General features: G+C 38.1%; 419 protein-coding genes and 3 tRNA genes (2 of these 422 cut by a window edge). 281 read left to right on the top strand and 141 right to left on the bottom strand.

Going from position 1 to position 461,373, the window contains the following annotated elements; translation table 11 throughout:
- Positions 1 to 1,409, bottom strand: partial view of a glycoside hydrolase domain-containing protein gene (locus AC6H0V_RS14460; RefSeq protein WP_497560900.1) — the 5' portion only. 574 nt of this gene lie to the left of the window's left edge; the window shows 1,409 of its 1,983 coding nt (coding positions 1-1,409); its start codon is at positions 1,407 to 1,409; its stop codon lies off the left edge, out of view.
- 67 nt (positions 1,410 to 1,476) lie between these two features.
- Complete coding sequence (locus tag AC6H0V_RS14455; RefSeq protein WP_497560899.1) at positions 1,477 to 3,183, bottom strand: glycoside hydrolase family 3 protein; 1,707 nt, start codon at positions 3,181 to 3,183, stop codon at positions 1,477 to 1,479.
- A 334-nt stretch (positions 3,184 to 3,517) separates the two neighbouring features.
- On the opposite strand from AC6H0V_RS14455, the gene AC6H0V_RS14450 reads away from it, so the two are divergent.
- Together AC6H0V_RS14450 and AC6H0V_RS14445 are read left to right on the top strand one after the other, a co-directional pair.
- Complete coding sequence (locus AC6H0V_RS14450) at positions 3,518 to 4,138, top strand: porin family protein (RefSeq protein WP_497560898.1); 621 nt, start codon at positions 3,518 to 3,520, stop codon at positions 4,136 to 4,138.
- A gap of 271 nt (positions 4,139 to 4,409) precedes the next feature.
- Positions 4,410 to 4,583, top strand: coding sequence for a hypothetical protein (locus AC6H0V_RS14445; RefSeq protein WP_497560897.1), 174 nt, complete (start codon positions 4,410 to 4,412; stop codon positions 4,581 to 4,583).
- Positions 4,584 to 4,611: 28 nt separating this feature from the next.
- Here AC6H0V_RS14445 and AC6H0V_RS14440 read toward each other — a convergent pair whose 3' ends face one another.
- Positions 4,612 to 5,277, bottom strand: coding sequence for an NAD-dependent epimerase/dehydratase family protein (locus tag AC6H0V_RS14440; RefSeq protein WP_497560896.1), 666 nt, complete (start codon positions 5,275 to 5,277; stop codon positions 4,612 to 4,614).
- Positions 5,278 to 5,442: 165 nt separating this feature from the next.
- Here AC6H0V_RS14440 and AC6H0V_RS14435 point away from each other — a divergent pair, with 165 nt between their 5' ends.
- On the top strand, positions 5,443 to 5,709 hold the full coding sequence (locus AC6H0V_RS14435) for a hypothetical protein (protein ID WP_497560895.1): 267 nt from the start codon (positions 5,443 to 5,445) through the stop codon (positions 5,707 to 5,709).
- Positions 5,710 to 5,726: 17 nt separating this feature from the next.
- Here AC6H0V_RS14435 and AC6H0V_RS14430 read toward each other — a convergent pair whose 3' ends face one another.
- Complete coding sequence (locus tag AC6H0V_RS14430) at positions 5,727 to 8,054, bottom strand: S9 family peptidase (RefSeq protein WP_497560894.1); 2,328 nt, start codon at positions 8,052 to 8,054, stop codon at positions 5,727 to 5,729.
- 286 nt (positions 8,055 to 8,340) lie between these two features.
- On the opposite strand from AC6H0V_RS14430, the gene AC6H0V_RS14425 reads away from it, so the two are divergent.
- Genes AC6H0V_RS14425 through AC6H0V_RS14410 form a run of 4 tightly spaced genes read left to right on the top strand, consistent with a single transcriptional unit; the run spans position 8,341 to position 12,840 of the window.
- On the top strand, positions 8,341 to 9,300 hold the full coding sequence (locus AC6H0V_RS14425; RefSeq protein ID WP_497560893.1) for an NAD-dependent epimerase/dehydratase family protein: 960 nt from the start codon (positions 8,341 to 8,343) through the stop codon (positions 9,298 to 9,300).
- Between the two features lie 18 nt (positions 9,301 to 9,318).
- A complete protein-coding gene (locus AC6H0V_RS14420) occupies positions 9,319 to 10,662 on the top strand; it encodes a protoporphyrinogen/coproporphyrinogen oxidase (RefSeq protein WP_497560892.1) in 1,344 nt (447 codons plus the stop codon).
- Complete coding sequence (locus tag AC6H0V_RS14415; protein WP_497560891.1) at positions 10,616 to 11,665, top strand: glycosyltransferase family 4 protein; 1,050 nt, start codon at positions 10,616 to 10,618, stop codon at positions 11,663 to 11,665. The genes AC6H0V_RS14420 and AC6H0V_RS14415 overlap by 47 nt, the downstream gene beginning before the upstream one ends.
- Entirely contained in the window at positions 11,662 to 12,840 is a 1,179-nt protein-coding gene (locus tag AC6H0V_RS14410; RefSeq protein ID WP_497560890.1) for a glycosyltransferase family 4 protein, read from the top strand. The genes AC6H0V_RS14415 and AC6H0V_RS14410 overlap by 4 nt, the downstream gene beginning before the upstream one ends.
- A 51-nt stretch (positions 12,841 to 12,891) precedes the next feature.
- Here AC6H0V_RS14410 and AC6H0V_RS14405 read toward each other — a convergent pair whose 3' ends face one another.
- From AC6H0V_RS14405 to AC6H0V_RS14365, 9 genes are all read right to left on the bottom strand, one after another.
- Positions 12,892 to 13,578, bottom strand: a complete 687-nt coding sequence (locus tag AC6H0V_RS14405) for a response regulator transcription factor (RefSeq protein WP_497560889.1) — start codon at positions 13,576 to 13,578, stop codon at positions 12,892 to 12,894.
- Between the two features lie 4 nt (positions 13,579 to 13,582).
- Entirely contained in the window at positions 13,583 to 15,232 is a 1,650-nt protein-coding gene (locus AC6H0V_RS14400; RefSeq protein ID WP_497560888.1) for a sensor histidine kinase, read from the bottom strand.
- Positions 15,229 to 16,698 carry a TlpA family protein disulfide reductase gene (locus AC6H0V_RS14395; RefSeq protein WP_497560887.1) on the bottom strand — a complete coding sequence of 490 codons (1,470 nt, stop codon included), beginning with the start codon at positions 16,696 to 16,698 and terminating at the stop codon, positions 15,229 to 15,231. The genes AC6H0V_RS14400 and AC6H0V_RS14395 overlap by 4 nt, the downstream gene beginning before the upstream one ends.
- A gap of 111 nt (positions 16,699 to 16,809) precedes the next feature.
- Positions 16,810 to 17,376 (bottom strand): hypothetical protein, encoded by a 567-nt coding sequence (locus tag AC6H0V_RS14390; RefSeq protein ID WP_497560886.1) that lies wholly within the window; start codon positions 17,374 to 17,376, stop codon positions 16,810 to 16,812.
- A gap of 79 nt (positions 17,377 to 17,455) precedes the next feature.
- Positions 17,456 to 18,301, bottom strand: coding sequence for an SAM-dependent methyltransferase (locus tag AC6H0V_RS14385; protein WP_497560885.1), 846 nt, complete (start codon positions 18,299 to 18,301; stop codon positions 17,456 to 17,458).
- Positions 18,302 to 18,308: 7 nt separating this feature from the next.
- Positions 18,309 to 18,674, bottom strand: coding sequence for a glyoxalase superfamily protein (locus AC6H0V_RS14380; RefSeq protein ID WP_497560884.1), 366 nt, complete (start codon positions 18,672 to 18,674; stop codon positions 18,309 to 18,311).
- A 68-nt stretch (positions 18,675 to 18,742) separates the two neighbouring features.
- Positions 18,743 to 19,234, bottom strand: a complete 492-nt coding sequence (locus AC6H0V_RS14375; RefSeq protein WP_497560883.1) for a Crp/Fnr family transcriptional regulator — start codon at positions 19,232 to 19,234, stop codon at positions 18,743 to 18,745.
- A 222-nt stretch (positions 19,235 to 19,456) separates the two neighbouring features.
- Complete coding sequence (gene pyk / locus AC6H0V_RS14370; protein ID WP_497560882.1) at positions 19,457 to 20,887, bottom strand: pyruvate kinase; 1,431 nt, start codon at positions 20,885 to 20,887, stop codon at positions 19,457 to 19,459.
- A 220-nt stretch (positions 20,888 to 21,107) separates the two neighbouring features.
- Positions 21,108 to 21,527: an IPExxxVDY family protein gene (locus tag AC6H0V_RS14365; RefSeq protein ID WP_497560881.1), complete on the bottom strand. Its 420-nt coding sequence runs from the start codon at positions 21,525 to 21,527 to the stop codon at positions 21,108 to 21,110.
- 158 nt (positions 21,528 to 21,685) lie between these two features.
- On the opposite strand from AC6H0V_RS14365, the gene AC6H0V_RS14360 reads away from it, so the two are divergent.
- From AC6H0V_RS14360 to AC6H0V_RS14345, 4 genes are all read left to right on the top strand, one after another.
- Positions 21,686 to 21,922 (top strand): acyl carrier protein, encoded by a 237-nt coding sequence (locus AC6H0V_RS14360; RefSeq protein ID WP_008508386.1) that lies wholly within the window; start codon positions 21,686 to 21,688, stop codon positions 21,920 to 21,922.
- A gap of 27 nt (positions 21,923 to 21,949) precedes the next feature.
- Positions 21,950 to 23,203 carry a beta-ketoacyl-ACP synthase II gene (gene fabF / locus AC6H0V_RS14355; protein WP_497560880.1) on the top strand — a complete coding sequence of 418 codons (1,254 nt, stop codon included), beginning with the start codon at positions 21,950 to 21,952 and terminating at the stop codon, positions 23,201 to 23,203.
- A gap of 78 nt (positions 23,204 to 23,281) precedes the next feature.
- Positions 23,282 to 24,010, top strand: coding sequence for a ribonuclease III (rnc, locus tag AC6H0V_RS14350; protein ID WP_497560879.1), 729 nt, complete (start codon positions 23,282 to 23,284; stop codon positions 24,008 to 24,010).
- A 64-nt stretch (positions 24,011 to 24,074) separates the two neighbouring features.
- Positions 24,075 to 24,554 (top strand): hypothetical protein, encoded by a 480-nt coding sequence (locus tag AC6H0V_RS14345; RefSeq protein ID WP_497560878.1) that lies wholly within the window; start codon positions 24,075 to 24,077, stop codon positions 24,552 to 24,554.
- A gap of 42 nt (positions 24,555 to 24,596) precedes the next feature.
- Here AC6H0V_RS14345 and AC6H0V_RS14340 read toward each other — a convergent pair whose 3' ends face one another.
- Complete coding sequence (locus AC6H0V_RS14340; protein WP_497560877.1) at positions 24,597 to 25,307, bottom strand: hypothetical protein; 711 nt, start codon at positions 25,305 to 25,307, stop codon at positions 24,597 to 24,599.
- 71 nt (positions 25,308 to 25,378) lie between these two features.
- Between AC6H0V_RS14340 and AC6H0V_RS14335 the strand changes: the two genes are divergently transcribed.
- The 5 genes from AC6H0V_RS14335 to nadD all read left to right on the top strand — a co-directional run bounded on the left by AC6H0V_RS14335 (position 25,379) and on the right by nadD (position 28,615).
- Positions 25,379 to 26,125: a lysophospholipid acyltransferase family protein gene (locus AC6H0V_RS14335; protein WP_497560876.1), complete on the top strand. Its 747-nt coding sequence runs from the start codon at positions 25,379 to 25,381 to the stop codon at positions 26,123 to 26,125.
- Between the two features lie 77 nt (positions 26,126 to 26,202).
- Positions 26,203 to 27,066 carry a YicC/YloC family endoribonuclease gene (locus tag AC6H0V_RS14330; protein ID WP_497563386.1) on the top strand — a complete coding sequence of 288 codons (864 nt, stop codon included), beginning with the start codon at positions 26,203 to 26,205 and terminating at the stop codon, positions 27,064 to 27,066.
- Between the two features lie 70 nt (positions 27,067 to 27,136).
- A complete protein-coding gene (gene gmk / locus AC6H0V_RS14325) occupies positions 27,137 to 27,712 on the top strand; it encodes a guanylate kinase (protein WP_497560875.1) in 576 nt (191 codons plus the stop codon).
- A gap of 111 nt (positions 27,713 to 27,823) precedes the next feature.
- Positions 27,824 to 27,988, top strand: coding sequence for a hypothetical protein (locus AC6H0V_RS14320; protein ID WP_497560874.1), 165 nt, complete (start codon positions 27,824 to 27,826; stop codon positions 27,986 to 27,988).
- A gap of 12 nt (positions 27,989 to 28,000) precedes the next feature.
- Positions 28,001 to 28,615 (top strand): nicotinate (nicotinamide) nucleotide adenylyltransferase, encoded by a 615-nt coding sequence (gene nadD, locus AC6H0V_RS14315; RefSeq protein ID WP_497560873.1) that lies wholly within the window; start codon positions 28,001 to 28,003, stop codon positions 28,613 to 28,615.
- A gap of 109 nt (positions 28,616 to 28,724) precedes the next feature.
- Here nadD and AC6H0V_RS14310 read toward each other — a convergent pair whose 3' ends face one another.
- Positions 28,725 to 29,435, bottom strand: coding sequence for an SAM-dependent methyltransferase (locus AC6H0V_RS14310; RefSeq protein ID WP_497560872.1), 711 nt, complete (start codon positions 29,433 to 29,435; stop codon positions 28,725 to 28,727).
- Between the two features lie 294 nt (positions 29,436 to 29,729).
- Here AC6H0V_RS14310 and AC6H0V_RS14305 point away from each other — a divergent pair, with 294 nt between their 5' ends.
- Positions 29,730 to 31,187, top strand: a complete 1,458-nt coding sequence (locus AC6H0V_RS14305) for a DUF6600 domain-containing protein (RefSeq protein WP_497560871.1) — start codon at positions 29,730 to 29,732, stop codon at positions 31,185 to 31,187.
- A 96-nt stretch (positions 31,188 to 31,283) separates the two neighbouring features.
- Here AC6H0V_RS14305 and AC6H0V_RS14300 read toward each other — a convergent pair whose 3' ends face one another.
- Positions 31,284 to 32,327: an FISUMP domain-containing protein gene (locus tag AC6H0V_RS14300; protein WP_497560870.1), complete on the bottom strand. Its 1,044-nt coding sequence runs from the start codon at positions 32,325 to 32,327 to the stop codon at positions 31,284 to 31,286.
- A gap of 353 nt (positions 32,328 to 32,680) precedes the next feature.
- Here AC6H0V_RS14300 and AC6H0V_RS14295 point away from each other — a divergent pair, with 353 nt between their 5' ends.
- Entirely contained in the window at positions 32,681 to 34,261 is a 1,581-nt protein-coding gene (locus AC6H0V_RS14295; RefSeq protein WP_497560869.1) for a peptide chain release factor 3, read from the top strand.
- Here the strand turns inward: AC6H0V_RS14295 and AC6H0V_RS14290 are convergent.
- The 13 genes from AC6H0V_RS14290 to AC6H0V_RS14230 form a co-directional block, all read right to left on the bottom strand.
- Positions 34,254 to 35,465, bottom strand: a complete 1,212-nt coding sequence (locus AC6H0V_RS14290) for a glycosyltransferase family 87 protein (RefSeq protein ID WP_497560868.1) — start codon at positions 35,463 to 35,465, stop codon at positions 34,254 to 34,256. The genes AC6H0V_RS14295 and AC6H0V_RS14290 overlap by 8 nt on opposite strands.
- A gap of 141 nt (positions 35,466 to 35,606) precedes the next feature.
- Positions 35,607 to 36,860 (bottom strand): pyridoxal phosphate-dependent aminotransferase, encoded by a 1,254-nt coding sequence (locus AC6H0V_RS14285; RefSeq protein WP_497560867.1) that lies wholly within the window; start codon positions 36,858 to 36,860, stop codon positions 35,607 to 35,609.
- Positions 36,861 to 36,897: 37 nt separating this feature from the next.
- Positions 36,898 to 38,229 (bottom strand): argininosuccinate lyase, encoded by a 1,332-nt coding sequence (gene argH, locus AC6H0V_RS14280; RefSeq protein ID WP_497560866.1) that lies wholly within the window; start codon positions 38,227 to 38,229, stop codon positions 36,898 to 36,900.
- Between the two features lie 87 nt (positions 38,230 to 38,316).
- Positions 38,317 to 38,892, bottom strand: coding sequence for a GNAT family N-acetyltransferase (locus AC6H0V_RS14275; RefSeq protein WP_497560865.1), 576 nt, complete (start codon positions 38,890 to 38,892; stop codon positions 38,317 to 38,319).
- Positions 38,882 to 39,949, bottom strand: coding sequence for a M20 family metallo-hydrolase (locus AC6H0V_RS14270; protein WP_497560864.1), 1,068 nt, complete (start codon positions 39,947 to 39,949; stop codon positions 38,882 to 38,884). Before AC6H0V_RS14270 ends, AC6H0V_RS14275 begins: the two co-directional genes overlap by 11 nt.
- A 77-nt stretch (positions 39,950 to 40,026) precedes the next feature.
- Complete coding sequence (gene proC, locus AC6H0V_RS14265; RefSeq protein WP_497560863.1) at positions 40,027 to 40,836, bottom strand: pyrroline-5-carboxylate reductase; 810 nt, start codon at positions 40,834 to 40,836, stop codon at positions 40,027 to 40,029.
- A gap of 82 nt (positions 40,837 to 40,918) precedes the next feature.
- On the bottom strand, positions 40,919 to 41,755 hold the full coding sequence (gene argB, locus AC6H0V_RS14260; protein WP_497560862.1) for an acetylglutamate kinase: 837 nt from the start codon (positions 41,753 to 41,755) through the stop codon (positions 40,919 to 40,921).
- Positions 41,756 to 41,877: 122 nt separating this feature from the next.
- Positions 41,878 to 42,849, bottom strand: coding sequence for a Rossmann-fold NAD(P)-binding domain-containing protein (locus AC6H0V_RS14255; protein WP_497560861.1), 972 nt, complete (start codon positions 42,847 to 42,849; stop codon positions 41,878 to 41,880).
- 210 nt (positions 42,850 to 43,059) lie between these two features.
- Positions 43,060 to 44,190, bottom strand: a complete 1,131-nt coding sequence (locus AC6H0V_RS14250; protein ID WP_497560860.1) for an aspartate aminotransferase family protein — start codon at positions 44,188 to 44,190, stop codon at positions 43,060 to 43,062.
- Positions 44,191 to 44,218: 28 nt separating this feature from the next.
- Positions 44,219 to 45,238, bottom strand: coding sequence for an N-acetyl-gamma-glutamyl-phosphate reductase (argC, locus tag AC6H0V_RS14245; RefSeq protein ID WP_497560859.1), 1,020 nt, complete (start codon positions 45,236 to 45,238; stop codon positions 44,219 to 44,221).
- Entirely contained in the window at positions 45,216 to 45,566 is a 351-nt protein-coding gene (locus AC6H0V_RS14240; protein WP_497560858.1) for a cupin domain-containing protein, read from the bottom strand. Before AC6H0V_RS14240 ends, argC begins: the two co-directional genes overlap by 23 nt.
- 131 nt (positions 45,567 to 45,697) lie before the next feature.
- Complete coding sequence (locus AC6H0V_RS14235; protein WP_497560857.1) at positions 45,698 to 46,894, bottom strand: argininosuccinate synthase; 1,197 nt, start codon at positions 46,892 to 46,894, stop codon at positions 45,698 to 45,700.
- A 52-nt stretch (positions 46,895 to 46,946) separates the two neighbouring features.
- Positions 46,947 to 47,585, bottom strand: a complete 639-nt coding sequence (locus AC6H0V_RS14230) for a GNAT family N-acetyltransferase (RefSeq protein ID WP_497560856.1) — start codon at positions 47,583 to 47,585, stop codon at positions 46,947 to 46,949.
- Between the two features lie 494 nt (positions 47,586 to 48,079).
- Between AC6H0V_RS14230 and AC6H0V_RS14225 the strand changes: the two genes are divergently transcribed.
- The 9 genes from AC6H0V_RS14225 (at position 48,080) to AC6H0V_RS14185 (ending at position 58,354) form a co-directional block, all read left to right on the top strand.
- Positions 48,080 to 48,808, top strand: a complete 729-nt coding sequence (locus tag AC6H0V_RS14225) for a DUF4397 domain-containing protein (RefSeq protein WP_497560855.1) — start codon at positions 48,080 to 48,082, stop codon at positions 48,806 to 48,808.
- Positions 48,809 to 49,075: 267 nt separating this feature from the next.
- The gene (locus AC6H0V_RS14220) at positions 49,076 to 49,990 is read left to right on the top strand and encodes a DUF6607 family protein (protein WP_497560854.1); all 915 of its coding nucleotides are present in this window, start codon (positions 49,076 to 49,078) and stop codon (positions 49,988 to 49,990) included.
- A gap of 181 nt (positions 49,991 to 50,171) precedes the next feature.
- On the top strand, positions 50,172 to 50,732 hold the full coding sequence (locus AC6H0V_RS14215; RefSeq protein WP_497560853.1) for a GNAT family N-acetyltransferase: 561 nt from the start codon (positions 50,172 to 50,174) through the stop codon (positions 50,730 to 50,732).
- Between the two features lie 397 nt (positions 50,733 to 51,129).
- The gene (locus AC6H0V_RS14210; RefSeq protein WP_497560852.1) at positions 51,130 to 51,483 is read left to right on the top strand and encodes a bleomycin resistance protein; all 354 of its coding nucleotides are present in this window, start codon (positions 51,130 to 51,132) and stop codon (positions 51,481 to 51,483) included.
- A gap of 172 nt (positions 51,484 to 51,655) precedes the next feature.
- A complete protein-coding gene (locus AC6H0V_RS14205) occupies positions 51,656 to 52,642 on the top strand; it encodes a pyruvate dehydrogenase complex E1 component subunit beta (RefSeq protein WP_497560851.1) in 987 nt (328 codons plus the stop codon).
- Positions 52,643 to 52,823: 181 nt separating this feature from the next.
- Entirely contained in the window at positions 52,824 to 53,321 is a 498-nt protein-coding gene (locus AC6H0V_RS14200; RefSeq protein WP_497560850.1) for an anthrone oxygenase family protein, read from the top strand.
- Between the two features lie 16 nt (positions 53,322 to 53,337).
- A complete protein-coding gene (locus AC6H0V_RS14195) occupies positions 53,338 to 54,252 on the top strand; it encodes a PLP-dependent cysteine synthase family protein (RefSeq protein WP_497560849.1) in 915 nt (304 codons plus the stop codon).
- A 122-nt stretch (positions 54,253 to 54,374) separates the two neighbouring features.
- Positions 54,375 to 55,850 (top strand): alpha/beta hydrolase, encoded by a 1,476-nt coding sequence (locus AC6H0V_RS14190; protein ID WP_497560848.1) that lies wholly within the window; start codon positions 54,375 to 54,377, stop codon positions 55,848 to 55,850.
- 188 nt (positions 55,851 to 56,038) lie between these two features.
- Entirely contained in the window at positions 56,039 to 58,354 is a 2,316-nt protein-coding gene (locus tag AC6H0V_RS14185; RefSeq protein ID WP_497560847.1) for a Tex family protein, read from the top strand.
- A 31-nt stretch (positions 58,355 to 58,385) separates the two neighbouring features.
- On the opposite strand, the gene AC6H0V_RS14180 is transcribed toward AC6H0V_RS14185, so the two are convergent.
- Positions 58,386 to 58,814 (bottom strand): hypothetical protein, encoded by a 429-nt coding sequence (locus AC6H0V_RS14180; RefSeq protein WP_497560846.1) that lies wholly within the window; start codon positions 58,812 to 58,814, stop codon positions 58,386 to 58,388.
- Between the two features lie 33 nt (positions 58,815 to 58,847).
- Complete coding sequence (locus tag AC6H0V_RS14175; RefSeq protein WP_497560845.1) at positions 58,848 to 59,321, bottom strand: Lrp/AsnC ligand binding domain-containing protein; 474 nt, start codon at positions 59,319 to 59,321, stop codon at positions 58,848 to 58,850.
- Positions 59,322 to 59,473: 152 nt separating this feature from the next.
- Between AC6H0V_RS14175 and AC6H0V_RS14170 the strand changes: the two genes are divergently transcribed.
- A tRNA-Asp gene (locus AC6H0V_RS14170) sits at positions 59,474 to 59,583 on the top strand.
- A gap of 72 nt (positions 59,584 to 59,655) precedes the next feature.
- A tRNA-Asp gene (locus tag AC6H0V_RS14165) sits at positions 59,656 to 59,799 on the top strand.
- Positions 59,800 to 60,008: 209 nt separating this feature from the next.
- On the opposite strand, the gene AC6H0V_RS14160 is transcribed toward AC6H0V_RS14165, so the two are convergent.
- Both AC6H0V_RS14160 and AC6H0V_RS14155 read right to left on the bottom strand, forming a co-directional pair.
- Complete coding sequence (locus tag AC6H0V_RS14160) at positions 60,009 to 61,340, bottom strand: amidohydrolase family protein (protein ID WP_497560844.1); 1,332 nt, start codon at positions 61,338 to 61,340, stop codon at positions 60,009 to 60,011.
- Complete coding sequence (locus AC6H0V_RS14155) at positions 61,333 to 64,371, bottom strand: amidohydrolase family protein (RefSeq protein ID WP_497560843.1); 3,039 nt, start codon at positions 64,369 to 64,371, stop codon at positions 61,333 to 61,335. Before AC6H0V_RS14155 ends, AC6H0V_RS14160 begins: the two co-directional genes overlap by 8 nt.
- Positions 64,372 to 64,550: 179 nt before the next feature.
- Between AC6H0V_RS14155 and AC6H0V_RS14150 the strand changes: the two genes are divergently transcribed.
- The 11 genes from AC6H0V_RS14150 (at position 64,551) to AC6H0V_RS14100 (ending at position 74,409) form a co-directional block, all read left to right on the top strand.
- A complete protein-coding gene (locus tag AC6H0V_RS14150) occupies positions 64,551 to 65,006 on the top strand; it encodes a cytochrome B (protein WP_497560842.1) in 456 nt (151 codons plus the stop codon).
- A gap of 248 nt (positions 65,007 to 65,254) precedes the next feature.
- Positions 65,255 to 66,658, top strand: a complete 1,404-nt coding sequence (locus tag AC6H0V_RS14145; protein ID WP_497560841.1) for an anthranilate synthase component I family protein — start codon at positions 65,255 to 65,257, stop codon at positions 66,656 to 66,658.
- Positions 66,659 to 66,769: 111 nt separating this feature from the next.
- Entirely contained in the window at positions 66,770 to 67,369 is a 600-nt protein-coding gene (locus AC6H0V_RS14140; RefSeq protein ID WP_497560840.1) for an anthranilate synthase component II, read from the top strand.
- A 14-nt stretch (positions 67,370 to 67,383) separates the two neighbouring features.
- Positions 67,384 to 68,217 (top strand): indole-3-glycerol phosphate synthase TrpC, encoded by an 834-nt coding sequence (trpC, locus tag AC6H0V_RS14135; protein ID WP_497560839.1) that lies wholly within the window; start codon positions 67,384 to 67,386, stop codon positions 68,215 to 68,217.
- Between the two features lie 164 nt (positions 68,218 to 68,381).
- A complete protein-coding gene (gene hflX, locus AC6H0V_RS14130) occupies positions 68,382 to 69,575 on the top strand; it encodes a GTPase HflX (protein WP_497560838.1) in 1,194 nt (397 codons plus the stop codon).
- A 147-nt stretch (positions 69,576 to 69,722) separates the two neighbouring features.
- The gene (locus tag AC6H0V_RS14125; protein WP_497560837.1) at positions 69,723 to 70,820 is read left to right on the top strand and encodes an alginate lyase family protein; all 1,098 of its coding nucleotides are present in this window, start codon (positions 69,723 to 69,725) and stop codon (positions 70,818 to 70,820) included.
- A 24-nt stretch (positions 70,821 to 70,844) separates the two neighbouring features.
- Positions 70,845 to 71,228 carry a 30S ribosome-binding factor RbfA gene (rbfA, locus tag AC6H0V_RS14120; protein WP_497560836.1) on the top strand — a complete coding sequence of 128 codons (384 nt, stop codon included), beginning with the start codon at positions 70,845 to 70,847 and terminating at the stop codon, positions 71,226 to 71,228.
- Positions 71,215 to 71,853 (top strand): PAQR family membrane homeostasis protein TrhA, encoded by a 639-nt coding sequence (trhA, locus tag AC6H0V_RS14115; RefSeq protein WP_497560835.1) that lies wholly within the window; start codon positions 71,215 to 71,217, stop codon positions 71,851 to 71,853. The genes rbfA and trhA overlap by 14 nt, the downstream gene beginning before the upstream one ends.
- Before the next feature lie 783 nt (positions 71,854 to 72,636).
- Entirely contained in the window at positions 72,637 to 73,344 is a 708-nt protein-coding gene (locus tag AC6H0V_RS14110) for a peptidoglycan DD-metalloendopeptidase family protein (RefSeq protein ID WP_497560834.1), read from the top strand.
- 17 nt (positions 73,345 to 73,361) lie between these two features.
- A complete protein-coding gene (locus AC6H0V_RS14105) occupies positions 73,362 to 74,015 on the top strand; it encodes an energy transducer TonB (protein WP_497560833.1) in 654 nt (217 codons plus the stop codon).
- Between the two features lies 1 nt (position 74,016).
- Positions 74,017 to 74,409 carry a hypothetical protein gene (locus tag AC6H0V_RS14100; RefSeq protein ID WP_497560832.1) on the top strand — a complete coding sequence of 131 codons (393 nt, stop codon included), beginning with the start codon at positions 74,017 to 74,019 and terminating at the stop codon, positions 74,407 to 74,409.
- Positions 74,410 to 74,421: 12 nt separating this feature from the next.
- On the opposite strand, the gene AC6H0V_RS14095 is transcribed toward AC6H0V_RS14100, so the two are convergent.
- Positions 74,422 to 75,291 carry a diacylglycerol/lipid kinase family protein gene (locus AC6H0V_RS14095; protein ID WP_497560831.1) on the bottom strand — a complete coding sequence of 290 codons (870 nt, stop codon included), beginning with the start codon at positions 75,289 to 75,291 and terminating at the stop codon, positions 74,422 to 74,424.
- 2 nt (positions 75,292 to 75,293) lie between these two features.
- On the opposite strand from AC6H0V_RS14095, the gene AC6H0V_RS14090 reads away from it, so the two are divergent.
- The 4 genes from AC6H0V_RS14090 to aat are packed head-to-tail and all read left to right on the top strand — an operon-like array spanning position 75,294 to position 77,837.
- Positions 75,294 to 76,325 (top strand): App1 family protein phosphatidate phosphatase, encoded by a 1,032-nt coding sequence (locus AC6H0V_RS14090; protein ID WP_497560830.1) that lies wholly within the window; start codon positions 75,294 to 75,296, stop codon positions 76,323 to 76,325.
- Positions 76,326 to 76,333: 8 nt separating this feature from the next.
- A complete protein-coding gene (locus AC6H0V_RS14085) occupies positions 76,334 to 76,735 on the top strand; it encodes an META domain-containing protein (protein WP_497560829.1) in 402 nt (133 codons plus the stop codon).
- Positions 76,736 to 76,743: 8 nt separating this feature from the next.
- The gene (locus tag AC6H0V_RS14080) at positions 76,744 to 77,139 is read left to right on the top strand and encodes an META domain-containing protein (RefSeq protein ID WP_497560828.1); all 396 of its coding nucleotides are present in this window, start codon (positions 76,744 to 76,746) and stop codon (positions 77,137 to 77,139) included.
- Positions 77,140 to 77,189: 50 nt separating this feature from the next.
- Positions 77,190 to 77,837, top strand: a complete 648-nt coding sequence (gene aat / locus AC6H0V_RS14075) for a leucyl/phenylalanyl-tRNA--protein transferase (protein WP_497560827.1) — start codon at positions 77,190 to 77,192, stop codon at positions 77,835 to 77,837.
- Positions 77,838 to 77,871: 34 nt separating this feature from the next.
- Here aat and AC6H0V_RS14070 read toward each other — a convergent pair whose 3' ends face one another.
- The 3 genes from AC6H0V_RS14070 to AC6H0V_RS14060 are packed head-to-tail and all read right to left on the bottom strand — an operon-like array spanning position 77,872 to position 82,094.
- The gene (locus tag AC6H0V_RS14070; protein ID WP_497560826.1) at positions 77,872 to 78,531 is read right to left on the bottom strand and encodes a DUF2927 domain-containing protein; all 660 of its coding nucleotides are present in this window, start codon (positions 78,529 to 78,531) and stop codon (positions 77,872 to 77,874) included.
- A gap of 10 nt (positions 78,532 to 78,541) precedes the next feature.
- Positions 78,542 to 79,186: a DUF2927 domain-containing protein gene (locus AC6H0V_RS14065; protein ID WP_497560825.1), complete on the bottom strand. Its 645-nt coding sequence runs from the start codon at positions 79,184 to 79,186 to the stop codon at positions 78,542 to 78,544.
- A 10-nt stretch (positions 79,187 to 79,196) separates the two neighbouring features.
- Complete coding sequence (locus AC6H0V_RS14060; RefSeq protein ID WP_497560824.1) at positions 79,197 to 82,094, bottom strand: DEAD/DEAH box helicase; 2,898 nt, start codon at positions 82,092 to 82,094, stop codon at positions 79,197 to 79,199.
- A gap of 500 nt (positions 82,095 to 82,594) precedes the next feature.
- Between AC6H0V_RS14060 and AC6H0V_RS14055 the strand changes: the two genes are divergently transcribed.
- Positions 82,595 to 83,248 (top strand): GIN domain-containing protein, encoded by a 654-nt coding sequence (locus AC6H0V_RS14055; RefSeq protein WP_497560823.1) that lies wholly within the window; start codon positions 82,595 to 82,597, stop codon positions 83,246 to 83,248.
- Positions 83,249 to 83,525: 277 nt separating this feature from the next.
- Here AC6H0V_RS14055 and amaB read toward each other — a convergent pair whose 3' ends face one another.
- The gene (gene amaB / locus AC6H0V_RS14050) at positions 83,526 to 85,067 is read right to left on the bottom strand and encodes an L-piperidine-6-carboxylate dehydrogenase (protein ID WP_497560822.1); all 1,542 of its coding nucleotides are present in this window, start codon (positions 85,065 to 85,067) and stop codon (positions 83,526 to 83,528) included.
- A 104-nt stretch (positions 85,068 to 85,171) separates the two neighbouring features.
- Here amaB and AC6H0V_RS14045 point away from each other — a divergent pair, with 104 nt between their 5' ends.
- From AC6H0V_RS14045 to AC6H0V_RS14005, 9 genes are all read left to right on the top strand, one after another.
- Positions 85,172 to 87,676 carry a M1 family aminopeptidase gene (locus AC6H0V_RS14045; RefSeq protein ID WP_497560821.1) on the top strand — a complete coding sequence of 835 codons (2,505 nt, stop codon included), beginning with the start codon at positions 85,172 to 85,174 and terminating at the stop codon, positions 87,674 to 87,676.
- A 440-nt stretch (positions 87,677 to 88,116) separates the two neighbouring features.
- Positions 88,117 to 89,520 (top strand): tetratricopeptide repeat protein, encoded by a 1,404-nt coding sequence (locus AC6H0V_RS14040; RefSeq protein WP_497560820.1) that lies wholly within the window; start codon positions 88,117 to 88,119, stop codon positions 89,518 to 89,520.
- 65 nt (positions 89,521 to 89,585) lie between these two features.
- Positions 89,586 to 90,353, top strand: coding sequence for a phosphosulfolactate synthase (locus AC6H0V_RS14035; RefSeq protein WP_497560819.1), 768 nt, complete (start codon positions 89,586 to 89,588; stop codon positions 90,351 to 90,353).
- 140 nt (positions 90,354 to 90,493) lie between these two features.
- A complete protein-coding gene (locus AC6H0V_RS14030; RefSeq protein ID WP_497560818.1) occupies positions 90,494 to 91,237 on the top strand; it encodes a shikimate dehydrogenase family protein in 744 nt (247 codons plus the stop codon).
- A 1-nt stretch (position 91,238) separates the two neighbouring features.
- Complete coding sequence (gldD, locus tag AC6H0V_RS14025; RefSeq protein ID WP_497560817.1) at positions 91,239 to 91,823, top strand: gliding motility lipoprotein GldD; 585 nt, start codon at positions 91,239 to 91,241, stop codon at positions 91,821 to 91,823.
- A gap of 47 nt (positions 91,824 to 91,870) precedes the next feature.
- Positions 91,871 to 92,509 carry an MBL fold metallo-hydrolase gene (locus AC6H0V_RS14020; RefSeq protein ID WP_497560816.1) on the top strand — a complete coding sequence of 213 codons (639 nt, stop codon included), beginning with the start codon at positions 91,871 to 91,873 and terminating at the stop codon, positions 92,507 to 92,509.
- Between the two features lie 93 nt (positions 92,510 to 92,602).
- Positions 92,603 to 93,835, top strand: coding sequence for an ABC transporter permease (locus AC6H0V_RS14015; RefSeq protein WP_497560815.1), 1,233 nt, complete (start codon positions 92,603 to 92,605; stop codon positions 93,833 to 93,835).
- A gap of 1 nt (position 93,836) precedes the next feature.
- Entirely contained in the window at positions 93,837 to 94,220 is a 384-nt protein-coding gene (locus AC6H0V_RS14010; RefSeq protein WP_497560814.1) for a hypothetical protein, read from the top strand.
- Positions 94,221 to 94,431: 211 nt separating this feature from the next.
- Positions 94,432 to 94,860, top strand: coding sequence for a hypothetical protein (locus tag AC6H0V_RS14005; RefSeq protein ID WP_497560813.1), 429 nt, complete (start codon positions 94,432 to 94,434; stop codon positions 94,858 to 94,860).
- A 51-nt stretch (positions 94,861 to 94,911) separates the two neighbouring features.
- On the opposite strand, the gene AC6H0V_RS14000 is transcribed toward AC6H0V_RS14005, so the two are convergent.
- The gene (locus AC6H0V_RS14000) at positions 94,912 to 95,763 is read right to left on the bottom strand and encodes a menaquinone biosynthesis family protein (RefSeq protein WP_497560812.1); all 852 of its coding nucleotides are present in this window, start codon (positions 95,761 to 95,763) and stop codon (positions 94,912 to 94,914) included.
- Positions 95,764 to 95,889: 126 nt separating this feature from the next.
- Positions 95,890 to 96,513 (bottom strand): futalosine hydrolase, encoded by a 624-nt coding sequence (gene mqnB / locus AC6H0V_RS13995; protein WP_497560811.1) that lies wholly within the window; start codon positions 96,511 to 96,513, stop codon positions 95,890 to 95,892.
- A gap of 148 nt (positions 96,514 to 96,661) precedes the next feature.
- Here mqnB and AC6H0V_RS13990 point away from each other — a divergent pair, with 148 nt between their 5' ends.
- The 4 genes from AC6H0V_RS13990 to AC6H0V_RS13975 all read left to right on the top strand — a co-directional run bounded on the left by AC6H0V_RS13990 (position 96,662) and on the right by AC6H0V_RS13975 (position 102,621).
- A complete protein-coding gene (locus AC6H0V_RS13990) occupies positions 96,662 to 97,072 on the top strand; it encodes a 6-pyruvoyl trahydropterin synthase family protein (protein WP_497560810.1) in 411 nt (136 codons plus the stop codon).
- A gap of 78 nt (positions 97,073 to 97,150) precedes the next feature.
- Positions 97,151 to 97,786, top strand: a complete 636-nt coding sequence (gene folE / locus AC6H0V_RS13985) for a GTP cyclohydrolase I FolE (RefSeq protein ID WP_497560809.1) — start codon at positions 97,151 to 97,153, stop codon at positions 97,784 to 97,786.
- 129 nt (positions 97,787 to 97,915) lie between these two features.
- Entirely contained in the window at positions 97,916 to 98,800 is an 885-nt protein-coding gene (gene fabD / locus AC6H0V_RS13980; RefSeq protein ID WP_497560808.1) for an ACP S-malonyltransferase, read from the top strand.
- An 83-nt stretch (positions 98,801 to 98,883) separates the two neighbouring features.
- Positions 98,884 to 102,621 carry a sensor histidine kinase gene (locus AC6H0V_RS13975; protein ID WP_497560807.1) on the top strand — a complete coding sequence of 1,246 codons (3,738 nt, stop codon included), beginning with the start codon at positions 98,884 to 98,886 and terminating at the stop codon, positions 102,619 to 102,621.
- 170 nt (positions 102,622 to 102,791) lie between these two features.
- Here the strand turns inward: AC6H0V_RS13975 and AC6H0V_RS13970 are convergent, their stop codons facing one another.
- Positions 102,792 to 103,697 carry a DUF8428 domain-containing protein gene (locus AC6H0V_RS13970; protein WP_497560806.1) on the bottom strand — a complete coding sequence of 302 codons (906 nt, stop codon included), beginning with the start codon at positions 103,695 to 103,697 and terminating at the stop codon, positions 102,792 to 102,794.
- A gap of 226 nt (positions 103,698 to 103,923) precedes the next feature.
- Here AC6H0V_RS13970 and AC6H0V_RS13965 point away from each other — a divergent pair, with 226 nt between their 5' ends.
- The gene (locus AC6H0V_RS13965; protein WP_497560805.1) at positions 103,924 to 105,465 is read left to right on the top strand and encodes a glycoside hydrolase family 10-like protein; all 1,542 of its coding nucleotides are present in this window, start codon (positions 103,924 to 103,926) and stop codon (positions 105,463 to 105,465) included.
- 54 nt (positions 105,466 to 105,519) lie between these two features.
- Here AC6H0V_RS13965 and AC6H0V_RS13960 read toward each other — a convergent pair whose 3' ends face one another.
- Both AC6H0V_RS13960 and nagB read right to left on the bottom strand, forming a co-directional pair.
- The gene (locus AC6H0V_RS13960) at positions 105,520 to 106,668 is read right to left on the bottom strand and encodes an acyltransferase family protein (protein ID WP_497560804.1); all 1,149 of its coding nucleotides are present in this window, start codon (positions 106,666 to 106,668) and stop codon (positions 105,520 to 105,522) included.
- Positions 106,669 to 106,764: 96 nt separating this feature from the next.
- Positions 106,765 to 108,684 (bottom strand): glucosamine-6-phosphate deaminase, encoded by a 1,920-nt coding sequence (gene nagB / locus AC6H0V_RS13955; RefSeq protein WP_497560803.1) that lies wholly within the window; start codon positions 108,682 to 108,684, stop codon positions 106,765 to 106,767.
- 116 nt (positions 108,685 to 108,800) lie between these two features.
- Between nagB and AC6H0V_RS13950 the strand changes: the two genes are divergently transcribed.
- The 3 genes from AC6H0V_RS13950 to AC6H0V_RS13940 all read left to right on the top strand — a co-directional run bounded on the left by AC6H0V_RS13950 (position 108,801) and on the right by AC6H0V_RS13940 (position 114,516).
- Positions 108,801 to 110,000, top strand: a complete 1,200-nt coding sequence (locus AC6H0V_RS13950) for an anhydro-N-acetylmuramic acid kinase (protein WP_497560802.1) — start codon at positions 108,801 to 108,803, stop codon at positions 109,998 to 110,000.
- Between the two features lie 132 nt (positions 110,001 to 110,132).
- Positions 110,133 to 113,204 (top strand): SusC/RagA family TonB-linked outer membrane protein, encoded by a 3,072-nt coding sequence (locus AC6H0V_RS13945; RefSeq protein ID WP_497560801.1) that lies wholly within the window; start codon positions 110,133 to 110,135, stop codon positions 113,202 to 113,204.
- Positions 113,205 to 113,220: 16 nt separating this feature from the next.
- A complete protein-coding gene (locus tag AC6H0V_RS13940; protein WP_497560800.1) occupies positions 113,221 to 114,516 on the top strand; it encodes a RagB/SusD family nutrient uptake outer membrane protein in 1,296 nt (431 codons plus the stop codon).
- A 164-nt stretch (positions 114,517 to 114,680) separates the two neighbouring features.
- Here AC6H0V_RS13940 and AC6H0V_RS13935 read toward each other — a convergent pair whose 3' ends face one another.
- On the bottom strand, positions 114,681 to 115,427 hold the full coding sequence (locus tag AC6H0V_RS13935) for a DeoR/GlpR family DNA-binding transcription regulator (protein ID WP_497560799.1): 747 nt from the start codon (positions 115,425 to 115,427) through the stop codon (positions 114,681 to 114,683).
- A 236-nt stretch (positions 115,428 to 115,663) separates the two neighbouring features.
- On the opposite strand from AC6H0V_RS13935, the gene AC6H0V_RS13930 reads away from it, so the two are divergent.
- The 11 genes from AC6H0V_RS13930 to AC6H0V_RS13880 all read left to right on the top strand — a co-directional run bounded on the left by AC6H0V_RS13930 (position 115,664) and on the right by AC6H0V_RS13880 (position 133,915).
- Positions 115,664 to 118,750 carry a SusC/RagA family TonB-linked outer membrane protein gene (locus tag AC6H0V_RS13930; protein ID WP_497560798.1) on the top strand — a complete coding sequence of 1,029 codons (3,087 nt, stop codon included), beginning with the start codon at positions 115,664 to 115,666 and terminating at the stop codon, positions 118,748 to 118,750.
- A 12-nt stretch (positions 118,751 to 118,762) separates the two neighbouring features.
- Entirely contained in the window at positions 118,763 to 120,310 is a 1,548-nt protein-coding gene (locus tag AC6H0V_RS13925; protein ID WP_497560797.1) for a SusD/RagB family nutrient-binding outer membrane lipoprotein, read from the top strand.
- A gap of 11 nt (positions 120,311 to 120,321) precedes the next feature.
- Positions 120,322 to 121,119, top strand: a complete 798-nt coding sequence (locus AC6H0V_RS13920) for a DUF4397 domain-containing protein (protein ID WP_497560796.1) — start codon at positions 120,322 to 120,324, stop codon at positions 121,117 to 121,119.
- A 70-nt stretch (positions 121,120 to 121,189) separates the two neighbouring features.
- Entirely contained in the window at positions 121,190 to 123,826 is a 2,637-nt protein-coding gene (locus tag AC6H0V_RS13915; protein ID WP_497560795.1) for a T9SS type B sorting domain-containing protein, read from the top strand.
- A gap of 50 nt (positions 123,827 to 123,876) precedes the next feature.
- Entirely contained in the window at positions 123,877 to 124,092 is a 216-nt protein-coding gene (locus AC6H0V_RS13910) for a hypothetical protein (protein WP_497560794.1), read from the top strand.
- 55 nt (positions 124,093 to 124,147) lie between these two features.
- Positions 124,148 to 125,839, top strand: coding sequence for a S41 family peptidase (locus AC6H0V_RS13905; protein ID WP_497560793.1), 1,692 nt, complete (start codon positions 124,148 to 124,150; stop codon positions 125,837 to 125,839).
- 241 nt (positions 125,840 to 126,080) lie between these two features.
- Positions 126,081 to 129,200 (top strand): SusC/RagA family TonB-linked outer membrane protein, encoded by a 3,120-nt coding sequence (locus tag AC6H0V_RS13900; protein WP_497560792.1) that lies wholly within the window; start codon positions 126,081 to 126,083, stop codon positions 129,198 to 129,200.
- 13 nt (positions 129,201 to 129,213) lie between these two features.
- On the top strand, positions 129,214 to 130,815 hold the full coding sequence (locus AC6H0V_RS13895) for a SusD/RagB family nutrient-binding outer membrane lipoprotein (RefSeq protein WP_497560791.1): 1,602 nt from the start codon (positions 129,214 to 129,216) through the stop codon (positions 130,813 to 130,815).
- Between the two features lie 7 nt (positions 130,816 to 130,822).
- On the top strand, positions 130,823 to 131,686 hold the full coding sequence (locus AC6H0V_RS13890; RefSeq protein ID WP_497560790.1) for a DUF1735 domain-containing protein: 864 nt from the start codon (positions 130,823 to 130,825) through the stop codon (positions 131,684 to 131,686).
- Positions 131,687 to 131,782: 96 nt separating this feature from the next.
- On the top strand, positions 131,783 to 133,126 hold the full coding sequence (locus AC6H0V_RS13885) for a T9SS type B sorting domain-containing protein (RefSeq protein ID WP_497560789.1): 1,344 nt from the start codon (positions 131,783 to 131,785) through the stop codon (positions 133,124 to 133,126).
- A 96-nt stretch (positions 133,127 to 133,222) separates the two neighbouring features.
- The gene (locus AC6H0V_RS13880; protein WP_497560788.1) at positions 133,223 to 133,915 is read left to right on the top strand and encodes a hypothetical protein; all 693 of its coding nucleotides are present in this window, start codon (positions 133,223 to 133,225) and stop codon (positions 133,913 to 133,915) included.
- Between the two features lie 89 nt (positions 133,916 to 134,004).
- On the opposite strand, the gene AC6H0V_RS13875 is transcribed toward AC6H0V_RS13880, so the two are convergent.
- Positions 134,005 to 134,334, bottom strand: a complete 330-nt coding sequence (locus tag AC6H0V_RS13875; protein WP_497560787.1) for a 2Fe-2S iron-sulfur cluster-binding protein — start codon at positions 134,332 to 134,334, stop codon at positions 134,005 to 134,007.
- Positions 134,335 to 134,336: 2 nt separating this feature from the next.
- Positions 134,337 to 135,347 carry an NAD(P)/FAD-dependent oxidoreductase gene (locus tag AC6H0V_RS13870; protein ID WP_497560786.1) on the bottom strand — a complete coding sequence of 337 codons (1,011 nt, stop codon included), beginning with the start codon at positions 135,345 to 135,347 and terminating at the stop codon, positions 134,337 to 134,339.
- A 201-nt stretch (positions 135,348 to 135,548) separates the two neighbouring features.
- Between AC6H0V_RS13870 and AC6H0V_RS13865 the strand changes: the two genes are divergently transcribed.
- The 8 genes from AC6H0V_RS13865 (at position 135,549) to AC6H0V_RS13830 (ending at position 141,284) form a co-directional block, all read left to right on the top strand.
- The gene (locus tag AC6H0V_RS13865) at positions 135,549 to 136,307 is read left to right on the top strand and encodes a UDP-2,3-diacylglucosamine diphosphatase (protein WP_497560785.1); all 759 of its coding nucleotides are present in this window, start codon (positions 135,549 to 135,551) and stop codon (positions 136,305 to 136,307) included.
- Between the two features lie 276 nt (positions 136,308 to 136,583).
- The gene (prfA, locus tag AC6H0V_RS13860) at positions 136,584 to 137,657 is read left to right on the top strand and encodes a peptide chain release factor 1 (RefSeq protein WP_497560784.1); all 1,074 of its coding nucleotides are present in this window, start codon (positions 136,584 to 136,586) and stop codon (positions 137,655 to 137,657) included.
- Between the two features lie 76 nt (positions 137,658 to 137,733).
- Positions 137,734 to 137,807: transfer RNA gene (locus tag AC6H0V_RS13855), tRNA-Asp, on the top strand.
- A gap of 150 nt (positions 137,808 to 137,957) precedes the next feature.
- A complete protein-coding gene (locus tag AC6H0V_RS13850) occupies positions 137,958 to 138,179 on the top strand; it encodes a GIY-YIG nuclease family protein (RefSeq protein ID WP_497563385.1) in 222 nt (73 codons plus the stop codon).
- A gap of 232 nt (positions 138,180 to 138,411) precedes the next feature.
- Complete coding sequence (locus tag AC6H0V_RS13845) at positions 138,412 to 139,056, top strand: hypothetical protein (protein WP_497560783.1); 645 nt, start codon at positions 138,412 to 138,414, stop codon at positions 139,054 to 139,056.
- On the top strand, positions 139,046 to 140,095 hold the full coding sequence (locus tag AC6H0V_RS13840) for a sensor histidine kinase (RefSeq protein WP_497560782.1): 1,050 nt from the start codon (positions 139,046 to 139,048) through the stop codon (positions 140,093 to 140,095). Before AC6H0V_RS13845 ends, AC6H0V_RS13840 begins: the two co-directional genes overlap by 11 nt.
- Positions 140,076 to 140,822: a LytR/AlgR family response regulator transcription factor gene (locus AC6H0V_RS13835; RefSeq protein WP_497560781.1), complete on the top strand. Its 747-nt coding sequence runs from the start codon at positions 140,076 to 140,078 to the stop codon at positions 140,820 to 140,822. Before AC6H0V_RS13840 ends, AC6H0V_RS13835 begins: the two co-directional genes overlap by 20 nt.
- A 78-nt stretch (positions 140,823 to 140,900) precedes the next feature.
- The gene (locus AC6H0V_RS13830; protein WP_497560780.1) at positions 140,901 to 141,284 is read left to right on the top strand and encodes a hypothetical protein; all 384 of its coding nucleotides are present in this window, start codon (positions 140,901 to 140,903) and stop codon (positions 141,282 to 141,284) included.
- A gap of 148 nt (positions 141,285 to 141,432) precedes the next feature.
- On the opposite strand, the gene AC6H0V_RS13825 is transcribed toward AC6H0V_RS13830, so the two are convergent.
- The 3 genes from AC6H0V_RS13825 to AC6H0V_RS13815 all read right to left on the bottom strand — a co-directional run bounded on the left by AC6H0V_RS13825 (position 141,433) and on the right by AC6H0V_RS13815 (position 142,812).
- A complete protein-coding gene (locus AC6H0V_RS13825) occupies positions 141,433 to 141,861 on the bottom strand; it encodes a hypothetical protein (protein ID WP_497560779.1) in 429 nt (142 codons plus the stop codon).
- Positions 141,839 to 142,258 (bottom strand): DUF5655 domain-containing protein, encoded by a 420-nt coding sequence (locus AC6H0V_RS13820; protein ID WP_497560778.1) that lies wholly within the window; start codon positions 142,256 to 142,258, stop codon positions 141,839 to 141,841. Before AC6H0V_RS13820 ends, AC6H0V_RS13825 begins: the two co-directional genes overlap by 23 nt.
- A gap of 206 nt (positions 142,259 to 142,464) precedes the next feature.
- Complete coding sequence (locus AC6H0V_RS13815) at positions 142,465 to 142,812, bottom strand: hypothetical protein (RefSeq protein WP_497560777.1); 348 nt, start codon at positions 142,810 to 142,812, stop codon at positions 142,465 to 142,467.
- A 112-nt stretch (positions 142,813 to 142,924) separates the two neighbouring features.
- On the opposite strand from AC6H0V_RS13815, the gene AC6H0V_RS13810 reads away from it, so the two are divergent.
- The 5 genes from AC6H0V_RS13810 (at position 142,925) to AC6H0V_RS13790 (ending at position 146,910) form a co-directional block, all read left to right on the top strand.
- A complete protein-coding gene (locus AC6H0V_RS13810; protein WP_497560776.1) occupies positions 142,925 to 143,458 on the top strand; it encodes an ExbD/TolR family protein in 534 nt (177 codons plus the stop codon).
- Positions 143,459 to 143,607: 149 nt separating this feature from the next.
- A complete protein-coding gene (gene fumC / locus AC6H0V_RS13805) occupies positions 143,608 to 145,005 on the top strand; it encodes a class II fumarate hydratase (protein ID WP_497560775.1) in 1,398 nt (465 codons plus the stop codon).
- Between the two features lie 114 nt (positions 145,006 to 145,119).
- Entirely contained in the window at positions 145,120 to 145,629 is a 510-nt protein-coding gene (locus tag AC6H0V_RS13800; RefSeq protein WP_497560774.1) for a fumarate hydratase, read from the top strand.
- Between the two features lie 36 nt (positions 145,630 to 145,665).
- The gene (locus AC6H0V_RS13795; protein ID WP_497560773.1) at positions 145,666 to 146,454 is read left to right on the top strand and encodes a S1/P1 nuclease; all 789 of its coding nucleotides are present in this window, start codon (positions 145,666 to 145,668) and stop codon (positions 146,452 to 146,454) included.
- 9 nt (positions 146,455 to 146,463) lie between these two features.
- A complete protein-coding gene (locus AC6H0V_RS13790) occupies positions 146,464 to 146,910 on the top strand; it encodes a low molecular weight protein-tyrosine-phosphatase (protein WP_497560772.1) in 447 nt (148 codons plus the stop codon).
- Positions 146,911 to 147,016: 106 nt separating this feature from the next.
- Here the strand turns inward: AC6H0V_RS13790 and AC6H0V_RS13785 are convergent, their stop codons facing one another.
- Positions 147,017 to 147,679, bottom strand: coding sequence for a hypothetical protein (locus tag AC6H0V_RS13785; RefSeq protein WP_497560771.1), 663 nt, complete (start codon positions 147,677 to 147,679; stop codon positions 147,017 to 147,019).
- Between the two features lie 203 nt (positions 147,680 to 147,882).
- On the opposite strand from AC6H0V_RS13785, the gene AC6H0V_RS13780 reads away from it, so the two are divergent.
- Positions 147,883 to 148,446, top strand: a complete 564-nt coding sequence (locus tag AC6H0V_RS13780; RefSeq protein ID WP_497560770.1) for a DUF1543 domain-containing protein — start codon at positions 147,883 to 147,885, stop codon at positions 148,444 to 148,446.
- Positions 148,447 to 148,455: 9 nt separating this feature from the next.
- Here the strand turns inward: AC6H0V_RS13780 and AC6H0V_RS13775 are convergent, their stop codons facing one another.
- Together AC6H0V_RS13775 and AC6H0V_RS13770 are read right to left on the bottom strand one after the other, a co-directional pair.
- On the bottom strand, positions 148,456 to 148,899 hold the full coding sequence (locus AC6H0V_RS13775) for a carboxymuconolactone decarboxylase family protein (protein WP_497560769.1): 444 nt from the start codon (positions 148,897 to 148,899) through the stop codon (positions 148,456 to 148,458).
- A gap of 117 nt (positions 148,900 to 149,016) precedes the next feature.
- Positions 149,017 to 149,586, bottom strand: a complete 570-nt coding sequence (locus tag AC6H0V_RS13770; protein WP_497560768.1) for a Crp/Fnr family transcriptional regulator — start codon at positions 149,584 to 149,586, stop codon at positions 149,017 to 149,019.
- Positions 149,587 to 149,753: 167 nt separating this feature from the next.
- Between AC6H0V_RS13770 and AC6H0V_RS13765 the strand changes: the two genes are divergently transcribed.
- Positions 149,754 to 150,209: a PA2169 family four-helix-bundle protein gene (locus AC6H0V_RS13765; RefSeq protein WP_497560767.1), complete on the top strand. Its 456-nt coding sequence runs from the start codon at positions 149,754 to 149,756 to the stop codon at positions 150,207 to 150,209.
- A 111-nt stretch (positions 150,210 to 150,320) separates the two neighbouring features.
- Here the strand turns inward: AC6H0V_RS13765 and cphA are convergent, their stop codons facing one another.
- Entirely contained in the window at positions 150,321 to 152,939 is a 2,619-nt protein-coding gene (cphA, locus tag AC6H0V_RS13760) for a cyanophycin synthetase (protein WP_497560766.1), read from the bottom strand.
- A gap of 248 nt (positions 152,940 to 153,187) precedes the next feature.
- On the opposite strand from cphA, the gene AC6H0V_RS13755 reads away from it, so the two are divergent.
- The 4 genes from AC6H0V_RS13755 (at position 153,188) to AC6H0V_RS13740 (ending at position 158,076) form a co-directional block, all read left to right on the top strand.
- Complete coding sequence (locus AC6H0V_RS13755; protein WP_497560765.1) at positions 153,188 to 154,060, top strand: cyanophycinase; 873 nt, start codon at positions 153,188 to 153,190, stop codon at positions 154,058 to 154,060.
- Between the two features lie 61 nt (positions 154,061 to 154,121).
- Complete coding sequence (locus AC6H0V_RS13750; protein ID WP_497560764.1) at positions 154,122 to 154,964, top strand: isoaspartyl peptidase/L-asparaginase; 843 nt, start codon at positions 154,122 to 154,124, stop codon at positions 154,962 to 154,964.
- Between the two features lie 23 nt (positions 154,965 to 154,987).
- A complete protein-coding gene (locus AC6H0V_RS13745; RefSeq protein WP_497560763.1) occupies positions 154,988 to 155,665 on the top strand; it encodes a hypothetical protein in 678 nt (225 codons plus the stop codon).
- Between the two features lie 194 nt (positions 155,666 to 155,859).
- Positions 155,860 to 158,076 carry a carboxy terminal-processing peptidase gene (locus AC6H0V_RS13740; protein WP_497560762.1) on the top strand — a complete coding sequence of 739 codons (2,217 nt, stop codon included), beginning with the start codon at positions 155,860 to 155,862 and terminating at the stop codon, positions 158,074 to 158,076.
- Between the two features lie 138 nt (positions 158,077 to 158,214).
- Here AC6H0V_RS13740 and AC6H0V_RS13735 read toward each other — a convergent pair whose 3' ends face one another.
- Positions 158,215 to 159,156: an SPFH domain-containing protein gene (locus AC6H0V_RS13735; protein ID WP_497560761.1), complete on the bottom strand. Its 942-nt coding sequence runs from the start codon at positions 159,154 to 159,156 to the stop codon at positions 158,215 to 158,217.
- A gap of 181 nt (positions 159,157 to 159,337) precedes the next feature.
- On the opposite strand from AC6H0V_RS13735, the gene AC6H0V_RS13730 reads away from it, so the two are divergent.
- The gene (locus AC6H0V_RS13730; RefSeq protein WP_497560760.1) at positions 159,338 to 159,523 is read left to right on the top strand and encodes a hypothetical protein; all 186 of its coding nucleotides are present in this window, start codon (positions 159,338 to 159,340) and stop codon (positions 159,521 to 159,523) included.
- A gap of 72 nt (positions 159,524 to 159,595) precedes the next feature.
- On the opposite strand, the gene AC6H0V_RS13725 is transcribed toward AC6H0V_RS13730, so the two are convergent.
- Both AC6H0V_RS13725 and AC6H0V_RS13720 read right to left on the bottom strand, forming a co-directional pair.
- Complete coding sequence (locus AC6H0V_RS13725) at positions 159,596 to 160,702, bottom strand: CapA family protein (protein ID WP_497560759.1); 1,107 nt, start codon at positions 160,700 to 160,702, stop codon at positions 159,596 to 159,598.
- A 78-nt stretch (positions 160,703 to 160,780) separates the two neighbouring features.
- Entirely contained in the window at positions 160,781 to 161,335 is a 555-nt protein-coding gene (locus AC6H0V_RS13720) for a C40 family peptidase (protein ID WP_497560758.1), read from the bottom strand.
- 545 nt (positions 161,336 to 161,880) lie between these two features.
- Between AC6H0V_RS13720 and pdhA the strand changes: the two genes are divergently transcribed.
- From pdhA to hisS, 6 genes are all read left to right on the top strand, one after another.
- Complete coding sequence (gene pdhA, locus AC6H0V_RS13715) at positions 161,881 to 162,876, top strand: pyruvate dehydrogenase (acetyl-transferring) E1 component subunit alpha (RefSeq protein WP_497560757.1); 996 nt, start codon at positions 161,881 to 161,883, stop codon at positions 162,874 to 162,876.
- 27 nt (positions 162,877 to 162,903) lie between these two features.
- The gene (locus tag AC6H0V_RS13710) at positions 162,904 to 164,622 is read left to right on the top strand and encodes a pyruvate dehydrogenase complex dihydrolipoamide acetyltransferase (RefSeq protein WP_497560756.1); all 1,719 of its coding nucleotides are present in this window, start codon (positions 162,904 to 162,906) and stop codon (positions 164,620 to 164,622) included.
- Positions 164,623 to 165,020: 398 nt separating this feature from the next.
- On the top strand, positions 165,021 to 165,212 hold the full coding sequence (locus AC6H0V_RS13705) for a hypothetical protein (protein ID WP_497560755.1): 192 nt from the start codon (positions 165,021 to 165,023) through the stop codon (positions 165,210 to 165,212).
- 969 nt (positions 165,213 to 166,181) lie between these two features.
- Positions 166,182 to 168,854 (top strand): type ISP restriction/modification enzyme, encoded by a 2,673-nt coding sequence (locus AC6H0V_RS13700; RefSeq protein ID WP_497563384.1) that lies wholly within the window; start codon positions 166,182 to 166,184, stop codon positions 168,852 to 168,854.
- 65 nt (positions 168,855 to 168,919) lie between these two features.
- The gene (locus tag AC6H0V_RS13695; protein ID WP_497560754.1) at positions 168,920 to 170,092 is read left to right on the top strand and encodes a DUF418 domain-containing protein; all 1,173 of its coding nucleotides are present in this window, start codon (positions 168,920 to 168,922) and stop codon (positions 170,090 to 170,092) included.
- Positions 170,093 to 170,396: 304 nt separating this feature from the next.
- Positions 170,397 to 171,785: a histidine--tRNA ligase gene (hisS, locus tag AC6H0V_RS13690; RefSeq protein WP_497560753.1), complete on the top strand. Its 1,389-nt coding sequence runs from the start codon at positions 170,397 to 170,399 to the stop codon at positions 171,783 to 171,785.
- Between the two features lie 86 nt (positions 171,786 to 171,871).
- Here the strand turns inward: hisS and AC6H0V_RS13685 are convergent, their stop codons facing one another.
- From AC6H0V_RS13685 to AC6H0V_RS13675, 3 genes are all read right to left on the bottom strand, one after another.
- A complete protein-coding gene (locus AC6H0V_RS13685) occupies positions 171,872 to 172,717 on the bottom strand; it encodes a class I SAM-dependent methyltransferase (protein WP_497560752.1) in 846 nt (281 codons plus the stop codon).
- Positions 172,689 to 173,180 (bottom strand): nuclear transport factor 2 family protein, encoded by a 492-nt coding sequence (locus AC6H0V_RS13680; RefSeq protein ID WP_497560751.1) that lies wholly within the window; start codon positions 173,178 to 173,180, stop codon positions 172,689 to 172,691. Before AC6H0V_RS13680 ends, AC6H0V_RS13685 begins: the two co-directional genes overlap by 29 nt.
- 132 nt (positions 173,181 to 173,312) lie before the next feature.
- Positions 173,313 to 173,705, bottom strand: coding sequence for a response regulator transcription factor (locus AC6H0V_RS13675; RefSeq protein WP_497560750.1), 393 nt, complete (start codon positions 173,703 to 173,705; stop codon positions 173,313 to 173,315).
- Positions 173,706 to 173,923: 218 nt separating this feature from the next.
- Here AC6H0V_RS13675 and AC6H0V_RS13670 point away from each other — a divergent pair, with 218 nt between their 5' ends.
- From AC6H0V_RS13670 to AC6H0V_RS13660, 3 genes are all read left to right on the top strand, one after another.
- Positions 173,924 to 174,343, top strand: a complete 420-nt coding sequence (locus AC6H0V_RS13670; protein WP_497560749.1) for an OsmC family protein — start codon at positions 173,924 to 173,926, stop codon at positions 174,341 to 174,343.
- 96 nt (positions 174,344 to 174,439) lie between these two features.
- Positions 174,440 to 175,750: an alpha/beta hydrolase gene (locus tag AC6H0V_RS13665; RefSeq protein WP_497560748.1), complete on the top strand. Its 1,311-nt coding sequence runs from the start codon at positions 174,440 to 174,442 to the stop codon at positions 175,748 to 175,750.
- 196 nt (positions 175,751 to 175,946) lie between these two features.
- Positions 175,947 to 176,393: a KTSC domain-containing protein gene (locus tag AC6H0V_RS13660; protein ID WP_497560747.1), complete on the top strand. Its 447-nt coding sequence runs from the start codon at positions 175,947 to 175,949 to the stop codon at positions 176,391 to 176,393.
- Positions 176,394 to 176,419: 26 nt separating this feature from the next.
- Here the strand turns inward: AC6H0V_RS13660 and AC6H0V_RS13655 are convergent, their stop codons facing one another.
- Positions 176,420 to 177,253, bottom strand: coding sequence for an NAD(P)H-binding protein (locus AC6H0V_RS13655; protein ID WP_497560746.1), 834 nt, complete (start codon positions 177,251 to 177,253; stop codon positions 176,420 to 176,422).
- Between the two features lie 258 nt (positions 177,254 to 177,511).
- Here AC6H0V_RS13655 and AC6H0V_RS13650 point away from each other — a divergent pair, with 258 nt between their 5' ends.
- A complete protein-coding gene (locus AC6H0V_RS13650) occupies positions 177,512 to 178,369 on the top strand; it encodes a DUF2911 domain-containing protein (RefSeq protein ID WP_497560745.1) in 858 nt (285 codons plus the stop codon).
- A 79-nt stretch (positions 178,370 to 178,448) separates the two neighbouring features.
- Here AC6H0V_RS13650 and AC6H0V_RS13645 read toward each other — a convergent pair whose 3' ends face one another.
- Complete coding sequence (locus tag AC6H0V_RS13645; RefSeq protein ID WP_497560744.1) at positions 178,449 to 180,161, bottom strand: sodium:solute symporter family protein; 1,713 nt, start codon at positions 180,159 to 180,161, stop codon at positions 178,449 to 178,451.
- 129 nt (positions 180,162 to 180,290) lie between these two features.
- The gene (locus tag AC6H0V_RS13640; RefSeq protein WP_497560743.1) at positions 180,291 to 182,750 is read right to left on the bottom strand and encodes a PIG-L family deacetylase; all 2,460 of its coding nucleotides are present in this window, start codon (positions 182,748 to 182,750) and stop codon (positions 180,291 to 180,293) included.
- Between the two features lie 222 nt (positions 182,751 to 182,972).
- On the opposite strand from AC6H0V_RS13640, the gene AC6H0V_RS13635 reads away from it, so the two are divergent.
- The 3 genes from AC6H0V_RS13635 to AC6H0V_RS13625 all read left to right on the top strand — a co-directional run bounded on the left by AC6H0V_RS13635 (position 182,973) and on the right by AC6H0V_RS13625 (position 188,307).
- The gene (locus AC6H0V_RS13635) at positions 182,973 to 183,575 is read left to right on the top strand and encodes a hypothetical protein (protein WP_497560742.1); all 603 of its coding nucleotides are present in this window, start codon (positions 182,973 to 182,975) and stop codon (positions 183,573 to 183,575) included.
- Between the two features lie 103 nt (positions 183,576 to 183,678).
- A complete protein-coding gene (locus AC6H0V_RS13630) occupies positions 183,679 to 185,352 on the top strand; it encodes a M1 family metallopeptidase (protein ID WP_497560741.1) in 1,674 nt (557 codons plus the stop codon).
- Between the two features lie 180 nt (positions 185,353 to 185,532).
- Positions 185,533 to 188,307 carry an outer membrane beta-barrel protein gene (locus tag AC6H0V_RS13625; protein ID WP_497560740.1) on the top strand — a complete coding sequence of 925 codons (2,775 nt, stop codon included), beginning with the start codon at positions 185,533 to 185,535 and terminating at the stop codon, positions 188,305 to 188,307.
- Positions 188,308 to 188,361: 54 nt separating this feature from the next.
- Here AC6H0V_RS13625 and AC6H0V_RS13620 read toward each other — a convergent pair whose 3' ends face one another.
- The 3 genes from AC6H0V_RS13620 to hutU form a co-directional block, all read right to left on the bottom strand.
- Positions 188,362 to 189,813, bottom strand: coding sequence for an SDR family oxidoreductase (locus AC6H0V_RS13620; RefSeq protein WP_497560739.1), 1,452 nt, complete (start codon positions 189,811 to 189,813; stop codon positions 188,362 to 188,364).
- 215 nt (positions 189,814 to 190,028) lie between these two features.
- Positions 190,029 to 190,403, bottom strand: coding sequence for a fluoride efflux transporter CrcB (gene crcB / locus AC6H0V_RS13615; RefSeq protein ID WP_497560738.1), 375 nt, complete (start codon positions 190,401 to 190,403; stop codon positions 190,029 to 190,031).
- 30 nt (positions 190,404 to 190,433) lie between these two features.
- Positions 190,434 to 192,101 (bottom strand): urocanate hydratase, encoded by a 1,668-nt coding sequence (gene hutU / locus AC6H0V_RS13610; protein WP_497560737.1) that lies wholly within the window; start codon positions 192,099 to 192,101, stop codon positions 190,434 to 190,436.
- Between the two features lie 110 nt (positions 192,102 to 192,211).
- Here hutU and AC6H0V_RS13605 point away from each other — a divergent pair, with 110 nt between their 5' ends.
- Both AC6H0V_RS13605 and AC6H0V_RS13600 read left to right on the top strand, forming a co-directional pair.
- Entirely contained in the window at positions 192,212 to 192,502 is a 291-nt protein-coding gene (locus AC6H0V_RS13605; protein WP_497560736.1) for a hypothetical protein, read from the top strand.
- A gap of 126 nt (positions 192,503 to 192,628) precedes the next feature.
- Positions 192,629 to 194,923, top strand: a complete 2,295-nt coding sequence (locus AC6H0V_RS13600; protein ID WP_497560735.1) for a TonB-dependent receptor — start codon at positions 192,629 to 192,631, stop codon at positions 194,921 to 194,923.
- 123 nt (positions 194,924 to 195,046) lie between these two features.
- On the opposite strand, the gene AC6H0V_RS13595 is transcribed toward AC6H0V_RS13600, so the two are convergent.
- The 4 genes from AC6H0V_RS13595 to AC6H0V_RS13580 are packed head-to-tail and all read right to left on the bottom strand — an operon-like array spanning position 195,047 to position 196,294.
- Complete coding sequence (locus tag AC6H0V_RS13595; protein WP_497560734.1) at positions 195,047 to 195,367, bottom strand: hypothetical protein; 321 nt, start codon at positions 195,365 to 195,367, stop codon at positions 195,047 to 195,049.
- Between the two features lie 11 nt (positions 195,368 to 195,378).
- The gene (locus AC6H0V_RS13590; RefSeq protein ID WP_497560733.1) at positions 195,379 to 195,663 is read right to left on the bottom strand and encodes a hypothetical protein; all 285 of its coding nucleotides are present in this window, start codon (positions 195,661 to 195,663) and stop codon (positions 195,379 to 195,381) included.
- 22 nt (positions 195,664 to 195,685) lie between these two features.
- Positions 195,686 to 195,841: a hypothetical protein gene (locus AC6H0V_RS13585; protein WP_497560732.1), complete on the bottom strand. Its 156-nt coding sequence runs from the start codon at positions 195,839 to 195,841 to the stop codon at positions 195,686 to 195,688.
- A gap of 24 nt (positions 195,842 to 195,865) precedes the next feature.
- Positions 195,866 to 196,294, bottom strand: coding sequence for a hypothetical protein (locus AC6H0V_RS13580; protein ID WP_497560731.1), 429 nt, complete (start codon positions 196,292 to 196,294; stop codon positions 195,866 to 195,868).
- A gap of 122 nt (positions 196,295 to 196,416) precedes the next feature.
- Here AC6H0V_RS13580 and AC6H0V_RS13575 point away from each other — a divergent pair, with 122 nt between their 5' ends.
- Genes AC6H0V_RS13575 through AC6H0V_RS13560 form a run of 4 tightly spaced genes read left to right on the top strand, consistent with a single transcriptional unit; the run spans position 196,417 to position 199,298 of the window.
- A complete protein-coding gene (locus AC6H0V_RS13575) occupies positions 196,417 to 197,244 on the top strand; it encodes an ABC transporter ATP-binding protein (RefSeq protein WP_497560730.1) in 828 nt (275 codons plus the stop codon).
- Between the two features lie 7 nt (positions 197,245 to 197,251).
- Positions 197,252 to 198,046, top strand: a complete 795-nt coding sequence (locus AC6H0V_RS13570) for a hypothetical protein (protein ID WP_497560729.1) — start codon at positions 197,252 to 197,254, stop codon at positions 198,044 to 198,046.
- Between the two features lie 18 nt (positions 198,047 to 198,064).
- Positions 198,065 to 198,454 carry a GntR family transcriptional regulator gene (locus AC6H0V_RS13565; protein WP_497560728.1) on the top strand — a complete coding sequence of 130 codons (390 nt, stop codon included), beginning with the start codon at positions 198,065 to 198,067 and terminating at the stop codon, positions 198,452 to 198,454.
- The gene (locus AC6H0V_RS13560) at positions 198,444 to 199,298 is read left to right on the top strand and encodes a GIN domain-containing protein (RefSeq protein ID WP_497560727.1); all 855 of its coding nucleotides are present in this window, start codon (positions 198,444 to 198,446) and stop codon (positions 199,296 to 199,298) included. Before AC6H0V_RS13565 ends, AC6H0V_RS13560 begins: the two co-directional genes overlap by 11 nt.
- Positions 199,299 to 199,394: 96 nt before the next feature.
- Here AC6H0V_RS13560 and hutH read toward each other — a convergent pair whose 3' ends face one another.
- Positions 199,395 to 200,891, bottom strand: coding sequence for a histidine ammonia-lyase (gene hutH / locus AC6H0V_RS13555; protein WP_497560726.1), 1,497 nt, complete (start codon positions 200,889 to 200,891; stop codon positions 199,395 to 199,397).
- A 90-nt stretch (positions 200,892 to 200,981) separates the two neighbouring features.
- Between hutH and AC6H0V_RS13550 the strand changes: the two genes are divergently transcribed.
- Positions 200,982 to 201,965, top strand: a complete 984-nt coding sequence (locus AC6H0V_RS13550; RefSeq protein ID WP_497560725.1) for an alpha/beta fold hydrolase — start codon at positions 200,982 to 200,984, stop codon at positions 201,963 to 201,965.
- 110 nt (positions 201,966 to 202,075) lie between these two features.
- Here AC6H0V_RS13550 and AC6H0V_RS13545 read toward each other — a convergent pair whose 3' ends face one another.
- Positions 202,076 to 203,089, bottom strand: a complete 1,014-nt coding sequence (locus tag AC6H0V_RS13545) for a Gfo/Idh/MocA family oxidoreductase (RefSeq protein ID WP_497560724.1) — start codon at positions 203,087 to 203,089, stop codon at positions 202,076 to 202,078.
- Between the two features lie 87 nt (positions 203,090 to 203,176).
- Between AC6H0V_RS13545 and AC6H0V_RS13540 the strand changes: the two genes are divergently transcribed.
- Positions 203,177 to 203,551, top strand: coding sequence for a hypothetical protein (locus tag AC6H0V_RS13540; RefSeq protein ID WP_497560723.1), 375 nt, complete (start codon positions 203,177 to 203,179; stop codon positions 203,549 to 203,551).
- A gap of 88 nt (positions 203,552 to 203,639) precedes the next feature.
- Here AC6H0V_RS13540 and AC6H0V_RS13535 read toward each other — a convergent pair whose 3' ends face one another.
- The 7 genes from AC6H0V_RS13535 to AC6H0V_RS13505 all read right to left on the bottom strand — a co-directional run bounded on the left by AC6H0V_RS13535 (position 203,640) and on the right by AC6H0V_RS13505 (position 212,420).
- Positions 203,640 to 204,320 carry a YiaD family glycine zipper/OmpA-like lipoprotein gene (locus AC6H0V_RS13535; RefSeq protein ID WP_497560722.1) on the bottom strand — a complete coding sequence of 227 codons (681 nt, stop codon included), beginning with the start codon at positions 204,318 to 204,320 and terminating at the stop codon, positions 203,640 to 203,642.
- Positions 204,321 to 204,589: 269 nt separating this feature from the next.
- Entirely contained in the window at positions 204,590 to 205,282 is a 693-nt protein-coding gene (locus tag AC6H0V_RS13530) for an ABC transporter ATP-binding protein (RefSeq protein ID WP_497560721.1), read from the bottom strand.
- A gap of 2 nt (positions 205,283 to 205,284) precedes the next feature.
- Positions 205,285 to 206,757, bottom strand: coding sequence for a DUF5687 family protein (locus AC6H0V_RS13525; protein ID WP_497560720.1), 1,473 nt, complete (start codon positions 206,755 to 206,757; stop codon positions 205,285 to 205,287).
- Position 206,758: 1 nt separating this feature from the next.
- A complete protein-coding gene (locus tag AC6H0V_RS13520) occupies positions 206,759 to 208,039 on the bottom strand; it encodes a replication-associated recombination protein A (protein ID WP_497560719.1) in 1,281 nt (426 codons plus the stop codon).
- A gap of 177 nt (positions 208,040 to 208,216) precedes the next feature.
- Positions 208,217 to 209,434: a DEAD/DEAH box helicase gene (locus tag AC6H0V_RS13515; RefSeq protein ID WP_497560718.1), complete on the bottom strand. Its 1,218-nt coding sequence runs from the start codon at positions 209,432 to 209,434 to the stop codon at positions 208,217 to 208,219.
- 274 nt (positions 209,435 to 209,708) lie between these two features.
- Positions 209,709 to 210,446: a DUF4197 domain-containing protein gene (locus tag AC6H0V_RS13510; RefSeq protein WP_497560717.1), complete on the bottom strand. Its 738-nt coding sequence runs from the start codon at positions 210,444 to 210,446 to the stop codon at positions 209,709 to 209,711.
- 45 nt (positions 210,447 to 210,491) lie between these two features.
- Positions 210,492 to 212,420 carry a vWA domain-containing protein gene (locus AC6H0V_RS13505; protein WP_497560716.1) on the bottom strand — a complete coding sequence of 643 codons (1,929 nt, stop codon included), beginning with the start codon at positions 212,418 to 212,420 and terminating at the stop codon, positions 210,492 to 210,494.
- Between the two features lie 99 nt (positions 212,421 to 212,519).
- On the opposite strand from AC6H0V_RS13505, the gene AC6H0V_RS13500 reads away from it, so the two are divergent.
- From AC6H0V_RS13500 to AC6H0V_RS13490, 3 genes are all read left to right on the top strand, one after another.
- Positions 212,520 to 213,098, top strand: a complete 579-nt coding sequence (locus AC6H0V_RS13500) for an RNA polymerase sigma factor (RefSeq protein ID WP_497560715.1) — start codon at positions 212,520 to 212,522, stop codon at positions 213,096 to 213,098.
- The gene (locus AC6H0V_RS13495; protein WP_497560714.1) at positions 213,088 to 214,407 is read left to right on the top strand and encodes a TonB family protein; all 1,320 of its coding nucleotides are present in this window, start codon (positions 213,088 to 213,090) and stop codon (positions 214,405 to 214,407) included. Before AC6H0V_RS13500 ends, AC6H0V_RS13495 begins: the two co-directional genes overlap by 11 nt.
- A gap of 114 nt (positions 214,408 to 214,521) precedes the next feature.
- Entirely contained in the window at positions 214,522 to 215,145 is a 624-nt protein-coding gene (locus AC6H0V_RS13490; protein WP_497560713.1) for an FMN-binding negative transcriptional regulator, read from the top strand.
- A 141-nt stretch (positions 215,146 to 215,286) separates the two neighbouring features.
- On the opposite strand, the gene metK is transcribed toward AC6H0V_RS13490, so the two are convergent.
- A complete protein-coding gene (gene metK / locus AC6H0V_RS13485; protein WP_497560712.1) occupies positions 215,287 to 216,537 on the bottom strand; it encodes a methionine adenosyltransferase in 1,251 nt (416 codons plus the stop codon).
- Between the two features lie 219 nt (positions 216,538 to 216,756).
- Between metK and AC6H0V_RS13480 the strand changes: the two genes are divergently transcribed.
- From AC6H0V_RS13480 to AC6H0V_RS13335, 30 genes are all read left to right on the top strand, one after another.
- The gene (locus tag AC6H0V_RS13480; RefSeq protein ID WP_497560711.1) at positions 216,757 to 217,632 is read left to right on the top strand and encodes a diacylglycerol/lipid kinase family protein; all 876 of its coding nucleotides are present in this window, start codon (positions 216,757 to 216,759) and stop codon (positions 217,630 to 217,632) included.
- A gap of 7 nt (positions 217,633 to 217,639) precedes the next feature.
- Positions 217,640 to 217,996, top strand: coding sequence for a translation initiation factor (locus tag AC6H0V_RS13475; RefSeq protein ID WP_497560710.1), 357 nt, complete (start codon positions 217,640 to 217,642; stop codon positions 217,994 to 217,996).
- Between the two features lie 156 nt (positions 217,997 to 218,152).
- Entirely contained in the window at positions 218,153 to 219,757 is a 1,605-nt protein-coding gene (gene pckA, locus AC6H0V_RS13470; RefSeq protein ID WP_497560709.1) for a phosphoenolpyruvate carboxykinase (ATP), read from the top strand.
- 302 nt (positions 219,758 to 220,059) lie between these two features.
- Positions 220,060 to 220,941 (top strand): MotA/TolQ/ExbB proton channel family protein, encoded by an 882-nt coding sequence (locus tag AC6H0V_RS13465; RefSeq protein WP_497560708.1) that lies wholly within the window; start codon positions 220,060 to 220,062, stop codon positions 220,939 to 220,941.
- 84 nt (positions 220,942 to 221,025) lie between these two features.
- Entirely contained in the window at positions 221,026 to 221,646 is a 621-nt protein-coding gene (locus AC6H0V_RS13460) for a biopolymer transporter ExbD (RefSeq protein ID WP_497560707.1), read from the top strand.
- Positions 221,647 to 221,655: 9 nt separating this feature from the next.
- On the top strand, positions 221,656 to 222,201 hold the full coding sequence (locus AC6H0V_RS13455; RefSeq protein WP_497560706.1) for an ExbD/TolR family protein: 546 nt from the start codon (positions 221,656 to 221,658) through the stop codon (positions 222,199 to 222,201).
- Positions 222,202 to 222,229: 28 nt separating this feature from the next.
- Positions 222,230 to 223,051 (top strand): energy transducer TonB, encoded by an 822-nt coding sequence (locus AC6H0V_RS13450; RefSeq protein WP_497560705.1) that lies wholly within the window; start codon positions 222,230 to 222,232, stop codon positions 223,049 to 223,051.
- Positions 223,052 to 223,297: 246 nt separating this feature from the next.
- A complete protein-coding gene (locus AC6H0V_RS13445; RefSeq protein WP_497560704.1) occupies positions 223,298 to 224,212 on the top strand; it encodes a substrate-binding domain-containing protein in 915 nt (304 codons plus the stop codon).
- Between the two features lie 110 nt (positions 224,213 to 224,322).
- Positions 224,323 to 226,035 (top strand): tetratricopeptide repeat protein, encoded by a 1,713-nt coding sequence (locus AC6H0V_RS13440; protein ID WP_497560703.1) that lies wholly within the window; start codon positions 224,323 to 224,325, stop codon positions 226,033 to 226,035.
- A 99-nt stretch (positions 226,036 to 226,134) separates the two neighbouring features.
- A complete protein-coding gene (locus AC6H0V_RS13435; RefSeq protein ID WP_497560702.1) occupies positions 226,135 to 226,506 on the top strand; it encodes an NADH-quinone oxidoreductase subunit A in 372 nt (123 codons plus the stop codon).
- 178 nt (positions 226,507 to 226,684) lie between these two features.
- Positions 226,685 to 227,227 (top strand): NADH-quinone oxidoreductase subunit B, encoded by a 543-nt coding sequence (locus AC6H0V_RS13430; protein ID WP_131551933.1) that lies wholly within the window; start codon positions 226,685 to 226,687, stop codon positions 227,225 to 227,227.
- Positions 227,227 to 227,727 (top strand): NADH-quinone oxidoreductase subunit C, encoded by a 501-nt coding sequence (locus AC6H0V_RS13425; protein ID WP_497560701.1) that lies wholly within the window; start codon positions 227,227 to 227,229, stop codon positions 227,725 to 227,727. The genes AC6H0V_RS13430 and AC6H0V_RS13425 overlap by 1 nt, the downstream gene beginning before the upstream one ends.
- Before the next feature lie 6 nt (positions 227,728 to 227,733).
- Positions 227,734 to 228,948, top strand: a complete 1,215-nt coding sequence (locus AC6H0V_RS13420; RefSeq protein ID WP_497560700.1) for an NADH-quinone oxidoreductase subunit D — start codon at positions 227,734 to 227,736, stop codon at positions 228,946 to 228,948.
- A complete protein-coding gene (locus tag AC6H0V_RS13415; RefSeq protein WP_497560699.1) occupies positions 228,941 to 229,456 on the top strand; it encodes an NADH-quinone oxidoreductase subunit NuoE family protein in 516 nt (171 codons plus the stop codon). Before AC6H0V_RS13420 ends, AC6H0V_RS13415 begins: the two co-directional genes overlap by 8 nt.
- Positions 229,457 to 229,524: 68 nt before the next feature.
- The gene (gene nuoF / locus AC6H0V_RS13410; protein ID WP_497560698.1) at positions 229,525 to 230,898 is read left to right on the top strand and encodes an NADH-quinone oxidoreductase subunit NuoF; all 1,374 of its coding nucleotides are present in this window, start codon (positions 229,525 to 229,527) and stop codon (positions 230,896 to 230,898) included.
- Positions 230,899 to 230,900: 2 nt separating this feature from the next.
- The gene (locus AC6H0V_RS13405; protein ID WP_497560697.1) at positions 230,901 to 231,455 is read left to right on the top strand and encodes a hypothetical protein; all 555 of its coding nucleotides are present in this window, start codon (positions 230,901 to 230,903) and stop codon (positions 231,453 to 231,455) included.
- A gap of 43 nt (positions 231,456 to 231,498) precedes the next feature.
- Entirely contained in the window at positions 231,499 to 232,509 is a 1,011-nt protein-coding gene (locus AC6H0V_RS13400) for an NADH-quinone oxidoreductase subunit G (RefSeq protein ID WP_497560696.1), read from the top strand.
- Complete coding sequence (nuoH, locus tag AC6H0V_RS13395; RefSeq protein ID WP_497560695.1) at positions 232,509 to 233,546, top strand: NADH-quinone oxidoreductase subunit NuoH; 1,038 nt, start codon at positions 232,509 to 232,511, stop codon at positions 233,544 to 233,546. The genes AC6H0V_RS13400 and nuoH overlap by 1 nt, the downstream gene beginning before the upstream one ends.
- Before the next feature lie 4 nt (positions 233,547 to 233,550).
- Positions 233,551 to 234,048: a NuoI/complex I 23 kDa subunit family protein gene (locus AC6H0V_RS13390; RefSeq protein ID WP_497560694.1), complete on the top strand. Its 498-nt coding sequence runs from the start codon at positions 233,551 to 233,553 to the stop codon at positions 234,046 to 234,048.
- Positions 234,049 to 234,081: 33 nt separating this feature from the next.
- Entirely contained in the window at positions 234,082 to 234,588 is a 507-nt protein-coding gene (locus AC6H0V_RS13385) for an NADH-quinone oxidoreductase subunit J family protein (RefSeq protein WP_497560693.1), read from the top strand.
- The gene (nuoK, locus tag AC6H0V_RS13380; protein ID WP_497560692.1) at positions 234,581 to 234,910 is read left to right on the top strand and encodes an NADH-quinone oxidoreductase subunit NuoK; all 330 of its coding nucleotides are present in this window, start codon (positions 234,581 to 234,583) and stop codon (positions 234,908 to 234,910) included. The genes AC6H0V_RS13385 and nuoK overlap by 8 nt, the downstream gene beginning before the upstream one ends.
- Before the next feature lie 14 nt (positions 234,911 to 234,924).
- The gene (gene nuoL, locus AC6H0V_RS13375) at positions 234,925 to 236,826 is read left to right on the top strand and encodes an NADH-quinone oxidoreductase subunit L (protein ID WP_497560691.1); all 1,902 of its coding nucleotides are present in this window, start codon (positions 234,925 to 234,927) and stop codon (positions 236,824 to 236,826) included.
- Between the two features lie 17 nt (positions 236,827 to 236,843).
- Positions 236,844 to 238,328 carry a complex I subunit 4 family protein gene (locus tag AC6H0V_RS13370; RefSeq protein ID WP_497560690.1) on the top strand — a complete coding sequence of 495 codons (1,485 nt, stop codon included), beginning with the start codon at positions 236,844 to 236,846 and terminating at the stop codon, positions 238,326 to 238,328.
- 1 nt (position 238,329) lies between these two features.
- The gene (locus tag AC6H0V_RS13365) at positions 238,330 to 239,703 is read left to right on the top strand and encodes an NADH-quinone oxidoreductase subunit N (RefSeq protein WP_497560689.1); all 1,374 of its coding nucleotides are present in this window, start codon (positions 238,330 to 238,332) and stop codon (positions 239,701 to 239,703) included.
- A 46-nt stretch (positions 239,704 to 239,749) separates the two neighbouring features.
- A complete protein-coding gene (locus AC6H0V_RS13360; RefSeq protein WP_497560688.1) occupies positions 239,750 to 240,412 on the top strand; it encodes a DedA family protein in 663 nt (220 codons plus the stop codon).
- 2 nt (positions 240,413 to 240,414) lie between these two features.
- A complete protein-coding gene (locus AC6H0V_RS13355; RefSeq protein WP_497560687.1) occupies positions 240,415 to 240,963 on the top strand; it encodes an inorganic diphosphatase in 549 nt (182 codons plus the stop codon).
- Positions 240,964 to 240,978: 15 nt separating this feature from the next.
- Positions 240,979 to 242,391: a hemolysin family protein gene (locus AC6H0V_RS13350; protein ID WP_497560686.1), complete on the top strand. Its 1,413-nt coding sequence runs from the start codon at positions 240,979 to 240,981 to the stop codon at positions 242,389 to 242,391.
- A gap of 44 nt (positions 242,392 to 242,435) precedes the next feature.
- The gene (locus AC6H0V_RS13345; protein WP_497560685.1) at positions 242,436 to 243,137 is read left to right on the top strand and encodes a 16S rRNA (uracil(1498)-N(3))-methyltransferase; all 702 of its coding nucleotides are present in this window, start codon (positions 242,436 to 242,438) and stop codon (positions 243,135 to 243,137) included.
- Positions 243,138 to 243,214: 77 nt separating this feature from the next.
- Positions 243,215 to 243,838 (top strand): DUF4159 domain-containing protein, encoded by a 624-nt coding sequence (locus AC6H0V_RS13340; RefSeq protein ID WP_497563383.1) that lies wholly within the window; start codon positions 243,215 to 243,217, stop codon positions 243,836 to 243,838.
- A gap of 1 nt (position 243,839) precedes the next feature.
- Positions 243,840 to 244,340, top strand: a complete 501-nt coding sequence (locus AC6H0V_RS13335; protein ID WP_497560684.1) for a biotin/lipoyl-containing protein — start codon at positions 243,840 to 243,842, stop codon at positions 244,338 to 244,340.
- A 33-nt stretch (positions 244,341 to 244,373) separates the two neighbouring features.
- On the opposite strand, the gene AC6H0V_RS13330 is transcribed toward AC6H0V_RS13335, so the two are convergent.
- Positions 244,374 to 245,975: an SUMF1/EgtB/PvdO family nonheme iron enzyme gene (locus tag AC6H0V_RS13330; protein ID WP_497560683.1), complete on the bottom strand. Its 1,602-nt coding sequence runs from the start codon at positions 245,973 to 245,975 to the stop codon at positions 244,374 to 244,376.
- A 354-nt stretch (positions 245,976 to 246,329) separates the two neighbouring features.
- Between AC6H0V_RS13330 and porV the strand changes: the two genes are divergently transcribed.
- Positions 246,330 to 247,514: a type IX secretion system outer membrane channel protein PorV gene (gene porV / locus AC6H0V_RS13325; RefSeq protein WP_497560682.1), complete on the top strand. Its 1,185-nt coding sequence runs from the start codon at positions 246,330 to 246,332 to the stop codon at positions 247,512 to 247,514.
- 7 nt (positions 247,515 to 247,521) lie between these two features.
- On the top strand, positions 247,522 to 248,001 hold the full coding sequence (gene ispF / locus AC6H0V_RS13320; protein ID WP_497560681.1) for a 2-C-methyl-D-erythritol 2,4-cyclodiphosphate synthase: 480 nt from the start codon (positions 247,522 to 247,524) through the stop codon (positions 247,999 to 248,001).
- 32 nt (positions 248,002 to 248,033) lie between these two features.
- Here the strand turns inward: ispF and AC6H0V_RS13315 are convergent, their stop codons facing one another.
- From AC6H0V_RS13315 to AC6H0V_RS13275, 9 genes are all read right to left on the bottom strand, one after another.
- Positions 248,034 to 248,903 carry a pirin family protein gene (locus AC6H0V_RS13315; protein WP_497560680.1) on the bottom strand — a complete coding sequence of 290 codons (870 nt, stop codon included), beginning with the start codon at positions 248,901 to 248,903 and terminating at the stop codon, positions 248,034 to 248,036.
- Between the two features lie 69 nt (positions 248,904 to 248,972).
- Positions 248,973 to 249,503 (bottom strand): YceI family protein, encoded by a 531-nt coding sequence (locus AC6H0V_RS13310; protein ID WP_497560679.1) that lies wholly within the window; start codon positions 249,501 to 249,503, stop codon positions 248,973 to 248,975.
- A gap of 91 nt (positions 249,504 to 249,594) precedes the next feature.
- The gene (locus AC6H0V_RS13305) at positions 249,595 to 250,182 is read right to left on the bottom strand and encodes a Crp/Fnr family transcriptional regulator (protein WP_497560678.1); all 588 of its coding nucleotides are present in this window, start codon (positions 250,180 to 250,182) and stop codon (positions 249,595 to 249,597) included.
- 6 nt (positions 250,183 to 250,188) lie between these two features.
- The gene (locus tag AC6H0V_RS13300) at positions 250,189 to 250,329 is read right to left on the bottom strand and encodes a FeoB-associated Cys-rich membrane protein (protein ID WP_497563382.1); all 141 of its coding nucleotides are present in this window, start codon (positions 250,327 to 250,329) and stop codon (positions 250,189 to 250,191) included.
- A gap of 106 nt (positions 250,330 to 250,435) precedes the next feature.
- Positions 250,436 to 251,623, bottom strand: coding sequence for a hypothetical protein (locus AC6H0V_RS13295; RefSeq protein WP_497560677.1), 1,188 nt, complete (start codon positions 251,621 to 251,623; stop codon positions 250,436 to 250,438).
- 174 nt (positions 251,624 to 251,797) lie between these two features.
- Positions 251,798 to 252,628 carry a type 1 glutamine amidotransferase gene (locus AC6H0V_RS13290; protein ID WP_497560676.1) on the bottom strand — a complete coding sequence of 277 codons (831 nt, stop codon included), beginning with the start codon at positions 252,626 to 252,628 and terminating at the stop codon, positions 251,798 to 251,800.
- A 3-nt stretch (positions 252,629 to 252,631) separates the two neighbouring features.
- Positions 252,632 to 253,735 (bottom strand): carboxylate-amine ligase, encoded by a 1,104-nt coding sequence (locus AC6H0V_RS13285; RefSeq protein WP_497560675.1) that lies wholly within the window; start codon positions 253,733 to 253,735, stop codon positions 252,632 to 252,634.
- A 24-nt stretch (positions 253,736 to 253,759) separates the two neighbouring features.
- Positions 253,760 to 254,842 carry an ATP-grasp domain-containing protein gene (locus AC6H0V_RS13280; protein ID WP_497560674.1) on the bottom strand — a complete coding sequence of 361 codons (1,083 nt, stop codon included), beginning with the start codon at positions 254,840 to 254,842 and terminating at the stop codon, positions 253,760 to 253,762.
- Positions 254,843 to 254,938: 96 nt separating this feature from the next.
- Complete coding sequence (locus AC6H0V_RS13275) at positions 254,939 to 255,643, bottom strand: esterase family protein (RefSeq protein WP_497560673.1); 705 nt, start codon at positions 255,641 to 255,643, stop codon at positions 254,939 to 254,941.
- Positions 255,644 to 255,888: 245 nt separating this feature from the next.
- Here AC6H0V_RS13275 and AC6H0V_RS13270 point away from each other — a divergent pair, with 245 nt between their 5' ends.
- Entirely contained in the window at positions 255,889 to 256,725 is an 837-nt protein-coding gene (locus tag AC6H0V_RS13270) for an alpha/beta hydrolase (protein WP_497560672.1), read from the top strand.
- A gap of 310 nt (positions 256,726 to 257,035) precedes the next feature.
- Entirely contained in the window at positions 257,036 to 257,818 is a 783-nt protein-coding gene (locus AC6H0V_RS13265; RefSeq protein WP_497560671.1) for an ion transporter, read from the top strand.
- Positions 257,819 to 257,855: 37 nt separating this feature from the next.
- On the opposite strand, the gene AC6H0V_RS13260 is transcribed toward AC6H0V_RS13265, so the two are convergent.
- Complete coding sequence (locus tag AC6H0V_RS13260; RefSeq protein WP_497560670.1) at positions 257,856 to 258,281, bottom strand: EamA family transporter; 426 nt, start codon at positions 258,279 to 258,281, stop codon at positions 257,856 to 257,858.
- Between the two features lie 135 nt (positions 258,282 to 258,416).
- Here AC6H0V_RS13260 and AC6H0V_RS13255 point away from each other — a divergent pair, with 135 nt between their 5' ends.
- Complete coding sequence (locus AC6H0V_RS13255) at positions 258,417 to 258,869, top strand: VOC family protein (protein WP_497560669.1); 453 nt, start codon at positions 258,417 to 258,419, stop codon at positions 258,867 to 258,869.
- A gap of 29 nt (positions 258,870 to 258,898) precedes the next feature.
- Here AC6H0V_RS13255 and AC6H0V_RS13250 read toward each other — a convergent pair whose 3' ends face one another.
- Positions 258,899 to 260,047 carry a pepsin/retropepsin-like aspartic protease family protein gene (locus tag AC6H0V_RS13250; protein WP_497560668.1) on the bottom strand — a complete coding sequence of 383 codons (1,149 nt, stop codon included), beginning with the start codon at positions 260,045 to 260,047 and terminating at the stop codon, positions 258,899 to 258,901.
- Between the two features lie 229 nt (positions 260,048 to 260,276).
- On the opposite strand from AC6H0V_RS13250, the gene typA reads away from it, so the two are divergent.
- A complete protein-coding gene (gene typA / locus AC6H0V_RS13245; RefSeq protein WP_497560667.1) occupies positions 260,277 to 262,085 on the top strand; it encodes a translational GTPase TypA in 1,809 nt (602 codons plus the stop codon).
- 167 nt (positions 262,086 to 262,252) lie between these two features.
- Here the strand turns inward: typA and AC6H0V_RS13240 are convergent, their stop codons facing one another.
- From AC6H0V_RS13240 to AC6H0V_RS13220, 5 genes are all read right to left on the bottom strand, one after another.
- Positions 262,253 to 262,678: a type 1 glutamine amidotransferase domain-containing protein gene (locus tag AC6H0V_RS13240; RefSeq protein WP_497563381.1), complete on the bottom strand. Its 426-nt coding sequence runs from the start codon at positions 262,676 to 262,678 to the stop codon at positions 262,253 to 262,255.
- 7 nt (positions 262,679 to 262,685) lie between these two features.
- Positions 262,686 to 262,814 (bottom strand): hypothetical protein, encoded by a 129-nt coding sequence (locus AC6H0V_RS13235; RefSeq protein WP_497560666.1) that lies wholly within the window; start codon positions 262,812 to 262,814, stop codon positions 262,686 to 262,688.
- Between the two features lie 286 nt (positions 262,815 to 263,100).
- Positions 263,101 to 263,646 carry an REP-associated tyrosine transposase gene (locus AC6H0V_RS13230; protein ID WP_497560665.1) on the bottom strand — a complete coding sequence of 182 codons (546 nt, stop codon included), beginning with the start codon at positions 263,644 to 263,646 and terminating at the stop codon, positions 263,101 to 263,103.
- A 528-nt stretch (positions 263,647 to 264,174) separates the two neighbouring features.
- Positions 264,175 to 264,930 carry a glycosyltransferase family 2 protein gene (locus tag AC6H0V_RS13225; RefSeq protein ID WP_497560664.1) on the bottom strand — a complete coding sequence of 252 codons (756 nt, stop codon included), beginning with the start codon at positions 264,928 to 264,930 and terminating at the stop codon, positions 264,175 to 264,177.
- The gene (locus tag AC6H0V_RS13220; protein WP_497560663.1) at positions 264,927 to 266,207 is read right to left on the bottom strand and encodes a glycosyltransferase; all 1,281 of its coding nucleotides are present in this window, start codon (positions 266,205 to 266,207) and stop codon (positions 264,927 to 264,929) included. The genes AC6H0V_RS13225 and AC6H0V_RS13220 overlap by 4 nt, the downstream gene beginning before the upstream one ends.
- Positions 266,208 to 266,361: 154 nt before the next feature.
- Between AC6H0V_RS13220 and AC6H0V_RS13215 the strand changes: the two genes are divergently transcribed.
- Positions 266,362 to 267,111, top strand: coding sequence for a class I SAM-dependent methyltransferase (locus AC6H0V_RS13215; RefSeq protein ID WP_497560662.1), 750 nt, complete (start codon positions 266,362 to 266,364; stop codon positions 267,109 to 267,111).
- Between the two features lie 3 nt (positions 267,112 to 267,114).
- Positions 267,115 to 268,641 (top strand): rhomboid family intramembrane serine protease, encoded by a 1,527-nt coding sequence (locus AC6H0V_RS13210; RefSeq protein WP_497560661.1) that lies wholly within the window; start codon positions 267,115 to 267,117, stop codon positions 268,639 to 268,641.
- Between the two features lie 10 nt (positions 268,642 to 268,651).
- On the opposite strand, the gene AC6H0V_RS13205 is transcribed toward AC6H0V_RS13210, so the two are convergent.
- The 10 genes from AC6H0V_RS13205 to AC6H0V_RS13160 all read right to left on the bottom strand — a co-directional run bounded on the left by AC6H0V_RS13205 (position 268,652) and on the right by AC6H0V_RS13160 (position 277,744).
- A complete protein-coding gene (locus AC6H0V_RS13205) occupies positions 268,652 to 269,566 on the bottom strand; it encodes a glycosyltransferase (protein WP_497560660.1) in 915 nt (304 codons plus the stop codon).
- An 82-nt stretch (positions 269,567 to 269,648) separates the two neighbouring features.
- Entirely contained in the window at positions 269,649 to 270,296 is a 648-nt protein-coding gene (locus tag AC6H0V_RS13200) for an FkbM family methyltransferase (protein ID WP_497560659.1), read from the bottom strand.
- Positions 270,293 to 271,621, bottom strand: a complete 1,329-nt coding sequence (locus tag AC6H0V_RS13195) for a flippase (protein WP_497560658.1) — start codon at positions 271,619 to 271,621, stop codon at positions 270,293 to 270,295. Before AC6H0V_RS13195 ends, AC6H0V_RS13200 begins: the two co-directional genes overlap by 4 nt.
- Positions 271,622 to 271,687: 66 nt before the next feature.
- Positions 271,688 to 272,203: a DinB family protein gene (locus AC6H0V_RS13190; RefSeq protein WP_497560657.1), complete on the bottom strand. Its 516-nt coding sequence runs from the start codon at positions 272,201 to 272,203 to the stop codon at positions 271,688 to 271,690.
- A gap of 146 nt (positions 272,204 to 272,349) precedes the next feature.
- Positions 272,350 to 273,513 (bottom strand): GAF domain-containing protein, encoded by a 1,164-nt coding sequence (locus AC6H0V_RS13185; protein WP_497560656.1) that lies wholly within the window; start codon positions 273,511 to 273,513, stop codon positions 272,350 to 272,352.
- Positions 273,514 to 273,686: 173 nt separating this feature from the next.
- Complete coding sequence (locus AC6H0V_RS13180) at positions 273,687 to 274,376, bottom strand: YjjG family noncanonical pyrimidine nucleotidase (RefSeq protein WP_497560655.1); 690 nt, start codon at positions 274,374 to 274,376, stop codon at positions 273,687 to 273,689.
- Positions 274,377 to 274,447: 71 nt separating this feature from the next.
- Positions 274,448 to 274,765: a low molecular weight protein tyrosine phosphatase family protein gene (locus tag AC6H0V_RS13175; protein WP_497560654.1), complete on the bottom strand. Its 318-nt coding sequence runs from the start codon at positions 274,763 to 274,765 to the stop codon at positions 274,448 to 274,450.
- A gap of 76 nt (positions 274,766 to 274,841) precedes the next feature.
- Positions 274,842 to 275,486: a uracil phosphoribosyltransferase gene (gene upp, locus AC6H0V_RS13170; protein WP_497560653.1), complete on the bottom strand. Its 645-nt coding sequence runs from the start codon at positions 275,484 to 275,486 to the stop codon at positions 274,842 to 274,844.
- Positions 275,487 to 275,777: 291 nt separating this feature from the next.
- Entirely contained in the window at positions 275,778 to 277,085 is a 1,308-nt protein-coding gene (locus AC6H0V_RS13165) for a polysaccharide deacetylase family protein (RefSeq protein WP_497560652.1), read from the bottom strand.
- A 146-nt stretch (positions 277,086 to 277,231) separates the two neighbouring features.
- Positions 277,232 to 277,744, bottom strand: coding sequence for a DUF6702 family protein (locus tag AC6H0V_RS13160; RefSeq protein ID WP_497560651.1), 513 nt, complete (start codon positions 277,742 to 277,744; stop codon positions 277,232 to 277,234).
- A gap of 87 nt (positions 277,745 to 277,831) precedes the next feature.
- On the opposite strand from AC6H0V_RS13160, the gene AC6H0V_RS13155 reads away from it, so the two are divergent.
- The 50 genes from AC6H0V_RS13155 to AC6H0V_RS12910 all read left to right on the top strand — a co-directional run bounded on the left by AC6H0V_RS13155 (position 277,832) and on the right by AC6H0V_RS12910 (position 333,845).
- The gene (locus tag AC6H0V_RS13155; RefSeq protein ID WP_497560650.1) at positions 277,832 to 278,416 is read left to right on the top strand and encodes a HupE/UreJ family protein; all 585 of its coding nucleotides are present in this window, start codon (positions 277,832 to 277,834) and stop codon (positions 278,414 to 278,416) included.
- A 10-nt stretch (positions 278,417 to 278,426) separates the two neighbouring features.
- A complete protein-coding gene (locus AC6H0V_RS13150) occupies positions 278,427 to 280,847 on the top strand; it encodes a M1 family metallopeptidase (protein WP_497560649.1) in 2,421 nt (806 codons plus the stop codon).
- Between the two features lie 307 nt (positions 280,848 to 281,154).
- Positions 281,155 to 283,191 (top strand): excinuclease ABC subunit UvrB, encoded by a 2,037-nt coding sequence (gene uvrB, locus AC6H0V_RS13145; RefSeq protein WP_497560648.1) that lies wholly within the window; start codon positions 281,155 to 281,157, stop codon positions 283,189 to 283,191.
- 62 nt (positions 283,192 to 283,253) lie between these two features.
- Positions 283,254 to 284,528 carry a DUF3472 domain-containing protein gene (locus tag AC6H0V_RS13140; RefSeq protein ID WP_497560647.1) on the top strand — a complete coding sequence of 425 codons (1,275 nt, stop codon included), beginning with the start codon at positions 283,254 to 283,256 and terminating at the stop codon, positions 284,526 to 284,528.
- A 42-nt stretch (positions 284,529 to 284,570) separates the two neighbouring features.
- Entirely contained in the window at positions 284,571 to 284,771 is a 201-nt protein-coding gene (locus AC6H0V_RS13135) for a YwbE family protein (protein ID WP_497560646.1), read from the top strand.
- A gap of 40 nt (positions 284,772 to 284,811) precedes the next feature.
- A complete protein-coding gene (locus tag AC6H0V_RS13130) occupies positions 284,812 to 285,330 on the top strand; it encodes a hypothetical protein (RefSeq protein ID WP_497560645.1) in 519 nt (172 codons plus the stop codon).
- Positions 285,331 to 285,418: 88 nt separating this feature from the next.
- Positions 285,419 to 285,673, top strand: coding sequence for a DUF4834 family protein (locus tag AC6H0V_RS13125; RefSeq protein WP_497560644.1), 255 nt, complete (start codon positions 285,419 to 285,421; stop codon positions 285,671 to 285,673).
- 151 nt (positions 285,674 to 285,824) lie between these two features.
- On the top strand, positions 285,825 to 288,281 hold the full coding sequence (locus AC6H0V_RS13120; protein WP_497560643.1) for a YfhO family protein: 2,457 nt from the start codon (positions 285,825 to 285,827) through the stop codon (positions 288,279 to 288,281).
- 520 nt (positions 288,282 to 288,801) lie between these two features.
- Positions 288,802 to 289,650: a UDP-2,3-diacylglucosamine diphosphatase gene (locus tag AC6H0V_RS13115; RefSeq protein ID WP_497560642.1), complete on the top strand. Its 849-nt coding sequence runs from the start codon at positions 288,802 to 288,804 to the stop codon at positions 289,648 to 289,650.
- Positions 289,651 to 289,753: 103 nt separating this feature from the next.
- Positions 289,754 to 290,743 carry a glycosyltransferase family protein gene (locus AC6H0V_RS13110; protein WP_497560641.1) on the top strand — a complete coding sequence of 330 codons (990 nt, stop codon included), beginning with the start codon at positions 289,754 to 289,756 and terminating at the stop codon, positions 290,741 to 290,743.
- Positions 290,744 to 290,804: 61 nt separating this feature from the next.
- Positions 290,805 to 291,785: a DUF6427 family protein gene (locus AC6H0V_RS13105; protein ID WP_497560640.1), complete on the top strand. Its 981-nt coding sequence runs from the start codon at positions 290,805 to 290,807 to the stop codon at positions 291,783 to 291,785.
- Positions 291,786 to 291,875: 90 nt separating this feature from the next.
- Complete coding sequence (locus AC6H0V_RS13100; protein WP_497560639.1) at positions 291,876 to 292,622, top strand: type III pantothenate kinase; 747 nt, start codon at positions 291,876 to 291,878, stop codon at positions 292,620 to 292,622.
- On the top strand, positions 292,591 to 293,907 hold the full coding sequence (gene bamG / locus AC6H0V_RS13095; RefSeq protein WP_497560638.1) for a BamG family beta-barrel-assembly machinery protein: 1,317 nt from the start codon (positions 292,591 to 292,593) through the stop codon (positions 293,905 to 293,907). The genes AC6H0V_RS13100 and bamG overlap by 32 nt, the downstream gene beginning before the upstream one ends.
- 2 nt (positions 293,908 to 293,909) lie before the next feature.
- Positions 293,910 to 294,479, top strand: a complete 570-nt coding sequence (locus AC6H0V_RS13090) for a hypothetical protein (protein ID WP_497560637.1) — start codon at positions 293,910 to 293,912, stop codon at positions 294,477 to 294,479.
- A 126-nt stretch (positions 294,480 to 294,605) separates the two neighbouring features.
- Positions 294,606 to 296,699 (top strand): peptidylprolyl isomerase, encoded by a 2,094-nt coding sequence (locus AC6H0V_RS13085; RefSeq protein ID WP_497560636.1) that lies wholly within the window; start codon positions 294,606 to 294,608, stop codon positions 296,697 to 296,699.
- 211 nt (positions 296,700 to 296,910) lie between these two features.
- Positions 296,911 to 297,426, top strand: a complete 516-nt coding sequence (locus AC6H0V_RS13080; protein WP_497560635.1) for a DUF2480 family protein — start codon at positions 296,911 to 296,913, stop codon at positions 297,424 to 297,426.
- Positions 297,427 to 297,473: 47 nt separating this feature from the next.
- Complete coding sequence (locus tag AC6H0V_RS13075; protein WP_497560634.1) at positions 297,474 to 298,244, top strand: DUF3108 domain-containing protein; 771 nt, start codon at positions 297,474 to 297,476, stop codon at positions 298,242 to 298,244.
- A gap of 65 nt (positions 298,245 to 298,309) precedes the next feature.
- Entirely contained in the window at positions 298,310 to 298,870 is a 561-nt protein-coding gene (locus AC6H0V_RS13070; protein ID WP_497560633.1) for a DUF3109 family protein, read from the top strand.
- Between the two features lie 278 nt (positions 298,871 to 299,148).
- Positions 299,149 to 299,691: a dTDP-4-dehydrorhamnose 3,5-epimerase gene (rfbC, locus tag AC6H0V_RS13065; RefSeq protein ID WP_497560632.1), complete on the top strand. Its 543-nt coding sequence runs from the start codon at positions 299,149 to 299,151 to the stop codon at positions 299,689 to 299,691.
- Positions 299,692 to 300,549 (top strand): dTDP-4-dehydrorhamnose reductase, encoded by an 858-nt coding sequence (gene rfbD / locus AC6H0V_RS13060; RefSeq protein ID WP_497560631.1) that lies wholly within the window; start codon positions 299,692 to 299,694, stop codon positions 300,547 to 300,549.
- An 89-nt stretch (positions 300,550 to 300,638) separates the two neighbouring features.
- Entirely contained in the window at positions 300,639 to 301,499 is an 861-nt protein-coding gene (gene rfbA, locus AC6H0V_RS13055) for a glucose-1-phosphate thymidylyltransferase RfbA (protein WP_497560630.1), read from the top strand.
- 205 nt (positions 301,500 to 301,704) lie between these two features.
- Positions 301,705 to 302,841 (top strand): GDP-mannose 4,6-dehydratase, encoded by a 1,137-nt coding sequence (gmd, locus tag AC6H0V_RS13050; RefSeq protein WP_497560629.1) that lies wholly within the window; start codon positions 301,705 to 301,707, stop codon positions 302,839 to 302,841.
- A 17-nt stretch (positions 302,842 to 302,858) separates the two neighbouring features.
- Complete coding sequence (locus tag AC6H0V_RS13045) at positions 302,859 to 305,324, top strand: SLBB domain-containing protein (protein WP_497560628.1); 2,466 nt, start codon at positions 302,859 to 302,861, stop codon at positions 305,322 to 305,324.
- A gap of 40 nt (positions 305,325 to 305,364) precedes the next feature.
- Positions 305,365 to 306,456, top strand: coding sequence for a lipopolysaccharide biosynthesis protein (locus AC6H0V_RS13040; protein WP_497560627.1), 1,092 nt, complete (start codon positions 305,365 to 305,367; stop codon positions 306,454 to 306,456).
- Between the two features lie 21 nt (positions 306,457 to 306,477).
- Positions 306,478 to 307,818 carry an oligosaccharide flippase family protein gene (locus AC6H0V_RS13035; RefSeq protein ID WP_497560626.1) on the top strand — a complete coding sequence of 447 codons (1,341 nt, stop codon included), beginning with the start codon at positions 306,478 to 306,480 and terminating at the stop codon, positions 307,816 to 307,818.
- Between the two features lies 1 nt (position 307,819).
- Positions 307,820 to 309,118 (top strand): glycosyltransferase, encoded by a 1,299-nt coding sequence (locus AC6H0V_RS13030; protein ID WP_497560625.1) that lies wholly within the window; start codon positions 307,820 to 307,822, stop codon positions 309,116 to 309,118.
- Between the two features lies 1 nt (position 309,119).
- The gene (locus tag AC6H0V_RS13025; protein WP_497560624.1) at positions 309,120 to 309,836 is read left to right on the top strand and encodes a GNAT family N-acetyltransferase; all 717 of its coding nucleotides are present in this window, start codon (positions 309,120 to 309,122) and stop codon (positions 309,834 to 309,836) included.
- Entirely contained in the window at positions 309,824 to 310,960 is a 1,137-nt protein-coding gene (rffA, locus tag AC6H0V_RS13020; RefSeq protein ID WP_497560623.1) for a dTDP-4-amino-4,6-dideoxygalactose transaminase, read from the top strand. The genes AC6H0V_RS13025 and rffA overlap by 13 nt, the downstream gene beginning before the upstream one ends.
- A 4-nt stretch (positions 310,961 to 310,964) precedes the next feature.
- Complete coding sequence (locus tag AC6H0V_RS13015) at positions 310,965 to 312,029, top strand: EpsG family protein (RefSeq protein WP_497560622.1); 1,065 nt, start codon at positions 310,965 to 310,967, stop codon at positions 312,027 to 312,029.
- A gap of 12 nt (positions 312,030 to 312,041) precedes the next feature.
- Positions 312,042 to 313,361, top strand: coding sequence for a glycosyltransferase family protein (locus AC6H0V_RS13010; protein ID WP_497560621.1), 1,320 nt, complete (start codon positions 312,042 to 312,044; stop codon positions 313,359 to 313,361).
- A gap of 33 nt (positions 313,362 to 313,394) precedes the next feature.
- Complete coding sequence (locus AC6H0V_RS13005; protein WP_497560620.1) at positions 313,395 to 314,429, top strand: polysaccharide biosynthesis protein; 1,035 nt, start codon at positions 313,395 to 313,397, stop codon at positions 314,427 to 314,429.
- 1 nt (position 314,430) lies between these two features.
- The gene (locus AC6H0V_RS13000; RefSeq protein WP_497560619.1) at positions 314,431 to 314,865 is read left to right on the top strand and encodes a WxcM-like domain-containing protein; all 435 of its coding nucleotides are present in this window, start codon (positions 314,431 to 314,433) and stop codon (positions 314,863 to 314,865) included.
- The gene (locus tag AC6H0V_RS12995; RefSeq protein WP_497560618.1) at positions 314,862 to 315,983 is read left to right on the top strand and encodes a polysaccharide biosynthesis C-terminal domain-containing protein; all 1,122 of its coding nucleotides are present in this window, start codon (positions 314,862 to 314,864) and stop codon (positions 315,981 to 315,983) included. Before AC6H0V_RS13000 ends, AC6H0V_RS12995 begins: the two co-directional genes overlap by 4 nt.
- 21 nt (positions 315,984 to 316,004) lie before the next feature.
- Positions 316,005 to 317,147 carry a non-hydrolyzing UDP-N-acetylglucosamine 2-epimerase gene (gene wecB / locus AC6H0V_RS12990; protein WP_497560617.1) on the top strand — a complete coding sequence of 381 codons (1,143 nt, stop codon included), beginning with the start codon at positions 316,005 to 316,007 and terminating at the stop codon, positions 317,145 to 317,147.
- Positions 317,147 to 318,352: a glycosyltransferase family 4 protein gene (locus AC6H0V_RS12985; RefSeq protein ID WP_497560616.1), complete on the top strand. Its 1,206-nt coding sequence runs from the start codon at positions 317,147 to 317,149 to the stop codon at positions 318,350 to 318,352. Before wecB (AC6H0V_RS12990) ends, AC6H0V_RS12985 begins: the two co-directional genes overlap by 1 nt.
- Positions 318,352 to 318,969, top strand: coding sequence for a sugar transferase (locus tag AC6H0V_RS12980; protein ID WP_497560615.1), 618 nt, complete (start codon positions 318,352 to 318,354; stop codon positions 318,967 to 318,969). Before AC6H0V_RS12985 ends, AC6H0V_RS12980 begins: the two co-directional genes overlap by 1 nt.
- Positions 318,944 to 319,687 (top strand): GNAT family N-acetyltransferase, encoded by a 744-nt coding sequence (locus tag AC6H0V_RS12975; RefSeq protein ID WP_497560614.1) that lies wholly within the window; start codon positions 318,944 to 318,946, stop codon positions 319,685 to 319,687. Before AC6H0V_RS12980 ends, AC6H0V_RS12975 begins: the two co-directional genes overlap by 26 nt.
- Complete coding sequence (locus AC6H0V_RS12970) at positions 319,684 to 320,586, top strand: DegT/DnrJ/EryC1/StrS family aminotransferase (protein WP_497560613.1); 903 nt, start codon at positions 319,684 to 319,686, stop codon at positions 320,584 to 320,586. The genes AC6H0V_RS12975 and AC6H0V_RS12970 overlap by 4 nt, the downstream gene beginning before the upstream one ends.
- A complete protein-coding gene (locus AC6H0V_RS12965; protein WP_497560612.1) occupies positions 320,583 to 321,656 on the top strand; it encodes a GNAT family N-acetyltransferase in 1,074 nt (357 codons plus the stop codon). Before AC6H0V_RS12970 ends, AC6H0V_RS12965 begins: the two co-directional genes overlap by 4 nt.
- A complete protein-coding gene (locus tag AC6H0V_RS12960; protein ID WP_497560611.1) occupies positions 321,656 to 322,810 on the top strand; it encodes a DegT/DnrJ/EryC1/StrS family aminotransferase in 1,155 nt (384 codons plus the stop codon). The genes AC6H0V_RS12965 and AC6H0V_RS12960 overlap by 1 nt, the downstream gene beginning before the upstream one ends.
- Positions 322,811 to 323,148: 338 nt before the next feature.
- Entirely contained in the window at positions 323,149 to 323,808 is a 660-nt protein-coding gene (locus tag AC6H0V_RS12955; protein ID WP_497560610.1) for a glycosyltransferase family 2 protein, read from the top strand.
- Position 323,809: 1 nt separating this feature from the next.
- Positions 323,810 to 324,802, top strand: a complete 993-nt coding sequence (locus AC6H0V_RS12950) for an NAD-dependent epimerase/dehydratase family protein (protein ID WP_497560609.1) — start codon at positions 323,810 to 323,812, stop codon at positions 324,800 to 324,802.
- The gene (locus AC6H0V_RS12945; protein WP_497560608.1) at positions 324,793 to 325,749 is read left to right on the top strand and encodes an FkbM family methyltransferase; all 957 of its coding nucleotides are present in this window, start codon (positions 324,793 to 324,795) and stop codon (positions 325,747 to 325,749) included. Before AC6H0V_RS12950 ends, AC6H0V_RS12945 begins: the two co-directional genes overlap by 10 nt.
- The gene (locus AC6H0V_RS12940; RefSeq protein WP_497560607.1) at positions 325,736 to 327,232 is read left to right on the top strand and encodes an MATE family efflux transporter; all 1,497 of its coding nucleotides are present in this window, start codon (positions 325,736 to 325,738) and stop codon (positions 327,230 to 327,232) included. Before AC6H0V_RS12945 ends, AC6H0V_RS12940 begins: the two co-directional genes overlap by 14 nt.
- The gene (locus AC6H0V_RS12935; RefSeq protein WP_497560606.1) at positions 327,222 to 327,941 is read left to right on the top strand and encodes a glycosyltransferase family 2 protein; all 720 of its coding nucleotides are present in this window, start codon (positions 327,222 to 327,224) and stop codon (positions 327,939 to 327,941) included. Before AC6H0V_RS12940 ends, AC6H0V_RS12935 begins: the two co-directional genes overlap by 11 nt.
- Positions 327,938 to 329,005, top strand: a complete 1,068-nt coding sequence (locus AC6H0V_RS12930; protein WP_497560605.1) for a glycosyltransferase family 4 protein — start codon at positions 327,938 to 327,940, stop codon at positions 329,003 to 329,005. Before AC6H0V_RS12935 ends, AC6H0V_RS12930 begins: the two co-directional genes overlap by 4 nt.
- On the top strand, positions 329,002 to 330,093 hold the full coding sequence (locus AC6H0V_RS12925; RefSeq protein WP_497560604.1) for a glycosyltransferase family 4 protein: 1,092 nt from the start codon (positions 329,002 to 329,004) through the stop codon (positions 330,091 to 330,093). The genes AC6H0V_RS12930 and AC6H0V_RS12925 overlap by 4 nt, the downstream gene beginning before the upstream one ends.
- Positions 330,090 to 331,190: a glycosyltransferase family 4 protein gene (locus AC6H0V_RS12920; RefSeq protein WP_497560603.1), complete on the top strand. Its 1,101-nt coding sequence runs from the start codon at positions 330,090 to 330,092 to the stop codon at positions 331,188 to 331,190. The genes AC6H0V_RS12925 and AC6H0V_RS12920 overlap by 4 nt, the downstream gene beginning before the upstream one ends.
- Complete coding sequence (locus tag AC6H0V_RS12915) at positions 331,180 to 332,004, top strand: glycosyltransferase (RefSeq protein WP_497560602.1); 825 nt, start codon at positions 331,180 to 331,182, stop codon at positions 332,002 to 332,004. Before AC6H0V_RS12920 ends, AC6H0V_RS12915 begins: the two co-directional genes overlap by 11 nt.
- 86 nt (positions 332,005 to 332,090) lie before the next feature.
- Entirely contained in the window at positions 332,091 to 333,845 is a 1,755-nt protein-coding gene (locus AC6H0V_RS12910) for a capsule assembly Wzi family protein (protein ID WP_497560601.1), read from the top strand.
- On the opposite strand, the gene AC6H0V_RS12905 is transcribed toward AC6H0V_RS12910, so the two are convergent.
- Positions 333,829 to 334,611 (bottom strand): tyrosine-protein phosphatase, encoded by a 783-nt coding sequence (locus AC6H0V_RS12905; protein ID WP_497560600.1) that lies wholly within the window; start codon positions 334,609 to 334,611, stop codon positions 333,829 to 333,831. The genes AC6H0V_RS12910 and AC6H0V_RS12905 overlap by 17 nt on opposite strands.
- A 126-nt stretch (positions 334,612 to 334,737) precedes the next feature.
- Here AC6H0V_RS12905 and AC6H0V_RS12900 point away from each other — a divergent pair, with 126 nt between their 5' ends.
- From AC6H0V_RS12900 to AC6H0V_RS12765, 28 genes are all read left to right on the top strand, one after another.
- Entirely contained in the window at positions 334,738 to 335,511 is a 774-nt protein-coding gene (locus AC6H0V_RS12900; protein ID WP_497560599.1) for a polysaccharide biosynthesis/export family protein, read from the top strand.
- 18 nt (positions 335,512 to 335,529) lie between these two features.
- Complete coding sequence (locus AC6H0V_RS12895) at positions 335,530 to 337,908, top strand: GumC family protein (protein ID WP_497560598.1); 2,379 nt, start codon at positions 335,530 to 335,532, stop codon at positions 337,906 to 337,908.
- Between the two features lie 29 nt (positions 337,909 to 337,937).
- The gene (locus tag AC6H0V_RS12890; protein ID WP_497560597.1) at positions 337,938 to 339,242 is read left to right on the top strand and encodes a nucleotide sugar dehydrogenase; all 1,305 of its coding nucleotides are present in this window, start codon (positions 337,938 to 337,940) and stop codon (positions 339,240 to 339,242) included.
- Between the two features lie 2 nt (positions 339,243 to 339,244).
- Positions 339,245 to 340,234: an SDR family oxidoreductase gene (locus tag AC6H0V_RS12885; protein ID WP_497560596.1), complete on the top strand. Its 990-nt coding sequence runs from the start codon at positions 339,245 to 339,247 to the stop codon at positions 340,232 to 340,234.
- Between the two features lie 2 nt (positions 340,235 to 340,236).
- Positions 340,237 to 341,244 (top strand): N-acetylneuraminate synthase family protein, encoded by a 1,008-nt coding sequence (locus tag AC6H0V_RS12880; RefSeq protein ID WP_497560595.1) that lies wholly within the window; start codon positions 340,237 to 340,239, stop codon positions 341,242 to 341,244.
- Positions 341,234 to 342,400, top strand: a complete 1,167-nt coding sequence (gene neuC / locus AC6H0V_RS12875; protein ID WP_497560594.1) for a UDP-N-acetylglucosamine 2-epimerase — start codon at positions 341,234 to 341,236, stop codon at positions 342,398 to 342,400. The genes AC6H0V_RS12880 and neuC overlap by 11 nt, the downstream gene beginning before the upstream one ends.
- A complete protein-coding gene (locus AC6H0V_RS12870) occupies positions 342,400 to 343,140 on the top strand; it encodes a GNAT family N-acetyltransferase (protein ID WP_497560593.1) in 741 nt (246 codons plus the stop codon). Before neuC ends, AC6H0V_RS12870 begins: the two co-directional genes overlap by 1 nt.
- A 5-nt stretch (positions 343,141 to 343,145) precedes the next feature.
- Positions 343,146 to 344,108, top strand: coding sequence for a hypothetical protein (locus tag AC6H0V_RS12865; protein ID WP_497560592.1), 963 nt, complete (start codon positions 343,146 to 343,148; stop codon positions 344,106 to 344,108).
- Positions 344,109 to 344,110: 2 nt separating this feature from the next.
- Positions 344,111 to 345,034, top strand: a complete 924-nt coding sequence (locus AC6H0V_RS12860; protein ID WP_497560591.1) for a polysaccharide deacetylase family protein — start codon at positions 344,111 to 344,113, stop codon at positions 345,032 to 345,034.
- On the top strand, positions 345,031 to 345,972 hold the full coding sequence (locus AC6H0V_RS12855) for an NAD(P)-dependent oxidoreductase (protein ID WP_497560590.1): 942 nt from the start codon (positions 345,031 to 345,033) through the stop codon (positions 345,970 to 345,972). The genes AC6H0V_RS12860 and AC6H0V_RS12855 overlap by 4 nt, the downstream gene beginning before the upstream one ends.
- Positions 345,962 to 346,660: an acylneuraminate cytidylyltransferase family protein gene (locus AC6H0V_RS12850; RefSeq protein WP_497560589.1), complete on the top strand. Its 699-nt coding sequence runs from the start codon at positions 345,962 to 345,964 to the stop codon at positions 346,658 to 346,660. Before AC6H0V_RS12855 ends, AC6H0V_RS12850 begins: the two co-directional genes overlap by 11 nt.
- A 60-nt stretch (positions 346,661 to 346,720) precedes the next feature.
- Positions 346,721 to 348,172: a lipopolysaccharide biosynthesis protein gene (locus tag AC6H0V_RS12845; RefSeq protein ID WP_497560588.1), complete on the top strand. Its 1,452-nt coding sequence runs from the start codon at positions 346,721 to 346,723 to the stop codon at positions 348,170 to 348,172.
- A complete protein-coding gene (locus tag AC6H0V_RS12840; protein ID WP_497560587.1) occupies positions 348,163 to 348,720 on the top strand; it encodes an acyltransferase in 558 nt (185 codons plus the stop codon). The genes AC6H0V_RS12845 and AC6H0V_RS12840 overlap by 10 nt, the downstream gene beginning before the upstream one ends.
- Positions 348,721 to 348,722: 2 nt before the next feature.
- Positions 348,723 to 350,114: a UDP-N-acetylglucosamine 2-epimerase gene (locus AC6H0V_RS12835; RefSeq protein ID WP_497560586.1), complete on the top strand. Its 1,392-nt coding sequence runs from the start codon at positions 348,723 to 348,725 to the stop codon at positions 350,112 to 350,114.
- A 5-nt stretch (positions 350,115 to 350,119) separates the two neighbouring features.
- A complete protein-coding gene (locus tag AC6H0V_RS12830; protein ID WP_497560585.1) occupies positions 350,120 to 351,310 on the top strand; it encodes a glycosyltransferase family 4 protein in 1,191 nt (396 codons plus the stop codon).
- Complete coding sequence (locus AC6H0V_RS12825; protein ID WP_497560584.1) at positions 351,310 to 352,470, top strand: glycosyltransferase family protein; 1,161 nt, start codon at positions 351,310 to 351,312, stop codon at positions 352,468 to 352,470. The genes AC6H0V_RS12830 and AC6H0V_RS12825 overlap by 1 nt, the downstream gene beginning before the upstream one ends.
- 15 nt (positions 352,471 to 352,485) lie before the next feature.
- Positions 352,486 to 353,745: an O-antigen ligase family protein gene (locus AC6H0V_RS12820; RefSeq protein ID WP_497560583.1), complete on the top strand. Its 1,260-nt coding sequence runs from the start codon at positions 352,486 to 352,488 to the stop codon at positions 353,743 to 353,745.
- Positions 353,742 to 354,932 carry a glycosyltransferase gene (locus AC6H0V_RS12815; RefSeq protein WP_497560582.1) on the top strand — a complete coding sequence of 397 codons (1,191 nt, stop codon included), beginning with the start codon at positions 353,742 to 353,744 and terminating at the stop codon, positions 354,930 to 354,932. Before AC6H0V_RS12820 ends, AC6H0V_RS12815 begins: the two co-directional genes overlap by 4 nt.
- Entirely contained in the window at positions 354,913 to 355,446 is a 534-nt protein-coding gene (locus AC6H0V_RS12810; RefSeq protein WP_497560581.1) for an LbetaH domain-containing protein, read from the top strand. The genes AC6H0V_RS12815 and AC6H0V_RS12810 overlap by 20 nt, the downstream gene beginning before the upstream one ends.
- Complete coding sequence (locus AC6H0V_RS12805; protein WP_497560580.1) at positions 355,443 to 356,465, top strand: glycosyltransferase family 4 protein; 1,023 nt, start codon at positions 355,443 to 355,445, stop codon at positions 356,463 to 356,465. Before AC6H0V_RS12810 ends, AC6H0V_RS12805 begins: the two co-directional genes overlap by 4 nt.
- Before the next feature lie 84 nt (positions 356,466 to 356,549).
- Positions 356,550 to 357,947: a phenylacetate--CoA ligase family protein gene (locus AC6H0V_RS12800; RefSeq protein ID WP_497560579.1), complete on the top strand. Its 1,398-nt coding sequence runs from the start codon at positions 356,550 to 356,552 to the stop codon at positions 357,945 to 357,947.
- Complete coding sequence (gene wecB / locus AC6H0V_RS12795) at positions 357,944 to 359,023, top strand: non-hydrolyzing UDP-N-acetylglucosamine 2-epimerase (protein WP_497560578.1); 1,080 nt, start codon at positions 357,944 to 357,946, stop codon at positions 359,021 to 359,023. The genes AC6H0V_RS12800 and wecB (AC6H0V_RS12795) overlap by 4 nt, the downstream gene beginning before the upstream one ends.
- Positions 359,023 to 360,234 (top strand): glycosyltransferase family 4 protein, encoded by a 1,212-nt coding sequence (locus AC6H0V_RS12790; protein WP_497560577.1) that lies wholly within the window; start codon positions 359,023 to 359,025, stop codon positions 360,232 to 360,234. The genes wecB (AC6H0V_RS12795) and AC6H0V_RS12790 overlap by 1 nt, the downstream gene beginning before the upstream one ends.
- Positions 360,235 to 360,255: 21 nt before the next feature.
- The gene (locus tag AC6H0V_RS12785) at positions 360,256 to 361,296 is read left to right on the top strand and encodes a Gfo/Idh/MocA family protein (RefSeq protein WP_497560576.1); all 1,041 of its coding nucleotides are present in this window, start codon (positions 360,256 to 360,258) and stop codon (positions 361,294 to 361,296) included.
- A 10-nt stretch (positions 361,297 to 361,306) separates the two neighbouring features.
- Entirely contained in the window at positions 361,307 to 362,434 is a 1,128-nt protein-coding gene (locus AC6H0V_RS12780; RefSeq protein WP_497560575.1) for a DegT/DnrJ/EryC1/StrS family aminotransferase, read from the top strand.
- 6 nt (positions 362,435 to 362,440) lie between these two features.
- Positions 362,441 to 363,022 (top strand): acyltransferase, encoded by a 582-nt coding sequence (locus AC6H0V_RS12775; RefSeq protein ID WP_497560574.1) that lies wholly within the window; start codon positions 362,441 to 362,443, stop codon positions 363,020 to 363,022.
- Complete coding sequence (locus tag AC6H0V_RS12770) at positions 363,019 to 363,951, top strand: NAD-dependent epimerase/dehydratase family protein (RefSeq protein WP_497560573.1); 933 nt, start codon at positions 363,019 to 363,021, stop codon at positions 363,949 to 363,951. Before AC6H0V_RS12775 ends, AC6H0V_RS12770 begins: the two co-directional genes overlap by 4 nt.
- A gap of 24 nt (positions 363,952 to 363,975) precedes the next feature.
- Positions 363,976 to 364,941: an MraY family glycosyltransferase gene (locus tag AC6H0V_RS12765; RefSeq protein WP_497560572.1), complete on the top strand. Its 966-nt coding sequence runs from the start codon at positions 363,976 to 363,978 to the stop codon at positions 364,939 to 364,941.
- 381 nt (positions 364,942 to 365,322) lie between these two features.
- Here AC6H0V_RS12765 and AC6H0V_RS12760 read toward each other — a convergent pair whose 3' ends face one another.
- Positions 365,323 to 366,291 carry a helix-turn-helix domain-containing protein gene (locus tag AC6H0V_RS12760; RefSeq protein ID WP_497560571.1) on the bottom strand — a complete coding sequence of 323 codons (969 nt, stop codon included), beginning with the start codon at positions 366,289 to 366,291 and terminating at the stop codon, positions 365,323 to 365,325.
- A gap of 454 nt (positions 366,292 to 366,745) precedes the next feature.
- Here AC6H0V_RS12760 and AC6H0V_RS12755 point away from each other — a divergent pair, with 454 nt between their 5' ends.
- Together AC6H0V_RS12755 and AC6H0V_RS12750 are read left to right on the top strand one after the other, a co-directional pair.
- Positions 366,746 to 368,680, top strand: coding sequence for a polysaccharide biosynthesis protein (locus AC6H0V_RS12755; protein ID WP_497560570.1), 1,935 nt, complete (start codon positions 366,746 to 366,748; stop codon positions 368,678 to 368,680).
- Positions 368,681 to 368,714: 34 nt separating this feature from the next.
- Positions 368,715 to 370,337, top strand: a complete 1,623-nt coding sequence (locus tag AC6H0V_RS12750; protein WP_497560569.1) for a gliding motility protein RemB — start codon at positions 368,715 to 368,717, stop codon at positions 370,335 to 370,337.
- 47 nt (positions 370,338 to 370,384) lie between these two features.
- Here AC6H0V_RS12750 and fcl read toward each other — a convergent pair whose 3' ends face one another.
- Both fcl and dxs read right to left on the bottom strand, forming a co-directional pair.
- Complete coding sequence (gene fcl, locus AC6H0V_RS12745; RefSeq protein ID WP_497560568.1) at positions 370,385 to 371,311, bottom strand: GDP-L-fucose synthase; 927 nt, start codon at positions 371,309 to 371,311, stop codon at positions 370,385 to 370,387.
- A 66-nt stretch (positions 371,312 to 371,377) separates the two neighbouring features.
- Complete coding sequence (gene dxs, locus AC6H0V_RS12740; protein WP_497560567.1) at positions 371,378 to 373,306, bottom strand: 1-deoxy-D-xylulose-5-phosphate synthase; 1,929 nt, start codon at positions 373,304 to 373,306, stop codon at positions 371,378 to 371,380.
- A 385-nt stretch (positions 373,307 to 373,691) separates the two neighbouring features.
- On the opposite strand from dxs, the gene glyA reads away from it, so the two are divergent.
- On the top strand, positions 373,692 to 374,963 hold the full coding sequence (glyA, locus tag AC6H0V_RS12735; RefSeq protein ID WP_497560566.1) for a serine hydroxymethyltransferase: 1,272 nt from the start codon (positions 373,692 to 373,694) through the stop codon (positions 374,961 to 374,963).
- Between the two features lie 18 nt (positions 374,964 to 374,981).
- Positions 374,982 to 377,765, top strand: a complete 2,784-nt coding sequence (locus AC6H0V_RS12730) for a PAS domain S-box protein (RefSeq protein ID WP_497560565.1) — start codon at positions 374,982 to 374,984, stop codon at positions 377,763 to 377,765.
- Between the two features lie 179 nt (positions 377,766 to 377,944).
- Here the strand turns inward: AC6H0V_RS12730 and AC6H0V_RS12725 are convergent, their stop codons facing one another.
- From AC6H0V_RS12725 to AC6H0V_RS12685, 9 genes are all read right to left on the bottom strand, one after another.
- Positions 377,945 to 379,330 (bottom strand): hypothetical protein, encoded by a 1,386-nt coding sequence (locus AC6H0V_RS12725; protein WP_497560564.1) that lies wholly within the window; start codon positions 379,328 to 379,330, stop codon positions 377,945 to 377,947.
- A 2-nt stretch (positions 379,331 to 379,332) separates the two neighbouring features.
- Positions 379,333 to 380,031 carry a ComF family protein gene (locus tag AC6H0V_RS12720; RefSeq protein WP_497560563.1) on the bottom strand — a complete coding sequence of 233 codons (699 nt, stop codon included), beginning with the start codon at positions 380,029 to 380,031 and terminating at the stop codon, positions 379,333 to 379,335.
- Positions 380,032 to 380,141: 110 nt separating this feature from the next.
- Positions 380,142 to 381,218 carry a dual-specificity RNA methyltransferase RlmN gene (gene rlmN, locus AC6H0V_RS12715; protein WP_497560562.1) on the bottom strand — a complete coding sequence of 359 codons (1,077 nt, stop codon included), beginning with the start codon at positions 381,216 to 381,218 and terminating at the stop codon, positions 380,142 to 380,144.
- 2 nt (positions 381,219 to 381,220) lie between these two features.
- The gene (locus AC6H0V_RS12710; protein WP_497560561.1) at positions 381,221 to 381,502 is read right to left on the bottom strand and encodes a Txe/YoeB family addiction module toxin; all 282 of its coding nucleotides are present in this window, start codon (positions 381,500 to 381,502) and stop codon (positions 381,221 to 381,223) included.
- A complete protein-coding gene (locus tag AC6H0V_RS12705) occupies positions 381,478 to 381,681 on the bottom strand; it encodes a DUF2683 family protein (protein WP_497560560.1) in 204 nt (67 codons plus the stop codon). The genes AC6H0V_RS12710 and AC6H0V_RS12705 overlap by 25 nt, the downstream gene beginning before the upstream one ends.
- A gap of 140 nt (positions 381,682 to 381,821) precedes the next feature.
- The gene (gene rluF / locus AC6H0V_RS12700) at positions 381,822 to 382,805 is read right to left on the bottom strand and encodes a 23S rRNA pseudouridine(2604) synthase RluF (RefSeq protein ID WP_497560559.1); all 984 of its coding nucleotides are present in this window, start codon (positions 382,803 to 382,805) and stop codon (positions 381,822 to 381,824) included.
- Positions 382,806 to 382,918: 113 nt separating this feature from the next.
- The gene (locus tag AC6H0V_RS12695) at positions 382,919 to 383,416 is read right to left on the bottom strand and encodes a DinB family protein (protein WP_497560558.1); all 498 of its coding nucleotides are present in this window, start codon (positions 383,414 to 383,416) and stop codon (positions 382,919 to 382,921) included.
- A gap of 178 nt (positions 383,417 to 383,594) precedes the next feature.
- Positions 383,595 to 383,831 (bottom strand): helix-turn-helix transcriptional regulator, encoded by a 237-nt coding sequence (locus AC6H0V_RS12690; protein ID WP_497560557.1) that lies wholly within the window; start codon positions 383,829 to 383,831, stop codon positions 383,595 to 383,597.
- Positions 383,815 to 384,282 (bottom strand): helix-turn-helix transcriptional regulator, encoded by a 468-nt coding sequence (locus AC6H0V_RS12685; protein WP_497560556.1) that lies wholly within the window; start codon positions 384,280 to 384,282, stop codon positions 383,815 to 383,817. Before AC6H0V_RS12685 ends, AC6H0V_RS12690 begins: the two co-directional genes overlap by 17 nt.
- Before the next feature lie 70 nt (positions 384,283 to 384,352).
- On the opposite strand from AC6H0V_RS12685, the gene AC6H0V_RS12680 reads away from it, so the two are divergent.
- The 22 genes from AC6H0V_RS12680 to AC6H0V_RS12575 all read left to right on the top strand — a co-directional run bounded on the left by AC6H0V_RS12680 (position 384,353) and on the right by AC6H0V_RS12575 (position 414,345).
- A complete protein-coding gene (locus AC6H0V_RS12680) occupies positions 384,353 to 385,522 on the top strand; it encodes an amidohydrolase family protein (RefSeq protein WP_497560555.1) in 1,170 nt (389 codons plus the stop codon).
- A gap of 4 nt (positions 385,523 to 385,526) precedes the next feature.
- On the top strand, positions 385,527 to 386,474 hold the full coding sequence (locus AC6H0V_RS12675; protein ID WP_497560554.1) for an NAD(P)H-dependent flavin oxidoreductase: 948 nt from the start codon (positions 385,527 to 385,529) through the stop codon (positions 386,472 to 386,474).
- Positions 386,475 to 386,479: 5 nt separating this feature from the next.
- Positions 386,480 to 386,860 carry a hypothetical protein gene (locus tag AC6H0V_RS12670; RefSeq protein ID WP_497560553.1) on the top strand — a complete coding sequence of 127 codons (381 nt, stop codon included), beginning with the start codon at positions 386,480 to 386,482 and terminating at the stop codon, positions 386,858 to 386,860.
- Between the two features lie 72 nt (positions 386,861 to 386,932).
- Positions 386,933 to 387,217, top strand: a complete 285-nt coding sequence (locus AC6H0V_RS12665; protein ID WP_497560552.1) for an acylphosphatase — start codon at positions 386,933 to 386,935, stop codon at positions 387,215 to 387,217.
- A 15-nt stretch (positions 387,218 to 387,232) separates the two neighbouring features.
- On the top strand, positions 387,233 to 388,804 hold the full coding sequence (locus AC6H0V_RS12660; RefSeq protein WP_497560551.1) for a lipopolysaccharide biosynthesis protein: 1,572 nt from the start codon (positions 387,233 to 387,235) through the stop codon (positions 388,802 to 388,804).
- Positions 388,794 to 389,225, top strand: coding sequence for a dUTP diphosphatase (gene dut, locus AC6H0V_RS12655; RefSeq protein WP_497560550.1), 432 nt, complete (start codon positions 388,794 to 388,796; stop codon positions 389,223 to 389,225). The genes AC6H0V_RS12660 and dut overlap by 11 nt, the downstream gene beginning before the upstream one ends.
- 198 nt (positions 389,226 to 389,423) lie before the next feature.
- On the top strand, positions 389,424 to 391,121 hold the full coding sequence (locus AC6H0V_RS12650; protein WP_497560549.1) for a tetratricopeptide repeat protein: 1,698 nt from the start codon (positions 389,424 to 389,426) through the stop codon (positions 391,119 to 391,121).
- The gene (gene lolB1, locus AC6H0V_RS12645; RefSeq protein WP_497560548.1) at positions 391,099 to 391,899 is read left to right on the top strand and encodes a lipoprotein insertase outer membrane protein LolB1; all 801 of its coding nucleotides are present in this window, start codon (positions 391,099 to 391,101) and stop codon (positions 391,897 to 391,899) included. The genes AC6H0V_RS12650 and lolB1 overlap by 23 nt, the downstream gene beginning before the upstream one ends.
- Positions 391,900 to 391,919: 20 nt before the next feature.
- Complete coding sequence (locus AC6H0V_RS12640) at positions 391,920 to 393,203, top strand: murein hydrolase activator EnvC family protein (protein WP_497560547.1); 1,284 nt, start codon at positions 391,920 to 391,922, stop codon at positions 393,201 to 393,203.
- Between the two features lie 48 nt (positions 393,204 to 393,251).
- The gene (locus AC6H0V_RS12635) at positions 393,252 to 393,650 is read left to right on the top strand and encodes a Sec-independent protein translocase subunit TatA/TatB (RefSeq protein ID WP_497560546.1); all 399 of its coding nucleotides are present in this window, start codon (positions 393,252 to 393,254) and stop codon (positions 393,648 to 393,650) included.
- Positions 393,651 to 393,683: 33 nt separating this feature from the next.
- Positions 393,684 to 393,911, top strand: a complete 228-nt coding sequence (locus tag AC6H0V_RS12630) for a Sec-independent protein translocase subunit TatA/TatB (protein ID WP_497560545.1) — start codon at positions 393,684 to 393,686, stop codon at positions 393,909 to 393,911.
- A 34-nt stretch (positions 393,912 to 393,945) separates the two neighbouring features.
- Positions 393,946 to 395,382 carry an Asp-tRNA(Asn)/Glu-tRNA(Gln) amidotransferase subunit GatA gene (gene gatA / locus AC6H0V_RS12625; RefSeq protein WP_497560544.1) on the top strand — a complete coding sequence of 479 codons (1,437 nt, stop codon included), beginning with the start codon at positions 393,946 to 393,948 and terminating at the stop codon, positions 395,380 to 395,382.
- A gap of 24 nt (positions 395,383 to 395,406) precedes the next feature.
- A complete protein-coding gene (locus AC6H0V_RS12620) occupies positions 395,407 to 396,804 on the top strand; it encodes a lytic transglycosylase domain-containing protein (RefSeq protein WP_497560543.1) in 1,398 nt (465 codons plus the stop codon).
- 215 nt (positions 396,805 to 397,019) lie between these two features.
- Entirely contained in the window at positions 397,020 to 399,335 is a 2,316-nt protein-coding gene (locus tag AC6H0V_RS12615; protein ID WP_497560542.1) for an NADP-dependent malic enzyme, read from the top strand.
- A gap of 5 nt (positions 399,336 to 399,340) precedes the next feature.
- Positions 399,341 to 399,925, top strand: a complete 585-nt coding sequence (gene ruvA, locus AC6H0V_RS12610) for a Holliday junction branch migration protein RuvA (RefSeq protein WP_497560541.1) — start codon at positions 399,341 to 399,343, stop codon at positions 399,923 to 399,925.
- Positions 399,926 to 399,935: 10 nt separating this feature from the next.
- Positions 399,936 to 407,114 carry a T9SS outer membrane translocon Sov/SprA gene (gene sov / locus AC6H0V_RS12605; RefSeq protein ID WP_497560540.1) on the top strand — a complete coding sequence of 2,393 codons (7,179 nt, stop codon included), beginning with the start codon at positions 399,936 to 399,938 and terminating at the stop codon, positions 407,112 to 407,114.
- A 178-nt stretch (positions 407,115 to 407,292) separates the two neighbouring features.
- A complete protein-coding gene (gcvH, locus tag AC6H0V_RS12600; RefSeq protein WP_497560539.1) occupies positions 407,293 to 407,673 on the top strand; it encodes a glycine cleavage system protein GcvH in 381 nt (126 codons plus the stop codon).
- Positions 407,673 to 408,074 (top strand): VanZ family protein, encoded by a 402-nt coding sequence (locus tag AC6H0V_RS12595; RefSeq protein ID WP_497560538.1) that lies wholly within the window; start codon positions 407,673 to 407,675, stop codon positions 408,072 to 408,074. The genes gcvH and AC6H0V_RS12595 overlap by 1 nt, the downstream gene beginning before the upstream one ends.
- A 269-nt stretch (positions 408,075 to 408,343) precedes the next feature.
- Complete coding sequence (locus AC6H0V_RS12590) at positions 408,344 to 411,133, top strand: outer membrane beta-barrel protein (protein ID WP_497560537.1); 2,790 nt, start codon at positions 408,344 to 408,346, stop codon at positions 411,131 to 411,133.
- A gap of 174 nt (positions 411,134 to 411,307) precedes the next feature.
- The gene (locus AC6H0V_RS12585) at positions 411,308 to 411,523 is read left to right on the top strand and encodes a FeoA family protein (protein WP_497560536.1); all 216 of its coding nucleotides are present in this window, start codon (positions 411,308 to 411,310) and stop codon (positions 411,521 to 411,523) included.
- A gap of 1 nt (position 411,524) precedes the next feature.
- Positions 411,525 to 413,645 carry a ferrous iron transport protein B gene (gene feoB / locus AC6H0V_RS12580; protein WP_497563380.1) on the top strand — a complete coding sequence of 707 codons (2,121 nt, stop codon included), beginning with the start codon at positions 411,525 to 411,527 and terminating at the stop codon, positions 413,643 to 413,645.
- 100 nt (positions 413,646 to 413,745) lie between these two features.
- On the top strand, positions 413,746 to 414,345 hold the full coding sequence (locus AC6H0V_RS12575; RefSeq protein ID WP_497560535.1) for a SprT-like domain-containing protein: 600 nt from the start codon (positions 413,746 to 413,748) through the stop codon (positions 414,343 to 414,345).
- 70 nt (positions 414,346 to 414,415) lie between these two features.
- On the opposite strand, the gene AC6H0V_RS12570 is transcribed toward AC6H0V_RS12575, so the two are convergent.
- Both AC6H0V_RS12570 and AC6H0V_RS12565 read right to left on the bottom strand, forming a co-directional pair.
- Entirely contained in the window at positions 414,416 to 415,228 is an 813-nt protein-coding gene (locus AC6H0V_RS12570) for a hypothetical protein (RefSeq protein ID WP_497560534.1), read from the bottom strand.
- 99 nt (positions 415,229 to 415,327) lie between these two features.
- Complete coding sequence (locus tag AC6H0V_RS12565; RefSeq protein WP_497560533.1) at positions 415,328 to 415,621, bottom strand: helix-turn-helix domain-containing protein; 294 nt, start codon at positions 415,619 to 415,621, stop codon at positions 415,328 to 415,330.
- A 164-nt stretch (positions 415,622 to 415,785) separates the two neighbouring features.
- Here AC6H0V_RS12565 and AC6H0V_RS12560 point away from each other — a divergent pair, with 164 nt between their 5' ends.
- The 9 genes from AC6H0V_RS12560 to AC6H0V_RS12520 all read left to right on the top strand — a co-directional run bounded on the left by AC6H0V_RS12560 (position 415,786) and on the right by AC6H0V_RS12520 (position 425,287).
- The gene (locus AC6H0V_RS12560) at positions 415,786 to 417,369 is read left to right on the top strand and encodes a thioredoxin domain-containing protein (protein ID WP_497560532.1); all 1,584 of its coding nucleotides are present in this window, start codon (positions 415,786 to 415,788) and stop codon (positions 417,367 to 417,369) included.
- Between the two features lie 132 nt (positions 417,370 to 417,501).
- On the top strand, positions 417,502 to 417,720 hold the full coding sequence (locus AC6H0V_RS12555) for a hypothetical protein (protein ID WP_497560531.1): 219 nt from the start codon (positions 417,502 to 417,504) through the stop codon (positions 417,718 to 417,720).
- 12 nt (positions 417,721 to 417,732) lie between these two features.
- Positions 417,733 to 418,386 (top strand): hypothetical protein, encoded by a 654-nt coding sequence (locus AC6H0V_RS12550; RefSeq protein ID WP_497560530.1) that lies wholly within the window; start codon positions 417,733 to 417,735, stop codon positions 418,384 to 418,386.
- Between the two features lie 138 nt (positions 418,387 to 418,524).
- Positions 418,525 to 418,740 (top strand): hypothetical protein, encoded by a 216-nt coding sequence (locus tag AC6H0V_RS12545; RefSeq protein WP_497560529.1) that lies wholly within the window; start codon positions 418,525 to 418,527, stop codon positions 418,738 to 418,740.
- Between the two features lie 57 nt (positions 418,741 to 418,797).
- On the top strand, positions 418,798 to 419,451 hold the full coding sequence (locus tag AC6H0V_RS12540) for a hypothetical protein (protein WP_497560528.1): 654 nt from the start codon (positions 418,798 to 418,800) through the stop codon (positions 419,449 to 419,451).
- A gap of 48 nt (positions 419,452 to 419,499) precedes the next feature.
- A complete protein-coding gene (locus tag AC6H0V_RS12535) occupies positions 419,500 to 420,639 on the top strand; it encodes a TlpA family protein disulfide reductase (protein ID WP_497560527.1) in 1,140 nt (379 codons plus the stop codon).
- A 62-nt stretch (positions 420,640 to 420,701) separates the two neighbouring features.
- Positions 420,702 to 422,888, top strand: a complete 2,187-nt coding sequence (locus AC6H0V_RS12530; protein WP_497560526.1) for a peptidase domain-containing ABC transporter — start codon at positions 420,702 to 420,704, stop codon at positions 422,886 to 422,888.
- A 469-nt stretch (positions 422,889 to 423,357) separates the two neighbouring features.
- The gene (locus tag AC6H0V_RS12525) at positions 423,358 to 423,981 is read left to right on the top strand and encodes a hypothetical protein (protein WP_497560525.1); all 624 of its coding nucleotides are present in this window, start codon (positions 423,358 to 423,360) and stop codon (positions 423,979 to 423,981) included.
- 16 nt (positions 423,982 to 423,997) lie between these two features.
- Positions 423,998 to 425,287: a beta-barrel domain-containing protein gene (locus AC6H0V_RS12520; RefSeq protein ID WP_497560524.1), complete on the top strand. Its 1,290-nt coding sequence runs from the start codon at positions 423,998 to 424,000 to the stop codon at positions 425,285 to 425,287.
- 6 nt (positions 425,288 to 425,293) lie between these two features.
- Here AC6H0V_RS12520 and AC6H0V_RS12515 read toward each other — a convergent pair whose 3' ends face one another.
- From AC6H0V_RS12515 to AC6H0V_RS12460, 12 genes are all read right to left on the bottom strand, one after another.
- Positions 425,294 to 427,270, bottom strand: a complete 1,977-nt coding sequence (locus AC6H0V_RS12515; RefSeq protein WP_497560523.1) for an alpha-ketoacid dehydrogenase subunit alpha/beta — start codon at positions 427,268 to 427,270, stop codon at positions 425,294 to 425,296.
- A 57-nt stretch (positions 427,271 to 427,327) separates the two neighbouring features.
- Complete coding sequence (locus AC6H0V_RS12510; RefSeq protein ID WP_497560522.1) at positions 427,328 to 428,122, bottom strand: Fic family protein; 795 nt, start codon at positions 428,120 to 428,122, stop codon at positions 427,328 to 427,330.
- A gap of 24 nt (positions 428,123 to 428,146) precedes the next feature.
- Positions 428,147 to 429,535 (bottom strand): LutB/LldF family L-lactate oxidation iron-sulfur protein, encoded by a 1,389-nt coding sequence (locus AC6H0V_RS12505; protein WP_497560521.1) that lies wholly within the window; start codon positions 429,533 to 429,535, stop codon positions 428,147 to 428,149.
- Positions 429,536 to 429,671: 136 nt separating this feature from the next.
- Positions 429,672 to 431,318 carry a M28 family peptidase gene (locus AC6H0V_RS12500; protein WP_497560520.1) on the bottom strand — a complete coding sequence of 549 codons (1,647 nt, stop codon included), beginning with the start codon at positions 431,316 to 431,318 and terminating at the stop codon, positions 429,672 to 429,674.
- 63 nt (positions 431,319 to 431,381) lie between these two features.
- Positions 431,382 to 431,822 carry a ribose 5-phosphate isomerase B gene (rpiB, locus tag AC6H0V_RS12495; RefSeq protein ID WP_497560519.1) on the bottom strand — a complete coding sequence of 147 codons (441 nt, stop codon included), beginning with the start codon at positions 431,820 to 431,822 and terminating at the stop codon, positions 431,382 to 431,384.
- 117 nt (positions 431,823 to 431,939) lie between these two features.
- Positions 431,940 to 432,824, bottom strand: a complete 885-nt coding sequence (gene tatC / locus AC6H0V_RS12490) for a twin-arginine translocase subunit TatC (protein ID WP_497560518.1) — start codon at positions 432,822 to 432,824, stop codon at positions 431,940 to 431,942.
- A 137-nt stretch (positions 432,825 to 432,961) separates the two neighbouring features.
- Positions 432,962 to 434,296: an acetyl-CoA carboxylase biotin carboxylase subunit gene (gene accC / locus AC6H0V_RS12485; RefSeq protein WP_497560517.1), complete on the bottom strand. Its 1,335-nt coding sequence runs from the start codon at positions 434,294 to 434,296 to the stop codon at positions 432,962 to 432,964.
- A gap of 10 nt (positions 434,297 to 434,306) precedes the next feature.
- Entirely contained in the window at positions 434,307 to 434,777 is a 471-nt protein-coding gene (gene accB / locus AC6H0V_RS12480) for an acetyl-CoA carboxylase biotin carboxyl carrier protein (RefSeq protein ID WP_497560516.1), read from the bottom strand.
- Positions 434,778 to 434,886: 109 nt separating this feature from the next.
- Positions 434,887 to 435,876 carry a beta-ketoacyl-ACP synthase III gene (locus AC6H0V_RS12475; protein WP_497560515.1) on the bottom strand — a complete coding sequence of 330 codons (990 nt, stop codon included), beginning with the start codon at positions 435,874 to 435,876 and terminating at the stop codon, positions 434,887 to 434,889.
- A 15-nt stretch (positions 435,877 to 435,891) separates the two neighbouring features.
- Positions 435,892 to 436,830 (bottom strand): phosphate acyltransferase PlsX, encoded by a 939-nt coding sequence (gene plsX, locus AC6H0V_RS12470; RefSeq protein WP_497560514.1) that lies wholly within the window; start codon positions 436,828 to 436,830, stop codon positions 435,892 to 435,894.
- Between the two features lie 96 nt (positions 436,831 to 436,926).
- Positions 436,927 to 437,118: a 50S ribosomal protein L32 gene (gene rpmF / locus AC6H0V_RS12465; protein WP_497560513.1), complete on the bottom strand. Its 192-nt coding sequence runs from the start codon at positions 437,116 to 437,118 to the stop codon at positions 436,927 to 436,929.
- Positions 437,119 to 437,136: 18 nt separating this feature from the next.
- Positions 437,137 to 437,670: a YceD family protein gene (locus tag AC6H0V_RS12460; protein ID WP_497560512.1), complete on the bottom strand. Its 534-nt coding sequence runs from the start codon at positions 437,668 to 437,670 to the stop codon at positions 437,137 to 437,139.
- Positions 437,671 to 438,056: 386 nt separating this feature from the next.
- Between AC6H0V_RS12460 and AC6H0V_RS12455 the strand changes: the two genes are divergently transcribed.
- The gene (locus AC6H0V_RS12455) at positions 438,057 to 438,251 is read left to right on the top strand and encodes a hypothetical protein (RefSeq protein WP_497560511.1); all 195 of its coding nucleotides are present in this window, start codon (positions 438,057 to 438,059) and stop codon (positions 438,249 to 438,251) included.
- Between the two features lie 76 nt (positions 438,252 to 438,327).
- On the opposite strand, the gene AC6H0V_RS12450 is transcribed toward AC6H0V_RS12455, so the two are convergent.
- Positions 438,328 to 439,182 carry a sulfurtransferase gene (locus tag AC6H0V_RS12450; RefSeq protein WP_497560510.1) on the bottom strand — a complete coding sequence of 285 codons (855 nt, stop codon included), beginning with the start codon at positions 439,180 to 439,182 and terminating at the stop codon, positions 438,328 to 438,330.
- 880 nt (positions 439,183 to 440,062) lie between these two features.
- Entirely contained in the window at positions 440,063 to 441,142 is a 1,080-nt protein-coding gene (pdxA, locus tag AC6H0V_RS12445) for a 4-hydroxythreonine-4-phosphate dehydrogenase PdxA (RefSeq protein ID WP_497560509.1), read from the bottom strand.
- Positions 441,143 to 441,341: 199 nt separating this feature from the next.
- On the opposite strand from pdxA, the gene rsmA reads away from it, so the two are divergent.
- The 4 genes from rsmA (at position 441,342) to AC6H0V_RS12425 (ending at position 444,787) form a co-directional block, all read left to right on the top strand.
- Complete coding sequence (rsmA, locus tag AC6H0V_RS12440; protein ID WP_497560508.1) at positions 441,342 to 442,127, top strand: 16S rRNA (adenine(1518)-N(6)/adenine(1519)-N(6))-dimethyltransferase RsmA; 786 nt, start codon at positions 441,342 to 441,344, stop codon at positions 442,125 to 442,127.
- Between the two features lie 23 nt (positions 442,128 to 442,150).
- The gene (locus AC6H0V_RS12435; protein WP_497560507.1) at positions 442,151 to 443,305 is read left to right on the top strand and encodes a S41 family peptidase; all 1,155 of its coding nucleotides are present in this window, start codon (positions 442,151 to 442,153) and stop codon (positions 443,303 to 443,305) included.
- A 1-nt stretch (position 443,306) separates the two neighbouring features.
- Positions 443,307 to 444,230 (top strand): NAD(P)-dependent oxidoreductase, encoded by a 924-nt coding sequence (locus AC6H0V_RS12430; RefSeq protein ID WP_497560506.1) that lies wholly within the window; start codon positions 443,307 to 443,309, stop codon positions 444,228 to 444,230.
- An 80-nt stretch (positions 444,231 to 444,310) separates the two neighbouring features.
- Positions 444,311 to 444,787 (top strand): OsmC family protein, encoded by a 477-nt coding sequence (locus AC6H0V_RS12425; RefSeq protein ID WP_497560505.1) that lies wholly within the window; start codon positions 444,311 to 444,313, stop codon positions 444,785 to 444,787.
- Between the two features lie 96 nt (positions 444,788 to 444,883).
- Here AC6H0V_RS12425 and AC6H0V_RS12420 read toward each other — a convergent pair whose 3' ends face one another.
- Positions 444,884 to 446,764 (bottom strand): M1 family metallopeptidase, encoded by a 1,881-nt coding sequence (locus AC6H0V_RS12420; protein ID WP_497560504.1) that lies wholly within the window; start codon positions 446,762 to 446,764, stop codon positions 444,884 to 444,886.
- Positions 446,765 to 446,987: 223 nt separating this feature from the next.
- Between AC6H0V_RS12420 and greA the strand changes: the two genes are divergently transcribed.
- Together greA and AC6H0V_RS12410 are read left to right on the top strand one after the other, a co-directional pair.
- A complete protein-coding gene (gene greA, locus AC6H0V_RS12415) occupies positions 446,988 to 447,461 on the top strand; it encodes a transcription elongation factor GreA (RefSeq protein WP_497560503.1) in 474 nt (157 codons plus the stop codon).
- A 76-nt stretch (positions 447,462 to 447,537) separates the two neighbouring features.
- Positions 447,538 to 447,927: an HIT family protein gene (locus tag AC6H0V_RS12410; protein WP_497560502.1), complete on the top strand. Its 390-nt coding sequence runs from the start codon at positions 447,538 to 447,540 to the stop codon at positions 447,925 to 447,927.
- A gap of 194 nt (positions 447,928 to 448,121) precedes the next feature.
- Here the strand turns inward: AC6H0V_RS12410 and AC6H0V_RS12405 are convergent, their stop codons facing one another.
- The 3 genes from AC6H0V_RS12405 to rsgA all read right to left on the bottom strand — a co-directional run bounded on the left by AC6H0V_RS12405 (position 448,122) and on the right by rsgA (position 450,045).
- Positions 448,122 to 448,463: a nucleotide pyrophosphohydrolase gene (locus AC6H0V_RS12405; RefSeq protein WP_497560501.1), complete on the bottom strand. Its 342-nt coding sequence runs from the start codon at positions 448,461 to 448,463 to the stop codon at positions 448,122 to 448,124.
- 97 nt (positions 448,464 to 448,560) lie between these two features.
- The gene (gene dtd, locus AC6H0V_RS12400) at positions 448,561 to 449,013 is read right to left on the bottom strand and encodes a D-aminoacyl-tRNA deacylase (protein WP_497560500.1); all 453 of its coding nucleotides are present in this window, start codon (positions 449,011 to 449,013) and stop codon (positions 448,561 to 448,563) included.
- 111 nt (positions 449,014 to 449,124) lie between these two features.
- On the bottom strand, positions 449,125 to 450,045 hold the full coding sequence (rsgA, locus tag AC6H0V_RS12395; RefSeq protein ID WP_497560499.1) for a ribosome small subunit-dependent GTPase A: 921 nt from the start codon (positions 450,043 to 450,045) through the stop codon (positions 449,125 to 449,127).
- An 81-nt stretch (positions 450,046 to 450,126) separates the two neighbouring features.
- On the opposite strand from rsgA, the gene AC6H0V_RS12390 reads away from it, so the two are divergent.
- The 6 genes from AC6H0V_RS12390 to thrC all read left to right on the top strand — a co-directional run bounded on the left by AC6H0V_RS12390 (position 450,127) and on the right by thrC (position 456,877).
- Positions 450,127 to 450,318 (top strand): hypothetical protein, encoded by a 192-nt coding sequence (locus tag AC6H0V_RS12390; protein WP_497560498.1) that lies wholly within the window; start codon positions 450,127 to 450,129, stop codon positions 450,316 to 450,318.
- Positions 450,319 to 450,375: 57 nt separating this feature from the next.
- A complete protein-coding gene (locus AC6H0V_RS12385) occupies positions 450,376 to 450,840 on the top strand; it encodes a hypothetical protein (RefSeq protein WP_497560497.1) in 465 nt (154 codons plus the stop codon).
- A 12-nt stretch (positions 450,841 to 450,852) separates the two neighbouring features.
- Positions 450,853 to 451,707: a hypothetical protein gene (locus AC6H0V_RS12380; RefSeq protein ID WP_497560496.1), complete on the top strand. Its 855-nt coding sequence runs from the start codon at positions 450,853 to 450,855 to the stop codon at positions 451,705 to 451,707.
- A 315-nt stretch (positions 451,708 to 452,022) separates the two neighbouring features.
- A complete protein-coding gene (thrA, locus tag AC6H0V_RS12375; protein ID WP_497560495.1) occupies positions 452,023 to 454,473 on the top strand; it encodes a bifunctional aspartate kinase/homoserine dehydrogenase I in 2,451 nt (816 codons plus the stop codon).
- A gap of 66 nt (positions 454,474 to 454,539) precedes the next feature.
- The gene (locus AC6H0V_RS12370) at positions 454,540 to 455,469 is read left to right on the top strand and encodes a homoserine kinase (RefSeq protein ID WP_497560494.1); all 930 of its coding nucleotides are present in this window, start codon (positions 454,540 to 454,542) and stop codon (positions 455,467 to 455,469) included.
- A 100-nt stretch (positions 455,470 to 455,569) separates the two neighbouring features.
- A complete protein-coding gene (gene thrC, locus AC6H0V_RS12365; protein ID WP_497563379.1) occupies positions 455,570 to 456,877 on the top strand; it encodes a threonine synthase in 1,308 nt (435 codons plus the stop codon).
- A gap of 164 nt (positions 456,878 to 457,041) precedes the next feature.
- Here the strand turns inward: thrC and AC6H0V_RS12360 are convergent, their stop codons facing one another.
- Together AC6H0V_RS12360 and metH are read right to left on the bottom strand one after the other, a co-directional pair.
- Positions 457,042 to 457,995: a methylenetetrahydrofolate reductase gene (locus AC6H0V_RS12360; RefSeq protein ID WP_497560493.1), complete on the bottom strand. Its 954-nt coding sequence runs from the start codon at positions 457,993 to 457,995 to the stop codon at positions 457,042 to 457,044.
- A 121-nt stretch (positions 457,996 to 458,116) separates the two neighbouring features.
- Positions 458,117 to 461,373, bottom strand: the 3' portion of a protein-coding gene (metH, locus tag AC6H0V_RS12355) for a methionine synthase (protein WP_497560492.1). 442 nt of this gene lie beyond the right edge of the window; 3,257 of the gene's 3,699 nt are visible here — the last part of the coding sequence; its start codon lies beyond the right edge, outside the window — the gene reads right to left on this strand; the stop codon is at positions 458,117 to 458,119.

Below are 461,373 nucleotides of genomic sequence, written 5' to 3'. Positions count from 1 at the left end.
ACCGTTCCCTGATATAAGCCCCGTGCCTGCATTACATCCACGTCGTTCTTGCTAATGTCCTTAAAATCTTTAGTCCAATATTTTTGATACTCTGCCGCTTTTTCTAGGTATTTCTGATACAAAGATGGTTGGTTCAATAATTTATACACCTGTGCTAAAGCCCAAACATCATAACTTGCTTCTAAAGCCTTGTCGGGCGAATTAAAATCCAATCTATTCATATCCGCAACTAGCGAATCGCTGATTTTTGCAAAATCAACCTTGTATCCTTTGCGATAGGCATCTAATAGCACTACAAGAGCGTGTTCGGTTCTTACGGTGTTAGACGGTTCGGTTTGAGTGGCATAATCTTTTTTGCCGTTCGTATATAATTGGGCGATAGAACTGGTAAAATCCTGAAATGCTTTGGGCTGAATAAGTGATAATAAGGGGAGCTGGGTACGATAATTATCCCAAAGGGCCCAACCGTTATAAAAAATTTCTTTTGATTGTTGGATGGTTCCGTTTGTTGCCCGATATTTTCCATCAGTCTCTGAAATCTGATAGGGCGATTGCATCGTACGGTACAAAAGCGAATAAAATAATCGTTGGCTTTCTAGGTTTCCATCGGCTTTAATGGTGCTCAATTTCTCATTCCAGAGGGTTTCGGTTTTAGCTTTGATCGCATTAAATGAAAGTAGTTTGGCATTTTCTAATGCATAGCCATTACTGATGGATGAGAAACCGATTGAGAGCTCAACATTCGTCTCATTTTCATCGAAAAAGAACTTAAGTTTATGTTTATTGTCCGTTTGTTTAAAGATGGGTTTATTAATAAAGATCTGATAGTACACTCGGTATTTTCCTTCCTTACAGGTGGTTTTTGCTTCAATCCAACCATGGATTCCCTTATCATCAACCGTATGTTCTTCGGCTACAAAAATTCCGGAAAAAGCATGCCCAAAATCTATGATCAACCCTTTTTTACCCTTCGGGAACTTATATTGATGCATCCCGCTTTTATCCAAAGCAGTAAGTCTAACATCTATTTGGTTGTCAAAACGCACGTGGTAATAACCAGGGCTTGCATCTTCGTTAACTTTTATAAGTTCACTGTTTTCTTCACCCAAAAATGGTTTGATCAACAATAATCCCCCGCTTCCTTTGCATCCCACACCTTCAAATCTATTGTGAGTGAAACCCAGAAACTGCTTTGCATTGTATTCGTATCCCGCATGCAGATTGGGGTAGGTTTGTGGTCCAATGCTCATCATGCCAAATGGCGATGAAGCGGCAGGACTTAACTGCCCATGATCGCCGGAAGTACCCAAGAAGACATTTACCAATTTTACAGCCACAAAACTAGGTTGTTGTGCTTGAGTTTGGCAAGCTAAAGTCAGGAAAAAGTATAATAAAAGGATTTTTTTCATATTCATATAAATAGCGGATGGCGCTTAGCTACTTGAGTTCGCCAAACGCTTACCTGAGACGCCAACCCTATAATCCTTCTCCATACTTAAAGAATCCGTTTACGGTTACTGGAAGTTTCCCGGTAGGCATCAGTTCATTTTTAAAAACTGAGGCGGCCGCTTTTTGCATAAAATCTTCCTTTTGGTAGGCTACCAATAACGCTTTGGCGCTTTCTAAGCCAGGTAAACTGGCGAGATTATATGGATTCGCAAAAAAAGCAAACACCGCCTGATTTTTGGCCATGTTAGCCAAGAATTGCTTAACATCTGCGCTAAGTGGCAAATTGTTGTTTGGTCTAGACCTCGTATCAACAACGGCAATGATAACCTGATCATCTAATTTGATTTCTGAAATTACTTTCGAAATCGCATTTGGGGTTGCATTTTTATCCAAGTTATAGTATACAGAGTTCTTATACACCTTTGCCAGTTCTTTTTGAAAAACAGTTGGGTCGGGAGTTCCGACATTGATAATAACGGTTCTTTTTACCGGGGTTAATAGCTGAATGTACTCTCTTCCTCTCAGGAGCGTCATGCTTGCATCAGCCAATTGTTGTAACAGCACTAAACTTTCGGGCCTGTTTACTTCGGCAACTACGTTATCTTCTTTTATGGTTTGCTTTACATTTAATCCAGCCCAATATTTAGCGGTTAAAATTTTCTTTACGCTCTCATCTATACGTTCCATGGTCAAACGCTGGTCTCTAATGGCCTGACGAACCATTTTAACCGCTCTTTTGCTGTTTTCGGAGAGTTCCAAGATATCATTTCCCGCAATAATGCCCATCACATCGGCCTCGCCATCCTTGAAATATTTAACAACACCTTTCATTCCCATGGCATCAGATATAATAATGCCCTTAAAACCGATCTGTTCCTTTAAGATTCCGGTTACGATTGGTTTAGACAATGTTGAAGGCATATTTGGTGTGGCATCTAATGATGGAATATTCATGTGTGCAATCATCACACCTGCTGCTCCACTATTAACCAATTCTTTAAAGGGATACATTTCTAGGGTATCTAAGCGTTCTTTTGTAAATTTAAGCTGGGGTAGATCATAGTGCGAATCTACGTCCGTATCGCCATGTCCGGGGAAATGCTTGATGCTAACTAATAAACCCCCATCCTGCATTCCCTTTAAATAGGAAGCACCTTTTTCGGCCACATTATATTTATTTTCTCCAAACGAGCGGTAATTTATTACTGGATTTTTGGCATTGTTGTTTACATCTACATCGGGCGCTAAATTCATGTGCATACCCACTCTTTTAAAATCTTTGGCCACTTCGAGACCCATTTTATAGATCAGTTCTTTGTTTTGCACTGCTCCCAAAGCCATTTGATAGGGGTAAGAAATGGTACTGTCTAAACGCATCCCCATTCCCCATTCTCCATCAGAGGCGATCAATAAGGGCACGCGGGCTAATTTCTGATATTGATTGGTTAAGATTGCTTGTCGGCCAGGACCTCCTTGAAAAAAGACCAATCCTCCTACTTTTTCCTTTTTGATAACTTTCCCCACTGAATCTGAGAAGGCCTTACTTTTATTGGTGTAGGCTGCAACAAAGAACATTTGGGCTATCCGTTGTCTTTTGTTCAATTTATTAAAAACCGAATCAACCCATTTGGGTTCATTTTTTAATAAATCGATGTAAGAAGTTTGTTGTGCTTTTACCGTAATTGAAGATATGGCAATTGCCAAGATAAGGGTGTAAAAAAAAGATTTTTTCATTTTATAAATCATGGAGAAGCCCTAAAATTAAGTAAATAATATGATATCGGTAATCTTGAAGTGTTCAAAAACCCTTTACGAAGGCATTTTGCTTTGGTATTGCTCCTGAAAAGGAGAATGTATTGAATTTGATACACTCTAAATGAGATAGGAAATATTTTCAGTGTGGGAAGATAATTGTGAAATGAGGTTCTAAAATGCTGTTTATCAATTCTAAACCCTATTAGTCCGACTTTTAAGGCCGACCACCACGTTTTTGGCACATTTATTCCATTAGGCATGGAACTCTATGAGGTTAGAAGGGACATGGAGTCCCAAAATTAATTTAAAACACATGAAAAAAATAATGATTTTAGCAATCGGCTTGTTCATAACGGGCGTTGCAAATGCACAATCAACAGACAAAGCGATTAGACTAGGTATTAAAGCCGGTGCAAACTACTCTAATATCATCAAAGATGATGGTAATAACAATTTCAAAACAGACTACTTGGTAGGCTTTCATGCAGGTGTAACATTAGATGTTAAATTGCTCGAGAATTTAGCATTTACACCAGAGTTACTGTATTCAACTAAAGGTTACAAAAGCACTTCAACCTTTGGAGAGTTTACTCAAACTACAAGTTTTATCGATCTTCCTATTTTGGCAAGTATCCAATTGGCTGATGGGTTTAACGTAGTGGTTGGGCCACAGGTTTCATTTTTGTTGTCAACGGATAATAAATTTGAAAGTGGATTTGGAACAGCACAACAAACCATTGTTGAAGACGAATCAGATCGTTTCAAAAAGAACTTGGTAGGAGGCGTAATAGGTTTTAGGTACGACTTTAATAATAAAGTTGGTTTAAACGGTCGTTATGCATTGGATTTTCAAAAGAATAATGAGAATGGAAGCACTACAACACCAGAGTTCAAAAACCAAGTGTTTCAGTTAGGTTTGGGAATTAAGTTTTAAAGTTAAAGGTTCACGGCTCAGCCCTTTATTCGTCCTTGAGGATAGGGGCTAGATGCATAGAGAGATTACTCAAGAGGGTAGTCTCTTTTTTTATAGGATATACAGATTTTAATGATTACACCGATAAGGCAGATTTAACTAAATACTTTGAGTACTTGCTTAAATCAGTAAAGCTAATTTTGAGGTTGATATTGAAAATTTAAAACAAAAAGACGCATCTGCAAGTTAACCTATCATCGCTCTGCTTAGTTGTTAACTAAAAATCAAAACCATGAAAGATCAGTCCACTCCAAAAAACAATCCCACTGTACAGGGAGGTTCAAAAGCCGATAGGGCAAACCATAATATTAAACTTGACAAAAAAGAAAACGGAATCAGTAATTCTGGAGGGCAGCGATCTGATCAGACCTCTAACAAAGATAATCAGCGTAAACGAGGAGAATAATTCCACAATTAGCTAATTAGCACATGAGCTAATTAGCTAATTCTTTGATATCCTTAACTTCTAAAACTTTTCTTGCTGTAGTAGTGCGCATGGTATTGATCATGGCAAGGCCAATTTCCCTTAGCGTAACAAAACTGTTTTTATTGATCGTTTTGAGTATAAAAAACAGCCAGCCGAAATAGTTGTAGGCCTTATGGGTGTATTTTAAACCAGGAGTTGGTTTAATAATCCCAGGCCTAAAATTAAAGACCTGCGAAAAGGGCAATTTCATTAAATCATTCTCGGTTTTGCCCTTAACCTTGGCCCAATTTAAACTTCCTTCCTCACTACTGTAAGTTCCGGCGCCCGACACATAGCAAAATGTCATCTCTTTATTCAATTTGCTTAGGGTGGTAGCAACGTGCATCGTTAGTACATAGGTTTTTTGGTAGTAGTCTTCTTTCGACATCCCTACAGATGATACGCCCAAACAGAAAAAGCAGGCATTGTAACCAGTTAGCTGATCTTCTATGGAAGAAAAGTTGAAAAAATCTGCATGGATTAATTCTTTGAGCTTGGGATGAGTGTAACCACAAGGTTTTCGGTTGATCACTAAAACCTCCGTCACATCTGGATGTTGCAGACATTCGTACAGCACACCTTCGCCCACCATCCCTGTAGAACCGGTAATGACGGCCTTAAATTTTGTATCCATAATCAAATTTAAGGTAAAGATGGGAGAAAAGCGATAAGCAGCGGGCGCGTGTATGCCAAATTTTTTAACCACATAGGGACATAGCAGTCGTAGATTTAATATTAGCTATGCTCTCTATGTTTCTATGTGGTTTAAATCTTTTGTTTAAATTTGAAAAAAACTAACATGCCAGAACTACTCCTCTTATGTGTTATGCTTATTCCTCAGTTTGTAGCGGGGATATACGCCAAAAGCATAGGCAAAAATTTCTGGTTCTGGTTTTTTATCTCTTTTTTAATCCCCATTATCTCGTTAATAGTACTCCTGTTCTTGGATAAAGACAATAAAGAAGAACGAAAGGGTTACAAATTAGCTGAACACGTTACTAAGCCACGTTCCGATAGCTATCGGGATGGGAGTGATGAGTTTGAAGTAGATAATACTCCCAACTAAAAACTCCCAACTCAAACCTAATTCTTTCCTCTTTGAGGGGCATTGGCTCCAATGATATAATCTTTTGGTGGTTCCATATTCAATAGGTTCTGTACAAAATAATCCCAGCGCCTTCTCATCATGTAGGCCGAATAAGGACCATATCCATGTGGACTATTGGGGAATACTATTAGATCAAAACTTTTATTTGCCTTAATCAGCGCATCAACAACTAACATGGTGTTTGATGGCGGAACATTGTTATCCATCATTCCATGGGCCAATAACAATTTACCTTTCAAATTTTTAGCATAATTTTGGTTGGCCTGCGCTTCATAATTTGAATTTTCGGCCAAACCGTTGTAGCGCTCTCCCCAATCGTCCTCATAATTTCTATTATCATGGTTTCCTGATTCGGCTATGCCAACCTTAAAGAAATCGGGATACCTGAACATGGCGGCTGCAGTAGCGAATCCTCCTCCAGAGTGGCCCCAGATCCCTACTTTATTGGTATCTATGGGGTACGTTTTAGCTAATTGTCTGATGGCAGTGATCTGATCAGGCAATGTATTTTCGGCCATATTACCATAGCTCATATCATGGAAGCTTTTTGAGCGGAATGGATTGCTGGTACCCTCTATTACTACCACAATAAATCCAAGTTCTGCCAAGGCCTGATGATCGCCTCTGGCAGCAGAAAACGACCAACTACCAACACTTCCTCCCTGTGGCCCGGGATAAATATAATCTACTACAGGATATTTTTTATTCGGATCCATTTGGGTAGGCGTAAATACCAAACCATAGATATCGGTTGTGCCATCATTTGCTTTTAGGCTAACTGGTGCTGGTGCTTTCCATCCAATTGCGGTTAACCTTGATACATCTGTTTTTTCTAATTGACCAATTAATTTTCCTTTTATGTCCCTAAAAGCCATTGCTGTTGGCACATCCGGTTGCGAATAGGTATCAATAAAATAATTGCCTGTAGGCGATAAAGAAATGGTATGGTTACCTAAATCAGGTGTTAATAAAGTTAAATTTTTACCATCAAAGCCAACTTTATAGAAATAACCAAAATAGGGATTGCCGGGCTCTCTACCTCCGCCCATAAAATAAAGGGTTCTATTTTTCTCATCTACTTTGATCAATTTTGTAACCAACCAATCGCCCTTGGTGATTTGGTTTTTAAGTTTACCCGTGGTCGCGTCGTACAGATAAAGATGGCCCCAGTTATCGCGTTCAGAATACCAGATGATTTCTTTCGAATCTGGCAGATATCTCCAGTTGATCACGCCACGGCCTGATTCGAACTGTGTTTTAACAGTTTCTTCAAATACTTCACGCACGGCACCTGTAGAGGCATCAGCGATTCTGAATTTCTCTTGTTTATGGTCTCTAGAAGTGGATAAAAATGCCATTTCAGATCCATCAGCTTTCCAATCAATATCATCAAAAGTTCCACTGCTAGCGATATCATCGCTTAAAGTTGCCCTGTGTGGATCAGCTGGAATTTGTAAATTCACTATTTTAGCGGTCTCTACATCAATGATAACCCTTCTAATGGTCGCAATTTCCTTATCGCCGGGCAATGGATATTTCCAAGCCTTTAATACGGGAGCGCCTACATTGGTGGTAACCAAATACATATCACTAACATTGCGCTGATCTTGTTGAAATGTAGCCACTTTTTTCGAATCCGGCGACCATCTTACTACAGGTCGATCGCTCATGGTCCATCCCGCATTATCGGTAGCGTAGCCATAATTTTTTACGCCGTCTGTAGTTAGTTGTTTTTCTTTTTTTGTTGCTACATCCCTTACCCACAGGTTCCAATCTTTAATAAATACAGTTTTTGTGCCATCCGGAGAAGCTACATCATTGCCTCCTCCAAATCTTCCCAAACGCATGGATTGACCTGAATTTTCTTTTGTTGCCTCAACAGTGGCAATCTTATTTCCCTGAAGGTCATAGTTCCATCGTTTACCATCAGCGGTAAATTGAATGGATTTACCATCAGCGCTAAAGCTAAGGCCCTGTAAAGGTAATTTGGTACTATCGTATTTTTTCCCTGTTGCAGTTGAAAGGGCTTCAGCCAGTTTTTCTTGATCAAAAGCAGCCAAACGCGTTCTTTTACCCGGATCAACCAAAATAAATTCGGTGCCCTTGGTAGAATTTACGGTGTACCAAAATCGATCTCCATCTATCCAATTGGGATTTATAGACGCTCGATCTACATATTGCATTACATTGGCAGCCATAAAGCTTTCAGCGCGTTCGTAATCTTTTGCCGTTAAGCTTGCTTTTTGAGCATTTGTTGCCAGTGTGAGCGCAACTAATGTCACGGTAAGTAAATACTTATTCATATGTCTATATTTATTCCTATCCGATAAAAATAATATCTTTCGGTTGATTGATTTTAAAGTACCAAGAATAATACATGTTGAATCTCAACGCATAAAGCCAAACTTTTAGTTTTATTCAGTCAAAGACAGCAAGGCAATACTGTTTATTCGTGTCCAATTAAATGTATCTCAAATAAAGATGCCATTTTTTATGTGCTAGCCGTTATTATGTATGGAGATATACGCTTGTCACTTTTAAGAAAATAATTATTATTTTGTGAGTGCAAACAGCCATTAACCATTACCTATGATTTTAGATTCAACAAAGAGTGTACTCCTAACAGGAGGGGCGGGCTTTATTGGAAGCTACTTTGCTCAATATTTTTTAGAAATAGGAATGAAAGTCTATGTGCTGGATAATTTATCTACAGGCACGATAAAAAATCTACCAGTTGATCCTAATCTAATTTTCTTTCAAGGCGATGTGATGAAGGATAAAGATGTACAGAATCTTCCTAAAGTAGATATAGTTGTTCATTTGGCAGGGATAGTTGGAATGCGATTGGCGAAAAAAAATGCCCATCTTGCCTATCTAACTTCTGTACAGGGCTCGGAGAATATTATAAAATACACCGGAGATACGCCTATAGTTTTACTGTCTTCCTCTTCCGTTTACGGGCTAACTAAGGAGCAAGAAAAGGTGAAAGAGAACAGCAATATTACAATCGAGAACCTAAAACAATATGATGGTGGAGTTTTGGGTTATGCTGCAGGGAAGTGGCAGATGGAGCAGATAGGACTAAGAGAAGCTAAAAAAGGGAGAAAGATCCTGATCATTAGACCTTTTAATGTTGTTGGGCGCCTGCAGTTAGCCACTTATGGAATGGTATTACCGTCTTTTATCCAAGCCGCTCTTAAACATAACCCCGTAATTGTTTACGGCGATGGAATGCAATCTAGATGCTTTAGTGATGTAAAATTATTTGTAAAAAGTGCTGTGCAATTAATGAACAACGACGATGCTTGGCAAGAAAACAACAATATATTTAATGTTGGATCGGAAGAGACCATTTCAATTCAATCATTAGCCGAAAAAGTAATTCATTTCACTAGATCTTATTCTTCCATAGTTCATGTGCCATTTCATGAGATTTTTCCTCACCAAAAAGATGTATTAGCCCGTAGGCCAGATACTTCTCACGCACAGCAGTTTATTAATAAAATTGTGTGGACTTCAATTGAAGATGTTATCCAGGATTGTATTTAGGAAAAGCCATAAAACTTGATGACAACAAAAAGTGATGTAATTATTATAGGAGGAGGGATTACTGGTTTAGCAGCGGCAGCAGGATTGGGGAATCAATCAATGATTTTTGAAAGACAGGATCGACCTGGAGGATTGGTGCGTTCTCACTGTTTTAATGGGGGATATTGGTTTGATCATGTACTTCATCTTTTTCATTGCACCAAACCCGATGTGCTCGCAGAAATTAGGTCAACGTTAGGGGACGTATTAAAAGATTGTTCTCCCATTGCCTGGATTGAAACGAGTGAGGGCATTGTAAGATATCCATTTCAGCTTAATCTAGGTAGTTTAACCATTTCGGCTAAAATCAATTGCATAAGAGACTTCTCAATAGCACACTTTAACAAAAACAAAAATTTAAAAAGCTCTTCCTATAAACAATTCCTTACCGATACTTTTGGTAAGGCAATGTGTGAACTTTTTTATTATCCATATAATGAAAAGCAATGGAAGTACCCGCTCGATAAAATTTCTACAAATGGGCAATTATGGAATTTGCACCAACCATCTTATGAAGAAATATTAGAGGGTCTTTTCGATGCAAATAAATTTAGGGAAACGTATAATACGAACGCCTTTTATCCCCAGCCCGATATCGATTCTCCGCTTAGAGGAATGGAAGTTCTTAGCAATGGACTGGCAAAGCGAGTTAAAAATTTACATTTAAATAGTGAAATCGTACAAATCGATCCTCAGAAAAAAGCGGTTTTAGTAAAAAAGGATCAAGCTATAAGTGAATACAATTACAATGAGCATTGCCTTTCTACAATTCCACTTCCCACCTTAATAAAAATATGCAAAAATACACCCAACAAACTTTTAAAGGAAGTAGATAAGTTAAAGTGGAATAAAGTTATTTCTATAGGATTAGCCATTGAAGGTCCGCGACCTATCGATCCAGGTCTTTGGAGGTATTATACCGATCCTGGTATTCCATTTACTAGGCTTATTTTTATGACAGAATTCGATAAACATAACGCGCCCGCAAATGGATGGGGCCTACTTGCAGAAATTCCCTTACCTGCCGGTCAAGAAACGAATCCAGATCAGCTTAAAAAAAGCGTGGTCAATGGTTTGCACAGTCTGAACTTGATCAATGATCACCAAAAGATAATAGGAATTCATTTGTGGGAAGCAAATCCTGCATACGTTATTTTTACGCCCGAAAGCGAACGCATTGTTAATTATGCCCACGAATACTTAGCTAAGATAAAAATCACATCCGCCGGAAGATACGGCAGTTGGGAATATTCTTCAATGTCTAAAAACCTTGAAGATGGTTTTAATTTTTCTAAAACACTCGGTAGATATGAGGATTGTTGATTTAGTTATTTTATTTATTACTGCAATAGCCGGTGGGGCTCTCTGTACATTTGGGATACGGGCTTTTGCAATAAAAAAAAATATTGTTAATCAACCGAATCCTATTGTTGCTCAACACACCAAACCTATAGCTTATTTGGGTGGTGTAGGTCTCTTTGGCGGATTATGTTTTTCTGTATTGATTTATCTTGTTTTCTTCAGCTCTGTTAATGAATACCTAACTCCTAACGGAATTGGCTTGGGTTTAGGAGCTCTTGGTTTTCTTGCGCTAGGGGTGTTGGATGATCTTTTTACCTATAGTGCTAAAAAAAAGATCGTGTGGCAATCACTTTTAGCTTTAATAACCGCAGCATTGGGAATGAGATTTTCGTTGTTTAATAATTTAGCACTGGATTTACTGTTTTCAGTAATTTGGATAGTTGTAATTGTAAATGCGGCTAATTTAACCGATGTATGCGATGGCTTAGTTGCTGGACTTTGCTTTTTTATATTTTTTATACCGATTTTCTTTTATCCCTCCCTAGCATTATTTGGAGTTATTGTGGGCGGCTCAACGCTCGGTTTCCTTTTCTTTAACTTCCCGAAAGCTTCAATTTTCTTGGGAGATGCCGGATCACATTTATTGGGATTTCTGGTGGCCTCTTTTTGTATTTTTGGTTTTCCAAATTCACATTCACTAATTGTTAATGCCTCTTGGATTATTTTAGTTCCAGGTGTGATGTTATTTGAATTGATTTTCCTTGTTATCGTTCGGCTTAAAAAGGGTTTGCGATGGTGGTTAGGAAGCCCTGATCATTTCTCTCTGCGATTGCAACATGGCGGATTTAGTCGCCTAAAAACAGATATCGTAGCCTGGAGCGCCAATATTTTATTGATTGTTATCGCTTGCTCTCTCCCAAGCCTTAATATAAATATTCAATACTTAATTTTAGCCTGTGTGCTACTAATGTGTTTTCTGGCATGGAGGTTTTTAATTACCAAGGATATAAATAATTCACAATGAGCATCTGGATTGCAACAGAATTTTATAGTCCTTATACCGAAAATGCAATAGGCTATTTTGTTAGAGGAATAGCTGAAAAATTAGCCGGTAAAAAAGAAGTACATGTGGTTTTTCCCTGTACCAAAAAGGAATTGGGAAGGGAAGATCATGTTATGATCCATCCGGTAACTGCTAATAATTTTGCTAGAAAGAGCTTGATTTTACGTATGATAGGGCAGTTTATAATGTCTTTACAGTTTTTCTTCTTATTAATAAGAAAAACCCAGAGGGATGACATGGTTATATGCTTTACCCAGCCTGTTTTCTTTATGCTTTTGTGCGTTTTGTTTAAGAAAATAAAGCGTAATAAGATTGTGATTATAAATTATGATCTATTTCCTGAGGTTTTAATAGGCACTGGGGTCATGAAACCAAGTGTGTTTTATCAAATATTGTTATATCCCTTTAATAGAGCATATGAATGCTTTGATATTATAATTTCAATAGGTAGTGATATGACAGCAGTGCTGAAAGAAAAAGTACGTTGTGCCACTAAAATTATAACCATTCCTTGCTGGACAGATACGGAGATGGTTTTTTTCCAAGAAAAAAAAGGGAATGACATTATTATAAAGAATCAGCTCACAGATAAACTGGTTTTTTCTTTTGCAGGAAATATGGGGAGATGTCAAGGTTTAAATAAATTATTGTGTTTGATCGACCAAATTAACCCCGAGTTAAATGTTCATTTCTTATTCTTAGGTAAAGGAGTATTACTAGATTCATTCCTTTCGTTGAGAGAACAAAATAGAAATATTGATTTGATTACCTATCTAGGGTATTACCAAGGGGATAAAAATGTAATGCTGAACGCCTGTGACATTGCAATTGTTTCATGTTTGGAAGAAATGAAAGGGTTTGCCGTGCCAAGCAAAACGTACGACATTCTGGCCTCTGGACATCCTATCTTATTTTTTGGTGCTATAGATTCTGAAATTGGCAAATTAATAACTGAACACCAAATAGGCTGGGTTTGCGGCTTTACGGATATTGATTCTTTTAAAGGAATAATCGAAGAGATTTTAAATCATCCAGCATTGATAATAGAAAAAGGATTGAAAGCCCGCTCTATAGCAGAGTTGCTGTATGAAGAAGAACTTATCTTAGAAAAGTATATAGAAGCATTGGTTTATTAACTGGATTTTCTATCGAGGCATGTTGATGGGTGCCGCTACTTCACATGTTATTTAGCACACTAACTTATACCCAAATCCCCTGTGATTAATCAATTGTACCATGGGGTCTTGCTGTAAATGTTTTCGTAGTTTGGTGATAAAAACATCCAAACTCCTTGAGCTAAAAAAGTCGTCATTACCCCAAACCTGCATTAAAAATGCTTTTCGGTCCAATAGCTGGTTTCTGTTTTGATATAAAACCTTCAATACCTCACTTTCTCTTGAAGTGAGCTTTTTAACTATTCCATTATAGCTTAATTGAGATCGCATCACATCAAAACTATATTTCCCGATAGAAACTGTGCCCGTTCCTAAATCGCTTTCCTCCTCAAAAAGTCTGTTTTGATTAAGAAGCACCTTAACCCTAACTATAAGCTCCTCCATATCAAATGGCTTCTTGAGGTAATCGTTTCCCCCAGCCATATAACCGTTCAACACATCGTTTGGCATCGTACGGGCAGTTAAAAATAGGATTGGCGTATGCTTATCCTCTATTCTGATCTTAACGGCTATCTGTATGCCGCTTTCTAACGGAAGCATCACGTCTAATATTAAAATACTAGGTTTTTCGCTTATATAGGCAGCATAGGCTAAGCTGCCATCGGCGATGTAGATTACTTCAAAGCCGCGGCTTTCCAAGCTATCTTTTATAATGAGGCCAAGTGCTTGCTCGTCTTCAACCAATAAAACTTTGGGCATCACTTTATTGAGGTAAGTTAATTTCGAAAACGCTTCCATTGGCATTACTACTTCTTAAATTTACTGTTCCATTATGTTTCTCCACTATGTTTCTAACGTAGCTTAAACCTAAGCCATATCCTTTTATACTATGGTCATTTGGAGATGGAACCCTAAAAAACTTATCAAAGATATTTTTTTGATACTGAGTTGGAATGCCTATCCCATTATCGCTAACATGAATTTTGATTCCGCTTTCGGTGTTAACACAAGAAATATCTATCGTTACTTTTTCTTTTCCATATTTAATCGCATTGTCTATCAAATTAATAATAACATTATGGAGATGGGTCTTATCAGCAAAAACTTCCTCATCTGTTTGGTAATTCAAGTGGATTTTTACGTCTTTTTGGATATGTAATTGCTGGACATTAATTATCTCTTCCAACATTTCTTTTAAATTAAATTTCACCTGCTGGATAGTAAAAGTGCTTCGTTCGTAGATCGCACTGTTTAAAATGGTATCTATCATTTGCGAAAGCCGTTGCATTTCATTTGCTGCAGTATGGAGGTATTGATCTGTCTTATCCTTATTGTTTAATACACCAAAGTACCGCATCCCATGTATGGCGGCCAGGGTTGTGGCTACAGGTGTTTTTAATTCATGAGAAACATTGCCAATAAAATCATCTTTGATATCAGCCAATTTTTTCTGCTTAAAAATGGTGTAGAGCATAAAGGTTAAGCAAAACCCAATCAATAATAAAAGGACAGTTGAACCAATAATACTAAAGATCATCTGCTTGAGCAGATAGGATGAAGGAATTTTTGCTGTTAATACTAGTAAAGGAAGTTGGTTAATTTCAAAAGCAAGCGCATCATGATTTAGTGGCTTTGCCACATAGATCAGCTTACTCTTATTGTTCAGGTTTTGAATATGGGCCTCTAAGGAATCTAACCTTGCGGTTAGGTTTTTCTTGGTTTTAGCTATTGGTACTTCAATGACTTCGCTAGAGGTTACGTCATTTTTAGGCTTCGTTGTTGCTACTGTAGTGGGCTTTTTGTCAAATACATCAATGTCTGGATAGTAAACCACACTTAAATCCCCATCTAGACTATTCTTATGTGCTAATTGTTGTAAGATCCTGTTCAAAGTACTTACATCACGAGAATAATAAAAACAGCGCATTAGTTTCTCTTGAATTTTATCCTTTTTGCTACCAATTACATATCTGCCTACACCAATTAAAGTTGAGTAAATGGTTTCTAACTTATCGAGATCTGAGGTGTTTATTTTTTGTAGGAGGAAGGCTTGAGGATCTTCTTCGATTTCTTTAGCCTCTTGTGCCGATACCGTATAAGAAAGCCATGCCGTTGTAAATTGATCTTTACACCTATAGCCAATTGCAGCCCTATCTTTTCCGAAATATTCAATGATGCTAAAATCATAATCTGCAGGAGATAAAAGTACTTGTTTTAAAAGATCTCTAACCGTATCCGCTACCAGTTCTTTATGTTTAATTATCGCATTGTCAAGAAGCTGGTTTACATCAATCTTAGTTTTCTCTTTACTAACCTGATAACTATTTTTTAGCCAACTTATCTGAAAAATAAGTATTCCGATCGTTGAGATTATGCTCAATAGAACAAGTGATCCCCTATTATTTTTCATCATTGCTGCAATAATATGGTTTCGATTTCTTTTATTCTCTGCGCGGGTTCTCCCTTATTGGGCCGTGAAATTACTTTTCCTTTGGTGTTAAGGATAAAATGAGTAGGGTAGCTATGAAACTCAAAGGCATTGTTAAGTACGGCAACTTCATCTTTGCTCAAGTTGATAAAATCTCCCTTAATCTGATATTTTTCTTTGATGGCTAACATGCTTTGCTTTGTAGTAAATGCCGACAGAAATACAAATTTGATAGGCTTATTTTTAAGTGCAGCAATCAATTTCGGATAATCAGGCATTTCGCCCATACAGGGCCCACACCAATCTCCCCAAAAATCAATATACAGGTTTTGGCCTTTGAAATTGTAAAAAAGGTCAATCAGCTTGTGCTTTAAAACGGCATTGATTTCTTGTGTTTTTAATCGATCAATGATACCAAAGGATTTGAAATTTTCAATGCTTCTTCCTGCCAATAGTTGCTCTTTTAAATAGGGGTTTGTAATTATGCCATCAAAACGTTCCCAAAAGCTGTTCGGATCGGCCAGATTACTGGCCCTTTGCTTATAATTAATATAGTATAGAACCTCTTTGGTGAGACCGTTAGCATAGCTATCAATCTCATTAAGAGATAAAGGTACTGTATTGCCCTGTTGTTCATTCTTAACCGCAAGATAAATTGGATTAATGTTAAAGATAATCTGCTGATCACTCCCTAAAATTCTTAGAAACCCATAATATGCAGAAGTATTAAAAGCAGAAGGATTATTGATCGGTATTGCATCTACCAAGTGTAGCAATTGTTTTTGCGTGATCTCCATATTGAATTTGCCGGCAAACGGATGAAATAAGACCGCCCATCCTGCAGCATACTGCAATTTATTACGTTGCCAATCAATAAAGGTCTGATTGGTTATGTTGTGCGTTCTAACATATAAATTTAGATAATCAAGTTGTTCGTTGAGTGCATTAATGGTTTGTGCAGCAAATAGACTATCACTTTGCGCTTTATCGCTCATATTTATGCTGAGCTTAAACAGGTGTTGATTAAATGCCGTCTCAAATTTGAAAATTAGGTTGTTGATTTCTTCCAGGGTCCCACTTGCCACAAATGCGCCCTCACTACCCTTGGCATGATTAACTTTCGAATCAACAATTGTTAAGCGTATGGCTCCTGCAGGTTTAACATAGAGGGGGATAAATTCATCCTTGTAATTAAGTAGTATATCTCCTTCAAAAGCTTGGTATAGCTTTACTCCAAAGCTCCCATCATTAGCTAACTGTACTGCACGAGCTGTGGATCTCCCAAGGATATCATAAGTAGAAAAGGTGATAAAATGATTTTCTTGACTAGATTTAAAACCTTCGACCTTTCCATTGATCAATACACTATCCTTTGCGTTAAAAGGATTGTTTTGCGCTAAACAGTGTTGAATGGCTACACATAAAATAAGTATCATTCCTATTCTTTTCATAAGCTATCGATTAATTTAAATCTAAACTAAAGATGTTTATGAGAAGATAAAAACGTATTAAGAAACGTTAACATATAGTCATCCGATGACTTAAGTAATCGGATGACTAAACTAAAATTCGCTACTAGTTGCCAAATTCTTTACTTCAAACAGATCGGTAAAATCCTTATCCAAAAATCCAGCTAGTTTTATACTGGATTTATTGGTGTTAAAGTATTTACGTTTTTGTTGTGTTATTTCATTATCCAAAAACAAATCGACATTATACTTAAAAGTAATTTCTGAAATAGTAACCCGATATTTATAATCTTTTACCTGAACAACTACTATAGCATCTATAGGTATATTTAATAAGATCGGCGCATTAAAAACGGTGGTGTTATACCTTACATCATCAAAATGGTGTTCACAAAGGCGCCCATAAAAACCTACATTAGTTATACCATCCATGTCGAACTTAAAATCTTTGGTACTGTTTAAAAGTTGATACACCTGATCTGCGAGTTGCTTTTGCGGCAGGTTAGACGGAAAAACTTTTTGGTAAACAACCCTGGTTTCTTTTAGATAAAAGGAGGTGTTTGGGATACTGTCTTGAAAAACAGCATTAATTGTGGTGGCTTTTTCATTCTGCGCATGGCAAAATACTGGAAAAAGCAGGGCCAGTAACATAATTTTCATAATGATTTCATTTGTGTGTGTACCACAAATGCACAAACATGATGCCTATTCCTTAGGATATTTATTGTTCGCCAAAATGTTACGAATCCTTTAATCTAATGGCCCTCACCAGTGTATTTCTCTTTGGTGCAGGTAGTTGTATTTTTGATCCTTCAAAGTATTTGGCGATTATATTTTCTGGTGTTTCGCATATCACCTGCTCAAATCCCATAGTATAAAGCTGCTGGGGCAACTCTTCCATATTAAAATGGGTAATCCAAGGCTCTCCCGCCGCTGCGACACTTTCGGCAGTTACCGTTAAGTTTTCGCTATCCCGTTGGTTCGAAATTGTAAATACAAACTCGCTCCCGGGCGATAATTGGCCAGCAAAGCTGAATATTTTCTCAACGCTAGCCCTGCTCAAATAAACGAGTACCCCTAAGCAAGAGATAAAAATAGGCTCTTCAAGATTAAGCGATGATCTTAAGGCCAATGTTAAATCATCCTTTTCCAGATCTATTTTAGCAAAAGATACATTTTCCGGAATGGCAATTTGTGCTTCATTTAAGATTGCTATTTTTTCTTTCTGGCTAGCGGGATGATCCGCTTCTACAATTTTCATGCCTCTCGCCCATTCTGGTTGTCGATAAGCAAAAGTATCTAAACCAGCTCCCAAAATTATAAACTGTTTAACTCCTCTTTTGTATGCTTCTGCTAGGCAATCCTCAGCATACCTACTTCGTAATACGACATGGGTGCGCAATGCTAGAGAAACTGGATCATAATAGCGAAAGCGGTTCTCCAACGCATAGGCTACCCACTCTTCAGGTACAAGCTTTAGGGATATAGGATCGTCTAACAGTTTTTCTTCTCCATCTATTAACTGATGAACTGCTCTTAACATCGCTACGCCCACGGCGGTAGCACTTCCGCTATCTTTTTTCATAGTGAGGTTATGTTAATTTTTCAGTAAAGATTATTCGGTTATAGAATGGATCAATAACGGTTATGCTGATCGTATCTTTGGCCCAATCTACTTTATCCAATCCAGGTCTCATAAATGTGTACTGCTTTGCTAACAGTTGTTGATGATAATCTTTTAAGTTTTTGCACCCCTCCAATAGCGTTAATGCACCCGGACTGCAGTCGCCATGATGCTGTGAGAGGTTGATTGTTGCTCCATGCAAGGAAATCTGCATATAAAATGGAACGTTGGTCTCTATATGTTCCCACACAATAGTGCCCCCTAGCCAATCTATATAAAATTCGATCGTTTTAGCGTAATCGAATACACGTGATACTGGAATTGCTTTGCTCATTATCTTAAGATTTATCCAAACTTCTGTAATTGTAAGTTAAAGCTACTTAACAATTGTAAAGAAATAAACTAGATCTTGTTTCTAATCCTACTTAGTGAAACTGGGGTGATACCCAAATAAGAAGCGATATATTGCAATGGGATTCGTTTAATGATTTCGGGTTTGTTTCTGAGCAGATTTTCATAGCGCTGTTGTGGCATATCTTTTAGAAAGGAAAAGAAATGCCTGATGAATTCAGATTGCCGATCAACTGCCCAATCCATCATGTATTTGTTAAGAAAAGCACTTTCTTCTACCACCTTATCCAGATCTTTTTTACTGATCCACACCAGTTCGCAAGGCTCAATGGTTTCGATATTGAACATGCTAGGCAATTGCTTTCTGAAACTCTCTACAGAGCAAACTACATCGCCCTCGAAGAAGAACTGAAAACTGATTTCTTTCCCATCGTGGTTAAACCAAACCCTGATAGAACCCTTTATCACTTTAAAAAGCTGATTTGAATAGGCGCCCTCCTTTAATAGTATGGTTTTGGTAGGTACAGAAAGCGGATGCCACATGGATTTATAAGGCTTCCAAGCGTTCTTTACCCGTGATTGCTCCTCAACAGAAATCATATGGCTATTATCGAAAAATGAAGGTAAAATAAACTTAAATCTTTTTAAAAGAAAATGCCGTAAACTTTATGTTAAGGCACTAAAATGGTTATAAATTAATAACCCATATAAGAACATTTAAGTAGAGAGCAACTTATATGTCTTATATGGTAAACAACAGGGATATTAATCGATTACGGTTACCTTAATCATATTGGTTTTACCTTTAACCTGCAATGGGATGGCTGCGGTGTTGATAATTACATCACCTTTTTTGATTAATTTATACTTTTTAAGTACATCATTCACATCAGTGATGGTATCATCCGTACTTTCAAATTTATCGTAGAAGAATCCTCTTACTCCCCAAATTAGACTGAGGGTATTGAGCAGTGTTTCGTTACTGGTAAAGATAAATATGGGCGCTTTTGGTCTATGACTAGAAATTTCGAAGGCGGTATAACCACTCAATGTCATTGATACAATTCCCACAGCACTAGTCTGTTTAGAGAGGAAACACGCTGAATCGCAAACCGCATCGCTCAAGAAACTTCTCACATCCTTATTTAAAAACTTCTCTACGTGGAAAGGATAGTTATTTTCTTCAATGTTATTAATGATTTTTTGCATGGTTTCGATTACGATCAATGGAAACTCACCAACAGAAGTTTCTCCACTTAACATTACCGCATCAGCTCCATCTAAAACAGAGTTTGCCACATCATTAACCTCAGCACGTGTTGGACGAGGGGTGGTGATCATGCTTTCGAGCATTTGCGTAGCGATAATAACAGGTTTCGAGGCCGCCCTACACTTTTTTACAATCATCTTTTGCAAAAGAGGCACTTCTTCCATGGGCATTTCTACCCCTAAATCTCCCCGGGCAACCATGATGGCATCCGATACGGCAATAATTGCATCTATATTTGCGATGGCCTCAGGCTTTTCAATCTTGGCAACTACTCTTGCAGTTTTGCCCCTCGCTTTGATGATATCTTTTAGCTCGGTGATATCTTCGGCATTACGCACAAAGGATAGGCCGATCCATTCTACATCATTTTCTAATACAAACTCAAGGTTTTTACGATCTTCGATGGTTAGAGAGGGGATAGATACTTTGGTATTAGGTAAATTAACCCCTTTTCTCGAAGTTAATATGCCACCGTGTACAATTTCACAAACTACCTCGTCTTTATAATTGGTTTCGATTACACGCATCTGCAGTTTCCCATCATCTAAGAGAATAATTTCGCCAGCTTTAACGTCTTGGGGGAAGTTTTCGTAAGTAATGTAGATCCTTTCCTCACTTCCAACACATTCTTTGGTAGTGATTACAGTTCTCTTGCCGTTTACCAAATGGATTCCTCCATCTTTTACGGTACCAATCCTAATTTTTGGACCTTGTAAATCGGCGAGGATGCCTACATTGTATTTATATTTCTTGTTAATACTTCTGATGGTATCTAGTACTTCTTGATGGTCGGCCTGAGACCCATGAGAGAAATTAAGGCGACATACATCCAATCCCGCATTAAACATACTATATAAAACGTCTGGTTTGGCTGATGCTGGGCCTAAGGTAGCTACTATCTTTGTTCTGGAATGAAAAGGTTTCATCTGTTGTTTTTTATTTTTTAGTGGTCAGATGGATCTGCAATGCAAAACTATCATTTAAGGTTTATGATAATATCAGATAACAGGTTCATTTATATTTTTTTGAATGATAAAAATGGAGAGTACATTAAAAATAACGCCGTTGTAATCTTATTGTTTGTAATGAGTTTCACTTTTAATCAGATTCAAATATAGTGTATTTTATACACGAACAATATAAAATTTACATTACCAGGTTCTCTTTCGATTTTAATTTGAGCGGATCAATCTGTGCAGCAACCTGGATATCAGCAAGTTTGTTAAGCCCTGTTAAAATAAAATTAAGATCTTCCTTGTCTATGTATTGATGAATGATCATGAAAAAGTCGACCTTGTTCATTTCAGGAATTAAAAACCCTTCGGGATTTCGATTGTTAACTAGATAATATTCAATTTCACCTTGTTCTACAAAATAATAAAACCTGGAAAATGAGAGCGGGGCTTCATCAATGTTGTAATAAACCTCGTGATCATCAGTCTTTTCGAAGTCGAATTCAAGGTTTTTATTTATTTTATGACAAAGTATATAATCTTTAAGAGATGCCGTAATGGCTATTAAAACAAAATCAAGGTCTAACGAGAGTTTTAAATAAGTTTTGTTCAAAACGGAATATTTTATTAGAATTACGAAATTATAAAACTAATTTTACATTAAGTTTGAAATAAAAAGATTAAAATTGATTGAGAAATAAAAACATTTGAAAAGTGTTAGAATTTTATTTTTCTTTGCACAGAATTATTTAACCATTAAATTATAAAATTATGTCTGATATTGCTTCAAGAGTTAAGGCTATCATTGTAGAAAAACTAGGTGTGGATGAAAGCGAAGTTACGCCAGAAGCTTCTTTCACTAACGACTTAGGTGCGGATTCTCTGGATACTGTAGAATTGATTATGGAATTCGAAAAAGAATTCAATGTTGCAATTCCTGACGATCAGGCTGAAACAATCGGTACTGTTGGTCAAGCAATTGCTTATTTAGAAAAAAACGTTAAGTAAGATACGCTTCCCGTACAATACGTATAAATGGAACTAAAAAGAGTAGTAGTTACAGGTTTAGGTGCGCTCACTCCAATTGGTAATACAACCCAAGAATTTTGGGAAGGATTAATCAATGGTGTGAGCGGTGCTGGGCCAATTACAGGTTTTGATACTGAAAAGTTCAAAACAAAATTTGCTTGCGAGCTAACGAATTTTAATCCAGAAGATCACCTGGATAAAAAGGAAGCCCGTAAACTGGATCCATTTGTGCAATATGCCTTAGTGGCAACTGCCGAAGCAGTAGCAGACGGAGGTTATGATTGGGAAAAGATTGATACCAACCGTGTTGGTGTGATCTGGGGATCGGGTATAGGTGGATTTAAGACCTTTCAAGAAGAAATGAAAAATTTCTTTTTAGGCGATGGTACTCCAAGGATCAATCCTTTCTTTATTCCTAAAGTAATTATAGATATTGTTCCCGGACATATTTCCATTAAATATGGATTGCGCGGACCAAATTTTGCCACGGTTTCTGCGTGTGCTTCTTCAACCAATGCCATGATTGATGCCTTTAACTATATCCGTTTGGATATTGCAGACATTATTATAAGCGGTGGTTCAGAAGCGATTATTAACGAAGCAGGTATTGGCGGATTTAATGCTATGCATGCCCTCTCTACCCGAAATGATGATCCTAAAACGGCATCACGCCCCTTTGATAAAGACCGCGAGGGATTTGTTGCCGGCGAAGGTGCAGGAACGATTATTTTGGAAGAACTGGAACACGCAAAAGCCCGAGGAGCCAAAATTTATGCTGAAATTGTTGGTGGCGGCATGAGCGCCGATGCCAATCACATTACCGCTCCCCATCCACAAGGATTAGGCGCAAGAATGGTAATGACAAATGCACTGAGAGACGCTAAATTAACTACTGCAGACATCGATTATATCAATGTTCATGGTACTTCTACTCCACTTGGAGACATAAGCGAAAGTAGGGCAATTGTAGATTTATTTGGCGAAGATGCCTATAAATTGAATATCAGTTCTACAAAATCAATGACAGGCCATTTATTGGGTGCCGCAGGAGCTATTGAAGCTATTGCTACCATCCTTGCTGTAAAAAATGATATTGTTCCTCCAACAATCAATCACTTTACAGACGACCCAGAATTTGATCCAAAATTAAATTTTACATTTAACAAGGCTCAAAAACGCACCATTCGTGCTGCACAAAGCAATACCTTTGGATTTGGTGGTCATAATGCATCTGTTATTTTCAAAAAATACGAGGAATAACCTTAAAACTATTTTTATAGCTATTTGTATCTTTATGATATATACGTGTTTGCCCTTCATTTTTTGTAGCAAAATTTAATGCCATTATTCAATTTATATAAGCTTTACTTTTCGCCAAATAAAGAGTTTGTTAAAAAACTAAAGAATATACTAGGTTTCGTACCTGGTAATGTTGTTCTTTATAAAATGGCATTCAGGCATCGCTCTGTGGCTAAAGTCTTAAAAAATGGAAGTCGAAGCAGTAATGAACGTTTAGAGTTTTTAGGGGATGCCATTTTAGGTTCAGTAATTGCCGAACTTCTGTTTAAGAGCTATCCATATAAAGAAGAGGGCTTTTTGACAGAAATGCGCTCAAAAATCGTAAATAGAGCTAATCTAAATCAGCTTGCCCGCAAAATGGGCTTTGATCAATTGATTGTGTTTGATCAAAAGACGGTAAACGTACAATCCAAGCATCATTCTATGCTTGGGGATGCATTTGAAGCACTAATTGGCGCTATTTACCTAGATAAAGGATATAATTTCACGAAGAGCTTTCTTCTTAGTAGAATTGTTAAACCTTATATCGATATCCATACGCTCGAAATGACCGAGACCAATTTCAAAAGTAAACTGATTGAATGGTGCCAACGCCATGGTAAGGATATTTCTTTCGATATGGTAGAAAATGGTGAAGGAGAAAGTATTAAACTATTTACTATCCATGCTATTGTTGATAACGAAAACCATGGGATTGGAAGGGACTACAACAAGAAGAACGCAGAGAAATTGGCCGCAGAAAAGGCCTGTGAGTCTCTAGCGATTTAGGAGCGTGTGCGTATTGCATAATAAGATTGAATACATTGTTCGAACACTGAAAATCAAGGTAAGAATGAATTTATTTAAATTTACTTGCATGCTGGGTTTAACATTCTTTTGCAGCCTTTCGTATGGCCAAGGCGCATGGAATATTCGCTATCTACCACTCTCATCACTCGACAGCTCTATTATTGGGAGGGAAATTAGACTGGATTTCAAATCATCAGCCACTGATACTTTAGCTAAAGAATTGCAAGTTAGAAGTTATCTTTCTAAGAATGATCAGGTTGATTTGATTATTGACTGTAAGGTAACCCCCTTTAAAGAAAACTGGAAAGTTTATGTAGACCATGGGTCGTTGTATGAGCAGAATTTGATTAATACGAGTAATCCAGAAGAATTCATCAAAGAAATTTTCATAAATTCTTTAACAAATTCACATCTAACGGTCACCGCCTATTTATATCGAAGTAAAAATGATAAATCATTCGTGAAGAAAATAATTAAAATAGAAAAATCTTTAATTAAAGGGGTTTTAATCACTTCAAAATAGTTAAAGACATTGTTCTTAAGCTAGTCGCTATACGCAAACGTTCTACCTCTTCGCAGTATCACTGTATTTCTTAAACGAATCCTTAATCCACTTTGTTCCATCATACACAGTCCAATTTTTTGCCTTTTCGTAGTCGGGACGGTAGTTGATCATAAAATTATCCAATTCTTTTCCCTGCAGGCCCGTTTGTTCGGTGATTAACGTACGGTTAAAATATTGATCAATTTGGGTTTGCTGTAACTCTGTTACATAATAATTATTAAACCGACGTGCATTGTTAGGTGTACGGCCAAACGTTTCGTATAGTGCAGTTAAGGGGTGAAAGATAAAAGCTAAGAGAGGTGGCTTACCTGCATAGAATGATCCCTTGGCCTTAAAATCTTTTTTAATATCATCTAATTCCTGCTTTTTGTTGTACCCATTAATCACTACTTCATTTAATGTGATTCCCCGGTTTACATAAACAACAACATCTTTGGTGGAAGAAACCACTATTTCTTTATCGTTAAATCCCCGTTTCACAATTAGGAGCGTATCTCCTACGGCCGCTTTAATTTGAAAGAGCCCTATATCATTACTCCCTACACTATAACCTGCTCGTTTATTGGTAATCTCAGCTAAAGCAAGGCGAAGTTTAGTGTCATTATTTATAATTACTCCATTTAAAATAAACTCTTTTTGAGCCGAAGCCTTATTGGCCAATAGCACTAAGCAGAAAAGAGAGCTCAAAAAAATGAAACGAAGAGTGCTCATTAGTGTGTAAATGATTTAATTTGTAAACTTACAATTGTTTGTGAAGCAATTAAGTTAAAAAACGTTAATAAATGAGGAAAGTTTTAGCAGCCATCTATTTATTATATGCGGCATTAATTTTTATTTCATTGATGCTCATTGTGTTGCCTTTTGTTTTGTTGGCTTCCGCTATTTTTCCAAAGGCTTCGGGAAAACGTATCATACTGGTATTGCTAAGGGCATGGGCATGGGGCTTTAGTTTAACTTCTTTCTTCTGGGTTAAAACAATTAACAAGAATTTGGTTAATCGAAATCTACCGCATATCTATGTGGGCAATCATGGTTCCTATCTAGATGCCATTGCGGTTTGCATTAGTATCCCTCAATATTTTAGTCCGCTAGGAAAGGTTGAAATGACCCAAGTACCCATCTTTGGCACAATTTATAAACGGATAGTTGTGCTGATAGATCGAAGCAGCAAGGAAAGCAGGGAACAATCGGTAGCAACTTTAAAAAAAGATATCGTTAATGGAGCCTCAATTTTAATTTTTCCAGAGGGAACAATGAATAAAAGTGATGCAGCTTTGAGCGAATTTTACGACGGGGCCTTTAGGATTGCGATAGAAACCCAAACGCCATTAATGCCCTTCGTAATGATCAATAATCGAGAATTATTGCCAAGGATTAGCCCGTTAAAAGCCCATCCCGGTATAATCAAAACTGTCTTTATCACACCAGTGGATGTGAAGGGTTTATTGATAGATGATTTGCCCCAATTAAAACAAAAGGTGTTTGATTTGATGGAGGAGGCAATTTTGAGATATAGCGTTGAGCGTTGAGCGATTGGTGGTGCAAAACGCTTAACGCCATGCGCAAGACTCGGGACATTTTGTTATCTTTGCACATGATAAAATCAATGACAGGCTTTGGCTTGGCTACTACAGATGATGAACACGTTAAATTTGTAGTAGAAATTAAATCGTTGAACTCTAAATTTCTAGAGTTGAATTTAAAGTTGCCCAGAGCATATTCTGACAAAGAACTGCTATTGCGCAATACCTGCAGCAAAGAAATAGAGCGCGGCAAGGTAAACGTTGCGATTAACATTGAGAGGAGCGACGACAACCAAAAAGGCGCATCAATAAATGCAACCTTATTAACCCGTTATTATAAGCAACTTGAGGAAATTAATGCTTCGTTAGGGGCAAACAGTGCAAATCTGCTTCAAACTGCCTTGAATTTTCCAGAAGTAATTACCTACACGGAAGAAGAAGTAGGTGAAAATGATTGGGAAAATCTGCACGAGACCTTTACTAGAGCGCTTGCAAATTTTAATCAATTTAGAGCGGATGAAGGGGCTGTTTTAAGAGCAGACCTAGAGCTGAGAATTCAAAATATCCTCGACTTTTTTGACCAAATAGATCAACTTGCGCCTTTAAGGGTGCCACAGGTAAAGGCTAGGTTAACGCAGTTTTTAGAAGAAGCTATAGGGAAGGTGAATGTAGATCAGAACCGTTTTGAGCAAGAATTGATCTATTATATCGACAAACTTGATATTACCGAAGAGAAAACGCGATTGAAAAGTCACTGTGATTATTTTATGGCCACCTTAAAAAGTAAGGATGCCAACGGTAAAAAACTAGGTTTTATCTCACAGGAAATAGGAAGAGAGATTAATACCATGGGTGCAAAAGCCAATGATGCTCAAATACAGCAGTTAGTTGTTGGAATGAAAGAAGAATTAGAAAAAATTAAGGAACAACTGTTAAACGTTTTATAGCATAGAGCGTGGAGCATGGAGTGCGAACGCACACCTCGCCCCCTGCTCTATGCCCTATGCAAACTTACACATGCAAGAAGGCAAACTCATCATATTTTCTGCGCCATCAGGAGCTGGCAAAACTACCATTGTTAGGCACCTGTTGAAGCGGTTTCCACAACTTAGCTTTTCTATTTCGGCCACTACCCGCGATTCGAGGGGTAGCGAGAAACATAAAGACGATTATTATTTTATAACAAAGGAAGATTTTTTGCATAAAGTTGCCCGCCAAGAGTTTGTAGAATTTGAGGAGGTATATAGTGGAACTTTTTACGGAACGCTAAGATCAGAAATAGAACGCATCTGGAACGAAGGAAAACATGTAATTTTTGATATTGATGTAGAAGGCGGTTTACGTTTGAAAAGGAAATATGAAGATGATGCGCTGGCTATTTTTGTTCAGCCCCCATCTTTGGAAGTATTGAAAGAACGTTTAACCGGTCGCGGAACTGATAGCCCGGAAAAGTTACAGGAACGCTTTGTAAAAGCAGAGAAGGAACTGCTTTATGCAGATAAGTTTGACGTGATATTAAAGAATTTTGACCTGCAAACCGCTTGTATAGATGCCGAGAAGTTGGTTGGGGATTTCCTAAAAGTTAACAGTTAGCAATTTTCTCCCGATAGCTATCGGGATAACAGTTTTGGATTCAAAAGATAATAACCAGGTTTAAGCTAAACAAATTTGAGGTTTAGATTCATAATGACTTATATTTATGATATGGGTGATTTGAAACAAAAGGATGGCTCAAGTTTGCCTTTGATTGTAACTATTCCTAAAGAAATTTATATAAACCTTTCTGATAAGACTGATGAAATTGGAAAACTTTTAAACCATATGATCAATCACCCTGAAAAATATGGCGTCACTAAATCTGATAACTGAAAACTCACTGTAATGCCAACGGAAAGCCCTAAACTGGATACTGAAAACCGAAAACAGCAAATTGGACTCTTCTTCGGTTCATTTAATCCTATTCATATCGGCCACTTGGTTATAGCCAATTACATGGCAACATTTTCGGCTTTAAAAGAAGTTTGGCTTATCGTTTCTCCTCATAATCCGCTTAAAAATAAAAGTAGCTTGGCCAATATGTACGATCGGCTGGAGATGGCGAAATTGGCAACAGAAAATTCGCCACAGCTTAAAATAAGCGATATTGAATTTAAGCTTCCACAACCCTCATATACGATAGATACGTTAACTTATCTCCACGAGAAATATCCAGAGAAAGAATTTGTGTTAATTATGGGGGCCGATAACCTCGCTTCCTTAATAAAATGGAAGAACTACGAAATTCTGCTTAAAAACTACCAACTGTATATTTACCCCAGGCCGGGTGCTGATATAAGGGAGTGGGTAAATCATCCGTCGATTACTTTTACCGATACACCGCAAATGGAAATATCTTCCACATTTATCCGCAAAGCGATAAAGGACAAGAAGAATGTTCAGTTTTTCGTTCCTGATAAAGTATTGGAGTTTATGGAGAAAAAAAATATGTACAGATAAAAGAACTCGTCTGAGTTTGCAACTGGATGCAATATGCATAAAGAAATTAACAGGCGATTAAATCGCTAACCTCAAGCATCCGCGTTGCAAACGCGGACGAGGTTTGATCCTAACCCTTATACAACAAAAACACGGTTGGTTTCTTATGAAGATCTATTCTTTCCCCTCTCCATACACCTATCGCTTGTGTTTTAATGTACTCATTTTCGCCATTGATGTTGCAAGCGATGCACAACTGGGTATTTCCTGCACAGTTTTTCAATACGTCTTCTAGCAGGTGATTGTTTCGAAATGGGGTTTCCATAAACAATTGCGTTTGTTTATTTTTTTCGGCTAGTACTTCCAATTCTTTGATCCGTTTAGCCCTTTCAACCTTATCAATAGGCAAATAGCCATGAAAAGCAAAGCTCTGACCACTAAAGCCCGATGACATTAAAGCCTGAATCATTGAATTAGGACCAACCAGTGGCACTACTTTTATCCCACGTTTGTGGGCTTCAGAAACAATTTCGGCACCCGGATCTGCAACGCCAGGGCAGCCCGCCTCACTCATTAGGCCTACATCTATGCCCGACATTAATTGCGTAAAATAGGGGACCAAAGAATTTCCTCTTTTATGTTTGCCAAAATCATGAATAAGAAGTTCACTTTGGGGAGTTTTTAGTCCGGCTTCTTTTAAAAATCTTCTCGCAGTTTTTTCATTTTCTACGATATAGGTTTTAATGGCGTTTATCGTATCGACCAAAAAAGGGGTATATGATTTATTGGACGCATTTTCTGCCAATGGAACAGGGATTAAAAATAGGGTACCTCTTTGCATAATAAAATTTGAACTACAAAAGTACGGTTTTTCTCCCACCTCAGCATGCTGATCAAGCTTAGGTTTCTGTGGTGGCTATATTACTATGTAGCAAATTTAGTTCTGTCCGACTTATTTATTACACATCATTAGCACTGAATAGAATAGCAAATTAAACACTTAATTGTAATTAAATGCGTTAAAGTAGAATAATAACAAAGATTCGTTGCTCGCGATTAATCCTTTGTTAAAAATGGAGTTCAAATTGATATATATAAAGCGTTAGGTTAATTATAAATTTAAAACACACACAAAATGAAAATCATGATGAAATCGGCATTTATGCTGGGGCTCATGCTCCTGCTTGTCGGAACCACACAAAAAGCATCGGCGCAAGACGAAGATGTTTCTTTGCAATCGTTCTACGATGAATTATCTCCTTACGGTACATGGATCCAAGATCCTCAATACGGTTATGTCTGGCGACCGGATGTAGACCAAGATGAGTTTAGGCCCTATTATACAAATGGCCGTTGGGCTATGACAGAATATGGTAATACTTGGGTAAGTAATTACGACTGGGGTTGGGCGCCTTTCCACTACGGTAGATGGGTGTACAATAGGTATAACCAATGGATTTGGTTACCGGATACAGTTTGGGGACCAGCTTGGGTAAGTTGGAGAAGTGGCGGTGGAAATTATGGTTGGGCTCCATTAGGTCCAAGTATAAGTATTGGGATCAATATAGGTAGGGGCGGGTATAGGATACCAGATATGTGCTGGAACTTTATTCCATATAGCAACATCTATTATAACAACTATCCTCGTTATAACTATGGAAGAAATAGGGTTTATATTCAAAATACGGTAATTATCAATAACACCTATGTTCACAATAATAGAACCTATTATACTGGCCCAAGGATAGATGACATCAGACGTCAAACCAATCAACGTGTAAATGTTTATTCGGTTAACAGAAGCCATAGTCCGGGATCCAGAATCGAGAACAACAGGGTTAATATTTATCAGCCTCGTTCGGATAGGTATGCGAACAACAGCAATCCAGCCCCAAGAAACCCCGTACAAGGAAATATTAATCGCGGTGTTGTAGGCAGAGATAACAATGTGGCCGGAAACCGTGGAGATAGCCGTAATAACAATAGTGGTTATCAAGGTAACCGTGGTGATAATAGGAATGGAAATAATGGTGTTCAAGGCAATACTTCTGATTCTAGAGATAATAATGGAAACAACCGTCCTTCTAGAAACGATAACTCGGCAAATCCATCCCAAGGTAGAGATAACCGTGGTGGAATGGGGGTAGCACCTCCAAATGCAGATAACGCAGGTGTTGTAAATCAAAGGCCTAGTGTGATTAGAGATCGTGATAATGGCAACAGTAATGGAAGTCAGCCTAGGGTAGAACGCAATACTACTCAACCTCAGGCTCAACCAGAACAACGTAGAGTGGAGAGAAGTAGAGAGGTTCAACAAGGGCAATCACAACCACAACAACAAAGGGTAGAACGCACTAGAGAGGTGCCTCAACAAGCCCAACCTCAACGTGTAGAACGTCAACCTGTGCAACAACAAGCTCCGCAACAGAGAGCCGAACGTCCACAGCAAAGGGAAGCTCAACCTCAACAACAGAGAGTAGAGCGTCAGCAACCTGTTCAACAAGCTCAACCACAACAAAGAAGCTCTGGCGGCAGTGAGAGCAATAGGGGTGGTGGTAGAGAAGGTGCTGGTGGCAGACCAGGAAGAGGATAGAGAGTTAGGAGTTATGAATTGAATAGAATAAGTAATTAATTTTTTAATATAAGAGCGGGCCGAACACCCGCTCTTTGTTATGAGAAGGAGTTCCAATTAATCCTTAATTAAACGTACGGAATACCCTGTATCTTTATTTGATTCTGCTAATCGGGGGCGAGAGTATTTATCAAAGTCAAAAGCGTAAGTTAGATACTGGCTGAAAACGGTGGTGGTCCACCAACCGCAGATCCACTTTCCGTAAAGGAAGGATGGGTTTCCCCCGTATTCATCGCTGCCCGCACTTCCGCCCTGTAGCAAATTCAGGCCCGACGAATTATCACCATTTCCGTAAGAGAAGTTATAACTGTCTTTTACATCCCATCCACGTTTACTTCTCATTTTTACTCCCGCAACTTTTTCTCCGCCTAAGGCCGAGATTAAAATTTCAAATTCTCGTTTAGAAGGAACATGCCATCCCGCTGGCGCAATGTTTCTCCGATCGCTAACAGCGTAGAAATTATATAATTTCCCATATTTTGCATCGTTTTTACTGTCGAACTCCAGATTACACCAAGCAGGAGTTTTTTCACGACAGGCTATCTCCCAATCCTTTTGTGTTTTTGCTTGAGGGATAGGGTCTCCATTTCTAAAATAGGCCACACTTAAATTTTTTCCGCTCCAAACCTGGTTGCCAATAGTTACTGGCCCTGCGATCTCTCCAGAAGCATTATAAATTTCTTTCAAAGGAGCACTTTGAGCTGAGTTGCAAGCCCAAACGAAGCTAGTAGGACTAATCCCTCCACTTCTTTTTAGGCATTCTTCGGTAGCAATAGCATCTGCTTCGGCTTTTGTCTTACCAAGTCCCCACCCAAAGGCGGTCCCTACTTTACCGTCTATTGTTCGATAAGCAGCACAACCTGCCCCAGAATAAGACAGAACGATGCTACAATTCCCACCGCGTTTTGCACACTCTTGCATGGCCGTGCTTTCAGCACTGGCTAAGGTTTTCTGATCAAATGCCCAACCGTAATAGAATCCATTGTCTCGATCGATGGCTAAAGCGCCGTACTTTGTAATGGGAACATGCGTAGTTCCAATTGGTTTTTTAATCGGTTTGGTCTGGCCAAATGCAGTTGATCCGATTATTAATAGAATCATTGAGAAAAACGTTTTTTTCATAGCTTAAAATTTTTTTTAAATAGAAAAATATTTAAACAGCCATACAATACCTATTTCTGGGTATTTTTAAAGTGCAAGCAAGGATTAACCCATGTTTTATTCATTTAGGTATAGCCCTAGGCTTAGCGAATTTTTAAAGCTGACCAATGGCGTTCATATTTCACTTGCGTAATCTTATAAATACTTGTAAATATGCTTACCTTTGCATTTCATGAAACGCGCTACCGCATTATTGTGCCCACTACGCTTTTTATAAAGCATGTCAAGGCATCCCTTCTGGGACTGCATTTATATTTAGCGGTTTTAAAATTACAATTCACTTATTACACTCCATGGTTAACCCAGAAATAGAAAAAAGAAAAACCTTTGCCATTATTAGTCACCCCGATGCTGGGAAAACAACCTTAACTGAGAAATTTTTATTGTTCGGTGGAGCAATTAATACAGCGGGTGCCGTAAAAAGAAATAAGGCCAACCAGAGCAGCACTTCAGATTTTATGGAAATTGAAAAGCAGCGTGGTATTTCTGTAGCTACTTCTGTAATGGGGTTTGAATATAATGGGAAACGCATTAATATTTTGGATACTCCGGGGCACAAGGATTTTGCGGAGGATACCTATCGTACCCTTTCAGCAGTTGATAGTGTAATTTTGGTTGTAGACTGTGTGAAAGGTGTTGAAGAGCAGACCGAAAAATTAATGTCGGTATGCAGGATGAGAAATACGCCTGTAATTATTTTCGTTAATAAAATGGACCGAGAAGGTAAAGATGCCTTTGACCTATTAGATGAAATTGAAAATAAATTAAATATTAGTTTATGTCCCTTAAGTTGGCCCATTGGTCAGGGACATACCTTCAAGGGTGTGTACAGCATCTATAACAATCACCTTAATTTATTTGAGCCTGATAAAACGAAAATTAGCGCCCCTGTAATTGAAGTAAGCAATTTGGAAGATAAAGAGCTTGCAAAATTTTTGCCCGCCCAAGCTTTAAATAATCTAAAAGAAGATCTTGAGCTGGTAGAAGGCGTATACGGAAAAGTGGATAAAGAATTGTACCTAGAAGGATTGTTAGCACCTGTATTTTTCGGCAGTGCCATTAATAATTTTGGAATCAAGGAGTTGTTAGACACCTTTGTAACTATTGCCCCAAGTCCGAAAAGCCGCGAAGCAGAAGAGCGTGAGGTGTTGGCTACCGAGAAAAATTTCAGTGGATTTGTATTTAAGATCCATGCTAATTTAGACCCAAATCACCGCGATCGTATCGCCTTTTTAAGGGTGTGTTCTGGTAAATTTGAACGAAATAAATTCTTCTACCATACCAGAAATAATAAGAAGATCAAGTTCTCCAATCCGATGGATTTTATGGCCAACGAAAAAAGTATTGTTGAAGAGGCCTGGCCGGGCGATGTAGTTGGTTTGTACGATAGTGGAACATTTAAAATTGGAGACACGTTAACCGAAGGCGAAAAACTTCAATTTAAAGGAATTCCAAGCTTTTCTCCTGAGATTTTTAAAGAAGTAGAAAATAGAGATCCATTAAAGACAAAACAATTGGAGAAGGGGTTACAGCAGCTAACCGAAGAAGGCGTAGCGCAGTTGTTTGTTATGCAACCTGGTAACAGAAAGGTAATAGGCGCGGTGGGGGATCTTCAATTTGAGGTAATTGCATTTAGGCTAGAGCACGAATATGGTGCTAAGGCGCATTTCAGAATGCTAAGCTATAGCAGATCAAATTGGGTAACGTCTAAAGATCCTAAAAAACTTGGAGAGTTCTTGAAGCGCAAGCAACAACACATTGGTGAAGATAAAGATGGAAATCCGGTTTACTTAGCCGACAATGAGTTTATGATCAATATGACAATGAGAGATTATCCGGATATTGAGTTTCATAAAACAAGTGAGTTTAAGTAGGTCGATACGGATTTAACTGCGTCAGGATGCTATTGTTTGTGAACTGCACATCTCCTTCCCTTTTAATTAGCGCGGCTTTACAGATTATAATTACCCAGATCAAAAAGAAGGGAACACTCTGCATACTTAGAAGAATAGGATATTGCTCTGCTATTTTTGGAAACAGTAGTAGCGGAAAATCGCACGAAAAAATAAAAATAATGGCGTAAAACCATTTTTTGAAGGCTTTTTGTTCATACACGTACCAAATCCCAATTCCTGTAATGGCAATTATATAGGTGCAATCCTCTGAGCCGGTGCTAAATAAAACAGGGAAGAGTATCACACTTGCTAAAATATAGAGCTGGAAAGTGCGCATTTTATAAGCTTTAAAATTAAGATAAGGCAATCCAAAAATCCCAATTCCTAAAATCAGAAACATGGTGTTTGAGAGATTGTGATTCACAAAAATGGTTCTGATAAATCCCATGATCGAGATATCAACAGATGGCTCTAAAATATTATTGTTGTTTTTATGAATGAGGGAAACTGCCCATTCTTTGTAGGATTGGTTGATGAAGCTGGGAGAGGATAACAGCATAGGTAAGACAAAAAACAATGCTCCCCAAAATAATAGATAGATAATAAATCGTTTCTTATCCTTCACAAAGAAGAAGAAAGCTAGCCCAACAATACCATATAGCTTAATAAAAGTGCCCAACATAATGAACATTGCACTCCAAAAACCTTTGCTTCTATTTAACTGTGTGTAGCTTAAAATAATAAAGGCCCCTGCTGCGGGATTAAACTGTTGGCTTAATGATGCGGCTGCAAAACACGGAATAGCTATATAATATAAAGGCGCATGTCTTTGTATGTCAATCGATTCTATTGCCTTAAATAAAATTAAACAGTTGAAAAGATTCCATAGTGAGAAACCCAGCCAGTTTGGCAAAAGTGCAAAAGGCATAAAAAATAGGCTGAAAATGGGTCCGTAATGATTGGAATCGAAATGATATGTGGGATATTCAGCATAAAATGATTGCTGATTGATCAGGTTTCGAAATGTGTTTTCGAAGATTAGATAATTATTAAAACGGTGGGTAATTAGCGACTGGACCACACAAAAAATGGTGATGATTAACCAAATAACCAATGCCAGCTTTTTCTTTTGGGACTCACTTTCTAAGGAAAAAGAGGTAGAGAACGGTAATTTTAGATTCATTGAGCATGTTTGTATCAAAAATAATACAAAATATGAAGCCCGCAAGTAAATCGATATTTTTTACATACTCTTATTTGGAGTGAACGTTATTGTATTCTGAAGTTCTAAGTCCATAGTCCTGAGTTTGCTCAGATTGGAGACCTATTTTAGTTTGCTCAGCGCTTCTTTTATCCGAGGCATCATATTTTTGATATCTTCAAGAGAGCATCCTCCAATAGAGGCTCTAAACCATGGCATCTGATCATCATTTCCAAAAGCAGAAAACGGAACGATGGCAGTTTGAGCTGCTTTTATTAGATAGAAATTTATAGCGGCACTATTTTTAAGTATTTCTCCCTCTGGAGTTGTTTTTCCAATATAATCTATCTTTAAAGTAAGGTAAATGGCACCCATTGGAACTATTGCATCTACGTTGAAGCCTTCGCTTTTTAGTTCTTTAAAACCTTGGTATAATGCTTCCAGGCTATCTTGAACTTGGGCTTTGAAACGGGTTAAATATGAGTCAACTAATTCTTTGTCTTTAAAATATTCGGCTACAGCCACCTGCTCTGCTTTCGGTGCCCATGCGCCGATATGTCCTAGAATTGATTTCATTTTGCCGATGATAGCTTCGGGCCCAAACGCCCAACCCACCCGTACCCCTGTTGCGGCCAAACATTTTGAAATGCCATCAATGTAAACTACATAATCTTTTAAGGAAGGGCGTAAGCTTACCGGATCAACGTGCGCTTTGCCAAAGGTGAGCAGTGAATAAATCTGATCGTACATGATATACAAGGGCTTATCGCCAGCGTTGCGTGATTGGTTTTCTTCGATAACGATATCACAGATTTCTTGCAATTGTTCTTTGGTAAACATAGTGCCAGTAGGATTTAGTGGAGAGCACAATGCCAATAACGTAGCCCCTTTTAAATGGGGTTTTAACTGCGCTGCGGTAGGCATAAAGTTATTCTCTACCGTGGTAGTGATCGCTATACCCTTTGCTGATGATAGATGGCAATAATGATTGTTGTTCCATGATGGCGCTGGATAAATTACGGTGTCTCCAGCATCTATTAATGCTAAATACAGTGCATAAATAAGCGGACGGGAACCACCGGCAACCAAAATCTCATTAATAGGGTAGCTAAGCTGATAACGGTCGTGCAATACACCAGTAATCGTTTCACGTAGGGCTAAAATCCCATCAGCTGGGGGATAGTTCGTATGACCCGCATGATAGGCACTAACAATCGCTGTTTCAAGATCTTTTGGAATAGGGAAAATAGATGGATCAAAATCACCTATGGTTAAATTGGCAATCTGAGCTCCTTTTCTCTTCATTTCATTAACCTCGTTGCCTATTTTAATGATTTCTGAACCAATAAGTGTATTTGCTAAGTTAGATACTTTCATTCTGTATGTGTTGGGCGTTTGGCGATTAGCGTTGTTCTTATCTAACTAAATTTTCGATGGCTTTGTTTACTTTTTCAAACTTAAATTGCTTTAAGATCTCTTCCATCATCATTTCGATTTCCGGATTGCATAAATTGCCGATGCTGCCTTCGTGTGTATGCTTAACTTTTTTGTTTGGCGTAAAAGTACCATTGTCTATGGTTTCGCCTACAATTTTATAGGCTTCTCTAAAGGGTACACCATTTAAGGCCAATTCGTTTACTGCATCAACACTAAAAAGATAATCGTATTTTTTATCCTCCAGGATATGGTCTTTTACGCTGATATGTTGTAGCATAAAAGTGGTCATTTCTAAGCATTCATTTAATGATGTCATAGCAGGAAACAAATTCTCCTTTAATAATTGCAGATCACGATGATAGCCCGAAGGTAAATTGGTGGTCATTAGTGCAATTTCATTGGGCAGTGCCTGGATTTTATTGCAACGTGAACGGATGAGCTCAAATACATCAGGATTTTTCTTGTGCGGCATAATGCTCGAACCGGTAGTAAGCTCATCAGGAAAATGGATAAAACCAAAGTTCTGATTAATAAAAAGGCATACATCCATTGCCATCTTAGCTAACGTAGCGGCGATCGAAGACATGGCCTGGGCCAAAATTCTTTCTGTTTTGCCCCTGCCCATTTGGGCATAAACCACATTGTAATTTAACTTATCAAAACCCAGCAATTCGGTAGTCATTGTTCTGTTTAAGGGAAAGGAAGATCCATAACCTGCCGCGGAGCCAAGGGGATTTTTATTGCAAACCTTGTAGGCGGCCAACATCATTTCCAAATCATCAACCAAACTTTCGGCATAAGCGCCAAACCAAAGGCCAAAAGAGGAAGGCATAGCAATTTGCAGATGCGTATAGCCGGGCAACAATTTATCTGCATGGGCATTGCTTAAGCTGATGAGCTGCTTAAACAAGATATTGGTATTTTCTACCATTTCCTGAATGCAGGCCCTAAAATAAAGTTTAAGATCAACCAACACCTGGTCGTTTCGAGAGCGCCCGCTGTGGATTTTTTTTCCGGCCTCGCCTACGCGTTGGGTTAATAGCCATTCTACTTGCGAGTGTACATCTTCCACACTTTCTTCTATAGTAAATTTGCCAGCAGCTATTTCTTTATAGATAATTTTTAAGGCTGCCTTAACCTCATTTAATTCATCAATGCTTAATAAATTAATACTGGCCAACATTTCTACGTGTGCTAAAGAACCTAAAACATCAAAAGCGGCCATCTGTAGATCTAATGATCTATCATTACCAACGGTGAATGCTTCAATCCCTTTATTAACTTCAATATTTTTTTGCCAGATTTTCATGGTTAACTATTGATTTGATCAATTTTTTTACAACAAAAGTACTTAATAAAGTTTGTCAATCTTTAAAGATTGACAAACTGTGGTACCTTAGGGTTTTAACGCCCGTTTCACCTCATGCCACTCGCTTTTTAACACGCTATAAAAAACGGTATTTCTGATAAATCCGTCCCTGATTTTGATATGTTCACGTAAGGTACCCTCGTATTTAGCGCCAATTTTTTCCATCGCTCTGCGTGATTGAAGATTACGTTCATCGGCTTTAAGCTCTATTCTATTAAAGCCTAGGGTTTCGAAACCGTATTTGAAGATTTCGTACTTCATGGCTCTATTCAAACCCGTTCCCTGAAATTTTTTACCAATCCAAGTCCATCCAATCTGCCCACGTTCATCAAACCAGCTAATTTCTGCCAAGCGGGTACAGCCGGCCACTTTTCCACTTTGTGCATCAATAATTGCCCAAACTAACGTATGGCCTTCCTCTCTATTATTGATGGCACTTTCAATGTATTTCCTTAACTCGCCGGGCACACTCAAATCTTTAATTCCGTAAATCCAAAGTTCCTTTTCTTGGGCGATTGGCCACAATGCTGATTCATCACTAAGTTCGAGCGGGCGTAAGATTACTTTTTTATTCTGAAGGATTGGCTTTAGCTTATTTTCCATTTACCACAGATTTTAACATGGCAATATATCCTTCAACACCTTGTCTAATCTCATCAATGTATAAAAATTCATCGGCCATATGCGATCTTCCGGAAAATCCTGGCCCACATTTTAATGATGGGATCGAAAGCAAGGCCTGATCCGATGTGGTTGGTGATCCATAGGTATTTTTGCCTAAAGCTATGCCAGACTGTACGATGGGGTGTTCCTTATCAATTTTTGAGGGTTTCAGCCTCACTGATCTTGGAACCACCTCACAGTTCACATTTTCTTTGATAATATCCACCACTTCTTCATTGGTATACGAATCGGTTACACGCACATCAACAGTGAAAATACAGCTTGCCGGAACAACATTATGTTGTGATCCCGCATTAATGATGGTTACGGTCATTTTAACCGGACCGAAAACTTCTGATACTTTAGGAAATTGATAGGTTTTAAACCATTCGATGTCTTTTAATGCTTTGTAGATTGCATTATCTCCTTCTTCGCGGGCGGCATGACCGGCTTTCCCATGGGCAGTACAATCAATTACCAAGAGTCCTTTTTCGGCAATAGCAAGATGCATCTCTGTTGGTTCGCCAACGATAGCAAATTCTAGCTCGCCCAGATCTGGGATCACCAATTCCAGGCCGTCGGTTCCAGAGATCTCTTCTTCGGCAGTTGCTGCCAGACAGAAATTATAACTCAGATTTTCTTGGGGATAGAAATACAAAAAAGTAGCGATTAGCGAAACCAGGCAGCCTCCCGCATCATTACTTCCCAATCCAAATAATTTGTCTTCTACAATATCAGGCGAAAATGGATTTCGTGTATAACCAGAATTTGGTTTTACGGTATCGTGATGAGAATTTAATAAAACGGTGGGCTTGGTAGGATCAAAATACTTATTATAGGCCCAAATGTTATTGAGCTTGCGCTTGGTTTTTACACCATGCTGCTGTAAAAAAAGTTCTATTTTATTGCCAGTTTGCTGTTCTTCCTTGCTAAAAGAAGGAGTTTTGATAAGCTCACGAAGCAGATTGGTAGATTCTTGTATTAATTTTTCAATCATAATCTGGTATTGAGTATTGCGTATTGCGTATTGAGACAGATCTTATACGCACATCTTTCCATCTTACATCTTACCTCTTAATCTTCTTTGGTATATAAGTTGCCAGCCTTTAAAGCAGACAATTTTATCCCTTTTATAAATGCCGAGCTAAATCCATTGTGTTCCATTTCATTTAGGCCGGCTATGGTACATCCTTTTGGAGATGTTACTTTATCTATTTCGCTTTCGGGATGGGTTTGTTTAAGCAGCAATAAATCTGCGGCGCCTTTGGCGGTTTGGACGGCCATTTTTAACGCATCGTGTGCATGGAAGCCAATTTCAACTCCGCCTTGTGATGCTGCGCGAATGCTCCTTAAAAAGAAGGCGATTCCACAAGCACAGAGTGCAGTAGCAGAGGTCATCAGGTCTTCGTTAATGGTAACCACCGCGCCAACTGTTTCAAATAAAGCAGTTACTTCTTTTAAATTCTTATCAATTGCATTGTCGCTTGCTATACAGGTCATACTTTGCCCAATAGCGATCGCTGTATTTGGCATTGCTCTAATTACCTGTACATTATTGCCAATTTCTTTGCGCACATCCGCGCAGGTTACACCGGAAACTACCGAAATTACCAATTGCTTTTCTGGATTAATGGACGAAGCGATTTCTTCGAGCACTTTTTTCAATTGTTGCGGTAAAACAGCTAACACTATAATATCAGCATCATAAATAGCCACGATATTATTGTCGCTCACGTTAAACCCCGCAGCAATTTCATCGGTCATTAGTTTTAAATTACGCCTAGTAAGCGTAAGCTGTTCTGGTTTACAATAGGCTTTGTTTACAAGTCCTCTAGCTAAAGAAAGACCAATGTTTCCACTTCCAATAATTGTTATTTTTTTCATAATTTTCGCATTGCGGGTGATTACACTGATTAAGATGATTTCACCGATTTGTACTATGTTCCCAACTCTCCCCGCGCCAAGCTCACTTCAGCATTTTAGTTCCAAACTCGCCTCTTCCCAGTTCATTAAGTTCATCGGCCTTGCCAATATAAACTGCTTTAACTCCTTTTTTTATGGCTTCAAAGGCATTGTGCAGTTTGGGAATCATTCCTCCCGCAATAATGCCATCTGATTTTAACCTCTCAACTTCATCCGACCTGATTTCTCTAACCACAGAAAAATCATCCTCAACGTCTATCAAAACACCCTTTTTTTCAAAGCAGTAGACCAAATTTGTTTCATATAATGAAGACATTGCGATGGCTACTGCCGAGGCGATGGTGTCGGCATTTGTATTTAGCAATTGCGTATCTCCATCATGAGTTATGGCACATAAGACTGGGGTTAAACCAGCTTTAAGTAATTGATCAAGCGTAGCTGAAGATACAGAGTTTTCGTCCAGATCGCCTACGAAACCAAAATCTATAGCCCCGTCTAATCCGCTAGCTATCGGATCTCCACCGGTAGGGGATACTTTTACCACAGGGCGTTTATGGGCCTTTATGATATTTCCATCTGCACCGGTTAAACCGATGGCATTGGTTCCTTTTGCCTGCAACTGTGCTACCATATTTTTATTGATCAGCCCGGCATATACCATAGTTACAAGCCTTAGGGTTTCGATATCAGTAATCCTTCTACCATCAATCATTTTGGCCTCGATGCCTAAGGTATCACCTATTTCTGTTGCAATTTTTCCTCCACCATGAACCAAAATCTTGGCTCCTGGCAAGGCAGTAAAATCTAGTAGAAACTGATATAGATTCTGGGAATTATCGATTACGTTTCCGCCTATTTTTATGATGGTAAGATTGTTCATTTTGTTTTTTCAAATTTCGCTTCGCGGTTGATTACACAGATTAGTTGATTTCACCGATGTCTTCTAGCCATCCAGAACTGCCAACTCTCCCAAAGGGACTCCTTCGAACAAACTGCTAACTGTTAACTTTCTTCGAGCATCGCTTTCAACACTGCCTGCGCAGCCCAAAGCCTATTTGCTGCCTCGTGGATTACCAAAGAATTAGGACCATCAAGTATTTCTGAGGACAGTTCTAAATCTCGTCTAACCGGTAAGCAGTGCATTATTTTAGCATTATTGGTGAATTTCAGTTTTTCATTGTTCATCATCCACCCATCGGGATAGGTAAGTACTTTTCCATATTCGTTGTAACTGCTCCAATTTTTTACGTACACATAATCTGCACCTTCTAATGCGGTTTCCAAATTATATTCGATTTTCGCTCCTGAGGTAAAGTCTTCGGAAAGATCATAACCTTCGGGTTGGGCAATGGTAAAATCTAACATACCTTCCTGTTGGGCCTTACACATCCACTCTGCAAACGAATTGGGCACTGCTTGGGGCAACGCTTTAACGTGTGGCGCCCAGGCCAATACAACTTTGGGCTTAGCTCCTTTAATAGTTGGGTTCCAGGTCTCGTGTATCGTTATAATATCGGCAAAGCTTTGAAGTGGGTGGCGGGTTGCACTCTCTAAACTCACTACCGGAACACCACAGTATTTAACAAACTTATTAAAAAAATCTTCATTATAATCTTCTTCGCGGTTGGTGAGCTTAGGGAAGGAACGCAGGCCTAAAATATCACAATATTGGCCCATCACCGCTGCGGCTTCTCTGATGTGTTCAACAGTTGACCCATTCATTACCACCCCATCTTGTGTTTCTAATGCCCATCCTTCTTTATCCAGGTTCATCACCATTACATTCATGCCCAAGTTAAGCGCAGCCTTTTGAGTGCTTAACCGGGTACGCAAACTAGGATTCATGAAAACCAGTCCTAAGGTTTTATTTTTACCTAGGCCTTGGTGAGCATATGGATTTGCTTTTAGCGCAAGCGCATCCTTAACCATTTGCTTAATACTTTTAATATCGTTTACGGAAGTGAATAGTTTCATTTTTACTGCTTAAAGGTAAAAGCTTAAAGCCTAAAGCTTTCTGCAAAACGCAAAATAGGCCAGCCTCGGTTGTTTATTTTATTCTCAATTTTTTATCAAGCCAATCAGCATTGCTTTAACTTCATTTGTTTTATTGGCGTCATTGCGAGGTTCGAAGCAATCTCTGTTATTAAGGGGGTCTTCGTGCCCTGCAATGACGAGTATGTATGTTTATTTTACAAGTTTACCAAACGCATCCAAAAACTCATCAGCATGCTCTTTGGTTAAATTTAAAGCCGGCAATAAGCGGATTACATTCGGTTTTGCCTCTCCTGTAAAGATATGGTGGGTAAAAAGGAGCTCCTTTTTAACGTTTGCTAATTCTTCAGGAAGTTCTATTCCGATCATTAGACCCCTACCACGAACCTCTTTTACCTCTTTAAACTTTTTGAGTTCGGCAATAAGATAGTTTCCAATTTCTTCTGCATTACTCATCAGATTTTCTTGCTCCATTATTTCTAACACAGCTAGTGCGGCTGCACAGGCTAAATGGTTGCCGCCAAAAGTTGTTCCTAATTCTCCATGCCAAGGTTTAAATTTGGGGGCGATTGAAATCCCCGCTACCGGAAAGCCGTTGCCCATTCCTTTTGCCATGGTATACACATCAGCTTCAACACCTGCATAATCATGCGAATAGAACAGACCTGTACGCCCGTAACCGCATTGTACACTATCAGCAATATACACTGCATTGTATTGGTCACAAAGTGATCTGATTTTTTGTAAAAAGCTTTTTGAGGCCTCTTTTATGCCCCCCACGCCTTGGATGCCTTCGATAATTACCGCACAAATCTCATCACCTTGTGCCATGAAAGTTTCTTGTAAAGCAATTTCATTATTATAAGGTAAGAAAATCACGTTGTTGTTTTCATTTACCGGAGCCACAATTTTAGGATTGTCGGTTACGGCAACAGCCAATGATGTGCGGCCATGGAAGGCACCCTTAAACGCGATTATTTTTTTTCTTCCGTTATAAAATGAAGCTAGTTTCAATGCGTTCTCATTTGCTTCGGCGCCTGAATTGCACAGAAATAACTGGAAGTCTTTTTTACCAGAAACCCTTCCCAATTTCTCGGCAAGCTGAACCTGCAATGGAATTTTAACAGAGTTGGAGTAAAAGCCAACTTTGTTTAGTTGATCGGTTAAGCGTTTTACATAATGAGGGTTAGTGTGGCCTATAGATATCACGGCGTGACCGCCATAAAGGTCCAAATATTGTTGGTTGTTTGCATCCCAAACATTACTGCCTAATGCTTTGGTAATTTCTATGTCGTTTAGGGGATATACGTCGAATAAGTTCATGTTCTAATTTTTAATGTGAAACTGATGATTAAAATGCTGTGGCTTTAAGATTTAATCCTTGCCGCTCATCAAGTCCAAACATCAAATTCATATTCTGAACCGCCTGTCCACTTGCTCCTTTTAATAAATTATCAATAATACTCACTATAAAGATTTTATTTCCATGCTTTTCTAAGTGGATTAGGGCTTTATTGGTATTTACCACCTGTTTAAGGTCGATATTTTTCTTGCTAACATGCGTAAAGGGATGACTAGCATAATAACCTTCATACAGGTTCTGCGCCTCTTCAATGCTAAGATCACATTCGGTGTACATTGCGGCTAAAATGCCACGTGTAAAATCTCCACGCTGTGGGATGAAATTTAATAGTCCCGCTCCCAAAGGGGAGCCGAGCTGAGTTAAAGATTCCCCAATTTCACTTAAATGCTGATGTTCAAATGCTTTATATACCGATAGATTGTTGTTTCTCCAACTAAAGTGCGATGTTGTAGCTAAGCTTTGTCCGGCGCCGGTAGATCCTGTAGTAGCATTAATATGTACTTCATTTTTTAGAAAACCTTTAGCAGCCAAGGGCAATAGTCCTAACTGGATACATGTGGCAAAACATCCTGGGTTAGCAATATGGTTTGCTTTTTTTATGGCTTCGCGGTTAAGTTCGGGTAGGCCATAAATGAAGTTTGCAGTTTGGTCCCCATAGCTATCGGGATGGGAGTTTGCAGTTAGTCTAAAATCTTGCGAGAGATCTATTATCTTAATCTTATCAGTTATTGGATTTGCATTTAAAAATTTTCTTGCATCACCATGGCCAACACATAAAAACAGCACGTCGATATCTTTATTGATATCCGCCGTAAATCTTAGCTCTGTATCCCCAATTAGATCGGTATGCACATCAGAAACCAAGTTTCCTGCATTGCTGGTGCTATTTACAAAGGCAATCTCCACGTTAGGATGGTTAATTAAAATGCGCAACATTTCACCTCCGGTATATCCGGCACCTCCTATAATTCCTGCTTTAATTTTATTATTCACAATCTGTTCTGTCATTTGCTGTAGATGGATAGGAGAAAAGTAAAAATTCTAAATCTGCTTCTGCATTGTTCATGATCTTATGCTTACTACCTGGAGTGATTACCAGTCCGTTATTGGGCCCTACACTAATCCTTTCGTTCTCTATTAAAAATGTGGCGTTTCCTTTCAAAATGTAAAAAAACTGTTCAGCAAGTGTATGAAAATGCAATTTCTCTGCGCTATTTGCAGGCATTAATTCTTGTTTAATTGCTACTTCAGCTTTGCTCACAAAATTCCATCCATCACAATCATCACCCCATTTGTAGTGTGAAAGTGGATTTTGCTTTGAAATTAAATTTATCATTAGGTCATATCTTTCTTTCGCTTCGCGGTTGATTACACACCTGCCTGCCGGCAGGCAGGGATTTAGAGGATTACATAGATGGGATTAGGCATCCAAAACTGTTAATTCTCAACTGCTAACTCTCAACTCAATTATTGTTCTAGTTCTTCATTAACCTTATGCCAAATCATCACTTGGTTGCCAAATATTTTCGAGAAACCTTTTACATCATCACCACTCCATGCATTGTTCATTTCGCCGTAGCTGCCAAATTTATTGCTCATTAGATCATGGCTTGATTCAATACCAATAATCTGAAAGCGATAAGGCAATAATTCTACAAATACTTTTCCGCTAACCACTTTTTGTGTGTCTGTTAAAAAAGCTTCAATATTGCGCATAATCGGATCATGGAATTGTCCTTCATGCAACCAATTGCCATAGAATGAAGATAATTGCTCCTTCCAGCTCAATTGCCATTTAGTAAGCGTATGTTTTTCTAATGTGTGATGTGCTTTTATGATAATAATAGGTGCTGCAGCTTCGAACCCGACCCTTCCTTTAATTCCTATGATGGTATCTCCTACATGGATGTCTCTGCCTATACCATATGGCTGGGCAATAGCCTGTAATTTTTGAATGGCCTTAACGGGATGCAATGATTCGCCATCTATACCTACCAATTCGCCTTGATTAAAGGTTAATTCTAGTTTACGTGCATTGCTTTCTGAAATTTGGGTGGGCCAAGCACTTTCTGGCAAGGTTTCATTAGATGTTAAAGTTTCTTTACCACCAACTGATGTTCCCCAAAGGCCTTTATTAATCGAATATCTTGCTTTCTCGGCACTATATTCTACGCCATGGGCGGCTAGATATTCTATTTCCGCTTCGCGGGATAATTTCAGATCCCTAATTGGCGTAATGATTTCTACTCCTGGGATAAGGATGTTGAAAATCATATCAAAGCGAACCTGGTCATTACCTGCTCCGGTGCTTCCGTGGGCTACATAATCCGCTCCAATTTTTTTAACATAATTTGCAATTGCAGTTGCCTGGCTTACACGTTCGGCACTTACAGAAAGGGGATAAGTAGCGTTTTTCAACACGTTTCCAAATACCAGAAATTTGATGCAGCCTTTGTAATAATTTTCGGTTTCATCTACCACTGCGTGGGATGCGACACCCAATGCATAGGCACGTTTTTCGATTTCCTGCAATTCTTCTGCAGAAAACCCACCTGTATTGACAATAACCGAATGTACTTCTAAACCACGATCTTCGGCTAAGTGGATGCAACAAAATGAGGTATCTAATCCTCCGCTAAACGCTAAAACAACTTTTTTCTTCATGTATGATATGTTTTTGCTCATCGGATGACTTAAGCCATCCGATGAGTATTATTTATTTAACCAATCTTTGCTTAATGCGCATAAAACGCTCGTATAAACCGGGCTTTTTTTGTAGTTCTTCTGCGAAGATCCTTGCGGCTTCATGTTTCTTTTCTGCAGGATCATATAGCATTGCCGTACACATGCAGATTTTCCTGTCTTTGCTCTTTAAGATCTCAAAGTTGACACAGCTTTGGCAGCCTTTCCAAAAGTCTTCATCTTGCGTAAGTTCCGAATAGGTAACGGGTTCGTAGCCTAAATCAGAATTGATTTTCATCACCGCTAGCCCAGTGGTTAAACCGAATATTTTCGCTTTTGGATATAATGTTCTAGAAAGCTCAAAGATTTCTTTTTTAATGCCGTGTGCCAATCCGGCTTTTCTAAACGGCGGACTAACTATTAACCCAGAATTTGCAACAAATTGGCCATGGCTCCAAGTTTCTATATAGCAGAAGCCAGCCCATGTACCATCTTTGTGAAAAGCAATTACCGCTTTTCCCTCTGCCATTTTCCCGGCAACATATTCTGGAGAACGCTTGGCGATGCCCGTACCTCGTGCTTTGGCTGATTCGGCCATCTCATTGCAAATTTCTTCAGCAAAAGCACGATGTTCAGGAAGTGCAACCTGCACTATAAAATCGTTTATATTCATTAATTATTTAACGAAAAATTAAGGTATTCTTGTTAATTGGGTTTTTAGAGAGGATCAATTCCTCGTTGGGTATTAGTAATGTACTAAATACGCGGCGTAAAGTTTTGCCGATTGGGGATAAAGCATACGGGTCGTAAGCGCTCAATATACATGGGTTTAGGAGCAAATTGCTTTGCTGCTAAAGTTGAAAATGTATAGGTGATCTGCTTGCTCATTATTAAATTTGCTATTCCGTACTAAATTGCTTGAGGAGCAAAGGTTTAAATAAAAATCGAGTTCCGCAATAATTATCTGATTTTTTTACGATTTCATGAGTAAAGAGCTTGGGGCAAAGAGCATCGAGCATCGAGCGCCAGGCACCATACGCTATGCTCTTTGCTAGATTTAACAAAGTTTAACACCATTTTATTTATGATAAAAGCATATTTGCATCTACTATAAGAGAATACTACTTACCTTTGTATAAAATACCATTAACCTTTTCTTTACATATAATGATAACCAACCACCTTAACCCTGTTGCCAAACGACTTCATAACACCAGTTTTTACTTAATATTTGCGCTATTCGGAATAATTACCCTTAATAGTTGCAAAAAAGAAGTGGTAGACAATACGGCATATAGCGCCTTGGCAGTAACCAACGCATCGCCTACAGTTTCTACCTATGATGTTTATTTGGGCTCTACCAAAATAAATAGTGTTGCGCTTCCTTTAGGAGGAAGTACTCCTTATACCCAACAATTGACAGGAAATTTTGACCTAAAATTTACGGTAGCCGGGAGAGTTGATAATGTCTATACCAAAAATATTAGTTTGGCCACAAGTACTTATCAATCTTTTTTCTTGGTTGGCAGGACGGCTGCTCTAGACGGATTTCTAACAACTGACGACCTAAGTGCGACATCGGCAACGAATGCTTTTGTGAGGTTCGTAAATGTATCTCCAGACTCTCAGCCCATGGATCTGTTTGTTAAAGGAGGAAATTCGGTGATTACTAATAAGAGCTATAAAACAGCAAGCGTATTTACACCCATCGTTGCTGGCACTTATACATTTGATATTAAGGATACCTCTACCGGGACCGTAAAAACTTCGACCGAGAGTGTTGTTCTGGGAGCTAATATGTTCTATACTGTACTTGTAAAAGGTTTAAATACACCAGCTGCTGGTGGCTTAGAACTTCCATTAAGTGCGCAAGTAAATGTTAACACCAAACTATAATACGGAGATTTTCTCGTCAGCTTACTACAAAATCCTGTGACTTAATCATGGGATTTTTGCTATAAATTGATTTTTAGGTTTTTTTTCTCTTTGCGGTCTATTCATGTTGCTAAAGGGTGGACTAAGATTTTATTTCGTCTTGAATAATTTTAGGACCCAACCCCTTTCCTTATTTAGAATTATTCAAAATAATTTGGATGATACTTTATTTAACTGTTTATTTGTTGTTTAGAATTAATCCAAATTAGCTGTGATACCTGAAGTAGAATGAAAAAAATACATTTCCTTTTAGCATTACTTGTGATTTCGATAAGTTTAAATGCACAGAATAAAATTGATCAGGATCGTGAAGCCATCAGATCGCTTGCCGGATTTTATAAGGTCACTTTTAATTATGCAGAAACATTTTCGCCAAACGACGACTATAAATTTCATGAAAGACATCGGTCTTCGGCAAAAGAATGGGCTGTAATACTAGAAGACTCACCTAAGAAAATCGTAATCCAACATTTATTGGTAATGAGGGGGGATAGCATGATTATTAAGCATTGGCGAGAAGATTGGACTTATGAAGACACACAGATACTGGCCTACGATCAAGATAACGCGTGGAAAAGCGTAATACTAAACGCCAACGATGTAAAAGGTAAATGGACACAAAAGGTTTACCAGGTTGACGATAGCCCCCGTTACCAGGCCATAGGAACCTGGGTTCATGTGGATGGGAGGCATCAGTGGCAAAGCAACACCGATTCTCCATTACCCCGTCGGGAAAGTACAGAACGAAGCGATTACAATGTGTTGAATCGGGGAAACAACCTTTACCTCACGGCTGGAGGTTGGATGTTTGAGCAGGATAATAAGAAAATTATCCGTTCAGATAGTGGAGATAAGCTTTTGGCGATGGAGAAGGGAATGGAAGAATTTGTTAGAACTGATCCTAAATCGTTTGCTTATGCTCAAACTTGGTGGAAAAATCAAGAAAGTTTCTGGAAAGATGCCAGAGAGACCTGGGAAACTATTTTTGCCGAAAATAAGGTGATAAAACTTATTCCAAAGGTTGATAATAAATTATTGTACGAACAGCTTTTTGACTTGGGCGATCAATCTGCTAAAGAGCACTGGACTTCTGCGCAAAACAAAGAAGGCATTAAGAAAATTATTAAAACTTATTTGGGGTGATTATTCGTAGTTAGATTTGAAAGATCTTTATGATAAAACCTAAGAATACATAAAATGGGCGGTTGCGAAGGCAAGCCGCCTTTCGTTTTTTAATCCTGCAGCCGCATTCAATTTAAAAAGCTTGCCCGAGCAGTCGATAATTTGAAAAAATATTCGGATTTTTATCGTTGAAGACAACACAATGATAGAGCTCAATTTTATTTCTTTTCCAAAATTAACTACAGACCGATTAGTACTACGCGAATATGCGATTGCTGATGCTCCAGCCCTATTTGCCCTGAGAAATGATGAAGAGGTAATGCGTTATATTGATCGGGAGAAACCCAAAACAGTTTACGACTGTGAATTGGCTATTCAAACCATGGCAGAAGGATATCTTCAAAGTAAAAATATGGTGTGGGCAATTACTTTAAAAGAAAATCCCGCACAAATGATTGGTTCTATTGGTTACTACCGTACAGATTTTGCAAACCATCGAGCTGAAATAGGATATATGTTATTACCTTATTATTGGAGAAAAGGAATAATAGCTGAAGCATTAAAAAAAACGATCGCCTTTGGATTTGAAGAAATCAAACTGCACTCCATATCAGCTAATATCAACCCTGAAAATGACGCTTCGCGACAAATTTTGCTTAAACATGGGTTTGTGAAAGAAGCCTATTTTAGGGAAAATTATTATTTTAACGGGAAATTTTTAGATAGCGAGATTTATGGGATGATAGCTAAATCCTCAATTTAATAAAGCTTAATAGGTATAATTTTTATATTTACATTATGTATCGTTCGGATAGGAAAGCGTTTAAGGCACATAACGCAGAAGAGGCCACAAAGTCTCATTCTATATATTATAAGAGCTTAACCTGGCAGGAAAGAATAGCTGTGGCTAATTACCTCAACAGCATTGCCTATAATTTTCCAGAAAATAATCCCCCAAAATTAGATAGAACTAAATTTGTTGCTAGAGCGAGGGGCAAGTGATGGGAAATATATTTAATGAGGACTTTAGAGATGATGAATTAATCATAAGAACAATTCATAAGGATGATTTAATCAGCGCAAAAAAAGCCGCTGGTAGGGCAAAGGACATCAATGACCTAGAAAACCTTTAATGAATTAAAATAGATAAAATTTTTAGCATGTTAAAAGCCGCAACCCCAATTCTTGCCTCACTAAACACAGCAGAAACCGTTGCTTTCTATACCAAGAAATTAGGTTTTACTTTTCATGCCGATTGGGATGGCTATCTTATTTTTAGTAAAGATGAAATCAATATCCATTTTTGGAGCACCGACAATCCTGTATTTCCAAAAAATACAGGATGTTATGTAAACGTGACCAATGTTGATGAACTTTATGCGCAATATGAGCCGCAGGGGATTATTCATCCCGACGGGAAACTAAAAGATATGGAATGGGAAATGCGCCAATTTTCTATTGTGGATAACAATGGTAATATCATCCATTTTGGTGAAGATATTGGGGAGAGCTAAGGGTTATGGGTTCAGCATAAAGTGAATATGCTGATCTAGTTCGCTTTATTGCGTAGCACTTGACGCTTATCGCAAAACACCTAACGCTTACCGCCCACGCAAAGTAATCAAAACTCTACTTTAAAATTGCGATACAATACTTATATTTGCGACGATTATTTTTAGAATAACAATGAGAGAAATCCAATTTAGAGAAGCGCTACGCGAAGCATTAAGCGAAGAAATGCGTAAAAACGAGAACATTTTTTTAATGGGCGAGGAAGTTGCGCAATATAACGGTGCATACAAGGTTAGTCAGGGAATGTTGGATGAGTTTGGCGACAAACGTATTATAGATACTCCAATTGCTGAATTGGGTTTTGCGGGAATAAGTGCGGGAGCAGCCATGAATGGCCTTTTGCCGATCGTAGAATTTATGACTTTCAACTTTTCATTGGTTGCAATTGATCAGATTATTAACGGAGCAGCAAAGATTTTATCGATGAGCGGTGGCCAGTTTTCTTGCCCTATCGTTTTTCGTGGACCAACAGGGAATGCCGGGCAATTGGGAGCCCAACACTCTCAGAATTTTGAAAATTGGTATGCCAACTGTCCAGGATTAAAGGTGGTGATCCCGTCAACACCTTATAATGCGAAGGGCTTGTTAAAACAATCAATTTTAGATCCGGATCCCGTTATCTTCATGGAGTCGGAAGTGATGTACGGCGATAAGGGCGATGTGCCAGAAGGTGAATATTATTTAGAAATTGGTAAAGCCAACATCGCAAAGGAGGGAACCGATGTAACCATTGTAACTTTCGGTAAAATGTTAACCCGTGTTGTAAATCCAGCAGTTGAAGAACTTACAAAAGAAGGAATTAATGCCGAAGTAATCGATTTGTTAACGGTTCGTCCGATTGATTATGCTACAATTATCGCTTCAGTTAAGAAAACCAATCGTTTGGTAATTGTAGAGGAGGCTTGGCCTTTGGCTTCAATTTCGTCTGAAATAACATTTAACGTACAACGCAGCGCATTTGATCATTTAGATGCACCAATTTTGCGTATCACTTGTGCCGATGTGCCCCTTCCATACGCTCCGACTTTAATTGCCGCAAGTTTACCTAATGCAGAACGTGTAATCAAGGCGGTTAAGGAAGTAATGTATGTAAGTAAATAAAAACAACAAATTGTAACGCTGAGCGTAGTCGAAGCGCAATAAATAATTTAATCCCGTTAGTAATCCTAGCGGGATTTTCTTTGAATAATTGAATCTTATTGTGCTCCCCAATTTCATTTTGCTCGTTTTTTGTTGGGATTAATTAACTTAGAGTAATGAAGAAAACTTTCATTTGGTCTGTATGAAAAATTTGTTCTTATTTCTGTCGGTGATTACCGTAGCCTTGATGGCTGGATTGTTTTATGCTTGGTCTATTTCGGTAATGACAGGGATTAGGAAACTTCCCGATCGTGAATTTATCATGGCCATGCAATCTATGAACAGGGCAATCCAAAACCCAATTTTCTTTCTTTGTTTTTTCGGATCGATTATCTTTTTGTGTATCAGCTGTGTTCTTCATTTTCAGCGACCTTTAGATACCGAATATTATCTTTTATTGTTGTCTACGATTTTATATATAGTGGGAGTATTAGGTGTTACCATTGTAGGGAACATACCGTTAAACAATCTGCTAGATGCATTTGATGTAAACTGCGCCAGCCTAGATTCGATGTTAAAAGTGAGAACGGCATTCGAAGACAAATGGAACTATTTAAATAACATACGAAGTGTTTCGGTATTTTTGTCGCTCTGCGCTATCGTTGGCGTGGCATTCTTAAAAAAATATAGAGCCATTTAATGCCCATCCTATTAGTATGAACGCCATTGGAAATACCCCTTTAATTAAGTTAACTAAGCTTGTCGGGCCCGAGTGTGCCGAAATATACGTCAAGTACGAAGGGGCTAATCCAACCGGCAGCATGAAAGATAGAATGGCATTGGCCATGATTGAAGGTGCCGAGAAAAGGGGAGACTTAAAACCAGGGGGAAAAGTAATGGACTACACGGGTGGAAGCACGGGAAGTTCTTTGGCGATGGTTTGCGCCACAAAAGGTTATGAAGCTTATTTTGTCTCCTCTGATGCATTTTCGGCAGAAAAACTGCAAACCATGAGGGCATTTGGGGCCCAACTAGAGCTATTTCCAAGCGATGAAGGTAAAATAACCGCTAAGCTAATGGCCGATATGGTGGCTCGGGCAAAGGAACTGAGCAAGGAACCGGGCATCTTCTACACCGATCAGTTTAACAATCCGGATAATAAAAATGCCTATCATCAAATGGCGAGAGAGATAATTGCCGTTTTGGGAAATGAAATTGATGAGTTTATAATGGGTGTTGGTACAGGGGGGAGTTTTTCTGGCAATGCAGAAGTATTAAAACATGAAGTCCCTAACATCCGTTGCCTTTCCATTGAACCTCTATATGTTAGGGCATTATCTGGTGGCGACGTTTCGGGCAAACATAAATTGGAAGGCATGGGTGCTGGCTTTGTGCCATCCATATACCGTGCTGATTTGGCTGATGAAATTATCGCTGTTGCTGATGAAGATGCTTTCGAAACCGCGAGAAAATTAGCGAGATTAGAAGGGATATTTGGTGGAATTACTTCTGGAGCTAATGTGTGGGCAGCAATGCAAAGAGCCCAGACTATCGGACCTGGAAAGAAAATCGTTACTGTGGTATGCGATTCGGGATTGAAATACCTCAACGGGGAATTGTATAAGTCTTAATATATCTGGACCTTGACTGCAACTAAGCATGTTTGTTGCTGTTGCGTTTAGGTAAATTAGTGCGTATTAATAAATAGTTTAATCAAATTATAAATACTATGATGCGTTATCTATTCATTTTAATGGTACTTAGTACTTTTATCCCAGCTAGTGCTCAGCAAAACGCCCCATCAGAAATTATTAAAGGAAAACAAAACTATTTGGCCGAATTAAAAATAGCGGGAAAAAATTTTACGAATGAATTTTATCCAAACTATGTGAAAATTCATCAACTTCCAGAACAAAAATTTATTTCAAAAATTGATTCAGTCAGGTATGAATTTAAGAAGATCCTACTTAAACATACCAAAGAGCTAGATAAGGAATACGTTCAGGAACAGCAAATGGAGATTAGCTATTATTTTGATAAGCTGCTGATCGAATACCCACAAAATAATGATATTTATGCAGGCAAATCATCCCCCGGCTCTTCTATTATCGAAAAAAAACTCGCACGTAATCTTAACGATTTTAATACGCCCAGCCTACTTAGAAATACTGATTTTATAAATTATGTGAAGGCTTTTCTTTCTTTGCAGACCTATCTTGAGCTTAACAAAAATAAATACCATACCGATAACCAACAACTAAATGTGGTTTGGGGATTAATTTCGAAATATTTTACTAATACTCAATGTAAAGACTTTTGGAGAAGCGAATATTTATTTAACCATATAGAAAATAATGGAATTAAAAACATAAAGGAAATTTATGAGGGATTTAAAGCAACATGCACCGACACAGCCTATCTTAATAAAGTAAATACGATTTACACCGAAGATTTTATCGGAAGGCAAGGTCATTTGATAAAAACCTATAAAAATTTAGGTAAATGGAGTTTAGATCTCCATATCTTTCTTCCCGATAGTGTTCTTAAAGGTACCAAGAAACCCGTAATTATTTTTTTTCATGGAGGTAGTTGGTCTGAGGGGAAGCCAGATTGGTTTTTTTATGGCTGTGAAAATCAAGCAAAAAAAGGCTGGATAGCTATTGCAGCTGAATATAGAACTTATGGGAGATTTGGAACTTTGCCCTTTGAAGCCGTAATGGATGCAAAATCCGCAATCAGGTGGTTAAGGGAGCATGCAGAAGAATTTAACATTGATACCAACAAGATTGTAGCGTCAGGAAATTCGGCGGGCGGACATTTGGCCTTATCTACGGCTTTGGTAGATAAATGGAACGAAAAAACTGATCATCTAGCATTTAGTGCAATACCTAATGCAATTATGGTTAATTCGGCTGTTTATGATTTAACCGACCAGAGTACCATGTGGATTAGAAAACAGTTAAAGGATAAAGATCTCGTAAAGCAAATTTCTCCCAATCATCTCGTTAAAAAGGAGTTTCCTAAAACATTGATCATTCACGGTACCAATGATAAAAATGTGCCTTTTTTATCAGCCAAACTCTTTACTGATAAAATGAAAGAGGTGGGTAACACAACCATTCAGTTTGAACCCCTATTAGGGGCAGAACATTTTATTTGGTACCACCCTACATTTTCGCCAATCGTTGCTAAACTGAGAAATGAGTTTTTAAGCAAATTAGGGTACTAAAGGTTTTGTGCCTTAAGGGAGCAGAAATTTTATTAACTCAAACTTGACCTCGTAGGTTCTGTAGAACCTACGAGGTTGCCCGAGGTTGCCTCCAAGAGAAGAGCAGCAACTAATAGTACAAATTTCTTCTAAAAACTGATTATCCTAAAAATCCTAGTTAAATTCGCCAAAAATCATTTAATCCTAGTATGGATCAACATTTCCAAAGCATTGCAACTACCTTATCCATATCGATAAAACAGGTGCGCTCAACAATCAACTTATTAGACGAGGGCGCAACAGTGCCCTTCATTTCTCGTTACCGTAAAGAAATGACGGGAAGTTTGGATGAAGTACAAGTGGCCGCTATCAGAGATTTAGCACAACAGCTGAGGGAACTGGATAAACGCAAAGAAGCGATTTTAAAATCGCTTACCGAACTAGAAAAGCTTACTCCAACCTTAGCGAATTTAGTAAATGAAGCCAAAACGATGACGGCCTTAGAAGATATTTATCTGCCCTTTAAGCCAAAGCGTAAAACAAGAGCCTCAGTAGCTAAAGAAAGCGGATTGGAGCCCTTAGCCTTAAGTATCCTGGCCCAAACAAGGATTGATCCGGTGCAGGAAGCCGTTAATTATGTAAATACTAAAAAAGGGGTAGCTAATACTACTGAAGCATTGGCTGGCGCAAGAGATATTATTGCGGAATTAATAAACGAAAACGCAGAAGCGCGGACTAAGATGAGACATCATTTTATACAGAAAGCCACCTATAAAACGGTTGTGATTAAAGGAAAAGAAGAGGCCGGAATTAAGTATAGGGATTACTACGAATGGGAAGAAAGTGCTAAAAACACGCCCTCCCACCGTGTACTGGCTATGCGAAGAGGAGAGCAGGAAGGTTTCCTGAAATTGGATGTGCTCCCGCTTGAGGAACCAGCCATACAATTACTCGAAGACCAATTTATAATCGCCAGGAACGAATCCGCTAATCAAGTGAAGTTAGCCATCGTTGATGGATACAAACGCCTGCTTCGCCCTGCGATGGAAACAGAATTAAGAGCGATAACCAAACAAAAAGCAGATGATGAAGCCATTAAAGTATTTGCCGAAAATGCAAGGCAATTATTGCTGGCCGCCCCTCTTGGACAAAAAAATGTACTAGCCATTGATCCCGGATTTAGAACAGGTTGTAAGGTGGTTTGCTTGGATAAGCAAGGTAAATTGATTGTTAATACTACCATTTATCCGCATACCGGGCAAGGAAATCTGAAGGATGCAGCCTGGCAATTGCAACAACTCTGCGGGAAGCATGAAATAGAGGCTATCGCAATTGGTAATGGCACAGCGGGTAGGGAAACCGAAACTTTTGTTCGTGGATTAAAGGTTCCCGACGTGCTTGTAGTAATGGTAAATGAAAGTGGTGCCTCTATTTATTCGGCATCGCCTTTGGCCAGGGAAGAATTTCCAACGCAGGACATTACTGTGAGAGGTGCGGTTTCTATAGGGCGTAGATTGATGGACCCTCTAGCAGAATTGGTAAAAATTGATCCAAGATCTATTGGTGTTGGACAGTACCAACATGATGTAGACCAAAATCAACTGAAGCAGAGCCTCGATGATACGGTAATTAGCTGCGTAAATGCGGTAGGCGTAGAGCTGAACACCGCCTCTAAACAGGTTTTGTCTTATGTTTCCGGCTTAGGAGAACAATTGGCACAAAACATTGTGAATTATCGCAATGCAAATGGTGCATTTAAAAATAGGGAGAGTTTAAAAAAGGTGCCCCGCTTGGGCGATAAGGCTTTTGAACAGGCTGCGGGATTTTTACGGATCCGCGATGCGAAAGATGTATTGGATAGAAGTGGCGTGCATCCAGAACGCTATAATTTGGTTGGTAAAATAGCACAAGACCTAGGTTGTACCATTGATGACTTAATTAAAGATACCAGTTTACACAACCGAATTAATTTGCAGCAATACGTTACCGCTGCCGTAGGCTTACCAACGTTGTCTGATATCATAAAAGAACTGGCTAAGCCAGGCCGGGATCCTCGTGATCAATTTGAGGCATTTAGTTTTGCCGACGGTATAAATGCGATCACAGATTTAAGAATCGGAATGAAACTAATGGGCATTGTTACCAATATCACTAATTTTGGGGCATTTATTGATATTGGGGTACATCAAGATGGATTGGTGCATACGAGCATGCTTGCCAACCGCTTTGTTGCCAACCCTAATGAGTTAGTAAAAGTTAGTCAGGTAGTACAGGTAACAGTGGTTGATGTAGATATTGCCCGTAAACGAATTGCGCTATCTATGAAAGATGAAGGCAAAAAACCAAAAATCGAAAATTCAAAGCGAATGGAACAAAGAGAAGGTGTGAAGGAGTCAGGAAGTTTGATAGAGCTAAAAGCCGAAAGACCAAAACAGAAAGTACAAGATGCCAAAGCTTATGGAACGAGGGACCCAGAGGGGGATTTGCAAGCGAAATTGGAAGCGCTGAAAGGAAAGTTTAAATAGTCTGACGCTAACACGCTGTTAATTTTTCGGCTTAAATAAAAAACAAGATCAAAAAAGGAAGGAACAATATAACAAATAGTAAGGTTAAAGAAAAGAGCCTATCTGAAATGCGTACATGGTTTCCGCCGCTGAATTTTTGGTCGTCAATCTCACTTGATCCACGTAGCCATAAGTATAAATCTCGACCATGAATTCGGAAACTCCAACGCATTAATAGGTAATCAAGCATAGAAAAAACTAAGGGCGTTATGAATGCCCAATGAACTAAGACCTCATTTACATCCTTATTTTCATAATCTCGATCAAGATAGCCCAAGATTATGCCTACAACCGATAATCCAACTACCACTATCCATTTATAACTACTCCTAACCCATTTTTTCTTTCGATTAAATAAAAGAATTACATTAATCAAGTAGGGCGCCAGAATAACGAGGCTATTCATATCTTTAGCTACCATGTTCAAAGTTATATCAGAGACAACTTATACTTATTAAAGTTCTATCTGTCTTTTAATGCTTTCCTCCAACGATATTAACGTCTCTGTTCGTTGGATTCCCTTTACTGCTTGGATCTCCTCGTTAAGCACATGACGTAAATGATCGGTATCACGGCAGGTAATTTTGGCAAACATGCTATACGAACCCGTCGTGTAATGCAATTCTACTACCTCTTTTATTCTACTTAATTGTGCTACTGCATCTTTATATAGTGAGCCCTTTTCTAGGTAAATACCTAAAAATGCAGTAATGTCATAACCTGCTTTTTTTGGATCGATAATTAAATGCGAGCCCTTGATAATGCCCATATCTATCAATTTTTTCATCCTCACATGTACGGTGCCGCCAGAAATGATCAGTTCTTTGGCAATTTCTGTGTATGGTTTTGTGGCATCATGCATCAACTGCGTTAGAATCTGGATATCGAGGTTGTCAATTTCTAAATTTTGGGTTTCTTTTTTTAACATAATTTTCTGAAATATTAATGATTATCTAATTTAATTACAATTTTCGTAAAAATAAAATTAAATGATTAAAATATTTGCAACATAATTGATAATTGTCTTATGTTTGTGATAAGCAAATAAAAACAAATCGTTCTTTAGCATTGCTTATACTCTGTAGGGTGGTGAAATTGGCAGACACACCTCCTTGTCTCGGTGGTAGAGGAAATGGGAAATCCAGTAATGGTACAACCACTCTATGAAGGTTCGACTCCTTCCCCTACAGCTCTTGAGTTTGGACCAGTGAGTTTGGAGTTTTAACTTCGGACTCCTGACTTTCGGACTTCGGACTAAAAAATGTTGGGTGGTGAAATTGGCAGACACACCTCCTTGTCTCGGTGGTGGGGATTATGGGATAAACGCAATTTATGGGTTGACCACAAATTAATTTTGAATTGCAGCTAACTACCCCTTGAAGGTTCGACTCCTTCCCCAACAGCCAGTTTTATAAATAATAAGTTAGTTAAGAGGAGTGACCTTGGATAGGGTTACTCTTTTTTTTTAAAAAATGATTACACGGATTTTTAAGATTACACAGATGATCGATTGCTTAGCACAGGTAAAAGCCACAGATGTTCAGAATTATCAATCTGCGCATCTGCGGCTTAAAGACCTTAGATGTCTAAGGCGTCTTAGGTGGTGATCAAAGAGTTATTTGATTCCGTATTTATCACTAAACTTCTTATCCAATTGTTTGTGTAAATTGTCTAGGTTAATATCACGACCTTGAATAAAAGCTTGTTCAACTTTGTTTGTTCTCATGTCTAAGGCATCGCCTGCAGAGATAAAAAATGTTGCATCTTTTCCAATGGCTAGGCTGCCCACACGTTTATCAATACCCATTGCAATTGCAGCATTTAAAGTGATCGTTTTTAAGGCCTCTTCTTTACCCATACCCCATGCAGAAGCAGTTCCGGCCATAAAGGGCAGGTTGCGCTGCTGCCAAAAACCATCATCACTTCCAATACTTATGGCAACGGTTACACCGGCATTGGCCAGTACGGCTACATTCTTGTAAGGCATATTCACATCATCATCTGCATTATTTGGTAAAGAGTGTGGCTTCTTAACAATCACCACAATGTTGTTCGCTTTTAAAAAATCAGTTAACAAATAAGCATCATCTCCACCCACAATTACCGGGGTGATGCCGAATTTTTTAGCAAAATTCACAGCAGCAACAATATCCTTTTGGCTATCAGCTGTGATAAAGAGCTTTTCCGAACCATCAAACACCCGTTTCATCGCTGCTAGTCGGGTATTGCTGTACGAGGAGGCAACTTCTGCATACATCTTCGCTTCGGTAAAGAACTTGTTCAGTTCTGCAATTGCATTGTTGGTACGTTCGTTCGGATCAACACCAGCTGTTGTGGCACCACCACCAAACCTACCTCCACCACCAAAGCCACCTCTTCCGCGTGGGGTAACGGGCCAGGTCATGTGCATTGCATCATCTACCCTAATGGCCGCATCTTCCCAGTTCCAAGCATCTAATTGCACTACCGAAGAACTACCAGAAATGGTGCCACCCTGCGGGGTAACCTGTGCCATTAATACTCCGTTGCTTCTTAATGTTGGTGGTACTTTAGAGTCGGTATTGTAGGCCACAAGCGCTCTGATATGCGCATTATTTTCGCCCAATTCATCGTTATCCAATGTAGCCTTAACACTCGCTACTTCCACTAAACCTACATCGGTAATTGGCGAAATAAATCCTGGATAAATGTGCTTTCCGTTTGCTGTAATTACTTTTGCATCTGTTAGTGCTAATTTTACAACGGTAGCATCACCAATACCTATAATTTTGCCCTTATCGAATATTAAATACCCGTTTTCGATTACTTTCCCATCCCCAGTATGGATGATAGCGCCCATCACAACGGTTTTTTGAGATTGGGGCTTTGCCGGAGAAATAGTGGCCTGCCCGTAAGCTAAGCCTACCGATGCAAACAGGGCAATTGCTGTTGATATATACTTATTCATGATTGTGATCTCCTTCTAGTTGATTTTGTTCTGCCCAATAATCCTCTTCGGTTTCGCAAGCATACAAGCGAGGTGGGCGCTCACCAAAGGCCCGTTGGGTGCGTGCACCTGCATTTTTACTTTCCAATAATTTTTGGATAATTCTGGCCTTCTCTGCTTTTTGGGCAATTTGAACCTGGGCATCACGTTCCAAATCCCAGTAAGGGGTCCCATCTACAAAGGTTTTTTCGGCTTTTGCATAAATAGAAAGTGGGTTGGCCGACCAGATTACCACATCGGCATCCTTCCCTACTTTAATGCTCCCAACTTTATTGTCGATATGCAACATCTTGGCAGGGTTTAAAGTCACAAATTTTAATGCTTCTTCTTCTGGTACACCTCCATATAGTACTGATTTTCCAGCTTCTTGGTTTAAGTGTCTGGCCATTTCGGCATCATCTGAGTTAAATGCGGTGGTAATACCCACGTTATGCATAATTTTTCCATTGTAAGGGATGGCTTCCTGAACTTCCATTTTATAGGCCCACCAATCCGAGAATGTTGAACCTGCAATACCATGTGCTTGCATTTTATCTGCAACTTTATAGCCTTCTAAAATGTGTGTAAAGGTGTTGATCTTAAAGCCTAAACTATCAGCTACATGGATCAGCATATTTATTTCGCTCTGTACATACGAGTGACAGGTAATGAAACGCTTGTTGTTCAGGATTTCTACTATAGCATCAAGTTCTAGATCTCGTCTAACGTTATTGCCTTTAACCGCAAGTTCCTTTTCGTAAGCTTTAGCCCGAGTAAATTCGTCAACAAACGTTTGTTCTACGCCCATTCTTGTAGATGGAAAACGTTGATTATTTTGAGAAGAACTTTGTTTTACGTTTTCTCCCAAAGCAAATTTGATAAAACCATCGCTACCCGCAAACTTCAATTCTTCGGGTAATTTTCCCCAACGCAGTTTAATGAGTTGTGTCTGGCCTCCAATTGGGTTTGCAGAACCGTGTAAGATGTGTGAAGTAGTAACACCACCTGCCAATTGGCGATAGATGTTTACGTCTTCAGAATTAATAACATCCGCTATGCGCACCTCTGCTGATACAGATTGGGCACCTTCATTAATTCCGCCACTTCCCGCGATATGCGAATGCTCGTCAATTAAACCAGCGGTGATGTGCTTTCCGGTTGCATCTATTACTCTTGCAGAGCCAGCAGACAGATTTTTGCCAACTGCCTTAATCTTTCCGCCTTCCAAAAGCACATCGGCATTTTGAAGGATACCTTCTTTCTCATTGGTCCACACGGTTGCGTTTTTTAGTAGCACCGTTTCTTGAACAGGAGCTACGGCTGTTCCAAATGCGATAAAAGGAAAAATTAGCGGCCCAGTTGCTGTGGGTGTCTTAACAGGTTCATCCCGTTTTGGCATTTCTTTGGCAGCTTCCTTAAAGGTTCCTGTCCAGTAACCCGAAGCATTTGAGTTGATGATCACATCACCGCCAAACGCAATTGGATTTGAATTACTTAAATAACCGGTTAAACGTACATCCCCCACTGGGTTTTTCTTTAGATTAAATGTGATGGTAACCCAATCTCCACTCCGTGTGAACGTTGCATTGGTTTTAACACTGTCGGCCCCTAGGCGTTCAATAGCTGCGATAGAGCCTCCCGTGGTACCCGAAATCCTTAAAATTGTAGATCCAATGCCATCGATATTTAAATTATATGTTCCACGCAGATCGGCTACATCCATTTTGTTTACCACAAAACGTTTGCCCTGCACCCAGTTTTCGAAAATGATATTTCCAGTTTTAAAGAGGTTATCCGAAGTAATTAAAAAATTGGCCAATTTGCCTTTTTCAATTGAGCCAACTTTATCACTAACGCCCAATAGCGTTGCCGGAACTTCGGTAACGGCCATCAGTGCCTGTTTTTCTGTTAAACCATTGGTGATGGCCTGTTGAATGTTGGCCCAGAAATCTTTGGGAGTTTCTAAGCCGAAAGAAGTTAAAGCAAATTTCACCCCTGCCTTTTCCAGAACACCCGGATTTGTCGGCGCTAACTCCCAACCTTTCAGTTGTGCAATACTTAGGTTTCTTGCTTCAGTTGGATCCTCAACATCAAAAGCCTTAGGGAAATTGATGGGGATAATTAATGTTGCACCAGTTGCTTTTACGGCATCAATCCGTTGATATTCATCACCGGTTGATTTGATGATATATTGTTTTCCGAACTCTTTGGCAATTTTATCTACTCTTAAAATATTTGCCCAGCCATCGGCCTCAAATAGTTGAGGAAGGGCTTGTTGTTTATTAAACTGCTCTAAAGAAATGTTGTATTCTTCTTTTTGACCTTTATACCAGGTTGCGTCAAGATAGGTTTGGCGCAATAAGGCAATAGAACCCATTAAGGAAGATGGATAATCGTTAGTAGAAGTACCTCTGTTAAATGAGTAATTTGCCGCCGTCTGATCGTTTAGCATCACCTCATTTTCTTTTCCATCGTTTAGCGTAACTGCTGCGGAAGTTCCACGGGCAATACCGTCGCGGTTAACTACGTTCACACTCCCAAATCCGGCTTTACGCAAATCGTCTGCTTTTTTTGTATCGATGGTAAAGATTGATCTTGCTTCGGTTTCTGGTCTGATACTTTCATTCCATCCGTATGCTCCTTTTTTTGTTGAGGTAAATACCGATTGGCGACCAAAAAACCCTCCTGCACCGGGTGCAGCACGTTGTACTTCTGGAATACCATATGACGTAAAAGCATCAATTAGCGAAGGATAAATGAATTTTCCCTTAAGGTCGATAACTACATATCCTTTAGGGATTGCAGTTCCCGTACCCACAGATTGGATAGTTTTGTCTTTAATTAGCAACACGCCGTTACTAATGGTTTGATTGGCATTAACCACAATAGTTGCATTGGTAAAAGCATATAATCCCGGTCTGATATCAAAAGAACCATTAACGGGATAAGTTTGCTGCGCAAATAAAATTGTAGTAGAAAATACCAACGCGAGCGCAAGTAGAATTTTCTTCATAATTGTTGATTAGTTTATCTGATAAATCTATTCATAAATAAAGAGTTATAAGGCATATAACATGTTTTTTACACCAAACGCTAACAGTTAGGCGTTAAGCGTTGGGTTTTTTGGGCAACAATCGCAAAACGCCCAACGCTTATCGCTCAACTTTCGATTAGATTTATTACTTTTGAATCATGAATTTCTATGAAATCTTAAGAAGCGCACATTCAGGTTGGAGATATATCGTTTTTATCTTATTACTTGTTGCCATTATCCAGGCTTTGGTGAGTTGGTTAGACAAAAGAGCCTATACAGAACGTAATAGAAAATTAAACCTGTTTACTTTGATCAGTGCGCATATCCAGCTGGTTTTTGGATTGATCTTATATTTTTTAAGTCCACTTACCAAGGGAGAAACATCAGATCCTTTGTACCGCTATTGGAAGATGGAGCATATTGGGATGATGATTTTGGCTATAATTCTTATCACCATAGGAAATTCGAGATCTAAAAAGGTTGTGGGGGATGTGGCTAAGCACAAAAACATTGCTCTCTTTTTTGGAGTAGCACTCGTGATTATTATCATTGCAATTTATATGATGATAAAAGTTGGCCCGGCGACAAGTTTTTTTGGCATGTCTCCTCACTAAGCGCTAAGCGATTTTAAAATTTATTTTGATTACTTAACTTTTTGTATATTTTTGTTCCACTAATGATTAACAATATCCATACATGGCAATGGCGTGGTAATTCTGAAAAGAGTTTCGTCGTAACTTTGTGTACCTTATAGTTTATCAACCTAAACCTAAACCACATTATCAAACCCGACGTTATACACGCCGGGTTTTTTGTTATAAATTAAACTACTCCTCCCTTTTGGGGAGGTAGGGAGGGCTAAATGAAAACGTATACCATACAAATACACGCAAAGAAAAAACTTGCCGATACCACTACTCCGGTAAGTATTTATTTGCGCTTGCGTGATGTTTTTCCGAACACCATCTTATTGGAAAGTTCTGATTATCACAGTCGCGAAAATGCAACAAGTTATGTTTGTGCCGAACCTGTGGCTGGCATTGTACTTAAAGATGGCAGATTAAATATGTATTTTCCTGATGGAACAACCGAAGTTAAAACCGATTTTAGGCTTACCGATGAAATAGCGGCCTTTAAAAATAGATTTAGCAGTATTCCGCAATCGAACGAAAAGCACATATCTACCGGGTTGTTTGGTTACTTTACATGGAATGCGGTACAACATTTTGAGGATATCACCTTTACTTCTGCTACGCCGGACGATGAACAGATCCCGATGATGCAGTATCATATCTACCGCTATATTATTGCCATAGATCACTTTAAGAATGAAGTAACCTTGTCTAAAAATGTGTTCAATGGCGATGGTAATGAAGATTTATCGAAGGTTGAATACATCATCCAAAATAAAAACTATCCCGAATACAACTTTAAAACCAACGGTGATGAACAATCAAATTTGTCGGACCAGGGGTTTATGGACATGGTTGAGCAGATGAAAAAACACATTTATCGAGGCGATGTTTTTCAAATTGTACCTTCCCGTGCATTTAATCAAGGTTTTTTGGGCGATGAATTTAACGTGTACCGCTGCCTAAGGTCCATTAATCCCTCCCCATACCTGTTTTATTTCGACTATGGAAATTTTAAGCTTTTTGGATCATCACCCGAAGCACAGATTACTGTCCAAAACAATAGGGCAAATATCTTCCCAATTGCGGGAACGTTTAAACGTACGGGTAACGACGAAGAAGATGTGGCGTTAGCCAAAAAATTGGAAGCTGATCCAAAAGAGAGTGCCGAACACGTGATGTTGGTAGATTTGGCACGGAACGACCTGAGTAGGCATTGCAAAAATGTTGAAATAAAATCTTTTAAAGAGGTACAATACTATTCTCATTTAATTCACCTGGTTTCAAAGGTAAGTGGAAATTTACAGGCTGGCGTAAGTGCTTTTAAGGTAGTGGCAGATACCTATCCCGCCGGAACCTTAAGTGGAGCCCCTAAATATAAGGCCATGCAATTAATTGATCAATACGAGAAGTTAGGGCGTAATTTTTATGCTGGAGCTATAGGCTATATGGGTTTTAACGAAGATTTTAACCATGCCATTATGATCAGGACATTCATGAGCAAAAATAATAAGCTCCACTATAGGGCGGGTGCAGGGATCGTAGCAGATTCTATACCCGAAAATGAGCTCAATGAAGTAAACAATAAGATTGCCGCATTGCGGAAAGCCATTCTGATGGCAGAGGAGATATAGAGTTGACAGTTTGAAAAATAAACCTATCAATGTAACAAAATCGGTGTAATCATCTTTAATCCCTGCCTGCCTGCCTGGCGGCAGGGGTGTAATCACCCTTAAAGAGTAAATATGAATAACAATAAAAAACCAATACTGGTAATAGATAACTACGATAGTTTCACCTATAACCTGGTGCATTTAATCAACGAATTAGGGTACGAGGCTGTAGTATGGAGAAATGATAAGTTCGATTTGGAGGAGGTTGCTCAGTTTGATCAAATTCTGCTTTCGCCCGGACCAGGTATCCCAGAAGAGGCAGGCTTATTATTAAAAGTGATCAGCACCTATGCCCCAACAAAAAGCGTCATGGGTGTATGTTTGGGTCAGCAGGCTATTGCCGAAGCGTTTGGAGGAAGTTTGCTTAATTTAGGTAGGCCGATGCATGGTATTGCTACGCCGATAACGGTATTGGATGATAATGAGCTAATTTTTAAGGGCTGTTTAACTCCCATTGAAGTTGGAAGGTATCATTCATGGGTGGTTAATCCAGCGGATCTTCCACCTAGTTTAAAGGTTACCGCAACAGATAAAGATGGACAGATCATGGCACTTAGGCATAAAGAGTTCGACGTTTGTGGGGTACAGTTTCATCCAGAAAGCGTACTTACGCCAAGTGGGAAGCAAATGATCAAAAATTGGTTAACACCTAAATTCCCTGAAGCAGACTAGATAATATGTAATTTATGGCACAAGATATGAACGGTAGAAAGGAAAGCCACTTTGAGGGGTTTAGGGGTAATATTCTGGACAAGATAGTTTTACGTAAAAAAGAAGAGGTGGCTTTAGCCAAACAAAAAGTTTCTGTAAAAGAATTGGAAGCTAATGCTAATTTCGGTCGACAGCCTTTCGTATTCCGCGATTTTCTTTTGGATGAAAAGAGGACAGGCATTATTGCCGAATTTAAAAGGCAATCCCCATCCAAAGGATTGATCAATGGCACAGCCACTCCAACAGAGGTTACCCAGGCCTATAATTCGGCGGGTGCTTCGGCTTTATCAGTACTTACCGATCACGATTTTTTTGGTGGCATGGCCGATGATCTTTTTGCAGCAAGGGCGGTAAATCAGATACCCATCCTACGTAAGGATTTTATGGTGGATGAATACCAGATTCTGGAAGCAAAAGCATGGGGAGCAGACATTATTTTATTGATCGCCTCTATTTTAACTCCAAAAGAAATTGAAAAATTTGGGAAATTAGCCCAAAGTTTAGGGCTAAACGTTTTATTGGAAGTGCATAATTTGGAAGAATTGGAAAGAGGTTGCTGCCCTTATTTAGACGCGATTGGCGTAAACAATAGAAATTTGGGAAACTTTAGCGTAAATATCCAAACCTCATTTGATTTGGTTGATCAGATCCCCAACCAATTTCTCAAGATCTCCGAAAGTGCGATCGATAATCCCTTAGTGATCAAAGAACTTAAATCAGTTGGCTACAATGGATTTCTGATCGGAGAGAATTTTATGAAAACCGATGATCCGGGGACAGCAATGAGAGAATTTGTAGCGAAATTGTGAGCATTTCAAATATACCACACAAACTATAATTTGCTTTAAAAAACTATGTGACCTATGTTTCTATGTGGTAAAATTAAGAAGAACTGTAAACTTAAAGCCATCGCATATGTTCTATTACTCCAAACACTAAACGATTTTAGATTTCATATCTTTGCAAAATATACATGGGAAAACAAAAAACGTATGATACCGCCCTTAAACAAGAACGCGCAGTACTTGTTGGGGTAATAAGGCCGGGCGAGAAGCCAGAGCAAACGAAGGAGTATTTAGATGAGCTTGAATTTTTGGTGCAAACGGCCGGCGGTGTGGTAGAAAAGAATTTTACTCAAAAGATGTTAAAGCCAGATAGGGCAACATTTGTAGGTACCGGAAAACTAGAAGAAATCCAAGCATGTGTAAAGGCTGAAGAAATAGATATGGTAGTGTTTGATGATGAACTTTCACCGTCACAACTCCGTAATATCGAACGTGAACTACAGGTTAAAATATTAGATCGGAGTAATCTGATCCTTGATATTTTTGCAGGGAGGGCGCAAACCGCACAAGCAAAAACGCAGGTTGAACTTGCTCAACTTCAATACCTGTTGCCACGCCTAACACGTTTATGGACCCACTTGGAGCGTCAAAAAGGGGGCATCGGGATGCGTGGACCGGGCGAGACGCAGATCGAAAGCGATAGAAGGATGATTCTAGAGAAAATCTCTCTCTTAAAAGAACGATTGAAACTAATTGACCGCCAAAACGAAACGCAACGTAAAAACCGGACGCAGCTTATTAGAGTAGCATTAGTGGGTTATACCAACGTAGGGAAATCAACCATTATGAACATGCTTTCTAAATCTGATGTTTTTGCCGAAAATAAGCTTTTCGCCACATTGGATACAACAGTACGTAAGGTAGTTATCGAGAATTTGCCTTTTTTGTTGTCAGATACCGTTGGTTTTATTCGGAAACTCCCTCACCATTTGGTAGAATGTTTTAAATCCACCTTAGATGAAGTTAGGGAAGCAGATATCCTGATCCATATCGTAGATGTTTCACATCCTAATTTTGAGGATCAGATCCATACGGTTAACGAAACACTAAATGATTTGGGTGCTAGGGATAAGGATACTATTATGGTTTTTAATAAAATTGATGCTTATGTAACTCCAGAAGCTGATGAATTTAACCAAGAGGAAACAGCTCCATTAACCTTGGCTGATTTCAAAAAGAGTTGGATGTCTCATCATAGCTCTCCAACTATCTTTATATCCGCTACGCGAAAAGAAAATCTGGAAGAGTTTAAGGAATTGATTTACAATAAAGTTAAAACTCTACATACCAGCAGATACCCATACGATAAGTTGTTATATTAGTATTGGATATTAACTATTTAAAAAACATATAAGAGATATAAGAAAATTAAGTGTTCTGGCGTATTAAATGTACTTATATTTCTTCCCGATAGCTATCGGGATGGTTAAATACAATTCACGAGCATGTTATTTTTAAGACTTTCAGATATGAGACGAATACTCTTTTTTTGTATTTTCAGCTGCCTATTTTTGGTTAGTAAGGCTCAAGTTATAAGCTTAACCACTGCTGAGGTCGGCAAATTAAAAAAATTGATCCAGACAAATGCTGATGTAAAAAAGCACTGGGAAGAGTTGGTAAAAACTGCTGATGAAGCTTTAACTGCAATACCAAACCCTGCGGATACGATTTTAACCGAGGGGATACTTCAGGGCAATCCGCGTAAAACAAAAACTTGGGCTTCGTTAGAAGACATGCAAAAAATATATGCCTTAGCTTTTGCTTATAAGGTAAAGGGTGATAAAAAATATTTAGATAAGGCAAGTGAGTTTTTTCTAGCTTGGTCAAAAGGAAATACGCCTACTGGTAACCCCATTAACGATACCAATTTGGATCGCATTATTTTTGCTTTTGATCTGGTAAAAAAAGACCTTACAAATGATATAAATCTAGCAGTAAACAACTGGTTAAGGGAAACCGCTTTTCAAGAAATTAAAAGCTTTGATAAGGCAGCGAGCGGAAAGGGTCTCACCTACATGAACAATTGGAACTCGCACCGAATTAAAGAAGTGGCCGAAGTTGCTTGGGTAATTAACGATAGGTCACTTCAAAAATGGGTATTAAATGCCTACAAAGTTCAAATTTCAAAAAATCTATTGCCTGATGGGAGTAGTTTTGATTTCCATGAAAGGGATGCCTTACATTATCATATCTATGATGTTGATCCTTTAATGGTAGCCGCAACGATTATAGCAAGGGGCGGTAACTTTGGCGACAATCCATATACCTATCAATCGGCCGAAGGCAGCTCGTTAAAAAAATCTGTAGATTGGTTGGTTCCTTTCTTTACAGGAGAGAAAACCCACGCTGAGTGGGTAAATTCTAAGTCAGCTTTTGACAAAAAAAGAGCAGCAAATGGAGAAAAGGGTTATATTGCAGGGACGCTGTTTAAGCCCTCAGAAGCAAGATCAAGTATTGCTTTGGCAAACTATTTTGAGCATCAAATGTTGGTTATTTACCAGCAACAAACTAAAAATAGTTCAACATACCCAACTTGGCAGTTTGTATTAAACGAAGTAAAACGCTAACCGCCAAACGCAGAACAAAAATATATGGAAAGTAAAAGACAACAAAAGTTTGCAGGCCTATTACAAGAAGAACTTGCAGCTATTTTTCAGCGCGAAGGATCAGCATATTTGCCAAACACATTGGTAACCATAACTAAAGTACGGGTATCGCCAGATCTGGCAGTGGCAAAAGTATATTTGAGTTTTTTCAATACCAATAATACCAGCCTTTCGGTAGCTACGGTTAATTCACACTCAAGCGAAATAAGATATAAATTAGGGTCTAGAATTCGCCATCAGGCGAGGGTAATACCAACACTTTCTTTTTTTGTTGATGATACCAATGAATATGTAGAGCACATGGATAAGATTTTTGATAAGATAGCAAAAGATCGTGCCGCTACTGATGAGACCGATGGAGAACAATAGATTTATTAGGGAACCAGGAAACTTTTTTACCCATGTGGTTCCCGCACTTCTTGCTATACCAGCGCTCTATCTATTATTACAAAAAGCCAATTCGTCTTTTGAATATATAGCCGCGTGTGTATATGGTATTGGTATTATCATCTTATTTAGCGTAAGCGCAATCTATCACAGCGTGCCTAAAACCGAGTATGGAATTCGTTTTTGGCAAAAATTTGATCATTGCTGTATTTACTTGATGATTGCAGGTTCGTTTACTCCAACAGCCCTAGTAGTATTTGATGGGTGGCTGCGTTGGCTGTTATTTGGATTGGTGTGGCTAATTGCTTTAATTGGATGTTTGCTCAAGATATTTAATCGCCTAAAAAACCAGGCCATTTCTACTGGTTTGTACATTGCCATGGGCTGCTTGGTTATCCCATTTATAAAAAAGATGATAGAAACATTACCTGGAATATCCCTTGTTTGGTTGTTTTTAGGAGGACTGTTTTATATTGGCGGGACGTATTATTATGCGAAAGATAAACAGATGAACAGGTTCTTTCATAGCCATGAAGTGTGGCATGTATTTGTAAATCTTGGCGCTCTTTCGCACTTTATTTATAATTATGTGTATGTTTTTGGTTAACATTAAACATATAAGGGATATAAGAAAATATAAGGATATTAAACCAAAACTTATATCTCCTTAAATGTCTTATATGGTTCATGCATAAATTTGTTAAACATATAAGGAATATAAGAAAATATAAGAAAGTGCTAACAAACCAACTTATATGTCCTTAAATGTCTTATATGGTTCATAAATAAATTTGTTAAACATATAAGGAATAGAAGAAAATATAAGGAAGTGCTAACAAACCCAAGTTATATGTCCTTAAATGTCTTATATGGTTCGACACATTAGATTTTGTTAAACATATAAGGAATATAGGAAAATATAAGGTAGTGCTAATAAAACCAACTTATATGTCCTAAAATGTCTTATATGGTTCATACATAAATTTATTAAATATATAAGGTATATAGGAAAATATAGGGAAGTGCTAAAAACCTAACTCATATGTCTTATATGGTTCATGCATAAATTTGTTAAACATATAAGGAATATAAGAAAATATAAGAAAGTGCTAACAAACCAACTTATATGTCCTTAAATGTCTTATATGGTTCATAAATAAATTTGTTAAACATATAAGGGATATAAGAAAATATAAGGAAGTGCTAAAAACCTAACTCATATGTCCTTAAATGTCTTATATGGTTCGACACATTAGATTTTGTTAAACATATAAGGAATATAGGAAAATATAAGGTAGTGCTAATAAAACCAAGTCATATGACTTTATATGTCAATCCGATAGCTATCGATGGTTCAAAAAACATACTCTAACTAAATTATTTGCTTAAGATGAATTCTCTACAAAAGCTTCAAGATTTTATAAACCATCCATCCCATAAAATAGGCAAGGTAGTAGATTTTGACGTTAAAAAAGAGCTAGTGTTGCCCTTTGATTTTACAGCGAATAACACCGCCTTAAACCCAGCAGTTTTAGCCGATACCGACTTATTTTCTGAATGGGTTAATGATGAACTGGCTAAAAATAATGCCCGTTTTGGAATAGGCGGATACAACGAGCACCGTACCATCTACAGCCGAAGCAACCATTTTGATGCATCGGAAGAACCCAGAAGGTTACACTTGGGCATCGATATTTGGGGCCCAGCCGAAACTCCAATTTATAATTTCCATGATGCAACAGTTCACAGTTTTAAGTTTAACGATAACTTTGGAGATTATGGTGCCACTATTATTTTGAAATATGATTTAGATGGCTTAACGGTTTATGGATTATACGGGCATTTGAGTTTGGCCTCGCTTAATGGGTTAACCGAAGGGATGTTCATCCCCCTTGGGAAACAATTTGCCACTTTTGGCGTTAAGGAAGAAAATGGATATTGGCCACCTCATTTACACTTTCAGTTAATATTTGATATGGGAAACTGGGTGGGAGATTACCCAGGGGTTTGTCAGTTCACTAAACGGGAAGGCTACTTGAGCAATTGTCCTGATCCAGCCTTAATTTTAAAACAGACCTTTACATCGGCTTTGCCATAAATTGCGTAAATTTAATTATGTTCAGGATTTTATCAATTTTTCTCATTTTAATTTCTTCTCTATCTAGCGCACAACAGCCACATTTAAAGGGCGATTTGGATGCGTTTATCAAGAACAATATCATCTATCCACCTTTTTCATTACATAACTGCATTCAAGGAACCATAAAAATTGGATTTAAGTTAAATGCCGAAGGTGAAGTCTACGAATCTTCAGTATCTCAGGGATTAGGAATTGATTTAGATGATGAAGCATTGCGATTGGTTAAAATGAGCAGTGGACAATGGATCGTTCCTCTATCCCATGATACTACAGCCCTGTTGATTGTTCCGGTAAGTTTTGAGCTAAAGGGCTATGGCTGTGAAAGCAAAAGCAAGGCGGATATGGAGCTCTCTATCCAATCTTACAAGAACCAGGAAGAATTATTTAATGTTATCCTTAATTTTTATAAGAGCAAGGAAAAGGGAATCTACAAAAAAGAGGATGAACTTAGAATTCAGTTAATTAAAAACGACTTGGGGATCGATGATGAATTTTTGGAAAGAAAGCTTAATGCGGGGCTAAGAAAATATAAACAAGGCGATAAAACCGGTGCATGCGAAGAGTTTAATTTCGTAAAATACATGGGCTCAGATAAGGCCGATGACTATATTTTAAAATACTGTAGATAATATGCGCCTGCTCTTTCGTTCTTTTGCTTTTTTAGATTTAATCGCCCTGGTTTTAATGGGGATGCAATTGGTTTATATTGCCACCCACTTCGGAGAAAAAATATTACTTTCTGAAAAAGTTGAATCGATATTAATGTTTCCTATGTTTTTATTGGTTTTGGCGGGTGCCTATGGTTTGTTATTCCCAAAGAAATATGCCTTCATTTTATATTATATCCAATTTCCTTTTAGGCTTTATCTTTCTGTTTTTACCATTGGGTTTATTACGCTGCTTCCCGAAGGCTTTGAAATTTATGATGATAAATGGCCCCAGATCTTAATCAAACTATGTTTTGTAGCCGAAGTACTCAGACTGTATTTAACCATACGTGGGCACCGTAATTTGGTTAATTGACTTGGTTAATCCCTAACAAATAATTTTTATCGCTTTGGGGATGATTTTTGCCTCAAGTTTATTAATCTTGCCTAAATATTCCCCGTCAATCTGGAAATGAACATTACGCCTGGTTGATATTTTTAACTCATCAACTTGAAAGCTTTCTATTTTTTTTGGGTTCCACGGTAGGTTGCTGATCCAGATCTTAATAATTTCCATTACTGCGTATTCCTTAACCAAGATTACTTCAAAAAGTGAATCGTCTAGCTTTCCATCGGGATTAATCTGCAAACCCGATCCGTACGCAGTGGCATTAGCGATTACCACCATCGCAGCCTTCTGTTTTACCATCTTTTTGCCAACCTTAAATTCGACATCCATTTTGCTGTGGTTCCAAAATGCTTGCCAAGCAGCCTTGGCGTAGGTTAACATTCCCCGTTCAGGCAATTCATCAAATTTTTTAACCAAATAAGCATTAAAACCGATGTCGGCCAGATGAATGCAAAGTTCGCCATTAATAGAAACTGCATGGATTTGTTTCGATTTCCCGGTAGTTGTGAGTGCCAGTGCTTCCTTTAAATCTAAAGGGACCCCTAGTTCTTTGGCCATCCCATTGGCAGATCCGGCTGGTATTATTCCGATAGGGGTGGTAGAGCCCAACAAACATTCTGCTACAAGTTTTAGCGTTCCATCCCCACCAACCGCAATAACTGCATTTGCATTGGCTTTATTAATGGCAGCTTTTACTTTTTCGATTTCACAATCTTTTGGCAGTTCATAAATTTCGATTTCTTCTTCTCTCGACTTGAAGAAACTCTTAATTTCCTTTTTAAAATCTATATCATCCTTTCCAGATCCGGGATTAACGACAAACAGTAATTTTTGAGTCTTTACGTTCACAAATGGTTAATTTAAGTTTGTCTTACAAACAACTGATGCGGAACTCTGTTTTAAATATCATGAACCCGATTGCCAGCGTTAAAATATATCACGGCTATGGCCATACCCAAAATTTAGTGGTTTATGGTCATGCGTTTAAATTTAAAGCAAAAACCACCCAGAATTTTAGCGAAAACCTCTTCGTAAACATCGTTCTTCTATTTAAGTTGTTTGTAGTTAAGCCAGCTGCATATACGAAGGTGAGACTCCACTTTTACGACCAAACGGTATACCAGCAAACCGAGTATGATGGGTTTTTTAAATTCGAATGGAAGGCAAACCATGAAGTGGCTGCGGGCTGGCATGATGTTAAAGTAGAATCACTAAATGACAATGAAGAAATAATTGCCCAATCTGAAGGTAAAATATATGTTCCCCACATCACCCAATATGCTTTTATTTCTGATATAGATGATACCATAATGGTATCGCACTCAGCCAAGATCGCTAAAAGATTGAGGGAACTTTTCATTAAAAACCCACGCACTAGAAAAACATTTCCAGATGTGAAAACTCATTACGAACTGTTGGCCAATGCACATACTAAAGTTAACCAGCCTAATCCTTTTTTTTATGTATCGAGCAGCGAGTGGAATTTATACGATTATTTAGTTGAAACCTTTAGATTTAATGGACTTCCTGAAGGTGCATTTTTGTTAAATCAATTAAAAAGATGGAAGAGCCTGTTTAAAACAGGTAAGACCGGTCATGAAGGGAAACTTTTACGGGTGATGAGAATCATCGATGCTTTTCCGAACCAATCCTTTGTTTTTTTTGGGGATAACTCTCAGCAAGATCCAGCAATTTATCAGGCGATTGCCCAAAAATATCCGTCGAGTGTTGCCGCAGTATACATTAGGAATGTGCGGCCATCAAAAGAGGAGGCTACACGAACATTATTAGATAAAATTGAAGATCAACATATCCATACCTGCTTGTTTACACAAAGTGAAGAGGCAATTATCCACTCCAAAAAAATAGGATTGATTACCTAATTTATAAAATGATGAAAAGAATACTAATAGGGCTATTGATGATTGTTGGAATGCAGTCGTGCGCCGAAAAAATGACTTCAGATACGGTTATAAATTCAAAATGGCTGTTGAGCGAATGGCCTGGTCAAACTTTACCCATCGGCAAAGAGGCCACGCTTAGCTTTGACGCTGAAAACAAAATTACCGGAAAATCTTTTTGCAATGGTTATGGGGGCAATGCAATTATAAAAGGAAATTCGGTCAAATTTGATGGGATTTTTGGTACGATGATGTATTGCGAAGAAGTTGGGCAGGCAGAAAAAAATTATTTAGATGATCTTAAAGCAACCACATCTTTTAAAGTAGTGAACGGAAAGCTGCAACTGTTTAGGGATGCGCAACTAGTCATGGTTTTCGTTAAAAATCAGTAAATTAGGCAATGAAAAAGTTATCTCTAAGTTTACTGATTGCGGTGTTATTGGGTTCTTGCTCTCCTAAGTTCGACGTAAGTTCGTTTTCAAAAAACAGTTGGATATTGAGAAGCTGGGCTGCAAATATCCCCTATAATAGTGGCGTAAGCCTCAAATTTGACACAGAAAATAAGATAAGCGGCAAGTCTTTCTGTAATTCTTATGGTGGAGTGGTAGCAATTACCGATACCGCTATAAAATTTGAGAAGATATACGCCACTAAAATGTTCTGCGAAGGTAAAAGCGAACTCGAAAATAAATACCTTAAAGATCTGGAGGAGACAGATTTTGCTAAAATTAGTGGAGGAAAACTTCTTCTATATAAAAATGGACATCTTATGATGACATTTTCTGAACCTCGTTAAGTAATTAAATTCATCCTATAATCCTGTTAATCCTATTATCTTAGTTTTAAATGATCTTTAAGTTACTAAATGATGTGCTCCTGTTTCCAGATCCTGCACTGGCAGAAGCAGATGGATTATTGGCAATTGGTGGTGATTTAAGTGAAGAACGGCTTATTTTAGCCTACCAAAGTGGCATATTTCCTTGGTTTAGTGATAATGACCCTATCTTATGGTACGCGCCTCACGAGCGCTGTGTAATTTTTCCTGAGTATATGCACATCAGTAAAAGCATGCGAAAAATTCTAGGCAGCAATACCTTCCGTATCACCATGAATAAAGCTTTTGCCCAAGTTATACACCAATGTGCACAAGTACCCAGAGAAGGGCAGGATGGCACTTGGATAACCGAAGATATGCAAGAGGCCTATATTAAATTACATCAAAAAGGAATTGCCCAAAGTGTAGAAGTTTGGCAGCAAAATGAACTGGTAGGGGGCCTGTATGGTGTTAAAATAAATCAGGTGTTCTGTGGCGAAAGTATGTTCAGCAAAGTAAGTAACGCTTCAAAAGCGGCGTTAATTCATCTGGCAAAAAATGGGGGGTTTAAATTGATAGATTGCCAACTACCAAACGGGCATTTGATGAGCTTAGGTGCAGAGATGATAAGTAGGGCTAGGTATTTGGGTATTTTGAACAAAAATAACCCAGTTTGCTGATTTGATAATTAGCTAAGTAGCAATTCATCGCGTTCTAAAATTCATTCAAAATTTTCTCCACTTCCTCCCTTGTCATTCCCGCTTTTACCAAGGGCGAGTACAGCGCCCTAATAATGTGTGTATCAAAATCGTCGATCTTTATTTTGATATTGGTTCCAGCAGAAAATAGACTATTGGAGACCCTATCAGAAGTTTTTGAAAACCCCATATTTTTAAGGATCAGCCTTTTAATTGCCGATTTAACAAATTGTTTGGTGCCATATAATTTGGTGTTTATTAAATTAGCAGCCTGATAAATCTCTCCTTTCGCATTTACTCTTTTTCTAAAGTTACCCGGACTAGTGAGCGGTTTTTTATTTAGTGTATAATCTTTAAAGAATTCTGGATCCTCACTAAAAACAAAGGTAAAATTAACTTCGTCCTCATCGCTTGTACGCTTAATATCCAATAAGGTTAATTTCTTAAGTAAACTGAAAGCGGAGTCCACTTCCTTTGTCAAATAAGCAGACGTATCTCCATAGATTTTATACCTGATTGGAACAGCCCATTTTTGCACAGTCTCATATTCTCCAACCTTAATTCGGTTGTAAACAACATCATCAAAAACCGCTTTTTCTTCTGGCGTAAGTTTTTGCGCAGCAGCGGAAAATGTTACTATAAGTAAAAAGCAAAATAGGGAGGCTATCCTAAGCATAAGAAGGGATTTAATTGAGTCCGAAAAGATGGTTAACTTGGTCTTTTGTCATGCCCGGCTTAATTTCTGGCGAATAAAAGGCCTTAATAATGCGGGCGTCAGATTTTTCAATCTTCATAGTGTTGTTTGTTCTGGCATAAAAAAGGCTATTTTCCATTTCGTAAGAATATTTAGAAAAGCCTATAGATTTCAGGACCATTCTAATAAACACATATTTCCGATCTACCTTGGTTAAAGCAGAAGAAACTACGAAGGACATCTTGGCCCTGATAATCTCTGATTTTTCATTTGGCTTTGGAATTGAATTTCCCATATATCTAAGGTAGTATCCTAGATCTCTTGAAGGATCGTCTTTCCCAAGCTCTATAACAAAGTTAGCCTCTTCATCTGTATCAACCCTTTTAATATCCAAGGAAGTTAATTGAGCCAACTGAGCAAAAATGGTTTCGGCCTCTTTGATCAGGTAATCAACCTGTTCGCCAGTAATCTGATACCTGATCGGCGACGTCCATTTTAAGATAACTGGTTTTCCGGTTGCTGCTGGAGCATAGGCAATATCATCGAAAACTGCCTTTTCTTCGGGGTTAAGCTGGGCAAAACAAGCTGAGCTGAATATTAAAATACAGCTTAACAAAAGTTTGATTTTGAGAGGCATGAGCGTAATTTTAATTTAACAATTCTCTAATATCGTCTTTACTAAGTGATTTAAAAAAACTTTCTTCTGTGGTAATCAATGAATTGGCAAGGGATTTCTTTCTTCGCTGAAGGGCAAGTATCTTCTCCTCCACTGTATCCTTAGATATAAATTTATAAATAAAAACTTTCTTGTCCTGGCCAATTCTATGTGTACGGTCTATGGCCTGCTGTTCAACTGCTGGATTCCACCAAGGATCTAGAATAAACACATAATCAGCCTGTGTTAAATTTAAGCCTACGCCTCCCGCCTTTATTGAGATTAGAAACACTTTTAGCGCTGCATTCTCCTGAAATTCGGCTACAATCTCTCCTCGATTCTTGGTTCCTCCATCCAAATAGGCAAAGGGGATACCTTCTTTTTCGAAACAGTTTTTGAAAATGCTCAAATGCTTTACAAACTGCGAGAAAATCAGCACCTTATGGCCTCCTTTAAGTACATTATCCAATGTATGCATTACATTTTCGAACTTTCCCGAATCAGAATCATAATCTTCATCAATCATTACAGGGTGATTGGCCAATTGTCTTAAAGCCGTTAATCCCTGCAATAATTGCACCTGTTTTTTAGTAAAGGTGCCATTGTCCATACTGGTTAACAGGTCATTTCTGTAGGCGGATTTGGTTTTTTCATAAAAAGCCGCCTGATCTTCGCTCATATCACAATAGAAAATATGTTCGGTTTTTGGAGGCAATTCTGAGGCTACCTGCTCTTTGGTTCGCCTTAATACAAAGGGTTTTATAATCGCCTGCAACTTTCTTGACTTGTCTTCATCCTTTCTTTTCTCGATTGCCTGCACGTATTCTTCATTAAAAAAAGATTGTGTGCCTAACAATCCTGGATTTAGAAAAGTAAGCTGTGTCCATAGATCGCCAACAGAATTTTCTACGGGTGTACCACTTAACACCAACTTATTTCTCGATCTTAACATTCGAACTGCTTTAAAAGATTTTGAAGAAGGGTTTTTAATGTTCTGACTTTCATCCAATATGATATAATTGAAGTAGAAGTCTCTAATCAGCTCTGCGTCTACTCTGGTAATGCCGTAGGTGGTAATTACAAGATCATATTTATCGAAAAGGCTAATATCTTTGTTTCTAAAGGTACCTGTGTGGGCATGGATTTTAAGTTTTGGGGTAAATTTCTTCGCCTCATTTAACCAATTGTAAATCAAGGAAGTTGGCATTACGATCAAGGAGGTGCTATGGGTATTGTTCTGTTCGTCTTCTTCTTTTAGTTTTTGCAACATCGCCAACGTTTGAATGGTTTTGCCCAATCCCATATCATCAGCCAGGCATCCGCCAAAATTGTATTCGCGCAAGAAACTGAACCAATTGTAGCCCGCTTTTTGATAGTGTCTTAAATCGCCCTTAAAATTAACGGGCATTTTCTGATCATCTATCAGTTCAAAATCATTGAGCCTTTGGAGCTTTCTATCTAAGGTTACGTGGGCTAAGCTATCCTCGGCCAAATCATTGATTAAACCGATATGATGTTTTTTAAGTTTTAGGTTTTTGCCACCGTCGGCCAAACTAAAAATGCTATTGTACTGGGTGAACCACTTTTCTGGAATAATAGCAATATCACCATCTGGCAAAATAAACTCTCTTTTCTTATGGAGGATATGTTGTTTTAAAGCGATAAAAGGGATGGGGTGGATCCCAAAGTAAACAATGGCATTGATATCAAACCAATCGTTATCAGAGGTAATCTCAAAATCGATTTTATTGGCCCCAAATACAAATCTTTTACCGGTACTAGCTTGTTCAATCTCAAATCCCTGTTCTTGTAAAACATCGATATGCTCATTAACCCAAGTGATGATGGCGTAGGATGGGTTATCGTTTTCGCTTAAATTTGGCAGTTCAAGGTGATGAAAAAGTGGACTGATCTTTTTGAGGCCTAAGCTTTGAAGAAAATTAAATTGTTGTTTTTCCCAATCGCTGTTTCTTTTGATCCGGGTAAAGGTATAGTTATCTTCATCTTTGGATAAACGAACCGTAACCTTATGCTCAGCTCCCATTACAAAGGTATATTTTCCGTATTTAAAATACAGTTGGATCTGCGACACGCCGCCGTCTACATAAATGACCTTAATAACGGACGTGGCATCATACTTTTCGGTCTTGATCTCAAAGCCTTCGGCATAAACGTGGTGCTTTTCTATAAGGGGTCCAACAAACTTTTCGAAATAGGTTTCTTCTGTAGCCTTAGGGATGGAAATATACCTTTTATTTAAAAATGGAATGAACTTCTTGCCTTCAATTTCCTGTTCAAAAAAATAGAGCACCTCATTAAGTAAAAGCCATGCTGGCTGATTACAGATCACTTGTGCATCCTTAAACATGAAATCAATCCGAAGACCCTGATATTTTATAGTGGGGAAATATCGGGTTTCGATCTCATTGCGTCTAAAATGGAAAAGCACCGTGGCTGGTTCGGTAGCAAGGTCTATCTTTCGCTCTGCGGGCCAACCATCTTTGTCCATAAGGTATAGCCCATTTTTTTCCTTTAAGATCTCTAAAACCTCGGCTAATTTTTTCTCGATTTTAGGGCGAACACTTTCATAAAACTTCTCGTCGTAAAATTTACTGAAAAACTCAAAAGGCCTAATGGCTTTTTTATGGTATTTTTTAATGATGACATCCTGCTCGGTCTCATCTAAAATTTTGATCAATTTAAAATCAACCTCCGTTAAATGTTTGGCAAACTCTTTTGCGGTATGGGTAAATAGGCGTTGGTAGGTTAATGAGAAATCGCCTTGCGGATTGAGCTGAACGATATGGGGTTCAATTAAATAGCCCAAAAACTCATGCTTACATAATGAATATACAATTTTGCAGGGTCCTGAACTATTTACGCGTAACATTGGTCAAAGGCTAAAAGAAAGAAAAGATAAGCATCTAAAAATTTCTAAACTTACATCATTTAGAAGTGTAATCAAACAGAATTGATACATTTTTTAAACTATTACGCTTAGCGGATGATTACGCTCCCGCCCGCAGGCCGGCAGGGATGAAGAGGATTACGCCGATAAAGTATATTGATTACAGATGCTATAAAGTTTACAAGTTTAACTTTCTATACAAATTAAACCCCTAGACTTTTCCCAAGGGGATGCCTTTGGCACGGACTACGCACTGCCCGACTATAAATAAGGGCTTAATTTTTTGAGATTTCCTCCGCCAGTTCGTCGAATAATTACAGCCGTTCGTCTAAACATAACTACCTGTGGTATAAAAGAATGCAAGGTGCTGCAACCTTTTTATCCTAATGTCGTCTTAATAACAAAACCTGCCAGCAAGGGCTGATAGGAAAAACCAAGAGACAATTTATAAACCAAGAAAATTAATTTAAAATATTAAAGTCATGAAAACTTCTATTAAAAATGTATTCGCAGCAGCATTAACAGTAATTACCTTAAGTACATCTGCATTTGCTGCAACAGGTGTAAAAGAAAAAAATGTAACCGTTTTAAACGAGGTAAAAAACATCACCAAAATTGTAGTAAACGGTAACGTTGAAGTAATTGTGGTTCAGGCACCAACAGAGAGCGTTAAGGTTTACGATAGCTATTATTCTAAAAATGCATTAGTGCAACAAGAAAATGGCATTCTACGTATCAGCTCATTCCAAAAAGAAAAACTAACAGTTGCAGTTTACGTGCGTAACCTCTCAGTAATTGAAGCAAATAACAACTCGAGCGTAAAAACCCATGGTAAAGTTAGCTTCTTAACCTTAGATGTGCTGTTAAAAGATAATGCAAGTGCTGATATTAATGCAACCACTTTAAACCTTTACACCTCGGTAAAAGATAATGCGGCACTAAAATTAAGTGGCAGCGCAGAAGACTACAATGCGATACTAAGTGCACAGGCAAAAATTAATATGGATCAGTTTGCTTCAGATTGCACTAGTGTAAAAACAACTGCGCCAACTATTGAAAAGGTAATTGCTGCAAAAAAACAAACACTATACAATCAAGCAGTTGCTGATGATCTTCCGCAGATCAGCAAGTTGTAATAAGAACAAGGAGGATGCGATGAAAAGTGAGCATGAAAAAAAGAAGGAACGAGAAGTAAGAATCCAAAACCAAGAGGAAGAGAACCACGAGCAGTTGAATTTACGGATTAGATTAATCTTACAATCTTTTAACCTTAGGAACCCAGACCCAGGGCAAGAATTGGGAAAACGATAAACCTCATCATAAATAAAAAAGCGGCCAAAAGCCGCTTTTTTCGTTAGACGCTGATCGAAAGCGTTAGGCTTTACTCCAAGCACCAAGCTTTTCGCTTGACGCTTACAGATCAAACTTAATCCCTTGTGCCAATGGCAACGTATCTGCATAGTTAATGGTGTTGGTCTGTCTACGCATATATGCTCTCCACGCATCAGATCCACTTTCTCTTCCACCACCTGTTTCTTTTTCTCCACCAAAGGCTCCACCTATTTCGGCGCCCGACGTGCCGATATTTACATTTGCGATTCCACAATCTGAACCCTGTACAGAAAGGAATTGTTCCGCTTCCCTTAAATTTAAGGTCATAATTGACGATGATAATCCTTGTGGAACACCATTTTGCAAAGCAATGGCTTCATCCAATTCTTTATATTTAATGAGGTACAAAATTGGCGCAAAAGTTTCATGCTGTACAATTTTGAAATCATTTTTAACTTCTGCAATGCAAGGTTTAACGTAACATCCCGACGAATATTCAGGTCCATCTAACACTCCCCCTTCTACTACAAAATGGCCTCCTTCGGTTTTACATTTTTCAATCGAATCTAAATAATTCGCTACCGCATCCGTATCTATTAAAGGGCCTACGTGGTTATGCTGATCTAAAGGATCCCCAATCCTTAATTGTCCGTAAGCCTTAATCAACTTAGTCTTGAAGACATCATAAACGCTTTCGTGGATGATTAACCTTCGGGTAGTGGTGCATCGCTGGCCCGCAGTACCTACGGCTCCAAAAACGGCTCCAATTATAGACATGTCGAGATCTGCATCCTTAGAAATAATAATGGCATTGTTTCCTCCTAATTCGAGTAAACTTCTTCCTAACCTTGCACCTACAGCAGCACCAACCGCTTTACCCATTCGTGTAGAACCGGTTGCCGAAATTAGCGGAAGGCGAGGATCGTTGCTCATTACTTCACCCATCTCCCTATCGCCTATAACCAAATTACAAACACCTTCTGGCACAGCATTGGCTACTAAAACTTTTTCGATAATATGCTGACAGGCAATGGCCGTTAAAGGTGTTTTTTCTGAGGGCTTCCAAATGCAAACATTACCGCAAACCCATGCTAGCGCAGTATTCCAGGCCCAAACAGCTACCGGAAAATTAAATGCAGAAATAATTCCTACAATACCCAGCGGATGCCATTGCTCATACATGCGGTGGTTTGGTCTTTCGCTATGCATGGTTAAACCGTACAACTGGCGTGATAAACCAACTGCGAAATCGCAGATATCTATCATTTCCTGCACTTCACCAAAACCCTCTTGCAAGCTTTTGCCCATTTCATAAGAAACCAACGTACCTAAAGCTTCCTTATTAGCTCTTAACGCATCTCCAAACTGACGAACCATCTCGCCCCTTTTGGGCGCAGGAACAGTTCGCCATTGCAAAAACGCTTGTTGTGCAACAGCAACAACTTCTTCATAATCTTTTTGAGAAGCAACATTAACTGATGCTATTTTTTTCCCATCAACTGGCGAGTGGCTTTCAATTGTTTTATCACTTGCTATTTTGCCCCAATTACTTCCTGTACTAAAGGATGGGTTACTATCTTCAATTCCTAATTGTTTTAAAAAACTCTTTATATCTTTTTCCATGGTGCGGTTTTAATCAGAAAATCAACGCCTACAAAGCAACAAAAAATTATTGTAACTTAGTCATCCGATGACTTAAGTCATCGGATGACTTAAAATTTATAAATATGAATAAACCTTTACTAACTGGGTTAATTGGCCTATTTATTTTAGGCGCAACTACTGTTGTGGATGCCCAACAAAATGAACCTGCAGTAAATCCCACTTATCGTGCTACTGCAACAAAAGTAAACGATCTGGTGCATACCAAGCTCGACGTGAAATTTGATTATGCCAAACGATATTTGTATGGTACGGCATGGTTAACCTTAAAGCCCCATTTTTATTCCACAGATACGCTTACGCTTGATGCGAAAGGAATGGATATAAAAAGTATCGCCATGGTGGGTCTAAAAGCAAATACGCCCTTAAAATTTACCTACGATAAAGAAAAAATCTATATCGATCTCGGTATGAAATATGATAAAAGTGAAAAGTACACCGTTGTTATCGCCTATATCGCCAAACCAAACGAACTCACCATTAAAGGAAGTGCGGCAATAACCGACGCAAAGGGATTGTATTTTATCAATCCTGATGGAACAGAAAAGAACAAGCCCACCCAAATCTGGACACAGGGTGAAACGGAAGCTTCATCAGCATGGTTCCCTACAATCGACAAGCCTAACCAAAAAACAACTTCAGAAATCTCGATGACGGTTTTATCTAAGTATGTTACACTTTCTAATGGTAAATTGGTTTCGCAAAAGCCAAATGCTGACGGAACAAGAACTGATACCTGGAAAATGGACCAACCGCATTCTCCCTATTTATTTATGATGGCTGTTGGAGATTTTAGGATCACGAAAGAGCTTTGGAAAGGAAAGGAAGTAAGCTATTATTTAGAGCCCAAATATGCGCCGTATGCCAAAGCCATTTTTGGTAAGACACCTAAAATGATGAGTTTTTTCTCGCAGGTTACAGGCGTAGATTACCCCTGGAACAAATATTCGCAGATAGTGGCTAGAGATTACGTTTCGGGTGCTATGGAAAACACCACAGCTACCCTTCATGGGGAAGCCGTGCAAAGAACAGATCGCGAACTATTAGATGGCGATCAGGAAAGTACAATTGCACACGAACTTTTCCATCAGTGGTTTGGCGATTATGTAACTGCAGAATCATGGTCTAACATTACGGTAAACGAATCTTTCGCGGCATTCTCAGAAATCATTTGGAAACAACATGATATGGGATTGGATGCGGCCGATAGAGTAAGGTTTGAAAAGTTAAATACTTATCTCGGATCAACCCAAAATGGGGAAAGTGCAAACTTGGTGCGCTTCAATTACAATGATAAAGAAGATGTTTTTGATAACATCAGTTACCCTAAAGGGGCTGTTATTTTGTATGCGCTAAAAAATCAAATGGGCGATGATGCATTTTTTAGTGGCTTAAACCGATACCTTACCACCAATGCTTATAAAAATGGAGAGGCACAACAATTGCGCTTGGCTTTTGAAGACGTGAGCGGAAAAGATTGGTCGCAATATTTTAACCAGTGGTATTACGCTGGGGGACATCCAATCTTAGACGTAAAATATGGATATAAAGATGGAAATGCCACTATTGATGTGAAGCAGATCCAAGCAGCAAGCGTACAGACGTTTACTTTGCCCCTAAAAGTGAAGATCTTGGCAGGTGGCCAGCTCATAAATAAAGAAATTACGATCAACAGTCGCGAACAAAGTTTTAGCTTCCCGGTTTCTGTTAAGCCTGATTTGATCGATTTTGACGTTGATAAAATTCTTGTTGGGGAAATCAGAGACAATAAAACCTTGGAACAGTATATCCTCCAATATACCAAGGCGCCATCTTATGCAAATAGATATGTGGCTATACAACAAGCAGCCTTAAAGAACAAGGAGTTAGAGGCGCAACAACTATTGATGTTGGCCTTATCCGATCAGGACGAGGTTATCAGAGCAATGGCTATTAGAGGCCTTAACCTAAAAGATGATAAGATGAAAGCGCTAGCGGCATCAAGATTGGTTGATCTCGCTAAAAAAGATCCTAAATCATCTGTTCGTGCCGCTGCGTTAACTAAATTAGCAGGCTCAGGCGATAAGTCGTACTTGACTTTGATGTACGATGCATTAAAAGATCCTTCCTACAGGGTAATTGGAACTGGAGTACAGGGCATCAATGCATTAGACCCAACTGCATTATCAACTGTAATCAAAGGTTTGGATGAAGATACAAAATCACATATTCCGTCGCAATTGGCACAGGTGTATTCTGCACTGGGTGATGATATGTTTAATGATTATTATTTAAACATCATAAATACTGCCGACATCGGTAAGTTGGCAGGAGTTGTTGGTTTTTATTCGACCTACCTCAGCAAAAATACTAATCCTAAAATTACGCAAGCGGGTGCGCAGGCAATCATTAGCAACATGGACCGTACCAAGCTAACGCAGTATTATGGAAAGCAGTTTGTTCAAGTGTTTACCACTGCAGAACAGGCGAAGTTAAAGGCGGCTGAGAGTGCCTCTGGGGAAGCAAAAGATAATTTGATTAAGCAGGCGGCATATTTTAAAGCAGCCGCTGATGAATTGGCGAAAAAATAGCCATCGGTTAGTCATCGGATGAATATTAGAAACCCTACCTATTCATCCGATGACTTTTATATTTTCCCTCTTTCCTAGCTATCCGCGATCATCAATCCTTTTAACCGCAACGTTAATTTTTAGTCACAGATTTAAGAAATCTTGTTTGTAGCTTTATTTTTGCCCTTGCTCTATGCTCCACGCCCCTTGCTCCCGCAATCATGACCCTAATCTTACTATGTTGGCCTAGAAATATCGTAATTTTGTGAACATTTAAGCTATAAATTGGTTGTAAGTGCCATGCGCTGCTTGCAAATAGCATAGAGCTAATTCTTTTATTATTAATCAATTATCTTATCGGGTGTGTGTATGTGGAAAATTATTTTCTTAACTCATCTCTTAAATAACGTAAACTTATAAGGTATTTTAAATAATAGGGTTGTTCTTTAAATATTAGTATAATGGAAGAAGAATTTGAATTTGATTTTAATGATGATGCTCAACACTCTGTAGAACGTTACGAAGAAATGATCCGTAATCAGGATCAGTATTTTTTTGATGCGCAGGCATTTGAATATATAATCGACAATTATATAGAAAAGAACGACCCGGTAAAAGCATTACAAGTTATAGAATATGCGTTGAGCCAGCATCCATATGCTGCGGTTTTCTTAATTAAACAAGCCCAACTCTTATTATTTACCAATCAGGTAGACAAGGCTTTTGCGGCATTGGAAAAGGCGGAAATGTTAGAGGCATCAGAGCCTGATATTTATGTGCTACGTGGAAATATCTATCAAAATCTAGATCGCCATGCAGAAGCCCTTGAAAATTTTGAGAAGGCCTTAAGCCTCGCCGAAACAACCGACGAAATTTTGTTGCAAATGGCGTACGTGTATCAAAACATGCACGATTACGAGACTGCAATAGTTTATATCAAGCGCAGCTTAGAACAAAATATGGAAAATAAGGACGGGCTTTATGAGCTTGCTTTTTGTTATGATATTTTAGATAAGCAAGAAGAAAGCATTCAGTTTTATCAGGAATATATCGATAGCGACCCTTATTCTTACGCAGCCTGGTACAACTTGGCCAACTCTTATCATAAACTTGATCTTTTCGAAAAAGCGATTGATGCCTACGATTATGCCATCTTGATCAAAGAAAATTTTGCATCAGCTTACTACAACAAAGGAAATGCCTTGGTGCAGCTTGATAAATATCAGGAAGCAATTGATGTATATAAACAAACGTTTGAATACGAACCACCAAATGCTGATACCTATTGTGCCATAGGCGAGTGCTATGAGAAATTGGAGCAAATGGATGAAGCCCGTTCTTACTACAAAAAGTCGGTAAAAATGGATTCTAAAATGGCCGATGCCTGGTTTGGAATTGGAGTAACCCTAAATTTTGAAGAACGTTTTTTCGAATCGCTACACTTTTATAAAAAAGCCATAGAACTAGACGAAGAAAATCCGGATTTTTGGTTTGCAATGGCTGATGCACATTATAAATTGGGTCAAATAGAGGAATCGGTAGAAGCATATTATAAGGTTTTAGAATACAACCCATTAGATATTGAAGCTTGGTTGGATTTTTCTACGGTATTGTACGAACAGGGCAAATTGATTGAAGCATCGGAAACCATGGCCGAAGCCATTAAAAACAATCCCGATGCGGCCGAACTTTACTATCGGATGGTAGCTTATTTATTTGCCCTCGGACAAAGCAATGATGCTATTGCCTATCTAGAAACCGCTTTGGTAACCGACCCAGAAAAGCATTATATCTTGTTTGAATATCTTCCGCAATTGCAGGATAACGGCTTGATTATAGACGTTATTAACAAGTACATAAAATAATTACAAAACCCATTTAACAGTTAAATTTAAAAAATAGCAGAGTTTTTATAACCTTTGCATCATATATGAATTATAAATTGAATGATATTCCTGAGCGATCGGTTAAACCTCGTCAAGGCGGGCTAACCATGGTGATGGATAAAGGATTGAGTCTTAGACAAGTAGAGGATTTTATAGAAATTGCTGGAGTACATACGGATATTGTAAAATTAGGATGGGCTACTTCATATGTAACCCCTAATTTGAAAGAAAAACTGGCACTTTACCGTAGTGCGGGGATTCCAACCTATTTTGGGGGAACATTATTTGAAGCTTTTGCTATTCGTAATCAGTTTGATGATTATCGTAAGGTATTGGATGAATTTCAAATGGAATATGCCGAAGTTTCTGATGGATCAATGGATATCGCACATGATGAGAAATGTGAATTTATCAGAAAATTAGCTACCCAGGTTACGGTTATTTCTGAAGTTGGATCAAAAGATGCAGCTAAGATTTTTGCACCCTACAAATGGATTGCCTTAATGAAAGCCGAAATCGAAGCGGGCTCCTGGAAAGTGATCGCCGAAGCTAGAGAAGGAGGAAATGTTGGTATTTATCGCGGTACCGGTGAGGTTAGAGAAGGTTTGGTTGATGAGATTTTGACCCAAATTCCTGAAGAAACTATTATCTGGGAAGCCCCGCAAAAAGAACAACAGGTTTGGTTTATCAAACTTATAGGTACTAATGTTAATCTAGGTAACATTGCTCCTTCTGAAGTAATCCCTTTAGAAACTATCCGCTTAGGTTTAAGAGGTGATACATTTGATTATTTTTTGAATAAAGGAGTATAACTTATTCGGCTTTGCGATCCCGATTTTTCATCGGGAGAAGCTCCAAAGGAGTGCCAGTGGTACAATCCCCTTGCCGCATAAATAAATTTAACAAGAAGGAGATTGCTTCGTCGTACCTCCTCGCAAAGACGACAAAGACCATGAGAACTTTCGGATTAATCGGCTTTCCTTTATCACATTCTTTTTCCAAAAAATTTTTTACGGAAAAATTTGAAAAAGAACATATTGCCGATTGTAAATATGAGTTGTTTCCAATGGCATCAGCTGATGAAATGATGTCGTTAATTAATTCGAATCCCTCTCTTTGCGGATTAAACGTTACCATTCCGCACAAGTTAAACGTACTCCAATACTTAAACTCCATTGATGATGCCGCCAGACAAATTGGTGCGGTTAATTGCATCTCCATTGATCAAACTGGGGATAAAGTTACCTTAAAAGGATACAACACGGATGCTTATGGCTTTACCGAATCGTTAAGGCCGTTGTTGAAAGAACAGCACAACAAAGCATTGATTTTTGGTGACGGTGGAGCGGCGAAAGCCGTAAAATACGCGTTGGGTCAACTTCAAATCCCTTTTTTAGTAGTTTCTAGAAATTTAGGTGATCAAACCATACCTTATAGTGCCATCACGAAAGAATTATTAGCCGAGTATCAGTTGATAATCAATACAACCCCATTGGGGATGTCACCAAATCTAGGCTCGGCGCCCGATATCCCATACCAATACCTAACGCCACAGCATTTGGTATACGATCTGGTTTATAATCCAGCAGAACCTCTGTTTTTAACTAAGGCAAAAGCCCAGGGGGCAGCAATTAAAAATGGATTGGAAATGTTATACCTACAAGCAGAACGTTCTTGGTATATTTGGAATACATAACATGAAGAAGAGAAATTTTATCCTATTTTTAGTAAGCTTCATGCTTTTTGCATGTACGGGGGAAAGCGTGAATACACCAAAGCCCAAAGGTTACTTTAGGATTAATTTCCCTAAAAAGTCATACCACACATTTAATGGCGACTGCCCATTTACGTTTGAATATCCTGTGTATGCCCAAATGGTACCAGATACCGATAAAAATGCACAACCGTGTTGGAATAACCTCAACTTTCCTCAATTTAATGGGCAATTGCATCTAACTTATCACGGCGTTTTTTCAGAAAAAGCTTATAACAACATGACGGAATTAGCTAGGGTTCTTGCAATGAAACATACCATCAAGGCGAGTGCAATAGATCAGAAATTGATTAATTATCCCGATAGGAAAGTTTATGGCATCTATTACGCTATTGAAGGGAACACCGCATCTTCTGTGCAGTTTTTTTTAACGGACAGTGCCAAACACTATGTAAGAGGAGCGCTTTATTTTAATGAACGGCCTCAATATGATTCTATTCAGCCAGTGATCAGGTTTATAAAAAAAGATATTGATAAAATGATCGAAACCTTTAGATGGAAAAACTAAAGTTTAAATGTTGTAATCTTAAACCTTTCAAATTTTAACAACAGCTCATGATTAACTTAAAAAAATTCACATTTAACCCTTATCAGGAAAACACTTATGTTTTGTGGGATGAAACGGGCGCTTGTGTAATTATAGACCCGGGTATGTATGATGGTGCTGAGCAAAACGAACTGGTGTCTTTTATCAGGGAGAATCAGTTACAGCCCACATTGCTTTTAAATACACATTGTCATATCGATCATGTTTTGGGCAATAAATTTGTGTTCGATAACTGGGGTTTAAAACCTCAATTCCATCAAGGAGAACTGTACATCTTACAAGCGGTTCCCGGATATGCGCCTCAAATGGGAATGCACTACGAACTTTCGCCAGAACCTGAAACCTTTTTGCCGGAAACCGGCACCGTAACATTTGGTAACAGTAAGTTGGAACTTATTTTTGCTCCCGGTCATTCTCCCGCACATCTATGTTTTTATGCGCCTGAAGAAAACTTTTTAATTGGGGGAGATGTACTATTTTACCGTAGCATTGGCCGAACCGACCTGCCTGGAGGAAACCATCAGCAATTAATACAAAGTATTAAGAACAATGTATTTAAATTGCCAGATAATTGTGAAGTTTTTCCCGGACATGGACCATCAACAACAATTGGTTTCGAGAAAACAAATAATCCGTTTTTGATGTAAGATGGGAAATGTAAAACGGAAGATGTGGGGGTTAATCTTGAAATCCATCTTCCATTTTCCCTTTTACCTCTTCCATTTCCCTATATTTGATTAATGAATACAGCCTTCTATATCGCCCGTAGATATCTTTTTGCAAAGAAATCGACACATGCCATCAACATCATCTCCATGATCTCGGTTTTGGGCGTTTTTGTAGGAAGCGCAGCATTGATTATTATTCTATCTGTATTTAATGGCTTCGAGGAAGTGGTACTTAAAATGTTTAATACCATCACGCCCCAAATTATCATCATGCCCGCACAAGGCAAAACCTTTAATCCAAATACCGCGTATTTTAATGAACTGAGAAAGGATAGCTCTATATTTTCTTATACCGAGGCCCTTTCTGAGAATGCACTCATCAGGTACAACAATAAGCAGTCTCCAGCTTTGGTAAAAGGTGTGAGCAATGATTTTATTAAAAACAAAAGCCTTGACACCATTATGGTTGAAGGTAAATTTGTAATTGAGGGCGAGGGTTATCCCTTTGCCGTAATTGGATCTGCCTTGCAGGCCTATCTCGGGGTTAACACAAGCGATGCATTTGTTCCCTTGCAGATTTTTTCGCCAAAGAAAGGTGTCCACGCCAGCTCTGTTAATCCTATGGATGATTTTACGGTATTGACAATTGCCCCTTCGGGCGTGTTTGAAATTCAGCAGGACTTTGATAATATCGTTATTGTACCCTTAAGTTTTGCCCGTAAATTACTGAGTGAAGGAACAAAAATTTCGACCATAGAAATTAATGTAAAGGATGGAGTAAACCCTGAAAAATTAAGGATGGAAATATCCGATAAACTGGGAAAAGGTTTTGTAGTTAAAAACCGGGAGCAACAAAATCAAGCACTCTACAATGTCCTCGGATCAGAGAAGTGGATGGTTTACATAATTTTAACCTTTATTTTAATTATTGCAATATTCAATATTATTGGCTCGTTAACGATGTTGGTGATTGATAAGTTAAAGGATATTTCAATTTTAAACAGCCTTGGCGCTGGCAAAAAGTTAATCAAAAGAATATTTTTACTCGAAGGTATGATGATAACCTTAACGGGTTGTATATTTGGATTATTAATCGGATTTATTTTCTGCTTGTTACAACAACGTTTTGGATGGTTTAAAATGGGCGAATCGAATTTGCTAATTCCTAGTGCTTATCCAATTGCATTTAAGTGGACAGATTTTATTCTCGTTTTTGTAACTGTTGGTATTTTTTCTTTTATTGCTTCTGCGCTGGCATCAAATTTAAGCGTTAAGAAAATAGATCATTTAAATCAAGATCTCTAAGATGGATAGGTATAAAAATTTAATGACTTTCTTTATCTTCTCACTGGTTTTACTTACGGCCTGCAAGGGCGGAAAGTCATCCGATGATAAGAATAGTAAGGCGATTGTTGCAAAAGGGCTTTACAGCTACGGTCCCGAAAGTAGATCTTTTATTAACTGCGAAGATGGCAACGAATATTGGGTAGCCGATAGCGCTAAGACATTAGAGCTGGCCTACAATAATCAAGGTTTCGAAAAACCATACACCCCTGTTTATATAGAAGTAGAGTGTAAATTGGTAAAATCTGATACCACAAAAATAACAGGAAGCTACGATTCTACAATGGTGGTTACGAAACTGATAAAAATATCTAAACAGATCCCCGACGGTCCGTGTAATCAGTAATCAGTTAACAGTTCACCATATCAGCTGGTATTTTAACCTAATAGCTCATCTAATTCGATAACCTTTCACCTACCTTGAAACTCGACCATCCTGCATTAAAAAAGCTCCTACAACAAGCATATTCGGCAGAAAAAGCAGCCGCTTCGCTTATATCGGCCATGCTAAGAATGTAAAGACGTTTGAAGAAAAGGCGGCTATCAAACAAATAGAATTGGATGAATGGGGTCACCGAAATGAAGTGTTAGAATTGATGAAGGAATATGATGTGCCCATCTCAAAATGGTACGAGTTTAAATATCATTTAATTGGTAGGACAATTTCAGCCCTCTGTTATATCATTGGAAGATTCATGCCTTTTTTCTTTGCAGGGAAGTTAGAGAGTGGAAATGTGTGCGAATATTTCAGAATGCGACAATATTTTAATGCTATGGGAATATCCAAACACGATCTGTTGTTGTACAACATGGGGATAAAAGAAAAAGAACATGAAGTTTATTTTTTAGCTCAAGTTAAGGACGATAAATTCTTACCCTTTTTCGAAAAGATATTTTCTTGGGGAGTTAATAAAAGTTACAACAACGTTGATCTTACCAGTCAGCTTCCACCAGAAGATTCTGATATATATTGTAAGAGAAACTAAATCCAGTTTACAGTTTATGGTTATCAGTTGTCAACTGGAAATTGTTTACTGCTAACTTACGTACAGATCTTTCGTAAACGCTGGTATCAACCCCTTTTCTAGTGCCATCATAAAAAGTGTATCGATAGCCTTTCTGCCTTCTACACCTAAATTTATCGAATACTTATTAACGTATAGTTCAATGTGTTTGTACATCACACTTTCTTCCATTTCTTGCGCATGGCTACGTATAAAGTCTAGTCCGGATCTTGGATTGGAAAAGGCATATTCAACAGATTTTCTGATTAACCTATTTACTTTTTGGTGTATCTCAGAACTTAACCTCCGATTAATTACAATTCCTCCCAAAGGAATGGGAGCACCGGTTAATTTTTCCCAAAAGTCTCCCAAATCAATCACCTTATGGAGGCCTTTATCTTGATAGGTAAATCTATTTTCATGGATAATCAGTCCCAAATCTATTTCATCATTTAATAATGCTTGCTCGATTTCGGAAAATACCATTTCTTTCTTCTCAGTTAATTGGGGGAACGCTATTCCCAATAAGAAATTGGCTGTTGTGAATTTTCCAGGTATAGCAGTTTTCAGTTGATAGTTTTCAGCGGGCAACTTCAAGTTTATATGCTCAATATTTTCTTTTTTACAGATCAATAGTGGCCCAACACCAAAGCCTAGCGCACTCCCCGCACTTAAGAGCGCATATTTTTCTACAACATAGGCGAATGCGTGGAAACTTAGTTTTGTAATGTCCAATTCGCCCCTCATAGCCTTTTGGTTTAACGTTTCTACATCATCGAACACCACATCAAAGCTTAACCCTTCAGTATCAATTTTACCATGAATTAGGGCGTCAAAAATAAAGGTATCGTTAGGGCAGGGCGAGAAGCCGAGGCTGAGTTTCATTGGGTAAAGATAAGTAAAGTTTGGGGTTTGGAGTTTGGAGTCCGAAAGTCCGAATCCCGATAGCTATCGGGACTGAAAGTCCGAAAGAAAATAAACGGTAGGTTAGTATTAATCTGTGCAATCTTCTTAACCGGTGTAATCATTTAAAAATTGTATCAACCAATCATTTAAATTTTTAATCGCTAAGTCAATTTGCCAGTCTTCTTTCGTCCTTGGCACTACATAATTAGAAACGCTCCGTATCTGTAAACAGGGCACGTTGCTTTTTTCGCAGGCATAAAAAACGGCAGCCCCTTCCATGCTTTCGATTTGCGCATCAAACTGTTGTTTAGCCTTCTCTATACTTTCCTTATTACCGTGTACCTTATTTACGGTAATGGCCTTAACTTTTGGTAAATCAGGAAGGCTAATACTCGATAAATAAGTGCTTATGCCAAAGCCGAGGTCGTCTATAGAAATAAATTTGTCATGGTCCTCAGCTCCTAATTCTGCAAATGTGTCGCTGTAAACGTTAACTACACTTCCTAGAGGGATGCTCTGATCAAAACTTCCTGCAATTCCCATATTTAATACCAATTGATAATCGTCTGTTAAGTGTTTTCCCAATGAAAAAGCAGTAGCCGTCATGCCCACACCAGTAATCAACACGTCAAATTTGTGATGTTTAACAAAAATTTCACTGGGGAGATCATACTGCCTATATAACCCTGTTAATTCGTGTTTTGTAGCCGCAACGATGAGAAGTTTCATGGAGTAAATGTATAAATTTCGGTCGATAGTCCATAGTCGATAGCCCATAGATTGCACGCATAGACATTACGGTTATTGACCATGGTCTATGGACTATCGACATATTATTAACCAACCAATGCGTATATTTGCTTTTTATTTTAGAACAATGATTTATATTACACGTAGGGAAAGTTTTAATGCTGCTCACAAGTTATCCAGAGCAGATTGGAGCGAAGAAGAGAATATTGCTGTTTATGGCAAGTGTGCCAATCCAAACTGGCACGGACATAACTATCATTTATATGTGACAGTTAAAGGAGAGGTTAATCCAGAAACCGGTTTTTTGGTTGATTTGAAATGGCTAAAACAAATAATAAATACGTATGTAGTGGATAAGGTAGACCATAGAAATCTTAACTTGGATGTAGATTTTATGAAAGATAAACTGGCATCTACTGAAAATTTGGCCATTGCTGTATGGGATATACTTTCGCCATACATTGAAGAAAGCGGCGCACACCTGCATTGCATTAAAATTTATGAAACCGAAAATAATTTTGTAGAATATTTCGGTTAAGAGACCCGCGTAAAGCGATAAGCGTCTTAAGACAAACTAACGCCTTACGCCAACCGCCCAGCGCTTAACAAAAAATACATGGAAAACAACAACTATAACTACGACGATGAGGTATTGGGCTATCAGAAAATAGACCGGTATGATGAAGAGAAGATAACGGCTGTAGCTAAGCATTATAAGGATATTTTAGGACAATTGGGCGAAGACCCTAGCAGAGAAGGGCTGTTAAAAACGCCTGAACGAGTGGCCAAGGCACTTCAATACCTTACCCATGGGTATGATATCCAACCCGAGCAAATTCTTCGCTCTGCAATGTTCAAGGAAGATTATAGCCAAATGGTTGTAGTAAAAGATATTGAGGTATTTTCGATGTGCGAGCACCATATGTTACCTTTTTTTGGAAAGGCACATATCGCGTATATTCCGAACGGTCACATTGTTGGACTTAGCAAAATCCCTAGAGTAGTGGATGCTTTTGCAAGAAGGCTTCAGGTACAAGAACGTTTAACTAATGAAATTAGAGATTGCATTCAGGAAACGCTCCAGCCCGCTGGTGTAGCTGTGGTAATAGAATGCAAGCATTTATGCATGGCTATGCGTGGTGTTCAGAAACAAAATTCTGTTACCACCACATCCGCATTTACCGGAGAGTTTATCAGTAACGATAAAACAAGGGCAGAGTTTTTGCGGTTGATTACGGCTAACCTGCATTAAAGGGCCTAGTGCATGGAGCATAGCGCTGGGATTGCAAAAAACAGATTAAGATAAATTACATATAAATGTGTAGCGTATAAGTTTAGGCATCATGCCTTCAGCTCATAACTCACAACCCACAACCAAATTATGAAGGCATATATTTTTCCAGGGCAAGGTGCTCAATTTTCAGGGATGGGCAAGGATCTTTACGAAAATCCAAAAGCCCAAGAACTGTTTGAAAAAGCAAATGAGATTATCGGTTTTCGCATTAGCGACATTATGTTTGGTGGAACGGATGAAGAACTAAAGCAGACAAACGTAACGCAACCGGCAATTTTTTTGCATTCTGTGATATTAGCAAAGGTTTTAGGTAATGATTTCAAGCCCGATATGGTAGCAGGCCATTCATTGGGCGAGTTTTCGGCACTGGTGGCCGCCAATGCCATGTCTTTTGAAGACGGATTAAAATTGGTAATTGCCCGTGCCAACGCGATGCAAAAAGCATGTGAAGTTCAGCCCTCAACTATGGCAGCAATTTTAGGACTGGCAGACGAGGTAGTAGAAGAGGTTTGCGCAAGTATTGATGCGGTTGTTGTGCCTGCTAATTACAATTGCCCAGGTCAGCTCGTTATTTCTGGTAGCATCGAAGGCATAGATGAAGCATGTGTGAAATTAACCGAGGCGGGTGCAAAAAGAGCGTTAAAATTGAGTGTTGGAGGTGCTTTCCATTCGCCACTTATGGAACCGGCAAAAGTTGAGCTGCAGGATGCAATCGAAAAAACTCTGATTTCAGCTCCTATATGCCCAATCTATCAAAACGTAACCGCTAAGCCAACTACTGATCCCGAAACCATTAAGGCAAATCTTATAGCACAATTAACGGGGGCTGTTAGGTGGACCCAAATGGCTACAAACATGATTGCCGATGGTGCTACAGAATTTATTGAAGTCGGACCAGGAAATGTTTTACAAGGCCTGGTTAAAAAAGTAAATAGAGAAGTACTAACAAGCAGTGCAAATATAGACGAATAGTGAAACGCATTTGGCGAAAAGCGTACAGCATGCCTAACGCTTTATCGCCCAACGCTTAACTCAAGAACTTAAAGGACTATCAAGTGAGTATAGGAGGTAAAATTCGGTTTCTTTTATTGCTTTTAGGCATTTGCTGTATTGTTACCGCACTGTCTTTAAACAATTCGGTTACCAGAAAAGACCTGCTTGTTCATGAAGCCAGTGAACTACAACGCAACCTTTCTGTAAAGGAGAGGGTTGTTCAGAATTACTTGAACAACCCCGAAAAACTTAATGAGCTAAAACAGCTATATAAAGACGAAAAGCTTGCTCAAAAATTTATTGCTGATTATCGGGAAAATGGGATTAATGTTCTCGTCTATAAAAACAATATACTTCAGTTCTGGAGTTCCTCTAAAGCGTTTCCGCAAAATGTAGCCCGTTTAAAAGAGGGGATTTCATTTACTCCTTTGTTAAATGGATGGTATGAGCTTAACAAAAAAACAACGGGCAATTATGTAATTGTGTTCATGATCAGTGTTAAAACACAATACAATATCGAGAACCAATACCTTAAAAACGGCATCGTACCCGAACTTTTCCCAAGAAATAGTTTAGTGCTAGCCACTTTTACGGATAAAGAAATAGTAGACATTTTTACCATCAATAAAGAATATCTTTTCCCTGTAAAACTGAGCGAAGAGAACTTTAAGAACAGCTATGTAACACTTAAATTGTGGTTATGGATAGTAGGGCTCTTAAGCGTGTGCTTATTTGTGAATTCTTATTGCCGTTGGCTGGCAAAAAAAGGATATGTCTTATCAGCAACATTAATATTAGGCATATTTTTTATTGCGATCCGGCTATCGGACCTTAAATTCTTTTGGTTTAACCACCAGTTTAACCTCGATGTTTTTAGTCCTTATATTTTTGCACAGGGTGAAATTTTACCTTCATTGGGCGATTTATTCCTTCATGTTCTGGCAGGAACATGGGTAGTTTTGTTTGCGTATGTCCATAGTAATGAATATGTTTTGCCTAAATGGTTAACCAAGACTAAGCTTGCGGGCATTGCCTTTCATGTATTTGCTGTGATTATACTTTCGGCATCAGCATTTGCTATTAATGAAATTTTTGATGGGCTAATCCTTAACTCCAAGATTAACTTTGATATCACCAATATCATTAATCTAGACCTTATTAGCTGGATAAGTATTATGATTTTGTGCATAATCTGGTTCAATATCTATACCATAGCAAATATTCTTATTGAGCTGAGCAAACAGGTAAAGGTTAATAATAGAGAAAGACTTATCCTATTCCTGCTCATGTTGGGAGCCTATACGGTATATAAGTTAGCCACAGATTTTAATGTGTTCTTTTTGGTATATGGGCTGCTTATCTTCATTATTGCATGGAATAATTATATCCAATTTAAGAAATTCTCAATTGGCGTTTATGCCGTGCTATTCTTATCAATGGCTTTCCTTACCTCATTAAAATACCTGAAGTTTAACGACATTAAGGAAAGGAGCACCCGAGAAAGCATTGAGCGGAAATTGTTGGATGCCGACGATCCAAAAGCAATTAACGCCATCACCAGCTTTGAAGCGGGAATTACCTCCGATTCATTGATTGTAGAATATTTTAAACAACCGAAAATGATGAAGACGTTTAGTTTTCACAATTATATTGTTAAAAAATATTTGGATGGTTATTTGTCCCGCTTCGATTCGAAAATGTACGAGTATAATAAACTCGATTCTACTTTAACTAACGACGAGGTTGTCCCCTTTTCAAAATATAAGGATCTAGTAAAGTCTGGAGCTTTTAAATTAGATGAAGTGAGTTATTCGTATAAGATCAACGATACTTTCGGCTTTCAGGATTATTTTGGGATCATTCCCATATTTGATGGCAAAAATCTTTTAGGAAAACTGGTTATCGAACTCAAATCTCAGCCGTACGATTTTAACAGTCGTTTCCCCGAATTACTAATTGATGGTAAATTGAAAAGCGATGAGGATTTTGGAGATTATTCCTTGGCTTTTTACAAAGATAATAGACTTCTTAGCCAATCTGGGCAATATACTTATGATATGGTTAACTCAACATCTAAAGGTTTTAAAGGTGTTTTGGGTGATGTGGTTTTTAAGAATGAGATCACTAGCGATCGAAATTATAGTCATGCAATCTATAAGCCCAACGCGTCTAAGCTGATCATCATGACCAAAGAAAAAATCTCTTTCGTAGTGCGTTTGGCAACATTGTCCTTCTTCTTTTTGGTGTTTATCTTATTTGGTATAGCCCTTTACATTATTATTTGGTTCATTAAAAATATTGATGACAATGAAGCGGGATGGTTTAATATCAATCGGTATTTGATGATCAACGCGAACAAAATTCTCTATAAAACAAGGATTCAGGTTTCTGTGGTTCTATCGGTTGTTGCCACATTGATTATTGTAGGGTGGACAACTTTTTATTACATCAAAGACGAATACCTTAAGCAACAATCAAATTCTATTAGGGAAAAAGTGAGAAAGATCCAGCTTTCTTACGAGAAACAGATCCTTAATACAGGAATAATCTATAATGATGATGAGGCGAAATCCGACTTTACACAGTTTGCTGATGTAAATGCCGCATTCTTAAATCTCTACGATACCGATGGAACACTGATTTTAACTTCATTGGATAAAATGTACGAGCAGGGAATTATTGGGAAGAAGATGGGCCCTAAAGCTTATATTCATCTTCATTTGATGCAACGGTCCGAATACGTAAATCCAGTAGAAAAAATCGGAAGTTTTAGCTATGCTGCGGCCTATGCTCCCATTAGAAATGCCCAAAACCAGACGATTGCCTATATCGGTCTGCCCTATTACGCGAATGAAGCCGATTATCAAGAAAAAATCGGATTATTTATCAATACCCTTATCAATATTTATGCGCTCGTATTTGTGCTTATCGGAGTGTTAGCAGTTTTCTTGGCCAACCAGATCACAAGCCCACTAACCTTTATACAGGAAAGTATCCGTAAAACGAAGTTGGGACAGAGAAACCAGCCCATTGTATGGCATAGACAGGATGAAATAGGCTCTTTAATTAAAGAGTATAATAAAATGATTGCCGCATTGGAACTTAGTGCCGTAAAATTGGCGCGGTCAGAGCGAGAAAGCGCATGGAGGGAAATGGCAAAACAAGTGGCCCACGAAATAAAAAATCCGCTCACACCCCTAAAACTTGGAGTACAGTTGTTAGAAAAATCGTGGAAAGAAAATGATCCTAACTTTGAAAAAAAATTCGCGAGTTTTAACAAATCTTTTATTGAACAAATTGATAGTTTAGCCACCATTGCATCAGAGTTTTCAAACTTTGCCAAAATGCCTGACACTAAATTAGAGCGATTGGAACTGTTGCCTTTCATTGATCAGGCGCTGGCGGTTTTTAACACTTCAGATCAGGTAGAAATTGCTATTTTAAATAGAACCAATAGAAAAGTGGTTGTGCTAGGGGATAAAGATCAATTGATCAGAATTTTTAATAATTTACTTAAAAATGCGATCGAAGCTAGTGAAGGTAAATCCAAGTGCGTTATTCAGATCCGCATTATAAATGATGAAAAAAATGCCTATGTGGAAGTAGAGGATAATGGCAAAGGAATAGATTCTGCATTGCAAGATAAAATCTTCGTGCCTAACTTTACTACAAAATCATCAGGAACCGGTTTAGGTTTAGCTTTCGTAAAACAGGCAATAGAAAACGCAGGGGGTACAATCGGCTTTACTTCGGCAGTAAATAAGGGAACTACCTTTTATTTAACGATGCCTCTGGCCTAGTGTGGGAAGTGAGGCTCTATTGTTATATTGTTCGATTGTTATATTGTTTGCGACTCATCATTACAACGATTTAACGATAAACCAATCGTAGTTATTTATCGCGATTCTCTGTATAAGTCGCTAATCTTCATACCAACAATTTAACAATAAAGCAATTTAGCAATTCTTTATTATCGCAGTTCGATCTGGCTTTTGCCCATCGTATAGCCATCAGCATATAAAATGATGGAATATTTACCTTTTATAAACTCTTTCGGGTTGGTCCAATCTATTTTGTAGACCGTTTCATCATCATTATATGAAAATTCGATAGCGCTACTAAATTGCATCTGCTGACCTTCGGCAACAAAAGTATTGTTCTCATCTGCTATCAGATTTCCAGAAGGGTCAAATACTCTTAAAAATACTTTATGGTAATTTTTTTCTGCTAGGGGATTTGGAACAATCGCAAATGTAATGGTTAATTTATTAGCTGTACTAGCCCTTGTAACCAGTATATTTTTTCCGCTACTTTTCACTTTAAAAGCGTCAATTCGAATGTTTGCTGATTTTAAAGCTGCTCCGACTACTACCTTCGCATTTAAATCTTCGTTTTCTTTTGCAAGATTATCTGCTTTTTCGCTAATACTTTGTGCAGTACTCTTTAAACTATCTCGTTCGGTTTTTAGGTAAGAATTTTCTTTTTCGAGCCTTGCAATCTGATCATTATAATTTTTAACAAATTCACGAAGTTCCTTGATTTGGTTTTGGGCCTCATTTAAATCGCCTTGGGTAAGCTGTCCCTTTTGTAATGATAATTTTAACTCTGCTATTTTCGCTCTGGCCAATTTTTGCTCTTGCACTAAGCGATCGCTCAAGGTAACATTTAAAGAATTTACCTTATCAAGCTCGGCTTCAATCTTTTCGACCTCTAAGTTTAAGCGGTCTTTCTCGGTGCTAACAGTTACAAAACGGCTATCTTGTTGCTTATCCTTAAAATACAAATAAGCATTGATTCCTAAAAGGGCAGCAATAACTATAACTAAAAAGTAAACCTTGTTTCTATCAACTTTATTAATGGGCTCTTGATCTTGCATACTTGCTTAAATTTTTATCAAAAAAGGCTGATAAATTTCAATTCTAGAGATTCTTTAACTTGAACTGGGCGGCTAACATAGTATAAAAAAATGAAAAGTGTAAAATTTGTGGCATTTTTGTATCAGATTCTTTTCAATTAAACGTTTACTAGTAAATCAAAAACCTATTTTTGTATTTTGAATACTACATTTTAAACCTAATTTTCTTTTTTACTAAACTCTTACAATGTCTAAAAGCTATTTTTGCGCACTTTTAATCCTATTAGCAGCACCACTTTTTACTAGCGCACAAATCCCCGCAAAAATTGCTCCAAAACGCGAATTTAGAGGCGTTTGGGTTGCCTCTGTTTCCAATATCGACTGGCCTTCGAAACCTGGCCTATCGGTTGATCAGCAAAAGCAGGAATTGATCGGAATTTTAGAACAGCACAAAAACAACGGCCTAAATGCAGTAATGCTACAGATCAGGCCTACTGCCGATGCCTTATATGCCAAGTCTAGAGAGCTGTGGAGCCATTGGTTAATGGGCAAACAGGGTTTGGCTCCCGCCGATGGATATGATCCTTTAGAATTTGCTATTAAAGAAGCGCATTCTAGAGGAATGGAGCTTCATGCTTGGTTTAATCCTTACCGTGCTACTATGACCGCTAATCAGGTTGTTAGTCCAGAACACATCATAAAAAAGCGCCCTGATTGGTTTTATACCTATGGTGGTCAAAAACTTTTTGATCCGGGACTGCCCGAAGTTAGAGAATATATTGTTCAGGTGATACTGGATGTTGTAAAAGAATATGATATAGACGGCGTACATTTTGATGATTATTTTTACCCTTACAGGATAGAAGGACAACGGATTAACGATAGTGCAACTTTTGCAAAGTACCCAAATGGTTTTACCAATGTTGAAGACTGGCGCAGAAACAATGTGGACGTCCTCATTAAAGCGGTTAACGATAGCGTGCATTTTTATAAAAAGTATGTCAAATTTGGAGTTAGCCCATTCGGAATTTGGAAAAATATTAGGGAAGATACGCTTGGATCCAAGACAAATGGATTATCCAATTATCACGAATTATATGCCGATTCGAGGAAGTGGATCAAGGAAGGTTGGGTAGACTACATCAATCCCCAAATCTACTTTACATTTAGTAGAGCAGTAGCCCCATTTGGGGTGCTATTGGATTGGTGGGCCAACAATACTTATGGGCGACATTTGTACATCGGACAGGCCGCATACCTTGTTCATGGAATGCCTTCAAGGCAAGAAGCGGCTTGGGGCAAGCTGAGCGAAATTCCAAATCAGATCAGATATTTGCGACAGAACAATAGAGTTCAGGGAAGTATTTTCTTTAGTTCTAAATCACTTGCTACGGTTGCAAAGGCGGTAGCTGATTCGCTGCGAACTGATTTGTATAAATATCCCGCATTACCTCCGCAAATGCCTTGGTTAGATGATGTTATTCCGAATACCCCACAAACATTTACTGCAGAATCATTAACTGATGGAGTAAATCTGAAGTGGATGAAGCCACTTAAGGCTAAAGATGGAGAAACTGCTTCTGGTTATGTGATCTATAGGGCCGAAGGCGATGAGAAGATCAGTACCTTAAATCCAAAATATATCCTGAGAATCAGCTTTCAGGACTATACATTTTTCTTAGATACAAATACAGAGAAAGGCAAGAAATATACCTATTTGGTTACAGCACTAGACCGTTTAAAGAATGAAAGTGATCCCAGCGTTGCGATAACCGTGCAAGCGAAGTAGTTGCAGTTAGCAGTTAGTTCAAGTTAAGGGCTTTTGCAATGTTTTCAAAAAATGCTAAACTTTAATAATGATGTTCTTTTTATACATCACCCATAGGATAACATAAAAGAATAAAATAACAAAAATAGCATAGGCTAGTGATGCATTTATCGGCGAAAAATAAGGCTCAAAAAACTTTTGATAAAATGCGGTAAGTGCACCGGTTTTATCCCCATTAGCTTGTTCAATTTTTATCATATTGATTAAACGAGGAAGCAAACCCGCAACAAAAAATACGGTGATCGCATTTACCCCATAGATTACAAAAGGTTTGGTAAAACGATTGTATTTATTGATGTCGATTATCCAATAACAAAAAGCCAGGGCCATGGTTGCTAAACCGCCGGTATACAGCACATAAGAACTGGTCCATAAGGCTTTGTTGATGGGAAATTCCAAATCCCATAGCAATCCTGCCATAACGCAAAGGATCCCAATACTAAACAGCCATGAAATTTTTGTGCCGGGCTCTACATCCTTTCTTTTTAAATATACACCAACCAATACGCCGAACAGCCCTGTGGCTATGGCTGGTAGCGTGCTTAAAATTCCTTCGGGATCCCATGTTTTGGATGATTTCCATAAATGTGCTTCCGTTAAAATTGTTCGGTCTAACCAGGCTCCCAAATTGGTTTCCTTCTCAAGATTGGCATAACCTACCCCTGGAACGGGAACAAACATCATTAATGCCCAATATGCAAATAAAATAATGACAAGGGTCCTAAATATAGACTTCTCTGAGAGCTTTAAAAAGAGTACCGAAGAGATAAAAAACACCACACCAATCCGTTGTAACACCCCAAAAATGCGAATGGTTTCCAACGATTCCATGAATTTAAACGTAGAAAAATTTCTTGGAAAAAAGGCTAGAAATAAGCCCAATCCAAATAAAATCAAGCCTCTTTTTAAGGCTCTTAAGATGGTCTTATTGTGGCTGGCAGGATCTAACTTTTTACTGCCCATGGCGTAAGCGATAGACACCCCAACAATGAACAAAAAGAAAGGAAATACAAGATCCGTTGGTGTACACCCATTCCATTCGGCATGCTCTAGTGGTGCATAAATATTACTCCAGCTTCCTGGATTATTTACCAATATCATGGTGGCCACAGTTAGGCCACGAAAGAAATCGAGAGATAAAAGTCGTTGTGAGGGTGCGTTCATTTTTAACGGATTTGTAAAGCAATTTATAAAAAAATACTGACTTACGAAGTCTTAAGACTTCGTAAATGGTTTTACCAAATGCTCAGCGCCTATCGCCTAAAACTTAAACCTCACAAACGCTTCCATGGCTTCATAATCCGCTAAACCCAAACTATCGTAAGATTTTGCTGTTTCTCTATTTCTGTCTTCTGCTCTCTGCCAAAATTCTCGAGCGTCATCACCCGGAAAAACGGCCCTGTCTTTTTGGGATTGGTGTTTAAAAATGGCAAACTTTTTCCGCTCAACTTCTTGCGGACTTAAGGGTACTGCCATTTCAATTTCATGCGTTTCAAACTCTAGCCATGCTCCTCTATACATCCACAACCAACAGTCGTTAACCCAGGATTCTGTTTTTTGTAAACGCCTTAAAGCTGTTATGATGATGTTAAAACAAACAATGTGTGTACCATGTGGATCTTCAAAATCACCTGCTGCAAACACTTGTTGAGGTTTTACTTTTTGGAGCAATTCCATAGTTAACAAAACATCAGCTTCTGTTATGGGATTTTTGGAGCTTTTTCCGCTTTCGTAAAATGGTAAAGCCATAAAATGGATGTGATCATCCCTTAATCCACAATATCTAGCCCCCGCTATCGCCTCTCCTTTTCTAATTAGGCCTTTTACGGTCTGTATCTCTTGCGTATCAATTTGGTTCGGTTGTTTTTTAGCAATAAAGCTCCTCATCCTTTGGTACATCTCCAGCATTTCGGGATGGGCCATGCCCATTTTTTCTGAAAAGTCGATGTTAAACTCTACAAAACGTAAAGCATCATCATCCCAAACGGCCGTATTTCCGGATGTCTGATAAGCTACATGTACGTCGTGCTGTTGATCAACAAGCCTAATGAATGTTCCTCCCATCGAAATCACGTCATCATCAGGATGGGGAGAAAAGATAAGAACTTTCTTTTTTGCTGGTTCGGCACGTTCAGGCCGCTGGCTATCATCGGCATTTGGCTTTCCTCCCGGCCAACCGGTAATAGTATGTTGTAATTTATTAAATATATGGATGTTGATATTGTAAACGGGACCTTTTTCCAGCGCTAATTGCGCCATTCCGTTATTGTTAAAATCGTCTTCAGTTAATTTTAAGATTGGTTTCTTTAAGGTGTTAGCCAACCAGATTACTGCTTTTCTTATCAGTTTATCTGTCCAAATACAATCTTTAACCAGCCATGGTGTATCAAACCTTGTTAATTGGGAAGCAGCGTCTATATCCAAGATAAACTCAACATTATCAGAAAGCTGAAGATAAGTGGCGGGAACATCACTAGACATTTCTCCTTCAACAGCTTTTTTTATAATCGAAGCCTTTTTTTGGTTCCAGGCCATCAATACAATTTCCCTTGCCTTAAAAATAGTGCCTATCCCCATGGTAATGGCCTTTGTGGGCACAAAAGATTTACCACCAAAATCACGGGCGGCATCTCTTCTTGTCAGGTCATCTAAGGTAACCAATCGGGTACCAGAATTGGGTGCAGATCCTGGCTCGTTAAATCCAATGTGACCGGTACGGCCAATCCCTAAAATTTGCATATCCAAGCCACCTAATTCACCGATTTTGCGTTCATACTCTAAGCAAAAAGCTGGGATTTCTTCTAATTTTAATGTTCCATCCGGAATATGTACATTTTTCTTGTCAATATCTATATGGTCAAACAAATGCTCATTCATAAATGAAACATAACTTTGTGCCGCAGTAGGCAACATCGGATAGTACTCGTCCAGATTAAAGGTGATTACATTTTTAAAGCTTAGACCTTCTTCAGCATGTAAGCGTACCAATTCTGCATAAACTGCAATAGGTGTAGCTCCTGTAGCTAAGCCCAGCACCGCTGGTAAATTGCTATTTTGTTTAGCTTTAATAATGTTGGCTATTCGTTGCGCAACATTGATAGATGCCTCTTTTGGATTTTTAAAAACGGTAACAGGGAGTTTTTCGAACCTCGTTTCTTCTAACAGATTTAATCTTGCCATTAATCTTTTATAATTTAGTGAACGGAGCAGTAAATATAGGAGTATTTTTAAAATTGACGTATAAAATTTAATCAGATTACCTTTAACGTGGTTACCTTTAGCTAAATTTTTCTTCCATGAATACCAATATTGCTAAACTATTTAACATTGCTGGAAAAAAAGAACGTACCATTATTGGACTCATGTCTGGTACCTCTATGGATGGATTGGATATCGCACTTTGTGCATGTAAAAATAGTGGCATCGAAACAGAACTCAAGCTCCTAAAATTTATCACAATGCCTTATTCAGATAATTTTAGAACCGCTGTAAAAGCCATATTTTCAAAAAAAGACGCAGATTTAGAACAGGTGTGCTTATTGAACGAATATATAGGTAACACGCATGCAGAACTAATCCTCGATGCACTTAAGTTGTGGGGAGTGTCTACGTTAGCGGTTGATGTAGTCGCTAGTCACGGTCAAACGATCTTCCATGCACCAAAATCTTTGCATCAAATAAATGACCTTCCAAATGGAACACTCCAAATAGGCGATGGTGATCATATCGCCGTTGGCACCGGAATCATCACCATTGCAGATTTTAGGCAAAAGCATCTGGCTGCCGGGGGCGAAGGCGCGCCATTAGCAGTTTATGGCGATTATTTGCTCTTCAGCAAAAAAGGAGAAGATCGGATAATGTTAAATATTGGTGGCATTGCAAATTTTACGTTTCTGCCAGGTGATGGAGATGCAACCCGTGTATTTTCTACGGATGTGGGCCCTGGAAACACGTTGATTGATCATTATATACAACTCCATTATTCAGGTTTGTATTACGACCATGATGCTAAACTGGCAAAAGCCGGAAAATTAAACGAAAAATTGCTTGCTCAATTAGTAGACCATCCCTTCTTTAACCTCGGATTTCCAAAAACAACCGGGCCAGAACTGTTCAGTATGCATTACCTTACTGCGGCCAGGGAGCGAAGTGGGACTTCGAATATTCCACACGAAGATATCCTTGCAACCCTCTGCCACTTTTCTGCTAACACCATTGTAGATGCCATTAAGCGTACCATTGCGAAAGATAGACTGCCTAAAATTTTTATGAGCGGTGGAGGCATGCATAATCCATTACTTACCCAGCTACTTCAAAATGCGCTACCAGAGGCTACCTTTACTACTACTTCAGAATTAAACATTAATCCTGATGCGAAGGAAGCCGTTCTATTTGCATTGCTGGCTAATGAGACCCTTGCGGGTAATGCTATAGATTTTGGAGATCGTGAGGGGGTGCCTTCTGTATGCATGGGGAAGATTTGTTTGCCAAAATAAATGTTAGTTTGTTCATAAGTTTTATTAATTTTTAAACTAAACATTTTATCATCTTTAATTAAAATTTGCAACGGTATCGTTTTAAAAAGATTACAAACATTCCTAAGAACTAACCAAATTAAACCCTCACGTATGAAAAGATTTTACACTTTGAAGTGGTCAAGGCTATTTTCCACATTCTTAACACCCCTCTTTCTGGTGCTTTTGTTTTCGACAGCAAGTGCGCAAACCCGGCGTTATACCATTACAGGTAAAGTAACCGACGCGTCTAGTAAGGTAACAGTCCCGGGCGCAGGGGTAAAGATCCAAAATACCAATTTTGCCACTTCTACCAATGGAGATGGTAATTTTTCACTTAGCGCAGATTTAGCACCAGGAACCTATCAGCTCGTGTTTTCTTATGTAGGTTTTAAATCGGTAACCACCCCACTACTATTAGGCGACAATCTATCTGTAGTTATAAACGCAGATATTTCTCCAGACGCCGTTGGCTTAGATGAAATCATTGTAACCGGTACATCCCAAGGTACAACGCGGAAGCAATTGGGAAGTTACGTGAGCACAGTTAAAGGCGATGACCTAAATAAAGCTCCAAGTGGGAATGCGCTGGCTTCCTTACAAGGTAAAACGCCTGGTGCGCAGATTAGCCAAAACTCCGGCGATCCAGCCGGCGGCATCTCAGTTAGATTGAGAGGAGTTAGTTCTGTCAACTCTTCTTCAGAGCCATTATATATCATTGATGGTGTGATTGTAAATAATTCTACCACCAGGGTAACCAACACCTCGTCTAACTATGATGGGGGGAACTTTATAGGTAGCATTGGGCAAAACAGAATGGTTGACATCAACCCCGCTGATATCGAGCGTATTGAGGTGTTAAATGGAGCTGCTGCTGCTGCCATTTATGGATCAAGAGCAAATGCAGGTGTTATTCAGATTTTTACAAAACGAGGTAGAACCGGAGCTACACAAGTAAGTTTCAATACCAGCATGACCATAAGTGAACTTCGTAAGCAAATTGAAGTAAATCAATCTCCAACTAAATTTGGGGGATCTGTAGATTTGGTTACACAAGATGTTCTAACGCCAACATTAACAACTACAACCCCTGTTACCCGATATAACTACCAAGATTACATATTCCAGACCGGTGTTGGAACCGATAATTCGGTTTCGGTATCAGGAGGAAGTGATAACACAAAATTTTATACCTCTGCTGCGTATTTCTCTAATCAGGGAATAATTAAGAATACCGATTTTAAACGCATGAATTTTAGGGCCAATCTTGATCAAACTATCAATAAATGGGCTAGATTAACTGCTGGATTCAACTACATTCACAGTAATGCAAATGAAAAGCCTGATGGAAACTCATTCTTTTCGCCAATGAATTCAGTTACTATTATTGGTAATTTCCATGATATATTTTCAAGGGATGCACTGGGCAATTTAAAGGCTGTTGGAGAGCGGGGTCGCGTAAATCCAGTTTCTGTAATTGAAGATATTAAACAACGTCAGTTTACCAATCGTGTTATTGCCAATGCCGGACTAAAACTAACGCCATTAAAAAACTTGACAGTTGATTATACAATGGGTGTTGATAATACGATCCAAAACGGTACCACCTTTATACCGCCGTTCGCCTATAATGTTAGTACCGGTTTTTATGGTGGTGGCCCAACTTTAGATCCATCCTTAAATGGCTATGCAAGCGCTGCAAATGCAACAACAACATTATTTAATAACGAGTTGAACTTCACCTATGATGCCAAAATTTCTGACCTATTTGGGTCCACTACGCAGTTAGGTGGTTCTTATCAATATCAAAAGGATTTATATAGTCTCTTAAACGGACGGGGATTGGCGCCGTTTGTTCAGGTTGTAAATGGAGCAAGTACAATCCTGCCCAATGCGGATAGTAGGTCAGAGTTTTCAATCAGCGGAGCCTATCTCCAACAGAACTTCAAATACAAAGACCACCTATTTTTAACTGGAGCGATAAGGGTAGATCAATCTACCGTTTTTGGCGAAGATAACAGAACTCAATTTTATCCCAAAGCAAATGTGAGTTACGTTTTATCATCAGCAGAGTTTTGGAAAGATATGGGGGTTTCTTCATGGTGGAATGCTTTTAAGGTAAGAGCTGCATATGGCGAATCCGGCAATTTAACGGGTATTGGAGCCTATGATCGATTTAATGTTTATTCGCCAGGGGCATTAAACAGTAAAACTTCGCTAACTTCCTTATCCACTTTAGCTAATACCAATGTTAAACCTGAGCGCCAGAGAGAACTTGAAATAGGAACCGATATGTCTTTTTTTAACAATCGCTTGGGTTTAACTTTCAGTTATTATAACAAAACAGTAAAGGATCTGCTTCTAGGAGTAGTTATAGCACCCTCTACCGGATATTCTAGTCTGCTAAACAATATTAGTGGCACACTCGAGAACAAAGGTATAGAGCTAATGCTTACGGGAGCGCCAATTAAGGGTCAAAATTTTTCATGGACACCCACTTTGATTTTTAATAGAAATAGAAATAAAATCGTGGGATCTGGAGCACAAAGATTACTCTCAACTAATGCGGGTGCTCCGGTGTCGATCACAGATGGCTATCCCGTTGGTGTATTCTATGGAACATACTTCGAGAGAACAGCCGATGGAAACATCGCAACCAATGCCCAGGGCATTCCCTTAACCAATGGCCAAGCTGCTGGCAACGTAACGCGTAAAGTACTTGGCGATCCCAACCCTGATTACACGGGTTCATTGGTAAACGATTTTACCTTTAAGAAATTAAGTTTGCACATACAGTTGGATGCGGTACAAGGTGGAGATGTATGGAATGCCGATTGGAGAACCAGGCAAGGTGTTGGCAATGGAAAAGTTGCTGAAGCAGAGCAGATGGGGCAATTGCCTAGAGGCTATGTGGCAGGTGTATATAATGTTGAAGAATGGCGTATTGATGATGGTTCTTTTGTTAAGTTGCGGGAAATTTCTTTAAGCTATAATATCGGACAAGTGAAATTCATCAAAGGTTTAACGGTTAATCTAAGTGGTAGAAACCTATTCTCGTGGGATAATTATAAAGGTTATGACCCTGAATTGAATTCTGGTGGACAGTCAACAATCCTAAGAAACATCGATTTTGGATCAGTACCTATTCCACGCACTTTCTCTTTAGGTTTACAAGCAAAATTTTAATTTAAAACTATTAGTTATGAAAAGTTTAATTTCAAAATATATCGGGTATGCATTTCTCCTTACAGTAGTTACGTTTTGTATTGCTTGTAATAAAGAATACCTAAACCCCAATGCAGCTACAGCCGATCAGGTATTAACCACGGCGAAAGGATTAACGGGAGTTACCGTTGGTTTACAAAAAATATACTCAACCAGTAGGGCAGGAGTACTTTATGCAAGTGTTACGGCAAACGGCTTAACCACAAATGAACTGATCTCTATCAATACCGGCAATACGAATGAAGAAAGATTGGTTGCAGGTGGCGTACAGGTTGATGGGACGAATACGGTTTTGGGAAATATTTGGACCGGATCCAACAAGATTATTTTCGATGCAGACAATGTAATTAACAATGCTGCGAACTTGCCAGATAAGAATTATGCGGCTGGTTTAATTGCCCATGCAAGTATCTTTAAAGCTTTGGCATTAGGTAATTTGTCAGAATATTGGGAAAAGATTCCTGCATCAACAGGACAAAACGTACCATTTATAACCCGTTTGGAAGGTTTTAATAAAGCCATTGCCACTATAGATAATGCGCTGGCTGTAATTGGCGCAAACCCAATAAGCACATCTTTTTCCGGAAATATCCCAGCGGGAATAGATATCACCAATACTTTATATGCCCTAAAAGCACGTTATGCCTTATTCGCAGGCAATTATACCCTTGCACTGGCTAGCGCTAACGCAGTAGATTTGACTAAAAAATCTACTTTCACTTATGATGCATTAAATCTTAATCCAATTTTTGAGGTGGCCACGTCTACAAATAATGTTATACAGCCCAAAAACTTAAATCTAGGCCAAACGGGCGCAAATGTTCCGGATGCAGGTGATGCAAGGATTTCATTTTATACTACAGTTAACACCACTGTTAGGATCAATGGTTTCGGTGCAGGAACTTTTACTCCAATCCCCGTTTACTTACCGGGTGAGATGACATTAATAAAAGCCGAGGCATATGCCCGTCAGGCTTCTCCTAATCTAGTGAATGCATTAGCAGAACTTAATAAAATAGTAACCAAAACTCCCGCTTCAGATCCCTTTGGGGTTGGCGCTAATTTAGCACCTCTTGTTGGTCCCTATACTCAAGCTCAAATACTCGATTTGATATATAAGCATAGATGTATAGAATTATTTATGTCGGGCTTAAAGCTTGAAGATATGAGAAGGTTTAATCAGCCAAATTCTGAACGTAAACGCAATTTCTTCCCCTATCCATTTACTGAAAGAGATAACAATACAAATACGCCAACAGATCCTACCTTTTAACTAAAATAATATGACAATTTGAACGACCCAATTTCGGGGTTTTGAATTAAATGTATTGATGGGCCCGATTTATCGGGCTCATTTCTTGATAAGGTAATGTAACTTGCGAACTCCATAGGATATTCCCGGATCTGGCAAAAGTTTATTTCCTGTGCTTTATAAGGCTATAAAATCTGTAGACCTTTAACCTGATAAGAAGATAATTGAGAGTCATTAGAATCTAATTCAGTGATTAAATAATCTATATTTTCTAGGGAAGCAACCTTTATTCTCAAAGAAATATCTAATTTCTCAGAAATACACAATATGGCTGATTTTCTTGAGGAGCCCAGCATCGTTTTTTTCAATTGGTTAATTTCCCAATCCGTATCGGTAAGGCCGTTGGTAGGATGTATCGCACTAGTGCCCAGCAAGCAAAGATCTGCATTAATCTCTGAGAGCTGATTAATTACATGACTGCCATAGGTAATCTGTGAGTTTTTAGAAAATATCCCACCAATTAAAATTACTTCAACTTTACGGTACTTTGCAAGCTCTACCGCCACAAGGGGGCTCACCGTAAAAAAGGTAGCCTGTAGATTTTCTGGCAATTGTTTAACCAATTCTAAAATTGTGGTACCGCCACCAGTTAAAATAACCATGCCGTCTTTTACCAAAGGGATGGTTTTTTTTGCAATACTTATTTTTGCATCCTTTGCATAAACAGAACTGTCGTCAAAAGTAGAGTGATAAGATTTTGACAGGGCACCACCATGAACTTTATAAAGCAGGTTATCATCAGACATTTCTTGTAAATCGCGTCTGATGGTATCTTCTGATACATTTAAAAGATGTACCAAGTCTGATGTTAATACGCGATTATGCAGGTTAATTTGGCGCATTATAAATTCGTGCCTCTCTTTTTTTAACATAGTCTCTATAGCTATTGGGAGTATTAGGACATAAAATTAATAAAATCTGCGGCTTTTTGCTGCTTTTTGCAATAAATTTATGCAAGGTTCTTAAAAATAGTTAAATATTTTCTTCCTATAGTCAAAAACATTTATGATATTTACCTATCAATTGTTATTTTGCGTATTAATGCGTGTTTAACAAATGCCAAACAATCAACAAAAACAAAACTTATTTTTTAACCAAATTCATGTTTATGAAAAGAAAATTACTCATGCTGTTTTTGGGCACGTTTCTGTTTGCTGTACAAGCGATGGCACAGCAGTTAACGGTTTCCGGTAAAGTTACTTCAGCAGAAGATGGATTGCCCATTCCAGGTGCTTCTGTGAAGATAAAAGGATCAACAACGGCTGTTCAAACCAGCCCTGCTGGCGTTTATCTAATTAAAGTCAATTCAGGAGATGTACTTCAGTATATCTATCTAGGAATGGCAACCCAAGAAAAAATAATCACCGCATCTGGTGTGATCAATGTGGTTTTGGGTGTCGATTCTAGAGTGCTGAATGAGGTAGTGGTTACCGCTCAAGGTATCGAGAGGGTTAAGCGTTCATTGGGTTATGATACCCAAACAGTTAAAGGCGAAGATTTAGCCCAAACACAACGCGAAAACTTCTTAAACGCCCTACAAGGGCGGATTGCCGGAGCAACCATCACTCCTACAAATGGTACGCCTGGTGCCTCTGCGTCTATTATTATCAGGGGAGCCATCTCCCTAGACGGAGATAATCAGCCTCTATTTGTTATCGACGGTTTGCCAATTTCAAACAATACTTTTAGCGAGTATAACCTAGTTGGACAAGCGACATTTAACAGGAACAACGATTATGGTAATCGCGGGATGGACATCAATCCTGAGGATATCGAATCGCTTACTATCCTTAAAGGTCCGGAAGCTGCTGCCTTATACGGTACGCAAGGTGCTTCTGGAGCGGTATTAATTACTACCAAAAAAGCAAAAATAGGAAAAGCAAGTGTTGCCTATAGTAACTCGTTTAAAATGGAGCAAGCTTATCGCTTCCCAGATGTGCAAACAGTATATGGTGGTGGTGCAGGTGGTATCTTTGACGAAGAGGTTAGAACCAGAACTTATTTCGGAGCGAAATATCCAGGAAGATTTACCATATACGATAACTTAGGTTCCTTTTATAAAACGGGTTTCACACAAAGACACAATGCTTCTATTGATGGAGGTACAGAAGCCGCTCAGTTTAGAAGCAGCATGAGCTATACCGATCAAAATGGCGTTATTGAGGGAACTGGTTATAAGAAATTTGATACCAGACTAACCGGCTCAGCCAAAATTAGTCCAAAAATTTCTGCGAATGCATCCTTTAACTTTATCAACTCTAAAACTGATAAAACATATAAAGGTGCGGAAAGCCCGATGTTAAGTGTGCTTACCTGGCCAGTTGTTGATGATATTAGAAATATCTATACTGCCACAGGCGCTAGAAGAACTATTACCGGCACAAATGGTGGGGAATTGGATAACCCGCTCTGGTCAATGCAGAATAACCCTAACTGGGAAAAGCTAAACCGTATTTTAGGTAATTTTTCAGTTGATTATAAACCTATGAATTGGTTAACAGTTACCGCGAGAGCAGGTGCCGACGTATATTCATTGCAAGGTCTTGGAGCATATCACCCAGAATCTTATAATGCTAATAAAACTGCTAGTACCTATGTGGGTGGCGGTATCAATACCTTCTCTGAAAACAGCATGCTTTTTAATGGTTCATTAATTGTAAGAGCTAGAAAAGAGTATGGTAAATTCAAACCTGTGTTAACAGTAGGTTATGATATTAACGATAATAGAGATCAAGTAACGGCGCAATTTGGAACAAGGTTCTATCAGGCTAATTTCTACAGCATGAACAATACCGATCCAACTACGCAAAGGGTTCAGTATACGGACATTATTAAACGTAAAATGGGTGTGTTTGCACAGGCTGAATTAGGTTATGCCGACATTCTTTATTTAACGTTAACCGGACGTGAAGATCTTTCTTCTACACTTAGACCTGGACCAATCAACTTTTTCTACCCAGCAACAGCATTAAGTTTTGTGTTCTCAGACTTAAATGTATTTAAAGAAGCAAAATGGTTATCAGAAGGAAAATTGAGAGCATCTTGGGGTAGAAGTGGTAAAGATCCAAGAACTGCTTATGTAAAAAGCACTAAGTTGATAGCCCAAACTACCACAGGTGGTGGTTTCGCTACCGATGTAACATTAGGTAACCCTGATCTTGAAGCTGAGTTTACAACAACAACAGACGTAGGTTTAGATTTAGGATTCCTTAAAAATAGATTGTCATTTAATTTCTCTTACTACTATACTGTAAGTGAAGGCCAAATCACTGCTCCACGTTTAAGTTATGCAACAGGAGCGATCTTAGCTTATATCAATAGTGGAAAGATTACCAATAAAGGTTTTGAATTGGTTGCAAAAGGTTCACCTATTAGAAATAAAGATTTTTCATGGGATGTAACCGCTAACTTTACCAGACAAAGAGGTAAGATCATTTCATTGCCAGGAGATCAAGAAACGTTCTATGTTTCGGATAGCTGGTTAGCAGATAACGTAAGAAAACAATATTTCGCTGGGAACTCTGTATCTGCATTAGCTGGTACTGATTACCTGAGAAATAAAAATGGTGATGTATTAATTAGCCCAACTAGTGGCTTACCAATTAAGGATACCAACTTCACCCCAATGGGTGATGCTGCCCCTGATCTTGGTGTAGGTGTTAATAACAGTTTTACCTATAAAAACTTCAGCCTTTCATTCTTGTTCGACTTAAGAAAAGGTGGGGATATCTATAACGCAACTGAGGCTTATTTATATGCAAGAGGTATGTCTACGTTATCGTTGGATCGTGAAGTACCACGTATCGTTAAAGGTGTGCTAAGAGACGGTCTAGAAAACTCGGCTACCCCTACACCAAATAACATTGTTGTTATTCCATATATTACTACAGCATACTACTCTACTGCCTACAATCCGAAAGATTTCATCCAAAAAGACATTAATTGGATTAGGTTAAAAGATGTAACTTTGAGATATAACCTACCAAAAACATTGTTCCAGTCTAACAAAACATTTAAAAGAGCAAGTGTATTTGTTACAGGAACCGATCTTTGGTTACTTACCAACTATAACGGAGTTGATCCTTCAGTAAATGGATTAAGTGCAGCTTCTGGTGGTACAGGAGGGTTAGGTATTGATTATGGATCATTTGGACAACCTAAAACATTTACTTTAGGATTAAGCCTTGGATTTTAAATTTTGAAAATCATGAAAAAAATATATTTAGTATTAATTGCGTTTACTATCGCATTAAGTGGGTGTGAAAAATATTTCGATGTAAACACAGACCCCGCTACTCCGCAAAATCCGGATAGCAAAACGTTAACACCGCCATTGTTTGCGCAGATGGAACGTGGTGTACAATTTGACTCGAGATATCTTGGTGGACTAATCCAGTATTTTGGAGGAGCCGTTAACGTTGGAGAACAACATGGATGGTTGGTGTCAAGTGATGCCATGGGCGAAATCTGGCGTACCAACTATTATGGACTAGGTGCGAACCTTAATCTGATCATTGATGATAGCGAGAAAAAAACAGAGTGGAATTATGTAGGTATGGCTCAAGCGTTGAAAGCTTGGAGCTGGCAACTTACCACAGACTATCATGGTGATATCATTTTAAAACAAGCCTTCGAGCCAAATCGCTTTGTGTTTGACTATGATCCACAACAAGATGTATATGCTGAAGTGGTGAGATTGGCAAATGAGTCGATTAAAAATTTCACTAGACCTGATGGTACAGGAAGTCCGGCAAAAATGGCTGGATATGACTTGGCCTACAATGGAGATGCAGCCAAATGGGTTAGATTTAACTACGGAATATTAGCTAGAAACGCAAGCAGCACAATAAACAAAGCTACTTACGATCCAGCTAAGGTAATCGAATACGTAGATAAATCTTTAACAAGCAATGCGGATAATTTCTTGGTTCCTAATACAGGGTCTACTGCCACCAATGGTAATTTCTTTGGGCCGCTTAGGGCGAATTTAGGTTCTTACAAACAAACCAGAATTATCGTTGGATTATTGGACGGAACCTATTTTACAGGTACAGCGGGTACGGTAATCGATCCTAGAAGGAACACTATGATTACTGCCTCTGCTGATGGTGTATTTAGAGGTAGCACCCCTTATTCTTCTGCAGATGGAACCGCGGCATTGAAAAATCAAATCCCTAATCCATGGGGTGCCTTCGGTTCTGCTAACCCAGGTCCAGGAACAGGTAAATATTTGTTTAAAGACAATGCCGGTTTCCCAATCATGACTTATTCAGAAATGCAATTCCTTAAAGCTGAAGCAGCCTTGAGAGCAGGTAATGCTACCTTGGCGTTAACTGCATATCAAAATGGTATTTCAGCTAGTATCGACTTTGTAAGTGCATTAGGTACTGCTATTACTCCAGCAGAGAAAACAGCTTACATGACGAGCGCTTCTGTACGACAAACTGCAGCAACCCTGACCTTAAAAGACATTATGCTTCAAAAATACCTGGCCTTATATGGTTATGGGTTTGTTGAAACATGGACTGATTTGCGTAAATACAATTATAATGTTGGAGATTCAAAAGGAAATAATCCTTATTTAGGAGCCTATGTTTTCCCAACTAGTTTTTATGTTGATAACGGAGGTAAACCAGCTCAACGGTACCGCCCTAGATACAACTCTGAATATTTGTGGAATGTTGCTGCGCTTAAAAAGATTGGTGCGGATAGAATTGATTATCATACCATACCGATGTGGTTTTCTCAACCTTAAATTAATTTGAAATGAAAAAGATATTTTATGTTATTATATTGGCAGGTTTGAGTGTACTCACGGCCTGCAAAAAAGAGAGTTTGGTAGAGGATACGAAGTATGACATTATACCTGCTAGTGACCCAACCTACACTTACCTAAAATTTTTGGATGTTACGCCAGGTAGTCCAACATTAAACTTTTATGTAGATGGTGCAAAATTCAGTGCTGGGCTATCTTCTACTGGAGTAGAGAATGCAGGTTATAGTTATACTGCAGCAACCAGTTTGTTCCCAGATTTGGGTTATGCAATAGCTTCACCAGGCACAAAAAAAATAACTGCTAAGATCATACCTTCAGCAACTGCAGATCCGAGCTTAGAAGTATTAAATACAACCATCAATGCTGCGGCAGGAAAGTATTACTCTATATTTACGAGTGGTGTTTACAGTAGCACAAATAAATCAGTTGGCCCATTATTGGTGTTGGAAGACGCACGTCCTTCGATCGATACAACTAAACTTGTAGTAAGGGTAATTAACCTTTATAATGGAGGTCCAAATGTGGACTTTATTAGAACTTCAAATGGTGCTAAGGTTGCTTCCAATGTGGCCTATGGAGCAGCATCGGCTTGGACAGACGTTCCTATGAACGGTGGAGGACCAGCACCATCATTTACGTATACGGTTAATAACAGTTCAACCAACGTTGTTTTGGGAACGCTCACTACTGGTTTAACTAAGGGCCGGGCATATACGATAATCCTCCGCGGGGTGCAGGGAAATGTTACTTATCCCATTAACGTGCTGGCTTACACTACTTTTTACTAGATCCCTTTAAATAAATCTAAGAACCAAGTCGAGAAATTGACTTGGTTTTTTTGTATCTTAACATTTTTAAATGAAAAGGGCACTACTGTTTTTACTCCTGATTTATGGCTCATTAGCCCATGCAGCTGTTTTTACAGTTACTTCTAATGCTAATGCAGGTGCTGGAAGCCTGCGCGAAGCGATAACTTCGGCCAACGCCAATGGTACCGGTTCAACAGACTATATCTATTTCAATATTCCCGCCATAGACGTAGCCGGTATTACCATTCCACTCGAGTCAGAATTACCTATCCTCACATCAAATTTGATTATCGATGCCACTACCCAGCCCAGCTCATTTTTACTAAACCCAAACATTAAAATTAGTTTAATCAACATCGCGTCAGATTACTTTAGCGGATTAAGATTGGATAATGCTAAAAACATAGAAATATATGGGCTGATGTTCAGCAACTTCAAATCAGATCCTGCGGGTGCAGTAGATGATAAAAAAGCCGGGATTTACCTGTATAATTCATCAGATGTAATTATTGGCGCGCCCAACAGGCCTAATTGTTTTGTCGGGAATTATGCCGGAGTCCTATCGCCTTTTGTTATTCCTAGATTCGATGTTGTAAACGTTAAAATTTCATCCAATATATTCGGATTGTCAGAAAATGGACTAATAGCCAGCCCAAATGAAAGCGGAATAGACATCAGCTTTCTGAAAAATAGTATCATTGGAGGAGACACACCAGCCGAAGGAAACCTTATTACCAGTAATACAAAAAATGGAATTGCACTTGGAGGTGCAGATAACACTATAAAGATTGCAAACAATGTGATAGGGCTAGACAAAACCTTGATAAAAAGTATCGCCTCAAATGCTGCTAATGGAATTTTTGTTAATGGGGAAAGTGCCATTCCGTTAATTACCAATAACTATATATGCGCCCAAAAGCAAGGGATTTTGCTTGATTTTGCTAATGGAGGATTTGTAGTTGCTGGTAATAGAATTGGAACCGGATTAACGGGCAACGAAAATTTTGCTAATGAAACCGGAATTCATGTTAACTTTTGCAACAAAGGACTAATAGGCGGAAACTCCATTGCGGCAGAAAATAAAATCGCCTATAATAAGACTGGCGTTCTAATCGAAATTGCTTACCCCATTACCATGCTCAAGAATAGCTTCTATTGTAACAGCACGGCTGCAGTAGTCTTTAAAAACCTTCCTGCTGGGAAAGTGGTTACGCAATCTAGAATTAGTAACATAACGGCTACGGGCGCAAGTGGTTCTTACTTGCCAAATTCTATTGTCGAGTTATTTTATAATGATTCCTGCCCAGATTGCCAAGGTAAAACCTGGCTAGCCACCGTTTTCACTAATGCATTGGGAGATTGGAGCTATAGCGGAACAATCAATGGCAAGATTACCAGCATGGGCACTAATTCGGACGGTGCGACATCTACCTTCTCTAAACCCTTTATCGATGATTCGGGACGCCAAATAATGGGCGGATTTTGTGGCTTAAATGGGGGGAGTATCAAAGGGATCAAAGTATTCGACTGGAGCATTCTCCAATGGTTTAATTCTTCAGGCCAAGTAGTTGGTACAAGCGCAGATCTAATAGACGTTCCTTCTGGTGATTATTACTTCAAGGCGGGCCAACAAGGCCTTTGCGATGTCACCTCGCCAATTTATAACGTGCCCCTACTTAGCAATGGAATTAATGATGCTGCGAAGAAGATTACAGACGCCTATTGCGGTAACGCTGATGGAAGTATAAGAAATATTGGTGTGGCCAATAACCTTTCGAGAACCTGGTTTAACAATGCCACCGCTCAGGTGGTTGGTACAGCCGACGATTTAGATAATGTACCCGGCGGCACCTATCATTTTACTGCGGGGCAGGGAAATTGTTTGATAGTCTCACCTAATTATGTGATCCAAAATCTGACAGAAACGTTTAGTGGAGCAACCGCAGTAATTACCCCCGTAACTTGTGGCATGACCAACGGAAAAATCAGTGTTACCGGCAATAACGGCAATGCGGTATTTACATTTAAGTGGTTTGACTCGCAAGGGAACGAAATTGGCAGTTCACAGACCTTGTCAAATCAGGTTGCAGGGAAGTATAGATTGGAAGCATATAGTAGTCACGGCTGCTCTAATAGTGTGGGAGAATTCGAAATTACCGAAAGGCCTTTGCCTACTATTGATTATTCGGCAATGCAACAATATCTAAGCTGTGATGGCAAAACAATAAGTACCACGGGTATTGTGGTAAATGGCACAACCGGTCCATACGCTTTTAGATGGGTTGATGAAAATAACAACCTTATTTCCAACCAACTTAATTTAAGTGGGGCAACTATTGGCAAATATAAATTGGTGGTAACAGATGTAAACTCTTGTGTAGTTGAAGGATCACTGATCGATTTTGCTACGTTAAAAAATACAGTCTTAACTATTCCTAATTCTATCACCCCCAATGGGGATGGAATTAATGACGTATGGCAAATCAATGGTGCACAAAATTATTTAAACGCTGATTTTAGTATATATAGTCGTGATGGCAATAAGATCTTCTACTCGAGAGGTTATCCAAAACCATTTGATGGCATATATAATGGTAAGATTTTACCAATTGGGGTATATTATTATGTTATTGATCTAAAAACAGACTGCGGGAAGGTTAGTGGCAGTTTAACCATTTTAAGATAATAAATTAACAATACCTAAAATTTTATACTTTTGTAGCAAAGTATTCAACTATGGCGAGCTTTACACTTACTCCAGAAACCTGGGAAAGGGTTAAAATTAAATTTTTAAGAAAATACCGCGATTTAACTCAGGAAAACCTTTCGTTTTCTCCAGGGCAAGAAGATCAGTTGGTTCAACGGCTGATGCAGTTAGTAAAACGGGACCAAGCGTATATTGAATTCACCATTCGTAAAGCTCTGGCCGATCCAATGGGGAATAGACTATAAATCTACTTTTAAATGCTAGTGATTTTGTGTAAGTTTAGGATGAATTAGGCAGTAAATGAAAAAGATCAAAACCAATTTTCTGTTCCTAGCAGTAGCATTGATGCTGTTAACATTGGCTTTTAAGGAAGACTTATTTCTCGTTTCAAAGAATCTTGACATTTTTGCTTCTCTTTACAAGGAAATCAACATCAACTATGTTGAAGAAACGGATCCGGGAGATTTGATGCGGAAAGGCATTGATTCTATGCTGGATGGTCTGGATCCTTATACAGAATACATTCCAGAATCAGAAATCGAAGATTATAAGCTCAAATACGTAAGTACGCAGTATGGCGGTATTGGTGCGGGTACATTATTTATTGATGGGAAACTGTATGTTAATGAGGTAACTGAAGGAAACCCCGCCAACAAGCAAGATGTTAAACCGGGGGATCAGATCGTTAAAATAAACGATATAGATACCAAAGGAAAAGATCGCATTCAGATCAGCCAGCTTCTACGTGGCCCAAAAGGGTCAGCAATCAACCTTGTTTTGGTTAGGGATGGAGCCATCCTTAAAAAAACTATTGTGAGGGAAGAAATCAAACAACCTAATGTAAGCTATTCTGGAATGCTTGAGGGACAGATTGGCTATATTAAGTTGGATAAATTTTTAGAAAACTCTGGTCAGGAAGTTAAAGAGGCCCTCGAGTTGATCAATAAGAACAGTCCGAAGGGCATAGTTTTAGACCTACGTAACAACGGCGGCGGAATTCTTCAGGAAGCAGTTAAGATCGTAAATCTTTTTGTTGCTAAAAATATTCTGGTTGTAGTTCAAAAAGGAAGAAATCCGGAGAAAACAATAAGCTATAGAACATTGGCCACCCCAATTGCGCCAGAAGTTCCTTTGGTAGTATTGGTAAATGGTTCATCAGCATCAGCCTCTGAAATTGTTGCTGGCGCGATGCAAGACCTTGACAGGGCGATCGTAATTGGTCAACGCAGCTATGGCAAGGGTTTAGTGCAGCAAACATTTAATCTTCCCTACAATAGTTTGGTCAAGGTTACGGTAGCTAAATATTATACGCCTTCTGGCAGATGCATTCAGGCACTTGATTATGCGCATAAGAATGAAAACGGAACCGCACAGAAATTTGCCGACTCGGTAATGCAGGCCTACGCCACAAAATCAGGAAGAACGGTATATAACGGAAACGGGGTGTACCCAGATTTATTTGTTAGTCCCGTTAAATATAGTCCTATCACCATTTCATTGGCTAATAAAAATCTATTTTTCGATTATGCTAACGCTTATAGAAAAGCCAATCAGGTGGCCCCTAACGTGAAAACATTCCAGCTAACAGACGCTGATTATGCACAGTTCGTTAATTCATTGGCCGACAAAGATTATAGCTATACCTCCAAAACAGAACGATTATTAGCCGATCTACGTACAGAAGCAGAAACCGAGAATAAGCTTGCAGCAGTTAAGACAGACCTGGATGAATTAAAGTCGAAAATGGTAAGCGCAAAAAAAACAGACCTGATTACACACAAAGCCGAGATTAAACGCATTTTGGAAACCCAAATCATAAGTAGATATTACTATGAAAAGGGGAAAATAGAACAAGCTTTCCAATATGATAAAGAAATAGCCCAGGCTAAACAGCTTTTCACTAATCAAACACAGATTTTAGCCATCTTAAAAGGAGATGGAAACTATAAATCAATTGGAAGTCCGATAAAATCTTCAACTTCTGCCAATTAAAATTATCATTATAAGGATGTTATTAACTAAAAGTTAAGTTTTATCTTTATTTATCATAATATGCGAAAATCACCAATTTTTGCTTGAAAGTTGTTAAAAAGTGTTAAAATTTAAACACTTGATAATCAATACTTTACTTCTTAAATCCTAATCCACAAGCTTTTAAAATTTTGATTCTCATTTACTTTTATCGATATTTAAGGATTAATTAATTATTAACTAACCTAAATTTTATTAATTTATGAAAAAACTTGTACTAGGTTTATTCATTTTGTGTACACTATCTGTTGCTGCGTTTTCTCAAGAACGTACAGTAACTGGTACTGTTAAAGCAAGTGAAGACGGACTGCCGATACCAGGCGTGTCTGTAAAAGTAAAAGAAGTCTCGGGAGTTGGAGCAACAACAGGAGTTGATGGTAGGTTTTCAATTAAAGTTCCTGCAGCTGCTAGAACTTTAGTGATCTCTTATTTAGGCTACTCTTCTCAAGAAGTAGCTATTACTGGAAATGTTATAAATGTGTCATTAGTTCTTGATGCAAAAACATTAGATCAGGTTGTGGTAACAGCGGGTGGTGTAAGCATCAAACGTCGTGAGCAAGGTAACCAGGCAACCACTATAGGTTCTACAGTACTTACACAAGCAAAACCATTTAACGTAGCAAGTGCACTTTCGGGTAAAGTTGCAGGTTTACAGGTAAACGCGGTAAGTTCTGGTGTTAACCCAAGTGTACGTTTGGTATTACGTGGTAACCGTTCTCTATTGGGTAACAATACTGCTCTAGTAGTAGTAGATAACGTTATCGTGCCTAGTAGTGTATTAGGAAACTTAAACCCTGAAGATGTTGAAGATATCCAAGTGTTGAACGGAGCTGGTGCTGCTGCACTTTATGGTTCTGATGCATCAAACGGAGCTTTAATCATCACTACTAAAAGTGGTAAAAGAGGCGAAACTCAGATCAAAGTAGGTCAAACTACTAGTTTAGAGACTATCTCTTATTTGCCTAAATTGCAAGAAGAATATGGTTCAGGTACTGGTCCAGATGATGTTCCTTCTTATACCCCATTTGAGAACCAACAATATGGTCCTGCATTTGATGGTTCGATGAGAGTTATTGGTAAACCACTTATTGATGGTTCAATCCAAACTGTTCCTTATTCTTGGAATACATCTGAAGGAAAACAACAATTCTGGGAAACTGGTATTAACAACCAAACAGATTTTAGTTTATCTTCTGGTGATGAAAAAGGTACTTATTACCTTTCAGCTCAGTATTTTGATCAAACTGGTACAGTGCCAAATGACAAATACAACCGTTTTACTATCCGTTTAAATGGTAAAAGAGATTTAATGAAAGATGTAAGTTTCTCATTTAATGCTAACTATGTTCAAAACAGGTACAACCTAGGTGATGCTGGTACAGCTTTCCAAAACGTACTAATGTCTCCGGGTCAAATTCCATTAACCCGCTATGCTAATTGGAGAGTAGATCCATTTGCTAGTCCTGATGGTTTTTATAATGAGTATTATGACAATCCTTACTTTAACTTGGACAATAACAGAACTTTAACAAGTAATGATTATTTAACAGGTAATGTTCAGATTAAATATAATCCACTTCCTGAATTATCGTTATTGTTAAGAGCTTCTTTGAGCAACAGAAACGTTAGAACTAAAAGCTGGTCTGATAAGTACACCTATTCAGCTTATAGAAAATCTATTAGCGGTAATGCTATTGCAACTGATAGAGCAGGTAGCGTAGGTGATGGAGCGAGAACTGAAACACAAACTAACCCTGAGTTTCAAGCTCAATACATTAAACAACTGAGCAAAGATTTCTCTTTAAATGTTATTTTAGGTTCAAGTGTTCGTGATAACTATACAAAAGCTGTAAATGCTGCGTCTTCATCAATGGTAATCCCAGGCTTGTATAACGTTCAAAATACAACTGGTAACACTTCAGGTTCAGAGTCAAATACTCGTGTACGTCAAATTGGTGTATATGCTGATGCCCGTGTTGGTTTCAAAAGCTATTTATACTTACACTTAACTGCTAGAAATGACTGGCGTTCGGTATTGGCACAAGAATTCCGTTCGTTATTCTATCCAGCTGCTGACGTTGCCTTCATTGCTTCTGATGCAATTCCATTCTTGAAAGAATCTAAAACAATTTCAAGTTTAAAAATTAGAGGTGGTGTATCTAAAGTAGGTCTAGTAAACTTAGGTGCTTATAGATTATTGCCAACATTCGGTCAACAATATGGTTATCCATATGCAGGTGTACCAGGATTTGGTGTAAGTAATGCATTAGTATCTCCAGAAATCAAGCCAGAGGTTACTACTTCATTAGAGGGTGGATTTGATTTAGAGATGTTTAAATCAAGATTAACCGTAAGTGCTACTGTTTACAAATCAAATACTGTTGACCAAACTGTATCAGTTGGTATTCCTTCTGCTACTGGTTTTAACGGTTACTTAACCAATACTGGTGAAGTTGAGAATAGAGGTTTTGAAACTGCCGTTCGTGTAACTCCTATCCGTACTTCTTACGGTTTAGAAGTATCTGTTGGTGGTAACTATACTTTCAACAAAAATAAGGTACTTTCTATTAGTACTGACCAATCATTCATCAGTTTAGGTACTTTTGGTACTGCTAACCTTGTTGCTGAAGTTGGTAGCTCTTTCCCTTTATTAAAAGGTACTACTTATAATAAAGATGCACAGGGTAGAATTATTGTAGACCGTATTACTGGTTTGCCAAGTGCTACAACTGCAACTTCATCATTGGGTATTTCTGAGCCAAAACATCGTTTAGGTTTAGATATGTCTGCTTCATACAAAGGGTTCCGTTTAGCTACAGTATTCGAATACCGTACTGGTAACATCATCTATACTGGTGCAAGTACTGGTTTCGATTTCTCTGGTGCTGGTATCAGAACCACTTATTTTAACAGAGATCGTTTCGTAGTTCCTAATTCAGTTTATCTTGACCCAGTTACTGGTGCGTCTATTGTTAACACAAACATTCAGACTAGAACAGGTGGTGTTGATTTCTGGACAAATGGTCCTTCAAATACAGCTGTTAATGCTAACTACACTTATTCTGCAGCATTCTGGAAAATGCGTGAGCTTTCATTATCTTATGATATTCCTAAATCTGTGTTAAGTAACATCAAATTTATTAAAGGAGCTACTGTAAGTTTACAAGGTCGTAACTTATTCTTGTGGGCTCCTAAATCTAACATCTATACCGATCCTGAGTACAGTGCTTTTGATCAAGATAGCAATGCTATTGGATTCACTTCATTGAGCCAAACTCCTCCAGGAAGATTCTACGGTTTTAGTGTATCGTTAACTTTATAAGTATAAAAGAATTATGAAAAAAATATTCAAATATTTAATTTTAGGCGTGGTGGTTGTTGGAGCAAGTTCTTGTAAAGATTACCTAGAAATCAATGAGAACCCCAATAGCTTTACATCATCAACGCCTGCTGCGGTGCTTCCGCAGGCTATAGTTGGTGCGGCGTCAATTACCGTTTCATTTAGCCAAGGTCTAGCTGATTTTTCTGGTGCTAGAGCAAATGCTGGTGGTTTTGGTGGATTTGGTGCGGTAGTTACGTATGACTTTGGTACAGACTTAAACTCAGGTTTATGGAGTGCTTCTTATGACAATGCAAATGACTTTGAGTACATTATCAATAGTACCAAAGGTGATCCAACATTGGTGTGGTCTACTTCAATAGCACGTATTATGAAATCTTTCGCTTTCGAGCGTTTGGTTAATCAATATAACGATGTGCCTTACACTGATGCGTTAAAAGGTGTTAATAGTCTTCAGCCTAAGTATGACAAAGGTCCAGATGTATATAAAGCATGTATTGCTGATATAAATAAAGCAATTGCTGATATTTCAACTGGCCAAGCCAATACTGCTACAACCGTTACGGTTCCTAGTACAGCCGATCCATTATTTGGTGGAAGTGGTACTGGTGGTGCAGGTATGGACAACTGGAAGAGATTTGGCAATACCATTAAATTGCGTATGTTAATTAAAATGGCTGGCGTTCCTTCATTAGCTGCGTATGCAACTACAGAATTTGCTACGCTTAATGCTTCTACTGTGGGTTTCCTTACTACTGATGCTATTGTACAGCCTGGTTATGAGAAAACTACTAGACCAAACCCTACGTACAATGCAATTGGTTTCACCACTACTGGAGCTAATACTACTACAAGTAGAATACCTACTAAATTTATTTATAGTTTCTATAACGGTGGTAAATTATCTGATCCAGGAAGAGGAAGTGTAATCTATAGAAGTTTCCCTAGCACACCAACTAACCAATTAGGTGATGAGTCTTCAACTGTACCTACTGCTTTATCTGCAGGTTCTGCTTGGAGTACAGGTACTAGTTCATCAAACGTACTTGGTGTAACTAAAGGACCAACTCAAGGACAACCAATTCTTATTCTTGCAGAAACTAACTTCTTAAGAGCTGAAGCGTATGCACGTGGTTATTTAACAGGTGATGCTACCGCACAATTTAATGCAGGTATCACTTCGTCATTTACGTATTTGTACAAAACAGTAGCTGGTACAGTAGATCCTGCTAAAAACGTAGCAACTGATGTAACTACTTATACAACTGCTAATGCTGCAAGTCCTTTAGTTAATTTCTCATTAGCAACAACATTAGATCAAAAAATTGAAGCCATCATTACCCAAAAGTACATTGCTTTAAATATGATCGAAAATGATGAAGCATATAATGAATTCAGACGTACTGGTTACCCTAGAATTGTGAATGGATCATTACTTCCATTAGAGACCTTTGCTTCTAGACAATCAGTTTCTACTCACCCAGATAAATTGCCAACTAGGTTACTTTATCCTCAAGAAGAGTATAACTTAAACCCAACAAATGCTCCACAAGGAATCAACAAATTTAGTTCACTTATCTTTTGGGATTTAAATTAATAGTAAAATGAAAAAATTTATTAATAGAACCGTAGCGGTGATGTTTGCCGCAATCGCACTATCATCTTGTTTAAAAGATGACAGCACTGTGCTTGATCCTGATAAAGCAGGAGCCAATGTAGTAGAGTTTTCAAATCCATCCGATATTGCTGTTCATGGAAGTACTACCCCATTATATGTATTGAGCTACCCAATCGTAACCACCAATACCGTAATTCCAATCTTTGTGAGTTATTCTGGTGCTGAAGATGTGGCTCCTCAAGATATAACTGTTACGTATGCTTTGGCTGCAAATTCTGTTATTACCCAATATAATACAGAACAAAGTACTACTTATGAAGCAATGCCTACAAGCATGTATTCTATTAGCGGTACTTCAGTTGTTATTCCAAAAGGACAAAAAAGTGCAAGTTTTAATGTAACTGTTAACACTAGTTTATTTGATTTGTCAAAAGCGTATGCTGTGCCACTTAAAATAACAGGAGCAAGCGGTGGTAGTACCGTTAGTGGTAACTTTGGTACCGTTATTTTAGCAATTGGCGCGAAAAACGCAGTTGATGGTTTATATTCTTACAAAACCTCAGCAACTACTTCATTGGTAGCAAATGCTAACTTTAAAAATGTACCACTGGTAACAGCTGGAGCAAATACAGTTAAAACCAATTTATTGGATACTTATATCAATATCATTACTTACGCTATCGACTTTACTACAAATAAAGTAACTGTTGTTAGTGTTGTATCTTCTATTGGTACTCCAATTACAGATCCTTCTAGTAACTGGAATCCTACCACAAAGGTAATGTATGTTAAATGGACCGCAGGTACGCGTTCATTTGAAGAGACGTATACCTATACGGGGGTCAGATAATTTTAAGTAAACCGAAAAAAAGGGCTGCCTCAAAAAGGTAGCCCTTTTTTTATTTTTATAGAATTAAATTCTTTAAGTTGCTATCCTATTGTGCAAATGAGATCTTTTATATCAACCTTTGTTCTGCTTGCCTTCTTCTTAAACCCTAGTAAAGGGCTAGCTGCTATCGGTATGCAAGACTGCATTGATATAGATGAATCAAAAGTTGTGACAAAAGCGCCTACCTGTAGTTCGATAGATGGTTCTATTACGGGCTTAATTATATCAGGAGCTACAGCCTATTCTTGGAAAGATGATAGGGGGAATGTGGTTGGTACAACTATAGACCTATTTAATGTAAATGCCGGTGTTTATCAGCTTACAGCAACTAATGCTACAACAGGATGCGAAAAATCAACCTCTTTATTCTCAGTTCCCTCTGGAGCAACGTCTTTGCCGATCTATAATGTATATGGAATTAATGCAGCTTGTGACCAGAATAACGGGAGTTTTCATATCGAAATAAAGAACTTAACCCCTCCTAAAAAAATACGGTGGACAGACGAAAAGGGAACCACAATTGGAACCGATGTGGATGTATATGGCCTAGATATCGGGACGTACAATTTATACCTAACCGACAATAACGGTTGCGAGTTCCTGTATAAAACGGCTACCTTGAAAAGAATCCTAAATATTACGGTAGATTTTCAGGGTGCGAAAATTACAGACGATGTTTGTGCGCAGAATCTAGGCTCAATTACAAATATTGGCATTACAGACGGCTTAGGTCCGTTTGTATTTAAATGGACAAATGAATTGGGCCAAGTAGTTTCAAACACGCTTGAACTTATAAATGTGCCAGCAGGTAATTATACGATTGCAATAACCGATGCCTGTGGAAGAGCCGACCTCAAGAAATCCTTTTTGATCAAAAACATGGATATTACCTTAATTCCACCTCAATTAAGTAATTTTCGGTTATGCGTGCCAGGATCAATTACCTTAAATGTGGATAATCCAAGGGTAGGCATCTACCGGTATTATGAAACTGAAAATGGGATTGTGCCGGTTTTTGAAAATACGAGCCCAGCTTTTGAGACTAAGATTGATAATAATAAGGATTTCTATGTAAGCTACGGACTGGGTGTATGCGAAAGCCCACGAACTAAAGTAAGTGTAACCTTGGGGATAAGTACAGATGTTATCCCAAACTCCTTTAGTCCGAACGGAGATGGTATAAATGATCTTTGGAATTTATCTTGGTTAAGCAGCTATAAGAATGCTGTTGTAATGATCTATAACAGAAACGGACTATTGATATATGATTATCAACGAGATAGACACCTATTTGATGGCTATTTAAAGGGCAAAGAACTCGCTATTGGTACCTACTACTATTACATCAGGCCAGGAGAGGGCTGCGACCATGTATCAGGCACCCTAACGATAATAAGGTAAGGAAGATGCACGATCAAAATAGGGCCTAGATCTAAATGTATCAGCTTTTTTTGTTTTTCAATTTTTTTTTCATAATATTAATAAAAATTTACTTGTATGAAAACATTTTTAATTTCGACCGCATTTGTTGCTTTACTAGGTATTTCAGCAAAAGTAGTACTCACAGAAAAAAAAGCCACCCTTGGCGATTTTTCTACGCTAACCTATAATATTAACGACGATAAAAAACTAGATGGACCTTATATTATCGAAAGTCCAGAAAAAAAGGTTTGGCTAAGGGGTTCGTATAAAAACGACGTACGTTCTGGAAATTGGTACGCCCTAAATTCTGATGGAAAAGTATTTTTAAGATATAACTATGACTTAAAAAAATTATTACTGCTAGATTCGGCTTCACTATCTAAGGTAGAAGTAGAAATTTTGGACAGGAGTGATGATGTAGCCGCTAAAGCCTCTATTCCTTTTCCAATCTGTTCAATAGATCAATATCTATCGTTATTTAACCAACAGATTGCCGCTTCAGTTGGCAAGGAAATTAATCTCGCCGCGCCAGAAGTGCCTATACAAATTGAGGCAACCATTAACAATAGAGGTAAAGCTGATTACGTCCTTTCTTATACAATTGGAAAGATTTCTTATACCACGTCAATTAAGGTGTTAGAACCTAAATTTGATTTAGAGTGGGTACCTGCGATGTACAATGGAAAAATTATTCCTTCTAAATTCACGGTTAAAAGTAAGTATTCAAAAAATGTTTCTGGGGCTAAACGCTTTGCCTGGAACTATTAATAGGAATTTCAAAGATTTGAGCGCAAGACGGTAGCGCTTAACATAAAAAAGAGTTTCAACTAACAATTGAAACTCTTTTTTATTGGATGTTAATCCATGGCGTGCAGGCGAACTTTTAAGCCTTCCATTGAAGAATTAAGCTGGAGCTGACAGGATAGCCTTGAATTAGGCAATACGTCTGGTAGGGTATCTAACATGGCGTATTCATCATCGCTCATTTCATTGAGCTTTTCTTCACCTTCGAGCACATCTACACAGCAAGTGGCGCATAAAGCCATACCCCCGCATGTTGCAAGAATATCATATTCACTCGCTTTTAGAAACTCCATTAGACTTAGACCCATGTCTGTTGGGGCTGTAAGATCAGCGATGTTACCTTCGCGGTCTTCAACTTGAATAGCAATATCGTTCGTATCCATTATTAAAATTCTGTTACGCCATTTACGGTGGTATATTTCATGGTATATTTTATCCCCGGATTCATATACTGGTACGCACTATGGCTCATTAATGCCGCCTCATGGAAGCCGCACAAAATTAGTTTTAATTTATTCGTATAGGTATTGATATCCCCAATTGCATAAATACCTGGAATATTGGTCGAGTAATCGTCTGTATTTACTTCAATTGCACTTTTACTGATGTTCAAATTCCATTGTTCTATTGGGCCTAATTTAGGGCTCAAACCAAATAAAGGGATTAAATGATCAGCTTCAAAGGTTGTTGTTTCCATACTTCGGTTATGGATCACTTCTACCCGTTCAAGTTTCCCTTCGCCTGATACCGAGTTAAGGTTGCTGTTTAAAACCAAATTGATTTTTCCGCTTTCAGCAAGTTCCATTACTTTGTTAACCGAATCTGGGGCGCCCCTAAAGCTTTCACTCCGGTGAACCAAGGTTAGTTCTGAGCAGATATTTGCTAAGAAAATAGTCCAATCCAAAGCAGAATCTCCACCACCCGCAATTACCATTTTCTGATCGCGATACTTTTCTGGATCTAGGATCATATAATTTACGCCCCTGCCATTTTCAAATTGTTCCAGTCCCGTTACTGCAGGCTTCCGGGGCTCAAAACAGCCTAGCCCGCCCGCTATTACTATCACCTTAGCTTCAATAATGGTTCCCATATTGGTAGTGAGCACAAAATCGGCTTCGCCACGTTTTTCTAAGCCCTCAATTCGCTCGCCCAATGTATAACCAGGATGAAAAGGTTTAGCCTGTTCTACAAGGTTATCAACAAGTTCTTGTGCTAAAACAGTGGGGTATCCAGGTATATCGTAGATAGGTTTTTTAGGATATATTTCTGAGAGCTGACCACCTACCTGAGGTAAATAATCAATTAAATGGCAACGCATTTTTAATAAGCCGGCCTCAAAAATGGCAAACAAACCAACCGGACCAGCTCCGATTATAGCAATATCTGTAGAGATCATTCAAAAAAATTTGCCACAAAGTTACAAAAACGAACACACTATTTAGACAAATTCCAATCTATTTTAATAAAATCTATAAAATTAGTCGTTTTTAATAGTGGGTGGATAAGCGCGTGACAGCTAACGCTGAGCGTTTTCTTTAACTCACTTTTGCTTTAGTCTTTCGGCTTTAAGCTTTTTGCGTTACCTTTGAGATTGCACATGACAAAGAATATTTATTTTGCTTCTGATTTTCATCTGGGTGCGCCTAATTATACAGAGAGCCTTGAGCGCGAAAAGCGTATAGTAGCTTGGCTAAATTCTATTGGCCCAACATGCAGTGAGCTCTTTTTGATGGGCGATGTATTTGATTTTTGGTTCGAATATGGAAAGGTAATTCCAAAAGGGTTTCTACGTTTGCAGGGCAAATTAGCCGAAATGGCCGACAATGGGATTAAGATCTATTTTTTTAAGGGCAACCATGATATGTGGGTTAACGATTATTTCACGAAGGAAATCGGGATAGAAATCGTTAGTGATGAGCTAGTTATAGAACGGTCGGGAAAGAAATTCTATCTTCATCACGGCGATGGGTTGGGCCCTGGCGATTCAAAGTACAAGTTTTTGCGCAAGGTTTTCCGGAATCGTTTCTGCCAATGGCTATTTTCTATTTTGCCTCCTAAAATAGGGATGTTTGTGGCTAATGGATGGTCGGGTAAAAGTAGGAAAATGGGGCAAGATAAAATCGTATTCATGGGAGATGAGAATGAATGGCTTGCAATCTTTGCGAAAGAGCAATTGCAAAAAGAACATTTCGACTATTTTATCTTCGGGCATAGGCATTTGCCGCTTGATATAAAACTAAGTGAAACCAGTAGGTATGTTAACATCGGAGAATGGATCAACTACAGTTCTTATGGTGTTTTTGATGGAATTGACCTAAAACTCGAGTATTACACTGGAGATCGTTCAAACCGTTAAATTTACCGCAACTCTTGGCTCCAAACTCTACACTCCAAACTCTCTTGGTGCTGGTCTTTCTCCTTTAAGCTTTAATTCGTATTTTTGCAAGCTATTTGCACAGGTTTCTGTGTTATAACGGTCCCGATAGTTATCGGGAGAAGTGAAAAGCCCTTGCGTAGTTGGGCCTCCGCGGCGGTAACAGAGAAAGGCTTGGAACGGAAAGCAGGGCTAGCTTTGTTCATTGCAGTGAAGCAGATTTTCCAAAGGGATGCTTGGGCACAAATAAAAAACATTATGTTAGAAAAATTAGAAGCGATAAAGTTGCGTTGGGAAGATGTAGAGGAGCAATTAAGTAATCCTGATACCATGCAGGACATGAAACGTTTTGCAGCTTTAAATAAAGAATACAAAGATTTAGGCAAAATTGTAGATGAATATAAAATCTACAAGAATGTGATGAGCAATATTGAGGCTAACAAGGAAATCTTAAGTACCGAGAAGGACCAGGAAATGCGGGAGATGGCAAAGGAAGAGCTTGATCTTTTACTGGCCCAACAGGAGAAGATGGAAGAAGCAGTTCGTTTGATGTTGATTCCAAAAGATCCTGAAGACGCTAAAAATGCTGTTTTTGAGATTAGAGGTGGTACCGGAGGGGATGAAGCAGCTCTATTTGCTGGCGATTTATACCGGATGTACAGCCGTTATTTTGAAACCAAGGGTTGGAAAGTTGAAACTGTTGATGTGACAGAAGGTACTGCTGGTGGATACAAGGAGGTAATTTTAAAGGTGAGTGGCGAAGATGTTTACGGGCAATTGAAATATGAGTCTGGAGTGCACCGCGTACAACGTGTTCCCGATACAGAAACACAGGGGAGGGTACATACATCCGCTGCTTCGGTAGCGGTTTTGCCAGAGGCGGAAGAGATTGATCTTTATGTGAATCCGGCAGACATTGATCTACAGACCTCCCGTTCTGGGGGTGCTGGTGGACAAAATGTGAACAAGGTTGAAACGAAGGTACAGTTAACCCACAGGCCTTCTGGAATTGTAGTGGTTTGCCAGCAAGAACGTTCTCAATTGGGGAACCGGGTAATTGCCATGGAGATGTTAAGGAGTAAGCTTTACGATATCGAGCTCCAGAAAAAAAATGGAGATATTGCAGCTAGACGTAAAACAATGGTATCAACCGGTGATCGATCTGCCAAGATCAGAACTTATAATTATCCCCAGGGACGAGTTACAGACCACCGTATCGGGTTAACGCTCTACAATTTGAGTGGTGTAATGGACGGCGGCGTGCAAGAGCTGATTGATGCCCTGCAGTTTGCTGAGAATGCGGAAAAGATGAAAGAAGGCGCTGTGATTTAAACGCTTACATTTATTTTGATTTATTTTGTTGTAAAATAAATTAAAGACACTATATTTGCAATCCCGAAAGGGAAACGGACCGGTAGTTCAGCTGGTTAGAATGCCGCCCTGTCACGGCGGAGGTCGCGGGTTCGAGTCCCGTCCGGTCCGCCTTCGCTTGGTGAAGCAAGCTTCGACGGACACGTCCGAAGATTGCGAAAGCAACACATCAAATCCCATTGTAAAACCTACAGTGGGATTTTTTTTGCCTAAGCCCCTCCGGATACCACATCATTCAATTCTAAGTGGTACTATGTTTATATTTTAGAAATGAGGGAGGGTAAACACTATGTTGGATGTACCTCTAATATCAGGGAAAGAGTTGCGCGCCATCAAAATGGACGCGTACCGTCAACATGTGGGCATCGTCCTTTAAGATTGATTTGGTGCTGTGCATTTCCTGATCGATATAAGGCATTTCATTTTGAAAAATACTTGAAATCTGGTTCTGGCAGGGCATTCGGTTTTAAAAGGTTCTATTAAACCTATTCTTTACTTTATGGTAATGCGCCAAAACCGGATGAATGCTTCGACAGACACGTCCGAAGATTGCGAAAGCAACACATCAAATCCCATTGTAAAACCTAAAGTGGGATTTTTTTTGATAAAAAGCCAGATTATTAGTCCCATTTCATCACCCTTATATCCTCCCTTATCGGATTTTCCTTTTATGGCGGTATGAATAAACGTTGCTTTGGTTATTAATAATTAAGCAATGGCAACTATTCATCAGATCAATATACTAATCCATGTGGTTGCGGGCACCTTAGCACTCATAGCAGGATTCGGAGCAATATTTACTTCAAAGGGTAGCATGCGTCACATTAAGTTTGGTCACATTTTTAAATGGTCGATCGCACTCGTCATCTTAACCGGATTGATTGGTGTTTTTGTCTTTAAACGAAATAACTTCTTATTAGTAATCACTTTACTAAGTGGATATACCTGTTTTAGTGGGATCAGGACCATCAAGTTACGCGGAAATAAGCCAAAGGGTTACGATTATGCCATAGCGGCAATTGTTATTTCCTCAGCCTCGTATTATTTATACTATATCAATTCTATAGGAATGTACTGGGCACCTGCGGTAACTTATTCTACGCTAGGTGCGTTATTTATCATCACCTTTTATGATCTTTCAAAGATTTTAATAAGTGAAAGCATTTTAAGAAAAGCGGTTATGTACGAACATGTATATAAAATGATGAGTGCTTTTATTGCCATTACATCAGCCTTTACCGGAACCGTTTTCGAACAGTACAAACCTTATAGCCAGTTGCTCCCATCTCTATTTGGTTTCGCTTACATATTTACTATCTTCATTAAGTTATCAATTAAACCAAAACCAGTTGGTAAGTAGAATGATGCATCCCGCTATTAAAACTTTAATTGTAACCCTGCTCATAGGATTATCTTTTGGTGGATACCTTTATTTTACGTACGACCATCGGCCAGCAAGGATCCTGATTTCTGTAATTTCTAGTGTAAGTATTGGCTCTTTAATGATGCTGACCATCTATTTCAGGCATTATTTTACGGGTTTGACGAGGTATCAGAGCATAAAGGCAATCATGATGATTTTCTTTCTTCTCGCGGCTGCGATGCTCGGATCGGAAATCACATTCTTATTGCAAGCCATGCTATTAGATAAGCCATACCAGTTTTTTTCCGGTGGAAATATATATGTTCTTAATATCTTGGTGGTGCTTGTAACCGGTATTCCGATGTATGCCAGCGAAGAATGGAAAACAACTGTTAACGCAAAAATGCTGAACCAACAATATCAATTGTTGCAACTGGAGCAGGAAAAAACGAGTTTTGAACTTGAACTTTTGAGGGCCAAAATTAATCCTCATTTTCTATATAATGTTCATAACACTATTGCAGGTCTCATTGCAAAAGATCCGGCAAAAGCCGAAGAAATGGTGATGTTATTATCCCGATTTTTTAGGTTTACCCTTAATAAAACAAGTGCAACTTTTCATATGGTTAGGGATGAGCTTGCAATTATCACTACCTATTTGAATATGCAGCAAATACGTTATGAAAACAGGCTAACCTTTACCATCACAGCTGATCCCTCAACCCTCGACCTACCAATGCCTTCATTTATACTTCAGCCCTTGGTAGAAAATGCGATTAAGCACGGAATAGAGACCAGTATAGGCGAAGGCTTTATCAGCGTAGAGATTAACGAAGGAAAGGATCAGATGTACATTTCCGTGAGTGATTCTGGCCCTCAATTTCCCGACAAACCAGGGGGTGGAATGGGACTAAAAATGGTACTAAACAAATTGAAGTTGCTTTATGCATCCAATTTTACTTTAGAACTGAACAATTTTCCTAAAAAAAGTATCCGGCTTATAATACCAAAGAACAATGAAAACCATTCTAGTTGATGATGAAGAAGTAGCGATTCATCGTTTAAAGCAATCCTTAACTCGTTATCGCTCCATACAGGTTATTGGCGACGCAACCAATGGAAGCGAAGCAGTGTCAATTATTAACTCATTGCGCCCGGATTTGGTGTTTTTGGATATTCAAATGCCCGGATTAACCGGGTTTGAAGTTTTAAACCAGCTCGATTATACGCCATTAATCGTATTCGTAACAGCGTATGAGGAATATGCAGTTAAGGCATTCGAAAAAAATTCGATAGATTATCTGCTCAAACCTGTAGAACAAGAGCGGCTGGAGATAACAATTAAAAGGATAATGGATAGAGGGGCTGATAACGAAGAGGCTCTTTTGAAAATCAAACAATTGATCAGTGAGAACAGCAGTCCCTCTAAAATTACTACACTGCCTGTTAAGTTGGGTAATAAAATAAATCTAATTCCAATAGATGAAATATATTTCTTTGAGGCAACAGATAAATATGTAACAATTCACACAAAAGAAGAAGAAAAGCTGATCGACTATTCCCTTACCTACCTACAAGAAATATTGCCCAATGAATTTATGCGAGTTCATCGCACCTTTATAATCAATACCCTAAAGATCAAGGAAATCCAGAAATATTTTAAAGGAACTTATTTATTCGTAATGGCAAACTCTAAAAATACAAAAATTAGGGCGGCTTACTCTTATTCCAAAAGCATTAGAATTAAGTTGTTTTTACCTTAAGAAAAGTAATAACTCCCCTATGCTATAGCTAGTAGTTGTTTGAACAGCTATTGGCATAGGTCTTGTCTTAACCCTATTGTGAAGATAAAGAAATATTGCAAAGGGTTTTTACTAGGAATTTTATTTTTAATAACATGTCAGTTCTCAGCACTTGCTCACGACCCACCATATCAAGGTAGAACAGAATGCGGATTAATCGATGGCAGCACCTTTTATTCCGATTATTATAGTCCGCCCTCAGGAACTCCCGCTGTAAATGGAACCTGTAGTTGGGTAAAACAAGGCACTTCTAGTTGTGGTACACGCACTTATGGAGGATTAAACTACACCGTTTATACTTATAAATGGGTGTGTAATTTACCATTAGATAATAATGTATGCATTATGATGGTGGCGTTTGGTGCACTTGGTTTCTTTAAGCTTAGAAAGACCCCAATCCTATCAAAGAAGATCGAAATATAATCAGAGTGATAACACGGGAATGGGAATTGGGGATTTTAATCCCCAAATCACCTCGTGGTAAAAGCTATTATTATTTCTTAAATAAAATTTTTAAAAAATAATTAAACATTTTTTGTCAGAGTTTACAGATTAAAATTGACAGTTAAAATTAGTTGACCTCTTTTGGCAGAAAAGTGAGGATTATTTTTTTAAAGTTTGTTAAAAGGTCCCAAAATTTTCTGTTCTCGTCAATCCCACTCTCACCACAATCAATAGTATCGCTGCGTTTGAGGATAAAATCGGCAAGGTTTTCTATCAATTTTAATTTAACTAGTTTTTTTATCGCCTTAGCAAAATAACTTGCATAAACGTGACCCCATATTTCGATTACCATCGAATTGTTGGTAATGGCTAATTCACTATTGAAAAGCTTGAAATAATCCATTTTAATCGCATTTACCAAAACTTCAGAACGTAAGTCAATATCTTTGGAAAGAAATTCTTGAAGCGCCTTTGAGCCTTCAATGCGGATTAATCGTTGATGAAAGATCACAATTAATTTATAACCACTTAAATCATATTGCTTTTCCGTTGGCATAGGCTTTTTTTAGATAACTACAAACTTCTTCATTCAGATCTTCAACAAACATTAACCTTAAATGGTGATTATAATCATCACTTCCAGGCACCAATGCAATTTTTCTGAAGCAAAGATTATCATAAAAAGGTTCTTTAAATGGAAGGACAACGTCGATCCAGTTCTTCCCTATAGTGATGATATAGGCAAAATGAACATCGGCCGCAATTACGATCATTGATTTGGTGGCATGCAATTTTATTGGCCCAATTTCTTGGAATTTAGCAACCAATTTGTCAAATAAGGTTAATACATGTTCGGTTTTTCCAGCCAAAAAATCACCAACGATTTGATCGCCACAATAATGTGTTTGATTGTGACGACTAAATGTACGGTGACATAATTTGCAGGTCCACATTGTGAAATTTGCCCTTAATTATTAGGATGCTTATTTTTTTCTAACTTACAAAACTTGACCAAACATTAAATGGAATAAGAAGAATATGGCGAAAAATGCTGATTGCGGAAGGATTTAAACCGAGGTAAGATGGAAGTTGACTGGCCGGTTGCTCGATCCTTGTCGCCAAACTATACTAAAAACTCTCCATTTCGGAGAGTTTTAAATTAACTAAAAAGTTCTTGTTCGTCGCGGTCGGCAACCGGGATTTTTTTAAGAAAATCATCAAAAGCTGGACCGTCATTATCGGAATATACGCCATAAGCATCCTGAATGTAACCTATATCGCCATCCTCGTCTAGCGTAAGATAAAGTACAGAGTTATCTCCAGGGTCAGACATACCTTCAAAACGGTAGGTTTTTACAATGGTAAGATCTTCTGGTTTATATATTTTATTAAGGTTAGCCGATTGCATCTTACCGTGATCGGACATTTTTATTTCGTTATCTTTTCCTTTAAGTCTTAATTTTTCTAAAATCTGACTTAATGTGTTCATTTCTACTGGTTGTTCCATGGTTGTTAGAGTTTATGTGCTAAAAACAATATGGATCGGAATTGGTTTTTTATTTTCCATACAATTATGTAATCATTAAGGAAGCGGCATCTTATTTTAAACCTTAAATAAGATGGCAACACTCAACATTCCCCAAAATGGCAAGGCCGTAAATGGGAGGACCAAAAAACCGCTTCCAAGTGTAGATTTAACAGCTATGGTAGATTTGGCATTTTTGCTCATTACATTTTTTATGTTAACTACTTCATTGTCAAAAATGTCCCAAATGGATGTTGCCAAACCCATACCGATAGATGATTCGAGTTTTGCGGAATGGCCCGAATCAAGAACGATGACCATTTTGCTGGGGAAGAACAATACAGCTGCTTATTATATGGGAAATGTTAAAAACACGGCAATAAAAACCATCGATTTGGCTGGGATCAACACACAATTGTTGGCCAATAAACAAAGTGTTGCCCTATCTCACACCAACCTAAAAGATAAGCGCATGTTGGTGATCATCAAACCAACCAATACCTCGGTATACAAAAATTTTGTAGACATTTTAGATGAGATGAAAATCAATGGGATAGAAACCTATGCAATTGACGACAAGTACATTTTACAAGAGGAGAAAGCATTTATGCTAAGTAAAGGAATTTAACTGTGGTGCTACCTCGTAGGTTCTGCAGAACCTACGAGGTAGCCAATGGTAGCCAAAATACATTGCCTTCCAAATTATATTCTTATTCTGTGCAATCTTTTTAAATCTGTGTAATCTAAATTAAGTAAATTTGCACAAAATACAAGATCATGAGTTTCAGAATAGAACACGATACCATGGGCGAGGTACAGGTGCCTGCTGATAAATATTGGGGTGCGCAAACCGAACGTTCACGAAATAATTTTAAAATTGGGCCCGAGGCTTCTATGCCAAAGGAAATTATCCATGCTTTTGGCTATTTAAAAAAGGCTGCAGCCTTGGCCAATACAGAACTTGGTGTGTTAACTGCTGAGAAAGCAACGCTAATTTCAAATGCTTGTGATGAGGTAATCGCAGGGAAATTGGACGCAGAATTTCCTTTGGTAATTTGGCAAACAGGATCTGGTACCCAAAGTAATATGAACGCCAATGAGGTGATTGCTAACCGAGCGCACGTTCTAAATGGCGGCAGTTTGGCCGATGAGAAAAAAGTACTTCACCCAAATGACGACGTAAATAAATCTCAATCATCAAATGATACCTACCCTACGGCTATGCATATTGCCGCTTACAAACAAGCGGTTGAGGTTACGATACCTGGGTTAGAGAAGTTGAGAAACACATTAAACGATAAAGCAAAATCGTGGAACGATATTGTAAAAACAGGTCGTACCCATTTTATGGATGCCACACCCTTAACATTAGGCCAGGAATTTTCTGGCTACGTGCAACAGATAGACAATGGCTTAAGGGCAGTTAAAAATGCCTTGCAAATGATAGCCGAACTGGCATTAGGGGGCACAGCAGTAGGAACGGGTTTGAATACCCCGAAAGGATATGATGTTCTCGTTGCCAAAAAAATAACTGAACTTACAGGTTTGCCATTTTTAACCGCTCCAAATAAATTCGAGGCCTTAGCTGCGCATGATGCAATGGTGGAACTTTCCGGTGCATACAGGCGAGTTGCGGTTTCTTTGATGAAAATTGCGAACGATATTCGGATTTTAAGTTCAGGTCCTCGATGTGGTATTGGAGAAATTATTATCCCGGATAATGAACCAGGATCTTCGATCATGCCAGGCAAAGTAAACCCCACACAGCCCGAAGCACTAACAATGGTTTGTGTCCAGGTAATGGGTAATGATGTTACTGTTGGTATCGGGGGGAGCAATGGTCATTTCGAACTGAATGTTTTTAAACCAGTAATTGCTGCCAACGTGCTCCAGAGCGGTAGGTTAATTGGAGATGCGTGTGTTTCGTTTAACGACAACTGTGCGCTCGGTATTGAACCGAACAGACCTGTGATTAAACAGCATATGGAAAATTCATTAATGTTAGTTACGGCATTAAATCCACACATCGGGTATGAAAATGCAGCCAAAATTGCCAAAAAAGCACATAAAGAAAACAAAACCTTGCGTGAAGCTGCGGTAGAATTAGGCTTGTTAAGCAATGAGCAATTTACCGAGTGGGTTAAACCAGAAGATATGGTGGGGTCTTTAAAATAAGCTGAAAGGCAAAAACATCAAAGCGAAAAGCAGTTTAGAGCAAACTACTGGAATATGTTGTAATAATTGTTTATTAGTGTTTGAGGATAAAAATTAGTGGTTGTAGATTTTAAAATGAATTCATTCTTGGTCTTAACAAGGCTTTCTGCTTTCTGCTTTCTGCTTTTTGCATGCTTGTCGTGCACCAGATTACCTAATGTACAGGGAAGGGGCGAAGTGTTTTTACAAGGGGTTTGGAATCAGGATAGTGTGGGCAATGCCGATAAATTGCTGAACTATACGCAACATCATTTCAAATTTAGTTGTGACTCTTTTTACGTTGATCTTACAACTTACTCAAAGGTTAATTATTACGAAGATTCGTGTTTCAATAAGGGAATTTGGAAAGAATATGCCAAGGGAACCTATACAGTTAAAAATGATACGCTGATATTAACAGGTACATTTACAAAGGCAAACTATAAACAAAAAGTTTCGGGATGTTATAGAATTGGAAGGTATCTTAGTAATTTTAAGATAAAATCAACCAGTTCCAATAACTTAGAATTAGAAGGTTTAACCGATCAAAGAGAAGTGAATTTAATTTTAAAGCAAAGAATCGATTGTATTCCTAAAGAATTATAGCAATTTGCCTCATATTTACTTACCCATAAATTAAGAATGAAAATTTCTAAAAGAATACTCCTCATACTCCTCTTTATTTACCTGCCCTTTTTTGCCAATGCATGGGGTGTTTTGGGGCATAGAATAGTTGGCGAGGTAGCCGACCATTATTTGCATACCAAAGCAAGATTGGCCGTTAAACAGCTATTAGGTACCGAGAGTATGGCCATGAGCGCTAACTGGGCTGATTTTATTAAATCAGATACGAGTTATAATTACCTGAGCAGTTGGCATTATGTTAATCTGCCTGCAGATTTAACTACGCCAGAAGTATTTCAATTCTTAGAGCAGCCAGGGGTTAATATTTATACCAAACTGAACGAAATGATCGGGGTCTTAAAAAATGCAAAGAGCTCGGCAATACAGAAAAAGCTTGCCCTAAGATTGGTAATTCATTTAGTAGGAGATCTACATCAGCCTATGCATACCGCCAGAAAAGACGATTTAGGGGGAAACAGAATTTTGCTTACTTGGTTCGGAGAAAAATCTAATCTGCACCGGGTTTGGGACGAGCAATTAATAGATTTTCAGCAATTGAGCTATACAGAATATACCAATGCCATAAACCATCCAACCCCTCAACAAATTGCTGCTTGGCAAAAAACAGAGTTGAAGAGCTGTGTAGCTGAAACCTATCAGATCTGTAACAGGATTTATGCTACTGGCGTAAAAAACGACGATAAATTAAGCTATAAATACAATTTCGATTGGATCGGCACTGTAAATGAACAATTGCTAAAAGGCGGAGTGCGTTTAGCGAAGATTTTGAATGACATTTATAAATAGAATATTAAGTTGAAAATTTTAATGGTATGCTTGGGCAACATCTGTCGCTCTCCTTTAGCTGAAGGGGTGATGAGACAATTGGTTAAGGCACAAAATCTGGATTGGGAAATTGCATCAGCCGGAACTGGAGATTGGCACATTGGAAGCCCTCCCGACAGTAGAAGCGTAGCCGTAGCAAAAACTTTTGGCTATGATATTTCGGCACAAAGAGCCCGACTTTTCAGTTCCCATCTTTTCGATGAGTTTGATCATATTCTCGTAATGGATAAGAATAATTATAAAACTGTTTTAAAGCATGCTAAGAATAGCGAGGATCGAAAAAAAGTGAAATTTTTCTTGCCAGATGAAGGTGAGGTAATAGACCCTTATCATCACAGCCATTTATTCGAACCCGTATTTAAGGAAGTAGAAGCAAGATGTAAAAAGCTAATCGAAGAATTTAAGAAAGAGGAGTAAAGCTGGGTTAATAGTTCATAGTTCATGGTTCATAGCATGGCCTTAAGCAATGATTAACCTATCCTCCCATTCATAAACCATTTACTATGAACCATTAGCCATGGTTTCACGTTTTTCTATTTATCAAATAGATGTACTTAAACATACAAAAAGAGGCAATTGCTCCGAAGGTATGCCATAAAAAATGAGTTCCAACACTTAACCATTCCCATTTATCGGCAATTCTGAATAGCAATGCTATACTGAAAGCACAGAGTGCGATACCTACCCATTTTCCATGTTTCCACTTTGTGCCAATGAGATAAGATAAAACCGGCGCCAATACCAACGTAGCCATCATAGCATAATTGATATTGATAAATAGTTGTGGATTGTGGAGCATTATTAGCTTTCGAAAGAATACCTGAAAGCCGATATAGGCGATCACTATTAAACTGGCATAGTACCACTTAATCAGCTTTGCTAAAAAATATAGTCCCGCAGAAATACAGAGCAACATTATTGGCATCCAATCCATCATTATAAAAATTCGCCAATGTCTCAAAGTATGGTAGGTGGTACCACCAATTCCCCCAACATAAAGCAGGATCAAACAGTAAGTTAAAAATGGATGTTCCTTAAAATCTGCCCATAATTTAATTGTCCAATAAAGAGCAATTGCTAAGAAGAGGCATGAAGTTAATGCATTAAGTGGCTCTGGGAAAGTATGTTGTAGGTTTGTTTCGGTATAAATAATTCCCCCATCTGGTGGATTTTGAACTATAAACATAGAGAATGTATCAGAGGTTAATTATTGGGCTGTAAAGCCATTGTCTAAAATACAGCAAAATAAATATTTTTCCTTAGGAAATGCATTTAATGTTTAGAATCGCCATTTAAGCGCGAGTAAGTTTAACTAAGCCAATCATTTATTATAAATGTAAAGTAAATTGATTGTTTTAATTAATTTTACCACAATACAACACTCTTACCATGCAAACTCCACAATTATATATGATTTTATTGGGTGCTTCCCCAATGGGCAGGAATATAGAACAGCACGATATTTTTTTTGGTATCGGCACTTCCCTAAAAGAGTTGATTCCCCAAATGAAGGCATTTTGGCCGGAGGCGAAGGATAAAATACATATTGATGCTTACCGAGTAGTGAATAAAGTTGGTGCTTATAAAGTAGAAGTAATTGCTAAAAGCGAAGAGAGCAACACCGATCTAAAGAGCTTATTCTTTTTAAATTTGGGAGGATATAAAAAAGACGAATTTGAAGAACTGCACTATAAGATGATAGTGATATCAGATCAGAAAGCCCTGGCTATCAAAGAAGCAAAAGAAAGCGCCTTTTACAAACATGTTGGTTTTAAAGGCGCTACCTCTCACATTGATGATAAATTTGGCGTTGATGTGGATGATGTTTTTGAAATTAAGGATATTCTTTCTGAAGAAACAAAAAGCAGGTATGCGCTAAAATTTTCGCCAGCTATAAATTTACCCGAGGATGAAATCAACTTAGGCTACTTTCAATTTTCTAAACTGGTTTAGTTCCGTAGATTACCCTGCTGGTTGCATCTGGGTAGTAATGGCCATTCTGTTCCATGCATTTATAGCAATAATAGCAATCATTAGCTGAGCTAAATAATGTTCATCAAACAATGTAGCAGCTTTACTATAAGTTTCATCACTTACTCCACCCTGTGAAATTAAGGTCATCTCCTCTGTCAAGGCTAAAATTGCCCTTTCCTCTACGCTATAAAGCTCATGTACTTCTTTCCAAGCATTTAATAAATAGATGCGCTGCTCGGTCTCACCATGTTTTCTGGCATCTTGGGTATGCATATTGATGCAGAACGCACAGCCATTGATTTGTGAGGCTCTAATTTTGATAAGGTCCTTGTGAGATTTTTCGATGTTTGTAGTTTCCAGATAGTTTTCTAGTCCCATTAAAGTTTTATAGGCATTTGGTTCTAACTTGCCGAGATTAATTCTTTTGTCCATTTCTTTTCTTTTTAATTGATGAACAAAGATATTTAGAAGTGCCTTAATAAAACTTAAACTGGTTTAAGAAATGATGCTGTTAGACGCTGAGCGATTAGCGTTAAGCGTTGCGGTCAACTAATGTTTCCTTCTCAATTCGCTCACATATTCTGGGGTAAGGCCAAGATAAGACGCCAACATATATTGTGGGATCCGTTGCGTAAATTCAGGAAACTTTGCTATAAAATGACGGTAATTTTCTTCTTTAGAATAGTCATAAAAATATTTAAATCGCATCTGGGTTGCGGCATAAGCTCTTTGCATCATCAGCCTAAAATACTTCTCGAGCTGTGGCAATTTTAAAAACAGCTCTTCCTGGTTGTAAAGATCAATGGCTATAATTTCTGATTCTTCTATTGATTGGATATCAAATTGAGAAGGAACCTGCATGCTGAAACTCATGTAATCAGAAATCCACCAATTTTCTAGGGCAAACTGCGTGATCTGTTCTGTTCCTTTATCATTAATGAACGACATTTTTAAACAGCCTGTTTCAACAAAATAGTTTGCTTTGCATTTCTCGCCTTCTTTTAATAAATAAGCTTTCTTCTTGATTTTTAACTCTTTGATATGTGCCAAAAGAACTGGAATCTCCTCATCGCTCAACGAAACATAATTTTTTACATGATTGATAAATTTTTGGCCCATAGCTTATTTTTGTTCAGACTACTTTAAACCCACTGAAAAGGTATTCAACTTCCTTTTTGCTGTAGCGTCAAATATACTAAAGCTTATTATATTCTTAAAAGCGCTAAATAAGTTTAAACATTTAAAAAATCATGCTGTTGTTAAATCACATCAAAACAAGTTGAAAAATGGATACTAGAACAGTAAATGCAGAAATTTTGAATGACTTAATTCAAATAAACAACGATAGAGTTAAAGGTTATGAAAGAGCAATAGCAGAATTAAAGCCTGAAGATTCAGACCTTAAATCACTATTTGTGAGTATGGTTGGCGAAAGTCACGAATACAAAATGGCGCTGGCTACGGAAGTACAGGGCTTAGGCGAAGAAATAGAAGAAGGAACTACGAATTCTGGTAAAATTTATAGGGCATGGATGGACGTGAAAGCAGTTTTTACTGGTAATGATCGTAAAACAGTCTTAAATAATTGTGAATTTGGCGAAGACGCTGCACAGAAAGCCTATAAAACCGCATTAGAAGAAGAAGGATTATCAGCTAACCTTAGAACCTTAATTACAGAACAAAAAGCTTCCTTGAGAGTTTCACATGATGAAATCAAAGCATTAAGAGACTCACAAGCTTAATACACCCCTTTAGTATGAACAGAGCCATCCAGAAATTCTGAATGGCTTTTTTCGTTATAGACCCTAGCCGATAGTCCATGGACCATGGTCTATAAAGCTATGTCTCTTCTTTTATTTCCTGTCTAGTTCTTTATCTAGGTAATGTGTTGCTTTTTCAATTGCATTATGGATTGAATCACTTAAAATGGTAATGAACGAGCCAGGTGTTGGGTTTTTCATCAGCTTTTTCATACAATCTTCGCCATCATTATTAATTTCTATAGGCATGTTTGGCTTAATCTCCTTCAAACCTTTGAGCAACAGATCAATCAACTCTTGTTGTGATCTACCTCTTAAATATTTCTCTTGACAAATGATCACCTTATCAAACATTTGTGCTGCGATACGCGCTGTTTCAATAATATCTTCGTCCCTTCTATCTCCAGTACCCGAAATCACACCTACATGCTCGGTGGCTTCTACTGTTTTTAAGTAGGCTTTGATGCCGTTAAAACCATCGGGATTATGGGCAAAATCTACTAGAACCTTAAAATCCTTAAATTTAAAGATATTCATTCTTCCAGGGGTATGTGCCGCAGAAGGAATAAAAGTTTCTAATGATGTACGGATATCTTCCGTTTTATAGCCCCATAAAAATGTGGTTAACGTTGCGGCCAGCACATTTTGGATCATAAATCCAACAGAACCATTAAAGGTTAGGGGTACGTGTGTAGCTTTCTCAACCCTTATTTTCCAGTCGCCCTTTTTAATGGTGATATACCCATTTTCATAGATCGCTGCGATGCCCCCTTTTTTGCAATGCTCTTTTATTACAGGATTTTTTTCGTCCATGCTAAAATAAGAGATGTTACAATCAGCACTTTCTGCTATTCGGAGGCAATATTCGTTGTCGGCATTAAGAACTGCCCATCCATTTCTTTTAACAGCTCCTATTATTACAGATTTAACACGGGTAAGGTCATCAAGGTTATGGATATCTGAAATTCCAAGGTGATCTTCCTGAATATTTGTTACTACTCCAATGTCACATTTATTAAAGCCTAATCCCGATCTTAAAATCCCTCCCCGAGCAGTTTCAAGCACTGCAACCTCAACAGTTGGATCTTTCAAAATAAACTCAGCGCTAAAAGGACCAGTAGTGTCCCCTTTCATTAAAAGTGTATTCTGAACATAAATCCCATCTGAAGTAGTAAAACCAACCCTGCTGCCATTATTTTTAACAATGTGGGCTATTAACCGGGTGGTGGTTGTTTTTCCGTTCGTTCCTGTTACTGCAATTATTGGGATGCGTGCAGATTTACCAGGGGGATAAAGCATATCGATTACGGGTGCGGCCACATTCCGTGGAAGGCCTTCGCTCGGCGCCAAGTGCATCCTAAATCCTGGGGCAGCGTTAACCTCTAAAACAACACCTCCATTTTCTGTTAACGGCTCTGTTAAATTCTGCGCCATAATGTCTATTCCGCAAATATCCAAGCCCACAATTCTTGAAATTCTTTCGCAATTGAAAACATTTTGTGGGTGAACCTGGTCGGTAACATCTATTGAGGTACCACCAGTACTTAAATTAGCGGTAGATTTGAGGTAAACAATTTCGCCCTTTGGTGCAACAGTTTCTAGTGTGTAGCCTTTTTTCTCTAGCAGATCTTCGGTATCACGATCCACAGTAATTTCGGTAAGTACATTTTCGTGCCCATAACCGCGGCGAGGATCTTCGTTCTCTTTATCTATCAATTGCTGAACAGTACTTTTTCCATCGCCTTTCACATGTGCAGGAACTCTTAGCGCGGCTGCTACCATTTTATGATCAATCACCAACACCCTAAAATCATGCCCAGTAATAAATCGTTCTACGATAATGCGCCTAGAATATTCTTTTGCATAATGAAAAGCGGCTACTGCTTCAGCCTCCGTTTTAACGTTGATGGTGGCCCCTTTCCCGTGGTTCCCGTCTAAGGGCTTAAATACCAGAGGAAAGCCTACGCTTTTTAGCGCACTATATACATCATCTATAGTTGATACGGTAACACCCTTTGCTACGGGGATGGCGGCATCGCCAAGTAAACGTTTGGTTTCGTCTTTATTTCCGGCAATGTCTACGGCAATACTGCTTGTCCTTTCTGTCATGGTTGCCCTAAAACGCACCTGGTTTTTTCCATAACCCAATTGCACCAATGAACTTTTGTTAAGCCTAATCCAGGGAATATCCCTTGCAATAGCTTCATCAACAATCGAACCTGTGCTTGGTCCGAGCCGCTCCGATTCCCTAAGCTCGCGCATACGCTGGATATCAGAATCCAGATCGTAATCCTTATCAGCAATTAATGCTTCTGCAATTCGTACCGAAGATTCGGCAGCAAAAACACCTGCTTTTTCCTCCAGGTAACTGAACACCACGTTATAAATGCCCCCTGTTTTGGTTTCACGGGTTCTTCCAAACCCGGTCTCCATTCCTGCCAAGGTCTGGATCTCTAAAGCAATATGTTCAATTACATGGCCCATCCACGTGCCTTCCTCTACCCGTAACAAAAAACCGCCCGGAGCACTTTTAGAACAACGGTGAGACTGGATGCTGGGGATTAATTTTTCAATTCTTTCTCTGAAACCAGGGATTAAATTGGTAGGACGCTGCTCTAAATCCTCTAAATCTAAACGCATTTGGATCAATTTCTTCCTGTTTATCGACCAGATATTTGGTCCTCGTAGCACCTGTATGCCTAATATCTTCATTTTTATCTTGATTTTTTTTAAAACGGATTTGGCTCAATAGGAGCAAGTTCTCATAGAAAACTTAAAGTATAAATTTTTTTCCAAATTAACCCCAATCAGCCGCTTAAAGTTTAATAATCTTACGATAAATAAATAAATCAAAAGCAGATGTGGAATGTTAATTAAAAGTATAATATTGATAAAAATAATGTAAATTATTAGGCTAATGCCCATAATTTTGGCATTTTAGCGAAAATCTATAGAGAAGAATGGCTCCAAAAGGGAAATTAATAATAATTGGTGGTGCGATAAATACGGGAAGTTTTGCCGAAACACAGTTCGGATTGCCACAAAACATGAACTTTTTCGAGCGTGGAATTTTGAAGAGAATTACAACAGAATCGATAAAGGGCAATGATTCGCGATTTGAAATTATGACTACCGCTTCGCTAATTCCGGAGAAAGTGGGAGAAGAATACATCAAAGCTTTTGCACAATTGGATGTACATGACGTAGGTGTGCTTAACATTGGAAGTAGGGAGGAAGCAAATAAGACCCAGTATGCCGAGCGGATCAAGCTGGCCGATGTAATTATTTTTACCGGTGGCGATCAACTGCGATTAACTTCAATTTTTGGAGGCACAGAAATCCATCGCATTTTGCTAGACAAATACCAAAATACCCACATTGTGATCGCTGGTACATCAGCAGGTGCTGCGGCAAGTTCAAAAAACATGATCTATCAAGGAAGTAGTAAAGATGCGCTGTTAAAGGGAGAGGTTAAAATTACTGGCGGACTAGGCTTTATAGATGATGTAATTGTTGATACTCACTTTGTTCAAAGAGGAAGAATAGGAAGGTTATTGTACGCAGCGGCCAGCAATCCAGGGATTTTAGGGATAGGTTTGGGAGAAGATACCGGGCTTTATATCCACGAAAACACAATGGAGGCGATAGGGTCTGGAATGGTAATTTTAGTTGATGGACGTTTGATGGCCGATACTAACCTCACAGATGTAGAAATGGGACAGCCGGTTTCTATCAAGAATATGGTGGTACACGTGATGTGCGATGGAGATAGCTACGACCTTAAGAGCCACCAACTGATTATTCAGCATCCCAAAGTGGTACCTACAGAATAGCGTCTTGCGATAAGCGATAAACGATACCTACGCTCAACGCCAGACGCCCAACACTCAAACTATGAAACTAATCATCCATGGGGGTTTTTTTAGCGAATCATCAACCAATCAAGAAACAAAAAAAGCGAAACAAGATGCGTTGGTTGAGATTGTTGAAAAAGCGGCCCAATTTTTAAAAGAACACAGCGCTGTAGAAACGGTCGTATATGCAGTTGGTTTATTGGAAGATAATGAGCTGTTTAATGCCGGCATTGGTTCTCAGATCCAAAGTGATGGAAAAGTGAGATTAAGCGCTTCCTTAATGGATGGAAAAACACAAAAATTTAGTGGCGTAATTAATATAGAAGATGTGGAACATCCTATTGAGATAGCAAAAATGCTGCTTAATTATGAAGATACGGTTTTAAGTGGAGAAGGTGCATTAGCCTTCGCCAGAAAAAATAATTTCGAGTACTTCAATCCGATTACTCCCCAAAGACAAACTGAATTCGAAGAAAAACGTAATCAAAAGGAAAGGAAAGGGACAGTTGGTTGCGTAGCATTGGATGCTGATGGGAACTTGGCTGCCGGCACATCAACTGGTGGAAAAGGATTTGAAATTCCTTGTCGCGTTAGTGATTCGGCCACAGTTGCAGGCAATTTTGCAACAAACTTTGCAGCGATCTCTTGTACGGGAGTGGGAGAGGACATTGTGAGCGGCGCCCTCGCAGCAAAAATTGCGACCCGTGTAAGCGATGGCTTTACGCTAAAAGCAGCCTGCGATAAATCGTTCGATGAGCTTAAGGCCTTTGATGGCTTCGCTGGTGTGATTGGAATTGCGGCAGATGGCGAGATCTATCATTGCGATTCCCATCCGTATATGGTTTGGGCATCATTTGATGCAGAAGTTGAGGTATTTAACTAAATTTTTTTACCTACCTTTATAGGATGAATAAAATTTATTTAACGCTTGTTAGCTTAATTTTTGTTTCTAATGGCAATGCTCAGAATATCAATTCTGGGCCTCAGGATATACAGGTTGGAACAGCTATCAATATTTCTGTTTCTACATATAATGAATCTGATGGAGATGAATTTTTTGCCGATGCAGAGAAAAATGAAAAGCGGGGCGATTTAAATGAGGCTCTAACCCTTTTTGGAAAAGCGGCCTTTGAATATAATAACGAAAAGAAATTCAGCAGATATGGGGCCGCTCTACTTAGAATGAGTAATGTGCACCTCTTATTACTGCATTATACCGAAGCAGAACAGGTGGTATTAAATGCTGCGCTCAAAACCTATTCGCGCATTGGAAGCATGTCTGGCCAAATGGCGTCATACAACCAATTGGGTAAAATCTATTATGCGGCAAACAAGTTAACGCAATCACTTTGGTTCTACACCCAACAAGGGATCGTAGCCCAACAATTAAAAAACAATACATCATATATTGATTCTGTATTAGGTATTGCAATGATCAAAATCAAGAAGAAAGAGTATAGTCTTGCTATTAAAGATGTAAATAGAGCCGAATTATTGGCTAAAAATGCAAGAATTACCCAATTTGCCCAACAAATAAAAAGCAGTAGGTCTGCAATCGCAGAAAAACAATCGCTCAAAAAATAAACCTCTACCGTTGGTAAAGAAAAAGGATGTAATTCAGAAGGCTAGTTCATTGGTATTATGAGACGCTAAAAACAGATTAATGCCCTCAATAACTTTATGCCATCATAAAAATTACAAAAAAGATACAGACTAAAACTGTATCTTTTTTGTTTATTTAAGAAATTGGTATCATATTGGATGATGATTTTGTAAGAATGGAACTTAAATTTGTAAAAGAGATGTTGAGAAGAGTATTGATGATAACATTTACAGCCGCAGCACTTGCCTGTAGCGCATCGCCAAAACCCCAAAAGTTGGTTGATGGAGTTCAGAATATTAAACCTGATGAGCAGCAGAGCCTAGCTTGTAGACAGGTAGTATCTCTGATCGAAAATTATAATTACAAGCACATTAAGCTTAATGATTCTATTTCATCTATTATATTAGACCGGTATATCAAGGCCTTAGATCCGTCTAAATATTATTTTTTAGCAAGCGATGTCAAAGAATTTGAAAAGTATAGAACGGCGTTGGATGATGATTTTAGAAATGGCGACCTAAGTGTTCCGTTCTACATCTTTAATGTGTATTTAAAAAGGTATAACGAACGTATCGATTATTCTTTATCGCAGATTAAAGCCAAATATGATTTTAACCAAGACGATACCTATGTTTATGATAGAGAGAAGATGGACTGGGTGAGCAGTAGCACGTCATTGGATGATCTTTGGAAAAAACGTGTTAAATATGAGTTGGTTAACCTAAAAATAGCCGGTACAGATCAAAATAAGAATTATGAGACCTTAACCAAGCGTTACGAAAGTTTAAAAAGTCAGGCTGCTAAATTTAATAATCAGGATGTATTCCAGACCTTGATGGATGCGTTAACCGAAGCAGTAGACCCGCACACCAATTATTTTAATCCACAAAACGCCGAAAAATTCAACCAAGAAATGTCTCGCTCTTTGGAAGGAATTGGTGCAACGTTACAATTGGAAAACGAAATTACTAAAATCGTTTCAATTGTTCCGGGAAGCCCCGCTTTTAAAAGCAAACAGTTAAATGCAGGAGATCGTATTGTTGGGGTTGCGCAGGGAGTAGATGGTGAGTTTGTTGATGTGGTAGGTTGGAGAATAGATAATACGGTATCAAAGGTCAAAGGTCCTAAAGGTACTACAGTACGACTTAAAATTATCCCGGTAGGACAGGAGCTTTCTTCTAAGCCGATAATTGTTACCCTGGTTAGGGACAAGATCATTCTAGCAGATCAATCTGCCAAAAAGTCTGTTAAAACTATTCAGTCGGGTGATAAAACTTATAAAATCGGAATTCTCGACGTCCCTGCATTTTATGCAGATTGGAAAGCCATGTACGCTGGCGATAAAAATTATAAAAGCACAACACGCGACGTAAAATTATTAATTGATACGTTAAAAAATATAGATAAAGTAGACGCTATTGTGATGGATCTTCGTGCAAATGGCGGTGGTTCGTTGCCTGAAGCAATAGATTTAACAGGATTGTTTATTGATAAGGGACCTGTCGTTCAAGTGAGGGACTATAACAATAGCATTAAAGTAAGTGAAGATAAAAATGCTGGCGCAGCATGGACTGGCCCTTTTGGGGTTATGATCGACAGATTAAGTGCGTCTGCCTCTGAAATCTTTGCTGGTGCCATCCAAGATTACGGACGTGGTGTGATTATGGGTACCCAGTCTTATGGCAAGGGAACCGTACAGCAAGTAATTGCCTTAAATGATATGGTAGATCCGGCAATCTTGCAGAAAATGATAGCTTCTATTAAAAATAAACCTGCAGGCACAACTAAGGTTACTATCCCTGATCAAAATAGTGGGCCAATTTTAGATAAAGATGGCGTTCCACAACTGGGTCAGCTAAGTTTAACCATGGCAAAATTCTATCGCATCAATGGGTCTAGTACACAACATAAAGGGGTTACACCAGATATCACTTTTCCATCACTTTATCCGTTAGATAAGATTGGTGAGGATACTGAGCCATCGGCATTGCCATTCGATATTATCAAAGCTTCGAATTATCAATCTGTTGCCAATTTGGCCATGATTAAAGGTGAATTATTAAAATTGCACAATCAACGCATGAGCACCTCTTTAGAAAATAAAGCCGTTGAAGAAGATATCATTGAAGCAAAAAAACGTGATAAAGAAACTTCGATTACATTAAACGAAGCTAAACTAAAAGCAGAGAGAGACGCGTTGGAAAGTAAAAACTTAGCTCGTTTAAATGCCCTAAGAGCTGCAAGAGGACTTGCTGCAGTTAAAAAAGGCGACAAAGCAACTAAAGAAGAGCCTTTTGATTATGTGGAGGAAGAAAGCCTAAAAGTTATGGCCGATCTGATGAAGATGACTGAGAACACAAAAATTTCAAATGTGCCTGCCTATAATAAGTAAGCATTAGTAGACTTTTCGGTTACCCTCATTTAGGGGTATACTAATAAAGCCATTCCAATTTTGGAATGGCTTTTTGCATTGGAAAAATGCTTATGATGTTGACCTAATAAATCTGTGAGGTTTTTAAAACCTCACAGGTTATTTTTTCTTAGCTGTATTTTCTTTGTCTCTTGCCAATTGCATCGACATCATTTCTTTCATGGTTTTGTTCATTCCATCGGTGCTGCCATCTAAGAAAATTACATTACCATCGCTGTTTTCTGCGAAATGCTTAATGGATTCGGTCCACATGGTGAATAAGATTACCGAAATATCCAAATTGGCCTGCTCCATTTCCTGGGCGGCCTTGGTCATTCCATGCGCCACCTCTGCTCTAAAGAGGGCTATACCTTGTCCGCGTAATTGGGCGGCTTCTCTTTCAGCTGCCGCAGCTATTTTAATGGCATTTCCATCAGCTTCTGCGCCTTTAGTTTTTGTGATCAAAAGTGCCTGGCCTTCGTTTTCGGCTGCTGCCTTTAAATTATTGGAAGCCACAACCCTGCTCATCGAGCGCATGATCTCATCATCGAATGTGATATCATTTAACTGGAGATCCTGAAGGTGATAGCCCCAGCTTTCTAAAACCTGATCAATCTGATGTTTTACATGCTCTACAATTTCATTTCTTTGGGCCAATACATTGGCCTGTTTTTGGGTGGCCACATAGGCACGGATAGATCCTTCGATTGTTCTGATCAGCGCCTGCATTAAATTGGTCGAATCCACAAATTTAAAGGCCACATTTTTAATCGTCTCTTCATCATGGTTAAGTACAGAATAAAGCAACATCGCCTTAAAATATACATTGGCCTGATCATGCGTAACGGCTTGGAAAGATAGTTCTACAGAACGGTTTTGAATAGAAATCCGGGAATGAATCTGTTCTATTAGTGGAATTTTGAGGCTCAACCCTGGGCGTAACTGCCTGCGGTATTTGCCGAAAATGGTAATTACTGCTATTGTTCCCTGTTTTACAGTTACAAAAGAACTGAACAAAACAATTAATCCGAAAAATAACAGCACATATGGGGCGTACATCATGATGGTTGGTTTAGAAAGTAATATTATGAAAAAAAGTACGGATTGCAAAGTCTAAGCATTTGATGCGCTGGACAGTAGTACAATTTTGGGTCGTACGATGAAGAGCGATGTAACATTAGCGCTATTGGTTGTAAAACAAAAACCTTTGATCCGATGTTATACCATGATTAAACTTAAAACTATGAATGTAAAACGGACTTTTGGAACCATCCTAACTATTTTAGGAATTATTGGATTAATTTATGCCGGTTGGGGCTTTGTACAACACAGTTCTGATGCCAGAGCACTAATCATTTTTGGGATCATTGGCGTTATTTTCTTCTTTGCAGGAATTGGGCTGGTTCGCAACACGAAAGACGAAGCCTAGCCTAAGCGTTGTTCATTAGTTCACTTGTTCATTGGTTACCTTGGTGAACAAATGGACTAATGGGAACCATATTCAGTTACTGCTGCTGGTGATTCGAACACCCTTAAACCTTAAATTGCTTTCGGGAAAATCAATTTGAGTTAAACTTTGTATTTTTTTAAAGGCGGTATTTTCTTTGTCGATCGTTAAACGATTGATTTTATCCTGTTTTACTGAAACTATATCGGCATACAAAAAATCGCCTTTGGTATTAATCTTAAGCTGCAAGAGTGGGGCAAATCCATTTGGACCTTTTAGATTGAACATACCATAAGTACAGAAATTGCCTAGGCTATAAGCTATAAATTTATTTTTATACACTTCTACCGCTCGGGTTACATGCGGTCCGTGGCCCAAGACCACGGCGGCGCCCGCGTCTATTACTCCATGTGCAAATGCATACACATTACCTCTATTTTCTTTAACGAATATTTCCGTTTTTCTGGTTACATGCTCATAAATTGGACCTTCGGCCCCTCCGTGAAATGAAACGATAACAATATCTGCTTGTTTTTTTAGCATGGAAACTAGCATTTTTGCACTATCAATATTTTTAATGGATACGGTATTTTCATTGGGCGCAAAAGCACAAAAGGCATATTTAACACTATCAATCTGAAAGATTTCGAAAGGCTTGTTAAGTTGGCCAGCATAATGGATCTGAAGAGAATCCAATAGTTTTGCCGTATTTTTTCGCCCTTTGGCATCAAAATCGCCAACATGGTTATTGGCAACGCTTAATAGGTTAAAACCTGCTTTTTTATAAATTTGGGCATAGCGATCTGGCATTCTAAAGGCGTAGCAATTGTTTGGATCAACGCCCTTACACTTGGTAGAATTTCCAGAGTTAAGGAAACAACCTTCGAGGTTGCCAAACACAATATCGCCTTTTAAAAGGCTATCAACCGCAACAAAGCTATTGAGGGCATCGTCTGGAGGCAGATTTAACTTGCTTGGAAATGCCGATCCTAACATCATATCGCCAACGGCTACAATATCTATAGTATCTGGATCCTCCACGACCATCTCCAATGGGATAGGCTTAATTCGTATTGCTTTGGCTTCAGTTTGCCCCTGACAGCTCATCAAAAGGTAAGCCGCAGCGATTGTAAAAACGGAAAGAATTACCAATTTCTTCATGTTCATTCCATAAAAAATCCCCCTAATGGTAGGAGGATTAATTTCTTTGTCACTTGGCAACTAAAAACTGCCGAAGAACTATTCTTCTACAAAATCTTTTTTGGCTGATTCTAATATTCTTCCGCCCTTAAAAAAGATCCTCGAATAATAAGGTTCGTTTAGGTTACTTATTTTAACACCTCGAGATGATGAGGCATGTGCAAATCGATTATCGCCTAGGTAAACTCCAACATGGGAAATCCTACGGCCATTGCTTCTAAAGAAAACTAAGTCTCCTTCTTTAAGTTCATCTTTAGAAAGAGGCATGGTCATTCCGAAAATATCGCCAGAGTTTCTTAAGATCGTGGTGTTGAAAACTTTATCGTAAATTGTTTTGGCGAAGGCCGAACAATCAATGCCTTTCTTGGTATTTCCACCGAAGCTGTAAGGCGTGCCGATCCATTCGTAAATAAACTTGTAAAGTTTAATGTTAGAAGTTGCATTTACCGCAACACCCATTACCTGCGAGAAATATTGCGAGGCTAAATTATCTGGGTCTTCTAATTTATTTTCTTCTTTTGTCTTGTTTTGTGCTAGTACAGCAGTTAAGCTGAAGAGAACGATGAGTATTGAAAACAAAAACTTTTTAATCATGTTATACTGTTAAGTTTGGGTAAATGACACTTACACTTAAACGTACACCACTACGGGCTTATTGTTGGTTCCCAAAAATACGTCATTCGTATCTGTTTTCCAAATTGTTTCAACTAATTAATAAAAGTTATTAACATTTCGAGGTTTTTTAAGCTATAAATTGCGGTAAATTTACTCGTGTCATCCCTTTGGCAAAGTACGCAGATACAAAGAAGTTATAGCCTTTTCAATTAAATGTTTTCCACTCTCTGCCTTCTTTGGGGTGTTACCGTTCTTTATAGGTAAAGTGTGAGCGGGGCAGAATAAAATTTTGCGAATTCCTAGGGCGGATTGAATCATATTTCAACAATAAGGGAAGTTAAAAAACCGAAACATTCTTGCCTTTCTTAGCTATTTATTCCATGCTGTTTAACCCAGTCCGAAAATCAAAATTTTAGAGTAATTTTTAAGAGAGGAATGACTATTTTAGTCTATAAAGTACATTAAAATACAAGAAAAAAAATTAGATTTGCTCTCATAAAATTAAAAATCAATACGCCAACATAATGAGTGCAGTAGAAATTAATAAGGATACCTATTTGAAATGGTTCGAATCGATGTTGCTGATGCGGAAGTTCGAAGAAAAAACAGGGCAATTATACGGACAACAGAAAATTCGTGGATTTTGTCACCTCTACATCGGACAGGAAGCTGTAGTTGCTGGGGCGATTTCTGCCATGCAAAAAGGTGATTCGATGATTACTACCTATCGTGATCATGCACATGCACTAGCTTTAGGTGTGAGTGCAAATAGTATCATGGCCGAAATGTATGGTAAAATTACGGGTTGTTCTAAAGGAAAAGGCGGTTCGATGCACATTTTTAGCAAAGAACATAATTTTTATGGCGGACACGGTATTGTTGGCGGTCAGATCCCTTTGGGCGCTGGTATCGCATTTGCAGAAAAATACAAAGGAACAGACAATGTAAATATCTGTTACATGGGTGATGGTGCGGTTAGACAGGGTGCCCTAAATGAAACCTTTAACATGGCTATGCTATGGAAACTACCGGTGATTTTTGTTTGCGAAAATAACGGTTACGCCATGGGAACCTCGGTAGAACGTACTACAAACATGTCTGATATCTATAAGATTGGTTTGGGTTTTGATATGCCCTGCGCACCGGTTGATGGAATGGATCCGATTGCGGTTCATACTGCCATGGATGAAGCAATACAACGTGCCCGTAAAGGCGAGGGGCCAACTTTCTTAGAAATGAGAACCTATCGTTATCGTGGACATTCAATGTCTGATCCAGCAAAGTATAGAACTAAAGATGAGTTGGAAACCTATAAGGCGAAAGACCCCATCGAACAGGTAAGAGAGGTTATTCTGAAAGAAAAATATGCTGATGACAAATGGATTACCGACATCGAAGAGAAGGTGAAAGCGATTGTCGAAGAATCTGTAAAATTTGCCGAAGAATCTGCCTGGCCCGACGCGTCAGAACTCTATAAAGATGTATATATGCAAGCAGATTACCCTTATCAAGATAAATAGTACAAACGCATTTCAATAGATATATAAATGGCTGATATAGTAAAAATGCCCAAGATGAGCGATACCATGACCGAAGGGGTAATGGCAAAGTGGCATAAAAAAGTAGGCGATAAAGTTAAGAGCGGCGATGTTTTGGCCGAAGTTGAAACAGATAAAGCCACGATGGATCTAGAATCCTACTGGGATGGGACGCTGTTGTTTATAGGTGTGGATGAGGGGAAAGCGGTACCGGTTGATGCGGTGATTGCAGTGATCGGTAAAGAAGGCGAAGACTATCAAGCTGCGCTGGATGCTGAAAAAGGAGCTGAAAGCGAAAAGCCTAAAGCCGAAAGTGAAGAACCAAAAGCAGAAGAAGCTGAGAGTAAAGAGACAAAAGTTGAAAGCGACGCGCCTGCACAAGGTGGGGGCATGAGTGAAGAAGAATTGAGCAAAAAGGGAATTACGGTAATTCGTATGCCTTTGCTAAGCGATACCATGACCGAAGGCGTAATTGCTGAGTGGCATAAGAAAGTGGGGGATACCGTAAAAGACGACGATGTTTTAGCTGATGTAGAAACAGATAAGGCCACCATGGAAGTGATGGGCTATGCAACGGGAACACTTTTGCATATCGGAGTAAATAAAGGTGAAGCCGCTAAAGTAAATGGTATTATTGCTATTGTTGGTCCAGAAGGAACGGATGTAAGTGGGATATTAGCACAAGGAGGAGCTCCTGCATCTAAAGCTGAAAGCGGAAAGCCGAAAGAAGAAGCTAAAAGCGAAGAACAAAAACCAGAAGCCTCTGCCGAAGCTTCACCGAAAGCAGAAGAACCTGCAAAAGTAGTTTCGAATGCCAATGGGGGAAGGATCATTGCATCGCCTTTGGCAAAGAAAATAGCGAAAGAAAAAGGAATTGATTTGGCCCAAGTTGCCGGCAGTGCCGATGGTGGAAGGATCATTAAGAAAGATATAGAAAATTATAAGGCTGCGCCTGCTAGCCAAGCTGAAAGCGGAACGCCTAAATCGGAAAGCAGGGCTCCTGCAGAAAAAACCGCTGCACCGGTAATTCCAACCTATGTTGGGGAAGAGAAGTTTACTGAGGCTCCAGTTTCGCAGATGCGGAAAATAATAGCTAAACGTTTAGCAGAAAGCTTGTTTACGGCCCCACATTTTTACTTAACCATTAGTATCGATATGGATGGGGCTATGGCTGCGCGTACGCAGATTAATGCAGTGGCGCCAGTAAAGGTTTCATTTAACGATTTAGTAATTAAAGCAGTCGCGGTAGCATTAAAAAAACATCCAGCAGTAAACTCGTCATGGGGCGGCGATAAAATCCGTTTCAACGAGCATACTAACATTGGTGTGGCTATGGCGGTTGAAGATGGATTACTAGTGCCTGTGGTTCGCTTTGCCGACGGTAAATCGTTATCCCATATTTCGGCAGAAGTAAAAGATTTTGGACAGAAAGCAAAAGCAAAAAAACTTCAACCTGCAGATTGGGAAGGAAGTACCTTTACCGTTTCTAACCTAGGGATGTTTGGTATTGATGAATTTACTTCGATTATCAATTCTCCTGACGGTGCAATCTTATCAGTTGGTGCGATACAACAGGTGCCAGTAGTAAAAAATGGTGCAGTAGTGCCTGGAAATGTAATGAAACTAACCTTAGGTTGCGATCATCGTGTTGTTGATGGTGCAACAGGAGCGCAATTCTTACAAACCTTAAAAGGATTATTGGAAGAGCCAATTAGGTTGTTAGCGTAGGGCGTTAAGCCTTTGGCGTTAAACGTTAACTTTATATAAAGGCTTCGATTATTCGGAGCCTTTTTTGTTTTGGAGCTCTATTTAACGAATTGAGCAAATCAACTTATTATGTTTTATAAGATTGATAAAGGTTCGCATTTTCTAAAACCTTTCCTATATTTACCCAACAAAAAGAAGAACTATTGATTAGATAAAAAGCATTTAAAATAAGCGTTTAGCGAAAAAGCCTGTATTCTGAAAGCTCGAAGATTCAAATACCTACAGGAAGTTTAAGCTAACGTTCACGCCAAAAGCGTGGGCGTTACTTTGCTTTGTAGGTACGGGAGTCGAGCCCCGCAGAATACGAGCATCGTAACTAACCCACGTTTTTTTTATGCCTCATTTTTTGCCAGCTAGTTATGGAGAAACAAGAAATTAAAATTGGAGATCTGGTGAGGCATCGCCATATCATGCAGGGCACCAATCTTTCGGTGGTTAGGATTGATGGAGATAGTATTGAGGTGAGGTATGCCAATCAAGGCTTATTTTTAACCCAACAACTTTTTGTGCACGAAGTAGAATTGGTAGAATTAGATGAAAGCGAAGAGTAGTGGTGATAAGAATAAATTAGTAATAAGACATATAAATAACGTTTAGCGAAAAGCCTGTATTCTGAAAGTTCGACAATTCATAGTACCTACAGGGAAGTATAAGCTAACGTTCACGCCAAAAGCGTGGGCGTTGCTTTGCTTTGTAGGTTAGGGTGTCGAACCCCTACAGGATACAAGCAAGGTAACTAACCCACGTTTTTATTTACCAGAAGCAATAAAACAAATAGAAAAATATACATCAACTAAAAAAGCCATATAAATAACGTTTAGCGAAAAGCCTGTATTCTGAAAGCTCGAAGATTCACAATACCTACAGGAAGTATAAGCTAACGTTCACGCTAAGTGCGTGGGCGTTGTTTTGCTTGTGGGTAGGGTCCGAGGCCTTAAAGAACTAGCAAGATAATTAGCCTGCGTTTTTTTGTGCAGTAAATTTTGTATGCCTACACTCCAATGGATTGGGAAGAATAGATCGGTTAATAAAAATAGTCTTGGATTATGAAGATCCAAGATTACCTAAATATTATCGATCGTCGATACAAAGCGGGCATAAGTAGAGAACACACTTATAGAGGAGACCTTCAAAGTCTATTAATGAATTTGTTGCCAGACATTTTGGTAAGCAATGAACCAGCCAGAATTAGTTGCGGAGCTCCAGATTACATGCTTTCGAGAAATGACATTCCTGTTGGACATATTGAGGCCAAAGATATTGGAGTTGATTTGCAAAGTAAGGGTCTCAAAGAGCAGTTTGACCGTTATCGTTCAGGATTAAATAATTTAATTTTTACCGATTACTTAGATTTTCACTTCTACAAAGATGGCGCCTTAACCACCAAAATTGCCATTGGACGAATAGAAAATGGCACTATAATTTCTATCCCTGAAAATTTCTCGACTTTCGAATCGTTAATTAAAAACTTTGCGTTAACGATTTCCCAAACCATTAAAAGCCCAACTAAATTGGCAGAAATGATGGCGGGTAAGGCAAAATTGATGGCTGACGTCATTAAAAAATCACTTGATCATGATGATGAATTAAAAGTGGAATCCAATTTGAAAAAACAGATGCTCTCTTTCAAGCGAATGCTTATTCATGACATCAATAATTCTGCCTTCTCAGATATCTATGCACAAACTATAGCATATGGTATGTTTGCTGCAAGGTATCATGATCCAACTTTGCCAACTTTTAGCAGACAAGAAGCAGCAACACTAATACCAAAATCAAATCCTTTCTTACGAAAACTATTCCAGAATATAGCCGGTTACGATCTAGACGATCGTTTGGCTTGGATAGTAGATGAATTAGTAAATGTTTTCTTGGCTACTGATGTAGCAGATATCATGCAGAATTTTGGTAAAAATACAAAGCAAGAAGATCCAGTTGTTCACTTTTACGAAACTTTTTTGGCAGCCTATAATCCAGCATTGCGTAAAGCAAGAGGGGTATGGTATACCCCTCAGCCAGTAGTAAGTTTTATTGTCCGGGCTGTTGATGATATTTTAAAAACAGAATTTGATCTCAGGGATGGGTTAGCTGATACAAGCAAAATTAAGATTAAAAAGAAGCATGTCACTAAAGCAACAGCCGACCAACGTTCTAAAGTAAAAGAAGTTGAAACTGAGCATGAAATTCATAAAGTCCAAATTTTAGATCCTGCCACTGGAACTGGAACATTCTTGGCTGAGGTTGTTAGACATATTTATAAAAAATTTGAAGGTCAACAAGGAATCTGGAGTAATTATGTAGACAAACATTTAATCCCTCGGCTTAATGGCTTTGAGTTGTTAATGGCAAGTTATGCAATGGCACATCTGAAATTGGATATGCTTCTTACAGAAACCAACTACAAGGCCACAACAGATCAGCGTTTCAGAATTTTTTTAACTAATTCTTTGGAAGAAGGATCAGAGAATAAGACGGACTTATTTAGCCAGTGGCTAAGTGAAGAAGCGGATCAAGCTAATTTTATTAAAAATGAAACTCCAGTTATGGTAATTGTGGGAAATCCGCCCTATTCTGTGAGCAGCTCTAATAAAAGTAGATGGATAGAGGGTTTAACCGCCGATTACAAGAAAAATCTCAACGAAAAGAATATCCAACCCTTGTCTGATGATTACATTAAATTTATTCGTTTTGGGCAGCATTTTATAGATAAAAATGGGGAAGGGATATTAGCTTACATATCTAATAATAGTTTCTTGGATGGTTTAATACATCGTCAGATGAGAAAGAATTTATTAGAAAGCTTTGATATAGTTTACATTATGAATTTGCATGGAGATGCAAAGAAAAAAGAAACCTCTCCAGATGGGAAAGTTGATCAAAATGTATTTGATATTATGCAAGGAGTTTCAATAAATATTTTCATAAAGCATAAGAACAAATTAGCGAATGTTTTAGGTAAGGTTTTTTATAGGGATATTTATGGTAAAAGAGATTTTAAATATGAACTCCTTAATAGCAATACAATTAATTCAATTCCTTGGAAAGAGTTGAATTATGATGACGGAAGTTGGTTTTTCGCTGATAAAAATTTCAAAAATGGAGACGAATATAATTTAGGTTTTAAAATTGATGACCTTTTTAATATTCATAATAATGGGATAGAAACTGGTAAGGATGATTTTTTCTATGCCAAGCTTGAAGCTGAGCTTATTTCAAAAATGGATGCTGCATTTATAAATAAAGACAAAGCAGTATTAGATTATGAGATATTAAATACTGAAAGCTTTAGATTTCTTGATAAATTTTTGTCTAGTAATTGGGATGTGTCAAAAATCAAAAAAATTAATTATAGACCATTTGATATTGTCAGTTGTTATTACGACAAATCATTGCAAAGAAGAGCTGCTTACAGTACGATGAAACATCTTTTCCAAGAAAATATCGGAATTTTGGTTCCTAGGCAGGTTACTGATGATTTTAAGCATGTTTTTGTCTCAAAAATACCGACTGATTGTAATTTGACAGGAACTGCAAAAAAATTTGGAAGCGCCCCAATGTTTCCACTTTACATCTATCCCCAAGAAACTAATCAGCTTTCTATGGATGAACTAGAACGAACACCCAATCTCAATCCAGAAATCGTGTCCAAAATTGCTCAAGGCGTCAATATAAAATACGATGCAACCAAGGAAAATGAAAACAACGAAATATTCGGACCACTAGATTTACTTGATTATATTTATGCGATCCTACATAGCCCATCCTATCGCGAAAAATATAAAGAATTTTTAAAAATCGATTTTCCTCGTGTTCCATACCCAACAGACGCTAAAGAATTTTGGCGACTGGTAAAATTGGGAACCAAGCTTAGAGAAATTCACTTATTGGAAAGCGAGGAAGTTGAAAATCAAACTACACAATATCCTGAACCTGGCACTAGTGATGTAGACAAACCTTATTTTAAATTGGAGGCAGATGGGATCGGTACAGTTTATATCAATGATACCCAATTTTTTAGTGGTGTACCTAAAATCGCTTGGGAATTTTATATCGGTGGATACCAGCCTGCTCAAAAATGGTTAAAAGATAGAAAAGGTAGAACGTTAGACTACGATGATATTTTGCATTACCAAAAAATTATTGCTGCCTTAACCCGAACCAGTGAAATTATGCAAGAAATTGATCGGAACTAAATCTTTATTGTTTCAATCTTTATCTATCATCCAAAACCCCTACCTTTAGTTAAACCCTTAACTAAATGGAAACCGCTCTCAACCAACCCATTCAACAAACCAACAGAACGCTTATTGTAGATATCTTAAGGGGCTGGGCCCTGCTGGGCGTAGTGTTGATGAATTATCTAGATTTCTTTACGCTAGACCAGAATTGGGAGGTATTTAAGCCTGGCCTACTGGATAACATATTGTTTTTCATCACCGATACTTTTTTCTCGGCAAAATCATGGACTTTACTAAGCCTTCTTTTTGGTTACGGATTTGCGGTTTTAATGAACAACATTAAAGAGAAAGGTCATAATACTTACGCTTTTTTTACCGGGAGAATGTTTTGGCTCTTAGTGCTAGCCTTTATCAATAGTGCAATATTCTTTGGTGATATTTTAAAAGACTATGCAATCTTGGGAATACTGTTGCTGCTGTTTTACCGGACATCCGCCAGAACAACATTTATAGTAAGCCTAATATTGTTTTTGGGCATCCCGCCAATTGCGGCCTATGTAGGCTCATTAAACGATAAATCATGGGAGATCGTAAATAAACTATTTCCCCTATACCAAAGCCATAGCCTGAGAAACGTTTTAACCTTTGGTTTAAAAGGGACTTATTTTGGCGAAATGGTTTACCAGCCCTATCTATACACTGTTCATCTGGTAATGTTCTGCTGCATGTTGTGGGGCTTTACCTTGTATAAGATTAGATTTTTCGTTGAGCTGGCGAGTAAACGCAGCTACATTGTTCGTGCATTTTGGATTTCTTTGATATTGGTTATTTTCTTTACCCTGTTTTTTATGTTCTATCAACATCAGAAATGGGAATTTTTAAACCATTTTAAATTACGTTATTGGGTGGTTTTAAGCACAATGGTTTGTATTGGTAGCGGCATTTGTTGGCTGTACATTGCTGGAAAGTTAAAGAGCTTTTTTGTGCATCTCTCTTACATGGGCAAAATGACGTTAACCAATTACCTAACGCAAAATGTTATTGGGCTACTGGTTTTTTCAGGTTTTGGTCTTGGTATTTGGAGTTCTTATCCCCTTTGGTTTTATTTATTGCTGGCACTTATTGTTTACATTCTCCAGATCTTTTTTAGTAAATGGTGGCTTTCTAAATTCAATTATGGCCCCATAGAATGGATATGGCGACAGTTAAGCTACAGGAAAAAACTGCCCCTAAAAAAGCAAATCAATACTTAAAAATAGGAATAGATTAATTTTGCAGCATGGCTGCTCATCGCATTTGGTGCCTGTAAGCCCGGTGTTAACCTGCAAACGAAACCAATAAGAACTTCACTTGGGGCTAAATTTTAATTGGTCGATTTCCATACCGAAGTATTAAAGGACGGATCGCTACCCCTAAGTGTATTCGAGACCAAAATGGATGCGTGGGCAGCCTCGGTGAAATGATGTGAAATGTAAGATGGAAAAGGGAAGAGACGCTTACTTCCATTTTCCATCTTACCTCTTCCATCTTCCACCTCTTTTTTTGTACTTTTGCGCCATGTCTACTACCAAACCAAATTTACCGAAGGGAACCAGAGATTTTTCGCCACAAGAAATGGTGAAACGTAATTATATTTTTGATACGATCAAAACCGTATTCAAGAAATATGGTTATGCCGAAATCCAAACACCGAGTATGGAGAATTTGGCAACCTTAACCGGTAAATATGGTGATGAGGGGGATAAACTTATCTTTAAGATTTTGAATAGTGGTGATTATCTGGGAAAGGTAGAAGATACATTGCTCGCAACCCGAAACTCGCAACTCACTACTTCGAAAATTTCTGAAAAAGCGCTTCGATACGACCTCACCGTTCCCTTCGCTCGCTATGTGGTGATGCATCAGAACGATATTACATTTCCGTTCAAACGATTCCAGGTACAACCGGTTTGGCGAGCAGATAGGCCGCAAAAAGGCAGATACCGTGAATTTTATCAGTGCGATGCGGATGTTGTAGGCTCTTCTTCCCTACTAAACGAAGCAGAATTTATCCTGATCTATCAAGAAGCGCTTAGCAATTTGGGCTTAAATGATTTTACAATTAAGATCAATAACCGTAAGATTTTATCCGGCATCGCCGAAATTATTGGTAAGCCAGAATTGATCGTAGACATGACAGTTGCGATCGATAAATTGGATAAGATTGGGTTTGAAGGTGTTACCAAAGAACTGATGGAACGGGGTTTTACCGAGGGAGATATCGATAGGTTAAAGCCCGTAATTTTATTGGAAGGTTCTAATAGTGAAAAGTTAGAAAGTCTGAAAGGTGTTTTAGCGAACTCCACTGTGGGCATGAAAGGTATCGAAGAAATTAAGAAAGTTTTCTCATATATTAAAAAACTTACCTCTTCCATTTTACCTCTTCCATCTTCCATTGATTTGGATATCACACTAGCCCGCGGTCTCAACTATTACACTGGTTGTATCTTTGAAGTTAAAACCAATGAAGTAGCCATGGGCAGCATTGGTGGCGGTGGCCGATATGATGACCTTACGGGGATGTTTGGCCTAAAAGATTTAACTGGGGTTGGCATCTCTTTCGGTGCTGACCGTATTTATGATGTGCTTGAAGAGCTTAACCTTTTTCCGGCTTCAGCAGAGCAAGGAACACAGGTTTTGATCAGTAATTTTGATGAAACTGCAGAAATCTACGCACTGCCGATCCTGCAACAGCTCCGTGATAAACACATTGCCGCAGAGTTATATCCTGTTGCCGCGAAGCTGAAGAAACAAATGAGCTATGCGGATGATAAGCATATTCCTTTTGTTATCTTAATTGGAGATAATGAAATGCAAAGCGGAAAACTTACGTTAAAGGATATGCAAAGTGGCGTACAGCAGGAGTTAACTCTTGTTGAAATTATCAATCAATTGAAGATTAGCTAATTAACCTTTAGCTAATTCATCCCCGCCTAATAATCAAGGGAAAATGAATTGCTTTAATTTCATCGTCTCCCCAGGCATTTTTCAGGTTACCCATTACCAAATCTATTGGGTTTGAGGTGACGCTCATCCGATGGCTCATCCGATGACTGATCCGATGAGCAAAATCGGCCAGCCTTAATAATCAAAGGAAAATTAATCGTTTTAACTTTGTCATCTCCCCAGGCTTTTTTAAGGTTGTCCATTACCAGATCTATTGGGTTTTGATTTTTAGCTTTAAGATAGTGCTGTAAAGACGACCATGTTTGCAGATAGCCAATTAATTGGTTAAAATTCCATGAGGTTGTAATAGCTAATGCAGGGCTTTCAATTTCTTTTAAGGGGAAGGGAATGTTTACATAACTATTTTCGATGTGCTTTCTTTCTTCATCCCAATAGGAGCCCAAGATATCTTCATAAAGCTGATAGACTACTTGATCTAGCTCTTCTGTAATTTTCATGAGCCCATATCCCACCGCGACAAAAAGGCCATCTGGTTTTAAAACCCGTTTAACTTCTTCAAAGAAATCTTCAAATTTAAACCAATGTATAGCTTGGGCTACCGTGATCAGATCTAAGGAATGGTCTTCAAAACTGGTATGTTCTGCAGCTTCTCTTAAGTAGATGATATTCTCTTTTTGAGGAGCATTTTCAAGTTGTTTTGCACTAATATCAGTAGCATAAACCTGATTAAATGATTTGGCCAGTTCTAGGGCAACCTGTCCATTACCTGTAGCGCAATCCCATGCAACCCCCTTTTCTTCAGCATGGTTTAAAATAAAATCATACAATGCTGTTGGATAGGTTGGTCTAAATTGGGCGTATTGTGAGGCTTGGGCAGAGAAATTATCTTTCAACCCCAAGTCTTTAAAGGGGCTTTTGTTTTTCGTGCTCATTTTTCGCCATAAAATTTTCCAGATTTTTCATTGCTTGTGCGCTTACTTTATGCTGCAGATAGCTTGTCCAGCCCAGTAATAACCCACTAGTACCCAGAGCCTGTTTGGCCCAGGTATGGAAGTTAAATTGATCTATATGTTTCCTGATTTTCCCGTTTTTAAACTCAAAAGATGCATCGATTTTATTGATTACTTTTCTTCCCGTTGCAGAAAACGTATAATAGGCATCCCAATGCGCTGTTCCGTTCACATCATCGGCTTCAATCGCATCGAACTCAATACGAAGATCTTTTCCTTTGCTAATTAACATTTCCCACATTGCCTTAACCTGATGGGCATTTAGGTTTTTAAAAACCGCGTCGCTAAACGTTGCATTATCGGCATAACATTCTTGCATACCTTTATAATCCTTGTTTTTGAAACAGGTATAAAAGTGTTCGATCAGTTTTTCGTTTGGGGTCATACTGATTAATTGTATAAATTGGTTAATCGGTTAATTGATGGTTAAAGGGTCAATACCTCCCGCTCAATCATAGTAACCAATTAAACATCCCGATAGTCCCATAGGGACTCCCTTGGAGCTATTGGGAACCCATTAGTACGTTTTCCCGGCCAAAATTCCTTCGATCTTATCTAGAAGTTCGTCGATATCAAAGGGCTTAGCTAAAAATCCGTTCGGTTTATATTCGCCATGCTGAATGTTTTGTGCAGTATATTTTGCAGAAATCATCAACACAGGGATGTTTGTTGTTTTTTCGTTGGTACGGATTTGGGTAAGGAGCTCGCGCCCATCGCCATCTGGCAACATGATGTCCAATATCATTAGATCTGGTTTGAAAGCATCGATATGTTTCATCATATCAGAGCTTCTGTTTAGTCCAGCAACTTTATACGCCTCACTCTGAAGTATTAGTGTGATTACATCTAAAATGGCATGATTATCCTCAATAACAAGAATGTTTTTGTATAATTTAGATTTTGCGGCCAAAGGGTTAAGTTTTATATAGTTCTTTTACAAAGATATTTATTGCTTTGATATATTTCGCATAAATTATTTTCAGAAATATGATGTAAATTTAAGGCAGAGAGTTGTTGCCTATCATAATTACCAGTCAATTTCTTCCTTAATTTAAACAATAAATTTGAAACACCCCAATAATTAATTAAGAGGGTCGATCTTAGAATTAATCACAAAAACAAAACAAGATGAAAAGAAATGCAACCGCCGTTTGGAACGGCACAGGAAAAGATGGCAAGGGAAATTTAACCACCCAGAGTGGCACATTAAGTAACACGCAGTATTCCTTCAAAAGTCGTTTTGAAGAAGGAGTAGGTACGAACCCAGAAGAGTTGATTGCTGCGGCGCATTCTGGTTGTTTTACCATGAAACTTAGTTTTAACATTTCGGCCGAAAACATTTCTCCAGAAGAAATCACAACAAAAGCAACGGTAGACTTAAACCCTGAAAAAGGAGAAATAGTAGGTGTTCATTTGGAGTGTAAGGTTAAAGCGAGCGGTTTATCTAAAGAAAAATTTGATGAACTGGTTGCCGATGCGAAGGCCAATTGCCCTATTTCTAAATTGTTGAATACGAACATAACTATTGAGGCTGAACTGATCAGTTAACTCCAACCAAACTCATCGGATGACTTAAGTCATCCGATGAGTTTTCGGAGAAATATGATTAACTTTGGGTCCCATTTATATGAGGACTGAATCTTTATGAAGAAAATCTTTTTATTAACCGCACTACTTTTAATAAGTACCCTATCATTTTCTCAAAATGTAATCAGCTTGTTTGGCAAGGCCAATGAGTTTTTTAGCTTATTGGAAAGCGAAAAATATGATACGGCCCACAAATTTTTCGCAGAAAGTGAGCAAACCAAGATCACTCCCGAGAATTTAAAGCAACTGTGGACAAGTATCAAGGAAAAATTAGGTAAGGTAGAATTTCTGGATGCTGTACAGAGTAAAACGGAGGGCGAGTATTTTGCAGTAACTTTAGAAGGAAAATTCGAAAGGGATAAACAGAGTTTTGTCCTGTTGTTTAATAAGAGCGAAAAAGTGGTTGGCCTATATCTGCCGCCAAACGCCATTGCCTATACCAAACCCTTTTATGCTGATACGGCGTTATATACAGAAAAATCTGTGTATTTAAAATCGGGCACACATTCACTTGCGGCCATTATAACCGTGCCCAAAAATAAAGTTAATTTCCCTATGGTGGTGTTGGTTCATGGGTCTGGACCAAGTGATATGGACGAAACAATTGGTGCAAACAAGCCTTTTAAGGATTTGGCAGCGGGATTGGCATCTAAAGGAATTGCTTCATTTAGGTATGTAAAAAGAACCACCTTATATAGCAACGAGTTTCAAAAAACCTTTACGGTTAAGGAAGAGGTAACCGATGATGCCCTTGCTGCGATTGCGATGGCAAAAACAGTGAAAGGAGTTAATCTTCAACGGATATTTGTACTTGGCCATAGCTTGGGAGGAATGTTAGCTCCTAAACTGGCAACATTAGCTCCTGATTTGAGAGGGATTATAATGGCCGCGGCACCCGCCAGGAAACTAACGGACCTTATTATCGATCAAAATAAATATTATGTTTCGAAGATAAAAGATACCACAGGGCTACTAGATAAAAAATTACAAGAAGCATTGATGAATATTGAGAAAAGCAGGATTTTTAGTTTAGGAACCATAAAACCAGATTCGGTTATCATGGGGCTGCCTGCTTCGTACTGGGTTGATCTAAACAATTACGATCAGGTAGCTACAGCAAATAAATTAACCACGCAACGGATTTTTATTATTCAAGGCGGAAATGATTTCCAGGTAAGTGAGCTCGATTATAATTTATGGGGCGCTGCACTAAGTAAAAAACCTAATGTTAAATTTAAATTCTATCCAGAAATTAACCATTTGTTAAGTCCGCAGTTAGAAAAAGGAACGGCCCAACAATACCAAACCTTGGTTAATGTTTCTGAATCTGTGGTAAAAGATATTGCCGATTGGATTAAGTTACCCTAATATAAATGTAAGATGGAACAGTAAATTGCTCCGTTTTCTCGATGTTTTTTCTGCCTGATTTTCCATCTTCCAATTTCCCTTTCACATCTTACATAATAATCGTACCTTTGCACAAAAATTGTTTAGGGTTGAATTGCGGTTTTGTAAATCTCAAATCATTCATAAACAATAATATAACAAAAATAAGGCAATTAGGATGAAAAAAGTTGGAGATTACAGAAGGGCATTAGGTGTTACCAAGGCTACTGATTTAAAAGAAATCAAAAGTATTTATAGAGGTTTGATGAAAGATTGGCATCCTGATAAGTTTAGCGAAAGCGCAGAAAGTCAATTAGCTGCTGAAGAGAAAAGCAAGGAAATTATCGAAGCCTATACTTTTTTGGTGAGTATTGCTCCAGAAACGTTGGAACACGCCAAAGACGATTACCTTCAAACTACTACCTTATCCAACATCCAGGATTTTCAGTACAAAGATCAGGTCTTAAGGATTGATTTCTTTGATGGAAGTGGCTACGAATATTTCGATGTGCCTAGAGCAATGTATATTAAATTGGTTAATGCTGATTCTCCGGGAAGATTTGCAAGAAGACATATCTTTAATGCGTTTCCTTATCGTAATGTGAGTAAATTAGCAATGGCATAAAAGTAATTAGCTAATTCTCGGATTAGCTAATTAGCTAATGATTTTAGCCATTCATCCCAATTATTTATCTTATAACGATAATCCAAACTACTTTCTACCTCAACGCTTTCTATTTTCTTCCAAGTTAATAGTTCGATGATGAAATCAGGTTTTGCCGATCCATGTGCTAAACAATTTTTGGTGTAAAAATCTGCTCGTGAAGGATGATGCGGCGTAACGCCATGATAGATTTTACCAAAAGCCCTTTGTTCGATTATCGCTTGTGTTAAATCAATACAATCGTTAAGATGAATTAAATTAATGGGTGCCAATCCATTGGAAATATTTTGTTTACCTGCAAAATGCTTTGTTAATGTTCTTTCTGGTCCAATTAATCCCGCAAAGCGGATGATCGTGGTTGTAAAAGAGTTGTTTTTTCTCAAAATTTCCTCCGCTGCAAACAACATTTTTCCGGCATCGCTGCTCGGCTCTGGAATAACGGTTTCGTCTACAGTAAAATTTCCATCGTGATAAACGCCTGTTGAACTGATAAATATAACTTGTTTTACCTGTTTTGCAGCATTAGCGATCGTGGTAATCTTAAGAGGATAGCTTCCTAAATCGACCGAATTTCTTTTGGGCGGAATGCTGATGATCAAGATATCACAACCAAAAAAATCAGCATCTAAAATAGTGGTACCCACTTGAATATTTACCAGATAGGGAGCAATGCCTTTTGATTTTAGCACAGGTAGTTTATCCGTGTTTGTGGTTGATCCTTTTACCACATACCCCTTCTTAACAAGATCGGCGCCTAAGGCCATCCCATACCAGCCACACCCTAAAATACTTATACTTGGTTTTTGGCTTTCATTGTTCATGCTTGCAAGATAGGGATTTGACGCGTTTTACCACCTACGACTTTTTTTACCACATAGTCACTTAAAAACAATTGAGACTCACAATTAAACATATAAGACATTTAAGAAAATATAAGTGCTCATAATTTGTAATGTCTACTATGTTTCTATGTGGTTAATTTCCTTATATGTCTTATAAGGTTAAGAATGGGAAATAATCTTTGTCATTTTATCCAATGTTATGTTTAATTTTAAGTCGGATACTAAAAAACAAAAAATATGAAATCTCTTATTAAAACACTCTTATTGGTTTTAGCAGTTTTGGGTTTCAACACCCAATTAAATGCACAGGGAGTTAAATTGCCTCAAGCAAGCAGTACACAAACCATTATCCAAGATTTTGGACTAGGAAAAATTACACTTACCTATTCCCGTCCAAATGTAAAAGGGCGTAAAATATTTGGGGGCATGGAACCCTATAATGTAGTTTGGCGTACTGGTGCAAATGCGGCCACGGTAATTAAGTTTACTGATGCGGTTAAAATCAACGGAATGGACGTGCCCGCAGGTGAATATGGTTTATTTAGCATTCCAGATAAAACTGAGTGGACGGTTATCTTGAGCAAAAACCCAAATCAATGGGGTGCATATACCTACAAAGAATCGGAGGATATTTTACGCTTTAAGGTAAAACCAAAGTCGATGAAAGATAAACTGGAGACGCTCACCATGCAGTTTGCCAATGTGTTGCCTACTTCTGCGCAATTGCATATCATGTGGGAAAACACTGCCCTGGCCATAAACATTACCACTTCAATTGATGATCAAGTAATGGCAAGCATTGCCGAAGCGATGAAAGGCGAAAAGAAGCCTTATTTTGGGGCCGCTCAATATTACTATGAAAACAACAAAGACTTGCCCACGGCTTTAACCTGGATGAACGAAGCTGAAAAAGCAGATCCGAAAGCTCCATGGGTGAGGTTATGGAAGGGCCGCCTCCAACTTAAGATGGGTGATGCTGCTGGTGCGATGATGAGCGCACAAACAGGTCTTAATCTCGCAAAAGAAATTAATAACGATGAGTATGTACGTTTGAATACCCAGTTGTTGGAGCAAGCTAAAAAAGCATCAAAATAAGAGTAAAACTATTGGTACACTACTGTTATTTACCACATAGGAAATATAAGTACCTGTCGCAGTATTTATAAAATAAAATCTAATTAGCCGCTGGAAGTTTTCCAGCGGTTTTTTTGGGGATTATCTGTTGAAATAACAACGCAAAAATAATAACCAGCAAACAGCCAATTAAATTTAACCATAGGTAGGCTACCACTTCTTGATATCCACAAATACACACCAGTATCTCGGCAACAATCGCTCCATAGAAGACGGCCTTTCCGCCAACGTTTTTCAAATAAAAAGCAACTATAAAAACCCCTAAAATTGTGCCATAGATAAAAGATCCTAAAATGTTGACCGCTTCCAACAAGTTTCCGATCTTGCTCGTAAATAAAGCCATCACAATACATACCACTCCCCAAATTAGCGTAGCCCATCTAGAGGCACGAACATATTGCTTATCGTTAGCAGTTTTATTGATCAGCCTTTTGTAAATATCTACCACGCTGGTTGAGGCTAAAGAATTAAGGGCACTAGCTGTTGAACCCATGGAGGCCAAAAAGATGATTGCGATTAAAAGTCCAATTAATCCCTTTGGTAAATACTGGGTAACGAAGCTTAAAAAAACATAGTTATTATCATTTATCGAAGCCTTTTCATCATTTTTTGTCATTAATGCGGTAAGCTCTTTTCTAATTGCCCTGGTTTGATCATCTGCCTTTTGCACAGCAATTCTTTGCGCATCAATCTGTAGCTGATCTTTGGCGTCCAAAGCCATATCAAGCTTTATCACTTCTAGTTTCTTGCTTTCGAAAGCCTGATCATAGGCGGTTTGAATATTTTTCAGCTCTGCTTTATGCGGACTATTGGCCAATTTGTTTAATTCGTAACTATTAAAAAACAAAGGCGCTTTATTGTATTGGTAAAAGGTAAATACCAATACTCCAATCAAGAGGATTGAAAATTGCATTGGGATTTTAACTAAACCATTCATCAACAACCCTAACCTGCTCTGATTTATTGAAGCGCCGGTGAGGTATCTTCCCACCTGACTTTGATCGGTGCCGAAATAGGAAAGCTGTAAGAAAAATCCGCCTATCAGTCCGCTCCAAACCGTATAAGGATTTTTCCAGTCAAAACTAAAATCAATGGCATTGGTACGGCCCATCTTTCCGGCAATACTAATCGCTTTTGTAAACCCAACACTATTGGGCAAAAGATGTACTACCATTAGTCCTGCTGCAAAAAGACCACAAAAAATAATGCTCATTTGTAAGAGCTGAGTGTAAGAAACAGCTTTGGTGCCCCCATACATGGTGTAAAAAACTACCAGACTGCCAATAAACAAGGTGGTGTAAACAGGGTTGATATTTAAAATAGTAGAAAGGATGATGGAAGGGGCATAAATGGTAATTCCGGTAGATAATCCCCTTTGGATCAAGAATAAAAATGCCGTTAATGCCCTTGTATTTAAATCAAATCGCTGTTCTAAATATTCATAAGCCGTAAATACTTTTAAGCGATGAAATATAGGGACGAAGGTAATGCAGAGTACAATCATCGCCAATGGTAAACCAAAATAGAACTGTACAAAGCTCATGCCTGAAGAATAGGCCAGACCGGGCGCCGAAAGGAATGTAATGGCGCTTGCCTGCGTAGCCATTACCGAAAGGCAAACCGTGTACCAGGGCAAACTCTGATTGCCCAATAAATAGGCGTTCATACTTTGGGAACCACGGCTTTTATAAATTCCATAGCCCACTATCGAGAGTAAGGTTAAAATGAGGACCGACCAATCGATGTAGCTCATGCGAAATGATGGGTGAAAATGTAAAACACGGCGATCAAGATAAGCAACCAGACCACAAGCATCCAATAAAACTGTTTCCAGGTTTTTACAAAGGGAGGAAGTTCTTTTTCTGGTTTATTTTCTTCCATGTTAAGGTTTGTTAGGAGCAAGTAAATTAGCCAATAAACGATAGGCGCCGGGAACGCCTGCCGGGAGTTCCCTAAAAAATACTAGACCCGTGTAAACATATTTGCCTTTGCCATAGTTAGTGATTAATAATGAACCATTACTACTGGTTTCGTTCGCATCGTTCATGCTTAATACGGTGGTGTATCTCGGATCAATATCGGTGGCAAAATAAATTCCGCGCTCTTGTACCCAGCCTTCAAAGTCTTTGGCCGTAATCCTGTTAGGATAGGTTAGTGCGCTATTAGGCGAAATGAAAATCTTGTTGGGATAATTTAGGGTACTGTCTGATGAAGATGAGAGGAAGTTTACTTTTGCATCCTCTTCGGTTACTCTTTTGTTAGAAAGCTTAAAAGGATAGGGGCCAAGATTTTGCATTTTTAGATTGGTATTTACGTTGTATTGGATCAATAAAGTGCCCCCATTTTCTACGTACGACAACAATTTGGGCTGCATTAATTTTATTTGTTCACTTATATTATACAAACGTACTCCAGTTACTATGGCATCAAAGCCTGATAGATCGGTATTTATTACTTGGGTGGCATTCAAATGGGAAACTTCATAACCCATTTCTTTTAACGCATCAGCAGTTAGGTCGCCTGCTCCATCAATGTAGGCAATGCGTTTGCCCACAATTTTGAGATCTACTTTCTCTAATCTGGCGGTGGCCTGAGGGAAGATGGTTATGTTGGGAATATGATCGTAACTAATGGTTTTTAAGCTTTTATCAGTTACATTTCCATTCGTATTTACCTGCAGGATGATATTCCCACTCGTAATTTCATTTCCTGGCGTGATGGCAAAACTTAAGGTTTGTTCATCGCCTTTTTTTGGTAAGCTAAAATCGATTCTTTGCGGATTACTTTTCCATCCTTTTGGCAATTGAGGGGTTACATAACCGATGCTATTGTTGCGAAAACCTTGTAACTGAACAGAAATTGTTTTTGCATTATTTCCAAATATATAGGCTTTCTCGCTCATCGTAGCGGTAACCTCTGGCGCAATAACTAGAGGTTGATAGAGCTCGCCTTTGGCAGGATCGGTTGATTTATAGTTTATAGGTAAAATTAAATCAATCAAATTTTCGGCAACACTTACAGTTAATTGGTATTGGGGTTTATTCTGATTTTCTGGATATCCCACATCTTGTTGGGAATTAATTACATAATTACCTATAGGATGATTACTCATTAACCAATAGGGCTGGGAGATTTCATTAGCTGCGATTTTAACATCAAATGAGATAGGCTTATTGTTTTCGAGATGAAAAACTTCTCCATTTTTTTTGACAATAATTGTTGGATAAAAACTATAATCGTTTTTTGCTAAATCTGGAGATCTTTTGATAGCTTGAATTTTAATTGGAATCGAATCACCGACAGCGTAACTATTTTCAGGTGCAACGGCTTCGATAAAAATGCCCGAACAGGCTAAAATTAATTCGTTAACCAGTTTTTTGTCGACCAATAAACCTTTCAACTTTGTTAATTTTGGAATAGAGAGCCAAGGCTGAGTAGGATTAAATTCTGCTTGGAGTGAGGTAATCAATGTTTCTGCTTCTTTATCACTAATCATCAGATCTATGCCATCAAATAATGAATTTTTTGCAGGTTCGCCAGCAACAGGACTAAAAAACTCGTAGGCGTCCCCACGTTGTAAGGTAGAGCCAAAACCTTGACTTTTATGATTTGTTCTGCTAATTGCCGCAATTTCGCCATAACTTTTTCCCAAGAGGGGATTGTAAAGGCCAACGTTAATTTTAAGCTGATCAGGGGCTGTGGTATTGGTTCCACCAAAATTAAACGTATTCCAAACGATGCGTTTTACTTGCCAAACGCTAACATATTTTAATTGTTCGGGGAATCGTTTTGGGTCTGCTGCGGCCACAAAAGCCTCTCTGGCAATAATAGCAGAGCCAGCATGATGGCCATGTCCGGCCCTTGCATCCTCGGGGAAACGGGTAATGATAACATCGGGCCTAAATTTGCGGATTACCCAAACCGCATCTGCTAGAATTTGTTCCTTACCCCAGATCTTAAAGCTTTCTTCTGATGTTTTAGAAAAACCAAAATCGTTTGCACGGGTAAAAAATTGCTCCGCTCCATCAATCCTTCGGGCTGCCAACAATTCCTGGGTACGGATCAATCCCAATAATTCGGCCTGCTCATTACCTATTAAATTTTGGCCCCCATCACCTCTGGTTAACGATAAATATCCCGTCCTTAATTTAAGTTCTTTTGAAAAATAAGCCAATAAACGTGTATTTTCATCGTCTGGGTGAGCGGCGATATAAAGCACACTCCCCTTGACACTTAATTTTTGCAAGCCTAAAGCGATTTCGGCAGCATTTAGCTGTTGCGTCTGGGCTTTTAAGAAATAAGGGATAAAAAATAATGCGAGTAAGCAGAAAAGACGGTTCATACAGGTTTTTAAATCACTAAATTAATAAATTATTGTTCAACTGTTTGAATCGGTTAATTGTTATGTTGATGAACTGTTTGATTGGTGAACTGCTTAATTGGTTAATCGTTTGAATTGGTTAACTGTGCAATGAATTAACTTTAAGAATTTAACGAACCAATTAAACGATTAAACAGTTAACCAATTACATACATACCATTAATCCTTACCTAACGTTATAAGATGATGAATAAAATAGTTTTGATTTGCCTTTTGGCAATTGGTATTTCTTCTTGTGGTATAAATAAACAAGCGCAACAGATTAAGGCACTAGAAAAGTGCGACTATAAACTGATAGATGCTACCAATATTACTTTGGCGGGAACTGACGTAAGAAAGTTGATCAGCGACAAGTCCGTTAATTTGATCAATATTCCTTCCTTAGCGCTAGGTTACCTACGAAAAGACATCCCTTTAAGGGCTAACCTCAATCTAGAAATCAGCAATCCTTCAACCACCTCGGCCGCGATAAATAATTTCGAATACATCATATTGATTAATCAGCAAGAAATTGCAAATGGATCGGTAGACCAACGGGTGAGTATAGATCCGGGTCAAACAATTCGCGTTCCTTTGCAGCTAAATGCGAATGTCTATCAATTCCTGTCAAATGGCAAGATAGTTGAAGATATCAGTTCTTTTTTATCCAGTGCCGGGAAAGGAACTGAGAAGAAAGGGATGTTAACCTTAAAGATAAAACCCTCAATTATGGTGGGTAATGGGCTAGTTAAATATCCAGGTTTTATTACCATCGATAAGGAAGTGAGCAGTAAAATTCTATTGTAGCATCTGCATTACAATGTTAAAATTTGTTGTAAATGGATTAATTTTGATTTAGGCTAATCAATTTTATTGGCCTATTTTGTCCTAACCATTTAACAATTCGTTCATGAAAACAAATTTACTTTTTAAGCGATATAGTTTAGTTCTAATTATAGTAATTTGCTTTTTTGGTCTATCCGCAAATGCCCAACTTTTAGAGGCCAAGAAGGAAGTTTATACCAAAGCCGATTCGCTTCGTGGTTATTTATCCGCCGAGCGTACCTGTTATGATATTAATTATTACCATTTGGATGTTAAACTGGATATCGATAAAAAATTCATTAGCGGTTCTACGCTATTTAAATGTACGGCCACCCGCGACTTTACCAAGTTACAATTTGATCTTTTTGCCAATCTGAAAGTAGAAAAGGTAGTTTACAAAGGAAAAACTGTACCCTTTAAACGAGAAATTAATGCGGTTTTTGTAAGCTTTCCATTAATAAAAAAAGGGAGCAAGGAAAATTTTACGGTTTATTATAGCGGCAATCCAACGGTTGCTAAAAGAGCTCCATGGGATGGAGGATTTGTATTTACCAAAGATGCCAATGGTTTGCCCTGGGTAGCAACCGCATGCCAAGGTGTTGGAGCTAGCATTTGGTGGCCAAATAAGGATCATCAGGCCGACGAAGTAGACAGCATGCTCATCAGCATCAGTGTGCCAAAGGGCTTAAAGGATGTATCAAATGGGAGATTGCGTAAGGTTACCGAGCTAGCTGATGGTTACACCAAGTTCGATTGGTTTGTTGCCAATCCGATCAATAATTACGACGTAGCTTTAAACGTAGCCAACTACAGTCATATTGAGGATAGTTACGACGGAGAAAAAGGGAAGTTGACATTGGATTATTGGGTGTTATCAGAGAACCTCGAAAAAGCAAAGGTGCAATTTTCGGCAAACGTAAAACCTATGCTAAAAGCCTTTGAATATTGGTTTGGGCCCTATCCATTTTATGAAGATGGCTATAAATTGGTAGAAACCCCGCATTTGGGGATGGAGCATCAAAGTGCTGTAGCGTATGGGAATAAATATCAAAATGGTTATCTGGGAAGGGATTTATCAGGAACGGGCTGGGGCCTAAAGTGGGATTTCATTGTAGTTCATGAAAGTGGGCACGAGTGGTTTGGAAATAACATTACGTCGAAAGATTTAGCAGATATGTGGATCCACGAGAGTTTTACAAACTACTCTGAGTCGCTTTTCATAGAAAGCTTATTTGGCAAAGAAGCCGGACAAACTTACGTACGGGGTACGCGAAAAGCGATCTTAAACCAGGAACCGGTACAAGGGGTTTATAATGTAAACCGTGAAGGTTCTGGAGACATGTATTACAAAGGGGGAAACTTGTTGAATATGGTGCGTACCATCATCGATGATGACGATAAATGGAGAATGATTTTAAGGGGCCTAAACAAAGATTTTTATCATCAAACGGTTACTGCCACCGATATTATAGGATATATCAACACCAAATCTGGAAAGAATCTGACCAAGGTTTTTGATCAATACCAAAAACAGATCAACCTGCCCATATTAGAGGTGAGGTTTGAGAACGACAAGCCTTTTTTTAGATGGCTAGCCGATGTTAAGGGATTTGATATGCCCGTAAAAGTTAGGATTAAAGGAGGAGAGTATAAATTTATTAACCCCACCACATCGTTTAAACCAATAGACCTTGCCGGAGTAACCAAAGACAACCTAGAAGTTGACCCGAACTTTTACGTTGGATTAATGGTGTACTAAGCGTTTTAACCTTTAGCGCAAAGCACTTAGCTTTCTAAGCATTCTTAGGTGGTAAATTAGTTCACCCTTATCTACGAAGACTTTCGTAACAAAGTTGTTAACCCTTTTTTTTAATTAACTAATTTTATAGGTTTGTGCAACACATTGAAACTTTTATTGTCATTTGGGTAGATCCATTTTATGAGAAAACTTTTACTTACGCTCGCTTTAGGTTTATTAGCCAACTTATCGTATGCCCAAAAAGGCATCATTACAGGAACATTGTTGGATAGTGCCAATCAGAAATTAACGCTTAACTATGCTACCGTGTCTGTGTTCAAGGGTACAGATAGCGTACTTACCACCTACAAATTATCAGATGAAAAAGGCGTGTTCAGAATTCCAAACCTAGAATTTGGGGTAAAATATCGTTTGATTGTTAACGCATGGATGTACAGCGTGCTGAGACAGGAAGTTACATTAAGTGCTGATCAATCGGTTAAAAATCTGGGCAATCTTTTGTTAACACCCAAGACCAATAACCTTAACGAAGTGGTAATTTTAAGCGAAAGACCACCAATTATTGTGCGTAAAGATACCATTGAATTTAATGCGGAATCGTTTAAGACCTTGCCCAGCGCAGTAGTTGAAGATCTATTAAAGAAATTACCGGGAGTATCCATCGCTGCGGACGGATCAATAGAAGTAAACGGAAAAACAGTAAGCAAGATTTTAGTGGATGGCAAAGAGTTTTTTGGTGGTGATCAACAAATAGCGACAAAGAATTTGCCTGCGAATATTATTGATAAGATACAGGTAACTGACGATAAGGAAGCCAAACGTCGAGATCCTGATTTATTAGCCGTTAATACCCCTCAGGTTATCAACTTAAAATTAAAAAAGGCGATCAAAAAAGGGGCGTTTGGTAAATTTTATGCAGGAGGAGGACTAAATGAGCTGTACGAAGCAGGGGGCATCATGAACTTTTTTAGGGATACAACCCAGGTTAGTGTGTTGGCTTATGGGAACAACGTAAACAAACCAGGCTTTAGTATAGGCGATGTTTCTCGCATTGGCGGATTTTCTCGGACAGGAATTAACTCAGTTATGATCAATAGTGAGGGGGGGTTTGCCCTCAACAATATTTCTTTTGGTGGAACTGCCACCGGCAAACAAGAATCAAGTGGAGCAGGCGCGAATTTTAATACGTTGACCAAAAATGGCATTAAAATTAATGGTAAATATTTTTTCGGTCAAAGCAATACATTTATTGATCAGTTAGTCGATGTTGAACAAACATTGGGAACAAACAAGCTCTTTACAAATACGGGTTCAACCCAAAGAAACAAAGGATATAACCATATTTTTGGGGCAAAGGCCGATTGGCAGATCGATAGTTTAACCAATATTACGCTAGAACCAACTATAACTATTAAAGACTCGAGAAATAAGGGTTTACTCCAAACCGAAAGCAGAAATACATCAGGTACGCTTATCAATACCGGTACGAACGATACAAAACTAAAGGGCGACTATACAGAATATCTTATAGTTGCCAATCTATGGCAGGATTTTAAGAAGGCAGGACGATCTTTCAATACCAGTATAAATGTTTCTCAAAAAGATAATCTTTCTGATAATTACAATACTTCACTAAGTAATTTTTATGCTCCTGTTGCATCCAATATGATTGATCAGCTCAGAGATAACGACATTCGTAATTTCGGAATTTATTTAAGTACAAACTACAATGATCGGATCAATAAAAAACTAAGCTACACCATTGCGGCAAGTGGAAACTATTTGAATAATGATAACGCATTGGTCACTTTTTTTAAAAATCCCCTTAATCAGGCTTATGATGTGGTAGCTCCTAATTTTTCTGAAACTGTTACACAAAGCGGATTTAAAATAAACGCGAGATCAAACCTCAATTGGAAAGCCACAAAAGACCTCAGTATCCAACCAGGGTTTGTTTTCAACACCATCGACCTAAAAAATAGTTTCAGTAGCTATCCTTCTTTTGAGCAGCACTATCAATTTTTGGCCCCGTCGTTAATTGTCCGTTACAAAGTTTATAGTTTAAGCATAAGTTCTGTTTTTAGGGAACCAGATGTAAGTTACATCCAACCCGTTACCAATAACTCTAACCCTCTATACGTACAACAAGGGAATGCAAATTTATTGCCTGCAAAAACTTATCAGTTTAACCTAAACATATATAAATATGATACCAAAAACTCGCTAAACTATAATGCCTATGCTAGTGGTAATATCCAAGATAATGCGGTTATTTTATCCCGTTTAATTTCCTCGAGCGGTGTTCAAACTACTACCCCAATAAATGCGGATGGCATATGGCAGCTAAATGGTGGCTTTAATATCACTAAGGATTTTAAAAATGCTAAAAGACAATTTACACTAGGTACAGGATTTTGGTCTAACTTTACGAGAAGCCTTGTAGAAGTAAACAACATAAGAAGTTTTGCAAATATCCTTTCTATTTCACCACGGATGAATGCCAGAATTAATCTCAATGATAAGTTCGAATTTGGCGAGACCTATTCTCTTTCTATAAATAAGAGCACCTATCAGGATAACTTTTATACCGACCTTGACTTTTTAACACATAGCAGCGAGACAGAGCTTATTTTGCGTTATCCGAAAAAAGTGGTTTGGGAAACTAACTACAGGGTTCAGTACAATACGCAGACGGTTGCGGGTTATAACAACAGTATCCAGATTTGGAATGCTGGGCTTACCTTGTTGTTCATGAAAAATGATCGGATGCAATTAAAGTTCTCGGTTAACGATATCTTAAACACCAATACGCGAAGATATATCAATATTAGCGAAAATTCGATAAGAGATACGAGAACCAACAACCTGGGCCGCCACGCCTTAGTAACCCTAACCTATAACATTCAAAATTTTGGGGGAAAAGTAGGTGGTAAGGATACTTTCTTTAGGTTTTAGATTGATGGTTTAAGTCACCTCGAAAAATTAAGGAATAATCACGTTTAACAATCTCTATTTAGTTGGTACCTTATACGTAGTAATTTTCTTCGCCATGCCTTTAAATAACACAAGGTGAAAAGGGAACATGGCATACCAGTATGTCCTGCCCCATAAGCCACTGGGTCTGAAGGTGGCAATTTGTGATAAATAGGATTTTCCATGGTATTGGATCAGCTTAAATTCTAACCAAGCTTCGCCCGGAACTTTCATTTCTGCATACAAAAGTAGCCGATGATTTTTTTGATCGGCTAGTAATACCCTCCAAAAATCGAGTACATCTCCCGCCTGTAACGAACTGTTGCTGGTTCTTCCCCTTCTGGTGCCAACTCCACCAAACATTTTATCCATAAACCCTCGTAAGCTCCATAGCCAATCCAGGTAATACCATCCTCTACTGCCTCCAATTCCCCAAATATTTTCGAAAACTTCTTCTGCCTTACGCTCAAAGGGCATCTTCACTTTATAAGATAATGTACCATTTTGAGGAACCTTAATTTGATCCATGAATGAGGTTTCTAAATATCCTCTGTTCAATGCATCCTTCCAACTACTTACAATTGAATTTTGTTCGATCTTCTCAAATGCCAATTTCAAGGCTTCATGGTAGGTTAAACATGTTCTTGGAACTGCTTGTTTAATGTGATCGTTTTTGCAGATGACCTCATTTTTCATGCTACTCACCAAACTTTTGGCCAAAGAATAGGGAACAGACGTAACCAGGTTTAACCAAAGCGATGAAAGTTTGGGCGTAAGTACGGGCACGGTTAAAATGTAACGGTGCAACTGTCTAGATTTGGCATATTGGAGTAGCATTTGTTTATAAGTTAATACATCTGGTCCACCAATATCGAAAATTTCATTTAATGCCTTGGGGTTACCTACAACGCCAGCTAAATAAGCCAGTACATCCCTAATCGCAATGGGTTGGCATTTTGTTCTCACCCATTTTGGCGCTACCATAACCGGGAGCTTTTCGCTAAGATCCCTAATAATTTCGAAAGAGGCAGAGCCTGATCCAATAATAATTGCTGCTCTTAAGATAGTATAATGTATTCCAGATTCTTTGAGTACATTTTCTACCGCCAATCGAGAAGTAAGATGTTTAGAGAGGCCCTCATCATTTACAATCCCTGTTAGATAAATCAATTGTCTGCATGAAGTTCGCTTGATAGCTTCCACAAAATGCATGGCAGATTTCAATTCCAGCTCATCGAAATCATTTCCATTACTTGCCATCGAATGTACTAGGTAATAGGCAGCATCAATGTTTTTTGGAATGCTGGATAAAGAATCTGGATTCAGTAAATCTCCTGTAATTACCTTTACTTTTTCTCCGAAATCGCTTTCTGCAGCAAATCTTCTTGGATCCCTCACCATGCACACTACTTCATGACCTTCTTCCAATAAAACGGGCAAGAGCCGTGTCCCGATGTAACCATTCGCACCTGTAAGCAGTATTTTCATGATGATTATTTAACTAATGGATGGTCTAAATTGTTGGTCTTCACGTTCGGTTCTATTGATAGAGATCAAATACTTATACAGGATGTATAACCATGCATTAAACATAGTGATGTGACCCTTTTATTCAGGTGCCATTTTTGAAGTATTAACGAAATAAAGGGAAGATTGGTTTGAAATCTTAATCAACTGACTATAGTATTCGAATGGTTGCGGTACTAAAGACTTTTGCTAATCATCAGCCCCAATCCAACGGCCAAAAACCCAACCAGCACACTAGCTAACGTATAAGTAACCAGTGTTACATAGTGATGGTTTTGCAAGAGGCTAATATTCTCGGCAGCAAATGTTGAAAAAGTGGTATATCCGCCGCAGAAACCTGTGATAAATAATAATTTTAAGTTTTGGTTTTCATCCTGTGCCTGTCCAAAATACCCAATTAACAACCCGATGATTACGCAGCCCAAAATATTGGTAATAAAGGTAGCCAATGGAAAAACAGAGCTATAATATTTAGCGGTAACCAACGATGTGAGGTACCGGAATATGCTCCCTAAACCACCACCTAAACCTACGAGTATGAGTTGTTTCATATTTTAAATGTAGTCATCGGATGACTTAAGTCATCCGATGACTAACTTATGTTTTCTTAATGTATCTTTTGCAATATCATATCCTGCATCAGCATGCCTAATTACACCCATAGCGGGATCATTGTGTAAAACACGCTTGATTCTAACGGCGGCATCAGCAGTTCCGTCGGCAACAATTACCATGCCTGCATGGATAGAATAACCTATGCCCACTCCTCCTCCATGATGTAACGATACCCAGCTTGCACCTCCCGCAGTATTGATCAGTGCATTTAAAATTGGCCAATCGGCAACAGCATCCGACCCATCTAACATCGCTTCGGTTTCTCTATTTGGAGAAGCCACCGAGCCTGTATCCAGATGATCCCTCCCAATAACAATCGGCGCTTTTACTTTTCCATCAGCCACGAGTTGATTAAAAGCTAAACCGGCCTTTTCTCTTTCGCCCTGCCCAAGCCAACAAATGCGAGCGGGCAAACCTTGAAATGCAATCCGCTCCTGCGCCATATTAATCCATTGTTTTAAACTTTCATTTTCCGGAAAAAGTTCGAGAATAAGTTTGTCTGTTTCGTAAATATCCTGGGGATCTCCACTCAGCGCAGCCCACCTAAATGGACCTTTTCCTTCACAAAATAGTGGTCTGATGTAAGCAGGAACAAATCCGGGAAAGTCGAATGCATTTTTAACGCCGGCCTCCAAAGCCCTTCCGCGAAGGTTATTTCCGTAATCAAATGTTATCGCTCCCCGTTTTTGCAGTTCGAGCATTTGCCTCACGTGCTTGGCCATGGTGGCATAAGAGCGTTTGGTATATTCTTCAGGATCAGTTGTCCTTAAAGAATTGGCTTCCTCAACACTTAATCCCTCTGGGAAATAGCCGATCAAAGGATCGTGCGCTGATGTTTGATCAGTTAAGGTATCAGGAGTAATATTTCGATCTATTAATCTTTGCAATAATTCAACGGCATTGCACACCACACCAATTGAAAGCGCTTTATGTTCTTTTTTATAGGTCAAGGCCCTATCAATGGCTTCATCTATATCATAGCAGATCTCATCGATATACCTTGTTTCGAGCCTCTTTTTAATCCGCCATTCTTCCACATCGGCCGCAAGGCAAATCCCTTGGTTCATGGTTATGGCAAGCGGTTGTGCCCCGCCCATGCCTCCCAACCCCGCAGTCACATTTAAAGTGCCCTTTAAGTTGCTGTTAAAATGTTTTTTGGCAAGTGCCGAATAGGTTTCATACGTTCCCTGTACAATGCCCTGAGAACCGATGTAGATCCATGAACCCGCTGTCATCTGCCCGTACATCATTAAGCCTTTATCTTCCAGTTCGTCAAAATGTTGTTGTGTTGCCCACTTTGGAACCAATTGCGAATTGGAAATCAAAACCCTAGGAGCATCTTTGTGCGTTGGTAAGATACCCACCGGTTTACCCGATTGGATGAGTAATGTTTCATCTTCTTCTAGGTTTTTGAGTGCTTTTATAATCAGAATAAGCGACTCTTTATTGCGCGCAGCTTTACCCCTTCCCCCATAAACGATCAGGTCTTCGGGCTTTTCGGCCACGTCCGGATCAAGGTTGTTTAATAGCATGCGTAGTGCTGCCTCCTGCACCCAGCCTTTACATGTTAATGTAGTTCCGGTTGGAGTTTGCTTTATTTTTAAATTTAAACCTGCATCAGTTTCTGTAGTCATATCAAGGCAATGTTACATATCAAATGTAGAAATTAATTGTTATTTGTTTAGGTTTGCGCTAGAAATTGAAAAAGAAACGATCACATATCCTTAGAGTTTTAACTCTCTTTTTGCTTGGGGTATTCGCCATTGCCATTACGCCGTGGGCATCGTTACATAATCATGAAGCTTTGGTTAATTTACCCAAAGAAAAAAATTGTAAGCATCAGTTTCATGTTAAGCAACAAGAAAACACCTGTTTAATCTGTGCTGCTCATTTCGAAAAAAACTATACGGTTTATAGCCATTCATACATCGCCTTTTTTTATAGTAAGCTGATCACTATTGAAAGGCCTATCGTTGGCAGTTCTTTTACCGCACTTATTTCTACCTCATTAAGAGGCCCCCCTTCATTTTCATAATATTTAAAAGACACGATAAGCGATCTCTGCTTATCTCTATTATTTATCAATCCGATGAATGGTTTATGCTTTTGTACCAAAGGGACTCCTTTGGAGTGTACAGCCAACGTCGTTTAACTTATGATTATGAAAAAAATACACCTCATATTGGTTGTACTACTTACTTATATTGCACCTCCCACATTGGCAGCAGACTTTGCCGATTTTAAAGGGAAAGTTACCGATGCCACTACAAAAGAGCCTTTGGTGGGTGCAACTGTTTACATTTCCGATCTAAAAGCCACTACAACTACAAATGCCACAGGCGATTTTACCTTTAAGAATATACCCACAAAAGGGAAATTCTTGGTTGAAGTGAGATATCTTGGCTATAAGACTGCTTCACAACTCTTTGATCTTGCTACTAATGTTTCGTTAAACTTCGAAATGCAACCTTCGGTGATCGAAAGTGCAGAAGTGGTAGTTACTGGAACGCCATACAGTGCCAATAGTAAAACCAATAGTTTAGCCGTAGTTTCTGTAAATAGAGAAAAATTGACCCAAGCTGCGGGTACTAACCTGGTTGATGCTATTGCTAAAGTCCCTGGGATTTCTCAAGTAACCACCGGTGGCGCCATTTCAAAACCCTCCATTCGTGGTTTAGGATATAACCGGGTGTTAACCATGGTTGATGGGGCCAGAGAAGAGGCGCAGCAGTGGGGAGACGAACATGGCGTAGAGATAGATCAATTTTCTGCCGCTCGGATAGAAATTTTAAAAGGACCGGCCAGTTTACTTTATGGTTCTGATGCATTGGGCGGAGTGATCAATATTATTGATGATTTTGTTCCTGGTCAAGGAGAGTTTAACGGAAACTTTACCTCAAGCTATAGCTCTAACAACGGATTAACAGGATCATCGTTGATGTTGCAGGGAAATACCGATGGCTTTGTTTATCGTGGCCGGGCATCCTATAAAAATGCTTACGGATTTGGATACAAGGATAATGCAGTTCCAAATTCTGGATTTAATGAAACTAATTTTAGCACCATGCTGGGGCTAAATAAAACCTGGGGCTATGCGCATTTAAGCCTTTCGAAATTCGGAACCAATATCGGACTGGTTGAAGAGGGCCCCGATGCCAGTGGCGATTATTTGGACGAAAATGGGGATGTAATTAGAGCTAGCGAGGCAAGAAGCAGAAAACTCGGACTTCCTTACCAGAAAATCAATCATTATCGCGCCGCGTTAAATAGCAATGTACTGCTGGGCGGAGGGCAATTAAAGACGACATTGGCCTTTCAGCGGAATGTGCGAAAAGAATTCGAAGAAAGTAAAGACGCGCCCGGATTGTTCTTAAACCTAAACTCTTACACCTACGATGTAAAATACACTTTTGCCAATGGCGGAGTGTGGGAGCCAACGTTAGGGGTTCAGGGCATGCATCAAACTAACCTTAATTCGGGCGATGAATTTCTGATTCCGGATTATACCAGTGATAATATTGGTGCATTTGCTTATTTGAAGCGGAACTTTGAGAAAGGTGCTATTAATGCGGGGATCAGATACGATTATAAAAATGTGGATGGTAAATCGCTTTTTGATGGTACAAAGCAAGTCTTTACTGCTTTCGAAAATAGCTTCTCAAATATCTCCGGCTCATTGGGCTTATCTTTTGAATTGGCCAAGAACCTAGTTTTTAGAGGCAATGTGGGATCTGGATTTAGAGCACCAAATATTGCCGAACTTGGAGCAAACGGTTTACATGAAGGAACATTTAGATTTGAAATAGGAAACAGCGCCCTAAAACAAGAGACAAGCTTGCAGTTTGATTTGGGTTTAACCTATGAGGCAGAAAAAGTTACCCTTGGCTTAAATGCCTATAGTAATCGAATCTACAACTATATCTACCCTGGGAATTTTGGCAATGAGATCACCTTTTATACGGCAGATGATGGCAGCACAAGTACCTTACCCGTTTATCGCTTTGTGCAAACCGATGCGGATCTAGTAGGGGGAGAAGCCTCGATTGATGTTCACCCGATCAAATCGTTACATTTCGAAAATTCATTTGCCTACGTTAGGGGAAAAAATCTGGCTGATGGTTCGGCCCTGCCTTTTATTCCAGCTGCAAGTCTAATCAATGAGCTACGTTTTGAACCCACTATAACAGGATTGAACGATAGCTTTATCAAAATTGGCTTAACCAATGTCTTTAAACAAAACCGTTTCGATAGTTTCGAAACAGAAACTGATGGCTATACCTTAATTGATGCGGGTATCGGTACTTCTTTAAAGATTAAAAACGAGAAGATCCATGTTTGGCTAACCGGACAAAATTTAGGGGACAAACTTTATTTTAGCCACCAGAGCAGGTATAAACCGGCAGGGATTTACAATACCGGTAGGAATGTGAGTGTTGGATTGAGCGTTCCCTTGTAGACTTACGAAGTCTTAAGACTTCGTAAGTCTAGATTTAGGCACAGATGCACGGATGTAATCCTATCTAAGCATCTGTGGCTTTTATTCAACCTCCAGTCTGCTATTTATCGAAAATCACACTATCTAATCAATTATAAGTTTTTTGGTCAGCAATAGGGAATTTGGAGCAAGGGGTAGAACGGGAGTGTAATTATCTGGGCAATCATTGCTCTTAACATCGGATTCAATCCCATAGGTTAGTCTTATGGTTCCATTTGTAGGGTTAAGATTAAGGAAAACCTGACCAGAATCGTTGTAGCAATTGCCTGTAAAATCTAAACGGTAAATTGACGTACCCGTGTGAAAATTATCTCCAGTAAAACCATTTGATTTTTCGTTTTTATTTGTGTTCGTATAAATAACATTTCCTGCATTATCCTTAACTGTTATCCATACTTTAAGCAAATCCCAACTTTTTAGGCTTTCAGGGTAAGTTTTATAAGCAAGCTTTTTGATAAAAGATAATTCGTAATTTCGGTTATTGGTGCTCCCTGTCCAAACTCTACAAATTGGTCAAGCTCATTATCTACATCTTTGATGTAAGTAATATCATCACCTTTATCGGTTCTATCAATTTCGTCGCGATAGTTATTTCTTAATATTTCAAAAGCCCTGAGCGAAATGGTACGTTGCGCATAGCAACCAGCGGTTATTGTAGTAAAGCTAATTAACAACACTAATGTTTTTATTATATTTTTCATTATTTTAATTATTGGGTTATACCTAGCAATCTTTTTTATTTTTGGTTCCATCTGAGTTTAATTCAATGGTTTTTACATTTCCATTGTTATCAATCTGATATAACTTTACACCAGTTACCCCCATCTTTTCTTTTAAGAATCGTAAAAAGCCTTCTTCAAGATCAGTAAAATTTTTCATAAAATCTCTATAATCATTTCTCCATTAATTACCTCCAAAGCTTGTGTTAATGTCGTTAGCGGTGCCTGAAAATTTAATCATATAATGACCTGTACGGGTTACCATTGAGACATAATAGGGGGAAAAATCATTGCTTGTTACGTTTTCATTAACCGTATTCATAAGAATGTTAACGTCTCCTGGTGTAAACATTCTTATAGGCTTAATTGGAGTTACTGTGCCAGCTATTAGGTCAGTAATGAGATAATCATCGAGATGATTATGTATAAAGCCCTTGGTATTTGCATCTGGATTTGCATTGAGCGAATTGTCGCCATTATTAGTTGTTGCGTCAAAACTACCATCTTTTTTCTCCTGATACCCTGTTTCCTTTTGTAATTTCGTTTTTCCTTTTAGGTCGGCAGCCTTTTCCTTATAGGCATTGCCAGTTTGAACAAACAGACGTGATTTCACTTCAAATCCATTGAAATCAACTATCGACTATGGACCTCTTTTTTTAAAAAATTTCACAAATAATTTGGTAGTTCCAAAAGTTCCTCATACTTTAGTGTATTATTTAACTAATACAGTAGAATATGATTAAAATTAATAACCTCAATTTTGGTTACAGCAAGCATAAACTATTATTCAAAAATCTTGACATGCAGTTAAGTGCAGGTCACATTTATGGTTTATTGGGTAAGAATGGTGCAGGCAAATCAACATTACTTAAAAATTTAGCGGGATTGGTATATGCCCAGAGTGGTAATCTGGATGTAATGGGATTTGATCCTGCAAAAAGACAACCTGCATTGTTAGCTCAAATCTGTTTCATTCCGGAGGAATTTTACCTGCCTTCCGTAAAGATTGATTCTTACGTAAATGCTAATGCCGCATTTTACCCAAATTTTGATCATGGATATCTTGCCGCTTTGTTGGAGGAGTTTGACATTCCGGTTAACCAGAAACTGATCAACATGTCTTATGGGCAAAAGAAAAAATTCATCATCGCTTTTGGCCTGGCCACGCAAGCGAAAATAATTATCATGGACGAGCCAACCAATGGACTGGATATCCCGTCTAAGGCACAGTTCCGTAAAATTATGGCCTCGGCCTTAACGGAGGATCGGTGCATCATCATTTCTACTCACCAGGTTCGTGATCTGGATAATTTAATTGATACCGTAATCATGCTCGACGATAGTAGCGTCGCATTAAAGGCATCTATTGAAGAGATTACCAGCAAGCTTTGCTTTAAACGTGTAAAAGAATTAGATGAAACCGTAATCTATGCAGAACCTTCGTTAAGCGGTTTTAATGCAGTTTTGCCAAACGTACATGATGAAGATAGCAAGCTAGATATCGAACTGTTGTTTAACGCAGTATTGGCAGAAAAAAATAAGTTGAAACCAATTTTTAATTAAGAAAGACATGAACAATACATTTAACATACAACGTTTTGGTCTTTTGCTGAAGAGGCAATGGCTAGAATTTGGGAAGATCTATTTGATTATTTTAGGAGTAGCATTGGGGATAATCGTTGCATTTTATGGCTTCGGGCTATGGGATCAATTATTTGAAGGAGTAGCATTTCAATCACGCAATTTCGAATTTAGATTTCCATTATTTGCAATTTTTGGGTTTATCTTCATTAGCATTATAGCCAGTAACTATTATGCTCATTTAGGGCAAAAGCCAAAGGCGATCATAGATTTACTGATCCCCGCATCAACCTTTGAAAAATTTCTTGCCGGGATATTCTTTACAGCCATCCTCCCAACGTTGAGCTTTATCATTCTATTTTATTTAACAGATCTAGCGTTTGTAGCTAAGATAAGAGCAATGTACCCGAGTGAAGCGGTCGCTGCTAACTCTTCGGATGGCTTGGATTTTTTCTTTACCAACCACAATCCGAATAGGTTTATACCATTATATGTACTCCCGTTTTTTATAACCAGTATATTTTTATTGGGTTCAATTTATTTTAACCGGTTCCATTATATTAAAACGGCGATTTCGGTGATGATTTTCTCAGGGATATGGACATATATCATCTTTAAGCTGAGTGAAGCTTTGTTTGCGGGCAGAGTCACTATAGATAGGGAGAATAGAATAATGGGGGTTACTGAGCTAGGAGCAGAACTTTTAGCGATGTTGCTACTGATTGTATTAACATTAATATTTTGGAGCATTACCTACGTACGCCTTAAAGAAAAAGAGGTTTAATTTTAATCGCACAGAGCTATGGAATTTAGAGATAATAAGGCTATATACCTTCAGATCGCAGAATATGTTTGCGAACACATCCTGTTAGGTAAATGGAAGGCCGACGAAAAAATCCCTTCGGTAAGGGAAATGGCGGTAGACCTAGAGGTTAACCCCAATACGGTAATGCGTACATACGAACTTTTGCAGCAAAAAAACATAATTAATAACAAACGCGGAATCGGATTTTTTGTAACCGATGAAGCCTTAGCAAATGTAAAAGGATATCGGAAAACAGAGTTTATGAACGATGAATTGCCAGTAGTTTTTAGAAATGTGTATTTGTTGGGCATTGGTTTCAACGAACTACAGGATCGCTACACCAGTTTTGTTAAAGAAAATTTTAATCCTAAAAAAAATGAAGACTAGCAATAAATTATTAATCGCCTTTGCCTCGGCACTTATTCTAATTCCGATCTTAGGAATGATATATGTTTCTCAGGTTAACTATAAACCAGGAAAGTATACGGATATCGTAGAGCCTAAGCTCGAAAACTTTAGCACGGAGACAAAACACATGTCGAGCATCGCAATAGGCACATCTTTTCAATCAATTAACTTTGGGGATGCAAAGCAACAATTGCTCAACATCACATTTATTAAGGATGAAAAATTTGGCATAAAAATTCCCACTGAATATAAAGATCAGATATCTACCACGGTAGACGCCGCTGGACAATTACAAGTGGTAGTTAAGAATATGGCAAATGATAATGATAGAAGACATTATATAGATATTTATGTTTATGCGCCCACTTTAAAGGAAGTGAACGTAACCCATGCCGATGCAGCTTATATAGTCGCTAGTGTTGACTCACTTAAATTTAATGTTAAAAATACGGGCTCGGCTAGCGTAGGAAGGGGAACCCATATTAAGTTTTTGAGCTTTACTGCTAATGGGGTGCCAGAAATTAACTTCAATCAGGATGATGTGAAATCAATGTCATTAAACCTGGCCAACAGCAGTTTCAGGAGCCAATCAAATTCTTATGATAATCTTTCTATTGCTACCACCGGAGATTGTAAGATCTCTATTATGGGCAATTACGATCAAGAAAATAAGTACCTGATCAATAACCTAGTTTTAAATACAGTTGGCAAAGCGGATGTTAAATTAGAAAACATAAAAACCCATAGCTGCGCTGGAAGTTTTTCAGATCAAACCACGGTACAAATGCCTGCTGTTAATATCAACCAGATGTATAAAAAATAATCCCCTCTTAATTACGCGGAGCATACTTATCACGATGCTTCGCGTTTTTAAGCTAAACAACCCCACATGATATTAATTTTTATAATTCTTTGGATCCTAAGCTAAGGCAAGATCATAATCTTTCATAAACCTGATGCTCTCGCTAATATCAGTTGATAAAATGCGATCGGCATCATTAAATGAAACCATTTTTCGATAACTGGCAACTACCGCCTCTAGTTGTGGAGACGATTTTTCCGGTCTTCTCAAATCTAAGGCCTGGGTTGAGGTTAACAATTCTATCGCTAAAATCCTTTCCAGGTTATCGCAAACCCGTAAACATTTGGTAGCGGCATTTGCCCCCATGCTTACATGATCTTCTTGTCCATTGCTGCTTACAATACTATCAACAGAGGACGGCGTGCATAATTGTTTGTTCTCGCTGGCAATAGATGCTGCGGTGTATTGGCTTATCATCAATCCCGAATTTAATCCTGCGTTTTTTACTAAGAAGGGAGGTAATCCGCGTGTCCCAGAAATGAGCTGAAAAGTTCTCCGTTCAGAAATAGATCCCAATTCGGCCAATGCGATACATAAAAAATCTAAGGTTAAAGCCAAAGGCTGACCGTGGAAATTCCCTGCTGAAATAATCAGGTCTTCGTCTGGAAAAACATTCGGATTATCCGTAACCGAGTTCATTTCGGTTTCAAAAACCGATTGGATATAATTGATACTGTCTTTACTTGCTCCATGTACCTGTGGCACACAACGAAAAGAATAGGGATCTTGCGTTTGTTTTCCAGGTCTATCAATCAGTTCACTTCCTTTTAACCACTTACTTATGTTTTGCGCCGTTTTAATCTGCCCTTGATGAGGCCTGATCATATGGCTTAGGCTTAAAAAGGGGTCGATCCTACAATCGAAGGCATCAATAGAAACGGCAGCGATAAGGTCTGCCCAAGCTATAAATCGCTGCGCTTTTAACAGACATAAGGTGCCATATGCACTCATAAACTGGGTCCCATTTATTAATGCCAAGCCTTCCTTGCTCTGAAGTTTGAGGGGTTCCCAACCCATTTTTTCATGAAGTTCTATGGCATTAAATTGCTGTTTATTATAGCAAACCCTTCCTTCGCCAATCAAAGGTAGGGAAAGATGCGCTAAAGGGGCCAAATCTCCAGAAGCACCTAGTGAACCTTGGGTATAGATTACCGGAAGAACATCGTGATTGTAAAAATCAATCAATCGCGTTACCGTGGTTAACGCAATAGCAGAATGGCCATAGCTTAAAGATTGGATCTTAAGTAGCAACATCAGTTTTACCAACTCTTTTGGCACTTCCTGCCCAGTACCACAAGCGTGGGATAAAAGTAGGTTATGCTGAAGTTGAGTAAGGTTTTCGGCCCCTATTTTCACATTTTGTAAATACCCAAATCCTGTATTTATGCCATAAATTGGCTCAGAATTGGTGCTTAGTTTATCGTCTAAATAGTGCCTGCATTTTTTAATCCGCTCAATCGCCGAGGGACTTAATCTTAGTTTGACCTTCTTTTCAACTATATCTTTGATCACAGCTAGAGACAACAGTCCCGACCCTATTTCATAATCACTCATGTATTTTTATTTGGTGTCCAAAAGTATAAATAAACCTCAAATTTAACACAATTGCATTGTCAGATTGTTTTTTAACATCAACACCTAGCTATGAAAAGAACATACTGTTTAATAATCGCAGTTCTATGCGCCACTATTTCACTTAAAGCGCAAATACAGGATACCCTATCCATTACATTAGAAAATGTAAAATACGCCTATCCGGTCCACTTTTTTAATGTCAATACAGAAGGGCAGGCACTAAAGATGGCATACATGGATGTTCAGCCCACACAAACTGCTAATGGTAGGGTAGTTATCCTTTTTCATGGCAAAAATTTTGGTGGTTATTATTGGACTAATGTAATCAAGCAATTAACACAGGGTGGATTTAGGGTTATTGTTCCTGATCAGATCGGCTTTGGAAAATCTTCTAAGGCATTTATCCATTATAGTTTTCATGAAATGGCCAAATGGAACAAACTATTGTTGGATAGCTTACACATTCAACAAGCTACAGTTTTGGGCCATTCGATGGGAGGAATGTTGGCTACCCGATTTGCGTTAATGTACCCAGAGAAAACTGAAAAATTGCTATTAGAAAATCCTATCGGATTGGAAGATTATAAAACTTTTGTTCCCTATATTTCTACTGCAGAACAATATCAAACCGAGCTGAAATCTACAGCAGAAAGCATCAGAAAATATTATCAGGGTTATTTTGTGAAATGGAAACCAGAATATGAAGATCTGGTGCGCATTGCAGCCGGAGTTAACTTTAGTGCAGATTATCCCCGATGGGCTAAAGTTGCCGCCATGACATACACTATGATTTATGAGCAGCCCGTAGTTTATGAATTTGCTAATGTGAAAGTGCCAACCGTTTTATTTATTGGAAAGGAAGATAAAACTATTGTCGGTAAAGCATTACTTAGTGCAGCAGAACAAGCTAAACATGGGCAGTACAAAATCTTGGGCAAAGCAACTGCTGATAAGATCCCCAATGCCAAATTGGTTGAATTTGAAGGAAGCGCCCACATTCCCCACCTAGAAATCCCAGACGAGTTTTTAGCAGCGCTGATGAAGAACATTTGATAAGATGTAAGATGTAAGATGGGAAGATGTGAGATGGAAAATGTGCTTAAGTACATCTTCCCTGCCTTTCCGGCAGGCAGGCATTTTACATTTACATCTTACATACAGCTCTAGCTTTCCAATATCTCTAATTGAGCAACGATGTCTTCTTCAGTAATAGGATAGGGGAGATCATTTACGATGCTTTGATAAACGGCCTCAAAAATGCGGTTATAATCTCCTTTTTCAGAAGGGATGATTTCAGTAGTTCTCCCTCCATCGGGTGTAACTAATGTTAATTTTCCCGCATCGGCTGGATTTTCTTTTCCATACACAGCCGCAGTGGGCTTCATCCCTGATAATAGCTGTTCTTCTTGCACGTCGGCATGGTTTTTAACAAATGATCCCATCATTCCATTTATAACAAAAGCATAGTGAATATCAGCAACCAACATGCTGGCGGTTAAAAACACGTTCAGTTCATTGGGATAACTCAATTGGATGGCAAAATAATCATCCACTTTTGTATTAGCTCTGTTTTTAGTGAGCACTTTATGGTAACTTAATGGTTTACCAAAAAGGCTAATGGCCTGATCTAATAAGTGCGGGCCAAGATCATACGACAATCCACTGGCTGGATAGGGCTCTTCTTTGAATAATTTTGGGCCAATCTCATTTCGGTAGCGATCATAGCGAAAGTGGACCTCCACCAATTTTCCAAGCTTCCCACTTTCAATTACTTTCTTAACCGCATTAAAACCACTATCATACCTGCGATTTTGATAAACCATTGCTTTTTTCCCAACCGACTTGACTAAATCAATTAATTCTTTTGCCTGAGCTACCGTGGCGGCGAACGGTTTTTCAACTAAAATATGTTTTCCCGCCTGCAAAGCTTGTTTTGAATATTCGTAATGGGTGTAACTTGGGGTGTTTACTATCACTAATTCGATAGAATCATCTGCCAATACCTCTTCAACGCTGTTATAACCAACAATATCAGGATAATCTTTATGGGCAATTTTATGGTTGCGTTCTACAATCCCCTGCAAATGAAAACCAGGATGTGTACTTACAAATGGAGCATGAAATACTTTGCCAGACATTCCATAAGCCAATAGGGCTGTGTTGATTTTACGGTTCATATACAAAGCTAAAAAATTATCGTCCATAGACAATAGACCAATGGCCTATTCACTAACGTCCATCGACTATTAACTGTATATTTGCATATGAAACCAGCAGAGATACATGCCAAATGGAAATTGCTACAAACTAAAATTTCCGATGAGTTCCAATCAGACGATATTCCAGATCTGAAGGTTATTTTATTTCTTATAGGCGTTCAGGAATTAGGCAAAGGTCCTGGTAAATATAGTAAAAGGCAAAAAGAAGAATTGATGCACATTGCCACCTGTAGGCTACTTAGCGAAATGGGTTTCTATGAATTAGAAGGTTTGGATCAAGATGGGTGGCCGCATTGGAAATTAATGAAGCCCGTTCCTTCCTATGCGTTAATGGAACAGGAGCTTTTGCTCAAATCTTTGGCGATCACGTATTTGGAAGATATCTATTCATCGGATGACTTAAAGTCATCCGATGAATAAAAAAAGCCTCATTGTTTTACAATGAGGCTTTTGCATAGATAGATATCTATATACTCATCGGATGACTTAAGTCATCCGATGAGTAGTATTATTTTCCTTGTTGCGCAGCTTCTTTTTTCAACTGGTCATTGGCTACAATTACAATCTCTACTCTTCTGTTTGCAGCTCTACCTTCTTCAGTAGCATTATCACCAATAGGTTCAGCATAACCTTTACCTACAGTAATTAATCTAGATGATGGTACACCTTGCGAAACTGCATAAGCTTTTACGGCTGCAGCTCTTTTTTGAGATAGAGTCATGTTATATTCTTCTGTACCACGACTATCAGTATGTCCAATTACCCTAACATCAGTTCCTGGATATTGATTTAAGGATGCTGCCAAAGTTTGGATATTTGTCATCGCTTCTGGTTTTAAAGCAAATTTGTCGAAATCAAACAAAATTCCACTATCAAATTTTACGATAATACCTTCACCTTCACGGATAACTTCTGCATTAGGAATTGCATTTTGGATTTCTGCGGCTTGTTTATCCATACGTTTTCCGATAAAACCACCAGCAGTACCACCAACGGCTGCGCCAATAATAGCACCAACTGCAGTGTTACCGGCTTTTTTGCCAATTATACCACCAATTACGCCACCTGCTGCAGCACCAATACCAGCACCTTTTTGTGTGTTGGTTAAACTATCACAGCCTTGAAAGCTCATTGCACCCAATGAAAGGGCTATGCTTAATGTTGCTATTTTAAATTTTGAAGTCATCATTTTATTCTTTTTTAGTTAATAACCTAACATTATTCAAACGCAGTGCCAAGTATGTGCTGTGTCTTTAAATAATAGGTAGCGTTATTTTGCAATCCTATTTTATAGGCTCAAAGCAAGCATTATTAATGAATGAAATAGCGTTAAAAATTGAATGGTCAATTAAAAACCCGATAGTCTGGCATTTAATTGACCATAATTCTATACAATTTCGCTAAGAGCAGAGCGTTTGGAGAAGGGCGTTCAGATCGCTCATCGCTTAACGCAAGAGGTTATTCGCTAAAATAAGCTTCCAGTTCTTTCAGTGTATTCTCGTCGGTATGGAAATCTTTAATTACCAATCCTTTTTCCAATAGGATAATGCGATCGCACACATCGGTTACATGATTTAAATCATGACTTGAGATAAAAGTAGTCATGCTATGTTGATGATCTTTTAAGATTTTTTTGAGACGAATTTGCGTCGTCGGATCTAGGTTTGCAAACGGTTCATCCAAAATCAGTATTTCGGGTCTTTGCATTAGAGCGGCCGCAATCCCAACCTTGTTTTGGTTCCCTTTTGAGAAATCTCTAATGTATTTTCCGCTGTTTAAAATCTCTCCGTTAAAAAATTCCTTATAACTCATCAAATAAGCATTAACATCAGCTATGCTCAGATTTTGTAAGCTGCCGATAAAAACGAAATATTCTTCAGGAGTAAGGTAATCAATCAAAAACCCTTCATCCAGGAACGATGCGGTATAGTTTTTCCAGCTATCATTTTTCATTACATTTTCGCCCTTTGAGCATACTTCACCCTGTGATGGCCTGATCAGATCAAGTAGCATTCGGAAAAAGGTGGTTTTCCCAGCTCCATTATTACCAACAAGACCAACGGTTTCACCTTGTCTAATTTGTAAGTGATCTATATTTACAACGGTTTTATCGCCATAAATTTTTTTCAAATTTTTAACTTCTAAAATCATAATTATTCTCTAAAGCCTTCGGCTATTTTATATCGTTGTTTTTCAAATTGTTTTGCAAGAAAGTTAATCCAAAAGCTTCGGGTTAAAAGCATGATGAGACCAAATATGGAAACCGAGATCAAACCCCAGTAAGGTTTATTAAAGATTCCAAAGGGAAGATACAAGGCATAAGGCACTAACGCAAATGGGATCGTAAGCAGCCATTGTGTGGCTCCAATTCCTTGATAATTAAAACTCGCACTTTTATTGATATCTATTCTCTTGTAGTTAAAAGTTGCAAGATAAAGTACCAAAACCGTACAAAATCCGATATTGTACAGGTAGGCGGCTATATGGAGTAAAAGAAGTTTAGGACTAAGAAAGCCATAAAAACTTGCCAAAATGGTAATGATGGTACAGGCAATGGTGAAGAGTAGAAATTTAGCCTTTAAATAATCTTTGACATTGATTTTATTGATCAAAATCCCGTCGAAATGGGCGCTTTGCCAAGCAAACATAAATTGCCCATAGCCCAGAATAGAGAAGCCGGTCATAAAAATGGCCCCAAACATCATTTGGCCAAATGCATCTTTTGCCAAGGCTTTTTCTTTATAAAAAATAAACCCGTAACATAAAAAGAAAATCCCCATTATAACCGAATTCCTAGAGCGCTTATGGCGAAGGATCAATTTTAGTTCAAGTGCAGCGAGTTCTCCAACTTTCCCAAAGCGGTTAAGGAACGCGTAATCCGTGCTTACTTTTTTCTCCTTCTTTTTACTTAATTCCTCAACATAGAGATTGCGCTGTAAAAAATTAGAATTGTATAAAAAGATCCCTAAAGCAGCCAGGGTAAAAATAAAACCTAGGTAAGGATGCAGGGCTATGGCGCTGAAAACATAATTTGAAGCTGCCATAATAGAAATTATCTTGTAATATTCTAATGCGGCAAGTGCGCCAATTATTACAAATCCGATAATAGTGTAAGAGGCATTGGTAATCGATTTTCTTTTGATGTATAAAACCAGGTAATTATTAAATACAACAATAGAAAAAATAGAAACGATATACATTAAAGTAGCAATTGCTCCATAGGCGGCCAATATATTGATAAAGCAAAAAGGTAGGAACAAAAAGAACGGTAACAGATTAAATGCTGAAAAAAGTGCCTTAACATTTAAAAATCTGATGATTTTAGCTTTAGGGATATTTAAATGTAGATAGGGTATGATACTTAAGGTAGGTAGCTCTTGCAATTGCATCCGCATTAAAAAATCTATCCCGAAATAATATAAGATCAATCCGTTAAAACTTACAATAACTGATTGGTTCGGAAAGATTTCTGGCAAAAAATGGGACATTCCAAATCCCAATCCAACGGCGATTGCCAAAAAATAAAGCATAAAAAAGCCAAGAAAAATTTGAGCGGCCACACTTCCAGCTTTATTTCTACTGCGCCAAAAATCTTTCCACTGGTGACTTAAAAAAGTTGATAGCATATTAATAGTTGTATTTGTTTTTCCAATTTAGTCTTAATTTTTCTCTCATTTTTTCTTCCGCAGGATTTTTTCCCGGATCGTACAGCTTAGTGCCGCTCAATTGTTCGGGAAGATATTCTTGCTCGGAAAAATTCCCATCGTAACTGTGCGAATATTCGTAGTCTTTTCCATAGCCGATATTCTTCATCAACTTTGTTGGTGCATTGCGGATATGAAGTGGTACGGGTAAATTACCAGTTTGTTTAACCAGCGCCTGTGCCTTATTTATAGCTTCATAACTTGCATTGCTTTTGGCCGAAGAAGCGAGGTAAGTTACACATTGTGCCAAAATAATTCTTGCTTCTGGATAACCAATCACATTTACGGCATTGAAGCAATTATTAGCCAATAGTAAGGCGTTTGGATTGGCGTTCCCAACATCCTCTGATGATAAGATGAGTAACCTTCTAGCAATAAACAAAGGATCTTCACCTCCTTCAATCATTCTGGCGAGCCAATAAACGGCGGCATTGGGATCGCTACCGCGGATAGATTTAATAAATGCAGAAATAATATCATAATGCTGCTCGCCGGCTTTATCATACAAGGCCAAGTTCTGTTGTGCATGGGAAAGCACATTTTCGTTGGTTAACTCTATTTTATCACCACCAATGCCATTGATGGCAATTTCTAATACATTTAACAACTTTCTCGCATCGCCGCCCGATAAACGAATAAGTGCTTCGTGCTCTTTGATAGTGATCTGTTTTGTAGAAAGAATCTTATCTTTTTTTAGCGCGGTTTGCAACAAACCTGCTAAGTCTTCTTCACTTAGGGCCTGCAAAATATATACCTGACATCGAGATAGCAAAGCCGATATGACCTCAAAAGATGGATTTTCGGTAGTTGCGCCGATTAACGTAACCAAGCCACGTTCTACTGCTCCCAATAAACTATCCTGTTGCGATTTGCTAAACCGATGGATCTCGTCGATAAACAAAATGGGAAGGCCCAAAAAGCTGTCTTTAAGAGCAGCGGCTTTCTCAATAACATCTCTAATATCCTTAACACCCGAATTGATGGCGCTGAGGTTAAAAAAAGGTCGGTCTAGGCTTTGAGAAATGATATACGCTAACGTAGTTTTGCCTACTCCCGGGGGACCCCAAAAAATCATGGAGGGCAGCTGACCACTCTCTATTGCTTTGCGCAAAACCGCATCCGCACCAACAAGGTGTTGCTGACCAACATATTCATCCAGATTTTGTGGACGCATCCGTTCTGCTAATGGCGGTAGATTTTGCATAGATAAAGGTAGCTATTTTAAGCTTTACCACATAGAAACATAGCAAACATAGAAAAGTTCAACCATCCAAAAAAGTTTGTCGCACTGAGCGTGGTTCGACTACCTGCCCGAAAAGCTGGCGGGTGAAGATGATTACACCGATTTATCGTACAACTCTCAACTCCAAACTTCCCACTCTCAACTCACCTTCGGTTTCTTCTTGAAAAACTTCTTTTTCTTTGGAGGATAGGTTCTTTTTTCTCCAGAGCTAGGTTCATCAACAGGAGCTTCGCCCATATGTTCAGGCAAAGGAATGCGATCAATTTGGCGTTCTATTAGTTTTTCGATATTAGCTAATCGTCTTTTATCCTTTGGATTAACAAAAGTAATGGCCGTACCTGTGGTAGCTGCTCTTGCCGTACGGCCGATGCGATGGATATAATCTTCTGGGTCCTGCGGTGCATCGAAGTTGATTACCAGGTCGATTCCCGTTACGTCAATTCCCCGGCTTAGTACATCGGTTCCAACCAGCACATCGATTTTACTATTCTTGAAATCGAGCATATGTGCTTCTCTTTCTTTTTGCTCTAAATCACTATGAAAAGCGGCTACTTTTAGTCCTAATTTCTTAAATACCTTACCCAGTTCCTTTACCTTTTCTTTACGACCAGCAAATACGATAATGCGTTTGTAATCCGCAGATTTTAACAAGGAGGTAAGCAAAGGCACTTTTTGATCATCGTGCAACAGGTAAACTTGTTGGTTTATTCCTTCTGCTGGTTTGGAAAGTGCAATGTTTATTGATTCTGGCTCCTTTAGCAGTTTTGTGGCCAAGGTTCTTATTTTTGGTGGCATCGTAGCCGAAAACATTACGGTTTGGCGCTCTTTTGGGAGGTAGCCCACAATTTTCATGATGTCATCATAAAAACCCATGTCTAACATTCTGTCTGCCTCATCCAATACTAAATAATGCAATTGGTCCATTTTTAACAGTCCAGAAGAAAGATGAGCTATTAATCTGCCTGGAGTAGCAATAATGATATCCACTCCTTCGCGCATCGAACGCTTTTGTTGTTCGTAGGCAATCCCATCTCCACCACCATATACGGTTAGCGAACTGATATTGGTAAAATAGGACAGGGCTTCAACCTGAAGGTCTATTTGTTGTGCAAGTTCCCTGGTGGGGGCCAAAATGAGTGCTGTATTGTGCCTATCGTGGTTTTCGGTAAGCATATTCATAATAGGCAACAAATAAGCGCCAGTTTTTCCGGTACCGGTTTGTGCACAGGCAATCAGGTCTTTTTTAGCTAAAATTAACGGAATAGCTTGTTCCTGTATCGGTGTTGCATTTTTAAAACCCATCGCTAGTAAACCTTCTAAAAGCTCGGGATTAAAATTAAAGTCTTTAAAATCCAATGTATAGTATGTAAATTATTGGGTAAAAGTACCTTAAATTAAGGCCAAAAGCAAATAGGCGGAAGTTGAAGCGCATAGGGCATGGAGCTTAGGGCGGCGCTATGCTCCATGCTTTTGCTTGATTTATGGTGTGCCTGCCCTTCACGGATCACCCGTTCACAGGACTTTTTTATCTAGTTTGAACTGCTATTTTTTGATAGAACAAGCTAACAAATCTTTAGTTTTAAAGAGATAAAATTTTATCAACAAATTAACATCTATGTTAATTAGCTAATTACTTCTTCGTATCCGCATACCCAAACACCTTTTGCAACAAGCTTGTTGAACGGGCGTTAATGTTATCTCTGATCTTTAATTCTTCTTGTGCCACTTGAATAAACATGCCATCAATAGCTTTTTGGGCTACATATGATGAAAGGTCGGTATTAACTGGTTTAACCAATGGAATTTTATTATAGGCCAGGGCCGCATCACCCCAATACTTGGTAGCGCCAACCTTGCTCAAGCTATTGGTAATTACAGGTCTAAATTTCTCCATCAGTTGTGCTGTAGTAACCCGTTTAAAATACTGGGTTGCCTCGTCTTTATTTTTGCCGAGCAAAATATTTACCGCATCGGTAATGGTCATTTCCTTAATAGCGGCTACGAATATCGGCTTTGCCTCCTTTGCGGCATCTTCGGCCGCACGATTAATGCTTAGAATTACATTATCAGCCAAGCTATTGAAACCTAGGCTTCTTAACGTTTTTTCTACTTTTTGGGCCTCTGGTGGAAATAAAATCCTAACTGCCAGGTTGCCCAAGAAACCATCCTTCGCCGAAAGCCGATCCGCACCTGCAGATGTACCAAATTCTAGCGCCTGTTTAAGCCCTGCGCCAATTTCTAAACTGGTAGGTGTACCATTTGTAGGAATCTGCTTTAAAATATTACCAATGTTCTGTTGGCTTTGCACATCGCAACCACTCAAAAAAATTAAAACTAAAGTGGCTAAATATAGACTAATCCGTTTCATAATGCTGTTTTTAGAAATTAGAAACAGAAGAGTTTACCTTCTTGGCTATTTATCTTTGCTTCCTTCTGTAGTACTTAGCAAATCCTTTGCCATTAATTGGGCTGATTTAACCAAGCGTAAAAATTCTGAGCGATAACCATCTTTATCATTTCCCTTTCCGGCTTCTGCCATGGCAATAACCTGTTCAAAACTGCTCTTTTGTTTAAATTCAGATTGGCGCAATAACATCCCAAATTCTGCAACGGCTGTGGCAAACTTAAAATCAGCAGTTATTGGAGCATTGCCTTTTGAATAGTCTGTAACCGTTTTTTGGATCTTCTTGCTGATATCACCTTCAGGTTGTTTATAGCGCAATTTAATTGTTATTAGTTCATTGCTAGCAACTGTTTCCATACTTTTTGGCTTCTGATATTTTAGCGGATCGATAGTGCTTGAAAAATTATCTTTTACACCTACTGGAATAATCTCGTAAAGGGCCGTAACGGTGTGGCCGGCTCCAATTTCTCCCGCGTCTTTTTTATCATCGTTAAAATCCTCGTCGTTAAGCATCCGATTTTCATATCCGATTAAACGGTATGATTGTACGGTGGCAGGATTAAATTCCAGCTGAAATTTCACATCCTTTGCCAAAGTAAACAGGGTGCCGCCAAACTCATTGATCAATACTTTTTTGGCCTCAGTTAAATTATCGATATAGGCATAATTTCCATTCCCCTTATCGGCCAATGTTTCCATTTTGCTATCTTTGTAATTTCCCATTCCATAGCCCAACACGGTTAAGAACACTCCACTTTTGCGCTTTTCTTCAATTAATTTTTCCATGTCCGAATCGCTGCTTGCGCCTACATTAAAGTCGCCATCAGTTGCCAAAATAATCCTGTTGTTGCCGCCTTTAATAAAATTCTCTGCTGCTACTTTATAGGCTAACATAATGCCTTGTCCGCCAGCTGTTGATCCTCCTGCGCTTAGCTTGTTCAGCGCTTCTTTAATCGCCCTTTTATCACTGCCTGCAGTTGATGGTAAAACCAGGCCAGCCTGTCCCGCATAAACCACAATGGCAACCCGATCTTGATCACGTAATTGATCGGCCAATAATTTTAGCGAAGTAACGAGCAAGGGCAGTTTATTTTCTGAGTTCATGGATCCAGAAACATCAATCAAAAAGACCATATTTGAAGCTGGTAGATTTGTGGTAGGGATGGTCTTGGCCTGTAAACCAATGCGTACCAATCTATGAGATGCATTCCAAGGCGCCGGTGCAATTTCTGTAACTATATTTACAGGGTCTTCGCCTTTTGGCTGCTCGTACTCATAATCAAAATAATTGATCATTTCTTCGATGCGAACGGCGTCTTTAGGTGGTAAGCTGCCATTATTGATAAACCTACGGATATTACTATAAGCCGCAACATCTACATCTATAGAAAAAGTAGATAGCGGATTTTTGGATACCTTCTGAAAACCATTTTCTTTTACAGTGGCATAACTTTCAGAACCTTGGGTGTTTGCAAATGGCGAGTTTGACGAATATTGTTTTTCTTTGAGCGAGTTATAGCCCCTTATCCTTACTCCTGCAACCTTCCCTTCTAACCCCAGTATCTGGGTTTGTGAGGCGCCAACTTCTCTTTTTTTAACCTGAACGCCTCCAGCAGTAACTACCACTTGATCTAGCGTTTTTGCGTCTTGGACAAGACTAATTCTGAAATTATTATTTTTCCCAATTTTTAGGACTTGAGTAGCATAACCTAAATAAGAAACACGAACTGCGGTATCGCTTGCCGAAATTTTGAGTGTAAATCTTCCATTTTTGTCGCTTATAGTTGTCTTCTTACTTGGCAAAACAGTGATGTCTGCATCTGGGATAGGTAATCCATCTTCACTTGCGATTATTTCACCAGAGATGGTCCGGGTTTCGATAGCCTTAAATCCTACAAAAAGAAATAGCGCTAAAATGGGGATTAATAATTTTTTCATGAGTTCTAAGTTTATTTAGGGATGTAAGCTTTAGGATATTTCCATATGTTATCGGAAAATATTTTTTATACTTGAGACTTATTTAGCGAGATACCCAATTTGAAGTTTATAAAAAATTCGGCCAAAATTAATGAGCAGGACGATGCCTCGCTCATTGCTGCCTATCAAAAAAATGGCGATTTGGGGGTATTGGGAGTGCTTTATAATAAATACATGCACTTGGTTTTTGGGGTTTGCTTTAATTATTTTAAAGATGAAGAACTAAGTAAGGATGCGGTAATGCAAATTTTTGAGGAACTAGTAGTGAAATTAAAACTTCATCAGGTCCAGAACTTTAAAAGTTGGCTGCATGTATTGGCCCGCAACCACTGTTTGATGGCCTTGCGCAAATCGTCAAAAAATCCAACAGTGGCGATGGAGGATAATTTTATGGAAAGCGGGGGTTTTGTGCATCTAGATATAGATGATACAAGAGAAACGCAATTAACAATAATGGAAAAGTGCATGGAAACGTTGCCTGAAGAACAACGAAAAAGTGTAGATTTGTTTTATTTGCAGGAGAAATGTTATAAAGAAGTAGCCGATATAACAGGGTATGACATGCTTAAGGTGAAGAGTTATATCCAAAATGGCAAGAGGAATTTAAAAATTTGTATCGAAAAGAACAGTGAGCTATAACGAGTGGTTAGATATAGATGTATTGGAAGATTACCTTGATGGTAAGCTTGATGCCAAAACTATGCATAAGGTTGAACGCCTTTCCCTCGAAGATCCTTTTGTGGCCGAAGCATTGGCAGGACTGAGCCAATCTCCCAAAAGAACACATACGCTCTCATTATTGCAAAAACAATTACAAGAACGGATAGAACAGAAGCCTATAGAACGAAAAAGATGGACAATTACATCACATCGTTTGAGCATTGCTGCCGCAGCTGCGGTTTTATTTGTTACCGTAAGCATCTTGTTTGTGATGAAAGAAAATAGACGGGATACCTTGGCCAAGCAGAGCAAAAAAGTAGAGATAACCGTTGCCCCGCAGGTAGCAACAGTAAAACAGCCCATTATCTCTCCTGCGCCTGTTGTAGCGATAGATAATACATCGGCTAATGCCAAAAATATTGGTCAATATAAGAGACAAAAATCACGGGGGTATACGGCGGTTGATAAGCTTACCACTGTTATTGCTCAAGAACCACAAGTAGCCGTTATTAAGCCTCTTTATGATTCTACTGCTGTTTTTGCTGCTAAACTTAGAGCGGATGATGTTTCCAAATCGAAAGCTAAAACAGAAGAAAATAAGGTTACCGCAGTAAAAAGACAAGAGGTTGCTCGCGAAACTGCCCTGCCGGGAAAAGTGGCCGGATTATTTGTAGAAAATAATAATGTAAATGGCTTGCCAAGAGAAAGCATCATCAATGGAAGAGTATACACCAAGAACGATAGACAGCCCATGCCAGGGGTAGTAGTTAGCATTGCCGGAAGCAATAAAGCCACCACTACCAATAATAAGGGCGAGTTTACATTGCCTGTTGATAGTAATGGCCTTCAAAGTTTGTCAATTGCCTACCTCGGATTTACTACCAAAGTGGTAAATACCAAAGCAAACCAATCAGTAGAAGTAGAGTTGGAGCAAACAGAAAATAAGCTGAATGAAGTGGTTACTCTTGGTGTGGGCAATAAAAAAGAAAGTGATAAAGACCAGCTAAAGAATGCCGTATCATCTGCTTACTATCCATTGGGAGGATGGCAGGATTACGAGGCTTATTTAACAAATAACAATAGCCTCACAAAAAACGGCTTATCGGGTAAGGAAGTAAGGCTTACTTTTGAAGTAAAAGCGAATGGAGAGCCAACAAAAATTGTTGTTGCTCAAAGCCAAGGAAAACTTTTTGATGCAGAAGCTATCCGGCTGCTAAAAGATGGCCCCAAATGGCTGCCACAGACTAAAGGCAAAAAAGGAACCTCACAAATCAGTGTCAAATTTTAAAGGCGATTTTGATTTATGTAACCTTCGGGCTCCAGTTGAAGTCTATCTATAATCCTAATCCTATAAATCCTTCAATCCTAGTCATCCTAGTCGTCCTTCAATCCTAGTCCGTCCATGTATAAAAATTCTAAATTCGAAGAAAAAGACCCTAAAAAAGTTTTGTCATTTATGGAAGCCCATCCTTTCATTACTTTAATTGGCTTTGACGGCGATTACCCTGTAACTACCCAAGTGCCAGTGCATATTACTCAGGATGAAAATGGTACGCGTATCATTGGCCATGTAATGAACAATACCGATCATCATCAGGCTTTTGCCAAAAACGAAAATGTTTTAGCGCTTTTTACCGGAGCACATGCCTACATAAGCGCATCGGTTTACGCCAAACCAGCCGTGGCCTCCACTTGGAACTACAGCTCGGTCCATGCAAAAGGAAAAATTAGGTTAATGAATACCGACGAAACCAGAGCAGTAATTAAACATTTAACCGATAGTTTTGAGGATCCAGCCACAAGCCCTGCGGCATTCCATAAAATGGATGATCATTACATAGAAAGCAACCTTAGGGCCATTAGCGGTTTCGAAATAACCGTTTCCGAGATTAGGAGTGTTTTTAAACTAAGCCAGAACCACACCAAAGAAAATAGAACCGCCATTGTTGAAGAATTAGCACAGAGTGATGACCATAATGCGAAAATTATTGCTCAACAGATGCGTGATAAATTAGAAAATGAGTGAATGTGATAATTAGCGAATGGACCTTCCTATCACATCAACCAATAATCAAATTATCAAATTAAGATAAAAGGAATCCACTCTCGTAAATCCCTTCCATTGTCAAGCACTCCATGCACCATGCTCTTTGCGCCAGGCTTATTCTTACAATCCGAAAGCTGCTTTAACTTTGTCTACAAAATCAAGTTTCTCCCAAGTAAACAACTCAACAGTAACTGTTTTCGAATCGCCATTTGGGGTTTTAAAGGTTTTGGTTACCGTTTCAGGTTTACGGCCCATGTGTCCGTAAGCAGCAGTTTCGCTGTAGATTGGGTTTCTTAATTTTAGGCGTTGTTCTATAAAGTATGGACGCATATCAAATAGATTTTCAACTATTCTAGCAATTTCTCCATCCGTTATGGTTAATTTACTGGTACCATAGGTGTTGATGTAAATTCCCATAGGTTTTGCAACACCAATTGCGTAAGAGACCTGTACTAAAATTTCATCAGCTACGCCTGCAGCCACTAAGTTTTTGGCTATATGACGAGTAGCATACGCCGCACTTCTATCTACTTTACTTGGATCTTTTCCAGAAAACGCGCCACCACCGTGGGCACCTTTTCCACCATAGGTATCCACAATAATTTTTCTTCCTGTTAAACCGGTATCACCATGCGGACCGCCAATTACAAATTTACCTGTTGGGTTAATGTGGTATTGGATTTTATCGTTAAAGAGATGCGCGTATTGTGGGTTGGCTTTAATGATTCTAGGAATAAGAATGTCAACAAGATCACTTTTAATCTTAGCCAGCATGGTTTTCTCCTCATCAAAATCATCATGCTGTGTAGAAATTACGATAGCGTCTATGCGTACGGGCTTGTTGTTATCGTCATATTCTAAGGTAACCTGAGATTTTGCATCAGGCCTAAGGTATTTGATTTCGTTATCTTCACGTCTTAAAACTGCTAGCTCCTGCAATAACTTATGTGAAAGATCTAAGGCCAAAGGCATATAATCATCCGTTTCGTTGGTAGCATAACCAAACATCATTCCTTGATCGCCTGCACCCTGCTCTTCTTTCGTAGTTCTATCAACACCCTGGTTAATATCCTGAGACTGTTCGTGGATAGCCGATAAAATACCACAAGAATTGGCTTCGAACATATATTCGCTTTTGGTATAGCCAATTTTTCTGATTACTTCTCTCGCAATCTGCTGAACATCCAAATAAGTTGTTGATTTTACTTCTCCGGCTAAAATAACCTGTCCGGTTGTAACCAAAGTTTCACATGCCACCTTTGATTCGGTGTCGAAGGCTAAAAAGTTATCAATTAGTGCGTCTGAGATCTGATCTGCAATTTTGTCGGGATGCCCCTCAGATACAGATTCCGATGTAAATAAATATGACATTTTAAATAATTATACGTTATAAACTATTGTAAAATGAATACTGATTCCTAAAAATAGGCACAAAATGAAGTGTGATAAAATTAGCACTTTTTTTTACGTGGTTGCAATCAAGCTATTTAATAGCATTACAAATCAGTCCACTTTAACGATGCAAAATTACTATATATATTATTAATAATCAAAAAATATCAATTATTTTGCGGATCTTAATATCTCATTGTGGTAAAGGCAAACATCTTATTTATCATCAACCCCATTTCTGGTGGTAAAAAGAAAACCAAAATCCCAGGTTTAATCACTACCTATTTGGATAATACCAAATACAAGCCTAACTATAGCTTTACCGAATATGTTGGTCATGCGGCAGAAATCGCAGAAGAAGCTTCATCAAATTTTGATATTATTGTAGCTGTAGGTGGCGACGGCACGATTAACGAAATCGCACCAAAGGTGATTAAGTCAAACAAGGTTTTGGGTATTATCCCCTTTGGATCCGGAAATGGATTGGCGCGATTTTTAAAAATCCCCATGAACCCTATCAGCGCCATAAAGCTTATCAATACCTATAAAGTACTGTTAATCGACACCGCAAAATTAAACGATAGGTATTTCTTCAACATGGCAGGTATGGGATTTGATGCCCATATCAGTATGGTCTTTGCCAATAATAAGAGCAGAGGCCTAAAAGGATATATTGAAATGGGGCTTAAAGAAATGATAGCTTACAAGGCTCAAACCTATAAACTCAAGATTGATGGCCAGGAATATACACGAAATGCATTTGCGATTAGTATCGCCAACTCTGCCCAGTATGGAAATAATGTTTACATTTCGCCCAATTCCTCTATTACTGACGGATTTTTAGAAGTTTGTATTGTAAAAGAATTTCCGCGATATAAACTTCCCATCCTTGCATACCAAATGGTAAAGGCTACAACCGATAGATCAGGATTAGTAGAAATTATTAAAGGAAAGCACATTGAAATTATAAGAGAGAAAGAAGATCCCATCCATTTAGACGGAGAACCTTTTTTGATGGGAAAAGAAATAGAGGCCCAAATCTTCCCTTTATCCTTAAGTATCATTACCAAATAACATAGCCGTGAACAAGCCAAAGAAAAGAACACTAAGTGACCTGGGCGGAATCATGTATTCTACAGACCCAACTTTCGAATATAAGAATGAAGAAATAGGCGCAGAGCAAGATATACCCAATAATCAGCAGGATTTGAGGGTAACGCTCGACCGCAAAAACCGTGGGGGGAAAGCGGTAACCTTAGTTACAGGTTATCATGGAAGTGACGCCCAACTTGATGTTTTAGCAAAAATGCTGAAGACAAAATGTGGTGTAGGAGGAGCAGCTAAAGATAGAGAAATCTTAATCCAAGGAGACTTTAGAGAAAAGATCATTTTATTGCTCCAAAAAGAAGGCTATAAAGTAAAAAAATCTGGAGGTTAATTAGCTAATTAATACGCTGATAATTAGCCAATTAACTGTTAGTGTACTTGCCACAATAAGTAAAATTTTTCCTTTAAAATCGTATTTTTTGAGTTTATATCTGCTTAGCTTTGTAGCTCCAAGGGGAGTCCCTTTGGGAGATATTAAACCAAATATATGACCAATATTAATGTAAGGCGCCCAGATTTAGGCTATCTGAATCTAAGTGCTAAAACAGTAAACTATCAGCTTAGTGTATCGGCATTAGTTGATGAGGCTTTAAAGAACGGGGAAGGAACTCTAGCTGATAGTGGCGCATTAGCCGTAGATACTGGTAAATTTACTGGGCGATCGCCAAAAGATCGGTTTATTGTTTGCGATGAAGTAACAGAAAAGGCGGTTTGGTGGGGTGATATCAATATCAAATTTAGTCCGGCTCAATTTGATGGGCTGTTCCAAAAGATCACTTCCCATCTTAGCGAGAAACAAATCTATGTACGTGATGTATATGCTTGTGCCGATAATCGTTACAAAACAAGCATTAGAGTGGTAACCGAACATGCGTTCCAAAATCTATTTGCAAATAACTTATTCCTTCGCTACAACCAAGAGGAGCTTCCCGAACAACCCGAATGGACTATCATTGCGGCTCCCTCATTTCTAGCAGATCCGGCATGTGATGGAACCCGACAATCTAACTTTTCTATCATTAACTTCTCCAAAAAAACGATAATCATTGGTGGTACCGCTTACACCGGAGAAATTAAAAAGGGAATTTTTTCTGTGCTAAACTTTATTCTGCCCACGCAACGGCAAACGCTGTCTATGCATTGCTCTGCCAATGTTGGCCATGAAGGCGATACGGCAATATTTTTTGGTCTATCCGGAACCGGCAAAACCACCTTGTCTGCAGATCCTGAAAGAGCATTAATTGGCGATGATGAGCATGGATGGAGCGAGGATACTGTATTTAATTTTGAGGGCGGTTGTTATGCAAAATGTGTAGACCTAACCGCAGAGAAAGAGCCACAGATTTATAAGGCGATTAAATTCGGATCTTTATTGGAAAATACCAATTACTTTATAGGTACAAACCATGTTGATTTTTCGAACATCGATAAAACAGAGAACACGAGGGTTGCCTATCCTATTCATTATATAGATAATGCGGTTGAACCTTCTGTTGCGGCTATCCCTAAAAACATCTTTTTCCTAACAGCTGATGCTTTTGGTGTATTACCACCAATATCCAAATTAACTACAGCCCAGGCTATGTTCCATTTTATATCGGGCTATACGGCAAAGGTAGCAGGTACCGAAGCAGGAGTTACAGAGCCACAGCTCACCTTCTCTGCATGTTTTGGAAAAGCATTTTTGCCTTTGCACCCGGCTAAATATGCCAAATTGCTTGGAGAGAAAATGAAAAAGCACAACGTAAATGTGTGGTTGGTTAATACCGGATGGAGTGGGGGACCTTATGGCGTTGGCAATAGAATGAAGCTCGGCTATACCAGAAGTATGATTACGGCAGCATTAAATGGAAGTTTGGCAAAAACCAATTTTGCAGAACATCCGGTTTTTGGGTTGCTAATGCCAGAAAGCTGTCCGGATGTGCCAAAAGAAATCTTAAATCCACGGAATACCTGGGCTGATAAAGAAAAATACGACCAAAAGGCGAACGAGCTGGCTATTGCATTTACCACAAACTTTAAGCAGTTTGAAGAATACGCCGATAAGGAAATTTTAAAAGCACTTCCTAAAGTTGTTGAAACGGCGGTTTAATGTATTTTTTTTGAGTAAAATTTGTTTTTCATTAAATTTTTAGTTTTACTTGCGAAAGATTGTCTAAACAAAGGCAATCTTTTTTTAGTTATACCCCTATCCTATCCTAAATAATAGGTGTAAAACGTAACGAATTAATTGTGTAACGATTATTTAATTTGTAATTTGATTCAAAGTTATAAATTTGTTAACGCAACATTTAGTTATAACGAACGTTGTGTGTATTACTATAAAATATTTTACCTAATTTTATCTAAAGTTTAAACAAGTACTAAAACTAAAAACTAAAAAACTAAAAAAAAATGGCAAACGCACCAAAACCAACAACTGTTAAAAAAGAGAGCTCAACTGCATCTAATTTATTTGCAACTCTTGTAATTCCAATTTGTATCCTAATAGGGGTATTACTTTTCATCTTTGTATTAGGAAAACCATCTAATTTCAATGTTGATCCTGCTGTAGCAGCAGCAAACAGTAAATTATCTTTTGCATTTTATGATGCTGACACTCACGCTTACCAACCTTTTCCAGGTAACTATGGCGGTATGGCTTACAAAGGTGGTTTCATCGTTCCAATTCTAATGGGTATGCTTTTAATGGTATTCGTATTTTCAATTGAGCGTTTAATTGTTATTGGTAAAGCAACTGGTAAAGGAAGCTTGGACTCATTCGTTAAAAAAATCCAATCACTTTTAGGTTCGGGTAACATTGCTGCTGCTTCTGCAGAGTGCGATAAACAAGAAGGTTCTGTTGCAAACGTTATTAAATCTGGTCTTAAAAAATACGGCGAGATGGAAGACGAGAAAAACATGGATACCGATCAAAAATGTTTAGCTATCCAAAAAGACATCGAAGAAGCTACTTCATTGGAAATGCCGATGTTAGAGCAGAACTTAACAATCATTGCTACTTTGGTATCAGTTGGTACGTTAATGGGTCTATTGGGTACAGTAACAGGTATGATCAAGGCGTTTGGTGGTTTGGCGAACTCTGGAGCTCCAGATCAAGCGGCATTAGCAACTGGTATTTCTGAAGCTTTGATCAACACGGCTACTGGTATTGGTACTTCTACGCTTGCAATTATCATGTATAATATCTTGACTTCGAAAATCGATAAATTAACTTATGCAATTGATGAAGCAGGTTTCAGCATCATCCAAACTTACGCTTCTACACATAAATAGAAATTATTTTAATTTTTTTTTACCGGCTTTATGGAAAACCGGAAGAATTAACATCATTAATTAAAATACTATAATTTTTATATTATGCCTAGAGTAAAAGTTCCAAGAAAGAGTACCGCAGTAGACATGACCGCAATGTGCGATGTGGCCTTCTTGTTGTTAACTTTCTTTATTTTAACGGCAACTTCACGTCAACCAGACCCCTTGGATATTAAAACTCCTTCGTCTACGGTTCAGTTTAAGGTGCCTGATAAAGATTTGGCGGTATTAAGTATCGGTCATGGTAAAGTTTTCATCGAGATCATTGGTCAGGATGTGAAAAGGTTAACCCTTCAAAAAATGGGTACTTTATATAGTACAACATTTTCAAAACAAGAGTCTGATCGTTTTGCAGTAATGTCTTCTTTTGGGGTACCGATGGCTGGTTTAAAGCAGTTCATAAACATGGATCCAAAAAAACGAGAAGATTCGGACTTTGATAAAGATGGTATTCCGCTTGATTCAACGGCTAACAATGAGTTGTACAGATGGATTGAGCAAGCCCGTCACGCTGTAGCAGAACTTCATAAAGAAGAGATGCGTGTAAGTATCAAAGGAGATGCTAATGAAGAATATCCAACAGTTAGAAAAATTGTAGATGTGCTTCAAAAGCAAAAAGTTAACAAATTTAGTTTAATCACATCAGCCGAAGGTGCTGCTAAATAAAAATAAGCTATGGCAGAATTAAATACCTCCAGCGGGGGCGGCGGTAAAGACGGTAAAGTAAGAAGTAAAAAACAGTCTACAAAAGTAGATCTAACCGCGATGGTTGATTTGGCTTTCTTGTTGATTACCTTCTTTATGCTTACCACCTCTTTATCAAAACCATTGGCAATGGATATTGCTAAACCCGATAAAGATGAGAAACAAGATAAAAGATTAGAGTTAAAAGCATCACAAACCATGACCATCCTGTTGGGAAAAAACAATAGAGTTGCGTGGTACATGGGTGAGGCCGGAAAATCTGCACCAGAAATCGTAGATTTTATAGATATAAGAAAAGCATTGCTTAAAAACAAAGCCTTAGTAAAGAATACGATGGGTAAGGATATTATTATCATTATCAAACCATCAGATGCTGCTACTTACAAAAACTTTGTTGACATTATGGATGAGTTAAATATTACAAAGACCAATATCATGGCCCCGGCTGTTGATGATGATCCTAAACATTTAACTGATGCAGAGAAGGAAGCAATGAAACAGGGTGGAATTTTATAATGATTAATAACAATTAAAATATTAAGTTATGTTTGGATCTAAGATAGATTTATTTAACAAAGAGTGGCTTGATGTTGTATTTGCCAAAAAGAATAAGAATTATGGGGCTTATGAGCTTCGTCAAGAAAATTCTAAAAATACAAGTAAATCACTTTTTATAGCATCGGCAATATTTATACTGCTTTTCTTAGCGCCTAAAATCTATGCGTTAATTGCAGGAATATTACCAGAGCCACCTCCAGAAAAAGTGGTCGAGATGACGATGCAACCCCCGCCACCAATTAATCCGGATGTGAAACCACCGCCGCCAATTGAGCCGCCACCACCGAAACAGGATCAGGTTAAATTCCCTCCTCCTATCGTAAAGCCGGATAATGAAGTGCGTGATGAAGAACCGCCTAAAATGGAGGATCTAAAGAAAGCAGATCCCGGTCAGAAAACCATGGAAGGTGATCCAGATGCAGATATCGTACAGATTGCACCAGCAGGTGAAGGCCCGAAACAAGCAGCTGTGGTGGAAGATAACACGGTTTACAATTTCGTTAGTATGGAGAACCCACCAACATATCCAGGTGGTATCGAGAAGTTCTATGCCTTTTTAGGTGCTAATATCAAGTATCCGCCAATGGCACAAGAACAAAACATACAAGGTAACGTGCACGTTTCTTTCACCGTAGAAAAGGATGGTTCGATAACCGATGCCAGAGTAGAAAGAAAACTCGGTTACGGTACAGATGAAGAAGCGATTAGAGTATTAAAATTAGCTAAGCGCTGGAACCCTGGAATGCAAAATGGTAAACCAGTACGTGTAAAATATAATATCCCTATTAAATTTAGCTTACAGCAATAAAAGCATGTTTAATCTTGAATTTTTTAAACAGAAATCGCCTCAACAGCGATTTCTGTTTATTTTAGGGGTTACGATGATGATACTTTATGTAGCTATCTCCATCATTGTTATGTTTTATGGAGATCTTATCCGACTAGATCCCGAAAGATTCCCGCAAAAATATCGCATCGCATTCGGTGTGGTACTAATTATTTATGCTATGATCAGATTTAGCAGGTTATTTTTAACTAATAAGGAAAACAATTAATGAGAAAGCTAATCTCTGCACTTTCCCTAGTTCTCATTATTTCCTTTGTTGCCTGTAAAAGCAAACCCAAAAAAGAAAGTATTCCCGAAACAAGAACTTCTGGAACTACCACATTCTTGGTAGATGAATCTTTTTCCCGTATTTTGGACGATCAGATCGCCGTTTTCAAAAGCGATTATCCAGATGCTAAAGTTAATACCATCCTAGGAAATGAAAATAAGATCTTGCCTACGTTTTTAAATGGTAAGGTTAAAATGATCATCTTATCTAGAATGTTAAAGCCCGATGAGGAAAATTATTACAAACAACGAAAGTTTCCAATCTATGTAGATCGCTTTGCTATAGATGGCATCGCCCTAATTACAAATGCAAGTAATATTGATACCAATATCACCGTTAGTGATGTTTTCGATATCCTTAAAGGATCGTCCAAAACAGGAAAGAAATTGGTATTTGATAATGCCTACTCAAGTACGGTGCGCTATTTCACCGATTCTGCAAAAGTTAAAGAATTGCCTAAAACTGGAGTGTATACTTTAGAGAATAACAACGATGTGATCAAATACATTTCCACTCATAAAGATTTTATAGGGGTGGTAGGAATCAATTGGTTACAGGAAAGAAATAAAGACATTTTGTCATATTTACCTCAGATTAAAATTATGGGAGTTAAAAATCTGACAGGTAAAAACGGGAGTGATGACTACTATAAACCCACTCAGAACAACTTAATCAACGGAAAATATCCATTTTTAAGAAATGTATATGTGATTAATTGCGAAGGAAAGGATGGTTTAGGCACAGGATTTGCAAATTGGTTAAGTAGCCCTCGTGGACAGTTAATTGTACTCAAATCAGGACTAGGTCCTCATGAGATGCGCACCAGAGAATTTAACATTAAAAACACGAACTAAAATTTTAATATTAAACTTAAATTGAATATTATTGCTGTGCAGAACCAAATACATTACAACACAGTAATTTACACAGTAGAAAATTATTCAATTAAAAACAAATGAAGACAATGAAAACGATTAAGAAAGCAATAACCTTAAGTTTAGGTTTAGTAATGATGGGTACTGCCTCATTTGCTCAAAGTTTAGCTGATGCCAAGAAGGCCCTAGATGCCGAACAGTATCAGAAAGCTAGCTCAATACTTAAAACATTGGTTAACACACAAGCCACCAAAGGTGAAAATTATTTTACCCTGGGTGAAGTTTATTTACGTACAGAAGATATTGACTCTGCACAAGCAGTATTTAATAAAGGAATAGCTGCAGATCCAAAATTTGCATTAAATTATGTTGGTTTAGGTCATGCAGATCTGAAATCGGATAATGCATCTTCGGCAAGAACAAATTTTGATAAAGCAATATCAATGGGTGCCAAAGATTATTATACCTATTTGAATATTGGCAAGGCTTATTTAGACCAGGCTAAACCAGATTTTGCAAGTGCACTACCTAACCTGCAAAAAGCTGATGAACTTGATTCTAAAGATAAAGAGCCAGAAATTTTTGTTGCACTAGGTGATTATTGGGCACTTCAAAAAGATAACACAAAAGCTTACCAACAGTATTTAGCTGCTTTGGATATCAATCCAGCTTTATACCATGCAAGTGTTCAGATCGGTAAAATGTTTAAAGAGGCTCAAGGATTTAACGAATCTCAGGCCGCTCTGCAAAAAGTAATAGACGCCGACCCTAACTATGGACCTGCTTACCGTGAATTAGCAGAGCTTCAAAGCCAATGGTCTTACTTTGATCCAAAAAACGGCGAAACAAAAAGAACCGAAGCTTTAGCATCGTACAGAAAGTTTCTTGATTTGACCGATAAATCTTTTGAATCTCGTTATCGCTATGCGCAGTTCTTATTGTATGCTAACGATTGGACAACCTTAACAACAGAACTAAGTTCGTTAAATGCGGATGCAAGTAATCCTAAAAGCTTTATTCTCCTACGTTTGAAAGGGTATTCGGCTATAGAAAATAAAAACTATGCAGAAGGTATAAAAAACCTGGAACAACTCTTTGCTAGAACACAAGATGCTTCTCGTGTAAGAGGTTCAGATTATCTATATCTTGGTAAAGCTTACCAAGGAATGAACAATGATAGCTTAGCTGTTATTGCCATTACTAAGGGGGTTGAATTGGATACTACCAAAGCTGAAGAATTGGCGGCTATCGGGAAAAAACTCTATGATGCTAAAAAATATGACCAAGCTGCGGAAGTGTACAAAAAAGTAATTGGCCTCAACAAGAAAAACCCTAATATGGCAATGAATAACTATTATTTGGGTACTTCTGATTATTTTGCTTTTAGTAATGCGTACAGAGAAAATAAAAATCCTGACAAGAAAATTCTAGTTGAAGCAGATTCTGCTTATTCAAGACTTATAGCTCTTGCTCCAGAATACGAGATAGCCTTTTTATACAAAGCGCGTATCGCTAAAGTAATGGATCAAGAACCTCCTACAGGATTAGCAGTTCCATGGTATGAAAAATATATTCAACTGGTTACTTCTAAACCAGAAAAGGCAAGTTCTGCTGCTGGTATTAGAGGTTTGGTTGAGGCTTACAATTGGCTAGGTGCTTATACTGCAGCAACTGATAAGGAAAAAGCTAAAGAATATTTTAACAAAACTTTGGCAATTGATCCTGCAAATGCAAATGCATTGGATAACATCAAATTCCTATCGCAACCTACTCCGCCTAAAAAGGCACCAATTAAGAAATAATTTATCAATACTACGCAGTTTTAAAACTTCGTAAGTTTTAATAGAAGGCAGGGTTTGTTAATCCTGCCTTTTTTTTTACTTTTGCCTAAAATAAATCATATGGAAACGGCAAGTTCAGCTAAAGATTTTTTACCCATTATATTTCAGGTTATCGTAGCACTAGGTTTTGTTGTGGTTACACTTTTTGCTACGCACTTTTTAGGCCCTAAACGTAAAACCAGCGATAAGCTCTCTACCTTTGAGGCCGGAGTAAAAGTAGTAGGTAATGCTCGCCAGCCTTTTTCTATCAAGTATTTTTTGGTAGCGATACTTTTTGTACTATTTGATGTTGAGGTTATTTTTATGTACCCTTGGGCAGTAAACTTTAGAGAATTGGGTTGGAACGGAATAATAGAGATGTTCATTTTTATGGGAACACTTTTATTAGGATTCATTTATATTCTTAAAAAGAAGGCATTAGATTGGACGTAGAGTGGAGTTGGGAATTGAGAATATGGAGTTTTGAGAGGGTCCAAACTCACAACTTATAACTCACAACCCTAAACTTATTTAGAACAATTCTAAATGCCAATCGCTTAATCCAATTGCTTTTAAATATTGTAAATTTGTTGCTCATTCTTTAAAGGAATGAGCATTTTTTATTAATAACATGAGTGAAATTAATATAGTAGATGCGCCACCGGGTATAGAGGGTTCAGGCTTTTTTGCCACATCCCTAGATAAGGTTATCGGTTTGGCCCGTTCGCATTCGTTATGGCCCCTGCCATTTGCTACTTCATGCTGCGGTATTGAATTTATGGCTACCATGGGATCTCATTATGATTTTGGACGTTTTGGAGCAGAGAGATTGAGTTTTTCACCTCGTCAGGCCGATTTACTGATGGTAATGGGCACAATTGCAAAAAAAATGGGTCCGGTATTAAAGCAGGTATATTTACAGATGGCAGAACCACGGTGGGTAATTGCTGTTGGTGCTTGTGCCTCTAGTGGAGGTATTTTTGACACTTATTCAGTACTACAGGGTATCGACGAAATTATCCCTGTTGACGTGTATGTGCCTGGTTGCCCCCCAAGGCCCGAAGCCATTTTAGATGGTTTTGGTAAAATCCAAGAGCTGGTTAAGAACGAATCGGGCAGGAGAAGATATTCAGACCAATACAAACAGATGTTAGCTTCTTACGGAATAGAATAATGGCCAAAGCAACTAATACAGAACTTATCGATCTGCTTGGCGAAAAATTTGGCGAGCAGCTTTTTAATGTTACCGAACCTTATGGATTGCTTACTTTTTCGACTACGAAAGAGAAAATTGTTGACGTGTTGTCCTTTTTAAAAGAGAACGGAACTATCAATTTTAACTTTTTAACCGATATTACAGCGGTACATTACCCTGAGAAAAATGAGTTGGCTGTGGTTTATCATCTGCATAGCATGGTAAAAGGTATCAGAGTAAGAGTGAAGGTTTTTTTGCACGAAATCGAACCTGCAATTCCAACCGCATCCACCCTGTGGAATTCGGCAAATTGGATGGAAAGAGAAACCTATGATTTTTTTGGGATTAAGTTCGAAGGCCATCCCGATTTAAGAAGGATCTTGAATATGGATGAGCTCGGAGTTTTTCCAATGCTTAAACAATACCCATTAGAAGATCCAAACAGAGTTGATAAAAAAGACGAATACTTTGGTAGATAAGAACAAATGAAGCACAATCAACCAGTTTACACAGATAACGATCCACAGAGCGAGTTGGTTACCCTTAATTTAGGTCCAACCCACCCTGCAACACACGGCGTTTTCCAAAATGTTTTGCAATTAGATGGCGAACGGATTGTAAGCGGAGTTTCTACTATTGGATACATACACCGGGCATTTGAGAAAATCGCCGAACATCGCCCGTTCTATCAGATTACTCCATTAACAGATCGTCTTAACTATTGCTCATCGCCAATCAATAATATGGGTTGGCACATGACGGTTGAGAAACTGTTAAATATTCAAATTCCAAAACGGGTAGATTATCTTAGGGTAATTATTATGGAATTGGCAAGAATATCAGATCATATTATCTGTAATACCATTATAGCCCAAGATACCGGCGCAACAACCACTTTCCTTTACCTCTTCCAGTTTAGAGAGCACATCTACGAAATTTATGAAGAAATTTGTGGTGCGCGCTTAACTACAAATATTGGCCGTATTGGCGGATTGGAAAGAGATTTTAACGACATCGCCTTTGCTAAGATCAATAAATTTTTAAAGGAATTTCCGGTTGCCTTAAGAGAGTTTGAAAGCTTATTGAACCGTAACCGTATTTTTATCGATCGTACTGCAGGCGTAGCCGAAGTTACACAAGAGAATGCATTGAGTTTTGGTTGGACAGGCCCGCTTTTGCGTGCAACAGGTGTTGATTATGACGTGCGGGCCAGCGAACCTTATTCTTCTTATCAGGATTTCGATTTTGAAATTCCAGTAGGTACGAGTGGTGATATTTATGATCGTTATTTAGTTCGCAACGAAGAAATGTGGCAGAGTGTTCGAATTATTGAACAAGCCTTAGAAAAACTGAAATCTGAGCCTAATGGTATTTTTCATGCCGATGTTCCAGAATTTTATTTACCGGGAAAAGAAGAAGTTTATAACAATATGGAAGCATTGATCTATCACTTTAAAATTGTGATGGGCGAAATTGATGCACCAAAAGCAGAAGTTTACCATGCTGTAGAAGGTGGTAACGGAGAACTTGGTTTTTATCTGATCAACGATGGAGGAAGAACACCTTATCGTTTGCATTTCAGAAGACCTAGTTTTATTAATTATTCAATGTTTGCAAAAATGAGTGAGGGGATGCTGTTATCAGATGCCATCATTAACATGAGTAGCATGAACATTATTGCAGGAGAATTAGATGCTTAAAGTAGAAGAACAACAACCTATAGTATTTTCATCAGCGCTGCTTAGCAACTTTGATGAAATTGTAAGTCGTTACCCTGCTGGAAAACAAAAATCAGCTTTGCTGCCGATATTACATTTGGTACAGGCAGAATACGGGTGGACAAGCGTACCAGCAATGGATAAGGTGGCTGAGTACTTGTATTTGGAACCGATTGAAGTATATGAAGTAGCGTCGTTTTATAGCATGTACTTTTTGCAGCCCAAAGGGAAATACGTACTTGAAATTTGTCGTACGGGCCCATGCTGCTTAGTTGGTGCAGAAAAGATCATGGACCATATCGAGAACAGGTTAGGCGTAAAAGAAGGTGAAGTTACAGCCGATGGGCTATTTAGCTGGAGAGGGGTAGAGTGCTTAGCGGCATGCGGTTACGCCCCTGTATTGCAAATTGGCCCTGAATATACATTTTATGAGAATTTAACGGAGCAATCGGTTGATGAATTGATTGATAATTTGAAAAATAAGATTTGAGACATTAGATATGAGATTTGAGAGGGGCTATCATCCTTCTTACATTTTACATCTTCCATCTATATAAAATGGGACGTAAACTATTATTAGAACATATTAACGTACCTGGCATTAACACGCTAGAGGTATATCGCCAAAAAGGTGGTTATCGTGCCGTAGAAAAAGCGTTGAAAACCTTAACACCTGATGAAGTAGTTGAAGAAGTTAAAAAATCTGGACTACGAGGTAGAGGAGGTGCGGGGTTTCCAACAGGGATGAAGTGGAGTTTTTTGGCAAAACCAGAGGGCGTTGCACGTTATTTGGTTTGTAATGCTGATGAATCAGAGCCTGGAACGTTTAAGGATAGGTATTTAATGACCTACATTCCACATGCATTAATTGAAGGGATGATTGTTTCGAGCTTCGCTTTAGGTGCACACACTTCTTATATTTATGTGCGGGGCGAAATGATGCCACAAATTCGGGTCCTCGAAAAAGCAATTGCCGAAGCAAAGGCCGCTGGATTTTTAGGTAGCAATATTTTAGGTTCCGGATACGATTTAGAATTATATGTTCAACCTGGTGGAGGGGCTTACATTTGTGGAGAAGAAACCGCATTGTTAGAATCATTGGAAGGAAAGAGGGGAAACCCTCGAATTAAACCGCCATTCCCTGCGATTGCAGGTTTATATGGTTGTCCAACTGTAGTTAACAATGTCGAATCTATAGCCGCTGTAGTGCCAATTATAAATGATGGTGGCGATGAATATGCCAAAATAGGGATCGGTAGAAGTACTGGTACCAAGTTAATATCCGCGTCTGGAAACTTGGTAAAACCAGGTGTTTACGAAATAGAATTAGGTTTGCCTGTTGAAGAATTTATCTATTCAGATGAATATTGCGGCGGCATCGCTAATGGCAAAAGATTAAAGGCAACTGTTGCCGGAGGATCATCAGTGCCTATTTTACCAGCAAACCTATCCTTAAAATATGCCAATGGCGATGCGCGTTTAATGAGTTACGAATCACTTTCAGAAGGAGGTTTTGCCACAGGAACTATGCTAGGTTCAGGTGGTTTTATCGCATTTGATGAAGATCAGTGTATTGTAAGAAATACATGGAACTTTGCCCGCTTCTATCATCACGAAAGCTGTGGTCAATGTTCTCCTTGCCGAGAAGGTACGGGATGGTTAGAAAAAGTATTGCACAGGTTAGAATATGGCCATGGAAAAATGAGCGATATAGATCTATTGGTTGATGTAGCAAGGAAAATTGAAGGCAATACCATTTGTCCGTTGGGCGATGCAGCAGCTTGGCCTGTTGCCAGTGCCATCAGACATTTTAGGGATGAGTTTGAATGGCATGTACAAGAGCCGGTTCTGAGTCAGACCCGTAATTACGGAATTGCAAATTATGCGGTTCCAATAGAAAAGAAAGTCGAAGAAGTAAGAACTGGAGAATAACGATGAAAGCAATCATCATTGTATGCTTTTTTTGGAATGCAGGAATGATTGTGAATCATCAAACGATCAATAGTAGGATTACTATTGAAGTTCCAAAAAAACAAGCTATTGAGGCAGAAATTAAAATCATCCGCCAGCAATACCTAAAAATAAACGGAGCGTTGAAATTTTATCGTATAGTAAAAGAAGACTTTCCCGACCAATCAACTGAAGGAGGTGAAGTCACAGGTTACTATAACGGAAAGGATTTAAAAAAGATAGTGGCGGTTTATTATGGTGAGACAGGAAAAATGGAAGAAGAGTATTATTTCGCAGATAAGCAACTTATCTTTCAGTTCAGGAGAACTTTTGCATATGATAAACCCATGTATATCAAGAATTCAAAAGTAAAATCTGTAACTGAAGACCGCTTTTATTTTAAAAAAAATGAACTGATTAGGTGGCTGAAACCGAATGGTCAAATGGAAAGTACAAGCTCAAGGGATTTTAAAGAAACTAACCTTGATATTAAAGTAATAGTTGAAGAACTTATAAATAAATTAAGTCAGAGTAAATAAGTATAAGCTTGTTCACGTTGATAAAAGAAAAAAAATCATTACAATGAGTGATTTAGTTAAGGTAACCATAGACGGGATAACGGTAGAAGTAGCTCCCGGTACAAGTATTCTCAATGCTGCAAGGCAAATTGGGGGTGATATTGTGCCGCCTGCGATGTGCTATTATTCCAAACTGGAAGGAAGTGGCGGTAAATGTCGTACCTGTATTGTTAAGGTAAGCAAAGGTTCTGAAAAAGACCCCCGCCCTATGCCAAAATTGGTGGCATCTTGCCGTACCAATGTGATGGATGGGATGGAAGTCCAAAATATAACTTCTCCAGAGGTACTGGAAGCACGAAGTGGTGTGGTAGAAATCCTATTGATCAACCACCCATTAGATTGCCCTATTTGCGATCAGGCGGGCGAGTGCGATTTGCAAAATCTAGGTTACGAAAACGGATTACAGCGTACTCGATATGAATTTGAACGCCGTACCTTTGAAAGGATAGATATAGGCGATAAAATTCAATTGCACATGAACAGGTGCATCTTATGTTACCGTTGTGTGTTTGTTGCCGATCAGATTACGAACAAACGCGTACATGGGATCTTAAACCGCGGCGATCACTCAGAGATCTCTACCTATATCCAAACAGCAGTGGATAACGATTTCTCTGGAAACGTAATTGATGTTTGTCCGGTAGGAGCATTAACCGACAAAACATTTAGGTTTAAAAATAGGGTTTGGTTTACTAAACCTGTAGACGCACATAGAAACTGCGATCACGAAAAATGCAATGGTAAAGTAACCCTTTGGTATAAGGGAGAAGATGTTCTGCGCGTTACTGCCCGTAAAGACCAATTTGGCGAGGTAGAGGAATTTATCTGCAATACCTGTAGATTTGAGAAAAAGAATACCTCCGACTGGAATATCGAACATCCAACGGCTATTTCTGATACTTCGGTTATCTCTTCAAACCACTACGAAACCTTTAAACCATTACCTGTAATCAAAGATAATTTGGCCTTGCAAGAAGCAAATAAAGTTGAACTAGAAAAAAGCACTAAATTCTGATGGATATAAATTTTGTGATAGAGAAATTTTTGCTGGTAACCATTTTATTTGCCATCAGCTTGCTCATTGCGATGTATTCTACCTACGCAGAACGGAAGGTAGCAGCATTTTTGCAGGATAGGCTTGGACCAGATAGAGCAGGCCCTTTTGGCATTTTACAGCCGCTTGCTGATGGGTTGAAAATGTTTATGAAGGAAGAGATTATCCCTTCCAATGCCAATAAATGGCTGTTTATGGTTGGTCCGGGCTTAGCTATGCTTTGTGCCTGTATTGGTACGGCAGTTATTCCCTGGGGACAGGATTTAAACGTTAACGGCCGTATAATCCCTCTTCAGGTTACCGATATCAATGTAGGTGTACTCTATCTTTTTGGGGTGGTGTCTTTAGGTGTGTATGGGGTAATGATTGGTGGATGGGCCTCTAACAATAAATATTCACTGTTGAGTGCCATTAGAGCCGCATCGCAAAATATTAGCTATGAGGTGGCAATGGGTTTATCTATCATTGCTCTGCTATTGGTTACCAATACGTTAAGCCTAAAAGAGATTGTAGCACAGCAACATGGTTTTTGGAATTGGAATGTGTGGAGTCAACCATTGGGCTTTTTAATCTTTTTGATCTGCTCTTTTGCCGAAACCAACCGCGCTCCATTTGACTTGCCTGAGTGCGAAACGGAACTGATTGGCGGTTATCATACCGAATATTCGTCTATGAAGTTAGGCTTCTATCTATTTGCAGAGTACATTAACATGTTTGTATCATCGGCGGTTATGGCAACCTTATTTTTTGGGGGCTATAATTATCCGGGTATGGATTGGGTTGCAGCACACGTTGGACCGATTGCAGCTCCACTAATCGGTACGGCAGTGTTATTTTTAAAGATATTTATGTTCATCTTTTTCTTCATGTGGGTGCGCTGGACAATTCCTCGCTTCCGCTATGATCAGTTGATGAACTTAGGCTGGAAGGGCTTAATCCCACTGGCTATTATTAATATTGTGATTACGGGATTAGTGATCGCGTTTAGACATTTCTAGAAACATGGAATCATTAAGCAACAAGAAAAAGGTACTGGAGCAAAAGCCACTTAATTTTTTAGAAAGGGCATATTTACCTGCTATAGTTAAAGGATTGGGTACTACAATGAGCCACTTTTTTAAGAAAAGTTCTACCATTAAATATCCAGAACAGGAAAGAGAATTTTCTATCAACTGGAGGGGAATGCATTCTTTAAAGAGAGATGAGGAGGGAAGGGAACGCTGTACTGCATGTGGATTATGTGCCTTATCTTGTCCTGCGGAAGCCATTACGATGATTGCCGCCGAACGCAAACCTGAAGAGAAAGCCTTATATCGTGAAGAGAAATATGCGGCGGTTTATGAAATCAACATGTTACGCTGTATTTTTTGCGGCTTATGCGAAGAAGCCTGTCCGAAAGAAGCAATTTATCTAGACGGCCCAATTGTTCCGTCTGATTATTTGCGGAAAGATTTTATCTATGGCAAGGATAAATTGGTTGAGGCACCATTAGACAAATAAATAAGTTAAAAATAAATAACTAAATAAAAATTAATGGGTACATCAGTATTCTATTTTGTAGCAACATTAAGTATCATATTTTCACTGATGGTGATTTTTTCAAAAAATCCAATCCACAGTGTTTTATACCTGATCCTTACCTTTTTTACTTTTACTGTTCACTATGTGCTTTTAAATGCACAGTTCTTAGCGGTAGTAAATTTTATTGTTTACATGGGCGCTATCATGGTACTTTTTCTTTTTGTACTGATGTTGCTCAATTTAAACAAAGAGAATGAGCCCAATAAATCGGCATGGATTAAAATTTTAGGGGTAATTGCTGGAGGATGTTTAGCCGTAACCTTGGTGGGATCTTTTAAAGCGGTGTCCATTAATAGCCCTTTGGTGCTTCAAAATCCAAATTTAGGATTAGTAAAAAACTTAGGTAAAGAATTATTTGGCCCATTCATGTTGCCATTCGAGTTGTCTTCAATTTTATTGCTGGCCGCAATGGTTGGTGCAGTTCTATTAACCAAAAAGGAGGAAAAAGTAAATGGATAGTTTAACCCAAAGCATGCAAACGGTGCCTCTAAACCATTATATCTGGTTATGTGCCATCATTTTTACCATTGGTGTAATAGGTGTGTTGACCCGTAGGAATGCGATCGTCATTTTCATGTCGGTAGAACTGATGTTAAATGCAGTTAATTTGTTGTTAACCGCGTTTTCGGTTCACCATAACGATCCATCTGGACAAGTTTTTGTGTTTTTTATTATGGCATTGGCAGCAGCCGAAGTAGCCGTAGGACTGAGTATAATTGTAATGGTTTACAGAAATACACAGTCGATAGATATTAATGTGTTAAATCGCCTTAAGTGGTAATTATAGGATAAGGAATGATAAATAGTTTACTTTGGTTGATCCCTCTACTTCCGCTATTAGGCTTTGTGATTAACGGCCTTGGCAGAAATACCTTTAGTAAGAGCCTGATTGGTTTTATTGGTAGTGGAGTTATTTTCGCCTCATTTGCACTCAGTGTTTTAATGTTTTTTGAGCTTAATGGAAGTGCTGAGAAACAAGTGAATGTTGCTTTGTTCGATTGGATAAGTGCTGGAAATCTTCACATCCCCCTTTCTTTCTTATATGATCCTTTAAGTTCGATTATGTTATTGATCATCACGGGGATTGGGTTTTTAATACACCTTTACTCCATAGGTTATATGCATAGCGATGCAGGATTTGGCAAATTTTTTAGCTATTTAAACCTGTTTATCTTCTTCATGCTGATTTTGGTGCTGGGGTCTAATTATATCGTCATGTTTATTGGATGGGAAGGCGTAGGGCTATGCTCTTACCTACTCATTGGCTTTTGGTATACAAATAGTAATTATGCAAGTGCCGCTAAAAAAGCATTTGTGATGAACAGAATTGGAGATCTTGGCTTTTTACTTGGTGTATTTTTGATCTTTAACACTTTTGGAAGCCTTGAATTTGCCAAAGTATTTCCTCAGGCCGCGAATTTAATGTCGGGCAATACGGCAGTGATGTGGATTACGATCTTGTTGTTTATAGGAGCTTGTGGTAAATCGGCTCAATTACCGCTGTTTACCTGGTTACCGGATGCAATGGCCGGCCCAACTCCAGTATCTGCATTAATACATGCCGCAACCATGGTTACCGCTGGTATTTATATGATTGCACGTTCTAGCGTACTGTTTGATCTGGCACCCACCACACAGCTTATTATTGCAGTAATCGGAACAGCTACGGCATTAATCGCTGCTATAATAGCTTTAACACAAACCGATATTAAAAAAGTACTGGCCTACTCTACGGTATCCCAGTTGGGATATATGTTTTTGGGCCTAGGAGTGGGAGCTTACACGGGTTCGTTTTTCCATGTATTAACACATGCCTTCTTCAAAGCTCTATTATTTTTGGGAGCGGGTTCGGTAATCCATGCGATGCACCACGAGCAGGATATGCGCCATATGGGCGGATTGAGGTCTAAGCTAAAAACTACATTCGCAACTATGCTAATTGGTACGATCGCGATTGCAGGTTTACCGCCGTTCTCTGGTTTCTTTTCTAAGGATGAAATTTTAGCACACGCCTATGCCTACAGTCCGATTTTATGGGGAATTGGCTTATTTACAGCATTTTTAACTGCTTTCTATATGTTTAGGATGATGTTTTTAACCTTTTCTGGGAAATATAGAGGCACGCATCATGCTGAGGAACATATTCACGAATCTCCATCAACAATGACCTTACCTCTAATTGTATTGGCAATTTTGGCGGCAGTAGGAGGTTTAATAAATATTCCTGAAGTTTTTGGTGGAAACGAATGGTTGGCACACTGGTTAACTGGGGCAGGGATTGCACACCACGAACTTGGTTTACCACATGTTACCGAATTGACGTTAATGGGTGTATCTGTTTTGGCAGCGGTGCTAGCCACAGTATACGCTTATTTTAAATATGTTAAGAATGCACATTTACCTTTGCCCGAAGAGGGAAAACGCTCAATATTGGCCAATATATCCTATCATAAATTTTATTTAGACGAAATTTACGATTTCATTATTAGACGACCTTTAGATGCCTTGTCCAGATTTTTCTATCGAATTATGGATAGGAAATTAATTGATGGAATGGTAAATGGTTTGGGTTGGACCGCCACGGAAGGAAGCAAGGGATTAAGATTGCTCCAGTCCGGAAACGTTGGATTTTATATTTTTATGATGGTATTTGGTATCATCGCATTGTTATTATATACTTATTTATCTATCGCTTAAACTGCTATTAGCTATAAATGGACTTACTACTCATACTCTTATTTTTGCCAATCGCAGGTGCGATCATTACTGCTTTCTTTAAAGGAGGTAATGCCAAGCTAGTTGCGCTAGTTTTTGCACTTTTATCGCTCTGCGCTACAATTGGTTTATTAACCCAATTTATACCTGATGCTAGTACCCAATTTGTTACCAACGTCTCGTGGATTGCACAATTTAAGATAAATTTTCACGTGGGCGTAGACGGTATCAGCATGATCACCATCATCTTAACCAATGTGCTCACGCCTTTAATTATTCTTTCGAGCTTTAAGCACCAATATAAGAATCCAAATGTTTTTTATGCCTTGGTGCTTTTTATGCAGACTGGATTATTGTTGGTATTTACCGCTTTAGATGGGTTTTTATTCTACATTGGCTGGGAAGCAGCACTAATCCCGATCTACTTTATCTGTGCCATTTGGGGCGGTAATGAAAGGATTAAAGTAACCATGAAATTCTTTGTTTATACCACTGCAGGCTCTCTTTTTATGCTTTTAGGGATCATCTACCTATACTTACAAAACCCTGCAAAGAATTTCGATATCAATGCATTTTATGCCCTAAATCTTGATTCATATCAACAAGGATGGTTATTCTGGGCATTTTTTATCGCATTTGCCATCAAAATGCCAATTTTCCCTTTCCATACTTGGCAACCAGACACTTATACGCAGGCACCCGCACCTGGCACGATGTTGTTATCAGGTATTATGCTTAAAATGGGTATCTATGGTGCAATAAGATGGTTATTGCCTATTGTTCCAACAGGAGTAAATGAATGGATTTGTTTAGCTTCTATTTTATCGGTTATTGGTATTGTGTACGCTTCTCTTATTGCTTTTACACAAAAGGATGCCAAACGTTTAGTGGCCTACTCTTCTATCGCCCATGTTGGTTTAATCGCCGCCGGCATATTTGCATCTTTTAGCTTAGGTAATCAAGGGACGCAAGGTATGCAAGGTGTAATGGTTCAAATGCTAAGTCACGGGGTAAATGTTGTAGGATTGTTTTTTGTACTGGATATCATTTCATCGCGCCTTAAAACAAACAGAATTGAGGAGCTTGGTGGATTAGCAAAGGTAGCTCCAAAACTTGCTCTCGTATTTTTGATCATCGTGTTGGGTACAGTTGCCCTTCCGGGAACTAATGGATTTATAGGTGAGTTTTTATTGTTATTCAGTGTTTATTCTTACCAAACTTGGCTTGGTGTTGCAGCAGGTTTTACCATCATATTTGGTGCGGTTTACATGCTTAGAATGTACCAAAAAGTAATGTTGGGTGAGACAAATGGTTTAACAATTAGTTTTGTAGATATTAACGGAACCGAAAAATTGGTACTGTACATCATTTGTGCATTAATTATCTTGATGGGAGTTTATCCTAAACCAATTCTACATTTATCGGAAGCTTCGGTACAGCATTTATTAGAACAGATCAATCAAAAATTAATAGGGATAAGATAAGATGAATATTATTATAACCATAGTTATAACAGCTTTTTTGGTGCTTTATGCAGGTTTGTTTAAGACAAAGAAAGCCTTATTACCACTAACACTGATTGGTTTATTGGGAGCCCTTGGTTTTGCGGTGTGCAGTTGGGATACCAATATCATCTATTTTGGGATGATGAAAATGGATAATTTTGCCTTGGCATTTTCCGCAATCACAATCGTGGGGACCCTGTTTATATTTCTTTTAACGCAAAATTATTTCGTTTCTGGAAGTGATAATGTGGCCGAGTATTTTACGCTTATACTTTTTGCACTTTCTGGGATGATCATCATGGTCTCTTACCAGAACTTGTCCATGTTATTTATTGGATTGGAGATCATGTCGGTAAGCTTGTATATCCTTGCAGGCATTCGAAAGCTCAATTTTGCATCGAATGAGGCCTCGTTAAAATATTTCTTAATGGGCGCTTTTTCTACAGGGTTCTTATTGTTCGGAATTACCTTGATTTATGGTGCTACAGGGTCATTTGATATCGAGGCCATTCAAAGATACTTGGTAGACAATGTGAAATCGGTTTCGCCATTGTTCTACCCGGGCGTTATTCTGGTAATGATCGGGTTATGCTTTAAGGTAGGCGCAGCTCCTTTCCATTTCTGGACACCCGATGTGTACGAAGGTTCTCCATCATTAATTACCGCATTCATGTCTACCGTTGTAAAAACAGCAGGATTTGCGGCATTTTTAAGGCTCTTTGCAGGGGCATTTCAGCCGCTACATGATTTCTGGATGCCTGCATTGGTGGTAATTGTAGTGATTACCTTATGCGTGGGCAATATCACTGCATTGTATCAAAGAAGTTTTAAACGAATGCTGGCTTACTCAAGTATTTCGCATGCAGGATACCTTTTGTTCTCGCTGGTTGTGCTTACTGCTAACTCGGCAAGTAATGTACTGGTGTATGCTGCAGCTTACACGTTTGCCAGTATCATCGCCTTTGCGGTGTTAATTTTGGTAAAGCAAAGAACTGGAAGCGATCTGGTTGATAGTTTCAATGGTCTGGGCAAAAGAAACCCATTAGCCGCCTTAACATTAACGATTGCACTCCTATCCTTAGCAGGTATTCCATTAACCGCAGGTTTCATCGGAAAGTACGTTATGTTTTTAAATGTGATGGAGAATTATCAGGTTACACTGGTTGTCATCGCGATCTTGAATGCATTGGTTGGATTTTATTACTATTTCAAAGTGGTGATAGCCATGTGGTTCAAAGAGGGGGCAGAGGTAGAGCTAATCATGCCCTTGCAGTACAAAATTGTTCTTCTTCTTTCTACACTAGTTACTTTGTTATTAGGGGTTTACCCATCCCTTATTTTAAATCTGATATAACCTAATGATATAGATTATTATTTGTAGTTTTACGAATAATTGAACTATGCAAGAATTCTGGAATTCACTACAGCATTTTATTGATCCCGAAAAATTACTGAAAGAGGGTGGTTTCTATGTTGTTTTGTTCGTGATTTTCGCTGAAACCGGGCTTTTCTTCGGTTTCTTTTTACCAGGAGATTATTTGTTGTTTTTAGCAGGCATGTTTGTGGCCACTGGCAGATTGGATGTGAATATCTATCTGTTAGTTTTAGGCCTAAGTGTGGCAGCAATTGCTGGTAACTTTACCGGATACTGGTTTGGACGAAAGACGGGGCCTGTATTGTACAAAAGAAAAGATAGCCTCTTTTTTAAAAAGCGTTATCTTTTGGCAGCAGAGCGATATTATCGCAAACAAGGTGCATTTGCTTTAATTATGGGTAGATTTGTACCCATTGTAAGAACTTTTGCGCCTATTTTTGCTGGCGTAGTTAAGCTTGACATAAAGAAGTTTGCACTTTACAATATAACGGGTGGAATATTATGGATAGCTTCCCTAACTTTGTTAGGTTATTTTTTAGGTAGAAGTTTTGCCGAACAAATAGAGCAATATTTGGTTTATATTATTATTGGTTTCATTATAATTACTACAATACCACTTGTAGTCACATTTGTGAAGAAAAGAGTAAGTAAAAGTGGTAGTGAAGATGAAGCTGAGATTGAAGAATAAAAATGAGTAAAGAAGATCATCATCCATGGCATAGTGTTTCTCCAGGTAAGAATTTACCAGAAACCGTAAATGCAATTATAGAAATTCCCAAAGGTTCAAAGGCGAAATATGAAATTGATAAGGAATCTAATCTGATTAAATTAGACCGGGTTTTATTTTCGTCGGTGATGTATCCTGCAAATTATGGTTTTATCCCACAAACCTATTGTGACGATAATGACCCCCTGGATATACTAGTGCTGTGTTCTGTTGACGTATATCCCATGACTATCATCGAAGCCAAAGTTATTGGTGTAATGCACATGGTAGATAATGGAGAACAAGACGATAAGATTATTGCCGTAGCTAAAAACGATATGTCGGTAAATTATATCAACGATCTACATGAGCTTCCACCTCACACCATGAAGGAAATTGTTAAGTTTTTTCAGGATTATAAAGCACTGGAAGAAAAAAAGGTGACTATAGAACATTTGCTTGGTGTAAGATATGCACACAAAGTGATTAAAGAAAGCATCGAATTGTACAATACAACATTTAGAACAACATAATTAGTTTTCAATTAAATGATTTTACCCTCCATTAATATAGTCTTAACTACAATTTTCAGCGGATTTTTACCACATACTGTCCTCGCCGTTGTAAATACTGAAGAATCAGGATCAATTGGTTGGCGGTTGGTATTAGCTGTGTTTTTGGTATTGCTGAACGGTTTTTTCGTGGCGGCAGAATTCGCGATCGTTAAAGTTAGGGCTTCTCAGATAGAAATTAAGGCCAAAAGTGGAAGCAGAGTTGGCAAGATGGCAAAGAATATTGTTCATAATCTGGATGGATATTTAGCTGCAACACAATTGGGAATTACCTTGGCCTCATTAGGTTTGGGATGGGTTGGTGAAGCCGTGATGGTAACCATATTCAGTAAACTTTTTGATGGATTTAATCTGAGCGCCACAGTTTTACATTCGGCATCCACCTTTGTTGCTTTTTCTATCATCACTATTATGCACATTGTGTTCGGCGAGCTGGCTCCAAAATCATTTGCTATACAAAGGCCCGTTGCCACTACAATGTTTGTTTCAGTACCGCTCCAGATTTTTTATGTTGTTTTGAGACCATTTATTTGGGCTTTAAACAGCTTAGCCTCAATTATATTAAAACCTTTTGGGATTAATACCGCTGGCGGCCACGAATCACTCCATAGTAATGAAGAACTTCAATATTTACTGGATCAGGGGAAAGAAAGTGGTGCTTTGGAAGATAATGAACACGAACTGATTAAAAATGTATTCGATTTTAATGAGCGAGTGGTAAAAAATATCATGGTTCCACGAACCAAGATCTCTGGTATCGAGTTAAATACACCTAAGGAAGAGGTTATTCAGATTATTATTGGAGAAGGGTATTCTCGTATGCCCGTGTTTGATGAAGTAATCGACAAGATAATTGGTATTATTCATGCCAAAGATGTACTACCTCTTTTGGCAGGAAATAAGGAGTGGAGCTTAAGTGACATCATCAGAAAACCTTATTTTGTTCCGGAAACTAAAAAAATTAATGATCTGTTAAGCGAATTACAGCAAAAACGCATCCAGATCGCTATTGTAATTGACGAATTTGGCGGAACGGCCGGAATGGTAACGCTTGAAGATATTGTTGAAGAAATTGTTGGCGAAATTCAGGATGAATACGATGAAGAAAAGCCTACAGTTGAAAAAATTTCTGATACTGAATTTGTGATCAATGCCTACGCTACAGTCTATGATGTAAATGAACATCTACCTCATGATCTGCCAGAGGATGAAGACTTTGATACAGTCGGCGGATTAGTTTCCCACGCATTTGGTAAAATACCTGAAGTAGGTGATAGCGAAGAATGTTATGGATATCTGTTTACTATCTTAAAGAAAACGGAACAAAATATAGAGACCATTAAGCTTGAGCTGGTTATTAGCAGAGGCGATATGGTAGATGCGCATTAGTAAGTATTGGCGCCAACCGCCTCACTCCAAACGCCAAATAACTTATGCATGTTTTTTATACCCCAGACCTTGTTTCAGATGTTTATACCTTAAACGAGGAAGAAAGTAAACATTGCAGTAAAGTTCTTCGTTTAAATTTGGGCGATGTGATCTCACTCATCGACGGGAAGGGTGGACTTTTCACAGCAGAAATAATTGCCATTGGCAAAAGGAATGTTCAGCTCAAAGTAATTGATAAACAGAGCGAATACGGGAAAAGAAACCATTACCTGCACATGGCCATTGCCCCAACCAAAAATATCGATCGATTAGAGTGGTTCTTAGAAAAGGCAACTGAGATTGGGGTCGACGAGATTACCCCAATAATCTGCGATCGCTCGGAAAGAAAGATTATAAAAGAAGAACGGTTAGACAAAGTTATTACTTCGGCTGTAAAACAATCGCTCACCGCCTACCATCCTAAACTAAATCCTGCAATAACTTTTGCAACGCTGATGAAAGAGCAGTTGGATGGGCAAAAATTCATAGCCCACTGCTTGCCAGGAGATAAACTTTACATCAATCAAATTGCCACGCAGCATCAATCTTATTTGATTTTAATTGGGCCAGAGGGCGATTTTACACCCGCTGAAATTAACATCGCTTTGCAGAATGGGTACAAAGCCGTAACTTTAGGTAATACCAGATTAAGAACTGAAACAGCAGCATTAGCGGCGTGTTTTGAAGTTAATTATTTAAATAGATGAACCAGTTGGCAGTTAGCAGTTCTCGATTTACAGTTGGAAAACTTAAGGTTTTAACCTTGCTTCTTGCTCTTTGCTCTATGCCCATATTATCGAGTTTTGCCCCTCCCACCTATAAAATGGGTAAATTAAAATATAGCGGTGGGGGCGATTGGTACGGGAACAGGACTGCATTGCCCAATCTGATTGAATTTTGTAATACTAATCTGTCCACCAATTTTGCAGCCGATGAAGGGATTGTTGATGTTGGAAGTGCTGAGCTGTTTAATTTCCCTTTTGTGTATATGACCGGGCATGGTAACGTGATTTTTAATGATCAAGAGGCCAGCAATCTGCGTAAATATCTTATTGGAGGTGGATTTCTGCATATCGACGATAATTATGGACTGGATAAATTTATTAGGCCAGAAATGAAAAAAGTATTCCCCGAACTGAGTTTCGTTGAGTTGCCTTCCGATCATAAAATCTACAACCAGAAATTTAAGTTTCCCGCGGGCCTCCCAAAAATACACGAACATGATGGCAAACGCCCACAAGGATTTGCTCTGGTATATAAGGGGAGGATCATCTGTTATTATACGTATGAGTGTGATTTAGGGAATGGATGGGAAGATTATGGCACTTATCCCACGGATACACAAGAAAGCAGAACCAAGGCGCTGAAAATGGGCGCTAACCTAGTTCAATATGCATTAACAAATTAAGATGTATCAGATAAAAGTAAATGATAATTTTAGCTTTGATATCGAAGCGAACCTAAAACAGCTTACTGTTAACGGGAAAGAGGTAGATGTTGATTCGGTTCAATTGAACCACAATAGCAGTCATTTGCTTTATAAGAACAAATCTTATACTGTCGAGGTAGTAGAACTCAATGTCGAAAATAAAACAGCAGTAATCAAGGTAAATGGATCTGTGTATTCTTTAACTATAAAAGATCAATACGATCAACTTTTAAAGCAGCTTGGGATGGATAATCTTGCTGCAAGCAAAATTCTTCAGGTAAAAGCGCCAATGCCAGGCTTAGTTTTAAACGTGCTAGTGGGCGCAGGGGCGGATGTTAAAAAAGGAGATAACCTATTAGTATTGGAAGCAATGAAAATGGAAAATATGATCAAATCTCCCACTGATGGCATTATCAAAAACATAGCCGTAAAACAGGGAGATAAGGTAGAGAAGAACGAAATCCTTATCAGTTTTAGCTAAACTTACGAAGTTTTGAAACTTCGTAAGTTTAAGTTATTTGATCTTAAATTGTGGTTTACCTTGAGGTCTAATCTCAGAAGAGCCGAGCATTGTCATAGCACAACGGAAACCAATATCAGCTGATGATTCGTCTTCCTGTAAATGTCTTCTTGAGGCAGGGTTTAACCATTGCGCTTGATCGTCCCATGAACCACCTTTATACACCCTCGACTTGTCGTTAACCAGTGTAGTAATGCCATATAGCGCACTTTGTTCGTCGCGGTAACCACGTTGATCTGGATTAAATGGCGCAGTTCCGGTTGTTCCGGTCGCTGCCGCTGTCCCGGCTTGTAGTTCAGCCCAAGTTTGTTTTACCCCAGAGTTGGCTTTTACCATTGCGGGCTTACCGTATTTATCCTGAACCAATTTACCAGTAATAGGATCTCTATCTTTATTTTGATATTGGTTGCCCCTAAACGGGTTTAGCGCATCAGCTTGTTCGAAAGTTGCCACACGAAATACATCTTGGGTCCATTCGTTTACATTCCCAGCCATGTTATACAATCCAAAATCATTTGGCTCATAAGACCTAACGTCCTGTGTAAATGCAGCTTTATCATTCAGTGAACCACCAACGCCCATATAATCGCCTTTGGCCCTTTTAAAATTGGCTAAAATTAAACCTCTTGTACTTTTTTTAGCTGATGAGATACCCAACCCGTTCCAAGGATATATTTTTTTCTCGTTTACATTTTCGTATTGTGTATTTCCTATCAGGCCTAATGCGGCATATTCCCATTCGGCTTCTGTTGGTAATCTAAAGGGTTGTAAAATTACACCATCTTCTAACCGAACATTTCTGGTAGGGCCCTGATTTCTTCTGCTTCCGGTAGTAGGTGCCGCAGTTCCTGCCGGAGTTGCTGCAGGATTTAGATCAGGCGGTGCATTGGTTCCTTTATCAGGAATTTGTCCGTTTAGATAAATGTCTGTATTAAAAGGTGTGGCTGGCTTTTGATATGGTGTTGCCGGTGCATTCCTTCCAGTTCTACCTGTTCCGTTTACCACATCAAAGCTTGTCATATAGTTCTGATCGCGTAATAATTTCTCATTAACCATGTCCGTTCTCCATGCGCAATATCTTTCGGCCTGTTGAGCAGTTACGCCAACCACAGGATAGTTCTGATAAGCTGGGTGCCTCAAATAGTTATTTACATAAGGTTCGTTAAATGATAAAGGTCTACGCCAAACTAAGGTGTCTGGTAACTCTTCGTAATAATATTGGGCATCCGTAGGATAGTTGCGTTTTATCCAGTTAAGGTATTCCAACCAGTTTACGTTAGAAACTTCGGTTTCGTCCATATAAAAGGAACTTACGGTAACTTCTCTTTTATAGTTATAGTTACTCATATCCTGGCCAGGAATATCAATTGCACTTCCGCCCATGATAAATTCTCCACCTTCAATCTGCATCAATCCTGTCCCGGCAGGACCACGTCTATATTTCGTGTTTACCTCAAAACCGCCATTGGCTTTTTGGTTATATTGATAACCTGTTTTATTGGAATAATTTGGATTATTGTTTTGCTTAGGCTTGCAAGAAACAAGAATAGAAACAACAATTAAAAATGCAAAAGAATAAAAGTATGTTTTTTTCATAAATTGCTTTTAAAACACTAACTGTTAAAATTACTTAAAAAAGGACTATATCCCAAAAAAAATCTTACTTTTTTGGTTGGGAGATGGACAAGCCTCAAAAAGGTTAAACAGGGTATTTCATGACAGGCTAAGATCCTAAAATATATTTAACAATAATTTCAAACGTTTGATTCGGGGTTTTATTGTGTTTGCAAATGAATTTAAAATTATCTAATTCCTTGGTTATTAGTATCGATAACATTGATTTTACCGTTAAGAAACATATTGTCACAAATTGAAACTTGCAACATAAATACTTTGAATTTATTATGCAGGATGTTAACTTGCATACCTTAATATGTTTATCTTTAACTAATGAATTGGAAGTACCTTAGCACCGCTGTATGTGGACTATTTTCCTTAACCATACTTTGTAGTGTTAAGTTATATGCCCAAGTTGTACAGCAGGGTACCCAAACCAATGGAAGCTTATCCAACAATATTATAACAGCAGTTCCTTTTTTATTGATTGTTCCCGATGCGCGTACAGGAAGCATGGGTGATGCAGGCGTGGCAACGCAGGCCGATGTAAATACAATTAGCGTCAATCCTTCAAAACTTGCTTTTTTAGATAAACCCTATGGTTTTTCCTTATCGTATAGCCCATGGTTAAAAAACTTAGTGCCCGATATTAATTTAGCCTATCTAAGTGGTTTTTATAAATTAAACGATGAAAGCACATTAGGCAGTTCACTTCGTTATTTTTCTTTAGGGCAGATCCAACTTACAGATGCAAACCAACAGGATTTGGGGATCTATAGTCCAAGTGAGTTTGCTTTTGATCTAACCTATGCTAAAAGATTTGGCGACCAATTCTCTTTGGGAACATCAGCTAGGTACATTTATTCCAATTTAACTTCCGGTCAATTTTCTGCAGGACAGCAAACCAAGGCAGGTAAATCATTTGCGGTTGATGTGAGTGGATATTATCGAAATCAGACTGTACTATTCGGCAAGGATGCAATTGTTGCTTTTGGCGCTAATATCTCCAATATTGGCACAAAAATGTCCTATGTAAATGACGGGCCGGCCTATTTTCTTCCAACAAATTTAAAACTTGGAGGTGCTTCAACGTTTATCGTAGATGATTATAGTCAGTTTACCATCGCCTTAGATTTTAATAAGTTACTCGCACCTACCCAGCCAATTAGAGATAATACAGGCAATATTATTAGCGGAAAAGACCCTAATCGTTCTGTGCCTGCTGGTATTTTTGGATCTTTTACTGATGCTCCAAATGGATTTAAAGAGGAAATTAGAGAAGTGAACATCGCTGCAGGAGCCGAATACTGGTACAACCAACAATTTGCTTTAAGAGCTGGTTATTTTTATGAATCGCCAGTTAAGGGAGATCGGCGATATTTTACGCTTGGAGCCGGATTGAAATACAATATTTTTAATATAGATTTCGCTTACCTATTGGCAAATCCCCAAAAAAGTCCACTAGCAAATACACTAAGATTCAGCTTACTGTTTAACTTTGGCGATACTAAACAATAAAAAACAGATGAAAATCAAAGTAGGCTTCGGATTTGATGTTCACCAACTTAAGGATGAACACCCCTTTATAGTGGGCGGCGTTAACCTGGCACACCACAAGGGCGCATTTGGCCATTCTGATGCGGATGTATTGTTGCATGCCATTTGCGATGCACTTTTAGGGGCGGCAAATTTAAGGGATATAGGTTTTCACTTCAAAAATACCGATCCGCAATGGAAAGGGATAAGCAGCCTAGTCTTGTTAAAAGAAACGGTAAGGCTGCTGCGCGATAAAGGCTGGCAGATTGGCAATATAGACGCCATGCTATGCCTAGAGGCCCCCAAGATTAACCCTCATATACCTCAAATGCAAGAAAATATTGCAAGTGCTATTGATATAGCTATAGATGATATTTCCATTAAAGCAACCACAAATGAAACAATGGGATTTGTGGGGAGGGAAGAAGGCGTAGTAGCTTATGCGGTCTGTTTAATAGAAAAAACTTAAACCAAACCTCGTAGGTTTTAAACCTCCGAGGTTTATTCTAAATACCCAAATTTTCCTTCGTTGTAATCAGCTATCGCTTGCTGAATCTCTTCTGGTTTGTTCATTAAAAATGGACCATAAGAGGCAATTGGCTCATTAATGGGTTGTCCGCTGAGCACCAAGATCACACTGTTTTCTATAGCTTCAAGCTTAACAATTTCGCCGTCGTGCTTAAAGTGAACCATTTGGTCTTTTTTTGCAATTTCCGTATCGTTTACTCTGATACTTCCATCAATAACTACGATTGCGGTATTGTAAGTGCTAGGCAGGGATAAATCTACTTTGCCGCCTTGATTTAAACGGGCATTGTACATTTCTATTGGACTAAAAGTTGATACACTTCCTTTTTTCCCGTTAAAATCCCCAGCAATTACTTCAATTATTCCAGCGTTTTCTGGAAGGGTAAATTTTTGGATTTCACTCTGTTTAACGCCTTGATATTTTGGTGTGCTCATTTTATCTTTTGCTGGAAGATTTACCCAAAGCTGTACCATTTGAAACGGGCCTCCCGCTTTGCTGAAGTTTTCTTCATGGTATTCTTTGTGCAAAATCCCGCTCGCTGCCGTCATCCATTGCACATCTCCTGGATAAATGACACCGCTGTTTCCGGCACTATCGTGATGCGCTACTGCGCCATGGTAGGCAATGGTTACGGTTTCGAATCCACGGTGTGGATGTACACCAACTCCCCGAGGCTCATTACGTGCAGAAAATTCGATTTTTGCATTGTAATCGAGCATAAAAAACGGACTCATGTTTAATTTGTAACCGCCCGGGAAGAAATTATGCACCCTAAAACCATCCCCAACCATGTGCGGTGGAGGTGGGTTTAAAATTGATGCCACTGTTTTAGTTGTATTCATCTTTATTTGAATTTAAAGTTTGGCGCTAGGCGCGGGGCGTATTGGACGCTCATCGCCCAACGCGTATCGCTAAGCGCCCTTAACGAATTGTAGTTCGCCTACAATCTTCACTTCTTCACTTACCATTACGCCACCGGTTTCTAATGCTGCATTCCAGGTTAGGCCAAATTCAGAACGATTAATTTTTCCACTTAACGTAAAGCCTGCTTTTGTATTTCCCCAAGGATCAGTAGCGATTCCACCAAATTCTGCAGTTAATTTAACGGGTTTAGTTTGGTCTTTGATAGTAAGATTTCCTTTTACGATATAATCTTCCCCATCTTTTTCTACAGAAGAAGAATTGAAAGATATCGCTGGATATTTTTCTGCCTCAAAGAAATCGCCACTTTTTAAATGGTTATCGCGATCTGTATTTCCTGTGTCTATAGAACCGATCTCCCCTGAGAAAGAAATTTCTGCATTAGTAAAGTCATCTCCATCCGAAGTTAATTCGGCCGAGAAAGATTTTAAGCTTCCAGTTACAGTAGTAATCATCAAATGCTTTACTTTAAATTGTAGTTCGCTATGGGTTGGATCTAATGTCCATTTTGTTGTTGCCATGGTATTTTTGTTTTAGTTAAATTTTATAACACGAAATTACCACAAGATTTTGAGGCCTACATTGATGTATGGTAAGAAAGCAATTAGCTGTTTACCTAAAATGTTTCTTTGCAAGATCTTTCCTCACCCTACTTAATGATTCTGGGGTAATTCCTAGGTAGGACGCAATCATCCACTGCGGAACGCGTAAAGTAAGATTAGGATAAAGTTTGATGAAGTTTAGATACCTTTCTTCCGCGGTTGCGCCTAAAAGCATATTTATTCGTTTTTGCATAAAGCGGATAGAATTATGCAACATGAGGATATTAAGTTCTAAAATTTCCGGAACAATATTTTTGATTGCCGGAAAGAAATCTTTCTTAACAATTACCACCTCGGTATCTTCGATGGCATCAATATAAAAAAAAGCAGGTTCATTAAAAACAGAAGTATCTCTATCCGATAACATCCAATCTTCTGGAGCAAACTGTATGATATGCTCTTTCCCTTTTTCGTCAATAGAAAAGTACCTTAATAACCCACTGTTTACAAAATACGCTTCAGATTTTAAGTCGCCAGCATTTAAAAGGATCTGCCCTTTTTTTATGGTTTTAATTTTTAAACAACTCACGGCTTCCTGAGCCTGCTCGTCGGTTATGGCTAGTCGATTTTTAAGGTAGGTTGCAAATCTATCTAGCATCAACACTTATTTTTTAGGCTGGGGGATGTTATCGAAGTTGGCGGCACATTTGCCACAGCCAGTTGCACAACCATCACTTTTAGGAGAGATGGAACGATAAATCAATCGGCCAACGTAAAATAAAGCGGCAGCGAAAATGATAATCATTAAAATGAACTGGATATCCATAAAACAAATTTACGAAATAATTGAAGATGATTACGCCCATTAGAAAAAGATTACACTGATTTGAATGAATAGGAAGATTGGCTAATTAACTTTCCATCAACCCAATCGTACCACCCACCCAATCAAAATCCTTATTGTAGCGCACGCCAATCATCTTACCACGACTCAATCTCCCTAAACTAATGCATAGCTGGGGTTCTTCGCCTTCTGGCCAAAGGTACATCATCCTAATTTCGGCTTTTACGCCTGCATCTGGAGCTTGGATTACCGGCTCGTAAACTACTTTTCGTTGTAAAATCCAGTTTTCAGGATCTTTGATTGCTTTAACATCCGCTTCGGTCACATCTATGATTACTCCCATTCCAGCAAAGCTGAAGAGCGGTTTTAATACATAATTTTCCAAATCTGTTGGGATGGTTTCAATCGTGTTTAAAAACCTGGTCTCAGGAACAAATTTGCTTTTTAGGAAAGGCATGGTGTATTTACTGATGCGATAAAACCAATTGGGGTGGGTAATCCACTCGATTTCTAATTCTTCACGAGGGTCAAAGCTATTGTTGAATAGCTCTTGATTGTCTTCTATCTCATCGAAAATTAAACGATTATAAATTCTTTTTAACTGGATTTTTTGCCCGTTTTCTTCATAAAAAAGTTGGTTTCCTTCTTTTTTAATATCAGTTAATGATAAGATTTTAATCCCTAACCGATTCGCAGTTACAAAAAAATCGATCGCCGTTTTCTGATGAGGTGCATCTACGTCCATTAACGCGACCTCATGGGGCATATGATTCCCAACAATTACTTTTTTAAGTAGTTCGAAATAAGATTTCTCATCTAAGTCATTAAAATATGGACTTAGATTCTCGTCTAGGTTATAAGAATCTTTAAAATTTTTCGCCAAGTGTGCCTGAAATCCATATAATGATGGAAAACCCTGCATTTCGATTAGCATAGGGGTTACTTCCCCACTGTCATCTTTGCATAACCCGTAATCAAACGTTAAAAAATGAGGGTGTTGGGTTTCGTTAGGGACGGTCCAGTGTTCAGGGATAGCTTTTTGTGTAAGTGCTTTAAAATTATCCTGTTTTATCAGCGAAATAATTTCTTCTCCGGCGGCAATTAATTTCTCTTTTAGCGCTAGTGGAATAAATATCGGCGTTTCTGCTACACGAAAGGGAATTGAAGAAAATCCAGCTTCCAAGGTTTGGATGAACTTGATGTATTTTTCATCTGTAAAATTAGTGTTAAAGGCTTTACGATATTTTGGGATCATATTAAACTAAAGTTTTAACCACAGAGAAACGTAGGTCACATTTTTTAAAAAATATAAGACATATAAGGGCATTTAAGATTGGATCAAACTTATATGTTTTTATATGCCTTACATCGTTATTTATTCTTTTGATATCAGGGAAGCCATATGTTGGTTTATTCTTGAACCTTGGCACTAATCAACTTCCTGCAATGCATTTATTGCCTGATTTAAAAAATTGGGCAAAATTATGCTTTGAGTTAAGCTAATCCTTTCTGGATCGTCTAAACTGTTGAGCATATCATTGTATTTATCTTCTCCGTGGTTCTTGATAATTGCGGCTTTCTTTTCATCCTGTAACAAATACATTTTCATTCCCACTGGGTCTGCTTCTGGATGAAACTGCGTTCCGATCATCTCTTCAGAAAAACGAATCGCCATCACACAACGTTCTAGGTCTACATGGGGCCTTTCTTTTTCGATCGCTAAAATTTGTGCCCCTTTTGCACTAAAGTCTGCATCATTTGGTTTAACTACCTGCCAATCCCTACTATCTACCGAGTAAAAAGGATTTGGTAAACCATCAAATACAGTTTCCAGTTTTCCGTTTTCAGTTAAGCTGATTGGGAAAATCCCAAAAGCATTTGATTTTCTTTGGGTAACGGTACCCAAGCCATATTTTCGACAGGCCATCTGAAAAGAATGGCAGATTAAAAAAACATGTTTTTTATATTCATTCTGTTGATTATGGCTTTCAATATCGTCTAACAACTTAAAAAAATCATGTTCCCACTTCTCATTTTCGCCCTCGAAGGGACTACCGGGCCCTCCACTAGAAATATAAATATCATATCCTAAATCGGGTACCTCATCATGTTGTCTGATATCGAAAACTTCGTATGTGAGGTTAAGTTGGGTTTGATCTCGGTAATTTTGTAAGATCTCCTTTATCCCTCTCATACCTTGATTGGGACGCCCATTATTCATATCGATAACCGCTATCTTAATCGTGTTTTTTTCCGTCATTTTTTATCCTGCACCTACTAATGTTTGGGTAGTTATGTAATCTACCACCGATTCAAAGCTACCAGTTTTCTCGTAAACCGCAAGTTGTCTGTCGGCGCCTGTACCATTTGCTAAAATGGTATGCACGTAGTTGATCTCATTTCTGCTCCCTAATTCGTCAACTACATCATCAATAAAATCTAGCAATTCTAAGATCAAGTTTCTGCAATTTACTTCCATTTCCTTTCCAAAATCGATCAGATTTCCATCAATACCATATCGGGCCGCTCTCCATTTATTTTCGTTGATCAATGCTCTCGAATAGCTGATGAATTCCATATTTTGTAAACGTAATTTATACAGTTTTGCGCATAGCGCCTGAAATAAAGCCGTGAAAGCCATTGTTTCATCAATCAGCATTGGGCAATCACAGATGCGGAATTCAACCGTATCAAAAAATGGATGAACCCTAATGTCCCACCATATTTTTTTGGCATTATCCATACAGTTGGTCTTGATCAGCAGCTTTACATAACTATCATAATCTTCGATGCTGTTAAAGATATCAGGGATACCTGTACGAGGGAATTTATCAAAAACCTTTGTTCTAAACGATTTGTAGCCTGTATTCCTGCTTTCCCAAAACGGCGAATTAGTAGAAAGTGCAAACACATGTGGTAAGAAATAGCGCACTTGATTGGCAATGTGAATGGCAAGCTCACGCGATTGGAAACCCACATGAACATGCAGCCCGAAAATTAAATTGGAACGGGCCGCCTCTTGTAGTTCGTTTACAATTTCGCTATATCGAGGATGCTCGGTAATTAATTGTTTTTCCCAATGCGAAAATGGGTGAGTACCTGCCGCCCCAATTCTTAGGCCTTGTTCGCCCGCCAATTGAGACACCGTATAGCGCAGTTGCGAAATTTCCTTTCTAGCCTGATCGGTGTTGTGGCAAATGCCGGTACCCACTTCAACAACAGCTTGGTGCATTTCGGCCTTCACCTGGTCTTTGTGGATCTTTTGAGCAGATTCTACAATTTTTTGGTCGTGCGAAGTGAGTTCTCTAGTAACGGGATCAACTACCATGTACTCTTCTTCTATACCGAGCGTAAATTCATTCATCATTCTATGATTTGATTAATACCTCAATTATTTTTTTGAAGAGATAGGCTTTTTTGCTACTTTTTTTACCGGCGTCTTTTTCTCAGTTGTCGCATCTTTTTGCTTAACCGCTTTAACAGTTGCACTAACCTTTACTCCTTTCGGCAAGGTGTTTTCTGTTAATGGCAAGCCAGCCGCAGCTGTTTTTACGTATTTGCCCCAGGTTAAATTATCCTGACCAGGTTTTTGCCCTTTAGCTCTTTCGATAGCATAATTTGCCGTTGTTTCTACTACCCAATCGAAGTTGTCCTGGCCAACGCTTTTCAGATCTGCATCGGGTGCCGGGTTACAGAAATCAATTGCGATTGGCACGCCATCACGTACGGCAAATTCTACGGTATTAAAATCGTAACCTAAATAAGTACACAGCCTAAGCGTGTATTCTTCTATGGTTTTTAGTAATTTTTCGCTAGAAGGAGCGTTGTCAACCGCGTAGCGTAAGTGATGTGGGTTGCGGGGTTCGTACTGCATAATGCGTACATGTTTACCGCCTATACAATAACATCTAAAATATTCATCAAAGATAATTTCTTCTTGTAGCAACATTACGAGTTGTTCGGTTCCGCTATGTTTGCTAAAGAAATCTTCCTTATCATGAAGTTTGTACACATCTCTCCATCCCCCTCCATCAAAAGGTTTCATGTAGGCGGGAAAGCCGGTATATTCAAAAATCGCATCCCAATCTAATGGCATGGCCAAATTGGAAAACGACTCGCCTGTTGTTCCTGTTGGATGTTCTCTGGAAGGTATTAGCGCCGTTTTTGGTACTGGAACACCGATCTGTTCGGCAAGTGCATTGTTAAAGAATTTCTCATCAGCACTCCACCAAAAGGGGTTATTGATCACTGCTGTTCCTGTAATTGCAGCATTTTTTAATGATGCACGATAAAAAGGAACATCCTGAGAGATACGATCTATGATAACCGCATAATCTAGCGGGCCATTCTGAAACATCTTATCTATTTTAACCGCTTCGGCAGTAATACCTTTTTCGGCTTTTTGATTGATACGATCAATTACTGCCTCAGGAAATGAGCGCTCCTGACCAAATAAAATTCCTATTTTTTTCATGCTTGATTATTTTAAGGTTGTAGTGTTGTATAGTTGTGCCAAAAGCATCCCTTCTGGAAATGAGTAATTTAATATAATTTAACCATCGGTCTATTCTTATAATTGAGCTAGATACTCTGGAAACATCTGTCGCCAGGTTGGCCAATCGTGATCGGCATTCTGTCTAATATCTAACCAATGATTGATACCTTTTTGATGTAAAATATTCGATAATCTTTCATTGTCGCCTTTGCACATGTCGCGGTCTGATGTACCTAAAACAATTTTCATGTGCCAAAGTTCTGGATTTATGTCATTTACTAAAAAATCTACCGGATTATTAAAGAAAGTATCGTCATTATAGAAGCCGTCAAGCTGCCCAGTAATGTCAAAAGCGCCACTCATGCTAAAAAGATGGCTTACTACCCACGGGTGACGAAAAGCAAAGTTTGCTGCGTGATAACCACCAAAACTGCAGCCTGCAGTAATTACTTTCTGATGCTCCGTTTCGTGTTTAGCGAGAGGAACTACCTCTTCCAGTAAGAATTTATCGTACCAGATATGATTTTTAACCCGATCTGCAGGATGAATTTCTTTATTGTACCAGCTCAACTTATCAATCCCATCTGGGCAATAAACTTTCACTTTTCCATCATTTACAAAACCAGAAATTGCATCTAATAATTTAAAGTCTTTATTCTCAAAATAGCTTCCCATACTTGTGGGAAACAATAGGATTGGATATCCACTATGCCCAAAAACGAGTGTCTTGATATCTTTATTTAAATTGGGGCTGTACCATTCTTTTAATTCTTCTTTCATAGACTACCATTTAAGATGCTTTAAGATAGAAAAATTCAATCCAAACGCAAAGAAATTAATGTTTTATTTGGGAGATAGTAAGGAATAGCGGATAGAAAACAGGGAATGGGGAATAGAAGATGGGGGGAGGTTCGCCTAGATTTCCTATTTCAATTTCCTAAATATATGATTGCATTTCTTTTATCGAAAAAATACTATTCACAGACTTAATTTTTTAACAACATTCGTACATTTGCGGCAGATTAGTGAGAAAGCTATTATTTTCTATGTACACCACTTTATTACCTACCGCTATTAAAACTGAACACGAGCTAAAGTCTGTTTTTTTAAAAAGAACTGTCGAGTTTGACATTTATAGTCCAGAACACTTGTTGGGCAATGAGCGTGTTAACCTCCTGCTATTAAATGATGGCCAAGATTTGTCCCAAATGGGTTTTGAGGGAATGCTCGATTCTTTATATGCAAAATGGAAAATTGAACCCACTGTAGTGATCGGGATTAAAGCTGGGCAAGAGCGGATTTTGGAGTACGGTGTTGCAGGTAGGCCCGATTTTAAAAAACGAGGAAATAAAGCCCAAGCCTATACCGATTTTATAATCAAGGAGCTAATTCCTTATGTGCAACAAGAGGTAGAGGTTACCATTAACGGAAGGCGCGCATTCGCGGGATTTTCTCTAGGGGGGTTAACTGCCTTTGATATCGCATGGAACTACGATAATTATTTTGATGTGGTAGGGGTATTTTCAGGCTCTTTCTGGTGGCGTAAAAAAGATCTTAGTGCCGGATATACCGATGATGATCGGATATTGCATCAAGCCATTCGTGAGACCAAAACCAATCCCGCACTTAAGTTTTGGTTAATGACCGGAACTAACGATGAACTTGCGGATAGAAACCACAATTTTATTATCGATTCTATTGATGATACCATAGATGTGGTGAAAGAACTGCTCAAAAAAGGGTACCAGAGACCCCATGATGTGCATTATTTCGAGATGGTAGGCGGAAAACATGATGTGCCTACTTGGGGTAAGGCAATGCCCAAGTTTCTGGAATGGGCTTTTGCTAAGCAGGGTTTATAACATTTGTAGCTTCGCTACTAGGTCGCCTTAGAGGGGGTAAACCATATAAAACATATGAGAAAATATAGGGCTTTGCGTGCTTTGTGGTTATTTTTTTACCACCTAAGACGCCTTAGATACCTAAGTTTTGTCCCTCAACATTTGGATTAGTTAACTTCAAAACTGTGTTTGCGTTCTTTGCGAAATCCTTTGCGTTACGGTTTTTCAGCATCCTACCTGCAGGCATGGACAGCATCTTAGCTTATGCTTAAAATTTATTATATCTTAAGCGTTGTTTAAACTGTTTGATGATAGCATTGTTTTCCATTTAATGATAAGAGCCAAGATTAACCGTATAATTTTCGGGCATGATACGAAACCTAGTAAATTGTTCGATATTATCCTTTTATGGGTAATATTAATCAGTGTAATAGTTGTCCTATTAGAAAGCGAACCCTCCCTTCATACGAGGTTTATTCATGTATTTACCTACATCGAATGGACAATCACAATTTTATTTACGATAGAATACCTTCTCAGAATCTGGAGTACAAAAACTCCATTTAAGTATATTCTTAGCTTTTGGGGCATAGTTGATCTTTTATCTATTTTGCCTACCTACTTAGAACTCCTCAATTTTGGATTTCATTACCTGTTAGCCGTGAGAATATTAAGACTTCTACGAGTTTTTAGAATACTAAAGCTGGTTAGATTTAATAGGGAAGCGCAAAAAATGTTGGCTGCAATGAAAGGTAGCGGACCTAAAATAGCTGTGTTTTTAATGGCCGTTGTATCAATAATGGTTTTATTAGGCACTATGATGTATGTAATTGAAGGGGGTGAAAACGGTTTTACAAGTATATCTCAAAGTATCTATTGGGCCATTGTAACGGTTACCACTGTGGGTTTTGGAGATGTAGTGCCACAAACGGTTTTAGGTAAATTCCTATCTTCAGTGGCTATGATTTTGGGGTACGCTATTATAGCCGTTCCTACCGGTATTATATCGGTAGAATTGGCAAGAAGTAAATCCGAAGACAAGATTTGTGAAGTCTGTAAACACGATAATCCTGACGATGCACACTACTGTAACCAATGTGGGTTAAAGTTTTGACCTAATCCGAGAGGGGTATTTTACTTCCTCATCCCAATTATTCTGACTTTGAGAGTGATATCAATATCGCTCCTGAAAGTACAAGTACAGCCCCCGCTACGATTTGCCAAGTGATTTTCTCTTTTAGGAAAATGATCGAAAGGATAATTGCAAAAACCAACGAAGACCTTTCTATGGTAGTAACACCCGTTGCTGGTCCGAGGGATAAAGCTTTAAAAGAGAAAATGGTGGATAGGGTAGTTGCGATTCCCGCAAGGATCAATAAGCCCCAAGTTTTACCGTCTATTTCTTTAAGAGAAGGAAATTTACCTTGAAAGGCGATAATTGCCCATGTAATAATGAAAATAAGTACCGCCTGAATAGCAAAAGCTATATTTGGATCTACATTTTTCAAACCTGCTTTAGTTAAAATAACTACGCATGCTGCGGAAACTGCAGCTAGAAATGCCCATAATACCCACATAATTTTTTTAAAGGTGAACAATCGCGAGGGGCCGATAGTTTGGTTATCGCGATAAAAACTAAGTATCAATTTTAGTGATGAGAGAATAGAGAAAAGTGATTTCCTGAAGCAAAGACCAATGTGTAATTTAAAAGAATGATTAAAGGATTATTTGAAACCCATTTATTTGTTGAAAATCTAGAACGCTCCATTGATTTTTATAAAAATGTATTGGGATTGGCGCAATGTGGTTACAACGATGCACGAAGATTAGCATTTTTTTGGATTGGCGATCCTAAAGGAGCGATGCTTGGGCTATGGGAAAAGCCGAAGGATCAGATCGATTGCAGGCACTTTGCATTTAAATGTGATGTTGATGATGTGCTAAATAAATCGGTAGATTTTTTGAAGTCGAGAAACCTCCAGCTCTATAATTTTTTAAAAGATGGGAATAAAAAGCCCATGGTTTTTGCCTGGATGCCTGCAATCGCTATTTATTTTAAGGATCCCGATGGACACGAATTAGAGTTTATAGCGATATTGGAAGGGGCTGGGAGGAAAGACTTAGGTGTTATAACGTATGAGGAATGGCTAACGCTAACTGTATAAAGCGAGATAACGTATTAAACAATTTTAATTTAATGAGGAATAAAGGCTTTTTTTATCACAACTATTTCGCCATTCATTTTCTCAAAAATAATCTCTTTTTTGGCTCTTTGATCTATCTGCCACTTTATAAGTGTGCAAAAATCACGCAGATCGGCTACTGTTTTTCCATTAAGTGATTTAATTTGTTCCCCAATTTCAAGGGATTTTGCTGTTGTTTCTTGATTTAATGTTTTTTCAACAACTTCTAATTTTCCATTTGTTAACATGCAGTAGGCATCGTACCCAAATTCTCGATCGGGCTGTTGGTTTGAGGGCAAAACCCAATATTTCGCCTCATCATTGTTCATGATCACAGCAGAACAATGTGTTTTAAAAAAGTTTAATCCAATTTTGGTCTCGGTATCATCTTTTATGTCAATCTGCAACCTGTTAAATGCGAAATTACCTAATGCAACGGAATCGATAAACAAACTTGCCATGGTTTGCCCAATAGAATTACTGGTTAGGGCCATAGTGAAGGTCTTGCTATAAAGGATTTTATCTTTCTTTTTGGCTTCTATTTCTCTAAATACAAGATTGGACCGTGAAACCTCAAAGTTTTTCACATACCCAAAATCAATAAGGCATGGGATTGCGCTGCCGTTAAGCATTATATTGGTATAGTGACGAAAGGTTTCATAGGTTACAGGAAATGAGACCATTTCTTTGGTAGGCTCAAATTGTTTTTTTGAAATATAGACTAGGTTTCTTTCAAAATCGAATTTCCAATTCAGTTTGTTGATCACATCAGCACCTAGAACGTAAAGATTATTACAGGAAAGAAAGGGCATATCATATACCATGCTGGTTATGTCATTAAAAGAATGATGTCCTATAACCAAGGTTTTGATGGTACCTTTAGTTAGCGTTAATAGCTGTTTATTGCTATCGAACACTTCCCTTGTGCCACTATTTTTAATTTTACTATCAATAACATGTTGTTTGTTTAGAATTCCTCTACTAGTGCCTGTATCAAATGCAAAATTGGTTTCTATCCCATTTAGAAACCCCTTAAATACTAATAACCCAGTTTCGGTGCTAAATTTTAACGTATCGATTTCCGTAGTTTGAGCAAAAGTGCTTAAAACGGGGAATGTTAATAGTAAAATTAAAAGCCAGATTTTTTTTAGATAATCCATCAGTAGTTGTTTACGTGAGGAACTTATACAAGTTAAAATTAAAATTTTAATCTGTAATGTATTTAAAATTTTTTTAGGTGTCGTCAGCTCGCTCGCCTAAAATGGAAACTATGGACAAACTATTGAGAATCATAATTTAACAAAATAAGCAGGCACATTTTTAGCATCAAAACCCTTTAAAATCCCAATTAAAAACCTTATCTTTGCGCCAAATTTATAGGCGCATTTTATGCAAAAGATTAGAAATATAGCTATTATAGCACACGTTGACCACGGTAAAACTACATTGGTTGATAAGATTTTACATTCTTGTTCAATTTTTCGTGATAACGAACAAACAGGGGATCTGATATTGGACAATAATGATTTGGAGCGCGAGCGTGGAATTACGATTGTATCTAAAAACGTTTCGGTTCAATATAAGGATGTAAAAATCAACATTATTGATACTCCTGGTCACGCGGATTTTGGTGGCGAGGTAGAACGTGTACTGAAAATGGCTGATGGGGTACTTTTATTGTGCGATGCTTTTGAAGGTGCTATGCCTCAAACGCGTTTCGTTACACAAAAAGCTTTGGCTTTAGGGTTAAAACCTATCGTTGTAGTTAACAAAGTTGATAAGGAAAATTGTCGTCCCGAAGAAGTTTATGAGCAAATTTTCGAGTTGTTCTTTAACTTGGAAGCAACAGAGGATCAATTGGATTTTCCAGTAATTTACGGTTCTTCAAAACAAGGATGGATGAGTACTGATTGGCAAAAGCCTACCACTGATATCTTCGCTCTGTTGGATGCAGTAGTTGAAACTATCCCGGCTCCACCAATGTTAGAAGGTACTTTACAGATGCAGATCACCTCATTGGATTATTCGTCTTTTGTTGGTCGTATTGCCGTTGGTAGGGTACACAGAGGTTTAATTAAAGAAAATCAACCGGTTACGTTAATTAAGCGTGATGGTAAAATGGTTAAATCTAGAGTTAAAGAATTATATATTTTCGAAGGTTTGGGTAAAATCAAAACCACGGAGGTTAAGTCTGGTGATATCTGTGCTGTTGTTGGTATTGAAGGTTTTGATATTGGTGATACTATTGCTGATTTTGATGCTCCAGAACAATTACCAGTAATTAAGATTGATGAGCCTACGATGAACATGTTGTTTACAATTAATAACTCGCCATTTTATGGTAAAGAGGGTAAATTGGTTACATCACAGCGTATTAAAGATCGTTTATACAAAGAAATGGAGAAAAATTTGGCCCTTAAAGTGGTTGAAACCGAATCTCCGGATTCTTGGCTGGTATATGGTCGGGGTATTCTGCATTTATCGGTATTAATTGAGACTATGCGCCGTGAAGGATATGAAATTCAAGTTGGTCAGCCTCAGGTTATCGTTAAAGAAATTGATGGTAAAAAACATGAGCCAATTGAAACGTTAATTGTTGATGTTCCAGGTGAAGTTGCCGGTAAGGTGATCGAATTGGTAACGCAACGAAAAGGCGAATTGTTGGTAATGGAGCCTAAAGGCGATCTACAACATTTAGAGTTTGAAATTCCTGCACGTGGAATTATCGGCTTAAGAAATAATGTATTAACTGCAACTGCTGGCGAGGCGATTATGGCCCATCGTTTTAAGGCTTATGAGCCTTGGAAAGGAACTATTCCTGGTCGTTTAAATGGCGTGTTGGTTTCTATGGATAAGGGGATGACTACAGCTTATTCTATCGATAAGCTTCAAGATAGAGGACGTTTCTTTGTTGATCCAGGTGTAGATGTATATGAAGGACAAATCATGGGCGAACATATTCGTGATAATGATTTGGTGGTTAATATCGTAAAAGGAAAAGCCTTAACTAATATGCGTGCATCCGGAACTGATGATAATACCCGTATTGCCCCAGCTATAAAATTCTCTTTAGAAGAAGCCATGGAATATATTCAAGCTGATGAGTATATCGAGGTTACGCCTGCGAGCATGCGTTTACGGAAGATCTACTTAACCGAAAATGAGAGAAAAGTAAAAGGTAAACAATTCCAGTCGTAATAAAATTTAACCATCTTAGGCGCCTAAGGAACCTAAGAGTACAAAAGAAGCCCTGCAAAGTAATTCGCAGGGCTTCTTTGTTCACACGTTTTTTTTTATTGAAATCGGCAACTTAGTAAGTCCATGTTTGATTGTACACTCAACCTTTATCGCCGAACACTAAAAACTTATGAATGTTGTTTTTCGTGCACACCTTCTACAAATTCCTCTACCATCTTATCCAAAAAAGCAGGGAGATCTTTAGGGGTCCTGCTCGTTACCAAACCTTCATCAACAACAACTTCTTCATCAATCCAGTTAACTCCAGCATTGATCAAGTCTTGTGAAATGTTTTTCACTGAGGTCATTTTTCTACCCTCAACCACCTTTGCGTTAATTAAGGTCTGAGGTCCATGACATATAGCTGCAACTGGTTTGCCCGCTTCAAAAAAAGCTTTTACAAATGAAAGAGCATCGTCATTAACCCTTAATTGATCGGGGTTGATCACTCCCCCAGGTAAGACTAATCCATTATAATCAGCTGCGTTTGCTTCGGTTATCGTTTTGTCAACATCTACTTCAATGCTCCAATGATCATGATCCCACGCTTTAATCTTTCCACTATTTGAAGAAATGATATGTACCGTTGCCCCCCTCTTCCTTGAGACGTTTAACAGGTTCGGTTAATTCAACTTCTTCAAATCCGCTTTCTGATAGCACTGCAATGGTGCGATTACTTAATTGTCCCATAATATTTGTTTTAATTGCTAGATATATTAAATACAGGTATTGGGAATTTTGTTTGTAAAAAATAGATTTTTTATAGTTAAAGAGCAAGTTTTCAAGCTAACACATTGAAAATGTGCAGTTCGCGCATCCGCGTTGCAAACGCGGACGAGTCTTAGAACTAGTTACTCGTCCGCGTTTGCAACGCGGATGCCGGAGACCGGCGATTGTATCGCCCAGTATGATTAACTACTTAATTACTCGTCCGCGTTTGCAACGCGGATGCCTGAAACTAGCGATTGCATCGCCTTTAAAGCAATTCAATATCAATTAAACCTTTATTTCCAAGGTAATCTATAGCACTACTATAAACGTAATCTTCTGCACGGTATACAATTCCAGCTTTAACTGGATTCTCATGAATGTAGTCTAGCTTCTGAAATTCGTCGATATATTGGAGGTTAACAGCATGATTATCATCTGTCCATACCTTATAGTTTTCGGCTCGTCTTGTTGTCCTTGCCATAAAGTTAAATTTATCCAAAAGCCATTCCCTTCTGCTTTCTGGAATTTCTTTAATCGTGGTTATCAATTTTTTAGAGGTAAATTTTTTAAAGTCGCGTAAAAAGTCAGACATTCTATATGGCTCACTACAACGTGCTATAAAATGAATATGGTTCGTCATAATTACCCAAGAATTTAACACGAGGCCCTTTTGCAAAATGCAATGTTTAAAAGAATCTACTATCACTTGTTTATATTCGATTCTAGTAAAAAGGTCTACCCATTCAACAATAGTACATGTAATGAAATATGTATCATGCTGCTCCGAAATATGATATCTATCTCCTGCCATTTTCCAAATCTATTTTTCGTTTTATAGAAGTGCAAATAGTGCGTGAAATTTAACCGGAGATTATACTATTAAGTAAAGTAAATTAATAATGGCTAATTTTTGTTCTTAAAAGCACATTAAAAATGTGCAGTTCGCGCATCCGCGTTGCAAACGCGGACGAGTCTTAGAACTACTTAATTACTCGTCCGCGTTTGCAACGCGGATGCCTGAGACCTGCGATTGTATCGCCCAGTATTTATATTATGAACTACAAGTCCTCATTCGTGCAGAGTGGCAAAGTGTATGCCACCTACTCATCCGCGTTTGCAACGCGGATGCCTGAGACCTGCGATTGTATCGCCCAGTATTTATTATGAACTACAAGTCCTCATTCGTGCAGAGTTGCAAAGTGTATGCCACCTACTCGTCCGCGTTTGCAACGCGGATGCCTGAAACCGGCAGTTGTATCGCCAAGTATTATTAATGAACTACAAGTCGTCATTCGTGCAGAGTTGCAAAGTGTATGCCTGAGCGGCTATCCTCGCCTAATTAATCATTCGTTCGTTTATATCTCAAAAAATATTGCGCTAAATTGAGGGCAATAAAGATATGGTTAATCATTGTCGGGATAAGACCATAATAATGGCTTAAAATCTTAAACCTTTCCTTTAAACTTTCTAGATGTTTTTGCTTAGACATACCGCCAACAAGGTATTTTGCAACGTATACATGTGTATTTACAATGTTGGATGATTTTTTTGCGGCTTTAATAATCCAGTCAATATCAGAACTATATTTATATTTAAGATCAAATGGAACGGTTAAGCTACGCTTAATGTAAATAGCTTGGTGACTCACATTCATCCCGAACTTAAAACTATGCCAATCGAAATGTTCAGGTGCTCGATGACGGCGTTGGCCCAGACTTTTCCAATTCTCATCATACATTTCTGTTTCGCCATAATAAATATCGCCCGATGGTGCGGTAGCGAAGACTTCTGCCACGGTCTCGTTAGAATAAATCTCGTCGCCCGAATTCATAAAAAGCACGTAATCGCCTGTGGCCAAAGCAAGGCCTTTGTTCATCGCATCATAGATTCCATGATCTTGCTCTGAAACAAACTTGGCCAAACGATCTTTATAACCTTTAATAATTTCTACAGTGCCATCTGTTGAAGCTCCATCAATCACAATATACTCGATATTTGTATAGGTTTGATCAAGCACCGAGAGCATGGTGCGTCCTATATCTTTTGCATTGTTATAAACTATGGTGATTACGCTGAGCTTAGGATTGGCGGTCATTGGGGCATGGCATTAATTAAACTTTGATATAATTCTTGATGTTTTTGGGCAATAATAGGTGGCGCAAAATGGGTTAAAATTGTCCTTCTCGCTTCCTTTTGTATCGCTTCTTTGTCTTCGTGTAAGAATAGCCATTCGATCCCATCCGCTAAATCTATAGCCGATTTATAGGTAGCTAAGTAACCATTTTGGAGGTGCTTTACCATATCTGGGATCCCCCCAGTGGTAAAAGCAATTACAGGTGTAGCACAGGCGAGGCTTTCCATCACCGTATTGGGCAAATTATCTTCTAATGAGGGGGTGATAAATGCATCGGCAGCCGAATAGCATTTAGCCAAATGTTCATCTTTGTGTATGGTGCCTAAAAATGTGGTCTTAAAAGGAAATTCCGGCATGTTTTTCTCATCCTTATTTCCAAAAATCACCAATTCTATTAAGTCATTGTCGATCTCAGTGCGCTGAGCCAATTCGTTAAGTGCCTCAACCAAAAATTGTGTGCCTTTATGTTTATCATTTTTTGAAGGCATAAACCCACTCATTAACACAAAGTGATGGGCGGGTATTTTTAGGATCTTCTTGGCTTCGGCTTTTACATAGGGCTTAAAGATGGTCGTTTCTATCGTATTCGGTATGACCGTAAGCTTTCTAATTCCCAATAAACTACTGTGTTTTACTGATTTCGCCATCCAGTTACTTGGGGCTACAATATGGAAACTAAGTTTTGAGTATGCGTTTTGTTTGCGTAACCAATTTTTATGCGAGATATCGTTTTCGCCACTAAAACGTAAAAGGGGACAGTTGCCGCACTGCTGATGGAAACGTTCGCAACTGTAACGCACATGGCAACCTCCCGTAAAAGCATTACTATCATGAAAAGTCCAAACAATGGGTTTTTCCAGTTCATCTAATTGAGCTAGAAATTTTGGAGATAAAAAACCATGATTGATCCAATGGATATGAATGATATCAGCAGCTTTAAGATCTGGGTGAGCTAGGATGGACCTGCCAAACCATTGCAATGAAAAAGGTGTTTTAACCGCTTTTACAAAGATCTTGGCCAGATATCTTTCTGCCATGATATTAAAAATAGCCCCCGCTTTCGAAAAAATGCTACTGCTTAAGGTATCAATTGCCGTGTTGTTACCAAATTTATAATACACTAAAACTTTTGAATCTACCCCATTTTCGTTCAGCGCATTGCTTAAACGGAGACAAGCCCTGCCTGCGCCTCCATTTCCATCGTAGGTATTTAAGTGAACAACTTTCAAATTACCCAAAAATACATATTGAACTGTAATTAAAAGTAATTTTTATTAGCAAAGTGCATAGTGCAAAGAGTTATATCCAAAATGCTAATGAATCTATAAGCACCAGCACTCTGCTCCATGCGCTATGCTATCTTTTGTCTTTTTTTTGTTTCTTTGCTCTTAAATGGAAAATTTATTAACCGACAGGGCATTTTGGATACGGTATTGGGAAAGTAAAACTGATTTGTCGGTTGTTATTCCATCCAATTATTTATTTCATCGCCAGTTGGCATCTATTACCGACAAGAACAACGTTAAAACTGCTATTGAACTTGGAGGTTTCCCAGGTTACTATGCCGTATTTTTGAAAAAATACTTGAACCTGGAAGTAACGTTACTTGATTATTTTGTCCATGAGCCAATAACAAACGAGTTGTTAGAGACAAATGGACTTAAAAAAGACGATCTTAAGATTATCGAAACCGATTTGTTTAACCATACCCCAACGCAGGGATATGATCTGGTTTTAAGCTGTGGCCTCATCGAACATTTTAATGATACAACAGATATTATCAATAGGCACATCTCTTTTTTAAATCCGGGCGGGACATTGTTTATCACCTTACCAAATTTTAAATCATTAAATGGATGGTTTCAAAAGAACTTTGATAAAGACAATTACGATAAGCACAATATCAGCAGCATGGATCCGGTGTTGCTGGCTACGATCTGTAAAAAAGCAGGTCTTGAGGTTGTTCAATCACGCTATTTTGGCAAGTTCAGCTTATGGTTAGAAAACGAAAAGAAGAAATCGGTTGGTGTAAGGCTGATAAAAAAATCAATGTGGGTTGGTGGAAAAACATTCTCTAAAATATTCCCCTTCGAGTCTAAGCAATTATCTCCTTATATTATCTTAGAAGCTAGAAAAGTTTAACTCATGAGCATTAGCTGGGGCTACTCGCCAAAAATTGAAAAGTATATTCCATTGGGAGATTTCCCAATAGACAAATACTTGATCATTGCAAAGCAAGCTATAGAAAATTTAGGTTGGAACTTGAGCCACATTTCCGAAACGGGATTGATAGCGTATACTCCACTTTCCTTCCAATCGTATAGTGAAGAGGTTTCTATTCGTATTGTCTCCAATTTTGCCATTGCCAAAAGCGAATGTATCGGCATCCAACTCTGGTTTAACGATTATGGAAAAAATGCGGCCAACCTCGAAAAATTTTTCCACGAATTCGAGTATGTAGAATTTCATCTCCAAAATAGTTGGGATGAAAGTCTTGCCAAATTTCATGATTTTATAGCTAATCAAGATGATGAATATTTTGAAAAAGCCCCCCTTACAGCGAAAAATAAAATCAAGAATATTCTATACCTGTTATATCCACAAAAAGGTTACCTGGTAACGCCAATTTTGCTTTTTGCCAATATTGGGTTCTTTATGCTGATTACCGTTGTCTCTTTCTTCTATCATATTTATCTTTTAAAGCATGATATTCCAGAAGTCTTTGGAGATCTGGGCAAACTTATAGGGGCGGGCAACAAAGAACTTATACTCCGGGGCGATTTCTGGCGCTTGATTACCTACCAATTTGTTCATTGGGGCATTATGCATATCTTTTTTAACATGTACGCCCTTATTTATATCGGCCTCATGGTTGAAAATAAATTAGGCTCAAAGAAATTTCTAACCGTTTATCTATTGAGCGGGATCTGCGGGGGGCTATTGAGTATACTAATTCATGATAAGGGCTATATCGGCGGAGCTTCAGGGCCTATTTTTGGTCTTTTTGGTGCATTTATTGCCTTATTAATTAGTAAAACCTTTGAAAAAAATGCAACTAAAGCAATGCTGATCAGTACAACACTAGTTTGTGCATTCCTATTGCTAAACGGTTTGAGAGGACTGGTAGACAATAGTGCGCATATGGGTGGATTGATCAGTGGATTTTTAATCTGTCTCATTCTAATCAATGAAAAAGTAAATGGATGGAAGATAAAAGCGGCCTATCGGTATGCTGCCGTTTTCATTTTTACACTTGGCTTTGCCGCGGCATTCTTACTCTCGGTGCCCTTATATCAACTGAAGAAATTTTCTAGTTTAGAACAGGAATTTAGGGAAAATACCGAGGCGTATTCTAATGTAAAGTCCATCCCTGTGGATATGCCCACGCTACAGAAATTAAAATTGGTTCGCACCGATGGAATTGAGGTGTGGCAAAGAAATTTAGAAATCGTTGGCAGGATGCAGGAACTAGAACTGGATGAGGAGCACGCTCTAATTAGGGCTGACTATGAAAAGATCACCAGAAAAACGCTGTTATTTACTAGGCTTTTGTATGCAGAATGCAAGGATAGAGAAACCCATTATAAAAAAGAAATGGATGAGGTAATGACCGCGGTAAATGCGCTAAAAGCAGAAGCTAATAAAAGAGGTAATCGCTATTGGGCCTATTGATCTCCGGAAATTACTTTGAAAAATATTTCGCTAACCTTTCCTTTACAAAACGTTTGATCCTGATCATCATGTTCCCTTTTCTGTTTGCCAAGAAGGTTTTGATCGTCTCGTAAGCCACAGGATCTTCCTCAATTAATTGAGGGAACTTAACGATAGGTTTAGGGTTGATGATTACATTGTAAATATCATTCATACCCGAATGCACACCTGTCCCATCATGACCAATGTTATTTACCAAAGATTGGGAAGGATTTAAGGTTAGTCCACCATTTAAGAAAATTGATGCATACCATCGGATTGCCCAGGAATTATTCTTCCCACGCTTAAAATCTTTCATCTGTTTCCAAAAATTCATGCTATTGTCTATAGCAAAAGCATATTTTTTTTTGGTATCAAACTGTTTCATTAATATGTCAATGTCTGGCTCAAAATTTTTCCAGGCCCTTGCCCAAGTAGCCCATCCCCAACTCGTTGCGGCCCGATAAAAAAAACTTTCGGGTAGGCCCTGACTTTTTAGTGGGTACATGTATGCGCCAATATGCATCACCTTATCTTCATTCCGGTAGATGTTAAGCGCTTCATTAAAATAGGTTAAGGTATATGGTGAAGAAATGAGATCGTCTTCAAATACGATAACCTGTTGATAGGTATCTACTAATCTGCTTACTCCGGCAATTATCGAATTGGCCAATCCTAAATTCTCTTTGCTTTCTATAATCTCTACACTTTTAAATCCATCGGTTTTTTGGATCAATTCTCGTACTTCTTTTACTTTATCCTCTTCCTGCTTGGTTTTTGCCCCATCCGAGAAAATGAAAAGCCTACTTTCTGCCGCCAGCTCATTTTGTTTTAAAAACTTAATCGTGCGCTCGGTATGCTGCGGCCGATTATAAACGAAAAGTGCTATAGGTGCAAAATTTTGCATGTTAAACGATAAGTTGTTAGGTGTGGCTAGGCATAAAGATAATATTATCCACCTAGAATTGTTTTACGAAATGTTAAATCTCCTAGATTCCCAAACAGTTATCAGCTCTATAAAAAACTGATGTGGCTTTATTATAGAACAATCCCGGAGAGATACCGGTAAAAGGTAATTCCTTAAATCCTTTTTCTGTTAAATATGTTCTTGCTTCCTGATAAATCTCACGTTCCGAGTCGTCTAAAACCAAAACACCAGATGTGGTTAGGGCTTCAACACTGTTTTTCACGCAATTAACCCGATCTCTCCCATCCACTATTATGATGTCGAACTTTTCTCCCAATAAAGCCGCTTTTTTACTGTACTCTCCTCCTTTCTCAAGGTTGGTGAAGATCATCTCAGCATTTTCGGCCTTTTCTTTTACAATTTTTTTAAACCAATTTTCATCGTGTTCAACCGAAACCACTCTTCGGGTTCTTTTTGCATAAAATAAGGTGGAGTTTCCAGAGCCGTACTCGAATATGGAGAGGTTCTTGTTTAATCTTTCTTTAATAAAATCGATGAAAGAATAGGTTACCCACGGTAAGGGTTCGCCCGAGGCATCTACTGCTTGACGGCTATCAAAGGCCTTGAACCATCCAATCGTGTCTAAATAACCTTTGTGGCCATGGGATAATAGGGCCTTAAGCCTTTTTGGTTTGCTTACTAATGTTGCTAGTGCTTTGAATATACTCAACGTTTAACTATTTTTTGAAATGCGGACACCAAAAATAACGATTTTAACATCATTATTCCTTGGGGACGGGTTTTTGGGAAAAAGAGAATTAGAAATGTGGCAGAAAAATAGGCAATTACAGTGGCTATGGCCGTACCCATCATCCCCATTCTGGGAATTAAGATTAGATTGAGGACAATATTAACAATCGCACCAACTCCTGTACGAATGAAAGTTAGTTTACTAAATCCTTCGGCAATTAAAAACTGGCTACTTGCCACACCAAGAAAAACAAAAATACTTCCCCATACGTGCATTGATAATACGGGTGCGGCAGTCGCGTAAGCAGGTTTAAAAAGCCTATAAATTAGAGGGGATGCAAAAGTAATGAAAATCGCAAAAGACAAACTAAGCCAAACCATCAAGTCGAAAAGGTTGCCTAGGCGCTTTTTATACCGTTCGGGATCATCTCTTCGGGCATTTAAAATTGCAGGAAAGAGCGAAGAAACAATAACTATTGGTACAAAATTCAAGGCTTCGCTAAACATCACCACAGTAGCATATGCTCCTGAGGCTGCTGTACCGCTCTCGCCTAAAATCTCCTTTAACATAATCACATCTATCTTCATATAAACCGAAACCATGATACCGGCAACAATCAATGGCCATGATAATTGAAGCAATTTTTTGGCAAGCTCTTTATCAAATTTCCAGTTAAATACACTTAGCCCCTGTTTTTGGTAAACTAAGAAATAACCTAATGAAACGAGCAATACATCAAGAGCGTAGGCATAGATGAAATAAATGATGTCTGCAGAAAATACGAAAATCAGCGAAAGCTTGATTATGGCAGATAGTATATTCCCTAAAATCTGAACCTGCATAATATATTTTGATTTTACCTCAGATTGAAAATAGGAATCGATTATGGTGGCCGATTGAAATAGTCCGATAAAAGATAAAATGAAAATAAACAGGTAAGGAATGTCTGTAAGAGGAAAAAATTGCCAGGCTATAAAAATCAACGGCAGACAAGACAGTCCAGCAAAGGTTTTCAAAAAGAAGGAAGTGCCTAAAATCGAATCCCTTTCCTTAGGGTATTGATGGAGTTCTTTTACAATAAAACTATCTAGTCCTAAACTAGCTAAGGCAGTGAACAGAAAAATATAAGAAGTGGAAGAATTTAATAATCCATTACCATTGGGCAATAGATAATTGGCCACTTTTATACTAACGGCCATTTTAATAACGAGGCTTCCAACACGGCCCAACATCAACCAGCCGGTATTTTTTAAATACTTGTTAAATGCAGCTTCATCAAAACCTTTTATGGCTGGGAATTTCATGTAGGCAAATATGCGAAAATTAATGTGGTAAGGATTTAGTTTTAATCGGTATGATCGAACACGAACTTAGCCAAAACTTTTTTCAATTCTCTTGATTTGTTTCAAATGATGTTTCAAATGGATTTCTATAAACCGAAGCCATTGTTTTGCGTTAAGATAACCTAATCGCGGATGCATCACTTTTATTTTTGGATTGGCCCCTTTAATGTGGGGGTAGAGTTTTTCAATTTCAACTTCAAAATCATCAATAAACTGTTGTGCTTCGATAAGTGTGATTTTCTTTACCCGATCTTTTAAGCGGGTAGGGGCTTCATACTTTTTTCCGGGAGGTAAAGTTCCAAAGAACAAAATCAGTTTAACTGCAAAATTTGTGGCTTCATCCCTTCCCTCACCCTTAACAGTAGTTCCCAGTGCCATTAGTGAAAGTAAACTAGAATCAAAAATGTGGGAATATACCTCGCTAAAACTCCATCCCCCTATGGGTGGAGTAAGCGTAAAGTCCGCTTCAGCATACTTAGAAAGTCTTTTTTTATAGGATTCAACAATGTTGATGATCGATTTATAGATGGGAGCAATATTCATAAGATAAAGTTAATCTTTATTTATCTCCCACCTAACATGCACTTTTTGTATAGGAGTGTGTTTGAACTACTATTTCTGTCTAAAGTATAGTGCTATGCGCCGCGATAGACGTTTGAATGCTTAAAGCAAGGCGACAACTAAATTTATTATTGCATCGTATAGGCCTTGGCTTTTGCCAGTTCTGAAACGGGTAAGTGTTTTAAAGAAGCTTTTTTGACAATTACAGTTTCTGTAGCTCCTACCACACTTCTAATTTTTTCATCAAGATCGTTAACGGCTTCTTCCATCATTAGCAGGCATTCTTTATTCGGCTCATAGTTATCATTACTAATAATGCCCATCAATCCAAGAATAGAGGATACGGGCTTACGGTATTCGTGCGACTGGATGTAGGCAATATTTTTTAATGACTCATTTTGCATGGTAATTTCCTGCATGTAGTTCTTATTGTCGTTGATATTGGTAGCATTGTAGCTTACATAATTAATAGTACCCTCTTCGTCTTTTACCGGAGCGAAAGAGATGTTCCACCAGATAGAGTGTTTAGCCCCATAGTTTATTAAAATTTCTTTGCTGTTTGGTCTGCCTTTAAGCGCTTTCTTAAAACCATACAAAAATTCTTGCTGATAACTGGGGGTTACATAGTCGAGTATATTTGTGCCATTGCAGATTTTTTTATGATTTTTTGTCTTAAAAAAACACGATGTAGCTTTATTGAAATCTACTACTTCAAGATTCTTATCAATTAAGATATGGCAGGATTCTGAACTGTTAAAAAAAGCCCTTAGTTTACGTTCTGATAACTCTGTCTTTTGTTTTTGTTGCTCTAGCAAAATCATACCCATTTGTAGTTCCATGAGATTGATCACTTGCCTTGAAAGAATTGAAAGTGCAGTCTTCTGTTGTTCGGTAAATTCGCGTGGTTGTTGGTCAAATACACAAAGTGAGCCGAGTTGATAGCCGCTCTTAGTAATTAATGGGGCACCGGCATAGAAACGCAAGCCATAGGCTAATACAAGTGGGTTATTAATAAATCTGATATCTTCCAAGGCATCATTTACCACCATTACCGAGTTCGAATCGGCCAAGTATCTACAGAAAGAATTCTCCCTCGTATTCGAATCCGGGCTGGGCACGGTCGAAATCCGGATCCATTGGATATCATGCTCCATTAAGGTTACCATAGCGATAGGGGTTTCGCAGATTTCACTAACAAACTTTACGATTTCTTTAAGTTCCTTATTGTTGTTGAAATCTAAGTTATTGAATTCTCTAACCAACTTAAGTCTATCCTCTTCGGTATTCTCCATAGGTGTATCAGTTTATCAATTGCCTATTTCTAGGGCATACGGCAATTTTTCTTATAAACGAATAACACATGCCAATGGTTTTTTACTAAATAATGAAACCGATAAAACCTTGCGGATCTATAGCCATGTATGTTGGTGAATGCATTTTGATGTGTTCCTCAGCATGGAAAAGATTAAAAATGGTCGAGCAGTTCTTCGAGACTAAAAATTTGCCAAACTACATCGGCAGGCTGTTCAATTTTTAAGGGATTGAAGAAAATGGCCTGCATTCCAAAGTCCTGTGCTCCACGGACATCGGCCTCCAAACTATCGCCAATCATGATGCTTTCTTCTTTTGAGGCGCCCGCTCTTGATAAAGCCTGCTCAAAGATTAATTTATTAGGCTTGTTAACCCCTACATCTTCAGAAATAATTACTTGCGTAAAATAGGGGTTTAGGCCCGAAAGGTTCATTTTTGTTAGTGTGGTTTCTTTAAAGCCATTTGAAATAATGTGCAACTGATATTTCTGTTGTAAATAGGCCAACACCCTTTGCGCTCCTTCGAAAAGATTGGTTTTGGTGGGGCTCATCTTTACATAATCGTCTTCAAACTGATGTGGTACTTGATCGGGCTGTACACCCAATTCCAAAAACGTATTTTTAAACCTTTCTTCTCTTAGGGTCTCTTTGGTAATCTCGCCTAAATGGTAGCGTTGCCATAGGCGATGATTGTTCTCTGTATAGCGCTCGATAAATTTTTCGGCCGAATGAAGCCCTAATGCTTTCAGCTTATAAACTTCATAAAGTTCTAATAAGGTTTCCTGCGCATTGCGATCAAAATCCCAAATGGTGTGGTCTAGGTCGAAGAAGATATGTTTGATCACTTGAGTTGTGAATTGTGAGTGTTTCCAAGTTAATAGGAACAAAATTACTTAAAATAACACAACATTTTTAGTTAAAGGTAGGGCCCAACCTTATTCTCGATTTCTGAGATCAGTTCTTTGTCCATATATTGATAATCGTCTGGAATTTCTAAAACAACAATTTTTTTTCCCTGCAATTCATCCCTAAAATTTCCTTGGATTCTAGTTCTATGCTCTTTCTCCATCACAAAAATAAGGTCTGCCCAATGTATTAGTTTCGAACTGATTTTAATTCTGGCGGATGCTGATGTGCCTGCGGATCTAACTTGATGCAATGGATGATTTTGATAAATCGTTTCTGCGGTTAAGCTTCTCCATTTGTTTCTACTGCAGATAAAAAGGACGTTCATTTGTATTGATCGTTGTAACGTTGTAAATTGAACCAACTGAAAACTGAAATCCCGCTAGCTATCGGGAGAAAACTGATTACTGTTTCAGCCCAAAAGCCAAATCTCCTGCATCCCCTAATCCGGGTACGATATAGGATTTGCTCGTCATTTCATCATCAATTGCACCCAGCCAAAGATCGGCCTTTGGAAGGTTGGCACGTACATGTTTTACGCCTTCTGTGCTGGCAATGGCTGCCACGATGTGGAGTTTTTTAATTTTGAAACGGTTGATCAGTTCTTTGGCGCAAAGTACCATGCTTAATCCGGTTGCCAACATCGGATCGGCTAGGATCACCACTTTTCCTTCTAGATCTGGAGCAGAGATATGTTCCATCTGAATAATGAAATCTCCATTTTTCTTTGTTTTGCGATAAGCAGTAATAAAAGCACAGTCTGCTTGATCAAAGACACTTAGTAAACCAGTTTGCATGGGTAGACCCGCTCTTAAAATGGTAGCCAATACAGGTTGTTGCGCCAATACATTACTTTTTGCTATGCCTAAGGGAGTTTGCGTGTCTGTTTCTATATAATTTAAGGTTTTGCTTATTTCGAAAGCAAAAAAAGCACCTAAACGCTCCAGATTTTTTCTAAAACGCATGGAATCTTTCTGGATTACTTCATCTCTTAATTCAGCAATAAAAGTATTAGCAATTGATGGGGTTTTGCTTAGGTCGAAGATCATAGAGTAAATATAAGGATTTTAGTCCATAGTCGATAGTCCATAGTCAATGGTCAGTATAGCGTACAGCGTACTGCGTATTGAGATTGGGAGCACATAGGAGTATGCCTAAGCAAAATGCTGTTTTAAGCGTGATATATAGGGACACTATGCTCTGCATCCTGTCTCAATACGCACTACGCACTACTCAATACTACTTCTCAGCAATTCGTGATAAACCATATAAGAAATATAAGGCCATTTAAGAGGGCGAACTTATATTCTCTTCGATGTTTTATATGGTTTTTTTAGATTTTATTCGCTACTGCTCTTCAGCATCTCATCATATACCATTTTCCAGCCCTTCCATTTTCCTGTTTCCGAAAGTGATTCATTATGCCATAAACTACAAAAAGTGCCGTCAACCAACTTTACATTCGAAAGCAGTTCCTCAATCTTTGCTATAGCTTCGTTGGGGCTTAACTTTAAATATTGTTGTAAGGTTACATCCATAACCGCAAACGGATGCACTTTTAAATGGGCTTGTTTCTCTAATTGAAGGTCGTACCAAAAAAATGAAGTACAGGTGCCGGCCCTAAATCCTATTTGAGAGGCATAGCCCATAGAATAATCATGATTGATGCCTGCTTTTATCAGTTGAAGATAGGTTTGGGGCAAATGTATTTTAAGGAAATGCTGCCGCGACGCATCGATCTTTTTCTGTGTAATTAGTTGAAGTGCATGCAGTTCCTCACTTATCTTTTTGGTTTCGATATTTGAGGCATAAGAAGTATGGACACCAATCTGTGCAGTTGCCGAAACCTCATGGATCAGGTTCTTAAAAACCTCATCTTCTGGATTTATGTTCTGATCAAACTCTTCATGGCCCTGTTTAGCCAATAAGAAAAAGAAAATGGGCTGGAGCTTATACTGTTGATGAATGGAAGATAAATAGTCGTACGTATCAAACGGATCATGCTTGCCAAGGCCTGTCTTAATGATATCGACGATCTTCTCTGTATTTAAATTTACGGCAGCTTTGATAATTCGGGCCGTATTTTTTACTAATCCACTAGATCTAAAATGATAGGCCCTATCTACATCAATAGTTGGTACAAACTTGAATTTTCTCCTGCCAAACGTTAAAGAGGGAAATTTTTTAATCAGAATATTTTTTAAAATAATGGCCCACTTATCAATAATTGGAGTTTTTAAAAGATCTAATTTATATTGTAAGCTTAACTCTGCGGGATAACGTTGGTGTTCATCGGCCTCAAAGGGGAGGTATTCTTCATAACGGCTTAAAAAATAGAATGAAGCTGCGAAAACATCGAAAGGCAAAGTGCCCTTTTCTACCGCAAACGGAACCTGTTGATCGCCAAAAGTGGTTATCTTAAGGTCTAAATGTTCAACTTTATGCTTTATTAAAAGGGGAGAACAGCAAAAGAACAGTTCATCGCCCAATGGCATATCGCTATAGCTGATTTTTGGGGCCTTACTAATTGCGAAATCGGCAGCAATGCTGGTAAATTCAAAATCACAACTTAAAATTTCCCTAAAAATAAAGTTGAAAATATACTTTATCCTGGGCGTAACTTTAGGGCTATATATTAACAACTGCATAAGTGCTTAAAGATATTCGTAAATCTTAATTAAGTGAATAAGAATTTGTAATATTTTTAGAGAGGTTCATGGTTCATGGCAAATAGTTCATAGCTCGGGAGTATAGGCATCATGTCTATGAACTATGATCTATGCACCATTAGCCCCTAATTAAATATAATGCTTAACTCTCGATTTGGGTAATTTACATGTGTACTTTTTCTAATCCCTCCTTTTTCAACATGTAAAATATTCATCTGATCGTCGAAAAGATCATAAAGTACGCTATTTGTCACGTTTATTTTCTGGAAGGAAGCGATGTTGGTTATTTCCAGATATACGTTGGTAGCTTCGTCATCTTTCTCAAACCCTACATACTGGGGTGTAGCACTTTTCCCATTTACCTGAAACTGCAAATGTGCTACCATGTATTTTTTTACCAATTCTTCCATCGCTTTATGCATATTGGGTTTAGTGAGATCTATTTTGGCTTTGAGTTGCTTGGCTAAAACAGATTCGAAATCATCGGTATAAATTCTACAGCTAATCTCCAAGCTTTTTTCTTTCGCGTTGAAATTAATCTCCGTAGTGCTCACATGTAGTGGATGTTTTTTTTCTAGACTTAAAAAAAGAGGAAAAATCAATGAAATGAGTAACAATTTCGAAGAGATAGCAGTCATTTAAGCTTGATTTGGATTTAATAATTAAAAAGAATTTATTTTTAGCTTTCAAAAATAGCAAAGCTTTTACATATAGTCACATCAATTATGCCACTAAGCGATTTTCTGTTTTATTTTAAGTTAGGGTGGTTGCATATTGTAAGCCTTGATGCATTGGACCACCAACTTTTTATCTTGGCATTGGTAACGGTTTATACCGCCAAGAACTTAAAACAGGTTTTAATTCTGGTTACTGCGTTTACCATCGGCCACTCGTTAACCCTATTTCTTAGTGTATTGGATGTGATCAGATTTTCGAGCAAGTGGGTAGAATTCCTAATTCCATGTACCATTTTTATTACAGCGCTGAGCAATTTGCTTAAAAGGGATTTTTCTTTAAAAGCGATAAATACAAATTACTACCTTGCATTGTTGTTTGGATTGATCCATGGCATGGGATTCGCAAATTCGGTTAGAATGATGTTGGCGAGGGACCAAAATGTGGGCTGGGGATTATTTGGATTTAACGTTGGACTAGAATTTGGGCAGATCCTATTTGTTATCCTGATTTTGATGGCCACATGGGTTGGCCTTTCCTTTTTTAGGATTAAACGAAGCTCTTGGGTGATATTTTTATCAGCAGCCGTATTTAGCCTGGCTTTAAAAATGGCTTTAGAAAGAATTCCTTACTAATTTATATACGATGAATAAATTTTACAAATGTTTCCTTTTATTGGCTTTAACCAGTCAGTGCATTTTTGCCCAAAACATACTTAATAATCCTGGAAGTAACCATGGTAATAAGTTTGAGCAGTTGGGTACTATCCTAAGTACACCCAATGAGCAACGTACAGCAAGTGGCGCCCCGGGTGTGAAATATTGGCAACAACGTGCCGATTATAACATCAAATGTGAACTTGATGAAAAGCAGTTGCTGTTAAAAGGCAGCGAAACCATAACCTATTTTAACAATTCGCCCGATGTGCTAACCTACATCTGGATCCAGTTAGATGAGAATGAGCATAATAATTTAAGAAATGCAGGCTATCAAAGCAGCAGTCGAATGCCGATTGGTGCCAGTCCGGCGCAAGTAGATAACTTAAGTGCGGATAAAACAGTCGACAATGGATTGGGAATCTCCATCCTCAAAATCACTGACGCTACCGGAAAGAAACTAAGCTATACCATCAATAAGACCATGATGAGGATTGAAGTTCCTGCATTAAAGTCTGGAGCACAGTTTATATTTAATATCGACTGGAACTATAAAATAACCGATCGGATTGCTGGTGGTGGCCGCGGAGGATATGAATTTTTCCCGCAGGATGGAAACTACCTCTTTACCATGACCCAATGGTATCCACGTTTGTGCGTATATAGCGATTTTCAAGGATGGCAAAACCATCAGTTTACTGGAAGAGGCGAGTTTGCTTTAACTTTTGGAAACTTTAAGGTACAGATGACCGTGCCAGCAGATCACATGGTGGGATCTACGGGCGAATGCATAAACTATAGTGCAGTACTTACGCCAACCCAATTGGCCCGGTATAATAAAGCAACAACTAGTACTACTGCACCAGTAGAGATTGTAACCCTTGCGGAAGCAAAAGCTGCCGAGACCAAAAAATCAGACGCCAAAAAAACATGGGTTTTCCAAGCTAATAATGTACGTGATTTTGCATGGACAGCTTCACGAAAATTTGTTTGGGATGCCATGGCGCAACCCATCCGAGGTAATGCCAAAAATGTAATGTGCATGAGCTTTTATGGTAAAGAAGCCTATAGTTTATACAGTAAATTTTCTACCCGTGCAGTTGCACATACCATTAAAACCTATTCAGATTTTACCATCCCTTATCCCTATCCGGTTGCACAAAGCATAGAGGCGGCTAACGGAATGGAATATCCGATGATCTGTTTCAACTACGGTCGTACAGATGCTGATGGAACCTATAGCGAAAGCACAAAGAACGGAATGTTGGGGGTTGTTATCCACGAAGTAGGACATAATTTCTTTCCAATGATCATCAATAGCGATGAGCGTCAATGGACCTGGATGGACGAAGGTTTAAACTCTTTTGTAGAATATTTAACCGAAGAATTGTGGGACAATAAGTTTCCAAGCAAAAAAGGCCCAGCTTATACCATCGTTCCTTACATGAAAATGTCCAAAGACCAATTGGAACCTATCATGTCCAATTCTGAGAACATTGTTAATTTTGGACCGAATGCCTACTCAAAACCAGCTACAGGTTTAAATATGTTACGTGAAACCATCATGGGCCGCGAATTATTTGATTATGCATTTAAGGAATACTCGAGAAGATGGGCATTCAAACATCCAACTCCAGCAGACTTATTTAGAACAATGGAAGATGCCAGCGGCGAAGACCTGGATTGGTTTTGGAGAGGATGGTTTTATGGTACAGATGCCTGTGATATTTCATTAGATAGCGTACGCTTTGCAAAAGCAAGTTACGAAGGCCTTGCTGCTGGAAACGGTGGAGGAAGATTTGGTAATGGTGCTGGTGGCGCAAGAGGATCAAGGGTGGATAGGCCATCTGTAAACCCATTTGAAGATATTTCTAAGATCAGAAACCGAGAAAACGGTAACATCAAATTTTATACGGATAAAGATTTAGCTGCAAGAGATTTCTACTGGAAATATGACAGGGGCATGGTTGAAATTGATACCACCCAAATGCCTAAGGCTACTACCCAGGCCAGACTTCCTATGGAAGAATTTACAGCAGATGAAAAAGCTAAATATGCCAATAAGTTCTTCTACGAGCTAAGTTTTGGAAATAAAGGTGGTTTGGTAATGCCGATCATCGTTGAGTTTACCTTTAAGGACGGCACCAAAATGGTAGATAGAATACCAGCCCAGATCTGGAGACTGAACGAATTGAAAGCGTCTAAATTCTATGTGCATGATAAAGAAGTTGCCTCAATTAAATTAGATCCGATGCGTGAAACTGCCGATATCGACGAAACCAATAATACTTGGGGATCAGGAGCAACACCAACCAAGTTCCAATTATTTAAAATGCGTGCAGGTGGCGCTCCGGCAAGAGGACAATCTGTTGGAGCAAACCCAATGCAGTTGGAGAAGAAAGGAAAATAATAAAAACTTACGAAGTCTCTCAGACTTCGTAAGTTAATGAAAAAGCCCATCTAGAATTTTCTGGATGGGCTTTTTCTTTGCCGCCTTTGCGAGGCCTTCCTTCAAGACCGAAGCCTACCTGCAGCAGGGAGGCAATCGCCTTGCTGACGGATTAAGCGTCCCATCGGCAAGGAGATTGCTTCGGCTGAAAAAAACAACCTCGCAAGGGCGGATCCTTACAAACTCCCAACTCCCCACTAGTTTTTGTTGAAAAATCAGACTTTTAGACTACCGAATTTTGACTCCAGACTGCTATCTTTATCCTACCATGAAATTCAGACTCACTTCAGATTATAAGCCCACCGGCGATCAGCCAACCGCCATTAAACAGCTTGTCGAAGGCGTTAATGCCAACGAGCATTATCAGACATTGTTGGGAGTAACAGGTTCAGGGAAAACCTTTACCATTGCTAACGTAATTGAGCAAACCCAGAAACCAACATTGATTTTAAGTCATAATAAAACCCTTGCCGCCCAACTTTACGGAGAGTTTAAACAATTCTTCCCCGAAAATGCCGTCAATTATTTTGTTTCTTATTACGATTATTATCAGCCGGAGGCTTACATGCCTACTACCAATACCTACATTGAGAAAGATCTAAGTATCAACGAAGAAATAGAAAAACTGAGGTTGCGTACTACTTCTGCTTTAATGTCGGGCAGGCGCGATGTAATTGTGGTTTCGTCTATTTCCTGTATTTATGGTATGGGAAATCCAGAAGATTTTTCGAGATCTGTATTTCGTTTTGGCGTAGGTACACGAATAAGTAGAAATTCGTTCTTGCACAGCTTGGTAGAAATTTTATATGCCAGAACCATTAATGATTTTAAGCGCGGAACATTTCGGGTTAAGGGAGACACAGTTGATATATTTCCAGCATATCTAGATAGCGCCTATCGCGTTTCTTTCTTTGGCGATGATATTGAAGAACTAACCGTAATTGACCCCATTACCGGAAAAACCTTAGAGAAGTTAGAGGATATGGCCATTTATCCGGCCAACCTGTTCGTTACCCCTAAAGAGAAATTTAACTCTTCAATCTGGGGCATACAAGAGGAATTGGAACTGCGGAAGAACCAATTGATGAACGATAGACAATTGCTAGAAGCGAAACGATTGGAAGAGCGCGTTAACTTCGATATCGAAATGATGAAGGAACTTGGATATTGCTCTGGAATTGAAAACTATTCACGGTTCTTTGATGGAAGATCGCCAGGTATGAGACCTTTCTGCCTGTTGGACTACTTTCCAGACGACTATTTAATGGTAATTGATGAAAGCCACGTAACCGTACCACAAATTAGGGCAATGTATGGAGGCGATCGCTCGCGTAAGATGAGTTTAGTAGAATATGGTTTCCGCTTACCTTCTGCTTTAGACAATAGGCCCCTTAATTTTGATGAGTTTGAACGATTGGCACCCCAAACCATTTATGTAAGTGCTACACCTGCAGCATACGAATTGGAGAAAACGGAGGGTGTGATTGTTGAACAGGTAATTAGACCTACGGGACTCCTAGATCCAATAATTGAGGTGCGACCAGCAATTAACCAAGTTGATGATCTATTAGACGAGATCGATAAGACCATTAAAATGGGAGATCGTGTTCTGGTAACTACCTTAACCAAGCGCATGGCCGAAGAACTGACCAAGTATATGGATCGTTTAAATATTAAATGCCGTTACATACACTCAGAAGTTAAAACTCTGGAAAGAGTAGATATCCTACGTGGCCTACGTTTGGGCGAATTTGATGTGTTGGTCGGGATTAACCTATTGCGCGAAGGGTTGGACTTGCCGGAGGTGAGTTTGGTGGCGATTTTAGATGCCGATAAAGAAGGGTTTTTACGCTCGGATAGGGCATTAATCCAAACTATTGGACGGGCTGCGCGAAACGATAGGGGCCGGGTAATCATGTATGCAGACCAAATGACCGATTCGATGGATAGAACCATTGACGAAACCAATCGGAGAAGAGATAAACAGATTGCCTATAACTTAGAGAATGGAATAACGCCAAAAACAATTGGTAAAACACGAGAAGAAATTATCGAGCAAAGCTCTGTACTCGATTTTTCTGAGAGTAAGGCGAGAAATAAGGCCTATGTTGAAATTGATGAGGTAAGCATTGCTGCCGACCCAATTGTACAATACATGACCAAGGATGAAATGAAAAAAGCAATCGATAAAACAAGAAAAGATATGCAGAAAGCAGCAAAGGATATGGATTTCTTAATGGCAGCCAGAATGCGTGATGAAATGTTTGCCCTAGAAAAAGTGTTTGCAGAGCGGTTTAGTAAATAGCATTTCAATATGCGATAAGCGTATGGCGATTAGTTTACCGCATACGCCCAAACTTTAAAAATATGCGATTTAAATTCATTCTTCTTGCCTCCTTTTTAGCTATTTCCTCTATTTCATTTGCACAAAGTATAATCCTGCCCTTGGGTGGCAATACATATATTACCCACTCACACGGAGCAAAAATAACCGACCGAGGGATTGAAAACTGGACCGACCCTAACGAAATCATCACCGCGTACCTTCGAATTACCCAACCAGGTTCGCTGGTTATTTCTGTTCATAAAATCAACAACCTTAGAGGTAAAGCAGTAATCGAATGGGGTATAGATGGGAAAATTACCCGAATGAGGTATGATGGAGCTAAAAAATCGGCAAATGCGGTAGGCACTTGGGATATTAAAGACACAGGTTATGTGGCCCTCACGATAAAAGGAATCAGCAGATCAGAAAATCACTTTCCATCCATTGAATCGCTAAGTATTGAAGGCACTGCTATAAATGAACGAACCTCTTATGTTAAAAGTAATGAAGGTAATTACTTTTATTGGGGTCGGCGAGGACCATCTGTTCACCTTAACTATCAAACGCAGGAGCAAACTGAGGCAGAATGGTTTTACAATGAAATCACAGTGCCCAAAGGCAATGACGTAATAGGTTCTTATTTTATGGCCAATGGTTTTGCCGAAGGATATTTTGGCATCCAGGTAAATTCTGCAACAGAGAGAAGAGTGCTATTTTCGGTTTGGAGTCCTTTTAAAACAGATAATCCGAAAGAAATCCCTCAAAGCCATAAAATTATCATGGTAAGCAAAGGGGAGAACGTGTATACAGGAGAGTTTGGCGATGAGGGTTCTGGCGGACAGGGCATTTTGAAATATAACTGGAAAGCAGAAAGTACCTATAAATTTTTGCTTCATGCGTTGCCATCTGGCGATGGATATACAACCTACACCGCCTACTTTTTTGCTCCCGAACTGAACCAATGGCAACTGATAGCCTCATTTAAGCGCCCTCAAACCCAAACCTATTTAAAGCGACTGCATTCTTTTTTGGAAAATTTTGTTCCGGAAACTGGAGATCAAACGCGAACGGTAATTTTTAAAAACCAGTGGATTTATGATACCAAAGGAAATTGGAGCGAGGTAACCACCGCTCGCTTCACTACAGATAACACCGGCACGATAAATTATCGCAAAGATTATGCTGGAGGGCTTGCTGAAAATAATTTTTACCTTAAAAACTGTGGGTTTTTTAATAATTTTATACCGCCTAAAACCGTTTTTATCAGAAAACCGGGGAACAAAAAACCTGAAATCGATTTTAGTAAATTGCCATAGTTAAACCACCGCCAAACGCTTAGCGCTTCACACCCCCCACTTATGCAAGGTCAGAACAGAAAAGACATTTACCCAGGTTTAGAAGTTGGGATTATCCTAAAAAAGGATCAGCGCTCGGGAAACATCACCTATGGTGTAGTAAAAGATCTGCTTACTTCATCCTCCTTCCACTCCCGTGGGATAAAAGTACGATTGGTGGACGGACAGGTGGGTAGGGTTACAGAAATAGTTGAAGAAATTTAAATCTGATATGGATTTTGGCTTTAATTAGCATCAATTAATCATGAAGAGAATATTACCACTGATCGCATTTCTTTTTTGCGTCAGTTACAGCTTCGCCCAAAGGGCAGAAACTGTAAAAAAAGTTCAGGACAATGAAATCAGTTGTCTTTGCTGTAACCCCTTTGATCTTGCAAAGATCCCTTTATATGTGGTGAACGAAAAAATAGTGCCGTATGGATCTGTTTCCATCGTAGATCCAATGCAGATCGATTCGTTGACTGTTTTAAGGCAAAGTGAGGCGGGTATTTATAGAGATGGCGCAAAAAATGGGGTAATTGTGATAAAGATGAGAAAGAACGTACAATGGTTGAGCGTGGCAGAAGTTCTTTCTAGAAATGGAATCAAGTTAACCGATAAGACACTTCCCATTTATTTTAAAGGGACACCTTTACACTTTGATTTCCTATTGGTAAATACGAGCAAAAGGCTTATTATTAAACTTGTTGACTCGTCTCCAATTAGACCAATTTTAAGTATCTATTCAGGAAAATACTTGTCGATTTCTGAAACAATTGACTAGCGCACATTGTAATTAAAATGCAATTATCTTTTTAAGAAGTAACAAAAAATTAATTAGCACGTCTATATTTGTGTTTACAATTGACTAAATGAAATACCTTTTAGAATTTATTCTTATCGCCATTATCATACTTTGGGTAATCAGAGTAATCATACGAGCAATATTCCCTGTAATGCTTAAAAGTGTGTTCGGTAATATGCAAAATCAAGCTACAGGAAATCAACAACAACCACGTTCTTCTAAACCAGAAGGTGCGATATCTATAGATTACATGCCTAAACAAGAGAAAAAGGGCAATGCCGATAAGTTAGGCGATTTTGTAGATTACGAGGAAGTGAAGTAGTTTACTCCCGATAGCTATCGGGATGGCAGTGCACAGTTGTAGTTGGCAGTCTCGCCAAACGCCATGCGCTAAGCTCTTTTGCAAAAATAATACTTCCTAATCTCTTTCAATTTTCTATTTTTGAGGCTAGTTTAATTTTAATATAGCCTTAATGAACAATTGGTTTAAAAATAATGGCACTCATGTAGCCATCATTGCACTATTTTTAGTTATTTCTTTCGCTTACTTCTTTAAGCCCTTACTTGATGGCAATGTGCTTGCACAGAGTGATGTGGTGCAGGCTAAAGCCATGCAAAAGGAAATAATGGAGTACAAGGCCAAAGATGGCAAGGGCCCGTTGTGGACCAATCAAATGTTCGGCGGAATGCCCGCTTATCAAATTTGGGTACAGTATGCCTATAATGGGGCTACCTATGGCATTGCACTCATTACAAAAACCTTTCCCACACCAATTGGTACCGTTTTACTTTTGTTAATTGGTGCTTACTTTTTGTTCATTACTTTAAAAATAAACCCCTGGCTTGCTGCTGCGGGTGCCATCGCCTTTGCTTTCACCACCTATAATTTCGTCTTAATTGCCACAGGTCATAGCAATAAAGCACTGGCTATTGGCTTCTTTGCTCCAATTATTGCAGGCCTGATTTTAACATTAAGAGGTAGATATTGGCTGGGAGCAAGCTTAACTGCGCTGTTTTTGTCTTTGGAAATAAGGTCAAACCATATTCAAATGACTTATTACCTCTTCCTATGTATCCTTATTTATATGGGGATTGAAATTTACCACGCTTATAAAGATAAGAAACTTCCTCTGTTAGGAAAAGCACTTGGATTTTTAGCGGCGGCACTAGTAATTGCGGTTATGGTAAATGCGAGCTTACTGTGGACTACATCAGAATATGCCAAAGAAACAAACCGCGGAAAATCAAATCTAACCACTCAGGCTGGAAGTGAAACCGGTATGTCTAAAGAATATGCCTACGGCTGGAGTCAGGGTGTAGGCGAAAGCTTTACCTTTTTGATGCCTGATCTGTACGGTGGAAGCCATTTGAAGAAATTAGACGATAAATCTGATGTATACAAAACGCTGACAGGCATGGGTGCCACACCAGAACAGGCTATCGGCCTTACCCAACAAATGCCTACCTATTGGGGAGAGAAATCATACACTGCAGGAGGATATTATTTTGGTGCCATTATTTGCTTTCTATTTGTATTTGGTTTATTTATCGTCCGTAACAGATTTAAGTGGTGGATTTTAGGTACAACCGTTCTTTTCATGCTCTTGTCATTTGGAAAGAATTTCCCATTAATATCAGATTTGTTTTTCGACTATTTCCCACTGTATAATAAATTTAGAGCCGTTGAATCTATTTTGGCTGTTGTTGGGCTAATGGTTCCCATTTTGGCATTTTTGGCAATAAAAGAGGTGCAAGACGGAAATATCGATCAAAAAATATTAGTGAAAAAATTAACCTGGTCTGCAGCCATTACTGGCGGATTTTCATTGTTGGTAGCGATTATGCCAACAGTATTCTTCAATTTTAGAACAGATCACCATTCGGATTTTGTTAACGACTTAAATCAGATTTTCCAAAACAACGAGCTATCTCAAAAGGTAGGTAATGCGCTGATCCAGGATCGAATTTCTATCGCTAAATCAGATGCCATCAGAAGTTTTCTATTTATTTTAGTTGGCTTTGGTATAGTTTGGGCCTACATTACCAAGAAGTTGAATATGCAGTTGGCTTTTGGACTTTTAACCTTAGCTGTGCTGATTGATATGTGGCAGGTAGATCGCAGGTACTTAAATAACCAAAACTTTAGACCAAAAAGTGAGGTTGCCAATTCATTTCCGCAACGTGATGTAGATACTTTCATACTTGCCGATAAAGACCCCAATTTTAGGGTTTACGATCAATCTATTAATACTTTTAGCGAAGCTAGTACCTCTTCGTTCCACAAAACAATTGGCGGTTATCATGCAGCAAAGCTGAAAAGATACGACGAGCTTATCCAGAACCAGTTTTCGAAAAGTGTTAACCAGGATGTACTGGATATGTTAAATGCGAAGTATTTTATTACGCAGGATCCAAAAACCCAGTCGTATAAAATGGTGCGAAATTCAACAGCCCTGGGCAATGCATGGATTGTACAAGGTGTGCATTTTGTAAGCAATGCTGATGCAGAAATGGCAGCGATCAACAGCTTCGATCCGAGTAAAGAAGCAATTGTGGATGAACAGTTTAAGTCGCAGATCGATACCACGCGGTTAGGAGTAGATCCAACGGCATTTATAAAAATGGATAGCTATAATCCGGATCACATTGAATATTCATATAGTGCACCTAGAGACATTATTGCAGTATTTTCTGAGATCTACTACGATAAAGGTTGGAACATGTATGTAGATGGGAAGCTAAAACCATATTTCAGAGCAAATTATGTATTGCGAGCCGCCCAGTTAGAAATGGGAAACCATAAGGTTGAATTTAAATTTGAGCCAAAATCTTACTATGTTGGCGAAAAAATATCCCTCGCAGGATCTATTCTATTACTTGGCTTTCTAGGCTTCGCTGGATATACTGAAGTTAAGAAGAAGAAAGTCTAGCTATTCATCCGATGATTGCCAATCATCGAATGAATAATTTAGCCGCAGATGCGCAAATTGACTCATAAATCTGCGAATCTGCGGCCTTATAATAGCAATCGTCGGACGGATAGTACCCATCCGATGATTATCCACCGTCATATATCCATGTCCTACCGATTAGTATTTTTAACCTGCCGTTAAACCGTTCCTCTGTCCTTAATTTCTTATTAATCTTGTGATGTTTTTACATTAAATAATAAACGAATTATGGAAACTATTATACTTATTGGACTAATCTCATTGATTGCATTTTTCTTTAGTCCTTTTGAACTTACTATCGAAGAAGAGAAAGATTGAGTTTATTAGACATAACACTCCCTTAATCTCTTGTTAATCTACTGGTTGTTAATTTGTAGTATAAATTAATCATCATGGAAGCAATAGTTTTAATTGGAGGTTTAGCGTTAGTTGTCTTTTTCTTTAGTCCTTTTGAGCTCACCATTGAGGAAGAAAAGGATTGATTCATTCCTGTGAGCGCATGAAACGGGAAGTTGAGTTGGTGGTGATATCCGATGTCCACTTAGGAACATACGGTTGCCATGCGGTTGAACTTTTAAAATACCTTAAAAGCATCAAACCCAAAATCATCATTCTAAACGGTGATATTATCGATATCTGGCAATTTAGCAAGCGCTATTGGCCAGAAAGCCATATGAAAATTTTGCGGAAACTGATGAAATTTATTGCAGAAGGATCCGAGGTTTTTTACTTGACAGGAAACCATGATGAATTATTAAGAAAATTTTGTGATCTCCATTTAGGTACCTTTAGGCTTCAGAATAAATTGATCTTAAATCTCGATGGAAAAAAAGCATGGTTTTTCCATGGCGATATCTTTGATGTTACCATGCAGCACTCTAAATGGTTGGCTAAATTGGGGGCCATAGGATATGATACCCTCATCATTATAAATAGCCTGGTAAATTGGTGCTTATCACTTTGTGGAAGAGAAAAGATGAGCTTCTCTAAAAAAATAAAGGCGAAATTTAAGGATGCCGTGAAATTTATTAATCGCTTTGAACAAACTGCTAGCGATTTGGCTATTTCTAAGCAATATGATTATGTGGTTTGTGGTCACATCCATCAAGCTGAAATTAAAATCATGACCAATGCGGATGGTAAGGTTATTTATCTAAACAGCGGTGATTGGGTAGAAAGCCTAACCGCTTTAGAATACGATCAGCAGCAGTGGAAAATCTTTAAATACAGTGCTAAGGATTTTGAAAGTGAGGATGTAGAAACAGGACAACTTTCGGATAGCGAAGACTTGCATAGTAAGTTAGATGTGAATGTACTTTTGGCGCAAATTAAATTAGCAATAGACTAATGTGTAAAAAAATACAGATATTAGGGCCGAATGGACTGTGGTGAGTACAATTTCTTTAAAGTCGTGCTCGTGATAGCTTCATTTCAAAAGCAATTATATCTTAATGAAAATACTTTACGCAATACAAGGTACAGGGAATGGGCATATCAGTAGGGCAAGAGAAATCGTACCACTATTGCAGCAACATGGTGATTTAGATATTTTGATATCTGGTACCCAGGCTGATGTTAATTTGGTGCAAGACGTAAAGTATAAGCTCCACGGCTTCAGTTTCGTTTTTGGCAAAAAGGGAGGGGTAGATCATTTTAAAACCTGGCGGGACATGAATTTATTTCGCTTTAGGTCCGATATGTCAAGTGTTCCATTAAGAGATTATGACCTTATCATCAATGATTTTGAGCCTGTTACCGCATGGGCCTGTCGCAGCTTGAAATTAGAAAGCGTTTCTTTAAGCCATCAAGCTTCTTTCAAATCCAACAAAGTTCCACGCCCTAAAACCATCGATTGGGGAAAGCTGATTTTGAGCCATTATGCCCCTACAACGCACCATATTGGCTTCCATTTCGAAAAATACGATGATTTTATTCATACTCCCGTAATCAGAGCAGAAATCAGAAACTTAACACCAACAAATTTAGGCCACTATACTGTATATCTTCCGGCAATTGATGATAAACACCTGGTAAAAGTCTTGCAACAGTTGCCAACCGTTAAATGGGAGGTTTTTTCTAAGCATACAACAAAAAGTTATAGTGCAGGAAATGTAGTAGTTGCCCCAGTTAATAATGAGGCCTTCAATAAGAGTTTGGCAAGTAGCGAAGGGCTGTTTACTGGTGGAGGTTTTGAAGGCCCTGCTGAAGCTTTGTTCTTGGGCAAGAAACTATTGGTTGCACCTATGAGGTTCCAATACGAGCAACAATGTAATGCCTATGCATTAAAGAAACTAGGTTTGCCCGTAATTTGGGGGAGCAATAAAAATTGGTTGCCCATCTTAAAATCATTTATAAATAATCCCCAAGAACATCAATTTCATTTTCCTGATGAAACGGAGGCGATCATCGCCAATATGGTGACTATGTATGCTCGGCAGTAGACTTACGAGATCTTAAGCTTCGTAAGTCTCTAATTAATTCTTTACTTTGCATCAGCAAGACATGATCAATCAATTTCGAAACCTAAATCCGGTTAACCTTTTAATATTGGCGGCATATACCGTATTTATGCGGCTTGCTATTTTTATAAATGAGACCCCAAAACTAGATTTCGAATTCTTCGAATCGTATACCAAACTGTTTATCCGGATACCCCTTTCTGATTCTATATCAACAGAGGCGAACCTGTTTTTTGCAATGATCATTGTGTTTAGTCAGGCCATTTTATTTAATAGGATCATTAACAATCATGGGTTATTAGCAAAACCAAGTTATTTGCCCGCATTACTCTATATTACAGGTTCTGGATTATTTCTGCAGTTTTTGATTCTAAGTCCGCCTTTGATCTGTAACTTTCTGTTGATCTGGATCATGGATAAGTTTCTAAAGATTGGAAAAAGCCCAAACGCAATGATGACGATGTTCGATATAGGCATGATCATCGCCCTTGGCACCTTGATCTACTTTCCCTTTATCGTGTTATTGGTGATGCTATGGTTAAGTTTATTGCTTTACCGATCATTTAACTGGAGGGAATGGATCTCGGGTTTTATAGGATTCCTCACCATTTTCTTTTTTATTGCCGTGTTTTATTACTGGAACAACAACATAACCCAATTCTACCAGATATGGCTTCCTTTGGTAAATAAGTTTCCTTCAAGGCTTCAAATTAACTTTAACGATTATTTGGTGCTTATCCCGGTAGCCTTGATCATAATCCTGGCCGGCCTACAGCTTAGGGAAAACTTTTTTAGGAGTTTTATACAGACCAGAAAGGCATTTCAAATGCTGTTTTTCATGTTTATTATTGCCGTCCTTAGCTTTTATACCAAGCCTGGTTTTAGGCTGTTTCATTTTTTATTGTGCGTTCCCCCAGGAGCAGTGCTTTTAGCCTATTATTTTTCCAATGCAAAGAAAAGGTGGGTTTACGAATCGTTATTCGCTGTTTTGGTTCTTAGCATCCAGTATTTTTTGTTTGTTTAACCTTTTTTAACAATTTCACACCTTGAAACTTGGTAAAGATTAATAGCTTTGTGCCGTGAAGTTTGGGGTAGTACCTTTTGATTATAGTAAATGCATAATCTGGTCATAGATATAGGGAACACAAATAGTAAGCTTGGCGTATTTAATAAGCGAGATTTGGTTCATTATCAGCGTGTAAAACAAATAGATCTGGTAGAAATAGGGCTTTTAATTGAAAGATTTCAAATTCAAAATGCTACTGTATCAAGTGTTGGAATAGCGATAGATAAGTTAGGCGATTTTTTAAAAAAGTCTGTTAACTATATCCCGTTTACTACTGCGGTTAAGGGCAAGATTAACAATTATTACGAAACCTTGAGCACACTTGGCCTAGATAGATGGGCAAAAGTTATTGGCGCACATAGCTTATTCACAGGCCAAAATAGTTTGTTGATAGACGCAGGCACCTGTATAACTTATGATGTGCTTACCGCAAACAACGAATACTTTGGAGGAAGTATAAGCTTAGGAATAAAAATGCGATTTGAAGCTTTAAACCATTTTACTGGAAGACTGCCCCTGGTAAATTGGAAGGCTGACGACCAAATCCCAGAAGGTACAACTACTGAAAATGCCATTAAAAACGGTGTATTGCAGGGAATGGTAAACGAAGTGGAGGGTTTTATAGCCTCAGAGAGTAAAAAAAATAAAGACCTTAATGTGGTCATTACCGGGGGCGATGCAGATTTTTTGAACAACCAATTAAAAAACAGCATCTTTGCATCCCAAATTATACACGAACCCTATTTGGTTCTTAAAGGATTAAATGAAGTTATTACATTACACTATGTACAATAGATTAAAATACACTCTTGCCGTTTGCCTAGTGCTTATCAGCGTAATCGCAAATGCACAAGTTACCACCCAATCACCCTATTCTAAATTTGGAATTGGGAATATAACAGGGTCCAACCTTCCTCAGTTTAGGGCTATGGGTGGAATAGCTACAGGTGTATTTAGAACAAATTATTTTAATAATATCAATATTCAAAATCCTGCATCTTATTCAGGGATTACGCTTACAACGTTGGATATAGGTTTAACCGCGGGGCTTACCCAGTTAAAAAATAGCACGGAAACAGAAAAGAGCTTTAACTCTACGTTAAGCCATGTAGCTTTGGCCTTTCCTCTAATTACCAACAAGATGGGCCTAAGTTTTGGAGTGTTGCCCTATTCTGAACTTGGTTATAGTTTTAAAAATACAGTAAATATTGGTTCTAAAACGGCCGATTATAAATATACAGGCGAAGGTGGTTTAACCAAGGCCTATTTAGGCTTGGGCAGACAGTTTGGTGATCATTTCAGGATTGGTGCTAATGCCGAATACTTATTTGGTAATCTATCCGAATCCCGATCTACAGAATTTGTAGCCGAGCCAGGGGCGATCAATTCTCGTATGCAGGCTAAGAATAGCGTAGGTGGATTTGCATTTTCTTATGGTGCCCAATATGATTTTAGATTGGACAATAAAACTACACTGGTTCTAGGCTATTCGGGTTCTTCGGCATCTAAAATAAATTCTAAAAAGAGCCAGGTAGTAACCCAATACTTAAATGAAGCCGATGGTAGTGAAGGGACTGCATTAGATACTGTTTCGTTGGTAGAAAATAATCCCACAAATCTTAAATTACCGTTAATCCATAGTTTTGGGTTTAGCATTCAAAAAGAAAATAAATGGTTAATTGGTGTTGATTACCGGATGGGAAAATGGTCTGATTTTACTATTGACCATGTTAACCAAGGATTACAAGACACTTATGGAGTTTCTGTAGGTGGACAAATTACTCCAGATATCACCTCAATCAATAACTACTTTAAAAGAGTAGATTATCGAGTAGGCTTTAACTACGATAAAACGTATATTCAAATGAACAAGCAGGATATCAAACAAATGGCCGTTTCATTGGGCTTAGGTTTGCCGCTATCTTCATACTCAAGGTCATCATTCTATAAAGTTAACTTTACTGCAGAATTAGGTAGAAGAGGGACTATCGATAATGGGTTATTGTTAGAAAAATTTGTCAATTTCCATTTAGGTTTTACACTTAACGACAAGTGGTTTAGCCGATTTAAATTTGATTAATAATGCGGTCGGGTAGTAGATCTGGCTTCCTTTTTCTCGCAACGGTACTGTTGTTCTCTTCTGCATGCAATGACGATGACCTGCAAAATGCACCATCCATTTCTTCCAAACAGATAACTTTAAGCAAGGATCGATCGTATGATGTTGAGTTTACTTACAGTGATTCGGCAAAGGTAAAAGCAAAAGCCTTTGCGCCTATCCTAGATAAGGTGGTTCCCTCTCAGGGAGGATCTTACAATGAAATGCCCAAAGGTGTGAAAATCACGTTTTTCAACGATCTTTTACAGAGCAAGGGAACCATAACTTCCAATTACGCCATTAATAAGGAGGTAGAAAAAATAACCATTTTCAAAAGAAACGTAGTTGTAATTACAGAAACCATCACTTTTACAACAGAAGAACTAACCTGGGACGAAAATAAACGGTTGTATTCTTCGCCCTATGGCACAGTTACCTCAAAAGATGGAAGTGTTTTAACTGGTACCGAATTTACTGCACCCCAAGATTTTAGTACTTATAAAATTCTTGATGCCGGTGGAAAGACCTATTTAAAGGATAAATTGGTACCGTGATTTAGACTTAGGAAGTCTTAAGACTTCCTAAGTCTGGAAAATTAATTTAATGTTTTCTAATTACTTGCAAATTTGTATCTTGCGCCCTCTTAAAAAAAAATAAAAAATAAGAATAATATGGGATTAATGACATTCATGCGTACCAAGATGGGGTATTTTCTAGTAGGAGGTATCGCATTGGTATTAGCATTATTTGTTTTAGAACCGCTGCTTACGCAAGGTTCGGCATTTTGGGGTGCTTCAAGAGACACAGTTGGCTCTATTGATGGAGAGGAAGTTAAGTATACTGAATTTAATCCTAAAGTAGAACAAAGCGTAAATCAATACAAGCAGCAATACGGTACAATCAATCCGCAGATGCAGGCAATGGCTGTTGACCAAGCTTGGCAATCAGAAATTGCGCAGGTTGTTTTAACCAAAGAATTTGGACGAGTAGGTTTAATCGTTTCTGGCAATGAATTGTATGATCTTGTTAATGGAACTAATCCAAGTCAATTGATCATGCAAAATTTTACTAACCAACAAACCGGTCAGTTAGATCGCGCCGCATTGGTTGGGTCGTTAAAAGCTAGGCAAACAGATCCTAAGTTGAAACAAAGCTGGATTAATCTAGAGAATCAGATCGAACAACAAGCTTTGCAACAAAAATATGATAGGCTTATCCGCAACTCTGTGTATGTAACGTCTTTAGAGGCTAGTGACGAATATAACAATAGAAATAAACTGGTTAATTTCAGATATGTTAACCTAGATTATAGCAGTATCTTGGATAAAGACGTGAAGTTAACCGATGCCGACTATCAAGAATATTATGATGCTAATAAAGCACGTTTTAATAATCCAACCGAGACCCGAGGTTTCGAGTACGTTTCATTTAATGTGAAGCCAACAGCTGCGGATACAGCAGTGGTAAAAAACCAAATTGATAAACTTGCTGCCGATTTTAAGGTTGCACCCAATGATTCGTTATTTGCCGCAAACAATTCGGACGTTAAAATTCCTTTTATCTTCGTAGGTAAAGGAAAATTAGATGCTGCCGTTGATTCGGTAATCTTTAACTATCCAGCTGGAAGTTACTACGGACCAGTACTATCGGGAAACTCTTTTAAATTAATTAAGGTTGTTGCTACCCGTTTCTCACCTGATTCGGTAAAAGCTAGCCAAATTGTAATCGACCCCTCTAAACTGGGTGGCGAGGAAAATGCCGTTAAATTAGCGGATTCGATTAAGTCGTTAACCCAAGGCGGAGCAAACTTTGCAGAATTAGCTAAAAAATATAGCGCTGATCCTGCTTCAAGTGCAAAAGGAGGTGATGTAGGTACTTTTGATCGCTATGCGCAATTTCCCCAAGAGTTTATAGATGCCACATTTGGTGGGAAAACCGGTGATGTTAAAGTTGTTAAAACTCAATATGGCATATTTATAGTCAAGATCGATAAGCAAATCGGTTCTTCTAAAGTTGCTAAACTAGCTTATATCGAGAAATCACTAGCGGCAAGTGAAAAAACTACCGATGCGGCCTATAAAAAAGCATCAGAGTTTTTAAATGAGGCTAAATCAGGTAATTTCAATGATGTGGCGCAGAAAAAGGGATATACAGTAGCAGTAGCTGATAAAGTGACGCCAACACAAGGTTTTGCCCCCGGTTTAGATAATCCACGCTTACTAATTAGAGATGCATACGAAGCAGATAAGGGAGATGTGCTTGGCCAAATCTATAAAATGGAAAATAATACTTTTGTAGTTGCACATTTAACCGATATCAAACCAAAAGGACAACTTTCACTAGAAGATGTTAAAAAGCAGATCCAACCAGCAGTAATGAATGCTGCAAAAGCAAAACTATTGTTGGCTAAATTTGATAAAGCGTTACAGGGCAGTTCAAACTTAGCACAGGTTGCACAAAAATTGGGAAAAGCTCCAGCTCCAGTTCAAAACATTGTCTTTTCAAACCCGATGATCCCAGGTTTAGCCCAAGAGAATAAAGTAGTAGGGGCAGTGTTTGGCTCGCAGGTTGGGAAATTATCGAAACCAGTTGAAGGTGATAAAGGAGTGTATGTTTTTACCGTTGATGGATTTACAAACCCAGCGCCAATGGCAAATACTTTTAAACAAAAAGAAACCATGTTAACTGGGATAGGCCAACGTTTGTTTGGTTCAGCATTCCAAACCCTACAAGAAAAAATTGAAATTAAAGATAACAGAGTGAAATTTTACTAGATTATACTATGATTAATAAGATTATAGGATTTTAGGATTAGTACTACATAACATCGTATAATCTGGTTTCCTATTAATCCTGGTATCCTATAATCCTAGTCGTGTAATCCTAGTATCATGTAATCCTGGCATACTATTAATCCTAGTATCTTTTATGTAATTTTGTAACCGATCAGATTTTATATTTGATCGGTTTTTTATTTAATAAACCATGGACATTCAAGAGAATATCGTTAATAAAGTAGCTTCGAGTGGTTTAATTACTTTAAATCTAGAAGAGTATTTCCACAAAGGAGAACGCTTAGTGTATGATATAAAAGACAATTTATTTCATGGACTCATTTTAAAAGAACAAGATTTTAGGGCATTCATCAAAGAGCATGATTGGGCCCAGTACGTGGGTAAAAATATTGCGATTACCTGCAGCGCTGATGCCATTGTGCCTACCTGGGCCTATATGCTGCTAGCAAACAGAATGAAGCCTTTTGCTAATGAGGTTGTTTTTGGCGACTTAAATATGCTAGAAACCGTGTTATATACAAAAGCATTAGCTAAGATCAACATTAACCAATATGCTGGTGAAAGGGTGGTTATTAAAGGCTGCGCGGACCTAGAAGTGCCTATTTCTGCCTATGTTGAAATTACCGCACTCTTAACGCCTATGGTTAAGAGTATCATGTATGGTGAGCCCTGTTCTACCGTTCCAATCTACAAAAGAAAGGACTAAACAATTTTGGATTACTTTTTGTTTGCTCTAATCCAAAACACACACAAATGAAAAAATTAACACTGTTATTCACTATTCTTGCAATGGGCCTTAGGGGTTTTGCGCAAGAACTTCCGTTAAAGAGGGATCCCATATTCCAAGAAGGAGAGGTTCTTTCTTACAAATTAAAATACGGGATTTTCACTGCCGCTGAAGCAACTATCAAAGTGTTGGGATCTGATCTGAAATTTGATAACAAACCCACTTATAGACTAGTAGTGGATGCTCAAACATCAGGTACCTTCGATATCTTTTATAAAGTGAGGGACCATTATGATTCTTATATAGATAGAACCGATCTAACCCCTTATTTTTATCAGGAAAATATCCGCGAAGCCAGTTATCGCCGCCAGGACAAAGCAAGGTTTCATCAGGATGCCAAAAAAGTGGTAGCCAATAAGGGAACTTTTACTACGCCTACAACACAAACCTTCGATCTTGTTTCGGCCTATTATTTTGCAAGAAGCTTGGATATCTCTAAATTGAAAATAGGTGATAAATTTAAGCTTAACTATTTCTTGGGGGATGAAATTTCGGCCTTAGAAATAGAATATGTAGGTAAAGAAACAATAAACAGCAAACTGGGGAAGATAAGATGTCTGAAATTTAGCCCTTCCATTAAACCCGGGCGCATCTTTAAAAAAGATAGCAAGCTTTTTTTATGGATAACAGACGACGGAAATAGAGTTCCAGTTAAAGCGGAAGTAGAGATTTTGGTAGGTTCCGTTATTCTAGAAATTAAATCAGCAGATGGATTAAAGTATCCGATCGGCAAATAAAATTAGCGGAGGACAAAGAGCATGGAGTAATTCAATGCTCCATGCCCCATGCCCCATGCAAAAATATGATAGAAATACAAGGAACTTTAGTGCATGATGATGTGATTAGCGAAAGCTTTGTATGCAATTTGAGCAAATGCAAAGGAATCTGTTGCGTTGAAGGTGATGCGGGTGCACCCTTGGAAGTTGCCGAAACCGCAATTCTTGCAGAGCTTTACCCTAAAATTAAACATTTGCTTGCTCCAAATGGGATTAAGGCTATTGAAGAGCAAGGCACATCAGTAGTTGATGCCGACGGCGACTTGACCACGCCTTGTGTTGATGGCAATAAAGAGTGTGCCTATGTTACTTTCGAAAACGGTATTACTAAATGTGCTATCGAAAAGGCATATGAACAGGGTTTAGTAGATTGGAAGAAACCCATATCGTGCCATCTATATCCTATAAGGGTAACCAAATATCCTGAATTCGATGTGCTTAATTACGATAGATGGTATATCTGCCATGATGCCTGTTCCTTTGGAAGGGAACTGAAAGTACCTGTTTACCAATTCTTAAAAGAGCCCCTAATTAGAAAATATGGACTGGAATGGTATACTGAATTAGAAAATAGTGTCAAAATTTAGCTTTAATATTGGTAAAGTCGTATACTAAGGCCACTAAATGTCATGTCCTTGCATCTTTAATTATTCTCCCGTATTTTAGCAAACTTTTGAATGGAAGGATGATCAGTTGGTATCCTAAATAAGGAATAAAAATACGTTATCCTTAACTAATTGGTACCGTATAAAAATTATAGTTTATGCCATAGGTTTTGCCAAATGCAAAAGAATAGACTGTTACACCATTCAATTTAATGTGAGCTACCTTAAAATTATCCAACTAATTTAATACGTAATACCTAATGGAAATACACCAAACAAAACTAAAGGATTGTTTAATTATTAAACCTAGTTTATTTAAAGACGAAAGGGGATTTTTTTTTGAAAGCTTTAACCGGCTAACTTTTGAGGATAGAACTGGGCTTTCTGGAAATTTTGTACAAGATAATCAATCATTTTCGACCTATGGGGTAATCAGGGGCCTGCACGCACAAGTAGGGGAATTTGCACAGGCCAAACTCGTTCGGGTATTAAGTGGTAGTGTACTAGACGTAGCCGTAGATGCCAGAAAAGGCTCGCCAACTTACGGACAACATGTGGCAGTAGAACTTAGCGCCGAAAATAAATTGCAGATGTACATTCCACGTGGTTTTTTACATGGCTTCGCTGTATTGAGTGAAACCGCAGATTTTTTTTATAAATGCGATAATTATTACCATAAAGAAGCAGAACAAGGTATTATTTATAATGATGCTGAACTAAATATAGATTGGTTAATCCCTAAAGAAAAGCAACAGTTAGCCCCAAAGGATATGAGTTTAAATCTTTTTTCATCATTATTGTAAATGAGCAAGATATTAGTTGTTGGTGCTGCTGGTCAATTAGGTCAATGCCTAAAAGCTGTAGGAAGTTTCAAAAAAATAAGTTCACTGGTTTTCCCTTCAGAGGAGGAAGCCAATATCCTAGACGCCACACTGCTGGATGCCCTATTAAAGGCCGAACAACCTGATTATGTAATCAATTGTGCGGCGTATACAGCCGTTGATAAGGCCGAAGATGAAATAACGTTAGCTAAAGCGATCAATGAAACCGGTGCAATCAATCTTGCAACGGCTTGCACTGCCAATGGTGCAATACTGATCCATATTTCTACAGACTTTGTGTTTGAGGGCAATGAAGTAAAATTATTAACCGAAGAGGATCTACCCGGCCCAATAAACGTATATGGACAAACCAAACTGGCCGGAGAGTTAGGAATTGCGAACTGCTTAACAAGATATTTTATTATACGCACTAGTTGGCTGTATTCAGAATTTGCAAATAACTTTGTGATAACCATGTTGAAGCTAGGTGCTGACCGAGATCAATTAAATGTAATAGCCGATCAAGTAGGTACACCCACCTATGCTATAGACTTGGCACATGCCATTTTTGATATCATTGAATCAAAAAAAGAAAGCTATGGACTTTATCACTATAGCAATGAAGGGGTCACATCATGGTTCGATTTTGCTCAGGCAATATTTGAAATAAGCCAAACTTCAGTAAAAGTAAACCCTATACCAGGAAGCGATTATCCCACAAAAGCGAAACGACCCGCATTCTCAGTAATGGATAAAAGCAAGATAAAACGTACTTTTAATTTAACGATTCCCTATTGGAGAAATAGTTTGCAAGAATGCATCTCTAGAATAAAACCATAATTTAATGAGGGAGCTCGTTAATAGCTTAACATCTCTAAACCAAACCAATCAAATTACATAATAACTCACCAATTAACCAACTCATCATTATGAAAGGAATAATATTAGCAGGCGGTAGCGGAACACGTTTACATCCATTAACCTTGGCATGTAGTAAGCAAATGATGCCAGTTTATGATAAACCGATGATCTATTATCCCTTATCTACTTTAATGCTAGCTGGGATTAAAGAAGTTTTAATTATTTCTACGCCCCATGATTTGCCTAACTTCGAAAAACTGCTCGGCGATGGATCAAGTTTGGGCTGTAAATTTTCTTATGCAGTACAGGCAGAGCCTAATGGCCTTGCTCAAGCATTTGTGATTGGTAGTGATTTTATCGGCAATGATAAAGTGGCGTTGGTTTTAGGAGATAATATTTTTCATGGCGATGGTATTGCGAGATTGCTTCAAGGTAGTTCAGACCCAGATGGGGGTATTGTATTTGCCTATCAAGTTTCAGACCCCGAAAGGTATGGCGTAGTAGAGTTTGATGAAGATAAAAATGTGATTTCAATTGAAGAAAAACCAAGCGTTCCAAAATCAGATTTCGCTGTTCCCGGTTTATATTTTTACGATAATTCTGTAGTGGAAATTGCAAAACGGATTAAGCCATCACCTCGTGGCGAATTTGAAATTACAGACATAAATAAGGAATATCTAAAACAGGGTAAACTTAAAGTAGGTGTTTTAAGCAGAGGAACTGCCTGGCTAGATACTGGGACTTTTACCTCACTAATGCAGGCCGGCCAATTTGTTCAGATTATTGAAGAACGCCAGGGGCTTAAAATTGGGTGTATTGAAGAAATAGCCTACCGCATGGGATTTATTTCGGATGAACAATTAAAGCAGATCGCCCTTCCCTTAGTAAAAAGTGGATATGGTGATTACCTATTAAAAATAATCCGATAACAGATTCTGCTTATTCTCTGGTATTCTTACCCGGATTGGAGCCACTTTGCTAAATGTCATCATGCTCAATTTGTGAAAATCAATACTCAGAATGCATGATTTTAAGCCGGTTGCTTTTTAGGATTTAATCCTTCGGTATGTTTAATATAACAATAGGCAAAAAATATTTCTTATGTTTGCAAGCTTAAAACGTCATTAAAAATCTATGAAAGTTGCCCTTATTACAGGTGTTACAGGTCAAGACGGCGCTTATTTAGCAGAGTTTTTGCTTAAGAAAGGTTATTTTGTTCACGGCATCAAAAGAAGATCATCCCTGTTTAACACAGATCGGATTGATCATTTGTATCAAGATCAACACGAAAGTAATGTACATTTTAAGCTTCACTATGGCGATTTAACGGATTCTACTAATTTGATCCGCATTATTCAGGAAACACAACCTGATGAAATTTACAACCTAGCGGCAATGAGCCATGTGCAGGTAAGCTTTGAAATGCCAGAATATACTGCTAACGCAGATGGAATTGGAACATTACGGTTATTGGAGGCCGTGAGGGTATTAGGCTTGGCTAAAAAAACCAAAATTTATCAAGCTTCCACTTCAGAATTGTATGGGCTAGTTCAAGCGGTGCCACAAAGTGAGTCTACGCCATTCTATCCCCGTTCTCCGTATGCAGTAGCTAAAATTTATGGCTATTGGATTACGGTAAATTATAGGGAAGCCTATGGCATGTTTGCTTGCAATGGTATCTTATTTAATCATGAAAGCCCATTAAGGGGAGAAACTTTTGTAACCCGTAAAATTACACGTGCAGCCTCTAAAATTGCACTTGGACTTCAAAATTGCTTATACCTTGGCAATCTCTCTGCGCAGAGGGATTGGGGACACGCTAAAGATTATATTGAAGCCATGTGGCTCATATTGCAACAGGAAAAACCAGAAGACTTTGTAATTGCCACAGGTATTACTACCACCGTGCGAGATTTTGTGCGCATGAGCTTTGCGGAACTGGGCATAGAAATTGAATTTTCAGGAAAAGATGAAAATGAGAAGGGAGTAATCATTGATATTGATGAAATCAAGGTCAGCAATTTAGGCCTTAGCGCCCAACATCTTAAATTAGGCATGACCGTGGTTAAGGTTGACGCTAAATATTTTAGGCCCACAGAAGTAGATCTGCTCTTAGGAGATCCAACAAAGTCAAAAACCCAATTGGGATGGCAACCTAAATATGATTTGCAAGCATTAGTTAAAGATATGATGCAATCAGATTTACATTTGATGAAAAAAGATGAATATTTGAAAATTGGTGGTTTTAAAACACTAAACTACTTTGAATAGCCCAAGGCTAGAGATATATGAAAAAAACAATAGGTCGATTATTTGCAATTATATTAATACTCATTAGCTTCAACAGCGTAGTCTTAGCACAGCAGAATTACGCTAACATTAAAGTTGATGAACTTTCCGATTCAAGAATTTTAGAAATCATTAAACAGGCAGAATCAATAGGATTTACTAGTGATGCCCAGTTAGAACAAATGGCACTTGCTCGGGGAATGAAACCTGAAGAGGTACAAAAATTTAGATTGCGTGTAGAAAAGATCAGAAAAGAAGGTTCAACTACCACTTCCCAAACAACTCCTGCTAATAACGCGCGTGAATATAAGGAGGAATCCAATTCCACTACATCAACCACAGATACTAAAGAAAAGGTGGAGGGGCCTAAGATTTTCGGTTCCGAACTATTTCGCAATAGCAATATCACATTCGAGCCCAACTTACGTATTGCAACACCAACAGGATATATAATTGGTCCAGATGATAAGCTGGTTATCGATATAACTGGCGACAATGAAAAAAGTTATAACCTCCAGGTAAGTCCGGAAGGAACAATTAATGTTGAATATGTGGGCAGAATTTCTGTCGGCGGATTAAGTGTTGAACAGGCCACTTCTAAAATCCGTTCATTGATGGCAGCAACCTATCCCGCTCTGCGTACCGGACGTACAAATGTAGCGATCAACCTCGGTAATATCAGAAGCATTAAGGTAACCATTACAGGCCAGGTGGTTAAATCAGGAACCTACACTATATCATCATTGTCTACTGTTTATAATGCATTACATGCATCTGGTGGCCCCTCTGAAAATGGATCCTTTCGTAATATCCAAGTAATCAGAAATGGCAAAGTGATTTCGACAATTGATGTTTATGATTTCATTTCAAAAGGTATCCAAAAGAATGACATCCGATTACAAGATCAAGATGTGATCTACATCCCGGTATTCGAAAAACGAATCGAAATGCAGGGCGAAGTAATAGAACCAGCATTATTTGAGGTAAAGCGAAACGAAACGCTTCAAAATGCTATCGGCTTTGCTGGGGGATTTACCACTAAGGCTTATACAGCTCAAATTAAAAGTTTCCAGAATACAGATAGAGAGCGTCGAATCGTTGACATACCCTCGTCACTATTTAATAGTTATACTCCAAAAAACGGGGATGTGTATCTTGTTGAGCCAATCCTTGAACGTTTTGAAAACCGGGTAGAAATTATAGGTGCAGTTTTCAGACCGGGCCAATACGAACTAGATAAGGGTTTGACCCTAAGAACCTTAATTAATAAAGCTGCTGGGTTAAAGGAAGATGCCTTTTTAAATAGAGGATATATCAATCGTTTAAATGCCAATAATACGGCCAATTTATTATCATTTGATGTAGCCAAATTAATGGCAGGCACCATCCCTGATATTCCCTTGCAGCGAGAAGATAAGGTTACCATATCATCCATATTTGATTTGCGTGACGAATATAAGGTAACTATTCAAGGTGAAGTAAGAAGTCCAGGTATTTTTAACTATGCTGATAATATGAGCTTGGAATCAATTATTCAACTAGCTGGGGGATTTAAAGAAGGGGCAACACCCAATAGGATTGAAATTGCAAGAAGGATTAAGAATAGTGATGTGAATTCTGCTTCGGCAAGCACTGCTGAGGTTATTATTGTAAATGTTGACGAAAATCTTAGAATTATCGGTGCACCTGTTAACTTAAAACCATTTGATGTCGTTTCCGTACGTAATTCTGAAGGGTATCAAATACAAAAGCAAGTATTTATTGAAGGAGAAGTAGTTTTCCCTGGACCATATACCCTTACCAAAAAGAATGAAAGAATTTCTGAAATAATTGCACGAGCGGGGGGATTAACGCCTCTTGCCTATACGGATGGCGCTTCATTAAAACGTCCAGGAGCAGAAAAAATCAACCCAAATGACAAGAATGCTATTAATACTAGCGACGAGGAGAAGAAGAAAATACAGATCCTTAAACGATTGAAAGAATCCGGAGCAACAGACACCACCTCCACAGATATAGAAGAAACACTGATACAATCTGATTTAGTTGGGATTAACCTTACAGCTATTCTAAAAAAGCCATTGTCTAATCGTGATCTTATTTTGGAAGATGGGGATATCATTCGTATTCCACGCCAGCTGCAGGTTGTAAAAGTAACTGGTGAAGTTTTAAATCCAAATAGCATTGTTTATTTGCCTGGAAAAGGGTTCAAAGATTATGTGAATGGAGCGGGCGGATTTACGGACAAAGCGCTTAAGAACAAAGCCTTTATCAGATACGCAAATGGAAGCGCCGCCGCGGCAAAAAAGTTTTTATTCTTTAATAATTATCCAAAGGTTAAACCAGGTGCAGAAATACTGGTTCCCCAAAGAGCAAACAGAGAACCTTTGAATGCCCAGGCATGGATTGGAATTGGAACGGCTATCGCGTCATTAGGTGCAATCCTTGTTTCCCTATTACGATAATTGGCAATAATTAAATTAAGCTTGTATCTAAGACAATTTTATGGAAAAAGACACAGAGACCCTTCCAAATAATGAAAGGGCTTCACTTAAGGATTTTATATTAGCCCTGGTTAAATGGTATAGGTACCTGCTATCAAAATGGTTAATTATTCTTTTCGCAGGCTTAGTGGGAGGCGCATTAGGCTTTACCTATTCGGTATTAAAAAAAGTAAAATATGTAGCAACAACTACCTTTGTTTTAGAAGAGGATAAGTCTTCAGGAGGTGGTGCACTGGCTTCATTAGGTGGGATCGCTTCAATGGCAGGTCTTGATATAGGCGGTGGTGGAGGGATTTTTCAGGGAGATAATATTATTGAGCTGTATAAATCACGTACCATGATTAAGAATACATTACTATCGTATTCAACTTTTAATAATAAAAGGCAACTTTTAATTGATCGGTACATAGAAACTAATAAGCTCAGAGAAAAATGGGATAGTAAGCCATCCTTAAAAAATATCAATTTTACCGATAGCGCTAAATTCGGTATCAGCCAAGATAGTTTAATTGGAGAAATAGTTAAAGAAATTAACCTGAATTACCTCAAAGTTGGTAAGCCCGATAAAAAATTAAGCATCATAAAAGTCGAGTTTACGTATAAGGACGAGTTATTTGCGAAGGCATTTACGGATCAAATTGTTCAAACCGTAAATAATTTCTATGTGATTACCAAAACTAAAAAATCGCAATCCAATGTAGATATTTTAGAAAAGCAGGCAGATTCGGTTAGGAGAATTATGTACGGAGCAATTTCTAAATCGGCCTCAACCTTGGATGCAACTCCAAATTTAAATCCTACTCGCCAATCATTACGAACACCCGTTCAAAAATCACAATTTAATGCCGAAACAAACAAGGCAGTATTAGGCGAGTTAGTTAAAAATTTAGAACTCTCAAAAGTTGCACTACGTAAAGAAACGCCCCTGATCCAAGTAGTAGATACTCCGGTACTGCCCTTAGAAAAAGACCGAGTGGGCAAAGCCACTGGAATAGTTATCGGTGGTATTATTGCCGGACTATTAACAGTTATAGTTATTGTGGTGAGGAAATTCTTAAAACAGATCTTATCAGACGATTACGTACATTCCTAAACATCAATTCAGTAAATAAAAATGTTTAAGAGCCTATTTTCACAACTTAGTGATCGTTCATTAAAAGCTTATAAAAATATACTTGGGCTTTTTGCCCTTAAGGGAATAAATATTGCCGTAGGATTCTTAATCGTTCCCTTAACATTAACTTATCTTGAGCCCAATAGATACGGGATTTGGATTACCTTAAGTGCAATTTTTAATTGGTTTAGTCTTTTTGATATCGGATTGGGCAACGGACTTAGAAATCGATTGACTGAATCGTTGGCGAAAAATGAACTACTTAAGGCAAGGATATATATTAGTACTACCTACGCTGCGCTTGCCGGACTGTTTTTTATCATATTCTTGTTATTTATCTGTGCCAACTTTTTTATAGACTGGCCATCTGTTTTAAATGCACCCCAATCTTTTAATGTTGAACTAAGCCTTTTGGCTGGGTTTATATTTTTCTTTTTTTGTGCAAGATTTGTAACCCAGCTTATTCTAACCGTAGCAATAGCCAAGCAAGAACCTGCCTTTTCGCAATCAATTGATGCAACTGGTAGGGTGATATCTTTAATAGCTATTTTCCTGCTCACTGTTTTTACCAAAGGAAGTTTATTGTACCTAGGAATTACATTAACATCCGTTCCCGTTCTAATTAACCTGATAGCCAGTATTTTTATATTTAATGGAAGATATAAAATGCTTCGCCCAGCTTTTTCCCTGATAAGATTTAAAGAATTAAAATACATCCTAAGCTTAGGAGTTAAGTTCTTTGTTATTCAGATTGCTGTAGTTGTACTTTATCAAACGGATATTATTATTATCTCGCAATTGTATGGGCCCAGCGAAGTTACCCCCTATAGCATAGCTTTTCAATACTTTAGTGTAGCTACCCTTGTATTTATAACCATCCTCACGCCTTATTGGAGTGCTTTTACAGATGCATACACCAAAGGTGATATCAAATGGATAAAAGCGATCATCTCCAACTTAAAATTAGTATGGCTTGGATTAGTGGCGATGGTAATATGCTTATTTTTCTTAGCTCCCTTTCTTGTGCACTTGTGGGTAGGCAACAAGGTAGCAGTAGATAGTAAGTTGTATTTGGTAATGGCAGTATATGTACTTATAAATGCCTTTAACGCAATATATAGCCAATTTATGAATGGGGTTGGGAAGGTAATGATGCAATTCTACCTCGCTTCTATACTTGCTGTTGCGCAAATCCCAATAGCTATCTATTGCTGTAAACATTTTGGGATCATGGGAATCATGTTCCCATCCATTTTATTCGGCCTCTTCACTATCGTGATTTACAATCAACAATACAGAAAAATACTGGCTGGCACTGCAAAGGGAATTTGGAATAAATAATATGAAAAATATTTTAATACTTTCATCTCCACATCCACATAAAGCTGCAGGCGTAGTTGCACTAGATTTATATCAAGGGCTAAAACTAAAACATACAAAAGAAGCTAGGGTAAAAATGTTGGTTAAACGTTGGGATAAATACGCAGATCCAGATATTATCCCTGTCGAAAATTATATGGTGCATACCAAAAATAGAGTAGCTAGGAAAACCATAGAAATTTTCTCAAAACTTAAGCCTTGGAAAACTAAAGTAAAGATAAGGGATAACAAATATATTTTAAACTATAACGAAACTACACTACATTACTCAACAAGTCTGATCCTTAAAAGAATAAAATTTAATCCTGATGTGATTATCGTTCTTTTTATGCACGATTTTATTTCTTATCAGAATTTGTCTGAGTTGCAATCTCGTACCAACGCAAAGATTTTTCTATATCCAATGGATATGGCTCCGTTTACAGGGGGCTGCCACTATGCATGGGAATGCGAGGGCTACCTTAATAGCTGTGGAAATTGTCCTGCACTATACACTAATGACCCCAAAGACCAGACCTTTTATAACTTGAAATTTAAAGAAGATCGGGTAAAAAAGATGGATATTTCCTTGTTGGCCGCAAATACTCAGCTAGAAAATCAACTAATAGTATCGAAGATTTTCAAAGATAAAGTAGTATTCCCAGGTATTTATCCTTTGCCGGATAATAAGGTTTTTTACCCGATAGACCAATTTGTTGCTCGGTCCAGCGTAGGTATTAATGCTGAAGCAAAAGTATTATTCTTTGGCGCATGTTCATTAGCAGACACGCGGAAGGGGATGCTACTTCTTGTAAATGCATTAAAGATTGTTGCGCAAAAATTAACATCACCAACAACTATTGTCTTGTTAATTGCGGGCACAAAGATGGATAATAGCATAGATGAGCTGGCCTTTGAAAATATTTATATGGGCTTTGTGCAAGATTACCATAGGCTTGCTATGGCTTATAATGCGTCTGATTTCTTCATTAGTCCTTCCCTGGAAGATTCGGGGCCAACTATGGTTTTGCAATCGATGTTGTGTAAAACACCGGTAATTTCTTTCGATATCGGGTTTGCTAAAGAATTTATTGTGGACAAAGAAAATGGTATTATACCCGAAGACAAAACCGAAACCTCATTGGCTAATTCCATATATGAAGCTGTAACGATGGAAAAAGAAGCATACCAAAAGATGAAGCAAAATTTGACCACCTTTTGCGAAAGTCAATCGATGGAAAAGAATATCAATAAAGTTTCACTTGCAATTGGATTAAATTAGGATGAAAATAGTTGGTGAAATATTAAAATGGGATTCTGATTTCTTTGGTTACAAAGTAGGAAAGGTAACTGTAAGCGATTTTAAATCTACTGATTACGAAGACCTGTTCGAAGAGTTGAAATCAAATGATTTTCATCTGGCATATATCTATCCTACCGACCATCAATCAACTCAGAACCTAAGCGCAGTAGGGGTTAAATTAGTAGATACCAAAGTACTGTTTTATAAGAAAGATTTCCTAACTGCAAAGAAGGCACACCCATACCCACTTGAACTCTATAAGGATCCGAATGATTATCAAGCGCTCATGAACCTGGCGTTAATTAGCGGACAATACTCTAGATTTAAAATCGACGAGAATTTTACAAATAATGAGTTTGAAAGACTCTATGCAGAATGGTTAAACAACTCCATTTCTAAAAAAATCGCCGATGAGGTGTTAGTTTGTAAAATTGATAATGCTGTACAAGGATTTGTGACTTATAAAATTAAAGATGATCAACTGATAATTGGCCTTATTGCCACTTCTCCAGAATTTCAAGGTAAGGGAATTGGACGATCTTTGATGGAATCAGTTGAACAGATAGCCCAAAAAAATCAAGTTCAAGAAATCATAGTGGCCACCCAAGAAGAAAATAGCAAAGCCATGTCTTTTTATTATTCTTGCGGATATTTAATTAAAGAAAAAACAGAAATATTACACTTATGGATAAAATGATCATTCCTTTTAATAAACCATACCTGAGCGGAAATGAGCTTACATACATTGGCGAAGCGGTAAAATCAGGTAAAATATCGGGTAATGGAGCCTACAGTCAGAAATGCCATAAATTTTTTGAAGAGAGATATGGTTTTAAAAAAGCCTTACTCACTACTTCATGTACTGATGCATTAGAAATGTGTGCCATTTTAGCAAACATCGGACCCGATGACGAAGTAATTATTCCCTCATATACCTTTGTGTCAACTGCATTGGCTTTTGTAAGGCAGGGCGCCAAAATAATCTTTGCTGATAGTCTTCCAAATCATCCAAATATCGACACCAGTAAAATTGAAGCGCTAATTACACCTAAAACTAAAGCCATTGTACCTGTTCATTATGCCGGTGTTGCCTGTAATATGGATGAAATAATGCAGCTTGCCCAAAAATATAACCTTATTGTAATCGAAGATGCAGCCCAAGCTATAGAATCGTTCTATAAAGGCAAAGCCCTTGGAAGCATTGGGCACATGGCAGCCTTTTCTTTTCATGAAACCAAGAACATTATTTCAGGAGAAGGCGGGCTATTGGCCATCAATGATGATCGATTTGTGAATAGAGCGGAAATTATCTGGGAAAAAGGAACAAATAGGGCCGAATTTTTTCGCGGAGAAGTAAATAAATATGGATGGGTGGATACCGGCTCGTCTTTCCTCCCTTCAGAAATCATTGCCGCTTATTTGTGGGCCCAACTAGAAAACTTAGAAAGAATACAGGAAAGAAGAAAATCCCTAGCTATCCAATATCAGCATGCATTAAGTAATTGGGCATCAGAAAATCATATCGGTTTGCCCATTGTACCAGACGGTGCCACAAATAATGGACACATGTTTTATTTGGTAATGAATTCTATTGAGGAGCGTTCCAAACTGATCGAACACCTAAAATCAAAGGGTATATATGCCGTATTTCACTATTTAAGCCTTCATCAATCCGTATTTTATAAAGATAAAATGGTGGCCAAAGATCTGGAAAATTCGGATCGATTTACTGATACGTTGGTACGCCTACCACTTTTCTATGAATTGTCTGATTCGCAGCTTTCTTACATTTGTGAGGAAATAATAAATGCCGAAATTTAATTAGATGTTCGTAACCCTCACCATAGGTTTTATCTGTTTGATCTTTGCTTTTTTGGCAAAGTACAAAGAGACTAAATATGGTTTGGAAATTGCATTTTTTATTATTTTCCTTTTTTTAGGTCTGAGATATGACTTTGGAAGCGACTATAATGCTTATTTGGTAGGCTTCGATGAAGTTAATGCAACACCATTGAATAGGTTCTTTGATCCTGAACTCCACTTCGAACCTGGATGGATTATACTAAATAGGATTTTTAGCCCGTTTGGTTTTTTCTCCATGATTATCGCCTTGGCCCTATTTAACTGCTATGTTTACTATAATTTTATTTCCAAGTATGTTCCCTATAGGTATTATTGGCTAGCTGTTTTTATCTACTTCTTTAGCCCCGGTTTAATGCTGGTGCATGCCTCTGCGATGAGACAAGCGCTATCCATAGCCATTTTTGTATTGTCGCTAGATTACCTTTACAGAAAGCGGGCGATAGCCTTTTATACCTGTGTTATCGTGGCCATACTTTTCCATACCAGCGCAATAATTCTCTTGCCCATATATATCTTTAGAATCCTTAATTGGAAGGCTAATTTAGCCATTGCTATTGCTATCGTGTTTGGATTATTGATCTTAATCCCATTCGGAGGTTTCCTTCCTATTTTTATGGGCTTTGTCCTCACTCATTTTGAACGCTACGAATTTTACCAAGAATCGGCCGAATTGGGAAGTGGATTTGGATTTGTGATCATGTTGTTTTTTGTATCGTTGATCGTCTATTTTATTCCCTCTCAAATCAAAAGAAATGCGCAACTATTTAGGGTTTCCTTATTTGGCTATATTTTTATTCCGCTAAGCCTGTTGATAGCTATGCTTGCACGTTTATCCATGTACTTTGAACCTTTTCTTATAGCTGTTTACCCATTAATATGTTTTTATATTAAAAATGCTATAATTAGATATATTTTTATTGCAATTATTGTTGTGTATACCATATTTCTTTTGTTGCCATATTTTAAGCCCTGGATATGGAATTTTGAAGAATATCACACCATTTTCTCAGCGCCTAAATGGTATTAATTTCGTAAATCTATGACAAGCCCTAAAATATATCCACGCGTTCTGATCATTGCCCACAATGCACTATCAGATACCCAAAATAACGGAAAAACAGTATCTGCTTTTTTTAGGGGCTGGGATATTGAAAATATTGCCCAAATTTATTTAACAACTGACACCCCAGATTTTACCGTTTGTAAGAAATTTTTCCAGATCCATGATTTTGATATTTTAAAAAGGGCTTTCCTAAAAGATATTCAAGGGAGGGAAATCACCGAATATGATGTGCTTAACATGAAAGCATATAAACAGTCGGTAAGAAGCAATCCTCTCTTAAAAGTGATCCGTAATAATGTTTCGCCAATAGTAAGGTTTTCGCGCGACCTCTTATGGAGCATCGCCGGGCTAAAAACTAAGGCCCTGAAGCAATTTATTGATGAATTTAATCCGCAAATTGTTTTTTTTCAGGCCTCAAATGCTAAATTTGCCTTTACATTGGTAAAATGGATCTGTCTTGAAAGGAATATCCCTCTAATTATCCAAACTACTGATGACTATGTAACATCCAAATTCTCGTTAGATCCATTTTTTTGGATACAGCACCAACGGATTCTGAAGGCAAGTAAATGGGCGTATACCTATGCCAACTATGTAGTAGCAATTGGCGAAAAAATGGCGAAAGAATTTAAATCGAGGTTTGGTGGAAACTATCTTGTAGCAATGAATTCGGTAAATGAATTAAATCTTTTGCCATATAAGGCGGATAATAAAATCATTAAACTTACTTTTGCAGGAAACTTAGCATTAAACCGATGGAAGATACTCGCGATAATTGTTGAAGGTTTAAAAGAATTGGGTGAGGAAGAAGGTTTACTAGCTGAACTTTCCATTTATTCGTTAGAACCAGCGGATGCAGATTTGGAGAAATTAAATGTGCCACCATATAGTTTCTATAAGGGAAAAATTGATACGGAAGGATTAAATCTTGTTAAAGAACAATCAGATATATTAATACATGTTGAGGCTTTTGATAAAAAAAATAAACATATCACAAGATTATCTATTTCTACAAAGATCCCAGAATATCTTGCTTCGGGAAGAGCCATACTGGCCATTGGTCCGGCAGATGTTGCATCAATGGAATATTTAGCTGAGTTCGACCTTGCATTTACAGTAAATACCGATGATAAGGATACAATCAAAAGGAACCTTAGAAAAATTATCCTAGATCCCGATCAACGAATTAGATACGCTGTTAGGGGTAAAGCCCATGCTGATAGTTATCATAACCAACAACAAAAAACAGAAGAAATATTCGAAAAAATTTCGGAAGCAATCACAAATAAAAATTAAAGAGGTATTTTACCTTGTATAACCAACATACTTATGTTTAAAGACAAAATATTATTAATTACTGGAGGTACTGGATCTTTTGGAAATGCCGTGTTAAATCGTTTTTTGCATACGGATATAAAAGAAATTAGGATTTTTTCAAGGGACGAAAAAAAACAGGACGATATGCGTAATGAACTTAGAAATGAAAAACTAAAGTTCTATATCGGAGATGTGAGAGATTTTAATAGCATTGAAAGAGCCATGCATGGCGTAGATTATGTATTTCATGCTGCGGCACTTAAACAGGTTCCATCATGCGAATTCTTTCCATTAGAGGCCACAAAAACCAATGTTTTTGGTACTCAGAATGTAATCGACGCCGCGGTAGCCAATAAAGTTGGTAAAGTGATCTGCTTAAGTACCGATAAGGCAGCCTACCCCATCAATGCTATGGGCATTTCAAAGGCCTTGATGGAAAAGGTTGCGATTGCTGCTTCAAGGAATATTGTAGGAAATACTACCGTATGCTTAACACGATATGGTAATGTAATGGCCTCAAGAGGTTCGGTAATCCCCTTATTTTTAAAGCAGATTAAAGAGGGAAAGGACTTAACGATCACCGATCCGCAGATGACCAGATTTCTAATGTCTCTAGAAGAAGCTGTTGACCTGGTTTTATTTGCCTTCGAAAATGGAAACCAAGGAGATTTATTTGTAAATAAAGCACCCGCTGGAACCATTGGGGATTTGGCACTTGCTTTAAAAGAGTTGTGTAATGCCCAGAATGAAATCAAAGTAATCGGGACACGTCATGGAGAAAAGCTTTACGAAACCTTATGCACAAGAGAAGAGATGCAAAAGGCCGAGGATATGGGCGAGTTCTATAGAATCCCTGCCGATAACCGTAACCTAAACTATAGCCAATATTTTTCTGAAGGCGAAACTGATCTTTCTGTCATAGAAGATTATCACTCTCACAATACCGAACGGTTGGATGTAGAGGGAATGAAAGCCCTACTTTCTAAGCAGCCTTATATCAAAAGGGAAATTTTTGGCGACTTATCAGCGGTTCAATACGCTAACTAATATGGATGACCGTCCTCATATCATAATCGGCGGTAGCCAAACAGACGACAGAGGTACACTTTCGTTTGTTAATGCATTTGAAATGTCGGATGTAAAAAGGTTTTATATGATCGAGAATAAGGATTTATCCATTATTCGCGGATGGAGAGGTCATCAATTTGAACAAAGATGGTTTTTTGCCCTAAACGGCGAGCTTCTTATTCAGCTTATAAAAATAGATAACTTTGATACGCCAAGTACAGTGGTGGAGTTCGAAAAGTATACACTTTCGATGGAGAATAATCAGATTTTACACGTACCAGCCGGGTATGCAAGTACTATTCAGGCAACTAGGCCCGGTTCTAAACTACTTGTTTTTGCCGATTCCCTAATTACGGATGCAATAAAAGATGATCATCAGTTCCCCTTGGATTATTTTGAAAATAAAATTAAATGAGATTAAGAGTAGGTATTACCGGTCAAGAAGGCTTTGTTGGACAGCATCTTTATAATATGTTAGGCCTCTTTCCTGAAGAGTTTGAAAGAATAGACTATCATATCGATTTCTTTAAAGACGAATCGAAACTCATTCAATTTACTGAAAATTGTGATGTAATTGTCCATTTAGCTGCAGTTAATAGACATAACGATCCACAAGAACTCTATGATATCAATGTTAATTTGGTACAGCAGCTTATATCGGCCCTGAACGCTTCAAAAAGTAAGGCCCATGTTTTATTTTCTTCTTCGTCTCAAGAAGAACAAAATAATCTATATGGCAAAAGCAAAATGAAAGGCCGGGAGTTGTTTATTAGTTGGGCAAAAAATGTGGGCGCCAATTTTACGGGCTTGGTGATCCCAAACGTTTTCGGTCCATTTGGCCTTCCTTATTACAATTCATTTATCGCAACGTTTTCACATCAATTATCACATGGAGAACAGCCTAAAGTTGAAGTTGATGGATCGGTTAAACTGATTTATGTTGGCGATCTTGTATTAAAAATCATCAACGAAATCAGAAGTAGAAAAGGAAATGATCATTATGCAATTCCCTACACCGATGAGTATAAGGTTTCGGAGGTATTAGCTTTACTAGAGAAATACCAAAAGGAATATCAAACAGCTGGAATAATACCCCAAATAAACAACCCGTTCGAACTGAACTTATTTAATACATTTAGATGTTATATAGATCTAAAAAGCCATAATCCAGTAAAGCTTAACCAACATATCGATCCTAGAGGCGCCTTTGTTGAAGTTATTCGCCTTAATGTTGGCGGACAAGTCTCTTTTTCTACCACTTTGCCAGGAATAACGCGGGGTAATCATTACCACAGTAGAAAAATAGAACGATTTGCGGTAATTAAAGGAAAAGCACTCATCCAATTGAGAAGAATTGGGACTGATGAGGTACTTGATTTTTACCTAGATGGAAATGAACCAGCCTATGTAGATATGCCAATATGGTATACACACAATATCAAGAACATCGGCGAAGAAGAACTTTATACCATTTTTTGGATCAATGAGTTTTTTGACCCTTTAGATCCAGACACTTATTTTGAAAATGTATAGCCGATTGAAGTAACAATAAATATGAAAGTAAAATTAAAAGTGATGACTGTGGTTGGCACGCGACCTGAAATTATAAGGTTAGCGAGGGTTATGGCGGCATTAGACGCATCAGAAGCAATAGACCACATCATTGTGCATACCGGACAAAACTATGATTATGAGTTAAACCAAATATTTTTTGATGATTTGGCTATTCGTAAACCAGATTTTTTTCTAAATGCTGCCGGTAAAACCGCAACAGAAACTGTAGGGCAGATTTTAATTAAGATCGATCCCTTGTTAGAAAGCGAAAAACCTGATGCATTTTTAGTGCTAGGTGATACAAACTCTTGTTTATGTGCCATCCCTGCCAAGAAAAGACATATCCCGATCTTTCACATGGAGGCCGGAAACCGATGTTTCGATCAACGTGTACCCGAAGAGACCAACCGAAAAATTGTTGACCATGTTTCGGATATTAACCTTACTTACAGCGATATTGCACGTGAATACTTACTACGTGAAGGATTACCGGCCGACAGAATTATAAAAACGGGTTCTCCGATGTTTGAGGTTTTAAATCATTATGCTCCGATGATCGAAAAATCAGACGTTTTAACCAGGTTAAATTTAATAAAGCACCAATATTTTGTGGTTTCTTCACATCGCGAAGAAAACATCAATAGCGAGAAAAATTTTACAGGGCTAATGGACAGCTTAAATTTAATTGCCGAAAGATTTGGCTACCCAATTATTGTGAGCACGCACCCGCGTACCCTAAATATGATTAAAGCAAAGCAATTTGAAATGCGCCCAGAAGTACAATTTTTAAAACCAATGGGCTTTAATGATTACAACGCATTACAAATGAATTCATATGCCGTACTGTCGGATAGTGGTACCATTTCGGAAGAATCCTCTACTCTAAATTTTCCGGCACTGAATATTAGGGATGCCCACGAACGCCCTGAAGCGATGGAAGAAGCATCTGTAATGATGGTTGGCATGAACACCGAACGGATAATGCAGGCACTTATCCAATTGCAGTACCAAAAAAGGGGAGAAGAAAGAAACTTTAGGAGAGTAGCAGATTACTCTATGCCAAACGTATCGGAAAAGGTGGTTAGAATCATAATTAGTTATGTTGATTATATAAAAAGAACAGTTTGGAGCGAAAATAATTAATGAATATTTTAATTGTAAGTCAATGGTGTTTCCCTGAACCTGATGCCAGAATTTTAAACATGGCAGAGGAGTTTCAGAAAAAAGGCCATAGCGTTGAAATATTAACCGGATTCCCTAATTATCCAGGTGGTAAGATTTATGATGGATATAAACTAAGTTTATTTAAGCAAGAAGTAATCTCAGGGATAAAGATTAATCGGGTGTATCTTTATCCAAGTCATGATAAGTCTTCAAAAAAGCGAATGCTTAATTATTTTTCTTTCGCCTTGTCTGCTAGCATATTGAGTGTGTTTTTAGTAAAAAAACCTGCTATTATTTATGTTTACCACCCTCCCGCTACAGCTGCAATACCTGCTATTTTTCTGAAAACAATCTTTAGGTCTAAACTCGTTTATGATATCCAAGACCTTTGGCCAGATTCTATTGAGGCTTCTGGAATGGTAAAAAAAACCTGGATGTTAAATCTATTGCGTCGATTTCAAAATTTTGTATATGCAAAATCGGATGCAATAACCGTAATATCCGATGGATTTAAACGAAGATTGATAGAGCGGGGTATTGATGCCAATAAAATTACGGTTATAAGAAATTGGAGTATTCCGATGGGTAATCTCGAAGGCACCGAAAAGATCAGTTTTGGCAATCGATTTACTTTTTTATTCGCTGGGGCACATGGTACTGCACAATCCTTAGATACGATTATCAATGCGGCCCAAAAGCTAACAGAAAATGGAGAGAATGAAGTACAGTTTGTCTTTTTGGGCTCAGGTCCATTAAAAGAAGATCTGGTACAGTTAGCACAATCAAAAAATAGTGGGAATATCGTATTTTTAGATAGGGTAAATCCCAATAAAGTGGTAGATTATCTGTTAGCAGCAGATGTCTTATTGGTAAACCTAAAAAACGAACCCCTATTTACAATCACTATACCTTCAAAAATCCAGAGCTATTTGATGGTTGGAAAACCTATCTTAGCTGGAGTAAGTGGAGATGCAGCGGATTTAATCGAGGAATCACAAGGGGGACTTACATTTGTTCCCGAAGATGTGGATGACTTTATAGAAAAAGTTAAAATTTTTAAAAGTATGGATAGTGAAGAGTTAAGAATTATGGGTGAAAAAGGCAAAATATTCTATCAGGAAGAGCTGAGGAACGAAGTGGGTAGCGAGAAATTTTTGGTGTTATTTAGTTCATTGTTAAAATAGTGTATATCAACATAATAAAACCGTTCTTCGATAGGCTTTTGGCCTTGATCCTGCTTATCGCTATCAGTCCACTATTCTTACTAGTTGTTGTGCTTTTATTTATTGCGAATGGAGGAAAGGTCTTTTTTGTGCAAAAAAGAAATGGATACCACGAACACGAATTTGTAGTAATCAAATTCAGAACAATGAATAACAAAAAAGACAAAAGTGGCGTATTACTTCCCGATGCCGCACGATTAACCCCTGTTGGCAGATTTGTTAGGCGCACCTCATTAGATGAATTACCGCAACTTTTGAATATTATCAAAGGAGATATGTCTTTTGTTGGGCCCAGACCGTTGTTGCTTAGATATCTTCCTTACTTTACAAAAGAAGAACGCTTAAGGTTTAGCGTAAAACCCGGGATTACCGGATTAGCCCAAGTTTCAGGAAGAAATATGCTGGCATGGGATAAAAGATTGGGACTTGATGTAGTTTACGCTAAGAACATTAGTTTCTTGTTAGACCTAAAAATAGTGGCTAATACTATTAAAAATGTATTGAGTAGTAAGGATATTGTTGAAGACCCTGAATCAGTTATGTTAAATTTGGATGATGAACGAAGAAATAAGGTTTGAGAAGCTCGCTATAGAACATATTGATGCAAGTATTGCCCTCATTCGCCATGCATTTCCAGAAGTTTACCTAATTCCGTCGATATATCGGTCGAAGGGGATAGCAAATTATGTGAAACTCGAATTAAATAACCCGTTTCAGAACAACTTATATTATTCTTTAGTTAATAATGGGGCGTTGGTTGGAACGGCAGAGCTCAAATCATTTAACAAGATGATTTTTCTAAATATGATCGCTGTTGATAAAAAACAAGAAGGAAAGGGTTATGGATCTTTTTTTTTAGATCAATTGTGCACTCTATTTAAAGGATTGGGATACGATGAAATGCAACTTGATGTATTTGGATCTAATTTTGCCAAGCAATGGTACAAATCTGTAGGGTTTTCGGAGTTATCACGAAAAAATCTCATACAGCTTTCAGCATCACCCAGTACAGAACTTGGTTTTAAGATTACTAATTATGCTACGGCAGAAACTGAATATAGGGATTTTGGCTTCAGCCTTTTAAAGATAGTAGATAACGATCAGTTAAACCATGAGATCGGCAGAATAGAAAACGATTTAATCATAAGGTCTTCGGTTAATGCCAATTGTATTTATATTTGCGAAAAATTAAAATCTACTTTTGGAATTAAAAATATATTTTATTTTAAGGAAGAAACTGGGCAGGAGAATAATAACGTAGTAGAAAGTTTATTTAGACTTAAAAAAATATTATGATAGGTAAGATTGCCGAAAATCTTAGGAGCTCATTAAGACCGTATTCTTTTCATGCATCTGCTCGTGCAGGATGGAGCGAAATATTAAAAAAATTTAAACGGGAAAATCCGCTCGGCGAAATTTTGTTGCCTGCTTATATCGGATGGTCGGCAAATGAAGGAAGTGGTATATTTGATCCAGTTAAGGAATCTGGCATAGCGTACAACTTTTATAACATCACTGCCGATTTTTGTATTGATGTACAAGACTTGAAGTCGAAGGCAAAAGATAATGTGCTTGTTTTATTGGTCCATTATTTTGGATTCCCTGATTCTAACTATATAAAAATAGCAGAGTGGTTAGGGGAAAATCATATCCCATTTGTGGAAGATTGTGCACATGCGCTTTTGTCAGACCATGTAGGGGGAATTTGTGGACGTAAAGGAGATTATTCATTTTACTCTCTTCATAAACTTTTACCCGTGAAGGGTGGAGGAATGATTAGGGCCAATTCTGCTAACGAAGCAATAGTAGGTCAAGATATCAATTATAATGACATTTGGAACTATGATTTTTTTGAAATTTACCAAAAAAGAAGGGCCAATTATACTTTTATTGCTGATGGACTAAAAAAACTATCAAATGTTAAACTTTTGTATCCAATTTTAGTACAAGGTGTAGGTCCTCAGACATTACCTGTACTAATTAATGGTGATAGGAATGAAATATACCATGAAATGAACAATCAAGGATTTGGAATGGTTAGCTTATATCATACCATGATTGAAGAGATTTCTATAGAAAAATACCCCGATTCTCACTACTTAGCAAGCCATATTATCAATTTTCCGGTACATCAGGATGTAACGAACGAAGATTTGGTTCAATTATTGTCTAGATTTTCAAAATTATATTCATGAATTTAAAAGTACTTAATCTTTTTCATGTACAAGACCAAGATGATTATAAACGCCTGATTGCTAAGGTGGATGGGAAGAATCCATACTTAACCTTAGACTTTCTCGAAATATTTTCTGCGGGCTTAAAAAATGCGAAATGTTGGTACTTAGAAACAGCTGATGCGATTGTTTTATTGGTAGGTTATATTAAAAAAATCGACCTTGAGGAAAATGTGTATGATTTCACTTCACCTTATGGTTACTCAGGACCCTCTTATACCGGTACAAAGGATGTAGAATCAAGTATTTTACAACAATTTTGGAAAGCACTAGATGAATGGTACGTAGCCAATCATGTGATATCAGAATTTATCCGGTTTTCATTGAATAAAAATTATATAGGATATACCGGAACATTAACACCCACCATCTCGAATGTTAAGGGTGCAATAATCGATAGTGAAACCCAATGGAACAATTTTGAGAGAAAAGTGCGCAAAAATGTTAAGCGGGCACAATCAGAAAACCTAAAGGTAAAGCTATGTTGGGGAGAAGAAGTAGGTGAAGATGTGCTCAAAGAATTCCATAACATTTACATAAGTACCATGGAGAGGACCAATGCCAATCCTGAGTTTTATTATACTTTTGATCAATTTGATTCTTTTAGAAGAAAAAATCCGCACTTTTGTGCTTTCGCTTTTGTTTTTGATGATGAAAAAATTATTTCTACAGAAATGCTCTTAGTTTCTGGAGATTCGATTTATTCATTTCTTGGAGGAACATTAAACGAATATTTTAACAAAAGGCCAAATGATCTGTTAAAATATGAAGTAATTAATTGGGCTAGAGCCAACAAAATTAGTTATTTTGTATTAGGAGGTGGATATGGGAAGGATGATGGTATCTTTAATTATAAGAAATCATTTTTTCCCAATGATATCGAACCTTTTTTCACTGGTAGAAAAGTGATTCAACAACCTTATTACATGAAACTCATCCTTAAACAAAATAAAAGGAGAAAAGATAAAGGCTTAGCAATTTTAGAAACGTCTGATACGTCTTTTTTCCCTTTATATAGAAAAATTAATTAATGGTACCAAATAAAATATGGCTTTCTTCACCTCACATGGGTGGATCCGAACAAAAATATGTTCAGCAAGCTTTTGATGCAAATTGGATAGCTCCTCTAGGGCCAAATGTCAATGGTTTCGAAAGTGACTTAAAAAGATATTTAAATGAAGAGTGTTATGTAGCTGCGGTAAATTCTGGTACTGCTGCAATTCATTTAGGATTAATACTGTTAGGCGTAGGCCCTGGCGATGAAGTAATATGCCAAAGTATGACCTTTTCTGCTTCGGCAAACCCGATTGTTTATTTAGGCGCAACGCCCGTTTTTGTAGATTCAGAAAAAGAAACCTGGAACATGTCTCCAGATTTGTTAGAACATGCTATACTGGATAGACTTGCCAAAGGTAAAAAGCCAAAGGCGATTATTCCAGTACATCTTTACGGTATGCCCGCTAAGATGGAGGAAATTACGAGAATCGCAAAAAAATATGATATCCCTATTTTAGAGGATGCAGCAGAGGCTTTAGGATCATCGATCAACGGCCAATTATGTGGTACCTTCGGTGAAATAGCCTGTCTCTCATTTAATGGGAATAAAATCATTACTACTTCGGGAGGTGGTGCAATTGTTACCAAGGAAAAAGCCAATATGAACAAAGCTATTTTTCTGGCAACCCAAGCCCGCGATGAAGCACCACATTATCAACATTCCCAAATTGGCTACAACTACCGAATGAGCAATATCGTTGCGGGAATTGGAAGAGGTCAAATGGAAGTGCTTGATAAGCATGTGCAGAGCCGTAGAAATAATTATCAGTATTATAAAGAAGCTTTTGCTGATATTGAAGAGATATCATTGCTAACTGAACCGGCTGGCTTTTATTCTAATCGTTGGTTAACCTGTATTTTGGTTAATCCAAGAAATGGAATGTCAAGAGAATCTATTCGTTTGGCACTTGAGGCCGAAAACATAGAATCCCGCCCGATGTGGAAACCTATGCACTTACAACCGGTCTTCGCAAAATCGCCATTTTATGGTGATGGCACTGCTGAAGAGTTATTTGAAAATGGCTTATGCTTGCCATCCGGCTCAAATTTAAGCAAGGAAGACCTTGATAGCGTGATTAATAAAGTGAAAGAAGAAATTGCTTCAAGAGTTCAGGTAAGAGTGCTTTAATTTTATATAAACCCTTTTTGATAGCGCTATCACTAGTGCTTTTTAGCATAGCTGTATTTTTATAGCAAGCCGCCCAATTTATTTATAGCTTTACGTTATATTTTGTATGCTCGGTAAAATTGAAGTGTAACGAAAATCGGAATAAAGAAATTGGAATGTTCGCTCTAAGCTATAAATCTAAAAAATTCTTTTACAATATATATTGGAATTGGCTTATGCTGCTCTGGTTTTTCAAGCCAAAGCACAAATCTAAGTGGAGTAAGAATCTGGGGTTTTCTATCGGTATTGTAACTTACATTAACCGATACGAAACATTTTTTAAACCTTTAATTTTGCACTTGGTTAGGATCTTTCCAGATACTGAAATCATTATCGTAATAAATGGATATTATAACTTCGTGCAACAAACGGAATATCTGATCACCATACGCAAATTTCTGAGCCAATTCCAAAATGTGAGGGTTATTGATTATCTTGAAGCACAAAGCCTGAGTAAATTGTGGAATCAAATCATACTGAACAGTAATACCTCTCATAACCTTATTCTAAATGATGACCTTAGGATTTCTCCCAGGTTTAGAAAAGAACTTGAAAAATCAGATTTCTTAAAAGAAGAAATTTGCTTAATTAATAGGAGTTGGAGCCATTTTATAATTAGTAGATCTGTGATTGATAAAATTGGATGGTTTGATGAACGTTTCCCAGGTGTGGGCAATGAAGATGAAGATTATGAATCCAGATTGGTTTGCAATCATATCCAAGTCAACTCGATCCCTATACACAGTATTAAAAATATTGTATTTAAAACGAAGGATTTTTCTTATGGAAAATTTACTGAGGTTGTAAATTCGAAATATTCAAAGGCGAATAAAGTATTTTTCGACTCCAAATGGGAGTGTTCATCCTTGCCAAAAGAAGGGTTTAACTATGTTGAAATTTTGAAATTATACGTCAGATTGAGAACGGGGATGGACACACCGAATTTTTATAGAAATTAAAATGGCATCAATAGTAGTAACCGGAGCTGCAGGATTTATTGGATCGCATGTGGTTGATCAATTAATTACATTAGGACATACGGTAATTGCCATAGATAATTTAAGCGGTGGATTCTTAGAAAATGTAAATCCAGCTGCAATATTTGAAAATATAGATATTCTAGACCACGTAAAGCTTGAAGGAGTTTTTCAAAACTATAACGTAGAATATGTGTATCATTTAGCAGCATATGCAGCTGAGGGATTGAGCCATTTTATTAGACGGTTCAATTATAGCAACAATGTAATTGGCAGCATAAACCTGATCAATCTAGCTATTAAATATGGAGTTAAATGTTTTGTTTTCACTTCATCCATTGCAGTATATGGTAAAAATCAACTCCCTTTTACAGAAGAGACCATTCCCTGCCCAGAGGATCCCTATGGAATAGGAAAGTACGCAGTAGAACTAGACTTAAAAAGTGCACATGAAATGTTTGGTTTAAATTTCGTAATATTTAGGCCCCATAATGTATATGGCGAGCGCCAAAACATTGGTGATAAATATAGAAATGTGGTTGGCATATTTATGAATAACCTACTCCAGCAAAAATCTTTGCCCATTTTTGGTGATGGCCTGCAAACACGATCTTTTAGCTACATAAACGATATTGCTTTGCCGATTGTCAATGCGGCTTTCATGCCCAAAGCCTATAACCAAACTTATAATATTGGGTCTGAAAACGGTTCATCAATTTATGAGTTGGCGGTAATTATTTCAAAAGAATTTAATGTGGATCCTGATATCAACTATCACGAAAGTAGAATGGAAGTTGTCCATGCCCATGCCTCACATAAAAAGGCAAAACTATTGTTTAAGCATTTAATAAAGGAGACCCCCCTTGAAGAGGGTATTGAGAAAATGGCTGCATGGGTACGAATACATGGAGCACGCGAAACTACCGATTTCAATGCCATTGAAATTGAGAGAAACCTACCCCCATCATGGAAGTAATTAAAATATTAAGGAGATGGAAGCATCTTTTCGCTAAATATCGAAGGCGAAAAAGGATGGGGAAATTAGCTACCATACAGGGATTGATCAGGTCTAATCCAAATTTGGAGGCAATCACCATCGACAAGGATCGTTTTATATTAAACCTTAAGGGTGGATTAAAGTTCGAATGGGATCCGTACATAGGTTTCAGTTGTTTAGGGTTGGCCTATAACGAAACTTACGAAGAACTAGAGCTAAAAATTATAAAAAGTCTGATTTCACCCCAGGATACAGTTTTTGATATTGGCGCAAATTTCGGTTATTTCAGTATAGCGATAAAACAAAGTTGCCCAACTGTTAAGCTATATGGTTTTGAACCCATAATTGAAACTTTTCAATTGCTTAAAAGAAATCTACAACTTAACCATATATCTGATGTTTTTATTTACCAATTGGGGTTTTCAGACCGGCATGAAATAGCTACATTCTATGTGCCAGATCAACTTGGAGATGCTTGGGCTTCGATGGGCACCGTCGTTTCCAAAGAATTAAAACAATCATTACGGGCTGAAAAATGTGAGGTTACCAGATTGGACGACTTCATGTCCGAAAATAAGATTACAGAGATTGATTTTATTAAATGTGATGTAGAAGGTGCAGAACTTCTTGTTGTTAAAGGGGCGAAGCAAACCTTGCTCAACTATAAACCAACACTCATGTTAGAAATAGGCGATCGCTGGAGCGCTTTTTTTAATTACACTCGGCAAGACCTTATTCAATTATTGATATCAGATTTTGAATATCAATGTTATGGAATTCTTAATCAATCGGTTATTCCTATCCATAGGGTTGAACAAGTAGAAAAATATGATGAAGATCAATTGTTTAATTATTTCTTTGTACATCCTTCCAGAATTAATGACATAAACTTATTTGAGCAGTATACCAATCTTGAGCACAGATAAAAACAATATTGTAAAAAGTGGATTTTATTCCATCGTCCAAGTGCTCACAGCAACACTTAGCTATGCAGTTATCTATATTTTAGTAATATCTCATTTGGGCAAGGAACAACTGGGTATTTGGTCTATCTTAATGACTATCCCGTCTGCTTTAACGCTGGTTGGTTCTGGTGTATCAGGTTGCATTTTAAGATTTCTCCCCGTCTTCCATGCCGAAAATAACTATCAAAAAATAGGACAGTTTATTTTTAATGCTGTGATTACAAACCTGCTAACATCTGGATTGTTGGCCCTGTTAGGCATAACATTTGCACAACCCCTACTTTCTTTCCTTTTTAGCACTAGGGTCGTTCCGCAATCTTACTTCCTACTATTTTTCCTCTCATTAGCTATATTCTTGGTTAATTTTATAAACTCTGTAATCTTAACTTCCCTTGATGGATTGCAACTAATGAGGCATAAGTATAAAGTGCTTATCGCTGCTTCCTTATTCGTTTGTGTTTCTGCAATAGTATTAGTTAATTTATATGGTTTAAAGGGATTATTCTATGCCCAACTCCTTCAATCAATTGGCGTTTCAGTTTTTGGTGTGTATTTATTGAGCAAAACTAATCTGCTTAAAGCTAAATTTATGAGATTTGATTTTTCAACGATTAAGGTATTTTTCGGGTATGGAAGTACATTTCAGTACATTTCGATATTTACGCTCCTTTTTGATCCGATAACTAAATATTTTTTAAATCGATACTTTAATTTGGGCATTGTCGGGTCTTTTGATATTGCCAATAGGATCGTACTTCAGGTTAGGCAACTGGTGGTAAATGCTGTTCAGGTGATTGTTCCCGTAGTAACCAAACAGAGTGAGGCAAATGAACTGAATACGAAAATATTGTATGGCAAGGCTTTAAGGGGCGCACTATTAATGAGTGTAATTTGTTACGGGCTATTGATTAGTGGAATATTAACTTCTATCGGCTTGATTATAAAATCAGACCCTCTACCCTTCGCTTTAATGTTGATTTTATTGGCCATCGCTCAACTATTTAATGTTATTTCGGCCCCAGGATATGCGATTTTAACAGGATTGGGTAAACTTAGGCCCTTACTTTTTTCGCACATCATTGCCACAGTTCTAAATCTCTTTTTTTTTATAGCATTATCCTATATAGCTAATGCATATACTATAGTTCTGCCTACTGTTTTAGCGATCTGCTTATCTTCACTATACATTATCCATTATTTTAGGAAAAATTTTATTAATGGCCAACTGGAGAGGCATAGCGGAGACTATCTAATATATAGTTTAAGCATAGTTTTTCCTTTTTTTTGCGTTTTGGGAACAGTTTATAACTGGCCAAATTATTTACAGCTACTATTTTTTAGTATCCAATTGATTACCTTGCCTTTCTTGATATTTAAAAATAACTTTATCAAAGAGCTGATAGTTTCCTTGTTTAAACGCTTGCCAGTTCATTATGGAAAATGATCCAAAAGTATCGATTATTACAGCGGTGTATAATGGTGAGGCTACAATTTCACGTACCATCGAGAGCGTGTTGAAACAATCCTATCCCAACATACAATACATTATTGTAGATGGGAGTTCAACTGATCAAACCTTAGCCATTATTGCAAAATTAAACAAGGGAAATTTCACGGTTATTTCTTCCCCGGATGAAAGTATGTATGAGGCAATGAACAAAGGGATTGAGATCGCCACTGGAGAACTTATTGGGATAATTAATAGCGATGATTGGTACGAAAAAGACGCGGTTTCCAATGTGGTAGCTGCATACTCAACTCATCCTCAGGTTGAGATTTTTCACGGATTATTAAGGTATCACAATACGGATCAGCATATAGAAGCCATTATGGGCCACGAAGCATCTTTTTTAAATAAGGGGATGATAGAACATCCAACCTGTTTCGTTAAAAAAGAGCTTTATTCAAAAATCGGTCTCTTTAATTTAAATTATCGCTTTGCAGCCGATTACGAATTTATGCTCAGAGCCTATAATCAAAAAGCTAGATTCTCCTTTATTCCTCAGCTTTTAGCTAATTTTAGCATTGGAGGCTCCTCAACATCTTTTGAAGCAGCGAAAGAAACATTAACAATACAATACCATTATCGGCTTATCTCCATGGTTAAGAAACAAGTGCTCATTTTTTACTGGTGGTTAAAGTGTCGAAAATGAAAATTACATTTCTGATCAGTGACTTGTCATTACAACGAGGAGGCGAACGTGTTACCGCGGTTATTGCCAATGCCCTAACTAAAAAAGAGCAGGTACATATTATTTCCCTTTATCAAATAAATGAAAAATATTTTTATGATTTTGATAGAAGTATTCAAATTACGGTGGTAAACCCGTATCAAGCAAACAGGAATAAAGTTTTCCAAAAACTCAACGAACTTTTTGCCCTTTCTAACTATATCTATAAAGCAGATGTAGATTTCATGATAGGTGTTGGTACATATTGTTCCGTCTTAATGGGAATGTTCAGCTGGTTAAATAGAAATATCAAGTATTTGGCTTGGGAACATTCAAGTTATATGGCTCCCACAAAAAAATGGCGGTTAATTAGACAACTCTTCTATAAAGGAATAGATGCGATCGTTTGCTTAAACAGCACAGATCAGGCTAACTATTCGCAGAAATTTAATCAGGTGTATGTTATCCAAAACCCCTTAAGCTTTAGCACAACAGAAAAGGCATCCTTAAAAAATAAACAAGTCTTATCGATAGGAGCGCTTGAAGAAGAGAAAGGATTTGATCTTCTAATCGAAGCATTTCATCAGTTCAAGGGAGATGAAGAATGGAAATTGCTAATTATTGGTGAAGGAAGTAAAAAAGAGGAATTGAAGCGTTTAATTGAACATTATAAGCTCCAAAACCGAGTAACCATTTTACCTTATACTAATGATATCTGCCATGTTTATTTGGAAGCAGGCCTATTTGTATTGCCATCACGAAGGGAAGGCTTCGGAATGGTATTATTAGAGGCTATGGAATGTGGATTGCCATGCATCGCTTTCGATTGTCCGACAGGCCCGGCTCATTTGATTAAAAATGAAATTAATGGGTTATTGGTGCCTGCACAAAACATAATAAAATTAAGCGAGTCGATTGAGCGAGTGGCACAGAATAATGAATTGGCGAAAAAATTTGTTGCGCAATCCCATTTAACATTGGCATCCTATCAGCAAGACCTCGTTTTGAGCTTATGGTACGGATTATTTAAAAGGCAAAGCGCATGAATATTGGAATAGATTATCGTTTTGCAGTATCTAGTGTGCGGGGAATTGGTTATTACATTAAAGAGGTTGTGGCACAGCTTATGGTGCTGGATAAGGTTAATAAATATTTCCTATATGTTAATACGAATACGGATATAGTTCTGCCTGATAATTTTAACTTGATTAAGCTCAAGGGTAAAAACTTAATTCTATTCGAACAATTTTATCTTCCTAAGCAAGCTAAAGCTGATCAATTGGATGTGCTTTGGTGTCCTTCTAATTCTGGGCCAATTTCTTTGCATCCTACCATTAAATTAATAGTTACGGTACACGATCTTGCTTTTAAAAAACGGCTGAATTCCCAACTTTTTAATTTTTTTGCTCCTAGAGAACTTCGGTTTGCATTAGCAGAACGTTATCGTATGTTGGCTTTAACCTATGGTTTGAAAAGGATTAATCAGCTAATTACCGTTTCAGATTATTCGGCCAAAGAAATTTTTACAAAATTGCATAGAAAAGCTGTTGTAATTAACAACCATATCAGCCCAACAGTAACTAGTAATGGAGACACTAGCTTATTGCAAAAACTTCGAATAGAACCCAAAAATTATATATATACACTTACTGGAGTAGCTCCCCACAAAGCTTTAAAAAGTTATATCGAATTGTTTCAGAACCAAACCATCAACAAACCTTTGGTAATTAGTGGGGTGTATAGCCAAAAACTGATTAAGAAATACGCGTCAACTCCCATCATTTTTAGCGGAGTTGTAACCGAAGAAGAAAAAAATACCTTGTACTCCAATGCTTATTGTTTTCTTTTTCTATCATTGGAAGAAGGATTTGGATTGCCCTTGCTTGAGGCTATGAAACATAAACTGCCTATCATCTGTACAAATCGTGGAGCATTACCGGAAGTTGGCGGCCAGGCGGTAATATTGGTCGAGCCAAATGATCATAGTAAAGTACAATACTTATTAAATGACCTCACACCTAATTTGCCGCCTAATCTAAAGATGCTACAACATGCACAACTTAATAAATACAGTGATTGGAAGATTGCTGCCAAAGCACATTTGGCTTTATTTGAAAAGGAGGGTAGGTCTTGAAAAAGTTAGTATTCTTTTTGCCTGACATCACTACTTCGGGTGGTGTAGAAAAAGTAGTAAGTAATTTAGCCAATCGCTTTGCCCAATCACCCAACTATCAAGTGTTGATTTTAACATGCATCGATTTTGATCAGCCTTTTTTTTACGAGGTTTCTCCCAAGGTATCCCTATTCAGCTTAAATCGTCCGGCCTATCCTCGGGGAGCATTCGCTAAAATTAAATGGTATCAAGAGCTAATTAAACCGTTAGATCAGTTTTTATTGGCCCATGAGATAGCTATTATTTTTGCAGAGGGAAGTTATCTTTCACTCTGTTTAACTATGATTAAAAATGAAAAGGTTATCAAAGTGGGATGCGAGCACATAAGCCATGATGCTGTTAATATCTTTCATCAAGGGCTAAGACGCATAAATTATCGAAAATTAGATGCATTGGTGGTTTTAACAAAACTTGATCGTGCTTACTTTTCATCTTTTTTAACAAATGTATTTCTCATCCCTAATTTTATTCTACCCTTTGATCAAAGGGCGGGTAGTTTAAAAAATAAAACAATTGTAGCCACTGGAAGGTTAGAATCCCAAAAAGGTTTTGACATATTAATTAAGGCATTTGCTAAAATACACTCGCAATTTCTAGACTGGAATCTTATTATTTACGGAGAAGGAAGCGAAAGAAGGGCACTGGAGAGTTTGGTTGATCAATATTCTTTGTCCCAGAGCATAAAAATGCCGGGAAGGGTATTTAATTTATCGGATAAATTGAAAAATGCACTTATATTTGTGGCACCATCTCGCTACGAAGGCTTCCCTCTAGCTCTTTTAGAAGCCATGGGTTTAGGCTTGCTTTGTGTAAGCAGCAATATAAGCGGATCAAATGAAATTATTCAACATCAAATTAACGGGATATTGGTTAAACCAAAAAGCATTTCGGCTTTAGCAAATGCATTGTGTAATCTAATTATGGATCAAGAGTCTTGGGGAAAAATGAGCGCTGCAGCCTTAAAAAAAGCAGATCAATATCAAATCGATTCTATAATTATAGAGTGGGAAAAACTTATAGATCATTTGATCGGACAAAACATTCAGCATGAAATTTAGTGTACTACTCTCTGTTTATTTAAAAGAGCGTCCTGAAAATTTAAGCGATGCACTTCAAAGCATGGTAGAACAGACTTTGGTACCCGATGAACTTATTCTGATGATCGATGGACCTATTACCGTTAAACTTACAGAGGTTATAGATCTATTCAAAGCTAACTATCCAGGGTTATTAAAAACCGTTGTTTTAGAAGAAAATATAGGTCTGGGCAATGCCCTAAAAGTTGGGCTGCACCATTGTCAATATGATATTGTAGCTAGAATGGATACAGATGACATTAGCCTTCCTGTTAGATTTGAAAAGCAAGTAGCATTTTTAAGTAAAAATCCACATATCGCAGTAGTTGGTAGTAATGTTGAGGAGTTTAACAAAGTACCCGGAGATCTTAAGATTCATAAACGTATGCCAGAATCTGGGGAGGCCTTACTTTCCTATGCTAAATACAGGAACCCCCTTAATCACCCCAGTATTATATTTAGAAAAGCTGCAGTATTGGATTCAGGTAGTTATGATAACCATACTCCATTATTTGAAGATTATAGCCTGTTTGCGAGAATGCTAAAAAAAGGATATGAATTCTATAATATTCAAGAAGACCTGATTTATTTTAGGGTTGGCGATGGTTTAGAGAACATTAAACGAAGAAGCGGTCTTCATTATATTAAAAATGAGATTAAGTTTCTAAAATATGCCTATCACATTGGTCATCTAAATACTTTTGAATTTTCTAAATCATTGATTGTTAAGATTTTTCTGCGTTTGTTTCCGGGACCTGTGGTTTTATGGTTTTACAAAAAATTTTTAAGGGGCTAGGCAACTGAAAAACAACTATAGCTACTACCTTTTAACAAGGTATTTGTGTTGGTGAATGATTATATTAGTATGTTTGCCAAATTAGTATGTTTTATAAAGTAAAGAGCAACAGTGTGAAAAACACCAGTATTACCTTTAGGCCTCATCTTTCCATTCTTTTTTGCTCTTTATTTCTAAGCCTATTTTCGGTACTGTGTTTATATAGTTCTCCTAGTTTTTCCCAAACACTACCGGTTGGCTTACTTCAGAACATTGATGATAATTATAGGAGACAACAGCTCTTAGGGGTTGATACTTCGAATTCATCTTTCATGATTCGCCCCATCTTTATCAATAGCAGAAATGATCTACAGCTGTCTACCAATCGTGAAGCTCCAAGCCTTATGGAATGGAACCGTTTACTTTGGAAAAGTGCTAATGGAAATTCAGAGTTGCGTGCGTTGCCCATTGCTTGGCAACAGCAATATACTACACATCATCCCTATGGTATAAACGATGGAGCACTTATTCCTTCAAAGGGCTACGAAACTTCATTTTCAGCCGGCATATATGCAAAAATTGGTCCCTTAACTATTCAGTTGAGGCCTGAATTCGTATTCGCTGAGAATAAAAGCTTTAGGCTGTTGAGCGATGCAGATTATGGCCCTAATTTCACAAAATTCTATACTACGTATGTGAAAACCATAGATCTACCAGAGCGGTTTGGTACGGATACCTATCAAAAGTTTAATTGGGGCCAAAGCAGCATCCGCTTAAATTTGGGGCCTGCCTCCATAGGTTTGTCAAACGAAAACTTATGGTGGGGACCAGGAATAAGGAGCTCATTATTGATGAGTAATAATGCAGATGGTTTTAAGCACCTTACTTTAAACACCACAAGGCCGGTAAAAACATGGCTGGGTACTTTTGAAACCCAGATTATAGCCGGGCGCTTAGAAAATTCTGGAATTGAAATGCCCAAAAATCTAAATTTGCCACCTAAAAGTACGGATTGGCGATATTTATCAGCTATTAACTTTGTTTATCAGCCTAAATGGGTACCAAATCTATTTTTAGGTTTCGAACGTTCTTTTACCATTTATAGTAAGGATATTGGCAGTGGTTTCTCAGATTATTTCCCAATTTTTACTGGAGTCGAAAAAAAGAATTATCCTTATAGTTACGACACCAACTCTACAACAGAAGACGACATACCACGTGATCAGCGCTTATCTCTTTCAGCACGCTGGGTACTCCCCGAATCTAAGGCGGAAGTGTATGTTGAATTTGGCAAAAATGATCATAATTATGACCTTAGGGATCTCATTTCTGAGCCCGAGCACAATCGTGCTTATGTAGCGGGATTCAGAAAACTGGTTCCTTTAAATATCGAAGATCAATATATTCAGGTTGGTATAGAGTTTACGCAATTGGAGCAAACGGGCACCAAAGTATTGAGACAGGCAGATTATTGGTATAATCATTATTTAATATTGCATGGTTATACCAATAATGGGCAAATTCTTGGTGCAGGTATAGGCACGGCAAGTAATTTGCAATCCATGGATGTTAGCTGGGTAAAAGGATTAAAAAGAATTGGAATCCAATTGGAGAGGACGGTTCAAAATAATGAGTTGATGTATAAAGGAATCGGAGATGTACGCAGGCATTGGATAGACCTTAGTGCGACAGGAAGATTTGATTGGGACTATAAAGGCTTCATCCTTAATAGTGAAATCGGTTATATACGCTCCTTAAACTACCAGTATAATTTTTTAAGTCCCGAAAAATTTTTCTGGGACTGGGATAAACAAGATGTAAATAACCTACAGTTCAAAGTGGGGATTATCTATCGTTGGTAATTGGTAATAGGTGTTGATTTTGCAATAATCCACTATCTAACAAACGAACAAAAGATTTGCTTTTTGGCACCTGCTTTAAAATCTCTAAATGCTTTTCGTGGTGTAGGTCGGTCCCAATAAAATCGATCATGTCCTTTTCAATTAATTTTTCGGCGATGGCCCTGACGTGTTTTCCGTAGTGATCGGTTAGGGAAAGGGCATTAACCTGAAACTCAACTCCCATCTCTTTGAGGCGGGTAAAATAATTAAAAGTTTTGTGAAAAAACAGATACCGTTCTGGGTGCGCCAATATGATTCGATAGCCTTTAATCCCAATTTCAAAGATTTGTTCCTCTAAATTATGGGGCCTTGCCATCTGACTAAACTCAATCAAAAGACGATTTCCTGGTAAAGGTAATAAGGCATTATTATTTAGTTGTTCTGTAAACTGATCATCTAAGTAGTATTCTGATGAGACATCTAAACCCACCCCATCCAATAATTTTTCGTCTAAGAGACTAAATCCCTGTTTTAAGGTGTCACGGGTATTGGGATGGATATCTTGAAGGGTATGAGGAGTGGTAATGAGATGATGAAAACCTAGATCCCTGAGACCCTTGATAAGCTGTAAACTGTTTTCGACATTGGTTGCACCATCATCCACCCCAGGAATAAGATGAGAATGCATATCAATTCCAACAGCGCTAAAATCAGCATATTTAGCGTTTTTTGAGCGGTTAAAAAAAATCATTAAATAATTTGATTTGGTATCTACTAATCTAGTCATTACATCGGAATAAAAAAACATAGCATGAAATAAAGTAATAATCTTGATTTAATTGAGGTAAATTGTATTAATCATCGCTTTAAATATTATCTTTGCCAATTCAAATAAACCATGCATAATTTGCTTATGAGACGATTTTTCTATCTCTCTTTTTTGATTGTTTTTTTTGGCTCATGTAGTAATGTAGCTTATAAACAGGTCTCTTACTTTAAAGATCTGCCTCCTCAGGGCGTTATTGAGGAAGCGATACGTGAGCAGGCAAAATTAAAAATACAAAAGGGAGATATTTTAGCAATTGGCATTACCAGTTTAAATGAAGCTGCCTCAGCAATTTATAACCAAGGGAATATCAGCATAGCTACTTCCGCAGATGGAACTTCGAAAAGTGCCGGAGTTAATGGTTTTTTGGTAGATCAGGAAGGAAAAATACAAATTCCTCAACTTGGTTCTATCAAGGTTGAAGGTATGGGCACTGCTGAAGCGAGAACTCTTTTGCAACAAACCTTGTTAAAATACCTAAAGGAACCTGTTGTTAGCTTAAGGATCACAAATATTAAGATTTCTGTATTAGGAGACGTAGCGAAACCGGGCGTTTATCCCATTCAGAATGAGAAAATTACATTAACCGATGCATTAAGCATGGCGGGCGACCTAAACATTACCGCTTTGAGGAAAAATGTATTGCTCATAAGAGAAATAGATGGGAAACGTCAGTATGTAAGGTATGATCTAACCAGTAAGGAATTATTTAACTCGCCCTATTACTATTTACAGAACAATGATGTGCTGTATATCGAACCCGGCAATGCGAAGTATTCTAGCGTAGATTCTAGCTATAAAAATGTAGGTATCATTTTATCTGCACTCTCTTTAGTTGCCCTTCTAATTATTCAGCTATAGTCCATCTCATTTTACGACATGAATACAGACCCACACCAAAATGACTTTGAGCAAGAGTTTAATGAGAATGAAGGCATAAACCTAAGAGATATTTTATTAAAATATCTGTACTTCTGGCCCGTTTTTGTACTCTGTTTACTGATTACATTATCACTTGCATTTGTTTATCTGAGGTACACCAAACCTACTTATGAGGTTAAGGCTACCTTGTTAATAAAAGATAACAAGAAAGGGAGTGATTCGAAAGATATCTTAAACCAGTTAGATCTTTTTGGAGGCTCAAAAGTAGTTGAAAACGAAATCGAAATATTACAGTCTAAAGCTTTAATGTCAAAAGTAGTTGACCGCTTAAATCTGGCAGTGAAATATAATGTGGAGGGCAGGGTTGTAAATTCGGACATTTACGAAGAAAGACCGGTTAATATGGTATTGCTCGATATCGACCCAAGTATTTACGGGAAGATATTTCAGCTAAAAATAATAGACGACTCTCGCTATGAGCTGATTGATATGAATACTGGTCACAGAACTACCGGTGCATTTGATGTGGTTCAGCGCAGTGCCTTGGGGGTTTATAAGTTAGAGAAAACGGCACATTTTTTTTCCAACAGAAATAAAATATTAACATTAATAATATCTGATCCTGTAGCGGTTACAGATTCCTATCTCTCTAATTTGAAAGTGGGAATTGCTTCTAAACAATCTACAGTTCTTGAACTGGTTTATATCGCAACAATTCCAAAACGCGGCAAGGACATCCTTAACACGCTCATTAAAGTGTATAATGAAGCGGCGTTAGCAGATAAAAATCAAACTACGCAGAGTACCATTTCGTTCATCAATGAGCGTTTGGCCTTAATTAGTGGAGAGCTTACTGATGTCGAAAAACAAGCAGAAATTTATAAAAGCAGCCAAGGTTTAACCAATATAACAGATGATGCCGCTCTATTTTTAGATAATGTTAAAGCCAATGATCTTCAATTAAATGTGGTTAACATTAAACTTGAAGTTATTAAAGATATTAAACGCTATATCAACTCTAATTCGACACAAGAAAAATTGCCGGGTGCTTTTGGGATAGAAGATCCTGTATTGATATCGCAACTTAACCAATTAAGTGAGGCGCAATTACAGCGAGATCGCCTTTTGGCCACTACCCAACCTCAAAATCCTATTCTTGAACCGGTGAACAAGCAAATTGCTACCATTAGGGCTAGCATGAAAACCAATATTGAGAATATTGAGGCTTCGTTGCTTAGTACCAAACGCGGCCTTCAATCCTATAGTGCGGTTTATGAAAACTCTATCAAAAAGATCCCGCAGCAAGAACGTCAATTTACAAGTATAAAAAGACAACAGGGGATAAAGGAAAGCCTTTATTTATACCTGTTGCAAAAACAGGAAGAGGCCGCATTATCTTATGCTTCTTCTATAGCTGATAGTAGAGTGGTGGATGCTGCGTACAGTTCAAAACAGCCCATTCAGCCAAAAAGAGAGAACACTTTTTTAATCGCCCTACTATTAGGCATAGCTTTGCCTATTTTGTATATTTATATTAAAGAGCTCATCAATAATAAAATTCTTAGAACTTCTGATATTACTAAGCTAACTAATATACCTGTGTTAGGCGAAATAGGTTATGAAGAAAGTTCCGATCCTATCGTTGTAAACGTAAACAGCAGAAAGGCGGTAGCCGAACAGTTCAGAGCTATTCGTACTAATTTACAGTACATGCATGGCAAGAATACAAAGGGGCGCGTTACTTTATTCACGTCGAGCATGTCTGGTGAGGGAAAAAGTTTTGTTGCGAGTAACATCGGTACTGCCCTTGCGATAAGTGGGAAAAAAACGGTGTTATTGGAACTTGATTTGCGCAAGCCTAAGATCAGTAAGTACCTTAACCTAACAAATAGAAGTGGGTTAAGTAATTATCTAATAGGAAAAAGTGAGATTAAAGACATTATACAGCCTTCAGGTATTCATGAAAATCTTTTTGTAGTAGGTTCAGGCCCTATCCCCCCAAATCCGTCAGAATTATTAGTGCAGGATGATATGGATACACTGATTGCGTATTTAAAAACTCAGTTTGACGAAATTTTGATTGATACGCCTCCCATCGGTTTGGTTACCGATGCGCAGATCTTAGCTAGGTTAGCAGATGTGAGTATTTATTTGGTAAGACAAAGCGTAACCTTAAAAGACCAGATAAAAAGGATGGATCTAATTGCTAGAGATAAGTTCCCTAGATTGAATATCGTTTTCAATGGTATAAAAGACAACGGTCAAAATGGTTATTATGGCTATGGCTATGGTTATGGCTACGATTATTACTCTGATAGTAAGCCTAGTCGCTTTACTTTCAAATCAGCATTCAAAAATTTTTTAAAACGCTTTTAATACCTTAAAGAATCATGTCGGTAGCTAATATGTCAGTACCTCACTCAGAAGAAACCAAAATTGCAATCATTGGACTAGGATATGTAGGCTTGCCACTTGCTGTTGCATTTGCAGAGAAATATGCCGTTATTGGTTTTGATATTAACGAAAACCGAATTAAACAGCTTAATACGGGTATAGATTATACTCTTGAAATCGATTCAGCTCAATTGAAGCCCTTGATTTCGAGTGAACCACATAAAAAAGGACTTTATTTTACTTCAGATCTGGATCAGCTTAAAGACAATACAGTTTTTATCGTTACGGTTCCAACACCAACTGATAAATATAACCGCCCAGATTTAACACCTCTTTATAAAGCTAGTGAAACTGTAGGCAAGGTTCTTAAGAAAGGTGATATTGTAATCTATGAATCAACCGTGTATCCAGGCGTTACAGAAGACGAGTGTGTACCTGTTTTAGAAAAAATTTCTGGGTTAAAATTCAACATTGATTTCTATGCAGGTTATTCTCCTGAAAGAATAAATCCGGGCGATAAAGAACATACGGTTACTAAGATTTTAAAAGTTACTTCGGGCTCTACCCCAGAAATTGGAGAAAGTATCAATAAGCTATACCAATCTATTATTACCGCTGGTACGCATTTAGCACCTTCAATACGGGTAGCTGAGGCAGCCAAGGTAATCGAAAATTCACAACGTGATATTAATATTGCTTTCGTAAATGAATTGGCTAAAATATTTAATCTGTTGGGCATAGATACCAATGAGGTATTGGAAGCTGCAGGTACAAAATGGAACTTTTTGAAGTTCAAGCCAGGTCTGGTTGGCGGGCACTGCATCGGAGTTGATCCCTATTACTTGGCTCAAAAGGCTCAAGAAGTAGGTTATCACCCAGAGATTATCCTAGCGGGTAGAAGATTAAACGATGGGATGGGAGCTTATGTAGCTGGAGAAGTTATTAAACTAATGGTTAAAAAGGATATTCCTGTAAAAAAAGCCAAAATACTTGTTTTGGGCTTTACCTTTAAGGAAAATTGTCCTGATGTGAGAAACACTAAAGTTATTGATATTATCAACGAACTTAAAACATATCATACCGAAATCACGGTGTTTGATCCTTGGGCCAAACCATCAGCGGTGCTTCATGAATATGGCATCGAAACCGTTGATCAAAAAGAAAACATTGCTACAGACGCATTTGATGCAATTATATTAGCCGTATCCCATAAGGAGTTTAATGATTTCGATTTTGATGGCTTGAGAAGAGAAAATTCGATATTATACGACGTGAAATCTTGTTTAGGGAAACACTTAGTTGATGGAAGTTTATAAAGATGTACGACATTAAATACCATAATGATGATTTGGGTGATAAGTCGTTTTTAATCACGGGGGGCGCAGGATTTATTGGCTCTCACCTTGTAGAATATCTTTTAAAATACAAGGCCAAAAAAGTACGCGTTTTGGATAATTTTTCTACTGGGTTTCATCATAATATAAAGAATTTTAAAAGTAACCCTGCCTTTGAATTGGTTGAAGGAGATATTAGAAATAGAGAGGAATGTATGAAGGCCGTTGACGGCATTGATTACGTGAGCCATCAGGCGGCCCTAGGCTCGGTTCCAAGATCTATAAATGATCCGCTTACAACAAACGATGTTAATATCACTGGGTTTTTAAATATGCTGATGGCCTCAAGAGAAGCTGGGGTTAAACAATTTGTTTATGCAGCAAGCTCAAGTACCTATGGCGATCACCCCGCCCTGCCTAAAATAGAAGATACTATCGGCAATCCATTATCGCCTTATGCAGTGACGAAATTTGTAAACGAACTTTATGCGGCAGTATTTTCTAAAACGTATAACTTTCATTCATTAGGCCTAAGGTATTTCAATATATTTGGCCCGAGACAAAACGTTAAAGGTGCATATGCTGCGGTTATACCCCTGTTTACAAATGCAGCGTTGAACGGCGAAACACCAACAATAAATGGTGATGGATTAACTAGCCGTGACTTTACATTTGTAGAGAATGCTGTACAGGCTAACATTAAAGGAATGTTGAATATTACTTTAACTCAATCTGAGGTAATTAATATAGCTTGTAATGAGAGAACAACGTTAAATGATTTGTGGAGAATTATATCAGCTATCGCTGGAACTTCTATTAAGCCAAAATATCAACCAGAACGAGATGGGGATGTTAAACATAGTTTGGCAAGTATAGTTAAGGCAAAGCAATTAATTAATTATGAACCCACCATAAATTTAAATAATGGGCTAGGAATTACTGTTCAGTGGTTAAAATCGGAAAATAATTTATAATTATGTTCATTATTGGCGAAATAGGTCAGGCACACGAGGGAAGTTTGGGTATCGCCCATTCTTACATTGATGCATTGAAGGATAGTGGAATCAATGCTATAAAGTTCCAAACGCATATAGCTGAGGCCGAAAGTAGTGAATTTGAGCCTTTCCGTATAAAATTTAGCTATGAAGACGATACGAGGTATGATTATTGGAAACGCATGGAATTTAGCTTGCCGCAATGGAAAGAACTTAAGCGGCACTGCGACGATGCTGGACTAGAGTTTATTTCTTCTCCATTTTCTAATGCTGCGGTTGATTTATTAGAAGAGCTGGATGTAAAACGTTATAAAATAGGCTCTGGCGAGGTAAGTAACTTTTTATTGTTAGAAAGGATTGCCCAAACAGGTAAACCTATTATTTTATCTTCAGGAATGAGCTCTTTTGAAGAGATTGAGCAAGCTGTAAATTTTTTGGTTCCCTATAAAAATGAGCTCTCTATATTGCAATGCACTACGGCCTATCCCACTCAGCCCAAAGAATGGGGATTAAATGTGATCAATGAATTGAAATCTAGGTTTGCATATCCAATTGGTTTTTCGGATCATTCTGGTGAGATATATGCAGGTCTAGCGGCAGCAACATTGGGAATTGATATTTTAGAGTTTCACGTGGTCTTTAACAAGGAAATGTTTGGGCCTGATGCAAAAGCATCCCTAACGCTACCCCAGGTTTCGATGTTGGTAGAAGGGATCAAGCAAATTGAGGAAGCGAGGACTGCAAAGATCGATAAAAACTCTACCGTAAAGTATACGGAACTGAAATCAATGTTTGAAAAATCTTTAGCGGTAAATAAACATTTAGAAGCGGGACATATTTTAAGAAATGAGGATCTGGAAGCCAAAAAACCCAAAGGATATGGCATTCCTGCAAATCAATATAAAGAGGTGCTGGGAAAACGAATCGCTCACCAAATGAATAAATGGGATTTTTTAAACCCGCAAGATCTGGAACAAGATGGAAGATAAAAGAAAAGTTTGTGTTGTTGTAACAGCTAGACCCAGTTACAGTAGAATTAAAACTGCGCTCAAAGCAATCCAAAAGCACCCCAAATTGGAACTTCAGCTTGTAGTTGCTGCTTCAGCATTGCTTGATAGATATGGCAGTGCTGTTAATTACATCGTAAATGATGGGTTCGAAATTAGCGCCAGAGTTTTTAATGTGCTTGAAGGCGAGAATCCAACTGCAGCTGCAAAAACAACTGGTATTGGTATTTTAGAACTGTCAACAGTATTTGATAATTTAAAGCCCGATGTGATTGTTACTGTTGCAGATAGATTTGAAACCATGGCAACGGCTATATCTGCCAGCTATATGAACATTCCTCTTATCCATATTCAGGGTGGAGAAATTACCGGAAATATTGATGAGAAAGTTCGTCATGCTATCACGAAGCTATCTGATTTGCATCTTGTAGCCTCTTTAAAAGCACAAGAGCGCGTTGTACGGATGGGAGAGCATGAAGAAAGTGTAAAGATGACCGGTTGTCCGAGTATAGATCTCGCTAAAGAAATTATCGATAGGAAAGAGTTAAGCTTTGATCCCTTTATTAAATATGGGGGCGTAGGCCATAAAATAAATATTTCAGAAGGCTACTTGGTTGTTATGCAACATCCTGTTACCACAGAATATGAATCGAGCAGAAAGCATATTGAAGAAACGCTCAAGGCCATTTCAAAAATGAATATTCCAACCCTTTGGTTTTGGCCTAATGTGGATGCGGGATCTGATGGAACGTCAAAAGGGATTAGATCATACAGAGAACATCAACCAGAAGTTATAGAAAACATCCATTTCTTTAAGAACATGGAGCCTACTGATTTTCTTGAACTTATCAATCATTCTCTATGTTTAATTGGAAATAGCTCAGTGGGAATAAGAGAAAGTACTTATCTTGGTGTGCCTGTTGTAAATATTGGAAGTAGGCAGAACGGAAGAGAGCGGGGAGGAAATGTAATTGATGTAAATTATAGTGCCGAAGAAATCATTGATGGCATAAATAAACACATCAATCACGGTAAGTACCAGTCTAATTATACCTATGGTTCGGGAGATGCAGGAAAGAATATCGCAGATGAAATATGGAACTGGAGTCCGAGAATTGAAAAAATATTACAGTACTAATGAAAGTAGTGCTACAAAATGGAAGTACATATGGGAGACTAACTGCTTTTGATTTCGGTAATACTGAAATCGAAGAGTACCGTAACCATTATGATTATATCTTTTTTGCGAGTACGTCTGATTTTCCTGATCAAAATTTACAAGTTATCAAGAAAACCAGTGCCATAATTAAGGTTATTGAAATTGAAGAGGAGCAAATTGCTACTTATCATCCAACATGTAGAAATGAAATAAGACGAAGTTATAGGACTCCTGAGTTTTCTGTAGAAGTTAATTCAACTCCGTTAAACGAATTATTTCTGTTCCATTCAGCGTGTGAAAAGGAACGGGGATGGAAACCGGTACCACCAGAAGAATTGGATCAAAGCATAACCATATGTGTTAGATATAATTCGGAATTAATTGCCGGGATGACTGCTTATAAAGAAAGAGATTTTCTCCGCGTTGGAAGAATTTTTAGCAGAAGGAAATCTGAACTGTATAAAGAGTTGCCACAGGTTATATTTTCGTCCGCTTCAAGAAGAGTTGTTCACGAAATGACCAGATGGTGCAAAAATAATAACATAGATGTTTTGGATCTTGGGGGGGTTGATTTAGAGGATCCTTCTAAAATTGGCATTTCGAAATTTAAAATGTCCTTTGGATCAAGTATTACACCGATGTATTTAGGCAGAGTTTATGGAAATAATTACCTTGCCCTCGAAAAATATATAAGTGAGAATAATTACGATTTAACATAGAGGTGATGATACATATTCTAGGTCATAATGACATTGTCAGAAACTTATCTAAAGTATTAAAAGATAAGGGTATAGAATTTAAAGTCTTTAGTAATGTTAGCAATCCCAAAGATATTTATAATTATTATTTCATTGATAATGTTAATGAACTAAAGAAGGCTTTACAACAGGATGGCAGCAAATGTTTGAGAATCTCGGCGGGAGCCCCATGGATGTTTAGTAAATCTTTCTTAGAAGAATTCGAGGAAGGTATCTTTAACGTTCATGGTACTGCATTACCACAAGATAGAGGAGGTACGGTGGTTTCTTGGTTGATATTGAATAAAAAAAGGCTAGGTTATTCCGTAATTCATAAGATGACTTCCTCTCCGGATGCGGGTCCCATTCTAATGGTTAATGAATTTATTTACCCCTTAGATTGTATATATCCCTACCAGTATTTAGAAATCTATAACATTGAACAAGAAAAGCTAGCAACAAAGCTTTGTTTGGAATGGGCAGACAAAAAAGTTGATTTAAGAAATCTCTCCATCCAGCCCCATTATCTATCCACATACTGGCCGAGGTTGCAAGCAGATCTAAATGCAGCTATCGATTGGAGTTTAGAAGGTCAAGATATCGAACTCTTTGTAAGAGCCTTTGATGACCCTTATAATGGAGCTTTTACTTTTTGGAGAAATTTGCAAATAAGAATAAAAAAAGGGTTTTTTCAGTCCGATTTAAATTTCCATCCATTTCAATGGGGGATTGTTTATAGAAAGACCCAAACCCCAACTATTAAATATCTTGCCATTTCTGTGAAGAATGGAACACTTTATATTCAAGATGTAGTTGATAACGAAGGGAATGATATCTTTGATAAAATTTCTGAGGGAGATCGGTTCTATACGGAAGAGGCAGAAATTACTAAGTCTAAGCAGCGAGTAATCAAAGCAAAGGGAGGATTTAATACTCAAACCAAATTCTAATTTTGAAATTAACGATTGTTAACTATCATTATTTTAGAGAAGATATATACCTTTCCGGGATATATCCGGTTTCTAAAAAGCAATTTGAAAATCAATTGGATTTGATTTCGAAGAAGTATTGCTTTGTTTCTCAGAAAGATATTATTGAATTTTTGCTTGGAAGTAGAAGATTGGAAGGTAAGCAATGTTGTTTAATTACATGGGATGATGGACTTAAAGAGCAAATGAGCGCGTTTGAAACCATGAAGAGGCTATCGGTTCCAGCTATTTTTTATGCGCCTACTTATCCCATTTTCGAGAACAAGGTTTTAGATGTTCATAAAATACATTTAATAAGAACTAAAATTTCTGATGATTCTTTTTACAATGCGCTAAATGAATCATTTAAGATAGACTCATATACGTTTGACATTGATAAATTAGATAATCAATATCGCTATGACACTTTGATAAGCAAGAAGGTTAAATATTTTATCAACTTTGTGCTGTCTGAAAATGAAAGAAGCAAATTTCTAGATGATCTTTTTGAGGATTTATTTGGCGACGAAGCACGTTTTGCCCAATCTTTCTATATGAATAAAGATGATTTAATCGAAATATCTAAGGCAGATTCATTAGGATCACATGCACATAGGCATATTCCTTTAGCTAAAGTTGCCGCAGAAAATGCAAAAATGGATATTTTGAAATCGATTAATTTGTTAGAACAGTTAACTAACAAACCTATAGTGTCATTTAGCTATCCATACGGAGGAAATAGCGCAGTTAGTGAAAACCTGGTTCCTATGTTTAATGAAACCAATGTAAAATTCGCACTAACGATGTTGCGGGGCGAAAATGATTTATCGTTAGAAAACAAATTTTTATTAAAACGAATTGATACCAATGAGGCAATTGGAGGTAAGTACTATATAGCTGAAATTTGAAAAAATTATTAATTGCAGAGGTAAAAGATTTTTCATTAGAAGTTCTTCATACGTTAAAAAGAACATTTATTGTAGATTTTAAAGATATTGTAAAGGAAGATCTTAAACAGGCCTTTCTAGATTACGATATTTTTTGGTTTAGAATAGGCTTTAAACTCGATAAAGAACTGTTAGCACTGAAAAATAATAGGGTTAAAATAATCGTGTGCCCTGCAACTGGATTAGATCATATTGATACGAAATTATGTGAAGAATTAAATATTACGGTACTTAGTTTGAAAGGCGAATTTGAATTCCTTAAAAATGTAAGAGCAACAGCTGAGCATACCATAGGTTTAGCATTATGTTTAATTAGAAACACATTACCTGCCGCCAACAGTGTAAAGGATGGAATTTGGAACAGGGATTTATTTAAAGGCAGTGAATTATTTGAGAAGAAAGTTGCTGTAATTGGATATGGACGGCTAGGAAGAATTACCGCTGGTATTTATGCAGCGTTTGGTGCAAATGTTTTTATCTTTGACAGGGAAGAAATAGAAAATCCACCCTATAAAGTGGCTGAGAAAATTGATGACGCGCTACATAATTGTTTTTTATGTAGTTTGCATATTTCTTATAGTGATGAAAACATTGGATTTTTTGATGATAAAATGTTTGATCTGATGCCATTAGGAAGTTATTTTGTAAATACAAGTAGGGGTAGTTTGGTTAATGAACGAGCTCTTATAGAAAATGTTGAAACCGGAAAATTATTGGGAGTAGCCACTGACGTTGTAGAAAATGAACCGCATTTGGCCCAGTCAGAACTATGGATGTACGCTAATAAAAATCCTCAGAAAAACATCCTTATCACCCCACATATAGGGGGCAATACCCACGAAAGTTTTTATAAGACAGAGCTATTTATGGCAAACAAATTGATTTCCCATGAATACTAAAGTACTAGCTATTATTCCAGCAAGGGCCGGCTCGAAAAGAGTTCCCCAAAAGAATTTCAGACCATTTTCTGGTACAACCTTAACCAATCTGGCAATTGAGCAAGCATGTGAGGCTAAATTATTGGACAAGATTGTAGTGAATTCTGATGCAGATGAAGTCCTTTCTATTGCAAGTAATTACCAAGGTATTTTCACCTTAAGAAGACCAGAATCACTTGCCACCGACGAATCTCCTGCCATAGATTATATGTTGCAAACTATTTCAGAACTAGAAAGCAAGGGAGAAAAATTTGATTTGATCGTTATTATTCAACCAAGTTCTCCATTGAGAAATGGAGTGCATATAGATAAAACCATACAACTTTTATTGGATAATGCCGATGCCACATCCAGTGTGAGCGTAGTTAAACTGCCACACATGGCTCATCCCCATAAATTAAAAGTGTTAAAAGGCAACGTTCTAGAGCCCTTTCTTGTTGATGAAGGACAAAAAACTGCCGCACATGAATTGCCAGATGTATTTGTAAGAAATTGTGCGGTATACGTTTTTAGAACTGAGAATTTAAAGAACGGGATTACTTATGGAAATAAATGTTTAGGTTATGAAATGCCAGCCGAAACATCTGTGGATATTAACGATGTTCTCGATTTTAAATTTGCTGAATTTCTTTTCAAAGATTTAAAATAAAACACCTATTAGGTAATGTAAATGAAAGGGATATCTCTTTCATAATCACAATTGACCCAAATGAATATAATACAAAATATTAAGGCACTTACTAAAGATGGAGCAATCTATGGGTTAAGTAAGGTAGTTGGGCAGGTAATAGGTTTCTTTTTAATTCCTTTGTATACTAAGTATCTTACTCCTGATGATTATGCTATCCTATCCTTAATAGGGATATTATCCGTATCGTTTACATTATTTTCTAGTTTTGCGCTCGACTCAACTGCATATCGATTTGTAGGAATGATGAAGACACATAAGTATAGGATTATTTATGCGTCGAGTGCAAACACATTAATTATCATTGCTTCGGGATCATTGGGACTATTGTTGATTATTTTTAGTGCCCCTATGTCCAATATTCTTTTTGATACACCAGTACATGGTAAATATGTGGTGATCGGCGTTTTAGGGGCCATAGCAGCTACCATTTCAACTGTCCCAAGCGCATATTTTAGAATATTAAGAAAAGCGAAATTGATTGGGTTTTCAACCATATTGAATTTAATTGTTTCCATTACATCCACCATATTACTAGTTGTGGTATTTAAATGGGGAGTTACCGGTGCGCTATTGGGCAACTTTTTTGGCAACCTAGTTACTACCCTTTATCTTTCGATATCGGCTCCGATATGGAGATTTACTTTCTCAAAAGCTATAAATAAACAGCTCTTTTTATACGCGGCACCCATATTTCCACACAAGGTTTTGGCTTTTCTTTTTCCCGTATATAGCCAAATTGCATTAAAAGAATATACTTCACTTACAGATTTAGGCTATTATGCCGTTGCGTGGAAATTTTGCACGCCGTTTATGGTGTTTATCGGCACATTTCAGCAAGCATGGGCACCGTATAAATTTGAAATACTACGCAATCAACCTAATCCGAAAGCTACATTTATACGGTTGTTTAATGTTTATGTGCTTATTAGTGGAATTGTATTCCTATTTTCTGCTGGCTTGGGGAGCGACATACTAAAATTCTTCACACCAATTAATTTTCATACTGCAGGGAATTATGTGGCGTTTCTAGCGTTAATACCATTATTCCAAGGGATGTATTTTATGATGGGTACAGGGCAAGAGTTTTCTAAAAGCCCCAAACATTTACCTCTTATAAGTGGTAGCGGACTAATAATAGTTATTGTATCATCACTATTTTTATTGCCGAGGTATTCTGTGGCCGGTTTAGGTATCTCTATCAGTTTAGGCTGGTTAGTAATGGCAATTGGTAATTATTTATATTCTAATTCCCTTTATACCATTAAATACCAATGGAAACAGGTACTATTATTATTCTTTATATTTTTAGTACTGGGTTTTGCGCTCAACCGATTCAACGGCTATCAATTTAGATCGATCCTATATTTGAAAATCATAGTATTGATTGTTGTTTCTTGTGGCATTTCCTTGATTGTAATAACGCCGAAAAGAATAATCACATTTATTAAAATTAAAATGAAATGGGTTTAAATTTTAAGCAAAGTTTATATGTTAAACTTACAATAAGCCTTCCCAATAGGATAAAAAAATGGGTTAATGTCAAAGCCATTAATACCTATAGATTGCAGCAGGCGGTAGGTCGATGCGGAACGAATGTTATCGTAAATGGAACAGTAAGGGGTTTTGGGAAAAATGTGTATCTTGGTAATAACGTAAGTTTTAATGACAATTTTTTTGTGAACGGAGGAGGTGACTTAACTATAGGCGATTATTTCCATAGTGGAGTAAACATTACTATCATTACCTCTAATCATAATTACGAAAACGCAACGGCCATACCTTATGATAAGGTAAGAATAAATAAAGCGGTTGTTATTAAAGATTTTGTTTGGATCGGCAATAATGTTACAATAATTCCTGGCATTGTAATCGGCGAAGGCGCGATTATTGCAGCGGGTTCAGTTGTGGTAAAAGATGTCCCGGATTGCGCAATAGTTGGCGGTAACCCAGCAAAATTGATTAAATTTAGAAACTTAGAGGAATTCTATAAATTAAAGGACGAAAAAAAGTTCTTCTGATCATGAATAAATCGCAAGAAGAATATTATAAGGTACTTAATGAAATTAAAAGATTTGAAGGAGATGGTCTATTTTCTTACAAAGGCTTAAGTATTCCTAATATTTTATTGGCTGAGATAATTGCACATGATCTAAATGAAAATAAAGGCTTTTTTTCATTATATGAAAAAATTAAAAGTTTTTTAAAATACAATAAGAGAAAAATAAAATTTGATATTAAGGTTAATCCTGAAGATGATTGCATATTAATTTTTGTTAATACCCATAATCAGTGGGCTAGTATTGAACCCGTTTTTTCGGCCTTGTCAAGAACAAGGGCCAAAATAATCATATTAACCTCAAAGGATAAATTACATGCTAGATTCTTACGCCTAAAATATCCAACTGTATTGTTAAGAGGCTTTGAATATAAAATTGAAGATTTTAAAACTACCCCGCATACTTCCGATTACGAAGCAATTATCAGACATTATATCCCACAGATTAGATTTCTAGAAAAAGCCATTAGACAGGTGTTTTCCCACACTAATCCAAAGTACGTTTTAGTTGGTAACGATCTTACATATGAAGGCAGAGTGGTAACAATAATTGCTAAACAGCTCAATATCCCGACAGGAATTGTCCAGCATGGTACGATAGACCGCTTGAGCCCCATGTTTGGCCGGATCATCAGCGATCAGATTTTTGTGTACGGAAATAAAGCTTTTAATGCATTGGTTGCAGTTGGATTAAACCCTGAACATATCGAAATTGCAGGATGGACCCAAAAAGAAGTAGTGTTAAACCAGCTTAAAGGTGCAGAGCGATTTAATGATTTTGCGGAAGATTTTATCGTGATCTCATTAAGTGGACATGGGCATAGCACTAGTAGTTCACATCATTTTCAAATAATTTCGTTCCTAAAGCAGTTACAACATGAATTACAATTGAATTTTTGCATTAAACTCCACCCTAAAGATAAAAGAAGTTACTATCGGGAGTTTGATAAAAATCGTACAATTTTATTAAATAACGAGGATTTAGCCGAAAGGAATCTTGTATTTCATGAAATATTAAAAAGTGCAAAACTTGCTATCACAGGGGCAAGTTCATCCGTATTTGATGCTTTAGTAGTGCAAATACCAGTAATTACCGTGGATTTTTGTGATGAATATAGCGACATTGGATTTATTCAAGATGGGCTAACACTTCATGTTAAAACATATGATGAATTAAAAGCGACAGTTACTAAAATACTGGATAACAATTATTCTCATTTAAATTCTGGCAACAATGCTATTGAAGAATATTTCCACAATTACTACGAGAACAATTATTCTTCAAGCAATTTTATTAGTGACAAAATTCTCGAAAAAGCTAATATTTTGCCAAGTCAAAGCAATAAAAGCCAATAGCAAGAATGGAGAAAGTTAAGGCTATTGATGTACTATTTGTTCATCACTTACCAGTAATAGGAGGGGCTACACAAAGTTTATACACCTTGGTAAAATCCTTTACAGAGAGTGGACTAAGCTGTAAGGTTCTGTTTTTAAGCAAAAGTGGAAATGCCATACCGTATTATCAATCAGCAGGATTTGATGTAGAAGGCGTCGATGATATTGTAACCTATGCCCATGCCTACGGAGCTTACAATAGCTTTATATCCCGAAAACCCCATCGGGTTTTGACCAAGTTGTACAACTCTTTTAAGTCTGTTAATAGTGCTAAGAAATATATCGAGCACTATCAACCTAAAATCGTGTACTTAAATACCAGTGTATTATTTCCATTTGCCATAGCGGCTAAAAAACTTAACGTTAAGGTTATTTGGCATCTACGGGAGCAATTGCACAACGGAAATCTGGGCCTTCGGAAAAAATTGTTTCAATATCTGTTTAAAACGTATAGTGATGAAATTATTTCTATATCAAAAGTAAACGCCAAAGCCTTGGGTTTACCAAATACCCATGTCATTTATAACAGTGTAAACATGAATATCTTTAATCCAGAATTGGATAGTTCATCTTTCAAGGAAAAATATGCTTTAGATGGTTATAAGGTAGTTACCTATATCGGTGGACATGTTAAAAGTAAAGGTGCCCCGCTCTTTATAAAAGCTGCTTTGGACGTTTTGAAAAATAATACTAATGTTAAGTTTATTGTAGCCGGGGAGTTCAATTTAAGCGATAAGAAAAAACAGAATAAGGTTGAAAAGGAAGTCCAAGATTTAATTTCTAATTCAAAATTTAAAGAACAAATAATTTTTACAGGGGTGCTAGAAAATGTAGCCGTATTGTTAAATGCTTCAACTTTGTTGGTATGGCCAGCAATTGTACCTCATTTTGCAAGACCTATAATGGAAGCAATGGTAATGGGTAAACCAGTAATTGCCAGTAATTTTTTAAGCTCATCTGAAATTGTTGAAGAGGGTAAAACGGGTCTGTTAGTTCATCCTGACGAGAAGAAATTGAGCGAAGCAATTACCACAATGATTAATAATGTACCTCAAATGGAGGAGATGGGCGTTAACGCAAGAAACAAGGGAGCCTTGCTTTTTAATGGAGATGTAAATAATAAAGTGATTTTAGAGTTGGTGAAGAAACATTTATAATGGAAGGTCTGAAATCTAATATTCTATTTGTAGTACGGGCACTGCCCTATGAGGCTGGCGGAACCCCAATAGTTATAAGAAATTTATTGAAATATCTTCCTAAAGAAAATATTTACGTTTTAGGTCGTAGGGTAAATCCAAAAAAGGAACTGGACAGTTCACAAATAAAACAGAAAATGTTCAAAATCCCCATTTTATACACTTTTGGGCATAGATTTTGGAAATATTTTTCAATACTACCCGGGTTTTTTATTGGCCTCTATATCATTAAAAAATATAAGATAGAAAAAATAATTGGCGTTTTTCAAGATGATGCATCCTTAATATTGGCCTACTTATTAAGCAAATCCAATAAGAATGTTGGTTTTTATCCCTATTTTATGGATCTATATGCAGAGCAAAAAACCGGATCAAGTGCTAGATTTTCCCAGAAAACCCAAGAAAAAATTTTTAATAGGGCACAGAAAATCCTGTTACTTAGTGAGGGAATGAGAAAACTCCAATCCAGTAATTACAACTATAATTTTGCAACCGTTCCAGTTATTAGCGATAAAAATCTAAATGCAACTGTTGATGGAAGTAATAAAAGTAACGAGAAATTTGTGATACTGTTTAGTGGAACCGTAAATGATGATCGTCTTGAAACACTTAAAGAATTTACAAAACACATAGCTAACGACAATAGGTTTACATTTAAGTATCTTACGGGACAATCAGAAGATGAACTAAGAAGGTTAGAAGTGTTTTTTGATGGATTCGAGCTTCAATATTGCAAAACCCAACAGGAACTATTAGGTGCCTTAAACCGGGCTAACTTACTATACCTTCCCTTAAGATTTACGTATGAAAAATCTATGGAAGCACAAATAACCACGTGTTTTGGAGCAAAAGTATTCGACTATATTCAAGTAAAAGTGCCAACTCTTATTCATTCGCCGGATAATTTTTACAATTACACGTTTTTTGAAGATAATAATGCTGGATTTTTATTAAATACACTTAACCCAAGAGAAATAAGTTTATTTTTGGATTCAATTTTCACCAAAGAATTTATGTGCGAAGCACAAGAAAAATATGAAAATGCAAATAGAATAGCTGAAAGATTTGCAGGCGATATTGTGGCCGAAATTTTTCTTAAAGAAATAGGTGAAATTAATTAATGGTAATTACTCTTGATGTCTAGTCGTCCAGTTCCTAAAAATCTTCCTTCAAATATTCAAAAACTAATCAACTTGTTTTTGTTTTTTTTGGCATTCCCGTCCATTGTACTTTTAGGTAATTCGATCACATTTTACATTTTTATCGTGATCATTTATAAGGTGGGTATCTTTTGGGTTAAACCCTTTAAAGGGAAACGACTGTTTTTTTCATTTCTTTTTGTTGTTATCATTTCAACCATTACGGGATTGTTCTTGGATATGCCCAGGCATCCAGGTTTCTTTTATGCGGCAGAGATTATCATACAGTATATTTATTGGATTTTACTTGCTGCTTTTATGATTTTTTATGGAAAAAGAATCAATTTTTTCCAAGCCAGTAAATGGTTGTTTTTTGGTACTGTGGCATCTATTGTTGGATTTTATGGGTTGCCGTTTAAATTAGATCTAAGTGTTTTTAGCTTGGTAACCAATGCCACAAGAAACTCTTTTGTTTTTTCATTACTGTGTACGATTCCGCTTTCCTTTCCCTATCTGATAAATCGCTACGGAAAAAATAAGATGATTTATTTTTTCGTTTTTTTTGGATTATCAATGTTGTTTACGAATGGAAGGTCTGGTGCGGTAATTATATTGGTACAGTTATTTCTCGTTGCAAGTATATTTTACCCCACCCTTAAAAGGGCAGTAAATATCTCAATTGTACCGATGCTTCTTCTTTTTTTTATCTTACAGTCTGATGGCGTACAGCTTTATCTTAATGGATTTGCAAACCAGGTAGAATCGGTTAATCCAAGGTTTGCCAATCTTTTAAGATCTGAAGGGGATGGAGATTTGACTCTTGATAAATCATGGCTGATCCGAAAGTTGATGATAGACAAAGGCTTTGAGATTGCTAAAGAACACCCTTTAATTGGTATCGGTGCTAATAATTTTAAATATTACGATTCGGAATTGGCCACTTATGGGGGTTACGATCGACTTAGCTATCTATCTACTTCGTTATTTAATTCGCTCTCCGCTCATAACTCCTATATTCAAATTTTTGCCGAATTCGGAAGCATCGGATTTTTATTTTTCATCCTAATTTTGATAAACCCTATTATAATTTTAGTTAAGAAAATTTTTGTTCAGGGTTTAACAATAAGCGACCTCCCTTTGATAAGTTTATTAGGTATTTGCTTCCATTTTTATGCAATTGCTTCTATAACCGGGGCCATTCCGTGGTTTGTAATCGGTTTATGTTGGGCCATTCCTAACTCTAAAGCAATAAAATGACATTAGCATACTATTATCATATTCCTTTAAGGCAGTATAATGGAAAGTTATATTTACCGGGCTATTTGGCGGTTTTTATTGATTCTTTAGCAAAGGAAGTGGAAGAACTTATCCTTATTATGCACCAATGTAGTGTGGCCCAGGAAGTAGAAGCAGATACTGAGTTGATAGGCACCAACATTCGTTGGATAAACCTTGGTGTTAAAACACCAAGTTGGCATAGAGCCATATTCCATTACAGATTTCTAAAAAACCTAAAGCAACAATTGGGCGACTCTTGCGATGCGATCATAGTAAGATCTCCAACCCCATTGGCACCATACTTTAAACGTTATTTTAAAACCATCAAGATAATCTTCATGGTTGTTGGCGATTATGCTGAAGGAGCCGATCATTTGGTTATCAAAAGTTTAAGAGATCTCGCTATACATTATTATCTTAAATTAAATGACAGGCTTTTTCGTAAAGAAATGAAAAGCACAGATGTATTGGTTAATTCTCCGGGCCTTTATAGAAAGTACTTACCCATTAGTAAGTCCATTAATCTGATAAAAACAACAACATTATCACAAAAAGATATTATCTTAAGGGTAGATACGTGCCAATCCCCAATTATTCAGATTCTTTATACGGGCCGAATAGACCCCGCTAAAGGTCTTTTTGAATTGGTTGATGCTTGTGCAAAATTGAAGGCAAACGAAATCTCATTTCAATTAAACTTAGTGGGTTGGGAACAAGATTCCGGTAAATCTGTTGAAGCTGCATTGCTCAAACATGCTGAGAAACTCGGCATCAACGAAAATGTTGTCTTTCATGGAAGAAAAAAAGTAGGGCCTGAACTTAATTCTTATTATATGAATGCAGATATCTATGTGATACCTTCCTATCATGAGGGGTTTCCTCGGACAATTTGGGAAGCCATGGCTAATGGACTGCCCGTTATTGCCACAAATGTTGGGGGGATTCCCGAATATTTAGAGCATCAAAAGGATGTTATTTTAATAGAACCAAAAAATTCGGATGCGATATACGAAGCTATATTAACCCTGATCAAAAATGAAACCCTAAGAAGGTCAATTATATGTAATGCACGAGAAAAGGTTTTAGAGAATACCCTTGAAATTCAATCCTCTAAATTAATTCAAATCGTTAATTCTAGTCTAATTGATGATGTTAGAACAAATTAAATATTTCTTTCGAGATATTAACAGGATGTTAGGTAAACACAAAATTAGAATTGTGATTATCTGGCTAAGCAGGGGATTTGTTGGAGTATTCATTTATCGATTTGAACGCAGCCTCTACCTCGTTTTTGGTCCAGCTTATAAATACATTAGAATAATTTTAGTCCCAATTCTTAATTTACTGCAGGCATATTCAAATTTAGATATCCACTATCAAGCCAATATAAAAGGCGGATTGCTGATTCTACATCCCAGCATGGGTGTTGTAATCTCTGGACATTCAATTATAGGAGAGGATTTCACACTTACTGGTGGGAATGTTTTGGGGGTAAAAAACGATTCAAGCAATACAAAAATTATAATAGGCAACAACTGTAAACTTGGTGCCAATGCAGTGGTGCTAGGACCAATTAAATTAGGCAACCTTATTAACGTTGGTGCTTCCGCCTGTGTGATTAAAGATTGCCCTGAAGATGGCTCAACTCTTATTGGGGTTCCTGCAAAACGAATGTTATGAGCAAGAAGCTAAGGAAAATCGTTTATTTCGGAAACAAAATAAGTGGTTACAGAAAAGCAAAATCTGTAATGGAGACACTGATTCCATATTTTGAACAACACTATATTGTCAGTTCTTATTCTAGCTATCAGCACAAGATTTTGAAAATGCTTGATATGCTTGTTAACTTCTTTAGAAAGGGCCTGCGGGCCGATGTCATTATTATTGATGTTTATTCTACAGCTAATTTTTATTTTGCCCTTATCTTATCTTTCCTTTCACATCTATTTAAAATCCCATACATTTTATTTCTTCATGGTGGGAATCTACCAACTAGATATAGACAGTCTGCCAATAGGGTAAGTTTTATGTTTAAACACGCAAAGTCTATAATTGCCCCATCCAACTATTTGAAATCTTTTTTTGAGGCTGAGGGTTTTGAAATTACCTACATTCCGAACATCATAAATTTAGAAATGTATGAGTTTAAGGATCGACCACAAATCTTACCCAAACTACTTTACTTACGGGGTTTTGGTAAAATTTATAATCCTTTGATGACGGTTAGGGCTGTCAAGATTTTAAAGGAAAAGTTCCCGAACGTTGAGCTCGTAATGCTAGGTGGAGATATAGATGGCACCCTTCATGAAACACAAGCACTGATCGAGCAATTAGACCTTTCACAACAGGTTAAAATTCAAGGGAAGATGAATCGAGAAGAGTGGATTAAATTATCATCCGGTTACGACATCATGGTAAGCAATCCCATAATAGATAATGCACCCGTTAGCATTATTGAGGGCATGGCTCTAGGTTTGATTGTTGTTTCTACTCGTGTAGGCGGGATAACCCATTTATTAAAAGATATGGACGACTCCCTTTTGATTGCTTCCGATGTGCCTGAGGAACTGGCTGCTAAAATAGAGTTTTTGCTAAATAACCCAGATATAGGGCATTCCTTACAACTAAGGGCGCGACAAAAAATTGAAGAATTTACTTGGGAAAAAATTAAAGATCAGTGGTTTTTCCAACTTAATTAATGGTGGGTTTAAACTAAGTTTTTAATACATTTTAGACTAATAATAGCTAAGTTTGTACATATAAGTAAAGTTTGTCACCGCCATATGATTTTTGATAAAATTTATAGTCGTCTTCCAATTTGGCTCCAGAATTTCGCCGTTTCAATTTATGGCTATGGTTGGAACAAAAGAAGATTTGGCGGTGTTTTCAAATCACAAAAAGATCTATTTTTGTCGAGAGAATTTTTCACCTATACAGAGTGGGCCAATTATCAAACAGAAGCACTTAGAAAGTTGTTGAAACACGCATTGGAAACAGTTGAATTTTATCAAAATAACTTTTCTACATTAAATATATCAACTGCTGATTTGGATTCGTTTAAGCTCGAAAATCTCAAAAAACTACCTTTCTTAGAAAAGAACGATTTTAGGAAATACGGAGAAACGACGCTTTTATCTAAGAATTACGATAAAGATGGTACTTTCTTAAGCAGTAGTGGTAGCTCTGGCACGCCAACTAAAATATATTTCAGTAAAAAATTCCACCAGACTTGGCAAGCTGCGCTTGAAACCCGAATGAGGCAATGGGCCGGAGTCTCCCTTAAAACACCAAGGGGCATGATAGGGGGGCGTAGGGTTGTTCCTGATGCCCGTAATAAAGGCCCGTTTTATAGGTACAACTGGTTCGAAAAACAAACCTATTTTTCAGCATATCACATTAGTAAAGCAAACGTAAAAGATTATTTAAACGGAATGCTGCTCAACAAAGTCGAATATATGACGGGCTACGCATTTGCAAATTACGAATTGGCCCTACTTATCGAAAACAGCGGCTTGGTTGCTCCAAAAATGAAAGCGGTAATTACAAGCTCCGAAAAACTAACCACAGAAATGAGAGAGGTACTTTCGAGGGTGTATCAATGCAAAGTGTACGATAGCTATAGTGGAAATGAAGCTTGTGGATTAATTACCGAATCTCCGGAGCACAAACTTCTTTTTAGTCCAGATACCGGAATTATGGAGATTTTGGATGAGCAAGGAAACGAGGTACTCCCTGGAGAAGAGGGCGAACTTGTGTTCACGGGTCTTTTAAATTTTGATCAGCCGCTAATAAGGTATAGAATTGGAGACAGAGCAATTAAAGCGAAAAATCAATTAACTTTGTCGGCCAGACACATGGAAGTGATTGATGAAATATCAGGGAGAATTGAAGATAAAATTGTAACCCGGGATGGAAGGGCTATGGTAAGGTTCCATTCTTTATTCTATGATTTGCCGTATCTTCAAAAGAGCCAATTAATACAAAAAGATTATGAAGGATATGAAATAAATCTGCAGATTGAGGAAGGATTTGATAAAATTGTTGGTGAAGAAATTATAACAAAAAGATTAGAAAGTCAAATAGATACCAATTTGCAGATCCAATTTAACTACTTTGATAAAATACCTGTGGGGCCAAACGCAAAATTTAGAGCTGTAATTTCCAAGATGAATAAGAAATGATGAAAATATTAACAATTGTCGGAGCAAGGCCACAGTTTGTAAAAGCAGCTGCCCTTTCGCGATGCATTGCCAATTATCCAGAAATTACAGAGGTTATTGTCCATACAGGCCAGCATTTTGATGCTAATATGTCTGATATTTTCTTCGATGAAATGGAAATTCCCAAGCCAAATTATAACCTAAATATTCACGGCCTATCTCATGGTGCAATGACCGGCCAAATGTTGGAGGGAATTGAAAATATTATTTTAACTGAAAAGCCAGACCTACTATTGGTTTATGGTGATACAAACTCGACCTTAGCAGGCGCTCTCGCAGCCAGAAAACTACAGGTTAAGGTGGCACATGTTGAAGCGGGCCTTAGAAGTTTTAACATGGCTATGCCAGAAGAAATAAATCGGATTTTGACAGATAGAATTAGCAATTGGTTATTTTGTCCAACAAGTACTGCAATTGAAAATCTCAGAAACGAGGGCTTCGAAGGGTTTAATTGTAAAGTGATCAAGACCGGCGACATAATGGAGGATGCGGCAAATTTTTATGCAGCAAAGGCTGAGGAAAAATCAACGATCATTAGAAAGTTAGAACTTACTGAGAATAATTTTGTACTTGGGACAATTCATAGGGCCGAAAATACAGATGATATCAGTAAATTAACCCAGCTTATTGAAGCCTTTGAAGAAATTAATAAAACAACTAAAGTGATTATTCCACTTCATCCACGAACAAGACAAATTTTAAATAACAACAACATACAACCTAATTTTACTATAATTGATCCCGTAGGTTATTTTGATATGATCATACTCCTAAAAAATTGTGCATTAGTAATAACTGATAGTGGAGGATTGCAGAAGGAAGCATTTTTCTTCAGGAAATTTGGTATCACCACAAGAGAGCAAACCGAATGGACCGAACTTGTAGAAAATGGCTACAATTTTTTGGCGGGAACAAACAAAGAATTGATCGTACAATACGCAGCAAAATTAATTGGGAATAAATTTCCAGAAGCTAAAAACCTGTATGGTAATGGAGAAGCAGCTGTTAACATTTGTAATGCTTTAATTAATAGTTAATGAGCCTCGATAAAAAAACAATATGGGTGATTAACCAATTTGCAGGTAATCCTAGCTCTGGATGGGGCGAACGACATTTTTATTTTGCAAAATATTGGAAAGAGGCTGGGTATGAGGTGAAGATAATTACTGGCTCATTTAATCATATGTTTAATAATTTGCCCGAAGTAAAGGGCAAATACCTGTGCGAAACTTATGATGGCATCGACTTTGTGTGGGTAAAAACCCCACGGTATAACCCACAGTCGGTTGGGAGGTTCTTAAGCATGCTGATTTTCGCCAAAAACGTGTGGCAACTGCCTGTCGAAATATTAGGAGAACCATCTGCAATAATTGTTTCTTCGATGCCTATATTTCCGATATGGCCAGCTATCAAACTAAAGAAAAAATTTGGCGCTAAGTTGATTTTTGAAATTAGGGACATATGGCCTTTAACCCTTCAATTACTTGGCGGCTATTCAAAAAATCATCCGGCCGTACGTTTTATTGGTTGGTTCGAAAAAATTGGCTACCGCAAAGCTGATGTAGTTGTATCCCTATTGCCCAATGCAAAAGAGCATATCGAAGAAATTGCAGAGAAAAGTGTGAATTTTAAATATATTCCAAACGGCATAGACGAAAAGCAACTAGAAGATGAAACACTTCCAGAAGAATTTACTGCCGACATCCCTCCTGGTAAATTCATTATCGGCTATGCGGGTACCATTGGTTTAGCTAATGCCTTGGAATATTTTATATCAGCAGCTGATCTGCTCAAAAACGATGACCGCTTTTTCTTTGTGATCGTTGGTGATGGATATTTAAAAGAGGAATTAAAAAGTAAAAGCGAATCATGGGGCAATGTGCTCTTTTTACCAAAAATTCGCAAGAACCAAGTGCAGCATCTCCTTCAAAAAATGAATATATGTTTTGTAGGTAGAAATGATACCCCATTATTTAAACATGGTGTATCGGCCAATAAATATTTTGATTATATGTTGGCGGGAAAACCTATATTGGATTCGAATAATCTGATCAAAGATCCGGTAGAATTATCTGGGTGTGGCATAATTGTACCACCTAATTCGGCTTTAGCAATTAAAGATGGGATTATTCAATTCTACGAAATGTCTGAATTACAAAGAACTGAAATTGGCGAGAAAGGCAAGCGCTATGTAAAAGAATTTCACAATATAAAAAATCTAGCTCAGCAATATATAGATTTGTTTTAGCGCCTTTATCAATATGAAGATATGAATAAAAATATAAAGTTCGCGGTAATAGGGTTTGGCCATATCGGGAAAAGACATGCTACCATTATTAATGAGTATCAAGGAGCTCGGTTAGAAGCGATCGTAGATATTGATGAATCTGTTAAACAACATGAACTGTATCCAAAAGGGGTACCTTTTTTTAAATCAATAGAAGAATTATTAGCTGCTGCACCTGAAATTGATGTTGTTAATATCACTACCCCAAATGGATATCACTGCACGTATGCACTACGGGCACTAGGGGCTGGTAAACATGTTGTGATAGAAAAACCAATGGGCCTAAACAGGGCAGAGTGCGAAGAAGTAATCTTTAAAGCGCTCCAAATGTCTAAACAGGTTTTTGTTGTAAAACAGAACAGGTATAGTCCACCAAGTAAGTGGATGAAAGAAGTAATTAGCCGTGGTATACTTGGCAATGTACTGATGGTACAGGTTAACTGTTATTGGAACAGAGACCAAAGATATTATAAAGCTGGAGGTTGGAAAGGTACGGCAGCGCTTGATGGAGGTACATTGTTTACCCAATTTAGCCATTTTGTCGACATCATGTACTGGGTTTTTGGAGATATAAAAAATATTAAAACACAGTTCGCAGATTTTAATCATTCAACCAGTACCGAATTTGAAGATTCAGGATTGGTACAGTTTGAATTTATGAATGGAGGTTTGGGTTCAATTAATTTCAGTACTTCTGTATGGGATACCAATATGGAAAGTAGCATAACGGTTGTTGGTTCAAAAGGTTCTTTTAAAATTGGTGGGCAATACATGAATGAGATCGAATATTGCCATATAGAAGACTATGAAATGCCTATATTGGAAGCCACAAATCCACCTAATGATTATGGGCCTTTTAAAGGAAGTGCAGCTAATCATCATTATGTGATAGAGAACGTTGTAAATACATTGAATGGAAAAGATACCATTACAGCCAATGCCTTGGAAGGCATGAAAGTAGTGGAAATTATTGAACGGATCTATGAAACAAGAGATCTTAAGAAATTAAAGCAAATACAATAGGCTTTTATTAATGGAGAAAATAGAAATGGTTGACCTTAAAGGTCAATATCAACATATAAAGACAGAAGTAGATGCCGCTATACAAGAAGTGATAGACAGTACTACTTTTATAAACGGCCCCAAAGTAATAGAATTTAAAAAAGCATTGGAAGCCTATCTTTCTGTAAGGAACGTTATTACATGTGCCAATGGTACAGATGCGCTTCAAATTGCCCTAATGTCTTTAGAACTTAACCCGGGGGATGAGGTTATAGTGCCCTGTTTTACCTATGCGGCTACAGCAGAGGTAATCGAGCTGTTAAAGTTAAAACCCATACTGATTGAAGTAGACCCCCAAACTTTTAATATAACAGCAGCTACCATCGAAAAAGCAATAACTTCTAAGACCAAGGTTATTATCCCTGTTCATCTCTTTGGTCAGTGTTCTGACATGGAGCCAATTATGGAGTTGGCAGAAAAGCATGATTTATTTGTAATCGAGGATGCAGCACAGGCAATTGGTGCAATCTATACTTTTGCAGATGGCACAAAAAAAGCTGCGGGCACCATTGGTCATATTGGGTGTACTTCATTTTTTCCATCAAAGAATTTAGGATGTTACGGAGATGGGGGCGCAATTTTTACGAATGATGATCCACTAGCAATCAAACTTCAACAGATCGCTAATCATGGTCAATCTAAAAAATATTACCATGAGGTTGTGGGTGTTAACTCAAGGCTCGATACTTTACAAGCAGCAGTCTTAGGTGTTAAGCTAAAAAATTTACCTCTTTACGAAGAAAAGAGAAACCAAGCCGCTAATTATTATGATGAACATCTAAAATCTGTCGAATGGCTTAAAACTCCAAAAAGACAATACAATTCTACACATGTATTTCATCAATATACAATCCTTTTAAATGGAGAAGTAGATAGAAAGGAATTAAAAGACCATCTTGAAAAAAAGGGTGTGCCATCAATGATCTACTATCCCATGCCCTTGCACTTCCAGGAAGCCTTTAAACAGGAACACTTAAAAGAGGGAGACTTTCCTATTTCAGAAAAACTGTGCAGAAACGTACTATCTTTACCAATACACACCGAAATGGACGAGCGACAATTGGATTATATTGTAAAATCTGTTCAATCATTTAAATAGTATTTTATGGATAAAAATTATTTTGCACATGAAACGGCGATTATAGATGAGGGTTGTAGTATTGGAGATGGAACAAAAATTTGGCATTTTTCTCATATCATGACAAATTGTATTCTTGGCGAAAGTTGCAATATTGGTCAAAATGTTGTAATTTCTCCCGAAGTCGTACTCGGAAACAACGTAAAGGTTCAAAATAATGTGTCTATTTATACGGGCGTTAGCTGTGATGACGACGTATTTTTAGGACCTTCGTGTGTATTTACAAATGTTGTTAATCCACGGAGCGCTGTAAATCGTAAACATGAGTATGCTAAAACCCATGTGGGTAAAGGCGCAAGCATAGGCGCTAATGCCACGATTGTTTGCGGTCATGATATCGGTAAATATGCTTTTATTGGTGCTGGCGCTGTGGTAACAAAGCATATTGCTGATTATGCGCTTGTGGTGGGTAATCCAGCAAAGCAGATTGGTTGGATGAGTGAAAATGGAATAAGACTTAAATTTGATCAACAACAGATGGCAAATTGCGAAGAAACTGGCGATAAATATTTCTTAAAAGATGGTCAAGTTACCAAGATTGTGCTATGAGTAATTCAACAACTTATTTATTGAGTGGTTCAACAGGATTTTTAGGTTCAGTTATGATGAAAGGACTCTTAGACAACGGTAATAAAGTTGTTTCAATAGGCCGATCAGCTTCCAATGACATTGTTCAGGACCTTAGCCAATCTTTTTTATTTGATGGCAACGAGCACTTAACTAATGTTGATGCCGTGATACACGCTGCAGGTAAGGCACATTCGGTACCAAAAACCAAAGTGGAGCAGGACCTGTTTTTTGAAGCTAATTTTCTGGGAACGAAAAATTTGTGTACAGCTATAGAAAATTTGAAGGTTAAGCCAAAAGCTTTTATTTTCATAAGCTCTGTCGCAGTATATGGCTTAGAAAGAGGAGTAAATATCGATGAAAATTATCCCCTTAACGGGAAAACAGCATATGCACTCTCAAAAATAGAGGCAGAGAAGTTCTTACACACCTGGGCAAAAAAAAATGAAATTAACCTAAGTATATTGAGGCTACCACTTGTTGCGGGGCAATACCCTCCCGGAAACCTAGGGGCGATGATGAAAGGAATAAGAAAGGGGCTATATCTTAGTATCGGTAAAGCGGATGCCAAAAAAAGCATGGTGTGGGCCGATGATATTTTGTCGATCATCCCTAAGCTAACAAATATTGGGGGCGTTTATAACCTCTCTGATGGCTACCATCCTACATTTGCAGAACTGGAGAACGCTATTGCTTTTTCTATGGGGGTAAAATCGCCAACCAGAATACCGTTGTGGACAGCAGAATTTTTGGCATTTATTGGTGATTTTTTAGGACGAAAAGCCCCTTTAAATACACGAAGGCTAAAACAAATTACTTCAACATTAATATTCAGTGATTCTAAGGCAAGAGATTTGCTGAAATGGAATCCAAATGTTGTAGTCGAAAAAATAAATACTTTAAACCATTAATTAAAATTCAAGCAGACTTTGGCTATGGTCTATTATTATTTATTATTATTTCCTCTTTTTTTAGTATTGATGCTGGGCTATTTTCGGATTGCAAAAAAGTTCAATATTGTTGATACACCCAATCAACGAAGTTCCCATACACGTCATACCATTAGGGGAGGTGGTATTATTTTTCCTTTATCGGTTGTGGCTTATTGTGTGCTATTCAACAATGTAGATCATATCTTGTTGCTTGGAATGATTTTGATAGCTCTGGTGAGTTTTATAGATGATATTTTTACACTGCCCAACTATTATAAATTCTTGATACATCTAATTGCAGTTTCGTTGCTTTTAAATGCGTTGGATGCGTTTATTAAACTACCACTTTGGCTAGTGCCGGTTACTTATATTCTTGTTATTGGCTTTATCAACGCCTATAATTTTATGGATGGTATAAATGGAATAACAGGCTTATATAGCCTTATTGCTCTGGGTACCCTTTTTTATTTGAATAACATAAAGCAATTCGTTGACCCTAATTTTATCGGAATAGCTATGTTGGCCTGCATTACTTTCTTGTTTTTCAATTTTAGAAAACAGGCAAAGTGTTTTGCTGGGGATGTAGGAAGCATAAGTATTGGATTTTTGATCATCTCTTTATCAATCATGCTTATCTTTATAACACATGAATTGAAATATATCCTATTTTATTCTGTTTATGGGGTAGATACCGTATTAACCATCATACACCGATTGTGGTTAAGGCTTAACATCTTTTCGGCGCACCGGCTGCATCTTTATCAACTTTTGGCTAATGAACGTAAGATTTCGCCACTTTATGTTTCTACTTTGTATGCCCTGCTCCAGCTGTTAATAAACGCGATAATTATTTGCTCTTCCCTAAATTTTCTTGATTTATTTTTGGTGATAAATTTACCGCTCTGTTTATTATATATCTTTACAAAGCGTAATCTAATGAAGTCTTACCAATCCACTAAACTGGCTTAATGGAACTCATTATGGTAGTAAAATATCAAATTATTGATGAGTTGACCTTAGATAAACGGTATAGCCACATCTACTGCACCTGTAGCGTTTTAATTTTATAAAAAAAATCAGGTTTTTTACGATAGGGCTTCTTTTCAATCGGATATCTAATTCTCCTATCTTACAACTCGGACAATCTCTATAAGTCTTAGTTTGATTTAGCCAATCTTTTGTGGAAGTTTCCATGCCGACTTAATTTGACGTACCATTAGGGATATTTGTTTAAACAAATATATTGCTTAAATAAAATTTGATGGAAATAATGGCTTATAAGTAGTCCATTTTTATAAATCAGGACTAGATTCTGGTATATTTTCAAAACCAAACGACAAAAAACATGTTTCACCGCGTAAATTTTGCCGCATATGCCGCTGGTGTTAGGCCAGTGTGGTTTTTAAATGCAGCAAAAAACGCACTTCTTGAAGAAAATCCACCTTCATTACCCAGTGCTTCTATTTTTAAGTGTTTCCACTCCTTTTTATCCTGTAGTTTTTGCTTAATATAATCTACCCTGTACGTATTTACGAAAGAATTAAAACTTTGCTTATAATAGAAATTTAAGAGGTAAGATAATTGATGTACGGCTATGTTTAAATCATTGGACATATGAACTAATTTGAGACCCGGCAGTTTAAACGCCATTTTTTCGATCATATAAGATTCTACTAATTGCTTCTTACCACTAAGATCATCTAGTTTGCTCGCTTCTTTTTCCTTTAGGATTTTATACAAGGTGGGTGGGGTGATATCCAGAAAGTCTGCAATATATTTGGCGGGGATGCGATTGATATGATGGTGAGGAAAAGTGGCAAAATAATAGTCGCATTTCTCCCGAGCAGTGCCCATCCTAACCACTGTTGAACGTTCGTTTGCGTCTTTATAAAAAATCTCTACTATCTTTCTGATAATGATATTCATATCAAGCGAAACCTCTAAGATGTTTAGTAAAGCTTTTGCGGGCAGACCAATTAAATGTGAATCTTCTGCTACATATAAAGACTCGCCTGAAGGTTGTTGCCCATACATGCCCGAGATGGAAGAAACCGAATCCCCATCTGTGCAAATGAAAGTAGTGAGGGTCTTGTTTTTTCTGGGAGTGTGGCCAATAACTATTCCTTCGATAATAAAATAAAAATGCTCACATATTTCACCATATTTAATTAAGTAAGTGCCTTTTTTTACCTTAAGGTCAAATAATTGAGACTTAAATTCATTTTGAAATTCTTCTGATAAAGGATGGAAGCCAAGTAAATAATTTAACACCAGTTCGGCATGTACAGGCAGTGGTGCAAAGAGATTTTCTCGTTTCACAGCATGAAAATAATTATGAATAGTTGTTGTTATCTGTAGGCTTGAGCACTAGGGTTTAATTAAATTATTCCCACAGCTAATGTAATAATTATATTTAATTAATTATCAGCAACTTATGTTAATTTTAATTTAGTTATCTGTAGTATATCAGCACCTGGTTGATAATTACCTGCGTATTAGTGCGGATATTTGTAGTGATGAAATATATAGGTGCAGGACATGCCCTTACAGCGTTTATGCCTGCCTTAGCCTTACAAATATCAGGATAACTAGTTAGGCCCCTGTAGTGGCATTTATAAATTGACCAATTTGACACCTGCAAAAAAGTACCTTCTGAGATATTAAATAACGATTTTATGGGTATTTTGGCAGAGTTCTTGCTTATTATTTATTAAAGTTTGAATTAAAACTTTAAAATTTATATTAACTTTACAGAAATTAAGCTTATCGAATCTTGTTTACTAAAATAAATATAGTTCCTCGCTGGATTATCTTCATATTGGATTTAGGTGCGTGCATTTTATCCCTTACGATTGCTTATTTTTTAAAATTTAATCTAGACCTTACTGACCTTAATTTTATTGAATTTAGTAGAAATGTACTGATTTTAACTCTAATCAATTGCATTGTATTCTTTAATGTTAAAACTTATTCTGGTATAATTCGATATACTAGTGCCCAGGATACCTTCAGAATCCTATTCGCCGTTTTAATCAGTAATGGTATATTCTTCTTCTTAAATCTTGCCATTATTGCTTTTACCCAACAAGCCTATATTTCTAATACAGTAATCATTGTAAATGGCCTAACAAGCTTTTTATTCTTGATTACCTATAGGGTTATGATCAAATACTTTTTCTTGTACATTAAAAACCTCAATTTAGATAAAAGAAAGGTGATTATCTATGGTGCTGGAGAAGCGGGTTTGGCTACAAAAAGAACATTCGATCATGATAATAAAGTAAATAAAACCATTATTGCCTTTGTTGATGATGATGAACGTAAGGTTGATAAAACAATAGATGGGATTAAAATCTTGGCGGCGAGCAAGCTTGAGGATTTAATCAAGGAGCATGAGGTCGATGAAATCATTTTTGCTGCTTATACCATCCCAAATGAACGTAAGAACCAAATAGTTGATGTTTGCTTAGAAAATGACGTAGTTGTACTTAATATACCACCTGCTGATGTTTGGGCTGGGGGAAAATTACACACTACGCAAATCCAAAATATCAATATCGAAGAGCTGTTGAACAGGAAAGCCATTCAGATCGATATTGAAGGCATTCAAAAGCAGCTACAGGAAAAAAGGATTTTAATTACGGGTGCTGCTGGATCTATTGGAAGTGAGATTATCCGTCAATTGATGAAATTTGAAACAGGTCTGATCATTTTATGCGACCAGTCTGAAACTGCACTACATCATATCTATCTAGAATTAGAAGAAACAAATAATAATACGAACTTTCATGCTTTTGTGGGGGATGTGAAGGATATGAAAAGAATGGATTATCTTTTTGAAACCTATAAGCCCCATTATGTTTATCATGCTGCCGCATATAAACATGTTCCTTTAATGGAAGATAATCCGGCCGAAGCCATAAAAACAAATGTATTAGGCACAAAAACTATTGCCGATCTGGCCGTAAAACATGGGGTTCAAAAGTTTGTGATGATTTCTACGGATAAAGCCGTGAATCCGACAAATGTGATGGGCGCATCGAAAAGAATCGCAGAAATCTATGTCCAGTCTTTAAATAATTCATTAAATACCAAAGATTTCGTTTTTAGTAATGGATTAAGTTACATCAACGACTTAAATGTAAAACCCATCACTAGATTTATTACAACTCGATTTGGCAATGTTTTAGGCTCAAACGGCTCAGTAATTCCTCGTTTTAAACAACAAATAGAAAAAGGAGGGCCTGTAACCGTTACCCATCCAGAAATCACGCGTTATTTCATGACTATACCCGAAGCATGTAGATTGGTTCTAGAGGCTGGATATATGGGCAAGGGAGGCGAGATTTTTATATTTGACATGGGTAAATCTGTAAAGATTGTTGAATTAGCGAAAAAAATGATCCGCTTAGCAGGATTGGTACCTAATCAGGATATAAAAATCCAGTATTCTGGTCTGCGCCCGGGAGAAAAATTATTTGAGGAATTATTAAACGATAATGAAAATACAATGCCAACTCACCATGAAAAAATCATGATTGGGAGAGTTCGCGAATATGTATTCTCCGAAATTGAGGCTCAGATCTATACATTGCTAAACTATGCCCATCAAAATGATGATAGGCAAGTTGTGATGGCAATGAAAGCGCTAGTAAGGGAGTATAAAAGTAAAAACTCTATTTTTGAAGAACTTGACCATCAATCTTAACTTCAACTACTAACGTTATCAATTTGTATTCCTTATGAAAATTCGCCTATGTTGTTGGTTATTATTTGTGGTAACCTACTCAGTCCAAGCTCAGCAGATTATCCCATATAGTTATAATCAATATCAAAGGCTTAATAAATCATTATACAGCCTGGACACGAGATTTCATACCTCTTTAAAACCTACCATTGGTGATGATACCGTAGTAAGCCGTAAATTAGATTCCCTACTTTCACTTGGCACAGATCAAACTAGAAATTCGTGGGTTACAAGAAAATTGTTTAACGAACATTTAGTTGAAATAAACAAGGAAGATTTTAATGTGTACATCGACTTTTTGCCCGATTTTCAGATTGGCAGGGATATAGAACATGGAATTACCACCTGGTTAAATACACGAGGCTATCAGATAGGCGGTAATATTGGTAAAAAATTTAGTTTTTATAGTAGTGGCTTCGAGAACCAGGCAAGGTTTAACAACTATTTAACCACTTACATCAATACCAATAAAGTAATACCTGGTATTATTAGTGATAGGTTTAAGTTTGAGAATCCACCCCGAAATGTAAAAGACTTTGCCTATGCTACGGCACTTATTAATTACACTGCCAATAAACATTTTACCTTTACATTAGGGCATGATAAGAACTTTATTGGTGATGGCTATCGTTCTTTATTGCTATCTGATGTTTCTGCTGCCTACCCTTATTTTAAAATAACCTCTACGTTGGGCAACGTAAAGTATATGGTAATGTGGGCCCAGTTTCAGGACCCTGTAACGCCATTATTCGATCCCTCAAATCCACTGTATTATTTGGATAATGGATACAAGAGAAAGTGGGGGGCATTTCACTATCTTGATTGGAATGTAAACAACCGTTTAACATTAGGCTTTTTTGATTCTATCATATGGCAGGATAGTGATGCAACTGGCAAAAGAGGCTTAGATGTGGCGTATTTAAATCCGGTTATTTTTTTAAGGACGGTAGAGGGAATGGATGGTTCTCCTGATAATGCGCTTTTAGGTTTAACTGCAAAGTATAAGCTTTTCAGCAATGGAACAGTGTATGGACAACTCGCTTTAGATGAATTTACCGCTAAAAGGATATTCAAAGGTGACGGTTATTGGGCCAATAAATCCGCATTTCAATTAGGAATCAGAGGCTTTGATGCCTTTAAGGTTCCAAATTTAAATTACTTGCTCGAGTTTAACACGGCACGCCCATTCACCTATTCACAAAAAACGACGACCCTAAATTATGGGAATTATGCAGAAGCCCTGGCTCACCCATTTGGTGCCAATTTTAAAGATTTTTTAAGTATTTGGAATTATCAATTAGGAAAATGGGGCTTTTACGCGCAATTAAATTATGCTCAATATGGACTAGACCAAAATGGTGAAAATTTCGGGAAAAATATCAACGAATCCTACTTAACGCGTAAACAAGATTACGGTTATGTTACTGGAGGTGGGCTAAAAACAAATTTCTATTATGCCGACGTTAGGCTTTCTTATGTGTTAAATCCAAAGTACAACTTGAGAGTGGAATTGGGTGGGATCTCAAGAACAGAAAAAAATAGTGTTGGAACTGATCGAACAAGCCAAGTAACATTCGGATTAAGAAGTACATTCAGAAATATTTACCAGGATTTTTAATTGTTTGGCGTTTTATTATCCGGGCTTAATACGTAACGATCCTTCGGCTACTTATCTTTCAGATAGTCCTGATAAGCTAATTTTAACCCTTCCTCTAACCTGATCCTGTATTTCCACCCCAATTGCTGAAGCTTGGTAACATCCATTAATTTTCGTGGGGTTCCATCGGGTTTGCTGGGATCAAAAGTCAATTCGCCCTCATAACCAATAATTTTTTTAATGAGGAGAGCCAATTCTTTTATGGTTAGGTCTTCACCTGTGCCAATATTGATAAAACTAGGCTCATTATAGTTTTCCATTAAGAAAAAACACGCATCTGCCAAATCATCTGCGAAAAGAAATTCTCGCCTTGGCGTGCCTGATCCCCAGATTAAAACTTCTTTTGCATTATTTTTTTTGGCTTCATCAAATCTTCGGATCAGGGCCGGCAGCACATGAGAATTTTGCGGATGATAATTGTCGTTATAGCCGTATAAATTGGTAGGCATAACCGAAATGAAATTACAATCATATTGTGCTCTATACGCATCGCACATCTTGATGCCTGCAATCTTGGCTATAGCATAAGGTTCATTCGTTTCCTCTAGCAATCCTGTTAGCAGATATTCTTCCTTTAAAGGTTGTGGTGCTAGTTTTGGATAAATGCAACTGGAGCCTAAAAACATCAGCTTTTTTACTCCGTTTACGTAAGATTGATGGATTACATTATTCTGTATCTCCAGGTTTTCATATAAGAAATCTGCTCTGTAGGTATTATTGGCCACTATTCCACCAACTTTTGCAGCTGCAAGAAATACATATTCTGGCTTTTCTTTATGGAAAAAATTAGCAACTTCTTGTTGGTTTCTTAAATCTAATTCGCTCGAGTTTTTCGCTATAAGGTTAGTAAAACCTTCTTTTTTTAATTTGCGGAAAATTGCAGAACCAACCATACCATTGTGTCCGGCGATATATATTTTTGAGTGTTTTTCCACTGGATAGTTTTTGGTTTGTGTTTCAATGTAAATCCATCCTTCTGCGGAAGGTTGGCAGGGTTGGCGTTAGGAGGCGATTGTTTTAGTGGTTCTGCTGATGGCTATTTTTTTTACAGCATCAATCAATGCCTCTGTATCATAACCACAAAGCTTCCATAGCTCGGGCTGTTCGCCATGTTCAATCATTTCATCAGGGATACCTAACCGTATGATATTAGCTTTATAGTGATGATCTGCCATAAATTCTAGAACGGCACTGCCCATACCACCTTGCAAACAACCATCTTCTATGGTAATGATGTTGCTATAGCGTTTAAACACCTCATGCAATAATTGTTCATCTAAAGGCTTAACAAAACGCATATCATAATGTGCTGGATTAATGCCCTCACTATTTAATTCACGGCAAGCTTCTACGGCAAAATTGCCCACATGCCCGATTGAAAGAATGGCCACATCCTCGCCGTCACAAATTTTTCGGCCTTTGCCAATCTCCAATGCTTTAAATGGGCGCTTCCAATCGGCCATTACCCCATTTCCACGGGGATAGCGAATGGTAAACGGACCTACGTTTTCTTGTTGGGCGGTAAACATGAGGTTCCGTAGCTCCTCCTCATTCATTGGTGAGGCTACAATCATGTTTGGAATACAGCGCATATACGCTAAATCATAAGCACCATGATGGGTTGCTCCATCTGCTCCAGCCAAACCGGCCCTATCTAAGCAAAAAACTACGTTCAGATTTTGTATGGCAACATCGTGGATAACCTGATCATAGGCCCTCTGCATAAAACTAGAATAGATATTACAGAATGGAACCAAACCCTGGGTAGCAAGGCCAGCAGAAAACGTAACCGCATGTTGCTCGGCGATCCCTACATCAAAAGCCCTATCAGGCATGGCCTTCATCATGATATTTAATGACGAACCAGAAGGCATAGCAGGAGTAATACCGACTATTTTTTTATTGGCCTCGGCTAACTCTACAATGGTATGCCCAAAAACATCCTGATATTTTGGCGGCTGGGGTTTTTCGGGAACAGATTTCTTGATCTCTCCTGTAATTTTATCAAATAAGCCAGGCGCATGCCATTTGGTCTGGTCTTTTTCTGCTAAAGCAAATCCTTTGCCCTTTACCGTTACACAGTGTAACAATTTAGGCCCCGGAATGGCTGATAGGTCTTTTATTATTGAAGCTAATCGTTTTACGTCATGCCCGTCAACCGGACCAAAGTACCTGAAGTTTAATGATTCAAATAAATTGCTTTGATGTAATAAGGTACCTTTTATGCTTTTTTCAATCTTCTTAACATATTTATGGGCATTCGGTCCAAGTTCTGAGATCTTGGTAAGCACTTGAGATACGTCTTCGCGAAAACGATTGTATGATTTCGAAGTTGTGATACTGGTTAGGTATTCTTTAAGTGCACCTACATTTGGGTCGATAGACATGCAGTTGTCATTTAAAATAACCAATAAATTAGAATTTTCTATGCCTGCGTGATTTAAGCCTTCAAAGGCCAGGCCTGCAGTCATGGCGCCATCCCCAATTACGGCCACATGTTGCCTATCTTTCTCTCCTTTATAGTGGGAAGCAACTGCCATACCCAAAGCAGCTGAAATGGAAGTTGAGGAGTGACCTACGCCAAAAGTATCATATTCGCTCTCGCTTATTTTTGGAAAGCCGCTAATGCCATTTATAATACGATTGGTATGGAACTCATCTTTCCTCCCAGTTAAAATCTTATGTCCATAAGCTTGATGGCCTACATCCCAAACCAATCTATCATAAGGGGTGTTTAAGGCATAATGTAAAGCAACGGTTAATTCTACCACACCGAGGCTCGCGCCAAAATGACCGCCATTTACACTTACTACATCAATAATATATTGGCGTAATTCTTGGCAAATCTGCTCTAAATCTTGTTCCGTATACTGCTTTAAATCAGCAGGGTAATTTATTGTAGATAAAAGCGGTCCGGTCTTAACTTTCATGCAAATTTTTAAAATACAAAGTACGGTATTTTGTTTTATACTTTTATCAAGAATTCTTTAGAAAATGATCTCGCAGATGAATAGATATACCGATTATTCATAATTGAACCGCGTTAACGCCCGATAGCTATCGGGAGTAGCGGCATCCTTGCAAGGAGGCTGTTCACATTGTCTTCACAAGATACAGCGGAAAGCGTGTTAAAACACCCAAAACCTTATTAACCACAATGTTATATTAAGGTAATTGAATTATGCAATATTTGATTATTTTTACGGAGAATACTTTCCTCTAGTGAACCCGACATAACTAAAATAGAAGTCAGGCTATTAGCAAATATTTTACGCATAAAAGGCTCCAACTTACAAACCGAAAACAAAATAATAAATGAAACGAGATACTATAATTTTCGACCTTATCAACAAGGAACTGGACAGGCAAGAAAACGGCCTTGAACTAATTGCGTCAGAAAACTTCGTTAGCAAGCAGGTAATGGAAGCAGCTGGCTCAGTATTAACCAACAAATATGCCGAGGGTTTACCAGGTAAACGCTATTATGGCGGTTGCCAAGTTGTTGATGAGATAGAAAATTTAGCTATTGAAAGGGCAAAACAGCTTTTTGGAGCAGCATGGGTTAACGTGCAACCACATTCGGGAGCTCAAGCAAATGCTGCGGTAATGTTAGCAGTAATTCAGCCCGGAGACAAGATTTTAGGATTCGATCTCTCACATGGTGGGCATTTAACGCACGGGTCGCCTGTTAATTTCTCTGGAAAACTCTACCAACCCAATTTTTACGGGGTTAAAAAAGAAGATGGCCTAATTGATTATGCCAGGTTAGAAGAAGTTGCTCTTGCAGAAAAGCCCAAACTAATTATTTGTGGAGCATCAGCCTATTCGAGAGAATGGGATTATGCCTTTATCCGCAAAGTTGCCGATCAAATAGGTGCTTTGGTACTTGCCGATATTTCGCATCCAGCTGGGTTTATCGCAAAAGGTCTATTGGCCAACCCACTCCCACATTGTCATATCGTAACTACTACCACCCATAAAACATTACGAGGGCCAAGGGGTGGAATGATAATGATGGGTAAAGATTTTGAGAATCCATGGGGATTGAAAACTCCAAAGGGAGAAGTGAAAATGATGTCGGCAATACTTGATATGGCGGTTTTTCCAGGTACCCAAGGTGGGCCATTAGAGCATATTATTGCGGCTAAGGCCATCGCTTTTGGAGAAGCCCTAACAGACGAATATTTGGATTATATTAAGCAGGTTGGTAAAAATGCCCAAGCTATGGCAAAAGCATTTGTAGCAAAAGGATATGGAATAATATCTGGTGGAACGGACAACCATTTGATGCTTATCGACCTAAGAAACAAAAACATTACCGGCAAAGTGGCCGAAGGTGCTTTGGAAAAAGCAGATATCACGGTAAATAAAAATATGGTTCCGTTTGACGATAAGTCGCCATTTGTAACCTCAGGAATGCGGGTGGGTACTGCAGCTATAACCAGCAGAGGATTTAAGGAAACCGAAATGGAACAGATCGTTGAGCTAATTGATGAGGTTTTAACAAGTCCGAACGACGAAGATAACCTACAAAAGGTTAAAGAAAAGGTATTAAATTTAGTGAGTCGTTTCCCCTTATATAAATAATAGGCATTTTTTTAAATTATGTTTACAAGCCCAACTCTCTCGCCTGAGCAAGAAGAACAACGCCTTTCGGCATTGTATTCTTACGATATTTTGGGAGAAGGGCTGGAGTATGAACTTGATAATTTAGTAAAATTGGCGGCACAGATTGCCAATGTTCCTATGGCCTATGTATCTTTCGTAGATAGAGAAGATATTATTCTAAAATCGGTAGTCGGGATTGCTGATGAATATAAAAAAGTACCCAGAAGTGTAACGGTTTGCCAATACACCATGATGTATGATCACATCTATGTGGTGCAAGATGTGTCTGCAGAACCGGAGTTGGCGAGCAATTCAATGCTCTCCCTAGGCAATGGAATAAAGTTCTATGCAAGTGCTCCACTAAAGGATGCTGAAGGATTTTCTTTAGGTTGTTTGGTATTATTAGATTGGAAACCAAGAAATCTGAGCAATCATCAACTAGAAGCGCTGGCAACACTGGCTGTTCAGGTAGTGGCACAATTGGCACTAAAAAGGAAAAATAGCCAGCTAGAGGCGCAAACGAAACGCTTCGATGAATTTATTGGAATTTTCACCGTTTCTCCAGAAATACATTGCATTTTAGATAGGGAAGGGGCCATCTTGTTCATTAATGATGCGGTTACCCCCATGCTTCAATACGAGGTTGATGAAGTAATCGGGCAAAGTATGTGGAAATACTGCTATAGCGAAGATGTTGTAAAAACTGTTGCTACTGTAGAAAAGGGCCTAAAAAACAAAGAAAAGCAATTTAGTATCGACTTTCGGTTGGTGAGTAAAACCGGGCAGGTGAAATGGATTGGTTGGGGAATGGTTGCCAAAGACAATAGATGGTATTGTTATGGAAGAGATATTACCGAAAGAAAAAAAGTTGAGTATGAGTTAACTAAGCTTTCATTTGTTGCCAGTAAGGTAAATAATGGCGTAGTTATTAATGATGCTCAAAATCATGTGACCTGGATTAATGAAGCATTTACAAAAATAACCGGGTTTACGCTAGAGGATTTGGAGGGCAAGCCATTGGGCGATCTCATTAGCGGTCCGGATACGGATTGGTCGCTGATTGAAAATGCCCGAGAGCTCACCAATCAGAAACAATCGTTTACAGTTGATATTTTAGCCTACCGAAAAGACAAGCAACAGATTTGGTTATCCATATACAATACGGTGGTACTTGGCGAAGACGGAAAGGTAGAGACCGAAGTAGAGATTATTATAGATATTACAGAAAAGAAAAAGGCTGAAGAAGAACTGCAGATTTTATCACTCGTTGCAAGCAAAACCAATACGGGTGTTACGATTACCAACGAAAAAGGAGAAATTACTTGGGTTAATGAAGCGTTAGAGGAACTGATAGGTTATCCTTTGGAGGAGCTCTCAGGTAGACTGTTGGGCGATCTATTGTCATCACAGGCAACTGATCAAAAAATAATTACCGAAGCAAGAAAAAAAGCGGCAAACAAACAGGCCTACAACATTGAGGTGTTGGCACATAAAAAAGATGGCACTCCGATTTGGCTCTCTGTAGCTAATACGCCCATCTTAAACGTGCAGGGACAGGTAGAAAGACAGGTTGAGTTAATTTATGACATTACACAACGTAAGCAGGTGGAGAAAGAAATGCTCGAATCCCGAGAACAGGCATTGCAATTAAGTGAAGCAAAAGAAATGTTCCTTTCGGTAATGAGCCATGAAATTAGAACGCCCTTAAATGCGGTAATTGGAATGACACACCTTCTTTTGGATAATAACCCAAAGACATCCCAAATAAACGACCTTAATATTTTAAAATTCTCTGGAGAAAATCTGCTTAACATCATCAATGATATTCTTGATTTTACCAAAATAGAAACAGGAAACCTGCAGTTGGAATCTAATCCATTTGATCTACATACCCTTTGTGTAGATATTATCAATTCTCTCCAGGTAAGTGCGGGTAAAAACGGCAATCAGCTTGTGCTCATTTATGATGATCGGATCCCAGAACCTTTATTAGGAGACAAAACACGCCTCTACCAGATCATTATTAACTTATTAGGAAATGCGCTTAAATTTACCACTAAAGGAAAAGTAGAACTGATCATTAAATTAAAACAGTTTACGGATAATGATGCTCAAATTTATTTTGAAGTTAAGGACACCGGGATAGGAATTCCAAAAGACAAACAATCGTACATTTTTGAGACATTTACCCAAGCCCGAACGGATATCTCTAGAAAGTACGGAGGTACTGGCCTCGGACTGGCAATAACAAAAAGACTGTTAAAACTATACCACTCGAACATAAAAGTGGAAAGTACAGAAGGAAAAGGGACGACCTTTTCATTCGCCATTAGATTTAATACACTTTCGAGCGCCTTTAAGCCTATACCTATTGCCCCAATCCCCAGTTTATTTACGGGAAAAAAGATCCTAGTAGTAGATGATAATGAAGTAAATATTTTAATTGCCAAGCGCTTTTTGAGCAAATGGGGATTAATTATAGATTTTGCATCCAATGGGGAGGAGGCGATCAATAAAATTGTAAACAATGGTTACGATTTAGTCTTTATGGATATTAGAATGCCAGGGATTGATGGCTTTGATGCCACAAGAATTATTCGTGAAATACCTGGGGATTATTATAAAAAACTTCCGATCATTGCTTTAACAGCCTCTACACTACATAACGAGAATCTGAAATTTAAGGAGTCGGGAATGGATGGACATATTTTAAAGCCATTTAATCCCGAAGAAATCAAAGCGGTTTTAGGCACTTATTTCGGAAAAGGGACCAAGGTCTAAAGCAAAGCACTTGCGAGGTTATTTAATTGAATAAACTTCCTTTTCGCTTCCCTTTAAGCTTAATGAAAAAGTAAAGGGCCGATAGTTCCAAAGAAATATCGACCCTTACCATCTAAATTAACGCTCTCGATATATAAACGTATTCGCCAGTTAAAATGTTTTAAAAAAAGTTTATTTTTTTAATTATTCTCATAACAGCCTATATCAGAAGGAAATAATCTTACTTTATTCTCAAGATCTTTAAAAAGAAAAGTTGAAAAATAGGCATCATTGGATAGGTTAAAGCCCTTGTTGATTGCTGGGCCGGGCTTATTTAATCTGAAGTTCCCTTTCTCTGGTTTTACAAATGAAGGGTCTACATTTAAAATGTTACCATTGTTATTGTATGTATTTAACAAAGTTTTAATGAGGTTGTTCTTAATCAGAGCATTTACGGTGGTTGTGGCAGATTTCTTATCAATTAAAAATTCCTCCATTAAATTGCCCCAAATAATGTTATTACAGAGATCAACATTTAAATTAGACGATTGTGTGCTGCTAATATAATCTGAAAGATAAACCGCTGCTGTTTTTCTGGCGAAATTTATGTTGTATCCAGCAAAGGTGTTTTGCTTGAGGTTGTAAGTACCCCCGCCGGCGCCATAGAGCAAATACTGACCGCAGTTAAAAAATAAGTTATTAAAGGCCGAAACTTCAGTTTGATAACCCAAAAGGCCCACAACTTCCATGTTTTTAATAATAGAATTGGTTAGAAGTAGCTTCGGATTGCTGTTTAGGGATAGTGAATCAACCGTTATCCCGGCTATGGCATTTTTAACTACCGCATAATTTAGCTGCGAGTTCTTGCTGTCTGGATAGAAATGGATCCCATTCCACTGCCCGGATTCATCGTTGTACAACTTTTCTAATCTATCGCTAGCGAACAAAATACTATCTGTTTTATTGCCTTTGGCGGTTAATGTACCCTTAATACTCATGGTAGAATTACCATGAAACAAGATTCGTGTACCCGGTTCGAGTGTAAGGATCACATCTTTAGCAACCGTTACAGATTTATAGATGAGATAGGGAAGCCGGCTGTTCCAAGTCGTATTCGCGCTGATGGTATTGTCTTTTATAAAAATAGCATTTTGACCATACGCCACCAAGGGAATGCTATGTTTTTTGCCATTGAAGTAAAATTGAACTGAATCCTCTACAATAAAAGGTAAATTTTGTGCTGTAGGATTAATATTGACCTTCACAAAAACATTGATAGAATCATTGCCATTAATTTTGAGGTTGGTTGCCTCTGGTGCTGCCAAACCATTAATATTTAGGCTAAATGCCGAAGTATTCCCCCCCGATAGTTTGATACTCTCGATATTAATTGCTTTTAAGTTAGGGTTAAAGATCTTCAATCTTCGGCTACTAGAACCTACCGAGGTAAACACGGTATCAAACAAGACACTGTCTGAAGAAAAATTTAGTTTTGCATTTGGATCGAATGTTAACTCCTCATCTTTATTGCACGAAGCCAATAAACCAAGTAAAATTATACAGAGAAGAAACAATTTTGATCCCATAATTATTCTGCAAAAGCTAAAGCTGCAATACTTAATTTTTTTATCCCCGAATCCAATAAGGCGTTTCCGCAAGCCTCTAATGTGGCACCTGTGGTAACTACATCATCTATCAATAGAACGTGTAGGTTTTCTAATTGTTTATGCTGATTGACATTAAAAATAGTCTGCATATTTTCAAAACGAATATACCGTGATTTTTTGGTTTGGCTATCCGTAATTTTAGTGCGCACCAAATGCGTTGTACTTACCTTAACACCTAATGCGTTAGCAACGCCTGTTGCTATATGTTCGCTCTGATTATACCCGCGTTGCTTTTCCTTTTTAGGGTGAAGTGGTACAGGTACTACAATATCAATGCCTTTAAACAGCTCACTTTTTTTAAGCCTTTCACCTAAAAGGATCCCCAATTTAACCCCAACTTCTGTTTTTCCTTTGTATTTTAAACTATGGATTAGATTCTGAACTTTGGTGCCCTTTTTGAAATAAAGCATCGCTGTTGCCGCCTGAAAAGGTAACCTGCCCCATAGCTGTTTAGCCACTCGATTATCTGCATAAAGATGATAATCGGTATAGGGAAGATCAAATAGACATTTGACACAGATTTCCTCTTCGCCGTTAACCAGGTTTGTGCCGCACGCATTGCATAGCACCGGAAAAAGCAGGCTAATCAAATCTGAGGCAAGGCGTGGTACGACTATCATATTCCAATTTAGGAAAATAAAAACTAAAAGTGGAATAAATACGTAAGATTGCTGTATTGTTAAATTGCTGAATTGCTAGGGTTAATTAAGTTAACCCGACTAACGACTTCCTATTGACTTCCGACTTCTCCTCCAGCTGTTTCCTTAACGGCCAATTGTCCGCATGCGGCATCAATATCTTTCCCTCGGCTACGCCTGATATTTGTATTAACACCATGGTTCCTCAGATAAGTAGCAAAGGCATCAATCTTATCGCCTTCTGCGTTTACGAAATCAGCAAATTGAATGGGGTTATATTCAATTAAATTAACCTTACAGGGAACATGTTTGCAAAATTTAACTAATTCTATAGCATCTTGGATCTCATCGTTAAAGTGGTTAAAAACGATGTATTCATAGGTAACCGGATTCTTGGTTTTTTGAAAATAATATTTCAGTGCTTCTGCCAAGGCCTTCAACGAATTATGTTCGGTAATGGGCATAATTTCATTGCGCTTTATATCATTGGCCGCATGAAGAGAAAGTGCCAGATTAAATTTTGCGCCATCATCGCCCAATTTTTTAATCATTTTTGCGATGCCAGCTGTAGACACGGTAATTCGTTTGTACGACATGTTTAAGCCATCTGGGGCAGTGATCCGCTCTATAGATTTTAACACATTGGCATAGTTAAGCAAGGGCTCGCCCATGCCCATATACACGATATTAGTAAGTGGAATATTGTAATTCTTCTTTGCCTGCTGATCGATCAACACCACCTGATCATAAATTTCATCCGCATTGAGGTTCCGTTTGCGATCCATATAACCTGTGGCGCAGAACTTACACGTTAAACTACAGCCCACTTGCGAACTTACGCAGGCTGTCATTCGTTCTTCTGTTGGGATCAGAACCCCTTCAACTATGTTGCCATCGTATAATCGAAAAGCATTTTTGATGGTATGGTCATTACTAAATTGGGCATTGTTTATTTCAACAACGTTGATGGCATAATTTTCGCCCAATTTTAATCGTAAATCTTTTGATAAATTGCTCATCTCATCAAAGCTACGGGCAGATTTTTCCCAAAGCCATTGATACACTTGCTTTGCACGATAGGCAGGTTCTTTCATCTCCACAAAATGTTGTTGTAAAGCTTGCAGATCCAATGAACGGATGTCGATTTTTTTAATTTGAAGTGTTGACATGATTATTTATCTGTATAATGTCCCATAGCAGAAATAATGAACACGATTACGGTGTCTTCTTCAACTTTATAGATTAGGCGATCTTTTTGATTGATTTTTCTAGACCAAAAACCTGTTAATTCGTATTTTAACGGCTCAGGATTTCCTATTCCAGTATATGGGGTTTCGGTTAGCTCAACAAGTATTTTTTCGATTTTTTTTATACTTGCCCTATTTCCAGATTTAAAATGCTTTTTGAAATGTTCTTCGGCTAGCTCCTCTATTTTAAGTTTAAACTTCCCCATATATCGTTTGCATCAACCGTCTTGTAATTTGCTCGCTTTTCTGCTTTTTTAATCTTTGCCACAAATTCGGGATTATATGGGCTTTTTTCGCTTTCAACATTTATTTTTAATGCCTTCGCAATAGCTTTAAGTGCATTTAATTGCTCTTTATTTACGGGGTGCATAATTAATGTTTCCATCGCCTTATTTGTTAATAACTTTATACAAAGATAAGAAAAAAGGTTTGAAGGTGGTAAAAACATATTGCACGCAATAATTTCCTTCTTCAACCTATACATCAATAAGAAATTGATTACAGGGGAGCTAGCATGTAACGCAACTATTTCCTTTTCGGACTTCGAACTTTCGCACCTGCAGTACCTTGTTTACCATTTGACGGGCGGGTGGGTCGCTTGCTAGGTCCATTGTTCTTAAACCAATCGTTTGTATTGCTGCTTGCACTGCTTCTTGAAGGTCCACCACCTTTACGTTCCTCTTTTGCCTTTGGAGCAAAGGATTTGCTTTTCGAAAAACGTTGTGCAGGTTTTTCTTCTTTTTCTGGGCCTGCTTTTTTGGTCGTTCTTTTTGGTGCTGCGGGCTTTTCTGAACTAGATTTGGCTACTAATTTAAATATCTCCGTTTGTTCCTGCTCTGTTAATTCTCTCCAATCTCCAATGGCTAAACCTTTGAGCGTAATGTTCATAATCCGGGTTCTCTCCAACTTGGTAACTTCAAAGCCAAAATGTTCACACATCCTACGAATTTGTCTGTTTAAACCTTGGATCAATGTAATCTTAAATACAAAAGGACTTTCTTTAATAACCTTACATTTTTTGGTCATTACGCCTAAAACAGGAACACCCTTCGCCATCCCTTCAATAAATTGATCTGTTAAAGGTTTATTTACCGTAACGATATATTCCTTTTCATGATTGTTGCCTGCCCTTAGAATCTTATTAACCAGATCTCCATTATTGGTTAAAAAAATCAAACCTTGCGAATCCTTGTCTAATCGCCCGATGGGGAAGACGCGTTCGCTATGGTTTACATGATCTACAATATTGCCTTTTACATTTGCTTCAGTGGTACTGGTAATCCCTACCGGTTTATTATAAGCTAAAAGAATCGAATTCTCGGCCAGTTTAGGTTCTATTGAATTCCCATTTACATTTACCAGATCGCCAAAAAACACTTTGTCTCCCACTTTAGCTTTGCGGCCATTAATAAAAACCTGACCTTGCTCTATATACCTATCTGCAGCTCTCCTAGAGCATAGTCCGCTTTCGCTAATGTATTTATTTAATCGTGTTGTAGAATCGGTCATTGGGGTAGAATGTGTAATTGAATTACAAAGGTAAGATAAAAACACATTAAAAGATAAGCGATTAGCGCAAGGCGCATAGCGAGCTAGGCCAACGCCATGCGCTCACCGCCATGCTAAAACGTCGCGTCATCAGCACTAGGCCCATAACTTCCGGGAATAGGAATATTCAATAAACGTAAATACACACCAAGCTGCGCTCTGTGGTGGATAGTTTGGCTAAAAGAGTGCCTAACAATTTCATATTTGCTCATATCGGCATGGACGGTATCTGCGGTACGTAAAATCCATCTTCCAATTAAATCTTCTTCTCTTGCATTGATTAAACTATTTTGGCCCGATCGGTAGCTTTTTTCAAATAAAGCTAACAAATCAGCATTGCTCTCGATTGAAGTAGGTTCGTAGGGTGCGGTTGCAAAATCCAACTCGTCGGTATCAAATCCCAGTGTTACCCAACTTGGCAGTTCGGCGATATGGGTAGACAAGGCGCCCATTTTCATGCTTTTCTCATGCGGCGCCCAATCTAACCTGTCCATGGGTACAAGCGCTAACATCTTTCTTGTTGTTTGAGCCTCTTGTTCAAACTCTTTTAATACTAATTCTAAAATTTTCATAATTTTTCTTTGTTTTCGTTAATTTTTGGTAAAACAGCTTTACGTTTCACCAGTCACACAAAGAAAAGTAAGGGCACTGACAACCCTATGGCAGTGCCAAAAAAATTATGTGTTTGCCCCGAAGGGCTCCCTTTGGGAGAATTGTAAATTTGGAATGCGCTATGCCCCATGCCCCATGCTAATAGTTCACTGGTAGCAGTTTCATATAATCGCTCACCTGCATATGATCTGTTTTTCTGAAGCTTCTTTCGGTACAGATCGCCTTAATTAGATTGTTGAGTTTGAAATCACGATAATCGTTTCGCAAGTGGCACCAGCCGATGAGGTGCCAACTAAAAGCGTAAAAGATGAGGCCAATCGGTTCAACTTCACGGGTGCTGATCTGCTCTTTGTTGTCTCTATAGGTTATTTCCAATGCATTTGGCAGATATTGCATTTTGTAGTACTGAAAGGTATTCGAAGTCGTTCTTTAGGCGTTCGGGCAGTTGTAGTTTAATGTTTTCATTAAGTGATTCCAGCTTTTCCTTTTGGGAAGTTTTTAATACAGCTTTGACCTTGTTTAATGCCGTAGTATAGTGCTGCGTAATTGATTTATCAGCAAAGCCTTCTAAGAACCTTTCCATCAAAAGTAAGGCATTGGCCTCGTCTGAGTTGAAAGAAATAGGTGGCAAAAAATAGCCCTGTACAATAAAATAGCCTTTATTAGGCTCAAAACTTAATGGAATTCCCTGCTCTCCTAAGGCTTTCATATCCCGGTAAACCGTACGCACGCTTATATTAAACTGCGTAGATATCTTCTCAGCCGTTACATATCTTTTCGATTGTAAAAGCACTAGAATTCCGAAAAGTCTATCGATGCGGTTCATTAAATGAGGGCTGATAAGGTCATGATAATATCGGATTGGCAAATTAGCTAATTATGACTTAATTTGTGATATGGTTAGATATATTTCTGCTGATTTCATTTACCCCATAACTGCAGCTCCAATAAGAGAGGGGGTGATAGGAGTAAACCCGGATGGGAGCATCAACGTTGTGCTCACATCCAGCGAAGCTGAAAATCAGGAAATAGAACATATTGAGAGGTACAACGGCGTTTTAGTGCCGGGCTTTATCAATACGCACTGCCATTTGGAACTTTCCCATCTAGAAAATAAGATTTCGGAGAAAACTGGTTTAACAGGCTTTATTAGGGAAATTTTATCCATCCGGGATCAACCATCCGATAAAATTATAGCAGCAATGCAGCGGGCGGATCATCAAATGTATGCCAATGGCATTGTAGCCGTAGGCGATATTTCAAATCAAGTAATCTCTAAAACTGTAAAACTCGAAAGTAAGATCTATTATCACACGTTTGTGGAAGTATTTGGCTTTAATGGTCCCGCCGCGGAGACCGTCGCAAAAGGAAGGGTGATTAAAAATGATTTCGCTCCGTTAAAGGCATCTATCGTACCTCACGCACCCTATTCGGTCTCTTCGGACTTATTTAATGAGATTAGTAAACTTACCACCGAAACTGATATTTTGAGCATTCATAACCAAGAAACCGTTGGAGAAAATGAATTGTTCGAATCGGGTACGGGGGCATTTTCAGATTTCTTTACAGCCATGGGTATTGCACAGAGTGATGCCCATAATTCTAAAAAAAATGCGCTTAATTATCACCTTCCGCAATTGCCCAAAACGATAAATACACTTTTAGTGCACAATACTTTTAGCCATAAGGCTGATTTGGATTTTGCAAGGCAGCAGCATCAAAAATTATATTGGTGCCTTTGTCCGAATGCCAATTTATACATCGAAGATAGCTTGCCAGATGTAATGCTTTTTAGAGACGAAAAGCTAAAGATTACCCTTGGTACGGATAGTTTGGCCAGTAATCATCAGCTTAATATTTTGGCTGAGATGAAGACATTACAGGACCACAAGCAAATTCCCTTCGAAGAATCCATAAAATGGGCAACATTAAATGGGGCCGAATTTTTAGGAATAGATTCGCAATTTGGTAGTTTCGAAATCGGTAAAAAGCCAGGGATTAATCTGATCAAATTGGATGAAAATGGAAGTATTGAGGATGAAACCCAAATAAAACGCTTATTTTAACTGAATGACTAATCCAATTACCCAACTTTTTAATATTAAGTATCCGATTATTCAGGCCGGAATGGTGTGGTGCAGTGGGTGGAGGTTAGCTTCTGCGGTTTCTAATGCCGGCGGATTGGGCATTATTGGGGCCGGATCCATGTACCCAGACGTGCTAAGATCGCATATCCAGAAATGCAAAAAGTCTACTTCTGCATCTTTTGCTGTAAATGTACCCTTACTTTATCCGAACGTGAAAGAGATTATGAATATCCTGGTACAGGAAAAAGTAAAGATTGTATTCACATCAGCAGGCAATCCTGCCACATGGACATCCTTTTTAAAAGAGAATGGAATTACCGTGGTTCATGTAATTGCCAATACCAAGTTTGCCCTAAAAGCACAGGAATGTGGTGTTGATGCAATCGTAGCAGAAGGTTTCGAAGCTGGTGGACACAATGGTAGGGAAGAAACTACCACTTTATGTCTTATTCCGATGATTAAAGCTACTGTAACCATCCCGATAATTGCCGCGGGTGGCATAGCGAGTGGCAAAGCAATGCTGGCTGCCTTCGCTCTAGGAGCCGATGGGGTTCAAATTGGGTCGGCATTTGCAGTGGCCGAAGAATCCTCAGCGCATCCAAATTTTAAAGATCGGATCATCCATGCTTTAGAGGGAGATACCAAACTAAGAATGAAAAAACTGGTACCTGTACGGCTTCTTAAAAATGAATTTGCAGATGCAGTTGCCCAAGCAGAGGCTGATGGCGCAAATGCGGCAACATTAGTAGAATTGTTGGGGAGAGCAAGGGCAAAATTAGGTATGTTTGAAGGCGATATGCAGCAAGGTGAACTAGAAATTGGGCAGATCTCAGCTATGCTGAATGAAATTAAACCCGCAGCCCTTATCTTACAGGAAATTTGGAATGAGTTTATCAAAACAAAAGAAATAATTAAAGCATTACCTATCTGATAAGAATGAACACAAAATTTTTAATGTCGATGAGTGCCTTAACTTTAGGTTTTATGGGTATTCTTTTTACTTTTTTGCCCAATGAACTATTGATGATGATGGGGCTCGACTGGGTAAAATTCCTTTCATTGTTTGTCCAGCTCCTTGGTGCATTATATTTGGGTTTTGCATTTTTAAACTGGACTGCCAGAGCAAATCTGATTGGCGGTATTTATAGCAAACCTGTAGCAATTGCAAATTTTGCTCATTATATGATCGGAGGTTTGGCAATCCTCAAATATCTACTTTCGCACCATGAAATGTTATTTATTTTACTCCTTCCACTGCTGATCTATGCGATATTTACATTCTGTTTTGCCAAAGTGGCTTTTACAAGTCCGGTTTAAAGGTTCATTTCAAACATTCTAATTTTACAACTCCGATGGCTATCGGACCAACTTCAAAAACATCAATTCTCAATGAAACACATCAACATTAAAATTACAGGCAAGGTACAGGGCGTATTTTTTAGGGCAAGCACAAAAGCTGTAGCAGACCAGATGGGGATTAAAGGCCTTGTTAAAAATGAAAAGGACGGGTCGGTGTATGTAGAAGCAGAGGGCGATGAATCAACTCTGTCGATGTTCATTGATTGGTGCAAGGAAGGGCCCGAAAAAGCAAAGGTAGAAAATGTGGAGGTTGTAGATGGAGAATCTAAAAATTATCGCAACTTTGAAGTTGTTAAAAAGAACTTGCTTTGGTAACCCAAAAAAATCTAATTGTTAAATTGTTGGATTGCTATATTGTTGATGACCCATCGCACTACGCAATACGAATATCGCGATACGCAAATGTCTGTATATAAAAAATTCGCTGGTCAGACCCTTGTGTATGGTTTAAGTACCATTTTTTCAAGGTTGTTTAACTTCATTTTAACCCCAATTTATACGAGGGTTTATGTAGAAGGCGTTTATGGTATTTTCACAAAAATGTTTAGTTATGCCTCTATTATCACTCCGATTTTGGCATTTGGGATGGAAACTACTTTTTTCAGGTATCTCAATAAGCACGAAGATAAAAAGCAGGAAATATACAATACCAGTTTTTTGGTTATTGGTTTTATATCCATATTGTTCTTACTTACCGGACTGGCCTTTACAGACAATTTTGCAAGATTTACATTAGGTAGCGATGCTTTGGCGAGTTTTGCCGATCAAAAGAAATATGTTCAGTACCTCATTTGGATCTTATTTATAGACGCAATTTGCATAATCCCATTTGCTAAGCTAAGAGCTGATGGGAAACCTTTTAAATACAGCTTGATCAAATTTGTAAATATTGGGGTCTTTGTAGCGCTAAACCTTGTTTTTATTTATGTAATCCCTTCAACTATAAAAACTAGTGGTTTAGGCCACGAATGGTTAGCTGGATGGTTTAAGCATAATTGGGTAGGGTATGTTTTTGTATCAAATCTTATTGCGAGCATAGTTACGTTACTAATGCTGCTTCCAGAGTTCTTAGCGCTTCAGTTAAAGTTTGATCGCCCCTTGTTTATCAAGATGTTTGGTTATAGTTGGCCAATTTTGGCTGCCAACCTTTCATTTATTATCAATGAAAATCTGGATAAAATTTTATTGAGCAAATACCTTCCTGAAAACATTGCCGATCATGAAACCGGAATTTATGGGGCAGTTTGTAAATTGGCCATATTTATAAGTATTTTCAATACAGCTTTTAGATTAGGGGCAGAGCCTTTCTTTTTCGGACACGCTAAAAACGAAAATGCAAAAACTACCTATGCCAATATATTAAACTATTTTGTGTTGGCACTGGCTATTCTTTTTGTAGGCCTTATTGCAAATATCGACCTGTTAAAGCACTTTATCGATGCCAAATATTGGGTAGGTCTGCCTGCAGTACCTCTTCTGCTGTTTGGATATGTGTGTTTGGGCATCTATATGAATTTATCGGTATGGTACCGATTGTCTGACCAAACACGTTATGGTTTATACATATCTATGATAGGGGCCATCTTTACAATAGTGATGAATATTGTCTTAATTCCAAAATACAGCTATATGGCCTCTGCTTGGGTAAGTATGATGGCTTATTTAATCATTATGATCATCTCTTACTGTTTAGGTCAAAAATTCTATCCAATTCCATATAATCTTAAAAGAATGATTGCTTATTTGGGCGTTGCAATTATGTTGGTATATCTATCATTTTATATATTTGAACAGAATATTTTTATTGGTAATGGCCTGTTTATTTTATTTTTAACAGGTATTTATTTTATGGAAAAGGATAACATCAAAAGCATACTCTCCACCACGCAGCATGAAAATTAATATTATTAATCACTCCAATCATCCACTTCCAGCCTATGAAACAGCGCATGCTGCCGGTATGGACCTAAGAGCATTCACTCCGGAAGAAATCGTGATTAAACCTTTGCAACGTCTTTTGGTTCCAACAGGTTTACACATCGAATTACCCATCGGGTATGAAGCACAGATTAGACCACGGAGCGGATTGGCCTATAAACATGGAATTGGAATTGTGAATTCTCCCGGAACAATTGATGCCGATTATAGAGGTGAGATCAAAGTGTTATTGGTTAATCTTTCTGAAGTTGATTTTGTAATTAATAACGGAGATCGAATTGCTCAAATGGTGATCGCCAAGCATGAAACCATTAGCTGGGAAAGTGTAGCCGCATTAAGCGATACTGATCGTGGTTCTGGAGGATATGGGCATACGGGGAAGTGAGTTGGGAGTAATGGAAATTGGAAGATGGAAGATGGAAGATGGAAAAATTTGGACAAACAATTAACAAATCGGTGTAATCTTCTAATCGGTGTAATCATCCGCGAAGCGAAAGGTTAGAAGGTTGGAAAAATGCATATACAAGTTTACTAAAATCGGTGAAATCATCTTTAATCAGTGAAATCATCCGCAAAGCGTAATATGAAGTTTAAAATAATCCTACTTTTATTTATTTGCTGCCATACTTTACTGTATGGACAAGACCCGCCTTTGCCGGCTGGGATGGAGAATAATGCCATAAAGGAACTCTTTTTTGCAGGCCTTAAAGAAAAAATGGCCGAAAACTATACCAATGCGAACGCTAATTTTACTAAAATTATCGCCATTGATCCAAAAAATGCTGCAGCTTATTTTGAGTTGGCGACTTTAAATTTCCGTCAGAATAAACTTCTAGAGGCAGAAACCTTTGTAAAAAAAGCAATCAGCTTAGATGCAGCTAACAGCTGGTACCTTAAGTTACAAGCAGAAATTTATAAGCGCAATGGAAATATGGAAGCCTTGGTTGTTGTTTTTACACAGCTTATCCAGCTTGCCCCAGAAAGTATTGATCTGTATTTCGACAGGGCCAATGCCTACCTCATTGCCGGTAAAACCGAAGAAGCTCAAAATGCTTATGAGGTGATAGAAAAGAAGTTTGGTCCATCAAGCGAGTTAACCCTTGCCAAACAGCGGATAACGGTTCAGAGCGGAACTGTTCCAACTAATGAGGCAATAAATAAACTGCTGACCGATAATCCGGCAGATGTAAAAAACTACCTCTACTTAAGTGGTGTTTTGCTAGAGAAAAACAAAAAAGATGAAGCTTTAGCTTTGCTGCAAAAGGCCAAAACCATTGAACCAGAAAATTTTGAAATAGATTTGGCAATGGCCGATATCTATCAAACAGAAAAAAACAATGAACTGGCTATAGGTCCCCTCAAAACCGCTTTTGCAAACGTAAATATGCCTGTAGCTAGCAAGATTAAGATTGTTAGCCAAATGTTGCCAAGATTCAATAATCCATTGGTGGTTAAAGATGCGACAGATCTAACGCAAATTGCAGTTAAAACGCATCCCAACGATCCTAAATTAATGGCCTTATACGGCGACGTTTTATATCAACAGGGTAATCTCAATTTGGCAAAAGAAAACTATCAGCAAGCGCTTAAAATATCAGACCAACTCTATCCCGCTTGGGAAAAGTTATTGGGGATTCAAACTTTACTTGGACAATATACCGATGCCATTAAAACAGGTGAAGATGCCATTTCGATCTACCCCAATCAAGCAATTTTATACTATTATCGAGCTTTTGCTTTGCATAGAAATGGTCAGAATGCAGAATCGGGTATCGAAATCAAATCAGCTTTGCAGTTAGATGGGGATGATAATAATTTAAAGGCAATGATATTTGCACTTCAGGCAGAAGTTTTTATTGATCAAGAAAAACTAAAAGAAGCAGATCTTGCATTTGATAAAGCCATTGCATTAGCCCCAGATAATTATTTAACCCTAAGCAATTATGCCTATTATTTGGCGTTAAGAAATCAGAATTTGAGCAAAGCCGAAACACTCGCTTCAAAAGCGGCTATTGCAATGCCCAAAAACGCTTCTGTACTTGACACCTATGCCATTGTTCTTTTCAAATTGGGCAAATATGATCTGGCGCAGAACTTTATACAGAAAGCTTTACAAAACAATGAGGCTTCAAATCCCGTTTACTTGGAGCACTATGGCGATATCCTTTTCTTGAAAGGGGATAAAGATGCTGCGGTAGTGCAATGGCAAAAAGCCAAACAAGCCGGAAATGATTCCGAAAAACTTAATAAAAAAATCAATGAAAAGAAGTACATTAAATAGCTTTCTGATAGTTGCATGCCTGTTGTTTAGCGTAGGCTGCAGACCTAAAAAAGTGATCGTAACCACTCCTCCAGTTTCAGGGAGTCAGGAAAGCAGTGTAGTTAAAGTAGACGAGAAGCCTCAAAATCTTCAGCTCCTAAAAAGTAAAGACCTATCTTTTAATACCTTGTCTCTAAAGGGTAAAGCCAATTTAAATGTCAATGGTGATGAAAATAATGTAACCATGAACATCAGGATCCAAAAAGATAAAAAGATATGGGTAAGTGTAACTGGTATTGCTGGTATCGAGGGAGCTAGAGCCGTAATTACTCCAGATAGCCTCTTGCTGCTAAATAGGCTACAAAAAACATATACCAAAAAACCTTTTAGTTATATCTACGGATTTACGAACAAGCAAATTAATTTCAGCCTTTTGCAAGCCGTAATTTCTGGCAATACCATAGGTGATTTTATGAACGAAAAATCAGCTTTGGTACAAGAAAATGGAGTTTGGGTGCTAAGCGGTACAGCTGGCGATTTAGCTTATCGCAGTGTATTTAACACCTTGTTAAAAATAACGGAAACCACATTGAACGATGCGAAATCTGCCCAAGCGTTTAAAGTTAATTATGGCGATTACATCTCCGTTAACAATGCTCTTTTTCCGTCAAATCTAAAAATCAGCTCTATGTCTGGAGCAAAATCAATTAAGATCGATATTGAGTTTGTAAAGATAGAAAGCAATGTCCCGGTTGATTTTCCGTTTTCAGTTCCTAAAAATTTCGAGGTAATCAACTAAAATTTTATATTTTTGGTGCAATGAAGCTATACAAACTATTTTTTTCTCTGCTGCTTGTAGCAATATGCTCAACCAGTTTTGCCCAAGAAACATCCAGAGAGCTTAAAGAACTTAAGCTAAAAAAGGAGGCAATTGAAAGACAGATCGAGCTAGCACAAAAAAACCTAAATAAAACCACCAACGGAAAGCGATTAACGTTAAGCCAAATCAACACGATAAAGGCCCAGGTTCGTTTGATGCAGGATAAGATTTCTACCATCAACTCGGAAATGAGGAGCCTCGATCATAAAATTACAGAAAACACTGGAAAGGTCCATAACCTGCAAAGTAGGTTGGTTGATCTCAAAAAGGAATATGCAGGGATGATCAGGTTTGCTCAGCGCAACAGAAATCAATACGATAAAATGATGTTTATTTTTGCGGCCAAGGATTTTAATCAGGCTTACAAAAGAATTAAATATTTACAACAGTTTGGTCAGTACCGTAAAAAACAGGCCGCTTATATTCAGGGGACAGAAAAAGATCTAAATATTCAGATCAATGTGCTAGATCAAGATCTGAAGAGCAAAACCAATTTGTTAAAGGAGCAGCTTAACGAAAAGAACCGATTAGATAAAAAGAAAAGCGAACAGGCTGTGGTATTAAATCAGCTTAGCAGACAAGAAAGGCAGTTTACTCAGGATATCCAAAAAAAGAAACAACAGCGTGCTGCCATAGATCGCCAAGTTAGGGATGAAATTAATAGATTAATTGCATTAGAGCGTAAAAGAGCGGAAGACGAAGCAAGGGAAGCTGCAAAGGTTGCCGCTGCTAAGGCCAAGGCCGAAAATAGACCAGCCCCTGTAGCCTCAACTAAACCAAAAACTACAAGCGAATTATTGAGGGCTACCCCAGAAGCCGAAAAACTTTCGAATGCATTCGAGAGCAATAAAGGAAGTTTGCCAGCTCCGGTTACTACCGGATACATTACAAGCCGTTTTGGGATCGTAAAAGTAGATCAGGCACTTGATAACCACGAGGGGATTATCTATCAAACAAGTGAAGGAGCGGGCGTAAGGTCGGTATTTAACGGAACTGTCTCGTATGTTTTTGATAAGTTTGGAAAGTTTTTTGTAATGATCAAACACGGTGAATATTTCACCATATACGAGAATTTAAAAAGTGTTAGTGTTTCTAAAGGGGATAAAGTAACTACTAAACAAAACATCGGAATTGCCGGAATCACGGAAGGCGTACCTGAAGTTGGATTCCAGATCAGAAGGGGAAGTACACCCCAAAACCCCGAAAGTTGGTTGGCCAGATAAACTATTGGGAGTTTTATTTGTCTATATTTGTAGAATAATTAATTAAAGATGTACTCAGGCATATTATTAGAGTTTTTAAACATGGGAGGCGGTGAGGTAATGCTCATCATGGTGGTTGTACTGCTGTTATTTGGAGGAAAAAAATTGCCCGAATTAGCTAGAGGATTAGGTAAAGGAATCAGAGAATTTAAAGATGCTTCGGAAGGCGTAAAACGAGAAATCCATCGCAACATAAATAACGTAGATCTAGAGAAGGAATTAGAAGAGGAAGAAACTAAAGCTAAAGAATTAGAAGAGGCACAGGCCGAGGAGAATAACGCTGAGAGCCATCATCCCTCAGCAGAAGATGCCCCCATCCAATCTATTGAAGAAGAACAAAAAGCAACGGTAAAAAAACGTTCTGCTAAAAAACCAAGTGTAAAAAACAACAAGGAAACAGATTTATAGTTTCTTTACATTAAAAAACTTAATATAAATATCATGACACAACCAACAATTTTAATCGCAGGGCTAGGTACCCCAGAAATAATCCTGATCGTTTGTTTGGCATTATTGCTTTTTGGAGGTAAGAAAATCCCTGAATTAATGCGTGGACTAGGGAAAGGTGTAAAAGAGTTTAAAGAAGGAAAAGACGGTCTAGATGGCACTAACAATACTCCACCACCTCCACCACCCTCAACTCCTAACAATACCAATCCCCCTGTATAATAATTATTCATCTTTTGTTTTTTAAATTCAAATTTTGAAGAAATACACTTCTTTAGTACAGATAAAGGCCCATCTTGCAAAAAAGCAACTTAATATAAAGGACCTCCTTTCCTATTATTTTGAGCAGATAGAAAAAAATCAACACCTCAATGCTTTTAATGAGGTGTTTTTTGATTCTGCTACCAAGCAGGCAATATGTGTTCAGCAAAAAATAGAGGCAGGTAATGCGGGCAAACTTGCTGGGATGATTATCGGTATTAAAGATAATATCTGTTACCTTGATCATCAGGTTTCTGCATCATCAAAAATGTTGGATGGTTTTGTTTCGCCTTATTCTTCAACAGTTGTGGATCGGTTGCTAAAGGAAGATGCCATTATAATTGGTAGATTAAACTGTGATGAATTTGCAATGGGCGGTTCTAATGAAACCTCCTACTTTGGACCGGTTAAGAATGCTGTTGATGATGAGCGTGTTTCGGGAGGATCTTCTGGAGGCTCAGCAGTAGCTGTACAAGCAGATATGTGCCTGGCTGCGTTAGGCACCGATACCGGAGGCTCTGTGCGCCAACCCGCCGCTTTTTGTGGAGTAATCGGCCTTAAACCTACCTACGGACGTGTATCCCGTTATGGGATCATTGCCTATGCCTCCTCCTTTGATCAGGTGGGTACCTTAACATCTTCCATAAGCGATGCCGCTTTGCTGTTAGCTGTTTTAGCAGGAGCTGATGGATTGGATAGCACCGCCTCTTCTCAAGCCGTTTCAAATTATCAAGAAAATCTTTCGCAAAGCGGAAACAAAAGGATAGCTGTATTAAAAGAAACGATTGAAAATGAAGCCCTAGATCCACAAATTAAGGCTTCAATTTTATTGTCGATCGAAAAATTAAAGCAGCAAGGACACGAAGTAAGCTATGTTTCTTTTGATCTATTGGCCTATTTGGTGCCGGCCTATTATGTGTTAACTACTGCAGAAGCTTCTTCCAATTTATCCAGATATGACGGTGTACACTATGGATATAGAAATACACAAGCAGAAAGCTTAAACCTTCTGTATAAACAATCAAGGGCCGAGGGTTTTGGTGAAGAAGTAAGAAGACGAATATTGCTGGGTACTTTTGTGTTAAGCGCAGGGTACTATGATGCTTATTATCAGAAAGCGCAACAGGTAAGAAGATTGATTAGGGAAAAAGTAGAACTCCTGCTCACTGATTTCGATTTTTTGCTTAGTCCGGTAACCCCAACCCCAGCTTTTAAAATGGGCGAAAATATGCAGGATCCTCTTGTAATGTACATGGCGGATATTTTTACCGTGTTAGCCTCTTTGGCGGGAATACCTGCCATTGCCCTCCCTTTAGGCAATAATGAGGGTGGTTTACCGTTAAGTGTGCAGTTAATGACCAAACATTTTAATGAGCAGGATTTGCTTAACCTTTCCTATCAGTTTTTGGACGAAGGTTATGATAAACATTAGATTGATTCAGCCCACCTTTAGCCTATGAGAAAAATAGTACTTTCCTTCCTTTATTTTCTTGCTTATAGTGCTGTATCAGCCCAAAATCCCCAAAAAACAGTACAGAATGATTCGCTATTAAAAAGCATTGTTTCTTCCAGTACTTTAGATACCGTAGCGATCCCGCTAATAGATAAGCCGTTATTTTATAACCAAAATCTAAGCTATAAGTTGCGCTTGGATTCGGTGCAGAAAATTGTGCCACTGAGTTATAACGAATATGTCCAAAGTTTCATAGATAAATACAGTAAAAGAAAAGATCTGATAGGTAAGATGCTGGGTTTATCATCGTACTACTTCCCCATATTTGAAAACGCATTAAGGGCATATCAAATTCCTGACGAGATCAAATACCTTCCGATCATAGAATCTGAAATGAATCCCCATGCTATTTCGAGGGTGGGCGCAACCGGGATGTGGCAGTTTATGTTCGGCACGGCCAAAGCTTACGGACTAAACATGGATAATTTTGTTGATGAACGGAAAGACCCTATTCAGGCAAGCTACGCCGCCGCAGCATATTTTAGAGATGCCTACGAAGAACTAGGCGATTGGCTTTTGGCCATTGCAGCATACAACTGCGGCAAGGGCAACGTAACTAGAGCAATTGATAAAGCAGGTTCAAGGGATTTTTGGCAGATCAGGCAGTATCTTCCCAAAGAAACCCGTGATTATGTGCCCGCTTTTATAGCTACGGTATACATCATGAACTACGCCAAAACACACCAGATTGTTGCGCGGTCAATTGGAGTAACCATTAAAACGGATACCATTCAGGTAACTCATTTTGTATCACTCCCAGATTTGGCAAAGGCCATTAATTTTGATGAAGAAACAGTGGTAGGCTTAAATCCATCTTATAAAAAGAAAATTGTAAATGGCACCATGGCCCTGCCTAAAAGAATAATTTTACCAAAAGTAGAACAAGCCAGCTATGCCAAACTTTACGAAATTTTAACTACTGATTTTCAAACTGATCAGGAGGTGAGGCTGGCTTCAACTGATGATGCAAGAGACCTTCGTAAAAAGATTTTGGCCAATACCACAGCTGCTCCCAAAGTATGGATATATCAAGTTAAGCCCGGTCAGAGCTTAAGTAAAATCGCTGAACTGAACAAGGTTGAGGTGCAGGATCTTAAAGCTTGGAACAAGTTAAAGGACAACTCGGTTATTCCAGGTCAAAAGTTAACCATTTATGCCAATGGTGCTGAGCCAAAAGTGGCGGCAAAACCAAGTTTCATCAGCTATAAGGTTAAAGCGGGAGACACACTATCAGGCATTGCCGAAAAGTTTGAAGGCTCTACGGTAGCAAGCATCAAGAAAACAAATAAGTTAAGCAAAGCTGTTCTCCAACCTGGAATGGTGTTAAAAATAAAAGGTTAAACTTTTTCTTCCATCTTTTACCAGATAGAACATAGAGCACATAGTTTTTCAGCACCTAACTATGTTATCTATCTGCCTATGTGGTTATTTGTTGCTAGAGCCATCTACCTTCCATTTTACATCCTCCCTCTTCTATCTTCCCTTTTACATCTTCCATTTAAAAGCCGTTTACTTCGACAAAAGTTGTAACTTTGCCCGTTACCAAAAAGTATTGTATGAGTAAGACAAATAGAAAACAAGACGCTTTAGACTATCATTCGCAAGGGCGGCCAGGCAAAATCCAGGTTGTACCTACAAAACCATATTCTTCGCAGAGAGACCTTACACTGGCCTATTCGCCAGGGGTTGCTGAGCCTTGTTTAAAAATTGCCGAAAACACTGAAGATGTTTATAAATATACCGCAAAAGGAAACCTAGTTGCGGTAATAAGCAACGGAACCGCAGTATTAGGATTGGGAGACATTGGTCCGGAAGCCGGAAAGCCTGTTATGGAGGGAAAAGGGCTACTCTTTAAAATCTTTGCTGATATTGATGTTTTTGATCTCGAACTCGACACTAAAAACGTAGATGATTTTGTAAAGATCGTAAAAGCCCTTGAGCCTACTTTTGGTGGGGTTAATCTCGAAGATATCAAAGCGCCGGAATGTTTTGAAATCGAGCGTCGTTTAAAGGAAGAGATGAATATTCCGGTAATGCACGATGATCAGCATGGAACAGCCATCATTTCTGCGGCCGCATTGTTAAATGCCTGCGACTTACAAAAGAAAAAAATAGATAAGGTTAAGATTGTGGTAAATGGTGCTGGTGCTGCCGCAATTTCATGTTCTCGTTTATATGTGTCTCTAGGCGCTAAAAAAGAGAATATTGTTATGTGCGATAGAAGCGGTGTGATTAGAAGTGACCGCCAAAATCTCGATGCAATTAAAAAAGAATTTGTGACCAGCCGCAACCTAAATACCTTGGAAGAGGCTATGAAAGATTCTGATGTTTTTATTGGTCTTTCCTCAGCAGATTGCGTAACGGTTAATATGTTAAAATCTATGGCTAAAAACCCCATAGTTTTTGCCATGGCCAATCCAAATCCAGAAATTGCCTATGAACTGGCCATTAAGGCCCGTAAAGATATTATCATGGCCACGGGTAGATCAGATTACCCCAACCAGGTAAACAATGTGTTAGGTTTCCCTTACATTTTTAGGGGAGCACTGGATGTGCGTGCAACCAGTATTAATGAAGAAATGAAGATTGCGGCTGTGCGTGCAATCGCAGAGCTGGCAAGAAAAACGGTTCCAGAAGCTGTAAATATGGCCTATAATGCTAGAAACATCAAGTTTGGAAAGGAATATATCATTCCGAAACCAATGGATTTTCGATTAATGACCAACGTTTCTATGGCAGTTGCAAAAGCAGCCATAGAATCAGGCGTAGCCCGAAAAGCAATTACCGATTGGGATGCTTATGCCGATGAACTGAAGCGCCGTTTAGGAATGGACGATTCTATTATGCGTGCCATTACCAACAAAGCGAAATCTGCACCTAAACGTGTTGTTTTTGCAGAGGCTGATAATTATAAAATTCTTAAAGCTGCACAAATTGTTAAAGATGATAACATTGCCATCCCTATCCTTTTAGGAAATAAGGAAATCATTCATCAAATAATTGAAGAAAATGGTCTCGAGCTTGATGGTGTTCAAATAATAGAACCGGCTTTAGAACCGCAGATGATGAAAAAATACGCCGAGTCGCTGTACCATAAGAGACAACGTAGAGGTGTTACGCTTTTCGAGGCCAATAAACTATTGAGAGATCGTAATTATTTTGGAGCCTCGATGGTAGAATTTGGCCAGGCCGATGCCATGATTTCTGGATTGACCAAAAATTATGTGTCTACCATAAAACCGGCATTACAGGTAATTGGTACCGAAGATGGCGTTAATCGTGTTGCAGGAATGTACATGATGATGACTGAAAAAGGACCGGTATTTTTTGGTGATACTACGGTAAATGTAGACCCAACTGTGGAGGAACTGGTAGATTTGACCCTATTATTGGATAAATCAGTCCGTAAGTTCAATATACAGCCGCGTATTGCATTGCTTTCTTACTCTAATTTTGGTTCAAATGAAGGTATTATTCCTGAGAAGGTAAGAAAAGCCGTAAAAATTCTGCATCAACAACATCCCAACATTGTAGTTGATGGAGATATGCAGGGAAATTTTGCCATTAACCATTCTCTAATGAAAGAAAATTTTCCTTTCAGCAGATTAGCAGATGCACCGGCAAATACATTAGTTTTTCCTAACTTGGAATCCGGCAACATTGCCTATAAACTTTTGCAAGAATTGGGTGGCGCCGAAGCTGTTGGTCCAATTTTATTAGGGCTAAAAAAACCCGTTCACATTGTACAACTTGGCAGCTCGGTACGCGAAATCGTGAATATGGTTACTATTGCCGTATTAGATGTGCAGGGTAAAGAAGAAAATGCAGCAGTAAAAAGAAGAGGTATTTTAAAAAGGATCGCTAAAAAATAATATTCATGTTCTCATATATTGATGGTAAATTGACATTTAAATGCCCAACGTATGTTGTGGTAGAAGCGGGAGGGGTTGGATACCACATCAATATTTCGCTGAATACCTATTCTGCCTTAGGCAACGCAGAGCGATGCAAAATCTATACCTGGTTACATATAAAGGAAGATGCGCATACGCTGTATGGCTTTGCCGAAGAAGGGGAAAGAAGGTTGTTTTTACATCTGATCTCGGTTTCCGGAATCGGGCCGACCACATGCCGTATGATGCTTTCTTCGATCACCCCCGCAGAAATACAACAAGCTATAATTAAGGCGGATGTGGCTCTGATCCAACAAATTAAGGGAATTGGGGCTAAATCGGCCCAAAGGATTATTTTAGAACTACAAGATAAATTGAGAAAGGAAGGTCCCGACTCACTAATTTCTATGCCGTTGCATAATACGACTAAAGATGAAGCGTTATCTGCTTTAGTAATGTTGGGTTTTGGCAAGCAGGTTGCAGAAAAAGCGGTAGACAATGCTGTTAAAAATACTGATCAGGATTTAACAGTAGAGCAAATGATCAAAATAGCTTTAAAGAATTTATAATTGATTGCGATTGAGAAACAAACTTACGCTACTAGTTTTTTTTCTAATTATTCTTGCTGGCAATAGGGTATTTTCCCAAGTTACGCCGCCAAGAGTAGAAGCTGATTCACTTAGAAATCCTTTTAATTTACGGGAAAAGCAGAATTTAGGATTAAGAAATTTCGCTAATCCTTTTTTAACCTTGCCCTCAAATATAAGACGAGAGGTTACCTATGATGCGCTCAACAAGAGATACATCATTACCGAAAAAATTGGTGATCACTTATTTTCCCCTCCTCAGTATTTAACTATAGACCAATACTTGCGGCTCGTAAATAGTGAGTTAAAACGCGAAAATTGGCGTAATCTTTCCAATTCAGAAATTAATGAAGTTAGAAGAACAGGACTTATCCCCCCGGTTAATGTTAATAGCCGTGTCTTCGAGAAGATTTTTGGAGGCAATACCATTGATATTCAGCCACGTGGTGATGCCGAACTTACCTTTTTAGGAAGGATTAACAAAAACGAAAACCCGCTTTTTAACGAACGCCAGCGTGTTCAGAGTAATTTCGATTTTAATCAAGTCATTAGGATGGATGTGCTAGGCAATATCGGGACAAAACTGAAAATCAAAATGAACTACAATACCGAAGCTCAGTTTGATTTCGAAAACCAGATCAAGTTAGATTACACCGGTGGAAAAGATGATATCATTAAAAAAATTGAAGCGGGTAATGTAAGCTTGCCATTAAACAGTACCTTGATAAACGGTACTCAGGCCCTATTTGGGGTTAAAACTCAATTGCAGTTCGGAAAACTAGATGTTGCAGCGGTTTTTTCACAACAAAAATCCCAATCAAAAGAGCTCTTAATCAATAACGGTGCACAGCAGAATGAGTATCGGATCAGTGGTAGCGATTATGAGGCCAATAAGCACTATTTTTTAGCCAAATACTTTAGAGATAACTACAATCGCTCTTTAGCCAACCCACCCACCATTCTTTCGGGAATATTGGTTACTAAAATTGAGGTTTGGATTACCAATAAAACAGGAAATACCCAAGACTCTAGGGATGTATTGGCCTTTTTGGACCTGGGAGAAAACCAACCTTACAACACCGCTCAGGTTACGGGAGGTACATCGGTGCTGCCTTCGGCATTTGCCAACCCCACATTTCCGCAACAATCTAATAATTTATTGGCCAATTTGCCAACTGATGCCCGACAGACAAATAGCAATAGCGTCATATCATATTTTCAGGCAAATGGTTCGACAGATAATTTTGCTAAGCTTACCTATGCCCGAAAGCTAACCGATAGAGAATATAATTTTCAGCCGCAATTAGGGTATATCTCCCTAAATAATGCGCTAAATGCAGATGAAGTTTTGGCAGTAGCCTATCGTTATACGTTTAATGGCATAGAATATCAGGTTGGAGAATTCAGTACTGATGTTGCTTTTGATCAGGTAACCCCAAAGGTGCTGTTTACTAAACTGCTCAAAAACGAAACCATCAAAACCAATTTGCCAACTTGGGACCTGATGATGAAAAATATATATGCTATTGGTGGATATCAGATAAGTCCGCAAAATTTTAAACTAGATATCTTTAGGATCGACGATAAGACCGGAGTTGAAATGCCCGTTATTAGAGAGGGGTCGAGAACCTCCCTTAAACAATACATAACGCTCACGAACCTAGACCAACTTAACCAACAAAAAGAGAAAAAACCAGATGGTATTTTCGATTTCGAAGCAGAAAATAAACCTTTTGCACCTACCCAAACTCAACAGAACGTAAATAATCCTTTGCCTGGCAGTTTTTCTCCCTCAGGCGCGAGTTTGAGTACATTAATTAGCAATACCAACAATGGGTATGTAACGATAGACCCATTAAATGGCAGGGTAATTTTTCCTTTGATAGAGCCATTTGGTAGTGACTTGGCAGCTAAGTTTAATCTGCCCGGAGAACAGCCCCTGGCCGATAAATACACCTATCCGCAATTGTATGATTCGACCAAAGTGGTGGCGCAACAATTGTTCAGCAACAAAAACGTCTATGTGATCAAGGGTAATTACCAATCTGATATATCCTCAGAATTTTCACTAAATTCTATCAATGTAACCGAAGGCTCCGTGAAGGTGTTTGCTGGTACAATTCCGTTAATAGAAGGCCAAGATTATACCGTAGATTATCAAGGAGGTAGGGTAAAGATTATAAATACGGCAATATTAATATCTGGTCAGCCCATACGGATCAATACCGAAAACAGCGAACTCTTTGGCCTGCAGCAACGGTCGCTATTTGGGATACGGATGGATTATCATATCAGCCCAAAACTTAGCATTGGTGGTACTTTGATGAACTTAACCGAGAAACCGCTAACGCAGAAAGTAAATTATTTAGAAGAGCCCATATCCAACACCATTTTCGGACTGGATTTTAACTATAGTTCGCCCTCCCGTTGGCTTACCAGATTGGTAGATAAATTACCGTTCATTTCTACGAAAGCTCCTTCAAGTATTACTTTTGCTGGAGAATATGCCAAATTAATTCCTGGACATCCAAGTGCAATCAACTCGGGTGGCGACAAGGGAGGTTCTAGTTACTTAGATGATTTTGAGGCTTCTCGTTCTATTGTGGATCTAAAAAGTGCAGTTCCTTGGCAAATTTCTGGCACTCCCCAACTTTTTCCTGAATCCCAATTGATTAATAACCTGGCTTACGGCTACAATAGGGCTAAGCTCGCATTTTATAATATTGACCCCACGTTCTATACCACAGGCTCTTCGGATCTTCCTTCAAGTTTAAAAAATAATAAGAACGAGCTTTCTAATCACTATGTGCGAGAAATAATTGAGCAAGAGGTATTTCCTTTTAAAGAAATAAGCACAGGACAATCAATTAGGCTACCAACATTAGATCTTGCTTATTATCCCAATATTCGTGGCCCTTATAATTACACCACTACCGGTTTTGCGCCAAACGGTCAATTGAATAATCCAAGATCAAGATGGGGGGGGATTTCTCGCCGCATTGATGTGAATGATTTTGAAGCAAATAATATCGAGTATATCGAGCTTTGGGTATTGGATCCATTTATTTACAAAGCGGGTTCTATTGGCGGTGATCTGTATTTTAATGTCGGCAATATCTCTGAAGATATTTTAAAGGATGGAAGGAAAGCCCTAGAAAATGGATTACCAGCCAATGGCGATCCTACAAAATATGATGAAACCAATTGGGGAAGGGTTGCCAAACTACAACCTGTAGTACAAGCATTTGATAACGATCCGGATGCAAGAAAAGCGCAGGATGTAGGGTTGGATGGATTATCAAATGCGAACGAAAAGGTAAAATTTTCGGCACTAATTACACAGATTAAAGCGCAACTAAATCCAGATGCTGCTCAGGTGTTTGAGAATGATCCCTCATCGGATGACTATTCCTATTTTAGAGGAAATAATCTTGATAACACTAATGCTGGAATTTTAAGAAGATACCAAAATTACAACGGAACTGAAGGAAACTCGAAAACTTCTCAGCAATCGCAGGCCGAATTAGGATTAGAAAACTCGGCCTCTACTTCACTTCCTGATGGTGAAGATATCAATAGGGATAATAACATGACCCAGTCTGACGAGTATTTTCAATATAGAATTTCTATCCGTCCTGGCGATTTATTAACCGTAGGGCAAAATCACATCACTGATAAAGTGGTATCACAGGTTAAATTGGCGAATGGTCAGCTCCAAAATGTAACATGGTACCAATTTCGTATCCCTCTGGCCCAATATGATCAAAAAGTAGGTGGCATCCAAGACTTTAAATCGATTCGGTTTATGCGTGTGTTCATGACCAATTTTGCAGATACAACAATTTTAAGATTTGCGAAAATGCAATTGGTTAGGGGCGATTGGCGACAGTTTAATGCAAAAAATGAAGCCTCTCAGGTAATTGCTGATCCCGCAATCTCTCCTGCAAGTCCAGATAATTCTAAAATTGAAGTAGCTACAGTAAATATCGAAGAAAATGGAAAGAGATCTCCAATTCCGTATGTAGTTCCTCCTGGCATAGAACGCGAACGTGATTTTAGTAATTATCGTGGAGATACCCGCCAGAATGAACAATCATTGTCTATTATAATTAAGGATTTAAAAGATGGTTATGGCCGGGCTGCTTTTAAAACAGCGCTTAATAACGATTTTAGATCGTACAAACGACTGGAAATGTACATGCACCTGGAAGAGGTGAGCACAACTAATCCTCTTGCAGACAACGATGTAAGCGCTTTTTTAAGAATCGGAACAGATAATCAAGATAATTATTACGAATATAATCAGCCATTAAAAGTAACAGCCCCTTTTACTACAGATCCCTATGCCATCTGGCCTGATGCCAATAAGATGGATATCGATCTTGAACTATTCCAAAAAGCAAAAACTGCAAGAAATGTAGCTCGTACGAGCGCGGGACTTCCCTGGCCTATCAATGTTCCATTTAGTTATAGTGACGGAAGAAATACCATCATAGTAAAAGGCCAACCAGACATGAGCAAGGTTCGGGTTTATATGTTAGGCCTTAAAAATCCTTTGCGAAACCCTTCTTTGCCAGCGGGCGATGATGGTTTGCCTAAGTTTGCTCAGGTGTGGTTTAATGAGCTGCGCTTAACCGAATTCGATGAGCGTGGAGGTTGGGCAGCTACGGCTCGAATGTCGGCCAAACTAGCCGACTTTGCGGATGTAAACATAACCGGAAGCAAAGCAACTATTGGTTTTGGCTCATTAGAGAAAAAGGTAAGTGAGCGAAATAGATCTGATAATGCATTTTTTGATGTTTCATCAAGTTTAGAACTCGGAAAATTTTTGCCCCAAAAAACAGGAATAAAAATCCCGATGTATGTGAGTTTTTCTAAGCAGGTACTTACCCCTCAATTTGATCCACGTACACCAGACATCGAGTTAAAAAATGCCTTGAAAAACGCAAATGGTATTCAAAAGGATTCGATTTTAAATTTTGCACAGGATTATACCACCAGAAGCAGCCTAAATTTTACCAATGTACGTAAAGAAAGAGCTCCAACCGATACAAAAACACATTTGTGGGATATAGAGAATTTTAATGTTTCTTATGCCCAAACCAAATTTTCGCACCGCGATTTCATTAACGAAAACAGCTTGCAGAATACCTATAAGGTTTCTTTAGGTTATAACTACGAGGGCGATCCAAAAATATATACGCCCTTTGATAAGCTGATCAAATCAAATACATTAAAACTATTAAAGGACTTCAATTTTACCCTCCTGCCACGATCAATTAATTTCAGGGTTGATGTGGATCGATTCTATGCAGAAAATACCTTACGCAATAACGATCCAAATAATTTCATCCCTATTAACACCACCTTTAATAAAAACTTTCTCATTTCTAGGGTCTATGGCATTGCGTGGGATCTGACCAATTCTCTGAGCATCGATTTTGATGCTACCAATTACTCTATCGTTGATGAACCAGAAGGAAGGATTGAAGGGTTAAAGCGGGATACACTTTGGCAGAATTTAAAATCACTTGGCCGAACAACTGATTATAACCATAACCTTAACGTTAAATACAATTTACCGATCAATAAAATCCCGGGCCTTGATTTTATAAATGTGGCAGCAGTGTATGGAACAAACTTTAACTGGCAAACCGAACCGCTTTCTACCTTAAGGGACCCTAACATTAATTTGGGCAATACCATCCAAAATTCGAGAACAATACAGTTAAACCCCTCGTTAACACTAGATCGGATGTACAATAAATTTGGTTTTGTAAGGAGGAGTGTTAATCAGGCCGATAGTACCCGTTCCTTTTCTGATGTAATGGTTGGATTGTTAACCAGTATCAAAAAAGTAGATGTGGCCTTTACGCAAACGAAAGGTACATTTTTGCCTGGATATTTGCCCCAAACAAACTATTTTGGGATAGATAATGCTACAGGAGCACCTGGATTGGGCTTTGTTTTTGGTAGCCAGAGAGACATTAGGGAAATGGCCTTGTTAAATGGATGGATCACTACAGATCCGCTCCAAACACAATTGTATATCAATACATTGAGAGAAGATTTCCAGATGACAAGTACTATAGAGCCCTTACGTGATTTTAGAATTACGTTAAGCGCCACAAAAAATAGAACCTTAAACTATTCTACCAATTTTAAATATGATAATTCTATCAGCAATTTCAGAAATTTAAGCCCAACGACAACCGGAGATTATAGCGTATCCATCATCACCCTTAGAACTGCCTTTAAGGATAAAAACGGTAGCACGGTTTCAACAGTGTTTAATCAGTTTATGGCTAACAGACAGGTTATTTCTAATCGCCTCGGCAGTTTAAACCCTAATTCTAACGGAACAGTAAATGGTTTTGCAGATGGGTATGACAAAAATTCTCAGGATGTAATTATTTCTGCATTTATTGCTGCTTACACAGGTAAAGATGCGAGCAATGCTAGCTTGAACAGCTTGCCTAAAATTCCATTGCCTAATTGGAGAATCACTTATAATGGATTATCAAAAATTCCTTTTCTTGCCGAACGTTTTTCTGAATTGAGCTTAAGGCATACTTATCGGGCTACCTATAGTGTAAATGGGTTCAATAGCCTACTCAAGTATCAAGAAAATGCAGGTTATTCTAGTGCTAGGGATGTTGTCCAAAACTTTTTGCCATTGTATCAGTTCGCCCAGGTTAGCATGTCTGAACAATTTGCGCCCTTGATCGGAATTGATACTAAATTGAAAAATAACCTCACCGCCAATTTTGAAGTTAATAAAACCAGAATTATCGCTTTAAGCTTATCCAATAGCCAACTTGCACAATTGTCTGAAAACAATTTGGTATTTGGTTTAGGTTATCGTACCACTAAATTCAGGTTCCCTTTCGGGCTCTTCAAGCAGTTAAAAATGGATAACAATATGGATTTTAAGCTTGACGTAGCAGTAAGGGATAATAAAACTGTAATCTACAGGGCCGACATTCAAGAAGCAGAAGTATCATCTGGAGCAAAAAACATTACCTTGAGGCCTAGTATTGATTATATGCTGAACCAACGATTTAGCGTCAAACTATTCTATGATTCTAATATAACAAAACCCTATACCTCACAATCTTTCAATACCTCTTTCAGTAATTTCGGTTTTAGTTTGAGGGTTACACTCAATTAGTAATTGGGATAAACGGGTTTAATAATTACCTTTGTGAAATTGAACAAAATGATAATGATAGAATGATTGAGTTTTGTGCCAAAGGCATCCCTTGGGAGACGAATGAGTGTTTACACATTCTCTAATTCAACTAATTCTAACACCACTAATTCAGAATTTAACTTATAAAATTTAAAATATGAACTTTCCATCAGAACTAAAGTATACCAAAGACCACGAATGGATTAGCATTTCTGGAAACACTGCTGTTATTGGCATTACAGATTTCGCTCAGCGTGAACTAGGTGATATCGTGTACATCGAAATAGAGAGTGTGGGAACCGAAATAGCTAAGGAAGAAACTTTTGGAACAGTAGAAGCTGTGAAAACGGTATCTGATTTATTTATGCCACTATCTGGAACTATCCAAGAAATTAATAACGAGATTAATGACAATCCCGAATTGGTAAATTCTGATCCTTATGGTAAAGGATGGATGGTTAAGGTTACCATTGGCAATGAAGCTGAGTTGGAAGAATTACTAAGTGCTGAGGATTATAAAACCTTAGTTGGTGCTTAATGTTTGATTACAAAGCACTAAAGACGCAGAGGTGGTCTATTTTATGGGCGGTCTTTATTATAGTGCTTTGTAACATTGAACTTCCGGCAAGCAAAGGTGGTGGTTTTTTCTTTGAAGGATTTGATAAAATGGTCCATTTGGGTTTCTTTTATATCTTAACCATACTTTTGTTCTACGGTAAGATCAACTATCAACATAATTATAGTTTTAGGTCGCTTACTATTTTTAAAATTATAATTATCAATGCAATAATTGGAGGGGGGATTGAGCTGTTACAGTGGAAAATCTTCACTTATCGTTCGGCCGAGTGGTGGGACTTTGCATGCGATATGATTGGGGCATTGATGGGAGTGTTCAGCTACATATTATTACATCGGCTAAATTACAATGAAAAAGTATAAGTTGGTTTTCCTTTTATTAGTGGTACTACTGTTTAATTCATGTAGTTTGTTTAAGCCATCCTGTCATTGCCCAAAAATGCCACGTGCTTATTCGACATTCTAAATTTATTAAAAATCGCTTCTCCTTATCTAAATCTACATTTATCTAAACTCTGTAACGATAAAGTTAGTTGTATTTAAAATGTTACCCGCATTTTAACACTTCTTAACAAACTTTTGTGTCTTACGATAGTCTGATAGGTAACTTTACAAAATATTATAAAACAGAAATGAACAAGTTTTTACAAAAATCAATATTAATACTTTTCTTATTCGTAAGTTATTATGCGAGCGCACAAACCAACGGTACCGCAACTGGTAAGGTACTAAATGCAAAAGACAAATCACCAGTAGATTACGCTTCGGTTGCCATTAAGAAATTAAGCGATTCGAGCGTTGTTGGCGGAGCCAATACCACTGCAACAGGTAGTTTTACCATTTCTGGACTAGCGCCTGGAAAATATAAATTATACGTAGCTTTTATCGGTTTAAAAACCGTTACCAAAGATTTCGAGCTTACTGCAGCAAATCCGAGCATCAACTTTGGGAACCTACTATTGGAAAATACTGGTGTAGACCTTAAAACCGTAGAGGTTAAAGGCGAAATCCCACCGGTTGTGGTTAAAAAAGATACCTTAGAATTTAGTGCTGCTACTATCAAGGTAAAAGAAAACGCTGTAGTAGAAGACTTGGTAAAGAAATTGCCAGGTGTAGATGTTTCTAAAGACGGTACCATTACAACACAGGGAGAGACCATTAAAAAAGTTAGGGTTGATGGAAAAGACTTTATGGGCAATGATCCATTATTGGCAACCAGAAACCTGCCGGCTGATATGGTAGATAAGATCCAAATCATCGACGATATGTCTGAGCAATCAAAGTTCTCTGGCGTTGATGATGGAAATAGAGAGAAAATCCTAAATATCGTAACCAAAAATGGTGTTAAAAACAAGGGTTACTTTGGAAATAGTACGGTTGGATACGGTACTGATGATAGATACGATGTGAATCTAAATGTAAACAGATTTGATAAAGCCCAGCAGTTTTCATTAATAGGCCAATTTAATAACATTAACAAACAGAACTTTGGTGGTGGTATTGGTGGCGGTGGCGGCGGTGGCGGTGGTCGTGGAATAAACTTTAGCGGCGGCGGTGGTGCTAGTACTCCAGGTATCATTACTACGAATGCAATTGGTTTGAACTTTGCCGATACGTATGACGACCAGACAACGATCAACGGAAGTTATTTCTTTAATAAAACCTCTTTGTTTAACACTTCTACTACATTTACCCAAAACTTGTTGGGTAACACAACTACTACCAATTTAAATGATCTAGTAAGTACAACAGAACGTTTAAACCACAGGTTAAACTTTACGATCGATACCAAATTAGATTCAACCACCTCAATAAGAATACAACCAAATATCTCTTATACAGAGAACACAGGCAATAGCTTGAGTAATTATACAAGAGGGGTATTAACTACATCTACATTGGGTACACAGAATTATACCACTAAATCTGAAACCCCAAGTATTAACAACAGTATATTAATCCGTAAGAAGTTTCAACGTAGAGGTCGTACGCTATCGCTAAATATCAATACCAGCATTAACGATAGCGATGCAGACAACATCAATTACATTGCGGATAGAACAACGATTGGTACGGTTACTAACCAAAAGTTAACCAATCAATTAAATGACTATAATACCAACTCTTTAAGTAATACTTCAAGATTGGTGTATACAGAACCCCTGTCAAAAACACTAAGTATCGAATTTAACTATACCAATGGGTATAGCTTCGAGAATAAGGAACGTTTTGTATATAATTTTAATGCGGCAACCCAAAATTTTGATATCAAAGACAATACCTATTCTAATGTTTTTGAAAATACCACGTTAACCAATGCCCTTGGCTTTAGTTTCAATAAAACTGAAAAGAAATATACATGGAATGTAGGATTAGGCGTTCAAAATACGGATCGCGAAAACGTAAATACCAGTACAGGTGCAGTGTTTAATCAGAATTTTTATAACATTACCCCTTCTGCACAATTTAGATATACGTTTAGTAACACGAAAAGATTAAGGATCAATTATAACGGACGTACCACACAACCAAGTATAGATCAAATTCAGCCCATTCCTGACAATACCAATACGCAAACTGTAGTTTTGGGAAATCCATCATTGAGACCATCATTTACAAATAATTTAAGTATTTTCTATAATAACTTTGATTTTACCACATATAGAACGTTTTTTATTGGCGGAATAATTAATCAAACCTCTAATGATTTTGGCAGTAACCAAGTGTTGATTACAAACACAGCAGATGTAAACTACGGTAAAATTGCTACAAGTCCAGTTAATGTTGATGGTAACTTTAATGCCATTGTATTTAGTAATATTGGTCAGCCGATTATAAAAGGCAATAAATTAACACTTCAGATTGGATTAAATGGTAATTATGCAAAGAATACCAATATTTCTAATTCGATAGAGAATATTACAAAATCATTTGGTGTTACCAATAGCTATAAATTGGTTTCAAATTTAGATAAATTAGATCTGATTGCAGGAGTTTCAGGAAACTGGAGCCATGGAAGTTATACCACTGCTCCCACCACTAACTTCTATACACTTGCTCCAAATATTGACATCAGTTATTTGTTCCCTGGAAATATACGTTTACAAACAGATGTTACGTACAACCAAACCTACGGTAGGGGAGATGATTTCAACACGAAATATACCTTGGTTAATGGCTATATGAGCCGCCAGTTCTTTAAAAATAAAGGTACTTTTAAAGTATCTGTTAACGATTTATTCAATGAGAATACTGGTATCTCTCGTACAGCAGCAAACAACACCATTATTGATCAGAATTTTAATGTGCTGAAACGTTATTACATGTTCTCATTTACCTACTCATTAAACAATGTGGCAGGAAGAAGTGTACAAGGACAAGGACAAGGTCAAGGAGGCCAAAGAATGAGAATGGGCATGTAATCGCTCGGCTTTTGCCCCTTTAAAAAAGTCGTTGGTTTTAAACCAACGACTTTTTTTTTATAGTCATCGGATGATTTGAATCCTTACGCTAGTCATCAGATGATTTAATCATCCGATGACTAATCTTATTTGGATTTAATATAAATAAAGGGTAAATTGCACCAAATTTAAGAGATGAACCTATCACAATTAAATACAGGAGAACAAGGAACCATTGTTTCTTTTACAGATTTAGAAATGTCGGTAAAGCTGATGGAAATGGGCTGTTTACCTGGTGAGGTGGTAGAAGTTGAACGTTTTGCTCCCCTTGGCGATCCTATGGCTATCCGCGTTGCCGGATATCAACTGTGTTTGCGTAAAAGCGAAGCCGCAGTGATTATAATTCAATAGTATTTTGGCCGATATTAAAGTTGCATTAGTTGGTAATCCAAATACCGGAAAATCTACCCTCTTTAATCTTTTAACTGGGTTAAACCAAAAAATTGGGAACTTTCCAGGCATCACCGTCGATAAAAAAATTGGCTATACCAAACTATCGGATTCGCAGCAGGCTGAAATTATCGATCTTCCGGGAACCTATAGCCTATACCCTAAAAGCAAAGACGAAAGTATCGTTTTTCAGGTATTAGCAGATCAAAATAATTCAAGTCACCCCGATATAGTTGTTTTGGTTGCCGATGCTACTAATTTGCGCCGTAACCTGCTCTTGTATTCTCAAGTTGCTGATTTGGGGCTGCCCATGTTATTGGTGCTTAATATGACCGATTTGGCACGTAAGGAGGGGATCCACGTAAATGTAGATATTCTGGCAAAAAGACTGGGTGTTCAGGTTGTAGCCATGTCGGCCAGGAAAAACGATGGCCTAGAAACACTTAAAAAGGCGCTATCTCATACTACCTCCGTTACCACCCAGGTTAGTGGCATCGATGTAACGATATTTGCAGCAGAAGCCATAGCTGCAGTAAAAAAAAGACTGCTTACTAAAAACGACTATTTCGCTCTTCAGGTATTACATCAGCATCAACATCTTACTTTTTTAACACCGAAGGAACAAGAGGATATCGAATCGATTAAAAAACTTAATAATTTTGAATCGGCTAAAATACAAGGGGCAGAAACCATTGCACGATATCGTTATCTAAGTACTGTCTTAACTGATCTGATTTTTGATCTAGGTGCCGAAAAGAAGTTTAAGGTTACGGATAGGCTTGATAAAATACTAACCAATAGGTTTTGGGGATTTTTCATCTTCATTCTCATCCTTTTCTTTGTATTTAACGCCATTTTCTCTTGGTCGGCTTATCCAATGGAGCTTATCGAAAACAGTTTTGTTTGGCTTACCAGCTTTGGTCACGCGCACTTGCCGCCAGGGATCCTTACCAATCTATTGGTTGATGGAGTATTGGCAGGTTTAGGAGGAATCATTATTTTTATTCCCCAGATCGCCATTTTATTTGCCTTAATATCTATTTTAGAGGATACGGGTTACATGGCGCGGGTAACTTTTATGCTCGATAAGGTGATGCGAAAGTTTGGGCTAAGCGGGAAATCTGTAGTGCCGATGATAGGAGGAATTGCTTGTGCGGTTCCATCCATTATGAGTGCCCGAAATATCGAAAACTGGAAAGATAGGATTATTACCATTATGGTTACGCCATTGGTAAGCTGCTCGGCAAGATTACCCGTGTATACGCTGCTTATCTCTTTGGTGGTTCCCAATAAAATGATATTTGGATTTCTTAGCCTTCAGGGAATTACCTTAATGGCGATGTATGTTATTAGTATCATAGCCGCAATCTTAGTAGCCTTTGTGATGAAGTTTATTATTAAGGCCAAGGAAAAATCTTACTTTATAATGGAGCTTCCTGTTTATCGGATGCCGCGGTGGAGCAATGTACTTTACACCATGTACGAAAAATCTAAAACCTTTGTATTGGAGGCCGGTAAAGTGATCATCGCCATATCTATTGTTTTATGGGTGTTGGCAACTTATGGGCCAGGCGACAGGTTTGATAGCATTGAGAAAAAATATGAGTCCTTAGAATCTAGCGTTAAGGATAGTGTTAGCTTGGCCTCAATCGAAAGAGATAAAGCGGCCGAGAAGCTCGAAAATTCTTATGCAGGTATATTAGGACAAAGCATTGAGCCCGCCATCAAACCTTTGGGTTTTGATTGGAAAATCGGCATTGCTTTAATCACCTCGTTTGCTGCTAGAGAGGCCTTTGTAGGTACCATGTCAACCATCTATAGCGTAGATAGTGGAGATGAGCAAACTGCAACAATCCGCAATAAAATGAGAGATGCAAAAAATCCAGAAACCGGATTGCCCATATTTACCTTTGCTACATCACTTTCGCTCATGCTATTCTATGCTTTTGCTATGCAGTGCATGAGTACCGTTGCCGTAGTGTACAGGGAAACAAAATCATGGAAGTGGCCAATGATCCAATTGGTTTACATGACGGCCATGGCCTATGTGGCAAGTTTAATAGCCTATCAGTTCTTGAAATAAAACCTTAAATTTGTTTGGCGTTTGGCGCAAAGCGAAGTATGGTCCAACTCTGTATAATCATCAATCTGTGAAATCATTTAAATCGGTGTAATCATTATTAATGAATAAAATTGATGTTTTAGCGCAGTACATGCCCGAGCCTGCGGCTCCAATTATTGCTAAATGGATCGATTATTTCCAATGTGAATTTAAGATTTCCAAAAATAGGGCAACAAAACTGGGCGATTATCGGCATCCATTTAAAGGAAAAGGGCATAAAATTTCTGTAAACAACGACCTTAACCCGTACGCATTTTTGGTTACGACAGTACATGAGTTTGCTCATTTATTAACTTGGAACGATCATAAAAATAAAGCAAAGCCACATGGTTCTGAGTGGAAGTTCAATTTTAAACGAATGATGAATCCATTTTTCGAACTTCATGTATTTCCTCCAGAAATCTCTCAGATCATTATAAACTATTTAAACAACCCAGCAGCCTCAAGTTGCACAGACCTTACCTTAGCAAGGGCTTTAAAAAAATACGATACCCATTTATCTACTATTAGGATAGAGGAACTTCCCTTGCATACCGTTTTTACGCTAAAGGATGGCCGCAAATTTAAAAAAGGAGAACGCATTAGAAAACGTTATCGCTGCGAGTGTTTGGATAATGGAAATGTTTATTTGTTTAATCCTTTAGCGGAAGTGTTTGTTTGAGGCTTAGGCGTCTTGCGCTAAGCGCTTGCTTAACCTTAACGTCATAAGTTTATCTAATTGCGTCTAAACCTCAACGCTCGCCATCCGCCGATCGCCCTGCGCTTACCGCGGGTACATAAACCGCCTCATGATCTTTTACCACCCAATGGATGTTAAGCTTCTGGTTTTTGAAGTTAATGGGATCGTTTAAGAGACTATCAATAAATTGATCCTTATCATTCACTAAGATGCTGGCAATATAGCTGTTCTGGATCTTGCTTCGCAAGATGATATACCTCGAATCAGGATAGGTGGTGATGTTCTCAAATACCATGTCAAATTTGTCATTACCGTTTAAAACATCGTTTAACGAACTTACATTTTCCATTAAACTCTGATCTGGATTAGGGTTCTGACTTAAGGGAACATCAATATAGGGAAGCGCGTTGATAGAAGCCTGCGAAGATGCAGTTCTATTTTCTAATTTAAAGACGGTATTACTGCGCAAAAAAGTTCTTGTATTTTTAAAAACAGTTCCATCATCATTGGAAAGTTCAGTTTTTACATCCTCTAAAATAAGGCTATCGTTTCTGAAATAATATTTTTTTAAGCTTTTGCTGGTTGCACCATTGTAGGCATGCTCAACCATTATAACGGGGGTGCCGTTGCTGCTAAATTTTTCTACATAAAATGATAGATCGCCCAAGAGGTAAACCAGACTTGTTTGCTTCGAGAGCTTGCCTAAATTCTTATCTATGGAATCGGTATATCTAATAATTGTCTTAGCTGTAAGATCAGTAGCATATTGGTCCGTAATTTCCGACTGGGGATGGTCAGATTTTAGGTTACAACTCAGAAGTGTACAAAAAGCCCCCAATAAAACGAAATAATATACACTTTTCATGCTTCATCCATAAATTAGGTTTCTTATTTAGGATAAGGCTATTATCGTGCCAAGGCTCATAAAAATTTAAGGTGTTTGTCGTTCGAAAGGAGATTTATTTCAAGTATTAGCTCTATGCTGATATAACTCCCTTTCTTTTTGCTCTTGCATGCGGATAAATCTTTCAGCATCGTTTTTAGAGATAATTCTTTCCGCTTCTACACACCTGCCAATGTATTCAAAATCTAATCCATAGATGTTTGCTAAATTTTTTAATTGGTCAACACGGAGCACTATTTTATCTGTTTCCCATTTGGAATAGGTACTTCGTTCGATATTTAGCTTGTTGGCAATGCTTTGCTGAGTTACTCCCTTTAGGAGTCGGAGTTCTTTCAGGATGATTCCGAATTTCATAATAAGATGTTTAACAATAGGTTATATGAAATTAGCAATAATAATTTTCGAATCCAAATGTGCATATAAATCACAAAATGTGCGTATAAATCACAAAAAATTTGAAACGTAATCGTTTAAATTTAATTCTTCAAAATCTCTATAACAACCTATTAACGCCCGACATGTTTAAGCTCTCACTTTCAATCAAGCACAACATCATAGAGGTTACACGGCAATTAGTAAAGGAACTGAAAGTAAAGGTAACCTCCAGTACTATTCAAGAAAACCTAGAAGCACATCCCGACTTTCCCAGCTTATTGGCCATTAGTGATAGTTTAAATGAGTGGGGAGTTGATAATCAATCCTACAAAATAGATAAACAGGAGTTTAGTGCCGATGACCTCTTATTTCCATTTATAGCTCATTTACCTGAAGAAGGGGGCCGTTTTACTTTAGTAAAAACAATTGCTAATGATCGGGTAGAGGGAATAGATGAAAAAGGTAAATTAGATATTTCAACAGAAGAATTTTTAAGACGTTGGAGCGGCATTGCCCTGTATGCAACTCCTACCGAACATAGTGGCGAATCTGCTTATCGAAGTAATGCTTTCAAATCTTTTCTTCGATCACTTATTGCTCCAACAGCATTAATCTTGCTCTGTTGTATACTTTACTTCTTACTGGGTAAAAGCGTTATTACATCTGGATTAATGCTTTCGATACTACTTAAGTTAACAGGTATTGCCCTTAGTATATTATTATTAATGCAATCCTTAAATTCAAACAATCCTTTTATTAAAAATCTATGCGGCCTTACAGGTAAAAATGATTGTAATGCCATTTTAAAATCCCAGGCATCTCAAGTGACGTCCTGGTTGAGCTGGAGCGAGGTGGGATTCTTTTATTTTACCGGCTCATTTTTCTATCTTCTGTATAGTCCTTCTACAAACAATGTATTAGGATGGTTAAGTATAGCAGCACTGCCCTATATTGTTTATTCGATTGGATACCAGTATCGGGTTAAAAAATGGTGCATTTTATGCTGTACAGTACAAGCGGTACTTCTGCTCGAAGCTATTGTTTCAATTTCTTACCCATCCTTTGTAGCAATTGCCCTTAGCTATAGGGATAGTGTAATGCTAATTTGCTGTTTTCTCGCCCCTATTTTAATATGGGCATTTTTAAAGCCTTTTTTTATCGATGCTGGGCAACTTAAACCCCTTAAAGAGCAATTTAAGAAATTTAAGTACAATGCAGATTTATTTAATCAAGCATTAAAAAGTCAACCTAAATATTCAATTGGGGAGGAATTAGTACCCATCGTGCTTGGTAATCCCGAAGCGGAGACGATCATTACAATGGTTAGCAATCCCCTGTGTGGACCATGTGCCAAAGCACATGAAACTATAAATGCTTGGCTCAAAAAAAACAATGATATTCAAGTTAAATTAATTTTTGCCACTTCAGATGAGCAGAATGAACAGCGAACTAAGGTTGTAAGGCATCTAGCTGCTTTAAATGCATCAAGCAGCAATCAATCGGTAGAGAATGCATTAATCGATTGGTATAATTCTACAGATAAAAATTATGGCTCGTGGACTAGCAGACATCCCATATCAACTGAGGAGGATTTTAGCAAGGTAACGCAAGTACAGAAACAATGGTGCGAATTGGCGGAAATTACATTTACTCCTACATTTTTAGTGAATGGGTATAAACTTCCTGAACCTTACCGATTAGAAGACATTAAATATCTAATTAATTAAAATGGATAAAAAAAAGGGCTTTTTCGCTTGCAAACGTGCTGCCCTAACTAACGATCATGAACTTTTAAATACATACCAAGTAAACCTCCGTGAAGGTTACAGAAATTAATCTGAACAAAATAATTTTTAAACATGAAAAAAGTAAACTTACTCAGCAAGGCTGAAATGAAAAAAGTGATGGGTGGAGTTGTTGATGATGGAGGTGTTGGCGATCCAGGCGGGGGCGATCCATGCTATCATTGGTGGGTTGGAACAGGTGTGGTTTGTTATAATTGTTGTTTATATTTCTGGGGTGATGATCATCCAGAACCTTACCATTATGACAGGTGTGCTAGCCAGTGTGGTTATTAATATTTTCCTTTAATGAAAAAGTTCCTATTAATAGCCTTATTTCTGTTTCCTCTACATACATTCTCGCAATCCCTTATTTACAATATTCGAGGCCATATAAAAAATGTTGGGGATTGTAAATATGCATATCTAGTAAGTTCATCAAAACCGAGCTTTTTTCTAAAGGTACCCTTAATCGATAATAGTTTCGAATTTAGAGGAGAGCTCCAAATGGAAGGTTTGCCCATAAAGTATGCAGTAATTTTTATGGACAGTAGAGCTGATATAACATCTGAAGAGTACACTATTAAAGCGAAAACACGGGTATGGGAAATTGGTTTGGACGAGAAATTCAGAGGAATTATCCTTGAAGAAGTGACTTTTGAAGCAGATTCTGCCTCTGTATTAAAAAATGCTAAAATTACAGCGAATGGAATTTATAATTTACAGAGTGTCGAATTTTCTAGGGCAGTTAGGTCGAAATCTTTACCCGACTGCGTAAAAAAATTCAATGATTCTTACGTTACCTTGGAATATCTGCAAGACCTGATTCGAGTATATCAATTACCAGATAGCAACTCAACTAGCGCATTCGGAGATATTAAACAAATGTATATTAGCCTTTCCGATCGTCTAAAAAGAACACCACAAGGAATAAAGCTTAAACAACAAATAGATTTATTATAATATAAGAGTGGGTATCTCAATCCCTTAACATACCATCTCTCCATATGCAAATAACTATCATGCAGTTTTAAAATACATGACGCTAAATAAACCTTCGTTAAGGTTTATAGAATTGACCTAAAACTTAATTTTTTACACATGAAAAAAGTAAATTTACTCAGCAAAGCTGAAATGAGAAAAGTAATGGGCGGAAATACGCCTGGCGGTGGCGGTGGTGGCCAATGCGATGGACCTTGGTTATCTGGGCCATCTAACGTTTGTTACATGTGCTGTTTGGATTTTGTGAGCGATGGTCCGGATGATGAATTAGAAAATTCTGATTATGATTTCTGTGGCCGAACTTGTCATTTTTAACATGTCAATATTTAAGTAGGCATTTTTATGTCTACTTCATATATTCTTAAAAACTTTATGAAAAAGTTCATATTGATAGCACTATTTCTATCGCCATTATTTACATCCGCTCAATCCATTAGCTATCACATTAGCGGTTATATAAAGAATGTAGGAGAAAGTAAGTATGCTTATCTGGTAAATAGTTCTAAGTCTGGTTTTTTTTTAAAGGTACCCTTGATCAACAATAAATTTGAATTTAGGGGAGAAACGTTAATGGAGGAGTTACCTATAAAACACGCCTTTCTTTTCATGGACAATGGAACTGATATTACAGTAGATGAGTATAGGGCTAAAACGAAAACTAGGGTTTGGGAACCAGGTTTGGACTATCGATTCCGCGACGTCATTCTCGAAGAGGTTACTTTTGAAGCAGATTCTGCATCATCATTAAAAAAAGCTAAAATTACAGATAAGGGAATTTATAATTTACAGTATGTTGCATTTTCTAAGGCAATAAAAGAGACAACCATCCCCGAGTGGGTAAAAAAATACAATGATTCTAATTTAACAATAGTATCTCTATTGAATTTATTTCGGTTTTATCAACTTCCTAATAGTAACTCGCCCATTGTATTCGGAGATATCAAACAAATGTTCAACAGTCTTTCTGTTCGTTTAAAAGAATCTCCTGCAGGACTAAAACTTAAACAAAAAATTGATTTATTATAAAAGTAAGACTGGTACTTTACCACCTTCTTTAAGGCTTAAACAGATTCTATGAAAATTATTTTTATCAAATATGTCTTTTTCCTGAGCTGTTTCATCCTTTCATTGATCACAAGGGCAGGCGCTTACGAAACCAGGTCAACCATCACATTTCATAATCATTATAATAAAAACATAGGAGTTGAAATTAAGCTTTTCGATCTAAATGGAGAAATAAAACGGACTAATGAATATCGTATTTCTTTAAAGACATATCAGATCTCAATAGCACAAGTTGAGCCATTTAAAGCAGAAATCATGGTTTATCAAGATAAAACGGCACATCGATTTAGCTATTGGATATATAACGATCGGATAGACTTATATGTAGATTCTACAACCACTTCTTTAAAGATAGGTCAAAGCATTACGGGCCAAGGTTTTGCCGAGATCGACCAACAAATAGTCAAATTGGATAAGATTACCAATAACCTAGTTAAGGGAATTCCCTATAAAGACTATCCGGGCGAAAACTTTACGAAAAGAATTGATTTTATTAAAGATTCCATAGCTGTAAACATAGATCAGGCATATAAAGACTATTTCGAGCAAAACCCCAATACTTTTAATGGTTTATACGCTTTTTTGCAATATGCTTATAGACCATTGGATAGGACAAGAATAAATCATGATCCTTTTCAAATCGATAGTCTGCTTAACCGAAGTTTCGGTAAGCTGGAAAGTGAGAGTATTGTTCAAATGAAAAAGGTAATTAGCCGGAGTAAAAACCTGGTGCCCGGTAAGGCATTCCCGCCTTTAATATTTGCCGATTCTACTGGAAAAAATATCCCTGTAACGGGCTTCAAAGGTAAGGTAGTTTTGATAGACCTTTGGGCAACTTGGTGCGGATACTGCAGGCTTGAACATCCTCATCTTATTAAAATCTATAATAAATATAAGGCTGAAAATTTTCAAATCATTGGCGTAAGTGTAGACGAACTGAAGGTAAAGTATCTGTGGCAAGAGGCAATTGTTGCGGATAAAATAGACATATGGCCACAATATCTTGCAAATTATAATGAATTAAAAGAGAAACTTAACTTACGGGCAATACCAGCAAATTTTATTTTAGACAGCAATGGAAAAATTATTGAAAAAAATCTAATGGAAAAAAATTTAGACGCTAAATTGAAAGAATTATTTGGTTATTGATTTAGCTTCTGAGGCATGAAAAACGAATTCTATTAAACATCTAATACTAATTATATTTCAATTTGAGCACTTTCCCCTTTTATAGACAACCAGACCAAATGGATTGTGGGCCTACTTGCCTCCGAATGGTAGCCAAACACTATGGCAAGAATTTTAGTTTACAACGTCTAAGAGACATCAGTGGCATTAATCGCGAAGGGGTGTCATTATTAGGCATTAGTGAAGCTGCGGAAAAAATTGGATTTAGGACAATCGGTAGTAAACTCACCCTAGAGCAATTGAAAGAAACTGATCTTCCTAGTATTCTTCATTGGAACCAGAACCATTTTGTGGTAATATATAAAATAAAAAAGGGAAAATATTATATTGCTAATCCGGCCAGTGGGCTAATGGAATATAATGAAGCTGAATTTTTGAGTAAATGGTTAAGCGTAAATGATAATGGGCACAGTAACGGAATTGTGCTATTGCTTTCACCTACGCCAGCGCTCTACAATCAGGAGGGAGATTTAGATCAAAATCTAAACTTTGGTTATCTTCTGCGCTATTTGTACCGCTACAAACAATTGGTAATGCAGTTATTTGTAGGATTGGGGGTGGGAAGTTTGTTGCAATTGATCGTTCCCTTTCTAACCCAGTCTATCGTAGACATAGGGATCAACACCCGTAACCTTAATTTTATCTATATCATCCTGATCGCACAAACCATGTTGTTTTTAGGGCGGATGAGCGTAGATTTTATACGATCGTGGATCTTATTGCATATCAGTACACGAATAAACATTTCTATCCTTACCGATTTCCTGATCAAGCTGATGAAATTGCCCATGAGTTTCTTCGATACGAAAATGACCGGGGATATTATGCAGCGGATGAACGATCAAAAAAGAATAGAGACTTTTTTAACGGGCTCTACGTTGAATGTGATTTTTTCAATGTTTAACCTTATAATTTTCACTGCAGTGCTCGCTTACTATAATGTAAATATATTTTTCATTTTTTTGGTGAGCTCAGTACTCTATTCGTTATGGGTTATAGCATTCTTAAAAAAACGAAGAGTATTGGATTTTAAGCGGTTCGATATTTCTTCTAAAAATCAGAGCAGTATCGTTCAGTTAATTGGTGGCATGCAGGAGATTAAGCTTAATAACTGCGAGCAGCAGAAACGGTGGGAGTGGGAGCGCCTGCAGGCTGGGCTGTTCAAATATAGTATAAAAAGCCTCTCATTAGGGCAAATCCAACAAGCAGGAGCGTTTTTTATCAATGAAGGAAAAAACATTGTAATAACGTTTCTGGTAGCTAAGTCTGTAATAGACGGACAATTAACCTTAGGTGGGATGATGGCCATTCAGTATATCATCGGTCAAATAAATAGCCCGATAGAACAGTTGCTCGGTTTTATTCAGCAATTGCAGGATGCAAAAATCAGTCTGGAGCGACTCAATGAAATCAATGTAATGGAAGACGAAGAACCCGCCGATAAAACCTTCTTGAAAGAATTGCCTAGACAAAGAAGCATTGTACTCAATAACATCAATTTTACTTACCCAGGTGCAGGAAATGAACCTGTTTTGAAAGGTATAAACTTAGTTATCCCTGAAGGAAAAACTACCGCTATTGTTGGTATGAGCGGAAGCGGGAAAACCACAATATTGAAATTACTACTTCGTTTTTATACACCCCAAAAAGGTGAAATTAGGGTAGGAGGTATAAACATAGATCAAATTGGCTATCGCTATTGGCGCGGAAAATGTGGAATCGTAATGCAGGATGGCTTTATTTTTTCAGATAGTATAGCAAAGAACATTGCGGTGGCCGATGAATATCCTGATTTGGTGAAGCTCGAACATGCCATAAAAGTTGCCAACATAACAGATTTGATTGAGACCCTTCCTTTAGGGTTAAATACCCGAATTGGCGCCGAAGGAAATGGCATTAGTCAGGGTCAAAAACAACGCATATTAATTGCCAGAGCAGTTTATAAAGATCCAGAATATATCTTTTTTGACGAAGCCACAAATGCGCTTGATGCAAATAATGAAAGCATCATCATCCAAAACCTCGCCGATTTTTTTAAGGGGAAAACGGTAGTTGTAGTAGCCCACCGATTAAGTACGGTAAAGCATGCAGATAACATTGTGGTGTTGGAGCATGGAATGATTATCGAGCAGGGCACTCATGCTGAGCTAACAAAAACTAAAGGAGAATATTATAAGCTTGTTAAAAATCAATTGGAACTTGGAGCTTAGTGAGGCCAGGTTTGAACAACACAATGGTAGCAGTGCCATTTAAAAACTGCCGCTTATATTGCCGGGCGCAAATGGCATTTACCTAAACCAAAATAATATGAAAAAGTTAAGTAGAAAAGACATGAGTGAGGTTAAAGGAGGCAACTGGGTACTACTCGGATGCCAAGTTCACTGTGTATGGGATGGCTCTAGTCCAGTCTATTTGGGGGATTTTTGGACAATCGTTGAGGATTGTGAGACCGCACCTCAATTTGCCTGTTGGGCTAATGGATATCGGCCAGCTATGCAGTCCTGTCACTGTACGAACGGAACTATCGACTAATTGAAAACTAACGTCTGCTTTTTAATGGGCAGGCGTTATTAAATAAATAAAAATGCCAACTACACCAGACTATAATAGCACTGCAAACTCGGCCAGATGAGTTATTTGGTCTGTTGTTAACTAATATTTTTTAACCAATAAAAATCGATGAAGTTTAAAATTTTTCTAGGTATAACATTCATTTATTTGGTCATGCAATTCACTAAAACACATGCTCAATCGCCTACCGCGAGAATTGATGGTTTTTTGGTTGCATCGCCTTATAACTATGCCTATCTATTTCTGCCGGATAGAAGTATCACTATTAAAAAACCTATTGTAAACAAAAAGTTTAGTTTTCTAGTAAATAAAGAAAAGGAATTTGAGACTGCTATTCTTTATTTCGGTTCAGATTCTGCTCGAACATACGCAGATATTATAGAGAAGCGAAATGAGGGATTATCTGAATCACTAATTATTGCTTTAGACGATTCGGTTCTGGTTAATGTAAGCGAAGTGGTAAAAGATTCACAATTAATCGGTGGGGATAATAATAAAGCCATAAGCGCGATGAATGAAGCTATTAAAACAGGCAATTATAAAGCTTTTTTCGAAGAGCATGGTCAATCTCCTGTTGCTCTGATGCTGTTAGGTATAGTTATTAAAGTGGAAAAAAGAATTGGCCTTAAAGCGCCGTTAGATTATGAGAAAATTTATAAGAACCTACCCGAGGATCTTCAAAATTCAAAAAAAGGGAAGGAAATAAGAGAAATGTTAAAGGATAAAAATTAGTGTACTCAAATAATATATGCCAATACAACAAGAACAAATTTACGATAACAGCGAAGAAGTAAACGAGATTATTACGGCGGTACCCTCATGGATCTTACGTCGCGGCATTATGCTGATTTTTTTGGTTTTGCTTTCCATCATTTTATTGTCGGCCTTTATTAGATACCCCGATATCGTGAAAACTTCTTTAAAAGTTAACTCGCTCAATTCTCCCAAAGGTGTTATCGCCCATCAATCTGGCAAATTGGTAAGGATTTTAGTAAAGGATAACCAACAGGTTATTAACAAACAACCACTGGCTTTTTTAGAGAGTACGGCAAACCACGAAGATGTTATTAAATTAGCGGCTAACCTAAAAAAACTAGAACAGCAATTAACTACTGCACAGCTAATCAAAGAAAGCAGTTTAAGTAATGGACTAAATCTTGGAGAGCTGCAAGGGAATTATCAGGCTTTTTACCAAGAGTACCTGTCGTTTATCAATACCCAAAATGGAGGCTTTTATCTTAAACAAAAAGCATATTTACAACGGGATTTGTTAGAAATAAATAAATTACAAAACCAGATTAACCAACAACAAAAAATACAGCAACAAGAGTACGCAAATGCTGAAGAAGAATATGAGGCCTATAAAAAATTAAGAAGTAAAGGAGTAATTTCTAATAGCGAGTTTAAGCAACAAGAGAATAAATACTTGTCGAGCAAATATCCTTTACAACAAACGGCAACTGCGCTATTGAATAATAACAGTAGTTATTTAGCGAAGCAAAAGGAAATAGTTACGTTAGAAAATACAATAAAAGAACAGCAGTCGAAATTTATACAGGCCTTAAACAGTATGATCAACGACACTGAAGGTTGGTTGCTCAAATATGTGGTTTTTTCGCCCATAGCTGGAAAAGTAGGGTATGCTGGTATTTTGCAGGAAAACCAAAATGTAACCCTAAACCAAGAGTTGTTCATTATTAACCCCGGCAACACTGATTTCTTTGGGGAGGTACAGATCCCGCAATACAATATGGGTAAGGTAAGTCTTGGACAACGTACTTTAATTAAGCTCCGCAGCTATCCCTTTGAGGAATATGGAGTTATCAATGGTAAAGTCAGCTATATTACAGACGCACCTTTAAAAGATAGCGTGTTTATCGCAAAAATAGATTTTGGAAAGTTTGAAGTAAAGGATCCAGAGCATCAAATCGTTTTAAAGCCAGGGATGATGGCAGATGCAGAAATCATAACTCGAGAAAGCTCCCTGCTTCAACGCTTTTTAAGGAATATGACCAAGATGTTAAATAGTGGAGGATAGCTAGAATTAGTAGGAAAGAATTTTCTCTACCATTTGACCAAACCTATTTTTTGGTAAAAAATTATCTTCCAACACTTTGCTCATCGGTATAGCCGTATCCAAGCTTGCGCAGCGCATTACAGGAGCATCCAAATCTTCAAAGCAATGTTCTGCCAACCAAGCGGCTAACTCTGCGCCAAAACCACTTCCGAGGGTATCCTCATGTAAAATGATGACACGCCCAGTTGCTTTAACTGCAGCTGCTACTGTTTCCTTATCCCAGGGTTGGAGACTTACCAAGTCTACTAATGTTGCCGATAACTCGGGATGTTGTGCCAAATATTCCAATGCCCAATGTACTCCTAAACCATAGGTGATGATGGTAAACTGATTTCCCTGTTTTAACACATTCGCCTTACCGATTTCAAGGGTGTAATACCCATCGGGTACCATGCCAGTTAAACTACGATAAAGGTATTTATGTTCAAAATAGATCACCGGATTTGGATCTTCAATTGCAGCTATTAATAATCCTTTTGCATCATAGGGAAATGCGGGATAAACAATTTTTAAACCTGGGGTTTTGGTAAACCAAGCTTCATTGCTTTGTGAATGGAAGGGCCCTGCACCCGTTCCTGCTCCTGTAGGCATTCTTACTACCACATCGGCTTTTTCGCCCCAACGGTAATGTGTTTTGGCCAAGTTATTAACGATTTGATTAAATCCGCAGGTAACAAAATCGGCAAACTGCATTTCTACAACTGCTTTGTATCCATTTATTGAAAGCCCAAGACTGGCACCAACAATAGCTGATTCGCAAATTGGCGTATTGCGAACCCTATTTTTTCCAAAAGCAGCAACAAAACCATCTGTAATTTTAAAAGCACCTCCATATTCGGCAATATCCTGACCCATGATCACCAAGTTATCATAACGTTGCATGCCTTCTTTTAAGCCATCACTAATGGCATCAAGATAGCGTTTTTCTGTTTGTGCCGCACCTGCCTTGGTTTCCCGATAGTGAAAAGGGGCATACATATCGTCTACCTCAGTAAGGGTTTTAGCTATGGGTTCAGGTTCGTTAAACGCTTCTTCAACCTCACTCTCAATGCTTGATTTAAAATTACGTTTGATGGTGGCAATCAATTCTTCGTCCAGCACTTTTTGGGCAACAAGGTAATCTTCAAAATTTTTAACAGGATCTTTTTTCGCCCACTCATCCATTAATTCTTGGGGCACATATTTTGTGCCTGATGCCTCTTCGTGTCCACGCATCCTGAAAGTAAGGCACTCTATTAATACTGGTCTTGGTTTTTCTCGTATTGATGAAGCAATTTTATCAATTGTATCATAAACTGCTAGAATATTATTTCCATCTATTTGTACTCCTTCAATACCATAGCCAATAGCTTTATCCACTAAATCTTTGCACTTAAATTGCTCGCTAATGGGAGTGGAAAGCCCATATCCGTTATTTTCTATTAGAAAAATTACTGGTAAATTCCATACTGCTGCTACATTAACCGCTTCATGAAAATCGCCTTCGCTTGTAGCGCCTTCACCAGTAAAAACCAAGGTGGCCTGTTGTTTATTTGCAATTACATCAGCGAGGGCAATACCATCGGCTAAAGCCATTTGTGGACCTAAATGAGAGATCATTCCGATAATCTTATGCTCTTGTGTTCCGAAATGAAAGGAACGGTCCCTACCTTTTGTAAATCCAGAAATTTTTCCCTGCCATTGCGCCATTAATTTCTTTAATCGGACGCCTCTACTGGTAAAAACACCCAGATTGCGGTGCATAGGGAGAATATATTCATCGCTCTGCATGGCCAATGTACTCCCAACAGCGATTGCTTCCTGACCGATACCAGAAAACCATTTGCCGATTCGTCCCTGGCGAAGGAGAATTAGCATTTTTTCTTCTACCATTCGAGGATAAAGGAGCATTTTGTAAATTCTTAAAAGTTCAGCGTCGTCTTTATCTTTTCTATCGAATTGCATTTAAACTAGGATTATAGGATTACAGGATTTAGAATATAATTATCGTAGGGCAATGGATTAGGTGTTCAAACTTTCATCGGTTAACGATTGAGGGAGCATCAAAAGAAAAGGCATGGCATTGGAATAATCTAACTCAGTATATTCTAGACCTAGCAATCTCAAATTATGATAATAAGTTTGATGTTGTTTATAATAGTTTTTTTCACTTTGTATAAACCAAGCCTTTTCGCCTAAATGTTGAGCTAGAAACCACTTTTCAATTAATCTTGCACTTCTTCCATTTCCATCATTCCAAGGATGGATCTTCACAAAAACCAGATGTATCATTGCCGCAAAGTATAAAACTTCTTCTAGAGTTAATTGGGTATGAAGTAATACATGAATATCTCTGTAAAAGGAATCAATTTCTTTTTGGAGGTCATAAGGTGAAATCGCAACATATTCTATTCGACCATCTGGAGTAGAAACATACATATTGTGGGTGCGTAGTTTTCCTTGCTGGGGAAGGGCTAGAATGTGTTTGCTCAATAATTGATGGGCCGTTTCAATATTTATCTGGTTAAGGGTATTGGTTTTAGCAAATTCATAGGCATTATATAGGTCATCAATTTTTTTAGTATAATCTGATAAAAATTCTATACCAAATTTTTTATGCTTAATATAACTGTCCAGTTCTATTTCTTCGCCCTCTATTTTACTACTGAATACAGAGGAAACTGATGTATAAAAACTGAAAGTGGTAGAACTAATTTCTGCATCGACCAAAGCGTCAAAATGTTGGCTTAGATTGTTAGGCAAATCTTTTTTATAACTCTCAAGCAAATTTGTATACAATAGTTCTAACTTTATCATAACTGATTTTTAGTTAAATTAAGGTTATAAATCATTAATTTTCTGCTTTTCTTCAAACTGTTTAGCAAAGGATTTTGGTGCGATTTCTGGCATTGAACGATATTTGCCCCAACTTTTTTTGAAGAACGTTTTAAGCAGAAAATTTTTAAGTTTACCGCTTAGCATATCCATGGTTGATCGTTTTTTCATTCCTTTCTTCCATAAATTCCATCCGATGTCTTCTAGTTTAGAGTTGTCGTTCTCATTTGCAGCATCACGCCTATTTAACAATAACATTTTATGGATGTCTATCTTAACTGGACAAACTTCAGAACATTTTCCGCATAGGCTTGATGCATAGCTGAGGTGTTTAAATTCTTTCATTCCCTTAAAATGCGGTGTGATGATAGAGCCGATAGGACCGCTATAAGTTGTGTTGTAGGTGTGGCCTCCAATGTTTTTGTACACCGGACAAGCGTTTAAACAGGCTCCACAACGAATGCAATAAAGCGCTTGGCGCTGATCTTTTTGTGCCAATAAGTTGGTACGTCCATTATCCAATAATATCACATACATCTCTTCAGGCCCGTCTGTTTCGTTATCTTGTCTAGGGCCACTAAGTAGGGTATTGTAAACAGTTAAATTTTGTCCTGTGCCGTGGCTGGCCAAAAGAGGCCAAAATAAATCGAGGTCGGCGATAGAGGGTATTATTTTTTCGATGCCAACAATGGCAATATGGATTTTAGGGAAGGTGGTGCATAAACGGGCATTTCCCTCATTTTCTGTTAGTGCAATACTTCCGGTATCAGCTACCAAAAAATTACCTCCAGAGATTCCGATGTCTGCTTGTAGGTATTTATCCCTTAACAATTCCCTCGCTTTCTGTGTGAGTTGCTGAGGTGTGGCATCTATGGCGGTGCCGAATTTTTCGTGGAAAAGCTGTGCAATCTCTTCTTTGCTCAAGTGCATTGCTGGTGTTACAATATGATATGGTTTTTGCCCCAATAATTGAACAATGTACTCGCCAAGATCGCTTTCGAGGGATTCTATTTCGTTTTTCTCAAGAAATTCGTTTAAATGAATTTCTTCTGTAGTCATTGATTTTGACTTAATTACTGTCTTTCCGCCGTTTTTCTGAATGATATTTAAGATTTCTCTTTGTGCCTCTGCAGTATCATTGGCCCAGATTACCTTGCCCCCTCTTTTCTGAAAATTGGATTCGAACTCAGGCAAGAATTTGTCTAGGTTTTCCATCACACGCCATTTAATGACATGTGCTTTTTTCTTTGAGGCTTCAAGGTTTTCGAACTTTGAAAGCCCACGCTCTACGGCAGCATTGTATTTTCCAATATTGTGATTTATAGTTTTACGATGCGGCAAATCAAAGGCCTTTTCATCTGCTTTAACCAAAAATTCTTCGGCAGTAGTACTCATGCCCAAAGATAGCAGAAAATGTAAAAGGGAAGAGGGAAAATGGAACATAAAACTGAGCTAAACGCCAAACAAAAAAGCGATGGTAATTTTTTATTACCATCGCTTTTCATAACGCTTATCGCTCAACGCTTGTCGCCTATTTCGTTTTCGTTGATCCGTCTGCATTTTTATCTACCAGAGGCCTATTTGGTCTGTTAGCTAGTTCCCACGCCGTATAATAGGTTAAGTGTGCACGTTTGGCTAGTAAATCGAAGTTGATTTTACTCACCTCATCACCTGGTCTATGGTAATCCTGCTCTAACATCCCATCATAATAGAAAATTACAGGAATGCCTAATTTTGCGAAATTATAATGGTCTGAACGATAGTAAATTCTTTGGGTATCTTTCGGATCATCAAATTTATAATCCAATTTCATTTTAGTGTAGGTATCATTTACTTTTTCACTTAATTTACCTAATTCGGTACTTAGCATAAACGAACCAACAGAGTAGATATAGTTAGCGCTATCAGGTTTGCCAAGATATTCTTCACCTATCCGGCCAATCATATCTGTATTTAAATCAGCAATGGTATTTTCAACTGGGAAAACTGGGTGTTCCGAATACCACTCTGAACCCAATAGGCCTTTTTCTTCACCCACTACCGTCATAAATAAAATACTTCTTTTCGGGCCTTTGCCTTCTTTTTTAGCTTTTGAAAACGCTTCTGCCAATAACAACACTCCTGTAGTACCCGAACCATCATCATCTGCACCGTTATTTACTTTATCTACTGCGTTAGGATCATTAATCAATCCAATATGATCATAGTGGCCGGTTACCACTAAAACTTCATTTTTTAATTTTGCATCAGATCCTTCTAAGAAACCCAAAACGTTTTCTGCTCTAACGTCTGTTTCTACGCTTGCTGCACTGAATGAAACAGGAATATTAATCGAAACAGTAGCAGGTTTCATGGTTTCGGTTATTTTTTTCTTAATGTCATCTATTGAAGTGTTTGCAGCGGCCAAGATTTGGTTTGCTGTTGCGGTACCGATAGTTACTGTAGGCAATGCGGTTGCAGCAGCCATAGTTTTTACTCTATCCACAGTTTTCAAATAAGGATTGCCATTTTGAAGCATACCTTTCATTTGAGGATTAAGATTATCAACTTGAGGGTTGATTACCAATACACCCGCAGCTTTGTGGTCTAACAAGTACTTGATTTTAAATTGCAGGCTACCAGGACCGGCTGGTGCACGACGGCCACCTGCGGGTGGTGTTGTAGATGGTTTTGCTGTAGGATCTCCATTTGTAAAGATCATTACCACTTTTCCAGTAACATCTTGATCCGCATATTCGTTAAAATCGTCTTTGCTCATTCCATAGCCAGCAAATAAAATCGAATTTGCAGTAACGTTGTAACCTGTTGAGCTAACAGAAGAAGGTGTGATATAATAATCCTTTAAACTTTCTTTTGCTTGGTTGTTAACAGAGAATGCCGATCTAGAAAGAGCAATAGAAGCGTAACCAAGTTTTTGGAAGTAAGGATCACTTCCATCTTTAACCGGACCAACCAATCCAAAACTCTGGAATTGTTTTTTAATGTAATCTGCAGCCATCCAAGCTCCTTTTTTACCAGTTTCTCTTCCTTCGTATTCATCAGAAGCCAATACAGACAAATGGCTATAGGCTCTCGTTTTATTGATGCCTTGACTATATTTGATAGCCGTTTTGTCCTGGGCAATCGCACTCATGCTTAACATTACTGCAAAGCCGGTGTATAAAAATGTTTTTTTCATTGATTTTTTAATAATTGATGCGAAAATTGCTCATCACATCGTTGGTTTATATAAGTTTATAAGTTAGCAGGATATTTTATTCACTCTGGTTGCGTGTCGGCCACCTTCAAAAGCAGTTGTTAAAAAAGTGGTTGCCATCTCTTTGGCCAAATAGGCTGAGACAAATCTTGCTGGTATGCACAAAATGTTTGCATCATTATGCTGTCTTGCTAAAGATGCCAATTCATTTTCCCAACATATAGCCGCTCTTATTCCCTGGTGTTTGTTGGCTGTAATGGCAACTCCATTTGCGCTACCACAAACCAAGATCCCAAAATCAAATTCGTTATTTTCTACTGCCGATGCAACAGGGTGTGCAAAATCAGGATAATCAACAGAATCGGTAGAGTAGGTCCCAAAATCTTTAAGTTCGTACCCCGATAGGTAATCTTTCAAAACTTCTTTATACTCGAAACCAGCATGATCGGCACCAATTGCAATCTTTAATTTTAGGTTTGTAGACATAGCTCAAATTTATACAGAATAAATTTAGTTGTGCGTAAAAAAATGATTACACCGATAAGGGTCTTGCATTTGGCGTGAGGCGTTGAGCGCTATACAGAATCGCTCAACGCTTACCACTTAATTCTTGTAAAACAGCGCTTCTGCCTTAAGTTTTTTCTTTTCAATATTGGCAGAGATCATAATACTTAATTCGTACAATAAGAAAAGTGGAAAGGCAACAATCATCATCGTATAAGGATCGGCTGTAGGGGTAACAACTGCCGCTACTACTAAAATTAATACCGCCGCATATCTTCTGCTTTTGCGCATGAATTTTGGCGTCATTACTCCGAGTTTTGAAAGGATGTAAATAACTACCGGGAGTTGAAAAATGATCCCCGATCCCAAAGCGAGCGTTAAAATAATAGAAAGATAAGAATCTATGGTAATCATATTAGCGATACTTGGATCTACAGTAAACGTTAACAAGAAGTTAATGGATAATGGTGCAATGATGTAGTAACCGAACAGCACACCTACAAAAAACAATATCGAAGCAAAAAGTACAAAACCACTTGCCGATTTTCTTTCATTCTCTAGTAGGGCGGGTTTAATGAACAGCCAGATCTCAAATAACAGATAGGGAACACCTAAAATCAAACCTGCAGTAATACAAGAATTCATTTGTAAGGTAAACTGCCCAGCCATTTCGGTATTGATCAGCTTTGCGTCCATTACAGTGATACAGAATTCTTTTGGTATGATAGAAGGAAAGAGTTCCACAAGCTTGCACATCATTCTATAGGTCCAAAAATCTGCTTTTTTAGGCCCCATTATTATTGTGCCCCAAATGAAATCAGAAAAGTAGAATGCACCACATACAAATACAGTAACCACAGCCAATGTTCTGAGCAGGTGCTTTCTTAGCACATCAAGGTGATCGAAGAAAGACATTTCTGCCTCCAGTGATTTTCCTTTATTCTTGATGGAATCGATTAGGTCTTGGGTTTTAGTCTTGCTCATTGAAATGATTATTAACTGAGTGGGCATTTGGCATTCTGCTCGCCTAACATCAAACGCCCAACTCCATACAAAAATACCATTCTATTTGGTATAGAATGGTATTTACGGTTTAAATCTACATAAAGATTAATTTATTGCTATAATTCAAAAGTTTCCATAAACTTAGTAGTAAAATTCCCCGCTCTAAAGTTGGGATCTTTCATCAATTTTAGATGGAATGGAATAGTTGTTTTAACACCTTCAATTACAAATTCGCTCAGCGCACGCTCCATAGTGCAGATTGCCTCTTCACGCGTTTGCGCTACACAGATCAGCTTTGCTATCATTGAGTCGTAATTTGATGGAATTTGATAACCTGCATACACATGCGTATCAACACGAACACCATGACCTCCGGGAGAGTGAAAGTTAGTGATTTTACCAGGAGAGGGCCTGAAGCCATTTGCTGGATCCTCTGCGTTGATACGGCATTCGATCGCATGCATATTTGGCAGATAATTATTTCCAGAAATCGGGATGCCCGCGGCTACCTTGATCTGCTCTTTAATTAAATCGAAATTAATTACTTCTTCCGTTACGGGATGCTCTACCTGAATTCTGGTATTCATCTCCATAAAATAGAAATTACGATGTTTATCAACCAAAAATTCAACTGTTCCAGCGCCTTCATAGTTTACCGCTAGGGCCCCTTTGATTGCTGCTTCGCCCATTTTCTCACGCAATTCTGGAGTCATAAATGGAGATGGTGCTTCCTCAACTAATTTTTGGTGCCTACGTTGGATCGAGCAATCTCTTTCAGATAAATGACAAGCTTTACCGTACTGATCTCCGATAACTTGAATTTCGATATGGCGTGGGTCTTCGATATATTTTTCTAAATAAAGTCCATCATTACCAAATGCAGCCCCTGATTCTTGACGGGCACTGTCCCAAGCATTTTCAAATTCTTCATCTTTCCAAACAATTCGCATCCCTCTGCCACCGCCACCAGCGGTTGCTTTTAAAATTACAGGATAGCCCATGCCTTTGGCAATTTTAATGCCTTCCTTAACGCTTTCTAATAGTCCTTCTGATCCTGGAATAGTGGGCACGCCAGCAATTTTCATGGTTTCTTTGGCCGAAGCCTTATCTCCCATACCATTGATCTGTTCTGGAGTAGCACCTATAAATTTAATTCCATAATCGCGGCAAACCGATGAAAATTTAGCATTTTCGGAAAGAAAGCCATATCCAGGATGAATAGCGTCTGCATTGGTTAGTTCGGCTGCGGAAATTATGTTTGGAATACTAAGATAAGAATCTTTACTTGGAGGCGGACCTATACAAACCGCCTCATCGGCGAAACGCACGTGTAAACTCTCCCTATCTGCAGTAGAGTATACAGCCACCGTTTTTATGCCCATTTCTTTACAGGTACGGATAATACGCAAAGCGATTTCGCCCCTGTTGGCAATTAATATTTTTTTAAACATGGAATGTTGCTTATATTGGTTCTACTAAGAATAACGGTTGATCATATTCTACTGGAGATGCATTATCCACCAATACTTTAACGATACGACCAGAAACTTCACTTTCTATTTCGTTAAAAAGTTTCATGGCTTCAATAATGCATACCACCTTGCCCACACCAATTTCGTCCCCAATATTAACCAATGATGGTTTATCTGGGCTAGATGAGCGATAGAAAGTACCTATCATTGGCGATTTAATAGTAATATATTTTGAGGTGTCTTCTACTTCTGGGGTACTAACCGATTTGGTTTCTGCTGCTGGCTGTGCCGGAGCTGGTGCTGCAGACTGGGCTACAGGTGCAGGTAGGCCTGCATTTACATAAACAGGTGCCTGATTGGTTTTAATCGTAATTTTAAAGTTCTCTTGTTCAATAGCAACTTCATTTACGCCCGACCGAGAAACAAATTTAATGAGTTCCTGAATTTGTTTGATATCCATTCTTTTGTTGTTATGTTAAAAAAATTGGTGTCTTTATGAATTAACTAAGTTATAGTTTTTTTGTTTTAAAATAGAGTCGATAGTCGATAGACAATGGACTATGGTCCAACTAATATGCCCATTTCAGGTAAACCGATCCCCAGGTAAATCCTCCGCCAAATGCGGCTAAAATTAAATTGTCTCCCTTTTTGAGTTTGCTTTCCCATTCCCACAAGCACAATGGGATAGTTCCGTTGGTAGTGTTGCCGTAACGTTCTATGTTGATCATCACTTTATCAGAATCTAAACCCATTCTAGACGCAGTGGCGTCAATTATACGTTTGTTAGCCTGGTGTGGAACTAGCCATGTTACATCATCAGATGTTAAATTGTTGCGTTCCATGATTTCTGCGGCAACATCAGCCATGTTTGTTACGGCAAATTTAAACACTGCCTGACCTTCCTGATGCACCACATGTTCGTTATTTGCCACTGTTTCTGCACTGGCAGGGCGAGCTGAGCCCCCAGCTTTTTGGCCCAGAAAATTTCTTCCAGATCCATCAGTACGTAAAATAGAATCTTGTACACCTAAACCTTCTTCGTTAGGTTCTAAGAGTACTGCGCCACAACCATCACCAAAAATAATACAGGTTGTACGATCCTGGTAATTGATAATTGATGACATTTTATCACCTCCAACCACAAGAACCTTTTTATGTTTTCCAGATTCGATAAACTGCGATCCTGTAGATAACCCGAAAATAAACCCAGAGCACGCAGCCTGAAGATCATATCCCCATGCATTTTTAGCGCCTATTTTATCGGCCAATATATTTGCAGATGCTGGGAAGGGATAATCTGGGGTAGTAGTACAAAAAATAATCAGTTCAATTTCTTCAGCGCCTATCCCTCTTTTTTTAAGTAAGCCATTTACCGCTTCTACGGCCATATCTGAAGTGCCTAAACCCTCTCCTTTTAATATTCTTCGCTCTTTAATGCCAGTTCTAGAGGTGATCCATTCATCCGAAGTATCAACCATGGTTTCCAGCTCTTTATTAGTCATGATATAGTCTGGGACGTAACCATTAACTGCAGTAATAGCAGCGTGAATTTTGTTCATTTTATTTGATTTAAATTATTGGAATGCCACTTGTATTTTACCTACCAATCCAGTTAATATCATATCTCTAGATTGGAAAATCATATTTTTAATTGCTTGCGGGCTTGAGATACCATGGCCGATCAGCACAGGGGCATTCACGCCTAAAACCGGGCTTCCACCATAGTTTTCATAATTGAAGCGATCAAAAAATTCGTCTTTTAAGCCTTTTTTTATCGTTAGTACATAGAATGATTCGGCCAATTTAAGCATTACATTCCCGGTAAAGCCATCGCAAACAATTACATCGGCCTTATCATTAAATAGATCACGACCTTCAACGTTGCCTACAAAGTTAAATAAATGGGTTTCTTTCATCAGCGGGAAGGTGGCTAAAGAAAGCATATTGCCTTTTTCATCTTCCTCACCAATATTCATGAGGGCTACTTTAGGATTATCGATCTGTAAGGTATTTTCGGCGTACAAACTTCCCAAAACACCAAACTGAAGCAAGGTATCCGGCTTGCAATCGGCATTGGCGCCAACATCTAACAATAGACCGATGCCCCCTTTGAGTTTGGGGATAATGGTACAAAGGCAGGGGCGGATAATTCCGGGAATGGTTTTTACGCTAAATACGGCACCAACAAGCATTGCGCCAGAATTTCCTGCGCTAGCAAAAGAGTCAATCTTGCCTTCTTTTAATAATTGAAAGCCGATAGCAATACTTGAATTTGGTTTTTGAAGAATAGCTTTGGTGGGGTGTTCTCCCATACCAATTACTTCATCAGTATGTACGTATTCGAATAGATTTGGGTCGAATCCGTTAGCTAAGAGTAGAGGTTTAATCTGCTGAGTATCTCCAATAAGCACTAATTGCTGATCGGGAGTAAGAGATTGATGAGCAGCAATTGCTCCCAAAACATTCGCTTCGGGAGCATAGTCTCCGCCCATTATATCGAGACCTATTTTCATAGTAAAAATCTTTTGTGTGTAAGCATTATGCTTTTTAGTTCTATTCATCTAAGTTAAACTTAAACCAATAGAAAACACAAAAATTTTCTTAGAAAACTATCCTATTGAGGTGTTTTCTATAACTAGTTTGCCGTTGTAGTACAAGTTGCCATCAACATTGTAAGCAGTGTGAGGAACGTGTATGGCGCCAGTAGTTTGACAAGTAGCCAAGGTAGGAGCTTCAGCTTTGTAATGCGTTCTTCTTTTATTTCTTCTTTGTTTAGAAATTTTGCGTTTTGGATGTGCCATTGCTGCTTTATTTAATTATTATTTTAATTTTTTTAATGCCGCCCACCGGGGATCGTCACTTTGTTCTTCTTCTTTTTCTGCGGTTCCGCTAGCTAATTTGGCTAAAGTAGCAATCATTTCAGGATCACATTTCTGGCCGTTATCTGCTTGCTCGCAGTTGTTAATGTAAGGTATGGCGACATTGATAAATTCGTAAATCATTTCCGAAACATCAATCGCACTTTCCTTCTTATTGAGCATAACGATCTCTAAATCATCACTCTCTAAATCATCTTCGGCAAACTTTACAATCTGCCTTTCATTTAATTCGATAGGTTGACCAAATTCTGCTAAACATTTATCGCAATTTAATTGAATAGTGCCCCAAATGTGGAAATGCAAAATCAACATTGTTTCCTGTTTATCCAGATCAACTACTACCTTAAGTGCCCCATCTTTTACTAAAGAGTACTCAAAAGCATCAAAAAAGCTCTTATCAATCTCAAAATCAAATTGATGTTTGCCCAATTTTAAGCCTGTAAAAGGGATTGAAAATTGTTTTAATGCCTTCAATTGTAACTAAATTTTAGCCTGCAAAGGTAAGAAATATTTTTATTAAATAAAATGTTTTGTAAAAATAGGCTAGAGAAATATAGAACATCATTTTATTGTTGGATGGTTTGTAGCATTGGTATATGCTAGGCTAAACCGTAAATGCAACGATGAATGAAATATGGCCCACATCTCCATTCGCTACGCATATCGCTGTTTAAAATAGGAATAGAAAAACAGCGCTACTTCTCCTCGCTTAGTGTACCCTTCTTTGCGTTTCCATCGCTAAATACCTTATAGGTTTTTGAACCCTATACTGTGTAAAATTAAATATTTTTTAGAATTAATGCATATCGATTTTCATAACTTTATCGTTTTAAATGATTGATCATAAAAGATATATTCACATGGAAAAGCAAGAAAAAATTGATTTGTTAAAAATCATTAATCAGCAAGTAAGTTCTTCTATTCTTGGAGGAGAAGAGGAAGATTATACTACTTTGGAAAAAGATGGCTATATTAAAATCAATAGGAGTGCTGTACAATGGTGGGCCGTGATAACTCCTTTAGGGTTAGATTTTTTAGAGGAGAACCGGTCTTAATATGCTACTCGATTTTACAATCCAAAAGATGATAATCCTGGCATATTGATAGGAATATGCTCAACTCATGATCGTGTTATTTTTCTGCCAAGGTCATATCCTTGCCGTTTCTGCTCCACTCGCTCCAAGAACCGATATATAACTTAGGGATTTCCAAGCCGGCATAATCCATGGCCAACAACATATGGCAAGCAGTTACCCCCGAGCCACAATGTACAATGGTATGTTTCGCATCATTGGGCAATTCTTGTTTGTACTTCTCATTTAAGACTTCTGGATCTAGAAACAAACCATCAGGATCTAGATTTTCGGTAAAAGGGATATTTATGGCGCCGGGAATATGGCCCGCAATGAGGTCTATTGGCTCTGTTAACCCCGCAAAGCGATTTTTATCCCTAACGTCAACTATAGTTTGATCACCGGTTTTACTTGCTTTTTCTACTTCGTTGATATCGGCGGTGGCCAATTGCCAGCTGTTATCCCAATAGCTAGCAGGAGGGTACGGCTTTCCGCCTTCGGCAGCTGTAACCTTTTCGCTATTGGTAGGGAAACCTGCCTTTATAGCAGCCTTAAATCCACCGTTTACCACTTGCACTCTTTCATGGCCTATTGACTTTAACATCCACCAAAACCGAGCAGCAGCGTTAGAACCGTTTTTATCATCATATATAATTACATAACTGGATTGGTTAATCCCGAAACTGTTTAGCGTAATGTCGAACTGTTCCACTGAAGGTAGGGGGTGCCTTCCGCCAAGGGCGAAATCGTTAATATTGGCCAATTCGGTATTTAGGTCGATATAGTGGGCGCCAGCGAGGTGATTTTGATCATATCTCTCTTTTGAACCCGCACTGGCATCAAATAAAATGAAATCTGAAGGGTTAAGCTTAACTAGATCTTGGGGTTGGATAAGTGGGGATAAGGTTGACATGGCGTTTTCTGGGGATTGACAAGCCAATTTACATAAAAACTAACTTATAAGTAAATGCTTTTTTTACTAATTAAGGAGTGATTTAAGAATGGGTGGATTGGCAAGTCAAAGTGCAGTGTGTTATCTTTGTTCGGGGTTGATTCTATCATTTTTTGGAAAAGAATTATATCTATAAATTATAAGAACAGATAAACCTGAGATAAGATACGATAGTAGTCTTTTTGCATTTATGAAGGATGAATTAAACATGCTTAAATCATTTTTAAATATAAATACAGAAAGAACGGTACCTACTAATATTACATATCCAATTTCGAGAGGTATAGTTTTAGCCGTGTTTGTTTTAAAAATCCAAGTAAAAGTTATAATAATCGGTATAAATAACCATAACCTAAATAGAAGATAATAGATGAAATAAGCCCAAATGTAATTGAATTTATGTATGGCGATATTCCAGTCTAAAGCACAATCTATAACGAAATTGGTTAAGCTTAAAAATAAGGGAAGAAGAAATACAATAATCCAGAATAAATTTTTTTCTCGCATTAGTTGCAGCCCTTTCTATCTTTTAATTGCTGTAAAGTAATCTTTCCATCAAAGTAAAAGGATAGGTAGGTTTCTTAAAAAGAGTAAGGTTGGCCTAGTTAAGGCTGTTGAGTTGCGTTTGTTAGCTTGCATTTGTTGGGTTGATTTATTTGAAGGTAAATAAAATAAATCCACACGGCTAATTTTTATATGGAAAGTTTGATTTACTATTCAAAAGAATATGTATTAAGGACAAGGCTTTATATTTATATACGATTTATAGCCTACTAAATGAATGGCACCCAAGATACCTGATCACCTAATCGCTCACCGCCAAACGCTTACCACTTACCGCCTAGTTCGCATCATCCTTCACATCACTCGCAGTTTCCACTAATTTGCCGCCACTTCTTAATTGGTTGCTCAACAGGCTTTCTTGTTCTCTGCGATGTTCGATAATATGGATTGCTGCAAAAACAGCTTCCATAAACGAAGTATGATCTGCTAAATCCTTACCAGCGATATCATACCCTGTTCCATGATCTGGTGAAGTACGTACAAATTTTAGTCCGGCAGTATAATTTACGCCCGTGTCAAAAGCGATCGTTTTAAAGGGAATAAGACCTTGATCGTGATACATAGCCAGAACAGCATCGAATTTTTTATAGGTGCCATTGCCAAAAAATCCATCGGCAGCATAAGGGCCAAAACATATAATTCCTTTATCAAATGCTTCCTGGATAGCAGGAGAAATAATTTCGGCCTCTTCCTGGCCTAAAAGACCATTATCGCTTGCGTGTGGATTTAATCCCAATACCGCAATCCGAGGTTTTTCGATCCAGAAATCTTTCTTTAGGCTCTCATTTATCAGTTGGATTTTCTTCACAATTTTTTCCTGACTAATCGCCTTTGGCACATCAAGTACCGGGATATGGCCAGTAACTACACCTACGCGTAACGTTTCGCTGATCAAAAACATGAGCACATCGCTGCTTCCGCTGCGTTCTTGTAAATATTCTGTATGACCAGGAAAGGAGAAATTTTCTGTTTGGATATTATGTTTATTGATCGGGGCGGTTACCAAGGCGTCTATCGCTCCGCTAACCAGATCATCTGTTGCTTTTTGTAGAGATAATAAGGCGTATTTTCCGCCAGTTTCATTGGCAACGCCTAAATCTATCTTCACATCTTCCTCCCAGCAGTTGATCATGTTTACCTTACGGGGATGGGCAGCGCTTGGCTGATTGATGACGTTAAAAACCAGCTCATTAATATTCAGAGCTTTTCTGTGGAATGACGCCACTTTAGTATGCCCGTAAACAATTGGCGTACAGTAATCTAGCATCTTGGGCTCAGCAAAAGTCTTTAAGATAACTTCTAAACCAATCCCATTTATATCACCTATACTAATCCCTAATTTAACTTTATCGCTCATGTCGTTATTCGAAGATTTGGCGCAAATTAGGCATAAAAAAGTTAAACGCAAAGCACGGTAAGTATACGCAAAGGTCGCAGAGAAGAATTCTCAGAAAAACAGAAAGAAAAAAGCAGCATAAACCGCAACTATGGTTTGAAACCTTAACTTTGCGTACTTAGCGTAAATCTTTGCGCTCTTTGCGTTAAAATTTAGGAAAATGAGTTTAGTTAAAGCGAAAAAGCATTTAGGGCAACATTTTTTAACGGATAAACGGATTGCCGAAAAAATTGTTGATGGTTTGGTGCATACCGATCAGTATCATCAGGTTTTGGAGGTTGGTCCAGGAATGGGGATACTTTCTGATATTTTATTGGAACGAGCCCATCTCGAAACTTTTTTAATTGATATTGATGTAGAATCGGTAGCTTTTTTAAAAGATAAATACCCTCAACTAGGCAGCCGGTTAATTAGTGGAGATTTCTTAAAACTAGATCTCACTTCCATTTTTCCGGGTAAATTTGCGGTAATCGGTAACTTCCCGTATAATATTTCTTCACAGATCCTATTCAAGATTTTAGATCACAAAGATCATATCGTAGAAATGGTGGGTATGTTTCAGAAGGAGGTTGCGGAGCGATGCGCTTCCAAAGCAGGAACAAAAGAATATGGAATTTTAAGTGTGCTGATCCAGGCGTATTATGATATCGATTATTTATTTACCGTAAAACCTGGTACTTTTAATCCTCCCCCAAAGGTTAACTCGGGGGTAATAAGATTAAGCAGAAACCAAACCGTTACCTTGCCGTGTGACGAGAAACTTTTTTGGCGTACGGTTAAGGGGGGATTTAATCAGCGCCGTAAGACCTTAAGAAATGCGTTATCGGGCACGATCCCTAAAGATAAAATGGATAACCATCCTTTTTTTGATAAGCGTGCCGAACAGTTAACGGTGGAAGATTTCATCACACTAACCCAGCATCTGAGCGCATTAATGCAACTTTAGTAGAAATAACGTGTCGTATTGATATGAAAAACCTCATCCTACTCCTTTTCTTAAGTGCATTTGCACTAGGTGCAAAGAGCCAAGTGCTGAAAAATAAAGAGGATCTAGAATTCCTTTACCAAGCAGTCCAAAAACTCCCTTCTTACAAAGACCAGGTTAAAACAAATCCTAAGCTTAAATTCGATCTTGATAAAGATTTTACCTTCTCAGAGAATGAAGATCTATTTGAAGTTTTTTTAAAATTATATGCGCTTATTGAGCCAATAAGGGATAATCACTTAACTTTTTACAGCAATCCGGATTCTACTTTTGCTAAACCAAATCTGTTTGAAATTAATAAATCGGTAATCGATTCGGTCTTAAGTGCCGGAAAACCAACCGATAGTGTGTGTGGCACCTATTACGCAGGAAAGTATAAATTTCTTATTTTTAAACTAAACCATGAATTTATTAGTGTAAGCGAATTTGAAGGACGATATTTCACACAGTTTATGCTTCATGAAGTTACCCCGAACCACTTTGATCAAATTGGATTTGTGAAACAAGGAGGAGGGTATGTGTTAAATAGAAATATAGTTTATACCAACGGTAGATTGGTTGGGACCCCCTATAAAAAATATTTGACGAATGATTTTGTAAGCTTGCCTACTGCTGCACCAAAATATGATTTTAAAGAGATTGGGGGTAATATTGCGTATCTGAGATTGGGAAGTTTTTCTACCAACCCAGAACATATTGCAGAGTCTATCAGTTTTTTTAACGGGATTAAGATCCCTAATTCAACTGCAGACCTCATTGTAGATTTGCGAAACAATGGTGGAGGGGGTTATAAGACCTCTAAAAAATTTCTAGATCTTATTCAAGATTTTCGTGGCAAGGTCCATCTGCTAGTTAATGGTTATACAGTAAGTAATGCAGAACAATTTACCATTGATTTGATGAATAATCCCAAGGTATTCATCTACGGGGAAAATACAAGAGGTACAATATGCTACGGAAGCAATACGGATGTGGTATTAAAAACACCTAGTAAAAGGTTTAATTTTTATATTACAGATATGAGGGCCAGAACACAAGATCTACCCTATGAAAGTATAGGTATTAAGCCGCAGATTAACCTAGATCCCTTCAAAAAAGATTGGGTAGAACAAGTAATTGATCATATAAAACAAAATTAGGATGAAGATTTTAATAGTTGATGATCTTCATCCCGCATTTGCGGAAATGGCCAAATCTTTGGGATTTGAGGTTGATGACCAACCCTTAATTAGCAGGGCCGAAACCTTGGCTATTGTGAAAGATTATGTTGGAATAGCCGTTCGCACCAAATTTAAGATCGACAAAGAGCTTTTTGATGTTTCTCCCCAGTTAAGATTTGTGGCTAGGGCCGGGGCTGGTTTGGATAACATAGATGAAGTAGAAGCAAAAAAAAGGAACATTCAGCTAATAAACGCGCCAGAAGGAAATAGGGATGCCGTTGGTGAGCATGCGATCGGAATGTTGTTATCGTTAATGAACCATTTTCGCAAGGCGGACGCAGAAATTAGAAATTGGATTTGGGACCGCGAGAGCAACAGGGGATACGAATTAAAAGGGAAGACCGTTGGTTTAATTGGCTATGGTTTTATGGGGCAAAAGATGGCACGTAAGCTAGTCGGTTTTGAAGTAAATGTAATTGCTTACGATAAATATAAAACCGGTTTTACCAATGAATATGCCCGGGAAGTAAGTATGGAAGAAATTGTAAAACATAGTGATGTGCTGAGCCTTCACATTCCCCTAACCCAAGAAACAAAACAAATGGTTAACGACGAATATCTTTTCCATTTTAAGAAACCGTTATTTTTTATTAATACCGCCAGGGGCGAAATTGTAGATACGAAAGCCGTGCTCAATAAAATTTCTGAAGGAAAGATTTTAGGCGCCGGACTTGATGTGCTCGAGGTAGAAAAATTCCCGATGCTCGGTGAACAGACATGGTATAATGAGCTAATAGCCACAGGTAAAGTAATTTTAACTCCACATGTTGGGGGGTGGACCTTTGATTCGTATCGTAAAATTTCTGAAGTTTTGGCACAAAAGCTAGCTGAAATGAAATTATAAATCGCTAGATTAGCGATAAGCGATAAGCGATAGGCGTTCTGCTCGCCCAACGCTCAACGCTAATCTCTTAACTTACTGTTATGGCAAAAGAACATCAATATAGAACCAATTTAGTTTGGGCGGGCAATAAAGGTTCTGGTACAATGGATTACCGTTCTTATGATCGTGATTTTGTAGTGTCAATTGAAAATAAAGCCCCCATTTCTGGATCATCGGATTCTGTTTTCTTAGGGGATAAAACCAAGTATAACCCCGAAGACCTTTTACTTTCGTCTATTTCTTCTTGCCATATGCTTTGGTACCTCCACCTTTGTTCTAAGAACGATATTGTAGTTATGGAATATAAGGACAACGCCGTGGGTACAATGGTTGAAAACGCGGATGGCAGTGGGCAGTTTAGTGAGGTGATCCTTCAGCCTCAAGTATTGATCTCTAAAAAGGAACAGATAGAACAAGCCAATGCACTGCATGAAGAAGCAAATAAAATGTGCTTCATCGCTAATTCTTTAAACTTTCCGGTAAAGCACGAACCCAAGTGCACTGCGATTAACCAATAATTAAAACCATTGATTGTCAGTCTGAGCTTGTCGAAGACGATGAGATCTAAAAAGATCATTTTGTTTCGACAGGCTCAGCATGGCACCTTAGCTTAATTATTTTGCGGGATTAACCCAATTATTATCGTTCGGCGTAGCATCCATAAAAATTCCTCCATCAAGCATTATAGATTTAATTTTCTTTGTGCTACTCATATTTACCGTCGCTATTTTCTGGTTAGATTTCCAAATCAAAGGTGATTGGTGCAAGGTCTGTTTGCTGTCGTCAGCAAACGTTACCACCACATCGAACGGAATAGCGAAACCACCTTCATTTTTAATGGCCACTGCATTTTTGCCAGCACTTGATGTTACTTTCGTAACTGCCAAATCAATATAATTGTTACTAAAGAACCAATTCTGGAAAAACCAGTTTAAATTCTGTCCGGAGCCAGTGTTCATGGAGTTAAAATAATCCCATGGGATAGGATGTTTACCATTCCAGTTATCCATGTACGTGTGCAATGCTTTTTTGAAAAGTGCATCGCCCAGCATATCTTTTAAAGCTAAATAGGATAGTGAGGCTTTTCCATAAGAGTTGTTTCCATAACCTGCGCCAGACAATTGGGTTGACAAGGAAATAATAGGCTGATCTTCTTCTGTAGACTTATCTTTAATGTAGCTGTTTACCCTAAAACTTTTATAGAATTTGTCGGCAGATTCTTTTCCATATTCTGAAATTCCGATCAGGTACTCTAATGTTGTAGCCCAACCTTCGTCCATAAATGCGTATCGGGTTTCGTTAATACCCATGTAGAATGGAAAATAAGTGTGTGCAATTTCATGGTCTTGCACCAACTGAGCAAATTTTGGATCTCCCATTTGCGAATCGTTCACCATTCCAGGATATTCCATATCGGCAAAGCCTTGAAAAGCGGTCATTTTAGAAAATGGATAAGGAACACCTGGCCAATTACTTGAAAACCAGCTCAGCGCATAATTATTGTTTTTAACGGAATTTACGAAATCGGTTCCCTTAATGTCATAAGCCGCCTGTGTGCTTACTCTTCTGTTCGTTTTATTGTCCACAACAACACTGCCCGCATCCCAGATATAGGTGCTGCTCACTGCAAAGCACACGTCAACAATATGGTTTACCGAAAACTTCCAGGTGTTCCAGTCGTTCTGAAGGGTTACCTTTCCTGATTTCATTTCTTGCTCAGTAGCCACATGGATAACCTCATCGCTTGTGTAAGATTTTTTTAATCTCGCAGCAAATTCGGGTTGTAGTACTTCGTCGGGATTTAATAAATCGCCTGTGGCATATACGACATAATTTTTTGGAGCTTTAATGGAATACACATAATCGTTAAAATCATTATAGAATTCTTGGCGATCGGTGTGTGGCAATCTATCCCATCCATTATAATCGTCGTAAACCGAAACTCGTGGGTAGCTATAGGCTACAAACATGGTGGTTGCGTCGATTTGCCCTTCGCGGCCACTTTCTTTAGACAATGGGTAGTTCCAATCAATATTCAAAGCTGCTTTCTGCTTTGGCAACAGAGGCGATTTTAGCCTTACTTCGCCTGTGGTACCCCATGATTTTGCGTTTACATTATACACTTCTCCGTTTATCTTGAAGCTGGTAATCGTTAGTCCCGCAGATAGAAAATCTTCATTTACCGAACTTCCTCTAGACGAAGTGGGCTTATGCAGATTGTTTACGAAACGAATGGTAATCGATTTCAAGGTATCCGGACTATTATTGGTATAATCTATGGTTTCGGTGCCAGTTACAACTTTCGTGTCGGGATTTACGGTAATTTCCATGTGGTATTTTCCATGGTTCTGCCAATAATTTTTCCCTGGTTTACCGTCTGCCGAACGTGTTCCTTTTTGATAAGCCGCTTTAATGTTGCGGGGTACATATAGATCTTGCGCAAATGCTGTAGAAAAACTTACTGCAAAGAGGAGAATAATAACTAGTTTCTTCATTTGATTTTTTGTTTAGAACCACTAATCTAAATAAAATACAACGATGCCCATAACTGTTGCTTTATTTTTACACAAGGCGAAATTCCTTATTAGTTTTATTTTAAAATATTTGCTTTTGTAAGAATTGCCTTATATCTTCGTTTTACTTGAAGCAAGACTATGTAGGCATTACGCCGATATAGTCTTGTTTGTTTTTAGGAGATTTTATAAACAACAATTAATTATGTCAGAGGTAACTTATTATACCCAAGATGGTTTAGATAAACTGAAGGAGGAATTACACAGGTTAAAAACTGTAGACAGAGCGGCAATATCTAAGGCTATTGCCGAAGCTAGGGATAAAGGCGATTTATCTGAAAATGCAGAATACGATGCAGCTAAAGAAGCTCAGGGATTACATGAAGCTAAAATTTCAAAAATGGAAGCCACCTTATCAACCGCAAGGCTGATAGATGAAAGTAAGCTCGATCTCTCGAAAGTGTTAGCGCTATCTATTGTAAAAATAAAAAATATTAAAAACGGAGCAACGATGACTTACCAATTGGTGGCAGAAAGCGAAGCGGATTTAAAAACCGGAAAAATTTCTGTCAAGTCGCCAATTGCCCAGGGGCTTTTAGGTAAATCTGTTGGCGATACCACAGAAATACAGGTTCCTGCCGGAAAAATGGAGTTCGAGATCCTAGAGATCTCGAGATAAGCGTACTGCGTTTGGCTCCCGATACTATCGGGAGAGCGGTCTATACGCTTAACGCCAAACGCCTAACCCCAAACATATGTCAATCTTTTCAAAAATCGTAAGCGGAGAAATCCCAGCATATATTGTTGCAGAAACAACCGAGTTCATGGCCTTTTTGGATGTAAACCCATTAGTAATGGGCCATGTATTGGTTATTCCGAAAAAGGAAATCGATTATATTTTTGATATGGACGATGCGACTTATACAGGTTTGACCATTTTTGCCAAGGTTGTAGCCAATGGACTTAAACAAGCTTTCCCCTGTAAAAAAATTGGGGTAGCAGTAATCGGGTTAGAGGTGCCCCATACGCATATCCATCTTATTCCGATGAACAATGTAGGCGATATAAATTTTAGCAAGGAGAAATTAACCCCTTCACCGCAGGAACTCTCGGAAGCTGCGGCTAAAATAAGGGCTACTTTTTAATTATTTTAACCACCCCTGCCTGCAGGCAAGGAAGGCACCTTAGTACACAAGTTTAGTTAATCAATCGGTTTTGAGGTTTCACCATCTAAGATCAAAGAAAATATCTTAGTTTTAAAACCCAATCCCTGGACTTATCGACTTTTGGACTACTCTTCATCTTAGTGTTAAAATTATATCTTCGGACGTCCGGACTCTCAGACTTTCGGACTCGGGTTTATCTTCTCATTCACCCTATGCCTTTCCCCATCTCTAGTTGTTTTTTTCTCTAGATTTTTGATAAATGCAGCATTTAGATCAATACCGGTCTGGTTGGCAAGGCAGATCAGCACAAAAAGTACATCGGCCATTTCATCAGCAAGATCTACTTTTTCATCACTTTTTTTAAAGGATTGCTCGCCATATTTTCTAGACATGATCCTAGCAACTTCCCCCACTTCCTCCATTAATATAGCAGTGTTGGTAAGTTCGTTAAAATAACGGATGCCTGTGGTTTTTATCCATTGGTCAACTGATTGTTGTGCTTCTGATAGAGTCATGATGTTTTAAGGGTTGTAAGGTTCTAACGTTTAAAGGTTGAAATGTTAAGGAACGGCAAATCTTGATCTTGTAATCTTAATCCTGCTAATCCTAGTGTTATTCTTTATTCTTAGTATCAACTATGATCGTAACCGGGCCATCATTTAACAATTTAACCTTCATATCCGCTCCAAAAATACCACATTCAATTTTTTTGCCTAGCAAGGCTGATAATTGTTTAATCATCTGCTCGTACATAGGGATGGCTTTATCGGGTTTTGCTGCTCTGGTAAATCCCGGGCGGTTTCCTTTTTTGGTAGCCGCAAACAATGTAAACTGACTGATCAATAAAATGTTGCCATCAATATCTGCCAAAGATTTATTCATCAAATCATTCTCATCACTAAAAATCCTCATATTGGCAATCTTTTGGGCCAACCATTCAAGATCTTCGTTGGTATCTGAATCCTCAATTCCTAATAAAACCAACAATCCTGCCCCGATTTCACCCGTAAGTTGATCATTTACCTTACAACTTGCTTTTGTAACCCGTTGAATTACTGCTCTCATACTAGGATTTATAGGATTATAAGATTATTGGATTGTAGGATTAAGTTTATCATGGAGTTAATATTTAGTACTCTTTTATAACTGCAGCTGTTAATTGTCCACTGACACTGCTTATGCTCTTGTATCATTATTATGAAATATACTTAAATAACTTTCATAGCGGCTTACTTCAATCTCCCCTTCTTCCACTGCTGTGATAATGGCGCATCCTGGTTCATTAATATGTCTACAATTATTAAAACGGCATTGATTTAGGCGTTCTCTCATCTCTACAAAATAGTGGCTCAATTCTTCGGGCTTAATGTCAAAAACTCCCAATTCCCGTATTCCAGGGCTATCAATTAAATAGCCCCCAAAGGGTAAGGTGTGCATTTCGGCGAATGTTGTAGTATGTTGACCTTTATCGCTCCATTCAGAAACTTCCCCGGTCTTGATTTCGAATCCCGGAAGCAGGGCATTGATCAAACTCGATTTGCCTACCCCTGAGTGACCAGAAAACAGTGTGGTCTGATCTTTTAACAAAGCCTCTATCTGTCCAATATTGGTGCCTTTTAAAGCAGAAACTTCATAACAAGGATAGCCTATCTTTTCGTAGATCGATTTATACTCGGCCAAGATTTCAAGTCCTTGCTTACTAAAAAGATCAAGTTTATTAAAGATGAGGCAAGTAGGAATGCTATAGGCTTCTGAAGTAACCAAAAAGCGATCGATAAAGCCCAGAGACGTTCGGGGCGAAGCCAAGGTAACAATCAAAAATGCCTGATCTAAGTTAGCAGCTATAATTTGCGCCTGTTTAGAAAGGTTTATCGATTTACGAATAATGTAGTTTTTACGATCATGTAAAGTGTCAATTATCCCATTATCAGAATTGGGCTCAAGTTCGAAACCTACTTTATCTCCCACAGCAATGGGATTGGTAGTTTGGATCCCCTGGATCCTAAATTTCCCCTTGATCCTACAATCGTAATTATTGCCATCTTCGGCATAAACTTGGTACCAACTTCCGGTTGATTTGATGACTAATCCCTGCATTAGAGCAAATGTAAGGAGAAAATATAAGATGTCCCATAGGGATGCCTTTGGCAGAAGATGTAAAATGTAATATGGAAGGGTATGAAAAGCGATGACAATGCCATGGGTGAAGGGAAAGCCCTGCTGTTGGTTTCAATCTTGCGACGTCCTTCTCCACATCATTTACTTAAAGATCACTTTGACAGTATATTTCTCGCAAGTATTTCCACTACCATCAGGTTTAGAGAAAAAAAGGCAGTGCAAGAAACAAAAGTTGAATGGGGCAAATACTAGGCTTAATTAAGTCCTAATTATTTTATATTAGTCCAGAAGTTTGATTTCTTTAATTAATTGAAACAATTAACCCTAAAATACTTCGTCATTTTCTTAATTGGTGCGTTCCTAGAATGGGGATTGGTAAGCATGGGACTTCTGCCCAAGTATATCGGTAAGTTCAATATTGATGGTATGCTGATTACGCTGCTCTTAATTATTTTCTTTGTGGCTTTGCAAAAGGCCATGATTAAGCTCGATCCTTTTGAAAGTGTGTTGCGCCTGACTTTACATGGACTGGCTATTTTTACCGTAGGTGAAATTATAGTCCAGACGATAAGAATTTCATTTATGCCGAAATATACCTTTTCAGATAGCGTAAATCTATTTCTTCATTCAACCAGTGCACCAACTTTATTTGCCTTTGCTTTATCTTTTTTTGTTGCCTATCACCTTAAGACAAAAAAGACAGGAAATCTCATAGTTTTTATCCTCTTATTTCTAGCTTTGATTTATGTTACAAAGGTAATGCACATGTTTTAATAGCTTCAATAGATGATTCGGCAGTCCACTTTTTATATTCTAATTGCTATTTCATTTTATTCTTGTTTGCAAAGCAAGAAAGAAAAGGCAGTGAGCACACCTAAAAAAGCAGACTCTGTTTCCATCTCAAGCAAGCAAAAAAAATATGATGCCGAAGATTTATTAGATAGCTTAAACCTAGACCAGGCATTAAAACATGCAGTCAATATAGCTGCCCAACATGTTACAGCAGATAATTATTCGGAGAAATATGATACCCAGCCCTTAGATAGCTCATTCGTTATCACCAACGAAATCAAAATGGGGCATCTTTTCTCCAAAACAGATAGGCATTTATTAATTAGAAGTATATATTGGGATAATTTTGCCAACATTGATCTTTATCATATAAAGGGCGGCAAATTTATTCCACTTGTACATAGAGAACATACAAGTCTTGGCTATGTAGGCGATGAGATTAAAGATGTAAACGGTGATGGATTAAGGGATTTCTTGGTGCATTCTTATTCAAATACCGGATGTTGTAGGAGAAACGTTTATCATGTGTATCTGAGAAAGGAAAATAATGGATTATTCACAGATGAGTACACATTTATGAACCCCACCTTCTCTCCAAATGAAAAAGTTATCCGAGGGATAGATTACGGACATCCTGGTGAGGTGGGAATGTACAAGTATAAATGGAATGGATTTAAAGTGGATACCATCGAATTTATTAGACCAGATCCAACAGATACTATCCATAGATATTATGTTAAAACCCTCAGATATCGGTATTATGAAAATCCTAAAAAGATCATCAAACTAAAAAGTGTTCCAGAAGAGTACAGGCATATCGAAAGTTTTGAGTGGTTTAATGATTATTAATTCCGAGGATACCATAGCTAAACTCAAACCATAAGTCTATCAAATCCGTCGTTAAAAATTTAGCAACCTAAAAGCCAATTCGATAAAAATTTTTAATTATTTTCAAATAATGCTTGACATTGTTAAAAATTATCCCCTACTTAGCGGTGTAGAAAATACACTAAGAAAAAATGATTTTAAATAACAGCATTATTACCATTATTACATCAACAACAGGCCAGTGCCTGATGGGGAAACGCTAGTGGTTTAATTGAACACAAAACATACAGAAAGCGCCCCGAAATTCGGGAGCGCTTTTTTTTTAGCCCTTAAAAAATGAACATACTAAAATTTGGCGGAACATCCGTAGGTTCCATTAAAAGCATTAGCGCAATCCTAAACATCCTTGCTAAAGAAAATCAGCAAGCAAACAAACCTGTTGTTGTCCTTTCGGCAATGAGCGGTGTTACCAATCTTCTTACCACGATGGCCGAAAAGGCTGCTAGAGCGGAGGACTATAGTGCAGAATTACTCAGCATTGAAGATCGGCACTTTGAAGTGATCAGGGCATTATTGCCTGCATCGGCCCAAAACCCTGTTTTAACAAAGCTTAAGATTTATTTTAACGAATTGGAAGAATTGTTACAGGCCATTTATAATCTTCAAGAATTAAGTCTACAGGCCAAAGACTTGGTGCTTAGTTATGGCGAACGTTGCAGCACATTTATGGTATGCCACATTGCAAAGCAGCAATTCCCAGAAGCATTTTTTGCCGATGCCGTTCAATTTATAAAAACCGATGGCAATTTCGGTCAGGCGAAAGTAGACACCCAGCTTACCGACTTTTTAGTAAGAGATTTTTACGAAACCCATGCCGATAAAATGTTATTTGTTACTGGCTTTATAGCTAGCAACGATGCTAACAGGGTAACTACTCTGGGCAGGGGAGGGAGCGATTATACGGCGGCAATTTTAGGCTCGTCGTTAAATGCTTCCGAAATACAGATCTGGACAGATGTAAATGGAATGATGACGGCTGATCCACGCATGGTAAAAAAAGCGTTTTCTTTAACGGAATTGAGCTATATCGAGGCTATGGAGCTTTCGTATTTCGGAGCGAAGGTAATTTATCCACCAACCATGACCCCTGCATTTTTAAAGAAGATACCTATCGTAATCAAAAACACGTTCGATCCCGATTTCGAGGGCACTTATATCTGTCACGGCGCAAAACCATCGGCATTGCCTATAAAAGGTATTTCTTCAATAGACGAAATCAGTATTATCAATTTGGCTGGTAGTGGAATGGTAGGGAAGGCTGGATTCAGCGGTAGACTTTTCTCTTTATTATCGCGTGAGCAGATTAATGTAGTATTAATTACCCAATCTTCTTCAGAACATAGCATCACTTTTGCGGTTAAACCGAGCGACGCCATTAAGGCCGTAAAACTGATAAACAAAGAATTTGATCTCGAGTTACAAGCACAAAAACTACAGGAACCAGAAGTTGAGGATGGCTTATCGGTGTTAGCCATTGTGGGCGAAAATATGAAGCGTACACCCGGTATTTCTGGAAAACTGTTCCATGCTTTAGGGCGGAATGGTGTAAATGTACATGCCATAGCCCAAGGTTCTTCAGAATATAACATCTCGGTTATCCTTGCGAAAGCAGATTTATCAAAAGCGGTAAATGCAGTTCACGATGCTTTTTATACCGAACTTAATAAAACGCTGCATATCTTTTGCTTAGGTACTGGTAATATTGGTAAAACCTTATTTAAACAATTACAGATCCAAATGCCTTTTCTGGCAAAAAATAACGATTTGCAGGTAAAAGTGATGGGCGTTACCAACACACGAAAAATGCTCCTATCATCAAATGGAATTGCACTCGAAAATTGGGAAGAAACTTTATCATCCACCGGAGAAACCGCTAACCTGGAGAGTTTTGTTGCCCAAATGAAATCAATGAATTTACCAAACTGTGTGTTTGTTGATAATACAGCAAGCCCTCAACCCGTGCCATTTTATCAAGGTATTTTCGAATCAAGCATTTCTGTAGTTACCTGTAATAAAATTGGAAATTCGGGAAGTTTAGCCCAGTACCAGGCCTTTAAAAACACAGCACGCAAATTCGGTGTAGATTTTTATTACGAAACCAATGTGGGCGCCGGACTGCCAATAATCAGAACACTAAAAGAGCTGATGATGAGCGGAGATAAAATTGAGCGGATTGAAGCCATCCTTTCGGGAACAATTTCTTATATCTTTAATCACTTTAAGGGCGATGCGGCCTTCCATGAAATTGTTAAGGAGGCACAGGAAAAAGGATATACGGAACCCGATCCTAGGGATGATCTAAACGGCAAGGACTTTATGCGAAAAATGCTGATTTTAGCCCGTGATGCCGGGTATCCCTTTGAAGAATCGGACGTAAGTATCCAAAACATGTTGCCCGAATCGTGCTTGAAAGCACCAACCGTTGAAGAGTTCTATAAACAGCTGGAAGCAAATGCCGATTATTTTAACCAATTAAAGAAGGAAGCCGAGTCGAGCAAAAAAGTGTTAAGGTATATCGGTAAGCTCGAAAACGGTAAAGCCGCTATTACCCTACAGATGGTTGATGAAAACCACCCATTCTATATGCTCTCTGGAAGTGATAACATTATTTCTTTCACTACAGATCGATATAATCAGCGACCTTTGGTAGTGAAAGGACCTGGAGCAGGCGCCGAAGTTACCGCTGCGGGTGTATTTTCGGATATTGTAAATGTTGGCACGTTGTAATGTTAAAATTAAAATGATTTATAAACTGTCGCAATACGCAATACGCCCTACGCTATACCAATTTATATGAAAGAAATAAAAGTTTTCGCTCCTGCCACTGTAGCCAATGTGGTGTGCGGATTTGACGTACTCGGTTTTGCGGTAAACGAACCAGGAGACGAAGTGGTAATGCGCCTTGTTGACGAGCCAGGTGTACGATTATTGAAAATTACAGGAGATGATGGTAAACTTCCATTAGACGCCAAAAAGAATACGGTAAGCGTTAGCGTTCAACATTACCTTAATCACTTAAACAGACCCGATCTTGGCATAGAAATAGAACTCCATAAAAAAATGCCCATTGGCAGTGGTTTAGGGTCTAGTTCGGCAAGCACTGTAGCGGGGCTGTTTGCCATTAACCAGTTGATGGGTAATTTACTGTCTGCACAGGAACTCGTACCTTTTGCCATGAAGGGCGAAGAATTAGCCTGCGGTTATGGGCATGCGGATAATGTAGCTCCAGCTTTGATGGGAGGTTTTGTGTTGGTGCGTAGTTACGAACCTTTGGATCTGATCGCATTGCCAACACCATCCCACCTTTTTGCAGCGATTGTTTATCCAGAAGTGGACGTGCCTACAAAAGACGCAAGGCAGATGATCCGTTCTAAAGTACTGTTAAAAGATGCGGTTATTCAGTGGGGAAATGTAGCGGGCTTGGTTGCAGGACTATATACCAACGATATTGATCTAGTAGGGCGAAGCATGAAAGACGTTTTGGTAGAACCGGTAAGATCTATACTGATCCCAGATTTTTATGTCTTGAAAACATTGGCAATGGATAATGGTGCAGTAGGATTCGGAATCTCTGGATCTGGCCCCTCGGTATTTGCTTTAACCAAAGATGAGGGAACCGCAAGAAAAATAACCCAGTTGCAACAGCAGCACCTCACTAAATTAAATATTAATAGCAAAGCATATGTTTCTTCGGTAAATGCGGAGGGACCAAGAATAATGTAATAGGTAAGATGGAAGATGGAAAATGGAACTGTGCAATTTTCCATCTTCTGCCAAAGGCATCGCTCAGGGACATCTTCCATTTTCCATCTTCCATAAAATGATGAAACTATACTCAACCAACAACCCTTCTCTAAGGGTCTCATTTCAAGAAGCCGTTTTTAATAGCATGCCCCAGGATAAAGGCCTGTACATGCCGTTAGAGATTCCGGTTCTATCGAAAGATTTTATAACACATATAGAAAAATACTCCTTAAGTGAAATTGCGTTTGAAATTGCATCTGCTTTATTAAAGGATGAAATCCCACCATATGCCCTGAAGGCGCTTATTGATGATGCCATAGATTTTGATGCCCCATTGGTGAAACTGGGAAACGAAACGTATGTTATGGAATTATTTCATGGACCATCGTTAGCATTTAAAGATTTTGGAGCACGGTTTATGAGCAGGGTGATGAGCTATTTTTTAAAAGACGGCGAGCAGCTTCTTGATGTATTGGTAGCTACGTCTGGCGATACTGGGGGCGCCGTGGCCCTGGGATTTTTAGGTGTTCCCAACACTAGGGTAACCATTCTTTTTCCGAAAGGGAAAGTAAGTGATGTGCAAAGGCTGCAATTAACCACTAATGGGAAAAATATAAGGGCAGTCGCTGTTGATGGTACTTTTGATGATTGTCAGGCATTGGTTAAACAAGCTTTTTCAGATAAGGAACTCAACAAAAAATTGAGGTTAACCTCAGCTAATTCTATCAATATTGCCCGATTAATTCCACAAACCTTTTATTATTTTAATGCCTATGCCCAACTAAAGAGACAAGGTATTACCAAAGTTATTTTCTCTGTACCAAGTGGCAATTTTGGAAATATTGGCGCCGGACTCCTCGCTTATAAAATGGGACTTCCTGTACAGCAATTTATTGCTGCAACAAATGCAAATGATACCGTTCCAAGATTCTTGGAAACCGGGCTTTACGAAACAAAACCATCTGTACAAACCTATGCCAATGCCATGGATGTGGGGGCACCAAGTAATTGGGTACGTATTATGGATCTTTTTAAGCAAGATAGATCAGCAATTTTGGCACTCGTTAAAGCCTATCGTTTTACGGATGAGCAAACCCTGAATGCAATTAATGAAATCTATAATACGTTTAACTATATTGCTTGCCCGCATACTGCAATCGCTTGGTTAGCAACAAAAGCTTTTATGGCCCAAAATCCAAGTGATGAATCTGCGAAAATATTCCTCTCAACTGCGCACGCTTGCAAATTCCCTGAAGTTTTCCCAAATCATATTTCTGCAAAAATAGAATTGCCAGCCCAGGTGCAAAACTTAAAAAATAGCCCAGAACTTTATGATGAGCTTGGACAAGATTTTGAAGGGTTTAAGGATTATTTGCTCAAGAGATGATCATCCTGGGTATGCAACCACATAGACACATAGAAAACATAGGAAAGAAACTAAACTATGTGTCTATGTGGTCGTAAGGTAGATGTTTTATCTACCAAGAAACATAGCCTAGAAACTAACAAGAAACTGAACTATGTGTGCTATGTTTCTATGTGATTATTGATTTAAAAAATAGCTCTAGCGATCTGTTTTGTTTGTTCTGGTTTTCCCATGGTGTAAAAATGCAATACGGGAACACCGAATTCGATCAGTTCTTTACATTGTTTGATCATGGCTTCTGTTCCAATTACTTTTGCATCAGCATTAGTTTTAGCATGGGATAGGGCATCAGTTAATTCGTCAGGTAAATCGATATGAAATATTTTAGGTAGCACATTTAACTGAGAAAGCGTGCTAATGGGTTTTAAGCCCGGTATAATGGGCACATTAATCCCGTTTTCCCGGCATTTTTTTACAAATTCGAAATATTTTTGGTTATCAAAAAACATTTGGGTAACGATAAACTCTGCACCCATATCAACTTTCTGCTTCAGGAATTTAAAGTCCGCATTTAAATTCGGGGCTTCAAAGTGTTTTTCGGGATATCCGGCAACACCGATGCAGAAATCACTTTTAAATGTTTCTATATCTTCGTGCAAAAACTTTCCTTCGTTATGGTTTTTGATATGCTGAACTAGATCTGTTGCGTAACAATGACCGCCGGGAGTAGGCACAAATGAACTGTCAGCGGCCCGCGCATCGCCCCTTAAAGCCAATACATTATCAATACCTAGAAACTGTAGATCTATTAACGCATTTTCAGTTTCTTCCTTGGTAAAACCCCCACAAATTAAATGGGGAACGGCATCGATTTTATATTTATTAATGATTGCGGCACATATTGCAATGGTACCCGGACGTTTACGGTAGGAGACCTTTTGTAATAGACCATTTCCCTGTTCTTTATAAATGTAATCTTCTCTCAATGAAGTTACATCAATAAAAGGCGGGTTAAATTCTAAAAGTGGATCAATAGCATCATAGATCCACTGAATGCTTTGCCCTTTTATTGGTGGTAGCAGTTCAAATGAGAATAAGGCTTTGCCGTTTGCGTTTTTTATATGGTCGGTGATTTTCATTTTTGGTATAGCGTAATGAATATTGCATATTGAGACAGTAATCCAAAATATATATTATACTAATCATTTCTTGAGTTCTCGTTTGCGATTTGTCTCTATACGCAATACGCTCTACTCAATACTAATAGGCCAGATTAGGACTCATCCATCGTTCTACCTCTTCTATATCCATGTTTTTTCTAAGTGCATAATCCTCAATCTGGTCTTTGGTTATTTTTCCGAGTCCGAAATAACGTGATTGTGGGTGTGCAAAGTAAAACCCGCTTACTGCAGCGGCAGGGTACATAGCAAAACTTTCCGTTAAGCGTAAACCGATTTTATTTTCTGCATCCAATAGGTTAAATAAAGTTTCTTTCTCGGTATGGTCCGGACAGGCCGGATAGCCAGGTGCTGGGCGGATACCTGCATATTCCTCTTTGATTAACTCTTGGTTGCTCAAATTTTCATCTTTGGCATAACCCCAATATTCTTTACGTACCAGCTCATGCATCCGTTCTGCGAAAGCTTCTGCTAAACGATCTGCTAATGCTTTGGCCATGATGCTGTTATAATCATCATGATTTCTTTCAAATTCTGCTACCAGTTCGTCACAACCAATTCCGGTAGTAACCGCAAATCCACCAAAGTAATCTTTGATCCCTGTTTCTTTTTGGGCAACAAAATCTGCAAGTGCATAATAAGGTTCACCAGCCATTTTTTCCGCCTGTTGGCGAAGAGTGTGAATGGTTACGCGTTTGGCGCCGGGCGTTAGGCGTTCTGTGTCGCTTATCGCATCACGCTCAACGCTTAACTCGATGTCGTCTCCAACCGCATTTGCGGGCCAAAATCCTATAACGCCTTTTGCGGTTAGCAATTTCTCGTTAACAATCCGATTTAGTAAAACTTGGGCATCATCAAATAATTTCTTGGCTTCGATCCCTACAAACTTATCATCAAAGATCTTTGGATAGCTACCACGAAGCTCCCAGGTGTGGAAAAATGGGGTCCAATCGATGTAAGGAACGAGTTCTTCCAATGGATAATCGTCAAAAACTTTGGTTCCGGTAAATGTTGGAGCTGTAATTACCCGATCAAGTTCAATTTGAAATTTATCAGCTCTTGCTTCCTCGATTGTTTTGTAACGTTTATCAGAGCGTTTATTTAAATGTGCTTCTCGTGCCTTATCATATTCGGCCCGGATGCCATTTACATACTCCTCTTTAGCTTCTGGATTCATTAAGGTGCTGCAAACCGTTACACTTCTTGATGCATCCAATACATGGATTGCCGGCCCAGAATAGTTAGGTGCAACCTTAACTGCGGCATGGATCCGAGAAGTGGTAGCGCCACCAATAATTAACGGAATAGTAAATCCTTCGCGTTCCATTTCTTTGGCAAAGTGAACCATTTCATCCAGTGAAGGTGTGATCAATCCACTTAGCCCGATAATATCTGCATTAATCTCTTTGGCTTTTTTAATGATATCCTGCGCAGGAACCATTACGCCCATATCTACAATCTCAAAGTTATTACAGGCTAAAACTACGCCTACAATATTCTTTCCAATATCATGAACATCACCTTTTACAGTGGCCATTAGTACTCTTCCCGCTGATGAATTTTGGTCTTGATCTGGATTATCCAGCTTTTCCTGCTCTATAAAGGGCAACAGGTAGGCAACGGCTTTTTTCATTACCCGCGCCGATTTAACCACTTGAGGCAAAAACATCTTTCCGGCCCCAAAAAGATCACCAACAATGTTCATTCCGTCCATTAACGGTCCCTCGATTACCTGAATTGGCCTAGCATACAGCCTACGGGCTTCCTCAACATCATCATCCAGGTATTCTACTATCCCTTTTACCAAAGAGTGCGATAACCTTTCTTCCACTGAACCTTTGCGCCATTCTTCATCCCTAACAATCTCCTTGCCCTTGCTTTTAATGGTATCGGCAAATTCTACTAATCGCTCGGTAGCATCATCCCTTCTGTTTAACAATACATCTTCAACCCGCTCTAACAACTCTGGTGGAATTTCCTGATAAACTTCAAGCATTCCCGCGTTTACGATCCCCATATCTAAGCCAGCTTGTATGGCGTGGTATAAAAATGCCGAATGCATTGCTTCTCGAACGGTATTATTACCTCTAAATGAGAAGGATATATTAGATACGCCACCACTTACTTTGGCATAAGGAAGATTTTGTTTAATCCACCTTGTGGCATTGATAAAGTCTACGGCGTAATTATTATGCTCTTCTAAACCAGTTGCTACGGTTAAGATATTGGGATCGAAAATAATGTCCTGTGCAGGAAAACCGATCTCATTTACCAAGATGTCATAACTTCTTTTACAGATTTCTTTTCTTCTTTCAAAATTATCTGCCTGGCCCTGCTCATCGAATGCCATCACTACAACTGCAGCGCCATATTGCATAATTTTTCGGGCACTTTCTCGGAATTTATCTTCACCTTCCTTTAAAGAAATTGAATTTACGATCCCTTTGCCCTGCATGCATTTTAAACCATCCTCAATAACTGTCCATTTAGAAGAATCCACCATGATAGGCAGTTTGGCGATATCAGGTTCTGAAGCAATGAGGTTTAGGAATTTAGTCATGGCCGCCTCCGAATCAATCATTCCCTCATCCATGTTTACATCAATAATCTGCGCTCCTCCTTCTACTTGTTGTAGGGCAACGGCAAGTGCAGCTTCGTAATCGCCACCTAAGATAAGTTTAGAGAATTTGGGCGATCCAGTGATATTGGTACGTTCGCCTATATTTACAAAAATGCTTTCGGGGGTAATGGTAACCGGTTCTAATCCGCTTAAGCGTAAATAGGGTTCTATGGTTGGAATTTTTCGGGACTGTATTTTCCTTGCTTTTTCGGCGATACAGCCAATGTGTTCGGGGGTAGTGCCACAGCATCCGCCAACTATATTTACAAACCCAGAAGTGATAAAATCTTCGACCAAGTGAGCGGTTTCATGAGGCAATTCATCATAGGCACCGAACTCATTTGGCAAGCCAGCATTGGGATAGGCAGAAATGTAACATCCCGCTTTTTCAGAAAGCTCCTCGATATGTGGACGCATTTCTTTAGCACCTAAGGCACAGTTAAAGCCAACGCTAAGCGGATTGGCATGGCTTATTGAGTTTAGGAAAGCTTCGGCGGTTTGCCCAGATAATGTTCTGCCTGAGGCATCAGTAATGGTACCAGAAATCATGATTTCTAGTTTCCTGCCAACCACTTCCTCATATTTTTTGATCGCCACGATTGCGGCTTTACAGTTAAGCGTATCAAAAATAGTTTCAATTAAAAGTACATCCGACCCTCCATCAACCAAACCGCGCACCTGCTCATAGTAAGCGGCCTCCAGTTCATCAAAATAAATGG

This window comes from Pedobacter sp. NO84, assembly GCF_059703915.1.
Note: the sequence above shows the minus strand (reverse complement) of the source record. Positions and strands in the feature narration are given on the sequence as shown.

What these genes read in the sequence shown, in the direction of transcription:
- AC6H0V_RS13205 (WP_497560660.1), bottom strand. Translation starts at nt 269,566, where the DNA reads ATGCAAAATTTTGCACCTATAGCACTTTTCGTTTATAATCGGCCGCAG.
- AC6H0V_RS14105 (WP_497560833.1), top strand. Translation starts at nt 73,362, where the DNA reads ATGTTCAGGATTTTATCAATTTTTCTCATTTTAATTTCTTCTCTATCT.
- AC6H0V_RS13105 (WP_497560640.1), top strand. Translation starts at nt 290,805, where the DNA reads ATGATCAATCAATTTCGAAACCTAAATCCGGTTAACCTTTTAATATTG.
- AC6H0V_RS13620 (WP_497560739.1), bottom strand. Translation starts at nt 189,813, where the DNA reads ATGAAAATACTGCTTACAGGTGCGAATGGTTACATCGGGACACGGCTC.
- gmk (WP_497560875.1), top strand. Translation starts at nt 27,137, where the DNA reads ATGCAAGAAGGCAAACTCATCATATTTTCTGCGCCATCAGGAGCTGGC.
- AC6H0V_RS13710 (WP_497560756.1), top strand. Translation starts at nt 162,904, where the DNA reads ATGGCTGATATAGTAAAAATGCCCAAGATGAGCGATACCATGACCGAA.
- AC6H0V_RS14420 (WP_497560892.1), top strand. Translation starts at nt 9,319, where the DNA reads ATGACAACAAAAAGTGATGTAATTATTATAGGAGGAGGGATTACTGGT.
- AC6H0V_RS12720 (WP_497560563.1), bottom strand. Translation starts at nt 380,031, where the DNA reads ATGATAGTCGTACCACGCCTTGCCTCAGATTTGATTAGCCTGCTTTTT.
- AC6H0V_RS13030 (WP_497560625.1), top strand. Translation starts at nt 307,820, where the DNA reads ATGAAAAATATTTTAATACTTTCATCTCCACATCCACATAAAGCTGCA.
- prfA (WP_497560784.1), top strand. Translation starts at nt 136,584, where the DNA reads ATGTTAGAAAAATTAGAAGCGATAAAGTTGCGTTGGGAAGATGTAGAG.
- AC6H0V_RS14045 (WP_497560821.1), top strand. Translation starts at nt 85,172, where the DNA reads ATGAATAAACCTTTACTAACTGGGTTAATTGGCCTATTTATTTTAGGC.
- AC6H0V_RS13935 (WP_497560799.1), bottom strand. Translation starts at nt 115,427, where the DNA reads ATGTTAAAAAAAGAGAGGCACGAATTTATAATGCGCCAAATTAACCTG.
- AC6H0V_RS13210 (WP_497560661.1), top strand. Translation starts at nt 267,115, where the DNA reads ATGAGCATTAGCTGGGGCTACTCGCCAAAAATTGAAAAGTATATTCCA.
- AC6H0V_RS13765 (WP_497560767.1), top strand. Translation starts at nt 149,754, where the DNA reads ATGGATACTAGAACAGTAAATGCAGAAATTTTGAATGACTTAATTCAA.
- AC6H0V_RS13640 (WP_497560743.1), bottom strand. Translation starts at nt 182,750, where the DNA reads ATGAACCGTCTTTTCTGCTTACTCGCATTATTTTTTATCCCTTATTTC.
- accC (WP_497560517.1), bottom strand. Translation starts at nt 434,296, where the DNA reads ATGTTTAAAAAAATATTAATTGCCAACAGGGGCGAAATCGCTTTGCGT.
- AC6H0V_RS13700 (WP_497563384.1), top strand. Translation starts at nt 166,182, where the DNA reads ATGATGGCGGGTAAGGCAAAATTGATGGCTGACGTCATTAAAAAATCA.
- AC6H0V_RS14425 (WP_497560893.1), top strand. Translation starts at nt 8,341, where the DNA reads ATGATTTTAGATTCAACAAAGAGTGTACTCCTAACAGGAGGGGCGGGC.
- AC6H0V_RS13115 (WP_497560642.1), top strand. Translation starts at nt 288,802, where the DNA reads ATGAAACGGGAAGTTGAGTTGGTGGTGATATCCGATGTCCACTTAGGA.
- AC6H0V_RS14225 (WP_497560855.1), top strand. Translation starts at nt 48,080, where the DNA reads ATGATAACCAACCACCTTAACCCTGTTGCCAAACGACTTCATAACACC.
- AC6H0V_RS13895 (WP_497560791.1), top strand. Translation starts at nt 129,214, where the DNA reads ATGAAAAAAATATTCAAATATTTAATTTTAGGCGTGGTGGTTGTTGGA.
- AC6H0V_RS12515 (WP_497560523.1), bottom strand. Translation starts at nt 427,270, where the DNA reads ATGCAATTCGATAGAAAAGATAAAGACGACGCTGAACTTTTAAGAATT.
- nadD (WP_497560873.1), top strand. Translation starts at nt 28,001, where the DNA reads ATGCCAACGGAAAGCCCTAAACTGGATACTGAAAACCGAAAACAGCAA.
- AC6H0V_RS13740 (WP_497560762.1), top strand. Translation starts at nt 155,860, where the DNA reads ATGGAACTTAAATTTGTAAAAGAGATGTTGAGAAGAGTATTGATGATA.
- AC6H0V_RS12995 (WP_497560618.1), top strand. Translation starts at nt 314,862, where the DNA reads ATGAGATTAAGAGTAGGTATTACCGGTCAAGAAGGCTTTGTTGGACAG.
- pdxA (WP_497560509.1), bottom strand. Translation starts at nt 441,142, where the DNA reads ATGAGCGATAAAGTTAAATTAGGGATTAGTATAGGTGATATAAATGGG.
- AC6H0V_RS14320 (WP_497560874.1), top strand. Translation starts at nt 27,824, where the DNA reads ATGGGTGATTTGAAACAAAAGGATGGCTCAAGTTTGCCTTTGATTGTA.
- AC6H0V_RS12815 (WP_497560582.1), top strand. Translation starts at nt 353,742, where the DNA reads ATGACATTAGCATACTATTATCATATTCCTTTAAGGCAGTATAATGGA.
- AC6H0V_RS13025 (WP_497560624.1), top strand. Translation starts at nt 309,120, where the DNA reads ATGAAAATAGTTGGTGAAATATTAAAATGGGATTCTGATTTCTTTGGT.
- AC6H0V_RS14450 (WP_497560898.1), top strand. Translation starts at nt 3,518, where the DNA reads ATGAAAAAAATAATGATTTTAGCAATCGGCTTGTTCATAACGGGCGTT.
- AC6H0V_RS13455 (WP_497560706.1), top strand. Translation starts at nt 221,656, where the DNA reads ATGGCAGAATTAAATACCTCCAGCGGGGGCGGCGGTAAAGACGGTAAA.
- glyA (WP_497560566.1), top strand. Translation starts at nt 373,692, where the DNA reads ATGAAACGAGATACTATAATTTTCGACCTTATCAACAAGGAACTGGAC.
- uvrB (WP_497560648.1), top strand. Translation starts at nt 281,155, where the DNA reads ATGAAATTCAGACTCACTTCAGATTATAAGCCCACCGGCGATCAGCCA.
- AC6H0V_RS12565 (WP_497560533.1), bottom strand. Translation starts at nt 415,621, where the DNA reads ATGAAATTCGGAATCATCCTGAAAGAACTCCGACTCCTAAAGGGAGTA.
- gldD (WP_497560817.1), top strand. Translation starts at nt 91,239, where the DNA reads ATGAAGAAGAGAAATTTTATCCTATTTTTAGTAAGCTTCATGCTTTTT.
- rffA (WP_497560623.1), top strand. Translation starts at nt 309,824, where the DNA reads ATGGATAAAATGATCATTCCTTTTAATAAACCATACCTGAGCGGAAAT.
- AC6H0V_RS13645 (WP_497560744.1), bottom strand. Translation starts at nt 180,161, where the DNA reads ATGAGCTACATCGATTGGTCGGTCCTCATTTTAACCTTACTCTCGATA.
- rpiB (WP_497560519.1), bottom strand. Translation starts at nt 431,822, where the DNA reads ATGTCTACAAACCTAAAATTAAAGATTGCAATTGGTGCCGATCATGCT.
- AC6H0V_RS13100 (WP_497560639.1), top strand. Translation starts at nt 291,876, where the DNA reads ATGCATAATCTGGTCATAGATATAGGGAACACAAATAGTAAGCTTGGC.
- AC6H0V_RS14410 (WP_497560890.1), top strand. Translation starts at nt 11,662, where the DNA reads ATGAGCATCTGGATTGCAACAGAATTTTATAGTCCTTATACCGAAAAT.
- rpmF (WP_497560513.1), bottom strand. Translation starts at nt 437,118, where the DNA reads ATGGCACATCCAAAACGCAAAATTTCTAAACAAAGAAGAAATAAAAGA.
- AC6H0V_RS12750 (WP_497560569.1), top strand. Translation starts at nt 368,715, where the DNA reads ATGAAAATTCGCCTATGTTGTTGGTTATTATTTGTGGTAACCTACTCA.
- nuoH (WP_497560695.1), top strand. Translation starts at nt 232,509, where the DNA reads ATGGATATAAATTTTGTGATAGAGAAATTTTTGCTGGTAACCATTTTA.
- AC6H0V_RS12695 (WP_497560558.1), bottom strand. Translation starts at nt 383,416, where the DNA reads ATGAAAATTTTAGAATTAGTATTAAAAGAGTTTGAACAAGAGGCTCAA.
- hutU (WP_497560737.1), bottom strand. Translation starts at nt 192,101, where the DNA reads ATGACTACAGAAACTGATGCAGGTTTAAATTTAAAAATAAAGCAAACT.
- AC6H0V_RS12590 (WP_497560537.1), top strand. Translation starts at nt 408,344, where the DNA reads ATGAACAAGTTTTTACAAAAATCAATATTAATACTTTTCTTATTCGTA.
- AC6H0V_RS12505 (WP_497560521.1), bottom strand. Translation starts at nt 429,535, where the DNA reads ATGAGTACTACTGCCGAAGAATTTTTGGTTAAAGCAGATGAAAAGGCC.
- AC6H0V_RS13915 (WP_497560795.1), top strand. Translation starts at nt 121,190, where the DNA reads ATGAAAAGGGCACTACTGTTTTTACTCCTGATTTATGGCTCATTAGCC.
- AC6H0V_RS12360 (WP_497560493.1), bottom strand. Translation starts at nt 457,995, where the DNA reads ATGAAAATCACCGACCATATAAAAAACGCAAACGGCAAAGCCTTATTC.
- AC6H0V_RS13940 (WP_497560800.1), top strand. Translation starts at nt 113,221, where the DNA reads ATGAAAAGTTTAATTTCAAAATATATCGGGTATGCATTTCTCCTTACA.
- AC6H0V_RS12535 (WP_497560527.1), top strand. Translation starts at nt 419,500, where the DNA reads ATGAAAATTATTTTTATCAAATATGTCTTTTTCCTGAGCTGTTTCATC.
- AC6H0V_RS12390 (WP_497560498.1), top strand. Translation starts at nt 450,127, where the DNA reads ATGAAAAGCGATGACAATGCCATGGGTGAAGGGAAAGCCCTGCTGTTG.
- AC6H0V_RS14285 (WP_497560867.1), bottom strand. Translation starts at nt 36,860, where the DNA reads ATGAAAGTATCTAACTTAGCAAATACACTTATTGGTTCAGAAATCATT.
- AC6H0V_RS12915 (WP_497560602.1), top strand. Translation starts at nt 331,180, where the DNA reads ATGAAATTTAGTGTACTACTCTCTGTTTATTTAAAAGAGCGTCCTGAA.
- rsmA (WP_497560508.1), top strand. Translation starts at nt 441,342, where the DNA reads ATGAGTTTAGTTAAAGCGAAAAAGCATTTAGGGCAACATTTTTTAACG.
- AC6H0V_RS13045 (WP_497560628.1), top strand. Translation starts at nt 302,859, where the DNA reads ATGAAAAAAACAATAGGTCGATTATTTGCAATTATATTAATACTCATT.
- AC6H0V_RS13575 (WP_497560730.1), top strand. Translation starts at nt 196,417, where the DNA reads ATGATTAAAATTAATAACCTCAATTTTGGTTACAGCAAGCATAAACTA.
- tatC (WP_497560518.1), bottom strand. Translation starts at nt 432,824, where the DNA reads ATGAGCAAGACTAAAACCCAAGACCTAATCGATTCCATCAAGAATAAA.
- AC6H0V_RS13585 (WP_497560732.1), bottom strand. Translation starts at nt 195,841, where the DNA reads ATGAAAAATTTTACTGATCTTGAAGAAGGCTTTTTACGATTCTTAAAA.
- rsgA (WP_497560499.1), bottom strand. Translation starts at nt 450,045, where the DNA reads ATGCAGGGATTAGTCATCAAATCAACCGGAAGTTGGTACCAAGTTTAT.
- AC6H0V_RS13445 (WP_497560704.1), top strand. Translation starts at nt 223,298, where the DNA reads ATGAGAAAGCTAATCTCTGCACTTTCCCTAGTTCTCATTATTTCCTTT.
- AC6H0V_RS12665 (WP_497560552.1), top strand. Translation starts at nt 386,933, where the DNA reads ATGAAACACATCAACATTAAAATTACAGGCAAGGTACAGGGCGTATTT.
- AC6H0V_RS12595 (WP_497560538.1), top strand. Translation starts at nt 407,673, where the DNA reads ATGTTTGATTACAAAGCACTAAAGACGCAGAGGTGGTCTATTTTATGG.
- AC6H0V_RS14070 (WP_497560826.1), bottom strand. Translation starts at nt 78,531, where the DNA reads ATGCTTAGGATAGCCTCCCTATTTTGCTTTTTACTTATAGTAACATTT.
- AC6H0V_RS14010 (WP_497560814.1), top strand. Translation starts at nt 93,837, where the DNA reads ATGGATAGGTATAAAAATTTAATGACTTTCTTTATCTTCTCACTGGTT.
- AC6H0V_RS13905 (WP_497560793.1), top strand. Translation starts at nt 124,148, where the DNA reads ATGAAAAAGATCAAAACCAATTTTCTGTTCCTAGCAGTAGCATTGATG.
- AC6H0V_RS12925 (WP_497560604.1), top strand. Translation starts at nt 329,002, where the DNA reads ATGAATATTGGAATAGATTATCGTTTTGCAGTATCTAGTGTGCGGGGA.
- AC6H0V_RS13820 (WP_497560778.1), bottom strand. Translation starts at nt 142,258, where the DNA reads ATGTGGACCTGCAAATTATGTCACCGTACATTTAGTCGTCACAATCAA.
- AC6H0V_RS14330 (WP_497563386.1), top strand. Translation starts at nt 26,203, where the DNA reads ATGACAGGCTTTGGCTTGGCTACTACAGATGATGAACACGTTAAATTT.
- AC6H0V_RS13870 (WP_497560786.1), bottom strand. Translation starts at nt 135,347, where the DNA reads ATGATCTCTACAGATATTGCTATAATCGGAGCTGGTCCGGTTGGTTTG.
- AC6H0V_RS14455 (WP_497560899.1), bottom strand. Translation starts at nt 3,183, where the DNA reads ATGAAAAAATCTTTTTTTTACACCCTTATCTTGGCAATTGCCATATCT.
- AC6H0V_RS13670 (WP_497560749.1), top strand. Translation starts at nt 173,924, where the DNA reads ATGAAAAGAAATGCAACCGCCGTTTGGAACGGCACAGGAAAAGATGGC.
- AC6H0V_RS14435 (WP_497560895.1), top strand. Translation starts at nt 5,443, where the DNA reads ATGCCAGAACTACTCCTCTTATGTGTTATGCTTATTCCTCAGTTTGTA.
- AC6H0V_RS14250 (WP_497560860.1), bottom strand. Translation starts at nt 44,190, where the DNA reads ATGAACTTATTCGACGTATATCCCCTAAACGACATAGAAATTACCAAA.
- AC6H0V_RS13800 (WP_497560774.1), top strand. Translation starts at nt 145,120, where the DNA reads ATGAATTCATTCTTGGTCTTAACAAGGCTTTCTGCTTTCTGCTTTCTG.
- AC6H0V_RS13920 (WP_497560796.1), top strand. Translation starts at nt 120,322, where the DNA reads ATGAAAAAGATATTTTATGTTATTATATTGGCAGGTTTGAGTGTACTC.
- AC6H0V_RS13255 (WP_497560669.1), top strand. Translation starts at nt 258,417, where the DNA reads ATGATTAAAGGATTATTTGAAACCCATTTATTTGTTGAAAATCTAGAA.
- AC6H0V_RS14060 (WP_497560824.1), bottom strand. Translation starts at nt 82,094, where the DNA reads ATGTTACGCGTAAATAGTTCAGGACCCTGCAAAATTGTATATTCATTA.
- AC6H0V_RS14190 (WP_497560848.1), top strand. Translation starts at nt 54,375, where the DNA reads ATGGTACTTAGTACTTTTATCCCAGCTAGTGCTCAGCAAAACGCCCCA.
- AC6H0V_RS13530 (WP_497560721.1), bottom strand. Translation starts at nt 205,282, where the DNA reads ATGATTTTAGAAGTTAAAAATTTGAAAAAAATTTATGGCGATAAAACC.
- AC6H0V_RS12615 (WP_497560542.1), top strand. Translation starts at nt 397,020, where the DNA reads ATGAGTAAGACAAATAGAAAACAAGACGCTTTAGACTATCATTCGCAA.
- AC6H0V_RS13685 (WP_497560752.1), bottom strand. Translation starts at nt 172,717, where the DNA reads ATGAGCACGAAAAACAAAAGCCCCTTTAAAGACTTGGGGTTGAAAGAT.
- AC6H0V_RS14180 (WP_497560846.1), bottom strand. Translation starts at nt 58,814, where the DNA reads ATGGTAGCTAAAGATATGAATAGCCTCGTTATTCTGGCGCCCTACTTG.
- AC6H0V_RS12550 (WP_497560530.1), top strand. Translation starts at nt 417,733, where the DNA reads ATGAAAAAGTTCCTATTAATAGCCTTATTTCTGTTTCCTCTACATACA.
- ruvA (WP_497560541.1), top strand. Translation starts at nt 399,341, where the DNA reads ATGTTCTCATATATTGATGGTAAATTGACATTTAAATGCCCAACGTAT.
- AC6H0V_RS12850 (WP_497560589.1), top strand. Translation starts at nt 345,962, where the DNA reads ATGAATACTAAAGTACTAGCTATTATTCCAGCAAGGGCCGGCTCGAAA.
- AC6H0V_RS13535 (WP_497560722.1), bottom strand. Translation starts at nt 204,320, where the DNA reads ATGATGACTTCAAAATTTAAAATAGCAACATTAAGCATAGCCCTTTCA.
- AC6H0V_RS13085 (WP_497560636.1), top strand. Translation starts at nt 294,606, where the DNA reads ATGACATTCATGCGTACCAAGATGGGGTATTTTCTAGTAGGAGGTATC.
- gmd (WP_497560629.1), top strand. Translation starts at nt 301,705, where the DNA reads ATGAAAGTTGCCCTTATTACAGGTGTTACAGGTCAAGACGGCGCTTAT.
- AC6H0V_RS13000 (WP_497560619.1), top strand. Translation starts at nt 314,431, where the DNA reads ATGGATGACCGTCCTCATATCATAATCGGCGGTAGCCAAACAGACGAC.
- AC6H0V_RS13295 (WP_497560677.1), bottom strand. Translation starts at nt 251,623, where the DNA reads ATGATCCCAAAATATCGTAAAGCCTTTAACACTAATTTTACAGATGAA.
- AC6H0V_RS14405 (WP_497560889.1), bottom strand. Translation starts at nt 13,578, where the DNA reads ATGCCCAAAGTTTTATTGGTTGAAGACGAGCAAGCACTTGGCCTCATT.
- AC6H0V_RS13540 (WP_497560723.1), top strand. Translation starts at nt 203,177, where the DNA reads ATGAAACCAGCAGAGATACATGCCAAATGGAAATTGCTACAAACTAAA.
- AC6H0V_RS14155 (WP_497560843.1), bottom strand. Translation starts at nt 64,371, where the DNA reads ATGAAGAAAATTCTACTTGCGCTCGCGTTGGTATTTTCTACTACAATT.
- AC6H0V_RS12865 (WP_497560592.1), top strand. Translation starts at nt 343,146, where the DNA reads ATGATACATATTCTAGGTCATAATGACATTGTCAGAAACTTATCTAAA.
- aat (WP_497560827.1), top strand. Translation starts at nt 77,190, where the DNA reads ATGATCTTTAAGTTACTAAATGATGTGCTCCTGTTTCCAGATCCTGCA.
- AC6H0V_RS14200 (WP_497560850.1), top strand. Translation starts at nt 52,824, where the DNA reads ATGAAAAATTTGTTCTTATTTCTGTCGGTGATTACCGTAGCCTTGATG.
- AC6H0V_RS13505 (WP_497560716.1), bottom strand. Translation starts at nt 212,420, where the DNA reads ATGAAAAAATTATTAATCCCCATTTTAGCGCTATTTCTTTTTGTAGGA.
- fumC (WP_497560775.1), top strand. Translation starts at nt 143,608, where the DNA reads ATGAGTTTCAGAATAGAACACGATACCATGGGCGAGGTACAGGTGCCT.
- AC6H0V_RS13430 (WP_131551933.1), top strand. Translation starts at nt 226,685, where the DNA reads ATGAGTGAAATTAATATAGTAGATGCGCCACCGGGTATAGAGGGTTCA.
- AC6H0V_RS14015 (WP_497560815.1), top strand. Translation starts at nt 92,603, where the DNA reads ATGAATACAGCCTTCTATATCGCCCGTAGATATCTTTTTGCAAAGAAA.
- AC6H0V_RS13345 (WP_497560685.1), top strand. Translation starts at nt 242,436, where the DNA reads ATGCATGTTTTTTATACCCCAGACCTTGTTTCAGATGTTTATACCTTA.
- AC6H0V_RS12640 (WP_497560547.1), top strand. Translation starts at nt 391,920, where the DNA reads ATGAAGCTATACAAACTATTTTTTTCTCTGCTGCTTGTAGCAATATGC.
- AC6H0V_RS14445 (WP_497560897.1), top strand. Translation starts at nt 4,410, where the DNA reads ATGAAAGATCAGTCCACTCCAAAAAACAATCCCACTGTACAGGGAGGT.
- AC6H0V_RS14085 (WP_497560829.1), top strand. Translation starts at nt 76,334, where the DNA reads ATGATGAAAAGAATACTAATAGGGCTATTGATGATTGTTGGAATGCAG.
- thrC (WP_497563379.1), top strand. Translation starts at nt 455,570, where the DNA reads ATGAAACTATACTCAACCAACAACCCTTCTCTAAGGGTCTCATTTCAA.
- AC6H0V_RS12685 (WP_497560556.1), bottom strand. Translation starts at nt 384,282, where the DNA reads ATGAACCGCATCGATAGACTTTTCGGAATTCTAGTGCTTTTACAATCG.
- AC6H0V_RS14040 (WP_497560820.1), top strand. Translation starts at nt 88,117, where the DNA reads ATGGAAGAAGAATTTGAATTTGATTTTAATGATGATGCTCAACACTCT.
- dut (WP_497560550.1), top strand. Translation starts at nt 388,794, where the DNA reads ATGAAAATTAATATTATTAATCACTCCAATCATCCACTTCCAGCCTAT.
- AC6H0V_RS12830 (WP_497560585.1), top strand. Translation starts at nt 350,120, where the DNA reads ATGGAGAAAGTTAAGGCTATTGATGTACTATTTGTTCATCACTTACCA.
- AC6H0V_RS14275 (WP_497560865.1), bottom strand. Translation starts at nt 38,892, where the DNA reads ATGGAAAATAAGCTAAAGCCAATCCTTCAGAATAAAAAAGTAATCTTA.
- AC6H0V_RS12900 (WP_497560599.1), top strand. Translation starts at nt 334,738, where the DNA reads ATGAGACGATTTTTCTATCTCTCTTTTTTGATTGTTTTTTTTGGCTCA.
- AC6H0V_RS13285 (WP_497560675.1), bottom strand. Translation starts at nt 253,735, where the DNA reads ATGATGAATGAATTTACGCTCGGTATAGAAGAAGAGTACATGGTAGTT.
- AC6H0V_RS13225 (WP_497560664.1), bottom strand. Translation starts at nt 264,930, where the DNA reads ATGACCGCCAATCCTAAGCTCAGCGTAATCACCATAGTTTATAACAAT.
- AC6H0V_RS13825 (WP_497560779.1), bottom strand. Translation starts at nt 141,861, where the DNA reads ATGCCAACGGAAAAGCAATATGATTTAAGTGGTTATAAATTAATTGTG.
- AC6H0V_RS14415 (WP_497560891.1), top strand. Translation starts at nt 10,616, where the DNA reads ATGGTTTTAATTTTTCTAAAACACTCGGTAGATATGAGGATTGTTGAT.
- AC6H0V_RS13750 (WP_497560764.1), top strand. Translation starts at nt 154,122, where the DNA reads ATGAAACTAATCATCCATGGGGGTTTTTTTAGCGAATCATCAACCAAT.
- metK (WP_497560712.1), bottom strand. Translation starts at nt 216,537, where the DNA reads ATGTCATATTTATTTACATCGGAATCTGTATCTGAGGGGCATCCCGAC.
- nagB (WP_497560803.1), bottom strand. Translation starts at nt 108,684, where the DNA reads ATGGCAAGATTAAATCTGTTAGAAGAAACGAGGTTCGAAAAACTCCCT.
- AC6H0V_RS14215 (WP_497560853.1), top strand. Translation starts at nt 50,172, where the DNA reads ATGATAGAGCTCAATTTTATTTCTTTTCCAAAATTAACTACAGACCGA.
- AC6H0V_RS14195 (WP_497560849.1), top strand. Translation starts at nt 53,338, where the DNA reads ATGAACGCCATTGGAAATACCCCTTTAATTAAGTTAACTAAGCTTGTC.
- AC6H0V_RS14340 (WP_497560877.1), bottom strand. Translation starts at nt 25,307, where the DNA reads ATGAGCACTCTTCGTTTCATTTTTTTGAGCTCTCTTTTCTGCTTAGTG.
- thrA (WP_497560495.1), top strand. Translation starts at nt 452,023, where the DNA reads ATGAACATACTAAAATTTGGCGGAACATCCGTAGGTTCCATTAAAAGC.
- trpC (WP_497560839.1), top strand. Translation starts at nt 67,384, where the DNA reads ATGGCACAAGATATGAACGGTAGAAAGGAAAGCCACTTTGAGGGGTTT.
- AC6H0V_RS13080 (WP_497560635.1), top strand. Translation starts at nt 296,911, where the DNA reads ATGGACATTCAAGAGAATATCGTTAATAAAGTAGCTTCGAGTGGTTTA.
- AC6H0V_RS12800 (WP_497560579.1), top strand. Translation starts at nt 356,550, where the DNA reads ATGATTTTTGATAAAATTTATAGTCGTCTTCCAATTTGGCTCCAGAAT.
- AC6H0V_RS14360 (WP_008508386.1), top strand. Translation starts at nt 21,686, where the DNA reads ATGTCTGATATTGCTTCAAGAGTTAAGGCTATCATTGTAGAAAAACTA.
- AC6H0V_RS13435 (WP_497560702.1), top strand. Translation starts at nt 226,135, where the DNA reads ATGGAAACGGCAAGTTCAGCTAAAGATTTTTTACCCATTATATTTCAG.
- AC6H0V_RS13425 (WP_497560701.1), top strand. Translation starts at nt 227,227, where the DNA reads ATGGCCAAAGCAACTAATACAGAACTTATCGATCTGCTTGGCGAAAAA.
- AC6H0V_RS14205 (WP_497560851.1), top strand. Translation starts at nt 51,656, where the DNA reads ATGAGAGAAATCCAATTTAGAGAAGCGCTACGCGAAGCATTAAGCGAA.
- proC (WP_497560863.1), bottom strand. Translation starts at nt 40,836, where the DNA reads ATGAAAAAAATAACAATTATTGGAAGTGGAAACATTGGTCTTTCTTTA.
- AC6H0V_RS13635 (WP_497560742.1), top strand. Translation starts at nt 182,973, where the DNA reads ATGATGAATAAAATAGTTTTGATTTGCCTTTTGGCAATTGGTATTTCT.
- AC6H0V_RS12935 (WP_497560606.1), top strand. Translation starts at nt 327,222, where the DNA reads ATGGAAAATGATCCAAAAGTATCGATTATTACAGCGGTGTATAATGGT.
- AC6H0V_RS13015 (WP_497560622.1), top strand. Translation starts at nt 310,965, where the DNA reads ATGTTCGTAACCCTCACCATAGGTTTTATCTGTTTGATCTTTGCTTTT.
- AC6H0V_RS12675 (WP_497560554.1), top strand. Translation starts at nt 385,527, where the DNA reads ATGACTAATCCAATTACCCAACTTTTTAATATTAAGTATCCGATTATT.
- AC6H0V_RS14145 (WP_497560841.1), top strand. Translation starts at nt 65,255, where the DNA reads ATGAAAACGTATACCATACAAATACACGCAAAGAAAAAACTTGCCGAT.
- greA (WP_497560503.1), top strand. Translation starts at nt 446,988, where the DNA reads ATGTCAGAGGTAACTTATTATACCCAAGATGGTTTAGATAAACTGAAG.
- AC6H0V_RS13250 (WP_497560668.1), bottom strand. Translation starts at nt 260,047, where the DNA reads ATGGATTATCTAAAAAAAATCTGGCTTTTAATTTTACTATTAACATTC.
- AC6H0V_RS13965 (WP_497560805.1), top strand. Translation starts at nt 103,924, where the DNA reads ATGTCTAAAAGCTATTTTTGCGCACTTTTAATCCTATTAGCAGCACCA.
- trhA (WP_497560835.1), top strand. Translation starts at nt 71,215, where the DNA reads ATGGAGAACAATAGATTTATTAGGGAACCAGGAAACTTTTTTACCCAT.
- AC6H0V_RS13890 (WP_497560790.1), top strand. Translation starts at nt 130,823, where the DNA reads ATGAAAAAATTTATTAATAGAACCGTAGCGGTGATGTTTGCCGCAATC.
- AC6H0V_RS13150 (WP_497560649.1), top strand. Translation starts at nt 278,427, where the DNA reads ATGAATAAATTTTACAAATGTTTCCTTTTATTGGCTTTAACCAGTCAG.
- AC6H0V_RS12545 (WP_497560529.1), top strand. Translation starts at nt 418,525, where the DNA reads ATGAAAAAAGTAAATTTACTCAGCAAAGCTGAAATGAGAAAAGTAATG.
- AC6H0V_RS13165 (WP_497560652.1), bottom strand. Translation starts at nt 277,085, where the DNA reads ATGCAGTTGTTAATATATAGCCCTAAAGTTACGCCCAGGATAAAGTAT.
- AC6H0V_RS13110 (WP_497560641.1), top strand. Translation starts at nt 289,754, where the DNA reads ATGAAAATACTTTACGCAATACAAGGTACAGGGAATGGGCATATCAGT.
- wecB (WP_497560617.1), top strand. Translation starts at nt 316,005, where the DNA reads ATGAAAGTAAAATTAAAAGTGATGACTGTGGTTGGCACGCGACCTGAA.
- AC6H0V_RS13005 (WP_497560620.1), top strand. Translation starts at nt 313,395, where the DNA reads ATGTTTAAAGACAAAATATTATTAATTACTGGAGGTACTGGATCTTTT.
- AC6H0V_RS13120 (WP_497560643.1), top strand. Translation starts at nt 285,825, where the DNA reads ATGAACAATTGGTTTAAAAATAATGGCACTCATGTAGCCATCATTGCA.
- AC6H0V_RS13385 (WP_497560693.1), top strand. Translation starts at nt 234,082, where the DNA reads ATGGGTACATCAGTATTCTATTTTGTAGCAACATTAAGTATCATATTT.
- hutH (WP_497560726.1), bottom strand. Translation starts at nt 200,891, where the DNA reads ATGAGTGATTATGAAATAGGGTCGGGACTGTTGTCTCTAGCTGTGATC.
- AC6H0V_RS13650 (WP_497560745.1), top strand. Translation starts at nt 177,512, where the DNA reads ATGAAATCTCTTATTAAAACACTCTTATTGGTTTTAGCAGTTTTGGGT.
- AC6H0V_RS13305 (WP_497560678.1), bottom strand. Translation starts at nt 250,182, where the DNA reads ATGCTAGATAGATTTGCAACCTACCTTAAAAATCGACTAGCCATAACC.
- AC6H0V_RS13875 (WP_497560787.1), bottom strand. Translation starts at nt 134,334, where the DNA reads ATGGATACGAACGATATTGCTATTCAAGTTGAAGACCGCGAAGGTAAC.
- AC6H0V_RS13785 (WP_497560771.1), bottom strand. Translation starts at nt 147,679, where the DNA reads ATGTTTATAGTTCAAAATCCACCAGATGGGGGAATTATTTATACCGAA.
- argC (WP_497560859.1), bottom strand. Translation starts at nt 45,238, where the DNA reads ATGACAGAACAGATTGTGAATAATAAAATTAAAGCAGGAATTATAGGA.
- dxs (WP_497560567.1), bottom strand. Translation starts at nt 373,306, where the DNA reads ATGAAAGTTAAGACCGGACCGCTTTTATCTACAATAAATTACCCTGCT.
- wecB (WP_497560578.1), top strand. Translation starts at nt 357,944, where the DNA reads ATGATGAAAATATTAACAATTGTCGGAGCAAGGCCACAGTTTGTAAAA.
- AC6H0V_RS13405 (WP_497560697.1), top strand. Translation starts at nt 230,901, where the DNA reads ATGAAAGCAATCATCATTGTATGCTTTTTTTGGAATGCAGGAATGATT.
- AC6H0V_RS12885 (WP_497560596.1), top strand. Translation starts at nt 339,245, where the DNA reads ATGTACGACATTAAATACCATAATGATGATTTGGGTGATAAGTCGTTT.
- AC6H0V_RS13140 (WP_497560647.1), top strand. Translation starts at nt 283,254, where the DNA reads ATGCGATTTAAATTCATTCTTCTTGCCTCCTTTTTAGCTATTTCCTCT.
- porV (WP_497560682.1), top strand. Translation starts at nt 246,330, where the DNA reads ATGAATTGGAAGTACCTTAGCACCGCTGTATGTGGACTATTTTCCTTA.
- AC6H0V_RS13730 (WP_497560760.1), top strand. Translation starts at nt 159,338, where the DNA reads ATGAATGTAAAACGGACTTTTGGAACCATCCTAACTATTTTAGGAATT.
- AC6H0V_RS13070 (WP_497560633.1), top strand. Translation starts at nt 298,310, where the DNA reads ATGATAGAAATACAAGGAACTTTAGTGCATGATGATGTGATTAGCGAA.
- AC6H0V_RS12780 (WP_497560575.1), top strand. Translation starts at nt 361,307, where the DNA reads ATGGAGAAAATAGAAATGGTTGACCTTAAAGGTCAATATCAACATATA.
- AC6H0V_RS13135 (WP_497560646.1), top strand. Translation starts at nt 284,571, where the DNA reads ATGCAAGGTCAGAACAGAAAAGACATTTACCCAGGTTTAGAAGTTGGG.
- AC6H0V_RS13350 (WP_497560686.1), top strand. Translation starts at nt 240,979, where the DNA reads ATGATTTTACCCTCCATTAATATAGTCTTAACTACAATTTTCAGCGGA.
- AC6H0V_RS14385 (WP_497560885.1), bottom strand. Translation starts at nt 18,301, where the DNA reads ATGAAAAAAGATAGCGGAAGTGCTACCGCCGTGGGCGTAGCGATGTTA.
- AC6H0V_RS13900 (WP_497560792.1), top strand. Translation starts at nt 126,081, where the DNA reads ATGAAAAAACTTGTACTAGGTTTATTCATTTTGTGTACACTATCTGTT.
- AC6H0V_RS13945 (WP_497560801.1), top strand. Translation starts at nt 110,133, where the DNA reads ATGAAAAGATTTTACACTTTGAAGTGGTCAAGGCTATTTTCCACATTC.
- AC6H0V_RS12960 (WP_497560611.1), top strand. Translation starts at nt 321,656, where the DNA reads ATGGTACCAAATAAAATATGGCTTTCTTCACCTCACATGGGTGGATCC.
- AC6H0V_RS13190 (WP_497560657.1), bottom strand. Translation starts at nt 272,203, where the DNA reads ATGAATATTGCTCCCATCTATAAATCGATCATCAACATTGTTGAATCC.
- AC6H0V_RS12970 (WP_497560613.1), top strand. Translation starts at nt 319,684, where the DNA reads ATGATAGGTAAGATTGCCGAAAATCTTAGGAGCTCATTAAGACCGTAT.
- AC6H0V_RS13680 (WP_497560751.1), bottom strand. Translation starts at nt 173,180, where the DNA reads ATGACCCCAAACGAAAAACTGATCGAACACTTTTATACCTGTTTCAAA.
- AC6H0V_RS13360 (WP_497560688.1), top strand. Translation starts at nt 239,750, where the DNA reads ATGCAAGAATTCTGGAATTCACTACAGCATTTTATTGATCCCGAAAAA.
- AC6H0V_RS14000 (WP_497560812.1), bottom strand. Translation starts at nt 95,763, where the DNA reads ATGAAACTCAGCCTCGGCTTCTCGCCCTGCCCTAACGATACCTTTATT.
- AC6H0V_RS13570 (WP_497560729.1), top strand. Translation starts at nt 197,252, where the DNA reads ATGAACAATACATTTAACATACAACGTTTTGGTCTTTTGCTGAAGAGG.
- upp (WP_497560653.1), bottom strand. Translation starts at nt 275,486, where the DNA reads ATGATCTTCGACCTAAGCAAAACCCCATCAATTGCTAATACTTTTATT.
- AC6H0V_RS14220 (WP_497560854.1), top strand. Translation starts at nt 49,076, where the DNA reads ATGAAAAAAATACATTTCCTTTTAGCATTACTTGTGATTTCGATAAGT.
- argB (WP_497560862.1), bottom strand. Translation starts at nt 41,755, where the DNA reads ATGAACAATCTTACCATCATAAAAATAGGCGGAAACGTAATCGATAAT.
- AC6H0V_RS13235 (WP_497560666.1), bottom strand. Translation starts at nt 262,814, where the DNA reads ATGGGACAATTAAGTAATCGCACCATTGCAGTGCTATCAGAAAGCGGA.
- AC6H0V_RS14125 (WP_497560837.1), top strand. Translation starts at nt 69,723, where the DNA reads ATGAGACGAATACTCTTTTTTTGTATTTTCAGCTGCCTATTTTTGGTT.
- AC6H0V_RS12910 (WP_497560601.1), top strand. Translation starts at nt 332,091, where the DNA reads ATGTTTTATAAAGTAAAGAGCAACAGTGTGAAAAACACCAGTATTACC.
- AC6H0V_RS12770 (WP_497560573.1), top strand. Translation starts at nt 363,019, where the DNA reads ATGAGTAATTCAACAACTTATTTATTGAGTGGTTCAACAGGATTTTTA.
- AC6H0V_RS13600 (WP_497560735.1), top strand. Translation starts at nt 192,629, where the DNA reads ATGAAAAAAATACACCTCATATTGGTTGTACTACTTACTTATATTGCA.
- AC6H0V_RS12985 (WP_497560616.1), top strand. Translation starts at nt 317,147, where the DNA reads ATGAATATTTTAATTGTAAGTCAATGGTGTTTCCCTGAACCTGATGCC.
- AC6H0V_RS13705 (WP_497560755.1), top strand. Translation starts at nt 165,021, where the DNA reads ATGGAGAAACAAGAAATTAAAATTGGAGATCTGGTGAGGCATCGCCAT.
- AC6H0V_RS14240 (WP_497560858.1), bottom strand. Translation starts at nt 45,566, where the DNA reads ATGATAAATTTAATTTCAAAGCAAAATCCACTTTCACACTACAAATGG.
- AC6H0V_RS12450 (WP_497560510.1), bottom strand. Translation starts at nt 439,182, where the DNA reads ATGTCAACCTTATCCCCACTTATCCAACCCCAAGATCTAGTTAAGCTT.
- AC6H0V_RS13215 (WP_497560662.1), top strand. Translation starts at nt 266,362, where the DNA reads ATGGAAAATTTATTAACCGACAGGGCATTTTGGATACGGTATTGGGAA.
- AC6H0V_RS12585 (WP_497560536.1), top strand. Translation starts at nt 411,308, where the DNA reads ATGAACCTATCACAATTAAATACAGGAGAACAAGGAACCATTGTTTCT.
- AC6H0V_RS14380 (WP_497560884.1), bottom strand. Translation starts at nt 18,674, where the DNA reads ATGAGCAAAGCAATTCCAGTATCACGTGTATTCGATTACGCTAAAACG.
- argH (WP_497560866.1), bottom strand. Translation starts at nt 38,229, where the DNA reads ATGAAAATCTGGCAAAAAAATATTGAAGTTAATAAAGGGATTGAAGCA.
- AC6H0V_RS13175 (WP_497560654.1), bottom strand. Translation starts at nt 274,765, where the DNA reads ATGAACGTCCTTTTTATCTGCAGTAGAAACAAATGGAGAAGCTTAACC.
- AC6H0V_RS13970 (WP_497560806.1), bottom strand. Translation starts at nt 103,697, where the DNA reads ATGCAAGATCAAGAGCCCATTAATAAAGTTGATAGAAACAAGGTTTAC.
- rfbD (WP_497560631.1), top strand. Translation starts at nt 299,692, where the DNA reads ATGAGCAAGATATTAGTTGTTGGTGCTGCTGGTCAATTAGGTCAATGC.
- AC6H0V_RS12420 (WP_497560504.1), bottom strand. Translation starts at nt 446,764, where the DNA reads ATGAAGAAACTAGTTATTATTCTCCTCTTTGCAGTAAGTTTTTCTACA.
- AC6H0V_RS12825 (WP_497560584.1), top strand. Translation starts at nt 351,310, where the DNA reads ATGGAAGGTCTGAAATCTAATATTCTATTTGTAGTACGGGCACTGCCC.
- AC6H0V_RS13930 (WP_497560798.1), top strand. Translation starts at nt 115,664, where the DNA reads ATGAAAAGAAAATTACTCATGCTGTTTTTGGGCACGTTTCTGTTTGCT.
- AC6H0V_RS13490 (WP_497560713.1), top strand. Translation starts at nt 214,522, where the DNA reads ATGTATAAAAATTCTAAATTCGAAGAAAAAGACCCTAAAAAAGTTTTG.
- AC6H0V_RS13440 (WP_497560703.1), top strand. Translation starts at nt 224,323, where the DNA reads ATGAAAACGATTAAGAAAGCAATAACCTTAAGTTTAGGTTTAGTAATG.
- AC6H0V_RS14030 (WP_497560818.1), top strand. Translation starts at nt 90,494, where the DNA reads ATGAGAACTTTCGGATTAATCGGCTTTCCTTTATCACATTCTTTTTCC.
- AC6H0V_RS12555 (WP_497560531.1), top strand. Translation starts at nt 417,502, where the DNA reads ATGAAAAAAGTAAACTTACTCAGCAAGGCTGAAATGAAAAAAGTGATG.
- bamG (WP_497560638.1), top strand. Translation starts at nt 292,591, where the DNA reads ATGAAGTTATTACATTACACTATGTACAATAGATTAAAATACACTCTT.
- ispF (WP_497560681.1), top strand. Translation starts at nt 247,522, where the DNA reads ATGAAAATCAAAGTAGGCTTCGGATTTGATGTTCACCAACTTAAGGAT.
- AC6H0V_RS12455 (WP_497560511.1), top strand. Translation starts at nt 438,057, where the DNA reads ATGGAAAAGCAAGAAAAAATTGATTTGTTAAAAATCATTAATCAGCAA.
- AC6H0V_RS13310 (WP_497560679.1), bottom strand. Translation starts at nt 249,503, where the DNA reads ATGGCAACAACAAAATGGACATTAGATCCAACCCATAGCGAACTACAA.
- hflX (WP_497560838.1), top strand. Translation starts at nt 68,382, where the DNA reads ATGGGAAAACAAAAAACGTATGATACCGCCCTTAAACAAGAACGCGCA.
- AC6H0V_RS14020 (WP_497560816.1), top strand. Translation starts at nt 91,871, where the DNA reads ATGATTAACTTAAAAAAATTCACATTTAACCCTTATCAGGAAAACACT.
- AC6H0V_RS14300 (WP_497560870.1), bottom strand. Translation starts at nt 32,327, where the DNA reads ATGATTCTATTAATAATCGGATCAACTGCATTTGGCCAGACCAAACCG.
- AC6H0V_RS13815 (WP_497560777.1), bottom strand. Translation starts at nt 142,812, where the DNA reads ATGGAACAACCAGTAGAAATGAACACATTAAGTCAGATTTTAGAAAAA.
- AC6H0V_RS13775 (WP_497560769.1), bottom strand. Translation starts at nt 148,899, where the DNA reads ATGGACAAAAGAATTAATCTCGGCAAGTTAGAACCAAATGCCTATAAA.
- AC6H0V_RS13990 (WP_497560810.1), top strand. Translation starts at nt 96,662, where the DNA reads ATGATTTATATTACACGTAGGGAAAGTTTTAATGCTGCTCACAAGTTA.
- AC6H0V_RS12835 (WP_497560586.1), top strand. Translation starts at nt 348,723, where the DNA reads ATGAATAAATCGCAAGAAGAATATTATAAGGTACTTAATGAAATTAAA.
- AC6H0V_RS14175 (WP_497560845.1), bottom strand. Translation starts at nt 59,321, where the DNA reads ATGTTAAAAAAAGAAACCCAAAATTTAGAAATTGACAACCTCGATATC.
- AC6H0V_RS14375 (WP_497560883.1), bottom strand. Translation starts at nt 19,234, where the DNA reads ATGTGGCATCCGCTTTCTGTACCTACCAAAACCATACTATTAAAGGAG.
- AC6H0V_RS14090 (WP_497560830.1), top strand. Translation starts at nt 75,294, where the DNA reads ATGGTTAATTTAAGTTTGTCTTACAAACAACTGATGCGGAACTCTGTT.
- AC6H0V_RS12525 (WP_497560525.1), top strand. Translation starts at nt 423,358, where the DNA reads ATGAAGTTTAAAATTTTTCTAGGTATAACATTCATTTATTTGGTCATG.
- AC6H0V_RS12510 (WP_497560522.1), bottom strand. Translation starts at nt 428,122, where the DNA reads ATGATAAAGTTAGAACTATTGTATACAAATTTGCTTGAGAGTTATAAA.
- AC6H0V_RS14100 (WP_497560832.1), top strand. Translation starts at nt 74,017, where the DNA reads ATGCGCCTGCTCTTTCGTTCTTTTGCTTTTTTAGATTTAATCGCCCTG.
- AC6H0V_RS12845 (WP_497560588.1), top strand. Translation starts at nt 346,721, where the DNA reads ATGAATATAATACAAAATATTAAGGCACTTACTAAAGATGGAGCAATC.
- AC6H0V_RS13510 (WP_497560717.1), bottom strand. Translation starts at nt 210,446, where the DNA reads ATGAAACGGATTAGTCTATATTTAGCCACTTTAGTTTTAATTTTTTTG.
- AC6H0V_RS13010 (WP_497560621.1), top strand. Translation starts at nt 312,042, where the DNA reads ATGACAAGCCCTAAAATATATCCACGCGTTCTGATCATTGCCCACAAT.
- fabD (WP_497560808.1), top strand. Translation starts at nt 97,916, where the DNA reads ATGAAGGCATATATTTTTCCAGGGCAAGGTGCTCAATTTTCAGGGATG.
- AC6H0V_RS12820 (WP_497560583.1), top strand. Translation starts at nt 352,486, where the DNA reads ATGTCTAGTCGTCCAGTTCCTAAAAATCTTCCTTCAAATATTCAAAAA.
- AC6H0V_RS12405 (WP_497560501.1), bottom strand. Translation starts at nt 448,463, where the DNA reads ATGACTCTATCAGAAGCACAACAATCAGTTGACCAATGGATAAAAACC.
- AC6H0V_RS13565 (WP_497560728.1), top strand. Translation starts at nt 198,065, where the DNA reads ATGGAATTTAGAGATAATAAGGCTATATACCTTCAGATCGCAGAATAT.
- AC6H0V_RS13195 (WP_497560658.1), bottom strand. Translation starts at nt 271,621, where the DNA reads ATGAAATTCCCAGCCATAAAAGGTTTTGATGAAGCTGCATTTAACAAG.
- AC6H0V_RS13230 (WP_497560665.1), bottom strand. Translation starts at nt 263,646, where the DNA reads ATGGCAGGAGATAGATATCATATTTCGGAGCAGCATGATACATATTTC.
- pyk (WP_497560882.1), bottom strand. Translation starts at nt 20,887, where the DNA reads ATGAAACCTTTTCATTCCAGAACAAAGATAGTAGCTACCTTAGGCCCA.
- plsX (WP_497560514.1), bottom strand. Translation starts at nt 436,830, where the DNA reads ATGAAAATAGGTCTCGATATAATGGGCGGAGACTATGCTCCCGAAGCG.
- AC6H0V_RS12975 (WP_497560614.1), top strand. Translation starts at nt 318,944, where the DNA reads ATGATGAACGAAGAAATAAGGTTTGAGAAGCTCGCTATAGAACATATT.
- AC6H0V_RS14110 (WP_497560834.1), top strand. Translation starts at nt 72,637, where the DNA reads ATGAATTCTCTACAAAAGCTTCAAGATTTTATAAACCATCCATCCCAT.
- AC6H0V_RS14210 (WP_497560852.1), top strand. Translation starts at nt 51,130, where the DNA reads ATGTTAAAAGCCGCAACCCCAATTCTTGCCTCACTAAACACAGCAGAA.
- AC6H0V_RS13355 (WP_497560687.1), top strand. Translation starts at nt 240,415, where the DNA reads ATGAGTAAAGAAGATCATCATCCATGGCATAGTGTTTCTCCAGGTAAG.
- AC6H0V_RS13450 (WP_497560705.1), top strand. Translation starts at nt 222,230, where the DNA reads ATGTTTGGATCTAAGATAGATTTATTTAACAAAGAGTGGCTTGATGTT.
- AC6H0V_RS12500 (WP_497560520.1), bottom strand. Translation starts at nt 431,318, where the DNA reads ATGAAAAAAACATTTTTATACACCGGCTTTGCAGTAATGTTAAGCATG.
- AC6H0V_RS12775 (WP_497560574.1), top strand. Translation starts at nt 362,441, where the DNA reads ATGGATAAAAATTATTTTGCACATGAAACGGCGATTATAGATGAGGGT.
- AC6H0V_RS12870 (WP_497560593.1), top strand. Translation starts at nt 342,400, where the DNA reads ATGAAAGTAGTGCTACAAAATGGAAGTACATATGGGAGACTAACTGCT.
- AC6H0V_RS13725 (WP_497560759.1), bottom strand. Translation starts at nt 160,702, where the DNA reads ATGAAGAAATTGGTAATTCTTTCCGTTTTTACAATCGCTGCGGCTTAC.
- AC6H0V_RS12680 (WP_497560555.1), top strand. Translation starts at nt 384,353, where the DNA reads ATGGTTAGATATATTTCTGCTGATTTCATTTACCCCATAACTGCAGCT.
- AC6H0V_RS12790 (WP_497560577.1), top strand. Translation starts at nt 359,023, where the DNA reads ATGAGCCTCGATAAAAAAACAATATGGGTGATTAACCAATTTGCAGGT.
- AC6H0V_RS13300 (WP_497563382.1), bottom strand. Translation starts at nt 250,329, where the DNA reads ATGATTATCATTTTCGCTGCCGCTTTATTTTACGTTGGCCGATTGATT.
- AC6H0V_RS13720 (WP_497560758.1), bottom strand. Translation starts at nt 161,335, where the DNA reads ATGATTAAAAAGTTTTTGTTTTCAATACTCATCGTTCTCTTCAGCTTA.
- AC6H0V_RS12785 (WP_497560576.1), top strand. Translation starts at nt 360,256, where the DNA reads ATGAATAAAAATATAAAGTTCGCGGTAATAGGGTTTGGCCATATCGGG.
- AC6H0V_RS13075 (WP_497560634.1), top strand. Translation starts at nt 297,474, where the DNA reads ATGAAAAAATTAACACTGTTATTCACTATTCTTGCAATGGGCCTTAGG.
- AC6H0V_RS14310 (WP_497560872.1), bottom strand. Translation starts at nt 29,435, where the DNA reads ATGCAAAGAGGTACCCTATTTTTAATCCCTGTTCCATTGGCAGAAAAT.
- AC6H0V_RS12570 (WP_497560534.1), bottom strand. Translation starts at nt 415,228, where the DNA reads ATGAAAAGTGTATATTATTTCGTTTTATTGGGGGCTTTTTGTACACTT.
- AC6H0V_RS13525 (WP_497560720.1), bottom strand. Translation starts at nt 206,757, where the DNA reads ATGCTATCAACTTTTTTAAGTCACCAGTGGAAAGATTTTTGGCGCAGT.
- AC6H0V_RS12430 (WP_497560506.1), top strand. Translation starts at nt 443,307, where the DNA reads ATGAAGATTTTAATAGTTGATGATCTTCATCCCGCATTTGCGGAAATG.
- AC6H0V_RS12635 (WP_497560546.1), top strand. Translation starts at nt 393,252, where the DNA reads ATGTACTCAGGCATATTATTAGAGTTTTTAAACATGGGAGGCGGTGAG.
- AC6H0V_RS12725 (WP_497560564.1), bottom strand. Translation starts at nt 379,330, where the DNA reads ATGGGATCAAAATTGTTTCTTCTCTGTATAATTTTACTTGGTTTATTG.
- AC6H0V_RS14440 (WP_497560896.1), bottom strand. Translation starts at nt 5,277, where the DNA reads ATGGATACAAAATTTAAGGCCGTCATTACCGGTTCTACAGGGATGGTG.
- AC6H0V_RS13265 (WP_497560671.1), top strand. Translation starts at nt 257,036, where the DNA reads ATGATAAGAGCCAAGATTAACCGTATAATTTTCGGGCATGATACGAAA.
- AC6H0V_RS13665 (WP_497560748.1), top strand. Translation starts at nt 174,440, where the DNA reads ATGAAGAAAATCTTTTTATTAACCGCACTACTTTTAATAAGTACCCTA.
- rlmN (WP_497560562.1), bottom strand. Translation starts at nt 381,218, where the DNA reads ATGTCAACACTTCAAATTAAAAAAATCGACATCCGTTCATTGGATCTG.
- AC6H0V_RS12475 (WP_497560515.1), bottom strand. Translation starts at nt 435,876, where the DNA reads ATGAACAAAATTCACGCTGCTATTACTGCAGTTAATGGTTACGTCCCA.
- AC6H0V_RS13630 (WP_497560741.1), top strand. Translation starts at nt 183,679, where the DNA reads ATGAAAACAAATTTACTTTTTAAGCGATATAGTTTAGTTCTAATTATA.
- AC6H0V_RS12730 (WP_497560565.1), top strand. Translation starts at nt 374,982, where the DNA reads ATGTTTACAAGCCCAACTCTCTCGCCTGAGCAAGAAGAACAACGCCTT.
- AC6H0V_RS12965 (WP_497560612.1), top strand. Translation starts at nt 320,583, where the DNA reads ATGAATTTAAAAGTACTTAATCTTTTTCATGTACAAGACCAAGATGAT.
- AC6H0V_RS13835 (WP_497560781.1), top strand. Translation starts at nt 140,076, where the DNA reads ATGAAAACCATTCTAGTTGATGATGAAGAAGTAGCGATTCATCGTTTA.
- AC6H0V_RS12370 (WP_497560494.1), top strand. Translation starts at nt 454,540, where the DNA reads ATGAAAGAAATAAAAGTTTTCGCTCCTGCCACTGTAGCCAATGTGGTG.
- AC6H0V_RS14185 (WP_497560847.1), top strand. Translation starts at nt 56,039, where the DNA reads ATGGATCAACATTTCCAAAGCATTGCAACTACCTTATCCATATCGATA.
- typA (WP_497560667.1), top strand. Translation starts at nt 260,277, where the DNA reads ATGCAAAAGATTAGAAATATAGCTATTATAGCACACGTTGACCACGGT.
- dtd (WP_497560500.1), bottom strand. Translation starts at nt 449,013, where the DNA reads ATGAGAGCAGTAATTCAACGGGTTACAAAAGCAAGTTGTAAGGTAAAT.
- AC6H0V_RS12930 (WP_497560605.1), top strand. Translation starts at nt 327,938, where the DNA reads ATGAAAATTACATTTCTGATCAGTGACTTGTCATTACAACGAGGAGGC.
- AC6H0V_RS12810 (WP_497560581.1), top strand. Translation starts at nt 354,913, where the DNA reads ATGATGTTAGAACAAATTAAATATTTCTTTCGAGATATTAACAGGATG.
- AC6H0V_RS13625 (WP_497560740.1), top strand. Translation starts at nt 185,533, where the DNA reads ATGAGAAAACTTTTACTTACGCTCGCTTTAGGTTTATTAGCCAACTTA.
- accB (WP_497560516.1), bottom strand. Translation starts at nt 434,777, where the DNA reads ATGGATATCAAACAAATTCAGGAACTCATTAAATTTGTTTCTCGGTCG.
- crcB (WP_497560738.1), bottom strand. Translation starts at nt 190,403, where the DNA reads ATGAAACAACTCATACTCGTAGGTTTAGGTGGTGGTTTAGGGAGCATA.
- AC6H0V_RS12650 (WP_497560549.1), top strand. Translation starts at nt 389,424, where the DNA reads ATGAAGTTTAAAATAATCCTACTTTTATTTATTTGCTGCCATACTTTA.
- AC6H0V_RS12575 (WP_497560535.1), top strand. Translation starts at nt 413,746, where the DNA reads ATGAATAAAATTGATGTTTTAGCGCAGTACATGCCCGAGCCTGCGGCT.
- AC6H0V_RS13560 (WP_497560727.1), top strand. Translation starts at nt 198,444, where the DNA reads ATGAAGACTAGCAATAAATTATTAATCGCCTTTGCCTCGGCACTTATT.
- AC6H0V_RS13460 (WP_497560707.1), top strand. Translation starts at nt 221,026, where the DNA reads ATGCCTAGAGTAAAAGTTCCAAGAAAGAGTACCGCAGTAGACATGACC.
- AC6H0V_RS13755 (WP_497560765.1), top strand. Translation starts at nt 153,188, where the DNA reads ATGGCTCCAAAAGGGAAATTAATAATAATTGGTGGTGCGATAAATACG.
- AC6H0V_RS12630 (WP_497560545.1), top strand. Translation starts at nt 393,684, where the DNA reads ATGACACAACCAACAATTTTAATCGCAGGGCTAGGTACCCCAGAAATA.
- AC6H0V_RS13910 (WP_497560794.1), top strand. Translation starts at nt 123,877, where the DNA reads ATGGCGAGCTTTACACTTACTCCAGAAACCTGGGAAAGGGTTAAAATT.
- AC6H0V_RS12945 (WP_497560608.1), top strand. Translation starts at nt 324,793, where the DNA reads ATGGAAGTAATTAAAATATTAAGGAGATGGAAGCATCTTTTCGCTAAA.
- rbfA (WP_497560836.1), top strand. Translation starts at nt 70,845, where the DNA reads ATGGAAAGTAAAAGACAACAAAAGTTTGCAGGCCTATTACAAGAAGAA.
- AC6H0V_RS14235 (WP_497560857.1), bottom strand. Translation starts at nt 46,894, where the DNA reads ATGAAGAAAAAAGTTGTTTTAGCGTTTAGCGGAGGATTAGATACCTCA.
- nuoK (WP_497560692.1), top strand. Translation starts at nt 234,581, where the DNA reads ATGGATAGTTTAACCCAAAGCATGCAAACGGTGCCTCTAAACCATTAT.
- AC6H0V_RS13040 (WP_497560627.1), top strand. Translation starts at nt 305,365, where the DNA reads ATGGAAAAAGACACAGAGACCCTTCCAAATAATGAAAGGGCTTCACTT.
- AC6H0V_RS14065 (WP_497560825.1), bottom strand. Translation starts at nt 79,186, where the DNA reads ATGCCTCTCAAAATCAAACTTTTGTTAAGCTGTATTTTAATATTCAGC.
- AC6H0V_RS13160 (WP_497560651.1), bottom strand. Translation starts at nt 277,744, where the DNA reads ATGACTGCTATCTCTTCGAAATTGTTACTCATTTCATTGATTTTTCCT.
- AC6H0V_RS13545 (WP_497560724.1), bottom strand. Translation starts at nt 203,089, where the DNA reads ATGAACCGTAAAATCAACACAGCCCTATTGGCTTATGGAATGTCTGGC.
- AC6H0V_RS12425 (WP_497560505.1), top strand. Translation starts at nt 444,311, where the DNA reads ATGGCAAAAGAACATCAATATAGAACCAATTTAGTTTGGGCGGGCAAT.
- AC6H0V_RS12380 (WP_497560496.1), top strand. Translation starts at nt 450,853, where the DNA reads ATGATTCGGCAGTCCACTTTTTATATTCTAATTGCTATTTCATTTTAT.
- AC6H0V_RS13330 (WP_497560683.1), bottom strand. Translation starts at nt 245,975, where the DNA reads ATGAAAAAAACATACTTTTATTCTTTTGCATTTTTAATTGTTGTTTCT.
- pckA (WP_497560709.1), top strand. Translation starts at nt 218,153, where the DNA reads ATGACCAATATTAATGTAAGGCGCCCAGATTTAGGCTATCTGAATCTA.
- AC6H0V_RS14395 (WP_497560887.1), bottom strand. Translation starts at nt 16,698, where the DNA reads ATGAAAAGAATAGGAATGATACTTATTTTATGTGTAGCCATTCAACAC.
- AC6H0V_RS13780 (WP_497560770.1), top strand. Translation starts at nt 147,883, where the DNA reads ATGCAAACTCCACAATTATATATGATTTTATTGGGTGCTTCCCCAATG.
- nuoF (WP_497560698.1), top strand. Translation starts at nt 229,525, where the DNA reads ATGGGACGTAAACTATTATTAGAACATATTAACGTACCTGGCATTAAC.
- AC6H0V_RS12765 (WP_497560572.1), top strand. Translation starts at nt 363,976, where the DNA reads ATGGTCTATTATTATTTATTATTATTTCCTCTTTTTTTAGTATTGATG.
- AC6H0V_RS13400 (WP_497560696.1), top strand. Translation starts at nt 231,499, where the DNA reads ATGAGTGATTTAGTTAAGGTAACCATAGACGGGATAACGGTAGAAGTA.
- AC6H0V_RS13465 (WP_497560708.1), top strand. Translation starts at nt 220,060, where the DNA reads ATGGCAAACGCACCAAAACCAACAACTGTTAAAAAAGAGAGCTCAACT.
- AC6H0V_RS12410 (WP_497560502.1), top strand. Translation starts at nt 447,538, where the DNA reads ATGTCAATCTTTTCAAAAATCGTAAGCGGAGAAATCCCAGCATATATT.
- neuC (WP_497560594.1), top strand. Translation starts at nt 341,234, where the DNA reads ATGGAAGATAAAAGAAAAGTTTGTGTTGTTGTAACAGCTAGACCCAGT.
- rnc (WP_497560879.1), top strand. Translation starts at nt 23,282, where the DNA reads ATGCCATTATTCAATTTATATAAGCTTTACTTTTCGCCAAATAAAGAG.
- AC6H0V_RS13695 (WP_497560754.1), top strand. Translation starts at nt 168,920, where the DNA reads ATGGAAACCGCTCTCAACCAACCCATTCAACAAACCAACAGAACGCTT.
- AC6H0V_RS14160 (WP_497560844.1), bottom strand. Translation starts at nt 61,340, where the DNA reads ATGAATAAGTATATATCAACAGCAATTGCCCTGTTTGCATCGGTAGGC.
- AC6H0V_RS13810 (WP_497560776.1), top strand. Translation starts at nt 142,925, where the DNA reads ATGGCAACACTCAACATTCCCCAAAATGGCAAGGCCGTAAATGGGAGG.
- AC6H0V_RS13415 (WP_497560699.1), top strand. Translation starts at nt 228,941, where the DNA reads ATGCTTAAAGTAGAAGAACAACAACCTATAGTATTTTCATCAGCGCTG.
- AC6H0V_RS14080 (WP_497560828.1), top strand. Translation starts at nt 76,744, where the DNA reads ATGAAAAAGTTATCTCTAAGTTTACTGATTGCGGTGTTATTGGGTTCT.
- AC6H0V_RS13155 (WP_497560650.1), top strand. Translation starts at nt 277,832, where the DNA reads ATGCCACTAAGCGATTTTCTGTTTTATTTTAAGTTAGGGTGGTTGCAT.
- AC6H0V_RS13655 (WP_497560746.1), bottom strand. Translation starts at nt 177,253, where the DNA reads ATGAACAATGAAAGCCAAAAACCAAGTATAAGTATTTTAGGGTGTGGC.
- AC6H0V_RS12710 (WP_497560561.1), bottom strand. Translation starts at nt 381,502, where the DNA reads ATGGGGAAGTTTAAACTTAAAATAGAGGAGCTAGCCGAAGAACATTTC.
- AC6H0V_RS13845 (WP_497560783.1), top strand. Translation starts at nt 138,412, where the DNA reads ATGGCAACTATTCATCAGATCAATATACTAATCCATGTGGTTGCGGGC.
- AC6H0V_RS13745 (WP_497560763.1), top strand. Translation starts at nt 154,988, where the DNA reads ATGAATAAAATTTATTTAACGCTTGTTAGCTTAATTTTTGTTTCTAAT.
- AC6H0V_RS13550 (WP_497560725.1), top strand. Translation starts at nt 200,982, where the DNA reads ATGAAAAGAACATACTGTTTAATAATCGCAGTTCTATGCGCCACTATT.
- AC6H0V_RS12435 (WP_497560507.1), top strand. Translation starts at nt 442,151, where the DNA reads ATGAAAAACCTCATCCTACTCCTTTTCTTAAGTGCATTTGCACTAGGT.
- AC6H0V_RS13185 (WP_497560656.1), bottom strand. Translation starts at nt 273,513, where the DNA reads ATGGAGAATACCGAAGAGGATAGACTTAAGTTGGTTAGAGAATTCAAT.
- AC6H0V_RS14390 (WP_497560886.1), bottom strand. Translation starts at nt 17,376, where the DNA reads ATGAAAATTATGTTACTGGCCCTGCTTTTTCCAGTATTTTGCCATGCG.
- AC6H0V_RS12895 (WP_497560598.1), top strand. Translation starts at nt 335,530, where the DNA reads ATGAATACAGACCCACACCAAAATGACTTTGAGCAAGAGTTTAATGAG.
- AC6H0V_RS13390 (WP_497560694.1), top strand. Translation starts at nt 233,551, where the DNA reads ATGGAATCATTAAGCAACAAGAAAAAGGTACTGGAGCAAAAGCCACTT.
- AC6H0V_RS13260 (WP_497560670.1), bottom strand. Translation starts at nt 258,281, where the DNA reads ATGTGGGTATTATGGGCATTTCTAGCTGCAGTTTCCGCAGCATGCGTA.
- AC6H0V_RS13290 (WP_497560676.1), bottom strand. Translation starts at nt 252,628, where the DNA reads ATGACGGAAAAAAACACGATTAAGATAGCGGTTATCGATATGAATAAT.
- AC6H0V_RS13335 (WP_497560684.1), top strand. Translation starts at nt 243,840, where the DNA reads ATGTATCAGATAAAAGTAAATGATAATTTTAGCTTTGATATCGAAGCG.
- AC6H0V_RS14335 (WP_497560876.1), top strand. Translation starts at nt 25,379, where the DNA reads ATGAGGAAAGTTTTAGCAGCCATCTATTTATTATATGCGGCATTAATT.
- AC6H0V_RS12705 (WP_497560560.1), bottom strand. Translation starts at nt 381,681, where the DNA reads ATGGAAACATTAATTATGCACCCCGTAAATAAAGAGCAATTAAATGCA.
- AC6H0V_RS13885 (WP_497560789.1), top strand. Translation starts at nt 131,783, where the DNA reads ATGAGATCTTTTATATCAACCTTTGTTCTGCTTGCCTTCTTCTTAAAC.
- AC6H0V_RS14290 (WP_497560868.1), bottom strand. Translation starts at nt 35,465, where the DNA reads ATGAATCTAAAATTACCGTTCTCTACCTCTTTTTCCTTAGAAAGTGAG.
- rfbC (WP_497560632.1), top strand. Translation starts at nt 299,149, where the DNA reads ATGGAAATACACCAAACAAAACTAAAGGATTGTTTAATTATTAAACCT.
- AC6H0V_RS13315 (WP_497560680.1), bottom strand. Translation starts at nt 248,903, where the DNA reads ATGAATACAACTAAAACAGTGGCATCAATTTTAAACCCACCTCCACCG.
- AC6H0V_RS12620 (WP_497560543.1), top strand. Translation starts at nt 395,407, where the DNA reads ATGAGAAAAATAGTACTTTCCTTCCTTTATTTTCTTGCTTATAGTGCT.
- AC6H0V_RS12560 (WP_497560532.1), top strand. Translation starts at nt 415,786, where the DNA reads ATGTTTAAGCTCTCACTTTCAATCAAGCACAACATCATAGAGGTTACA.
- AC6H0V_RS13960 (WP_497560804.1), bottom strand. Translation starts at nt 106,668, where the DNA reads ATGAACGCACCCTCACAACGACTTTTATCTCTCGATTTCTTTCGTGGC.
- AC6H0V_RS14400 (WP_497560888.1), bottom strand. Translation starts at nt 15,232, where the DNA reads ATGATGAAAAATAATAGGGGATCACTTGTTCTATTGAGCATAATCTCA.
- AC6H0V_RS12950 (WP_497560609.1), top strand. Translation starts at nt 323,810, where the DNA reads ATGGCATCAATAGTAGTAACCGGAGCTGCAGGATTTATTGGATCGCAT.
- AC6H0V_RS13735 (WP_497560761.1), bottom strand. Translation starts at nt 159,156, where the DNA reads ATGATGTACGCCCCATATGTGCTGTTATTTTTCGGATTAATTGTTTTG.
- rfbA (WP_497560630.1), top strand. Translation starts at nt 300,639, where the DNA reads ATGAAAGGAATAATATTAGCAGGCGGTAGCGGAACACGTTTACATCCA.
- AC6H0V_RS12805 (WP_497560580.1), top strand. Translation starts at nt 355,443, where the DNA reads ATGAGCAAGAAGCTAAGGAAAATCGTTTATTTCGGAAACAAAATAAGT.
- AC6H0V_RS14230 (WP_497560856.1), bottom strand. Translation starts at nt 47,585, where the DNA reads ATGAATATAAACGATTTTATAGTGCAGGTTGCACTTCCTGAACATCGT.
- pdhA (WP_497560757.1), top strand. Translation starts at nt 161,881, where the DNA reads ATGAGTGCAGTAGAAATTAATAAGGATACCTATTTGAAATGGTTCGAA.
- cphA (WP_497560766.1), bottom strand. Translation starts at nt 152,939, where the DNA reads ATGAAGATATTAGGCATACAGGTGCTACGAGGACCAAATATCTGGTCG.
- AC6H0V_RS13280 (WP_497560674.1), bottom strand. Translation starts at nt 254,842, where the DNA reads ATGAAAAAAATAGGAATTTTATTTGGTCAGGAGCGCTCATTTCCTGAG.
- AC6H0V_RS13125 (WP_497560644.1), top strand. Translation starts at nt 285,419, where the DNA reads ATGAAATACCTTTTAGAATTTATTCTTATCGCCATTATCATACTTTGG.
- folE (WP_497560809.1), top strand. Translation starts at nt 97,151, where the DNA reads ATGGAAAACAACAACTATAACTACGACGATGAGGTATTGGGCTATCAG.
- AC6H0V_RS12670 (WP_497560553.1), top strand. Translation starts at nt 386,480, where the DNA reads ATGAACACAAAATTTTTAATGTCGATGAGTGCCTTAACTTTAGGTTTT.
- AC6H0V_RS13795 (WP_497560773.1), top strand. Translation starts at nt 145,666, where the DNA reads ATGAAAATTTCTAAAAGAATACTCCTCATACTCCTCTTTATTTACCTG.
- AC6H0V_RS13590 (WP_497560733.1), bottom strand. Translation starts at nt 195,663, where the DNA reads ATGAAAAATATAATAAAAACATTAGTGTTGTTAATTAGCTTTACTACA.
- AC6H0V_RS13035 (WP_497560626.1), top strand. Translation starts at nt 306,478, where the DNA reads ATGTTTAAGAGCCTATTTTCACAACTTAGTGATCGTTCATTAAAAGCT.
- AC6H0V_RS14255 (WP_497560861.1), bottom strand. Translation starts at nt 42,849, where the DNA reads ATGAAACTATTCACTTCCGTAAACGATATTAAAAGTATTAAGCAAATG.
- rluF (WP_497560559.1), bottom strand. Translation starts at nt 382,805, where the DNA reads ATGACCGATTCTACAACACGATTAAATAAATACATTAGCGAAAGCGGA.
- AC6H0V_RS13950 (WP_497560802.1), top strand. Translation starts at nt 108,801, where the DNA reads ATGAATACCAATATTGCTAAACTATTTAACATTGCTGGAAAAAAAGAA.
- AC6H0V_RS13365 (WP_497560689.1), top strand. Translation starts at nt 238,330, where the DNA reads ATGAATATTATTATAACCATAGTTATAACAGCTTTTTTGGTGCTTTAT.
- AC6H0V_RS13880 (WP_497560788.1), top strand. Translation starts at nt 133,223, where the DNA reads ATGAAAACATTTTTAATTTCGACCGCATTTGTTGCTTTACTAGGTATT.
- AC6H0V_RS14295 (WP_497560869.1), top strand. Translation starts at nt 32,681, where the DNA reads ATGGTTAACCCAGAAATAGAAAAAAGAAAAACCTTTGCCATTATTAGT.
- AC6H0V_RS13660 (WP_497560747.1), top strand. Translation starts at nt 175,947, where the DNA reads ATGAAAAAAGTTGGAGATTACAGAAGGGCATTAGGTGTTACCAAGGCT.
- lolB1 (WP_497560548.1), top strand. Translation starts at nt 391,099, where the DNA reads ATGAAAAGAAGTACATTAAATAGCTTTCTGATAGTTGCATGCCTGTTG.
- AC6H0V_RS12905 (WP_497560600.1), bottom strand. Translation starts at nt 334,611, where the DNA reads ATGACTAGATTAGTAGATACCAAATCAAATTATTTAATGATTTTTTTT.
- AC6H0V_RS14035 (WP_497560819.1), top strand. Translation starts at nt 89,586, where the DNA reads ATGAATTATAAATTGAATGATATTCCTGAGCGATCGGTTAAACCTCGT.
- hisS (WP_497560753.1), top strand. Translation starts at nt 170,397, where the DNA reads ATGTCTACTACCAAACCAAATTTACCGAAGGGAACCAGAGATTTTTCG.
- amaB (WP_497560822.1), bottom strand. Translation starts at nt 85,067, where the DNA reads ATGGAAAAAGATATAAAGAGTTTTTTAAAACAATTAGGAATTGAAGAT.
- AC6H0V_RS14055 (WP_497560823.1), top strand. Translation starts at nt 82,595, where the DNA reads ATGAAAACTTCTATTAAAAATGTATTCGCAGCAGCATTAACAGTAATT.
- AC6H0V_RS13420 (WP_497560700.1), top strand. Translation starts at nt 227,734, where the DNA reads ATGAAGCACAATCAACCAGTTTACACAGATAACGATCCACAGAGCGAG.
- mqnB (WP_497560811.1), bottom strand. Translation starts at nt 96,513, where the DNA reads ATGAAACTTCTCATCGTTGCGGCTACAAAACACGAATTAACAGGGTTA.
- AC6H0V_RS14305 (WP_497560871.1), top strand. Translation starts at nt 29,730, where the DNA reads ATGAAAATCATGATGAAATCGGCATTTATGCTGGGGCTCATGCTCCTG.
- AC6H0V_RS14430 (WP_497560894.1), bottom strand. Translation starts at nt 8,054, where the DNA reads ATGAATAAGTATTTACTTACCGTGACATTAGTTGCGCTCACACTGGCA.
- AC6H0V_RS14140 (WP_497560840.1), top strand. Translation starts at nt 66,770, where the DNA reads ATGAATAACAATAAAAAACCAATACTGGTAATAGATAACTACGATAGT.
- AC6H0V_RS12520 (WP_497560524.1), top strand. Translation starts at nt 423,998, where the DNA reads ATGCCAATACAACAAGAACAAATTTACGATAACAGCGAAGAAGTAAAC.
- AC6H0V_RS13275 (WP_497560673.1), bottom strand. Translation starts at nt 255,643, where the DNA reads ATGAAAGAAGAATTAAAAGAATGGTACAGCCCCAATTTAAATAAAGAT.
- AC6H0V_RS12880 (WP_497560595.1), top strand. Translation starts at nt 340,237, where the DNA reads ATGTTCATTATTGGCGAAATAGGTCAGGCACACGAGGGAAGTTTGGGT.
- AC6H0V_RS13770 (WP_497560768.1), bottom strand. Translation starts at nt 149,586, where the DNA reads ATGGGCCAAAAATTTATCAATCATGTAAAAAATTATGTTTCGTTGAGC.
- AC6H0V_RS12840 (WP_497560587.1), top strand. Translation starts at nt 348,163, where the DNA reads ATGGGTTTAAATTTTAAGCAAAGTTTATATGTTAAACTTACAATAAGC.
- AC6H0V_RS14345 (WP_497560878.1), top strand. Translation starts at nt 24,075, where the DNA reads ATGAATTTATTTAAATTTACTTGCATGCTGGGTTTAACATTCTTTTGC.
- gcvH (WP_497560539.1), top strand. Translation starts at nt 407,293, where the DNA reads ATGAACTTTCCATCAGAACTAAAGTATACCAAAGACCACGAATGGATT.
- AC6H0V_RS13090 (WP_497560637.1), top strand. Translation starts at nt 293,910, where the DNA reads ATGCGGTCGGGTAGTAGATCTGGCTTCCTTTTTCTCGCAACGGTACTG.
- AC6H0V_RS13130 (WP_497560645.1), top strand. Translation starts at nt 284,812, where the DNA reads ATGAAGAGAATATTACCACTGATCGCATTTCTTTTTTGCGTCAGTTAC.
- nuoL (WP_497560691.1), top strand. Translation starts at nt 234,925, where the DNA reads ATGATAAATAGTTTACTTTGGTTGATCCCTCTACTTCCGCTATTAGGC.
- AC6H0V_RS13520 (WP_497560719.1), bottom strand. Translation starts at nt 208,039, where the DNA reads ATGCAAAATCTACCGCCATTAGCAGAACGGATGCGTCCACAAAATCTG.
- AC6H0V_RS13865 (WP_497560785.1), top strand. Translation starts at nt 135,549, where the DNA reads ATGACAAAGAATATTTATTTTGCTTCTGATTTTCATCTGGGTGCGCCT.
- AC6H0V_RS13925 (WP_497560797.1), top strand. Translation starts at nt 118,763, where the DNA reads ATGAAAAAAATATATTTAGTATTAATTGCGTTTACTATCGCATTAAGT.
- AC6H0V_RS14270 (WP_497560864.1), bottom strand. Translation starts at nt 39,949, where the DNA reads ATGATTGAAAAATTAATACAAGAATCTACCAATCTGCTTCGTGAGCTT.
- fabF (WP_497560880.1), top strand. Translation starts at nt 21,950, where the DNA reads ATGGAACTAAAAAGAGTAGTAGTTACAGGTTTAGGTGCGCTCACTCCA.
- AC6H0V_RS14150 (WP_497560842.1), top strand. Translation starts at nt 64,551, where the DNA reads ATGAATTTCTATGAAATCTTAAGAAGCGCACATTCAGGTTGGAGATAT.
- AC6H0V_RS12540 (WP_497560528.1), top strand. Translation starts at nt 418,798, where the DNA reads ATGAAAAAGTTCATATTGATAGCACTATTTCTATCGCCATTATTTACA.
- AC6H0V_RS13340 (WP_497563383.1), top strand. Translation starts at nt 243,215, where the DNA reads ATGCCCATATTATCGAGTTTTGCCCCTCCCACCTATAAAATGGGTAAA.
- AC6H0V_RS13370 (WP_497560690.1), top strand. Translation starts at nt 236,844, where the DNA reads ATGGACTTACTACTCATACTCTTATTTTTGCCAATCGCAGGTGCGATC.
- AC6H0V_RS12890 (WP_497560597.1), top strand. Translation starts at nt 337,938, where the DNA reads ATGTCAGTACCTCACTCAGAAGAAACCAAAATTGCAATCATTGGACTA.